Origin of the sequence: Streptomyces sp. NPDC020965 (assembly GCF_044333555.1) — a bacterium.
Lineage (GTDB): Bacteria > Actinomycetota > Actinomycetes > Streptomycetales > Streptomycetaceae > Streptomyces.
In genome coordinates, this window is the sequence record NZ_JBIRRE010000005.1 from 1 (window position 1) to 461,373 (window position 461,373).

Here is a 461,373-nt window from a genome sequence, read left to right on the forward strand (position 1 = left end):
CCCCGGGCCTCCAACTTTAACCCCCCCCCCGCCGCCCCCAATGCTGGCGGGGGGCCACATCACCCCCCCCCCCCCCATCAACATTTCGGCCTGGGGGGGGGGGGGGGGGGGCCCCGGGGCCCCCCCCCCCCCGACGATCACCTGTGCCCTTCCGCGATTCTGCGTCCCCATAGCGCCTAGGAAGAGATGGCAAGCGCATGACCGTGCAGACCGAACGGCCGCCTTCCGGCCCGACGGAGGTTCCCCGCGGGACCAGTGAGGGATCGGGCAAGCCTCCGGCGCGTGGCAGAGTCGGCGCATTCGTGCCCTATCTGCTACTGCTCCCCGCGGTTGTGGCCACCCTGATATTCCTCGGCTGGCCGCTGATCAACAACGCCCTCCTGTCGTTCCAGAATCTCAATATGAGGCAGCTGATCCAGCACCTCACCGAGTGGAACGGGATCGAGAACTACACGGAAGTCCTCACCGGCTCGGACTTCTGGCGCGTCACCGGCCGTTCCATCCTCTTCATGGGGACCAATGTCGTCCTGATCATGATTCTGGGCACGTTGGTCGGTCTGCTGCTCGCCCGCCTCGGCAAGCGCATGAGGGTCGCCCTGCTGGTCGGCCTCGTCCTCGCCTGGGCCATGCCGGTCGTCGCCGCCACCACCGTCTACCAGTGGCTCTTCGCCCAGCGGTTCGGTGTCGTCAACTGGGTCCTCGCCAAAATGGGCTTTGACGGGATGGCCGACTACAACTGGATGGGCACGCAGTTCTCCACGTTCTTCGTGGTGACGGTCCTCATCGTGTGGCAGTCCATCCCCTTCGTCGCGATCAACCTCTACGCCGCGACGACCACGATCCCCAAGGAACTGTACGAGGCCGCGTCCCTGGACGGCGCCGGCGCCTGGAAGAGCTTCCTCTCGGTCACGCTCCCCTTCATGCGCCCCTTCCTCTACGCCACGACCTTCCTGGAGATCATCTGGGTTTTCAAGGCGTTTGTACAGGTCTACACGATCAACGCCGGAGGACCGGACCGCCTCACGGAGATCCTGCCCGTGTACGCGTACGTCGAGGGCATCGGCAATCAGCACTTCGGTATGGGCTCCGCCATCGCCATGCTGACCATCATCATCATGCTGCTGATCACCGCCTACTACCTCCGGATCGTTCTTAAGCAAGAGGAGGACGAGCGATGAAGCGCTCCTTGCTCGGCCGTATCTGGCCCAACGCCACGGCCGTTCTGCTGTTCATCGGCTTCGTCTTCCCCGTCTACTGGATGTTCGCCACGGCATTCAAGAAGACGCCGGACATCGTCTCGGAGTCCCCGGTCTGGTTCCCGATCAACGGCACTCTTGAACACTTCAAGACGGCGCTGGACGCGGAGAACTTCTGGACCCTGGTCCGCAACTCGCTGACCGTCACCCTGCTCGCGGTGATCTTCTCGCTGATCATCTCGCTGGCGGCGTCCTTCGCCCTCGCCCGGATGCGCTTCAAGGGCCGGCGCGGCTTCATCATCGGCTTCATGATGGCCCAGATGGCCCCCTGGGAAGTCATGGTCATCGCGATCTACATGATCGTCCGTGACGCCGACATGCTGAACAGCCTGGTGCCACTGACCCTCTTCTATATGGTCATGATCCTGCCCTTCACCCTGCTGACACTGCGCGGCTTCGTCGCCGCGGTGCCGAAGGAGCTGGAGGAGTCCGCGATGGTCGACGGCTGTACCCGGGCCCAGGCGTTCCGCCGGGTGATCCTGCCGCTGCTGGCGCCGGGCCTGATGTCGACGTCGATGTTCGGCTTCATCACCGCCTGGAACGAGTTCCCGATGGTGCTGGTCCTCAACAAGCAGGCCGAGTTCCAGACCCTGCCGGTGTGGCTGTCCAGCTTCCGCTCGACCTTCGGTGACGACTGGGGCGCCACCATGGCGGCGTCCACACTCTTCGCCATCCCGATCCTGGTCCTCTTCGTCTTCCTCCAGCGCCGGGCGGTCAGTGGTCTCACTGACGGCGCCGTGAAGGGGTGACCGCGTTGAGCATCAGAACCAGCGGAAACCTGACCCAGGACCGGCTGTACGCGGACGCCCTGGTCGTGCTCCAGCCCGGCTTCGACGGAGTGACGGTGCCGGACTGGATCCGTCGCTCGGTCGCCGATGGACTGCTCTCCGTCGCGCTGTACGGGCGCAACTGCACCAGCCCCGAGCAGGTCGCGGCACTCACCGCCGATCTGCACAAGGAGAACCCCGACATCCTCGTCGCCATCGACGAGGAGGGCGGCGACGTCACCCGGCTCGAGGTCGTCAACGGCTCCTCCTGGCCCGGCAACCTCGCCCTCGGCGCGATCGACGACCCCGCGGTGACCCGGGCGGTCGCCCGGGAGCTCGGGCACTCGCTCGTCGCCTGCGGCGTCAACTTCAACTGGGCCCCGTCGGCGGATGTGAACGCCAACCCCGACAACCCGGTGATCGGGGTGCGCGCCTTCGGCGCCGACCCCCAGCTGTGCGCACGTCACACGGCGGCCTGGGTCGAGGGACTCCAGTCCGTGGGCATCGCCGCCTGTGCCAAGCACTTCCCCGGACACGGGGACACCGCCGTGGACTCGCACCACGGACTGCCCACCATCGACGTCACCGAGCCGGTGCTGCGGGAACGGGACCTCGTGCCCTTCCAGGCCGCGATCGACCAGGGCGTCAAGGCGGTGATGACGGCCCACATCATGGCCACCGCGCTCGACACCGAGTACCCCGCGACCCTGAGCCACAGCGTGCTGACGAAGCTGCTGCGCGCTCCGCGCGTCGAGGGCGGACTCGGCTTCGAGGGGCTGATCGTCACGGACGCCATCGAGATGGGCGCCATCAGCCGCACCTACGGGGCGGCCCGTGGCACGGTGCTCGCCATCGCCGCGGGAGCCGACGCGATCTGCACCGGTGGTGAGACCTACGACGAGGCGTTCGTCACCGAGCTGGCCGGCGCCGTCGTGCGCGCCGTCCACGACGGCGACCTGCCGGAGGAGCGGCTGGCCGATGCGGCCGACCGGGTCCGTACCCTCGGCGCCTGGACCGCCGAGCAGGGGCGGCCCGACGGCCGCCGGGCACCCGATCCCGAGGTCGGCCTCGCGGCCGCCCGCCGGGCCCTGCGGGTGACCACCCACGCCCGCCACACGCCCGTCACCGGACCGGTCCATGTGGCGACCTTCGCCCCGGAGGCTAATGTCGCGGCGGGCGGTGCCACCCCGTGGGGCGCCGCCGCCGCCGTCGCCGAACTGCTGCCGGGCTCTGGCCACGCCACGTACACCGAGGAGCCGGCCGCCGCCGACGGCACGTCCGGGCTGCTCGCCCGGGTGCTGGGCGAGGCCGGCGAACGCCGGGTCGTCGCGGTGGTGCGCGACGTCCACCGGCGTCCGTGGATGACCGACGCGCTGCGCGCGCTGGTCGCCGCCCGTCCCGACACCGTGGTGATCGAGATGGGTGTCCCGCAGGCGGAACCGGTCGGTTCGCTGCACATCGCCACCTACGGCGCGTCCCCGGTCTGTGGCCGGGCGGCGGCGGAGGTTATCGCAGGTAGGTGACATCGACGTCGGTGCGGGGTGCGGCTTCACAGGAGGGGACCGCACCCGGCACCGACGTCTGTCGTTTCCCCCTGACCGGCCGCCGGTGCCGTGGATCTGCCGGTCCGCGCGGAGGACCGTAGGATCGTTGCAGGAGTGCGCGACGGTCACCGACACCCTGGTGGACCGCGCCGTCAGGCGTGCCGCGCACGCGACCCGGGCCGGTGCTGAACGGTCCGCCCCGCGGACGGCACCCACCGCCGAGGTCGTCCCACCGGTGAGACGACCTGCCGGGCCGACCGAGGCGGACCGCGCTGTGCCGGGGGCCCCCGGCAGCCCCCGGGGACCGGCCCCCGCGCAGGGAACGTCCGTTGGAGGCAGCCATCATGTCCGCCACCCAGTCGGCCGAATACCGCGAGTCTCCGGGCCGGATCATGTCCGGCGAGATGGCGGAGCAGCCCCGCGTCCTGCGACACGTCCTGACGGAGGGGGCGGCCCGCATCCAGGAGGTGGCCGCCGCCGTCGCGGCCCGCCGCCCCCGGTTCGTCCTGCTGGCCGGCCGCGGCACCTCCGACAACGCAGCCCTGTACGCGAAGTATCTGCTGGAGATCCGCCTCGGCCTGCCGTGCGGGCTGACCTCCATGTCCACCACCACGGCGTACGGGGCGAAGCCGGATCTGCGGGACGTGCTGGCGATCACCGTCAGCCAGTCGGGCGGCTCGCCCGACGTGGTCGCCTCCACCCGGGCCGCGCGGGAGGCGGGCGCCATCACCGTGGCGGTCACCAACGACCCGGACTCGCCGCTCGCGGGCGTCTCCGAGTTCCACATCGACATCCTCGCCGGCCCCGAGAAGGCCCTGCCGGCGACCAAGACCTACACGGCGTCGCTGCTCGCGCTCTACCTCTTCGCGGAAGGGCTGCGCGGCGGCGACGGCGCGGCGGCGCGGGTCCTGCCCGAGCTGGCGGAAAGCGTGCTGGCACGGCAGGACGAGGTACGGGCCCTCGCGTCCCGCTACCGGTTCGCCGACCGCATGGTGATCACCTCGCGGGGCTACGGGTATCCCACGGCGAAGGAGGCGGCGCTGAAGCTCATGGAGACGAGCTACATACCCGCCCTGTCGTACTCCGGCGCGGATCTGCTGCACGGGCCGCTGGCGATGGTGGACAACGTCTCCCCGGTGATCGCGGTGGTCACCGACGGCAGTGGCGGCGAGGCGCTCCAGCCGGTGCTCGACCGGCTCCGGGGCCGCGGCGCCGACCTGGTGGTGGTGGGTCCGGCCGCACGGCTCCAGGGGGCGACGGCCGGGTTCGCCCTGCCGACGCGGGGCGTTCCGGAGGAGTTGCAGCCGGTGCTGGAGATCCTGCCGCTTCAGTTGCTCGCGTACGAGGTCACGATGGCGAGGGGGCAGGACCCGGACGCGCCGAGGGCGCTGGCGAAGGTGACGGAGACGCACTGAACGACCGGCCGGGCGACTCCCGGGCGGGCGGGACAGCGCGATCCGGGAGCGGATGGCGGTCCTGCCGGGGGAGCGGATGACAGCGGGGGTACGGAGCGGGAAAACCCGCGGGCCACGGCGCCTGACGGGACCCTCAACCCGTCCGGCACCGCAGCCCGGAGTACTTCCGGCCGACGGGTGTGCGGTCCCGTGCGGCCGTGGGGGAGGTCTCGGCGCAGTCAGGGCAGAGAGCACCGGTTCCTCGTTCCACCCTCCTGTGCGGGGAGGGCGGAAGCCTTGGTGCGTTCATTGTGGACTAGACCATTCGAGGATGTCCATCGATCCGCCGAGATTCCTGCCGGCCCACGCCCTTCACCACGGCCGCGACCACCGACCGTGCACCCCGCGGGTACGCTCGCACACGTGCCCTCCATGAACGACCTCGTCCGCCAGCACACCGCCCTCGGTGAATCCGACCTCGAGTGGCTCCATCTGCTGGTCTCGGAGTGGCAACTGCTCTCCGACCTGTCCTTCGCCGACCTCGTGCTGTGGGTGCCCACCCGGGACGGCACCCGCTACGTCTCCGTCGCCCAGATGCGACCCAACACCGGCCCCACCTCCTACCAGGACGATATGGTCGGCCACCTCATCCCCCGCGGCCGGCGCCCGCTCCTCGACGCCGCCCTGGACGAGGGCCGCATCGTGCGCGAGGGCGATCCGGAGTGGCGCGAGGAGGTTCCGGTACGGGTCGAGTCCATTCCCGTACGCCGCGAGGGCCGGGTCCTCGGAGTCATCGCCCGCAACACCAATCTCCTCACCGTGCGGACCCCGTCCCGGCTGGAGCTGACCTACCTCCAGAGCGCGTCCGACCTGGCCCAGATGATCGCCGCCGGCTCCTTCCCCTTCCCCGGCCAGCAGGTCGACATGGACGCCTCGCCCCGGGTCGGCGACGGGCTGATCCGGCTCGACGCGGACGGCGTCGTCCAGTACGCGAGCCCCAACGCCCTCTCCGCGTACCACCGGCTCGGTCTGGCGTCCGATCTCGTCGGACACCACCTGGGCCAGGTCACCGCCGATCTCGCGCCCTCCCGGGGCCCGGTCGACGAGGCCCTGGTCAAGCTCGCCAGCGGCTACGCGCCCCGGGAGACCGAGGTGGAGGGCAACGGCGGCGTCATCCAACTGCGCGCCATCCCGCTCAAGCCCAAGGGCACCCGGATCGGCTCCCTCGTACTCCTCCGTGACGTCACCGAACTCCGCCGCCGCGAGCGCGAGTTGATAACCAAGGACGCCACCATCCGGGAGATCCACCACCGGGTGAAGAACAACCTCCAGACGGTCGCGGCGCTGCTCCGGCTACAGGCCCGCCGAATGGACTCGGCGAGCGGCCGGGAGGCCCTCAACGAGGCCGTGCGGCGGGTCGGCTCGATCGCCATCGTGCACGAGACGCTCTCGCAGAATCTGGACGAGCGCGTGCAGTTCGACGAGATCGCCGACCGGGTCATCGCGATGGTCGCCGAGATCTCGCCGGGCACGGTCGAATGCCGTCGCACCGGCCGGTTCGGCATCCTCGACGCCGAGGTGGCCACTCCGCTGGCCATGGTGCTCACCGAAGTGCTGCAGAACGCCCTGGAGCACGCCTTCGCGGCGGGGGAGCTGGGCTCGGTGGAGGTCTCGGCCGTCCGGGGTGACCACCGCACGGACAGCCGGCTGCTGATCACTGTTCAGGACGACGGCCGCGGACTGCCGGAGGGCTTCGACGCGCAGCGCGCGGGCAATCTGGGCCTCCAGATCGTACGGACGCTGGTGGAGGGGGAGTTGGGCGGCACCTTCGACATGCTGCGGGTCCCGGCGCCCGGCCGCGGCACCCGAGTGGTGCTCGACATCCCCGTACTCGCCCAGAAGTAACGTTCCGTACAGGCATTCCGTACGGACGTTCGGTGCGGGGTGCGGGCTGCGGGCTGCGGAGTACGGGCGACGGGCGTTCGGTGTGAGAGCGGAGACAGCAGCGAGCCCCGGACCGTATGGATTCGGTCCGGGGCTCGGATGCTGTGGGCTATGTGCTGCGCGCTGCGACTCGTGGGCGGTGAGTGCGTACTCGCTGTACGCGCCGCCGGAGGCGTCGGGCTCGTGCGGTGGCTGTCAGGCGCTGGCGTTACGCGCCCGGTTGCGAGCGGCGCGGCGCTTCATCGCGCGGCGCTCGTCCTCGCTGAGGCCACCCCAGACGCCGGAGTCCTGGCCGGACTCAAGCGCCCACTGCAGACACTGCTCCATGACGGGGCAGCGACGACAGACGGCCTTGGCTTCCTCGATCTGCAGCAGCGCAGGACCGGTGTTGCCGATGGGGAAGAAGAGCTCGGGGTCTTCCTCGCGGCAAACGGCGTTGTGACGCCAGTCCATGGCTGCTACCTCTCTTGGGATGACTTATCAGGGTTGCTTGTGAATGTGAACGCTTTCACGAATCCCCCCGCAAGGGAAGGGCCGACCGCCAAGCCTGTTGGCGTGGTCCTGGGTTTTGGGGAGGGGTTCTGGCGGTCTGTGGGGGCCGATGCTGCGGGCCGTCCCGATCGCCATGAAGAGACTCGCAAACCTCGGCGACGGATACAACCCCTTCTGGAAAGTTTTTTTTGATTCCTCGGTGTCGACTAGGTCACAGCCGTACTTCTATGGGGTGGATCCCAGTCCGTACGTTCGAGATAAAGGCCCTTCGGTCCTTCTACTCACACAATCACACGCAGTGCACGGCGTACGCCTGTGAACGTCACGCTGGTGCGCAGTCCGAGGTGGTCACCGTCCATCTGAAAGGGCAGTGGAACCTTTGAATTCAAGGTGAACTCATCCACGTCATGGAGCGTGACCGCGTGCTTGCCGTGCGGTCCTCTTTCGGGGGATGAGGTGAGGAGCTGGGTGGCGTAACGGGCCACCGCCGGGGTCGACAGCTTGGAGAGCCCGAGCAGGTCGAGGCCGGTGTCGAAGGACGCCTTGGGGGACGCGTACATCGGGCGATTGCCCAGGTAGGTCCAGGGGGAGGTGTTGCAGATTATGGAGAGCACGAGATCGGTCACCGGGTCCGCGCCGGGGCGCTCCAGGCTGATCATGCCGTGCCGGCGATGGGGATCGTCCAGGAACTGGCGCATCACCTGACGGACATAGAGCGCGTGTGTCGAACGCTTTCCGCGCTCCCGCTGTTGTTCGACTCGGCCGATGACGCTCGCGTCGAATCCGAGCCCCGCGCAGAAAGTGAACCAGCGGCCGGGAGTGGCTTCGTCCGCCGTTCCGGGGGTACCCGAGGCGAATCCGAGTCCTACGGTGCGTTCACTCTGCTCACTGAGCGCGTCCAGAATGGCGCCGGTCGCCTCCACGGCGTCATTCGGAAGTCCCAGTGCGCGGGCGAAGACATTCGTCGAGCCGCCGGGGACGACGGCGAGGCGGGGAAGTCGATCGGGGTCCGGGCCCGAGTGGAGTAGACCATTGACGACCTCGTTCACGGTGCCGTCGCCGCCGAGGGCGACGACGAGGTCGATGTCTTCGGACTCGGCGGCCCGCCGGGCGAGGTCGCGACCGTGGCCCCGGTACTCGGTGGTGATGGCTTCCAGCTTCATCTCGCTGGCGAGGGCGTGGATGAGCACGTCACGGGTGCGTGCACTGGTGGTGGTTGCTGCCGGGTTGACCACGAGGAGTGCGCGCATGTGATGCAGCGTACCCACAGGGGGGTGCCTGGCCCCAGTCGCGGTGGGATGGGCCGGAGGGGAGAGGCGCGGAGGTGGGGAGACCGGGGGAGGGGAAGCGGGGAGTCGGGGAGTCGGGGAGTCGGAGGAGGGGGATGGTCGGGCCGGGGCGGGGACCCCCGACCCCGCTGGGGCGCGGCGGCTACCCTGCTGGGGTGAGTGCTGACCCGATCCCCCGCCCTGCCCGCCTGACCGCCGCCGCGGCGGTGTCCGGCCTGGAGGGCCTGGCGCTGATCGTCTACGGCGTCTACATGCTGGTGATGGGGCTGATGGGCGACCCCGACAACGCCACGCAGGCGGAAATGGGTGGAGTGACGTTGATCGCACTCGGCGTGCTCCCGCTGGCGGCGGCGCGCGGTCTGCTGGCCCGGCGGAGCTGGAGCCGGGGCCCGGCGATGATCACCCATCTGATGGCGCTGATCCCGGCGTGGACGCTGCTGCGGTCCTCCGGGGGGCTGATCCCGCTGGGAATGCTGGTCGCGGCGGTGGCGGTGACGGGGCTGGTGCTGCTGATCAACCCGACGACGACAGAGGCCCTCGGCATCGGGGGCGCCGGGACCGGGCCCCGGGACGCCTGACCCGTCCGTACGCCGCGCGGGGTCGGTTCGCGGCAGGGGTCGGTTCGCGCCGCCTCGCGCCCACCCCGTACGCCGTGCCGGTCCGTACGTGCTTGCGCTACGACGCGCCCCGGCCTTGTCGCGGGTGCCGGGGGAGCGCCCACCACAATCAGTTACGGACCGTAATCATCGGGTAGATGATTACGGTCCGTAACTGATTGGCGTTGCGGCGCCCCCGTATGGCCTCCATGGCGGTCGAACATCAGACCGTCGGTCTACTCCTCCACCAACAGCTTCTCCCGGAGCTGCGCCAGGGTGCGCGCCAGCAGTCGGGAGACGTGCATCTGGGAGATCCCGACCTCCTGCGCGATCTGCGACTGGGTCATGTTGCCGAAGAACCGCAGCAGCAGGATGCGCTTCTCCCGGGGCGGCAGATCCTCCAGCAGCGGCTTCAGCGACTCGCGGTACTCGACGCCTTCCAGCGCCTCGTCCTCCGAGCCCAGAGTGTCCGCCACCGCCGGGGACTCGTCGTCCGTGTCCGGGACGTCCAGGGAGAGCGTGGAGTACGCGTTGGCGGACTCCAGCCCCTCCAGGACCTCTTCCTCCGAGATGCCCAGCCGTTCCGCCAGCTCGTGGACCGTCGGCGAGCGGCCGTGCTGCTGGGACAGCTCGGCCGTCGCCGTCGTCAGTGCGAGACGCAGCTCCTGGAGGCGGCGCGGGACCCGGACCGCCCAGCCCTTGTCACGGAAGTGCCGCTTGATCTCACCGACCACCGTCGGTGTCGCATAGGTCGAGAACTCGACCCCGCGATCCGGATCGAACCGGTCCACCGATTTGATCAGGCCGATCGTCGCGACCTGGGTCAGATCGTCCAGGGGCTCGCCCCGGTTGCGGAAGCGCCGGGCCAGATGCTCGACCAGCGGCAGATGCATCCGTACGAGCTGATTGCGCAGCTCTGCCCGCTCGGTGGACCCGTCGGCCAGCTCGCGCAGCTCGATGAACATCGCCCGCGCCCCGCTGCGGTCATGGGGATCGTGGTGCTTCTGCTCGTGCACGTGCTCGCTCATTCGGGCCGCCTTCCCCCAGGGCTCTGCCGGGGAGGTACCCCCAGCCTGCGCCTGCTCCGCCGCGGCCTGCTGGCCGTCGAGTCCGTCCACCGGGTGCGGCCGGGCCTGCTGCTCCGGGAAGTCGCGCACCGAGGGTGGCTCGTCGCGCACCGGACCGTCCTCGTTCCGCACCGGACCGTCCCCGTCCCTCACGCCGGACCGGGTCCTGCGCCGCGCTGTTTGTACAGACTGATGGTGACCGTCCGGTCCTCGGCCACCGTCGAGTCGACCTTGCCGGCCAGTGCGGAGAGCACCGTCCAGGCGAAGGTGTCGCGCTCGGGCGCCCGGCCGTCGGTCGTCGGGGCGGAGACCGTGACCTCCAGCGAGTCGTCGATGAGCCGGAAGACGCAGCTCAGCACGGAGCCGGGAACCGCCTGCTGGAGCAGGATCGCGCACGCCTCGTCGACCGCGATCCGTAGATCCTCGATCTCGTCGAGGGTGAAGTCCAAGCGCGCCGCTAGACCGGCCGTGGCCGTACGCAGCACAGACAGGTAGGCACCCGCAGCGGGCAGCCGGACTTCCACGAAGTCCTGAGTTTCGGGCTCGCCTGCGATCTGGGACACCCTCACCTCCAAGGTGACACAAGCTCTTTCGGGGCCACGGGAAGTGATCCCGAAGCCGTCGCTACGCAGTCCGTGCGTAGCCGATGCTGGCCCGGCGACGCTATCGCGATCCATGATGCCCTGTCGCCGGACCCCCTCCCTAAGTCTCGGTCACTCATGGTAAGCATATGAGCACACACGGTGGCTAGAGGTCTGCGTAGTCCAAATACGCCGAAGTGGCGGAGGGTTGACGTACCCACGCCCCGGGTCGTCGAACCGTCGCCCCGGACGAGCGAACCGCGTCCTAGACGAGGGAACCGTCCACGAAGCACCACCGCCAGTCCTCCCCCGGCTCGAAACTCCGCATCACCGGATGCCCGGTTTCCTCGAAGTGACCCGTGGCGTGCCGCAGCGGTGAGGAGTCGCAGCAGCCGACATGGCCGCAGACCAGACAGAGCCGCAGATGGACGGGTTGGGCTCCGGCGGTCAGACAGTCCCGGCAGGTCTCGGCCAGCGGGACGGGCTCCCGGCGGGGCAGCGCCGCCGTGTGCGGACACTCGCTCATGATGGCCAGGTTACGGCGGTGACGGCGGACCTTCACGGCGGGAGCGGCGCACGGCGCTCCGGGGGATCGCGAGATCGGCGCGGCCCCCCGGCGGCGGGACCGACGGGGGAGCGAAGCGGCCACCGCGCACGGCACGCGCACGCACCAGAGGACGCCGAATGGACGCACTGCCCCTAGTGGCGCTGATCGCGGTCAGCGCCGTGATCGCCGGAGCGGCCCGCAGAACCGCCGTACCGGCACCCCTGCTGCTGGTGCCGGCCGGGCTGATCGCCGCGTACGTCCCCGGAGTGCCGGAGTACGCCCTCGACCCGCACATCGTGCTGCCGCTGCTGCTGCCGCCCCTGCTGCACATGGCCGCGCTCGACAGTTCGTACCTCGACCTGCGGGCCAACGCCCGGCCCGTCGCGATGCTGTCCGTCGGCTACACGCTCTTCGCCACGGTCACCGTCGGCGTGCTCACCCATCTGCTGGTGCCGGAGCTGCCGCTGACGGCCGCCCTGGTGCTGGGGGCGGTGATCGCGCCCCCGGACGCGGTCGCCGCCACCGCCGTGGCCCGCCGGCTCAAGCTGCCGAGCCGGATCACCACGATCCTCCAGGGCGAGTCCCTGGTGAACGACGCGACCGCGATCACCGCCTACCGGGTGGCCCTGGCCGCCGCGATCGGTGAAGGGGCGAGCTGGGCCGGGGCCGTCGCGGAGTTCGCCCTCGCGGCGATCGGCGGCATCGGGGTCGGGCTGCTGCTGATGGTCCCCATCCACTGGCTCCGCACCCATCTGCGGGAACCGCTGCTACAGAACACGCTCTCGCTGCTCATCCCGTTCTTCGCCTACGCGGCGGCCGAGCAGGTGCACGCCTCCGGAGTGCTCGCCGTGGTCGTCGTCGGCCTCTATCTGGGGCACCGCCGCTGGCAGGTCGACTTCGCCACCCGGCTCCAGGAGGAGGCGGTCTGGAAGATGGTGGCGTTCATCCTGGAGTCCACCGTCTTCGCGCTGATCGGCCTCCAGCTCCCGTACGTACTGAAGGGTCTCGGCGCCTATGGGGTCGGTGAGTCGCTCGGGTACGCCGTCATCGTCTTCGTCCTCGTCGTGGCGATGCGGTACGTATGGGTCTTCCCGGCGACCTTCCTGCCGCGCGCGCTCTCCAGGCGGATCAGGGAGCGGGAGACCGGCGTCACCTGGAAGGCGCCGATGATCGTCGGCTGGGCCGGGATGCGCGGTGTCGTCTCGCTCGCCATCGCCTTCTCCATTCCGCTGACGACCGCGGACGGCGCCCCCTTCCCGGCCCGGAACCTGGTGCTGTTCCTGACCTTCACCACGGTGATCGGCACCCTGGTGGTGCAGGGGCTCACCCTGCCGGCGCTGATTCGGCTGCTGCGGCTGCCGAAGCGTGACACCCAGGCCGAGACCCTCGCCGAAGCGCAGGCCCAGAGCGAGGCGTCGCGGGCGGCCGACCGGCGTCTGGACGAGCTGTTGGCGGACGACCGCGACGCGCTGCCGGAGCCACTGGAGAACCGGCTGCGCACCGTCATGGAACGGCGGCGCAACGCCGTCTGGGAGCGGCTCGGCGCCGTCAACGAGGTGACCGGCGAATCGGCCGACGACACCTACCGCCGGCTCGCCAGGGAGATGATCGAGACCGAACGCCAGGTCTTCGTCCGGCTGCGGGACCAGCGCCGGATCGACGACGAGATGCTGCGGACCCTGCTGCGCAGGCTCGATCTGGAGGAGGCCGCCGCCTACCGCGAGGAGGATGACGCCGAATCCGGCTGACCGGTGACGACGGCGGCGACCGTGGTGCCGGGGGAGAAGGCGCCATCGGCGGCGAGCGTCGCCAGGCCGTGCAGCATCTTGGCGACGTACACCCGCTCCACGGGCAGTCCGTGGCGGGCCTCGAACGCCGCCGCGAACGCGTCGAGCGCGGGGGTCGTACGGGCGTATCCGCCGTGGTGGAAGCGCTCGTCGAGGGACCAGTCGCCGGTACGCCCACCGAACGCCGCCCGCTGGAGGCGTTCGGTCTCGGCGGCCAGGAAGCCGCCCCTGAGCGCGGGGAACCCGATCGCCCGCTGTGCGGTGCCGAGCCCGGCCGCAAGACCCGCCAGGGTGCCACCAGTGCCACAGGCGACGGCGACGACATCGGCGTGTCCGCGCAGTTCCCGCCCGAGCTCCGCGCAGCCGACGGCGGCGAGGGCGTTGCTGCCGCCCTCGGGGATGATCCGGACATCGGCCGGCGCGCCGGAGCCGGAGTGGTCGCCGAGCACCCGGGCCAGCACACCGGCCAGCACCTCGGGGTCGTCCTTCCGCCGATAGGTGGCGCGGTCGATGAAGGCCAGCCGCATCCCGTCCGCCGCGCACCGGGCGAGGGACGGATTGAGCGGCCGGCCGGCGAGCTCGTCGCCCCGGACCACCCCGATGGTGGGGAAGCCCAGCAGCCGGCCGGCCGCGGCGGTGGCCCGGAGGTGGTTGGAGTAGGCGCCGCCGAAGGTGAGGAGGGGGCGCCCGGCCGCCGCCCGCACATTGGGCATGAGTTTGCGCCACTTGTTGCCCGGCAGCTCGGGGTGGATGAGGTCGTCGCGCTTCAGCAGCAGCCGGATGCCGTGGCGCGCCCAGAGCGGGTCGTCGACCTGCTGGAGGGGGGAGGGCAGCCGGGGGCGCAGGACGGCGGTGGGGTCGAGCGCTTCCGGGGGCACGTACCCATTCTCACCTGCGCCGACGACGGGGGACAGAGGGTCGTGCCGGAAGACGGCAGGGGTCGTGCCGGAAGGCGGGGGCGCGGGCCCGGACGGATCCAGAGGAGAGGCTCTACGTCAGCCGTTCGTGGACGCGCTCGCGCAGGGAGCTCATGGTGAAGCCCCGGGGGTCCACCTTGCCCGGCTGCCACTCCAGATGTCCGATGACCGAGCGGGCCGACCAGCCGTGGCGGCGGCAGAGCGCCGTCGCGGCCTTCGCGATGGCGTCCAGTTGCGCGGCGGGCCAGGGGTCGTCGCCGTTGCCGAGGTTCTCGCACTCGAAGCCGTAGAAGTAGCGGTTCCCGTCGGTGTTGGCCTCGTTGTCGCGGGGCAGTGCCCGCTCCGCGACGATGGCGCGCAGGACGTCGTCGTCGCCCTCGCCCGCGTGGTTGGCCCGGCCGTGGCCGACGAGGTGGACGGTGCCGTTCTTGGCGATGACGCCGTGGCAGAGCGGTCCCGGCAGATCGTCGCGGCCGTCGCGGCAGAGCGCGACCGTGCGCGCGGTCCCCCTGGTGGCGGTGTGGTGGATCATCACTCCGTGCACCGGACCCCAGGGGCCTCTGGCGTTCCGGTTGTGGGTGCGCCAGTCGCCGACTTCGACGACGGTCAGCCCCTCATCGCGCAGCGCGGCGAGAAGGTTGTTCGCGGACAGGGGTGAGGCCATGACCGGCTCCCTGGGGTGGAGTTCTTGTGTGGAATGTTCCGTACTGTCCAGCTACCCCAACTGATGCCGGCGTCAGACGTGTTCGGGCGGTGTGCGATGTGATTCGGTCAGTGCCGTTCGTTCCCTCTTGCGGAACTTTCAATTCCGTGCACGGTGCCCGTGGCGGTGGCCGATTAGTCCCATCCATTTGTGTAATAGTGCGACGACTCTCCGTGGTGGAAGCTTTCTTCGGCAGTTCGGGCCGGTGCTCGACGCCATGAACAGGCCATGATCGAGAGGGAGATACATGTCGGTTGGTCCGGTTGGTCCGGTGGGCTCGGTGGGGTCCGTCGGCGATGAGAGTGATGAGCGGCGGACACCGAAGCAGCAGAGCCTCGGTACGGCTGCCGCGCGGAATCTCGCGACCACCACCAAGTCCGTGCCGCAGATGCAGGAGATCACCTCGCGGTGGCTGCTGCGCATGTTGCCGTGGGTCCAGGTGGAGGGCGGCGCCTACCGGGTGAACCGCCGCCTCACCTACGCCGTGGGCGACGGCCGGGTGACCTTCGTGCAGACCGGGGACCGGGTGACCGTCATCCCGGCCGAGCTGGGTGAACTGCCCGCGCTGCGGGGGTTCGCGGACGACGGGGTGCTCGCCGAGCTGGCGAACCGCTGCGAACAGCGGGAGTTCGCGGCGGGCCAGGTCATCACCCGCGCGGACGCGCCGACCGACCGCGTCTTCCTGCTGGCGCACGGTCGGGTGGAGAAGCTCGGCGCCGGTCCCTACGGCGGCGAGGCGGTCCTCGGCGTCCTCGCCGACGGCGCCTACTTCGGTGAGGCCGCACTCGACAGCGGCGACGCCTCCTGGCCGTACACCGTCCGGGCCGCCACCGCGTGCACGGTACTGGTCCTGACCCGCGCCGACGTGCTCAACCTCGCGGCCCGCGCGGACACGCTCCAGGCCCATCTCGACGGCCTCGCCGCCCTGCCCGAACAGCGCACCAACGCCTACGGCGAGGCCCCGATCGACCTCTCGGCCGGACATGTCGGCGAGGCCGTCGTACCGCACACCTTCGTCGACTACGAGGCGGCCCCCCGCGAGTACGAACTGAGCGTCGCCCAGACCGTGCTGAAGGTCCACAGCAGGGTCGCCGACCTCTACAACCAGCCGATGAACCAGACCGAACAGCAGCTCCGGCTGACGGTCGAGGCGCTGCGGGAGCGCCAGGAGGACGAGCTGGTCAACAACCGGCAGTTCGGCCTGCTGGCCAACTGCGACTACAGCCAGCGCCTCCAGCCGCACGACGGCCCGCCGACCCCCGACGACATGGACGAACTGCTGTCCCGGCGGCGCGGCTCCAAGCTGTTCCTCGCCCATCCGCGGGCCATCGCCGCCTTCGGCCGGGAGTGCAACCGCCGCGGACTGGTCCCCGACAGCGTGGCCGTGGCCGGCCACCACGTACCCGCCTGGCGGGGGGTGCCCATCTTCCCGTGCAACAAGATCCCGGTCACCGACGCCCGTACGACGTCCATCCTCTGTATGCGTACGGGCGACGCCGAACAGGGCGTCGTCGGGCTGCGGCAGGCCGGCATCCCGGACGAGATCGAGCCCAGCCTCTCCGTCCGGTTCATGGGCATCGACGAGCAGGCGATCATCTCCTACCTGGTCACGGCGTACTACTCGGCCGCGGTCCTGGTCCCCGACGCCCTCGGAATCCTGGAGAACGTCGAGGTGAGCCGCTGGGGCTGACAACACGCCCCCCGGCCGGGGGGTGCGGGCACTTGCCGCCGCGCCCTCCGGTCGGGCTCCCCGTCCGGACGGGTGCGGCGCCCGCTTCCGCGCCCCCGGCACGGGTTCCCGTCCCCTCCCCGAAAGGACCGCTCGTTGACCATGCCGGAGGCCGTCGAGGGCCGTGACGCCGTCGACCTGCTGGAACGCACCCGTGACGCCGTCGATCCCGGTCTGCGGGCCGCCGTCGACTCGCTGCCCGGCCCGCTGCGCCGGGTCGCCAGGTACCACTTCGGTTGGGAGCGCGCCGACGGCACCCCGGACACGGGTGCCGAGGGCAAGGCCATCAGACCGGCGCTGGTGCTGGCCGCCGCGGGCGCCCTGGGCGGCGGCGGCGAGCCCGTCGGGGCCGCCCTGCGCGCCGCGGCTGCCGTGGAGCTGGTGCACAACTTCACCCTGTTGCACGACGACGTCATCGACGACGACCCCGTCCGGCGGCACCGCCCCACCGCCTGGACCGTGTTCGGCACCGCCGACGCCATCATCACCGGGGACGCCCTGCACGCCCTCGCACTGCGGCTGCTCGCCGAGGACCACCACCCCGCCGCCGCGCCGGCCGCCGAACGACTGGGGGCCTGTGTCATCGAGCTGTGCGCCGGACAGCAGACGGACTGCGCGCTGGAGAGCCGCCCGCCGGACGAGGTCTCGCTCGGCGAGTGCCTGGCCATGGCGACCGCCAAGACGGGGGCGCTGCTGGGCTGCGCCTGTGCGCTGGGGGCGCTGTACGCGGGGGCCGGGCCGGAGGAGACCGGGGCGCTGGACGCCTTCGGCCGGGAGGCCGGACTGGCCTTCCAGTTCATCGACGATCTGATCGGCATCTGGGGCGATCCGGGCCGGACCGGCAAACCGGCCGGGGCCGATCTCGCCGCGCGCAAGAAGTCGCTGCCGGTGGTGGCGGCCCTCACCTCGGGCACCGACGCGGGCGCGGAGCTGGCGGAGCTGTACCGGGGGCCGATGACGGGGGCGGCGGTGCGGTTGGCCGCCGACGCGGTGGAGCGGGCCGGCGGCAGGGACTGGGCGCAGCTCCAGGCGGCGGACCGGATGGCGCGGGCGGTGCAGGAGCTGTCCCGCGCGGTGCCGGACCTGACGGCGGCGGGGGATCTGCTGGCGCTGGCGGAGTTCGTCACCCGCCGCACCCACTGACGGGCCCGTGGCCGTACGCGATGACGGATCCGTGGCCGCACCCGCTGGCGGGCCCGTGGCCGCACCCGCTGGCGGGCTCGTGGCCGTACGCGCTGGCGGGCTCGTGGCCGTACGCGATGACGGATCCGTGGCCGCACCCGCTGACGGACCCGTGACCGTACGCGCTCACTGGTACCCGCACCCACTGACGGCCCCGTAACGGCACCCCCGGGGCGCCCCCACGGCCGCCGCCACGCCGCCCGGGCGCCCCCGTGGGTGCCGCCCCGCCCGGGGCGTACCCGTACCGCCGCCCGTACCGCCCTCAGGGCCCTCGCTCCCCGGCCCGCCCGTGCCGCCCACACCCTCCGGTCTCCGCCGCCCGCCTGGGCGGGCCGCGCCTCAGCCGGCCCGCCCGGTGGTCGATCGCCCGCCGGACCCGCCCGGAATTCCCTTGTCAAACCACTACGTCTGAAGCACTATGGGTGGAGTGGTTGCGCCCGGTGGCTTGTCGGCCGCGGGCGGCCACGGCGTTACTCCACGACGAACGACGAACGGGATCGGTTTGCGCAAGCTCAGCTATTACGTCGCCACCTCCATCGACGGCTTCATCGGAGCCCCCGACGGTGAAGCCGAGTTCTTCACCTCCTTCGTGAAGGGGGAGTACGCCGAGTACCTCGGCGCCGAGGGCGCGGACACGCTGCCGACGCCGGCCCGCCGGGCCTTCGGCGTCGACGACCGGTCGAACAGCGAGTTCGACACGATCATCCAGGGCCGTACCAGCTACCAGATCGCGCTCGACGCCGGGATCACCAGCCCGTACGCCCATCTGCGCGAGTACGTCGCCTCCCGCAGCATCACCGAATCACCCGATCCGCGCGTGACGATCATCTCCGGCGATCTGGTGGCGGCCGTCCGGGCGCTGAAGCGGGAGGACGGGCTCGGTGTCTACCTCTGCGGTGGTGCCGATCTCGCAGGTCAGCTCCGTGACGAGGTGGACGAGGTGATCGTCAAGACCTATCCGGTGGTGCTCGGCTCCGGGATGCCGATGTTCGCCGCCGGATTCCGGCTGGACGAGTTCGCGCTGACCTCGGTGCGCTCGTTCGACAACGGCGTCGTGGTCACGAAGTACCGCCGAAATTCCTGATCGCCGGGGTGTCCGATCCGCCCATACCGCCATATCCTTGGCGGTATGGGCAGCGAACGAGTTCGGACCGTCCGTCGCCCGCAGGCCGAGCCCACGTGCCCGGTGTGCGGAGAGCCTGTCGGTACCGTGATCAAGCGACGCAAGACGCTCGGGGCATTCGTCCCCTCGTGGGGCCCCGGCCCCTGCCACAATCCCGCCTGTGAAGCCTCTGTCGGCCAACCGGGTGAGCACTCCGGGGGCGGGCCCGGTGCGACCGTGGGTACGGTCTGAGCCATCCCTGCTGTTCGGCGGAGGCCGCCGTACCGCTACAGTCCGCGCCATGTCATCGGAGTCGACGGAAGTCTGGGCGGGCTGGTACCGCGACCGGCGTGGCGCGGAAGCGGTCACGATCGCGGCGCACGGGCGGCAACTGCGCACGCGCATCAGGGGTGTTGAGTACGAAGGGGCCTCGCTGGCCGCTCTGGAGGTCGTGGGGGCGGAGGGAGTGCTCTCCTCCTGCGTACTGGAATGGGACATACCGCTCCCCGTCCATGTGGACGGCGCGGTCGAGCGGGCCACGCTGAGCTGTCTGTTGACGCTCGGCGAACTACGGCCCGAGGGGTCCCTCGATCGGGCGGACCTCAATCTCACCCTGCGGTACGGCGGGGCGGCGTATGAATCGGGGGTTGCCGGGGGCGACTTCGACGAGGCGCTGGACCACATCCAGCGGCAGCTCCCGGCCGGGGCGGAGTTGGGAGTGCTGGCCTCGGCCGAGGCATGAGTGACCGGCCGGCGCCACCCACTACCGCCCGGACGCGCTCCCGCGCCGCCGGTAGCGGGTGGCGCCGGCCGGTGAAGGGAAACGAGGGAACGAGGAAAGGGGTGTCCCGTCGTGACCTGACGGGACACCCCTTCGCGTTCCGGTGCTGTCCCGGCGCCCGCGGCATCAGGCGCCGAGGTCACCTCCCTGCCGCGGGAGGCCGGACCGACCGCGCGGTGCCCGGCCGGGATCTCGGGCGATCAGGAGCCGGTCACGGTGCATGACCGGCGCGGTGATCAGGAGACGCGGGCGATGGCGGCGGCAAGACCGTTGGCCCACAGGGCGTTGACCCGGGCGCGCTCCTGCGCGTTCGGGGAGGCGTTCTGACACGACGTACCGGGGCCGCCGCCGGACATCAGCTCGCTGCACGGGCCGCGGTAGTTGTCCGGCAGTCCGAGGACGTGACCGGTCTCATGCGAGGTCACCCGGTACGAGTTGTACTGCTGGTTCTGCCGGTAGTCGAGGAAGATGTAGCCGCGGCCGTGGCCGTCCGTGCTCGCGTACGAGCCACGGGCGTCATTGCCCTCGTAGTAGCGGAAGCTGGGGTTGGCGCCCTCCTGTAGCCGGACGTTGGCGACCGAGCTGTTCCATATCTGGGTGCTGGAGGCTATCTGGGCCCGGAACCTGGGCGCGCTGGCGGCGCTGTAGTTGACGGTCACCACGCGGGCGCCGGGGTTCGCGGCCCGCTTCTCGGCGACCGACTTCACCACGGCCTCGAAGAACGCCTTGGTCGCCTTCGCGTCCTCGGCCGAGCCTTCGTAGGCGACGTACGACGGGGTGGCAGCGGCCGTGGGGGAGTCGGCTGCCTGGGCCGCGGTCGCGGGTACGGCGCCGAGGGCGGCGGCGAGACCGAGGCCGAGAACCGCTGAGAGAACCGTTCTGGGGTGACGCATGGGGGGCTCCTACTCGTCCGTTGAACGGGTTCGGTACGGCAGAGTGTCGAGGAGAAGCCCCCGGTCGGGGATGATGCCAACTCTCGATAACTCCGGCGCATCACCTGTCCCCGTCCGTCCCTCTGTGCCCGAACTGTGTGTCTGGTGTGGCGGCTGAATCCGGACCTACTCTCGGGTCATGGAGCTGGAGGTCAGACACCTGCGTGCCCTGTGCGCCATCGCGGACACGGGCAGCCTGCACAAGGCCGCCCGGCAACTGGGCGTCAGTCAGCCGTCCCTGACGACTCAACTGCGGCGGATCGAGAACGCCCTCGGCGCGGAACTCTTCGCCCGGGAGCGCTCCGGCTGCCGGCCGACCCTCGTGGGCCGCGCCGTGCTGAGCCGGGCCCGTCCGCTGGTGGCGGAGATGGCGGCGCTCGTCGTGGAGGCGAAGGCGGTGGCGGCCGGCGCGGACGGCCCCTGTTTACGGGTCGGTTCGACCGCGAGCCGCGCCCTCCCCGGCTGGCTCGGCCGGCTGCGGCGGCGGCTGCCCGGCACCGACATCTCGCTCCATATGGATGTCTCGGCCAACTCCCTGCTGCGGCTGGTCGCCGGGGGAGGGCTCGATGTCGCCTTCGTCCACGAGGTGGAGGGGTGCCCCCTCATCGTGCCGGAGGGGCTGACCGTGCGGGTACTGGTCGAGCGCGAGCCCCAGTTCGTCTCCATGACCCGCGGTCACCCGGCCGCGGAGGCACCCGTCGTAGAGCTGGCCGATCTCGCCGGCGACCGCTGGATCGTGGATCCCACCGTGGACGGCGAGTGGGACGGGCTGCGCCGGGTCCTGGTGGCGGCCGGGCTCAACCCATCCGTTCTGCACGGGGATTACCACACCGCCGCCGCCCTGATAGCGGTCGGTGAGGCGGTGGCGCCCTGCCAGCCGACGTCGGGGCCGCGCGATGACATGGTGATCCGCCCGCTGCGGGGCGACCCGCTCGCCGTACGACTGCTGCTCTGCTCGCCACCGGGGACCCGGGAGCCGTACGACGGGGTGTACGAGGACCTCGCGGCGGCCTACCGGGAGGCGGCGTCCCGGGTGGCGGCCTACCGGCAGTGGCTGGTCCGGCACAAGAGTCCGCTGCTGGCGCCGGTGGCCTGAAGCGCGCCCCTGGGCGGGGGCGGTGGGCCGGTCTGTACGGTGTGGAATTCCGGCCCTAATATGACCGCGTGCGGCTTCCCGAAGGTCGAGTTCGGGAAGCCGCACCCATTTATTCGCCGATCTCTGTTCGTCGATCTCTATTCGTCGGACTCTAGCTGCCGATGCATGACGCGAACATGCCGACTATTAGCAGCTTCGCAGTCCGTCGAATCGGGCGATTCCGCTGGGCTTCGTGTGCGACCACGTCTCGCCCGGGCGGATGGTGAAACAATTACTGTCGGGTGCGAAGGCCCAGATGAACTTGATGCGGTGCTGTCCGTCGCAGCCGTTGTAGGCGTACGCCTTGTTGCCGGACCGCCAGGCTGAGATACAGCCGGGGGCCGCGGGCAGCCGGATTTCGTCGGCGACCCGGGACGTGGTGGCGGTGCGGGCCTTGGAGTCGGCGGGGTTGGCGGTGGCCGCCGAGGCGGTCCCGAGGGTGCCGGCGCCGAGCGCCGCGACGGCGGCGGTCAGTGCTAAGCCTCGTTTGAGAGATCGCAATTCCAGCTCCTTCGTGTGTCATTCGTTTCCGACATGAGAACGCTATGTATCCAACGACACCAAGAGCAAGGCATATTCGAAGATCGCCGTAATGCCTCAGCCGGAATTCATTTCTCCGGACGTGTTTGTCCGGTGGGGTGTGATGGAGTCGCCTCATCCGTTTCTATGGGTGAGGTGCGGGGTCATTGATCAGGCTCATATGTGCACGGTGTGGCCCCTGGGAACCGGAATGGCCCCGGCGATGTTGACGCAAGACCGACTGTGACGCATGTCACATCATGGGCGTGAACCGGTGAGGGGCCTCCCTCCGACGAGCAGGTGTGAGGGTGACGACCGAGGAAGAGCCGGAGGACGCCGAGCTGCTGGCCGCGCTGCGTGAGCGCGACCGGGCGGCCTTCGAGGAGCTGTACCGCCGCTACGCGCCCTGGCTGACCGCCCGGCTGCGATACCGCCGTGCCGACGCCGCGCAGGTGGACGACATCGTGCAGGAGACCTTCCTCGCCGTCTGGCGCCGCTGCGCCGAGGGGCGGCAGCCCGAGGTGCGGGACTTCGGCGGCTGGCTCTGGCGGATCGCCGACCGGCGCCTCGTGGACGCGGACCGCACCCAGGGCGGCCAGGGCCGGCTGCGACGGGCGCTCGCCGCGCTCCGCGGCTCCACCGCCCCGTCCGCGGAGGAACAGGCGCTGGCGTCGGGGGAGTTCGGGGCGGTGCGGGCAGCGCTCGGGCGGCTCTCCCCCGATCTGCGCGAGGTCGTCCAGGCGACCGTCCTGGATGGGCTGACCACCCGGCAGACGGCCCAGCGGCTCCGGCTGCCCACCGGCACGGTCAAGTCCCGTGCCCTGCGGGCCCGTACCCGGCTCCGCGAGGAGCTGGCGCGTGACCGGGACCCGACCGACCCCGAGCGGGCCGCCCGAGCCGGTGACCGAGCCGGTGACCGCGACCGTACGACGGAAGGCGCCACGCCCCCGCCCCGTACGGCACCGCCCCGTACGCCTCCGATCCGTACGGTCCGGCAACGCGCGGCGACGGACCCTCCGGCGGCCGGCCGGCAGCCGACTGAGCGCGCGGCACGACCGCAGGAAGAAGGACGAGAAGGAGAAGAGGGACGACAGCGATGACCGAGCACCCGGCGAACCCCCACCCCCCCGGCGAGATCCTGCGCCAGTACGCGCACGGCATCCTCGCCCCTGACACCCGCCACCGCTTCGAGCCCCATCTGGACGCCTGCGCCCACTGCCGCGCCCGGCTCGCCCCGTACACCGACACCCCGGCGCTCGACCGGGGCTGGGAGCGGCTCGACCGCGCCATCGACATCCCCCTGCCCGGCCCCTGGGAGCGGCTGCTCCTCGCGCTGGGCGTTCCCGACCACACGGCCAGGCTGCTGGCGGCGGCCCCCGCGCTCCGCGCCACCTGGCTGCTCGGCACCGTCGTCACCCTCCTGTTCGCCGCCCTCACCGCCCGCCTCGCCGAGCCGGGCGACACCCCGCTCACCTTCTTCGCGGTGGCGCCGCTGCTGCCCGCCGCCGGAGTCGCTGGCTCGCTCGGCCGCCGCTGGGACCCCGCGTACGAACTGGGACAGGTCGCCGCGCCCAGCGCGTTCCGGCTGGTGGTGCTGCGCACGGTCGCTGTCCTCGGCGCCACCGTCGTCCTGACTGCCGCCGCCTCGCTGGCCCTGCCGGGGCTGAGCCCCGCCGCCTTCGGCTGGCTGCTGCCCTCCTGTCTGGTGACCGTCGTCTGCCTGCTGCTGCTGCCCCGGCTCGGCTCCGTGGCCGCCGCCGCAGCGGCCGGCGCCTGCTGGCTGGGCGCGGTGACCGCCACCCGCCACTCCGAGCTGCTGTTCTCGCTCGCCGGACAGTCGGTCCTCGCCGGACTGCTGATCGCCGCCGTGACCCTGCTGGCGCTGCTCCGCGCCGACTTCGACATCGAGAAGGGACTCCGCGTATGACACCCGACCTCTCCGCCGCGACGGTCACCGTCGCCGGCACATCGGTGCACGGCCTGACGGTCCGCTACCGCAAGACCCTGGCCCTCGACGATGTGACCCTGAGCCTGACCAACGGTGTCACCGGACTCCTCGGGCCCAACGGCGCGGGCAAGACCACCCTGCTGCGCGCGCTCGCGACCGCGCTGGTGCCCACCGGGGGCGACATCCGGGTGCTCGGCCGGGATCCGCTCGTATCCGCCCAGCGCCAGGAGATCCGTCGCCGGTTGGGCTATCTGCCGCAGTCCCCCGGTTATCACCGGCACTTCACCGCCTTCGAGTTCGTGGACTACGTCGCCATCCTCAAGGAGCACACCGTGCGCGCGGCCCGCCATGAGGAGGTACGGCGGGTGCTGGCGGCCGTCGGGCTTACCGGGGAGCGCGGGAAGCGGATGAAGGCCCTCTCCGGGGGGATGCGCCAGCGGGTCGCCCTGGCGTCCGCGCTGGTCGGTGATCCGGAGCTGCTGATCCTGGACGAACCGACCGTCGGGCTCGACCCGGAGCAGCGGTTGCGGTTCCGCGAGCTGATCGCCGAACTGGGCGCGGGCCGCACGGTCCTGCTCTCCACCCACCAGACGGAGGACGTGGCCGCGCTCTGCAACCGTGTGGTCGTCCTCAGCGCCGGGCGGGTGCGTTACGACGCCACCCCGCAGGGGCTGGGCGAGGTCGCCCGGGGGCGTGTCTGGTTCAGTCAGGACCGCGATCCGCGCTCGGTCGCGGGCTGGCGCACCGGCACCGGCGTCCACCGCAACATCGGCGTGCCGCCGGAGGGTGCGGAGCTGGCGGAACCCACCCTGGAGGACGCCTACCTGCTGCTCAACTCCGACGCCCAGGAGGTGTTGACGGGCCTCGGGGGGCCTCCTGGCGGCCGGGACTCGCTGTCCGGTCGGGAGGGGCCTCCCAACGCTGCCGGGGGCGCGCTCGGCGCCCGGGACTCGTTCAACACCGGGGGCGCGCTCGGCGCCCAGGACCCGTTCGACACCCGAGGAGGGCCGGCCGCATGAGCACCTCGTACAAGGTGAGCACCCCACCCGCCCCCCGGCCGGGCCCGACCGCCCCCCTGACCGGAATCCGCGCCCTCGCGCGCGCCGAGGCGCGCCGGCTGCTGCGCCACCCCGCCTTACTGGTCGCACTGGCCCTCTGCATCGGACTGTGGGGTTACGAGACGGTGGTCTCGGGCGCCTCCGACTTCCCCGTCCTCCACGACCAGGACCGCTACCTCCAGCTCCAGCTACTCCTGGTGGCGGCCGGTGTCTTCCTCGCCGTCCACCTGGCCGTGCTCCGGCCCGCCAGGGACGGCACCGACGCCTGGTTCCGGACCCTGGTCCTCGAACCCTGGCAGCGCGCCGCCGCCCATCTCCTCGCGGTGCTCCCGGCCGTCGCCCTCGTCGCCGTCCTGGCCGGGGCCCGGACGGTCTGGCTCGCCCTGCTCCCCGGCGCGGTCGGCACCCCCTCCGCGGCCGAACTCGCGGCGGGACCCGCCGTCGTCCTGCTGGCCGGCGCGCTCGCCGTGCTGATCGGCACCCTCTCCACCTCCGTCGCGGCGGGCCCGATCACCCTGGGCGTGCTGGGCATCGCCACCGTCGTGGGCGGGATGTTCGTCTTCTCCCCCTGGCGGTGGTGGGGGCTGATCGCCGTCGAGGACGGGCACCGGTCCGGACTGCCGTCCGAACTGCTGGGCCGCCCGGCCGCGCTCCATCTGCTCTATCTCCTCCTCCTCGCCGCCGCGTTCGGCGCGGTGGCCCTGCTCCGGACGGGGCTGCGCGGCCCTGCCGTGCGGATCACCACGGCGCTCGCGGTCGCCGGCGCGCTGGCGACCGGCGCGGCCCAACTGCTCCCCGTGCCCGACTCCGTCACCGAGGCCCGGGACCGGGCCGTGAACGCGCCGTCCGCCGATCAGCGCTGCGTACGGAAGGAGCGGATCACCTACTGCGCCTTCCCCGAATTCCTGGACCGGCACCGGGAGTGGTCCCGGGTCGTGGACGGCATCCTGCGCCGGGTCCCGGCCGCCGCCCAGCGGGAGCACTACGTGGTCCGGCAGCGCATCGCCCCCCTCCCCTCCTCGGGAGGCATCTTCAACGGCACCCTGCCGAAGGAGAGCTGGGCCGACGACGACCGGCGCGCGGGCACCCCGGGAGCGATCGTGGTGGGCACCGGCTGGGGCAACGGCGACGATTCCGCGACCGACGACACCAGCGGTTTCGCCACCTCATTCGCCCTGCGGGTCGTGCGGGGCGGTGCGGCCGGGGGGCGACCCGCGGCCGACCGGCCCGGTACGGAGCTGGTCTGCGGCGGACCGGGCATCGTCTCCTTCTGGCTGGCCGCCCAGGCGGCGCCGGAGACCGCGCCCGCCCTGCGCTCGATGCTGAAGCGGAGCTGGGGCGATGTCGGCTTCGGCGGCACGCTCGCGATGGCACGGGTGGAACGCGGTGACGCCGAGACCGCGATGAAACTGCTCGACCTCCCGGCCGCCGAGGTCCGGGCCAAGGTGGCGGGCTCCTGGACGGAACTCACCGACCCGGCCACCACTTCCACGCGCGCGGCCCAACTCCTCGGCGTCAGCGCTCCGGCGGTTCCCCCGGCCGTCCCGGGAGAGGAGGCGGTCCAGTGCCCGCGCTGACTCCCGGCCGTCCCGGAAGAGGGAGTCGACCGTCGCCCGCGTCGACTGCCGGCCGTCCCGGGGGAGCGGGCGGCACCGAGTCCGCGCCGACCGCGGGCCGTTCGGGGGCCGAATCCGGGCCGACTCCCGGCCCTCCCGGCACCGAGTCCGCGCCGACCCCCGGCTCTCCCAGGACCGTGCCCGCGCCGACCGCGGGCCGTCGACTCCGCCGTGCTCTGCGCGTGGCGCGTCCCGTCCTCCCCTACGAGTACCGCGCCGCGCGCACCCTGCCGCTGCTGTTCGGCGCGGGTCTTGGCGCCGTCGTCTGTGCCGTCCCTTTCGTCTTCTCGCTGGAGGTCGATCTCGGCGCCGCCGTCCTGCTGGCGCATCTCGCCGCAGTCCTCGGCGGCCTGGGCCTGGGCTTCGTGCTGGACGATCCGGCCGCCACGACCACCGCGCTCTGCCCGTCGCCGTGGTGGCTGCGCCGCTCGCTGCGGATCGCCGGGGCGCTGCTCGTCCTGGCCGCCGCCTGGTCCCTCGGCGTGGTCCTGGTGGGTCGGGCGCTCCAGCCGGGTCCTGAACTCCCGTACGGGGACCTCGCGGCCGAGTCCGCGGCGCTGGCCCTCCTCACGGTGGCGCTCGCCCTGGCCGGACTGCGGTTCACACAGGGGCGGGGTGGCGGGCTGGTGAGCGCGTCCGCGCTGGTGGTGGTCGTGCTGACGCTGGTCTTCCTGCCGTCGGATGTGGCGTTGTTCAGCGATCCCGAGGACACCGCGCGGTGGGAGGGCGCGGCGGACCGCTGGCGGGTGCTGGCACTGTTCGCCCTGGCGGGGGCGCTGGCACTCCTCCCCGTACCGCCGTCGCCACGCCGCTGAGGCCCCTGGGTTCCTTGGGTCTCCCGGGGTCCTGGCGGTCGGGCTCGCCGCTGGCGCTGCTCGCGATCGCCGTGCGGCAGCGGGAAGGCCCGGCCGATGTGCTCGTCGCCCGCCAACCCGGTGCGGCGGGCCGGGGTCCTGGCCGTTCGCCCCCGGCCCGCCGACCGTGCGGAGGCGTCGGTTACCCGTCGTCGCCGGCCCGGTCCCGTACGTCCGGGAGCCGGTCGTAGAACGCGTCACCGGGACACTCGGTGGGGTAGCCGTCCCGGTGCCCGTGGATGGCGGGGAAGGTGAGCGCGTCGCCCTCCTGCCACGACTGGTGGGCGTGGTTGCTCCCGTCCGCGCCCGCGGTGAGGGTGGTGGTACCGGTCGGATCGACCCCGTACCGCGCCAGCTTCCAGGCGGCGACCCGGGCCACCGCGGTCAGCGCGGCATCGGGGGGTGCGGCGTCGGTGTGGTCACCGATGACGGCGACACCGGTGGTCTCGGAGTTGAATCCGTAGGCGTGCGCGCCCAGCACCGGCTGGTCAGCGCCGCCCTTGCGGCCCTCGTAGACGGTGCCGCACTTGTCGATGACGAAGTTGTAGCCGATGTCGTTCCAGCTCAACTGGGCCACGTGGTACGTGTGGATGGCGCGTACGACGGCGGGGGCCTGGGCGCAGGTGTAGTCGTCGGAGTGGGCGGTGTGATGGACCACCACGGCCTTGACCACGCCGCCGGGGAGATAGTCGGGTGCACCGGGGCTGAGGGACTCGTCGGCGCCCCAGGAGTCACGGGAGACGATGTCCGGCGCGTCGCGCGTGAATGCCACCGGCACCATGCCGTCCCCTCCGCCCCCCTCGGGGCGCCGGTCGGGACCGGGGTCGATCATGTCCAGCCGGAGCCCGCGGGGAAGCCCGGCGCCCGCGCCTCGCGTCCCGCTCACCCGTACCTCGGCTCCGTCGGACGGCCCGACCCAGGCGGGCTCGGTCCCACCGCGCCCGCGTCCGCCACCGTCGCCCCGACCGCCGTCACCGCCCAGCGGCAGCCACCCGGACCAGACGCCCGAGCGGCTGTCCCGGGTCCGTACCTCGACCGGCCCGGTGACCCGCGCGGTCGGATCGGCCCAGGTGACACCAACCATGCTGAACCGCGGGGTGCCGCGTTTCGTGAGGACGGCCGAGGCCCCGTCCGCGCCCACCGACAGGGCGGCGGTGCGCACCTTGGCGGGGGGCCCGGAGCGGTTCGCGGGCGCTCCGGGCACCTGGTGGGCGATGAGTAATGCGGCGGCCACGGCGGTGGCTGTCCGCCACCAACGACGTAAGGTCATCACGGCTCGAACATCCTTCGTACGGAGGGTGTCGGCGCCGCCGCCCGGTCACGCCTCGGGCGCCTCCCGGCCGGCGTCGTCCAACAGCAGATAGAGCAGCCCGAGCAGGCTGCCGCCGCTGACGATCTCGCGGCGGTCGATCATCCCCCGGATCTTGTCGACCGAAATCCACTCGATCCGGTCCGACTCGTTCAATTCCGTCGGCGGACCGATGTGGACCGCGCCGTCCGCGCGGAACACATGGTGCTCCGAGTCGGTGATCCCGTTCGCCGACTGCGCGTACACCAGGGGGCGTACGGCCCCGATACGCCAGCCGGTCTCCTCCTCCACCTCCCGCACGGCGGTCCGCGCCGGAGTCTCACCCGGCTCGATCAGCCCCATGGGCAACTCCCAGCCCCAGGTGTCGGTGATGAACCGGTGTCGCCACATCATCAGCACCCGCCGCCGATCGTCGACCACGACGGCGACCGCGAGATGGCGCATCCGGACGACATGGTGCTCCAGCCGGTGGCCATCGGGCTGCTGCACATCGGCGAGCCAGAGGTTGACCCACGGGTTCTCATAGATCTGCCGCTCCCCGTGAACCGTCCACCGCATCGGCTCAACTCCTCTCCCCGCAGGTTTCCTTCGCTCCACCGGCACCATGCTCCACGCCGTTGAGCGAACCCTCCCACCTGAGTGGCGTGCGACGCCGTAGCCGTCCACCGAACGACCCGTCGCCCGGTGCTCGATCACCCTCACGAGTCCGGGGCGGCTCCCCGACGCCCTCGCCGAGTCCCCGCTTCCGGGTGGCCGGGGCGTTCGGGCACCGGGGGGCCCTCCGAGCGGATGCCACCCGATCGGGTGGCGGAGCGACTGCGGCCGGGCCGGGGCCGGCACGCGAACCTGGCACGACGGAGGGGGCTCGCACCCGCAGGTCTTCAGCGGGGCCGGGGCCTCGATGATCGGCACGACGGGGTGTCGCGCCCTGCCTCCGTGCATACGGGCTGGTGGGCCCCTACCGCAGATCCGTCCGCACCCCTCGCGCGAGGTCGACCACGGCCCACACCTGCCGTCCCTCGACCGTGGCCTCCGTGCCGCAGCTCAGCGCGCCGAGCACCTGGAGACGGGGTAGGACGGTCGCGTCCATGGCCGGGGGGCGCGGCTGGTGGCTCAGGGCGAGGACGAGCGCCCGCTGGCTCTCCTCCGCCAGGTGCAGACTGACCCGGCGGCCACCGTCGTTCATGACCGTCGCCATCAGGAAGCGGACCAAGTCGTCCAGTCCCTCCGGCCGATGGCACCCCCAGCGGAGGAGCTGCTCCGCAACATGGTGCGCACCTTTGGCCTTCGCCCAGGGCTGGACGTCCAGGATCCACGCCGCGCCCTGGCGGTTCGCCATCACTCGACGGCCCCGGCCCACGCTCGTACGCGTCATGGCGTCCGGTCCCGTCAGCGTCTCGGGCGGCGGTGGCGACGGTGGCTTCTTCGGCGGCGGGGGCGTCTTGGGCGGGTAGTCCGGGCGGGGCTTGTGCGCCGACGGACGTGGGCTCGGCATCTCCATGCCGGCCTCCCCAACGGTTCGAGGAACGAGGGCTCGACCTTCATCGTAGAAGGCACCGCCGCCGCTGTCTGCGTATCCGGAAGGGGCCGGACACGTGGACCGGTCGGGTGCGTTGAGCGGAGCATCGAACTTCGCTACCGGGCCGCGTTGGGCGGATAGCCTGACCGGAGACGCGCGGAAGCGGGGAGCGGATGGCCGGGACCAGAACAGGGAAGACCTTCAGCACCTACTTGGACGGGAACAGGGTCGAGTTGCCCGCGACCATCAACGGCATCCGGGACGCGCTCCCGCCCGATCTGCGCGCCGAGTTCGACGCCGGGGTCGGAGAGGCGGCGGCGGAGGATCTGTTCCTGCTGCTGGCGGAGTGGGCGCAGCGGACCAGGCCGGACCTGATCGCGGCGAAGGAGGCCAGGGTCAGGCGCTTGGAGCGGGGCGACTTCTCCGGCCTCGTCTCCGAGGAAGAGGTGGCGGACTTCTTCGGCCCCGGCGAAGAGGGCACACGGTGATCACCCATCGTGTCGCGTACACGGATATGGCCTTCGACGCGCTGAAGAAGATGAGCCAGGACCGCCGCACCCGGTTCAAACGGGAGATCACCGAGGTGGCGGCCACGCCGTACGCCTTCGGCAACCCGGTTGACGGACTGCGTGACAAACGCCGCGCGGTGCTCGCGGGCGCAGTGACCGACTACTGGATCAGCGGCAGCGTCCTGACCGTCACGGTCGTCTCCATCGTCCACACGGACTGACCCGTGGGGCCCCCGCCCGCAGGCGCGTGCGGGCGGGGGCTTTCCGGAGGATGGTCGGGCCTGGGGCGGGTCCGTTCGTACGGTGGTGAGTGCGGCGACGATAGGGTCCACGTCTCCGGGACGGAGCATTCCGAGGTCCACGAACGCGTTGCCGGACGCCGTGACGATCGGTCTGATCGGGTCCCAGGCCCGCTCGGGCAGACCGAGGTCGGCGAGCGCGGTGCGCAGGGCCTGGGCCGATGCCTCAGCCCGTGCGCGGCGGTCTCTCCATACGGTCATCTCCATCAGCCACCGTGCCCGGTGTCGTGACGGCGGATCCGCACACTGTGGTCGGTGGCCCGGGAGTAGTCCCCGGCGCGGAGGGCACGTGTCCGCCACACGTCGTGCGACGCGCACACCTCACACCCCTCGGCTGGCTCGGGCGGCTCCAACGGAAGCGGCAGGTCGACCGGGAGTCCCATCTCCGTCATGTCCCGGCCCCCGCTCCGCCGTTGGTGTCCGGTGCCGCCGAGCCGGCCGCCGAGCAGCGCGGGCAGGCGCACGGTGGAAACCGCAGCGAGGCCGGGGACGGCGGCAGGTCCCCGCTCGGTACCGTCACCGTCGGCCCGGCGGGATGTCGCTCTCCGTTCGGGCTCGCCCGGTACACCTTCATCGTCATCATGGGTGGTCCCCAAGTCGTCGTCGGTTGCCTCCCCGAAGCGTCGACCCGTCCGCGCAACGGCACCATGACCGGCGGGGGTTACCGAGGCGGTCATACACTCGTTGATGTTCCGACAAGGCACCCCCGGGTGCTGAGGATCGCTCCGGAGGTCGGCCCTCATGGATGTCACAAGCCCCGGCCCACTGGCTCCCGCCGTGCTCGACCGGGCGGATGTACGGGCGGCGCTCTCCGAACACGACTTCGCCGCCTTCTTCGCCCTCGTCAAGAAGTGGGGCGGGCTCTCCCAGAACCGGATCGCGGTCGCCTGCGGGCTCACCCCCGGCAAGGTGTCCACGATCATCAGCGGCCGGCAGCGGGTCACCTCCTTCGACGTGGTGTGCCGGATCTCCGACGGACTGCGCGTCCCCGGGCACCTGCTCGGACTCGCACCCCGTACGTGGGAGAACCGCCCCACGGAACCGCAGCGCCCGGCCCAGCACCCGACGGACGACGTGCCGTGGCGGGCTGATGTCACCGTGACCATGGCAGCCGACCTGACGAGGAGCGATTTCGTGATGGACAGACGCGCGATAACGCGCGCCCTGACCGGAGCCACCCTGACCGGCGGGGCTCTGCTCGACTCGCTGGAAGGCTGGCTGCGGCCCGCCGCGACCTGTGTGCGCCCCGCGCGCCGTGGGCGACTCGGGGCCCGGGAGGTGGACGAGTTGGAGGACATCGCACGGATGTGCCGGCACTGGAGTCGTTCCGACGGGAGTCTGCGCCGTCAGGTCGTGCTGGGGCTGCTCAACGAGGTCGCCGCGGCCCTGGACGAGCACCAGGCACCGCATATCGAGACCCGGCTGTACGGGATCATGGCGCAGCTCGCCGGCAGCGCCGCTTCCATGGCGTGGGACTCGGGTTCGGAACGGCGCGCCCAGGACTACTACCGGCTGGCGCTGCGGGCCGCGCACGCCGGGCGGGATCTGGTCTTCGGGGCCAATGTGCTCGCGGGAATGGCCCGGCAGATGCTCTACCGGGACCGGGCCGATGACGCGCTTCAGCTCGTCCACCTCGCCCAGGAGGGCGCCCGACAGGTCGTCGGACCGCGTGTGCGGGCCATGCTGCACAGCCGGGAGGCGTGGGCGTACGCGGGGCAGGGGCGTCCAGCCGGGTTCCGGCGGGCCATCGGGCGGGCGGAGGAGGCGCTCGCGGACGCGGGACCCGGCGATGGCGAGCCGTACTGGATCGCGTACTTCGACACGGCCGAGCTGGCCGGTGTCACCGGTGGCGGGCTCCTCGACCTCGCCAGGCAGGACCCCGGAGGCTACGCACCGGCCGCCGCCGCCGAGTTCCGGAGGGCCCTCTCGGTGCTCGGCCCGGAAGCCGGACGTTCGCACGCGATCGACCGGGCGCTGCTGGCCGAATGCCACTTCCTCGTCGGCGATGTCACCAGTGGGGCCGCGGAGACCCACCGCGCGGTCGACGCCGCCCGGACCGCACCGTCCGGCCGCGTCCGCAACCAGCTCAAGACCCTCTACCCGTACACCGTCGGCCACCGCGCGGCCTGGTCCGCGCGGGACGGTATCCGCGAGCTGCTGTCCCGCTGAGCCGCATCACACGTGGCGGCTCAGCGGGGCGGGTGGGCCAGGAGTTGCTGGAAGCGGGCGTTGCTGGCCGCCGCGCCGTCCTTCCCCACGGACGCCGTCAGCTGTCGGCACTCGACGGCCACCAGGGTCTCGACGGCTCGCCGGTCGGCACGGCGCCAGACGGGGAAGGCGTCGAGCCACGCGAGTGCGTCGTCCGGGCTGTGGCCCGACTCCATGAGACGCACGGCGGTGTTGGCGGGGTCGGCCCACGCGGGACCGAGACAGGGCATCGCCCAGTCCACGACGTACGCCTTCCCCGCGCCGCTGACCACGATGTTGTGCGGGTGGAGATCGTTGTGCAGAAGCTGCCCGCCGTGGAGCAGCTCGGCCTCACCGGCCGCCAGGACTCCCGCGTAGGTGCTCGCGAGGGTGGGCAGCGCGACGGACCCGGGCGGGCGCAGCCCGGTCATCCGGCGGATGGTGGTGGTGACGGCGGGCAGGTCGGGGCTGCCGGGGCTGAGGTCGGCGGTCCGGCCCGGAATGTGGGCGAAGGCCAGGCACCGCCAGCCCCCCGCGTGGAAGGTGTGCCGGATCGCCGGACCGGCCCCGGTGACCGTCGCGTTCAGTTCCTCCTCCCGGCGCAGAGCGGCGAGCCCGGGGCCGTCGTCGTCCCGTACGCCTTTGAGGAAGAGGCGCCCCTCGCGGGCCGTGTGGATGACGAGCGTCAACGGGCAGGTGATTCCCCCGGTCACCGGCTCGACCGCCCGCACTTTGCCGGTGCGCCGCGCGATTTCGGCCCGGAGCACGGAGGGAAGGTCTTCCCAGCGGACGCGGAATGACGACATGGGTTCCTCTCCGGTATCGCAGGGGCCTCGCGCTGAGGCCCCTGCGGTCACGCTGTCCAGCTCTGGATGGTGCCGCCCCCATTCAACTCTGGGTGGCACCGCACTTCCGGCACCGGTTCTTACCAGACCATTTCGTCCACTCGTGATCGCACTCGGCCATGATTCCCTCCTCTCCTGCCTCGATTCGCAGGACACCTCCCACCTGTCGGAGGTGGGGGAACGGGGGCGGCCCTCGCCCCCGGGCCGGCGGCGGTCGCGTCAGCTCCGCGGCTTCATCAGCGGGCGCCTGCGGGCGTGGTGAAGTGCAGATGCGCGGTCGTGACGAGGTTCGCGGTCTCGCGCACGTCGCACAGCAGCCCGGGGGCCTCCTTCGGGCCTGGCGGGCGGTAGCGCCTGAGACACGATGCCCCTGGCACCTTCTGGTCGCCGACGTGGTGTGTGGTCACGATCTGCCTCCGAGGGCCGCGGTGGGATGACCGTAAGGACGCTCATTGGTCGCGTGCGCGACGATTGCGCGGGATTGCGCGCACCCCTCGGGATGTACTCACGGTTTGCTCACACCGTGTCGATGGAGGCCCTCGCCCGCCCGATGACCCGCTGCGCCTGCCGACCGAACACCGCCGACTCGGCCAGCCAGCCCCAAGCCCGTTCGTACAGACGGATGGACTCGTCATCGTCCAGCCACATCTCGGTGTTGATGGTTTCCACGATGACGAGCCGCTGGTCATAGATCCAGAACCCGTGTGTCGGGGTGCGCCGGAGCTGCGCGCCGAACGGAACGATGCCCAGCTCTACCGTGTCCAGGCCGATCAGTGAGAGAAGTCTGTCCAGTTGGGCGGCCTGGACGCCGCCTGGGCAAGTCCGCACATACAGGGCTCCTTCCCACATCAGGAAATGGAACCGTTTGTCAGGCTCATACAGAGCCTCTTGGCGGCGAATCCGGGTGCGAACGGCTCCTTCGACGTCCGAGGTGATCTGTCGGAACTCCGCGTTCGTCTCGAATCCGTGCCGGGCGTATTCGGCCGTCTGAAACAGGCCCGGAATCCGGACGACCTCGAAACCATGGATGGTGCGTGTCGCGCGCGTCTCGGCAATTGCCAGTTCCTGCCGCGCTTGGTGGCCGCCCGCGAGCTGGCGGCGCCAGGACCTGTACGTCGTCTCCAGCGCCGCCAGTCTGCCCCTCAGCTCGCCCGCGAGCTCGGGGTGACCCACCGCGTCCGCCCACGCGCTGAGATCGGCGACCGACGGGGTCTGTTTGCCGTTCTCCAGGCGGGACACTTTCGATCGCTGCCAGCCGAGCCGCTCGGCTTGGTCCTTCCCCGTCAGACCGGCCTCGTTGCGCAACTCGCGCAGCCGTGCGCCGAGGACAACCCGGGCGGACTGGAAATCTGTGGTCACCTCGTGGAACGTACCTGCCTGACGAAGTCGGCGGTACGGGTCGCGTGGTGCCAAGCGGTATCCCGGGCCTGGCAGGCGGCGACGACTTCGGCGGGGTCCTCGCTGACGATGACGCCCAGTGTGGTGTCGTCCTCGCCGAAGACGAATCGCACCAGCGTGCGTGAGTCGAACAACCAGAAGTCGAAGTCCGGTAGGCCGAGTCGTTTGGCGTCCGATCGCTTCATGTTGCAGATGTCCTCGCCCGCAGCGACGTTGCCGATTCCGGAGGCGAGAAGGAACTGCTGTCCTTCTGTCGGAGGCTCGTCGACGAGCCGGACCCGCTCGAACCGCTTCCCCCGAGCGACCTGATCGGCGACATTCCGGCGCCACTCGTCGGCCGGTTCGGAGGCGATGTCCACACCCGCCTGCCAGCGTTGCCACTTCGATCCGTTGCGGTCGGATGCGTAGCCACGCCGGGTCTCCAGCCGCCACGCGGTGTGCCTGAAGTCGCGGAACAAGGGGACGACCGCCGCGAACGCCACCATGGCGACGGGCTCATGACGTGGCGCGAAACGTGACAGGAGACCACGCGGGACGATGACGAACGCCTCACTCTCCTTGACGTCACGGAGTTGTGCGAGGTGTCCAGGATCGGTGACGCGCTCGCCCTGGACGAGAATTCCGCCGGTCGCCTCGATCTCGTAGAGGCTGGGGCAGTCGCCATCGTCGCTGGTTGTTCCGATGAACCTGAGCGGCATGGGGCCCTCCGTCGTGACTGGTCGGGAATTCAGGATGCTGCGCGTCGTTGCGGGGTGTGCGGCGATTGCAGCGGATTGCTGAGCATTGCCGTCGTCGACGTATTGCGCGCAATCATGACTCGCGTCGCCGGTTGTCTCCCTGCACCGTCGACGGCTCGTATGACCCAGTCCGGACGGGTGCGTACGAAGCTGAGGCAGCTCTGTCCGTACACCGTGGGCCGCGACGCCTCGCGGCCGGTCCGGAGCGCCCGGGACACTATCCGCGATCTACTGTCGAGCTGAGGAGAATCACCCGTGCCGACTCTCGCCGTGACCGGCCATATGGACCTGACCGACGACTCCGTCCCGCTCGTGCGGGCCGCGCTCCGGGAGCTGCTCGCCGCGTACGGCTCCGATCTCACCGGGGTGTCCTGCATCGCGGCCGGGGCGGACAGTCTCTTCGCCCAGGAGGTCAGTGCCGTGGGCGGCCGTCTCGTCGTGGTGATCCCCTCGCGGGACTACCGGCAGCGGAAGGTGCGGCCCGAGGGTGCCGCGGTCTTCGACCGGCTGGTGGCGGCCGCCGTGGAGGTGGTGACGCTGCCGCAGGAGACCGCGGACCGGGGTGCGTACGAGGCGGCCAACAGCGAGCTGCTGCGGCGGGCGGACCGGCTCGTCGCCGTCTGGGACGGGCGGCCGCCGGCCGGGAAGGGCGGCGGTACGGCGGACACCGTGGTGGCGGCCCGCGCGGCCGGGATTCCGGTGGACGTGGTCTGGCCGGAGGGTGTCGCCCGGCGCGGGTGAGCCCATGGCCGGGCGGCTCGGTCCGGCCACCGGAGGGGCTGCGACGGAAGCGGGGTCCGACCGGAATGCTCCGGTCGGACCCCGTCGCGCGACGCTCGGGCCGCCCGAGCCAAGGTCAGGCCTTCTTGGTCGCCCAGAAGATCTTGTCCACCTCGGCGATGAGGTCCAGCGCCTTCTGACCCGTCGCCGGGTCCGTCGACGCCTTCGCCGCGGAGAGCGCCTTCAGGGTGTCGTTCACGAGCTGGTGCAGCTCGGGGTACTTCTCGAAGTGCGGGGGCTTGAAGTAGTCGCTCCACAGCACCGAGATGTGGTGCTTCGCGAGCTCCGCGCGCTGTTCCTTGATGACCGTGGCGCGGGCCCGGAAGTGCGGGTCGTCGTTGGCCTGGAACTTCTCCTGGACGGCCTTGACCGATTCGGCCTCGATACGGGCCTGGGCCGGGTCGTACACACCGCACGGCAGATCGCAGTGGGCACTGACCCGCACCTTGGGGGCAAACAGGCGGGAAAGCATCTAGCTGTCCTTCCTCGTGATCGTCTTCTCAGGTGGGACATTACTCCGTGAGAGACCCGTTTTCGCGAGTGCCCCCATGGGCTTAGGTCGAAAGTCCGGGGTCAGTATGGGACTGGTGGCGGAACGTACCGTGGGACCCGGAGGTGGCTGATGACCGAGCAGGGGCGGGAGCCCGGGGCGCCGTTCGGGGTCGCCGAAGTGACCGGGCCGTCGATGTATCCGACGCTCAGGCAGGGCGATCAATTGCTGGTCCACTATGGCGCCAGGGTGCGGCCCGGCGATATTGCGGTGCTGCGCCATCCCCTCCAGCAGGACCTGCTCATCGTCAAGCGGCTCGTGGAGCGGCGGGAGGGTGGCTGGTGGGTGCTGGGGGACAATCCGGGGGCCGAGGGGGACAGCCGGGTGTTCGGGGCCGTACCTCCTGAGCTGCTGCTCGGGCGGGTGCGTGGCAGATACCGGCCGCGCGGGCCGGGTCAGCGCTCGGTGCCGGCGCTGGTCTCCTGGGCGGTGTCGGCGGTGCGGCCGGTGGTCTCGGTGCGGGCTGTCTCCAGGCGTTTGCGGGCGCGGTAGGCGGCCACGTTGGCGCGGGTGGCGCAGCGGTCGGAGCAGTAGCGGCGGGAGCGGTTGGTGGAGGTGTCGAGGTAGGCGTTGCGGCAGGGCGGCGCCTCGCAGAGGCCGAGCCGGTCCACCCCGTACTCCGTCAGATGGAACGCCAGGCCCATAGCGGCGATGGCCGCGTATCCGGCCGTGGCGTTCGACGGGTGCTCGGAGAGGTGCATATGCCACTTCGGCCGGTCCTCGTCGTCCCGGAAGTCATGGCCCGAGATCTGTGGGCTGACGGGGAACTCCAGCAGCAGTGAGTTCAGCAGGTCGACCGCCCCGGTCTCGTCCCCGCCGTCGGCCGCGGTGAACACCGCCCGCAGTCGTGCCCGTACGGAACGGAACCGGGTCACATCCGAGTCGGTGGCCCGGCGGGCGGCCTGGGCGGAGCCGCCGAAGAGGTCGCGGATGGCGTCGACCGAGGTGAGGGAGTCCTTGTTACGAGCCGGCTCCTCGGTGTTGACCAGGCGCACGGCGTAGTCCGAGTAATAGGCCAGTTCCACTTGTAGTCCTTACCGCTGCGGTCTAGTGTCAGGGGCGTCATAAGTAACAGACGATCCTGGTTTCAGGGTATTACGGATGGAGGGGTTCCGGTGTCGGAGACAGTGCTCGGGGCCGACTGGCGGGCCTGGCAGCAGAGCTGGGACCGTCAGCAGGAGTGGTACATGCCCGATCGCGAGGAGCGATTCCGGGTGATGCTGGACATGGTCGAGGCCACCGTCGGCCCCGAGCCGCGCGTGCTGGACCTCGCGTGCGGTACGGGAAGTATTACGGACCGGCTCTTCCAGCGGTTCCCGAAGGCGGCGAGTACGGGGGTCGATCTCGACCCCGCCCTGTTGACCATCGCCGAGGGCTACTTCGCCGGTGACGACCGCGTCACCTTCGTCACCGCCGACCTCACGGACCCCGACTGGGTCGCCGCGCTGCCGCACGACTCGTACGACTGCGTGCTCACCGCCACCGCCCTGCACTGGCTCCGCGCCGGACCGCTCGCCACGCTGTACGGGCAGCTCGCGGGGCTCGTCCGGGACGGCGGAGTCTTCCTCAACGCCGACCACATGATCGACCGGTCAACCCCGCGGATCAACGCCGCCGAGCGCGCCCACCGCCACGCCCAGATGGACCGGGCCAAGGCGGGCGGCGCTGTCGACTGGGCGGAGTGGTGGGCCCTCGCCGCCCAGGACCCCGCGCTCGCCGGGCCCACCGCCCGGCGGTTCGAGATCTACGGAGAGCACGCCGACGGGGAGACCCCCTCGGCCCAGTGGCACACCGAGACCCTGCGCGCGGCCGGCTTCGGCGAGGCCCGCGCCGTGTGGTCCTCGCCTTCCGACTCCCTCGTCCTCGCCCTGAAGTAGTCGATCTTCGCTTGCGCGGCCCGCCCGGCGGGAGACGGGCCGGGGGGGGAGGAGGCACGGAGAGGGGCGGTACGGAGGTGTCCGTACCGCCCCTCGGGTGTCGTCCGGTCAGCGGGCCCGTGACAGAACGACTTCGTCAGCGGGCCCGCGACAGGGGCGACTTCGTCCGTTCGTGCGTCAGAGGACCTTCGACAGGAACGACTTCGTCCGGTCGTGCTGCGGGTTCGTCAGGACGTCCCGCGGATGGCCCGCCTCGACCACCACGCCGTCGTCCATGAAGACCAGCGCGTCCCCGACCTCGCGCGCGAAGCCCATCTCATGGGTCACGACGATCATCGTCATACCGTCGTCGGCGAGGCCGCGCATCACGTCCAGCACATCGCCCACCAGCTCCGGGTCGAGCGCCGACGTCGGCTCGTCGAAGAGCATCAGCTTGGGCTCCATCGCCAGCGCGCGGGCGATGGCCACCCGCTGCTGCTGGCCCCCGGAGAGCTGGGAGGGGTAGTTCCCGGCCTTGTCGGCGAGGCCCACCCGGTCCAGCAACTGTTCCGCGCGGGCCCGGGCCACCGCCTTGGTCTCGCCCCTGACCTGGACCGGGGCCTCCATGATGTTCTCCACCGCCGTCATGTGCGGGAAGAGGTTGAAGCGCTGGAACACCATGCCGATGTCCCGCCGCTTGATGGCGACCTCGCTGTCCTTCATCTCGTACAGCTTGTCGCCCTTCTGGCGGTAGCCGACCAGTTCGCCGTCGACCGAGAGCCGGCCGGCGTTGATCTTCTCCAGATGGTTGATGCACCGCAGGAAGGTCGACTTGCCGGAGCCGGACGGGCCGATCAGACAGAAGACCTCGCGCGGGGCGACCTCCAGATCGATGCCCTTGAGGACCTCGATGGGACCGAAGGACTTGTGCACGCCCTCCGCCTTGACCATGGCGTTCACGCGGAGACTCCCTTCGGGCGGCGCACCGAGAACACGCTCGACCTGATCTTCTGCAACGGGGTCGGCGGCAGACTGCGGCTGGAGCCGCGGGCGTAGTGCCGCTCCAGGTAGTACTGGCCGACGCTCAGGATCGAGGTCATCAGCAAATACCAGGCGGCGGCGAGGAAGTACATCTCCACCGGCGCCCCGGAGGTCTGGCCGATGTTCTGCGCCTGCCGGAACAGTTCGCTGAACTGCACCGCCGCGACCAGTGAGGTCGTTTTGAGCATGTTGATGACTTCGTTGCCCGTCGGCGGCACGATCACCCGCATCGCCTGCGGGATCACGATCCGGCGCAGCGTCTTGCTCTGGCTCATGCCCAGCGCGTGCGACGCCTCGGTCTGGCCCTCGTCGACCGAGAGCAGTCCGGCGCGGCAGATCTCCGCCATGTACGCGGCCTCGTTGAGGCCCAGGCCCAGCAGCGCCGTCAGGAACGGCGTCATGAAGTCCGACCACTCGTCCTGGTAGAAGCCGAGGTTGATGGTCTCGAAGACCAGCCCCAGGTTGAACCAGACGAAGAGCTGGACCAGGACCGGGGTGCCCCGGAAGAACCAGATGTAGAACCAGGCGATGGACGAGGTCACCGGGTTCTTCGAGAGCCGCATCACCGCGAGGACGATGCCGCCGACGATGCCGATCGTCATGGAGAGGACGGTCAGCAGCAGGGTCTTCCAGACGCCTTCGACGATGCGGTCGTCGAAGAAGTAGTCCGGGATCGCTCCCCAGTTGATCTTGCCCTGGGAGAAGGCGTAGACGATCAGCGCGAAGAGGGCGATCGCGATGACGGCGGTGACATACCGGCCGTAGTGGCGGACCGGTACGGCCTTGATGGCCTCCGGACCGGCCGCTGGCGGCGGTGGCGGTGTGTCCTCCGGACCCGTCTTGTGGATGTCGACAGTCACAGGGAGCCTTTCAGTACCGAATCAGTGCCTGTACGGGGTCCGGTGCGCCCCGGCGTCATCCTCGGGGCGCACCGGACCCGGCCGGGTCAGGTACCGCCGTTGACCTTGGCCTCGGTCACCGCGCCGGCGGCGACACCCCACTTGTCGACGATCTTCTTGTACTCGCCGTTCTTGATGATCGCGTCGAGCGCGGCCTTGATCGCGTCCCGGAGCTCGGTGTTGCCCTTGGCGATGGCGATGCCGTACGGGGCCGCCTCGACCTGGTCGCCGACGATCTGGAAGTCCTTGCCGCCGCCCGCCGTCTTCACCGCGTACGCGGCCACCGGGAAGTCGGAGGAGCCCGCGTCGCCGCCACCTGCGCGGAGCCGGGTCTGCGCCTCCAGGTCGTTGTCGAACGCCTCGATGGTGATCTTGCCCTTGGCGCCGCACTTGGTGTTCTCGGCCTTGGCGAGGTCCTCGGAGACCGTGCCGCGCTGCACCACGATCTTCTTGCCACACAGGTCCGACCAGGTCTTGATGCCCTTGTCGTCACCCTTCTTGGTGTAGATCGAGACACCGGCGGTGAAGTAGTCCACGAAGTCGACGCCCTCGCCGACCTTCTTCTTCGTCTCCGAGTCGACGCCGTCCTGGCGGTCCTTGGTGTCCGTCATGGCCGACATGGCGATGTCGTAGCGCTTGGAGCGCAGACCCGTGATCAGCGTGTCGAAGGTGCCGTTCTCGAACTCGAACTTCACCCCGAGCTGCTTGCCGAGGGCATCGGCGACATCGGGGTCGATGCCGACCGTTTTACCCGAGTCGTCCTTGAACTCCACCGGAGGGTAGGCGATGTCCGAACCGACCTTGATGACGCCCTTGTCCTGGATCGCCTTGGGCAGTTGGTCGTGGAGCGGGGCAGCGCTCTTCGTGGTTCCCGCATCGCCGCCCCCTTCGTTCTTCTTGCTCGTCTGGTCGCCACACGCGGTCAGCAGCATGGAGCCGGCGACCGCGATGGCGCCGACCGCGGCGATCCGGGACGTGCGTGTCTTCCGGGCCTTCGTGGCGGTCGTGCGGCGCGTGGTGCTTGCGGTCATGGTTGGAGTCCTCCGGCGTGTCAGTGAGCTGCCATTTCGTGGTCGTCTACCGGTTGCGCACTCATCTTCGAGCGTCGCCACCTTGAGTGTTTTCGGCATCTTGCCATTCGGACTAGCCCATTCAGGGGGTGACGCATGTCAAAATCGGGTAACGGGACACCCCCGCCCCCTTCAGGCCGGTACATCAGGACCGGACCATTCACGGGAATGCTTCCTTCCGACCGGAAGATCTGCGGTCCGCGACCCGTCGCGGACGGGACACAGGGTGCTTAGCCGACGTGTCACCACCTGTCCCGCCATCGGACGACGAGTCGCATGACTAGGCGAATCCGGACTCGTCCTCAGTGGCCCCGGTCCGGTATGAAGGACGATTACACCCCTCATCCGGGGGCTCAGGGCGCGTGTGCGGCGCGCCCGCGTGTTCGTATCTCCCCCCGCTCGGGCGGTCAGACCGCCCACCCGCGGGACACGGACGCGGTGCCCGCCCCTCCTCAACCAGGAGTGGAAACCCTCAACTGATGAAGACTTAAGGGGTCAACCCATGGCAGCGGAGATTGTCAATACACGGGGCGTCAGCGATACGCCCGGCGAGGCCGTTACGGAGAGCGCTCCCGAGGAGCCCTTCGATCCGGCGTTCGCGCTGCACCGCGGCGGCAAGATGGCCGTGCGGGCCACGGTGCCGGTGCGGGACAAGGACGATCTGTCCCTCGCGTACACCCCCGGCGTCGCCAAAGTGTGCAGCGCCATCGCGGAGCGGCCCGAACTCGTCCACGACTACACCTGGAAATCGCAGGTCGTCGCCGTGGTGACGGACGGGACCGCGGTGCTCGGCCTCGGCGACATCGGTCCCGAGGCGTCCCTTCCCGTCATGGAGGGGAAGGCCATCCTGTTCAAGCAGTTCGGCGGCGTGGACGCGGTCCCGATCGCGCTCGCCACCAAGGACACCGACGAGATCATCGAGACCATCGTGCGTCTCGCCCCCTCCTTCGGCGGGGTGAACCTGGAGGACATCTCGGCGCCGCGCTGCTTCGAGATCGAGCGCCGCCTCCAGGAGAGCCTCGACATCCCGGTCTTCCACGACGACCAGCACGGCACGGCGGTGGTGACCCTCGCGGCCCTGCGGAACGCGGCGAAGCTCACCGGCCGCCAACTGGACGAGCTGCGCGCCGTGATCTCGGGGGCGGGCGCGGCCGGGGTCGCCATCGCGAAGTTCCTGGTGGCGGCGGGCATCGGCGATGTGGCGGTCATCGACCGCAAGGGCATCGTCAGCCGGGACCGCGATGACCTCAACCCGGCGAAGCGAGAGCTGGCGGAGATCACCAACAAGGCGGGTCTGACCGGTTCGGTGGCGACCGCGCTGGCCGGCGCCGATGTCTTCATCGGAGTCTCCGGCGGTACGGTGCCCGAGGCGGCGGTCGCCACCATGGCGCCGGGCGCCTTCATCTTCGCGATGGCGAACCCGAACCCGGAGATCCACCCCGATATCGCGCACAAGTACGCGGCTGTGGTGGCGACCGGGCGCAGTGACTTCCCGAACCAGATCAACAACGTCCTGGCGTTCCCGGGGATCTTCGCGGGAGCGCTCCAGGTGCGGGCGTCGCGGATCACCGAGGGCATGAAGATCGCGGCGGCGAACGCGCTGGCGGACGTGGTGGGCGAGGAGTTGGCCGCCGACCTGGTCATCCCGTCGCCGTTCGACGAGCGGGTGGCCCCGGCCGTGACGGCCGCGGTGGCCGCGGCGGCGCGGGCGGAGGGTGTGGCGCGACGGTAGAACGGTAGCCGGGCGCTCGGGACCGGTCCGGTCCCGGTGTCCGTGGCGGAGGGCGCGGGTCCCGTACGGGGGCGCGCCGGTGGGGTCCCCGGCCGATGGCGGTCGGGGACCCCGCGTCGTTCCCGTGGGTCCTGTGATTCCTGTCGTTCCTAGGGGCCCCGTCGTTCCTGTGGGAGGCGGGGTCGGGGCCCCTGGCCGTTTCCGTGCCCCGGCCCGCCCCCGGTGCCCGCGCCCTTGCCCTTTTCCACGCGCCCCGTCCCCGTCCGTGCGCGGCGCGCGTCACACGCCGGTGTGGTTCCGCCGCGCTCCGGGGGCGTCCTAGGGTCGGGGCCATGTTCGCCGCCTACGCAGCACGCATCGACCGTGACACCCCGCTGAACGGCCTGGAACTGGGTGAACGCCCCGCGCCCGAGGCCCGTCCCGGCTGGACCACCGTCACCGTCCGAGCCGCCTCCCTCAACCACCATGACCTCTGGTCCCTGCGGGGCGTCGGCCTCGGCGAGGACAAGCTGCCGATGATCCTCGGCTGCGACGCCGCGGGGGTCGACGCCGACGGCAACGAAGTGGTGCTCCACTCCGTCATCGGCCAGAGCGGTCACGGTGTCGGCCCGGACGAGCCGCGTTCGATCCTGACCGAGCGCTATCCGGGCACCTTCGCCGAGCAGGTCTCCGTACCGAGCTGGAATGTGCTGCCCAAGCCGCCCGAGCTGAGCTTCGAGCAGGCCGCCTGTCTACCGACCGCCTGGCTCACCGCGTACCGGATGCTCTTCACCAACGCCGGTGTCCGTCCCGGTGACTCGGTCCTGGTGCAGGGCGCCGGCGGGGGAGTCGCGACCGCCGCGATCGTCCTCGGCCGGGCGGCCGGACTGCGGATGTACGCCACCAGCCGCGACGAGGCCAAGCGGGCCCGCGCCGTCGAGCTGGGAGCGGAGGGCGCGTACGAGCCGGGGGCCCGGCTCCCCCGGCGGGTGGACGCGGTGATCGAGACGGTCGGCGCGGCGACCTGGTCGCACTCGGTCAAGTCGCTCCGGCCCGGCGGGACGTTGGTCATCTCGGGCGCGACCAGCGGTGACCGGCCGTCGCACGCGGAACTGACCCGGATCTTCTTTCTGGAGCTGAGGATCGTGGGCTCCACCATGGGATCAAAGGACGAGCTGGAGGATCTCCTGTCCTTCTGTGCGGCGACCGGCGTGCGGCCCGTGATTGACACGGTGCTTCCCTTGGACCGGGCGCGTGAGGGGTTCGCACGGATGGCGGACGGCGGGCTGTTCGGGAAGATCGTGCTCACGCCGACGGGGTGACGGCGGCCCGCGCGGGTCGGAGCCGGGAGCCCTGCCCGGCCCCGACCCGCGCGGTTCCGTCCAGCGCGGTTCCGTTCCGCGCGGTGCTGAATCCGCGCGGTGCGGTCCTGTGTCGGTGCGTTCTGACTCAGGACCGGGCGAGGCGCTGCTTGATCCAGCCCGTGATCTCAGGGGCGGACTCCTTGAGCACGGTCACATGGTCGGCCGTCGCGTACTGGCGGTAGACGACATCGGAGCCGGCCCGTCTGAGCTGCTCCGCGTACCGGGCGGTGAGGGGAGCCTGGATGATCTCGTCCTTGGCGCCCTGGGCCACGAAGAGCGGCCGGTCCAGCCGGACGACCGGGGTGTTCACGTGCTCGCGCAGCGCGTCCATCATGCCGGGTACGGTCTCGGGCCGCCGCTCCCACACATTGCCCTCGTGGAGACCGGCCGCCCGGACCTTGAGGACGAGGTCCCAGAAGCATTTGCTGCGTGCGTCGCTGACGAGTTCGCGCGCCCGTTCGCTGAACAGGTGCCGGAAGTCCAGATCCCGGTCGATGGCCCGCAATCCCGCCGTGATCAGGGGGTAGAGCGCGGTACGCATGGTGCGCTCTTCACTGGCTGAGTCCGATCGGTCGGCCAGCAGTCGGGTGAAGTCGGTCGGCGGGGCGGTGGCGACGGCACCCCGGAAGTCCAGCCCGGGGGCGTACCGGGTCGCGTGGGCGGCGGCGTGGATGGCGGCGTGGCCGCCCTGGGAATGGCCCATCGCCACCCAGGTCTTGGAGATGCCCCGGTTGGCCTGGCGCGCGGCGCGCACGATGTCGATGGTCCCGAACGCGGCGCTGCGACCGTGCATATAGGGGTGCGGCCCAGGGGTGCCGAGCCCCTCGTAGTCGGTGGCGAGCACGGCGACGCCGCTGTCGAGCCAGGCTCGTACGGCGGGGTCGTGCGGGAGCCCCGGGGCGCTGCGGCTGGGGGCGCAGGCATTGGCGACGCCCACCGTGCCATGGGCCAGGGAGATGGCCGGCCAGCCTCCGCGGGGCGGCTTCCCGGCCGGGGCGAAGAGCAGCCCGGAGACGGTGACCGCGCGGCCGGTGAAGCCGGTGGATATGTACTCGATCGACTGGCCGGGGCCGCCGTGCGGGCGGTCGCTCGCCGGCAGTGGGGTCGCCTTGAGCAACTTTCCGCTGCCGGGCGCGGGCCGGGAGTCATGACCGGCCAGAGAGCCAGATGAGCCAGATGAGCCAGAGAAGTCAGAGAAGTCAGAGAAGTCAGAGGAGCCGGAGGAGTTGAATGTGCTGAGTGGGGGGAGTGGTGCGGGCGCGGTGTTGGGGGCGAGCCGGGCGGTGGCGGCCGGTCGGTCGGCGGGCTGAGTGGGTGAGCCGTCCGGCCAGGCGGCCCCGGTGAGTGTGCCGGTCAGGGCGAGGGCGAGGGCGGCGGAGGCCCAGCGCGCCGGGTGGCGGGAGAGGTTCAGGCGAGCGGTGATCACGGATTCCCCTTCACAGGGTCGATTCGGGGCCGGTGCGGAGCCAGGCGTGCGGGGGCGCTCGCGACCGGCCGGAGGAAGCGATCATCGTGCGATTCGCTGAACGTTTATCAGTTCCTGTCATGCAACCGGCAGTCATGTCACGGTGATTGCCCTTTCGGGCGGGGATGGGGCACCGATCGCCATGCCCGCTGCTCTCAGGTCTTGATGCCCGCTGTCCGGGCTACGGCGAGCTTGTCAACCCAGGTTGACGGTTGACGCCTGTCAATGTAGGTTGACAGGCATGACTGAGGCAACGGATCTCGCCGAACGCGCGGGCGACGGCGATCCACGGGTCGGACTGCGCGCGGTCGCCGCGCTGCGGCGGCTCGTGGAACAACTCGAAGCCGTACAGGTGCGGAGCGCCCGCAATCGGGGCTGGTCGTGGCAGGAGATCGCGATCGAGTTGGGCGTCAGCCGGCAGGCGGTACACAAGAAGTACGGGAGGCAGTGATGTTCGAACGCTTCACGGACGATGCCCGGACCGTGGTCACGGAGTCCGCGGCCCACTCGGAACGGGCGGGCGCGGACTCGATCACGGAGGAGCATCTCCTGCTCGCGCTGCTTGACCAGGAGGGCACCCGGGCGGCGTTCGCGCTCTCGGCGCTCGGCGTGACGGACCGGCGGGCCTCGGTGGAGAGCGCGCTGGCCCAGGCGCGCCGCCGCGCGGGCCTCTCCCGGTCGGACGAGGAGGCGTTGGCGGGGCTCGGCATCGATGTGGCCGAGATCGTCGCGCGGGTGGAGGAGGTTCACGGTCAGGGCGCGCTACAGGTGCGGAAGCGGTCCAAGAGCTGGTGGCGCGGCCACCGGGCTTTCACGCCCGGCGCGAAGGGCGTCCTGGAGAAGTCGCTGCGGATCGCGCTGGGGCGGGGGGACCGCGAAATCGGGGGCGGGCACCTGCTGCTGGCGCTGACGGCACTGCCGGGGGTGGTGGCGGAGGTGCTGGCGGACCACGGGGCGACGTATGAGTCGGTACGCCGGACGATGTACGGAGACGGAGACGGCGGAGACGGCGGAGACGGCGGAGACGGCGGAGACGGCGGGGGCGGCGGGGACGGCGGCCGAGGCGGGGGCGCGAGCGGGGGATAGGCAACCGTCGCCCGCCCTCGTCACCCGGCCGCGTACCCGTCCCCGTACCGCCGCCGTCCCGTCCCCGCCCCCGCCGTCGACCTCGTGTCCCGTCCGGAGCGGCCGTCGCCCGGCCGCTCCGGGCTAACCGACCCCCCGCTGAAGCAGCGCCGCGATATGCGCCGCCGCCGTCGAGAGGTGGCGGCGGGCCTCGCCCACCTGGGACTCCGTCACGCCGTTGTCCCGCGCCGCGTCCCGGATGTCGTCCCGGAAGCGGTCCAGGAGCCGATCCAGGTCCCGCGCCGGGTTACCCGTCGACGGGGTGTCACGCGACCACTCAGGACCCACGGGACCCACGGGACCCACGGAGTCCATCGGGGGCAGGTTCTCCTGTGACCAGTCCGGGTCCATCGCCGGGGTGTCCCGCCGCGACTCCCGGCATGGCTCCGGCTGCGGCTTCGGTTGCGCCGCGTTCGGCCCGGTCCCCGTGTCCCGCGCGGTCCGGGTCGGCCAGGCGCCGCCCCGGGCCAGCCCGCCGAGCTGGTTCGTCAGCTCGGACAGCCCCTCCCGTACGCCCGTCGGCCAGTCGCCCCGGGTGAAGTGGTCCTGCACCTGGTCCTGGACCTGCTTCGCGATGCGCTGCATCTCGCGGCGGGCCTTGTCCTGGGCCTCCTTGGCCTGGCGGCGCGCCTGCTGGGCCTCTTCCTTGGCCTGGCGGGCCTGCTCCTGCCACTCGTGGGTGACCTTGCGCCACTCCTTCTCCTCGCTGGTCGAGGTCCGGGCCTTGGACGCCGCCGCCCGCATCTCGCTGCGCAGCTTGCCCGCCGCGCCCCGTACGTCGTCGCGGATCTCCGCCGCCAGCTCGGAGACCGAGTCCCGGATCTCCAGCTCCAGATCGGCCAGTTCGCCGCTCCGGCCGGCCAGTTCGGCCCGCCCCGCGTCGGTGATCGAGTAGACCTTGCGGCCCCCCTCGGTGGCGTGGGTGACAAGACCCTCGGCCTCCAGCTTGGCCAGCCGGGGGTAGACGGTGCCCGCCGAAGGCGCGTACAGGCCCTGGAAGCGCTCCTCCAGGAGGCGGATCACCTCATAGCCGTGGCGCGGCGCTTCGTCCAGAAGCTTCAACAGGTACAGGCGCAGACGGCCGTGTGCGAAAACCGGTGGCATGTCAGAGCACCTTTCCGGAGGGGCCGGTGGAGTCGGAAGGGGAGGAGGAAGAGGGGGAGGAAGCGGTGGGGGTGTCATCGGTGGCCGGGGAGCCCTGGGACGGGATCGATGCGTCGGCCGGGGGCGGGTCCTGGCGTGGGTCCGCGTCCCGGGCCGGATCCCTGTGCAGATCGCCGTCCTGACTGCCGAGACCCCCGTCGCCTTCGTCGTGGTCCTGCGGCGGCCTGCGCAGCAACGCGATCGAGCCGGACACCGTCGACGCCTTGAGCGTGCCCGTGCCCGCGCCCAGTGTGCCGGTGATCTTCTTGCTGCCCCACTGGCCACTCACCCGCAGCGCGTCGAACGCGTTCGACACGACGCCGCTCGCGGTCTCCGCCTCGACCCGGGCGTCCGCCGGATCGGGCAGTCGGATCGCGACCTCGCCCGAGACCGTGGCGAGGGTGACATCGGTCGGCTTCGCGCTGCCGTCGCCGGAGGCGGCCAGGTCGACCAGCATGTCGCCGCTGACGGAGTCGGCCCGCACGGTGGAGCCCGCGCCGCCCTCGATCACCGTCAGATCGCCCGACACCGAGTTGTACCGCAGGGGGCCGGTCACGGACTGGGCCTCCAGATTCCCCGAGACCGTGTCCGCCCGCACCTCGCCGGAGAGCCGGACCAGGGTGGCGTCACCGTTGACGCTCTGGACGGAGGTCGGGCCCTGGATGCCGGAGATGACCGCGCCCGCGCCCACCACGCCGATCTCGACCTTCGCCCGGGAGGGCACGGCGAGGGAGACGGTGACCCCGCGCTGCCAGCCCTTGCGGTCCAGCCATTTCAGCCAGCCCTTCCACGGCAGATCCTCGTACGCCACGGTGAGCGAGGAGCCCTCCTGGGTGACGATCAGCGGTGGCCCCTCGATCTGGGAGATCTCCAGCCGCGCCGAAGCCTCGTCGGTGCCCACCACGTTCACCGTGCCGTTGACGACGCGCACGCTGAGCGCCGTCACGGGGGTGTCGAAGGTGAGCTTCCGGTCCTCTTTGACCTCCCACGTCGACTCTGCCATGACGCTGACCCTCCCAGCTCGGCCGTGACGCAACATATCGCGTCTTCTGGACGATACGATATATCGCGAATAGGTCTTGTCAAGGGAAGGCATCGGGGTGGCTAAGTCCCCATAAGGCGCCATATCCGGGCAAATTCGCCTAGCGTGAGTCGCATGAACGCGACATCCGTGGGCGCGCTGCTGCTGTGCCGGGCCGACCCCTCCTCCGTACGGCCCCCGGTCCGGCTGCTGCGCGAACGACAGCTTCTCGTACGCGCCGGGGCGGAGTGGAGCGTTCTGGTGCCGGAGGGCAGGCCGTGGCGCGAAGGGGGCGACCCCATCGACGGCGTCCTCACCGGCTGGGCCTCCGCCGTCTCCGTCGCGACCAGCAGGCCCGTGCTCGCCCTCTGGTGGGACGGGGACCGCGCGGGGTTCACGCTCGCGTCCGGATTTCGCCGTCCCGTGGGGTACGTGTGGCTCGCCGACGGGACGCCCGTCGGCGAGGACGAGGCCATGCGGACCTTCGCCGCGCGCCTCGGTCTCGACCCCGTACTCGATGTGCAGGACCTGGAGCCGCTGACCCTCCCGGACCCGGAGTCCGACGCCCGCGCCCGGCTGCTCGGGCTGATCGCCGTACTCGCCAGGACCGGGCTCGCACTGCCCCCGGGCCTCACCCCCGGCGCATCGACCGACCGGCTCCGGATCACCGCCGCCACGGTGGGCGCGGAGGTCGTGGAGTGGGCGGGCTGGCGCGATGCCGTACGGGGTGAACTCCACGCGGCCGAAGAAGGGTTTGACCACTGGCTGCGGGAGCCGAAGGGGCGCGGGTACGCGATCGGCGTGGTGCAGATCGCGATCGGGGTGCCGCTGGCGATCTGGGGGCTACGGCGCCGCAGCCCCGGCTGGATCGCGGCCGGGGCCGTACTCGTCGTCAACGGCGCGGTGAGCCGTCGGCCGCGCTAGGGCCTCTCGTTCGGATCTGGCCGGGCTCCCGGCCTGATCCCAACGGAAGAACCTACATCAGGCGGGGCTCACTCATCGTCGTCGTCATCGTCCAGCCGGGCCAGCCAGGTGGCCAGCCGCTCCACCGGCACCTCGAAGTCGGGGTTGAGGTCGACGAACGCGCGCAGTTGTTCGGCCAGCCACTCGAAAGTGACTTCTTCGTCGCCACGCCGCTTCGCCAGCTCCTCGATGCCGCGATCGGTGAAGTACAAGACATGCTCCTGGGACGGATGGGGGACTACCCCTTCAGAGTACGGCGACTTCCCGGTCCCGCACGCAACCGGACGGGCCCTGGCCGACGTCGCCCCAGGTACACGACCCATGGGGGCACCGTGAACGGACGAGTTCAGCGCATCGAGCTTCCCGGAGGGGCCGTCGTGCACGCACGGCTCTCCCCGTCCGACGGCGGATACGGCGACGACGACGAGGACGTCGGCTTCGTGGAGAACGCCACCGCCAAGGTGCGGCGGTTACAAGAGCTGATCACCGGGGTCGGGTCCTCCGTGCTGGCCGCGGCGGCCGCCGCCGGGCCCGACGAGGCCGCCGTCTCCTTCGGCATCGAACTGACCCATAAATCCGGCGCAGCGCTCGCCGTCCTCGCATCGGGTGAGACCAAGGCGTCCGTCCACGTCACCCTGACCTGGCGACTCCGGGACCAGCCCGGCACCGGCCCGGACGGCGTCCAGCGGCCCGGCACCGAACCGGCCGGCCTGCACCCCCCGGCCCCCCGGCGCCCCGCCGAGCCGCCCGCCGACCCGGACGCGCCATGACCGAGTCCGACCCCGTCATCGACGCCCTCACCCGCGCCGCCACGGTCTTCCTCACCGCCGCCCACCCCGAGGAGTCCGCCCCCTGGGGCACCGGCTTCTTCATCGCCCCCGGCCGACTCCTCACCTGCGCCCATGTCCTCGCACCCCATCTGCGCGGCGACCACGACCGGGTCTTCCACCTCCGGGGCAGCGAGGTCAACGGCGGCCGGCCCCTCGACGCCCGGCTCGACCACTGGCTGCTCGACGGCGACCCCCGGCCCGAGCAGCGCGTCCCGGTCGAGCAGGATCTCGCGCTGGTGCGGGTCCTCGACCCCGATGTCGAGCACGAGTGCGTCTGGCTGACCGATCGCACCGACTACCCCGGGGGCCGGGGCGTCGTCCAGGGCTACCGCCCCGGCGACGGCCACGGCGCCGTCCGCTGGAAGGCGACCGCCACCGTCAACGGCTTCGACGACGACTACGGGATGCGCTTCCGCCCCGAGGCCGAGTTCCCGAAGGGCGGCTCCGGATCGCCCGTGCTCGACGCCCACACCGGCGCGGTCGTCGGCGTCCTCAAATCGCGGCGGGTCGGCCGCGACGGCGGGATGGCCATCGCCGCCACCGCGCTGCGCCGCTTCGGCGCCGCCTACCAGCCGCTGATGGCCGCGCACGACCGCTGGCACGGCCACTCCCCGAAGATCACCGGACACAACTGGATCGAACGCCAGCACCAGCTCCCCGGCACCGGCGTGCACCCCGGCGGCGACGAGTGGAGCCCCCGGGACCGGCGCGAGGCGCTCGCCCTGCTGGCCGGGGCGCACCCCCCGGACGGCATCCGGCCCGTGGTCGAACTCGTCAAGAAGGCCCGGGGCGGGGTCGCCGCACCCCCCGGCCAACTCCTCCCGTACGCCTGGCGCGACGGCCACGGACTGCTGTACGAGGCGGGGCAGCCGGTCGCCGCCATCGCCGCGCTGCACTACCTCCAGCTCGTGGTCGAGTACGAACGCGAACGCGGCGGCGACCCGGCCGCGCTCGCCGACTGGGTCACCCACCGGCTCCAGGACGTGCCCCGGATCGTGCACACCGTCGTCACCCAGGCCACCCTGCCCCCGGGACTCACCCCGCTCACCCCCGGCACCACCGGGGGGCCCGACCGGGTCGTCGTCCCCTACCCCCGGGCCGGCGACGGCTGCGCCGTCGTCATCGTCGAGCTGGAGCCCGTCGTGGACTCCCGTACCCCCCGCTTCTACTGGCGGGTCCGGGTCGACGACGGCCATGACGTCAACGAACCCCTCCACGAGGAGCAGACCGGCGACGGCGTGCCCCCGGAAGAGCTCGTGCAGCGGCTGCGCGGGGCGCTCGCCGAGGTCTTCGCCTCCGTCGACGCACCGGGCGCTCCCGCCCCCCTCGAAGTCGCGCTCCCCGCCGACCACTTCGACACCGCCGTGCACCGCTGGCAGCTCACCGACATGGCACGGCTCCACCTCCCCGCGTACGTCGGCGTCCGGCGCATGGTCGTCCTCCGGGACCTCACCCGACGGGGTGAACCGGACGCCGCCTGGGTCCACCGGTGGGAGGCGACCGTGGCGGCGGGCCGGCCGGCCGCCTGCCGTACGCCCCCACCGCTCCAGGTGCCGCGCGCCCACCACTTCACCGAGATGGCGCCGGCCGCCGTCCCCGTCCTCTGCCGGCAGGCCGGCGACGGTGTCGGCCGCCGCGCCATCGGCCTGGCCCTGGCGGCCGGGCACGGTATCGCCCTCTGGCGCACCGACCACCACCCCGACCACGGCTGCACCGCCTCCTGCGACGAACTCCACGACGGCGCCGCCCTGATCCTCGGGCAGAGCGCCGGAATCGGCGAACTCCCGGACCGGCTGCGGCGCGTCCGCGACGACATCAGCGGCACCCGGAACAGCACGCACTGGGCGGAAGGGGTGGCCCTGCTCTACGACGACCCGACCCGCCCGCTCCCCGCGGACGACGCCGCACCGCTGGACTCCCCGTGAGCACCGTGCGGGGGCTCCCCGGAAGCGGCGGGCGGCGGCTCCCCGTGAGCGGCCGGCCGGAAACCCCTCAGGAACGGCGCGCGGGGGCTTCCGCACCGGGCGCGTGGAAGCGGACCGGCGCGCCCTCCGCCCAGAGGTGCGAAAGTCGGGGGACGGCCGCGACCGGCCACCCACGCCCAGCCATGGAAATGCGAAGTGATGGGTACGTATACGGAGTTGCCCGCCACCGGTCACACCGGCCGTCTGTGAGGAGCGAGCGATGGACGACTGGCTGATCTACCGAGGCGTCGGAGCACCCGATCCGGACCGGCTGGACCGGCTGCCCCCGCCCCCGCCGTGGCGCGCCTTCTCCGGGGAGCCGCTGCCCGACCCCGCACCGCCCATCGACAGCTCCTCCACCCGCCGCCTCGGCGCGCGCGTCGGGGCGCCGCCCGCACAGGACGCCGAGGCCCTCGACCTCATCAACGCCGCCCTCTACCTGCGCCGCCCCCTCCTCGTCACCGGGGAACCCGGCGCCGGGAAGTCCACCCTCGCCCACTCGATCGCGTACGAACTCGGCCTCGGCCGCGTCCTCCAGTGGCCCGTCGTCAGCCGCACCGAGCTCCGTGACGGCCTCTACACCTACGACGCCATCGGCCGGCTCCAGGACGCCCAGCTCGCCGAGCGCGAACACCGCACCCCCGACGACATCGGGCGCTACATCAAACTCGGCCCGCTCGGCACCGCGCTGCTGCCCACCCGGCGCCCCCGCGTCCTGCTCATCGACGAACTCGACAAGAGCGATATCGACCTCCCCAACGACCTGCTCAACGTGGTGGAGGAGGGCGAGTTCGCCCTCCCCGAGCTGGAGCGGGCCGCCGACCGGCCCGGCCAGGACGAAGTGCGGGTGCTCACCGACGACGGCCGCCGCGTCCCGGTCCGCGGCGGCCGGGTCCGCTGCCACGCCTTCCCGTATGTGGTGATGACCAGCAACGGCGAGCGCGACTTCCCCGCCCCGCTGCTGCGCCGCTGTATCCAACTCCACCTCGACCCGCCGCGCGACGAACGGCTCGCCGCCATGGTCCAGGCCCACTTCGGCGCCGGGTCCGACGAGCGGAACCTCGATCTGATCGGCCGGTTCACCAGCGAGGACGGCGACGGCGAACTCCGCCCCACCGACCAACTGCTGAACGCCATCTACCTCACCCAGCACACCGTCCGCACCGAACCCGGGCGGCGCGAGGAGATCGCCGAACTGCTGATCCGGCCCCTCGACACCCGGCAGCGGTGACTGCGGTGACTGCGGGGAGCCCGATGCCCCCGGTAGGTCCGGAGCCCCGGCCCCACCGGCGCCCGACGCCCCTCACCGCCCTCGTCGCCCGGCTCCGTGAGGCCGAGCTGGCGCCCACCGCCGAGGAGTTGGCGGACGCCCTCTGGCTGGCCCGCCACGTACCCGCCACCGATCCCTTCGCCTCCCCGCCCGACCCGGCGGTACGGGACGGGGACGAGCCCCCGGCACCGGAGCCGACCCTCGAACCGCCGCCGCCCGCGCTCGTCCGCCCCGGCAGCAGGGGCCCCCGGCCGGGACCCGGCGCCGGACTGTACGGGCCCGCCCAGCCGGAGGCCGCCCACGGCGGGCCGCCCGACGGCGGAGTGCGCGCCGTCCCCGTCCCCGCCCCCGCGGTCCTGCCCGACCCCCTCGGCCTGGAACGCTCCCTGCGACCCCTCCAGCGCTACCGCCCGCCGACCCGCACCGTCCGCAGCGAACTCGACGAGATCGCCACCGCCGACCGCGCCGCCGACACCGGCCTCCTGGTGCCCGTACTCGCCGCCGTCCGCCGCCGCGAGGCCCGGCTCGCCCTCGTCATGGACGAGTCCAGCTCCAACGTTGTCTGGGGCGGCGTCCTGGACGAGCTGCGCCGGGTCTGCGAACGCGCCGGCGCCTTCCGCGAGGTCGCCGTCCACCGCATCGGGCCCGACGACCCCGTACCCGCCCAGCTCGGCGACCCCACCGGACGGCTGCTCACCCTCGTCCTCAGCGACTGCGCGGGCCCCATGTGGCGCGGCGGCCGAATGCAGCGCCTCCTGTACACCTGGGCGTCGACCGCGCCCGTCGCCGTGGTCCAACCCCTGCCCCAGCGGATGTGGGGGCGCACCCACCTCCCCGCCCACCCCGGGGTGCTGCGCCGGCGCGAAGGACCGGCCGGCCGGCTGGAGTTCACCCCCCACCGGGGGTCGGTCGTCCCGCACGGCGTCGCCGTGCCCGTCCTCGCCCTCCGCCGCTCCTCCTTCGACGCCTGGACCCGGCTCGTCGCGGGCGCCACCGGACAGTCGCTCAACGGCGCCGCCGCGATCGTCCGCCGCCACCACCGCACCGGCCACGGCCGCCCCCGCTCCGCCGCCCGGCTCGACCCCGCCGAGCGGGTCCGGCTCTTCCGCCGCACCGCCTCACCCGCCGCCGCCCAGCTCGCCGTCTACCTCTCCGCCGTCCCGCTTGTCCTCCCGGTCATGCAGCTCGTCCAGCGCGCCATGCTGGTGCGCAGCGGCCCCGACGTCCTCGCCGAAGTGCTGCTCAGCGGATTGCTGCGGCGCGACGAGACCGGCCCGGCACCCGACGAGGGCGGGCCCGCGTACACCTTCCTCGACGGCGTACGGGAAGAACTCCTCGGCCAGCTCGGCGCGGGCAGCGCGTCCCTGGTGCTCAAGCACTGCTCCGAATACATCGAGTCCCGCTACGGCCGTGCGGTGCGCAACTTCCCGGCGATGGCCGCGGCCTTCCTCACCGGATCGGTCAATCCCCGCCAGCCGGCCCCCGGCGGCCCCGACAGCCGGCGACTCTCGGCCTTCGCCCAGGTCTCCACCCAGGTGCTGCGCCGCCTCGGCGCGCACCGGCCCGCCACCACCCCCGGCGAACTACCCAGGGGCGGCCAGGCCGGGGTGATCGCCAAGGCCCGTGCCTGCCTCACCCACTTCGACGAGCACGGCACCGTACGCGACCTCGACACCGCCATCCGACTCCTCGGCTCGGCCGCCCGCACCGAACGCCGCCCCACCGCGCGCGCCGGGCTCTACGAGGAACTGGCCGGCGCGCTGCTGCGGCGGTGGCTGGTGCGCCCCCTGCCCGAGGACCTGCCCGCCGCGCTGGAGGCGGCCCAGAACGCCATCTCCGGCGGACCGCCCCGGGCCCAGCTCACCCTGGCCCGGGTCCTGGAGATCATGGCGGATGAAGTCGCGGCCGGCCGGCTCAACCCCAAGCTGCTGCCGGAGTGGGTGTGGCTGCAGGCCGGCGACGAGTCCGCCGAGGAGCGTACGGACCTGGCGGAGCTGGTGGCCGCCGTCCTGCTGGCCGCCGCGGACAGCAGCCTCGCCGAACTGACCGACGGCCCGCCGCACGGCCATCCGTCGGCGGGTGACACCGTCATCGGGCGGGCGGTCACCGGGGGCGGGGCGTACGCGGGCGGCGCGCTCCGGGACAGTGCCACCGGGCGGGCCGCCGCGGCCGCCCGGATCCGCATCCTGCGACGGCTCGCGGTGCTCGGAGCCCCGTACGCGCTGCGCGGTCCGGTCCGGCCCGGCGACTGGTTCACCGGCACCCTGCGCACCGCGCTCGCCGTCGTCCAGCCCCTGGTGGACGAGACCGTCCCGGAGGCCCTGGCGGAGCTGCGCGCCGACGAACACCGGGAATCCGCGCCGCTCGTCCGCGGCGGACTCCTCCTCGACCTCGCCCGGCACCACCGGGGCGAGGGGCCCGTACCGCCCGACACCGTCGACCCGTCCGTCTCCCGCGCCCTCGCCGAGGCGGCCGGGGACGACCTCTTCGCCGGAATAGACGCCATCGACTGGGAGGCCGTCGACCCGGCCGAACTCCGCCGCGCCTGGCTGGACTACGCCGACGCCATCGAGTTCACCGACGAACACCCCGACGACGACGCGAGGCTCCGCATCCTCCAGGCCCTGGACCAGGCCCGCCGCAATGTCGGCCGGGACGAGGCGGCCCAGGCGCACATCCTGCTGCGGATGGCCGGCCTTCTCGACCAGCGGCATCTCGCCACCGGTAGCTGGGCGCACCGCGATTCGGCCGTCGCCGCCTGGACCGAGGCGCTGCCCCTGCTGGCCCGGGACGACCCCGACCGCCCCGCGGTCCGCACCTCGCTCGGGCGCCGGCTCACCGAGCGGGGCGTCGACAAGGACACGGCGGCCGATCTCCACGCGGCCGTACGGGCGCTGCGCGGCGCCATCGACGAGACCCCGGCGGGCGATCCGGCGCTACCGGCCCGCCGGGCGCTGCTGGGGCAGGCGTACATCGAACGGTTCCGCGCCGAGGAGACCCTCGCCGACCTGCACGAGGCGGAGTGGACCCTGGGCGCGGCCGCCCGCGCCGCCACCGATCCCGAATTGGCCGCGTACGCCTGGTGGCACCGGTGCCTGGCCGCGGCGCTCCTGGCCCGGCGCACCGGCGACCGGGAGCGGCTGGCGGCGGCCATCGGCTACTACCACGAGGCGGCGCGGGGGACCGGCGATCTGCTGCGTGAGGCGGTCACCGCCCAGTGGGCGCGGGCCGGTCTGCTGGAGCGCTCGGCCGGCCCGGAACGCGCCCTGGAGGAGCACCGGGCGGTGCTGCCCGTGCTGTCGGCGGCCGTCTCGGACACGGCTGAGCTGATCCGGCGCGAGATCTCCCGACTGGAGCGGGAGGCGGCGGCGCCCGAGCCCTAGGTCGTGTCTGACAAATCTCGTCTGGCGCGCGACGCCCTGCACGCACACTCGCTGCGTTGTCGAGTCATCCAAGTACGTCCAGTACGAGGACGACCCTCCGCCTTGCGATTGCACGCACCGGACGCCGCGCGCCCCACCCTTCGGGTGGACGACGCTATTTGTCAGACACTCCCTAGGTCGGGTCGCGGGAGTCCCGCCCGGCGCACGGCCTCCGGCACGCACTCCCCCTGCGCCCCGGGGGTGGGGGAGGTGCCCCTCGCCGTGGTGTCGGAGTCGTCGGTCCGTGCACCGGACGCGGCGGGCTGATCCTCGAAGGTTCGTCCGGACCGGACCCGACCGGCCGGAGGCACGGCCGAGGGGCCCGGCCCCGCGCTGATCGCGCGGGGCCGGGCCCCTCATGCCGTACACGTACGGATCGTGCTCCGTCAGCGGTACCCGACCCGGACGCCGGGTCGGGTACCGGCTCAGGCTTCGAAGACCTCGTTCAGGAGCTGCTGCTGCTCCGCCTGGTGCCGCTTGGCCGAGCCCACCGCCGGGGACGAGCCGTGCGGACGGGAGATCCGCCGCAGCCGCTCGCCGTGCGGGATGTCCGCGCCGACGGCCAGATCGAGGTGGTCGATCAGGTTGAGCGCGATGAACGGCCACGCGCCCTGGTTCGCCGGCTCCTCCTGCGCCCACAGGTACTTCGCCGCGTTCGGGAACTTGGCGATCTCGGCCTGGAGCTCCGCGCCCGGCAGCGGGTACAGCCGCTCCAGCCGGATGATCGCCGTGTCCGTCACACCGCGCTTCTTCCGCTCCGCGTCCAGGTCGTAGTAGACCTTGCCGGAGGTGAAGACGACCTTGCGGACGGCGGCCGGGTCCACCGACGCGTCGCCGATCACCGGGCGGAAGCCGCCGGTGAGGAACTCCTCCACCTTCGACGCCGCCGCCTTCAGACGCAGCATCGACTTCGGGGTGAAGACGATCAGCGGCTTGTGGTGCGGGTTGTGGACCTGCCAGCGCAGCAGGTGGAAGTAGTTCGACGGCAGCGTCGGCATGGCGACCGTCATGTTGTTCTGCGCGCACATCTGGAGGAAGCGCTCCGGGCGGGCGGACGAGTGGTCCGGGCCCTGGCCCTCGTAGCCGTGCGGCAGCAGCAGGGTGACGCCGGAGGTCTGGCCCCACTTCTGCTCGGCCGATGAGATGAACTCGTCCACGACGGTCTGCGCGCCGTTGACGAAGTCACCGAACTGGGCCTCCCACATGACCAGCGCGTCCGGGCGGGCCAGCGAGTAGCCGTACTCGAAGCCCATCGCCGCGTACTCGCTCAGCAGCGAGTCGTAGACGTTGTACCGGGCCTGGTCCTCGGCGAGGTAGAGCAGCGGGGTGTAGTCCTCGTTGGTGTCCTGGTCCACCAGGACCGCGTGCCGCTGGCCGAAGGTGCCACGGCGGGTGTCCTGGCCGGAGAGCCGGACCGTGGTGCCCTCCATCAGCAGCGAGCCGATGGCGAGGGTCTCGCCCATGCCCCAGTCGATCGTGCCGTCCTCCACGGAGGAGGCGCGCCGCTGGAGCTGCGGCAGCAGCCGCGGGTGCACGGTGACCTGGTCCGGGATGTTGACCTGGGACTCGGCGATCCGCTTGACGACCTCCTGGGAGATCGCGGTGGTGACCGCCACCGGGAACTCGGCCTGCGCGTCCGGGACGTGCGTCGGGGCCGGGTGGCTGGTGGCCTCGCGGACCTCCGCGAAGACCTTCTCCAACTGGCCCTGGAAGTCCTGGAGCGCCTGCTCCGCCTCTTCCAGCGTGATGTCGCCGCGACCGATCAGGGACTCGGTGTAGAGCTTGCGCACCGAGCGCTTCTTGTCGATCAGGGCGACCATCTGCGGGTTGGTGAACTGCGGGTTGTCGCCCTCGTTGTGACCGCGGCGGCGGTAGCAGATGAGGTCGATCACGACGTCCTTGTTGAACGTCTGACGGAACTCGAAGGCGAGTCGCGCCACCCGGACGCACGCCTCCGGGTCGTCGCCGTTCACATGGAAGATCGGCGCCTCGATCATGCGGGCCACGTCGGTCGCGTACATCGAGGAACGCGACGACTCCGGGGCGGCGGTGAAGCCGACCTGGTTGTTGATGACCAGGTGCACGGTGCCACCGGTGCGGTAGCCGCGCAGCTGCGACATGTTCAGGGTCTCGGCCACGACACCCTGACCGGCGAAGGCCGCGTCACCGTGGAGGGCGACCGGCAGGACGGTGAAGTCCGTGCCGCCCTTGTTGATGACGTCCTGCTTGGCGCGGGCGACACCCTCCAGGACCGGGTCGACCGCCTCCAGGTGGGAGGGGTTGGCGACCAGCGAGACCTTGATCTGCTCGCCGTCCAGGCCGGTGAAGGTGCCCTCGGCGCCCAGGTGGTACTTCACGTCGCCGGAGCCGTGCATCGACTTCGGGTCGAGGTTGCCCTCGAACTCGCGGAAGATCTGCGCGTACGACTTGCCGACGATGTTCGCCAGGACGTTCAGCCGGCCGCGGTGGGCCATGCCGATGACGACCTCGTCGAGACGCGACTCGGCCGCCGAGTCGATGACCGCGTCGAGCAGCGGGATGACGGACTCGCCGCCCTCCAGCGAGAACCGCTTCTGGCCGACGTACTTGGTCTGGAGGAAGGTCTCGAACGCTTCCGCGGCGTTCAGCCGGCGCAGGATGCGGAGCTGCTCCTCACGCTCCGGCTTGGAGTGCGGGCGCTCCACCCGGTCCTGGATCCACTTGCGCTGCTTGGGGTCCTGGATGTGCATGAACTCGATGCCGGTGGTGCGGCAGTACGAGTCGCGCAGCACACCGAGCACATCGCGGAGCTTCATCAGCGACTTGCCGGCGAAGCCGCCGACCGCGAACTCCCGCTCCAGGTCCCACAGGGTGAGGCCGTGCTCGGTGATGTCCAGGTCGGGGTGCTTGCGCTGGCGGTACTCCAGCGGGTCGGTGTCGGCCATGACATGGCCGCGGACCCGGTAGGAGTGGATCAGCTCGAAGACGCGGGCGGCCTTGGTGACGTCGTCGTCGTGCGAGGCGTCGATGTCCTTGAGCCAGCGGACCGGCTCGTAGGGGATGCGCAGCGCCTCGAAGATGTCGTCGTAGAAGCCGTCCTCACCGAGGAGGAAGTTCGCCACGACGCGCAGGAACTCGCCGGAGGCGGCGCCCTGGATCACCCGGTGGTCGTAGGTCGACGTCAGGGTCATGACCTTGGCGATGGCCAGCTTGTTCAGGGTGTCCTGGGAGGTGCCCTGGAATTCGGCGGGGTAGTCCATCGAGCCGACGCCCATGATGACCGACTGTCCGGGCATCAGACGCGGCACGGAGTGGACGGTGCCGAGGCCGCCGGGGTTGGTCAGCGAGACCGTGACGCCGGAGAAGTCGTCCATCGTCAGCTTGTTGCCGCGGGCGCGGCGGACGATGTCCTCGTACGCCTGCCAGAACTCGAAGAAGTCGAGCGTCTCGGCCTTCTTGATGGCCGCGACGACGAGCTGGCGGTCGCCATTGGGCTTGACCAGGTCGATCGCGAGACCGAAGTTGACGTGCTCCGGCTTGACCAGGGTGGGCTTGCCGTCCTTCTCGGCGAAGGAGTAGTTCATCGACGGCATCGCCTTGAGGGCGCGCACCATCGCGTAGCCGATGAGGTGGGTGAAGGAGACCTTCCCGCCCCGGGCGCGCTTCAGGTGGTTGTTGATGACGATGCGGTTGTCGAAGAGCAGCTTCACCGGGACGGCGCGCACGGAGGTGGCCGTGGGCACGGTCAGCGAGGCGTTCATGTTCTTCGCGACGGCGGCGGACGGGCCACGCAGGGTGACCAGCTCGGGGCCGGCGGGGGCGTCGGCGGCCGGGGCCTTGGGGGCCGCGGCGGCGGGCTTCGGCGCGGCGGCCTTCGCGGGCGCACTGACCGGTGCCGGGGCCTTCGCGGGCTCCTTAGCCGGTGCCGGCACCGGCGCGGCCGGGGCCTGCGCTGCGGGTGCCGGGGCGTCCTTCGGCGCGGCGGCCGGAGGAGTCGCGGCCGGAGGAGTCGCGGGTGCCGGGGCGGCCGGCTGCGGCGCGGGGGCCGAACCATTGGCCGTCGCGGTGGCGGCGGGCGCGGCCGGGGGCGTGGCAGGAGCCCCCGTCGGCGCCTCCGCTCCGGAGGCGGAGTTCCCCGCGCCCGGCTTGTAGTCGGCGAAGAAGTCCCACCAGGCTCGGTCGACCGAATTGGGGTCCTGGAGGTACTGCTGGTAAATCTCGTCGACGAGCCACTCATTGGGACCGAAAGCGGCCGCAGGATCCACGCCCTGGGCGCTTTGGTCGGTCGTGGGGACACCGCCCGGCCGGAGGCTGGGGGAGCTTGAGTTACTGGGGGACTGAGACGACACGGCGGCAACCGCCCTCTTCCGCTTCACAAGGTGATGGACAGCGGGAATTAAGGCTACGCCCCCATGGCCGAGAGGTGCAGGCCGGGCGGGCCACAGTCGCATAAGTCACACCGAAAGGCGGGTTTCGCGGTCGGGAATGGCGGGAAACAAGCATGGTTTGACCTGGCCACGGGCACGACCCACCGCGGCCTCGGCGAGCCGACGGGCGCGACAGTGCGCCGTTCGGGGCCTGTCTTCATCATGTACACAATGAAGGAGCGCTTCCGGTTCGAACCCTACGTCAACCTCGGGTCGAGTGGAGGCCCGGAAGGGTGACCAGGATGCGGCACCCGCGGGCCGATTCGGCCACCCCGATGCGCCCGCCGTGCAGATCGACGGCCCAGCGGGCGATGGCGAGCCCCAGACCCGTGCCGCCGTCGCCACCGGTGCCGTGCGGAGCGCCGGTCGCGCCCCGGTTGAAACGCTCGAACACCTGGTGGCGCTCCTGCTCGGGGATGCCGGGCCCTTCGTCCACCACTTCCAGATCGAGCGACTCGGGCTCCGGACCGCGCCGTGCCCGTACCGTCACCCGACCGTGCGGGGGTGAGTGCTTCACCGCGTTGTCGATCAGATTGGCCACCACCTGGTGCAGCCGCTCGGCGTCCGCGTGCGCCGTCAGCTCCGGCGGCGACACATCCAGGTGCAGATGCACGTCCGTACGGGTGTGATGGCCGGACCCCGAGGCCAGCCGGCGCTGGGCGGCGGCGAGGTTGGCCTCCTTCAGCACCCCGGAGAGATAGGGCCACACCTCGAAGCGGCGGGCCCGCAGCGGGACGACACCGTTGTCCAGCCGGGAGAGGTCCAGCAGCGTCTCCACCAGCCGGCCCAGCCGCTCCGTCTGCTTGAGCGCGGTGCGCATGGTCTCCGGGTCGGCGGCCGAGACCCCGTCCACCACGTTCTCCAGTACGGCGCGGAGCGCGGCGATGGGGGTGCGCAGCTCGTGCGAGACATTGGCGACCAGCTCCTTGCGGTGCCGGTCCACCGCCTCCAGATCGTCCGCCATGCGGTTGATCGTGGAGGCGAGGTCACCCAGCTCGTCCCGGCGGTCCGCGCCCCGCACCCGGCGGGTGTAGTCCCCGTGTGATATTCCCTTCGCCACCGTGTTCATCTCGTCCAGCGGAGCGGTCAGCCCGTGCGCCACGAACTGGGTGATCAACAGGGTGGCGATCACCGAGAAGACGGTGATGAACCGCAGCTCGGTGGAGGTCTTCAGGGCGACCAGCAGCAGGCCCGTGGTGATGAAGACCGAGACGACGACGAGGGTGCCGAGCTTGGTCTTGATCGTGATCGAGACGGACCTCCTGCGGGGCGCCCCCGTGGGAGATCCGCCTCGGGGGTGGTGCCTCATGGAGCGGGCGTCTCCAGTGCGTAGCCCACGCCGTGGACCGTACGGATCCGCTCCGCGCCGATCTTGCGCCGCAGGGCCTTGATGTGGCTGTCGACCGTCCGGGTGCCGGAGGCGTCCGCCCAGTCCCACACCTCGGCGAGTAGCTGCTCCCGGGAGAGGACCGCGCGCGGGGTGTTCGCCAGGCAGACCAGCAGATCGAACTCGGTGGGCGTCAGATGGACGTCATCGCCCCGGACCCGGACCCGCCGCTGGGCGTGGTCGATCTCCAGCTCGCCCAGCCGCAGGATCCCGCTCCGGGGGGTCACGGCGGCGAGCGCGGCCCGCTCCACCCGGCGCAGCAGTACATGTACCCGGGCGGCCAGCTCACGCATGGAGAACGGTTTGGTCATGTAGTCGTCGGCGCCGACCCCGAGCCCCACGAGCATGTCGGTCTCGTCGTCGCGGGCCGTGAGCATCAGCACCGGGACCGGGCGCTGGGCCTGCACCCGACGGCAGACCTCCAGCCCGTCGAACCCGGGCAGCATCACGTCGAGGACCATCAGATCGGGCTGCCACGCCTCGGCCGCGTCGACGGCGGCGGGCCCGTCGACGGCGGTCTGCACGAGGAACCCCTCGGCCCGCAGCCGGGCGGCGATGGCGTCGACGATGGTCGCGTCATCCTCGACCACCAGTACCCGGCGCTGGGCGCCCGGAGTGGCCGCGACGCCATTGTGGCCGGTCTGTGTCTGTTCCATCGCCCGCCCCTGTAAGCGCTCTCTCAAGTCTTACGCTCGTTGATAGATCCGGTGTGTGACTCAGCAGCGTAAGGGGAGTTGCGGGGTCCCGGCTACGCAGGCCGAACGGCGAGGTGGACGACGTCGGGTACGCCCCGGGCAACCCGGATCTCTTCGGTTCTTACCTTGGTGAATCCGGCATTCCGCAACGTCTCTTCGAAAGCGGGGGAGGGTTGCGCGGACCAGACGGCGAGGACGCCGCCGGGCGTCAATCGCCGCTGGCAGAGGGCGAGTCCGTCCGGTGTGTACAGGTTCTCGTTGTCGTCGGTGACGGTCCAGTCGGGTCCGTTGTCGATATCCAGACAGAGCGCGTCATACCGGTCGTCACTGGTGCGGAGTTGGCCGAGTAGATCCGTGGGCAGGATCACGCTCCGGGGGTCGGCGAGCGCGGCGGCGGAGATCCGGGCGAGCGGCCCCGTGCGATGCCAGTCGATGATGGCCTGCTCGCGCTCCACGACGGCGATCCGCCCCCAGTTCGGATTGGCGGCGGCATGGGCGAGCGAGAAGCCCACGCCGAGCCCGCCGAGCAGGAGGGAAGGGGTCTGTTTTCCGCCAGTGACGAGCGTGTCGTAGGCGGCGTCGACGAGCAGCCGCTCGGACCGCCCGTCGGAGGTGTCCATCAGGAAGCACCCATTGGCGATGATCTCGTGATGCGCACCGCGCTGCCGGAGAACCACCTCGCCGTAGGGGCCATGACGACGATCGAGGGTGCGGGGGGTGTCGCTGAGCATGGGACCTCCGGTCGGGGTGGTGGAGGTCATGGTGGTGGGCGGTTCGGGCCGGGACAACTGATTTCGGCCGTTCTGGGGTGGGGGCTTCTTCTGCGTGGGTGGCCGCCTTCCGCAGACCTGGTGGGGTGGGGCCCCGGCCCCCACACACGGACGCCGGACGGGCTGGAGTCAGCCCGTCCGGCGTCCGTGCGTCACCGGTGATCGCGTGCGGCCCTACGGGGCGGGCGCGCGGTCACGCCTCCCAGCGGGCCTGAAGATCCTCGCAGGAGACGGTCAGGGACCCGCCGCTGAAACGGATCTCGTGACCGCAGCCGTTTCCGGCCGGGAGGATTTCATCCAGCAGGATCCGGTCAAGACCCTGCGGGTACTCCTCGTCCTCGCCGTCGGGGTCGACCTCGATGGAGAACTTCGAGATGCCGCGATACTCGATCGTGAGGCATTCGGTGTGCATCCAGGGATTCGGTGAGAGACGAAGGGTCGCGGACGGCCGGGGATCGTCACTGAAACGGACGTCGACCACCTTGAGATTCTTTACGCACCGGGGATCCCCGAAGGCGTAATGCGCGGGGTCCTGAGCGAACTCCCGGGCCCCCGGGGGCAGCGATTCCGACAGGTCCGGCAGCACGGCGAGATAAGGATTCGGATCCAGATGGTAGCCGGGGAACTCATCATCCTCCCGCCATTCCACGATCACATGTTCCATGCCTTGCGCTTTCCCTTCGCTAGCAACTGATGCCGAATCGCTGATTCAGTGACTTCGCCTTGCCGTTGAGAGTCTTCTCGATCGCGCTCGGGAGGGTGGGGGCTTCCGTCCACCCGTGCTTCCAGATCCAGCCGTTCGGCCCCCGGACGCCGACCTCCTTGCCCTTCTCGTAGATGTGCATCTCCCAGCTCGCCTCGCCGCCGTTGCCGTTGAACTGATCGAGTTCGCCGTGGAACTTCCCGCCGAGCGGAATCTTCTTCCGGGGGGCGGGCATGGCCACGAAGATGTTGTGGACCAGCACCTCGGCCTTGCCGGCGACAACGTAGTAGCTGCTGAGGCCGTCGACCGTCAGGTTGTACGCGGGCTGGACCGTCTTCCGGTGGCTCACCCCGCTGATCCGCACGGAATCGCCGTCAGCGGTGCGGAGGGCTTCTCCGGCGCCGAGATCGGACGCGTCGATCCATCGCTTCGACGTCTCGGACCAGAAGGGGTGATGGTCGGTGGCCGTCACCGTGCCGCCGCCGTCGAGGGTGATGTCGGTGAAGTCCCGGTCGTCGGGGGTGTAAATGGTGGCATCGACACGACGCGGTCCGGAGACGCCCGTCTCGGGGTCCGTGGCGATGACCGAGTCACCGACCCGGACCTGCTCGATGGGAAGCGTGGAGCCGTTGGCCATCAGAACACTCGTACCGGCGGGGAAGCTGTGCTTCTTGGGAGGCTTGACACACGGTACTTCCGGACGGTGCTTGCTGCCCTTAGCTATGCCCTCGACGCCGTCGACGGCCTTGTCGAGGAGTTTCACACCCCGGCCGGCCGGAATGACGCCGACCCCGGCCATGACGCACTGACCGAGCTTCGGATTCTCGATGCACTTCTGGATATCGGCGCCACCGCTGAGTTCCCAGATGACTCCCAGGATGCCGGGGTCGGGAGCCTCGGGCAGTTTGACCTCGTAGTCACCCGGCGCCAGCTGGCAATTGATCAGGCTGCCGACCTCCCGGTGCGGGGGCGGGACCTCGCAGACGCGCTTCTCGCCCTGCTTCTTCTTCTCCTCGGCCTCCTTCTTGCGGCGTTCCTCGGCCTCGCGGCGGGCGGCGGCCTCTTCCTTGTCGCGGAGCTTCTGGGTGTCGGCCCACGCAGCGGAGGCGAGCTTGTCGGCCTCCTCCGAGCTCTTCCCGGCGGCGATGGCCGATTCACGGGCCCAGGCGGCGGAGTCCTCGGCCTGAGCGGCGGACTCACGTGCGTAGGCGGCGGAGAAATCGGCCTGGGCGGCGGACTCCTCGGCGGCGGCCGCGTCCCGGTCGGCCGCGGCGGCGGCCTCACGGGCGGTGGTGGCGGACTTCTGGGCGTCGGCCGCCGACTTCTCGGCCGCGTCGGCGGAGGTGTCCGCGTCCTTGGCGTGCTGGAGCGCAGCGGCAGCGGATTTCTTCGCCTCGACCTCCGCCTTGCTCGCCTCGGCCGCGGCCTTGTTGGCGTTCGCGGCGGCCTTGGCGGCGCGCCAGCGGTTGACCTGGGCGTTCGCGGCGATCACGGAGCCCTCGGCGAGGAGCCGCTGGACCTGGGCGATGTGGTTGCTGGCGAGGTCGTCCTCGCGGGCGGCCATGTACTGGCCCACGGCGATGAAGTGGTTGAGCGTCTGCGGAGGTCCGGCCAGCGCGACGAGGGCGGCGGCCTTGACCTCGGGTCCGCCAGTGGCGGCGAGACGCGAGGCGATGACCTCCTGGTCGGAGATCCGGGCCGAGTACTGGGTGCTGTGCAGGAAGACGGCCATGGCCCGGCCGTCACTGGTGGCGAGGGCGGCCTCAGAGGCTTCCTTGACGCCGGTGCCCCCGGTGCTGTGGACCCGGGAGACCGCGACGGCGAGATCGTCTTCACCGGCGGCGTACTGACCGGACTGGTAGAAGTCGGTGATCTGCTCCGGCGTTCCGTTCAGCGCCTGGACGGCGGCTTCCCGGACGGAGGTGTACGGGCTCTGCGCGCCGAGCTGGAAGACCCTCTCCCGGATCTCGTCCTGTCCGGCCCGGTTCCAGCCGGTCCGCAGGTACTCCAGAACATCCGCGTCGGTGCCGGCCAGGGCACGGGCGGCGGCCTCCTGGCTCCACGGGCCGCGCAGGGTCATCGCCTCGATGGCGAGCTCGCGGCCCTTGGTCGCGACCGCCGGCACGTCGACGTCGGGCCGGGCGGCCTCGGTGGCGAGCGCGGCGGCGGTGGTGTCCAGGGACAGCGCCTTCGCCTGATGTGTGGCGGAGGCGGAGATGTACGCCTCGCTCTGGGCCTTGCGGCTACGGGCCCGCTCGATGGAGGCTTCCGTACGGGTGGCCAGATCGGCCGCCTCGACCTCACGCGCGATCGTGAAGACCTTCTTCGCCGTGGCGACCGCCTTGTCGGCCGCCTCGGACGCCCTCTTCGCCGCCTCCGCCTGCTTCGTCGCCTGCTTCGCCCACGCGGCCGCGGCCAGCGCCTGCTTCGCGGCCTCCTCCGCGGCCGCCGCGGCGTTGTTCGCGTGCACGGCGGCGGAGTTCGCCGCGTCGCGCGCCTCGAACGCCGCCTCGGCGGACCTACGGGCCAGGGCCATGGCGTTGTTCGCCGCCCGGTTCGCCGCGTTCGCGTGACGACGCGACTCCGCAGCCGCCTCCCGCGCCTCGGCCGAATGGGCACCGGCCGTGTCGGCGTGCCGGCTGGCCGCCTCGGCCGAATCCGCCGCCGCGTTCGCGTTCGCGCCCGCGCTCAGCGCGCTGCGCGCCGCCGCCTCCGCGGCCTGTGACGCCTTGCCGGCCTGCTCGGCGGCCTTGCCCGACTCCGTCGCCAGACCCGCCGCCGTCCGCGCACGCTTCGCCGCGTCCCGTGCGTCGGCGGCCTTCCCCGCGTCACCCGCGGCCGCGATGGCGGCGTTGTGGGCGTCGTTCGCCGCGTTCGCCGCCGCAGCGGCGGCGTTCGCCGTCTGTGCCGCCGCCAGCGCGGCCCGGCGCGCGGCGTGGTTGGCCGCGTTCGCCGAACCGATCGCCTGCTGCGCGGCCGAGGCCGCCGCCCGCGCCGCGTCGGCCGCCTGCTTCGCGAAGACCGCCGCCCGCTTGGCGTCGTTCTTCGCCAGCTCCGTCTCCCGCGCGGCCTTCGCCGCCGCCGCCTTCGCCAGCTCCGACGCCTTGATGGCCTTGACGGAGGCGTCCTGTGCCTTCTTCGTCGCGTCCTCGGCCTGCTTGCCGGCCCGCCGGGCCTGCGCGGTCAGCTGCTCGATCGTGGAGTGTTCCTGATCGCGGTTGCGGGCGACGTACTGCCCGATCTCCAGGAACTCCGAGATGTCGTCCGCGCTGCCCCGCAGGGCGAGCTTGGCGGCGGCCTTCACATTCGGCCCGCCGGAACTGAACAGCCGCGAGACCGCGACCTCGTCGTCGGACTCCTTCGCCGAGTACCGACCCAGGGAGAGGAACTTCGCACGGTCCTCTGGCGTGCCCTTCAACGCGGCCTTGCCCGCGTCCTGCACTCCCACGCCGCCCATCGAGATGATCCGCGAGATCTCGACCTGCCGGTCCTCGTCCAGCGGGGCCTGCCAGCCGTTCGCGAGGAAGGCGACCAGTTCGTCCTCGGTGCCCTTCAGCGCCTTCTCGGTGGCGTCCTGGACAGCCGGTCCACCCACCTGGAAGATGCGGCTGGCCTCGATGTAGTTGTCGTCGTACTCGATCGAGTCCACCGTGGCGAGGAACTTCACGATGTCGTCGGCGGTGCCCGTCAGCGCCTGCTCGGCCGCTTCCTTGACGCCCGCGCCGCCGGACTGCCAGTACTCCACGGCCAAGGCCCGGTCATAGTCCCGGAACTCGTCCACCGGCTCGGCCGTCGCGGCGGGCGAGGCGCCGATCAGACCGGCTATCAGCGCGACCGGCAGCAGCGTGGCCCCGGCCCCCCGCCGCAACGACGAGGCCGACCGCGGCGCGCGGCCGGATCTGCCCCAGGGTGGCTTGGTGAAGAGTGATCGCCGACGCATGGGCGATTCCTGCCTTTCAGATAAGAGCAACCGTTGCGTACGCGCTCGCAATGAGCGGCCCCGCCCGCCGGTGTCAACTGCGCATGGGACACGACGCCGCGGAGGCCGTAAACGCCCGCTTTCAACCGAGAAGTGCTGTCGCGTCAGACGCGACGAAAACGCCCATGGAGCGGCGTACCTCACACCATGTCTCGGGAAGTCGGTTGATCTTACATATGCTTTACTTATGCGAAAATATCGGGCCTTTGTCTGCCCAACCCCCTGATTACCGGAAGGTATCCGTGGCCATGACCCGTGCCCGCAAGGCACTCCTCGCCAGTCTCACCGCCTCGATCGCGGCGGCCGTCGGCATGACCGGCCTCGGCATCTCCCACGCCGACCCGCAGCCCCGCGCCGCCGCCCCGGCCGCCGCCGAGATGCCCTACGCCGTGGAGGACTACATCCACCCGGGCGCCGACCGCATCCAGCAGGAGCAGCAGATCCTGCTCAAGCGCGGCGACGGCAACATCATGCTCGTCGCCTGCGAGGGAACCACCGACATCATGGTCAAGTCCCGGGTCGGGGCGAAGGAGTTCTGCTTCGACGTCAAGGCGAAGAAGGGCTACCTCACGCTCGAACTCGCCGACGCCTTCGGCATCTGGACCGAGGCGTACGCGGTGAAGGCGACGATCACCCCCGCCGACGGTGCCGGCAAGAAGACCGTCATCGACGCCCCCGCCAACGGCTACAAGCCCTTCGGTGAAGGGGTCGAGGGCGGCGAGCGCTCCATCCTCCTCGAACTCCGCGTCGGCTAGTCCTCCTCGCACAGCCCCCGTGCTCCGGGGCGGGGGTTCGGTGGCGCGCGGGCCCCGGGTCCCGCTTTCCTTACGGTGACCGGCCGGATCGGCGGGGTGACCGGCCGCTCGTGCCGTCCGGCACCACCGGCGCGCGCCCTTCGCGGGCCTGCCGTGCCACGCGCCGTGCCGTCGCACCAGGCGCGGAGTCGGATGGGTCCGTCCGGACCGGGGGGCGTTTGCCGTCCCTTTCCGGCCGGGCCCGCCCGGGACCCAGTCCCGCCGCCACCCGCGGGGGCCTGCCGGCCGGAGCGCCGGTCCCGGCGAGATCGTCCGCCAGGCACCTCCCGCCGCCCCCCGTCCACCGGTGTCGCGCACCGGCCCTTCGGTGATCACATCGCGACGGTGGAAGCGCCCCCCGACCGGCGCCCCGCTCGCCTCCTCCCTTGAACCCCGCATCCGGGCCCTCCGCCACGGCCCTGCCCCCTGGGCCCCTGCGCCGCCGCTCCCCGCCACCGGCCCGCTCCCGTACCCCCTCGATCGCTCAGAGCGAACAGCGGGCCGGGAACATCTCGACCTCCCCAAGCATTGAGTGCGTATAGCTCAAGTTCACTGCCAAAGGGGAGATCATGGCTTCGACGTCCACACCACTCACCCTGCCCGTGCTGCCCCTCGATGACGAGGTCGTGCTGCCCGGAATGGTGGTGCCGCTCGATCTGAACGACGCCGATGTACGGGCCGCCGTGGAGGCCGCGCAGGCCGCCGCGCCCGATGGTGGTGACAGCAAGCCCCAGGTGCTCCTTGTTCCGCGGGTCGACGGGAAGTACGCCGGGACCGGTGTGCTCGGCACCGTCGAGCAGGTCGGACGGCTCTCCGACGGGGATCCCGGCGCGCTCATCCGTGGGCGCGGGCGGGTGAAGATCGGTGCGGGTACCACCGGGCCCGGTGCCGCGCTCTGGGTCGAGGGGACCCGGATCGACGAGGTCGTGCCCGACCCCCTGCCCGGACAGGTCGCCGAGCTGATCACCGAGTACAAGGCGCTGGCCACCGACTGGCTCAAGAAGCGGGGCGCCTGGCAGGTCGTGGACCGGGTCCAGCAGATCGAGGGCGTCTCCCAGTTGGCTGACAACTCCGGATACTCACCGTTCCTGACCACCGCGCAGAAGATCGAGCTGCTGGAGACCGCCGACCCGGTGACCCGGCTCAAGCTGGCCACCGAGCAGCTCCGGGAGCACCTCGCCGAGCAGGACGTCGCCGAGTCCATCGCCAAGGACGTCCAGGAGGGCGTCGACAAGCAGCAGCGCGAATTCCTGCTGCGGCGCCAGCTCGACGCCGTGCGCAAGGAGCTGCGCGAGCTCAACGGCGAGTCCGACGGCGACGAGTCCGACGACTACCGCGCCCGCGTAGAGGCGGCCGATCTGCCGGAGAACGTACGCGAAGCCGCCCTCAAGGAGGTCGAGAAGCTGGAGCGGTCCAGTGACCAGAGCCCCGAGGGCTCCTGGATCCGCACCTGGCTCGACACCGTGCTCGAACTGCCGTGGAGCGAGCGCACCGAGGACTCGTACGACATCCAGGGCGCCAAGAGCGTCCTCGACGCCGAACACGCGGGTCTCCAGGACGTCAAGGAGCGCATCACCGAGTACCTCGCGGTCCGCAAGCGCCGGGCCGACCGTGGTCTCGGGGTGGTCGGCGGACGGCGTGGTGGCGCGGTGCTGGCGCTCGTCGGGCCGCCGGGTGTCGGAAAGACGAGCCTCGGAGAGAGCGTCGCGCACGCGATGGGGCGGAAGTTCGTCAGGGTCGCGCTCGGCGGCGTCCGGGACGAGGCCGAGATCCGTGGCCACCGTCGTACGTACGTCGGTGCGCTGCCGGGCCGGATCGTCCGGGCGATCAAGGAGGCCGGGTCGATGAACCCGGTGGTCCTGCTCGACGAGATCGACAAGGTCGGCTCGGACTTCCGGGGCGATCCCGCCGCCGCCCTCCTCGAAGTCCTCGACCCCGCACAGAACCACACCTTCCGCGACCACTACTTGGAGGTCGAACTCGATCTGAGCGATGTCGTCTTCCTGGCCACGGCCAATGTGCTGGAGGCCATCCCGGAGGCGCTGCTCGACCGGATGGAGCTGGTCAGGCTCGACGGGTACACCGAGGACGAGAAGGTCGTCATCGCCCGGGACCACCTGCTGCCGCGTCAGTTGGAGCGGGCGGGCCTGGCGGACGGCGAGGTCGTGCTCGCGGACTCGGCGCTGCGCAAGCTGGCGGGCGAGTACACCCGCGAGGCGGGCGTACGGAATCTGGAGCGCTCCATCGCCCGGCTGCTGCGGAAGGTCGCGGCCGAGCACGAGCTCGGCGATCGCGAGCTGCCGTTCGCCATCGGCGCGGAAGAGCTGCGCGCCCTGATCGGACGGCCGCACCATGTGCCCGAGTCCGCCCAGGACCCGGCCGAGCGCCGTACCGCAGTGCCCGGTGTCGCCACCGGACTCGCGGTGACCGGCGCGGGTGGTGACGTCCTCTTCGTGGAGGCGTCGCTCGCCGACCCGGAGACGGGCGCGTCGGGGCTGACCCTCACCGGTCAGCTCGGCGATGTGATGAAGGAGTCGGCGCAGATCGCGCTGAGCTTCCTGCGGTCGCACGGCGCGGAGACCGAGCTGCCGGTCGCCGACCTCAAGGACCGGGGTGTGCACATCCACTTCCCGGCCGGAGCGGTGCCGAAGGACGGTCCCAGCGCGGGCATCACGATGACGACGGCGCTCGCGTCGCTGCTCTCCGGGCGGCTGGTGCGGACGGACGTGGCCATGACGGGTGAGGTGTCGCTGACCGGGCGGGTGCTGCCCATCGGCGGTCTGAAGCAGAAGCTGCTGGCCGCGCACCGGGCGGGCATCACGACCGTGGTGATACCGAAGCGGAACGAGGCGGACCTGGACGACGTCCCGGCCGAGATCCTCGACAAGCTGGAGGTGCACCCGGTGACGGACGTCCGTCAGGTGCTGGAGATCGCGCTGGCCCCGGCCGGTGTCGCGGTCGCGGTGGCCGCCTGAGGCCCCCCCGCCGAGAGCGGTAGGAGGGCCCCGACCGGAAGACGTCTTCCGGTCGGGGCCCTCCGTCGTGTCCGCGCCGCCTCCCCGCCTGAGGACGGGGAGGAGACGGGGGAGTGGTGGGGCGTCAGCCGTTCGCGAGGGCCACGATCCGGTCATGGGCCCCGTTGAATCTGTTGTGATCGCCCACGATCGGTCCGGACGAGGTGTACTGCCACATCGTGTGCGTGGTCCAGCCGGCCGGGAGGGGACCCGGGGTGGTGTTGTAGCGGGGAATCCAGAGGGGGTTGCTCGCCCCGAAACCGGCGTAGTTGCCGGTGCACTGGGTCCACCAGGTGGTGGCGGCGTAGATCACCGCTTCCCGCCCGGTGCGGGTCCGGTACCGGTCCAGGAAGTCCCGGATCCACGACACCATCGCCGACTGCGATTTGCCGTAGCAGGCCGCCCCGTACGGATTCCACTCGATGTCGAGCACGCCCGGCAGGGTCCGGCCGTCCGGGGACCAGGCGCCGCCGTTGTCGACGAAGAAGTCGGCCTGAGTGGCGCCGCTCGCCGTATCGGGCGTGGCGAAGTGGTACGCGCCCCGGATCATGCCGACCGCGTACGAGCCGGTGTACTGCTGGGAGTGGTAGGGATTCTTGTAGTAGGTGCCCTCGGTGGCCTTGACGTACGCCCATTTCACGCCACTGGTCCAGAGGGCCGGCCAGTCGACGTTGCCCTGATGGCTGGAGACGTCGACGCCTTCCGTCTGGACCGCGCGGGTTTCGGGCGGCAGGGCTCCCTGGCCGTCGTGGGCGATGACGCCCATGCCGAGGTGCGCGGAGCCGCGCGGGGGGATGTCGGTCGGGTCGCTCGGGTCGGTCGCATCGGCCGCGCCGGCCGGCGAGGAGAGGGTCAGGAGAGAGAGGAGTACGAGGAGAGTGCCGGCCGCTGCCATGAGCGGGCGGCGGAGTCTCCCCGACGGGCTGCTGAGGGGAACGGTGGTTCCGGATCTGTGCACGGACACAGCGTGCCTCCGGTGGGGGGATCCGACGATGTGATGACATGCACGGTTGGAGCAATATGGTGTGCACATGCCATTGATCACGCTACGCACGTAGAACACCGATATGGAAGGGTTGCGGGGCAATGCCGTTGGTCTATGCCTACGAAATACTGGGCGAGCTGCGGTGATGGCGGGACGCCGGAGGAAACTTTCAGAGTCCGGAGAGCGCGCGAGGGGTGCTGACGTGCACAGAAGCGGTACGGGGAGCGAAGTCAACCCCGGTACGGAAGGGGGTGCGGAAAACGGCGCGGGAGGCGGCGTGGATGAGGTTTTCCTCGCCCTGGAGCGGGAGTTGGCCGTGTTTCTGCGCAGGGCCCGGGCGTCGAGCGGCGAGATGGCGCGCGAGGTGCACCCCGGACTGGAGCCCGCCGCCTACGGGTTGCTCGTCCGGCTCGAAGCGGCCGGTGCGCAGCGGGCCACGGAGCTGGCGGGCTACTTCGGGGTCGGCAGGGCGACGATGAGCCGTCAGCTCCGCGCGCTGGAGGAGCTGGGCCTGGTCACCAGGGAACCCGATCCGGACGACGGCCGGGCGTCACTCGTCCGGCTCACCACGGAAGGTCTGGAGCGATTCAGCCGAGTGAGGGACGCGCGGCGCGAGCGCTATGTCAGCGAGCTGGCCGCCTGGGACCGTGGCGAGCTGGCGGAGCTGGCCCGGTTGCTGCACCAGCTGAACGCGCGGGTGGGGGACGAGCCGTAGTCGCTCCCGTCGCCGCGCCGGCCGGGGGCGGCGGTCACGGCCCCGCCCGGAGCCCCCGGCCGGCCCCGGCCCCCGGCTAGTCCCAGGTCCAGCGCCGAGTGCCGGCCGGGCCCGCCCCGACCAATCCCGGGCCCCAGGCCCCCGGCCCGATGTCGCAGGCCGCGGCGCCCCGGCCCCGGGACCGAGCCTCCGCCCGGGCCCCCGGCCCCCTGCTCCCGACCCCCGGCCCGCCGCGCCACCGTCCCGCACCCGCACCCCCGGTCACCCGCGAGGTCACAGCTCCGCGAAGACCGCCGCCGCGTCATCGTGCAGCTTCCAGCGGATCGCCTCCGTGCGCGCCTCCGCCGCCGCCGACTCCAGCGCCCGGACCCGGTCGATCAGCCCCTGCGGCCCCTCCTTGCGCAGCACCCCCAGGGCCTCCGCCCAGCTCCCCTCCGCGAACATGTCCACCCAGCGCGACGCGCCGTCCGTCAGTGCCGCCACCGCGCGCACCTCGGAGCACGGCACCCGGCCGGTGACCGCGCGGGCCGCCACCCCCGGGTCCGCCGCCGCCGTGAAGAAACCGCCCTCCGCATTGCGCAGTGCGTCCGCCGACGCGTGGGTGAGGAGCTGCTCCCGGGGCAGCCGGTCGAGCCGGTCGTCCAGCACCGCGCGCACCGCGCCGTCGGGCGACTCCAGCAGGAGGGTCGAATCGGAGAGGACCAAATACTCCAGATCGCCCGCGGGGGCGCCCCAACGCGCGATCAACACCGTCGCCTGAGGCGTTCGAACGTGAGAAAGGTCACAGCGGTCGCGGTGTGCGTCGGCGGTGCGCCGGATTGCTGTCGAGAGAATCTCGGCCAGTGACAGATCTGTCCGAGAAGCGGACAGTTCGAGCAGGGCCCCGCCGAGTCGGGCGGTGAACCAAGGGACTCCATGCTCACAGCCGTAGTCACCGCGGGGTGGGGTGACCCCGTCCAGTGCCACGAGTGTTCCGCCCTGGCCGGATGCGGGCAGGGCAACGGATGCCCAGTCCTCGTTGGGGCGTTCGGGCGAGCCGGGTGAAGTGGCCAGTTCCATGCGCATGACCACCAGTCTGCATGACTTGTTCACGAGCCCCGCACAATCGTCAGATCGATCCGTACGGGCAGGTCAGGAGGTGTTCGAGGGCGATTTCGGACGGTCGTACCCGGCTGCGGGCGCGCATCCTGCCAAAGCCTGGCCGGAAGATCCAGTCAGCGTCCACGGATTGACTGCGGCGACCACCGAGAGGAGTTGTTCGCCAACTCCCCCGTGATGTTCACTCGTTCAGGTGGCGGAGCGGCCGATGTGCGCCGCCCTACCCAAAAGCGCTGGAATGGTCTTATGTCGTGGCAGGGGTGGGGATCTCGTGTGTGACCGGTCGTCATTTCTGCTTCAAGGTTCAAAGGTGGACGATTCAAGCAGGATTGCGAGCACCGGTGCAGAAGAAGCGGCCTCAGGCCCCCCTGGTCCCTGAGACGTTCCAGGCACAAGGCACCCCACCGGTCCCCGCCCCGCGCGGCCGGGCCAAGCGCGTGCGCAGCAGGCTGGTCATCGGCGTCGCCGTGGTCAGCCTGATCGTCGTCGGCGCGGGCGCACCCGGTGTGCTGTCCGCCTCCGCCGAACTCTCCGAGTCCCAGCGACTCGTGACCCTCGCCGAGCTGAACCGCCAGGCCGTCACCCTCGCCCACTCGCTCTCCGACGAACGCGACGAGGTCACCACCTACATCGCGGCCGGCCGCGATGAGCAGGAGGGTGAGAAGGCGGACCGGCGCGAGATCACCCCGGCCCGGAGCGCCCGCGTCGACCGGCAGATCGACGAGATCCGGGGCTCCGTCCCCGATGACCGGGCCGATCTCCGCCGCGACCTCTCCACCGTGCCCTCCGTCCGCCGTACCGCCCTCACCGGCAAGGGCACCGCGATGGAGGCCCACCGCGCCTACTCGGCCATCATCACCACCCTCCACGCCCTCGCCGACGAGCTCGCCGAGAAGACCCCGCCGCGCGCCCCCGACGGAGCCCGCGCGCCCGCCGATCTCGGCCTCGCCGCCGAGCAGGCGTCGGCCACCCGGGGGTTGCTGCTGGCCACCCTCGCCGTCCCCGGCGGCGAAAAGGCCGAGGAGACGATCGACGAGATCACCGGCCTGCCCGTCGAAGAAGGGGAGAGCGAGGCCGAGAAGGCCGCCGAAGAGGTCCGCAACGCCCTCAGCGCCGCCGCCCAGCAGTCCCGCGTACGAGAGCTCGCCGCCCTCGCCGACTTCGACCAGGCGGCGGACCGGGAGGCCCGCCACTCGCTCTCCGCCACCGTCACCGGCGCCGAGGTCAAGGCCGCCGAGAGCTATCTCGCCCGGCTCACCGACCGGCCCGAGCTGTCCGAGCGCGAGCTGAGGTCCAACCGGCAGAAGCTGGAGACCTCCCTCACCGCCCGGATCGAGCAGATGCGCGGGGTGGAGTCCTCCCTCGCCTCCGAGCGGATCACCGCCATGGAGGAGCTGCGGGACGACGACGTCACCGCGCTGGAGCTGCGGATCGCACTCCTCGGCGGCCTGGTGGTGCTCACCATCGGCGTCTCCGCCGGCATCGCCCGCACGCTCACCCGCCCGCTCGCCGTGCTGCGCATCGGCGCCACCCGCATCGCCGCCGCCCCCGAGGTGGAGGAGCCGATCGGCTTCACCGGCCGTAACGACGAATTCGCTCAGGTCGTACGGTCCCTCAACAGCCTGCACGGCAAGCTGCGGGAGCTGGGCGTCCGGGCCGAGCGGCTGGACGCCGACCGCACCGGTCTCGCGAGTTCCCGGGACGCGCTCGCCGCCCAGCTCGGCGCCGTCCGCGCCGAACTGCGCGAGAACACCGGCGAGCTGACCGCCGAACTCCAGCGGCTGCGGCACACCGTCGACCACACCTTCGTCAACCTCGCCCTGCGCTCACTCGGTCTGGTGGAGCGCCAGCTCAGCGTGATCGAGCACCTGGAGGAGCGCGAGCAGGACCCGGAGCGCCTGGCCACCCTCTTCAAGCTCGACCACATGGCCACCGTCATGCGCCGCCACAGCGAGAACCTGCTGGTCCTCGCCGGTGCCGAGCACGGCCACGGCCATCCCGGCGCGGTCCCCCTGGTCGATGTGCTGCGCGCCGCCGTCAGTGAGATCGAGCGGTACGAGCGGGTCGTCATCCAGTCCCTGCCGCCGCGCGTCCAGGTGGCCGGATTCGCCGCCGACGACCTCAGCCACCTCGTCGCCGAGCTGCTGGAGAACGCCACCGCGTTCTCGCCCCCGGACGCCCAGGTCGAACTCTCCGGCTGGCTGCTGGAGAACGGCGAGGTGATGCTCTCCGTCCAGGACAACGGCATCGGGATGACGGCCGGCCGCCTCGCCGAGCTGAACACCCGGCTGGAGGACCCGGAGGAGTACGAGATCCCCTCCGGCAGCCGGGACGCCGAGGGCCTCGGGCTGCGGGTCGCCGCCCTGCTGGCCGCGCGCCACGGCGTACGGGTGCAACTGCGCGAGCAGAAGCAGGGCGGGATCGCGGCCGTCGTCGTGCTGCCGCAGGGGCTGCTCCCCAAGGACCCGCCGGCCGGTCATGACTCCGTGGGCGGGGCCGGCGACTCCAGCTCCACCTCCACCCTCCAGCTTCCCGGCTCGGTGGCCGAGGCCAACTCCAACGCGCTGCCGACCACCCCGCGCCAGCCGCTGACCGCGGCGCCGGCCGTCCCGGCCGATGCCGGCCCGGTGTCCCGGGCCGCCGCGCAGACCACCCCGTACGAGATCACGCACCCCGCCGACCCCTCCGCCGCCCCGTACGCCGACCCGCTCGTGGAGGCCGCCGAGGCCGCCGTCCGCGCGGCGGAGCCCGATGCGCACGAGCGGACGGCCGACGGGCACCCGGAGCACGGGGACCCGGAGCGCACCGCGGCCGGGCCCGGCACCCCGGCGCCCGCCGAAAGCCGGGCCGGGAGCGCGGCCGAGAGCCCGGCCAGGACGGTGGACGAGCCCGGCGCCGGGATCGACGAGCCCACGTTCGAGATGCGGCTGCCCGAACCGCCCCCGGAGCCGACGTCCCCGGAGACCGCCCCGGCACCGGCGCCCGAGCCCACGCGGGCCCCCGCCCCGGCACCCCCGACGGAGCCCGCCGCGCCCCCCGTGGCGCCCGGGGCCGGCAGCCACCAGCCGGACCGCCGCACCCACGAACCTGACCGTCGCACCGACGGGACCGGCATGAGCGCGCCGCGCGGGGAGTCCGGGCGACCGGCCCCCGCCCGCGCCCCGGAACCAGTACCCGACACCGTGTCCGAGCCGGAGCGGGGGCCGCTCGCCGGTCCCGCGCCCGCCTGGGACCGGGTCACCGACAAGGGCCTGCCCAAGCGCACGCCCAAGGTCGTCAAGCCCGCCGCCGCACCCGGCGAGCGCTCCGGCAGCGTCGACGCGGACGCCCTGCGCCGAAGGCTCGGTGGCTTCCAGCGCGCGGCCGACCAGGGCCGCCGGGAGGCCGAGGCGGAGATCGGGCGTACGGCAACAGAGGACTCGGGGGACACAGTCGAGGAGGCACGCAGTTGACTGCGACCGGCACGTTCGGCCTGAGCAGTGAGGCCCGCAATCTGCACTGGTTGCTGACCAATCTGGTGGAGGAGGTGCCAGGGCTGTGCTCGGTGGCCGTCGTCTCGTCCGACGGCCTCCTCCTGCTCTCCTCCGACCCGACCCGTAACACCCCCAAGGCCGAACCCGGCCGGCAGGACGGCCCCAAGGGCTCCAGCGCCGATCTCGCCACCATCGTCTCGGGCATCGGCAGCCTCACCATCGGCGCCGCCCGGCTGATGGAGGGCGGCGGCGTCAAACAGACGATGGTCGCGATGGAGGACGCCTGCGTGTTCATCATGTCGATCAGCGACGGCTCACTGCTCGGCGTGCAGGCCACCGCCGACTGCGATATGTCCGTCGTCGCCTACCACATGGGACTCTTCGTGGGCCGCGCCGGACATGTGCTCACACCCGAACTCCGCAGCGAGCTGCGCCAGTCGTTGGAGGGCACACAGTGACACCGTCGTCCACCTCGCCGGGCAATCCGGCGGCGCTGCCGGTGCGCGGCGAGAACCGGCGCACCGCCCGGGTCCGCCCGTACTCCCTCACCGGAGGCCGCACCCGCTTCGGACACGTCCTGCTGGTCGAGACCTTCGTGGCCGCGATCGAGGCCCCGGCCGACCGCAAGGAGCTGCCCAAGGGCGATCTCTCCTCGCGGGTCATGCCGGAGTTGCAGGCCATCGTGGAGCTGTGCCGCCGGATGCGTACCGTCGCCGAGATCTCGGCGATCCTCAAGATGCCGCTGGGCGTCGTCAGGGTGCTGCTCAGCGACCTCGCCGACCAGGGGAAGATCCGTGTGTACGGCACCGGGCACGGCCCGGGACGCCCCGAACGCGCACTGCTTGAAAGGGTGCTGAGTGGACTCCGTCGCCTCTGAGACTCTGCCCGCCGGGGGACACCCCGAGCCGTGGTCGATGTCCACTGCCCCCGCCCCCGGCGCCGTCCCTGCCGTCGCCGATGAGGGCCTACGGGCCTGGCAGCTCGACCACACCCGGGCGCCCACGGTCGCGAAGATCGTGGTCGCGGGCGGCTTCGGGGTGGGCAAGACGACCTTCGTCGGCTCGGTCTCGGAGATCACTCCGCTTCAGACCGAGGCGCTGATGACCCAGGCGAGCGAAGAGACCGATGATCTCGCCGCGACGCCGGAGAAGATGACCACCACCGTCGCCATGGACTTCGGCCGGATCACGCTCGACGAGGATCTGGTGCTCTACGTCTTCGGCACACCGGGGCAGCAGCGCTTCTGGTTCATGTGGGACGACCTGGCGCGCGGTGCCGTGGGCGCGGTCGTGCTCGCCGACACCCGCCGGCTGTCGGACTGTTTCCCCGCGCTCGACTACTTCGAGAGCAGCGGGCTGCCGTACATCGTCGCCGTCAATCACTTCGACGGATCGGAACTGTTCGAGATCGAGGACGTGCGGGAGGCCTTGACCATACCGGTGCACATACCGATTGTGATCATGGACGCGCGCAACCGGGACACCGTAGTCGAGTCACTGCTCGAACTGGTGGCCCACGCGCTCGACGCCACCCCCGAACAGCCCTGAAGCCTCGAAACAGAAGTAACTGACGAAAGAGACATCCGGATGCGGAAGATACTCATTGTCGGAGCCGGTCAGTCCGGTCTCCAGCTCGCCCTCGGCCTGCTGTCCAAGGGCTACGAGGTCACCCTGATGTCCAACCGCACGGCCGAGGAGATCCGGGCCGGCCGGGTCATGTCCACCCAGTGCATGTTCCACACCGCGCTCCAGCACGAGCGCGATCTCGGCATCCACTTCTGGGAGTCCCAGGCACCGAAGATCGAGGGCGTGGGCGTCTCCGTCGCCGGACCCGGTTCGGAGCGGCTGATCGACTGGGTGGGCAAGCTCGACGGGTTCGCGCAATCCGTCGACCAGCGGGTGAAGATGGCCGGCTGGATGGAGACCTTCGCCCAGCGCGGCGGTCAGCTCGTCATCCATGGCGCGGCAGTGTCCGACCTGGACTTCTTCGCCCGTACCTACGATCTGGTGCTGGTATCGGCGGGCAAGGGCGAGCTGGTCTCCATGTTCGGCCGGGACGCCGCCCGCTCCCCGTACGACGCCCCGCAGCGCGCCCTCGCCGTCGCCTATGTGCACGGGCTCGGGCCGCGTCCGGAGCACCCCGAATTCGACGCGGTCCGCTGCAATCTGGTGCCCGGGGTCGGCGAGCTGTTCGTGATGCCGACCTACACCCACACCGGTCGCGCGGACATCCTCTTCTGGGAGGGCGTCCCCGGCGGGCCGCTCGACGCCTTCCAGGGCATCAAGGACCCGGGCGAGCACCTCGCCCTCACACTCGACCTGCTGGAACGTTTCCTCCCTTGGGAGTACGCGCGGGCCACCAAGGTCGAGCTGACCGACGCGGGCGGCACCCTGGCCGGTCGGTACGCCCCGACCGTACGGAAGCCGATCGGCCGACTGCCCGGCGGCGGCCTGGTGCTCGGCGTCGCGGACGTCGTCGTCGCCAACGACCCGATCACCGGACAGGGCTCCAACTCCGCTTCCAAATGCGCCGCCGCCTACCTCGACTCGATCGTGGAGCACGGGGACAAGCCCTTCGACGGTGCGTGGATGCAGGCCACCTTCGACCGCTACTGGGAGACGGCGCAGCACGTCACCAAGTGGACCAACGCCATGCTCGCGCCCCCGCCGCCGCACGTGCTGAACGTCATCGGCGCGGCCGGGCAGCTCCCGCCGGTGGCCCAGCGCTTCGCCAACGGCTTCAACGATCCGGCCGACTTCGAGAACTTCTTCTACGACGAGAAGCTCGCCGACGCCTATCTGGCCGAGGTCGCCGCCGCTGCCGCCCCGGCCGGGGCCGAGTCGGCCGAGTAACCGGTGTCCGGGCCCGCCGTGGCTCCCTCGGGGAGCCGCGGCGGGGTGTAGTCGGCCAGCGGGGCTTCGCCGAGGTCCGGCCGGACCGCGCCCAGCACCGGATTGGCCGCGAGCGGGGACACCTTGACCACGGCGCCCGGCCGTGGCGCCTGCACCACCAGCCCGTCGCCGAGATAGAGCGCCACATGGGTGGCTCCGGCGAAGTAGACCACCAGATCACCGGGGCGCAGCGAACGCAGCGGCACCCGGGGGAGCCGCGCCCACTGCTCCTGGCTGGTGCGCGGGATCTCCCGGCCGGCCCGGGACCAGGCGCGGGAGGTCAGCCCCGAACAGTCGTACGCGTCCGGGCCGGTCGCGCCCCAGACGTACGGCTTCCCGAGCTGTTCCACCGCGTACCGGACGGCCGCCGCGCCCCGCTCGGTCGGGTGGCGCGGTGCCGTACCGTCACCGCCCTCGCCGCCCCTGCCGTCTGCGGTGGCCGCGCCGGTCCGGTCGCCGGTGTGCGTGCCGAGTGCGCCGGGGGTGAGCAGGGCGTCCTGGGACTCGGGTGAGGTCAGGGCGGCGATCTGAGCCGGGGAGAGCGAGGCGAGCATCTTCTCGACCGCCCGCAGGCGCCGCGTGGCGGTGTCCCGGGCCTGGCGCAGCCGGGCGGTGAGGGCGCGTTCCCGGTCGAGGGCGCGGCGGGACGCGGCGACGAGCGCCCCGGCCCGTCGGGTGCCGGCCTCCAGCCGGGCGACGGTCGCCACCCGGTCGGCCGCCAGCCGGTCCATCAGATAGCCCTCGTCCAGAGCGCGTCGGGCGTTGGGGGCGAGCAGCAGCCGGAGATGGGCGGAGAGTTCGGACCGGCCCCGGTACTGGGCGCGGGCGAACCGGCCCGCGTCGCCCCGGGAACCGGCGAGGCTCTCCCGGGCGCGGGTCAGCGCGCGTCCGAGCCGGGCGGTCTCGGCGCGCTGGGTCCGCAACCGCGCCTCGGCCGACTGGAGCGCGGTGCCGGCGTCGTCGGACTGCCGGTAGAGGGTGCCCAGCCGGGCGAGGGCCTGGGGGACACCGAAGGGGGCCGCGCCGCCGGGGGCGACACCGGCACCGGCTTCGGGCGTCCCGATGCCGGTCGAGTCGGGTCCGGTCGAGTCGGGTCCGGTGGTCCCCGGGCCGGTCGCGCCGGGGTCGGTGGTGCCGGGCGCGGTCGATGCGGCACCGAAGGCGTCGGGACCGGTCGATGCGGACCCGAAGGCGTTGGGACCGGTCGACCCGATGGCGCTCCATGAGTCCTGCGGCGGTTGCGTCCCGGCCGGCCGGCCCGGCTCGTCGCGCCGGCCCGCCACCCTGCCGGTGGTGGCCTGTTCCTGTGCCGGAGCGGTGTGCGCCCGGGAGCCACCGGCCGGCACCGCCACGGCCGTGGGTCCCAGCGCGGGAACCGTGCCCGCCACCGCGGCCAGCGCCGCCGCCGTGCACACCGTACGGAGCAACCTGCCTGACACCGCGTCACCTCCCGGCCCGGGACGGTCGTCCGCCCACGGTCGAGCGTGGGTGCGCGCACGCCGGGGCGCCTCCGGGGTGGTCGGAACGGCGCAAGGGGATCACTCGTGGTGACGGAGTGCGCCCCCGCTACGGCGTGTCGCCGCGGCTCCCGGTCGCTCCGGTCGCTCCGGGCCCTCCGCTCTCCCCCGGGCCGGTGGGGCCGGTTCGTCTTCCGGACGCTCCCGGCTTCGACCAGGGCCAGCGCAGCTCACGGCGCTCCCGACCGTCCGGCGCGTACTCGTACTTCCAGCCGCGCTGGAGGCCGAGCCGCTTGGTGTGACCTGCCGGGGTGCGGTGGTACGCGTGGACTGTCGGCGGTGTGCCGTCGTCGTTCGGTACGGGGATCTCGTACCACTTCGGCGGGTGTCCGGTGGGTCCGACCAGAACCGGCAGCACGCGGCCGTCCAGCGGTCCGCCCAGGAAAGGGGTGTTCTCACTTCTCACATCGGCCAGTCTCGCCCAGACCGCGTCCGGTGACGCCATCGGGCACGCCCTCGATCCCGAACATCTGTCTCAAGGGTGGCCTGATGTCGAGCCATTGACACGCTGAAATTGCAGAGCTAGTTTCGGCCCAGGCCGAAACTCGGGCTCTGGCTCCCGCTCTCAGGTCCTTCCGGAGGCCCTTCATGAAGACAGGCTTCAAGCGCGCCGCCACTTCTCTCACCCTGTTAGCCCTCACGGCCGGGCTCATCGTCGGTTGTACGGAAGACGACGACTCGGGCAAGGTCACCGTCTGGATGTACCCGGTGATCATGGATCCCAAGGCCAACGCCGCCTACTGGAAGTCGATCGAATCCGACTTCGAGGAGGCGGAGGACGGGGTCGACGTCACCATCGAACAATTGCCCTGGGAGAACCGGGACCAGAAGCTCGCCACGGCCTTCGCCGGCAGCAAGGGTCCCGATGTCGTACTGCTCGGCCCCGACCAGATTCCGCAGTACCACGCCAATGGCGCGCTCGCGCCCGTGGACCGCGCGCTCAAAGAGTCGAAGGATGCGTTCCGGCCCGCCGCGCTGGAGGCCATGTCCCAGGACGGCAAGGTCTACGCCGGGCCCATCTACCACACCGTCACCAGCACGCTCTACAACAAGAAACTGCTGGCCAAGGCGGGGATAAGCAAACCCCCCACCACCTGGGACGAGATCAGGGCCGCCGCCCCGAAGCTGAAATCGGCCGGACTCACCACCCTGGACTACTCGGCGAGCAATGAGGCATCGCTCAATATGAGTTTCTACCCACTGCTCTGGCAGGCGGGTGGAAAGGTCTTCGCCGATGACGGCAAGAAGGTCGCCTTCAACGGCCCCGAGGGCGTCGAGGCGCTCACCTTCCTGACCGAACTCTTCGCATCGGGCGCCGTGCCCAAATCCGGTCTGACCAACGCCAATCTCTTCACCGACCAGGCCATGGGCAACCAGCGGGTCGCGATGGGATTCACCAACACGCCCGCCGACGCCCTCCTCGCCGAGAGGGCTTGGGGCAAGGACAATGTGATCGTCGGCGCCGCAATGACCGGCGCCAAACAGGTCAGTTTCGGCATGCCCGGGGGTCTTGGAATCAACGCGAAGAGCAAGAATGTCTCCGGTGCCGAGAAGTTCATCGCGTTCATGACCGCGCCGAAACAGATCGAGTCCATGGGCAAGGCCGGTGGCTTCTTCTCACCGCGCACGGATGTCACGGTGCCGAATTCCAGCCCGTACGCCAAGCAGTACGAGGAAGCCCTCGCCCACACCGTCCCCGGTGAACCCCATCCGGCCGCCCGCCAGCTCATGGCCCTCCTCAGCCCGGAGATCCAGGCCGCGCTGACCGGCAAGAAGTCACCCGAGGAGGCCCTCGACCAGGCGGCGAAGCAGGGCAACGACCTGCTGGCGCGGCAGCGCTGACGATGCTCACCAGGGACGACGACACGCCCGAGGCGTCGGGCGGCCGGGGGGACGTGCACGGCGAGGCCACGGCGGTGCGGCGGGCCGGTAGGGCCGGCCGGCTCGCCCGACGGCGCGAGGCCCGGGTGGGCCTCGCGTTCCTTGCCCCGATGCTGCTGCTGTTCCTCGTCTTCCGCTTCGGACCGACGCTCGGCGGCGCCCTGCTCTCGCTCACCGACTACCGGCTCAACGGCGAGTGGGAGTTCATCGGCGCCGAGAACTACACCCGACTGATGGGGGACGACCTCTTCTGGGAGAGCCTCGGGGTCACCGCGGTCTATACGGCGATCTTCGTCCCGATGACCGTCCTGCTCTCGCTCGGCACGGCCGTGCTGCTGCACCGCACGGTCTGGGCCCGGGGCTTCTTCCGGGGTGTCTTCTTCCTCCCGTACGTCACCAGCGTGGTGCTGGCCGCCGTCATCTGGAAATGGATCTACGACCTGGAGGACGGCCTGCTCAACCAGGCGCTGAGCCTCGTCTCCATCGGTCCGATCGATTTCCTCGGCGACGAACACCTCGTCCTCTCCTCGATCGCCGTCACCTCGGCGTGGAAGGGGTTCGGCTATTCGATGCTCATCCTGCTCGCCGGACTCCAGTCGATTCCGCGTGAGGTCGTCGAGGCGGCCACCATCGACGGCGCCACCGCCTGGCAGCGATTCCGCTGGGTGACGCTGCCGCTGCTGCGCCCCGTGCTCTTCTTCGTCCTCGTCATCGAGGCCATCGGGGCGTTCCAGGTCTTCGACGCCATGTATGTGATGACCTCGGGCGGCCCCGTCCGGGCGAGTTACTCGCTGGTGTACTTCCTGTACGACTCGGGATTCAAATTCTTCGACTTCGGATATGCCAGCGCGATCGGCATCGTCCTCTTCGTCGTCGTGCTCGTCTTCTCGCTCATCCAGCGACGGCTCATCGGCAGGGAGGCTGATTGATGGCGCGGCTGAGGCTGCCCGTACTGCTGATTCTGGTGGCTCTGGTCACCGTCACTCCGTTCGTGGTGATGGTGCTGGTGGCGTTCGCGCCAGCCGGGGGTAAAACCCTGCCGGACGCCCTGAATCTCACCCGCGCCACCTGGGACAACTTCTCGGACGTGCTCGGCAGTGCCGACATCATGCGCTGGGCGGTCAATTCACTGATCTACTCGGTGATCTCCGTCGTCCTCATCCTGCTCTTCGCCTCCATGGCCGGATACGCCTTCGCGAAGAAGCGGTTCCCGGGCCGGGAGATTCTCTTCTGGTCCTTCCTCGCGACCCTGATGGTGCCGTTCCAGGCCACCCTCATTCCGTACTACATTCTGGTGTCGGAGATGGGTGGTGTGGACACGTACTGGGGCATGATCGTGCCCACCCTCGCCAATTCGCAGGCCGTCTTCCTGATGCGGCAGTTCATCCACGGACTGCCGGACGAACTCTTCGAGGCGGCGAAGATCGACGGTGCGTCGGAGTGGCGGATCTTCACCACCGTCGTCATTCCGCTGATCCGGCCGATCCTGGCCACGCTGGGGGTCTTCGTCTTCCTCTGGCACTGGAACGACTTCCTGTGGCCGCTCGTCATCGGCCAGTCCACCGAGATGCGGACACTGACGGTCGGGCTCGCGACCCTGGAGGGCGAGAACGTCGCGATCAACCAGATCATGGCGGGGGCGACCATCACGGTGGTGCCCTGTCTGCTGGTCTTCGGGCTGCTCCAGCGCTATCTGACCGACTCGATCGCCACCAGCGGTCTGAAGTCATGACCTCCGGCGCCGGGGCCTCCGCTGGTGGATCTTCCGGTGGTGGGGGGCCCGGCGCGGGGGCCCCACCCGTACTCGACGCGATCGGGGCGATCGGGGCGACCGACGCCATCGGGGCGTCGATCGCCGTGGTCGACATCAATCGGATGCTCGGCCCGCTGCCGTACGAGGAGGTGCCGAGCCGGACCGTCGCCGGGCTGGTCCGGGAACTCGACCGGCTCCGTATCGATCTCGCCTGTGTGACGCACAGCCATGCGGTCCACGGCGACCCGCGCGACGCCGGCCCGACGGCCCGGCTCGCGGAATCCGCCGCCCCTGGCCCGCGTCTGGTGCCGGTGCCGGTGCTGATCCCCGGGCCATTCGGGACGGGCCGGCCGGGGGACGAGCGGCTGGTGCGGCTCTGCCCCGGCGAACACCGCTGGCCGCTGACGGGCGGGCCGTCCCTCGCGCTCGCGGCGGAACTGGCCCGGCGCGGTATCGCGGTGCTGCTCGGCTGGGAGACGGTGACGGCGCCGGAGGTCGCCCGGTACGCGGCCGGGACGCCGGAACTCCGGATCGTGCTCACCGGCACCGGCTACCGGAGCGCCCGCGAACTCACCGGGCTGATGGACACCCACCCCGGCCTCTCCGTGGACACGTCCACCCTCGCGGGACACCTCCAGGTCGAGTGGTTCGCCGAACGCCACGGCGCCCGGCGGGTCCTGTTCGGCACGGGCGCGCCGGTCACGGACGACGCGGGCCCCCGCTACCAGCTCGACACCCTGGACCTGCCGGAGCCGGCACGGCGGCTGATCGCGGGCGGTAACGCGCTGCGGCTACTGGGACTGGCGGGACTGGCGGGACTGCCAGGGCGGCCGGAGCCACCAGGACAGCCGGAAGCGTCGGTCCCGCCGGCCTCAGGCGGGCGGCACCCCGGCCCTGTACCGGAGGACGGTCACACCGGCCCTGTACCGGAGGGCGGTACACCCCGGTGACCGTCATCGACGCCCACGCGCACCTCGGCCGGTGGGACGCCTTCGGCATCACCGACGGGTCCGCGCGCGGGCTCCTGCGGGTCATGGACCGGTGTGGGGTCACCACCGCCTGTGTGTCGCATCTGCTCGCCGTCGGGCCCGACGCCCGGACCGGGAACCAACTCCTCCTGGACGAACTCGCCCGCCACCCCGGGCGGCTCCTCGGCTACGCCGTCTACCAGCCGCACGACCCCGAGGCGCCCAGCCGGCTCCGGGATCTGCTCGACGTCCCCGGTGTCATCGGCATCAAGCTCCACCCCGAGACACACCGGCTCCCGCTCGACCATCCCGGCTACGACCCCGCCTTCGCCCTCGCCGCCGAGCGCGGCCGGATTGTCCTCGCGCACGGCGAGTACGGCTCCGCCCACTCCGACCCCGTCCGCTTCGGCACCGTCGCGTCCCGCTGGCCCGAACCGCCGATCCTGATGGGTCACGCCGGGCTCTGGCCGGCCGGGTTCGGCGCTGCCGTCGACGCGGTCGGCCGCTGCCCCAACCTCGTACTGGAGACCTGCGGCTCCCGCGCGACCGCCCGTCATCTCACCCGGCTCGTCGCCGAAGCCGGGGCCGACCGGGTCGCCTTCGGCTCCGACGCCGTCTTCCTCGACCTGCGCATCGGCCTCGGCCGCGTACTCCTCGCGGAGCTGGCCGAGAACGACCGCCGACAGGTCCTGCACGGCACGATGGAACGTCTGTTGAAGGGGGTACGGGGATGAGCCCCGTCCGCACCGAGGACTGGCCCCGCTGGCCGCCCCCGCCCACCGGCGAACAGCGGGAACGGCTGCTGCGGGTGCTCGACGGCGGCCGGTGGGGTGCGACCTCGGGCACCGAGACGGCCGGCTTCGCCGCCGCGTTCGCCCGTACGGTCGGCGCGGCGCACGGCCTGTGCACCGTGAACGGCACGGTGGCGCTCTTCCTGGCGCTGCGCGCGCTCGGCGTACGGGCGGGGGACGAGGTCATCGTGCCCGCCTACACCTTCGTGGCCAGCGCCACCGCCGTCGTACTCGCCGGTGCGTCCCCGGTCGTCGCCGATGTGACGGAGACCCTCCACCTCGACCCCGCGGCCGTGGACCGGCTCGCCGGGCCGCGCACCACGGCGGTGCTCCCGGTGCACCTCGCGGGCGCGCCCGCCGACACCGGCGCGCTGCGGGAGGTCGCCGACCGGCACGGTCTCGCCGTCGTGGAGGACGCGGCCCAGGCCCACGGCGCCCGGCGGTACGGCCGGAGCGCGGGCGGCCTCGGCGACGCGGGCTGTTTCAGCTTCCAGTCCAGCAAGGCGATGACGGCCGGTGAGGGCGGCATCGTGGTGACCGATGACCGGGCGGTGTACGAGCGGCTCTGGGCGTTGCACAACGTGGGGCGGGCCGTCGACGGGGGCTGGTACGACCATCCGGAGCTGGGCTGGAACCTGCGGATGACCGAGTTCCAGGCTGCGGTGCTCCGTCCGCAGCTCGCGCTGCTCGATGGCTGGATCGAGCACCGGGCGGCCCGCGCGGCGGCCCTCGCCCGCGAGTTGGTGGCGGTCGAGGGGCTCGAACCGGTGCCGGTACCACCGGGGACGACCCGGCACACCTGGCATCTGGCGATGCTGCGGTACGAGTCCGGCGCGTTCGGCGGGCGCTCCAAGGCGGAGTTCGTGGCCGGGATGGCGGCCGAGGGCGTCCCGCTGGACCCGGGATACCGCTCGCTGAGCCGGGAGCCCTCGCTCGCACCGCACCGGGTCCGGAGCGGGCCGTGTCCGGTCGCGGAGGCGGCCGGGGAATCGGTGGTGTGGGTGCGGCAGCCGATGCTGATGGCGGACGACGCGGCGATGGGGCAGATCGCGGAGGCGGCCCGTGTCGTCCAGGCCCGCTTCAGGGGCTGAGCCCGGGCGCTTCAGATGAGGGCGCCTTCAGATGCGGCGCCCTCATGCGTGACGCCCTCATGCAGGGCGCCTTCGTGTGCGGCGCCTTCGCGTACGGTGTCGGGTGTTCCGGCGCCGGGTGTTCCGGTGCCGGGTGTTCCGGTGCTTCAGGTACGGAGCCGGGGGAGCACCTCCGTACCGAACAGTTCGATCGCGCTCAGCGCGTCCCGCTGCGACATCCCCGGCGGCTGGATCCGCAGGACCACCCCGTCGGCCCCCATCTCCCCGTACGTCCCCAGCCGCTGGACGCACTCCGCCACCGACCCGATCACCGAACGGTCCGCGATGTCGTCCCACTCCTGGGCGTACCGCGCCGCGTCCGCCGAGGTGCGCTTCCAGTCCCCATAGGCGTCGTACAGCCCGCGCAGCGGCGCCTCCAGCGCGGTCCTGGCCCCCTGTGACGTGCCGGCGGCGAAACCCTCGCGGCAGACGATGACCTCCGCGCCGAGACTGGCGGGTCCCCGTGGGTGCGAGCGGTACTCGGCGATCTTCTTGGGGAGTTCGGAGTCGAGTTCGTTGAACGACGTCGTCCAGCCGTCGCACATCCGGGCCGTGCGTGCCAGCGCGGCCGGGACCCGTCCGCCGTTCCAGATCCGGGGCCGCGGTGACTGGACCGGCCGGGGCGACAGGAACGCCCGGTCCACGGAGGTCCAGCGGCCGTCGTAGGTCACCTCGTCCGCCGTCCACAGCCGGGTGACCAGCTCCAGGCACTCCTCGAACCGGGCCACGCGTTCACCCGGTCGGGTGCCGTACAGCGCGAACTCTTCGGGCCGGTACCCGAGCACGAATCCGGCCGTGAGCCGTCCGCCGGAGAGCACGTCGATGTGGGCGAGCGTCTCGGCGAGCCACACCGGTTGGTAGACGGGCGCGATGAGTCCCGCCGTGGCGAGCCCGATCCGCTCGGTGTGCGCCGCGAGGTACGCCAGCGAGGTCACCGCCTCGTGGTAGCCGGGCCGGTGCAGATGGCGTTCGCCGAGGACGATCCAGTCGAATCCGACCTCTTCCGCCAGCCGTGCCTGCTCCACCGCGTCGGCGAGCCGGGGCCGGTCGGCGGGGTCCGCGTAGAGGTTGAGGTAGAGACCGAGACGCGTGCGGCGCTGGGGCATTCTCGCTGGCCTTTCCTTTACGGTCCGGGCCGTAAAGGCTAGCGTGTCGCCAACGGCCGCGACAGACGGGAGAACGCCATGTCCGCGACGGATGAGTTGATCCGCCGACTGCGCGGCACGGTGCTGCCCGCCGTGGTCACCCCCATAGACGCCCGGGGCGCCGTGGACCTCCGCGCGCTCCGCGGCTACGCCGAGCGGATCGCCGCCGAGCGGATCGGGGGCGTCGCGGTCTGGGCGCACACCGGCCGTGGTCTCCACCTCAGCTACGCCGACCGGGAACGCGTGCTCGGTGTCTGGCGCGAAGTGGTCGACGGGCCGATCGTGGCCGGAGTGGGGGTGCCGCGTACGGTCCGCCCGGCGGACGCCGCCACGGCGGTGGAAGCGACGGTCGGGATGGCCGTCCACGCGGCGGCCATCGGCGCGGACGCGGTGATGGTCTATCCGCTGGCCCAACTCGCCGACCGGCCCGATGAAGCGGTCGCCTGCCATGAGCGGGTGGCCCGCGAGAGCGGCCTCCCGGTGCTGGGGTTCTTCCTGCACGGCGAGGCGGGCGGCTATCCCTATCCGCCCGAGCTGATCGGCCGGCTGCTGGCGCTGCCGTCCGCCGTGGGCGTCAAACTCGCCACCCTGGACCGGGCGATGGCCTGCCAGGACGCCATCCGGGCGGCGGAGGGCAGCGGAAAGCTGGTGGTGACGGGGGAGGACCGGATGTTCGGGCCGTCCCTGATGTGGGGCGCGGACTCGGCGCTGGTGGGGATCGCGGCGGCGCGGGTGGGGCTGACGAGGGCGGTCCTGGACACCTGGACGGCGGGCGATCACACCGGTTTCATCCGGGCGTCGGCGCGGCTGGACCGGTTCGCCGAGGTGACCTTCCACGCACCGATCGAGGGCTATGTGCGGCGGATGCTGTGGGCGGCCGTGTGGGAGGGGCTGCTGCCGGAGTCGGCGGCACACGATCCGTACGGGCCGGAACCGCGCGCGGGGGAGCGGGCCGCGGTGATCGGCCGCCTGGAGGAGCTGGCCCGCGAGAAGGACTGACGCGCCCGCGCGTGGGCCCTGGCGGAACCGATGCGCTCGCCCCGGGACGCCGCGCCCCGGGGCGGGACCGCGCCGCCGCGCGCTCCCCGGACGGATCGCCCCCCCCGAACGAACCGGCTCCCCGGACGGATCGCCCCCCCCGAACGAACCGGCTCCCCGGGTGGATCGCCCCCCCCCGAACGAACCGGCTCCCCGGGTGGATCGCCCCCCCCCGAACGAACCGGCTCCCCGGGTGGATCGGCTCCCCGAAGGGACTGGCTTCCCGGTCGGGATCGCGGCGTCGCGCGCTCCCCGGGCGGATCGGCTCCCCGAAGGGACCGGCTCCCCGAAGGGACCGCGTCTCCTCGCGCTCCCCGAAGGGACCTGCTTTCCGGTCGGGACCGCGCCGCCGCGCGCTCCCCGGACGGATCGGCTCCCCGAAGGGGCCGGCTCCCCGAACGGGCCGGCCCTCCGCCTCTCGCCCGTACGCCTTCCCTCCGCCGCCGTACGCCCGCCCCTTCCGCCGTACGCCCGCACCCCCTCACCCGTACGCCGTCCCCCGATGGCCCGCTCCCGCCGCCCGCACCACACTCGGGTGACCGACGGACGGTGTGCCGGCCGGTCAGCGGGAGTGTCCGCACCGGAGCGTCGCCCCAGGTGGTCCCTCAGGTCCCACCCGGCTGCGCACCACCGCCGTACGCCGTGAGCCCCCGGCCGGTCCGGAACGGAGCGATCGATGAGCGCCCTGCCCCCACCCGATGCCGATGCCCGCGCGGGCGCCAGTGCCGGTGGCGGCTCTGACACCGGTACGCCGCTCGACTTCGATGACACCACCGACGCCGAGAACGCCGACCGGGGCTTCGTCGCCGCCCTCCGGCCCGCCGTGGTCACCGACGCCGAAGGGCGGGTCGTCTACGACAACGACGCCTACGCGTTCCTCCGGGGCGACTGCCCGGACACCGCCCACCCCAGCCTCTGGCGCCAGGCCCAGCTCTGCGCGCGCCAGGGGCTGTACGAGGTGACCACCGGCGTCTACCAGGTGCGCGGCCTCGACCTCTCCAACATGACCGTGGTCGAGGGTCGGCGCGGAGTCGTCGTCATCGATCCGCTGATCTCCGCCGAGACGGCGGCGGCCGCACTCGCCCTCTACCGCGAACACCGGGGCGACCGCCCCGTCACCGGGTTGATCTACACCCACTCGCACGGCGACCACTTCGGCGGATCGCGCGGCGTACTGCCCCGCGACGCCGAGGACGGGGTCCCGATCCTCGCCCCCCGCGGCTTCCTCGAACACGCGGTCAGTGAGAACGTCTACGCCGGCAACGCCATGACCCGGCGGGCCGTCTTCATGTACGGCGACCGGCTCCGCAAGGCCCCCGACGGCCAGATTGGCGCGGGCCTCGGCATGACCACCTCCACCGGCACCATCACCCTCGTACCGCCCAACGTGGAGATCACCCGCACGGGCCAGGAAGAGACGGTCGACGGCGTACGGATCGTCTTCCAGCTCACCCCCGGCACCGAGGCGCCGGCCGAGATGAACTTCCTGCTCCCCGACCACCGGGCCCTCTGCCTGGCCGAGAACGCCACCCACACCCTGCACAACATCCTGACCCTGCGCGGCGCCGTCGTCCGGGACGCCCGGATCTGGTCCCGCTACCTCGACGAGGCCATCGACCTCTTCGACGGGACGTACGACGTCGCCTTCGCCTCGCACCACTGGCCCACCTGGGGCCATGACCGGGTGGTCGGATTCCTCGGCGAACAGCGCGACCTGTACGCGTATCTCCACGACCAGACGGTGCGGTTGCTCAACGAAGGGCTGACCGGATCCGAGATCGCCGAGACCCTCCGGCTGCCGCCCGCCCTGGCCCGCTCCTGGCACGCGCGCGGCTACTACGGCTCGCTCAGCCATAACGTCAAGGCGATCTACCAGCGCTACATGGGCTGGTTCGACGGCAACGCCGCCCACCTGTGGGAGCATCCGCCGGTCGAACAGGCGAAGCGGTACGTCGAGGTGGCGGGCGGACCCGAGGCGGTGCTCGCCGCCGCCCGCCGCTACGCCGACAGCGGCGACGCCCGGTTCGCCGCCACCCTCCTCAACCATCTCGTCTTCGCCGACCCCGCCAACACCGAGGCGACGACGGCCCTGGCCGCCGTCTACGACCGGCTGGGCCAGGGCGCGGAGAACGGGACCTGGCGCAACTTCTATCTGACGGCGGCCCAGGAACTCCGCCACGGCGAGAACGCGGCGATCCTCGACAGCACCAACCCCGAGATGGCGCTCGCGCTCACCACCGACATGCTGCTGGACTCCATCGCGGTACGGATCGACGGCCCGCGGGCGTGGGACGAGGACCTCGTCATCGATCTCCGGCTCACCGACGAGGACCGGCGCCATCGGCTCACCCTCCACCACGGCGCCCTCACCCACCGGGTGATCGCGCCGGACCACACGCCGGCCTCGACCGCCCGGCTGACGCTCACCCTCAGCAAGGCCCGACTGCTGGGGGTGCTCGCGGGTCAGGGGCTGGACGGGGTGACGGTCGACGGCGATCCCGGGGCGCTCGACCGGCTCCTGTCCCTGGTCACCACGCCCGACCCGGCGTTTCCCATCGTCACCCCCTGAGCCGTCCGCCGAGAGCCGTCGTCAGCCGCTGAACGACGGCGCGGCAGCCCCCTGCGCCTCCCGGGCCTCCGCCAGTGCGTCATCCAGGCCGAACAACCCCACCGCGTTCCGCCACAGCACCTTCTCCCGCTCCTCGTCCGTGAACCCCGCGTCCCGGACCACGCCGAGCGAGACACAGGGGTCGATCAGCGTCGCGTCCGTACCGAAGAGCATCCGCTCCACCGGTACGCCCGCCTCCCGCGCGTACGCGACCCGCCCCGCGTCCGTCGCCGTCCGGCAGTGCTCCAGATAGAGCCGGTCGCAGGAGGCCGCCGCGTGCGCCGCCTCCCGCCAGGCGTCACCGCCCGCGTGTCCCATGATCACGCGGAGCGCCGGACGGCACGCCACCAGCTCGGGCAGCAGCGTCACCTCCTGGCCCCAGGTGTGCAGCAGCAGCGGCACCCCCGCCTCGGCGACCAGGTCGAACGCCTCCGCCATCTGCGGTGTCCCCGGCAACCGCCCCGGATAGTGGGTGTGGATCTTCGCCCCCAGGAACCGGCCGGTGTCCAGACAGCGCCGCAGATCCGCCGCGCTCTCCTCGATCCGGTTGGGGTTGACCACCGCGTAGCCGTACAGCCGGGGCCGGGTCTCCAGCGCCTCCCGCAGCGCCGCGTTCCCCGCCACCGCGTCGTACACCACCGCCTCCGACGCCGACACCAGTTGGAGATCGATGCCGTACCGGTCCATCTGCCGGAGGTTGTTGTCCGCGTCCCCGCAGGTCAGATGGAACTGCCAGCGCCCCACATGGGCGTGCACATCGATGATCGGCATCAGGCCAGCAACTCCTCGACATTGGTGGTGGCGATGGCGGCGCGGTCCTCCTCGGAGATGTCCGCGTAGCGGAGCTTCAGGGTCTGCGGGGAGATGTCCATGAAGGGGGTGCGGGAGCCGAAGACCAGATGGCGCGCGCCGACGGACTCCACCACCCGTTCGATCGAGTCGGGCCCGGACAGCATCCGGGTGGTGACCCGGAACCCCGGTTCGTCCCGGGCCAGCAGCAGGAAGTCCGCCAGCAGGTAGGCGTGCAGATCGAGGAAGACGACCTGCGCGCCCCGGCCGGTGAGGGGCGGGCCGAAGCGGCGCGGATCGCCGTCGTGGAGCAGGACAAGGCCGCGCTCCAGGGCCAGTTCGACGATGCGGCGGTAGCCGGGGAAGCCGGGCTCGGCCGCCTGGTCGACGGTGAAGAGCCGGAGGAAGCGGACCCCGGCCGCGGCCAGTTCGTCCAGCCGTTCCTCGGCGGTCGGCGCGTCCCGGAGGTCCACGGTGCCGACCGGCCGCAGCTCCGGGCAGTCGGCGAGATCGCGGATGGTCTCGGCGTTGCCCGCGCCGTCGTCGTAGAGCGGGCCCCGGGTGGAGAGGGCCAGCGCGCCGGAGACGGGGGAGCCCTTCAGGATGGACCGGACCTCCGCCAGACCGATGTCCCGGTGGTGCCGGGGCCAGGGCCCGTACAGCACGTCCACGTCCCAGCCGACGCATTCGCGCGGCGAGGGGACCATCCAGTCGTACGCGGCCGACGCGCGGGCGTCCGGGGCGTCGTGACGGCCGGCCGGCTCGCGTTCGTCCGCCGGGTCGCGTTCGTCCGCCGGGTCCATCGGGTCGTACGGGGTCATCGGGGCAGTCCCACCTCTCGCAGGGCGCGGGCGATCAGGTCCACATCGTCCTCGCTGTACGCCTCGTTCCACTGGAGCACCAGCAGTGTCCGGTCGATCAGTTCCTCCGCCCGGGGGCAGAGACCCGGCGGATATCCCGGCAGCGCCGGATTGGCGTACAGGGGGCGCTCCAGATAGCCGGGCAGCGCCGGTACGCCCGCCTCGCCCAGGGCCTTCGCCCAGCGCGTGTTCTCCTCGACCAGCAGGGGCATCACCCACCAGGCGTGCCCCTCCCGCCGCTCCGGCATCCGGACGCCCGCGAGACCGTCGATCGCCACCGCCAGCCGCTGCGCCCGCGCGCGACGGAGCCGTACCACCTCCGCCACCTTGTCGAGCTGGGCGCGGGCGACCGCCGCCGTCAGCTCGGTCATCCGGTAGTTGAGGCCCATCAGCCGGTGGATCCGGCCCTCGCTCCGGTCCCAGCCCTTGTCCATGAAGAGCCGCATATGGCGGGCGAGCGCCGGGTCGTCGGTGAGCGCGAGGCCGCCGTCGCCCGCCGTGATGTGCTTGAACTGCTGGAGGCTGAAGCAGGCGATGTCACCCACCGTGCCCAGCAGCCGGTGCGACGCGTCCTCGCCGAGCCACGCCTGGGCGCAGTCCTCGATGAGGACGAGGCCGTGCCGGTCGCAGATCGCGCGCAGTGCGTCGACATCGGCGGCGGCGCCGAAGAGATGGACGGCGATGACCGCCTTCGTCCGGTCGGTGACCGCCGCCTCGACGGCCGCCGGGTCGAGGTTGCCGTCCTCGGGCCGGACGTCGGCGAAGACCACCCGGCCACCCTGGGCCATGACGGGGGCGACGGTGCCGAAGTCGGAGATGGGGGTGGTGATGACCTCGTCGCCGGGGCCGACTCCGGCCGCCGCGACCGCCAGATGCAGTGCGGCGGTGCCCGAGCTGCACGCCACCGTCTCCGCGATCGAGTACAGCCGGGACATCTCGGCTTCGAGGGCGCGTGCTTCACTTCCGAAGGAACTGCACAGCACGCCGGAGTCCAGGACCCGCAGCACCGCGGCCCGCTCCTCCGCGCCCAGGGTGCGTCCGCGCGGTTCGAGAACTGTGGGCAGTGGCATTTCCCGTTCTGGCATCGGGGCACTATCCTCTCCGCAGGTATGCGGTTATGGCCTGGGCCGAAAGTAGGGCCGCGGTTGCCGGGCGTCAACCCCGGTCGGCCCGTGCCGTCCCCGAAGCCCCGTCCAGCCCCGCCCGGTCCCGTCCGCTCGCGCTTCCCCGGGCCCCGCCCGCGCCGGCCGTCACCCGCCCGGCGCCGGACGGACGCCGGATCCGGCGCGTGTCCCGCCCGCAGCAGTTGTTTCCCGTACCACTCCAGGAGAACGGAGACCGGCCGATGGCACTCACGGTCGGCGTCATCGGTCCCGAGGACCTCGTCCACAAGGTGATCGCGGTCGGCGGGGTGTCCGGTGCGGACCGCCTCGTACCGCTGCCCTACCGGCATGAGGACGAGACCCTCGACATGGTCGTACGGGCGCAGGCGGAGGCGGACGCACTGCTCTTCACCGGAGTCGTACCGCATTCGCTCGCCGCCGCTGCCGGACTGCTCGACCGGCCCGCGATGTACGTCCCCTACAGCGGTGCCACCCTGCTGCGGGCCCTGGTGGAGCTGCTCAGGCTCGGGCACGACGTGTCCCGGATCTCCATCGACACCCTGCGCCGCGGCGAGGTCATGGAGACCCTGACCGAGGCCAAACTGCCCACCGAGCACGTCCACGTACTGCCCCACCGGGCCGGCCTCACCTCCCGCGACCTCGCCGACTTCCATCTGGCCGCGCGGGAGAAGAAGGGCACCAGGGTCGCCCTGACCTGCCTCGGCTCGGCCTTCCAACTCCTCGACCACGAGCTGCACGCCGTCCGGCTGGCGCCCGCCCGCCACTCCATACGCTCGACCCTCCAGGCGCTGGTCCTCGCCACCGCCGGCGCGCACAGCGGGGACGCCCGGGTCGCCCTGGGGATCATCGACCTGCCCACGGCGCACCGGGACCCGGCCGCCGACCGGGAGCTGGCGGCGGATCTGCGGGTGCTCGGCGGTTCGCTCGCCGACCTGCCCGACGGACAGCGGCTGGTCGTCACCACGAAGGGCGTGCTGGAGGAGGTCAGCGAGGACTTCACCCGGCTGCCCTTCCTGGACGACCTCGGCGCCCGGCACGGCTCCGCGCACGTCGGCTTCGGACTCGGCAGGACGGCCGCCGAGGCGGAGGCACTGGCCCGCCGGGCGGTCAACCGGGCCCGCTCGGTGGGCGCTGTCGCCGGGGTCGTCTCCATGGCCGACGATGTGGACATCGTCATCGACGCGGACCGCGGCGGGGCGGACGGCACCGGACCGGACGGCGCGCGGCCGGGCGGTACGGGGCCGGAGAGCACCGCCGCCCTCGCCCGCCGCGCCGGACTCAACCCCAAGACGCTGGAACGCCTCCGCGAACTCGTGGCGAGGGAGGCGGCGAACGGCATCACCGCACATCTGGTGGCGGAATGCCTCTCCGTCCAGCAGCGCACGGCCCGCCGCATCCTCAAGCGCCTCGAACGCGCGGGGGTCGCCGTGCCCACGGGCAGCCGCCACGAAGGTCAGACCGGCCGCCCACCGATCGTCTACCGCGTACGCCTCTGAGCGCCTCGGGACCGTCTTACGGTCCGGGCCGTAACCCTAAGGAGCCGTGCTTGAAGATCGCCTCGGTTCATACGCGCGTCGTCAGGGCCCCCTATCGACGCCCCTTCGTCATCAGCAGCGGGACCAGTCCCGAACTCATCAGCCTCGTCGTCGAGGTGCGCGCCACCGACGGCACGTCCGGCTTCGGCGAGGCGTCCCCGATGACCGCCTACACCGGCGAGACCCTCGCCGGCCTGGAGACCGCGCTCACCGACCATGTGGCGCCCGCCCTCATCGGTCGCGACCCCCGCGATCTCGCGGGCGCCCACCTCGCCATGGACACCGCCATCCGGGGCCAGCACCTCGCCAAGGCCGCGCTCGACATCGCCCTGCACGACCTCGCGGCACGGGCCGCCGGCTGGCCGGTGTGCCTGCTGCTCGGCGGTCTGGTGCGGCCGAGCGTGCCGACGGCGTGGGTGGTCGGCCTCGGCACCCTGGAGGAGATGGCGGCGGAGGCGTCCGAGTACGCGGCCCGTGGCTTCACCCACGTCAAACTGAAGGGCGGTGCCGACCCCGAACGCGACGTCCGGCTGACCCGGCTGGTCCGCCAGTCCGTCCCCGGGACGGTCGAACTCTCCCTCGACGCCAATGAGGGCTATGACCCCGGCACCGCGGCCCGCACCGTCGCCCGGCTGGCCGACGCGGGCCTGGACCTGGTCGAACAGCCGCTGCCGCGCTGGGATCTGGCGGGCATGGCGGCGCTCCGTGCCGGCGGCGGGGTCCGGGTGATGGCGGACGAGTCCATGCAGTCGGCGCACGACGCGATGGAGATCGTACGGAGAGGGGCGGCCGATGTCCTCAACATCAAGATCCTCAAGGTGGGCGGCCTGTACCGGGCCCGGCAGATCGCGGCGCTGGCGGAGTCGGCGGGGCTCGCGGTGAAGCTGGGCACGATGCCGGAGCTGGGCGTGGCGACCCTGGCGGCGGCCCATCTGGCGGCTGCCCTGCCGCACGCCACCGTGGCGGCGGATCTGGTGGGGCCGCTGCTGGTGACGGAGGAGCCGTTGGCGGGGAAGGCGTTCGGGGGGGTGGGGGAGACGGGGAAGGTGGAGGTGCCGACGGGGCCGGGCCTGGGGCACGACCTCTGATCCCGTCCTCCGTCCCCTCGATACGCCTTTCCGTTCCCGCGGCCCCGGGGGTCTTCGCACGTGACGCGCCACGCGATCCCCCGGGCCCCCGGGGCCCTTTCCGGGGGGTGCGAAGACCCCGTCGACCGGGCGAGGGCGGGTTGCGTCCCTCCTGGCGTCGACCGCCCCCGGCTCAGACGTCCGCCGTCGACCGGGCGGGGGTGGGTTGCATCCCTCCCGGCGTCGACCGCCCCCGGCTCAGACGCCCGCCGCCCGTGCGGCCCCGTACACCTCGGCCGCCACGTCCATCAGTTCGGCGGCGTCCCGTGCCGAGCCCTGGAGGTCGAGCATGATCTCCGGTACGCCGGTCTCAGCGTGCGCCACCAGGTCCTCGACGATCTGCGCCACACTGCCCTGGAAGGGCTGCCGGCCCGCACCGTCGAACGGCCGCGCGCTGTACCGGGCGTTGGCGCGGGCGCAGGCACCGAGCGGGCGCTCCCGGCCGCGTTCGGCGGCCAGCTCCCGCATCCGCCGCCACTCATCGGCGAGCTGCGAAGCACCCATGGCCACCGGAACCCAACCGTCCGCCCGGTCCACCAGCCGGCGGGCGGCGCGGGGGCTGCTCGCCGGCAGATAGACCGGAATGGGGCGCACCGGCTTGGGGCCGACCGCGGACGGGGCGATGGTGGTCAGCTCGCCCTGGTACGAGACGGGGTCCGGCCCCCAGACCGCCGCACATACGTCCAGCAGTTCGTCCAGGACCGCGCCGCGTTTCTCGAAGGGGGCGACGGCCGCGGCGGCGTACTCGTCCAGGGACCAGCCGGTGCCGAGGCCGGCGACCACCCGGCCGCCGCTGGCCACATCGATGGAAGCGAGCGTACGGGCGAGCTGGAAGGGTACGTGCAGCGGCGCGACCAGGACGCTGGTGCCGAGCCGGGCCCGCTCGGTGGCCGCGGCGGCGAGGGTGAGCGTCACCAGCGGATCGGCGACACCGCGGTACTGGTCGGGCCAGGCCAGCCCGGGGACCCCGAACAGGCCCTGCGTGGCGGGTTCGGGGAAGAGCACTCGCTCGAAGACCCACAGGCTCTCGTATCCGGTCTCCTCCGCCGCTCGGGCCACGGCGGCCACATCGCGGGCGAGGTCGTACTGCTTCATCTGCGGGAGACCGAGGCCGAGGGGGATCGGCATGGGCGCGCTCCTTCGTACGGATGACGGGACGCGACCACGCTAGGGCAGTTACTTGTTGAGCACTCAACTTTCGATGGGGTTGGCCGGAGATGATCGACGGGGACACCCCGAACCGGCCAAAGACACGGGCTCTCGGCCGTCCGTCCCGGCCTACAGCCCTCGGGCCGCCCCCTCCACCAGCGGGGCGACCCCCCGGGCCAGCCGGCCCACCGGGCCGTCCGCCCGCTCCAGCGCCACCAGCCCCCGTACCGCTTCCGCCGTCCCCTCGTCCGTCGTCGCCGACGCCGTCAGCAGCGCGATGAGATGGTCGACCAGCCACTCCCGCAGCTCGATGGCGGTCGGCTGCTTCCCCTCGTCCAGCCAGATCAGCGAGGCCACCTCCACCGCCGCGATCCAGGTCCGCACCAGCATCCGCAGCCTGGGGCCCGGCCGGTCCGCGCCCAGATGGACGAGGATCTGCTCGGCCGCGACCCGCCGTACCTCGTCCACGATCGCGGTCGTACGGGAGGTCTCCGCCACGCTCCCACCGCGCAGCAGCGCGCTGAACCCGGCGTCGTGGCCGTCCACGAAGACCAGATACCGGTCCAGCACCCGGGACAGCCGTTCCGTCGGCGGCCCGGACGGCGTTTCGGTGAAGCAGAGTTCCAGTTCGTCGGCGGCCGACCGCAGGGCGGACTCGTACAACTGCTGCTTGCCGCCCGGGAAGTAGCGGTAGACGAGGGGCCGCGAGACCCCCGCCGCCTCCGCCACGTCATCGAGGGAGATCTCGTCCGGTGGCCGGTGCGCGAAGAGCCGGAGTGCCGCGGCCAGGAGCTGGGAACGGCGTTCCTCGACACTGAGCCGTCGGTACGCCCGGGTCGCCGGTGCGGAACTGGTCATGCTCGCAGCGTAACCGCAGGACTCCGGAACCGGCCCTGGTCGCGCGGGGTCCGCGTACCCGGGCGCGACCGGCAGGGCGGGCGACTCGCGGTGTACGGCGCCGCTTCGGGGATGCCCCCTACGCCAACAACCCCGAGCGCTTCCACAGCGCGCGCCCGGGACCTCGCAGGACCCCGATATCGTCCAGGAAGTCGGTCAGCCGCTTGGCGCCGGACTGCATCACCTCGCGCCGGTGTCCGCTCGCCCTGGCCTGGGCGACCGCCCCGCGCCGGTCGAGCCCGACGTTGTCGTACACCCGGGGGTTGACGAAGCAGACGGCGAACACCCGCGCCGCGTGACCACAGCTCAGCCGGGTGAGTTCCTGTTCCCAGCGCGGTGCCGTGACCATCTGGCGGCGCAACTCCTCGCGGGCGTAGCGGACATGGCGGGCCTCCTCCACCACATGGATCCGGGTGACCCCGCGCACCAGCGTCTGCACCCGCTCGTCGGGGAAGGTCAGCCGCTGCATCCAGTCGAGTATCTCCTCGCCGAGGAGGGTGGCCGCGAAGGAGCCGGGCGTGGTGGAGACGGTCTTGAGGACGCGTCCGAGGTTGTGGTGGTCGCGGCGGACCCGGTAGGCGGGTGTCTCGCACTTCTCGATCAGGCGGGCGAACATCATCGAGTGCCGGCACTCGTCGGCTATCTCGGTCAGTGCGTACCGGACGTGATGGCTGGTCACGGACTTGTCGTAGACATGGCGAACCAGGAGCTGCATCAGGATGATCTCGAACCAGATGCCGAGCGACGCGAGGGCGGCGGCCTCGTGCCGGGCCAGGTCCAGCCGCTGTTCCTCGGACATCCCCCGCCAGAGCGGGGTGTCGTAGAGCGAGACCAGCTCCGGCGGCAGGAACCACTTGCCCTCCTCGGGCGGGGCGTCCCAGTCCAGCTCGGTCTCCGGGTCGAAGGAGTGTTTGGCGGAGGACTCCAGTAGGCGCTTGGCCACCTGCTCGCGGTCCCTGAGGGGGCCGAGCGCGTCATGGAGGAGCCGGAAGTCGTGCTCGGGTGCGGTCGGTACGGACGTCATGGCTGAAGGCACCTCGCGAGCGATTCTGGGCATCGGGGTCCGGGGCCCCCGGGGCAGGGCCTTGAGGCGGCCTTACCCCCGGGAACACCCCTTATAAGACTGCTTGTCAGCAGGCTCGTCAATCCCTCACGCGCGACTTGTTGACTACTCGTCTACCAAGTGTGAGCCTGCCAGTGCACGTCCAAGGAACGCCCTGGTACGCCACAACTCCCCCCGGACCGACCGGACATGAGGCGAAGGAGCTGGGCCGATGTCGACGTACGACCGCTATGTGAACCCCCCGGAAACCCTCCAATGGCAGGTGCCGGCCTCGGGCTCGGCCCGTTTCAGTTGGGAGTACGACGGAGGGCGGGACCGACTGCTCGCCCTCTACCAGAAGGGCAAGGACAAGCAGTGGGACGGCGCCAAGCGCATCGACTGGGATCTGGAGGTCGATCCACAGGACGCGCTGGGCACACCCGACGAGATGCTCAGCCTCTACGGCTCCCGCCACTGGGCCAAGATGAGCCGGAAGGACATCGCGGAGCTGCGGCAGCACTACGTGAGCTGGCAGTTCAGCCAGTTCCTCCACGGCGAACAGGGCGCGATGGTGTGCGCGGCCCGCATCGTGGAGTCGGTACCGGACCTGGACGCGAAGTTCTACTCCGCGACCCAGACCATGGACGAGGCCCGGCACGCCGAAATATTCGGCCGCTTCCTCCAGGAGAAGATCGGGATGGTCTACCCGATCAACGACAACCTCCAGAGCCTGCTCGGCGACACCCTCCGCGACTCGCGCTGGGACATGCCCTACCTCGGGATGCAGGTCCTGATCGAAGGACTCGCCCTCGCCGCGTTCGGCCTGCTCCGCGACACCACGGACCGGCAACTGCCCAAGCAGATCCTGGCGTACGTGATGCAGGACGAGGCCCGCCATGTCGCCTTCGGCCGGATGGCGCTGCGCGACTACTACCGGCAGCTCAGCGACGCGGAACTGCGCGAGCGCGAGGAGTTCGTGATCGAGGGCTGCTACCTGATGCGCGACCGGCTCAGCGGAGTCGAGGTCCTGGAGAACTTCGGCATCCCGAAGCAGGAGGCGCAGGAACTCTCCGAGCAGTCCGAGTATCTACAGATCTTCCGGAAACTCCTCTTCAGCCGGATCGTGCCCTGTGTGAAGGACATCGGCCTGTGGGGCGAGCGGCTTCAGAAGGCATATGTCGACATGGGCGTCTTCGACCTGGGCGACGCCAACCTGGACCTGTTGATGACCCAGGACGAGGAGATCGCCGAGGCGCTGGACCGGGAGCGGTTCGCGACGGAGGAGCGGGCCCGGGTGACGGAGGTGGCCGAGGCGATCGCGGAGGGCGCGGAGGCGGCCACGGCGTGAGGGGCCCCGGAGCGTCAGCTCCGTCCGCTTGTTCACCGCAGGCGGTGGTTTGCCCGCCCCTGCCGGGGTCTCCAGTTCGTGGGGGAGCCACGCGTCGGATGCGGTCCTGGCAGGGGCGGAGTGCGGGGTGGTCCTACGGGTGCCCGGCCGTGCTGCGTCGGCGGAAGATGCCGCCGTGGGTGGTCGCCGGGCCGGTCGGTTCCGGGGTGCCGGTTGGCAGCGTCATCCTGGGCGGGGTGTGGGGGTGGTTACGGATCTCGACGTTGCAGTCGATGGCCCGTGACGGGTCGTGGACGGGGCTTTCCGGGTCGTTGTGCGCGGTCCGGAACGCGTCCAGCAGGGTGCACAGGGTGCAGCCCTCCACCGGGGCGGGCGGCGGGGGAGCCGGACACATCGGCAGTTCGATCGGTCGTTCCTGGTACCTCGTGGGTTCGGTCACCTGTCGCTCGCTCTCTCGCTGGTCTCGGCGCCGGCCGGGGGTCGCAGACCGGGGTATCTCCGGATCGGAGGCCGGCCGGGCCGCCACCGGCCAGACCGCCAGTGAGTAGGTGCCGTTCACGCCGTCCGAGACCACCAGCGACACAGGCACACCGTCCTTGAGGTCCCGGTGGGCGGCCCGCTGCCCCTCGACGTCGTCGCACCAGGCACGGAGTCGCGCGGGTCCGTCCGGGCCGGGCGCGCCCCCGACCGGAGCGGCGGGCCGGGCCCACGAACATCTCCCCGGGTCGGGGTCGAGCCGGTCCGCGATCCGCCGGGCCTGTGCGCACAACCAGCGCAGCGCCAGCTTCGGGGAGATCGTCCGACAGGTACCGAGCACGACCGCGCGGCGCTCACCGCTGCCGTACACGTCACCTTCGGCGATCACATCGCAGTGGTACGCCCGCCACGGTTTGACGGGCCCGCTCACGACGGGCCACCGCCGTCCGGCAGGCCCTCCAGCGCACGCAGAAGGATCACCACAGCCCCCGCAGGCACTTGCGCTGCTCGTTGACCTCGCGCACCCGCTCCCGCAGGGATCGGAGTACGGGTGAGTCGTCACGGGTGGATTCGGGGCAGGGGCGGTCCGGGCAGATCGGGCTACCGCAGTGACAGGGCGGCCAGGTGAGGGCTGCCCGGATGGGGGGCTCGTTGTGATCGGGGTAATCGAGATTCATCACGCCGACTCCTCTCCGTAGTGATTCCACTACCAAGGGGGCCCAGCGTGAACTAGGGTCGGGAACCATTCAACATGGCTGAGTGGCCAGATAAGTTGGGGATGGTTGGTGAACCGCAAAGAGCTGGAACCGGAAAGCAGTCCGCAGGCGGCGTTCGGGGCACGTCTGCGCAGCTCACGCGAAGCGCGCGGCTGGAAGCAAGACGATCTCGCAGTACATATGGGCATTTCCAGCGGGCATATTTCGGGTGTTGAAACTGCGCGGAAGATGCCATCTTTACGCTTCGCGAAAGCTGCTGACGTGGCCTTTGGCCTGGCGGGTACAGCAGACACGTTCGAACGCCGGTGGCGGGAGATGCTCCAAGGCAGCCTGCTTGAAGGGTTCCCGGAGTACGTCGGATACGAGAGCCGGGCGGTAGAGATCCGACTCTTTGAAGTGGGGCTGATCCCTGGACCGCTCCAGACCCGCGAGTACGCGGCAGCGATCGAAGACGGCTTTGTCCAGCGGGGGACCATCACGCCCGAACAGGCAGATGAGCGAGTCTCGTTCCTGATAGAGCGGCAGGCTGCCCTGGCACGACCAATGCCACCCATGGTGATCGTGGTAATGGACGAAAGCTGTGTCCGCCGACCGATCGGGGAGCCCGCCGTCATGGCTGGGCAACTGGCGCACCTGATCGAGTTCGCGGCCCTGCCGAATACCGTGCTTCAGATCGCGCCGTTCGGCATGGGGGCACGGCGACCGTTCAACAGGTTGGTGAACCTCCTGACCCTGTCCGATCGAGCCGTGGTCTCCTACGTCGAGTCGCAGACGCACGGGCACCTGGAGCGCGATATCACTTCCGTCGTGCCGTTGATGAGGGCCTACCATCAGTTGCAGGCTGAGTCCCTTAGTCAGGCGGCATCCGTGGACATGATCAACCAGGCGCGAAAGGGCACCCCGTGAGCGAATCTCCCCGAGTCTTCCGTTGGGTCAAGTCGAGCTACAGCGGCGGCGGCGGTTCCTGCGTCGAATGGGCCCCCGAGCACGTGACCGCTACCGGCATAGTCCCCGTTCGCGATTCCAAGAACCCGGGCGGACCGTCGCTGATGGTCTCGCCCTCCGCTTTCGCCGGACTGGTTGTCCTCGCCCGCTCCGCTGCGCTGTAGAACCGAGCGCACCACAGCCCCGCTTCCTCGGACTCCTGAGGGAACGGGGCTGTTGCGGGTGTCACGACGCTGACGGGGCCGCCTGCCCCGGCCGTCAGGCCGTTCGGGTCAGGAAGTCGCGCACCAGCGCGGCCACCGCATCCGGCGCCTCCAGCAGCATCGCGTGCGTGGCGTCGATGTCCACGACGGTGACGGTGGGTCGGTCCGCCGCCAGCCCGCGCAGCTCCTGGGTCAGCCCCCGCCCGTACGTCGCGAGCAGTTCATCGAACCACTCCATATTGGGCGCGGGCGGTTGTGGCCGGGCGCCCCGGACCACCAGCAGCGGACACGGCACCCGGTGCAGCAGGTCCATGACGTCCAGCGCGTCGAGGGCGTCGTGCAGTTCCAGCGCCGCGCGCCGTTCCGGCAGGGTCTGCCACCGGCCGTCCGACAGTTGCCGCACGGCCCCGAGAGCGGCGGCCTCGGCGCGCTCGGCGGGGATGCCGAACTGTGCCGCGTACGCCCCCTCCTGGCTGATGTGGTCGACGGGCCGCACGGCACCGGCCGAGGCCCGCCCCATCTCCCGCACCCGCTCGGCGCCCGGGTACTGACCGGGCCGCCCCCAGCCGAAGCCGTCCAGGTTCACGGCGGCGGGGGTGACCCCGGGATGCGCCTCGGCGTACAGCGCGGCGACCATCCCGCCGAGCGAGTGCCCGACGACGGCTGCCTCGGGCGCGCCCAGCCGCCGTAGCGTCTCCTCGATATCGCGCAGCACGGTGTCGAAGCTCCAGCGCTCCGGTTCGGGCGACCGCCCGTGCCCCGGCAGATCGACGGCGAGCACCCGGTGCCCGGCCGTCAGCGCCGGGGCGATGTCGCGCCAGTCGGCGAGCGAGCGGCCGGCTCCGTGGAGCAGCAGGAGCGGGGGCCCGTCGCCCCCGTGGTCGTGGACATGGAGAGAGGTCATGCACCCACCGTAGGGCGCCCGCGAAGCCTCAAGATCGTCCCTGCGGACGACGGAAAGGGGCCGGTCCGCGAGCCATAATGGAGATACCCCCGAACGTCCGCCGGCGTGTCAAGGATCGCGTGTCGCTCACTCGTACGGGCGGCGATGGAGTATCTCGGCTGGGTACGCTGACAGTGCCAGGCAGACTTCGTCAGCATGGGAGCGACCATGAGCGCCGCACGCGAGTACGCGCAGGGCGAGCACTACGAATGGCCTCGTCCGCCGACCGGTGGCTGGACGGCTGACGATCTCGACAGGCTTCCCAATCTCCCTCCGCACACGGAGCTGATCGACGGGAACCTCGTCTTCATGAGCCCGCAGACCCGTTTCCACACCCGCACCATTCATTTCCTGGTGAGCGTGTTGACGGCTCAGGCACCGGAGCATCTGGAAGCCATCGCGGAGATGACGATCAAGCTGGACAAGCGGAACCGGCCGGAGCCCGATGTGCTCGTCGTGCCCCTGGCGGCGGACACCGGACCACGGCAGACGTCGTTCCGGCCGGAGGATGTCATCCTCGCCGTCGAGGTCGTCTCGGACGACTCGGTGGAGCGGGACCGCGAGGTCAAGCCGGCCAAGTACGCCCGGGCGGGCTTCGGGCACTACTGGCGGGTGGAGGAGAACGAGGGGCTGCCGGTCGTGTACGTATACGAACTCGACCCCGCGACCAAGTCGTACGGACTGTCCGGGATCCACCACAAGCAGCTCAAGTTGGACCGGCCGTTTCCGATGGACATCGACCTCACCGGGGTCACCCGGCGCGGCTTCACCGCGAACGGCTGACCCCGCAACCGCTCACCGCCCCGCCTCCGCGTCCCGCAGCGCCGCCGCCATCACCGCCCGTGCGATCGGGGCCGCGCTGCCGTTTCCGCTGATGTGGCCCCGTACCGCCTCGGCGTCCTCGACGACCACCGCGACCGCGACGGCCGGCTGGGGGGCGTCGTCCGCCTGGGCCCAGGAGATGAACCAGGCGTACGGGGTACCCGAGTTGCCCGGCCCGTGCTGGGCCGTGCCCGTCTTGCCGCCCACCCGGGCTCCGGGGATGGCCGCGTTGGCGCCGGTGCCCCGCTCCACCACCCGGACCATCAGGCGGCGCAGTTGCTGGGCGGTCGAGGGGTTCATCGCCTGCTGGTAGGTGCGCTGATGGGTCTGCGCGATCGTCCGGCCGCCGCTCGTCGCCACCCGTTCGACCAGATAGGGGGTCCGCAGTTCGCCGCCCTGGGCGACCGCCGCCGACACCATCGCCATCTGGAGCGGTGTCGCCGTGGTGTTGAACTGTCCGATGGAGGACAGGGCGAGCTGGTCCACCGTCATCCGGGTGTCGAAGTTCGACGGCACGACTTCCGACGGAATCCGCAGATCACGGTCGTTGAAGCCGAATCGGCTCACCGCCTCCCGCATCCCGGCCAGCCCGGTCCGTACCCCCAGGTTCGCCATCACCGTGTTGCACGACCACTGGATGGCGTACGCGAGTGACGCGTTTCCGCAGCCCTTCGAGGCGTTCGGGAGCCGGGTGCGGGTGCCGGGCAGGACGTACGGGTCGGGGGTGCCGGTCGGTGCGTTCACATCGGCGACCACGCCCGCGTCCAGCGCCGCCGCCGCTGTCACGATCTTGAAGGTGGACCCCGGGGGATAGGTCCCCCGGATCGCCCGGTTGAGCATCGGCTGGGCGGGGGCCGCGTTCAGCCGGGCCCATGCCGTCTTCGCCGCCCGGCCGGTGCCGGAGAGCACCCCGGGATCGTACGAGGGGCTGCTGACCAGCGCGAGGATCCGCCCGGTCGACGGTTCGAGCGCCGCGACGGCACCGCGTTTGCCGCCGAGGCCGGCGTAGGCCGCCCGCTGCATCGACGGCTTGATGGTGGTGACCACATCGCCGCCGGGGGGCCGGGAGCGGCTGAGGTCGTGCCAGAGCGGGATCGCCGCGAGCAGCGGTGCCGCGCCGGAGAGCGCCAGGTCCTCCGCGTTCTCGACCAGGGTGGTGCCGTACGTCTGGGAGGAGAACCCGGTCACCGGCGCGTACAGCGGCCCCTCGGTGTAGGTGCGTTCGTGGCGCAGTTGCTGGCCGGTGTCCCGGGAGCCGGTGATCCGGCGCCCGCCGGCGAGGATGTCGCCGCGCGGCGCGTCGTAGCGGGCGATCGAGGTCCGGCGGTTGGCCGGGTTCTCGTCCAGCGAGCGGGCCTCGATGATCTGTAGTCGGGCCGCGTTGATCAGCAGCGCGGCCAGCAGCAGGAGGCAGAGCACGGCGGCCCGGCGGATATGGCGGATCACCGGCCGGTTCCTTCTGCACGGCGGGTCATCGTGGGGTTCCTTCCGTACGGCGGGTCATCCGGTGGTTCCTTCCGTACGGGAGGTCATCGGGCGGGGTGTTCCGTACGGGGGTCATCGGGCGGGCCCGTCCGCCCGCCCGGCGTGACCGGCGGCCGGGCCGCCCGGCCCGCCTGGTCCGGTGGGGTCGCCCGGTCCCGCCGTGATCGGTTGCTCGGCCGCCTCCGGGCGCGGCTCGCGGGCCGAGTGGCTGACCCGGATCAGCAGCGCCACGATGATCCAGTTGGTGACGACCGACGAACCCCCCTGCGCGAGGAACGGCATCGCCATCCCGGTCAGCGGGATCAGCCCGGTCACGCCCCCGGTGATGACGAAGACCTGAAGCGCGACGATCGAGGCGAGGCCGATTGCGAGCAGCCGGCCGAACGGGTCGCGCAGACTGAGCCCGGCCCGGTAGCCACGGGCCACCAACAGCGCGTAGAGCAGCAGGATGCCGGTCAGGCCCACCAGTCCGAGTTCCTCGCCCGCGGTGGCGAGGATGAAGTCGGATTTGGTGGCGAAGCCGATCAGCGTGGAGTGCCCGAGCCCCAGCCCCGTACCGAGCAGTCCGCCGGCGCCGAAGGCGAACAGCGACTGGGCGACCTGGCTGGGACCCCGGCCGGCCTCGATGGTGGCGAAGGGGTCGAGCCAGTCCTCGACCCGTCCGTGCACATGGGGTTCGAGCGTGCCGACCGCGAAGGCCCCGGCCGCCGCCAGGGTCAGTCCGACCGCGATCCAGCCGGTCCGGCCCGTCGCCACGTACAGCATGATCACGAAGAGTCCGAAGAAGAGCAGCGAGGTGCCGAGGTCGCGTTCGAGGATCAGGACGCCCACGCTGATGAGCCAGATGGCGACGATGGGGCCGAGGACCCGCCCGGTCGGCAGTTGCAGCCGCCAGATGCGGCGCCCGGCGCAGGCGAGGGTGTGGTGGTTGGCGGCGAGGTACGCGGCGAAGAAGACGGCCAGCAGGATCTTGGCGAACTCGCCCGGCTGGAAGGAGAGTCCACCGATCCTGATCCAGATCCTGGCGCCGTTCACGGCCGGGAAGAAGATGGGCACGATCATCAGGGCGAGGGCCGCGGCGACCGAGACGTACGCGTACCGCTGGAGTACGCGGTGATCGCGCAGCAGCACCACGACGGCGATGAAGAGCGCGACCCCGAGCGTCGACCAGACGAGTTGGGCGGGTGCGGCGGTGTCGTCGGGGGTCTCCAGGTCGAGCCGGTGGATCAGCACCAGGCCGAGGCCGTTGAGGAGGACCGCGATGGGCAGCGGCAGCGGGTCGGCGTAGGGGGCGCGGATGCGGACGGCCAGATGGGCCAGGAGGGCGAGGACGCCGAGCCCGGTCCCGTGGCGCAGGGCGTCGGGCGGGACGGCGCCGTCCCTGGCCAGGCCGACGATCGCGTAGCCGGCGACGGAGATGAGGACGGCACCGACGACGAGCGAGAGTTCGACGCCCCGCCGCTTGGGGCAGCGGATGGCGGGCGGGGGAGAGTCCGCCGTCGTCGGTGCGGTCATGCCACGCAACGTAGCAAGAGGTAAGTCTTATGTCCCTTATGTCAGGCTTGGGTTCTCTGTGGCGGGTCCACCCCTTCTCGCGTGGCGCCGCCCTCACCTTGCGTGGCGGGCCCGGGCGTCACTTCGCGTGGCGGGCCCGCGTCCACCCTTCGCGGCCGGTCCGCGTCAACCCTTCGCGGCGGGTCCGTCCCCGCACCCCGCCGCCGCGCCCTCCGGCAGCGTCAGCCGGGCCACCGCGCCGCCCTCCGGCGCGTTGCCGAACCACAGCTCAGCGCCGAGCACCGCCGCCTGTCCCCGCGCGATCGTCAGCCCGAGGCCGTGGCCCTTGCCGCTGCCCTCCGTACGGAACCGGGCCGGGCCGTGCTCCAGCAGGTACGGCGGATACCCCGGCCCCTGGTCCGTGACCGTCACCACCGGGCCGTCCACGGTCAGCACCACCGGCTCCGCGCCGTGCCGGTGCCCGTTGGAGACGAGATTGCCGAGCACCCGCTCCAGCCGGCGCCGGTCGGTCGCCACGGTCGTGTCGCGGACGATCCGTACCTCCGTCGCCGTCCCCGAGCCGCGCACCACCCGTTCGGCGAGCGAGCCCAGCTCGTGCACGTCCAGATCGACCGTCTCGCTGCCCGCGTCCAACCGGGAGATCTCCAGCAGGTCCTCGGTCAGGGTGCGCATCGTCCGCACCCGCTCCCGCACCATCTCCGTCGGCCGGCCCTCCGGGAGCAGTTCCGCAGCCGCCGTCAGACCGGTCAGCGGGGTCCGCAGCTCATGCGCCACGTCCGCGGTGAAGCGCTGCTCGCTCAGCAGCTTGTTCTGTAGCGATGACGCCATCGTGTCCAGCGCGCCGGAGACCGTGGCCACCTCGTCCTGCGGGCGGGACGGATCCTTCGTCCGGGGGTCGTTGACGCGTGCGTCGAGATCGCCCGCGCTGATCCGTCGGGCCACCTGCGCCGTCAGATGGAGGCGCCGGGTGATCCGGGTCACCGCGAACGCGCCCACCAGCAGCGTGGCCCCGATCGCCAGCGCCGACGAACCCAGGATCGCCCGGTCCAGACCGGTGATCGTCCGCGCGCTGAGGGTGTAGTCCACCCGGACGGCGAGCGCGCGGCCGTCGGCGGGACCGGCCGCCCACATCGTCGGGCGGCCGTTGAAGGTGTTCACCATGGTGCCGCGCTCCCCGCCCACGGCGAGCTTCCGCAGCGACGGGGGCAGCCCGGCCGGATCCACCCCGGCGAACCGGGGCATCGGCTGACCCGCCTCGTACGCCTCGGTGACGTCCGCCAGCCGGCCCAGCGCCTTCTCCCGGGCCTGGTTCACGGTCTGACTGGTCACCGATGCGTGCACCAGCGCGCCGAGGAGCGCCGCGAGGGCGCAGCACATCACGGTGATGAAGACCGCGGCCTTCCAGGTGAGGGTCGCGGTCCAGTGGGGCAGTCGGGGCAGCCGGGGCAGCCTGGGTCGTCGCACCGTGCCTCCCGTGCGGGCGGTGCGCGGCGGTCGGGCCGCTCGCGGCGTACGGGACGGCCGGGACGGTCGGGACGAGCGAGATGGCCGGGATGGTCGGGGGAGCCTCACTGGTCGTCCGCCGTCGTCTCGGGGTCCGCCACCACGGGATCCGGTGCCACCGGTGCCGACGCCACCGGGTGCGCCGACGCCCCCGGGCCGGGTCCGGGCGAGCCCGAGCGCTCCGCCACGCGGACGATCTCGTCGCGCGCCGGCAGCATCGCCCGGTGCCGGTCGTCCCAGGACCAGGCCGTCCGGTACTCGTACCCCGGAATCCCCGCCGACACGGAACGGAGGATCAGATCGCGGGCCGCCAGCTCCACGCTCACCAGTTGGTCGGCGGTGGCCATGATCCGCCGGATGCCGGTCGTCCCGTCCCGCGACTCCGGCATGTAGCAGCGCACCGCCGTCTGCTGCTCGGGCAGGGTGATGCCGACGATCAGCTCCTCGCGGCCGTCACCGGTCAGATCGCGGTAGTACGGCTTGAGCACCGGACACGACGCCGGCCGCTTCCCGCAGTCGCGCAGCTTGCGCACGGTCTCCCGGTAGACGGAGTCGATGCCCTGGATGCCGTCGCGCTCATCGGGGTCCAGGCCGATCTCCGCCCGGAGGATGGCGACCGGGTCGAGACCGCGGACCCCGCCCGCTGGCACGGTGATCCCGGGGACGAGCGCGGTATCGGCCTCGCCGTAGTCGTACGGCGGCGAGGTGACGGGTGGTAGATCGGGCCAGAGCTGTACGGGGCCGTTGGCGGTGGCGGTCGGGCCCGCGCTCCGCATCTGCCCCGCGCCGCCGCAGGCGGACAGCAGCAGCAGGGCTGCGGCAACCGTCAGCAGCGGGGTGTACAGCGGGCGGGACGGGCGCGAGCGCACGGTTCTCCTCGCCGGGCCGGGGTCGGTGATTCCGTCAACCATAGGGGCGGTGACCTCGGGGGGAGGCCAGCCGCCCCCGGTTCGGCGCCCGAGCCCCCGTCCCGTACCGTGCCCCCGGTCCACGCCGTCGCTCCGCGTGCGGATACGGCTACGGATCCGGCCACGGGTGGGGGCGGTGGTACGGGTGGTGCGGGCACGGACGGAGGCACGGACGGAGGCGCAGGCGCGAGTACGGGCGCGGACCGCGAGTGCGATGACACGGCTCTGGGTGCGCGGGTACGGGTACGGGTACGGGTACGGGTGCGTGGGCCGGGGGTCCGGGTGTGCTCCCGCCCCCGGCCGCGTCCACGCACCGGCCCTCGTCGCCCTGCCGGCTCGTACGCGCAGGCCGTTGTCGCACCGGCCCTCGTCGCCCTGCCGGCTCGTACGCGCAGGCCGTCCGCCGTGCGCACCCCCGCCGAGACCTCTGCCGCGAGCCTGGACCTCTGCCGAGAGCTTGTCGGGACCTCTCTCGGGACCCTCTCGGGGCGGCGGATCAGTGCTGGTACGGCTGCTGCTGCCCCTGCTGACCCTGCGGCTGTCCCAGATGCCCGGCCGCGCTCTGCGCCAGCAGCTGATCGGCCTGCACCTTGTCGAGCTTCTGCTCCGCGCCGCAGAACGTGCACTGCGTGGCGTACTTCGTCGACACGGGGAACAGCGGCACGAAGAACAGCGTGAACTTCGTGACCCTCTTCCGCAGCGTGTGCGCGGACGGGTTGCCACAGGATCCACAGACAAGGGTCAGTATCGCCAGCTGGTGGAGATAGCCCTTGGTACCGAAAATAATCATGGTGTCGGTCTCTCCCTGGTCAGCGCTCGCCGGCACAAGGCCAGCAGCTTCTCGTCCCTCACGATGTCATGACTGCCGTATCCGCCGTCGATGGCGTTGTGCCGCCGGACCCGGGACAGCTCGGCGCGCAGCATCCCCCGCGCCCCGTCCACCTCCGCCGCCACCGGCTCGTCCCAGCCGATCGCCCGCTCCGCCAGCCGCTCGGCGATCGGGACCCGGGTGAACGGCAGCGTCTGCCAGGCCGCCGTCAGCACCGGCCACGACCTCCCCGGATCGCCCGTCACCCGCCAGAGCGCGACCGCCGCGTCCACCCTGGTCCACGGGTCGGCCGCCCGTAGCAGGGTCCGCAGCGCCGGAGCGGCCTCCACGGCGGCCACCCCCATCGTCCCGAGCACGGCCGCCGCCGAGCGCCGGGCCCCGGAGTCGGTCGCCGCCAGCGCCGTACGGAGCGCGGGCAGGATCGGTTCGGCGCTGCCCTCTATCGCCCATAAGGCCGCCGCGATCTTCGCCCCGAACGCCCCCGACGGCGCGTCCTGCCGTGCCGCGCGGGCCAGCAGCCCCCGCAGATCCGGTACCGCCTCGCGAGCCGCGGGCCCGAAGGCGGTGAGCGCGCGCAGCACCAGCTCGATCACCCACTCCCTGCGGTACTCGGGCGCACCGCGCAGCACCCGCAGCACCTCGGGCATCGCGTCGGTCGCCCGCAGCGCGGTCAGCCCGTGCAGCAGGGGCCCCGCCATGTCGTAGAGCCGGTCGTCCAGCTCGGTCTCGCCCAGTCGCCGACGCAGCGCGGGCCCGAGCGGGGCCGCCGCCCGGCCGAGGTGGTCCAGCACATAGCCCAGATCCTGCGGCGCCTCGTCCAGCTCCACCAGTCGTGCCAGCACCGGCACCGCGCGCGGATCGCCGGTGCGCGCCAGCGCGGCGAGCCCGCTGCCCAGCATCCGGGGGCCGCTCGCCCACTCCTGCATCCAGCAGCCGGGAGCGCCGGTCACCTGGTCGGCCAGCGCGTCCGCCGCGGGCGCCGCCAGCTCGAACAGCTCCCCGAGCGCGACGGCCGCCGCGTCAGCGAGCCGGGGCTCCTTGTCGGCGAGCTGCTCGCCGATGAGGCCGACCAGCTCCCGGTAGTCGCCGCGCCAGGTCCGTAGCAGTCCGCTGCTCATCCGCACGGCGTCGATCCGCTGTCCGCGGTCGGGGCTGCGGAGCTGATCGGCCAGGAGTGCCGTGCGGTCGTCGACGCGGTCGGCGAGGCCGGAGTGGAGGGTGCGCAGCAGATCGCCCGTCCACGGGACGTGCTGCTCCACGGTGTCGGCCTCCCGGCGCTCCCGTAGCTGTCCCGGCAGCGGCGGCGGGACCGGTGGCCGGTCGGCGCCGCCCGGTGTGGGCGGCACCGGTCCGGTCCGCAGCTCGCGCAGCAGTCCGGTCACGCCCGGCACCACGTCGGGGGGCAGCGTCTCCGGGGCGCAGCGGGCGAGCTGGGCGAGGGCGGAGAGCCGCAGGCCCGCGTCGTACGCCCCGAGGAGGGGATGCGGAGCGGGCTCCCGCACTCCCGGGCCGATCGGCTCCCGTGCTCCCGGGCCGATCGGCTCCCGTGCTCCCGGGCCGATCGGCTGCGGCGCTCCTGGACCGATCGGCTCCCGCGCCCCTCGGTCGTGCGGCTCTCGGCCGAGTGCTGCCGGACCGGGGCCGAACGGCATCTGGGCCAGCTCGATCAGCCACTCCACCACCTCGGAGGTCAGCAGGCTGTGCCGCAGCGCTATCCGGCCCCCCGCCTCCACGCAGGCGAACCGCACCTCCGGATCCCGCTCGACCTTCAGCCGCTCCCGCAGCAACCCGAGTACCAGCTCCGGCTCGCTGTGCAGGGTCGCCAGCGCGAGGGGGGCGGCGAGCCGCGCCCCCCGGTCGTCGGAGTCGATCAGGGCGAGGAAGACGTCAGCGCCCGCGGTCACGGCCGACGCCGCCATTGCGTAGTTCGCCGCGTACTCGAACTCCTCGTCCTCCGGATCGAGTTCGTCATCGCCGTCGAGATCGATGCCGCCGATGCTCGTCAGCAGCTCCACGACCCCACCGCGGTCCTCGACCACGGGATCTCCCACCAGTTCGAGCAGGAACGGTATGCACGCGAGCGTCGAGTCGTAGACGTCACCCTGGTGGTGCACCGCCCCGTACATCCCGTCGAGCGCCGCCTCGCGCTCCGCCGCGTCAGCCGACCTCAGTCCGTACAACAGCTCCGGCACGTCATCGGCCGGACCGTAGGCATGTTCCAGCGCGGCCCACCGGACCTCTTCGATTCCCCCGAACACGCCTGCCCCCTCCCCAAGAACCTGCGCCATGACTCCGCGACCAGAACTATGCGCTGGAACCGCGCGCTTGGGGAGAGTCTGCACCACAGCTCGGACATCGCGGAGACATTGCCCGGAAGGCCCGTGGCCGTACCCGCGGTGGGAGTGCGATGGTAGGCGTTCGGGGGTGATGCCATGACGGGGTTACGGGTCGTACCGGCGCGTCGGGACGGCCGGGACCGGTTGTACGTCAGCCTGCCGGACGGCCGCCATCTCGGCTGGTACGACCGGGGTGACGACGCCCCCGAGGGGACCGGGCACGGCGAGGCCGGCCGGGTCTCACTGGTCTCCGAGCGCCACCGTGACGCGGTGCTGAGCGCTCTCGCGCCCTATCTCGTGGGGGAGTTCACGGTCGGTCCGCCGCCCGTGCCCACCGCCGCCGACCTCGTGAGACTCGCTCTGCACCCCGATGACGACCTCGCCCCCAACCGCCCCGGCGAGACCCTCCGGATCGAACGCGAACGCCGCCCCGCGACCGGTCTGCGACTCCTCGCGAACCCGCACCGGGCCCGGCACGCGCAGCTCGCCGCCGAGGAGTCGCTGGGCGCCGGACTGGATCTGCTGGACGCCGCGGGATGGCGGATTCTGCACTCCGTACCGCTGCCGGGCGCGGACCGCATCGATCATCTCGCCATCGGCCCCGGAGGCGTTCTGGCGATCCACACCCTCGCCGTCCGGCGACTGCGGGTACGGATCGCGGGCGCGACCGTCCGGGCGGGCCGGGGCGAACCCGTACCGCTGCTGCGGCTCACCCGGCGCCGGGCCGAGCGGGCCTCCGCGGCGCTGGCGACGGCGGTGCGTCCGGTGCTGGCGATCGTCGGGGCGGCCGGTGTCGAGGCGGCGACGGCCCCCGCCGACGTACGGATTCTGCGCGAGCGCGAGGTGCCCGCGCTGGGCGGGCTCGGCGGGGTGCACAAGCCGGCCGACATCGAGGCGCTGTACGCGCTGGCGCGGGACCGGCGCACCTGGTTGCGAATGTGACGACCGGCGCTGGCCCGTCCGGTGTACCGGGCGCGCGAGCCCCGCGACCGCCGTCCGGGGGCCGGGAGGGTCGCGCTCCGTCGGTGAGTCACTGACTCAGTCGGTGACTGGAGCCCGGGCGCCGGGCGGGTCGAGGTCCTGGGGGACCCGGAGCCGTACGACGGTGGTGGTGGCGTGCCGGGTGGTGCGCTGTCGGACCTCGGCCGTCAGCTCCGGCTCCACCGGCCGGTAGGCGATCTCCCCGATCCCGACCGCCATCGCCACCGGCTCCGCTCCGGGGGGTGTGGGCACGGGCGCGGGCAGTACGGCCGCCGCCTGCGCCCGGAGCGCGGGGGCCAGCGGACTGGAGACCACCGGGGCGTCGTCATCGGGGAGCGCCAGGACCAGCGCGGCCGGCCGCGCCGGCGGTCCGGTGAAGCCCACGACGACGGCGTCCCGGGTGTGGGTGTGCCGGAGCTTCAGCCATCCGCGGGTGCCGCTCCGATAGGGCTGGCCGAGCCGTTTGATCACCAGCCCCTCGACCCCGATCGCGGTCAGGGACGCGTACCAGGTGGCCGCCTCGTCCGCGTCCAGCGTCATCGGCACGGCCTGGAGGGGCGGGCCGAACGGGGCCAGCAGGGCGACCAGCCGGCGCCGTCTCTTCTCGTACGCGAACGGCCGCAGATCGTCACCGGCGTCGGCGAGAAGATCGAAGGCGGCGTACGAGGCGGGGAGCCGGCGGGCGAGAAGCGGCGCCCGGCCCGGGGTGGCGGACGCGCGCTTCTGTACGGCGGCGAAATCCGTACGGCCTCCGGTCCAGACGACCACCTCGCCGTCGAGGACGGTGCCGTCCGGCAGCGGGCGAGCCGCATCGGCGAGATCGGGGAACGCGTCGGTGATGATCCGCCCGGAACGGGCCTGGAGGAGGACACTGCCGTCGACCCGGAAGATCAGCACCCGATGACCGTCGAACTTTGGCTCATACGCGAGGTCCGGTCCCCGGGGCAGAGCGCTGACGGAGTCGGCGCGGGCGACCCGGAGGGGCGGCCGGAGCGGCGCGGCGGCCCGTCCCCCCGGCGGTCGTGCCGGTGACGACGGCGACGGTGGCGGTGGCGGTGGCGGGGTGGTCATGGCAGCGGGCGGGCCCCGGCCCGGTCGGGATCGGCGAGCGGGGCGAAGAGGTCCCCGTACCGGTCGAGCCGGGGGGCGATGTCATCGAGCAGCAGGCTCAGATTCCGCCGCGCCTCCACCTCGTCCCAGGTCAGCGGCGCGGACATGGTCGGTTCGGCGCGTGCACGCAGGGTGTAGGGCGCGGCGGTCGTCTTCGCGGCGGCGTTCTGGCTGTGGTCCACGAAGACCTTCCCGGGCCGCAGCTTGCGGGCCATCCGGTGCAGTACGAGCCCGGGGAGCGCGGCCTCGCCCTCGACGGCTAGCCCCTTCGCGTAGGCGGAGACCGCGTCGGACGGGGTGGGCGCCAGCGGTACGAGGATGTGCAGGCCCTTGGAGCCGGAGGTCTTGGCGTAGGCGTCGAGCCCGTCGGCCGCGAGCCGCTCCCGCAGCCAGAGGGCGACGGCGCAGCACTCGGTGACGGTGGCGGGGGCTCCGGGGTCGAGATCGAAGACCATCCGGTCGGCGACGGCCGGGGCACCGGCGGCCCACTGGGGCGTGTGGAACTCCACCACCAGATTGGCCGCCCACATCAGGGACGGCAGATCGTCGATCACGACCTGACGGGCGCGGGGGTCGTCGGAGTGCGGCACCGGGGTGGTCCGTACCCATGACGGAGTACCCGGCGGCGGATTCTTGGTGAAGAAGAGCTGGCCGTCTGGCCCGTCCGGGTAGCGGAGGAAGGACATGGGCCGGTCCCGGACGTGGGGGAGCAGGGCCTCGGCGGTACGGGCGTAGTAGTGCAGGATCTCGCCCTTGGTGGTCCCGGTGGCGGGATGGATGACCTTCTCCAGATTGCTCAGCGGCAGCCGCCGCCCAGCCACCTCCGTGATCGGCGTCATACGATGAGAATCCCACGGATTACCGGATGAAAGGGATCAAAGGTGCGATCCATATGGAATGGCGCGATCTCCTTCGGGTTGGTCAGCATCCCGATCAAGCTGGTGAACGCGACCGAGAACCACTCCATCTCCTTCCGGCAGATCCACACGGAGGACGGCGGACGCATCCGCTACCGCAAGGTCTGTGAGCTGGAGGAGAAGGAGGTCTCCACGGCCGAGATCGGCAAGGGGTACGAGGACGCGGACGGATCCATCATCCCGATCACCGACGAGGACCTGGCCGCGCTGCCGCTCCCCACGGCGAAGACGATCGAGATCGTGGCCTTCGTGCCCGCCGCGTCCATCGACCCGCTCCAGATGGACGCGGCCTACTACCTCTCCGCCAACGGAGTACCGGCCGCCAAGCCGTACACACTGCTCCGCGAGGCCCTCAAACGGAGCGAGAAGGTGGCCCTGGCCAAGTTCGCCCTGCGCGGGCGGGAACGCCTGGGGATGCTCCGCGTCGTGGACGACGTCATCGCCATGCACGGCCTCCTCTGGCCGGACGAGATCCGCCGCCCCGAAGGCGTCGCCCCGGAGACCGATGTCACCGTCCGGGACGCGGAACTGGACCTGGCGGACGCGCTGATGGACACCCTGGGCGACGTCGACATGGAATCGCTCCACGACGACTACCGGGAGGCGGTCGAATCCATGATCGCGGCAAAGGTGGAGGGCGGCGGGGCCCTGCCGGAGTCGGAGACGGCACCGGGTGAGGGGCGCGGAAAGGTCATCGATCTGATGGCGGCGCTGGAGAAGAGCGTGCAGGCGGCGAAGGAGGGGCGGGGCGAGGGGGAGGGGGACGCGAAGGTGACCCCGATCAAGCGGGCGCGCGGCAAGACGGCGTCGGCCGGGAAGAAGCCCGCCGCGAAGAAGAAGTCGACCGCCTCGACCGCCACGAAGAAGAAGACGGCGGCGAAGAAGACCGCGGCGAAGAAGACGACGCCACGGAAGCGGGCCTCGGCTTAGGGCCTCGGCGTTGGGTGGTGGGCCCCGGTGCCGGCTTCAGCCGCATCGGGGATCGCGGAGGCCGGCCGGCCCGCACGGTGTCCATCGGGCGAAGCCGGCCGTGGGGAACCGCCTGGTGCGCACCACGGCACCGCCCGCGAGTCGCCGGAGGCGCACGCGTGCGCCTCCGGCGACTCGCGGGCGGGCCTCGCCGCCCGGCGCCTCGGGGTCCCGGTAGACCCGCGCGAGTCTGTGTCGCCTCGGCCTCCCGGTGGACCCCGCCCGCCGCCGCGCGCCTCAGCGTCCCGGTCGTGTGGCGGCGCGAGGCGTTCCGGCGCCCCGGCTCAGGCGGGCCGTCACGCCCCCGCCACCCCGTCGATCCGCTCCCGCAGCAGATCCGCGTGCCCGTTGTGCCGCGCGTACTCCTCGATCATGTGGATCAGGATCCAGCGCAGCGAGACGCCTTCGTCCCCGAGGACCTCGGCGGCCGGTGCGGCGAGCTTGCCGCAGTCGTCCAGGGAGGCGTCGGCAGTGATTTCGCTGCCACGGGCGATCTCCCGCCGCCAGACGGCGAGCGCGGCGGTCATGTCCTGGTCCGGCGAGAGGGTGAAGCCGTCCGCGCCGGCGTCCTCGTAGACGGCGGGCACATCGCGCGCGGGGAACACCCGCTGGAACCAGTTGCGTTCGACCTCGGTCAGATGCCGGACCAGGCCCAGCAGGGTCATCGACGAGGGCTCCACCGACGCCACCCGCACCTGGTGGTCGTCGAGTCCGGCGACCTTCAGCGCGAGCGTGGCGCGGTGGAAGTCCAGCCAGCTCTCCAGCATGGCGCGTTCATCGCCACGCGGGGGCGGGACGGGGCGGCCGTCAGGTGTCGTACCCATGCCGATCACCCTCGCACAGGCCACTGACAGTCGACAGCGTGACGGTCCGGTGATGAGTCCCCGGGGCCACCGCCGGACCGGGATGCCGGGCGGGTCCTTCGGCGACTGGCACACATCCCGTGGTGATATCGCTCGCCGGAAGCGGGGGTGTGGGCAGTCACGGGGCGCTGCCCACCGGTCGGTACCGCCGCGTGCGCTGCCCATCGGTCGGTACCGCCGCCGCTGCGTGCTGCCCGGCGCCGCAAAAGATTGCAGGATCCGCAACCTTGCAGAGCCTGCATGAATATGGCTACCGTCGATCGGGTGACAGCCACTCCACGCGATGAGCGGCCCACGGGCCTCCGCGAGCGCAAACGACGAGAGACACACCGCCTGTTGGCGACCACCGCGCTGCGGCTGGTCACCGAGCGGGGGCTCGACCGGGTGACGGTGGACGACATCAGTGGCGCGGCCGGGGTCTCGCCGCGCACGTTCTTCAACTACTTCGCCTGCAAGGAGGACGCCCTCGTCGTGGCGTACCCGGACTACGCACTGCGGCTCAGGGAGGCCCCCGACCGGATCGCCGCCGTGCCGGAGGAGGTCGAACCGCTGTACGCGGTCGCCCAGGTCTGGCGCGAGGAGTTGGAGCGCATGGACGCGGACCGGGAGGAGTGGCTGACCCGGCTGACGCTGATGGTCGAACACCCCTTGCTCTTCGCACGGCTCGTCGCGCTGGAGGCGGAGAGCGAGCAGCGGACCGTCGACGCGCTCGCCGCCCGCCTCGGACTCGACCCGGACGACCCGTACCCCATGCTCCTGTACTGCGTCGTCGACGGCGCCCTGCGGGCCTGCCTCCAGCACTGGCACCGGCTCGGCGGAACGGTCTCGCTCATCACCCTGCTGGACCGGTCCATCGAGGGCCTGGCGCGCGGACTGCCCGCGCCACCACCGAGAGGCGGGCCGTGAGAACCCCCGGCGCCCCCGTACCAGAGCCCGTACCAGAGAAACGCGCCAGAGAGGGAGTACATGGATACGGCCATCGTCATAGGCGGCGGACAATCGGGACTCAGCGCCGCCTTCGCCCTGCGCAACCAAGGATTCCGGCCGGTCGTCCTGGAGGCCGGCGCGGAACCAGTCGGCTCCTGGCCGCGCTACTACGACAGTCTGCGGATGTTCACCCCGGCCCGCTTCTCCCGTCTCCCCGGGATGCCCTTCCCCGGTCCGGCCACGCACTATCCCGCGCGGGACGAGGTGGTCGACTACTTACGCTCCTACGCCGCCCGACTCGACTGTGAGATCCGCACCGGGCACCGGGTCCGCTCGGTCCTCGCGGACCGGGACGGCCATATCGTGGAGACCACCGATGGCGCCCGGCTGCACGCCCCCGTGGTCGTCGCCGCCACCGGGAACTTCGACCGACCCCACCGGCCCGCGATCCCGGGCCTCGAATCCTTCACCGGCACGGTGCTGCACTCCTCCGAGTACCGTTCGCCCGCCCCGTTCGCGGGGCAGCGGGTCGTGGTGGTGGGCGGAGGCAGTTCGGCGGTGCAGATCGCCATCGAGCTGGCCGGTCACACCAGGACCACGCTCGCCACCCGCGGCCGGATCGGCTTCACCAACCAGTTGTTCCTGCCCGACGGCGACTTCTGGTGGCGGGCCACGGATGCCGTGCTCGGGCTCCCGGTCGGTCCGCTGCTGTCGTCGTCCCAGCCCTTCAACGTCGTACCGGACTACAACGGTGCGTACCGCGCGGCCATCAAGCGCGGCGAACCGGACCACCGGCCGATGTTCGCCGGCGCCGACGGCCCGGAACTGCTCTGGGCCGACGGTCGCCGCGAATCCGTGGACACGATCATTCTCGGTACGGGGTACCGACCGGCGCTGGAGTATCTGCGGCCCATCGGCGCGCTGGACCGGGCGGGACTGCCCCGGCAGCGGCACGGGCTCTCGACCGTCCACCCCGGGCTCGCCTACGTCGGCGTCGACGGCCAGCACACCCTGTTGTCCAACGCCCTGCACGGTGTGGGCCGGGACGCCGCCCACATCGCGCGTCGGCTGCGCCGCCGGATCGCGAGGACCGCGCCCGCCCTGCGGCGCGCCGCCGCCTGACACGACGGCGGCCCACCCGGACCTTCCCGGATGGGCCGCCGCCGTACATCACGGCCAGTGGTGACTGGGCACCTGGCCGCCTAGCCGCCGTAGTAGGCGTTCTGGATCGAGATCCGCGACGTGTTGCCCTTCTTGTCGGCGATCTCGGCCCGGAAGGCGATGCCCTTCCCCTTCGCCGGGTTCTTGACGACGATCTTCCCGGCCCGCACGGGCACGGTCGCCCAGGTCACGCCGTAGTCGTACGAGAGGAGCACCCGAAGCGACTTCAGGTTCGCGCCGGCCGCCGCGCCCTGGACCCGTACGGGCACGGACTGGAGCCTGCCCGCGGGAGCGGTGCCGTCCAGCGCGACCGAGGGGGTGAACCGCGCGACGGACAGCGGCAGTTTCGCGAACGCTTCGTCACCGCCGGCCGGCCGGGTGGAGCGGAACGTCCAGCTCGCGTCGATTCGGCTGGACGCCGCGGCGATCTTCGGGCTCCGGCGGAGCGAGGTGGCGAGGGTGTACGTGGCCGGGGCCGACGGGATCTTGTAGGTGTGCTCCCCCTCCAGCCGGTCATCGGTCTCGAACAGCTTGACCTTGCCCCGGTGCAGGGTGGTCCGGGCGGCCGACATCGCCGACATGCCCCAGTTGTCCGCGCCGTCGTTGAACATCGGCACATAGGCCGTGAGGGTGTCGCCGGTGCGGTAGAGGCCGACGTCGTCGCTGAGGGAGGGGCCGGCCACGGCGGTGTTGATGGTGACCGTGTACGCCTTCCCGGCCCGGTACCGCTTCTCCCCGGTGGAGTAGGCGATGTCACGGGCGGGATTGCCGTGCGCGTCCTTCTCACCGAACTGGTCGTAGTCGAACTGCCAGGTGGTCCCCGGTGCGGTGGACAGGTGCATGGTCACCGTGGTGGGCACCCGCCGCTCAACGGACATGCCGTAGGACCCATCGGTCCCCGGGAGGAAGGCCCAGGCCACGACCGCGCCCTCGGTGCCCCGGGCCGACGAGCCGAGGCCCACCGTGACCTTGGTCAGCTCGCCCGCCGTGTAGCGCTTGGTGAAGCCGGTCGCGAGGCGCTTCACCGTCCCGCCGAGCACGGTGTTGTACTCCGTGGCGGTGCCCGAGACCCAGTGGGACTCCCACTTCTGCTTGAGCCGCACCCCCGTGGCGGCGCCGCCGAGCTGCCCGGTCCGTATGTTGGCGAACGAGGACTGGTACCAGCCTCCGACGGCCGTGCTGTCGCCCAGGGCCACCTGGTACTCGCCTCCGACTCCCTCCGGGGTGGCACGGGCGTCCGGCACGGTGATGGAGACCGGCTTGGTGCCACGGGCGTCGACGGTGATCGTCGTGTCCTTGGAGACGTCGAGCAGGGGCTGTACGAGCCAGTCGCCGCCCTTGCTCTCGTCCGCCGGGTCGACGATGCGCCGGGCGTCCAGGGTGTATCCGCCCTTGGGCACCCGGACCTTGGCCGTACCGGTCGGGGCGGAGTACTGGATCTCCCGCTCGGCGCCGGGACCGCTCAGGCCCAGCAGGACGGAGTGGAAGTCCTTGCTCGGCGCGCCCTCCCGGTCGAGGTGGTGGACGGTCAGGTCGTACGACTCGACCTCCCGGTCCACGGTGCCGGTCGTCCGCACGGTCTGACCGCCGCCGGTGGCGACGACGGTCGCGGAGTAGGCGCCGACGATGTCACCGCCCAGCCGGGTGTCGGTGGTGACGTCGACGGAGGCCGTGCCACCCGCGGGGACCGTCACATTCCGCTGGCCGACCGAGAAGAAGCCGATCGGGGTGGGCCGGCCGGTGGGGCCGGTCGCCGCGATCGTCATCCGGAGGGCGACGGCCTGGGTCCCCAGATTGCGGTACGTGATCTTCTTGGTGACGGGGGTGTCGTCGGTGTGCGGCCACTGCTGGGTGCCGAAGTTCAGCGACGACTCCTCCGCGATCACCGTCTGCCGGATGGCCTGGTCAACGGCGATCCGGCCGGAGCCCTGCTGGAAGATGCCGTGGCCGCCGCTCTTGGTGGACCCGATCAACACCTGCTTCAGCTCGCGGCCGGTCAGGGCGGGGGTCCGCTGCTTGAGGAGTGCGGCGGCGCCCGCGGCGTGCGGCGCGGCCATCGAGGTGCCGGAGATGGTCGAGTAGCCCGGAGGCTGCTGGCCGACCTGGTCGTCGATGACGCTGCCGGGGACGGCCGCGGCGGTGGTGTTCACCCCCGGTGCGGTGACATCCGGCTTCACGGCGTTGTCACCCTTGCGCGGGCCGACGCTGGAGAAGTCGGCCATCAGCTCCTTGTCGTCGACCGCGCCCACGGTGAGCGCGCCCTCCGCGCTGCCCGGTGAACCCACGGTGCCCGGCCTGGGACCGTTGTTGCCCGCCGATACGGCGAAGAGCACGTCCTTCTCGGCGGCGACCTTGTTGACATGGGCTTCGAGGGGGTCCAGCTCCGGGGTGTCGTAGCCGCCGAGGCTGAGGTTCACGATGTCGGCGCCCCGCGCCACCGCCCAGTCGATACCGGCGATGATGCCGGAGTCGAAGCCCGAGCCGTCGTCACCGAGGACCTTGCCGTTGAGCACCTTGGCGCCGGGCGCGACGCCCTTGAACTTCCCGCCCGACTTGGCCCCGGTGCCCGCCGCGATGGAGGCGACATGGGTGCCGTGGCCGTACCGGTCCTTGGTGTCCTTGGACGAGGTGAAGTTCTCGGCGCCGACCACCCGGCTCGCGAGGTCCGGGTGGGTCACGTCGACCCCGGTGTCCAGGACGGCGATCGTGACGCCAGTGCCGTCGTAACCCGACGCCCACGCTTGGGGCGCGCCGATCTGCTTCACGCTGGTGTCGAGCTGGGCCCGGCGCACCCCGTCCAGCCAGATCCGGCTGATCCCGGCGCTGGTGGTCCGTGCGCCCCGCTGCTCGGTCCGGGTGAGCGCCTCCCACAGGGCGGGGACGTCCCGGTCGGGGGTGGTGACGGCATCGGCGTTCAGCCCCGGGAGGGACCGCCGCACCTGAGTGTCTCCGGCGGACCGCACCTCGGCGCGGGCGGCGCCCGCCGAGGCCCCGCCATAGCCGACGATGACCTTGATCCCGTCGGCGCGGGCCTTCCGGCTCGCGGCCCCGCTCAACTCGGTGACGTCGAAGAGACGTCGGTCGAGGCGTCCGGCTTCGATCAGTCGGCGTGCGTCCTCCGGTATGACGAAGGTGTGTCCTGCGACCGTCCGGGTCGCGATGGGTATGGCCTCGCGGCCCTTGGCGCGCTCGAAACCGACGGCCCGGCCCTTGCCGTCGACGATGACACGGTCACCGGTGACGAGCGTGACCCGGTGTTTGGTGGCGACCCCCGCCTTCGCCTTGGCCGTGGTCGCGGCCGGCTGCTGTTCCGTGCGCTCTGCAGCGACGGACGACGGGCCGGTCATGCCCGCCGTCAGGGCCACGGCGGCCGCCGTGGCGATCGTGGAGATGCACGCCCTTTTCACTTGTCTGCGCAAGTCTCCCCCTGGAGATGAGCGAAGCGGACACACCGAAGTGGCCGCTCTTGCGGGGGAGTTGACCGCACGCATGGCGGCGGCTCCCCCTGGAAGTCGCAGTATGACCGGGGTGCGTGAAGGCGTTCAATGGCGACGGGCGCGTGGTAGGCGCTCCGGGGCGGGGGATATCCGCCGCGCGCCGGTGGCGTACGGGCGGGGCGTGTCCGGGGCCGCGAAGACGCGAGAGGTTCGAGATGGACCGGACTCCCCCCAACTGCCCACTAATCCCATGTACTTGACCAAATTTTGGCAGAGATTTGGAGACTGATTGAGACTTCTCGCCACTCCTGCGGTAATCAGATCGCAGGACGATGAGGGCAGCGGCCGGAGAATGTCTTCGGCCTCCCGCCGCCCGGCCCGAAGGCGATCCGCCGCACATCGGGACGGGTACGCGGTGAACAGCGCGTTCGCGCCGGGCCGCCTGGGACGGGAGTGAACTCTCCCTGGAGATGAGGCAGCATGGCGCGCCGCCAGCCCAACCGCAGACTCGCCGCACTGCTCGCGGAGGCCGGCTGGGGGCCGGCCCAATTGGCCCGCGAGGTCAACGGTCTCGGCCGGGCGCAGGGTCTGACCTTGAGCTACGACCGGACCGCGGTCGCCCACTGGCTGACGGGTTCCCGGCCCCGGCCGCCCGTCCCCGAGCTGGTCGCCTCGGCGTTCAGCGGTCGCGGTGGCCGCCTCGTCACCGCCGAGGAGACCGGCCTGACCAAGGCCCGGCAGGCCGCCGATGACCCGTTGCTGCCGCACCGGTCCGGTGCGGGCGACACCGTGGACCGGCTGGTCGCCCTGTGCCGCGCCGACGCGGACCCCGTGAGCCGCGCCGGCGTCACCGGCTCCGCGTACACCCTGGCCGATCTGACCGCACTCGACTGGAGACCCAAGCGGCTCCCCGCCGTCCGGTCGGCCGGACCGAGCCGGCAGGTCACTCGGGAGGACATTCAGCAACTGTTCCGCATGGTCCAGGTCTTCGTCGACCTGATGGAGTTCCACGGCGGCGCACACGGCCGCTCGGCCCTGGTCGCCTATCTCGCCGACGATGCCAGCCCTCTCCTGGTCGCCCCCGGCCCACCCGCCCTGCGCCGGGAACTCCTCACCGGCGCGGGTCAGCTCGCCCATGTGGTGGCCCGCATGAGCATGGACGCGGGACACGCCCGGCTGGCCCAGAGCTACTTCACCATCACCCTCGACCTCGCGGGGGAGGCCGACGACCGCCGTCTGCACGCCGTCACCCTGCGCGCCATGAGTATCCAGGCGCTCTCCCTCGGGTTCCGCAAGCGCGCGGCCCATCTCGCCGACGTCGCCGTGGACACCGCGGGCCCGGACGCCGATCCGTCCACCCAGGCATTCCTGCTCAGCCAGCGCGCCGTCACCCACGCCTACGCGCGCCGCCGCCGGGAGGCCGTCAGCGATCTCGCGACGGCCCAGGCGCAGCACGACCGCGCCGACGGCGGGACGGGCCCCTTCACCCGCTACCCCCGGCCCGGCCTCGACTATCAGCGCGGCCGGGCACTGCTGGCCCTGGGGGAGCCGGCCCAGGCCGTGCATGCTTTGACGACGGCGGCCGACGCCCGCCCCGAGGACCGGCACCGGTCCAGCGCGCTCACCCGGGCGCGGCTCGCCGGGACGCTGCTGACACTGGGGCGGCTCGAAGAGGCATGTATCCAGTGGCAGGTCTTCCTCGACCACTACCCGATGCTGCACGCGGCTCCGGCCGATCAGGCCCTGCGCCAGTTGCGGACGTCACTGCGGGGTTTCCACCGCCAGCCCCACGCCGCCGCCGTCCTCCGGCGCGCGCGCTCGGTCAGCCGCCCGGCGCCACCGGGCTGACGTCCCACCCCGCCGCCCACGCAACCCGCTCAGGCGCTGCCCGGCGTCTCCCCCCGCACCCGAATTCGCGCACCGGCCACCTGCCCCCGCACACAACCGTTCGCGACCCGGGGCCGCGGCTTCTCATGGTGTGCCGCCCGCCGCCCGGGCTCCGCCGCGACCCTGGAGGCTTCACCAGGCGCCCCGAGGGGACTGAAAGCAAAAGGATCGTCCATATCCCGATGTGTAGCGGGGCGCCGTCCCCCGGCAACGACGGTTTGGCATATGTCGCGGACATACACCCGCAGAATCGATTCACGGGTGCTCCATCCGCCACGGCGGGGCTGGGGGGCCGTGGAGCATGGCGAGGTCCTCGGCCGGAGGATGAGAACCGGGTCCGGGCCGAGTGGTGACTGTGTGGCATCGCCGTACAGCCCTACTGGATCCCACCGGCCCCGGCGAGGTCCGACCGAGTGCTGGCGATACTGCGCCGCACGAATATCGTGACCCCGCGCTTCGACGACTTCGAGCGTCGCGACGCGATAGGGCCGTACGACGCTTATGCGCTCGGCGCCACCCTGGGTCTCGGTACAGCCGAACCCTGCTCGGTCCGGGAAGCGTTGGGTTTCTGTCGGTGTAAGTCCTGACCGCCTACTCCGAGGTGGAGCGCTGCTGCATCCCGCTGATCCTGGGAGGGGGGAGACTTCCAGGACTGGCGTTACTCGGGCTTCTGCTCATCTGCGGGGGGTGGCGCAAGGGGCAGGACGTATTCCTCGGCGCGCTTTCCCAAGTGGAGTGGGAGGGGGCGGGAGAGCGGGTCGTACTCGTCGTGGAAGCGCAGTTGATGAGTGGCCGCGGCTACCACGGACGGCCGGTCAGGTGACGTGCCGGTACGGCCGGCCGCTGCCAGTGCCGACGGGGACAGGCAGCCCACCACAGTGAGTTCCAGGGCTTGTGGATTCCATGCCCGGGCTGCGGGAGCGTGTGGCCAGTTTTTATCGGGAACCAGTTTGCGCAGGTCACGGCGGACGGCGCCGGCGGTGGCCGGCTTCCCGACGGTGCTCAGGAAGACTCGGTTGTCCGGGACCGCATCGCGGGCCGCCCATAGGCCCGCCGAAAATCCGGGAGGCTCGTCCTCGTCGTCGGCGGGCGCGTACCACTGAGGTGTCTCGGACCGGCTGTTGGTGTCCCGAAGAAGCACCATTCTGAGGTCCGCACCGTGGAGGACGAGCCGGGCTGGCTCCTCACCGCAGAAGGTGATCATGTCTCTGTGTAATTCGCCGTTGCTCAGTCCGGGCCATGCCGCACGGAGATTGCCGCTGTTCGCAAGGATTAAGGTCGGTCGATCACGTACCTGGAAGAGCAGCGAACGGATCTGGCGTTGGACCTCGTCGGGTTGGCCATCCGCAGGTCGGGCGACCCGGCCGGGCCGGAGTTCGGCTCGCGCCGTGTCGGTGGCGAGAGTGAGAAGGAGTCGGGGATACGGCACCCATTCCTTGCGAGCCTCGTCCCACCCTCGTACAGGGTGTACCGGATCGTTCGGCCGGATCCTCAGGGCGATCAAGCGCTCCGTCGCCTGTCGCGTCGGCCCGTTGGCCTGCCGCCGGACATGCCAGAGAGCCAGATACTGGAGGTCCTCGGGGAGCTTCTCGTCCAGTTGCTGTTCCGGGGGGACCACGGCACCGAGCTGGCGCATTCCGTCGGCCACCGCAGAACCGGCCCGCATGGCCAGGGGACCCTCGGCGTCCTCCGGAACGACGATGAACTGGCTCACCCGGTCCGCCCGTGCGCACCCGTGCCGCAGCGCCACCTTCGGATCGGAATCCGGTCGCTTGCGAAAGCGTCCGGGGCCCAGCGTTTCCACCAGCGCCAGGCCAGCCGTCCCACCAACCGGGCCGAGTCGTTCCGCCGTCTGGGCGGCCCGTTTGCGGACAGCCTCAGCCAGCACCTGGGCTCGTGACCAACCCTGCTTGCGGATGACCTCCAGAGGGGCACCCAGACCCTCCAGCGAGTGGACGCGCATGTGCACGCTCAGGCCGCCGAACCGCCATTCGTACTCGCCGTCCGCGGTGCCCGTGCTTGCCGGGAGCCCCAGCCATTCGCACAGGGCCCCGATCGTCGCGTCCCTGGTCTCGTCGGTCTGCCAGAGCACGTCCACCCGCAGGGGCTGTCCGTCGAGGGCCGCCCGCACCGCGGCCCGCCGGGCCCGTACGCGCTGCTGTACGCGCTGCTCAAGCTGTTGCGAGTCCTTCGTGGCGGAGCTGGGGAGGAGAATCGGTCGTCGCTTCTGGTGGGCGCGTTCGTAGTCGGGCACCCTGCGCAGGAAGGGGCGGAGAGCGTCCTCCACCCAGCGGTCGAGCAGCGAGCGTTCGAGCGGCATGAGTCCGACGCCGACGCGGTGGTCGTCCATCGCGGTGCTGTGCACGATGCCGGCCGCGACCCCGTCGCGGCCGTCGAGCCATTCCACCGCTTCGGCGGCCACCTCGCTCGGCTTGGGGTATGCGCGCAGAATATCCAGATGCGGGAGCATGTCGACCAGGCTGTGCCGGGTCCAGGCCAGGGCGCCGAGTCCGCGGTCGAAGGCGAGCGAGTTGACGGCGAGACGGCGGCGCGGGGCCTGGGTACCGGGCCACGGCAGCGGCGCGTCGAGTAGGACGCTCGCACCACGCCCATCGGGCAGCCGTACCGGAGATCCGGTCTCCCAACGGCGGACCCCGTACGACACATGCACCCGGAAACGAGTCGCGAAGGGCACCGTCTGTACGGTGACGGTCGCCAGTGCCGAGTAGTACCAGGTGCGCTTGGCACGAACGTACTTCCGCGGTGGCCAACTCACCAGCTCCACTCCTTGGTCCCGGGTGACCTGGCGGAAGGAGAGGTCGATGCCGTCGAGACGGAGTGGACGGGCCGACAGCCTCGCGCCCACCCACTCCGGGAGGAGATGGTAGAGCCGACGGTCCGGTTGCGCGGTGCCTCCCTCGGAGGGCTTGGCCGCGGCGAGGTCCACGGACTCATGGCGCCATCGCGGACTGTGCTGGTCGATCAGGGTCAGCGCCCGGTCCAGAGCCGCACGGTGCTCGGCCGCTCGCGCCGGATCGGGGTCGGTGTCGGGTGGCAGGGTCATCACCCAGGACGCCAGCAAGGGGGCGACCAGCTCCGCGGGCATCTCTTCCGAGGCGTAGAACCAAGGCACGTCCGAGCTGGTTCCCGCTCCCCGGCCCGTTGCCACCAGCCCTGGCGCCGTGGAACGCAGCAGAGCGTTGAGGCGCTTGACGGGCAGCCCGAGTGGTTGTTCCCTGCGTCGCCACCGGCGCCGGTAGAGGTCCAGGAACTCGGCGCGCCATTCGGCGGGGAAGTCGATCACTCGGTACTTCTCGGTCCAAGGGTCCGAGGCCGGGTCTGGTTCGTAGGCGCAGGCTCTGATCAGGTTGTACACGGCGGGTCTCCTTCGGTGAGCTGGTCCTCGATGAACGGGGAAAGACAACGGTCGAGGGCGGTCCACATGGGGAGGTAGAGCGCCGCGACGATGTGGCGGTCGTCAGGGGGCACATCGGTGCCCGGCGTGAAGTAGGGCCTGAGCACAGCGTGGATGCTGTGCAGGAGGCTGGACTCCGGGACGTCCGGCTCGCCGATGGGGTGGCCGGCGGCGAGTCGGGGTGCGAACGCGGCATCGACGAAGGCGACTCGGGTGGGTACGGCTCCTCGCACGGAGCGGCCGATCACCTGCCAGATCAGGACGAGTAGATCCCAGGTCACCTGTTGACGGTCATCCTTGCCCAGCGCTCTCCACGCCATGCGCCGGGCGAGCACTCGGGACCATTCGGACCGAGCGAGGTCCCTGACCTTGCGGGCGCCAAGACCCAGGGTGGCCTCACCCTGTACCCATGCGTCGAACTCACCCCCGTCGCGGGCTCGTACGATCCAGTCGTTGATCGCGTGCACGGCGAGACCGAGGTCGTCGGGGCGTGGGTTGGGGCGGGCGAGGAAGTAGATGGAGCCGATCGCGGCGTGCCGGCGGTCGAGGTCGAGGATGTTGTGTCCGCGCTCCACTGCCAGCAGAGGCGCCACCAGGATCTCGGCCCTGGTGGTGGCCAGGGTCTCCACGTCCCCGCGCCGGAGCACCGGCGCGTGGTACTCGTCCTCGTCCGACCCGGTGCCGGCATCGGGATCGTCGTCGGACACCAGTCGGTACACCCTGCCCCGCCACCGTGTGTTGAGGGTGTGCAAGGTGTCGGCCACGACCTTGGCCTCCTCGTAGCTGCCGACGAGTAGCAGAATGTGCCGGCGGTTCTCGGGAAGCGACTCAAGTTCATCGCCCAGACGGCTCGCTCCCGAGTCGTCGTCGCCCAGGGCGGTCACCATCCGGCGCAGGATGTCCGCCCGCTGGTCGATCGGTTCTCCCGAGAGCCGTTGGGCATCGGCGCGCTCATGACATTCACACGCCGCGCGACAATCGCAGGCGTAACGGATGAACTCGAAGCGGAACACGCTCTGCTCGGCGATCCTCCTCAGTTCGCCCGGATCGGGCTCGATGATGATGCCGACGGGTACGGGAATGTGATAACGGCTGGAGAATCCAGCCCAACTACTGCCAGACATCAGCAGGACGTTCGTACCGGGCCGGCCATCCACCGTGGGCAGATCGGGCATCATGCGCAGCAATTCTCGGCCGACTCCGCTGCAGCGGAAGAACCGCAGTTCCCCGGTTCGAGCTCCGCCCTGGTCCGGACCCCCCTCCAGCAGGAACTGGAAGCCGATCACATTCCCCATGGGCGCCTCGGGCACCATCGGGCCGTAGTCAGGCGGCCTGCGGTACATCTCGTTGAATCCCAGGTTGAGTGCCGAAGCGACCCGCGGCCACATCGCGTTGATGAGGGCGAGCTTGGGTTCCAGCGCACTGAGCAGCAGGGCGAACTCGAATCGGGTCATCAACAGTTCGAGCCAGTCCTCCGGATCCTCCGGCAGAGGGCTCGTCCGTCGGTTCTTCGCCGATGTGGCGCCCTTGGCCCTTGTGCGGAGCTTGGTCCGGCGCTCCGGATCCGGCCCCGAACACTTCTCGGTGTAAGCGCGAAAAGCTGAGTAGCGCTCACGACCTTCGTCGCCCGGTTCCAGGAACTGGTTCAGGTCGAGCAGCTCGCGAAGCACATCCCGGAGACGATCGCGAGTGCGTTCGCGGTAGTTGGTGTGCAGCAGCTCGCCCATCAGGCCCGTGAGTTCGCCGCCGATCGTGGTGGCCGGATGGCGGTCGCCGAACGGGTTGTCCCTGAAGGCATCCAGGGTTTCATCGAGTTGCCGTCGTCGATTCCGATGATGTTGCTCCACGGGACCTCCCAGGGTCCTCGCATCCACGCCCTCTCGATCTTCGGGCAACGGATATCGCTCCTCCAAAAGCCGTTGCTGGAGCCTGCCGGCGCCGAAGTAGCCGGTCCTGACCCAGTCGCGCAGATCGAACTCGCTCACCAGCATGCCGACCAGCCGGTCGGTCGCGGCCTGAGTGGTGTTGACGGCGGCCGACCAGTTCTCGACGTCCCGGTCGGACAGTTGGATCCGGCCGGCGCCCGCCAGCTCTCGGATGCGATGTTGGTTCACCTCATCGAGGAACGAGCGGGTGTCCGGCCCTCCGCCGACGAGTGGAATTCCGGGGGCGAACATTCGATCGAGCTGCATTTGGACCCGGTCCGCCTCGTCGACGACTATCAAATCGCTTCGCCGGCAGGCGAGTTCGAGATACCGGATATGCTCACGGTTCTGGGGGTTCGGCACCTTCGAGTCGACCAGGCTGGGTGACGTTGCCACCCAGACGGCCGCGTCGACCAATTCGCGCGAGCTGTGATGGCGCGGGCATCCAGACCAGAATGGACAGGCCACCCGCCGTCGCGCCCACGGGTCGTCCGCGTAGTCGCCGCGCTGCCGCGGGGGTTGCAGTCGGGTGCACGGTGCTTCGCCGTAGCCCAGCGGGGAACCGGATGACTGCGCATCGGTGCGCCGCAGGGCGTTCAGGGCGCAGGACGTACTCAGATGGGCGAACGCGGAGTCCGCGTGGGCCAGCAGATTGCGTTCACCCCGCCCCGCCAGCCGTCGGTGCAGCCGTTCGGCGTGCTGTTCGCGCCCGGCTGCCCCCAGCACGGGCGCGGCGGAGCCCGGCACGTACGTGTTGTACAACTCGACCAGCTTGAGCTGCTCGGCGACATCGCCGACGACGACGGTCACCCGTCGGCCTTGCCCTGCCAGGTGCACCGTCAGTACATCGCGCAGCGTGCTCTTGCCCGCGCCGACGATGCCGAGAAGATGCTGGATCCGAGACACCTCGAACCTCTTCACGCACTCGAACCCTCCGGCTCCGCGGACGAAGACGTGGATCTTCTTCAGACGCCCGACCCAGTCCTGTGACTTCACCGAGTCCATGAGATGCGCCGTCGCCTCCAGCTCCTTCCACTTGAAACGCAATGGCTCGCCCCTGTTCACCGGCAGCGCCGCGAGATCGTGACCAGCCGGGGGCCGCGGGGTGTGTTCGGGCAGACGGACAGTGGCCAGGTACCTTCCGAGCGGAAAGGCGAGCCGGCCCGCCTTCGCGAAGGCCATCGGTCGTCCGGCGAACACGGGTGCCTCGCGGAGTAGCCGTTCGTACTCCTGCCAGCGGTCCGGTGCCACCGACAGCGCGGAACGCCGGACGGCCGGGCGCTCCACGTCGGTGACGTCATACGCACGGAGCTGGCGATCGAGCCGTTGATAGTCCTTGAGGGCATCGGCCCACGCGCGGCGGCGACCCCATGTCCACAGCGTGTACCGCGCGATGCGCAGGGTTCGCTCCCCGGCTTCGTCCACGGCGCCCCAGGCCCGTGCGAAAGGGTGCCCACTGAAGAGAACCCAGGCGTCCTGGGCCGGGGCATCGGACGCGAACCTCTCCTGGAGCATGAGCCCGATCTCGATCTCGCACAGAGCGACGAGTCTGGACCTTCTCAGACCTCGGGCGCTGTCCGACAGTTCGCCGGTCACCTCGGCCAGAGACTGGTCGGTACTACGCATCGACGCTCCTCTCGCGAGCGGCTCGGGCAGCCTGTCGCTGCCCTGTGAACTTGTCCGCGGACAGCAGCCGGACCCCGGACCCGACCGGCAGCGCGCTCTCGAAGCTCTCGCGGTATCCCGGGCTCGTCACCAGCCGGTGGGGGGCGACCACATGCAGCGGACCAGGTAATCCGGCTGCGGTCTCGGCAGCGCGCAGGGCCGCTGGCACGGGCTGTTCCCGGTCCTGGACCTGGAAGACCCCTGCTGTTCCGTCGGGACCGGCGAATTCATACAGGCCCGGCCCTCGCGGCAGCAGGCGGGTTCGTGAGGGCAAGGCGGAGCGGACGGCGCGTTCGGTACGGCCGGGAAGTGCCAGGAAGAGCCGTAGGGCCAGTGGCAGGATGCGGGACTGCTCCGGTTGTTGGGTTGATTGGAGTACGTGCTCGCCCGGGTGGCATCCGCCCTCGCACCAGGACGTCTCCGGCGCAATGGGTTTGGCGAGGAGGGAGCACCCGGAGCAGCTGTACACCGTACGGTCGATCCAGAACCGATCGGGTACGGGGCCGTAGAGACCCTGGACCATCCTCCAGGTATGAGCCACGGTCGGGCCGAGGAACTCGATCGGGTTGTACTGGAGGAGGAGCGGCCGATTGATCAGGAAGTCGCGGCAGGTCGCGAACCGCTCCACGGTGCCGCAGGAGTCGGCGAGTTCCGCCAGCAGCGCCACGGCCTCACTCTCAACCACACCCTCTGGGCCCCAGGAGGCCAATTCGGCACAGGTCCGGGTGGCCTCCTTCGAGCCTCCATGAATGAGCCGGGCATCAACCGACAGGAACCCGTCCGGCAGCTCCAGGGGCCACCAGGCCGTCGGGTTCTTCTCCCGGCACCACAACAGCAGCTCAGGAATGCCTCCGGGCACCGGTCGATTCCGGAGCAGGCCCGCCAGAACCAACCGGTCCAGGGCCACTTGGAGATCCGGAGGGTACGGCAGCCGAAACGTCGCTACCTGCGTCATCTGGGCGAGATCGATCAGGCCACGGGATACGGCCGCGAGTAACTCCACGCCCGACCGCTCGTCCCCGGTCACCCGCTCCCTCGCGTCGCGTCGCTCCGCGGAGGTCCGGCCGAACACCACTTGGCCATCTCGCAACCACTGCACTCAGGCCCCGGAACCGGCTCGAACAACAACTCCGAGTGCCAGCCCGACACCTGCTCCCTCAACACCTTCTCAGCGGCTGCCCGGGTTCTCGGCGCGCTGGGGTCAAGCGTGCGCAGATCCACCCCGCCAGGGCGCAGGACCTCCAGTTCGACACGCCCTCCCTCCCGGGACCCGTGCAACAGCCCGGCTCCGACGATCTGTACAGCCAGCGCGAGCTGGGGATAGGTGGTCAGCAGATCGCGGCGCCCCCGGTCACTGCCGGATGTCTTCGTCTCCCGCCAGACCCAGGCTCCGGCGTCCCGGTACAGCAGGTCCGGATCTGCTACGACCACCAGGTCGGCCGAAGTGTCCTCAAACACCAATCGGGGTTCGACCCGGATCTCCGGTCGCACCGTGGCGATGCGCAGAGGGCACACCTCGGCGTGATGGCGCAGCAATTCCGCGCCCAGCAGACGTTCCTCGACGAGGAGCCGATATCCCTCGGGCACCCAGTCCGTCGGAATCTCGACAGTGCATGGCGCAGCGGATCGGCGACCGTGCCGTTCAGCCAAGAACTGATGGACGGCTCTCCCCCGCTCGGCCGCGGCGTTCCGTTCCAGCGTGGCGTCTGCCGGGATCCGCAGCCCGCGCAGATACCCCCGTGCGGGGCAACTTCGGTGGCTCCGGCCGGTCGTGGAGGACCAGCTACGACGGGGGCGAGTACGGTCGGCGATTCCCAGCAGCCCCTCAGTTCTTGGCAGCTCCGGGCACACCGGCGCTGCGACACATGACACACAGGCACTTCCGGGCCGGTACTCCCGGCCGTCGAGCAGCGCCCGGACGGCCGGCGCACCATGAGCCCGGTACAAGTCCAGTGCCTGTGACCGGCTTCCCTCGAAAACCGGGTCCGACCGACCGTCGGACAGGGCGAACTGGATGACCTTGACTTCCTCCACCCGAGGGTCACTGTCGCCTTCCGCCGCGACCAGGGCGGCCACCGCTCGCTCGGCTTCGTTGCGTTCCCGTAATCGGGTGACCGGCAGGCGCAGCTCACGTCGGCGTCCGTCGGCCGACTCGAAGCAGCGGCCCCAGGCGGAGATGCGGTAGTGCCTGACGGCGCCCTGGGTACCCCTGTCCGGCGAGGAGTAGCGATAGACCCACTGGCTCCGCGCGGGCTGGAGGTCAGGACCTGGTGGGAGCGCCTGGTGGTACATCCGCAGCGCGTGCTCGGTCCATTGCTGCAGTCCGTCGTGGAGAGGGGGCTTCCGGTAGCCGTACGGGGCGTCTTCCGGCCGCTCGATACGGTCGGCGGCGCTCATGAACGGGCTGTTGGTGAAGGATTCCAGTGCCTCCCGCTTTGACGCGGCCCGGCTCCTTAGTCGCAGGCCACGGGCCTTGAATGCGTCGGATGCCGGGCACCGATACCGTTCCGGTCCGAACATGCCCAATCGGATATGGATGGCATCCGATTCGCCGATCAGTCCGTCGGGAGGCCAATTACCTGTCATAGTATTCTCGCTTGTCTGTTGCCAGATTCCTTGGTCGAACATCGACCCGGAATTCCTCTGTGTATATGGAGCAATCGAATGCTTCCTGGGCTTATCCTCAAGGACCGCTATCAGGTTGTGGGAAGGCTCGGCACGGGCTCGGAAGGTGAGACCTTCGTCGCCTGGGACCAGGTGCGCCGGCAGAAGGTCGCGGTGAAACTGCAGCACTCCCGTGTCGTTGAGTCGACGGCCGAGTACACGGACTGCGGTCGGTACATCATGGATGAGCATGACCGGCTCCAGGCTCTGCTGGATATTCCGGGTATTCCCGAGGTGTATGACAGGGGTTCATACGGAAGGAACGGTCGCAAGTTTCTTGTCATGGAGCTGATCGACGGTGTGAACCTTGACCGCTGGATCCGCGATCACCATCCGATTCCGAAGGATGCGGCCGTCGCGGTCGTGGCGCAGTTGTGCGAGATCCTCGAAGATGTGCACGATCAGGGATATGTGCATCGTGATGTCACTCCCAGGAACACGATGCTGCAACCGGACGGCCGAGTGCGGCTGCTGGACGTGGGTATCGCAGTCGAACCCGGAAAAGTCAAGAACGACCCCCGGGGTACCCCGGGGTACGGCGCTCCCGAACAGTTGATCGATGACTCGTGGGTCACTCCGCGAACCGATGTTTTCGCTCTTGGTGCCCTGCTCTTCAGGATGGTCGGCCGACAGTTGCCGTACAGCGGTCTGGAGTATCCATTCGAAGCTACGGCCCAGCCTTTTCCTGAAGGGGCTCCGGCGAATGTGCCGGAATCGCTCCGTGCCCTCGGGCTGGCCATGGTCGCGATCAATCCGGATGAACGGCCGGCCGGCGCCGCCGAAGTACTGCGCCGACTGCGGCCGATGCTGCCCCAGCCCGGTTCCCCGGCCTCCCCGAAGGCCACCCGCCCCGATCCGACACTCCCATGGCGTTGCGCGGCGTCGTCGACGCGGTAACCCACGGGACGGACGGTCCGCGGCCGAATGGGACTCACGACAGTCGCCTGAGCCGCTCGACGGCGGCGTCGAGATCGCTTTCACCCAGTCCCGCCAGTTCGGAACGGGCCTGTTCCAGAGCGCTTGCCGCCTCCGGCAACCGACCGGCGCCCCGGAAGGCGTCCGAGAGCCAGACCAGCGTTCTTGCCTGCCTGCTCCCGTAGGAGAGTGACCGGTACAGATCGAGTGCGTGCTGGAAGTCGCCGGCGGCGGCATCGTGGTCCGCCTGCCTCATCTTGACCCGGCCAAGACTGAACAGGGCATGTGCCTGTCCATTGACATCGTCCGTCGCCCTCAGTACCGCCAGCGAGCGAGCGCAGTACTCCATGGCCTCGTCATATCGTCCCAGGTCACAGTAGGCATTTCCGATGCCCCCCAACGCCATCCCTTGGTTGAGGACGTCGCTCAGTTGCTCGAAGGCGGAGAGGGAGGTGGTGAAGTACTGCAGCGCCTCGGCGGGAACACCACTCTCGCGCGACAGAACACCCAGGACATAGCGGCCCATGGCGAGGCCGGGGAGATCTCCTCCCTCTTCGCTCAACCGCACAGCGGTACGCAGTTCTCTGGTTGCCTGGGCGGTGTCCCCGAGGCCGCGGTGGGTGCCCGCGAGCATGCGGTGAACCATCGCGACGTCTGCAGGTCCGCCCTCCCGCCGGGCTGCCGGTAGCGCGGTGGTCAGATACCTGAGCGCGTCCAGGTGCCGGTCGGAGCGCCATTGGAAGGTCACGAGAGTCATGGCCAACAACCAGGTATAGCTGTCGAGGCCACGATCTTGAGCGAGTCTGAGGGCGGCTGTCAGCGTGGAGTACTCGGCGTCGAACCACGACAGCGACTCGCCGGCAGTTGAAGGAGCGACGACCTGGATGCCGTTCGGTTCGGGGATCGGAAGGCGGCGGCCTGCATCCAGCTTGCGATCGCAGGCCCGGGCGTTGTGCAGCAGAACGGACAGAATTCGCTCGACCAGCCGCGCACGCTCTTCGGCGTCCTGCTGAGCTGCGCGCTCTGCGGCATAGACCCGGATCAGGTCGTGAAGCGAATATCGTTCGCCGATCGGTTCGGTCACCAGGCTCATCCGTACCAAGTCGTCGAGAGCGTCGCTGATGAAGGCGGAGTCCGCCGGATCCAACGCCCGCACGGCGGCCCAACTGATCGTCGGGCCCGGGTGTACCGCCAGTCGCCAGAAGAGTCGCGCCGCCGGTTCTGAAAGCAGCTTGTGGGATCCGTCGAGCAGCAGACGCATGCTCAGACCCTCCGAGCGCAGGTCCAAGGAGCTCAAGCGGGTGCTCTCCGCTCGTAGATCACGGACGATGCCCCCGAGTACCTGCGGGTGCCGTAGCTGAATCCGCGCCGCCATGATGCTCAGTGCCAGGGGAACGCCGGCGCAGTAGTCCACAAGGTCGTCGAGAAAGGGAATGACCGTACGCATCCGGGTCTCACCCAGCCGAGCCTGGAGCAACTCGGCGGCGTCATGGCGGTCCAGGGGAGCGAGATCTATCAGCTCGGCACCTTCCTTGATGAAGAGACCGTGCAGCTGCTGACGGCTGGTGACAATTGCCGCGCTGGCCCCAGGACCGGGAAGCAGCGGACGGACGTGCTCCTCGTCGCGTGCGTTGTCCAGGACCAGCAGCACCGCGCGATCGGCGAGTGCGGACCGGTAGGCGGACACCATGCCGTCCATGGTCGGAGTCTTCGGATGTACGCCGAGGTCGTTCAGGAACCTGGCGAGGACGGCGCCATGTCGCTCGGGCTCGCCGGATGAGAAGCCGCCGAGGTCTACGTAGAAGACACCGTCCGGGAACTTCTGTCGGAGTCTGTTCCCGGCCGCCACGGCCAGGAAGGTCTTCCCGGCGCCCGGCATGCCCGAGAGGGCGGCGATACGACTGCGGCCGGTCGTCCGCCCCAGGACGGTCAGCGCAATCTGGTCCAGTTGAGGCCTTCTCCCCACCATTCCCACGGCCGAGGTCGGAAGCTGTCGCGATACTGAGGGAGCCGGTGCGGCCCGCGCACTCGTCGTGCCTGGGCCTGATCGCTCCGTGTCGTTCGCCAGGAGTAGATGGAACGTCGGTCGATCGAACCGCCGCTCCCACTGGGCGAGCAGCGGTTCGATCTCGCCTGCCCTGCCAAGTGCGCGCAGGGCAATCAATTTCAGCCTGAGCAATGTCTCACTGTCGGGCCATTCGGCGAGCGCCGATGTGACCCGGTCGAGCGCGTCCTGAGTCTCGCCGAACTCCAGCTCGGCTCGGACGCAGGCCGCCGTGGCGCCCCTGAACTCGGCGTCAAGGTTGACCCTCCTGCGTTCGAAGCCAGGGCCAGGCAGGTCCTCCAGGGCTGTTCCTCGCCACTCACCGAGCGCGGCCCGAAGGGCCTTGAGCTGATCCAAGGGGTTCGTCGTGGCGTTCGCCATTGACTGGAGAGCCTGGAATCTGGCGTAGTCGATATTCCTCGGGTCGGCGCGGATCTGGCAAAAGCCGGGTTCATTTCGATCGACAACAGCTTCGGGAACAGATCGCCGTAGCTGATGGGATAACTGTCGAATTCGATTTGAGTTCGAATCCTCGCCCGGCCAAAGACACTCCGTGACGGAGGCATGTGAAGCACGGTGCCCCGGCGTCAGCAACAGGACGGCGAGAAGTTCGCGAGATTTGGCCGACCTGAACTCGATCGGTTCCCCATCGCGCAAGGCCAGCACCGGGCCCAGTACACGGAATTCCACCATCATCCCCCAGTCATACGGCTGACACCTCGATCTCCGGATGGGGGAGAGCATGCCACGGGCCACCGTGGAGGCGTTAACGTTCGGCTAACGCTTGAAACTTGGACTCGCCGGGCCTGTCTGCCAGGCTGTGATCACGCCGCTCAAGCATTTGCGGCGATTCCCGGGAGCGCGTATCAGCGTGGGCCTGGCTATTGTTCAAAAAGGCACCTGGACAGGAGAAGTCTGTGAACACACATCGAAAGCACACTCGGCCCCAATCCGGCCGGCCCGCACCTGGTCGGCGCGTCAAAGCAACCGTGCCTCCCCGGCGTCGCCGGAGGCCGCGCCCGGCCCCTCAGCCGGCCCCTGTCCCGACCTCGGTCGTGAGCGGCGGCAGGGCCTGGAAACCAGTTCGGCCCACAGCTCAACGGGTCTACGAGGAGGAACTCTTCACCGACGAAGAGTGAAGTCGATGCCGTAAGGCAGCGGCGCATGACGACGCCGGCCGACCGGCCGCACGGAAGAGGCAGGCGGAACAGAAGAAGAAGCGAGCCGAGAGGCGGGCCCGAGACAGTCTCGGGCCCGCCTCTCGGCGTCATGTCGCCATCCGCGGTCAGAAGGAAGCCGCCCGATCTTCCGGTGGGCCGGGCCGACCCGTACGGCGCTGGCGGAGGCGTCCGGGCTTGTTCTCAAAGGTGGTCGGGTAGCCGCGGCGTTTCCACTCGGGTGGCCACTGCTCCACCGATAGCGGCTGATGCGACGATCTGGTTCGGCCCTGGTCGTCGTCCCTGCGGAGGGACGTGAGCGCTCGGAGCGGAGTGGCGATGTCGCCGTGGAGCGTGTGGGATGAGTAGTGGACTGCCTGGAGCCGCTGCTGCCGGGTGTGCGCGGGCTTGCCGGTGCCCGGGGCGAGCCGTTGCCGGACCGGGGGAACGAGAAAGACCCTGACCCGCGTCTCCGCTAGTCGGGGTCTCTGTCCGGAAGTGCCCCCGGCAGGATTCGAACCTGCCCGCACGGCTCCGGAGGCCGGCGGTGCACCAGTCGTCTGGAGAGTGTCCACTCCAGGGCGGGGCGGTTGATCCGGGGGTGGACGACTTCTACCAGGGTGGCCGCGGAGGTGATCACGCGGAGGTCATCGGTGCGGGCCAGGGCGAGCCAGGTGGTGACGGTGCGGTCGCGCAGGACGGCTTTGGCCAATCCTTCGCTGTCGAGTACGAGGGTGCCACCGGGGCGGCGGCGGGAGCGGGTCACGCGGCGTTCGCCCCGCCCCGCATCCGCTGATTCCGGGCCCGGTGGAGCTGGTCGCGCACCGACGGGATCTCCTCGTCGCTGATGGGGCCGTGCTCGGCCTCGGACGTCGGGGTCGACGCGCCCTGGGCGACCGCGAACAATGCGTCGTCGCACAGCGCGCGGCGGGGGATCTGCGGGCCGCCGATGACGTCGCGAGTAGCATTCCCCTGAACACGGAGCGGTGTTGGCAGGCGGTTCGGGGGAGTGAATGGCATTCGCACAACCACGGCAGGCAGGGTCTTTGTCTCTGACACGATCGCCGCGGCTGGCGATTCTGCGCCCTGACGATGGCTTCCTTCGGCTCCTCGACGATGGCCACACCAAGGAAAGGTCCTACTCCCAACCGTGCCGTGATTGGCCCGAGGTCAAGCCACACCTCGCGATCCTGCTTGCTCCTGCCGATCAGCAGGATGACGACGGTGACCGGAAGCAACCGGAGTGGATTTGGGGGTTGGGCATCGTGCGCCCCGCTCGCGATACCGACCGTGACCGGACGGTCGTCGTCACCCGTGCACGAAGGATCCGCGGCATGGTGCCCTTCGCCGGTCTCTGGTGCGCCGACGGCGCACTCGCCGGGTCGATACCGGAAAGCGGTCCCGTCACGGTCGACGTGGACATCGTGTTCGCCAATCTCCGGCGCATCTCCCCTGACGTGGAGGGCGAAGTCCAGAGGCTGTTGCCGCTGCTCGACGACGGTGAAGGACGGACCGACCAAGAGCTTCGCTGGCGCGATGAGCGTGATGCCCTGCTGCTCTTCGCCAAGATAGCCGGATTGGCCCCGAAGGACTTCGCGCCGATGCACGACTGGGACAGGGCAGCCGCCCAGGCGAGCTTCCTGAGCGGGCTCACGGGGACCGCGGTTCAGCCGATGCTCGATGACTTACGCGGACGGACAGCGGAGAAGTTCAGCGATGTCGGTGAGACCGTCGTCCAGGCGTTCGCGAGCAGCAGAGGCCGCAATAGGCATGACTTCGAAGCCACATCGATAACCGATCGGTGGGTGGTCGACGGCCGGGAGGGCTCTCTCGACGCCTACTACTACCACGTCGTCACGCGGACACTTGTCACACTGCGCTACCTGTGTCCTGGTCCGAACGGGCGCTTGTCGTCCACCGCCCAGCACAGTCTGGACGTATTCCTCAGCCGCGTTGGCCGCCTGCCGAGACCTGCCCGACGCGGCGCCGACGATTACGGTTTGCTGAACGACCCTCTCTTTCTCCGCATTCACGAACAGGTGCCTTTCACTGCCGCTCTGGACCGGACGAGTTCCGGCGCGATTTACCCTCACGGCCAGATCGCGGCAGCGGTTTCAAACGCCACGGCGCCCGGTCTCCCGGGTCTTTCCACCGACTCGCTCATCCGCCACCTGGTGCCGACTGACTTCGCCCGCTTGGTGCGCGACGGTTGGTTCGGTGCGCGCGATGTGCCCTTCGAAGTGGCCTTGGACTGGGTGGAGGCCAGTGTCGACACGGTCGGTGTCGCTCTGGTGGTCGTCGACTTCAGCAGTCGGCCGCGCGGCAATGGCTCGGGGGCCGAAACGCGGGCTCAGGGCATCGCATGACATCACCAGTGGGAAGGCAACCATTCATGGCCACCTCGGGGGCGGACACGCCTCGCCAGGTAACACAGGTCCGCGAGCAACTGCACGAGACGTTCGACGGGGTGATAGAGGACAGCGACATCGCCCACTTCCGAGGGGGCAACTACGAACAGCGCTTTCTCTCCCGCGCCCTCGCGGCCCTCGCGGTACGGCGCGTGGGCAAGTGCAGCGTGGCCGAGGCGGCCCGGTTTGTGACGGACGGCATCGCGGACCAGGGGCTGGACGCCATCGCCCCCCTCCCTGAGAGCGGGCAGGTTCTGCTTGTCCAGGCGAAGTGGAGCGACAAGGGCTCGGCCACCTTCGACGTGGGCGCCGCCAAAGCGATGGTCGACGGTCTGAACCGGATCGAGAACGAGCTGTACGACCAGTTCAACCAGCGCGCCGCCGACCTCGCGCTGGAAGCCAGGCCACTCCTCATCAAGGAGAGGACCATCCTGGTCATCGCGCTGATGGGCACCGAGGAGCCCTCCCCGCCAGCACGCGAGGTCCTCGATAACGCTCTCCGTGAGTTCAACGAGCATGGTGCGCGCTTGAGTGTCGAGGTGCTGTTCGCCGCCGATTTCCATGAGCAGATTCACGCGGATCTCCGGCCGGATCCGATCTGTCTGGATGTACGGCTGGACGACTGGTACCAGCAGAAGGGACCGCTTGAGGCCTATCAGGGCACGGTCACCGCCGAAAGCGTCGCCGAGTGGTACGAGGAGTACGGCACCGGCCTGTTCGAGCAGAATCTCCGGGCTCCGCTCGGAACCACTGTCACCAATGTGGAGATCGGTCAGACCCTTACCGCCGATCCCACCAGATTCTGGCACTTGAACAACGGCATCACCATGATCTGCGATTCGCTCACGGCCAGGCACGAAAGCGCCAGGGCGCCACGGAACAGACCGACCACTCTCTCCGTGACCGGAGCGAGCATCGTCAACGGCGCGCAGACGGTACGGGCCGTCGCCAGGGCCATGCACGACGACGGCGAGGCCGCGGCCAATGCCACCCTGAGTATCAAGGTCATCAACACGTATGAGGACCGGGAATTCGGTGTGCAGGTCTCGCAGGCGGCGAACCGGCAGAACGCCATCGAGCAGCGCGATCACATAGCACTCGAACCCGTTCACCAGGCGATCAAGGCCAACCTCCGTGCCGAACTGCGCAAGCAATACGTGATCAAACGCGGCGAGCCGGTCGCCGCACCCGAGACCGGTTGTTCACTGGACGAACTCGCCCTTGCCCTTGCCTGTCTGCACCCGGATGCCGAACAGGCAGCCCGGGCCGCCAGCTCCATGGAGAACCTCTGGGAGCAGGGGCCCATAGGCAGCCACACTCTGCTGTTCAAACGCGAGCCCTCTCCCCAGAAGGCGTGGCGTTCCGTGCTCACGTTGCGCGCGGCACGGAGCGCGGTCTATGAACTCGGCAGTGGTAAGAACGGCCGCGAAGCCGCGACCGCGGAGCACGGTGGCTTTCTCGTCACCCATCTGCTCTTCCAGCATCTCGATGCCACGAGCATCGATGATCCCGACTTCGACTGGGACAGCGAGGTCCTGGAGAAGATCCCCGCCCTCGTACCGGAACTGGTACGTCGGCTGACGCACCTGATCGTCACTCGTTACGGGGCCCGTCCCCAGATCAGGACCGCCTTCCAGAGCGCGGAGACATGCCGAGAGCTCGCGAAGCGTGTCCTCGGTGACCTGGCCGGCGGCGTTGCCCTTCCCGCGCCTCCCGTGAAGAAGCGCAAGCCGCGTCGCCCGAACACCGTGCCGGTCCTTGTCGACCGCCGTGTCATCAAGGACGGAGCCCCTCTCCGGTACGTGGCTATGAACGAGCCCGAGCGCGATGCCATGGAAGGGTGGCTCGTCGAAGACGAAAGGCGACGCCAGGCGACCTGGGTCAACCACCGGACCAAGCCGATCCTGTGGGCGTACGACGAGCAGCAGTACTCACCGTCCGGGCTGGTGTCGAAGATGTGGGCGGACTCCGAATGGGACGACCGGCCGGTCGCCAACCAGGGGACGGCTCGCTGGTTCCCCTCGGAAGGCCGCAGCCTGTCGGATCTGGCAGAGCACATCCACAGGGAGGAGAACGGAGAGGACGAGGACGAGTCCTGACGGCACCAGCGAGGCCGTCAGGAGGGGCCTGACCCCTCCGGGCGGTGCAGCCGGGCGAGGAGGTCGGCGATCTCGATGGTCTCCTCATGGTCCTCGCCGAGGAGGACGCACATGTCCTCGTGGAGGGTGTCGAGGACGCCCTCGGCCTCGCTGCGGCGGCCCTCGGAGAAGAGAAGGACGCCGATGCTGCGGCGCAGGTCGAGAGCGGTCTCGGAGGCATCTCCATCCGTGCCGGACACGACGTCCAGGACGTCCTGGAACTCCCGCAGGGCGGCGGTGGCCATACCCAGGTTGGCCCGGCAGTGCGCGGCGTGCCGACGGCACTCCAGCGCGCCGTTGCTGGACGGTCCCGCCGTCCGGGCGTAGACGGCGGCCAGCGCGTCGAACTCCGGCAGGGCACGGCGGAAGTCCTCGCCGGCCATGAGGACCGCCGCGCGCTGCCGCTGCAGGCCGAGCACCCGGGGGTTGTGCGCGCCGAGGGCGGTGGCCGCTGCGGTGATCGCCGCTTTGAGGACATCCGCGGCCTGGGCGTACCGCCCGCTCTCGGCGAGGTCGGCGGACCGGGAGTAGGCGTCCCGGATCGCGTCCCGCAGCGCGGTGTCGACGCGCGCCGGAACCGGTACGGGAGCCACCGGCTGGGGTGCGGGCGCAGGCACCTTGGTCTGCCGCAGCGGTGCGTTCGGCTGCCGGTAGATCACCGTTGGGTCGGGCACCTCGGACGGGGAGCCGCCGCCGGTGAAGACCACGGGGTCCGCCGCTGAACCCGGCTGCGGCAGATGCGGCGACAGGCGCTCGTACACCGCGTACGCATCGGCCGGACGCTGCTCGGGCACCTTGGCCAGCAGGTCGAGGGTCAGTGCCTCCAAGTCTTCCGGAACGTCGGGCCGCAGGGCGCGGAGGGGCTTCGGCGGCACGTTCATGTGCTGGTGCAGGAACTGGTAGTCGCTGTCGCCGCTGAAGACCGGCTCACCGGCGAGGAGCTCGTGCAGCGTGCAGCCAAGTGCGTAGAGGTCGCTGAGCGGGGTGATCTGGGCGTTGTCGAACTGCTCCGGTGCCATGTACTGGCTGGTGCCGATCCGCTCGCCGACGGCTGTGAGCGGGGTGACGTTCGCGCCCAGGAGTTTCGCGATGCCGAAGTCCAGAACCTTGACCGTCCCGTCAGCGGCGATCAGGACGTTGTCCGGCTTCAAGTCCCGGTGCACGACCGGGAGGGCATGGGCGTACGACAGGACCGTGCAGATCTGCGCGGCGATCGACGCGGCCCAGCCCACCGGGAGCTGTGTCGTTTCTCCATCCGCTGCGCCCGTGAGTACCTTGCGCAGGGAGACCCCGCGCACATACTCCATCACCAGATACAGCCGGTCGAACGACGCCTCCTCCAGGACCGCGTCGAACACCTGCGGCACTCCGTGATGGCCGATACGCGCGGTGACGCGGGCCTCGCGCTCGAAGCGGCGGGCGAACTCCTCCGCCTGCGCGGGTGTCGCGACGACATCGGGCCGGATGAGCTTGACCGCGATCTCCCGGTCGAGGACGGCGTCGTAACCACGCCAGACCGTGCCCATGCCACCGGACTCGATCTCCTCGATCAGCTCATACCGACCCTGTTCGCCGATTCTCCGTGCCTGCGCCACGCGTCCGCCCCCGCTGTCCAGATGCCTCGTCAGCCGAATGCCGTACACGCTACCGACAGGCGGAAGCGTGCGGCAGGCCCTACAGCAGGTGGTCGGCCTTGCCCGCCTTGATTGAGGCGGAGCGCGACCTCATGCTCGGGAAGTTGGGGGACGACAGCGCGGAAGATGGCCATGGCCTGCGCCGGTGTCTGGAGCATCCCTGGAATGTGCACGGTGTTCGCGCCCCGCAGGCGTACCGCGCCGGCCTCGGCTTCGGAGATGTCCAGCAGTCTTTGAGGCGAGCTGCCCCGGTAGCGCTCCCATCATCCTCCCTCGCTTGGCTCCGCCATCTCGGCCAAGGCGTCGATGTACTTCTCCCCCGTGCAGGCGCAGTTGCAGTTGCAGGCCAGCGTGCGCAGCCGTTCGGCGCTGATTCCGCGTAGTCGGGACTCCATGTTGGAGACCCTGATCCGATCGGCACCGAGGAGTCCTGCGACGTACTCCGCCGACATGCCGGCCGTGGTGCGCATCCTGTGCAGCTCAGGGCGGTAGGCCACCGGCGACCCCAAACCCCTCATGCAGCCGTGGAGTTCGCCCTGCCCGAGATCCCCCTCGTACCCGTCCACTGGCGCTTCTCCGCCCACCCCACCTCGGTACGGTGGGCCCGGCACGCCAGGACGAGGGCCTCATCGAACTGGTCCTGTGGCCCGCCGATGGGCACTACTGGCTCGCGGTCTCCGACCCCGGCACCGGCAAGCCCGCACTGGCGCACCCGGACGCGGCCTCCTCGAACGGCCGGGGTCTGCTCCTTGTCGACAGCCTCGCCACCGCGTGGACCGTACGGCCCCGCCGCACCTGCGGAACATCCGTGATCGCGGGTCTGCCTTTCCGCCAGGACGGTTGACGGGGCGGAGCCGACGGCCGGGGTGACCGGGCATGCCCGGGTCAGGCCGCCTCGTCGTCGATGTCCTCCTCCCGGCGGATCATCCGCCAAGCCGCCCGGCGCGCACTCTGGTTGAGGGACTGCTTGAAGCTGTCGTCGTGGCTGAAGTACTGGCGTCCCATATCGGCGATGGTGTCGATGTGCTCGGCCATCTTGTCCTCGAAGACCTCGTCGAAGACGAGCCCGAAGTTCTCCTCGTCGTTGACGGCGGCGGCGCGAACCTTCGGGTCCGCCTTCGCCTCGTCGAACGGCGTGAGCACGTCCTGTTCCGTGAAGTCGGTGCCGAACTTGTCGTTGAACTTCTCGATCAGCTCCGCCAGCAGCGACTTCTCCTGCTCCTTGGCGCCGCCCGCACCCTCGCCGAAGCCGCGCAGCTCCGCCGCTCCCTCGGCGGTCAGCGCGAGGTCGTGCTCGCCGGTCTTCTGAATGCGCAGGTGGCTGAGGTCGACGTCCCCTATGTCCACGCCGCCGTCACCGCGCCGTGGCAGACGGTTGAGCAGGTGGCGGCCGTAGAGGTAGAGACATTCCAGGTCGGCGTCGCGGTAGGGCACGATCTGTGAGAGGAAGCCGTACTTCCGCACGTAGTCATTGAGATCGGTGCGGAACTGCTCGGCAGCAGCGCCGGCTTCGTCATCCGGGTCGCCGGCCTCGTCCTTGCCGTCCAGCAGCACGGTGAACCGCTCCACGGCGGGGCCGAGGTTCCGGTACAGCTCCGCGTGCAGTTTCTCCCACCGGGCCACCGAGCCGGCGGCCTTCTCCTCGGCCGCCAGAAAGGCGTCGGCGAACTCCCGCATCTCCTCGTCGACGAGGATGTCGGGCTGCATGACCTTGCTCTGCGCGGTGTAGAGGAGGTTGGGATCGGAAGGGAGGGTGTTCGGCTCCTCGAAATACGGGCGGAAGGACTCCTTGATGTCCTCGGCGTCGTTGACGAAGTCCAGTACGGCCAGGTCCGCCTGCGACTTGCGGTCAGCGGTGCGGTTCAGCCGGGAGAGCGTCTGGACGGCGCTGATGCCCGCGAGCTTCTTGTTCACGTACATCGTGGTGAGCAGAGGCTGGTCGAAGCCGGTCTGGTACTTCTCGGCGACGACCAGGATGCGGTACTCGCGCTGCGTCGCCTTTCCACCGGTGCGCACGGCCTTGTCGTCCTTGCGCGCGTACGCGAACGCCTTCGGCAGCGCGGACTCGGCGAGGCCGCCGTTCTCCTTCGGCTCGGTGGTCTCCTCGCCGTCGTACGGCAGGCTGCCGGAGAACGCGACCAGGACGCCGGGGTCGGCGTATGACTGGTCGTCGACGTACTTCTTGATCGCACGTGCCATCTGCACGGCGCTGTGCCGGGAGGCCGTCACCACCATGGCCTTGGCACGCCCGCCGAGCCTGCCGGCGGTGTGGGTGCGGAAGTGCTCGACGATCACGTGCGCCTGCTGGGTCACGGTGGAGTCGTGCGTGTACGCGTACCGGGCGAGCAGCGGATTCGCCTTGGACGGGTCCACCTTCCGCTCGTCGGGGTTCTTGTTCACCAGCTTCCAGTAGGTGTCATACGTGACGTACGTGCGGAGGGGGTCGAGGATAAAGCCCTCCTCGATGGCCTGGCGCATCGAGTACGTGTGGAAGGGTACGTACACGGGCTTGCCGTTGATGGAGTCCAGAGTGCCGAAGAGCTCAAGGGTTTTGGCCTTGGGCGTGGCCGTGAAGGCGAAGTAGGACAGGTTCGCGGCCTTGCTGCGCTGGATGGCCTTCCGGACGAGCTTGGCGTCGGTGGTGACCGCCGCTGCCTGCTCGGTGGCCCCGGGGTCGTCGGAGTCCGAGTCCAGGCCCAGGTCGCGCAGGGCCGCGCGGACGGCCGTGGCGGCGTCGCCGGACTGCGAGGAGTGCGCCTCGTCCACGATGATCGCGAAGTTGTGGCCCTGAATCTCGGTGGGGCTGCGGCGCAGATAGTCGATGAGGGCCGGGAAGGTGTGCAGCGTGACGGTGATGATCTTCCCGGCCTCGCGGGACAGCGCCTCGGCGAGCTGGGCGGACTTCGCGCCGTGTTTCTCGTCGATCTTCACCACCAGACCGGCGTTCTTCTCGAAACTGCCGACGGTGTCGCGGAGCTGGGCGTCGAGATTGCGGCGGTCGGTGATGATCACGACCTTGTCGAAGACGGGTGCGCCCGGCTTGAGCCCGGCGGCCAAGGCATCGGGGTCGATCTCGGTCGGGTCGGTGGGAGTGTGCAGCGACGACAGGCGGTGGGCCAGCCATCCGATGGTGTTCGACTTGCCGGATCCGGCGGAGGCCATGCCGAGATAGTTGTGACCGGCGCCGTGGCGGGCCGCATGCCCGGTGAGCTTCTTGACGATGTCCCACTGGTGGTAGCGCGGGAAGATCAGCTTCTTGCGCGTCCGTCCGTCCGGGCCCTTCTCTTTGCTGAGGTGCACGAACCGCTCGATCAGGTCGAGCCAGGTGTCCCGCGCCCAGATCTGTTCCCAGAGGTACGAGGTCGCGTACGTTCCGGGGACGGTGGGCGCCGGATTCCCCGCGCCGCCGGGCTTCCCCGGGCCGTGGGATCCGGTATTGAACGGGAGGAACCGCGTCGGCTTGCCCTGCAGCTCCGGCGCGACGAACACCAGGTCCGTGTCGATGGCGAAGTTCGCGATCACGCGCCGCGCGAAGATCAGCTCGGTGGGGTCGCGGTCCGTGCGGTACTGGTCCTTGGCGGCCTCCACGCCCTGGCGCGTGAGGGCGTTCTTCAGCTCGGCGGTCGCCAGCGGAATCCCGTTGAGGAAGAGGGCGAGGTCGAGGCGCTTGCCCTTGTCCGTCTGCTTGGCGGCGTACTCCAGCTCCTTGACGAAGGTCAGCCGGTTCGCCCGATAGTCGTCCAGGACCGAGTCCGACGCGACAAGCGACGGCTTGAAGTACGCGAGCCTGATCAGGACACCGTGGTCCTTCACGCCCTTGCGAAGGACATCCAGCACGCCGTCGTTCCCGATCGCCTGGTCGACGCGCTTGGCGAACCCGGCCTGGGCGGTGTTGGGGTCTCCGCCGTAGAGGGCGATCAGTTCGGCCCAGTCGCCAGCTTGGGTCTTGCCGATGAAGTCGAAGAGCTGGGCGGTGTCCAGGCCGAGATGGGGGCGGTAGTCCTGGCGGTTTCCTTCGCTCCAGCCGCGCTCCAGCATGACGGCGACTATCGCGTTCCTGAAGGCTTCTTCGTCATGGATGGACATGAGAGGCTATTCCCCCGTTTTCCAGTGACCAGGTAGGAAGTTCGAATTGCTTGCGGCGTTCGGGCCGAGCCGCCCCATGAACAACCGGCCGATAGTTACGTCGCAATGAGCGATGGATCTGTAGTTGTCGACTCGGGGATGGGTGATGAACGGCGACGGAAGGTGAGACTCGGCGGGATTCATGATGCGATCATTCTTCGATCCCGCGTCCGCTGGCGGTGGACACGTCAATCTGACCGGTGACGGCAGCGGTGATAAGGGCCTGGCGGCGTTCGGCTAGTAGCTTAGCTTGGTGGGCCATTCCGAGCGAGAGTTCCCTTTGGTGACGGTCCAATTTGTCTAGCTCTGCCACAAACCTGTCTTGGATTGGTCGATCGGGGAAGGGGAAGCGACGTGCTTTAAGCTGTTCTCCGGTCAGATGAGTGATAGTAGTGGAGTTTCCTTCTACCGCGAAAACATTGAGAGCTGTTGAAGCGAGCAGGCAGTAGTATAGCCAGCGTGATGAGCTATACCCTCGTGGGCGAACTCGGTGGAGAGCCTTCTGATAATAAATCTCTCCGTGGCCATCCCAGATTGCTGCGCGTCCAGGTTCTCCACCTTCGCAGATGAGCAGGTCGCCAGGAAGTACTTTGTAGCGTTGCTGCTCAGATGGTGGGAAGTCCATCGCTAGAAGGTCATCGGTGTCGATGCGATCCCATTGCACGTTCACATTGCGAAGATACGGCCGCAAATAATCGCCTTTTGTGCGCTCTTGATTGAGCATCTTTCCAAGCATGACCTCGAATTGATAGTTGACTGGCATGGTCTTCCAGCTGCTCGGCAAGCTGTGGATCCATTGGATCCCGCTGGCGCGACGTGGGCCAACCTCCTTGGCTCCCGTAATTGCGGAGTAAGCGGCTGCGCGGGAATGCTCATCAAGTAGTGAAGATTGCTTCCCGCGTCTGATGGCCAATTGGTCGATGTGGGTGGTTTCGGAGTCAAGGAAGTCGGCGATGCGGCGTTGCTCCTCCATTGGTGGTACCGGAATGGGTGCATCGCCTAGATTCTCGCGGTTCAGCTCGATCTGGTTCGTTGCCCCGACTGCGAGCGCTGCGTACATATACTCCTGGAACGGCTGTGATCCAAGCCAATAGTAGGCGAATCGTGCATGCAGTTCGTCGCTTTTAGTTCGTGCGATGGTGACGTGGCCATCGGCCATGCACGGAAGGCCGTCGGGTGCACCGCTGAAGAAACCAACGCGGCCGAGGGTTCCCGTCCCAGTCGAATTGATGAGTATGTCTTCCGGGCGCAAGTGTCCCTTAAGCTTTGTCGCGTCGCCGTTAAAGTCGTGAAACCGTGTACGAGACCAGTCGAGCCCGCCATTCTGATTTGCGGCCTGGCTGATAGCACGCACTCGCCCAGCGTCTACATATGTCGGGGCGGAGCCGCGAGTGAGTAGATGCGTCAAGTGTTTAAGTCGTGACGCTACCCACTTCTCCGGCAGGGGAATTCCGAGAACGGTGCTCACGCCGTAACCTCCCCAAGCAGTTTCTGGATCTCTGCCTCCAGTGACTTCAACTCCGCGTCGATTTCTGCCAACGGGCGTGGCGCCTCGTACACATAGAAATGCCGCGTGAACGGAATCTCGTACCCCACCTTCGTCTTGCTGTGATCAATCCACGCGTCCGGTACATGAGGCAGCACCTCCCGCCGCAAGTACTCCTCCACGCCCTCCCCCAGCGGCACGTTCTCGTAGTCCCGCAACTCCGGGTCCGGTTCCGGCTCCCCCTTGACGCGCTGGACCTCGCCCTCCGGGTCCCGGACCCCGACCGCCTCCCGCAGCGCCTTGCCGAACGGCGCACCCGTCGGCCACATATGGCCGGCCGCGACGACCGCGTCCTTGAGGTCGATCCACGCGTCGGACTTCGCCGTCCACGACTTCCCGACCAGCGGGCGCAGCGCCGCCGCGAATGCCTCGGCATCAGTCGCCCGGGTGATCGGCTTCGACGCGGTGAGGGCCGTCAGCATCTCCTCCGTCACCTCGAAACGGAGCTTCAGCGGCCGTTCGACGGTGATCCGGTGGTACCCGAAGTCCTCGTTGCGGAAGACCTTGATCTTCTCGGCCCGGTCGGCGAGGTCGTGGCCGCCGTCCTTCTCCGCCGCGTCGAGGACCGCCAGCGCCTCTGTGTAGAGCCTGGTGATCTCGGAGATGTGCTGCTCGCCCAGTTCCTTGCGCTTGTTGCCGAGCGACTTCCGCATCTTGCTCCAGTAATCGCGCGCGTCCAACAGGACGACCTTGCCGCGCCGGTCCCTGGCCTTGCGGTTGCTGAGCACCCAGAAGTACGTGGAGATGCCGGTGTTGTAGAAGAGCTGGTCGGGCAGGGCGACGATGCCCTCCAGCCAGTCGTTCTCCAGGATCCACTGACGGATCCTGGACTCACCCGACTCCGCGGCGCCCGTGAACAGCGGGGAGCCGTTGAAGACGATCGCGATGCGGCTGCCGCCGGACCCCGACGTATCCACCGGCTTCATCTTCGAGATCATGTGCTGGAGGAAGAGCAGCGAGCCGTCGTTGATACGCGGCAGGCCGGCTCCGAACCGCCCGCTCTCGCCGAGGCGCTCGTGCTCCCCCTCGACCGCGTCTTTGACCTTCTTCCACTCCACGCCGAACGGCGGGTTGGCCAGCAGATAGTCGAAGGTGGCTCCGGCGTGACCGTCGTCGCTGAAGGAGTTGCCGAACTTGATGTTCTCCGGGTCCTGCCCCTTGATCATCATGTCTGACCGGCAGATGGCCCAGGACTCGCTGTTGAGTTCCTGGCCAAAGACCTTGACGGTGGCGTCCGGGTTGAGGTGCGTGATGTGCTCCTCGGCCGCGCTCAGCATGCCGCCGGTCCCGCAGGCCGGGTCCATGACAGTGCGAACGGTGCCCGGGAGGGCCAGGGCGTCGCTGTCCGGCGCGACGAGCAGATTGACCATCAGCCGGATGACTTCGCGGGGTGTGAAGTGCTCACCGGCCGTCTCGTTGGACTGCTCGGCGAAGCGCCGGATCAGTTCCTCGAAGGTGTAGCCCATCTGGTGGTTGTTGACGATCTCGACCGGCCTGCCGTCCTTGTCGAGCACGACCTCGCCGTCGGCGTCCCTCTTCACCGGCCGCAGGTCGAGGTCGGCGAATCGTCCGACCACCTGGTACAGCAGATCCGCCGCGTCCAGCCGCTTGATCTGCTGGGCGAAGTCGTACCGCTCCAGGACCTCCCGCGCGTTGGGGGAGAAGGCGCCGTAGTACTCGTTGAGGTATTTCGCCGCGTGCGAGGCGTCGCCCGCGATGGCCTTCAGGGTGTAGGAGCTGGTGTTGTAGAAGCTGTGGCCGGACGCCTTGCGCAGGAAGCGGTCGGGGTTGATGTCCTGGTCCTGGAAGCGGGCGGCGGCCTCCAGTACCTTGTCCTTGGTCGGGGCGAGGACACACTCCAGGCGCCGCAGCACGGTGAACGGCAGGATCACCTTGCCGTAGTCGGACTGCTTGTAGTCACCTCGCAGGAGGTCGGCGACCGACCATGCGTGGTTCGCCAGTTCCGTGTGCTTACTGCTGTTCAACGGAGTCCTTCCGGTGTTCGCTTCGCCGCCCCAGCGGGACGGAGACGTCAAGTCTGGTCGTTCGCGGTGCCGGGCCGCGCCTTTCACGCCGATCCGTGACCGTCGGGCAACAGTGCGCCGCCGGTGAGGCCGGTGCCGAGGAGACGGGTGATGTCCTCGGCGGCCCGGTCGGCCCGGCGGGCGGCCGTACGCAATTCATGAAGGCGGCGGAAGGCGGTGCCGTAGCGCTGCTGCTCGGCGAGCGGGAGCAGGGGAACGCGCAGGCGTCGCGGGTCCACCCGGACGAGGGATGTGCCGGTGGCGGCGGCGCTGATGTTCTGCTCCGCCGCGAGGAACCCGGCGAGGAACCACGGGTCGAGCCGGCGCCGGTCCGGGCGGAACAGCAGTAGATGGGGTCCGAGGGAGCAGCCCGCCTCGCCCGGTTCGACGACCCGGGCCACGGCCGTGCGTCCCACGCGGAGGATCTCCGTGAGAAGCACGTCACCTGCCTGGACCGAGGCGAGGGGGACGCCGGTGGGAAGGTCCGCTGCCGTTCCGGAGGCGGGCCGGCTCTCGAAGAGGTCGGCAGCCGTGAGCGCCGGCCGTGCGCCGGGTTCTGCTTCGGGCCGAGGCTGCGGTTGGCCGCTACGGGTCCGGCGGCCCGGGGGCGCGGTGTGGAGCAGAGTGAGAGCGCCGCCGCGCAGAAGGTCCGCGACCGTTGCGGTGCGCCAGTCGCGGGGCCGGTCGTCGGCCGGGGGCCAGTCGCCGTCGGCGCTGAGGCCGACCAGATCTGTCGCCCCTTGACGGAGTTGGTCGTACAACTCCGATGCCTGCCGGGCCACCAGGGCGGGGCGGAGTGCTTGCCGGGAAGCCGTCTGGATGCGGCGGGCCGGGGTCAGATCCACGGCCTCGTCCAGAAGGTCGGTGACCGGTATGGCGGCGGCGACACCCGGGGCCCCCGTGAAGCCGTCCTGGTCGTCGAGGTAGAGCCGCCACGCTGAAAGCACTGTCTCGCTGACGGCGTCCCAGTCGAGATCTCGAATCTCGGCGGCGGCATCGATGAGCAGGACCGTACCCGGGGCTTCAGCCCCTGGCTCGGGGCTCTCGAGTACCCATAGGTGCAGGCCGATGTGGAGCGGGGTGGCCGCGCCCTGAGGAAGTGAGACGACCGCGCGGAGGGCTCCGTCGCGTGCGAGCTGAGCCCGGATGCGCCGGCCGGCGGTGCGTTCCGCGACGGCGGGCGGCATGAGCAGCACGGCACGGCCGCGGGGAGTGAGGTGGGCCAGGCAGTGCTGGGCCCAGGCGAGCTCGGGCTCGCCTTTGGGCGGCACGCCGTAGGCCCAGCGCTGGTCGTACGCCAGGTCGTCATGCCCCCAGTCACGGACTCCGTAGGGAGGATTGCACAGGACGGCGCCCACGGTGAGGCCCTTGAAGGCGTCGGAGCGCAGGCTGTCTCCCGTACGTACGGTGATGGCCGCCTCAGGGGCGCTCAGCCGGAGACGCACGGCGGCCTGGGCGGCCTGGGCGGCCAGGACGTCCTGGCCGTGCAGTGCCGCCGCCCCGGCGGATGCCGCAGCGGCGAGCAGCGATCCGGTACCGCACGCGGGGTCGAGAACGCTCGCGGGGAAAGCACCCGCACTGTTGGTCAGAAGCCGGGCCATGAGCTCGGCCAAGGGGCGCGGCGTGAGGTAGGTGCCGGTGCCCCCCGTGTCCTCCAGCAGTCGTTCGGCCAGGACATCCGTCGCAGCCTCGGCGCCATCCGTGATGACGCACTGCAACAGAACTCTCAGCGGCCCGGCTGCCTCGGGAGAGTATGCCGCGTCCTCGGCTCCCGGGGTGCCCTGGGCTCCGCCGTCCGCAGCTGACCGGACCCAGCGCAGCAGAGCGTCGTCAGGCAATTCGGGAAGGGCTTCGCGTTCTCTCCGGTCCACCCGGGCAACCGCGAGCACTACGGGGAGCAGGTACAGGGCCAGCTCGGCGCCGTTGGGGTGGGTGCGCAGCGCTGCTCGAAGCCGGTCCGCCGACGTGTCCTCGGGCAATTGGCCGCGGGCGAAGAGCCAGGCGCGTACGGCGTCGAGATCGTAGGCAGGGCTGGTGTCCGTGCCTCCCGCAGGGGCCGGAAAGTCCGGATGCCGACGACGCCAGTTGCTGACCGTGGCGCGGGTGACTCCGGCCAGCCGGGAGATGTCGGCGGCGGTCACGAGGACACTGGCCTGCTGGTTCATGGGCTCCTGCCTGGTGACGTGAGGGCGGGTGGGCATGCTGGACGGCTTCACTCTATATCGATGCCTGATCGATGGGAAGCATTTGACAGTGCTTTCAGTTGCCGCTCTAATGATTGTGCTTTCGCTCGGCTTCCCCGGGTCTCCCGGGCTTCCCCCTGCCCACAGCACGTCGAACCGCATGGAGCGGCACCATGGCCACCAGTACTTCCGGCACGTCCAAGCGCACCCTGTACCGGCTCACGGGTGTCGCACCCACGGTTGACGCGATGTTCGACGTCCTCGACCCGGCTCGGCTCGAAGCCGGTGATGCGGAACTGCACTTCCCGGAGGACTGGTTGGGCGTTCCGGCGCTGCTGGTCACCGGCAGCTTCGAGCAGTCGGTCGCGAGCTGGTGCGGCGAGATCAACCGCACGACCGGGTGCGAGGTGTCGCGGCCGGTCAACCGGTCGGCTGGGCTGCTGATGCTCGTGGTCGACGGCGAGGTGTACGCCATCGGCTACGACCAGGGCTTCCGCCTGGTGCCCGACCGGGTCAAGGACCGGCGGTTCGGGCTGAGTTTCGTGATCCGCAGGGTGGACCCCGCCCAGATCCGGGACATGGTCTCCCATAGGCCGGGCGGCGGCCGGACCGACATCACCCTCGTGCCGGGTGGCGCTCCGGTTTGGAGCCTGGGCGTCCAGGAGCACGCGCAGATCGTGCGGCGGCTGGGCGGCAGGCTGGACGGCATCCAGCTGACGATCGCCCAGGACGACCGTACGAAGATCTCCAGCGTCGAGGGCGGTACCGGACTGCGGATGCGCCTCGGTATCGACGCCGCGGACCTGGTCGCGGACATCCGGGCCATCACCCGCGTCCTTCGGGACGAGGTCCCGGCTCCGGAACTGGAGTTCGTCGAGCACATCGTCCCGGTCAAGGACGCCGACCTCGTCACGAGGCTGGAGCAGCGGCTCGACGACATGCTGGGCGAGGTGCCCGACGGACGTATCGGGGTCGCTGTCCCCTCCGATCACTGGGACGACTACGGCGCCGCCCAGGCATTCGCCACCAAGGTGCACAGCCCGGAGGCGCGCCTCACCGAAGACTTCAGCCTGGAGTACGTCCTCAGCCGGGCCCGGGTGCAGAGGGCGGGAGCGCGCTTCGCCGCGCTCCGGGACGGCACCGTCACCCTCTACGCGCACACCCGGGCGGAGAAGCATGACGTCCTCTGGACGTCGAGCGTGCTGCGGTGGATCGAGGCGGAGGTGGCGCTCGGTGCCCGCCGGTTCTTCCTGCTGGACGGGGAGTGGTACGAGATCGGTGTGGCGTACCTGGAAGCGATCCGCTCGCAGGTGGAGCGGCTCATCCCCGGCACGCACTCGGTCGACCTTCCGGCCTGGGCGCTCGGGGATGCGGAGCGGGACTACAACAAGTCGGTGCCCGACCTGCGGCCCGGATACGTCTGCTTCGACCGTGACAACGTCCGGACCGCGCTGCACCGGGGCAACGGCGTGGAGATCTGCGACCTGCTGAGCCCGGACAATGTCCTGATCATGGTGAAGAGGGCCAAGGGCTCCGACGCGCTGAGCCATCTGTTCGGTCAGTCCGTGGTCTCCGTTCAGACCCTGGTGCACGCGCCGGATGCCGCGGACGGGTTCCGGCGGAAGGTGGCCGCGGCCCGGCCCGGCCGGCCCCTGCCGGACGGCTTCCGGCCGTCGAAGGTCGTCTTCGCGATCCTGCTGAAGAGCGGAACCGACCTCACCGCCGACACGCTGTTCCCGTTCTCCCAGGTCACCCTTGTGCAGACGGCCAAGATGCTTGAGGCGTGGGGCGTCGCCGTCGAGGTCGTCGGGATCCAGGCCACGGCAATTGCTGCGAGCCGGGCGGGAATCCGCCACCTCGCTGCGTAGCGGGGGCACCTCCGTCGTAGGTGCTGCGATTCGACACACAGCACAGGTCGGCGTGCGGCCGGTCACCCCGTACCGGCGGGATGCGGGGGAGTGGCACGCCCCAGCGGCGGCTTTCGTGGGCTGCCGGGTGATTGTTCGGCCCCGCTGAAAACCCACTCGCCACTCACTCGCGAACCGTGGTGGACAACGAAGAAGACCTGGACCCAGTGGTACTGGGTCCAGGTCTTCTTTCTCGGCACGTCAGCGATTCAGCGACCTTGCGGTGCCAGCCTTGCTGAAGTGCCCCCGGCAGGATTCGAACCTGCGCACACGGCTCCGGAGGCCGTTGCTCTATCCCCTGAGCTACGGGGGCGTTCCGTCCCGCTTGGCCGGGGCCGTTGCGGTGACGGGTAGAACCCTACCAGCTCCCACAGGGTCCCCGTGAACAGGTATTTCAGGGTCCGCGCGAGGTGTCGCGCGGAGGCTCGCGGGGGCCGGGGCGCCACCCCGCCGCGCACCCCGTGCGTCGCCCGCGCGGGGTGGAAGTCGGGAAAACCCGGACGCGGCCCCGGCTCGCGACCTACCCTCAAGTTGTGTCAGGCGCGTCCGGCCGTGTGCTCGTTGTCGACGACAACCGGGTCATCCGGCAGTTGATCAGGGTCAACCTTGAGCTGGAGGGCTTCGAGGTCGTGACCGCGGCCGATGGTGTCGAGTGCCTGGAGGTCGTCCAGCGCGTCCGGCCCGATGTCGTCACCCTCGATGTGGTCATGCCCCGGCTCGACGGCCTCCGTACCGCCGCCCACCTGCGGGCCGACCCGCTCACCAGCCATCTGCCCGTCGCGATCATCAGCGCGTGCACGCAGTACGAAGTGGAGAGCGGCATAGCCGCGGGAGTCGACGCCTTCCTCGCCAAGCCCTTCGAGCCCGCCGAGCTGATCCGTCTCGTACGGCAGTTGACACGTCGGGAGGGCCCGCCGTCCCTGGACGGCAGGCATGAGGCCGGGCGGGCCGGGAGCACCCGCGCCTGACCGGATGGCGAAACCGGTTCGCATCCTGCCCCCCTCCCTCCCCTACGCTTGTCCTGTGACCCCCGCCGAGCTGTCCCGTACCGTGCTGCACGCCGTGTGCCGTGCGGTGGCGGACGGTGCGCTGCGGGCGCCGGTCCCGGAGAGCGTCCGGGTCGAGCGGCCCCGCCCCGGAGGCCGCGGGGATTACGCCACCAATATCGCGCTGCGCCTCGCCGGCCCGGCCGGACAGCCCGCCCGCGCGATCGCCGAGACCCTGCGGGCACGCATCGCCCGTGACCCCGCGATCGCGGCCGTCGAGGTCACCGGACCCGGATTCCTCAACATCACCCTGGACCGGGGTTCCCAGCGGGCCGTCGTACGGAGCGTGCTGGAGCAGGGGACGTCGTACGGGTGGGCGGGGACGGCCCGGCCCACCACGCCCCCCGACCACCGGGAGCCGCGCCACCTGCTCTGGGCACACGCGGTCGCGGCCCTGGTCCGCAGCCAGCAGGAACAGCCGGGCCGGCAGGAGCGCCCCAGCCCGCAGGAACACCCGGCCCCGCAGGAACACCCGGGTCCGCAGGAACACCCGGGCCCGCATGGCCCGCAGGAACAGCCGAGCCCGCAGGAACACCCGGGCCCGCAGGAACACCCGGCCCCGCAGGAACAGCCGGGCCCGCATGGCCCGCAGGAACAGCCGAGCCCGCAGGAACACCCGGGCCCGCAGGAACAGCCGGCCGCGGAGGAGCGTTCAGGCGCCCCGTACGGCCACGTCCGCCAGGAAGCCGACGGCCCCCGGCACGGCGACAGCCCCCGGCACGGCGACAGACCGCAGGACATCGCCCCCCCGTACCCCGACGGCGGCCGGGACACCGGTCCCGACGCCACCCGCTGGGCGCTGCTCTCCGTCGCCGCCCACGACCGCCCCCGGCCGGGGCCCCGGTTCCTCCGCCAGCACGAGAGCAACCCTCTCTTCACCGTCCAGTACGCCCACTCCCGCGCCCACGCCCTCACCCGCGGGGCCGCCCGGCTCGGATTCACCGGTGCGCCGCTGGAGTATGTCGACACCCCGCTCGACGACCTCGTCGGGGACTACCCGGGCGTTCTCGCCTCCGCCGCCCGGCTGCGCGCGCCCGATCGGCTCGCCCGGCACCTGGAGAGCACCGCGGACGCTCTGCTCGCCTTCCAGCACACCGTGCTGCCCTCCGGCGATCAGAAACCCACGGCCGCCCACCGCTCCCGGCTCGCGCTCGCCGAAGCCGCCGGGACGGTGCTGGCCGGTGGCCTGTCCCTGCTCGGCATCAGCGCACCCGAACATCTGTGAGAGAGACACCATGAGCCGCTCCGCCCACCCCGCCGGGCCCCGCCACGCCGATGTGTACCCCGAGGGTCACTACTCGGCCCCGCCCGCCGACCTCAATGTCCTCCACGACAAGGTCTGGGCCCGGACCGTCGGTCGGAACGCCGACGGCGTCGCCACCGTCGGCGGTATCGAAGTCACCCGGCTGGCCGAGGAGTTCGGCACTCCGGCCTATGTCCTCGACGAGGCCGACTTCCGGGCCCGCTGCCGCGCCTGGGCCGACGCCTTCGGCCCGGACGCCGATGTGTTCTACGCCGGGAAGGCGTTCCTGAGCCGGGCCGTCGTGCGCTGGCTCCACGAGGAGGGGCTCAACCTCGACGTCTGCTCGGCCGGTGAACTGATCACCGCCCTCGACGCCGGAATGCCCGCCGACCGCATCGCCTTCCACGGCAACAACAAGTCCCCCGAGGAGATCGAGCGCGCCGTCCGCGCCGGTGTCGGCCGCATCGTGCTCGACTCCTTCCAGGAGATCGTGCGCGTCGCGCACATCGCCGAGGGCCTCGGCGTCCGTCAGCGCGTCCAGATCCGGGTCACCGTCGGTGTCGAGGCGCACACCCACGAGTTCATCGCCACCGCCCACGAGGACCAGAAGTTCGGCATCCCGCTCGCCGGCGGGCAGGCCGCCGAGGCCGTGCGCCGGGTGCTCGGGCTCGACTCCCTCGACCTGATCGGCATCCACTCCCACATCGGCTCGCAGATCTTCGACACCTCCGGGTTCGAGGTCGCCGCGCACCGGGTCGTCGGACTGCTGCGCGACGTCCGGGACGAGCACGGCGTCGAACTGCCCGAGATCGACCTCGGCGGCGGCCTCGGGATCGCGTACACCCCCGACGACGACCCCCGCGAACCGCACCACATCGCCAAGGCGCTCCACGAGATCGTCACCCGGGAGTGCGAGGCCGCGGGCCTGCGGGTGCCCCGGATCTCCGTGGAGCCCGGCCGCGCCATCGTCGGCCCCACCGCCTTCACGCTGTACGAGGTCGGCACGGTCAAGCCGCTGGAGGGGCTGCGCACCTATGTCAGCGTCGACGGCGGCATGTCGGACAACATCCGCACCGCGCTGTACGACGCCGAGTACAGCGTCTCGCTGGTCTCCCGCACCTCCGACGCGGCCCCGATGCTCGCCCGGGTCGTCGGCAAGCACTGTGAGAGTGGCGACATCGTCGTCAAGGACGCGTTCCTCCCGGCCGATGTCGCGCCCGGCGATCTGCTGGCGGTGCCCGCGACCGGCGCGTACTGCCGCTCCATGGCCAGCAACTACAACCACGCCCTCCGGCCGCCCGTGGTGGTGGTCCGCGACGGCGCGGCGCGCGTGATCGTCCGGCGCGAGACGGAGGAAGATCTCCTGCGTCTGGACGTCGGTTAATTGAGATAGATGTCTCGCATACCGGACGGGGGATAGAAACTTCCGTCCGGTGAGTGAGACTGGTCCACACCGTAGAAGTATTGAGAAGTGAGGTCGGATGATGCGTACGCGTCCGCTGAAGGTGGCGCTGCTGGGCTGTGGAGTGGTCGGCTCAGAGGTGGCGCGCATCATGACGACGCACGCCGACGACCTCGCCGCCCGGATCGGCGCCCCCGTGGAGCTGGCGGGGGTGGCCGTGCGGCGGCCGTCGAAGGTCCGTGAGGGCATCGACCCCGCGCTGATCACCACCGACGCCACCGCCCTCGTCAAACGCGGTGACATCGACGTCGTCATCGAGGTCATCGGCGGCATCGAGCCCGCCCGCACCCTCATCACCACCGCCTTCGAGCACGGCGCGTCCGTCGTCTCCGCCAACAAGGCGCTGCTCGCCGAAGACGGTGCCACCCTCTACGCCGCCGCCGAGCGGTACGGCCGCGACCTCTACTTCGAGGCCGCCGTCGCCGGGGCGATCCCGCTGATCAGGCCGTTGCGCGAGTCCCTCGCCGGCGACAAGGTCAACCGTGTCCTCGGCATCGTCAACGGCACCACCAACTTCATCCTCGACCGGATGGACAGCGCCGGGGCCGGTTACTCCGAGGCGCTCGACGAGGCCACCGCGCTCGGTTACGCCGAGGCCGACCCCACCGCCGACGTCGAGGGCTTCGACGCCGCCGCCAAGGCCGCCATCCTCGCCGGGATCGCCTTCCACACCCGCGTACGCCTGGACGACGTCTACCGCGAGGGCCTCACCGAGGTCACCGCCGCCGATATGGCCTCCGCCCGCCGGATGGGCTGCACCGTCAAACTCCTCGCCATCTGCGAGCGCGCCGCCGACGGCCGGTCCGTCACCGCGCGGGTGCACCCCGCGATGATCCCGCTCAGCCACCCGCTCGCCTCCGTCCGCGAGGCGTACAACGCCGTCTTCGTCGAGGCCGAGGCCGCCGGGCAGCTGATGTTCTACGGTCCGGGCGCGGGCGGTTCGCCCACCGCGTCCGCGGTACTCGGCGATCTGGTCGCCGTCTGCCGCAACAAGCTCGCCGAGTCCACCGGACCGGGCGAGTCCGCGTACACCCAACTGCCCGTGAGCCCCATGGGCGACGTGGTGACGCGCTACCACATCAGTCTCGACGTGGCCGACAAGCCTGGTGTGCTCGCCCAGGTCGCGACGGTCTTCGCCGAGCACGGCGTGTCGATCGACACCGTGCGCCAGCAGGGGCGACCGGACAGCGGCGGCGAGGCTTCGCTCGTCGTCGTCACCCACCGCGCGCCCGACGCGGCCCTCTCCGGGACCGTCGAGGCGCTGCGCAAGCTCGACACCGTGCGCGGTGTCGCCAGCATCATGCGTGTTGAAGGGGAGTAAGGGACCCATGACGACCAACGGCCCCCAGCGAGGGACCCATCAGTGGCGCGGCATCATCGAGGAGTACCGGGACCGGCTCCCGGTGACGGACACGACGCCGGTCGTTACGCTCGGTGAGGGCGGTACGCCGCTCGTCCCGGCGCAGGTCCTCTCCGAGCGCACCGGCTGCGAGGTGTACCTCAAGGTCGAGGGCGCCAACCCCACCGGTTCCTTCAAGGACCGCGGCATGACCATGGCGATCACCCGCGCCAAGGAGGAGGGTGCGCAGGCCGTCATCTGCGCCTCCACCGGCAACACCTCGGCCTCGGCCGCCGCCTATGCCGTACGGGCCGGAATGGTCTGTGCGGTCCTGGTGCCGCAGGGCAAGATCGCGCTGGGCAAGATGGGCCAGGCGCTCGTCTACGGCTCGAAGATCCTCCAGGTCGACGGGAACTTCGACGACTGCCTGAATTTGGCCAGAAGTCTGTCCGAGAATTATCCCGTGGCTCTGGTTAATTCGGTCAATCCCTACCGGATCGAAGGACAGAAGACCGCCTCCTTCGAAATCGTGGACGCGCTCGGCGACGCCCCCGACATCCATGTGCTGCCCGTCGGCAACGCCGGAAACATCACGGCGTACTGGCGGGGATACCAGGAGTACGCGGCCGACGGCCTCGCCGGCCGTACCCCCCGGATGTGGGGCTTCCAGGCTTCCGGCTCCGCGCCGATCGTCCGCGGTGAGGTCGTCAAGGACCCCTCGACCATCGCCACCGCGATCCGGATCGGCAACCCGGCGTCCTGGCAGCAGGCGCTGGCGGCGCGCGACGACTCCGGCGGCTTCATCGACGAGGTCACGGACCGCGAGATCCTGCGCGCCTACCGGCTGTTGGCCTCGCAGGAGGGCGTCTTCGTGGAGCCCGCGTCGGCCGCGTCCGTCGCCGGTCTGCTCAAGGCGACGGAGGCCGGGAAGGTCGACCCGGGTCAGCGGATCGTCTGCACGGTCACGGGCAACGGGCTGAAGGACCCCGACTGGGCCGTCGCGGGCGCGCCGCAGCCGGTCACCGTCCCCGTGGACGCGGTGGCGGCGGCCGAGCGCCTGGGCCTCGCCTGAGCCGATCGCTCGGGCTGACCGCTTGGGCGGACCGGCGCGGGGCCTGTTCCACTCGTACGGGCGTACGGGCGGAACAGTCCTCAGCCGGCCCGCCTCCGCGCGCCCGTACGACCTCTCCGTTGAATCTCTAGGGAAACCCCCGGAGAACTCATGGGGGAGCCATGGGGGAGAGGAAGCCCTACCCAGGCGGAAAGCACGGCAAGCCGGACGACGCCTTACGCAGGGGCACGGGAGGCTTGCGACACGCATCGTGCGCCTCCTGTGCGCCCTATGTCGCCACAGAACCTTCCTTCGATAGGCTGTACCGAACCCGCCCCGTCGCATATGCCGCGGTGTAGTTGCCGTTACGGCCCCGGGGGCTCATCCCCTGTCGAATCTCGTGTCGAATCTCGCAGTCATAACCCTCGCAGTCAGAGCCAAGGAGAGTCATCGAGCGATGGCCGGTCCAGCGTTCCGTGCCGCCGCCGTCCGTGTGCGCGTGCCCGCCACCAGCGCCAATCTCGGCCCGGGGTTCGACGCCCTCGGGCTGTCCCTGGGGCTGTACGACGACGTCGTCGTCCGGGTCGCGGACTCCGGTCTGCACGTCGACATCGCCGGTGAGGGTGCGGCCACCCTCCCCCGCGACGAGAGCCATCTGCTCGTACGGTCGCTACGGACGGCCTTCGACCTGCTCGGCGGACAACCGCGCGGCCTGGAGGTCGTCTGCGCCAACCGGATCCCGCACGGCCGCGGCCTCGGATCGTCGTCGGCCGCCATCTGCGCCGGCATCGTCGCCGCCCGCGCCGTGACCATAGGGGGCGACGCCAAGCTCGACGATGTCGCCCTGCTCGAACTGGCCACCGAGATCGAGGGGCACCCCGACAATGTCGCCGCCTGTCTGCTCGGCGGCTTCACCCTCGCCTGGACCGACGGGGGCGCGGCGCGCGCCATCAGGATGGAGCCCGCCGATTCCGTCGTTCCGGTGGTTTTCGTACCCGAGAAGCCGGTGCTCACCGAGACGGCCCGCGGACTGTTGCCGCGTACCGTCCCCCATGTGGACGCCGCCGCGAACGCCGGTCGCGCCGCCTTGCTCGTCGAGGCTCTGACCAGGCGTCCCGAGCTGTTGCTGCCCGCCACGGAGGACCGGCTCCACCAGGAGTACCGCGCCCCGGCGATGCCGCAGAGCGTCGACCTTGTCAACCGACTGCGCGCGGATGGCGTCCCCGCGGTTGTGTCCGGTGCGGGCCCCACGGTGCTCGCACTGGCCGATCAGAGCGCGGCCGACAAGGTCGCGCTGCTGGCGGGGGAGGGGTGGGCGGCCAATCGGCTCACCTTTGACGCCGTGGGCGCGAGTGTCCTGCCGCTCGCTCCAGCCGGGGGCATTCTCGGTGGCGACCCGGCCGCGCGGTAAGTGGAAAGCGGTAATGCGGGGTGATTCGCGGTGATTCACCGTGACACGAGATTGCCGGGGACAGAGAGGGGGAATATTTGTTGGAGCCGGTAGTGTTAACCTCAAGTCTGCACCCGATGCCTTTGTGCTCGGAGCTTCGTGTCCCGATTCGGGACCAACCATTCTTCCGGGAGCCTCCCAAACTGCCTGAGCAGCCTGCCTGAGCAGTTTCGAGCACGCTCCGGAACCGGCACGACACCTCCCGTTCCGCCCAGGAGTGGGCCGAGCAGGGGGACCTCGGGCCGGACTTGCATGTATCTGACTCTCCGCCGTACCAAATCCCGGCGGAGGGCCCACCGCCCCGGCATGGTCCGCACACCCGGACCGTCGTCGGACAGCACAACCGGTCGCCGAGCCAGAAGGCCGACGTCCGCTCCAGGGAAGGACCCTTCGTGAGCGACACCACCGATCTGATGGGCGTGACTGCCGACAGCAACGTCGACACCTCCGCGCCCGCCGCAGGTGCTGCCTCCGGCACCACCTCACGGCGCCGCCGCTCCGGCACCGGCCTTGACGGCATGGTCCTGGCCGAGCTGCAGCAGGTCGCGTCCGGCCTCGGCATCAGGGGCACCGCGCGTATGCGCAAGAGCCAGCTGATCGAGGTCATCAAGGAGGCGCAGGCCGGCAGCGGAGCCTCCAAGGCCAAGTCGACGGACTCCGCGCCCAAGAGCGCCGCCGAGGCCGAGACCAAGCCGAAGCGCCGCGCCACCTCCAAGGCGCGCACCGGGGACACGGCCGCCGCCGAATCCGCGCCCGCTGGTGAGAAGGCCGAGAAGGCCGTCGCCCAGCAGCAGATCGACATCCCCGGCCAGCCCGCCAGCGACGACCAGCCGGCCGGTGAGCGCCGCCGTCGCCGCGCCACCGCGCAGGCTGGCAGCCCCGACGTCCAGGGCGAGACCCGGACCGAGACGGCCGTCGATGTGAAGGAGAAGGCGGAGACGCAGCCGGAGGCCAGGACCGAGGCCGCCGTCGCTCCGTCCGCGCAGGACGGCGAGGGCCGCCGGGAGCGCGGTCAGCGTGGCGACCGTGGTGAGCGGGGCGACCGTGGTGAGCGTGGCGACCGCGGCGACCGCCGGGACCGTCAGCGTGACCGCCGTGGCAAGGGCGACGACCAGCAGCAGGGCGGCCAGCGCCAGCAGTCGGGCGCGAGCGGCCAGCAGCCGCAGCGTCAGGGCGCCGGACCTCAGCAGCCGCAGGACGACGACGACTTCGAGGGCGGCCGGCGCGGCCGGCGCGGTCGTTACCGCGACCGTCGTGGGCGCCGTGGACGCGACGAGTTCGTCGCCACCGGCGACCCGCAGGTCTCCGACGACGATGTGCTGATCCCCGTCGCGGGCATCCTGGACATCCTCGACAACTACGCGTTCATCCGTACGTCGGGTTACCTCCCGGGCCCCAACGACGTGTACGTCTCCCTCGCCCAGGTCCGTAAGAACGGTCTGCGCAAGGGCGACCACGTCACCGGCGCGGTCCGGCAGCCGAAGGAGGGCGAGCGCCGCGAGAAGTTCAACGCGCTGGTCCGGCTGGACTCGGCCAACGGCATGGCGGCCGAATCCGGCCGTGGACGCCCCGAGTTCAACAAGCTGACCCCGCTCTACCCGCAGGACCGGCTCCGGTTGGAGACCGACCCGGGCGTGCTGACCACGCGGATCATCGACCTCGTGTCGCCGATCGGCAAGGGCCAGCGCGGTCTGATCGTGGCCCCGCCGAAGACCGGTAAGACCATGATCCTTCAGGCCATCGCCAATGCGATCACGGTCAACAGCCCCGAGTGCCACCTGATGGTCGTCCTGGTCGACGAGCGTCCGGAAGAGGTCACCGACATGCAGCGGTCGGTGAAGGGCGAGGTCATCTCCTCGACCTTCGACCGCCCGGCCGAGGACCACACCACGGTCGCGGAGCTGGCCATCGAGCGCGCCAAGCGCCTGGTGGAGCTGGGCCACGACGTGGTCGTCCTGCTGGACTCGATCACCCGTCTGGGCCGTGCGTACAACCTCGCGGCACCCGCCTCCGGGCGCATCCTCTCCGGTGGTGTCGACTCGACCGCGCTCTACCCGCCGAAGCGCTTCTTCGGTGCGGCGCGCAACATCGAGGACGGCGGCTCGCTGACCATCCTGGCCACCGCGCTGGTCGACACCGGCTCGCGCATGGACGAGGTGATCTTCGAGGAGTTCAAGGGCACCGGCAACATGGAGCTCAAGCTCGACCGGAAGCTCTCGGACAAGCGCATCTTCCCGGCGGTGGACGTGGACGCGTCCAGCACCCGTAAGGAAGAGATCCTGCTCGGCAGCGACGAGCTGGCGATCGTGTGGAAGCTGCGCCGGGTGCTGCACGCGCTCGACCAGCAGCAGGCGATCGAGCTGCTGCTCGACAAGATGAAGCAGACGAAGTCGAACGCCGAGTTCCTGCTCCAGATCCAGAAGACGACGCCGTCGGCCAACGACTGACCGACCGTCCGAAGCGATAGCGGCCGCCCCGTCACCTCATGGGTGACGGGGCGGTCTCTTTTTTACTCAAACCTCATATGTCACTGGTCAATCACGTGTTGACACCCATATGATCGTTCGATCGAGGTGGGGGACCTGGGATCCGGGGGGATACCCAGGGGGATTCTCGCAGCGCCAGGAGAGGCCGGACGGCCTCGGTCCAGGGCTGCCTACATAGCTTTCTCGCCCCACCGGCATCAGTTCTCCCGGTGGGGCGATCGCGTTCCCGCTGGGCACAACCCGAGGGGTTTTTCGCGTGCAGATACGCACCCGTGATGATCGGCCCACCGGCCGAGCAAGGCGTGTGGTTCCGGCTCTGACAGTCGTCGCGGCACTGTTCGGTGGGGGGCTTGGAGTGTTCGGCGCGTCGCCCGCGCTGGCGGACGAGCAGCCGAGGCCGAACCTGCCGCAGCGAGCCGCGCAGTCCCAGGCGGAGCTGGACCGTGTGGTCCGCGAAGTGACGCGTGCCAAGCCGGCGAAGACGGGCCGGCTCATCAGCGAGGCCAACTCCCCGGCGCTCGCCGACGGCAAGCCGAGCGCCCGCATCATCGGCGGCAAGCCGACCACGATCTCGGCCGCGCCCTGGATGGCTCAGCTCAACTTCGAGATCGACAATGACTGGTACTCCTGCGGTGGCGTGGTGATCGCGCCGACGAAGATCGCCACCGCCGCGCACTGTGTGCAGGGCGTCAAGTGGCGTGACGCGGGCTTCGTCGTCGTGGGTACCGCGAAGGTGCCGGACTACAGTGTGAAACCGCCGAATTACTACGGTGGTCAGCAGCACCGAGTGGTCCGTCAGTGGCACCACCCGCTGTACAAGGCCGACACGCTCGACAACGACGTGGCCGTGCTGACCCTGGACACGCCGACCTCGGTCAAGCCGCTGCCGCTGGCGCAGCCCACGGACGGCGCGCTCTACAAGGCCGGCAACGCCGGCAAGGTCTACGGCTGGGGCCGCGTCGGCACCGGTCCGAACGACGGCGGCTCCGACATCCTGAAGGTCGCCGACGCCGATGTGGTGTCGGACGCCAAGTGCAAGGCCGCGTACCCGACCGGGGTCACCAAGTTCGTCGCCGGCCATATGCTCTGCGCCGGCGCGGCGCCGACCGGCAGCGACGAGACCAGCGAGACCACCTGCCACGGTGACTCCGGCGGTCCGCTGGTGGTCGGTGGCAGGCTCGCGGGAATCGTCTCCTGGGGTGACGAGGACTGCGTAGCCAAGGGCAAGTACGGCGTGTACGCCAAGTTCTCCACGTACTCCGCGCCGATCCAGGGCCGGGTGGACGACACGAACTGGCACGTTAAGGAGACCGGTCGCTCGGACCACACGGCCGACCTTCTCGCCCGTCGTACGTCGGACAAGTCCCTCTTCGCCTGGCACTCGAACGTGAAGTCGCTCTCCCGTCAGGCCAATCTGGGCAACTACGGTGCCGCGACGCTGCTGCTCCAGACGGACTTCGACCGCAACGGCGCCCAGGACACGCTGATCCGGGTGGCCAATGGCGATGTGTACCGCGACTACTACGACTACGCCAAGGACAAGTGGCAGACGAAGCTCATCGCCAAGGCGTGGAAGAAGCACAAGCAGATCGTCACCCCCGGCGATGTCACGGGCGATGAACTGCCCGACATGATCGCGGTGGACTCCAGCGGTACCCAGTTCATCTACCCCGGCAAGGGCAACGGCTCGTTCGCGGCGCCGGTCAGGGTCGGCACGGGCTGGGGCGCGTTCACCATGGTCCGTGGCCACGGTGACTTCACCCTCGACGGCAAGGCGGACATCTTCGCCACCAAGACGGACGGCAAGACCTACCTGTACAAGGGCACGGGTGTCGCCACCAAGCCGTGGGCCGCTCCGGTCCTGGTCGGTGCGTTCAGCGCGATGAACGCGATCATCACCACCGGTGACGTCAACAGCGACGGTGTCGCCGACGTCCTCACCCGGGACAAGACCGGCAAGCTGTGGCTCTACCCGGGCAAGGGCAACGGCGGCTTCAACGCCCGCGTCGCCTTCGGGTCGGGCTGGCAGGCGTACAACCTCTTCGGCTGATACGCCCGGCTCCTGAAGTGAATGGCCTGTGCCCACCGTGCTTCCGCACGGTGGGCACAGGCCATTCCGGATTACTTCTGCAGTTTGAGGACGAAGTGGCACCCGATGATCTGGTGGTAGTCCCGAGATCCTTGCCGGTATTCGAAGTGACAGGTCTCGACGTCACCCTTGACCGGCCCGGTCACTTTGATCCGCACCACGTAGTACCGGTCACCGAGCGACTTCGCCTTGACCTCGATCGGTTCGTCGATGAGATCCTTCGCCCGGTTGAGCGCGTCGGCGGCCAGATCCCCCTCCGATCGCGCGGTCGCGATCACCGCGTCGTCGGTGTCGGCCATGGCATGGGCGCTCATCCCCATGACTTTCATGCCCGGAGGCACATGGACGACGCGCGCACCCGTGATGGTGAGGTCCTTGGCGGATTTGTTGTACGGGAGGGGCAGGGCGAATCGGTACTCCTCGCCGATCTCCGCGTTCTCGAAGCCGGTGTACGTCGAGGCCTCGGCGTCGCCGCCGAGCGCGTGACCGGTTATCCGGGGCAGCGCCTCGGGCTTGCTGCCACACGCGGTCAGGAGGGCGAGTGAGGCCAGCAGCGCACCGCTAGTACGAATATATGACGCCCGGCTTGCCGGAGATCCTGTCATAGAGGCCCCACACGTTGTGCTTGATTTTTTTGTTCTGCGGAAAGATCTTCTGCGTGTGGTTGGAGTCGTATGTCAGCGATCCCCCGAGCGAGAGACCGAACGGTGTGGCGGCGCCCGACCATTTGACACTCTTGCCGCGGGTTATTCCCTGGACCGACATATTGGCCAGCACGGTGCGGTAGTTCGGATTGGACTTCCGGTATCGAGTGGCCCCGTCCAGATGGCGCACATCCTTGCCGTAGTTCCCCGCCATCCATCCCTTGGGGATGGTGTACCGGATCGGTATGACCTCCTCGTACGAACTGCGCTGCTGCGCGCCGCAGATGTAAATGCGCCGTATCTTGTGGTACTCCATCGGGATTCGCCACTGCTTCGCGAAGAACGGCCCCTGCGGTTGGTACCCGCTGATCGCGCTGCTGCTGGTCCCGATGGAAGCGGCGCCGCCGATCTTCCATGTGCCGCTCGAGTTCACGGCGATATCGATGGTGTTCTGAACTTTGTTCTCGTACTCGAACGACGCCTTGGCGTCGTTGTAGGCATGGGCTTCGCCCACGGTGGTGTACGAGTAGGTCCTGCCCTTCAGCAGGCTCACCCAGGAGCAGGATCCGGACGCGTACGCGCTGACCCGCTCGGAGCTGATGTCCCTGCCGTTGATCAGATACGGGTTGTAGTCGTTGTCGACCGGGCCTCGGTCGCTCTGCCAGCGCGGCGTCGGCTCGTCCCGGTAGACGGCTTCGCGCTCCAGAGCCGCACCGTAGGTCGAGTTCCGCTGACTCGCGGTCGGCTCCGGCAGATTGAGCTCGGGCGCGTCCTCGTCCAGCAGCGGCAGGAGTTCGATCGAGTGCGGTGCCTCCGCGCTCTGGGTGGCGGCAGCACGGGACACCGTCCCGGTGACCGGGTCGGGCGGTGCCGCGGTGCGGTGGTCGACACCGAAGAGGCGCGCACCGGACGTCGAGACCGCCGTCGTGGAGGCGGTCACATTGAGCGAACCACCGTTGTCGTCCATCGCCGTCTGCGCGGCCGGGGGCAGCGTCTCCGGCAGGGTGAGCGTCCAGGTGCCGTCGGCTCGGGTTCTGGCCTTGCCCAGATCAGGCAGGTCGAACTCCTCGCCCTCGACCTTCGCGGGAATCAGCGCTTCGACGGTGACGTCGAGTCCGGCCGCCGGTGTCCCGTCGCCCAGGGTGAACTTCCCCGACACCTTCGCGGGGCCCGAAGGAACGGGCGGGTCGGGGGTCGGCGGTTCCAGCGGTGGGTCGGTGGACTCGACGGGCTTGACGCCGAAGTAGGGCTTCTCGTTCTCCGGCGCGCTGGAGAGGCAAGGTGCCGGGTTCGCGAACGCGCGCGGGACCCCGGCGGCGATGTCGGCGTCGACGAGTCTGAGCGGAGTCCCGGCGTACTTCCGGACCGTACCGGCGCTGTCCGCCGTGTTGACGACTCCCGGCCCCGGGCTCCAGAGGTCCTTGGCATCGGTGAACCCGGTGCCCACCACGGTTCCGGAGTCCTTCGGGCCGAGGGTGACGGAGTTGAGCGCCGCCTGGTAGTTCCAGCTCCTGATGGTGCCGTCGAGCCGCCCGTAGATCGTGTCCCCCGCCGCCCAGATGGCGGTCGACTTGGAGAGTTCCTTCAGCGCCGGGTTGCTGGCGGGCAGCAGGGCGAGGCGGGACATCCGGGCTGAGGCCGGAGTGCCGTCCGGAAGCTGGATGACATAGACGTGGAGGCTGCCCTCGGCGTCGAGCTGGACGAGCCGGCCGTCAGCGTCGGACCAGAGACCCCGGTACTCGGTCCAGTTCTGGCCCGCCCGCTCCGCGAAGGTGTATTCGGGTGACAGTAGATCGCCACCCGACTCCGTTCTGTCCTGGTAGGACTTCAGGGATGGGTTGCCCGTCCGGGGGTCGACCGCGAACAGCCGGGAGCCGCCGCCGGGGAAGAGCCGGGTGAGGATGGGGAACGAGGTGCTCTTCTCGGCGCTGAACAGATGTCCGTACTCGGTGTTCTTGGGGTCCCAGTCCACATAGCGGGTGATGCGGTTGTGCTCCAGGGCGTAGGTCGCGACCGACGACGGGCAAGCCGTTGCCGCGACCGGCGCCGTCCTCACCTCCACCGCTCGCGCCGCGGCGGTCGGCGCGGTGAGCACAGTGGCCAGCAGCGCCGAGGCGCACGCGGTGCCGACCAGGCGGGTGCCCGGTCTCTCGGGCACGCGGATTCTCATGGATGTCCCCCCAGGGAATCGAGAGTGAGCAGGTCATGTCACTGCTCGTGATCGCGGCATTTAAGCATGATCATCTCGACTCGCCCTTTGGTGTGCGACGTCCATTGAAGCTGTGACTTGGGGGTTTTATGCATGCTTTATACGCGTTGGGCGGTGCGATATATGTCGCCGGAGCGGGTTGCCTTAAGGCGTAACCGCAGGGGTTTTGCCTGAATATGTCCAATCCGTTACGTGTCCGTCATGCGATCGGCGTGTCTCCTCGCCGACCTGCGACGGGTCCCTCTCATGAACTTCTCAGCCACCCGTGCAACCCTTTCTCCTCCCTCGTCGTCTCCCCGGTTGGCGGAGCAAAATTTGACAGGGCGGACATTCCGCGCCTGGTCGGTTCAGCAGGGGGTAGCCGCAGTCGGACGGGAGCCGAGGAGACCATGGGCGAGCAGAGCGGTGGCGGCGGTCGAATAGGTGGGCGGGGCGGGCGGCGGCGGAAGCCGGTGGGGAAGGGGCGACGGGCCGCGTCCCTCGCCGCGTGGGGTGCCGCGGCGCTCGTGCTCGTCGGGGGCGGTGGGGCCGGCTACGTCTACTTCAAGATCGACGGCAACCTGGACGGCGTCGACATCAACAGCCAGCTCCGCGGCGACCGGCCCCAGAACGTCGACAACGGCTCGATGGACATCCTGGTCCTCGGCTCTGACTCCCGTTCCGGCGCCAACGCCGAGTACGGCGGCGACGAGGAAGGTGCCCGCGCGGACACCGCGATGGTCGTGCACCTCTACGAGGGCCGGAAGTCGGCCAGTGTCGTCTCCATCCCGCGCGACACCTTGATCAGCCGCCCCGACTGCGTCGACGGCGACGGCCAGTCCGTCGCGGGCGGGACCCGGGTCATGTTCAACACCGCGTACGAGGTCGGTGGGCCGGCCTGCGCGGTGAAGACGGTCGAGAAGATGTCCGGCATCCGCATGGACCACTACATCGAGGTCGACTTCACCGGCTTCAAGAAGCTCATCGACGAGCTGGGCGGTGTCGAGATCACCACCAGCGAGGCGATCAAGGACCCCGACAGCCATCTCGACCTCGCCCCCGGTACCCACACCCTCGACGGAGAGCAGTCGCTCGGCCTGGTCCGTACCCGTAAGAGTGTCGGGGACGGCAGCGACCTCGGCCGGATCCAGCTCCAGCAGGCGTTTATGAAGGCGTTCATCAATCAGGTGAAGGACGTCGGTGTCCTCACCAACCCCAAGAAGCTCCTCGACATCGCCGACACCGCCACCAAGGCGATCACCCCCGACTCCGAGCTGGACTCGGTGACCGAGCTGATGGGCCTGGCCCGGGGGCTCAGCGGTCTCGGCCCGTCGGACGTCCACATGGTGACCATGCCGGTCGAGTACGACCCCGTGGACCCCAACAGGGTGATCCCGCTCCGGGGCGCCGCCCAACAGGTCTGGACCGCGCTCGGCCTGGACCGGCCCATCCCCGCCGCCGCGCTCAAGGACTCAGCGGGTGACAAGGGCGGTGTCGGCGGCGTCGTCAGCAGCGGTGGCACCGCGCCCGCGGACGGCGATGCGCCCAGGAGTGCGGCCCCCGGGGGCAACGGGGAATAGTTCCGGTACCACCCCCGTTTTGGGAGATACGGCCGGTCCTGGCAGACTGGTACGTCGGCCCCGGTTCACGTATGAGTAATCCGCCCGTGCGACCCGGAGCCCTCCCGAAACTAGGAGACACCTTGAAGCGCGACATCCACCCCGAGTACGTCGAGACGCAGGTCAGCTGCACCTGTGGCGCCTCGTTCACCACCCGTAGCACCATCGAGAGCGGTTCCATCCGCGCCGAGGTCTGCTCCGAGTGCCACCCGTTCTACACGGGCAAGCAGAAGATCCTCGACACCGGTGGCCGTGTGGCCCGCTTCGAGGCCCGCTTCGGCAAGGCCGCCGCCGCGAAGTAGCGAGCCAATTGCGCCGGTCCTCGGCCGCCCCACTGCACGGGTGGCCGGGACCGGTGTTTTTGTCGCGCCGGGGGTTTCCCAAGGTCACCCCCGGACCGGCAGCCACAGTGTCGTCAGGGGGCCGGACCCAAAGGCTCGTCCCCCCGCCCGGCAGCCACAGCGTCGGGCGCACACCCGGCCATCCCCGGACCCGGCCCGCAGCGTCTCCGGGGGCCCCGGGGGGACCACCCCCGGACCAGCGCGGCAGCGCGGCCCCGTCCCGCAGTAAATCTCGTACGAGACCAGGAGCCCCCGATGTTCGAGGCGGTCGAGGACCTGATCGGTGAACACGCCGATCTGGAGAAGAAGCTCGCCGACCCTTCCGTGCACGCCGATCAGGCGAACGCACGGAAGCTCAACAAGCGCTACGCCGAGCTGACCCCCATCGTCGGCACCTACCGCTCCTGGAAGCAGGCCGGCGAGGACATCGTCACCGCGCGCGAGCTGGCCGCCGACGACCCGGACTTCATCGCCGAGGCCAAGGAGCTGGAGAAGCAGCGCGACGAGCTGACCGAGAAGCTGCGGCTGCTGCTCGTACCGCGTGACCCCAGTGACGACAAGGACGTCATTCTGGAGGTCAAGGCCGGTGCCGGCGGCGACGAGTCCGCGCTCTTCGCCGGGGATCTGCTCCGGATGTATCTGCGCTACGCCGAGCGCGTCGGCTGGAAGACCGAGATCATCGACTCCACCGAGTCCGAGCTGGGCGGCTACAAGGACGTCCAGGTCGCCGTGAAGACCAAGGGCGGCCAGGGCGCCACCGAGCCCGGCCAGGGCGTCTGGGCGCGGCTGAAGTACGAGGGCGGGGTGCACCGCGTGCAGCGGGTGCCCGCCACTGAGTCCCAGGGCCGTATCCACACCTCCGCCGCCGGTGTCCTCGTGACCCCCGAGGCCGAGGAGATCGAAGTGGAGATCAACCCCAACGAGCTCCGCATCGACGTCTACCGCTCGTCGGGCCCCGGCGGCCAGTCCGTCAACACCACCGACTCCGCGGTGCGCATCACGCACCTGCCCACCGGTGTGGTCGCCTCCTGCCAGAACGAGAAGAGCCAGCTCCAGAACAAGGAGCAGGCCCTGCGTATCCTGCGCTCCAGGCTGCTCGCCGCGGCCCAGGAGGAGGCGGAGCGCAACGCGGCGGACGCGCGCCGCAGCCAGGTCCGCACCGTCGACCGCTCCGAGAAGATCCGCACGTACAACTTCCCCGAGAACCGCCTCTCGGACCATCGGGTCGGTTTCAAGGCGTACAACCTGGACCAGGTGCTCGACGGTGATCTCGACGCCGTCATCCAGGCGTGCGTGGACGCCGACTCCGCCGCCAAGCTCGCCGCCGCGCAGTAAGTACTGCGCGCGCGTCAGACTCTCCGTACGAACCGGGTGGAGGACCAGTGAATCTGCTGCTTGCCGAGGTGGCCCAGGCCACCCAGCGGCTGGCCGACGCCGGCGTGCCGTCACCGCGCTTCGACGCGGAGGAACTGGCCGCCTTCGTCCACGGTGTGAAGCGGGGCGAGCTGCACAACGTCAAGGACACGGACTTCGACGCCCGCTACTGGGAGGCCGTCGCCCGCCGCGAGGCGCGCGAGCCCCTTCAGCACATCACCGGCCGCGCCTTCTTCCGCTATCTGGAACTCCAGGTCGGCCCCGGCGTCTTCGTCCCCCGCCCGGAGACCGAATCGGTCGTCGGCTGGGCCATAGACGCCGTGCGCGCGATGGACGTCGTCGAACCGCTGATCGTCGATCTCTGTACGGGGTCGGGCGCCATCGCGCTCGCCATGGCGCAGGAGGTCCCGCGCTCCCGGGTGCACGCGGTGGAGCTCTCCGACGACGCGCTCGGCTGGGCCCGCAAGAACGCCGAGGGCTCCCGCGTCACCATCCACCAGGGCAACGCCCTCACCGCCCTCCCGGAGCTGGACGGCCAGGTCGACCTGGTCATCTCCAACCCGCCGTACATCCCGCTCACCGAGTGGGAGTACGTCGCGCCCGAGGCCCGTGACCACGATCCGGAGATGGCGTTGTTCTCCGGCGAGGACGGCCTCGACACCATCCGCGGCATCGAGCGCACGGCCCACCGACTGCTGCGGCCCGGTGGTCTCGTCGTCATCGAACACGCGGACACCCAGGGCGGCCAGGTGCCCTGGATCTTCAACGAGGAGTCCGGCTGGGCGGACGCGGCCGACCACCCCGATCTCAACAAGCGTCCCCGGTTCGCCTCCGCCCGCAAGGCGATGCCGTGACGATGACCCTGTACGCGTACGAGGAGGCTCACTGATGGCTCGGCGATACGACTGCAACGACGCCAGCGACCGTACGACCGGCCTGCGCGAGGCCGCGTCCGCCGTCCGTCGCGGTGAGCTCGTCGTGCTGCCCACCGACACCGTGTACGGGCTGGGCGCGGACGCGTTCAGCTCCGAGGCCGTCGCCGATCTGCTGGCCGCCAAGGGCCGTGGCCGCAATATGCCCACCCCTGTCCTCGTCGGCTCCCCGAACACCCTGCACGGTCTGGTCACCGACTTCTCCGAGCAGGCGTGGGAGCTGGTCGACGCCTTCTGGCCGGGCGCGCTCACCCTGGTCGCCCGGCACCAGCCGTCCCTCCAGTGGGACCTCGGCGACACCCGCGGCACCGTCGCCATCCGGATGCCGCTGCACCCCGTCGCGATCGAGCTGCTGACCCAGGTCGGCCCGATGGCCGTCTCGTCGGCCAATCTCACCGGCCACCCGGCGCCCGAGAACAGCGACGCCGCACAGGAGATGCTCGGCGACTCCGTCTCCGTCTACCTCGACGGCGGTCCCACGCCCGGCATCGTGCCGTCCTCGATCGTCGACGTCACCGGCAGTGTCCCCGTCCTGCTGCGCGCGGGCGCGCTCGACGCGGACGAGCTGCGCAAAGTCGTGCCCGACCTTGAGGTGGCCCCTTGATCGCCCCTGCCGAGGGGCGTGGCACCACCACGGAGCACACCTTCCGGATCCTCCACGTCAGCACCGGGAACGTTTGCCGCTCGCCGATCACCGAGCGGCTGACCCGGCATGCCCTCAGCGTCCGCCTCGGGGACCTGATGCCCAATGGCGTCATCGTGGAGAGCGCGGGCACCTGGGGCCACGAGGGCGCTCCGATGGAGGCCAACGCCGAGATCGTCCTCGCCGACTTCGGGGCGGACGCGACCGGGTTCGTCGGCCGTGAGCTGCTCGACGAGCATGTGATCCGCGCGGACCTCGTCCTCACCGCGACCCGTGACCACCGCGCCCAGGTGATCTCCATGGGCCACTCGGCGGGGCTGCGCACCTTCACCCTGAAGGAGTTCACCCGTCTCGTACGGGCGATAGATCCGGCCACTCTGCCCGACGCGCGGGACGAGGGCGTGGTCGAGCGGGCCCGCGCGCTGGTACGGGCCGCAGCGGCGCTGCGCGGCTGGCTGCTGGCGCCGAGTCCGGACGCGGACGAGGTGTACGACCCGTACGGGGCCCCGATCACGTTCTTCCGCTCGATCGGCGACGAGATCAACCAGGCGCTCGATCCGGTGGTCACCGCGCTGACCGGTATGCCGCCCCGCCCCTGACGACCCGGGCCCCTCGCCGCCAGGCACCCCCGTACGGGCGGCGCCGGCACACGGGCCGGATGGACGCACGAGGCACCACGGCGAGCCGATCCGGACGGCATGCGCGAGCCCCCCGACCTACATTGGAGGGGCAGCCACCTCACGCGAGGCCCCGGAGCCCACGATGCCCGTCAGGACCGCACCCGCACCCGCCCCCCTCGCCGCGCCGGCACCCTACGCGGACCTGGCCGCCCTGCGCCGGCAGGACCCGGAGATCGCCGAGGTCATCCTGGGGGAGGCGGCCCGTCAGAGCGACAGCCTCCAGCTCATCGCGGCGGAGAACTTCACCTCGCCCGCCGTCCTCGCCGCCCTCGGCTCCCCGCTGGCCAACAAGTACGCCGAGGGCTATCCCGGCGCCCGGCACCACGGCGGCTGCGAGCTGGTCGACACCGCCGAGCGGATCGCCGTGGAGCGGGCCACCGCGCTCTTCGGGGCCGCGCACGCCAATGTCCAGCCGCACTCCGGCTCCGCCGCCGTCCTCGCCGTCTACGCGGCCCTGCTGCGGCCCGGTGACACCGTGCTGGCCATGGGGCTCCCGTACGGCGGTCATCTCACCCACGGCTCCCCCTCGAACTTCTCCGGCCGCTGGTTCGACTTCGTCGGCTACGGCACCGACCCGGAGACGGGTCTGATCGACTACGAGCAGGTGCGCGCCCTCGCGCGGCGGCACCGTCCCCGGGCGATCGTCTGTGGCTCGATCTCATACCCCCGCCATCCCGACTACGCCCTCTTCCGGGAGATCGCCGACGACGTCGGGGCGTATCTGATCGTCGACGCGGCCCACCCGATGGGGCTGATCGCGGGCGGTGCGGCCCCCAGCCCGGTGCCGTACGCCGATGTGGTGTGCGCCACCACCCACAAGGTGCTGCGCGGGCCGCGCGGCGGGCTGATCCTGTGCGGCGCCGGCCTCGCCGAGCGGATCGACCGGGCGGTCTTCCCCTTCACCCAGGGCGGTGCCCAGATGCACACCGTCGCGGCCAAGGCGGTCGCCTTCGGCGAGGCGGCGACCCCGGCGTTCACGGCCTACGCCCACCGGGTCGTGGCCAATGCCCGGGTGCTCGCGGCCGGGCTGGCGGCCGAGGGCTTCGAGGTGCTCACCGGGGGCACCGACACCCATCTGATCAACGCCGACCCGACCCCGCTCGGCCTGGACGGCCGGACGGCGCGGGGCCGTCTCGCGGCGGCCGGGCTGGTTCTCGACACCTGCGCCCTGCCGGACGGCGCCGGGCGCGGCATCCGGCTCGGTACCGCCGCCGTCACCACCCAGGGCATGGGCGAGGTCGAGATGGCCCGGATCGCGGCCCTCTTCACCCTGGCGATCCGGGCGGCGGGAGAGCCGGCGCGGAGGGTACGTACGGAGGTCCATGATCTTGCCGGTAGATTTCCGCCTTATCAGGGGTAGCCGGAGCGGGCGCTCGACCACCGCCGGCGCCCGTACGTCCTCGACCATGTGGCGACCGCGACTAGTGTGTGGGGCTGAGATGGCCAGCGATTCCTGTGGGGCAGCCCGTGCGTGATTACCTGCTGACGCTCTGTGTCACGGCCGCGGTGACCTATCTGCTCACCGGTCCGGTGCGGAAGTTCGCCATCGCGACCGGGGCGATGCCGGAGATCCGTGCCCGCGACGTCCACCGAGAACCGACACCACGGCTCGGTGGCATCGCCATGTTCTTCGGGCTGTGCGCGGGTCTGCTGGTCGCCGACCACCTGCCGAACCTGAACGGCGTCTTCGAACTCTCCAACGAACCGCGCGCGCTGCTCTCCGGCGCCGCGGTGATCTGGATCATCGGCGTCCTGGACGACAAGTTCGAGATCGACGCCCTGATCAAGCTCGGCGGTCAGATGATCGCCGCCGGTGTGATGGTGATGCAGGGTCTGACGATCCTGTGGATTCCGGTGCCCGGCGTCGGCACCTATCTGCTGACCGACGCGCAGGGCACCCTGCTCACGGTCGCGCTCGTGGTGATCACCATCAACGCGGTCAACTTCGTGGACGGCCTGGACGGCCTGGCTGCGGGCATGGTCTGCATCGCCGCCGCCGCCTTCTTCCTCTACGCGTACCGGATCTGGTTCAGCTACGGGATCGAGGCCGCGGCCCCCGCGACGCTCTTCACCGCGATCTTGATGGGCATGTGCCTGGGATTCCTGCCGCACAACATGCACCCGGCGCGGATCTTCATGGGTGACTCGGGGTCGATGCTGATCGGTCTGGTGCTCGCGGCGGCGGCGATCTCGGTCACCGGCCAGGTGGACATGGACGCGCTGAAGATCTGGGAGGGCGGCGACCGGGAGGCCACCCATGCGGCCCTGCCGGTCTTCATCCCGCTGCTGCTGCCGCTCACGATCATCGCCATCCCGGTCGCCGACCTGGTGCTGGCGATCGTGCGCCGGACCTGGAACGGGCAGTCGCCGTTCGCCGCCGACCGGGGGCATCTGCACCACCGACTGCTGGAGATCGGGCACTCGCACAGCCGGGCGGTCCTGATCATGTACTTCTGGTCGGCGCTGATCGCCTTCGGCGTCGTCGGCTATTCGGTGCACTCGGCGTCGCTGTGGATCGTGATGGTGATCGTGGGGCTGAGCGCGGTCGGTCTGGTGCTGCTCCTGCTGCCGCGCTTCACCCCGCGGGCGCCCCGGTGGGCGGAGGCATTCGTGCCGCCGCGCTACCGGCGCAGGGCGACCCGTACGGGCTCCTCGGGGGCTCCCGCGCCGGACGCGGCCGAAGGGGCCGGTGCCGCGGTGGGCAGCGCTGAGCGCGATGGGGCTGACGGGGCTCACGGGGCGGAAGCGACGGGTGACCCGGGGGAGCGGACACCCGTTCCGGCCGGCGTCAACGGCGCCACCGCGATCGGCTCCCGTCCCCGCTCATCCGAGCAAGGAAAGGCCGGAACACGTGGGTGACATTCCCCTCACCATCGCCCATTAGCAGACGAAACCCCGGCAGATCCATGCACACACGCGCGCGTTAACCCTCATGTGTGACAGTGGGCACAGCGCCGGGTAAAGTCCTCTTCAAATAGTTTGTGATACGGTTCACGAGAACCGGCGACAGAGCCGAAAGACCGTAGTGCGACGGTCTGTTGGCCACCGAGGACCCAACTCGGATCCGGATTACGCTCGTCCATGACGACACCACTGCCCCCACCAGCAAGCGGAGCTGCCGCCATGCCGTCTACCGACGCACGCACCCTTATCCATACCGCCGTACCCACCGCCATCGCGGGCGTTATCGCCATCGCGATCGCCGCGGGGGTCGCCGGTGGCAAGGGGGCGATCGGAGCGGCGGTGGGCACTCTGGTGGTGATCCTCTTCATGGGGTTGGGGCTGGTCGTACTCCAGCGGACCGCCAAATCACTGCCGCACTTGTTCCAGGCCATGGGGCTGATGCTCTACACGGCCCAGCTACTGCTGCTCTTCATCTTCATGGCGGCGTTCAAGGACACCACGCTCTTCCACTCGAAAGCCATGGCTTTCACCCTGCTCGCCACGACCCTCGTCTGGGTCGCCGCGCAGGCCCGTGCCTATATGACGGCGAAGATCCTCTACGTGGATCCCGACGGTGCGAAGAGCGAGAAGCCCCAGAACGCGGGGTCGCCGTCGTGAAAGGTAGGGGCGGGATAAATGGCCGTTCGGGTTCCTGCTATCGTCCGGTGCCAACTGCGACTCTGCGGGCGCGGGCATCTGAGCTGACGCCTGCTAATCCGCGAGGCTCTCTGCCCGCCTCCCGCCCCCACATCCGAAACACCAGTCCAGTGCCGAACCGCGGCTGCGCGCCGCGCCGACACAACGAGGTTGCCGTACCTATGCGCCACGCTGAAGGAGCCCGCGGTGAGTGCTGATTCCCAGATGCTCGCCTTTGAGGCGGACTGTCAACTCTTCACCGGGTGTGGATTCAATGCCCCTGGGCTCCACACCTTCATGTACGAGCCCATCTTCACCGTGGGTGGCTTCGAGTTCGACAAGCCCATGTTGCTCGCCTTCCTGGGAACCATCATCGTCGTCGGGTTCTTCTGGATGGCTTTCAGCAAGCCGAAGGTGGTCCCGGGCAAGCTCCAGATGGTCGGCGAGGCCGGTTACGACTTCGTCCGCCGCGGTGTGGTTTACGAGATCATCGGTAAGAAGGACGGCGAGAAGTACGTCCCGCTGATGGTGTCGCTCTTCTTCTTCATCTGGATTATGAATCTGTGGTCGATCATTCCGGTCGCCCAGTTCCCGGTGACCTCCCTGATCGCCTATCCGGCAGGTCTCGCCCTCCTCGTGTACGTCTTGTGGGTCTCGCTGACCTTCAAGAAGCACGGATTCATCGGTGGCTGGAAGAACATCACCGGCTACAACAAGGACCTCGGGCCGATTCTTCCCCTGGTCGTTGTGCTGGAGTTCTTCTCGAACCTGGTCATCCGGCCCTTCACCCACGCGGTCCGGCTTTTCGCGAACATGTTCGCTGGCCACCTGCTCATCGTGATGTTCACCGTGGCCACCTGGTACCTGATGAACGGCATCGGCGTCTTCTACGCCGGTACCTCGTTCATCCTGGTGATGGTGATGATCGTGTTCGAGCTGTTCATCCAGGCCGTCCAGGCGTACGTCTTCGTCCTCCTGGCTTCCAGCTACATCCAGGGCGCGCTCGCCGAGCACCACTGAGCCACTCCCGAACCACCTCCACCCAGACCGTCCGGTGGCCAACCCCCACCGGGTCCTTGAAAGAGAAGGAATAACCGGCATGTCCGCTCTCCAGACCCTTGCCGCCGTCGAAGGAAACGTCGCCTCCATCGGCTACGGTCTCGCCGCCATCGGCCCCGGCGTCGGCGTCGGCATCATCTTCGGTAACGGCACCCAGGCCCTCGCCCGTCAGCCCGAGGCTGCCGGCCTGATCCGCACCAACCAGATCATGGGTTTCGCCTTCTGTGAGGCGCTCGCCCTCATCGGCATCGTCATGGGCTTCGTCTACTAAGACGCGGACCGGACAGCCCAACTCTTTTCATGGAAGGCACTGATGTGATCGCTCAGTTCACTCTTGCGGCGGCGGAGGAGCAGCCTCCTCTCATCCCGCATCCCGACGAGCTCATCATCGGCCTGATCGCGTTCGCCATCGTCTTCTTCTTCCTCGCCAAGAAGCTCCTCCCGAACATCAACAAGGTTCTGGAAGAGCGTCGGGAGGCCATCGAGGGCGGCATCGAGAAGGCTGACGCGGCGAAGATCGAGGCCGAGAGCGTACTTGAGCAGTACAAGGCCCAGCTCGCCGAGGCCCGCCACGAAGCCGCTCGACTGCGCCAGGAGGCGTCCGAGCAGGGCACCGCGATCATCCAGGAGATGAAGGCGGAAGGCCAGCGGCAGCGTGAGGAGATCATCGCGGCAGGCCACGCCCAGATCGCGGCCGACCGCAAGGCGGCCTCCGCCGCGCTCCGGCAGGACATCGGCAAGCTGGCGACCGATCTGGCCGGCAAGCTCGTCGGTGAGTCCCTTGAGGACCACGCCCGCCAGAGCCGCACCATCGATCGCTTCCTCGATGACCTCGAGGGCAGCGCTTCGAAGGCCGAGGCAACCCGATGAACGGTGCCAGCCGCGAGGCACTGGCTGCCACGCGCGAGTCGCTCGACGCACTGACGGACCGCGCGTCCGTCGATGCGGCGAAGCTCGCCGAGGAGCTGGCCGCCGTCACCGCGCTGCTCGACCGCGAGGTCTCGCTGCGGCGGGTCTTGACCGACCCGGCGCAGGCAGGCGAGGCCAAGGCCGAGCTGGCCGGGCGTCTGCTCGCCGGCCAGGTGGGCGGCGACACCGTCGACCTGGTCTCCGGAATGGTCCGCTCCCGCTGGTCGCGCTCGCGTGACCTGGTGGACGGTCTTGAGGAGCTGGCGGCCACCGCCGACCTCACGGCCGCCCAGCGGGCGGGCGACCTGGACGACGTCGAGGACGAGCTCTTCCGGTTCGGCCGGATCGTGGAGTCCAACACGGACCTGCGCGCCGCGCTGACCGACAAGGGCGCCACGGTCGCCGCCAAGGGCGAGCTGCTCCGCAGCCTGCTCGGCGGTAGGGCCAATCCGGTCACGGAGCGTCTGGTCGTCCGTCTTGTGACCGCGCCCCGGGGACGTAGCCTGGAACAGGGACTCGACTCCCTGTCCAAGCTCGCCGCGGCGCGTCGGGACCGGATGGTGGCCGTCGTCACGTCGGCGGTCCCCCTCACCGACCAGCAGAAGCAGCGCCTCGGCGCGGTGCTGGCCAAGGTGTACGGGCGCCAGATGCATCTGAACCTGGATGTGGACCCCGAGGTCCTCGGCGGGATCTCAGTGCGGGTCGGCGATGAGCTCATCGACGGCAGCGTCGCCAACCGTCTCGACGAGGCGACCCGTCGTATGGCCGGCTGATCAGCCGCTGTAACTGAACACAGACATACGAGCAGTACCAGCATGACCAGCGGCCCGGTTGGGCCGTGCAGAGATTGCAGAAGATTCCTGGGGGTCGGCCCCCAGACCCCCTTAAGAAACTTCGGGCCCAACAAGGAGAGCAGGGAACCCAGATGGCGGAGCTCACGATCCGGCCGGAGGAGATCCGGGACGCGCTGGAGAACTTTGTCCAGTCGTACAAGCCGGACGCGGCCTCGCGCGAGGAGGTCGGTACGGTCAGCGTGGCCGGCGACGGTATCGCCAAGGTCGAGGGTCTGCCCTCGGCCATGGCGAACGAGCTGCTGAAGTTCGAGGACGGAACCCTCGGCCTCGCCCTCAACCTTGAGGAGCGGGAAATTGGTTCCATCGTCCTCGGTGAGTTCAGCGGCATCGAGGAGGGTCAGTCGGTCACGCGTACCGGCGAGGTCCTGTCCGTCGCCGTTGGCGAGGGCTACCTCGGTCGCGTCGTCGACCCGCTCGGCAACGCGATCGACGGCCTCGGCGAGATCGAGACCGAGGGTCGCCGCGCCCTCGAACTTCAGGCCCCGGGCGTCATGGTCCGCAAGTCGGTGCACGAGCCGATGCAGACCGGCTACAAGGCCGTCGACGCCATGGTGCCGATCGGCCGTGGTCAGCGTCAGCTGATCATCGGCGACCGTCAGACCGGCAAGACCGCGCTGGCCGTCGACACGATCATCAACCAGCGCGACAACTGGCGCTCGGGCGATGTGAACAAGCAGGTGCGCTGCATCTACGTCGCCATCGGCCAGAAGGGCTCCACCATCGCGTCCGTACGCGGTGCGCTGGAGGAGGCCGGTGCCCTGGAGTACACGACCATCGTCGCCGCCCCGGCGTCCGACCCGGCCGGCTTCAAGTACCTGGCGCCGTACACCGGCTCGGCCATCGGCCAGCACTGGATGTACCAGGGCAAGCACGTCCTGATCATCTTCGATGACCTGTCGAAGCAGGCCGACGCCTACCGCGCCGTGTCGCTGCTGCTGCGCCGCCCGCCGGGGCGCGAGGCGTACCCCGGCGACGTCTTCTACCTGCACTCGCGTCTGCTGGAGCGCTGCGCCAAGCTCTCCGACGACATGGGCGCCGGTTCGATGACGGGTCTGCCGATCGTCGAGACCAAGGCCAACGACGTCTCGGCGTTCATCCCGACCAACGTCATCTCCATCACCGACGGCCAGTGCTTCCTGGAGTCCGACCTGTTCAACGCGGGCCAGCGCCCGGCGCTGAACGTCGGTATCTCGGTCTCCCGCGTCGGTGGCTCCGCCCAGCACAAGGCCATGAAGCAGGTCTCCGGCCGACTGCGCGTGGACCTCGCCCAGTTCCGTGAGCTGGAGGCGTTCGCCGCCTTCGGTTCCGACCTGGACGCCGCGTCGAAGGCGCAGATGGAGCGCGGCAAGCGGATGGTGGAACTGCTCAAGCAGGGCCAGTACCAGCCGATGCCCGTCGAGGAGCAGGTCGTCTCCGTCTGGGCCGGTACCACCGGCAAGATGGACGACGTCCCGGTCAACGACATCCGCCGCTTCGAGTCCGAGCTGCTGGAGCACCTGCGCCGTGAGCGCAAGGAGCTGCTGACCGGTATCGCCGACGGCGGGAAGATGTCGGACGACACCCTTCAGGCTGTCGGCGACGCGATCGCCGCCTTCAAGCGTCAGTTCGAGACCTCGGACGGCAAGCTTCTGGGCGAAGACGCTCCGGTCAGCACGAGCAAGTGACGACGGAAGGGACCTGACTCATGGGAGCCCAGCTCCGGGTCTACAAGCGTCGCATCAAATCCGTCACCGCGACCAAGAAGATCACCAAGGCGATGGAGATGATCGCCGCCTCGCGCATCGTCAAGGCGCAGCGTCAGGTGGCGGCCTCCACTCCGTACGCGACCGAACTCACCCGCGCGGTGAGTGCGGTCGCCACCGGGTCGAACACGAAGCACCCCCTCACCACCGAGGTGGACGCTCCGGTCCGCGCCGCGGTCCTGCTCATCACGAGCGACCGCGGTCTGGCCGGTGGCTATTCCGCGAACGCCATCAAGGCCGCGGACCTGCTGACCGAGCGTCTTCGGAGTGAGGGCAAAGAGGTCGAGAGCTACATCGTCGGCCGCAAGGGTGTCTCGTACTACGGCTTCCGTGAGCGCAAGGTCACGGAGTCGTGGACCGGCTTCACCGACAACCCGACCTACGCGGACGCCAAGAAGGTCGCGGACCCGCTGATCGCGGCGGTCCAGAAGGACACGGCGGACGGCGGTGTGGACGAGCTCCACATCGTGTTCACCGAGTTCGTGTCCATGCTGACGCAGACGCCGGTGGCGAACCGGCTGCTGCCTCTGAGCCTGGACAAGGCCGCCGAGGACAGTGGGACCAAGGGCGAGATCCTGCCCCTGTTCGACTTCGAGCCGTCGGCGGAGGACGTCCTCGACGCCCTGCTGCCGCGCTATGTCGAGAGCCGGATCTACAACGCGCTGCTCCAGGCGGCTGCTTCCAAGCACGCCGCCACCCGCCGCGCGATGAAGTCGGCGACCGACAACGCCGGAGAGCTGATCAAGAGCCTCTCCCGGCTTGCCAACGCGGCCCGCCAGGCCGAAATCACCCAGGAAATCAGCGAGATCGTCGGTGGAGCCAGTGCCCTGGCCGACGCGACCGCGGGGAGTGACAAGTAAGTGACGACAACAACCGTAAACGCGGTGGCGGCCGTTGCCACGGGCCGCGTCGCCCGGGTTATCGGCCCGGTCGTCGACGTGGAGTTCCCCGTCGACGCGATGCCGGAGATCTACAACGCGCTGACCGTCGAGGTGGCCGACCCGGCCGAGGACGGCAAGATCAAGACCCTGACGCTTGAGGTTGCCCAGCACCTCGGCGAGGGCGTGATCCGTGCCATCTCGATGCAGCCCACCGACGGTCTGGTCCGCCAGGCCCCGGTGACCGACTCGGGTAAGGGCATCACCGTCCCGGTCGGCGACTTCACCAAGGGCAAGGTGTTCAACACCCTCGGTGAGGTGCTGAACGTCCCCGAGGCGAACAACGAGGTCACCGAGCGGTGGCCCATCCACCGCAAGGCCCCCAGCTTCGACCAGCTTGAGTCGAAGACGGAGATGTTCGAGACGGGCATCAAGGTCATCGACCTGCTCACCCCGTACGTCAAGGGTGGAAAGATCGGTCTGTTCGGTGGTGCCGGTGTCGGCAAGACCGTGCTGATCCAGGAAATGATCTACCGCGTGGCCAACAACCACGACGGTGTGTCGGTGTTCGCGGGCGTCGGTGAGCGTACCCGTGAGGGCAACGACCTCATCGACGAGATGAGCGAGTCGGGCGTCATCGACAAGACGGCGCTCGTCTTCGGCCAGATGGACGAGCCCCCGGGCACCCGTCTGCGGGTCGCCCTGGCCGGTCTGACCATGGCGGAGTACTTCCGCGATGTGCAGAAGCAGGACGTGCTCTTCTTCATCGACAACATCTTCCGTTATACCCAGGCCGGTTCCGAGGTGTCCACCCTGCTCGGCCGTATGCCGTCCGCGGTGGGTTACCAGCCGAACCTGGCTGACGAGATGGGTCTGCTGCAGGAGCGCATCACCTCGACGCGTGGCCACTCGATCACCTCGATGCAGGCGATCTACGTCCCCGCGGACGACCTGACCGACCCGGCCCCGGCCACCACCTTCGCCCACCTCGACGCGACGACGGTGCTTTCCCGTCCGATCTCCGAGAAGGGCATCTACCCGGCCGTGGACCCGCTGGACTCCACGTCCCGGATCCTGGACCCGCGCTACATCACGCAGGAGCACTACGACGCCGCCACGCGCGTCAAGGGAATCCTGCAGAAGTACAAGGACCTCCAGGACATCATCGCGATCCTCGGTATCGACGAGCTGGGCGAGGAGGACAAGATCGCTGTCCACCGTGCCCGTCGCGTCGAGCGCTTCCTGTCCCAGAACACCCACGTCGCCAAGCAGTTCACCGGCGTGGACGGCTCGGACGTGCCGCTCGACGAGTCGATCACCGCGTTCAACGCGATCTGTGACGGGGACTACGACCACTTCCCCGAGCAGGCGTTCTTCATGTGCGGTGGCATCGAGGACCTGAAGGCCAACGCCAAGGAGCTGGGCGTCTCCTGAGTCGCCCGACTCCGAAGGAGGGGCGGGTCCGTCCCGCCCCTCCCTCAGCGCCCACTAGAATTGACCCCAACACCCGGCACGCTCGCCGGGTGGTGACCCGAGGAGCCCCCCTTGGCTGCTGAGCTGCATGTCGAGCTGGTCGCCGCGGACCGGCAGGTCTGGTCCGGTGAGGCCACCCTGGTCGTCGCGCGCACCACGTCCGGCGACATCGGCATCATGCCCGGTCACCAGCCGCTGCTCGGTGTGCTGGAGTCGGGCCCGGTGACCATCCGTACCAGCTCCCCCGAGGGAGCCGGGACGGTCGTCGTCGCCGTGCACGGCGGATTCATCTCCTTCGCCGACAACAAGCTGTCGCTGCTGGCGGAGATCGCCGAGCTGGCGGACGAGATCGATGCCCAGCGCGCCGAGCGTGCGCTGGAGCGCGCCAAGTCGGATTCGGACGCCGCCGCCGAGCGTCGCGCCGATGTCCGTCTGCGCGCGGTGGCGGTGCGCTGAGCGCCCCGCCGACAGTTGTCGCCCTCAGCCGCGGCCCGGTCCGGAGTCTCTTCGGACCGTGTCGCGGCTGAGGCAATGCGGGTGTATATGGAATTGCGTGTGGCTACGGAGACGAGCACGATGCGAGGAGGTCGGTGGAGATGTTCCTCGCTGTGCTGGTGAGCGTCCTGTCCGTCGTCGCTGTGGTGGGAATCGCGCTGTTCGTCTTCGGGCTGCGCCGACGCCTCATCCAGCGCTCCGGTGGCACTTTCGACTGCTCCCTCCGCTGGAACGTGCCCGAGGAACCCGACGAGACGCCCGCGGGCAAGGGCTGGGTCTACGGCGTCGCCCGCTACAGCGGTGACCGGATCATGTGGTTCCGGGTCTTCTCGTACGCTCCCCGGCCGCGCCGGGTCCTGGAGCGCTCGGCGATCGAGGTCGTCGGCCGGCGCACCCCCGAGGGTGAGGAGGAGCTGGCGCTGCTCTCCGACGCGGTGGTGCTCGGCTGTCTGCACCGGGGCGTCCGCCTGGAGCTCGCGATGAGCGAGGACGCGCTGACCGGCTTCCTCGCCTGGCTGGAGGCGGCTCCGCCCGGCCAGCGAGTGAACGTGGCCTAGGTCTTTCTCCCCGGCTGGTTGCACCGGCTGGTTGCACCGGCTGGTTGCACCGGCTGGTTGCACCGGCCGGAGCTCTCCGCCGGATGGTTCACCCCGGCTCTCCGACACAGCGCTCTCCGACCGGGTCGGACGAGTGGGCGCGGTCTCCCCGCGGTGTCGTGTCGCGGGCCCCGCAGCGGCCGGAACCGGGGCTCCTGCCCGTACGTGGATACGCCGCCGTACGGTCTGCCGCTCGTGGTCGGCCGGATGGTGTCCGGGCACCGCGGCGATATCGCGCTGACACGTGGTGCGGTTGGTTCTGCCCCGCCCCCCGCACGCTGCCCGGGCGCATGGTTCTCCGGTCGTCCGATGTCCGGGAAGAGCTGGCGCGCCGGGTGCGGGAGTGTGCGGGAGCGCGGGGCCGGCGGGGGCACGCGAAGGGGGCCGGGGAGAGTGATCTCCCCGGCCCCCCTTTCGTACGGGTGGCTATCCGAGCCCGTTGTCGTACGAGTGGCTAGCCGAGGCCGTTGTGGACCGCGTTGGCCAGCTCACCATTGCTGGTGTCGCCGCTGAACTCCCAGTAGAAGGCTCCACCCAGGTTCTGGGCGTTGGCCCAGCCCATCTTGGACTGGATGGTGGCCGGGGTGTCGTAGCTCCACCAGTTGTTGCCGCACTTGGCGTACGCGGTGCCGGCGATGGTGCCGGTGGCCGGGCAGGTGTTCTTCAGGACCTTGTAGTCCTCGTTGCCCGGCTCATAGGTGCCGGCCGCGGGGCCGGTCGCCGTTCCGCCCGGGGTGGCCTGGGTGACCCCGGTCCAGCCTCGGCCGTAGAAGCCCACACCGAGCAGCAGTTTCTTCGCCGGGACGCCCTTCGCCCGGAACTTGGCGATCGCGTCGGCCGAGTTGAAGCTCTGGTTCGGGATGCCCGCGTACGACGTCAGCGGGGAGTGCGGGGCCGTCGGGCCCTGCGCCGCCCAGGCGCCGAAGAAGTCGTAGGTCATCACGTTGTACCAGTCGATGTACTGCGCCGCGCCGGCGTAGTCAGCGGCGTCGATCTTGCCGCCGGGGGAGGCGTCCGCGGTCACCGCGGCGGTGACCAGGTAGTTGGCACCGAACCTGGCGCGCATGGCCTGCATCATGTTCTTCATGCTGGCCGGGCCGCTGGTGTCACAGGTCAGACCGCAGGCGTTGGGGTACTCCCAGTCCAGGTCGATGCCGTCGAAGACATCGGCCCAGCGCGGGTCCTCCACCAGCTTGTGGCAGGAGTCGGCGAAGGCGGCGGGGTTGGCGACCGCGGCACCGAAGCCGCCGGACCAGGTCCAGCCGCCGAAGGAGAAGAGGATCTTGATGTGCGGGAACTTCGCCTTCAGCTTGCGGAGCTGGTTGAAGTTGCCTCGCAGCGGCTGGTCCCAGGTGTCGGCGACGCCGTCGACGGACTGGTCGGCGGTGTACGCCTTCTCGTAGTCGGCGTAGGAGTCACCGATGGTGCACTTGCCACCCTGGACGTTGCCGAAGGCGTAGTTGATGTGGGTGATCTTCGCCGCCGTGCCGGAGGTGACCAGGTTCTTCACGTGGTAGTTGCGCCCGTAGACGCCCCACTGGGTGAAGTAGCCCATCTTGACCTTGCCGCCGGGGCCGGGGCCCGTGTCTCCGGTGGTGCGCACCGCGCGGGGGGCGCTGACGGCGCCGACCTGGTCGGTGATGTCGCGGGCCTGGACCGTGTAGCTGTAGTCGGTGCCCGCGGTCAGCCCGGTGTTGGTGTAGGTGAGGCCGGTGACCGTGGCGATCACGGCGCCGTCGCGCAGGACGTCGTAGTTCTTGACGCCGTTGTCGTCGGTGGCGGCGGTCCAGCCGAGCGTCACCGAGTTGTCGGTGATGTTGCTCGCTACCGGGGTGCCGGGAGCCGAGGGCGGGTTGTTGCCGGGGATGGTGCCGCCGTCACAGGAACCGCCGTTGAGCTTACAGTTGGACGGGGCGCCGGTGCCGGTGCCGTTGAAGCCGAAGGTCACGGTCGCGCCGGGGGCGAGCGCGGGGGCCCAGGACTTGTTCTTGGCGGTCCAGCGGTTGGCGACGTTGGTGACGTCAGCGTCCCAGGCGGAGGTGACCCGCGTGCCGGTGGGAAAGTCCCACTCGACGGTCCAGGCCGAGATCGTGGTGGTGCCGGTGTTCTTCACCGTCCACTTGCCCTCGAAACCATTGCCCCAGTCGGAGCCCTTGGTGTAGGTCGCGGTCGCCGATGTGGCCGCCGCCGCGGGGGTGGCGAGGCCGACCATGGCGGCCAGCGGGACGACGAGCGCGGTCAGCGCCGCGACGATTTTCGAGCGGGTGCTGAGTCGTTTTCTGAAGCCGTGTGGTGGGGGTTGAGTGCTCACGGGGTACTCCTTGTGGAGGTCCGGACAGTGGGGTGGGACCGTGCACTGCGCACCCTGCGTGGCTCACCGCAGCGTGTGTCCCGGTGAGAGTAGGAAGGTCTGGACCAATCGTCAATAGGTCTGGACCACAGGCGGCGAGCGGATTTCGCGCTCCGGTCAGATCCCCAACTCCTGCGCCAACACCGCCGCTTGCACTCGACTGCGCAGGTCGAGCTTGCCCAACAGCCTGCTCACATGTGTCTTCACGGTGGCTTCCGCCATCTGTAGCCGAACCGCGATCTCGGCGTTCGACATCCCCTCGCCCAGACAGCACAGCACCTCCCGCTCGCGCCGCGTCAGGGCATCGAGGATCGCGGGATCGGGTGCGTCGGGATCGCGTACGGGGTGCGGAGCGGCGAACTCCGCGATCAGTCGGCGGGTCACCGCCGGGGCGATCAGCCCCTCGCCGCGCGCCACCGTGCGCACCGCCTCCAGTAGGTCCCGGGCCTCGGTGTTCTTGAGCAGGAAGCCGGCGGCGCCCGCCCGCAGCGCCCCGAAGATGTACTCGTCCAGGTCGAAGGTGGTCAGGACCAGCACATCGGCGCACCCCTCGGAGACGATCCTCCGGGTCGCCGACACCCCGTCGAGGCGGGGCATCTGAATGTCCATCAGCACCAGGTCGGGGCGGAGTTCGCGGGCCAGCCGGACCGCTTCCTCGCCGTCCGCCGCCTCGCCGATGACCTCGATGTCCGGCGCGCTGCGCAGAATGAGTACCAACCCGGCCCGGACCGCGCTCTGGTCCTCCGCCACCAGGACGCGCACCGCCCGCCCGGGGGCCCGGGTGCCGTGTCCGGAGGGTGCTTCCCGTGTCATGTCGCCGGCTCCTTGTCGTCCCGTACCGGAAGAACCGCCCGTACGCGCCAGATGGTGGCCGGTCCGCCGCCGCCGCCGTCGGCGGCGGGCGCCGGCACGGGTCCCGCGTCGATCTCGCCGTCGAGGAGGGCCACCCGCTCACGCATCCCGACCAGACCGGCCCCGGAGCCGGGCGCGCGGGGCCCCCGGCGGCCGCCGAGGGAGCTGGTGACGGTGACGGTGAGGTCCTGGCCGGTGTGGTGGGTGAGCATGATGTGCGCCGGCCCGGGCGCGGCGTGCTTGAGCGCGTTGGTCAGGGACTCCTGCACGATCCGGTAGGCGGCCAGCTCCACCGGCGCGGGCAGGACGATCCCGTCCTCGCGCCGGTCGTCCAGGGTGAAGGTGAGCCCGCTGCCCGCGCCGTTCGTCCGGGCCTGTTCGATCAGCGCGTCCAGACCGGCGAGCGTGGGCGCGGCGGCCGGTGCCCGGTCGCCGCCCTGGTCCCGTAGCAGCCCGATCAAACGTCGCATCTCGGCCAGCCCGTCGACGCTGTTCTCCCGGATCACGCCGAGCGCCTGCCGGGTGGTCGCCGGATCGTCCAGGGAGAGCGCGGCGGTCGAGTGGATCGCGATGGCCGAGAGATGGTTGGCGACCACATCGTGCAGCTCACGGGCCATTCGGCCGCGTTCCGCCGTCACCGCCTGGACCCGGTCCATCTCGGCGAGCAGCGCGGTCTGCTCGGCCCGCAGCCGGGCGGCGTCGGCGGCGTCGCGGTGGTTGCGGATGACCGCGCCGGTGGTGGCGGGGGCGAGGGTGATCGCGCCGATGAGCACCCCGATGAGGAGTCCGAAGGGGTCCTGGAAGACGGTCAGCAGGATGATGGTGCAGGCGACCGTGAAGAGCCCGGAGAAGACCGGGACGCGCCGGGCCACCCGATCGGATCCGTACACCACCGCCGCATACACGACATCGGTATAGACCATCACAGTGATCAGGCTGCCGACCGTGAACTGGTCGGCGATCAGCGCGACCGTGCCGACCAGCAGGACGGTGACCGGCCGGGTGCGCCGGAACAGCTCCGCGAAGCAGATCACCGTGAGCGGCACCAGGGCCGCCCAGTCGGGCAGCTCGCTTCTCTCCCCCTGGGTGTGGAGCCCCAGCGACCACAGCAGCACTCCGCCGAGCAGCGCGCCGACGGCGAGGACCGCGTCGTGGCGGTGGGGTCGAGGAAAGGTCACCTTCCCCATGTAACACGGCCGGACCGCCCTCCGGCCTCCCCGTCCAGGCTGAGCTGCGAGTACATCGAAGGATGCAGTCCCATGTCGTCACCGCTGACGATGATCGACGGCGACCGGGGGGAGAGGCTGGAGGCGGAGAAAGGAGACGGCTGTGATCGTCACACTGGTCATCGTCTGTGAAGTTGGTTTCTGGGTGCTGCTGGCGGCGGGCCTCTCGGTCCGCTACCTCCTGCGGAAGCCACGGCTCGGCATGGCCCTGCTGCTGTGTGAACCGCTGCTGGAGGTCGTCCTGCTGCTCGCCACGGCGATCGATCTGAAGAACGGCGCCGAGCCGAGCTGGACGCACGGCCTGGCCGCGCTCTACATCGGCTACACGGTCGGACACGGCCACCGCACCGTCACCTGGCTGGACGGCCATGCGGCGCACCGCTTCGACGGCGCCCCGCTGCCGCGCCGGCCGAAGTACGGCCGGGGCCGCGCCATCCACGAGGGCAAGGTCTGGCTCGGCACCCTGGTCGGCGGCGCCGTGGCGACGGGCCTGCTCCAGCTCGCGATCTGGTACGTGGACGACCCGAGCCGGGCCGGTGCGCTGGAGAACTCCATGACGCTGGCGTGGAAGGCGGTCGCGATCCATGGAGCGATCGCGCTGACCTACGCGATCTGGCCGAAGAAGGACCCGGGTGCGGAGGCGGCCGGGCGGACGCCGGTCAAGGTGGGGCGCCGATAGCCCGTGCCCGTACGCCCGGCGCGACGGACCGGGCCCAGGGCGTGTCCCAGCGGCTCAGCGCTCCCCGCCGGGTACCCAGAGGACGTCCCCGACCTCCTTGTTCGCGACGCGGGCGACGATGAACAGGAGATCCGACAGTCGGTTGAGGTAGGTGGCGGTGAGCGGGTTCATCGACTCGCCGTGGACCTCAAGCGCCGCCCAGGTCGAGCGCTCCGCCCGCCGTACGACCGTGCATGCCTGGTGCAGCAGGGCCGCCCCGGGGGTCCCGCCGGGGAGGATGAAGCTCCGCAGCTTCTCCACCTCGGCCAGGAAGCGGTCGCAGTCCGCCTCCAGTCGGTCGATGTAGAACTGCTCCACCCGCAGCGGCGGGTAGGCGGGCTCCGCCACCACCGGGGTGGAGAGGTCGGCGCCCACGTCGAAGAGGTCGTTCTGGACCCGGACGAGGACCTGGACGACGTCGTCCGGAAGCTGCCCCAGCGCGATGGCGGTGCCGAGCACGGCGTTGGCCTCGTTGGAGTCGGCGTAGGCGGCGATCCGCAGATCGGTCTTGGCGGTGCGGCTCATATCGCCGAGCGCCGTGGTGCCCTGGTCGCCGGTACGGGTGTAGATGCGCGTCAGATTGACCATGACTCCAGAGTAGTTATGCCCCGGCCCGCTGGAAGACCCGTGTGCCCACCGTCACGGCGAGCACCGCGAGGCCGACCGCGACCAGTCCGCCCCGGAGCATGGCGCCGGTCGCGTACTCCCCGACGTACGCGTCCCGGATCGCGTCCACCAGATGGCGGAAGGGCAGCGCCCGGGAGAGCGAATCCAGCCAGCCCGGCCCCAGCGTCATCGGCAGCATCAGCCCGGAGAGCAGCATCGACGGCATCACCAGGGCGTTGATCGTCGGCCCGAACCCCTGCGGGGTGCTGACCCACAGCGCCAGCGCGTACGAGAGCGAGGCGAGCGACAGGGCCAGCAGCGCGACGAAGGCGAAGCCGATGAGGATGCCGCCGAGCGGTGCGCGCACTCCCATCACCAGCGCGGCGATGACCAGCAGCACCGACTGGAAGACGATGAGCGCGGTGTCCCGCAGCACCCGGCCGAGCAGCAGGGCGAGCCGGCTGACCGGGGTCACCCGCATCCGTTCGACCACTCCGTGGTTCTTCTCGACGATGACGGCGAAGCCGGCGAACGACGCGCCGAACAGGGCGAGCTGGAGCAGCAGCCCCGGCACCAGGACCTGCCAGGAGTCACCGCGTGACGAGAGGGGCAGTTCGGTGAGGAGCGGTCCGAAGAAGAGCAGGTGGAGCAGGGGCGTCAGGGTGCCGAAGACGAGATGGAACGGGGAGCGGAGGAGCTGCCGGGCGTATCGCCCGAACATCAGCGCGGTGTCGGACAGCGGCATGGGAGGACTCCTGGACTTCGGGGCGGGTCGGCTTCGGGCCTCTACAGGGCCTCGGGATTTCGGGCCTTCGGGCCATGGGAGCTTCGGGACCTTGGGGCTTTGGGCCTTCGAGCCACCGGAACTTCGGGGCTTTGCGACTTTGGGCCATCGGGCCACCGGAGCTTCGGGGCTTTGGGCCTTCGTACGGTCGGTCGCGGTCGCCGCCGCGTGGACACTCCCTAGAGCGCCACGGGTGCGGTGTCGACCGGCGCCGGGCCGCGACCGGTGATCGCCAGATAGGCGTCCTGGAGGGACGCGCCGGGCGATCCGGCGTGCTCCCGCTTCAGCGCGTCCGGGGTGCCGTCGGCGACGACCACACCCCCGTCGATGATCACCAGCCGGTCGGCGAGCGCGTCCGCCTCGTCCAGGTGGTGGGTGGTCATCAGGACGGTGGTGCCGTGGTCGGCGCGGAGCCGGCGCACCAGCTCCCAGAGGTCGGCGCGGCTTGCGGGGTCGAGCCCGGTGGTGGGCTCGTCCAGGAAGAGCACATCGGGCCGGTGCGTCAGCGCCATCGCGATGTCCAGCCGGCGCCGCTGGCCGCCCGACAGGGTGCCCGTCCTCCGGTCCAGCAGGTCCTCGAAGCCGAGCTCGCGCGCCAGTTCCAGGGCACGGTCGGTGGCCCGCGCCCTGGAGAGCCGGTAGAGCCGTCCCTGGGTGATGAGTTCCTCCCGGACGCCGATATGCGGATCGAGCCCCCCGGACTGGGCGACCAGACCCGCCCGCCGCCGTACCCCGGCCGGATCGCGCACCAGATCGTGTCCGGCGACCGTGGCCGCTCCGGCGGTCGGCGACAGCAGGGTGGTGAGCATCCGCAGGGTGGTGGTCTTTCCCGCGCCGTTCGGGCCGAGGAGGCAGACGACGTCCCCGGCGCGGACGGTGAGGTCGATGCCGCGCACCGCCGCCACGGGTCCGTTCTTCGTACGGAAGGTCCGGGCGAGCCCGGCCGTGCTGATGATTGCCATGACTCCAGAAAAACAGAGCCACTGAAATTTTGCAACGACTCCAAAATTTCAGTGGGGCCAGGAAAAGTTACGATGACGGCATGGCCGAGGGACTCCGAGCGCGCAAGAAACGCCTGACCAGGCAGTACATCTCCGATGTGGCCACCGGCCTGTTCCTGGAGCGGGGTTTCGACGCGGTGACGATCGCCGAAGTCGCCGATGCCGCCGAGGTGTCGGTCAACACCGTCTACAACTACTTCGCGACGAAGGAAGACCTCTTCCTCGACCGTGGCGACGACATCGTGGAGCGGCTCTCGCGCTGGGTGCGCGGCCGGGACCCAGGCGAGTCGGCCGCCACCGCCGTCCTGCGCGAGCTGCGCGCCGAGATCGAGGCGGTCTCACCCCAGGTCGGACTGTTCACCGGGTACGAGCGGTTCATGCTCGTCGTCCAGAGCGCGGCCACCCTCCGCGCCGGCCTCCGGCACATCCAGCAGGAGACGCTGGAGAGCCTGGAGCGGACCCTGCGCGAAGAGACCGGCGCCGCGCCCGGTGACACCCTGCCCACCCTGATGGCAGGTCAGATCAACTGGATCCATCAGACCGTCATGGCCGTCGTCAGCCGCGAGATGATCGCCGGCCGGGGCCCCGAAGAGGTCTCCCGGGAGGCCCTCGCCCTCCTCGACGAGGTGACGGAGTTGCTCGGCGAACGGGTCCTCAACTACGCCGTCCGCGACCCCCGCTGAGTGGCACCGGTGTGATGTCCGTCAGGTGAGACGTGACGCGCATCTCACCAGCGCCACCTGGCCCCGCGTGACCGCTAACCTCCGCCCCAGGGGTGCAAAGTAAACAGTCGTTAAGGGGTGTCGAAGTGGCCAGGAAGCTCGCCGTCATCGGAGCCGGACTCATGGGTTCCGGAATCGCGCAGGTCTCGGCCCGGGCGGGCTGGGACGTGGTCCTCCGCGATGTCACCGACGAGGCCCTGACCAGAGGTGTCGACGCCATCACCGCCTCGTACGACAAGTTCGTCGCCAAGGGCAAGATGGACGCCGCCGACGCCGGGGCGGCGCTGGCCCGGATCACCACCACGACCGATCTGGACGCCGTCGCCGACGCGGACATCGTGGTCGAGGCCGTCTTCGAGAAGCTTGAGGTCAAGCACGAGATCTTCCGTGCCCTCGACGGGATCGTCCGCGACGACGCCGTCCTCGCCTCCAATACCTCCGCCATCCCGATCACCAAGATCGCGGCGGTGACGGGGCGCCCGGACCGGGTCGTCGGCACGCACTTCTTCTCACCCGTACCGATGATGGGGCTCTGCGAACTCGTCCGCGGCCACCGGACCAGCGACGAAACCCTCGCCACCGCACGCACGTTCGCCGAGTCCGTCGGCAAGACCTGTGTGGTCGTCAACCGCGACGTCGCCGGGTTCGTCACCACCCGACTCATCTCGGCGCTGGTGGTCGAGGCCGCGAAGCTCTACGAGTCGGGTGTCGCATCGGCCGAGGACATCGACACCGCGTGCAGGCTGGGCTTCGGGCACGCCATGGGACCGCTCGCCACCGCCGATCTGACCGGTGTCGACATCCTGCTGCACGCCACCGACAACATCTACACCGAGTCGCAGGACGAGAAGTTCGCGCCGCCCGAGCTGATGCGCCGGATGGTGGACGCCGGTGACATCGGCCGCAAGAGCGGGCAGGGCTTCTACACCTACTGACCCCCGTCAGGGCGCTGCCGGTCGCCCGCGGGGGAACCCACGATCCGCTCACCGGCACCACGGGCCCAGGGCCTCCCGAGGACCGCCGGGGGGGCCGGCGACCGGGCACGCCGACCGGCCACGGCCGGATCGGCACGGGGGCGCCGGGATCACCCTCCGGGGTGAATTCGGTATCGGTTCGCTTACAAGCGGCAACTGCTCCGCCCCCTCGGGAGTCTGTTGTTGCGAGTGTGGTGAGACACACGAGCCGCGGGCGCCGGCAGGCGCGCCGGAGCGGCCCTGGCGGAATCCGATCACATGTCCACAAGGCACCGAAGCACTCTCGGGAGCGCATATGCACATCAGGGGCGACCACGCCGAGCTGGTCGTCGGGGGCCGCCTCGACGTCCGCAGCGCGGCGGACGCCCGTACGGTCCTGCACTCGGCCGTCGACGACGGAGCCGGCGACCTGGTGCTGGACCTGACCGGTCTCGACTCCTGGGACGCCACCGGGCTCGGCGTCATCATGGGCGTACACCGCCGCGCCGGCCGGTGCGGCAGACGACTCGTCCTGCGCGGTGTGCCACCGCAGATGCAGCGACTGCTGGTGGCCACCCGACTGCACCGCATCCTCGCCATCGAGGGCGGCCTCGCGGCGGAATCACTGCCGAGGGTCTGACAACGGCCTGCCGAGGGCCTGACGTGAGCCTGACGAGGGAAGGTCGCGGCAACGGCCGCGGGTCCACGCCAGCCGCCCGTACGACGCGGCACGCGCCGTCCACCAGGCTCCCTCAGGCTACGGTGCGGATCCTCACCGGACTGTGACGTCACGTACCCGGCGGTACCCCACCACCGGGGCGATACCCTGCCTGAGTCTGGGAAGTTCGTCCCCACCGACCGCCGCCAGGACCGCCGTCCGGGATCTTTCCGCATGGAACTCCGCGCGGCAGGGCAGCAGCGGATCGAAGCGACGGCCGGATGCGCGGAGCGACCGGGAGGGCCGACCCGCACGCCGTCGCCGTCCACCGCCTCCACCACGAGCACGGCGGGGACGAACCTCTGTGAAGCGCATCTGGGGGGCTTGGACCAATGGACAAGGACACATTCGGCGCGGGCGCGGCACAACCGCGCCCGCCACGCGACCCCGGCACGCCGGACTTCACCCCGGCGACGCCGGCGCCCGCGCGCATCGTGCGGATCGTCGCCGGCGATCTGCTGCTCACCATCAACCCCGTCGACGGCAGCGAGATAGAACTCCGCCCGCCCGGCGGCTCCGGCAACGACGAGCCGCCCACCGCCCCGGCCGCCCGCACCACCGCGGACCGCGCCGAACTCGCGCGCGCCGGCCGGCCCCCCGTACCGCCGGGGCCCGCCGCACCACGCCACCCGCTGTTGGAACGGGACGAGCAGCGCGAGCTCATCACCCGGCTGCTGGGCCTCGGACGCACCCTCCGGGTCACCGGCCCGCGCGGCTCCGGACGCACCACCCTGCTCGACACCGTCGCCGAGGAGTGCGCCGACCTCGCCCCCGATGGGACCGTCCGGCTCAACGGCCACCACCGCACCCCCACCGATCTGCTGTACGACCTCTTCGCGGCCGTCCACCGCGCGCCCTCCCACCGGCCGGACCGGTCCGAGCTGCTCACCCACATCGGGGAGTTCGGCGCGATCGTCGTCATCGACGACCTGGAGTTCGGCGGAGCCGCGCTCGGCGAACTGCTGGCCGCCGCGCCCGAGTGCGCCTTCCTGCTCTCCGCCACCCCCGACGTCCCGGAACCCGCAGCCGACTCCCGCGTCGAGGAGGTCACCCTGCCGGGGCTCGGCCGCACCGCCGCGCTGGAACTGCTGCGGCGCACCGTGGACCGACCGCTCACCGAGGACGAGGAGAATTGGGCGGGAGACCTCTGGTTCGAGTCGGAGGGACTGCCGCTGCGCTTCGTCCAAGCGGGCGCGCTGCTGCACCAGTGCGACGAGGTGCGCGCCGAACTCCGCGACGACCCGGGCGCCTTCGAGGCGTTCGCCCCGTACGAGATCGTGGACGGCGACGAGGTGCCGCTGCCGACCCTCGCACAGGGGGCCGCGCCCGCCGCGCTGCTCGCCGCCCGGCTCGGCGAGTCCGCCCGTCGGACCCTGCGCCTCGCCGTCGCCCTCGGCGGCGAGGTCCCGCACCAGGCCCACCTCCCGGCGCTCATCGGGGACACCCACGCGGACGCCGCCGTCGGCGAGCTGATGGGCTGCGGACTGCTCTCGCCCGTCGGCGGCCGGTACCGACTGGCCGCCGGGGTGCTCGCCCAACTCACCGAGAAGGGGTACGCGGACGACGCGGTCGGCCACGCCCACACAGCCGCCCAGCACTACACCTGGTGGTCCGGTCACCCCTCCGTCACCTCCGAACGCGCCGTCGCCGAGGCGGACGCCGTCATCGCCGCCCTCACCGCCCTGGTCTCCAGCAAGGAGCCCGGCCACCCCAGCGCCGCCGTCCTGCTCGCCCGGGGCGCCGCGCCCGTCTTCGCGGCGGGGCTGCACTGGGGAGCCTGGGAGCGGGTGCTGCGGATCGGCTCCGAGGCGGCCCGTCGCTCCGGGGAGGTCGCCGAGGAGGCATACTTCCACCACGAGTTGGGCGTGCTCGCGCTCTGTGCCGGTGGACTGGACCGGGCGCGCGCCGAACTGGAGGCGTCCATCGCCCTGCGCGGGGCCCTCGCCGACAAGAGCGGCACCCTGGTGGGGCGGAGGGCGCTCGCCCTCGTCACGGACCGGGAGAACGGCCTGCGGCCCGGGGGCCGCACGCTGGCCGTGCGCGACGAGGAGCCGTCGGGCCCGGGGATGCTCGTACCCGTGCCGAGCACCGGCACGGTGGTGCGGCCCACCCCCGCCACGCCCATGGCGCTGCCGGCACGGTCGGGGGCGCCCGCCGCGCTGACGCCGACGGTGCCGCGGCCGGCGCTGCCGAGGCCGTACGCGGTCGGGTTCGGCGGCGGGAAGGGTCGCCGTGGCCGTTCCCTCCTGCTCGGCACCCGGCGCAATCTCACGGCCGCGGGGGCGGGTGCGCTCCTCCTCGCCGTGCTGGGCACGATGGTGACCCTCGGCGCCACATCCGACCGGCAGGACCCGCCGGGCGGCACGATCCGCGGCGACCAGTCGGCCACCGAGGACGGCTCCCGCGGAACCGGCACGGACGCGCCGTCGGACGGCCCCGGTGGCGACGCCTCCGTCCCCGGGACGGCCCCCAACCACCCCGAGGTGGCGGCGCCGGACTCCACCAGGTCGGTGTCGGAGTCGTACGTCCCGAGCCGGGCGCCGTCGTCATCGGTGCCGTCGGACGACCCCCCGCCATCGACCGGGCCGACACCGTCCGAATCGACCGGGCCGACACCGTCCGAATCGACCCCGACTGATTCACCGCCACCCTCCGGATCCGAGCCGCCTCCGTCGTCGGAGCCGCCCGCGTCGTCGGAACCGCCCGGCCCGTCGGACTCCACGACTCCAGACAACGCCGAGAAGACCGAGAACACCGAGAAGACCGAGACCGCCAAGGCCGCCGAGACGAGCGAGAGCGCCAGGGCCAGCGAGAGCGCCCTGAGCGATACCGCCGGGTCCGCAGCGAGCGCCCTGAGCGCGGTCGACGCCCCGGCCTCCGGGGTCTTCGCCGCCCCGTCGGCCGGCTGAGACAGCGGGACGGCCCCGGGGGAGCTCCCCCGGGGCCGTCCGTCGCTCCTGCCGCCGACCGCGCGCCGGCTGTTTCCCGCCCGAATCGGCTCTAGAAGAGCCGGAGCTTGTCGTCCTCGATGCCGCGCAGCGCGTTGTAGTCCAGCACCACACAGCCGATGCCGCGGTCCGTCGCCAGCACCCGTGCCTGCGGCTTGATCTCCTGCGCCGCGAACAAGCCCGTCACGGGGGCGAGGTGGGGATCCCGGTTCAGCAGCTCCAGATAGCGGGTGAGCTGCTCTACGCCGTCGATCTCGCCGCGGCGCTTGATCTCCACCGCCACGGTGGCGCCGTCCGCGTTCCGGCAGAGGATGTCCACCGGGCCGATGGCCGTCGGGTACTCGCGGCGGATGAGGCTGTAGCCGGCGCCGAGGGTCTCGATCCGGTCGGCGAGCAGTTCCTGGAGGTGTGCCTCCACGCCGTCCTTGATGAGTCCGGGGTCGACCCCGAGTTCGTGTGACGAGTCATGGAGGACCTCCTCCATGGTGATGATCAGCTTCTCGCCCGCCTTGTTGATGACGGTCCAGACGCTGCCGTCGCCCTCCTTGAGGGTGCAGGGCGGGGACATCCAGTTCAGTGGTTTGTACGCGCGGTCGTCCGCGTGGATGGAGACACTGCCGTCCGCCTTGACCAGGATCAGACGGGGGGCGGAGGGCAGGTGGGCGGTGAGCCGGCCCGCGTAGTCCACGGAACAACGGGCGATGACGAGGCGCATGGTCGGCAACGCTACTCGACGCGGACCACCGCGCGCGATTCTCCCTACGTACTCCCGCCGTGAGCCACCACTGCTCCTGACGGAGGGGCTTCGGGTCGCCCCTTGTGTCCTGCTTCGTTTCTGGCCGGTAGTCCTCCCAATCTCCTGGTGCGGTCACGACGCCGCACTTACCGTGGATGCCGGAGGTCGTCGGGTGCCCACTCTGTGTCGTCATGCGTCATGCGCATGACGTTTTTTCCGGCGGCTTCTTCCCTGCCCGTAAGGCCCCGTGACTTGGGGTCGCGAGAGGAGAACTCATGTCGCTCGACGTCTCACCGGTGCTGTTGGAACAGGCCGAGCGAGGCGAGGTCGATGAAGCCGCTTTCGTCGACTGCGTCCGGACCTCCCTGCCCTACGCCTGGGAGATGATCAGTTCCCTGGTGGCCCAGCTGAAGGTCGACGGCGGCGAATTCGCCGACAACCAGACGCCGCCGCCGGACGAGCAGGCACGTGGTCAGCTCCTGCGCGCGCTCGCGAGTGACGCCATTCGCGGTGCGTTGCAACGCCACTTCGGAGTGCGATTGGCATTCCAGAACTGCCACCGCGTCGCGGTGTTCCCGCTGGACTCCGCGGTGGACGAGCGGCTGGCCCGCTTCACTTCCATCCGCGGCCAGTTACTCAACCAGTCGCCGGAGATGCGCGACTGCTGATGGCGTGTGCCGCCGCTCCGCGTCGGGGGACGTGGGTACGAAGCCGGGGCGGCGGCATGGTCGGCGGGCGACCGGACCGGGACCCCGGTCCGGCAGGATCGGCGCTCAGGCCAGCAGGGGAAGGACGTCCTCGCCCAGACGCCGCACATTCTCCTCCGTCGCCGCCAGATCACCGGAGCCCTCCGCGAGCAACGCGAAGCGCCGGATACCGGTCCGCTCGGCCGTCGCCGCGATCCTGTCGGCGGCGAGCCGGGGCGGGCCCACCGGATGCAGGCCGCAGAGCAGCTCCGTATAGGCGAGGGGGTCGCGCATGGCACGCACCCGGCCGTCGACGGTGACATGGGCGTCCAGCCCCTGCTTGAACCAGCCGGGCATCACCTTCAGCAGTGTCTCGCCCGCCTCGGCCGCGCTGTCCGCGATCTGCGCCACCCCGGCCGACACATGCCCGGCCGCGGCGATCTCGTCGGGCGGCCGGCCCGCCGCGCGTGCCGTCCGACGCCAGAGGTCGACCATCGCGGCCTTGTCGTCGTCACCGCAGTGCATCCCGAGCAGCATCGGCAGCCCGCGCTCGGCGGCCAGCCGCACGCTGGTGGGGGAGGTGCACGCGACGACGACCTCGGGGCCGGCCGGAGGGCCGTCGAGCAGCTCGTCGGGACGGGGCACCACGGCCACCTCGCGGAAGGCGAACCGCTCGCCGCAGGCGCCCACGACGGGCTCGCGCAGCCAGCGCAGCAGCAGGTCCAGGGAGTCCGGGAAACCCTTCTCGTACGCCTCCAGGCCGGCGCCGAAGACCTCCAGGTCGACCCAGGGACCGCCGCGACCCACCCCGAGCGTGAACCGCCCGCCGCTGGTGAGGTGGAGCAGGGCCGTCTGCTCGCCGAGCGCCACCGGATGGACGGTGGGCAGCACACTGACCGCCGTGCCGACTCTGATGCGACGGGTGCGGCCCAGCAGCACCGCGGCCAGTGTCACCGCCGACGGGCAGACCCCGTACGGCACGAAGTGGTGCTCCGCGAGCCAGACACAATCGAGTCCGACCTCTTCCGCGACCTCGGCGGAGCGCACCGTGCGGTGCAGCACCTCCCCCTGCCCCTGGCCCGGAAACTGGGCGGCCAGGGCGAACATCCCTATGCGCATCGCCTTCTGCCTCCTTGCGGCCGACGCGTTCTTCCCCCTGACGGCATTAACGCCTGACACGTGCCAAAGGCACGGGCCGGCTGGGAGATTCTGTGATTTTCCGCTAACTGGGCCGATGGGGGGGCGCCCTCTTCCCGGCGCGGTACGTGTACCCCGGACCGTGGCCCGTAGGCTGGACTCGACAGGAAACGTCCCCACTTGCCCCGTGAGGTGTCACGTGTCCCCGCGCCGCAATCGCCCCAAGGGCGGCGACAGCTTCTCCCCGCTCTCCGACGGATCCGCCGACCGGTACGGCGGTTTCGGCCGTACCGAGTCCTGGCAGGGCGAGGAGTGGTCGGTACGTCCCGTGGCCGGCGCGAGCGCCGCGGGCAAGCGGTACCGCTGCCCCGGCTGCGACCAGGAGATCCCCTCCGGCGTACCCCATGTGGTGGCGTGGCCGGAGCACGGCGGGATCGAGGACCGACGGCACTGGCACAAGGCATGCTGGAACGCGAAGGACCGCCGCACCTCGCGGATGCAGCGGTCCCGTAACGCGCCCAAATACTGACCGGGCCGTTGGTGGTACGAGGCGCGGGGCGGGCCCCGGCCGTACGACGTGGTTGGTCAGACCTAGCGGTTGGTCAGACGTCGCGCTTGTTGAGCACCGCGTACGCACCTGCCAGCGCGGCGGCCGTAACCCCCGCGATGATCCACACCGGGTCCCAGCCCTGCGGGCCCGAGCTGACCACGCCGTTGTCGTAGATGACACCGAGCTGGCTGGGGATGGAGTACTCCAGCAGCGTGTCGCGCAGCCCCGTCAGCGACTCGGTGAACATGAACATCGCCAGGACGAGCGGCAGCAGCACCACACCGATCATGATGGTGATCGCGCCCGCCGAGTGCCGGACCAGCGAGCCGACGGCCAGCGACAGCAGCCCCAGGAGGGCGAGGTACAGGCTGGCGCCGAGCGTCGAACGCACCCATTCCTCGCCACTGGGCGAGCCCTGGTCCACGATCGACACCTGCACCACGGCCACCAGCGTCGTCAGGACGAGGGTGGTGGTGAAGACGAGCGCGAAGTACACGATCGCCTTGGCGGTCAGTACCCGTCCCCGGCTGGGGCAGGCGGTCAGCGTGGTCCGGATCATTCCGGTGCTGTACTCGGACGCGATGGTCAGCACGCCCAGGGTGATCACACAGATGCTGCCGAGCAGCACGCCGAAGAACCCGAGCGACAGGATCGGCTGGCCCTCCAGCTCCGCGTCGGACGAGGAGACGGCGAGGGCGATGACCACACCGATGCCGATCAGCAGCAGCGCCATCACGGCGAGCGTCCAGATCGTCGACCGCACCGAACGGATCTTCGTCCACTCGGAGGCGAGCGCGTCCCCGAGGTGTGCCCTGCGGACGGGGATCGGGGAGGCGTACGAGGCGGGGGGCGGGCCCTGCCGGTAGGGAGTGGTCATCGGGGGTCCTCGGACTTGGTCAGGTCGGCGGGGGCGGCGGCCGGGGCCGGGGGAGCGGCGTACGGGTTCTCCCCCGGGGCGGGCGGCGGCGGGGCGTACCAGCCCTGCTGCGGCACCTCCACGGGGATCGGCGGCTGCGGCGGCTGCCCGTACCCGGGCTGCGGCGCCTCCATCAGTCCCGCCTTCTCGTCGGCCGTCGAGCGGTAGTCCACCGCGCCCTGTGTCATCCGCATATACGCCTCCTCCAGCGACGCCCGGTGCGGCGAGAGCTCCCACAGGCGTACGTCGGCGGAGTGCGCCAGATCGCTGATCCGTGGCAGCGGCAGACCCATCACCCGCAGCGCCCCGTCCGGCTCCGACATGACCTGGGCGCCGGCCTCGCTGAGCGCGGCGGTCAGCTTCTCGCGCTGCTCCGGCTCGGTCGCGGGGGTGCGCACCCGGGCGAAGTCCGCGGAGTTGGCGGAGATGAAGTCCTGGACGCCCATGTCCGAGAGCAGCCGGCCGCGCCCGATCACGATCAGATGGTCGGCGGTGAGGGCCATCTCGCTCATGAGGTGCGAGGAGACGAATACCGTCCGGCCCTCGGCCGCGAGCGTCTTCATCAGATTGCGGACCCAGAGGATGCCCTCGGGGTCGAGACCGTTGACCGGTTCGTCGAAGAGCAGCACCTGCGGGTCGCCGAGCAGGGCGGCCGCGATCCCCAGCCGCTGGCCCATACCGAGGGAGTAGCCCTTGGAGCGCTTCTTGGCGACGTCCTGGAGACCGACGACACCGAGCACCTCGTCGACCCGTCGGGCCGGGATGCCGGAGAGCTGTGCCAGCGACAGGAGGTGATTGCGTGCGCTGCGACCGCCGTGCACCGCCTTGGCGTCCAGCAGCGCGCCGACCTGGCGGGGTGCGTTCGGCACCTGCCGGAAGGGGCTGCCGCCGATGGTCACCGTGCCGGCGGTCGGAGTGTCCAGCCCCAGGATCATGCGCATGGTGGTGGATTTGCCTGCGCCGTTGGGGCCGAGGAACCCGGTGACGGCGCCGGGCCGCACATGGAAGGAAAGGTTGTCCACGGCCGTCTTGGCGCCGTAGCGCTTTGTCAGGCCGACTGCCTCGATCATTCTCCAGCCCCATCGACTTTCGATCGTCGGGGCACAGGCCGATGCCCGGCCGTACGCCCCCGTAAGCACTAAGAGGGTATCCGGCGCACTGGAGTTCCCTTTACTTGCTAACGATTCCATGACGATTACGGAGGGTGTGGTTCTGGAGTGTCCTATGGGGTTTCGGTTGCTCGGAGTGACCATTGGGGAGGGTGTGAAACCACTTCTGGCCGCGCCGCCCAGTGCGTAAGTGTCGCCCGGTGTGCGTCGCCCAGTGTGTGAGGGTCGCCCGGCATGGCAGTGGCCCCCACCAACCCAAGGGCTGAGGGGGGCCACTTTCCTACGACGGACAGGTGTTACGCGTCCCGCTTCTTCAGGACCAGATAGCCGCCGATCATCGCCACGACGACCCAGGCGACCATGATGCCGAGACCCGCGTACGGACCGTACGGCGCCTTCGCGGTGTCCAGGGCGTTCGGGACGACCTGCATGATCTTGCCGCCCGCCTGGTCGGGGAAGTACTTCGCTACCTCCTTCGCCTTCGGCACCGAGGCGAGGATCTGCGAGATCAGGAAGAAGAACGGCATCAGCACGCCCAGCGACAGCATCGAGCTGCGCAGCATCGTCGCCACGGCCATCGAGAACAGGGCGATCAGCGCCATGTAGACACCCGCGCCGATCACCGCGCGCAGGACGTTGGGGTCACCGATCGACGCGCTGTGCTCACCGAGCAGCGCCTGACCGAGATAGAAGGAGACGAAGCCGGTGGCGACACCGACGATGAGCGCCAGGCCCGTCGCGACCGCCATCTTGCTGAAGATGAAGGTCGCCCGCTGCGGTACGGCGGCGAGCGAGGTGCGGATCATGCCGGAGCTGTACTCCGTGCCGACGACCAGCACACCGAAGACGACCATCGCCAATTGGCCGAGAATCATCCCTCCGAAGCTCATGAGGGTCGGGTCGAAGGTGAGCTGTTCCTCCTTGGAGAGGTCGTCGAACGTCGAGTTCATCAGCGCGCAGAGCGCGGCGCTCATCGCGACCGTGACAATGAAAGCCGAGGCCAGGGCCCAGCTCGTCGACGAGACCGTACGGATCTTGGTCCACTCGGACTGAAGGACCGCGGGTACTGAAGCCATGGGTCAGGCTCCCTTGCTGTTCTGGTAGCTCTGGCCCCAGTCGGCGTCCGCCGGGCGGGCGGGTGGTACCGGGCCCTCGGTCGTGGTGCGCGCGTGGTACTCCACCGAGCCGGCCGTCATCTGCATGAAGGCTTCCTCCAGCGAGGCGCGCTGGGCGCTCAGCTCGTGCAGGGTGATCCGGTTCTCGGCGGCCAGCTCGCCGAGCCGCTCCGTGGTGGCGCCATCGATCTCCAGCGCGCCACCCTCCGATTCGATCGTGGCAAAACCGGCATTGTGCAGCACATCCCTCAGCCGCTCCTGCTCCGTGGAGCGAAGACGTACATAACTTCGGGAGTTTTCGTGAATGAATGTGGCCATCGATGTGTCCGCGAGAAGACGGCCCTGGCCGATCACGATCAAATGGTCGGCGGTGAGCGCCATTTCGCTCATCAAGTGGGACGAGACGAAGATGGTGCGCCCTTCCCCGGCGAGCGTCTTCATCAGATTGCGGATCCAGTGAATTCCCTCGGGGTCAAGGCCGTTGACCGGTTCGTCGAACATCAGGATCTCGGGGTCACCGAGCAGTGCCGAGGCGATTCCCAGCCGCTGCCCCATGCCCAGCGAGAAGCCCTTCGACTTCTTCTTCGCCACCGCGGTCAGACCCACGGTGTCCAGGACCTCGTCCACCCGGGAGGAGGGGATCCTGTTGGCCTGTGCCAGACAGAGGAGGTTGTTGTACGCGGTCCGCCCGCCGTTCATGGCCTTGGCGTCCAGCAACGCACCGATGTACTTCAGGGGTTCGGACAGCTCGCGGTAGCGCTTGCCGTCGATGCGGATGTCGCCGCTGGTCGGATTGTCGAGATCGAGCATCATCCGCATCGTCGTCGACTTGCCGGCGCCATTGGGACCGAGGAAGCCGGTCACCACCCCCGGCTTTACCTGAAAAGAGAGATGGTCGACAGCGACCTTGGTGCCGAAGCGTTTGGTGAGGCCCTCAAGCTCGATCATGCGGCCACGGTATCGGGAACGAAAAGCCCCCCGCCACTTGCGCGCCGGGGGGCGTATCGCTTTTTCGCCGAGTTGACGGCTCGCGGTAACCCTCTAAAGGATTACCAGGACGTCTTCAACGCGACTGCTGCGCCGGGACACCACGCGAGATCGGCTCGTCGTCGGCGGGGGAGCCGGCGGCGGCCACGGCGGCACCGGTCAGGGTGGCCAGCATCTCGCGGACGTTGGTCAGCTGCGCGTTGATCGAGTCGCGGCGGTTGGTGAGCGCCGCCAACTCGCGCTCCGACTCGCTGCGGATGCGGTCCGCCTTGGCATTGGCGTCGGCCACGATGTCCTCGGCCTGCCGCTGCGCGGTCTCCACCGTCTGACGCGCCCGGCGCTCCGCGTCCGTACGCAGCTTCTCGGCCTCCAGCCGCAACTGCTCGGCACGGTGCTCGATCTCCGCAAGACGCTTCTCGGCCTTCGCCTGACGCGAGGCCAGATCCCGCTCCGACTGCTCACGCCGCTTGGCGAGATTCGTCTCGAAGTCGGCGGCGGCCTGAGCGGCCTTGGCGCGCGTCTCCTCGAAGAGCGCGTCAGCCTCCTCCCGCTTGGACTGCGCGTCCTTCTGCGCCTCGGTGCGCAGTTGGGTGGCGTCGCCCTTCGCCTTCTCGACGATGCGGACACCGTCGTCCTCGGCCTTCGCCTTGCGCTCGGACGCGAACGACTCCGCGTCGTTGCGCACCTGCTGGGCGGCCGACTCGGCCAGCTCGCGGTGCTGTTCGGCGGCGCGACGGGCCTCTTCGCGCAGGTCCTTCGCCTCCTCCTCGGCGAGGCGGAGGATCTTCTCGACGCGGGCGCCGAGACCGGCGTACGACGGCTCCGCGTCGGACACCTGGGCCTGGGCGTTCTGCGTCTCCAGATGCAACTCCTCGATGCGCTTTTCCAGCGAGGTGATGCGGGCCAGAGCACTATCACGGTCGGCAGCGAGCTTGGTGATGCGGTCGTCCACCTGGCCGCGGTCGTAACCACGCCGCACGAGCTCGAAGCCGAAGGGGGAGGATGTGTCGCTCATGGGGTTCCTGTCGAATGAGACCGGTGAGGTGATAGAGGGAATCCTAGGGGCCGGGACGGCGTGTCATCGTGTGGATGTCGGTTTGATCTGGAGAATGTCCAGCCTTTCGGGTTGTCAGGGCCTCTCTTCGGGTTCTCAGCTCTCGGACGACTTGCCACTCGATCGGGTAACCCCCGCCGCCGCACCGGCCTTGACACCACTCTGCCCTCCGGACGGCTTGCCGCCGCCACCGGGTGCCTCGAACGACTCCAGCGCTTCCAGTACGTCCTGGACCCGGGAGATCTCCGTCTGGATGTCCTGCCGGCGTCGCGTCAGTATGTCCAACTCGCGCTGCCCGTCGCCGACCAGACGCTCGGCCTCGGCCTCCGCCTCGGCCCGCAACTGCTCGCCCTCGCGGATCAGTCCGGCCTTCTTCAGCTCGGCCTCCTTGAGGAGTCCCTCCGCCTTCTTGACCGCGGCGATCCGCACCCCGGCCGCCTCCGACGCCGTGTCGGACATCAGCTCCTTCGCTGTGGCCGCCGCCTCCTCGCGCTGCTCGGTCGCGGCCTTGATGAGCTGATCGACCCGCTCGCCCGCCGTCCTCATCTGCTCGGAGGTCTCGCGGCGGGCCCGCTCGTGCAGCTCCTCGACCTCGCCCTCGACGCGGGTACGCAGCTCCTCGACCCGCTCCCTTATGGCCGTCGAGTCGCGGCGGGCACCGACGAGCAGCTCATCGGCGTCCGTACGGGCCTTCTCCACCAGGGAGTTGCCCTCGACCGTCGCATCGGCGACGAGCCGCTCGGCCTCCTTGCGGGCCGCGCCGACCATCATGTCCGCCTGCTCCTCGGCCTCCAGAGCCGCCCGGAGCGCCTCCTCCTGGGCCTTGTTCATGAGCTGGTCCGCCTGCTCGGCGGCGTCGCCGCGCGATTTGGCCGCCGCCTCCCGGGCCTCGTCCACGGTCCGGTCGGCCGCCTCCCGCGCGTCGGCGAGCGTCCGCTCGGCCGCCGCCTCGGCATCCGCCTTGAGCTGCTGGGCCTCGGCCCTGATCCGGTCGGCCGCCCGCTGCGCCGATCCCACCGTCTCCGCGGCCTCGGCGCGCAGCCGTTCGGCTTCGCCGCTGGCTTCGCCGACGAGCTGGTCGGCCTGGGCGGCGGCGTCGGCGCGGCGCTTGTCCGCGGCCTGCCGTGCCTCGTCGAGAGTCCGCTCGCTCTCGACCCTGATCCGCTCCGCCTCGCGGGTCGCCTCGCCGACGCGCCGCTCCGCCTCGGTGGTGCCCTCGATCACCAGGCGCTCCGCCTCGGTGCTCGCGTCACCCACCAGCCGTTCGGCTTCGCCGCTGGCTTCGCCGACGAGCTGGTCGGCCTGGGCGGCGGCGTCGGCGCGGCGCTTGTCCGCGGCCTGCCGTGCCTCGTCGAGGATCCGCTCGCTCTCGACCCTGGCCCGCTCCGCCTCGTCCGTCGCCTCGCCGATGAGCCGGTCCGCCTGCGCGGCGGCCTCCGACCGGATGCGGTTCGCGTCGTCCCGGGCGTCCGCCCGGGTGCGGGAGGCGTCCTGTTCGGCCGAGGCGACGGCGTCCGACGCCTCCGTCCGCATCCGCTGCGCGTACTCCGCGGTGTCCGAACGCAGCCGGTCCGACTCCGCGATGGCGTCGGTGACGGTCCGTTCGGCGAGCGCGTTCGCCGCCTCGGTCTCCTCCACCGCCCTGGCCCGCAGGCCGGCCACGTCCTCCGCAGCCCGCTCCCGCTCGGCGTGCGCGTCGGAGCGGACCCGGTCCGCCTCCTCCTGCGCCTCCGAGCGGGTGCGCTCCGCGGCGTGCTCGGCCGCCGAACGCAGACCGGTGATCTCCTCCTCGGCCTGCTCGTGCAGCCCGGCGACCGAGTCCCGTACCTGCTTGGCGGTCTGCTCGGCCGCGGCCACCATCTCGGCGGCGCGCCCGTCGGCCTCCTCGACCAGCCGCCGCGCCTCGGCCTGTGCCTCCTCCACCCGGGTACGGGCGGACGCCAGCAACTCCTCGCTCTGCTCCCGGGCCTGCTCGCGCTCCTGGTCGGCCTCGCCGCGCGCGGCCTCCAGAATGCTCTCGGCCTCGCGGCGGCGGCGTACCGCCTCCTCCTGGGCGGCGGCGAGCGCCTCCGCGGCCTCCGCGGCCACCCGGTCGGCGGCGGCGGCGGCTTCGGCACGCAGCCGGTCCGCGGTCTCCCGCGCCTCGGTCGTCAGCCGCTCGGCCTCGGCCGCCGCGTCGCTCCGCAGCCGTACCGCGACATTCTCCGCCTCGGCGCGGGCCGTCGCCGCGTCCGACGCGGCCTCGGTGCGCAGCCGGTCGGCCTCCTGCTCGGCCTGTGCCTGGAGCGTGCGCAGTCGCTCGGCCGCCTCGGCGCGCAGTCGTTCGGTCTCCTCGGCGGCCTCCTGGCGGATCCGCTCGCTCGCCGCGCGGGCGTCGGTGAGGGTCTCCCCGGCGGTGGTGAGCCGGGCCTCGGCCTCGCCCTGGAGCCGGGACAGCTCGGCGGCGGCCTCCTCCTGACGGGACGCCACCCCCCGCTCCGCCTCCACGCGCAGCTCGGCGGCGGCCTCTTCGGCGGCGGTCCTGACGCTCTCCGCCTGCTCCTCCGCCTCGGTGCGCAGCCGCTCGGCCTCGGCGCGGGTGCGCTCCAGCGTCTCCTCGGCCTGCTTACGCAGGGCGGTGGCGCGGTCGATCGCCTCGGTACGGACCCGCTCGCTGTCGGCGCCCGCCGTCGAGCGGAGTTCGTCGGAGTCCGTACGGGCCTCGGTGAGCAACTCCTCGGCGGTCCTGGCCGCCTCCTCGATCTGCTGCACGGCCTCGCGCCGGGCCTCGCCGCGGATCCGCTCGCCCTCGGCGACCGCCTCCGACCGCAGTTGCTCCGCCTCGCCGCGCAGCCGCCGTGCCTCCTCCTGGAGTTCGACGGTCTTGGCGCGGTACTCCTTGGTGTCGTCCTTGGCGGCGCCCTTGAGCTGGTCCGCCTGCTCGGCGGCCTGGCCGCGCAGCCGATCGGCCTCCGCGTCGGCCTCGCCGCGGATCCGCTCGGCCTCCTCGCCGGCCTTGCGGGTGGTCTCCCGGGCGTCGTCGGACGCCTTCGTGAGGATCTCCTCGGCGGCGCGGGCCGCCTTGGCGAGCTGGGCGGCCGAATCCTCCGCCGCGACCGTACGGGCCTTCTCCGCGGCGGTCGCGAGCTGCTTCTCCGCCTCGGCGCGGGCGTCCTCCAGGAGTTGCTCGGCCTCCGCCTTCAGCGCCTCGGACTCGGTGGTGGCCTCGCCGACCAGCCGGGCGATCTCCGCCTTGGCGGTACGGGTGCGCTGCTCATTGACGGATTCGGCGGTCGCCGCCTGCTTGGCGGCGGCGTCCTTCGCCTCGGTGACCAGCTTCTCGGACTCGGCGCGGGCCTCGCGGAGCCGCTCCTGAGCCTCCTGGATCTGCCGTTCGGCGGCGCGGCTCAGTTCGGCGGCCTGCTGGCGGGTCTGGTCGGACTCGGCGGTGGTGGTGGAGCGCAGCCGCTCGGCGTGGGTGGTCGCCTCCTGGGCCTGGCTGGACGCGGCGGCGAGCATCCGCTCGGCGTCCTTGCGGGCGCGCAGCAGGATCGACTCGGCCTCGGCGCGGGCGGAGGCCGCCTCGGAGCCGAGCCGCTGGCGGGCCTCCTCGGCGACCCGGGTGGCCTCGGCGCGGGCCTTCGCCAGGGACTGTTCGGCCTCGGCGCGGGATTCGTCGAGGAGTCGGCGGGCCTGCGATTCGGTACGGGCGCGGAGCTGCTCGGCCCAGGCCACGTTCTCGTTGACGTGCGCCTCGACGGTGTGGCGGCGTTCGGCCAGCTCCTGGTCGAGGCGCTGGCGGCGCTGATTGGCCTCGGCGTGCAGCTCGGCCTGGAGCCGGGCCTGGTGCTCGGCGTGCTCCTGGAGGATCCGCTGGGTCTGGGCGCGGGCCTCGCGCAGTTCGCGCTCGGCGTCGACCCGCATCTGATCGGCCTGGACCTGCGCGTTACGGAGCATCTGCTCGGTCTGGTAGCCGAGGTCGGCGCTGTCGTACGCGGGGCGGGAGGCGAGGTTGCGGCGCGCTTCATGAAGCTTGGCGCGCAATACCTCGACCTGGTAGCCGAGGTCCTCGGCATGCTGGACGGCCTTCTCCCGCTCGGTCTTCAGCCGGTCCATCTCGGCTTCGAACCGCGAGAGGTGGTCGTCGTCAGCTCGGTGGCTCTCCTGGTGTTCGTAGCCCCGCACTGCGCGGTCCCATCCGTCCCCTGGTCGCAACTGACTCCGCACGAGCACCGTTCGCCCGGCGAACAGTCCCCCGGGGAATGGTGACAGATCTCTATGAGAGGACGCGGTGCGGCCCCGACCCGGCCCCGGCCCGGAATTGCCCACTCTACCGGGCCGGGAAACCGGAGGTCAGTGCTCCGTTGTGGAGGTGACGAGTTCGGTGAGGACGCCGTGGCAGTCCTTGGGGTGCAGGAAGGTGATCCGCGACCCCATCGAACCGGTCCTCGGCTTGTCGTAGAGGACGCGTACCCCCTTCTCACGGATCGATTCCGCGTCCCCGTCGACGTCCTCGGTGCCGAAGGCGATGTGATGAACCCCCTCACCGTTCTTGGCCAGCCACTTTCCGACGGCCGAGTCCTCGCGGATCGACTCCAGTAGCTGGAGGTAGGAGGCGCCCCCGTCGGACGTCTCATTGATCTTGAGCATCGCCTCCCGGACGCCCTGCTCCTCGTTCACCTCTGTGTGGAAGACCTCGAAGCCGTAGGTGGCCCGGTAGAACTCGACGGTGGCGTCGAGGTCGAAGCAGGCGATCCCGATGTGGTCGATTCGCGTCAACATCCCCCCAGTGCAGCGCCCCGGGCGACCCTCGCGCAAGGTGCGCGCGATCACACTCGCGCACCGGTGACCCCGGACCGTACCGCTCAGTACATTTGGGAGGACAGGTAAACCATCGTTCACTCCTCAGCCGCAGAGCTGGAAGGGGATCGTCTCTCATGTCAGGAACGACCGGTACCACCTCGGTGATCGTCGCGGGGGCCAGGACGCCCATGGGACGGCTCCTCGGCTCGCTGAAGTCCTTCTCCGGCGCCGATCTCGGCGGATTCGCGATCAAGGCCGCGCTCGACCGCGCGGGCATCGGACCCGACCAGGTGCAGTACGTGATCATGGGTCAGGTGCTCACCGCGGGCGCCGGTCAGATCCCCGCCCGCCAGGCCGCCGTCAAGGCCGGCATCCCGATGCACGTCCCCGGGCTCACCATCAACAAGGTCTGCCTCTCCGGGCTCGACGCCATCGCCCTGGCCGATCAGTTGATCCGCGCGGGCGAGTTCGACATCGTCGTCGCCGGCGGCCAGGAGTCGATGACCAACGCGCCGCATCTGCTGCCGAAGACGCGCGAGGGGTACAAGTACGGCGCGGTCGAGATGCTCGACTCCATGGCGTACGACGGGCTCACCGACGCCTACGAGAACATCGCCATGGGCGAGTCCACCGAGAAGCACAACACCCGGCTCGGCATCGCCCGGACCGAGCAGGACGAGATCGCCGCCCGCTCCCACCAGCGGGCCGCCGCCGCCCAGAAGAACGGTCTCTTCGAAGCGGAGATCACCCCCGTGGAGATCCCGCAGCGCAAGGGCGAGCCGGTGGTCTTCGCCCAGGACGAGGGCATCCGGGCCGAGACCACGGCCGAGTCACTCGCCCGGCTGCGGCCCGCGTTCGCCAAGGACGGCACGATCACCGCGGGCTCGTCGTCGCAGATCTCCGACGGTGCCGCGGCGGTCGTGGTGATGAGCCGGGCGAAGGCCGAGGAGCTGGGCCTGGAGTGGCTCGCCGAGATCGGCGCGCACGGGAATGTGGCCGGCCCCGACAACTCCCTCCAGTCCCAGCCGTCCAACGCGATCCGGCACGCGCTGGGCAAGGAGGGCATCGGCGTCGATGACCTCGACCTGATCGAGATCAATGAGGCGTTCGCCGCCGTCGCCGTGCAGTCCATGCGGGATCTGGGAGTATCCCCGGAAAAGGTGAACGTCAACGGTGGCGCCATCGCGCTCGGCCACCCCATCGGCATGTCCGGCGCGCGGGTCGTCCTCCACCTGGCGCTGGAGCTGCGGCGCCGGGGTGGTGGCGTGGGCGCGGCGGCGCTCTGCGGCGGCGGCGGGCAGGGCGACGCGCTGATCGTGCGGGTGCCGGCGAACGGTTGACCGGGCGCCGGTACGGGGGCCGATGCGCTCCCGTACCGGCGGAGAGCACCTCGGTCGATCGGGAACGGTCGAGGACAGTCGATGAACGCCGGCGCGGTGAACGCCGGTGAAGGTTACGAATGCCGACGGACGGCGACGGAGCAGGAGCGGCGAGATGGCGGACGTCCCCCAGTTGGTCGCCCAGGCGAGAGAGGGCCGGCCCCGGGCCGTGGCCCGGTTGATCTCCCTGGTGGAGGGGGCGTCCCCCCAGTTGCGCGAGGTGATGGCGGCGCTCGCCCCACTGACCGGAGGGGCGTACGTGGTGGGCCTGACCGGTTCGCCGGGCGTCGGCAAGTCCACGTCCACGTCGGCGCTGGTCACGGCGTACCGGAAGGCCGGGAAACGGGTCGGCGTGCTGGCCGTCGACCCGTCATCGCCCTTCTCCGGCGGCGCGCTGCTCGGCGACCGGGTCCGGATGTCGGAGCACGCCGCCGACCCGGGCGTCTACATCCGCTCCATGGCCACCCGGGGCCACTTGGGCGGGCTCGCCTGGGCGGCCCCCCAGGCCATCCGGGTCCTGGACGCGGCGGGCTGTGACGTGATCCTCGTGGAGACGGTCGGCGTCGGCCAGTCCGAGGTGGAGATCGCCGCGCAGGCCGATACGGCGGTCGTCCTGCTCGCGCCCGGTATGGGCGACGGCATCCAGGCGGCGAAGGCGGGCATCCTGGAGATCGGTGACGTCTACGTCGTCAACAAGGCCGACCGCGACGGCGCGGACGCGACGGCCCGCGAGCTGAACCACATGCTCGGCCTCGGCGAGGCCCGCGCCCCCGGCGACTGGCGACCCCCGATCGTGCGGACGGTGGCGTCGCGGGGCGAGGGCACGGACGACGTCGTCGAGGCGTTGGAGAAGCACCGCGCCTGGATGGAGGAGCACGGGGTCCTCGCGGAGCGCCGCGCCCGGCGCGCGGCGGGCGAGGTCGAGACGATCGCCGTCACGGCCCTCCGCCAGCGCATCGGCGACCTCCACGGCGACCGCCGCCTGGGGGCGCTGGCGCGGCGCATCGTGGCGGGCGAGCTGGATCCGTACCGGGCGGCGGATGAGCTGGTGGCGGGGTTGACGGACGGGCCGAGCGGGCCGAGCGGGCCCGGGGGGCCCGGGTCTCGCGGTTAGCGTGCGGGTGTCTGCGTGTGTCTGCGTGGGTGGTCGCTTCCGATCCGTGCGTCGGCTGTCGCGCACACCCTGCGGGCGTGTCCTCAAACTCCCCCAGACTTCGTCCGGGGGGACCCCCAGACGGGCTGGATTTCCGGTCGGGCTGGATTGGCGCTCCCCGGGCTGGACGGGTGCGCACCGGGCGAGGTGGTGCGCGCCGGGGCGGGTGTGGGGCCTGGTTCACTCGTTCGAGTGGAGATCTGGGGAGGCGAAACCAGCCCGTCCGGCAATTGAGGACACCCCGCAGGGGTGCGCGACAGCCGATGGCGCCCGACGGGGACCCGGGCAGCCGGACGGCCCCGGGCGGGGGCGCCGGGGGCCGTGGGGTGTGGTGGGGGAGGGGATCAGTCGTCCGCGCCGTCGTCGTCGCGGTCACCGTCGTCGTCGGGCGACACCGACGCCTTCCCCGTCTTCGCGTCCACCCGCACATCGTGCTCACGGCCGTCCTTCGCGCGGACCTCGATCTCCCAGCGGCCGTCGTCGAACTCGGTCTCGGTCACCGTGCCCGGCCGGAAGGACAGCGCCGACGCGGTCGCCTTCTCCGCGTTCACCGTGGCCTTGGCGGCGGCGTCCCGGTCATCCCGGTCATCCCGGTCATCGGAATCGTCCCGGTCGTCGCGGTCATCGGTGTCGTCGGTGTCCTTCCAGGACCCCGTGACCTTGCCCGTCTCCGCGTCGACCTCGACCTCCTGGTAGCCGCCGTCCTTCGTCCGGACCTCGACCTCCCAGGCGCCCGCGCCGTCGTCGTCGCGGTCCACCGACTCCACCGTCCCGGGCGCCTTCTTCAGGGCGGACTCGGCGGCCTGGGCCGCCGATATCCTCGACGCCGGGGGATTGTCGTCCCCGGACGCGGCCACGGCGGTGAACGCGCCGCCGCCGACGAGGGCTGCCACGGTGACCGCGACGATGATCTTGCGCTTCATGAGGGTCCTCCCGAACCGAGTGCCTGCCGAGTGCTCGGCTTCGACAGGAACCAATCTGGCCGGGTGATGCTGAACGCAGCCTGAAGCCACCTGAAGGGATCTTCAGCTTCGATTTGCGACCCTGAGCCCATGCGCTTGTTGATCGTGGAGGACGAGAAGCGGCTCGCGGTTTCCCTCGCCAGGGGACTGACGGCCGAGGGCTACGCCGTGGACGTGGTCCACGACGGGCTCGAAGGGCTGCACATGGCCTCCGAGGGCGACTACGACCTGCTGGTGCTGGACATCATGCTGCCCGGCATGAACGGCTACCGCGTCTGCGCCGCCCTGCGCGCCGCCGGCGACGACGTCCCGATCCTGATGCTCACGGCCAAGGACGGTGAGTACGACGAGGCCGAGGGCCTCGACACCGGCGCCGACGACTATCTGACCAAGCCGTTCTCGTACGTCGTCCTCGTCGCCAGGATCAAGGCGCTGCTGCGCCGCCGTGGCCGCTCCGGGGGTTCGCCGGCGCTCACGGTTGGGGATCTGCGGGTGGAGACCGCCGCGCGCCGGGTCTTCCTGGGGGAGGTCGAGGTCACCCTCACGGCCAAGGAGTTCGCCGTGCTGGAGCAGCTCGCCGTCCGCGCGGGGGAGGTCGTCAGCAAGGCGCGGATCCTGGAACACGTCTGGGACTTCGCCTACGACGGTGATCCCAACATCATCGAGGTCTACATCAGCGCCCTGCGCCGTAAGCTCGGCGCCTTCCGCATCCAGACCGTGCGCGGCGCGGGTTACCGGCTGGTGGCCGGACGATGAGATCCGTACGGGCCAAGGCCGCCATCGGGGCCACCGTCGTCGTGGCGGTCGCGCTGATCGCCGCCGGGCTCGCCGTCCTGCTCGTCCTGCGCACCAACCTGACCGACCAGGCCGAACTCCAGGCCGAGGTCTCCGCCCGTGAGGCCGCGTCCCGGCTGGCGGTGGGCCGGCAGCTTGATCTGTCCGACGGTGAGGAGCGGCCCCTCCAGGTCGTGGACGAGGACGGGAACGTGCTCGCGGTGAGTACGGGCCTGGAGGCCATCTCCGGCACCAGGAGTACGGATGTCACGCCCCGGCCCGCGCCCTCCACCGGGGGCGATGACCAGGACGGTGACGACGGTGAGCGCGACCCCGAGCAGGACGGCGAGGGGGACGACGACGAGCCCGACCCCGGACAGGTGTCGACCGAGCGGCCGAAGGGCAGCAACGGCACCGCCACCTTCGACGGCGACACCGCCGCGTACCGTTTCGCGGCCGTCGAGGTGACACCCGGTGAAGGTCCCACCCTGACCGTCTACGTCGGCGCCCCCCTCGCCACCGAGCAGGACGCCGTGGAGACCGTCCGGGACGCCATGCTCATCGGGCTGCCGCTGCTGCTCGCCGTCGTCGGCGGAGTGACCTGGCTGACCACCCGCCGTGCGCTCCGGCCGGTGGAGGGCATCCGGGGCGAGATGGCGGCGATCACGGCTTCCGAGGACCTCTCCCGGCGCGTCCCGGAGCCCGATACCCGGGATGAGATCGCCCGTCTCGCCCGGACGACCAATGAGACCCTCGCGGCGCTGGAGGGGGCCGTGGAGCGGCAGCGGCGCTTCGTCGCCGACGCCTCGCACGAGCTGCGCAGCCCCATCGCCTCCCTGCGCACCCAGCTCGAAGTGGGCCAGGCCCACCCGGAGTTGCTGGATGTGGCGGGCGCGGTGGCCGACACCGTACGGCTCCAGCAGCTCGCCGCCGACCTGTTGCTGCTGGCCCGGCTGGACGCGGGGGAGAAGCCGGGGCAGGCCCGGATCGACCTCGGCGCGCTGGTGCGGGAGGAGGCGTCGCAGCGGTTGGGCGATGCGATCGCCGTGACCGTCGACGCCGCCGACGGGTTGGAAGTGACCGGTTCGCGCTCGCAGTTGGCGCGGGTGCTGGGCAATCTGCTGGACAACGCGCAGCGACACGGCCGGACGGCGGTGACCGCGTCCGTGCGGCGGGAGGGGAGTCAGATCGTGCTCGCGGTCGCGGACGACGGCGACGGGGTGCCGGAGGACGAGCGCGAGCGGATCTTCGAGCGGTTCGTCCGGCTCGACGACGCCCGTAGCCGGGACGACGGTGGTGCGGGGCTCGGTCTGGCCATCGCCCGCGATGTCGCCGAACGGCACGGCGGGAGCCTCACGGTGGGCCGCCCCACGGCGGGTGGCGCGCTCTTCGAGCTGCGGCTGCCGGTCGCGGCGCCGGAGAGCTGATCCCCGCCGGAAGGGTGAAGGGTCCGGTCGGGTACGGGCCGGGGGCGCCCCGGTCAAGACGAGCGGGCCCGCGCTCCCCACCCGGGAGCGCGGGCCCGGTGTCCGGGTTTCCTCGGTGGTCAGCCCTTGCCGCGCCGCCCGCGCAGATGGTCGGCGACCGGTGCCAGCGAGGCCCGCAGGTCCGCCAGCGCCTCCGGTGTCATCAGGTCGATGAAGTGCTTCCGTACGGACGCGACATGGTGCGGCGCGACCTTCCGCATGGTGGCCTGGCCGTGGTCGGTCAGGACCGCGTACAGCCCGCGCCGGTCGGACTCGCAGTTCTCCCGGCGTACCAGCCCGCCGGTCTCCATGCGGGTGATCTGGTGGGAGAGGCGGCTCTTGGACTGGAGCGTGGCCGCGGCCAGGTCACTCATCCGCATCCGCTGCTCGGGCGACTCCGAGAGATTGACCAGGATCTCGTAGTCGTTGTTGGTCAGGCCGAACGGCTGGAGGTCCTTTTCGAGCTGGTGCATCAGCAATCGGCTGACGTCCAGGTGGGCGCGCCAGGTGCACTGCTCGTCATCGGTCAGCCAGCGAGTGGCCGTCTCGGTCTCCATATATGGATTCTACCTAAGAAGTTGAAAGACGGACGAAATCTGGGATGTGACGCCCGGCACCCGACACAGGAGTCGGCGCCCGGCACGGGGGTCAGTGCGGTGCACGCAGCGTACTGGGGCGCAGACGTTCGACGTCACACTCCGCAGATTACCGCTCACAGGCCGAAGCGGCGTTGGAGGTCGCCGAGCTGCCCCGGCAGTCGCTGCGGAGTGCCGGGCCCGCCCGACGGCGGTGCGCTCCCGGCGCCGCCGTGACCACCGGGCACCCCCGCCTGATCCGGGGGCGCGCCCGTCGCCGTCTCGGGCAGCAGCGCCTCGGTCGACTGGAGCAGCACGGTCCCGGCGCCGACGAACTCGAACTGGTGCTCCTCGCCCGAGGCCCCGCCGATCCCCGTCATCGCCCGCACCCCGCCCAGCACCCCGGACATGTATCCGTGGTCGTAGTGGTGGCACGGGGACGGGCAGTCCGCCCAGCCCACCAGCGCCTGCGGATCCACCCGGAGCGGGGGCTCCATAAAGACCACCGGGCCGTTCGAAGCGGCGACGAACTTCCCGGTGCCGATCAGCGTCAGGAAGCCCGGCACGATCGACTGCTTCAGTGCCAGCGACGGCTGGTAGGCCAGCAGATTGCCGCCCCGGATGGTCAGGTTCCCGTCCTCCAGGTCGTACGAGTTCACATCGAACGCCCGGTCCGCGAGCAGCATCTTGCCGCTGCCCTCCGCCACCACCCAGTCACCGGCGTGCAGCGGCGAGTGGAACGACGTCCGCAGCAGTTGGTCGAACCGGCCGTGGCCGATGCCGTTGAAGTCGATCCGCCCGTAGTAGGCGATCATCTTCCCCTTCTGTAGGAACCACTGACCGCCGGCGAGTTCCACACAGAAGGTGTACGGGTTGACGTTGTCATCGCTCGGCAGGGTCATCGGATCCCAGACCACGGGCGTGCTCACAGCTTCTCCTCCGATGCCTGGACGTACACCGCGCCACTGCCGCTCAGCTCTAGCTGGAACGCCTCGCCCGAGCCGCGCCCCACCATGTCGCGCCAGCCCAGCGCGGTGGAGAGCTTGTTGCGCACATCGCCGTGGTGGGCCACGTACGCCTGTGGATCGACATGGACCGGTCGGCCCGGCACGATCGGCAGCTCGATCACCCCGCCGTGCGCCATCATCGCGACCGCGCCGTGGCCCTTGAGCGTGGTGGTGAAGAGTCCCTGGCCGGTGACCTGGCCACGCACCATGCCCATCACGCCGCCCTGCGAGCCCAGGAACATGGTTCCCTGCTCCAGCGATCCGTCGAAGGCGAGCAGCCGGTCCGCCTCGACGAAGAGGGTGTCGCCGGAGAGGTTGACGACCTGGATGTGGTGGCCGCCGTGCCCGAACATCACCGTGCCGTTGCCCTCGACGGTCATCAGGGGGGTCGCCTCGCCCGCCACTCGGCGGCCGATCATCGAGGAGAGGCCGCCCTGGCCGCCCTGGGTGTTGGGGGTGAAGGAGACATCGCCCCGGTACGCCAGCATCGCGCCGCGCTGGCTGAACATCCGCTGTCCCGGGAGGACCGTCGCCTCCACCACCCTGGAGTTGATCTCGCGGAACGGCATCACGCCTCCCCTCCGACGGTGTTGCGCTCACTGGGCTGGACATAGACGAGTCCGTCGCCCTCGAAGCGGATCTGGAATGCCTCGCCGCCACCCTCGCCCATGAAGGTGCGGAAGGTCACTCCGGACTGGAAGTTCTGCCGGAGGTTGCCCTGATGGGCGATGTACGCGCCGGGGTCGACGGCGAGTGGGTACTGCGGGGTCACCCGCAGGGCGACGGCTTGACCGTCCGACATGATCGCCGCCTGCCCGCTGCCCTCGACCGTGGTGGTGAACAGTCCGGTGCCGGTCGCGCCGCCGCGCAGTCCGGTGAAGCTGGTGCCGGTGCGCAGGGCGGCATCGGCGCAGAGCAGATTGCTCGACTCGACGTAGAGCTTGTCACCGTGCAGGCTGACCAGGTTGATCTCGGAGGCGCGGTCGGCGAAGTAGCAGACACCCTGACCCTTCACCTCCATCATGGTCATCTGTTCGCCGGTGAGGCGGCGGGTGACCATGCCCCGGATGCCCTCACCGCCGCCGGACATCTTCTTGAAGGCCATCTGGCCGTCGTAGGCGACCATCGACCCGTTCTTCGCTTTGACGGCGTCGCCGGTCATCTCGACCGCGAGCACCTTGCTCCCCTGGAGCCGGAACGTTGCCACGAATCGACGTTAACCGCCCGCGCCCGGGGCGCGACAGATTCCCGTGCGTCCGTTTCGCGGCCGTTCGCGCGGGATTCCCGGTGTCATTCGGTGTTTTTCGCTGGTGCGCGGCGTTTCTCGTGTTGTTGAGCGATTTCCCATGTTTCCCGGCGCGGATCCCGTACCCCGGGCGCGGTCGCGGCCGGAACGGCTGACACAATGAGGCAGCGCTTGTGAGCGCATTCACAAGATCGTCTCTCATCTGAAGGTGCCTCCGTGGACATCAAGACCGCTTCGTCCCTCCACCGTCTCCGTCTGGTCTCAGCTCCGGAGGCCGTCTCCTTCATCCTGCTGTTGATCTGCTCGGTGCTGAAGCGCACGACCGACTTCGACGCGGTCAGTGTCATGGGGATGATCCACGGCGTCCTCTTCATCATCTACGTGCTCTTCTGGCTGGACGCCTGGAACCGCACCAAGTGGGACGTGAAGACGGCGGCGCTGTACTTCGTCCTCTCCGTGCTCCCCTTCGGCGGCTTCGTCGCCGAGCGCAAGCTGAAGCGCGCCGCCGACGACGAGGTGATCGCCTCCCGCGCCCGCCGCGAGGGCACCGTCAGCGCGTAGCGCTGTTCCGGTGTACCCCCCGCCGGGGGGCTCCTCCGGGGCGAGGAGCCCCGGGTGGACCGAAGGGCGAGACGGGTCGGAACGACAGATGAGCACTCGATAGGGTCGGTGGCGTGCCCAAGCCGCTCAGCCTGCCCTTCGACCCCATCGCCCGCGCCGACGAGCTGTGGCGGCAACGCTGGGGGCCCGTCCCCTCGATGGGCGCGATCACCTCGATCATGCGCGCCCACCAGATCCTGCTCGCCGGGGTCGACGCCGTCGTCAAACCGTACGGACTGACCTTCGCGCGGTACGAGGCGCTGGTGCTGCTCACCTTCTCGCAGGCCGGCGAACTGCCGATGTCCAAGATCGGTGAGCGGCTGATGGTCCATCCGACCTCGGTCACCAACACCGTGGACCGCCTCGTCACGGCCGGCCTGGTGGACAAGCGACCCAACCCCAACGACGGCCGGGGCACCCTCGCGTCCATCACCGACAAGGGGCGGGAGGTCGTCGAGGCGGCCACCCGCGATCTGATGGAGATGGACTTCGGGCTCGGCGCGTACGACGCCGAGGAATGCGCGGAGATCTTCGCCATCCTGCGCCCGCTGCGGGTGTCGGCGCAGGACTTCGAGGAGCGCTGACCGCGACTCCCTCCGGCGGACGGTCGGGCCCCCGCCCCGGTCACGGAGTGCGAGGCGCGCCCGGTTAGGCTCGTTGCCATGAAACAGACCGTCCTGACCCGCTACCGGGTGATGGCGTACATCACCGCCGTCTGGCTGCTCGTGTTCACCGTCGCCATCGTGGTGAAGTACGGCTTCGACAAGGGCGACACCATGGTGATCTCCCAGATCCACGGCGTCCTCTTCATCATTTACGTGATCTTCGCCTTCGATCTCGGCTCCAAGGCGAAGTGGTCCTTCGGCAAGCTGCTCTGGGTGCTCGCGGCCGGCTGCATTCCGGTGGCCTCCTTCTTCGTCGAGCCGAAGATCTCCCGTGAGGTCCGTTCGATGATCACGGACAGTGACCCCGAGCCGGTCCAGGTGTAACTCCGGTCAGGTGTGATTCGACCGCCACGAGCTCTGCCCGTGGCGGTTTCCCATCGACATTTACTAGGACGTCCTAGTAAATTTGCAGCATGGACGCTCACGCCATCGAGGAGGGCCGCCGACGCTGGCAGGCCCGGTACGACACGGCCCGCACGCGGGACGCCGACTTCACCACGCTCTCCGGGGATCCGGTGGAGCCGGTCTACGGCCCCCGGCCCGGTGACACCTACGAAGGCTTCGAGCGGATCGGCTGGCCGGGTGAGTACCCCTTCACCCGGGGCCTGTATCCGACCGGCTACCGGGGCCGCACCTGGACCATCCGCCAGTTCGCCGGCTTCGGAAACGCCGAGCAGACCAATGAGCGGTACAAGATGATCCTGGCGGCGGGTGGCGGCGGCCTCTCCGTCGCCTTCGACATGCCGACGCTCATGGGCCGCGACTCCGACGACCCCCGTTCGCTCGGCGAGGTCGGCCACTGCGGCGTCGCCATCGACTCCGCCGCCGATATGGAGGTCCTCTTCCGGGACATCCCGCTGGGCGACGTCACCACATCGATGACGATCAGCGGGCCCGCCGTGCCGGTCTTCTGCATGTACCTCGTCGCCGCCGAACGACAGGGCGTCGATCCCGCCGTGCTCAACGGCACCCTCCAGACCGACATCTTCAAGGAGTACATCGCGCAGAAGGAGTGGCTCTTCCAGCCCGAGCCGCATCTGCGGCTCATCGGCGACCTGATGGAGCACTGCGCCCAGGGCATCCCCGCCTACAAACCGCTCTCCGTCTCCGGCTACCACATCCGCGAGGCCGGGGCGACGGCCGCGCAGGAGCTGGCGTACACGCTCGCCGACGGCTTCGGCTACGTCGAGCTGGGGCTCAGCCGGGGCCTGGAAGTGGACACCTTCGCGCCCGGACTCTCCTTCTTCTTCGACGCGCACCTCGATTTTTTCGAGGAGATCGCCAAATTCCGCGCCGCCCGCCGGATCTGGGCCCGCTGGATGCGCGATGTGTACGGCGCCACGACGGACAAGGCGCAGTGGCTCCGCTTCCACACCCAGACCGCGGGCGTCTCGCTGACCGCGCAGCAGCCCTACAACAACGTCGTACGGACAGCGGTCGAGGCGCTCTCCGCGGTCCTCGGCGGCACCAATTCGCTCCACACCAACGCCCTGGACGAGACCCTCGCACTCCCCAGCGCGCAGGCGGCCGAGATCGCCCTGCGCACCCAGCAGGTACTGATGGAGGAGACCGGGGTCGCCAACGTCGCCGACCCCCTCGGTGGTTCCTGGTACGTGGAACAGCTCACCGACCGGATCGAGGCCGACGCCGAGAAGATCTTCGACCAGATCAAGGAGCGCGGCCGGCGGGCCCACCCCGACGGACAGCACCCGGTCGGGCCGATCACCTCCGGCATCCTGCGCGGGATCGAGGACGGCTGGTTCACCGGCGAGATCGCCGAGTCGGCCTTCCGCTACCAGCGGTCGCTGGAGAAGGGGGAGAAGCGGGTCGTCGGCGTCAACGTCCACCACGGCTCGGTCACCGGGGACCTGGAGATCCTGCGGGTCAGCCATGAGGTCGAGCGCGAGCAGGTACGGGCCCTGGGGGAGCGCAGGGCGGGCCGGGACGACGCCGCCGTACGGGCCAGCCTGGGCGCGATGCTGACGGCCGCGCGGGACGGGTCCAACATGATCGGCCCGATGCTCGACGCGGTACGGGCCGAGGCCACCCTCGGCGAGATCTGCGACGCGCTGCGGGACGAGTGGGGCACCTACACCGAGCCGCCCGGCTTCTGACCCCGCGGTCGTGACGTGCTGCCGGCCGTTCGGTCGTGGCGTACGGGGGTGCCCCCGCTCCGGGGGCGTCTCCGTACGCCGGAGCGCCCCTCCCGCGAGGGGGCGCACTCCGGTCGACTCCGCGACGACCACGGGCGCGGCGGGGGTGCCCCTCGGCGCCGATCAGCTCCTCAGCGGCCCTTCCCGGCCGTGTGCGGCGCCGTTCTCGGCCGCATTTTTCACATGCGCGCGCGGAAAGGGGAGGATGTACTCATGCAGCCTAGGAACATGTCCATGAGCGGCGTCGTCGACCTCGCCGCGGTGAAGGCGGCCGGTGAGGCCAAGGTGAAGGCGGAGCAGGCCCGTGCCGAGTCCGCGCGCCAGGGCGGCGCCGGTGCCGTACCCCCCGCCAGCCTGGTGATCGATGTCGATGAGGCGGGCTTCGAGCTCGAAGTCCTCCAGCGTTCCGCCGAGGTCCCGGTCGTCATCGACTTCTGGGCCGAGTGGTGTGAACCGTGCAAGCAGCTCAGCCCCCTGCTGGAGCGGCTCACACAGGAATACGCGGGCCGGATCGTGCTGGCCAAGATCGATGTCGACGCCAACCAGATGCTGATGCAGCAGTTCGGCGTCCAGGGCATTCCCGCGGTCTTCGCCGTGGTCGCCGGGCAGGCGCTGCCGCTCTTCCAGGGCGCGGCCCCCGAGGCGCAGATCCGCCAGACGCTGGACCAGCTCATCCAGGTCGCCGAGGAGCGTTTCGGTCTGACCGGAGTCCTGGTCGACCAGGCGGCGGCGGACGCGGAGGCCGGCGAGGGTCCGGCGCCGGTGCCGGCCGGCCCGTACGACGCCCTGCTGGAGGCCGCCGTCCAGGCGCTGGACGCGGGCGACTTCGGCGGTGCGACGCGGGCGTACCAGAACGTCCTCGCCGATGACCCCGCCAACACGGAGGCGAAGCTGGGCCTGGCCCAGGCCGAACTGCTCGGTCGGGTCCAGGACATGGACCCGGCGACCGTGCGCGCGGAGGCCGCCAAGGACCCGGCCGACGTGACGGCCCAGATCGCCGCGGCCGATCTCGATCTGGTCGGCGGCCATGTGGAGGACGCCTTCGGCCGGCTCGTCGAGACGGTCCGCCGCACGGCGGGGGAGGACCGGAACGCCGCCAGGGTGCGGCTGCTGGAACTCTTCGAGGTGGTCGGCCCCGATGACCCCCGGGTGACGGCGGCGCGTTCCGCTCTCGCGAGGGTGTTGTTCTGACGTTTGTTCTGAAGATTGTTCTGAGCCGTACAGGAAGTGCTCTGCGGATTATCCCTTCCGTCCGGCGTTGAGGGATGTGCGACGGTGGCGCCCCGTGTGCGCCACCGTCGTTTTGGCGTCAGAGTGATAAACGGTTGTAGCCCTTTACTAAAACTTGGCAATTCGAAGGGATGTTACTCGCAGTAAATCAACTTCGTTCTTCTGTCCGCTTATTGGCGGCATTCTCCCTCTTTCGCCGCGTGATCGACGGCACCCTGTGTGGCCGCTCGGCAACTGCCCGCCGCGGCGCGGTTATCGCCGCGTTACTAGCCAGTAACGAGCCCCCTTGTGTCCCGGCCGGGAATGGACCAGCATCGGCGACGCTCGGTCCAATAACGCACCAGCCCGGCCCCCGGTCGTGCCCGCGGATCTTGGGTCCCCACCGGGCCGGCCGGTGCTCAACACCGGTTGCGGGCAGGGGGGTTCCCGTCAATTGGCGGGGCCTGTCCGACTCAGGTTGTGCGTGACGCGTCAGGCGCGACCAGTGGTTGTCGCTCGGGGGTGATCGCCGGTGTTCCGGACGCGGTAAGCGCCGGAGGGCGCGGGCGCTCTCCCTCCCGAGGACGTAGCACTTCTCCCATCCCAGGACGGACGTATCGGTCCGGACCGGAGATGTACGTCCGAGAAGGAGGAACAACATGGAGTCTGTGGCTCGTGGCGGAACCAGATGGAAGCGGTTCGCCCTGGTCATGGTGCCGAGTGTGGCCGCGACGGCCGCGATAGGCATTGGATTGGCACAGGGTGCGCTGGCCGCTTCGTTCGCGGTTTCCGGCCAGGAGTTCAAGGTCAGGGCCGGATATCTGGACGGCACCGGATTCGCCCAGTACGGCAGTGTCAATCAGGGTTATGAGAGCCCTGACAGTGACAAGAAGGTCGCGCGACCCGTCGCGGTCTCGTCGTTCAAGACCGCCTTGATCAAGGACATGTGTCAGTCGGTCGTCACCGACGTACCGATACTCGGCAAGATCACCCTGCAACTGAAGGCCGGCGAGGGGAACAAGGAGGTCCGGGCGGAGAACCTCTACCTGGACATCTCCGATCTGAAGGCGGACGCCGAGTTCCGGGACATCGAGATCGGTGTCGCCGCCAAGGACACGGCCGAGTCGAAGGGCGGCAAGGGGCCAGAGATCAAGGAGGGCGAGCGGATCAAGCCGAACGGCTTCGCACAGCAGGCGGACCGGGCGATTCTCACCGGTGTGCAGCAGCGGGCCTGGGCGACGACCGCCGGGACCTTCAAGCTCGGTGGCCTGAAGATGAGCCTCCACCGGGGCGATGGCCCGAAGGTCGAGTGCTACTGACGGTTCACTCCGTCCGGGCGGGCGGGGGCGCTGACGCGGCTTCGCCCGCCCGCCAACTCTCCACAGCGCAACACCAGTTCCAGGGAGCTGTTTTCCATGAGCGCCGAGTCCATGGCCACGGGGCAGAACGAACACCATCTCCGCGCCCTCCGGCGTCGGTTCCGTGACTGGCGGGGGCAACGACCTTTCTGGGCGGGGTTGTTCACCCTGCTCGGCGGCCTCCCGATCGCCTATTTCCCCTATGCGAGCTTTCAGCTCGGGCATCTGACGCTCTCCATGGCGACCACGGCGGGTGCGGGCTCGCTGATCATCGGCGTGCTGCTGGTGACGCTGGGGCTGACGATGTGGTTCCACCACATCGTCCGGGTGTTCGCGGGTGTCGCCACGATCCTGCTCGCCCTGATCTCCATCCCGGTCGCCAATCTGGGCGGATTCGTGATCGGGTTCGTCTTCGCCCTGCTGGGTGGCGCGCTCGCCGTCTCCTGGGCGCCGGGCAAGCCGCTGCCCCAGCCGGCCGAGCCGACGGCGGCGTCGACGGTGCGGAGCGCGGCGGTGGCGGAGCCGGTGCCGGCGTCGACGGAGGCTCTGCTCTCGCTCACGAAGTCTCCGGTCACGGAACGCACCGCGCCGGAGCCCACCGCGCTGGAGCCCGCGGGTGGCGAAACCCCGCTCCTGAAGCCCACCGGCGCCGAGGCCGAACTCGCGGAGGCCCCGGGCGCACGGTCCGCCGGTCCCGCCGAACCGGGGCAGTCGGGCCCCCTGGGCGGGAGTACGCACGACACCACCAGCGAAGTCAACGGCGGGAGGAACAGTGCAGGGTGATGCCACACCGCTGACATCGCCCGGGGACGAGGGGTCCCGGGCGAAGAAGGGGCCGAGGCACGCGGCTCCCCGCAAATCGCTGCTGGCCCGGTGGCAGGGGCCCGCGGGCAAGGCCATCGCCCTCGCCGCGATGCCGACCGCCGTCCTCGTGGGCATGAGCCTCACCCCCCGGCCGGCCCTCGCGGAGGACAAGGAGTTCCCCTTCGCCCCCGGGCCCTGTGTGACCCGCTCGGACGAGCCGCCCGAGTCCGCGTCGCCCGACCCTTCCGATGCGCCGGAGCCGAGCGGGGAGGCATCGGGACCGCCGGGACCGTCGCCGACCACATCGGCGGATGACGGAGACGGAGACGGGGATGTCGGCGGAGACGCGGCCGCCATTGACGGGGGCGGGGGCGCGGAGAGCGGGAGCGAGGGGGACGAGCCCGAGCCGGGGGCGACGCCGTCCACCACGGACGACTCGGTCGAGGGCCTGGCCGACGACCCGACCGATGCCGATGACGGTGACGGTGACGTCGGCAGTGCTGGCAAGGGTGCGGACGGCGTGGCCGGGCTCGCCCCCGGCCAGGCGCCCGGCCGGAACCCGCTCGACCCGCTGGGTCTCGGGGAGAAGCTCGGGGACGTCATCGGCGGCCTTACGTGGCAGCCGACCCGAGCTCCGACCCGGGCCCCGGCCGAGTCCCCCGCGGCCCCGTCGCACCGTGGGCCGGTCGCTCCGGCAGACCGTGAGCCCGTCGAGCTGTCCGACCGCGAACGGTCCGACCGTAAACCCGCCGCTCCGTCCGACCGTGGGCCGGTCGACCGCGAACCGTCCGCGAAGCCGGAGCCGAACCCGGGACCGTCGGGCACGGCTTCGGACCGGTCGCCCACCGGCCGACCGTCGGATCCATCCGAGGTCGGCCCCACCGGCAAGGAGACCGGCGAGGACTCCGACCAGGCGCCCGGCCAGGCGGCGGACCCGACCGAGAAGGCCGTGCGGCAGGCCGCCGACCGGGTCGGGGTCGCGGTCGAGGAGCTGGACGAGGACATCAAGGGTCTCGACCCCGTGCGGGACGAGTCCGTCCCCGACGGCGCCAAGCCTCGGTTCCCCTGTCCCACCCCGGACCCCGACGCCCTCGCCGCGGCGAAGCTTGAGCCGGGTCTCCCGATGCTCCCGGACGAGCCCTGGGTGCTGAAGAGTTCGAAGCTGACCCTGTCCGGCCTGGAGTACCACGGCATAGTCGAGGTCAGGACGGGCGGTGGGAAGATCAAGAAGGTGCTGAAGTTCACGGCGGAGAACGTGTTCATCCGGGATCTGCACCAGTTGGTGGCGGGCCCCGCGGGCACCACGGCCCATGTCCAGGCCAGGGCCGGTTCCACCTCAACGATCGACGACGGCACGGTGACGATGTACACGGAGGAGCTGAAGGGAGTGCTCTTCAATCTGGTGCCGGTCACCTTCAGCCCGGAGGCGCCGCCGCCGCTGGACATCCCGTTCGCCGTCTTCACGAACGTCACGGTGACCCAGGCGGGCCAGTTCGGCGGCACGCTGAAGGTCCCCGGACTGCACAACTACTTCACGGAGTAGTCAGCCACTTCGCGGACCGGTGGGCAGGGGGACGACCCCCGCGGAGCGTGTGACCGCCCCCGGCCGGGGGGCCCGGAACGGCGAGTGGGCCGTACCCCTGATGCCAGGGGTGCGGCCCACGTCCGGAAGCGCCGAGGGACTATGCCTCGTGGCCCAGGTGGTGCACGCGCACCATGTTCGTCGTGCCGGGGACGCCGGGAGGCGAGCCCGCCGTGATGATCATGATGTCGCCCTCGTTGTAGCGCTGGAGTTTGAGCAGCTCCGCGTCGACCAGGGCCACCATCGCGTCGGTGTTGTCCACGTGCGGGACCACGAACGACTCCACGCCCCAGCTCAGCGCGAGCTGGTTGCGGGTCGCGTTCTCCGTCGTGAAGGCCAGGATCGGCTGACAGGTGCGGTAGCGGGAGAGGCGGCGGGCGGTGTCGCCGGACTGGGTGAAGGCGACGAGCGCCTCGCCGTCCAGGAAGTCCGCGATCTCGCAGGCCGCGCGGGCCACCGAGCCACCCTGGGTGCGCGGCTTCTTGCCCGGGACCAGCGGCTGGAGGCCCTTGGACATCAGCTCGTTCTCGGCCGCCGTCACGATCTTCGACATCGTCTTGACCGTCTCGATCGGGTACGCGCCCACCGAGGACTCGGCGGAGAGCATCACCGCGTCGGCCCCGTCGAGGATCGCGTTGGCCACGTCCGACGCCTCGGCGCGCGTCGGGCGGGAGTTGGTGATCATCGACTCCATCATCTGGGTCGCCACGATCACCGGCTTGGCGTTGCGGCGGCACAGCTCGATGAGCCGCTTCTGCACCATCGGGACCTTCTCCAGCGGATACTCCACCGCCAGGTCACCGCGGGCCACCATCACACCGTCGAACGCCATGACGACGTCCTCCATGTTGGCGACCGCCTGCGGCTTCTCCACCTTGGCGATGACGGGGACCCGGATGCCCACCTCGTCCATCACCTTGTGGACGTCCTTGACGTCGTGCGCGTCGCGCACGAAGGAGAGCGCCACCAGGTCGCAGCCCATCCGCAGGGCGAAGCGGAGGTCCGCGATGTCCTTCTCGGAGAGCGCCGGGACGTTGACGGCCGCGCCGGGCAGGTTGATGCCCTTGTGGTCGGAGATCACACCGCCCTCGACGACGATCGTCTTGACCCGGGGGCCGTCGATCTCGACGACGCGCAGCTCGACGTTGCCGTCGTTGATCAGGATCTGGTCGCCCTTGGAGACATCGCCCGGCAGCCCCTTGTAGGTGGTGCCGCAGATCGACTTGTCGCCTTCCACGTCCTCCGTGGTGATGGTGAACTCATCGCCGCGGACCAGCTCCACGGGACCCTCGGCGAAGGTCTCCAGGCGGATCTTGGGGCCCTGGAGGTCGGCGAGGACGCCCACCGCGCGGCCGGTGTCCTCGGACGCCTGGCGGACGCGGTGGTAACGGCCCTCGTGCTCGGCGTGGCTCCCATGACTCATGTTGAAGCGGGCCACATTCATACCGGCCTCGATGAGCGCTTTCAGCTGCTCGTACGAGTCGACGGCGGGGCCCAGTGTGCAGACGATTTTGGAACGGCGCATAAGGCGGATCCTATCGGTTTGTTTCGACTCGGAATATTCCGGCTGGTAGAAAGTACATATGGGCGGACCGGCGCTCAGTCGAGTGAATTCAAGGACACCAGTGCGAATGCCTGACGTGCGATCTCCAGCTCCTCGTCCGTCGGGACCACGGCCACCGCGACCCGGGCGTACGGGGCCGAGATGATCCGCGCCTCGTCCGACCGCTCGTCGTTCAACCCGGTGTCCAGGGCGAGCCCCAGCTCTTCGAGGCCGGCCACCGCCGCCTCCCGTACCGCGGCCGCGTTCTCGCCGACACCGGCCGTGAACGCGATGGCGTCCACCCGGCCGAGTACCGCGTAGTAGGCGCCGATGTACTTCTTCAGCCGGTGGATGTAGATCTCGAAGGCGAGCAGCGCGCGCTCGTCGCCCTCCTCGATCCGGCGGCGGATCTCCCGCATGTCGTTGTCGCCGCACAGGCCCACCAGGCCGCTCTTCTTGTTGAGCAGCGCGTCGATGTCGTCCGTCGACATTCCAGCGACCCGCTTCAGGTGGAAGGTGACGGCCGGATCGATGTCACCGGAGCGGGTACCCATCACCAGCCCCTCCAAGGGCGTGAGACCCATCGAGGTGTCCACGCACCGGCCACCCTTGACCGCCGACGCCGACGCGCCGTTGCCCAGGTGCAGCACGATGACGTTGACGTCCTCCGGGGCCTTGCCCAGCAGCCGAGCCGTCTCCCGGGAGACGTAAGCGTGCGAGGTGCCGTGGAATCCGTAGCGGCGGATGCGGTGGGCGTCCGCCGTCTCCACGTCGATGGCGTAGCGGGCCGCCGACTCCGGCATCGTCGTGTGGAAGGCCGTGTCGAAGACCGCGACCTGCGGCAGGTCCGGGCGGAGCGCCCGCGCGGTCCGGATGCCGGTGATGTTCGCCGGATTGTGCAGCGGCGCGACCGGGACCAGCCGCTCCACCTCCGCGAGGACATCGTCGTCGATCACCGTCGGCTCGGTGAAGCGCAGCCCACCGTGGACGACCCGGTGGCCGATCGCCGCCAGCTCGGGGGAGTCCAGGCCGAGACCGTCCGCCGTCAGCTCATCGGCGACCGCCTTCAGGGCGGCGCCGTGGTCGGCGATCGGGCCGGTGCGCTCGCGCTTCTCCGCGCCTTCGCCCAGCGGGGTGTGGACGAGCCGGGAGTTCGCCTCACCGATCCGCTCGACCAGCCCGACCGCGAGACGGGAACCGTCGCGCATGTCGAGGAGCTGGTACTTCACCGACGAGGAGCCGGAATTGAGGACGAGGACTCGGGTCGCGGTCATGGAGCCTTCTCTGTGTCGAACGGTGCGTGGTGCGGTGTGCGGTGCGTGGCTGTACGGGGCCGGCGTACGGGGTGATCGCCGGGCGACCGGAGCGGTCATACGGACGCGGCCGGGGCGGCCCGGCCGGTCCGGGCGGTTGCGGTGTCGGTCTGGTCGGGCGCGGTCTCCGGCTGCGCCTGGATCGCCGTGATGGCGACCGTGTTCACGATGTCGCTCACCAGGGCCCCCCGGGACAGGTCGTTCACGGGCTTGCGCAGCCCCTGGAGCACGGGCCCCACCGCCACCGCGCCGGCCGAGCGCTGGACGGCCTTGTAGGTGTTGTTGCCGGTGTTCAGGTCCGGGAAGATCAGCACCGTCGCGCGGCCCGCCACCTCCGAGTCCGGCAGTTTGGTCGCCGCCACGGACGGCTCGACCGCCGCGTCGTACTGGATCGGTCCCTCGATCCGCAGATCCGGCCGCGCGCCGCGCACCAGCTCGGTCGCCTCGCGCACCTTGTCGACGTCCGCGCCGGAGCCCGAGGTGCCGGTCGAGTACGAGAGCATCGCGATCCGCGGGTCCACGCCGAACCGGGCGGCGGTGGCCGCCGACTGGACGGCGATGTCCGCGAGCTGCTCGGCGTTCGGGTCCGGGTTGACCGCGCAGTCGCCGTACACCAGCACCTTGTCGGCGAGGCACATGAAGAAGACGGACGAGACGATCGAGGCTTCCGGCTTGGTCTTGATGATCTCGAAGGCCGGGCGGATCGTCGCCGCCGTGGAGTGCACCGAACCGGAGACCATGCCGTCCGCCAGGCCCTCCTGGACCATCAGCGTGCCGAAGTAGTTCACATCGGCCACCACGTCGTACGCCAGCTCAACCGACACCCCCTTGTGGGCGCGCAGCTCCGCGTACCGCTCGGCGAAGCCCTGCCGCAGTTCGGAGGTGTTCGGGTCGATGAGCTGCACGGCGGTCAGATCGATGCCCAGGTCGGCGGCCTTCTTGCGGATCACCTCGGGGTCGCCGAGCAGGGTGAGGTCACAGACGTCGCGGCGGACCAGCACATCGGCGGCGCGCAGCACCCGCTCCTCCGTGCCCTCGGGGAGCACGACCCGGCGGCGGTCGGCCCGGGCCTGTTCCAGCAGCTCGTGTTCGAACATCATCGGCGTGACATGGCCGCTGCGGGCCACCGCGAGCCGGTCCAGCAGCTCACTGGTGTCGACATGGCGTTCGAAGAGTCCGAGCGCGGTCTCCGCCTTGCGGGGCGTGGTCGCGTTGAGCTTGCCCTCCAGGCCGAAGAGTTCGGTGGCGGTGGGCCAGCTGTTGTGGGGGACGGAGATCACGGGGGTGCCGGGGGCGAGCCGGGACGCGAGGGTGAGGATCTCCTGGCTGGGGCGCTCGTTCAGGGTGAGCAGCAGTCCGGCGATCGGCGGGGTGCCCGCCGAGTGCGCGGCCAGCGCGCCGACCACGAGATCGGCGCGGTCGCCGGGGGTGACGACCATGCAGCCGGGGGTCAGGGCGTTGAGGAAGTTGGGCAGCATCGCGCCGCCGAAGACGAAGTCGAGGGCGTCGCGGGCGAGGCCGGAGTCGTCGCCGAGGAGGACCGTGCCGCCGAGCGCATGGGTGATCTGGGCGACGGTCGGCGCGGCGAGCGCGGGCGCGTCCGGGAGGACGTAGCAGGGCACCGGGAGGCGGGCCGCCAGCCGCTCGGCTATCACCGCGCGGTCCTCGGGGGCGACGCGGTTGACGACCATGGCGAGGACATTGCTGCCCAGGGCGTCGTAGGCGCGGTGGGCGTTGCGCGCCTCGGCCCGTACGGACTCGGCGGTCTGGCCCTTGCCGCCGACCACCGGGATCACCGAGGCGCCGAACTCGTTGGCGAGCCGTGCGTTGAGCGCCAGCTCGTCGGGGAGCTGGGTGGCGGCGAAGTCGGTGCCGAGCACGAGGACGACCTCGTACTCCCTGGCCACCCGGTGGAAGCGGTCGACGAGCCGGGAGACCAGCTCGTCGGTGCCCTTCTCGGCCTGGAGGGCGGACGCCTCGTGGTAGTCGAGTCCGTACACCGACGCGGGGTCCTGGGTGAGGCGGTACCGCGCCCGCAGCAGTTCGAAGAGCCGGTCGGGACCGTCGTGGACCAGCGGACGGAAGACGCCCACCCGGTCCACCTGGCGGGTGAGGAGTTCCATCACTCCCAGTTCGACGACCTGGCGGCCGTCCCCGCGGTCGATCCCGGTCACGTACACGCTGCGCGTCACGCGTGCTCTCCCGTCCGTCTTCGGTGCTTGACAGTGCTTGTCGGTGCTTGTCGGTGCATCTGAGGTTGTCTGTGGTGCCGCCCGGCGGGGGGTCGGCCGGGCGGCTGGTTCGAGCTGCCCGATGGCGGGTTCTCGTTCAGCAGTACCCGGCCATCGCTGCCGTAAAGTACAAAAGGTCGTACAAAAAAACCGCTGGGCGCGGCCTCACCTCTTGACAATACCTCCGGGGATCGATAAGGCGCCTGCCGGGCCGGATGGGGTGCCTCGGGCACCCCTGAAGGCCGGGAGGGCGGGTACCCGGGGCCCATGGAACAATCGAATACGGCTCACCTGTACCACTGACGAGCGGGAGAAACAGCACGATGCGTATCGGAGTACTCACCGCCGGCGGGGACTGCCCCGGACTGAACGCAGTGATCCGGTCGGTCGTGCACCGGGCGCTGACCGGCTATGACGACGAGGTCATCGGCTTCGAGGACGGCTTCAAGGGCCTCCTCGACGGCCACTACCGCCCGCTCGACCTCAACGCGGTCAGCGGCATCCTCGCCCGCGGCGGCACGATCCTCGGCTCCGCCCGGCTGGAGCGCAACCGGCTGCGGGAGGCCGCCGAGAACTGCGGCGAGTTGCAGCGCCGGTACGGCATCGACGTCCTCATCCCGATCGGCGGCGAGGGCACCCTCACCGCCTCCCGGATGCTCTCCGACGCGGGTATGCCCGTCGTCGGTGTGCCGAAGACCATCGACAACGACATCTCCGCCACCGACCGCACCTTCGGCTTCGACACCGCCGTCACGGTCGCCACCGAGGCCATAGACCGGCTGAAGACCACCGCCGAATCGCATCAGCGGGTGATGGTGGTCGAGGTGATGGGACGGCACGCGGGCTGGATCGCCCTGGAGTCCGGGATGGCGGGCGGCGCGCACGGGATCTGTCTGCCGGAGCGGCCCTTCCAGGTCGAGGACCTGGTGAAGATGGTCGAGGAGCGGTTCTCGCGGGGCAAGAAGTTCGCCGTGATCTGCGTCGCCGAGGGCGCGCACCCGGCCGAGGGCTCCATGGATTACGGCAAGGGCGAGATCGACCAGTACGGCCACGAGCGCTTCGAGGGCATCGGTAACCGGCTCGCGGCGGAGCTGGAGCACCGCCTCGGCAAGGAGGCCAAGCCGGTCATCCTCGGCCATGTGCAGCGCGGTGGCGTGCCGACCGCGTACGACAGGGTGCTGGCGACCCGCTTCGGCTGGCACGCGGTGGAGGCCGCGCACCGGGGTGACTTCGGCGGGATGACCTCGCTGCGGGGCACCGATGTGGTGATGGCGCCGCTGGCGGACGCGGTGACCCGGCTGAAGACGGTGCCGGTGGACCGGATGGACGAGGCCGAGTCGGTCTTCTGATCCTGAGGCTGAGGCTGAGGCTGAGGCTGAGACCGAGACCGGGGCGGAGGCCGAGACCGGGGCGGAGCCGGTCACTGGACCGGGCCCGGGCCCCGGGCTCAGCCCTTGACCGCGCCGCCGAGCGCGAAGCCGCCGCCCAGCCTGCGCGAGATCAGTACGTAGAGCACCAGCACCGGTGCCGAGTACAGGATGGAGAACGCCGCCAACTGCCCGTACACCACCGATCCGTAGTTGCCGAAGAAGGTGAAGATGGAGACGGAAGCGGGCAGTTGGTCGGGCGTCAGGATCAGCATGAAGGGGACGAAGAAGTTCCCCCAGAGCTGGATGAACGTGTAGATCGTCACCACCGTCACCCCGGGCCCCATCAGCGGCAGCACCACCCGGCCCAGCGTCTGGAGATTCGACGCGCCGTCGGTCCAGGCCGCCTCCTCCAGCACCACCGGGACCCCGTCCATGAAGTTCTTCATCAGCCAGATGGAGAAAGGGAGTTGCGAGGTGGCCAGGAAGAGCCCGGTGCCGTAGAGCGTGTCGATCAGATTGACCTGCACGAAGAGCCCGTAGACCGGGACCATGATCGCGGTGATCGGCAGACAGGTCGTGAAGAGGATCGTCAGCAGGTACGGGCGGCCCCAGCGCGACCGGTGCCGGGAGAGCGGATAGGCGGCGAGGGTCGCGCACACCACCGTGAGGGCCGTCGCACCCCCGCACAGCAGCAGGCTGTTGAGCATCGGCGTGAAGGTGATCTCGTCGGTGAGCACCGCGCCGAAGTTCTCGCCGGAGATCGAGGAGGGCACGCGGACCCGGAGATCCGCCTCCGTGTCCACGGACGCCAGCGCCAGCCAGACGAGGGGGAGCGCGAAGGCGGCGGCGGTCAGCAGCAGGGCGGCGTCGGCGGCGAACCGCCCCCGCTCCCGCCTCCTGACCCGGGGCCTGTTCCTGCCTCTGTTCCGGAGCGGGCCCCGGCCCCGGCCCCGGCCTCGGCTTCGGCTTCGCCCGGGGCGGTCGGTCTCCGGTCGGCCGGGCATCACACCTCCGCCTTCATCAGCCGCAGGTAGACCACCGAGAACAGCGCCCCCACCAGCAGGAGCAGCAGCGCCACCGCCGTCCCGTAACCGATCAGGCTCTTCAGGAACGCCTGGTCGTACATGAACACCGGCAGGGTCTGGCTCCGGTTGCCGGGGCCGCCGCGCGTCATCGCCCAGATCAGCCCGAAGACCGACAGCGTGGAGAGCGTGTTCAGCATCAGATTGGTCCCGATCGAACGCCGGATCATCGGCAGCGTGATGTACCAGAGCCTGCGCGGACCGCTCGCGCCGTCCACCTCCGCCGCCTCCACCACCTCCCGGGGGATCTCGGCCAGCGCGGCGGAGTAGATCAGCATCGAGAACGCGGTGCCCCGCCACACATTGGCGAATGACACGGCCAGGATCGGCAGCGTGTACAGCCAGTTCTGGGACGGCAGTTGGAGCCAGTCCAGTACGGCGTTGAGCGTCCCCTCCCGGCGGAAGAACGCGTAGAGGAGGAAGGCCGCGACGATCTCCGGCAGCACCCAGGCCGCGATCACCAGGGTGCCGGTGACCGTTCTGACCGGCCGGGACGCGGCCCGCATCAGACCGGCCAGCGCCAGACCGAGGGTGTTCTGGCCGATCACCGCCGAGACGAAGGTGAAGACGAGGGTCAGCCAGACGGCGTTGCGGAAGCCATCGTCGGCGAAGGCGCGGCGGAAGTTGTCGAGCCCGACGAAGTCGGCGCCGGACGCGCCCGTGAGCTGGGTGTCGGTGAAGGCGATCCAGACGCAGTACCCGATCGGCCCGGCGAGGAAGAGCAGCAGCAGAAGGGTGGCGGGGGCGATCGGCAGCCAGCGCCACGCCCCCCGTCGGCTCGCGCTCACCCGGTGGTGACCGCGCCGTCCACGAGGGTTCTCAACCGCTCCTCGTACGCCGCGGTCGCGTCAGCCGCCGTCGCGTCCCCCGTCGTCACCTGCTCCATCGCCTCCCCTATGGCCGTCGACACCTGGGGATAGACGGGTGTCGCCGGCCGGTAGTGGGTGTGGCGGACGAGCCCGGTGAAGAACTCGATTCCCGGCATCGACCGCAGATAGGCGGGGTCGGCCGCCACATCGTCGCGCACCGCGATCTGCGCGGCGACCACACACCACCGGGAAGCGTTCTTCGGCGTCTGGAGGATCTTGATGAACTCGAAGGCGAGGTCGGCGTTCTTCGCCTTCGCCGGGATCGACCAGGCCCAGCCGCCCGACATCGACACCTTCCCGGGCGCCTGGCCGCGCTGGGTCGGCATCGCCGTCTGGGCCAGGTCGCGGCTCCACTCCGGCCACTCCTTGGGGCCCTTGTTGATCCAGTTCTGGCCCAGCCAGGAACCGTCGAGGGAGATCGCCAACTTCCCCTCCGGGAACCACTCGGTCGCCACCCGGGTGCCCACATTGGGGTCGAGGGCGTCCGAGACGTCGGGGCCGAGCTTCTCCGCGTACACGGTGCGCACGAACTCCAGCGCGTCCCGGAACCCGGGGTGGCCGGTGACCCACTTCTTGGCGCCCGCGTCATAGAGGGGGTCGGCTCCGGTCCCGTACAGCAGCATCTCGAAGCCCTGCATCACGGCGGCCTCGCCGGGGCCCTTGCCGGTGTAGACATTGAGCGGGATGACCCCGGGGACCTTCCGCTTGACGGTGCGGGCCGCGTCGAGGACGGCCGCCCAGTCCTTCGGGCGCCAGTCGGCGGGGAGCCCGGCCTTCGCGAAGACCGCCTTGTTGAACCAGAGGCCGCGGGTGTCGGTGCCGTCCGGGATGCCGTAGGTCCTGCCGTCCTCCGCCTTGGCCGCCGCCTTCGCGGTGTCCACGAACCGGTCCCACTCCCGCCACCCCGACAGGTAGTCGTCCAGCGGCTCCAAGTACCCCGCCTTGATGTCGGAGTTGATGCGGAAGGTGTCCTCGTACACCAGGTCCGGGGCGGTCTTGGGGGAGCGCATCATCTGCTGCGCCTTGGTGGCGTAGTCGTTGTCCGGTGCCTGGACCGGGATGAGCTTGACCTTCTTGCCCGGGTGGGCCTTCTCGAACTGTTTCCGCACCGCGTCGAGGTGTTCGTCCTTGAACCGGATCTTGTTGTCCGTGGACCGGTTGTAGAGGACCTTCACGGTGTCCGGATCACCGCCCGAGCCGCTGTCGCACGCGGTGAGCGTCCCCGCCGTCAGCACGGTCAGCGCCGTGACGACGGCGAGCGCGACGGTACGGGTGCGTGGGCGGCCGGTCGGCGGGACGGTACGGGTGCGTGGGCGGCGGGTCAGTGGGGCGGTGGGGCGCACGGGCACGACCTCCTCTGAGCCGGGCTCCGGGCCGGGGGCCGCGGAGGGCCTGCCACGCGACCGTAGGACCGGCCCGCTCAGGGGGTCAATCCCCCGGGCAGGGCACGGCCGCCGGGGGGCGGTCTCAGCGGCTGGCGCGAATCCATCGGTACTGGAGTTCGGGTCGGCCGATCTGCCCGTACTGCGGACTGCGCTTCGCCCGGCCCTCCTCGACCAGGTGCTCCAGATAGCGGCGGGCGGTGATCCGGGAGATCCCGACGGCGGTGCCGGCCTCCGCCGCGGTCAGTCCGTCGGTCGATTCCCGCAGCGTACGGGTGACGGACTCCAGTGTTGGACCGCTCAGGCCCTTGGGGAGAGCGCCGGTCGCGGGCGCGCGGAGCACCCCGAGCGCCCGGTCCACCTCGTCCTGACCGCTGGCCTCCCCGGCGCTCGCCCGGAACTCCGCGTACCGGGCGAGACGGTCGCGGAGCGTGGCGAAAGTGAATGGTTTCAGGACGTACTGGACCACTCCCAGGGAGACACCTTCGCGCACGATCGCGAGATCCCGGGCGGAGGTGACGGCGATGACATCGGCGAGATGACCGGCCGCGCGCAGCGACCGCAGCAGATGCAGCCCGTGTCCGTCGGGGAGGTAGAGATCGAGGAGGAGTAGATCGACCCGGGTCCGCTCCAGCACCCGGACCGCCTCGGAACGGGAGTGGGCGACCCCGGCGAGGGTGAATCCGGCGACCCGGCCGACGTAGAGCGCGTGGGCGTCGGCGGCGACGGGGTCGTCCTCCACGACGAGGACACGGATGGGCGCTCCCGAGCCGCTACCGCTACCGCTACCGCTACCGCTGCCGGTCCCGGTCCCGCTGCCGGTGCTCATACGGGTACCTCCGCGATAGGTCGTACGGGCACGATGGTTCGTACGGGCACGATGAGTTGTACGGGCACGATGAGTTGTGCGGGCAGGACAGGACGGGCGGGGCGTACGAGCGAGGCGGGGCGTACGAGCGAGGCGGGGCGTACGGGTGGGGCGGGGCGCGCGGTGCGCACGGGACGGGGGATCACCCCGGGAGGGCGCCACCCCCGGTCGGCGCGCTCCCTACGGGTACCCCACCCCATGGGGACACCCCGCTTCATACGGAGACCCCCGCGTCCAGCGGCAACCTCACCACGAAGTCGGCGCCGCCGTCCGGGCCCTCCGTCAGGGTCACCCTCCCGCGCCCCCGGTGGACCGCCTGCTGGACCAGGGCGAGTCCCAGCCCCCGGCCCGATCCATTGGTGGACCAGCCCCGGTGGAACACTTCGTCCACCCGGTCCGGGGCGACGCCCGCACCCGTGTCGTACACCCTGATCAGCAGTTCGTCCCCGTCGGTACGGGCCGTGACGGTGACGGTCACCCGGGCCCGGGGTGGCCGGCCGAGGCCGGGGGAGGTGGTGTCGCCGGACCGGGCCGCCGCGTCGGACGCCGCGTCCACCGCGTTGTCGATCAGATTGCCCAGGATCGTCACCAGGTCCCGCGCGGGCAGTGACGGCGGCAGCACCCCGTCGTCGATCCGGCTGTCCGCCGCGAGCACCAGCTCCACCCCCCGCTCGTTCGCCTGTGCCGCCTTGCCCAGCAGCAGCGCCGCCAGGACCGGTTCGCCGACCGCGTCCACCACCCGGTCCGTCAGTGTCTGGGCCAGTTCCAGCTCCGCCGTGGCGAAGTCGACCGCCTCGTCCGCCCGTCCGAGTTCGATGAGCGAGACCACCGTGTGCAGCCGGTTCGCCGCCTCGTGCGCCTGCGATCTGAGCGCCTGGGTGAAGCCACGCTCCGAGTCCAACTCCCCGGACAGAGACTGGAGTTCGGTGTGGTCGCGGAGGGTCGCCACGGTGCCGCGCCGTTCGCCGCCGACGACCGGGCTCGTGTTCACCACGATGACCCGGTCGGCGGTGAGATGGACCTCGTCCACCCGTGGCTCGGCGGCCAGCAGGGCGCCCGTGAGCCGGGCGGGCAGGCCCAGTTCGGCCACCGGCCGGCCCACCGCGTCGGCGTCCAGCCCGAGCAACTCCCGCGCTCCGTCGTTGACGAGCGCGATCCTGCGCCGCCCGTCGAGCATCAACAGCCCCTCGCGCACCGCGTGCAGCGCCGCCTCGTGGTAGTCGTGCATCCGGCTCAGCTCCGCCGCGTTCATGCCGTGGGTGTGCCGTCGCAGCCGGGCGTTGATGACGTACGTCCCGAGGCCGCCGAGCGCCAGCGCCGCGCCCGCGACCAGCAGTAGCGCCACGACCTGCTGCCGCATCTGCTCGCTGATCCGCTGGATGGTGATGCCCGCGCTGACGACAGCGGTGATCCGTTCACCGTCGTACACCGGCACCACCGTCCGTATCGACGGGCCGAGCACCCCGAGGTGCTTCTCGCTGAAGGTCTCGCCCCGCAGCGCCTCGTCGATGTGCCCCAGATACTTCCGGCCGATCTCATCCGGTTCCGGATGGCTCCAGCGGGTGCCGTCCGGTGCCATCACCACCACGAAGTTGACGCCCGCGCCCCGGCGTACGTCCTCCGCGTACGGCTGGAGCGCCTCGGCGGGGCGGTCGGAGCGGGCGGCGGCGATGACCGAGGGGGAGCGCGCGACGGCGGTCGCGGTCGCCGTGGACTGGAGCCGCGCGGTCTCCTCGGCCTGGGCGCGGTCGGTGAGGTACGCGAAGAGGGCGCAGCCCGCCACGATCGCGGCGACCAGGACGACCTGCATCGCGAAGAGCTGTCCCGCGAGGCTGCGCGGGCGGGGTATCCGCATGGGGGCAAGTCTGCACGCCACTTCTGGCGTGAACGAAACGCACGTAAGCGTGACCGGGGTCACAGCGTGCTGGATAGTCACGGAAATCCATACGAAACATAAACGCGCTGTGGACCGGTTTTGAGGAGGTACCCCGTGGTGGCTGAGTCCGGCAGGCGGGACCGTACGCACTATCTGTATATCGCCGTGATCGTCGCTGTCGTGCTCGGCGTGACCGTGGGCTTCGCGGCTCCCGGGGTCGCCGTCGAACTGAAGCCCATCGGCACCGGGTTCGTGAACCTGATCAAGATGATGATCTCGCCGGTCATCTTCTGCACGATCGTGCTGGGCATCGGATCGGTCCGCAAGGCCGCCAAGGTCGGCGCCGTCGGCGGGCTCGCGCTCGGTTACTTCCTGACGATGTCGACGGTCGCCCTGGCGATCGGCCTGCTCGTCGGCAACGTCCTGGAGCCCGGTTCCGGGCTGCACATCACCGAGGCCGCGCGGGAAGCGGGCGGCAAGGCGGCCGAGGGGGCGGGCGGCGAGTCCACCGCCGACTTCCTGATCGGGATCATCCCGACGACGATGGTCTCCGCCTTCACCGGCGGCGAGGTGCTCCAGACCCTGCTGGTCGCGCTGCTCGCCGGATTCGCCCTCCAGGCGATGGGCGCCGCGGGGGAGCCGGTGCTCCGGGGCATCGGGCACATCCAGCGGCTGGTCTTCCGCATCCTCGCCATGATCATGTGGGTCGCCCCGGTGGGTGCGTTCGGCGCCATAGCCGCGGTGGTCGGCGAGACCGGTCTGGACGCGCTGAAGTCGCTCGCCGTGATCATGATCGGCTTCTATGTGACCTGCGCGCTCTTCGTCTTCATCGTGCTGGGTGCGCTGCTGAAGCTGGTCTCGGGGGTCAACCTCTGGTCGCTGCTGAAGTACCTGGGCCGGGAGTTCCTGCTCATCCTCTCCACCTCGTCGTCGGAGTCGGCGCTGCCGCGGCTGATCGCCAAGCTGGAGCACATGGGCGTGAGCAAGCCGGTGGTCGGCATCACCGTCCCGACCGGCTACTCCTTCAACCTCGACGGCACCGCGATCTACCTCACGATGGCGTCGCTCTTCATCGCCAACGCGATGGGCGACCCGCTGAGCGCCTCCGAGCAGGTCTCCCTCCTCATCTTCATGATCATCGCTTCGAAGGGCGCGGCCGGTGTCACCGGCGCCGGTCTGGCGACCCTCGCGGGCGGCCTCCAGTCGCACAAGCCGGAGCTGGTCGACGGCGTCGGGCTGATCGTCGGCATCGACCGCTTCATGAGCGAGGCGCGGGCCATGACGAACTTCGCCGGGAACGCGGTGGCGACCGTGCTGGTCGGCACCTGGACGAAGGAGATCGACAAGGAGCGGGTGACCGAGGTGCTCGCCGGCCGGATCCCGTTCGACGAGAAGACCCTGCTGGACGACGGTCACGGCGCGCCGGCCGAGGAGCAGTCCGCGACGTCCGCGGAGTCCGCGCCGACTCCGGTGGTGTTGGAGGCGCGCGAGGCGGACGGGGTGCGGGAGAAGGTCTGATCCCGTTCGGGGCGCAGTCGTCCTCCCGGTGAATGCGCCCCCGTTCTCGGGGAACCCGCCCTGCTGAGGCCCGGCGCGCCGGTGCCATCGCACCGGCCCCGTACCGACCGCGCGCCCCCGTACCACCCCCTGGCCCCGCGGCCCTCCCTCCGCTTCCCCCACGGCAGAGGGCGGGCCGCGGCTCCGTTTCGGCCGAGGCCCCTTCGAACGGCTTGCGGTCACGAGATATCTTGATGTCGAGCAATGTTGCAGACGTGGAGCGGAGCACCCGGTGACTGACTCGACCATCATCTACACCCACACGGATGAGGCCCCGGCCCTGGCGACGTATTCGTTCTTGCCTGTCGTCGAGGCGTACGCCTCGACCGCCGGGGTCACGGTGGAGAGCCGTGACATCTCCCTGGCAGGGCGGATCATCGCTGGGTTCCCCGAGCGTCTCGAAGACGGGCAGCGCATCGATGACGCGCTCGCCGAGCTCGGTGAGCTGGCGCGGACCCCCGGCGCGAACATCATCAAGCTGCCGAACATCTCGGCCTCGATCCCGCAGCTCAAGGCGGCCATCGCCGAGCTTCAGGAGCAGGGCTACGCGCTGCCGGACTACCCGGACGACCCCAAGACCGACGAGGACCGGGACGTACGCGCCCGGTACGACAAGGTCAAGGGCAGCGCCGTCAACCCCGTACTGCGCGAGGGCAACTCCGACCGCCGCGCCCCCGCGTCGGTCAAGAACTACGCCAAGGCCCACCCGCACCGCATGGGTGCCTGGACCGGCGACTCCAAGACCAATGTCGCGCACATGGACGCCGACGACTTCCGCTCCACCGAGAAGTCCGTGGTCGTCGCCGACGCGGGCTCGCTCCGGATCGAGCTGGCCGGGGACGACGGCAGCACCACCGTGCTGCGCGAGTCCGTCCCGGTGCTCGCGGGCGAGGTCGTGGACGCGTCCGTGCTGCGGGTCGCCGTGCTGCGTGAGTTCCTGACCGCGCAGATCGCGCGGGCCAAGGCCGAGGGCGTGCTGTTCTCCGTCCACCTCAAGGCCACCATGATGAAGGTCTCCGACCCGATCATCTTCGGCCATGTGGTCCGCGCCTTCTTCCCGAAGACGTTCGCCGAGCACGGCGAGGCCCTCGCCGCGGCCGGCCTGACCCCGAACGACGGTCTCGGCGGCATCCTCAAGGGTCTGGAGTCGCTGCCGTCCGGCGCCGAGATCAAGGCGTCCTTCGAGGCCGAGCTGGCCGAGGGCCCGGCCCTCGCGATGGTCGACTCCGACCGTGGCATCACCAACCTGCACGTGCCGAGCGATGTCATCGTCGACGCCTCCATGCCCGCGATGATCCGCACCTCCGGTCATATGTGGGGCCCCGACGGCCAGGAGGCCGACACCCTCGCCGTCATCCCCGACAGCAGCTACGCCGGGATCTACCAGGTCGTCATCGAGGACTGCCGGGCGAACGGCGCGTACGACCCGGCCACGATGGGCTCGGTGCCGAACGTCGGCCTCATGGCGCAGAAGGCCGAGGAGTACGGCAGCCACGACAAGACCTTCGAGATCCCGGCCACCGGCACGGTCCGGGTGCTCGACGGGAACGGCGCCGTCGTGCTGGAGCACGCGGTCAGCGCCGGGGACATCTGGCGCATGTGCCAGACCAAGGACCTGCCGATCCGCGACTGGGTCAAGCTCGCCGTCACCCGCGCCCGCGCGACCGGCAACCCGACCGTCTTCTGGCTGGACGAGTCCCGCGCGCACGACGCCAGCCTCATCACCAAGGTCAAGCAGTACCTGACCGAGCACGACACCGAGGGCCTCCAGATCGAGATCATGGCGCCGGTCGACGCCATCGCCTTCTCCCTGGAGCGGATCCGCCGCGGCGAGGACACCATCTCCGTCACCGGCAATGTGCTCCGTGACTACCTCACCGACCTGTTCCCGATCCTGGAGCTGGGCACCAGCGCCAAGATGCTCTCCGTCGTCCCGCTGATGAACGGCGGCGGACTCTTCGAGACGGGCGCCGGCGGCTCGGCCCCCAAGCACGTCCAGCAGCTCGTCAAGGAGGACTACCTCCGCTGGGACAGCCTGGGCGAGTTCCTCGCGCTCGCGGTCAGCTTCGAGCACCTCGCGACGACGACGGAGAACGCGCGCGCCCAGATCCTCGCGGACACGCTGGACCGGGCGACCGGCACGTTCCTCAACGAGGACAAGTCGCCGAGTCGTCGACTGGGCGGTATCGACAACCGCGGCAGCCACTTCTACCTGGCCCTCTACTGGGCCCGTGAGCTGGCGGCCCAGACGGACGACGCGCAGCTCGCGGAGGCGTTCGCCGGTCTCGCGAAGACGCTGGGCGACCAGGAGCAGACGATCATCGACGAGCTGGTCGCGGTCCAGGGTTCGCCGGTCGACATCGGCGGCTACTACCAGCCCGACCCGGCGAAGGCGGCGGCCGTGATGCGCCCGTCGGCCACCTTCAACCAGGCCATCGCGTCGCTCGCCTGACGCGCCCCACCGCCTGACCTCCGCCCCGACCCGTCGCACTCCGCCGGGTCGGGGCGGAGGTGTGTCGGGGCGGGGATGTGTCGGGCAGGCGGCCCTGACCTGGATGGTTACTTTTTCGTAAGTACCTGACTTTTAAGTCGGTACTTGTGGTTGCTGCGGTGCTCAAGAACGATGAACACATGTCTACCACCCCGCACACATCTCCCACCCCCGTCACCGTCATCGGCCTCGGCGCCATGGGCCGGGCCCTCGCCGGTGCCTTTCTGGGCGCCGGTCATCCCACCACCGTCTGGAACCGTTCGCCCGGCAAGGGGGAGGACCTCGTCGCCCGCGGGGCCGTCCGGGCCGCGACCGCCGAGGAGGCCGTACGGGCGGGTGAGGTGGTCGTCGTCTGTGTCGTCGGCTATGACGCGTCCGACGCGATCCTCGCCCCGCTGGGCGACGCGCTCCAGGGCCGGGTGCTCGTCAATGTCACCTCGGACCTGCCGGACCGCGCCCGAGCGGCGGCGGCCTGGGCGGCGGAGCGGTCCATCGCCTATCTGGACGGCGCCGTGATGGTGCCGACCGCGGTGATCGGCACCCCGGACGCGCTGCTGTTCTACGCCGGGTCGCGGGAGTCCTTCGACACGTACGAGACGACGCTGAGGGCACTCGGCGGCCGGACGACCTTCGTCGGTGAGGAGCCGGCGCGCGCGGCCGTCTACGATCTGTCGCTGCTGGACTTCTTCTACGGGTCCATCTCCGGGCTGATCCACGCCTTCGCGTTCGCCAAGGCGGAGGGCGTCCAGGCCGCCGACATCGCGCCCTACCTGGACACCATCGTCGGGATCATGCCGCCGATCGCCAGTGGCTCGGCGGCCGAGATCGACGCGGGCAGCTACCCCGGCACGGAGGCCAACCTCGGCACGATGGCCGCCTCCGTCGACCACATCCTGCACGCGTCCCGGGCCCGGGGCCTGGACGTGTCCCAGTTGGAGGCCATCAAGAAGGTGGCGGACCTGGCGATCGCGCGGGGCCACGCGAAGGACGACTGGGCGAGCACGTACGAGGCCCTCGTCAAGCCCGCGTAGCCCGGGGGCGGACGGTGTCGCCGGAGGAGTGGAAGGCGCCGTGCCCGGACTCCGTCGACGAGCTCCTCCGGGGAGGGCCGGGAGCCCCCGCACGCCGAGCGTGCGGGGGTTCCCTGATGTGCGATCGGGGTCAGCCGCACAACCGGTGTTCGTAGCTGGCGCCCCGGTACTTTGCGGCCGGGCCGAGCCTGGTCACGCCGGGGCCGACACAGCGGTACTCGTCGCGCCCCAGAACGACATCGAGCTTGATCACGATCCAGGAGCCGTCCGTGGTGCAGTGGTTCCAGTACGCGGAGCCGTGTGCCTCGTAGTAGGCGCACTGCCTGGCCGCGACCCGCTCGCGGGCCTCCGGTGCCGCGTCCGCCACCCCGACCGTGGGCAGTACGGCCAGCAGCGCCGCGCCCGCCAGCGCCGCCCACCTTGCGCCGCGCCGCGCCGTGCTGGACCGGTCGTGCCTGGAGTTCCTTCGCATGTTCCGTCCCCGTGGTGAGATCGGGCCCATGGGCCCGATGTCCGAATGTCTCGTCACTCAGGCTGGACGGAGGCGTGGTGGCGCGTATCGGATATGACGACATCGGGGCGGAGCTTCACCCGGCTGGGTGATTTGTCCGATCGGTGTGATCGGTGTGATCGGTGGGGGTGTCGGGGTCGCTGGTCCGTACCGCACTGCTGGGATATCCGCGATAAAGGCCCCACCCGAATTGACGGGTGGGGCCTTTATCGGAGTATATTGAGTGGTTCGATGTCTATCGGCAGAGACTGTGTTCGGGGCCGTGTCGGAAGCTGTGTTGGACACTGTGCGGGATTGTCACGCACGGCCATTCGAAGCAGTCATCGACAACCTGCCCGGGTAAACTCACTGGTGACACCATAGCGCGTCAGGAGCTGAATTGTCAACCAAGGAATTGCAGAATGAACAGCAATTCGTCTCCCTTCTCTACGAGCGTCTCGACGCCCTCCGTGAGCAGGCCGAAACCGCTGTTCAGACCACGATCGGGCAGGTCGGCACCGGTCTCCAGGCCCGGGTCGAGCGCGATGTCGCCGTCGCCGAGCAATCCGGTGAGCTGGCCGCGCTGAATGCCGTGGACGCCGGGCTCTGTTTCGGGCGGATCGATCTCCAGGACGGTGCCCGGCACCACATCGGACGGATCGGAATCCGGCAGGACGACACGGAACGCACTCCCCTTCTCGTCGACTGGCGCGCTCCCGTCGCCCGGCCCTTTTATCTCGCCACCGGGTATCGGCCGATGGGGCTGAGCCGGCGACGGCACATCACCACCGAAGGGCGCGCCGTCACCGCGCTGCACGACGAGATCCTCGATCTCGCCGACGCCACCCGGAGCGGGCACGAGGACCCCGACGGCGACGCCGTGCTGCTCGCCGCGCTCGGTGCCGTACGGACCGGGCGGATGGCCGATATCGTGCGGACCATCCAGGCCGAACAGGACCGGATCATCCGGGCCTCCCGGCACGGGGTGCTCGTCGTGGAGGGCGGACCCGGCACCGGGAAGACCGCCGTCGCGCTGCACCGCGCCGCGTACCTGCTCTACGCCCACCGCGAGCAGCTCGCCCGCCGTGCCGTGCTCATCGTCGGGCCCAACCCCGCCTTCCTCGGCTACATCGGCGAGGTGCTGCCCTCGCTGGGTGAGACCGGGGTGCTGCTCGCGACCATGGCCGAACTCTTCCCCGGCGTACGCGCCACCGGTACGGACACCCCCGCCGCCGCCGAGGTCAAGGGGCGGGCCGGGATGGCCGATGTGCTCGCCCGCGCCGTACGGGAGCGGCAGCGGCTGCCCGAGACCGTGCCCGCCGTGGACTACGAGGCCGAGGGCACCGTGCCCGAGGCCGCCCTGGAGATCGAGCACGAGGAGTACGGCACCCTCCGGCTGCACCGGGAGATGGCGTACGAGGCACGCGACCGTGCCCGTGCCACCGGACTGCCGCACAACCTCGCCCGGCCGCACTTCGCCTTCCGGATCATCGACGCGCTCACCGAACAGCTCGCGGACCGGCTCGGGGCCGACCCGTACGGCGGGCCCAACCTCCTCGGTCCCGATGACATCGCCCAGCTCGGCAAGGAGATCGCCACCAGCGCCGAGGTGCACGCCGCCATCGAGGAGTTGTGGCCGCTGCTCACCCCCGAGGGGTTCATCGCCGACTTCCTCGCCGGGCCGACGCCGGACCAGCACCTACCGGAGGCCGACGCCGCGTTGATCCGGCGCGACGGCGGCGGCTGGACCCCCGCCGACGTGCCACTCCTGGACGAGGCAGCCGAGCTGCTCGGCACCGACGACAGCGCCGACCGCGCCGCCGCCGAGGCCGAACGGCAGGAGCGGATCGCCTACGCGCAGGGAGTGCTCGACCTCTCCGAGGGCTCCGCGAGCTACGAGTTCGAGGACGAGGAGTCCGAGGTCCTCACCGCGCACGACGTCATCGACGCCGAGCGGATGGCCGAACGCCAGGAGGAGGCCGACCACCGCAGCGCCGCCGAGCGCGCCGCCGCCGACCGCACCTGGGCCTTCGGGCACATCATCGTGGACGAGGCGCAGGAACTGTCCGCGATGGCCTGGCGGCTGCTGATGCGCCGCTGCCCGACCCGGTCGATGACGCTCGTCGGCGATCCCGCGCAGACCGGCGACGTCGCCGGTCTCGGGTCCTGGCGGACGATCCTGGCGCCGTACGTCGGCGACCGCTGGCGGCACACCAGGCTCGGGGTGAACTACCGGACCCCCGCCGAGATCATGGAGCTGGCCGCCGCCGTGCGCCGGGAGTCCTTCCCCGGTTTCGAGCCGCCGCGCTCGGTGCGCTCGACCGGGGTGCCGCCCTGGACCGAGCGGGCCGCCGATCCGGCCGCGGCCGTGCTGGCGGCGGTCGGGCGGGAGACGCCGGAGGAGGGCCGGCTCGCCGTCATCGCCCCCCTCGAACTCCATCCCCGGCTCGCCGCGCTGCGCGGCCCGGATCCGGACGCGCCCGTCGATCTGACCCGGCGGGTCGTCCTCCTGGCGCCCCGGCAGGCCAAGGGGCTCGAATTCGACTCCGTCATCGTGGTCGAACCCGCGCTCTTCGGGGACAGCGATCTGTATGTGGCGCTGACCCGGGCGACCCAGCGGCTCGGCGTCGTGCACAGCGGCGAGCTGCCCCCCGCGCTGAGGGGGATGGTGGGCTGAGCGGGATATGGCGCTGAGCGAGGGGCCGTCGGGGACGAGGGGGGCGAAGGGGGACGAAGGGGGAGGGGCGCGGGCGGCGAGGGTGCTGAGGCGCTCCGCCCTCGCCCGGGCCCGTGTCGCCGCCGCCCGTGGGCCCCCACCCCGACCAGCCGGCGCCCCCGCGCCCCCGCGCCCCCTCAGGCCGACGGCCGCAGCCACACCGTCGCCAGCGGTGGCAGCGTCAGCCGGAGGCTCACCCCGCGGCCGTGCGCCGGTGCCGGGTCCGTCTTCAGCGGGTCGGGGTTGCCCACCGCCCCGCCCCCGTACCGCCCCTCGTCCGTGTTCATGACCTCCGTCCAGACGGGGAACGCCTCCGGGACACCCAGCCGGTACGCGTCACGGACCACCGGCGAGAAATTGCTCACCGACAGCAGCGGCGCCCCCGAGGCGTCGTACCGCAGGAAGGCGAAGACGTTGTCCTCGGCCGCGTCGCCGTCCACCCAGGCGAAACCCTCCGGTTCGGTGTCCCGCTGCCAGAGCGCGGGCGTCTCGCCGTACACCGTGTTCAGATCGCGGACCAGCAGCCGCACCCCCCGGTGGTCGGCCTCCGCCGCGTACGACGGGTCCAGCAGCCACCAGTCCGGGCCGTGCGCCTCCGACCACTCCGCCCCCTGCGCGAACTCCTGCCCCATGAAGAGGAGTTGCTTGCCGGGGTGCGCCCACATGAAGCCCAGATAGGCCCGGTGGGTGGCGCGCCGCTGCCACCAGTCGCCGGGCATCTTGCCCACCAGCGACCGCTTGCCGTGCACCACCTCGTCGTGCGAGATCGGCAGGACGTAGTTCTCGCTGTACGCGTACACCATCGAGAACGTCATCTCGCCGTGGTGGAACTTGCGGTGCACCGGCTCGTGCCCCACATATCCCAGCGAATCGTGCATCCAGCCCATGTTCCACTTCAGCCCGAAGCCGAGGCCGCCGTAGCCCCCGGGGCCGATGTGGTGCGTCGCCCGGGTGACGCCGTCCCAGGCGGTGGACTCCTCGGCGATGGTGACGACCCCCGGGCAGCGCCGGTAGACCGTCGCATTCATCTCCTGGAGGAAGGCGACCGCGTCCGGGTTCTCCCGGCCGCCGTGCTCGTTCGGGGTCCACTCGCCCTCCTCGCGGGAGTAGTCGAGGTAGAGCATCGAGGCGACCGCGTCCACCCGCAGCCCGTCGATGTGGAACTCCTCGCACCAGTACACCGCGTTCGCGACCAGGAAGTTCCGCACCTCCGTACGGCCGTAGTCGAACTCCAGCGTGCCCCAGTCGGGGTGGGCCGCCCGGGCCGGGTCCGCGGGTTCGTACAGCGGGCGGCCGTCGAACTCCGCGAGCGCCCAGTCGTCGCGCGGGAAGTGCGCGGGCACCCAGTCCATGATCACGCCGATGCCCGCCCGGTGTAGCGCGTCGACCAGGTGCCGGAAGTCGTCCGGGGTGCCCATCCGGGCCGTCGGCGCGTAGAAGCCGGTCACCTGGTAGCCCCATGAGCCGCCGAAGGGGTGCTCGGCGACCGGCATCAGCTCGACATGGGTGAACCCCAGGTCCTTCACATAGGACGGGAGCTGGAGCGCGAGCTGGCGGTAGGTGAGCCCCGGCCGCCAGGACGGCAGATGGACCTCGTAGACGGAGAACGGGGCCGCGTGCACCGGGCGGTCGCCCCGGTGCGCCATCCACTCCGCGTCCCGCCACACATGGTGGGACTCCGTCACGATCGACGCGTTCGCGGGTGGCACCTCGGCCCGCCGGGCCATCGGGTCGGCGCGGGTCGTGGTCGAACCGTCGGGCCGGGTGATCAGGAACTTGTAGAGCGCGCCGGCCGCCACCCCCGGGAGGAACAGCTCCCACACGCCGGTCGAGCCGAGCGACCGCATCGGGGATCCGGTGCCGTCCCAGAAGTTGAAGTCGCCGATGACCCGGACGCCGAGCGCGTTCGGCGCCCAGAGCGTGAACCGGGTCCCGGTGACCCCCTGGTGGGTCATCGGCCGCGCGCCCAGCGCCTGCCACAGCTCCTCGTGGCGGCCCTCGCCGATCAGATGCAGGTCGAGTTCGCCGAGCGCGGGCAGGAAGCGGTAGGGATCGTGGGTCTCGATCTCGACGGAGCCCGCACCGTCGGGCCCGTCGTAGGTGATGAGCAGGGCGTAGTCGGGCGCCTCGCGCAGGGGCAGCAGCCCGGAGAAGAAGCCGTCGCCGTCGTCGGGCAGCTCCGTCCGCAGCCCCTTGGCGACCACGGTCACGCTCCTGGCGTACGGGCGCAGGACCCGCACCTCCACCCCGCCGCGCGCGGAGTGCGCGCCGAGCAGTGCGTGCGGATCGTGGTGGGCGCCCGTCAGTAGCCGCGCCCGGTCGGCGGCGGCGAGCGGCCGGGCCGCCCGTACCCCCGGGCCGTCCGTCGACCGGGGCCGGGGCGGGGCCGACTTCCGCCGGGGGCGCGGCCCGCCCGCGCCGGCCGACCCACCGGCCCCGGTCGAACCGGCCGACCTACCGGCCGCGCCGGCCGACCCACCGGCCGACCCACCGGCCGACCCACCGGCCGACGCGCCGGGCCCGGGCCCGGGCCCGGTCGAACCGGGCCCGGTCGTGTCGGCGGGAGACCCGGCGCGGCGGGCGCCGGAACCCGTGTCGGGCGGGGGCGGTGTACGGGACGAGGGGCGGGACGGGGGACGGGCGGTCACGGGTCGGCCTCCTTGCGGCACGGATGGCGGGGGCGGGGGTCGCTTGCGCACGGGCGGAAGGGGGTGCTGGCGGGCGGTTCGCGGCGGACGGGCGGATGTGTGGACGGGTGGACGAGGACCGGGCCGCGGTGGGCGGACGGGCGGATGTGTGGACGGGTGGACGAGGGCCGGGCCGCGGTGGGTGGACGGGCGGCGACGGGTCGTGGTGGACGCGGACGGGAACGGGGGATGGGCGGGGGTCAGGTGAGGGCGGCGGCCAGTCGGTCGATCGCCGCCATCGGCACCGGCAGCCAGTCCGGCCGGTGGCGTGCTTCGTACACGGCCTCGTACACGGCCTTGTCCGTCTCGTACGCGCGCAGGAGTTCCGGCTCCGCGCGCGGGTCGGCGCCGGCCGCCTCGGCGTATCCGTCGCAGTACGCGGACCGGCAGCGTTCGGCCCAGGCCGGGTTCCACGGCTGGTGGCTCCTGGCCGCGTAGTCGAAGGAGCGGAGCATTCCGGCGATGTCCCGCACCGGAGGCTGCGGCCGGCGGCGTTCGGTGAGCGGCCGGGCGGGTTCGCCCTCGAAGTCGATGACCGACCAGTGGTCGTCGGCGAGGGAGCTGCCGCCGCGCAGGGTCTGGCCCAGATGGAGGTCGCCGTGCACCCGCTGCGCCGGCCAGTGGCGGCCCCGGCGTCCCAGTTCTGCGATGGTGTCGAACGCCGTCCGCAGCCGGGGCACGTACGGCAGCAGCGCGGGCACCGACTGCGCGGCCTCGTCCAGCCGCCGGTTCATCGCCGCCGCGAGCTGGGCGCTCTGGGCCGGGCGCAGGGTGACCGTCGGCAGTTCGGCCGCCAGCGCGGTGTGGACCTCCGCGGTGACCCGGCCCAGCGCGTGCGCCTCGGTGGTGAAGGACGCGCCCGCGGCCAGCGCGTCCAGGGCGAGCCGCCAGCCGTCCCGGGAGCCCCGCAGATAGGGCTGGAGCACGCCGAGGGTGTACGGCCGGGGCGCGGTCGACTCGTACCAGGCGACCGGGACCGGTACCCGGCCGCAGCCGGCGCGGGCCAGGGCCAGGGGCAGTTCGAGGTCGGGGTTGGGCCCCGGCTGGACGCGCCGGAAGATCTTGAGGATGTACGCGTCGCCGTAGATCAGGGACGAGTTGGACTGTTCGGCCTCCAGCGGCCGGGCGGGGAGCCCACCGGGGACGGCGGGCGCCTGGTCGAGCCCGGCGAAGCGCAGCGGGCCGAGGGTGCCGGGGATGCGCAGCCGCTCCAGGATCAGGGCGGCCAGTCGGGGGTCGTGGAGTCCCTCGTACACCGCCCGGCCGGCCAGCGGGCCGCCGGCCGGGCGGCCGATGAGGGCCGGGGCGAGATGGGGCGGGAGGGTGCGGCGGACCCCGAGGAGGAGTTGGTAGCAGTCCTGGGCTGGGTGGCGCCGGTCCATGGGGACGGTGGGCACCGGGGGGACGGCGGGGAGCGTGGGCACCGTGGGAAGCGCAGCGGTGGGCGGTCCGGTGGTGTGGGTGGGGGGCGGGGGAGTCGTGGGGAGTCCGGGGCGTTCGACCCCCACCAGCAGATGGAGCAGCCCCGGCCCGCGCCCGTGCGACGGCAGCAGCTCGGTCGCCGAGACCAGCGAGAGGCCGCTGACCGGCCGGCCCTTCCCGGCGAACCAGCGCTGGCGGGGCAGCCAGGCGAGCAGCAGGGGGGCGAGCGACGGGAGCAGGGCGACGGGAGTCCGGGTGGATGCAGCCTCCGACATGGAAATCGCGTCCTTTCCCCGAGATGCACCCTAATGACGCTGAATGCGCAGAGTGTCCCGGATCATGGCGTTGACTGTCCGGCGGCGCGCGGGGATGACGGGGAGAGTGCCCGGTGCGGGGCGGTGGAAACCGCCCCGCGGGAGGTACGCCCCGCTCCCTGTGACACCTGTGTCTCGGGGGCCGGACGCGCCCGATGGGGTCAGCCGGCCGCCGTGTCCCTGCGCAGCCGGAACCAGTAGAAGCCGTGGCCCGCGAGGGTCAGTAGATAGGGCCACTGGCCGATGGCGGGGAACCGCACCCCGCCGATCAGCTCGACCGGGTGCCGCCCGGCGAACTCCCGCAGATCCAGCTCGGTCGGCTGGGCGAAACGGGAGAAATTGTGGACGCACATCACCAGGTCGTCCTGGTGTTCCCGGGTGAACGCGAGCACGGCGGGGTTCGACGAGGGCAGTTCGGTGTACGAGCCGAGTCCGAAGGCGTGGTTCTGCTTCCGGATCTCGATCATGCGCCGGGTCCAGTGCAGCAGCGAGGAGGGGCTGCTCATCGACGCCTCGACATTGGCGACCTGGTAGCCGTAGACCGGGTCCATGATGGTCGGCAGGTAGAGCCGGGCCGGGTCGCAGGAGGAGAATCCGGCGTTCCGGTCGGGGGTCCACTGCATCGGGGTCCGTACGGCGTCCCGGTCGCCGAGCCAGATGTTGTCGCCCATCCCGATCTCGTCGCCGTAGTACAGGATCGGCGAGCCGGGTAGCGACAGCAGCAGCGCGGTGAAGAGTTCGATCTGGTTGCGGTCGTTGTCCAGCAGCGGGGCGAGCCGGCGCCGGATGCCGATGTTCGCCCGCATCCTGGGGTCCTTGGCGTACTCCGCGTACATGTAGTCGCGCTCTTCGTCCGTGACCATTTCGAGGGTCAGCTCGTCGTGGTTGCGGAGGAAGATCCCCCACTGGCAGTTCTTCGGGATCGCCGGGGTCTTGGCGAGGATCTCCGAGACCGGGTAGCGGGACTCCCGCCGTACGGCCATGAAGATCCGGGGCATCACCGGGAAGTGGAACGCCATATGGCACTCGTCGCCGCCGCCCGGGAAGGCGCCGAAGTAGTCGACCACGTCCTCCGGCCACTGGTTGGCCTCGGCGAGGAGCACGGTGTCGGGGTAGTGCGCGTCGATCTCCTTGCGCACCCGCTTCAGGAAGGTGTGGGTGGCGGGGAGGTTCTCGCAGTTGGTGCCCTCGTCCTGGTAGAGGTAGGGCACGGCGTCCAGCCGGAAGCCGTCGATGCCCAGGTCCAGCCAGAACCGCAGGGCCGAGACGATCTCCTCCTGCACGGCCGGGTTCTCGTAGTTGAGGTCGGGCTGGTGGGAGAAGAAGCGGTGCCAGTAGTACTGCTTGCGGACCGGGTCGAAGGTCCAGTTGGAGGTCTCCGTGTCGACGAAGATGATCCGGGCGTCCGGGTACCGCTTGTCGTCGTCGGCCCAGACGTAGTAGTCGCCGTACGGTCCATCGGGGTTGTTCCGGGACTCCTGGAACCACTCGTGCTGATCGCTCGTGTGGTTCATGACGAAGTCGATGATGACGCGCATCCCGCGCTGGTGGGCGGCGTCCACGAACTCCACGAAATCGGCGAGGTCGCCGAACTCCGGCAGGACCGATGTGTAGTCGGAGACGTCGTAACCGCCGTCCCGCAGCGGGGACTTGAAGAACGGCGGCAGCCACAGGCAGTCGACGCCCAGCCACTGGAGGTAGTCGAGCTTGGCGGTGATGCCCTTGAGGTCTCCGACGCCGTCGCCGTTGCTGTCCTGGAAGGACCGCACGAGGACTTCGTAGAAGACCGCCCGCTTGAACCAGTCGGGATCGCGGTCGTTGGCGGGGGTGTCCTCGAACAGGTCGTGGACGGGCTCATTGACGATCATGATGTGGGTGACCCTCCGATCGGCGGGGACGGTCGCAGAACCACGATGTGCGCGGGCGTGCGGCCCGGCTCTAGGCGCACGTAAGCGGCTCTGCCCCAGTGATAGGTCTCGCCGGTGAGCTCATCGCGCACCGGTGCCGACTCGTGCCATGCGAGGCCGAGCCGTGGCATGTCCAACGAGACCGTGGCCTCCTGGGTGTGGTGGGGGTCGAGGTTGACGACGACGAGGACCGTGTTCGAACCGTGGTGCTTGGAGTACGCGATCACCGCGTCGTTGTCGGTGGCGTGGAAGTGGACGTTCCGGAGCTGTTGGAGGGCCGGATGGCGCCGTCTGATCCGGTTGAGGGCGGTGATCAGGGGGGCGATGGAGCGGCCCGCGCGTTCGGCGGACTCCCAGTCGCGCGGGCGCAGTTCGTACTTCTCCGAGTGCAGATACTCCTCGCTGCCGTCCCGGACCGGGGTGCCCTCGCAGAGTTCGTACCCCGCGTACACGCCCCAGCTCGGTGACATGGTCGCGGCCAGCACCGCGCGCACCTCGAAGGCGGGCCGGCCGCCGTGCTGGAGGTAGGCGTGCAGGATGTCCGGGGTGTTCACGAAGAAGTTCGGACGCATGTACGAGGCGGAGTCGCCGGACAGCTCGGTCAGATACTCCGTCAGCTCGTGCTTGCCGGTGCGCCAGGTGAAGTAGGTGTACGACTGCTGGAAGCCGACGGCCGCCAGCGCGCGCATCATCGCCGGCCGGGTGAACGCCTCCGCCAGGAAGATCACATCGGGATCGGCGCGGTTGATGTCCGCGATCACCCTCTCCCAGAACTCGACGGGCTTGGTGTGCGGGTTGTCCACCCGGAAGATCCGGATACCGCGGTCCATCCAGAAGCGGAGTACCCGCAGGGTCTCGCGGACCAGGCCGCGCGGATCCGTGTCGAAGTGGATCGGATAGATGTCCTGGTACTTCTTGGGCGGGTTCTCGGCGTGCGCGATCGTGCCGTCGATCCGGTGGCGGAACCACTCGGGGTGCTCACGCACCCAGGGGTGGTCGGGGGAGCACTGGAGCGCGAAGTCGAGGGCGATCTCCATCCGCAGGTCGCGCGCCGTCCGCACGAAGTGGTCGAAGTCGTCGAGGGTGCCGAGATCGGGGTGGAGGGCGTCGTGACCGCCGTCGGCCGAGCCGATCGCCCAGGGCACCCCGACGTCGTGGACACCGGGGGAGAGGCTGTTGTTCGGGCCCTTGCGGAAGGTGGTGCCGATGGGGTGGACGGGGGGCAGATAGACCACGTCGAAGCCCATCGCGGCGACCGCGGGCAGCCGCTCGGCGGCGGTGCGGAAGGTGCCGGAGACCGGTGGGGCGCCCTCGGAGACCACGGCGCCCTCGGAGCGCGGGAACAGTTCGTACCAGGACCCGTAGAGCGCCCGGCGCCGCTCCACCACCAGCGGCAGCGGCCGTGAGATGGTCACCAGGTCCCGCAGTGGATGGCGGCCGAGGGCATCGGCGGCGTCGGGCGCGAGGGCCGCGGCCAGCCGGGCGGCGGCCGGGCGGGACTCGTCGCGGAGGCCGTCCACGGCGCCGAGCACCGCCTCCCGGCCGTCGCTCTTGGGCACCCCGGCCGCCGCGCGTTCGTAGAGCGCGGCACCCTCCTGGAGCACCAGCGCGGTGTCGATGCCCGCGGGAATCTTGATCCGGGCCTGGTGGAGCCAGCCGGCGACCGGATCGCTCCACGCCTCGACGGCGTAACTCCACCGGCCCTCGGCGTCGGGGGTGATGTCGGCGCCCCAGCGGTCGGTACCGGGGGCGAGCTCCCGCATGGGGGTCCAGGGGCCGGGGCGGCCCTGCGGGTCGCGCAGGGCCACATTGGCGGCCACCGCGTCATGGCCCTCGCGGAAGACGGTGGCGCTGACCTCGAAGGTCTCGCCGACGACCGCCTTCGCGGGTCTCCTCCCGCAGTCGACTCGGGGGCGGATGTCCAGGACGGGAATGCGACCGATCATGGGCTCACCTGGGTGCAGTACGGACTGGGCATCTTGTCGTTGTTTCTGATGTATGCCGTTTATGTCAGTTCTTTGTAACCGCTCGGTGGGCGGCTTGCGGGTCGCGGGCATGGCCGCTCCTGTCCGCGTTCACTCGGTGGGCGGAAGGAACGGGCCGGAACGACGGTCGGCGAGCGTGCGCCGAGGGGGCGCCGGCCGCTCCTCCACGCGTACCGGATGAGCCTTCCCCCGCTCACCCGGTGAACAACCCGGAGTGCCCCCGATGGGTCGGCGTGCGGAAGGACGCGCAGGTCCGGGGGAGGGGTGAGCCGGGGGCACGGCGCACAGACGGAGCGCGGGCCCCGGCGCCGTGTGCGCCGGAGCCCGCGCTCCTGTTCTGTCGCCTGCTCCCCGTGCTCCCCCTGGCGCCGGGTGCTGTGCGCTGTGCTCGGCCCTCGTCCGGTCCTCGTCCGGCCCTGTGCGGTCTGGCGAGTGCGAGTGCGGGTGCGGGTGCTGTGCGGTCTGGTGCTGTGTTGTCCTCCGGTGCCGTGCCGTGCCGTGCCGTGTGCGATGCGGTGCGGTGCGGTGCGGTGTGATGCCGTGCGGTGTGATGCGGTGCGGGTTACGCGCCCCAGCTCGGCTCGCCGGGGATCTGGCCCCAGCTCGGTTCCGGACGGGTGTGGTGCGTACGGGGCCTGATGAGGCCCCAGCTCGGCTCGCGGTCGGTCCGGCGCCGCCGGGACTCCGTGTGCGTGTGCCCCCAGCTCGGCTCGGGTCGTACGTGGTTCACGCGTCGGCTCCCGCCCACAGTCGCCACGACTGCCGTGCCACCCACTCCTCGACCGGTGCGGGCTTCACCGAGAGCGAGGCCGCCGTGGCCCCGTCGTCGCCCCGCATCAGCTCCGGCTCGACCCCGCTCGCCATGTAGTGGTAGAGCCCGGATATCCCGGCCGCCGACTCCGGGCCCAGGATCTGCGAGAGCCCCCGCTCGAACACGGCCGGTTCCAACGGTACGTAGCGCACCGGCCGCCGCAGGCCCCGCGCGAACGCCTCGGCCAGCTCCGGGCCGGTCAGCGTGCGGGCGCCCCCGATGTCGAAGGCGCGGCCCGCGATGCCGTCCACGGTGAGCGCGGCGTAGACCGCCTCCGCGAGGTCCCGGTGCGAGAGCCATGCGGTGGGTACGTCGGCCGGCAGTGGATAGGCCAACACGCCCTCGTTGACCAGGGCGGGGCCGTTCCACGGGCTGAAGAGGTTGTCCAGATAGACCGGGGGCCGTACGACCACCAGCTCCACGCCGCTGTGCGCCAGGCTCTCCCGGAACACCGTCTCGGCCAGTCGCCGGGTCTCGAAGGCGACGACGTTGGTGGTGCGGTCCGGCACCCGGGTGTTGGTGTTGTAGACGAGCCGCCGCACGCCCGCCTCGCGGGCCGCCTTGGCGATGTGCTGGGCGTACCGCATGACCTTCTCGGCCTGGTACACCAACGGCATCACCACGGCGGCGTGGGTCGCCCCTTCGAAGAGCTGCCGTACGTCCTCGTAGCGACCGAGGTCACCGCTGCCGAAGGAGACTCCTGGCAGCTCCGGCCGGTCCGCCTCCGCTTTGCGGCTCAAGGTGTGGACCGGGTGGCCGCGTTCGGTCAGCAGGCGCGCGGTGGCACCCCCTTGGAAGCCGGTCGCCCCCACGACCGCTACGCGCATCGGAATATGATCGGACATATGTCTGAAGAGCCCTTCGATAGGGTGTGCTCGCTGCTAGTACGGCTCTTCAAGGCTCGCGTCGGCCGAGGCGGCCGATCAATTAACAAAACGGGGCGGAGGTTGAAGGATCGTCCAATGGACTCCATTGAGATGGACCCCGCTGAGACCGGCGCCCCCGAGACGACCGGTCCGCCCGCCGATACGGGTGCGACCGGAGCGATCGGCGCGAGCCGTGCGGCGGAATCGGCGCATGCGACGGACCCGCGCGGTCCGGCCCGTGCGACGACCGCACCGCAGGTGATGTCGGCGCCGCCGGTGATGTCCGTGCCACCCCCCGCGGCCGATCCCGGTCCCGATACGGAAGACCTCCTCAGCGAGCTGCTGAAGCCCCTGCGCCTGACCGGGGTCTTCGACAGCCGCTGGCACGTCCGCGCCCCCTGGGCCATCGAGGGCGACGCGGAGGAGAGCTGTGCCGTGCTCCACTTCATCACCCAGGGCGGCTGTTGGGTCACCGCCGAGGGCCGCCCCCCGATCCAGCTCCACACCGGCGACCTCGCCGTCTTCCCCACCGGCACCGCCCACCGCCTCTCCGACCACCCCGACCGGCGCGGCGGTGTGGCCCTCGGCGCCGTGCTCCCCGAGCGGGAACCCGGCACCTCCGGGCAGATCACGATCGAGGGCAACGGCGGCCCGCAGAGCCGGCTGCTCTGCGCCGGACTGCACTACGACGAGTCCGCGGCCACCGGCCTCTACCAGGCGCTGCCCTGGGCGCTGGTGCTGGACTGCTCCCAGGTCGACCGGGAACCGCTGCTCCGTGACACACTGCGGCTGCTCGCCGCCACCGACCGCCCGGTGGGCCCCGGCGACCGGCTGGTGACCCTGCGCGCGTTCGAGATGGCGCTCGTCCTCGCGATGCGGCCGCTGCTGCGCGATCTCGCCGACAACCCCGCTGCCCTGCCGATGTTGCGCCACCCCGGGATCAGTAAGGCCATGGTGATCATCGCCACCCGGTTCGCGGAACCCTGGACCATTGAATCGCTCGCCCGGGAGGTCGGCATGTCCCGCTCGGCCTTCACCGCCGCCTTCCGCGAGCTGGTCGGCGAGGCGCCCGCCCGCCATCTGACGGGGCGGCGGATGCAGGAGGCGGCCCGGCTGCTCACCGAGACCTCGCTGCCGCAGTCCGCCGTACCGCAGCGCGTCGGCTACCAGAGCGCGGTCGGATTCCATCTCGCGTTCCGCAAGTGGTACGGCACGACGCCCGGTGAGTACCGTACGAAGAGCCCCTCAGCCGCATGACTGGCCGGTTCTTAATCACCGCTGGACGGTCGTTCATTGCCCACTGTCCTCGGACGGAGCGAGGCTCAGCTCTGTCGGGGGAGTTCCGTTTGAGGAGAGACGTTGATCAGGTCTGGCCGGAAATACCTCGAATCGCTGCGTGACGGGCGTGAGGTGTGGCTCGACGGCGAGCGCGTCAAGGACGTGACCAGCCACCCTGCCTTCCGTAACACCGCGGCGTCCATCGCACACCTCTACGACCTGGCGCACGACTCCGAGTACCGGACCACGCTCACCACCCCCGACGGTGTGCACCGCGCCTACGCCATTCCGCGCAGCCGCGAGGACCTGGTGGCGCGGCGCGAGGCGTACAAGGTCTGGGCGGAGACGAGCTACGGATTCCTCGGTCGCACCCCCGACTACATGGCGGGCGGGGCGGCCGGATTCGCCGCCGCGCCGGAGCTGTTCGACACCGACACCTTCGCCGGGTCCGGCAACGCCGTCGCGTACCACCGCAGGCTCGCAGAGAACGATCTGTACTGCGCCTTCACCATCACCAACCCGCACTCCGGCACCGGCGACGACGATCTGGTGGTCCGGGTCGTCCAGGAGCGGGACGGCGGGATCGTGGTCAGCGGCGCCAAATCGATCGGCACCGGCGCGGTCTTCGCGGACGAGGTGATCGTCGGCACGATCGAGCCGCTGGCGCCCGGGGACGTCGACCACGCGCTCTGCTTCTCGATACCCGTGGACACCCCCGGACTGTCGTTCGTCTCCCGCCGGTCGTACGAGGCCGGGGCGCGCGGCACCTTCGACAACCCGCTCTCCTCGCGGTTCGACGAGAACGACTCGCTGATCGTCTGCGAGGACGTGTTCGTGCCCTGGGAGCGGGTGCTGACCTACCGGAACGTCGAGGCCACCGGCGCCATGTGGTGGCGGACCCCGGCCTATGTGAACTTCGTCCACCAGGCCGCCACCCGCTTCTGGACCAAACTCGAATTCCTCACCGGTGTCGCCATCCTGCTGACCCGGATGAACGGCACGGACGGACTGCCCGCCGTCACCCAGTCGGTGGGCCGGCTGCTCGGGATGGTCGCGCAGGCCAAGGCGTTCGTGCTGGCCGCCGAGGCGTCCTGCGAGCCCGTCAACGGCGGGGCCGGCGGTGTGATGCCCGGCACCGAGATCTCGTACGCCCAGCGCATCATGGCCGCTGAGCTGTACCCGCGCGCGCTCCAGGAGATCAAGCAGCTCGCGGGCGGCTCAATCATCCAGCTCCCCGCGTCGGCTGAGGACCTGCTCCACCCCGAGCTGGGACCCGTGGTGCGGAAGTACCTGCGCGCCCCGGGCACCCCGGCCGAGGGCCGGATCAAGCTGCTGAAGCTGGCGTGGGACGCGCTGGGGTCGGAGTTCGCGGCCCGGCACGAGCAGTACGAGCGCTTCTACCACGGCGCTCCGCACGTCTATCTGACGATGCAGAACTGGGCGGGCGGCGCGGAGAACTGCGAACGGCTGGCCCGTGCCTGTCTGGACGGGTACGACCTCGGGCGAACACGATGACCCGGCCCGGTCGCGGCGCGGGCGACGGCGGCACACCGGGCGGGTCCGGCGGCGGTTCGGGCGGCTCCGGCAGCTCACGCGGCGCAGGCGCCCCCGGCGGGTCCGGGGGCGCGGGGAAGCCCGCCAACGGGTTCACCAGACCCGGGGGCTCCGGGTCCGTCGGCCGCCCGGACACCGCCCCCGGCGCGCTGCCCGGCGGATCACCGGCACCGGCCCCCGACGGGGGCGCGCCCGCCGACCCGGACCCCGTCGACCTGGCAGCATCCGCCGTACCCGCCACCCCGGCCGCCCCGGCAGCATCCGCCGTACCCGCCACCCCGGCCGCCCCGGCAGCATCCGCCGTACCCGCCGCCCCGGTCACCCCTGCCGTATCGGCCGTACTCGCCGACGATGGCGCGCCCCCCGTCACTCCGTCTGACGCCCCTGCCGAAGCGCCCGCCGGCGCCCCCGCGCCCGCCGAAACCCGCGGCCCGGGCCGCACCCGGGCCGCGCTCGCGCTGCTCGCCTCCACCCAGCTACTGCTGATCATGGACACGGCGATCATCAATGTCGCCCTGCCCTCCATCGGCGACGACCTCGGCGCCGGCTCCGCCGGACTCTCCTGGGTCGCCAACGCCTACCTGATCACCTTCGGCGGACTCCTCCTCCTCGGCGGTCGCGCCGCCGACCTCCTCGGCCATCGCCGGCTCTACCTCACCGGCCTCGCCCTGCTCACCGTCGCCTCCGTCGCCGGAGCGCTCGCCGGTGGCCCGGGCCTGCTGATCGCCGCCCGGGCCGCCCAGGGCGTGGGAGCCGCGCTGGCCGCTGCCGCCGCCTTCGCGCTGCTGCTCAACCTCTTCCCGCCCGGCCCCGGCCGGCACACGGCACTCGGCGCCTTCGCCGCGATGGGCGGGCTCGGCGGAGTGCTGGGCACCGTCCTCGGCGGGGTGCTCACCGACGCCCTCGGCTGGCGTTCGACGTTCTGGCTCAATGTGTTCGTCGGGCTCGTCCTCGGCGGTGCGGCGCTCCGGCTGCTCGACCGGGGTGGCCGCCGCGCCGCCAACGGCTTCGACCTCGGTGGCGCGTGCACCGCCACCGCCGGGCTCGGACTGGTGGCGTACGCGCTCGTCGGCGCGGCCGAAGCCGGCTGGACCGGCACCCGCACGCTCGTCGCCGGTGGCGCCGGGCTGCTGCTGCTCGCCGTCTTCGCCCTGCTGGAGTCGAGGATCGCGCATCCGCTGGTGCCGCCGGCCGTGCTGAGACGGCCCGCGCTGCGGAACGCCAACGTCCTCAGCGCGCTCGGCCAGATGGCGCTCTTCCCGATGTTCTTCCTGGTCAGCCTCTACCTTCAGACCGTGCTCGACCAGTCTCCGCTGGTCGGCGGCCTCGGACTGCTGCCGCTGTCGCTGGTCGTCGTCGCCGTGGCACCCCAGAGCGGGCGGCTGATCGCCCGGATCGGCCTGCGCGCGACGATGACGCTCGGCTTCGGACTCCTCGCCTCAGGTCTGGTCTGGCTGGCGCTCGCGCTCTCCGCCGACGGCACCTTCTTCACCACGGTCTTCGCGCCCAGTCTCGTCATCGGCGTCGCCCTGCCGCTGGTCATGGTCACCACCAACGTCGCCGCCACGGCCGACGCCGCCCCCGAGGAGACCGGCCTCGCCTCCGGGCTCGTCAACACCAGCCAGCAGTTCGGCTCGGTGCTCGGACTCGCCGTCCTGGTGGCCGTCGCGGCGGTCGGCAACGGCGCCGGGGCGGCCGGGCGGACCAGTGGATTCACCGCCGCCCTCCTGGTGGGCGCGGGCTTCGCCGCGCTCGCCGTGCTGCTCTCGGTGCGTATGCGGCCACCGGCGCCCTTACCCGGCCACGGTCCCGCGCCCGCCCCCGGCCCGCGAACCGGTCCCGCGACCGGTACCGGGTCCGTGGCGCGCCAGGACCGTGTCGGTGGCGCCGTGGAGTGACGGTGCCCGCGACAGCGTGCGACACCGCACGCGGGTGCCGGGACGGCGGGGGGCTGTCCGGCGTGAGCAACTCCGCATTCCATTCACTGAGTCAACGTTGTCCGAGGGGGGCCTCCGTTGAGCCTGCACGATCTCGCCGCGCCAGGTCTCGAACAGTGCGGCGATCCGCGCTACCGCATCGCCGAGATACGCGCCGCCGACCCGCTCGGCGCCGACGCCCTGCTGTCCGCCGTACCCGCTATGAACGCCCGCGCCGATGTGCCCGCGCTCATCGCCGCGCTGCGCGCACTCGTACCCGATCCCGCCGACGCCACCGCGCTCGGCATACCCGACGCCCTCGCCGCCATGCGCGACCTGGGCCTGCTCCTCGGCTCGCTGAAACGCCACGGGATCCAGCCGGTGGCCGCCGTGCCCGAGCTGCTGCCCGCCCTGCGGGCGCTGGGGCGGCGCACCGACATGGTGCCGCGCGACACCGTGCACCACTACACGACCTGGAACCCGGTGGGTCACCGGCAGCGGATGTACACCGGCGACGAGATGGAGGGAAAGCTCCAGGACGCGGTGCGGATGGTCTTCCCCGGTCTCGTCGCCTCGCTGGACTCCTGCGCGGAGCTGGCCCGCCTCGAACCGTACGATCCGGCCTTCGCCGACGCGCTCGACCGCACCGCGGGGCACGTTCAGTCGATGGTCGAATCCATCGACTTCACCACCGCCCATGTCGACCCGGTCTTCTTCGCCCAGGAGATGCGCCGCTACTTCGAGGAAATCGATGTCGGGGGCGTGGACTACCTCGGCCCGGCCGCCGCCCAGGTGCCGCTCTGGCTGGTCGATCTGACGCTCTGGCAGTGCGACCGGGACCATTCGGCGTACGACGCGTTCCTGATCGATTCGGTGGCGTACAGCCTGCCGTCCTGGCGGGCCCACCACGCCGCCCACCGGGGCGCCACCTCCGCCGTCTCCAAGCTCTCGGCCGCGATCAGCTGGGAGGCGACCGACCGGCTGCCGCCCCAGCTCACCCGGTCCGCCGTCGCCCTCGCCCGGGTGCTACGCATCCTCAAGTCCTTCCGGGCCCGGCACATCACCATCGCCCGGAAGGCGTACAGCGAGGAGGTGCGGATGTACGAGATGGGCAGCGGCGGGGCGCCGATCGCGCTGCTGCGTGCGGTGCTCGATCTGACCAGGGACAACGAGACGCTGGTGCGCCGGGCGGTCGAGCCCCCGCGCCCTGGTGCCGGTGCCGGCTGCCGCGCAAAGCCCCGTACCGAGCCCCGTACCGAGCCCCGTACCGAGCCCTGTCCCGAGCCCTGTCCCGAGTCCCTTGCGGAGAGCACGGCGAGCTGTCCGGGGTCCCGTACCGGACCCGGCGGTGAACCGGACGCCGCGCCCCGCCGTAACTCCGGTGACGAGGCCCGTACCGAGGCCCGTGCGAGGCCCCCCGCCCGTACCGCCCCCGATGTGCCAGGAGAGACGACCCCATGACCCACTTCTTGATCGCCGGTGGCGGTGTCGCCGGGCTCACCACGGCGCTCGCCCTGCACCGCGCGGGCTTCGGGAGGATCACCGTCGTCGAGGCGGCCCGGGAGATCCAGCCGATCGGGGCCGGGCTGAACATCATGCCCAACGCGGTGCGCGAACTCGACGCGCTCGGCCTGCTCGGCCGGCTGACGGAGCGTTCGCTCGCCACCCGTGAGCTGCGCTACTACCACCGCAGCGGCTCCCTCGTCTCCCGCGAGCCGCGCGGCGCCGGCGCCGGCTACCGCTGGCCCCAGTTGTCCATCGCCCGCGGTGAGCTCCAGCTCGCCCTCGCGGACGCCGTCCGGGACCGGCTCGGCGACGGCGCGCTGGTGCACGGCGTCCGGGTGACGGCGCTGGACCGGCTCCCCAACGGCCGCCCCCGGGTGCGGCTGGAGCACCGCGACGGCGCGCGCCGGGGCAGCACCGCCCTCGAACCCGATGTGCTGATCGGCGCCGACGGCATCCGTTCGACCGTGCGCGCCGCCCTCAACCCCGGCGAGGGCCCGCCCCCGTGGAACGGGATGCTGGTGTGGCGGGGCGTCTCCCGGATGCCCGCGAGCCGGATCGGCGACTTCATGTTCATCGCCGGCGACGACCGGCAGAAGGCCGTGGTCTACCCGATGACCCCGGAGGACGGCGCGGGCACGGTCCGCGTCAACTGGGCGCTGGCGATGCCCGCAGCCGATATCGACCCGACGGCGGGCGCGGACGGCGCCTTCCGGGGCGACTGGAACCGCGCCGTCCCCGTCGAAAGGTTTCTCCACCACTATGAGGGGTGGGAGTTCGGCGGGGTCTCCGTACCGGAGGTGCTGCGGGCCGCCGAGGGCGCGTATGAGTATCCGATGGTCGACCGGGAGCCGCTGCCGCGCTGGTCCCACGACCGGACCACGCTGATCGGTGACGCGGCCCACGCGATGTACCCGATCGGCTCCAACGGCGCGACCCAGTCCATCGTGGACGGCCGCGCCCTCGCCCACGCCCTGGTCCGCCATTCCGATCCGGTCGAGGCGCTGGCGTCGTACGAGGCGGAGCGCAGACCGGCGATGACCGAACTGCAGCTCGCCAACCGCAGACAGGGCCCCGAGGTGGTCATCAACCTCGCCCACGAGCGGGCCCCCGGGGGCTTCACCGACATCGACGAGGTGATCCCGCCCGCCGAGCGCGCGGAGATCGCGGCGCGATATGCCGCCACCGGGGCGTTCGATCCGGCGACGGTCAATCTGGGCTCGCCGTACGACACGGCCGCGCACGCCCCCGCCCCGTACGCCACGGAGTACGCGGCGATCGGCTTCGAGACGACGCAGTATGAGCCGGCCGCTCTCGACTCGGCGGACCTCGGCACGGCGGACCTCGGCACGGCGGATCCGGGGGCGACGGATGGGGAGACGGCCACTCTCGGCCCGGCAGCCTCGGGCACGGTGCTCGGCCCCGCGTCGGGCACGCTGCTCGGCCCGGCCGCCACGGACGCCGGTGCGACGGTACGTCCGACAAGGTGAAACCGGGTGCGCCCCCCGGCTCCCGGCCACAGGGGGCGCACCCGCCGGACGGCCGCGCGCCGTGGCTCGGGAGGGGCGCGTACCACTACCGTCCTTGGGTGACGGAGAGACGCACACCGCCGTGCGTCCCCTCGGATGCGTACCTCCCCTGCGAAGGTGGGTCCCGTGAAGGCCATTCGTCGATTCACCGTCCGCCCCGTCCTCCCCGAATCTCTCCGCCCACTCAGCGAACTCGCCCGCAACCTCCGCTGGTCCTGGCACACCGAGACCCGTGACCTGTTCCAGACCGTCGACCCCGACGGCTGGCAGGCCGCCGGCGGCGACCCCGTGCGGCTGCTCGGTGCCGTCTCCGCCACCCGGCTGGCGGAGCTGGCCGGCGACCGTCGCTTCCTCCGCAGACTGACCGCAGCCGCCGACGACCTGGACGACTATCTGCACGGTCGCCGGTGGTACCAGACGCAGACCGACGGGCCCGACGGCCCGAGACTCCCCGCCGCCATCGCCTACTTCTCGCCCGAGTTCGGTGTCATGGCCACCCTGCCCCAGTACTCGGGCGGCCTCGGCATCCTCGCGGGCGACCACCTCAAGGCCGCCAGCGACCTCGGCGTACCGCTCATCGGCGTCGGTCTCCTCTACCGCCACGGCTACTTCCGCCAATCCCTCTCCCGCGACGGCTGGCAGCAGGAGCACTATCCGGTGCTCGACCCGAACGAACTGCCGGTCAGCCTGATGCGGGAGCCCGACGGCACCCCCGCGCAGGTCTCCCTCGCCCTCCCCACCGGCCGCTCGCTGCGCGCCCACATCTGGATCGCCCAGGTCGGCCGCGTCCCGCTGCTGATGCTCGACTCCGGCGTCGAGGAGAACGCACCCGGCGAGCGCGAGGTCACCGACCGGCTCTACGGCGGCGGCAGCGAACACCGGCTGCTCCAGGAGATGCTGCTCGGCATCGGCGGCGTCCGCGCGGTCCGCGCCTACTGTCGGCTGACCGGCCACCCCAACCCCGAGGTGTTCCACACCAACGAGGGCCACGCCGGCTTCCTCGGCCTGGAACGCATCCGCGAGCTGGGCACCGGGGACGATCCGCTGGACTTCGACGCGGCGCTGGAGTCGGTGCGGGCGGGGACCGTCTTCACCACCCACACACCCGTCCCGGCCGGTATCGACCGCTTCGACCGGGAGCTGGTCGCCCGCCACCTCGGCGACCGGGGCGAGCTGTCCGGCGTCCCCGTCGACCGGGTGCTCCGGCTCGGCCGGGAGACCTACCCCGGTGGCGAGCCCCATCTCTTCAACATGGCCGTGATGGGGCTGCGGCTCGCCCAGCGCGCCAATGGCGTCTCCACCCTCCACGGCTCGGTCAGCCGGGACATGTTCGCCGGCCTCTGGCCCGGCTTCGACCCCGCCGAGGTGCCGATCGCCTCCATCACCAACGGAGTGCACGCCCCGACCTGGGTGGCGCCCGAGGTGTTCCGGCTCGGCGCCCGCCGGATCGGGGTGAACCGCACCGAGGACGCCCTCTCCGTCGGCGGCTCCGACCGCTGGGACGCCGTCGCGGACGTCCCCGACGGCGATGTCTGGGAACTCCGCCGCGAACTCCGCGAACAGCTCGTCACGGAGGTGCGCGAGCGGCTCCGGGTCTCCTGGCGCCAGCGCGGCGCCGGCGCGGCCGAGCTGGGCTGGATCGACGGCGTGCTCGACCCGGACGTGCTCACCATCGGCTTCGCGCGCCGGGTCCCCTCGTACAAACGCCTCACCCTGATGCTGCGCGACCGCGACCGGCTCACCGAGCTGCTGCTGCACCCCACCCGGCCGGTGCAGATCGTCGTGGCGGGCAAGGCGCACCCCGCCGATGACGGCGGTAAACGGCTCGTCCAGGAGCTGGTGCGGTTCACGGACGACCCGCGGGTGCGGCACCGGATCGTCTTCCTGCCCGATTACGGCATGGGCATGGCGCAGAAGCTCTATCCCGGCTGCGACGTCTGGCTCAACAACCCCCTGCGCCCCCTGGAGGCGTGCGGCACCAGCGGTATGAAGTCGGCGCTGAACGGCGGTCTCAACCTCTCCGTCCTGGACGGCTGGTGGGACGAATGGTACGAGCCGGACTTCGGCTGGGCGATCCCCACCGCCGACGGCGCGGCGACCGACGACGACCGCCGCGACGATCTGGAGGCGGCGGCGCTCTATGAGCTGATCGAGAACCGGGTCGCGCCCCGCTTCTACGACCGGGGCGCCAGCGGTGTCCCGCGCCGCTGGATCGAGATGGTCCGCCGCACCCTGGCGAACCTCGGCCCGAAGGTGCTGGCGGGTCGGATGGTCCGGGAGTACGTGGAGCTGCTGTACGCCCCGGCCGCGCGGGCCCACCGCGCGCTGGACACCGCCACGGCACGCGAACTGGCCGAGTGGAAGGCGCGGGTGCGGGCGTCCTGGCCCCGGGTGACCGTCGACCACGTGGAGGCGCTGGAGCAGACCACCGCCGACGATTCGGCGGAGCTGGGTGCGACGCTCGGCCTACGGGTGCGGGTGGCGCTCGGCGAGCTCCAGCCGGACGATGTCGAGGTCCAGGCGGTGGCGGGCCGGGTCGACCCGGACGACGCCATCGCGGACGCCCGCACCACCGCGCTGAAGCCGACCGGCGGACCTGACGTGGAGGGCCGCTGGGTGTACGAGGGGCCGCTCTCCCTGGACCGTACGGGCTCCTTCGGCTACACGGTCCGGGTCCTGCCGGCCCATGAGTTGCTGGCGTCGAGCGCGGACCTCGGCCTGGTGGCGCTGCCCGCGGAGTCGGCGGGGGAGGGCGCGGGGCTGCTGATGCGGTGATCGGGCGCCGGTGGGGGGAGCCGCGCGGCTCCCCCCACCGGCGCCCGGCACCCGGGATCGCGTCAGGTCCTGTCCGGGCCCGACAGGATTGCCCGGACAGGACCTAGTCGCCCAGTTCACCGCCGCGTATGCCGTCCAGGAAGCGCTGCCATATCGCCCCGGCGAAGACCAGGGCGCCCCGCCCCCGGTCCTTGCTGTCCCTTATCGCCTGATGGCCGGAGCCGAGTCGGCGGTGCTCGACGCAGTTGGTGTTGGAGCCGCTGAGACTGCTGGTGTGCCAGAGCCCTTCATCCCGTTCCCCCGTACATCGCCCGGGCACTGACCCCTGAGTCATGATCTGCTTTCCCTGAGCAGCTCGCGAATATATGTTCGAGACGCGGAGGGGGACAATGCGGCGGCCGTCAAGTCGTCCCATGCTTTGGCATACCGCTGGATATCCCCCTTTTGTTCGAGCAACGTACCACCGGACATGTGCTCCAACCAGATGACCTCTACCGGGGGTTCGCCCCGCAGCTCGAAGATCGTGCAGGGGACGTACTGTTCCATCGGAAGAGTGGCGTCCAGCGGGAGAATCTGGATGGTGATGTTCCGATGCCGGCCCGCCTCCAGAAGGTGCTCCAGTTGCTCCCGCACCACCGTGGGGCCGCCGCCGATGCGATGCAGGGCGGGCGTGTCGATGACCGTACGCAATTGGAAGTCATGCGATTCCTCCAGCAGATGCTTCCGCTTGAGGCGCATCTCCACCAAGGATTCGGCCTTCTCCAGCGGCTCGACGGCGCTGAACACCTCGCGCATATACGCCTCGGTCTGCAACAGCCCCGGAATGACTACCGGTTCGAACATGCGTGAGAGCTGGGAATCGGACTCCAGTGTGAGGTAATCGCGCAGGGTTTCGTGCAGCAGCGGGCCTTGGCTGCTCCACCAGTCCACCTTGTGGATCTCCTTGGCGAGCCGCTTGAGGTTCGCGCGCTGCTGTTCGTCCGTGACTCCGTACAGGTTGAGCAGCGTGGTCAGGTCGAGGGGCCGGATGCCGCGCTTGCCGTTCTCGATCTGACTGATCTTGGGTTGCCCACACTCCAGCGCTTCGGCCGCGTCCTGGACGCGCATGTTTGATGCGAGCCGGAGTTGACGTAATTCGCCGCCGAGTCGGCGGCTGCGCATGGTGGGCATATCGCTTTGGGCCATGGTCACATGATGACCACGTCCGCTTTCCCCTCACAACACAACCGCCCTATCTCCTGACCCTGTGGTAGGCAAGGAGTTCAGCGGAATGGTTGCCGTCGTGGATGGGGGCGACCGGGTGTGCGGACGCGATTCGAACCCGAGGCGATGATCTGTTCGAGATGGTTGGCGATATCGAATCCGAAAATGCTGCGGAGTGGACGTATTCAGTCGAAGGAAGCACCGGGAATCGAATGCGGTGCCGGGTGGTGGTGTGGGTGACTCACCGTCTGGGGTACCCGGAAGGAATCAAACCGGTCGACGCCATTCCCCTTTCGGGCGATGCGCCGACGTATCCTTCAGCCCCGCTTTGCGGATGACCCCGGCAGCGCGCCACCCGCGCCGAGCCACTCCAGCAGATTCCCGGTCACCAGCTCACCGGTCTCGTCAATGTCCGAGTCCGCGCTCAACGCGCCCAGACCGAGCCGGTAGACCGATTCCCGGTCCCGGCCGTGGCGGCGGCTGAAGAGACCGCCGCCCCCGCTGTCGTCACCGATCAGCACCCAGTGCGGGGCGTGGGCGGCCACCTCGTACGTCTCGTTGCGCTCCACGACGCTGTGCGGTCCGTGGACCAGCACGCCGTTCGGGAGCAGTACCCCGGGGGTGTGCCGCCAGAGGCGGGCGAGCGCGGGTGTCGGGCCGTCCCGGAGACCGGCGGCGAGGGCCGCCCGTACGGTCAGGAACCCGGCGAAGGACTCCGCCACGGGCTCCTCAGCGCCGGTGAAGTGGTCGTACCGGACCACGGGGTGCTCCCCGCTGACACCGGGCCCGTCGAGGACGAAGGCGAAGGTGTCACCGCAGTCGTGCTCCGTGTGGAACCGGAGCCGGTTCCCGTCGAGCCCCCGCACGAGGTCCTCGGCGAGGTCCCCGTATCCGTCGTCCGGGGCGACCGTCGCGGTCCCGGCGCCGCCGACCGTGCCGTGGCCGTACTCCGTCAGCCACCAGCGGTACGACGGCGACAGCGGCCCCACGACCGACTCCACCGATCGCAGGGCGGCCTCGCTCGTGCCGCCGCCGCGCCGGGCGCGGATCAGCGGTGACGCGTCGATCAATTCACGCAGTTGTCCGAGGTCGGGACGCATATACGGAATTCTGCCACGGCACAGTGCACCGCCCGGGAGGGACTCAAGCCCCTCCCGGGCGGGAGTGTGTGCCCCTTGGGCGGGGGCTGTTACCTCGTCATTCCGCGCTGCTCCTGCGCTACTGCTCCCGCGTCAGAACGACAGTTTGACGCTGTTGATGTAGCCGGTGTCCCGGGCCGCCCGGTCCTGTGCGCGGAGCTTCCAGGCCCCGTTCGCCACCTCGCCCGACGCGTTGACCGTGAAGGTCTCCTGGACGTTGGGCGCCGAGTCACCGCTGCTGAACGGCTTCAGCGGGAACACCGTGCCGTCCGGCGCGACCAGGTCCACCACCAGGTCACCGCGCCAGGTGTGGATGATGTCCACGGCGACCTTCAGCGCGGCCGGGGCGTTGCCCGCGATTCCACTGACGGTGACCGTCGAGGTGACCGCCGCGCCGTTGTCCGGGATGGCCACATCGGCCGCGTTCTCGAACTCGGGCCCCGGCGGGTTGCCGCCGCCGGGACGAGCGCCGACGTTGACGGCGGCCCAGGCGTCCGTCACCAGCTTGACCTCGGTGCTGGTCGCCCCGTACAGCTCGGTGGCGACCGCCAGCGTCCCGGCGCGCGCACCGGCGTAGTTGGTGGTCGAGGTGAACTTGGTCGTCAGCGCCTTGTACCAGATCAGCGCGGCCTTCTCCCGGCCGATGCCGGTGACCGGCAGACCGTCGGAGGTCGGCGAGTCGTAGTTGACGCCGTTGACCGTCTTGGCGCCGCTGCCCTCGGAGGCCAGGTAGAACCAGTGGTTCGCCGGCCCCGACGAGTAGTGGACGTCCACCCCGCCGATGCCGGAGTACCAGGCGTCCTTGGACAGGCCGTCCCGACTCGGGCGGTCCATGTACCGCAGCGGGGCGCCGGTCCCCCTGATGTCGATCTTCTCGCCGACCAGGTAGTCCCCGACGTCCTGGGGGTTGCCCGCGTGGAACTCGACGGCGGCGGCGAAGATGTCGGAGGTCGCCTCGTTGAGGCCGCCCGACTCACCGCTGTAGACGAGCTTGGCGGTCGCCGATGTGATGCCGTGCGTCATCTCGTGCGCGGCGACGTCGATCGAGGTGAGCGGTTTGACGTTGCCCGCGCCATCGCCGTACGTCATGCAGAAGCAGCTGTCGGTCCAGAAGGCGTTGGAGTAGTTGTTGCCGTAGTGGACGCGCGAGTACGCGCCGACACCGTCGCCCCTGATACCGCTGCGGCCGTGCACGTTCTTGAAGTAGTCCCAGGTCAGCCCGGCACCGTAGGCGGCGTCCGCGCCCGCGGTCTCGGCGTCGGCCGGCAGCCCGTTGCCCCAGACGTCGTCCGGCCCGGAGAACAGGGTGCCGGTGCCGGAGGTGCCCCGGTTGAGGTTGTACGTACGGGTGTTGCCGCGCCCGGGGTCGGTGAGGTTGAAGGTGCTGCCCGCCGCGGTGCTGCCCAGCGTCACCTGGCCGCTGTACTGCGTGTTGCCGGTGCCGTTCTGGACGGCCTGCCACTCGTACAGCTTCTTGCCGGTGGTGGCGTCGGTGACGACATGCAGTTCATTGGGCGTGCCGTCGTGCTGGAGCCCGCCGACGACCGTTTCGTACGCCAGGGTGGGCCTGCCCTGCGCCAGCCAGACCACCTTGCGCGGCGCGCGGTCGGCGGCGGCCCTGGTGGACCCCTCGGCCTTCGCGCGACCCAGCGCCTGCTTCTCGGCGGCGGCCGGGGCGATGTCGGCGCTGGTGTCCACGTTCTTCAGCGCGGCCGGTGACGCCTTGCTGACGGACTCGGTGGCCCCCGCCCTGTTCTCGGCGACCACCAGATCGCCACCGAGGACGGGAAGCCCGCCGTAGGTGCGCTCGTACCGGGTGTGGACGGTGCCGTCGCGGTCCTTGGTGACATCGCGGACGACGAGCTTCTCCTGGGCGGTGAGGCCCAGCTCCTCGGCGGTGGCGGCCGTGGTGGCGCTCTGCGCCCGTATCAGCTCGGCGCGCTGGGCGGGGGAGAGGCTCAACGGCAGCGCGCCGCTGTCCGCCACGGCCGCCCGCGCGGTGGTCCCGGTGGCGGGGTCGGCCGCCGAGGTCCCGGCCTGGAATCCGACCGCGAGCAGGGCGGCGGTGGCTATGAGTGCTCCGGTCGCGGTGGCGCGACGGCGATGCGTGGATCTCACGCGGACTCCTTCTGCGAGGGGGGTTACCGGACGGCGGAGTGGCCCGTCCGGGCAGAGCCTCTGGAGCGGTTGGTGCGTGTGGTGCGGAGAACGGGGGAAGAGTGGCAGGAAAGCCGCGCACATGTCAGGGCCGCGTCAAGAATTGGCCAGAACTCGTCCGTTGACCGAGTGCCCGTGTTCGTTGACCGGACGTTTCGCCCGTTGTCGGGGGTGTTTCCGCGATGTGTCGCCGTGTGTACGGCGGGACCCGGAGGTTGAGCCCCGTGGGCGCGTGAATCAGGACCCGCCTCGGTCGTGCCGGTCGTACGGTGCGGAGCCGGATGGTGTCGTCCAGCGGGGCGTACGGGCGGATGAAGGCGCACTCCTCGCCCCGGAGCGGGGTGTGGCGGTCGATGATGTGCTGCGGGGTCGGGGTGGTCCACGGCAGCGCCCAGGGATTGACCGGGAGCGGCACGGGCGCGAACCGGCCGCTATGGCGTCCTTGAGCCGGAAACAGCAATTCGAGCACCCGTAACAGGGCACGGCCGATAGCCTGGCGCATGAGTCGATCGGCTCCTGGTGAAAGCTGGGTCGGCGAGCCCCGGTGGCCGTTGTAGCGGTCCACCGGGGCGCTTCTTTTTGTGGGGTCGGTGGTGCGTCTATCGGGTGGGCGGAGCCCGATGCCCCCGGGGGACCCGCATTTCGCTTTCGAGCCCGGCGAGAAGCACCTCGGCGACGGGGTCGGAGAAGTCGAAGCTGCACCGGCCGGGATGCTGTGCGAACAATGTGCAGGCATCCGTCCCACCCGGGCAGTCGGGCCGGATGAAGACGGCCTCCGCGTCCCGGCCGTCGGACCATATGGCCCACATCTCGCCCTGCCGGGCGTCATCGAGCTGCCACACCAGATCGAAGTGGAATCCGGGCGGATGCGCTTCCAGGCGGCAGCGGAGATGCCGCACCATGTCGCGGAAGTCGCCGTTCCCGATCGCCAGCATGTCCGCGAAGAGGCTGCTGGGCACGGTGGCGAACGCCCCGCAGATCCGGGCCTCGTTCACGCCTCGGCCTCCGGCGCGGGTACGGGGACGTCGTCGTGCTGAGGGTGCCGCCGCAGCAGAACACGGCAGTCGGCGGCGGTGGTCTCGTCGCCGTCACGGACCGCCCTCCGCAACCTGTCTCGCAGCCGCCGACAGAGCAGACACCCTGTCGCGGTGTCGGCCTGACCGGGGGGCCTGTGCTGGTCGGTCATCGGTCACTGTCCCTTTCGCCGTGCGGGAATGCTGGATGTTTCCCTGACACGGTCGCGGGTCCGTGCGTACGCTTAAAAGGGGGTCAGCTTGGACAGTTCCAACTGTCCAACGGATTTCGGGAGTTCGTTTGAGTGTCGAAGCTGAGAACGACGACCCAACAGCTTCACCGCTCAAGCACTTCGGGAGCGAAGTGCGGCTGGAGCGGGATCGCGCGGGCATGTCGCGCGAGGATCTCGGGTTAGCGGCGAGATGCGGCTACTCACTCGTCGCCAAGATTGAGTCGGGCGCCCGTGTCCCGCCTCTGACGTTCGCGGAGAGCTGCGACCGGGTGTTCCCGTATTCGCAGGGACGCTTCGTCAGAATGTGGCCGATGGTGTTGCGCTACGCGTTCCCGCCGTGGTTTCGGCCGTACGCTGAGCTGGAGCTGATCGCCACGTCCGTGCGGATGTTCCAGCCGCAGCTAGTGCCCGGGCTAGTGCAGACGGAGTCCTACGCACGCGCCGTTCTGCGTACTGGCCGCCCTGTCAACCTGGACGACCTGGTGACCGCTCGCATAGCTCGTCAGCGCATCCTGACGCGCGACAACCCAGCGGGACTGTGGCTGGTCCTTAATGAAGCCGTGCTCACGAACACCGTGGGGGACGAATGCATCATGCGGGAGCAACTTGCCCATCTTTGCCAGCTTGCGGAAACACCCAGGCACCGAGTCCAGATCATTGAAGATAAGGGGAGCCACCACGGCTACCACTGTCCATTCGGTGTGTTGTCGTTCAATGAGGGGGCGGACGTAGTTCACGTCGATGGCTTCCCCAGGAGTTATCTTCTCGCTGAGCAGGACGATGTGTCGACGGCGCGGAATGCCTATGATCTGCTGACAGCCATGGCTACGCCGCCGGACGAGTCGGCCAAGTTGATCGACTCCGTTTTGAAGGACAACTACTCATGATCCAGGTCTTCGTTCCTGAGAGTGACTGGCGAAAGTCCACGTACAGCGGCAACAACGGCGGTGAGTGCGTGGAGTGGTCACCGTCGTACGCGTCGATTCATCGCGTCGTGCCCGTACGGGACAGTAAGACCCCTCGCGGACCGATACTCACCCTCACCCCCACCGCCTTCGCCGGGCTCGTCCGTTTCGCCAAGGCCGCGTCCATCTGAGCCGTACTCGCGAACAGGCCCCACCGCGCTGCTTGAGCGGTGGGGCCTGCCGGGGTTCACGGGTAACCCCATCCAGAGGTCAGACCGGGGCCGCGTACGTGAACTCGTACGCGGTCCACTCGGCGACCGGGACGTACCCGATGCGCTGGTAAAGCGCGTTGCTGGTGGCGTTGGTCGCGTCCGTGAAGAGGACGACATCCGTCGCGCCGTCGGCCCGCGCCGCCCGGCTCGTCTCGACCGTCACGGCCGCCGCGTAGCCGTGGCCGCGCAGCGGGGCCGGGGTGTAGACGGGGTCCACCTGGCTCAGGCCCGCGACCATCGGGTTCAGGCCCGCCATGGAGACGGGGGTGCCGTCCGGGGTCTCCCAGAAGGTGTAGCGCTTGTCGGCGAAGCGGGTGCCGGCCCAGGAGTCGGCGTCGATGGAGACGGCCTCCCCGACATCGGCGGCGAACCCGGCGCACCAGCGGATGAGTTGCTCCCGGTCCCGCTCGCCCACGACGCGGCCCCGGCCGGCCGGGAACGGATCCGGTGGGGTGAGGGTGCCGAGGCGGTTCAGGCGGAGCCGGGTGCGGACGGTCGGGGTCGCGCCGGTGTGCCGCTGCCAGGACTCGGCGAACGCGGCGGCGGTGGCGTCGTCCGCGCTGACGGACGGAAGGGAGTGCCCGAGGGCGGACAGGTGGGCGGCGAGGGTGTCGGCCTGCTCCGGGGTGAGGGGGCCGAGGCCCACGCCCCGGTTCGGCAGGCGGAAGAAGGTGCCGAGGATGTCGCCCGCCCGCTCCAGCCGGCCGAAGACGGGCGCCTGGGCGCCGAAGGAGGCCGCCCCGCGCAGGCGCACTCTCTCCGCCCAGGTCAACTGCATCATGTTCGGGACGGTGCGCGAGCGCAGGAAGTCTCCCGCTCGGGCGAGGAAGTCGTCGACGTCTTCGGTCAGGTGCCAGTCATCGGGGCTCATGGTGGCGCATGATCGCTCAGGCCGTGGGCGGGCGCACATGGTTTTCCCGGGGCGGGGCGAGGGCCGTTCCGATGTGTCGGAGGAATGCGGACTTCCTCTGGCGGACGCGCCGGGAGCGCCTCTAGTGTCCTCGTACCCGTCGCCGTGGCGGGGCCGCGTCCCAGGAGTGCCGCTATGCGTGTCCACCTCGTCACCAAGGTCCTGTCGCCCATCATCATCGGTGGGTTCCTCATCGGTGCCGCCGGTCAGATCGCCAAGATCGTCATCCCCGAGGACCGGGCGGCGACGCACTCGGTCAGCGCGATGAACAAGGCCGAACTCGTCGGCGCCTGAGTCGGTCGGGGGGCATTGGACGGCGGGTGGGTCAGCGGCCGTCCGAAGTCCCTCGGTCATGTATGCCGGAACGCCGGGCGTGGGCGATATGCCCCCCGGCCCGCCACCGGCGGTCCCGGGCCGCGAACGTCACGGCGGTCCCGGGCCGCGAACGTCACGGCGGTGCCGCAGGCAGGCCCGTCCGCCCCGGCCCGGACGCGTACGCACCCCGTCATTTTTGAGACGGGCCGGTGCCGACCGGTCGGTGATCGGCCGTTGATTGGCCGGAGATAGGTCGGTGCCGCACCGGTGATAGGCCCGGTGAGCGGCGAGTTGGTACCCCGACCCGCGCATGGATATGCCTCCGGCAACCCGTTCCGGTTGTCGATCGGCCGCGCCCCTGGCCCGCTGTCCACCCGGGGCGCAGTGCCCGTACGGCAGTGGGTGGACGGGCGTCCGTCCTCGGCCCTGGGAGTCGGTCCGGTCCGCGCCGGAGTCGCTTCCGGATGGCGCCGGGACACCCGGCCGGACCCGCCGTGGCGGAGCGACTTGCCCGTGTACAGACAACTTGAAACACCAGGCCGGCGCGGTGCGTCCCGACGCCTTGAGGCGAGTCTCTCGATCTGATCTTGGTTGGGTACGGTCTCGCGGTCACCAGCCCTCAGTTCAGGGCCTGTTGCCTGCCACAGGAAGTGAATGATGACGCGAATACCACGAAGACGGACAGGGTTCGGGCCCCGCGCCCTGCGCTACCCGGCGCTCGCCCTGGCGGGGGTGCTCGCCCTGGAAACGGCGGCCTTCGCCGCCGGGACCGCCCTCAACACCCCCAAGGCCGCGCCCGCGTCGGTCGCGGCGGAGAAGGCCAACGCCGAGGCCACGGCGGAGGCCACCGCGCGGGCCCGCGCCGGGTTCCTCGGCAAGCGGGTGGAGGTCACCGAACTCCGCACCGAGTCCTCCACCACGTACATCAATCCCGACGGCACCAAGTCCATCGAGTCCGCCACCGGCCCCATCCGGGTCAAGGACGCGAAGGGCGCCTGGCAGCCCGTCGACACCACCCTGGTGTTCGAGGACGGGACCGTCCGCCCCCGGTACGCGGCGGCGGACATCGAGCTGTCGGACGGCGGCACCGGGCCGCTCGCCGAGGTCGCCAAGGGCGCGCAGAGCCTCGGCATCGGCTGGGAGGGGAACCTCCCCAAGCCCGTCCTCAAGGGCAACACCGCCACCTACCGCGATGTGCAGCCCGGCGCCGACCTCGTGGTGACGGCCCTGCCCGAGGGCTTCTCCCACTTCCTGATCCTCAAGGAGAAGCCGACCGAGCAGGTCGAACTGCGGCTCCCGGTCACCACCAAGGCGCTGAAGCTCCGCGAGACCGCCGACGAACGGCTGCTCTGGGAGGACCGCAAGGGCGCCGATGTCGCCACCGCGCCCGTCCCCGTGATGTGGGACGCGTCGAAGAGCAAGGTCTCCGGCGAGCCGGAGAGCGTCTCCAAGGTCGCCGCGACCGTCGAGAACGGCGGCGACGGGCAGACCCTCGTCCTGAAGCCGTCCCAGGCGTTCATGAACGACCCCGACGTGACCTACCCGGTCACCGTCGACCCCACCAACACCCTGCTGGGCCCGCTCACCGACACCTGGCTCCAGCACGGTGACTACCCGACCTCGCAGCGCGGCTCCACCGAGCTGAAGGCGGGCACGTACAACGGCACCGAGAAGGCCCGTTCGTTCCTCAAGTGGGACGTGGCGGCCTTCGCGGGCAAGCAGATCATCGACACGGACCTCCGGCTGTTCTCGCACTGGTCCTCGACCTGTGCCACCACCGGATCCGGCATCCAGGCCCGACGGATCACCAGCGACTGGGACCCGTCCGCCATCGCGTGGTCGGCGCAGCCCACCACCTCCGCCACCGCCGCGATCGTCTCCAAGGCCGCCAAGGGCTACAACTCGTCCTGCCCTGGTGGACTCGTCTCCTGGGACGTCGACGGCATCGTCCAGGCATGGGCCGACGGTCAGCCGAACTACGGCATCCGGCTGGCCGCCGTGGACGAGACGGACCCGCTCACCTGGCGTCGCTACCGCTCGGCGAACTTCGTCAGCGGCCGGCACGACGCGGCCACCGAGCCGACGCTGACGGTCACCGTCAACTCCACGCCGACCGTGCCGACCGCCGTCACCCTCAGCCCGCTGAAGGGCGCGGGCACGACGGTGGCGTCGCTGACGCCTTCCCTCTCGGCGCTCGTCGACGACCCGGACGGCGGTTCCTCGCTGAAGGCCGAGTTCGAGGTCGCCCCCGACCCGGCGTTCGCCGACACCACGTACACCTGGACCGGCACGTCCGAGGGATACACCCCGGGCAGCCAGGCGCTGGCGCAGATCCCGACGACCGCGCCGCTGCCGGACGGCGGACACCTGCGGGTGCGCGCCCGTACCACTGACGGGGTGGACACCTCGGCGTGGTCCGGCTGGACGGTCTTCCGGGTGGACGCCGCGAGCGTCCTGCCCGCCGATCTGCCCACCCACACGCAGACCGGGGCCACCGACTCTCCCGCCCCCCTCGCCACCGGTGTCGTCACCTCGCCCAACGGCGGCATGGTCGACGCCGAGTTCCGGCTGACGGGAGCGACCACCACCACCGTCCTCGGCACGCAGAGCGTCCCCGACGGTGACCGGGCCGGCTTCCAGATCCCGGCCAACCTGCTGACCTCCGGCGGACCGTTCACCTGGTCCATGCGGGGTTGCTACGAGGGCAAGTGCTCAGCCTGGACCGCGCCGGTACCGGTCGCCCCGGGCACCGAGCCCACCTCGCCGGCCCCGCCGGCGCCGCTGACGGTGACCCTGCCGCTGGCCACCTCCACCGCCTGCGTCGACGGCACCGGCTGCACCTCCGGGTCGACGACCGCGCCGCTGAAGGTCGGCACCGTGGGGGCCTCCGAGTGGCGCAGCCACATCAAGCCCGATCTGTCGGTCATCCCGGCCGGCGCGCGGGTGCTCGGCGCCAACCTCCAGCTCAGCGCCGCCGCGCCCGGCCTCCGGGTCGGAGCGCACGCGCTGAACGCGGCCTGGGCCCCGACGGGCACGCTGACCGCACTGGACGATGTCACCGCCCCCGGTGTCAATACGGAGGGCGCCGCCCCCGGCGCCATCGATGTCTCCGGTCTGGTCATGGGCTGGCACGACGGCTCCGACACCAACCACGGTCTGGTACTCCGCAGGACGGAGGACGAGGCCGACGACGCCGGCGCCACCCTGACCGGCTCGTCGATCGTGGTCTCCTACACCCCGGCGACGGCCCCGTCCGTGCCGTTGACCCCGCAGGCCACCCCGGGTGACGGGGGCGCCCTGATCACCTGGGACGCCAGCACCGACAGCGGCCACAACGGTGACGACCTCACCTACACGGTGGAGGCTCTCGACCCGCTCGGCGCGGTGGTGGCCACCCGTACCACCAAGACCACCGACCAGGTGTTCACCGGCCTGACCAACGGCACGGCGTACACCTTCCGGGTCAGTGCCGCGAACGTCTACGGCGTCAGCGGCACCGTCGCGACCGCCGGCGCGGTGGAGCCGCTGGCGGCCCCGCTGGGCGCGGCGGTCTACGACCAGAGCGTCCGTGAGTTCTTCGAGGCGCGCGCCTCCCTCACCACCGGGCAGCACACCACGGCCGCCGCCGCCGCGGCGGGCCGGCCGAACGCGGCCAAGTACCTCGGGCGCCTCGGCTCGGAACAGTCCTATGTGATCGACGCCCGGGACGCGCTGCTCGCCAGCTCGCTCACCCCTCAGTCGGCCACGCACACCTTCTCCGACGTGCTGGTCATCCCGGCCGCCGACGGTTCGGTGACCGTACGGGTCGCGGTGAGCGAGACCATCTCCGTGCATGACGGAACCACGGCCGAGGACGAGCTGGGCGAATCGATTCAGCGCCTGACGTTCACCGGTGGCACCACGCCCGTACTGCACGGCAGCACCAACGCGCGCCAGGTCGAACAGCGGCTCTCCGCCGACGAGGGCGCCTACGGCGCGGTGACGCACGGGGTCAAGGAGGCCGCGCCCCCCGTCGGGGTCACCGTACGGGACCTGCCGCTGGGCAACGCGGTCGGCGAAGGCATCCACCTCGGTGCCAACCCGTCGCGCTTCGAGGGGCAGTACACCGCCTTCGGCACCATCAAGGCCAGTGGCACGGCGAAGTACGCGCTGGACAACTGGAACAAGGGCCACGAGTTCGACCAGGACTGCACCAACTTCGTGTCGAAGGCGCTCAACAAGGGCGGCGGGATGCGGATGAAGGGCGTCCTGAAGAACCGGAAGAACAACGACTACTGGTACCGGGCCTGGGAGAAGCGACCCTTCCCGCTCCCGGACAGGTGGAAGTTCTCCCACACCTGGACCGTCTCGTACTGGCTCTCCGACTTCTTCATCGGTCACAGCGACGGCAGTTGGCTGGGTGAGTCGCAGAGCAAGGCCAAGGTCGGAGACATCGTCTTCTTCAAGTGGAAGGGCGACTCCAAGTGGGGGCACTCCGCCGTCGTCACCAAGATGAAGAAGGGCAAGGCGTATCTGACCTACCACAGCAGGGACAAGAAGAACGTGACGTACGACAGCGTCATGAAGCGGAACAAGGGCGCCAAGGCGTCGATCGTCCGGGTGAAGCCGGGCTGGTACTAGACAGGCCCGCTCCCCGCGCCCTCCGGAGCACACGCGTCGGCGCGCGGGCGTGACCGGTAGCCGGTGACCGGTGGTCACCAGAGGGTCCTGATCGTGGGCGGTTCCACCTCCCGCGATCAGGGCCCCGTCCGTCGTTCAGGGGGTGGCCGGATCCGTTCCGTGCCAGGAGCGCCAGAGCGAGGCGTACGCGCCGTCGGCCGCCACCAGCTCGTCATGGGTGCCCAGCTCGGTGATCCGGCCGTCCTCCATCACCGCCACCCGGTCCGCGTCGTGCGCCGTCTGGAGCCGGTGCGCGATGGCGATCACGGTCCGGCCGTCGAGGACCGCGGCCAGCGCCCGTTCCGTGTGCCGCGCGGTCCGCGGGTCCAGCAGCGCCGTGGCCTCGTCGAGTATCAGCGTGTGCGGATCGGCCAGCACCACCCGGGCCAGTGCGAGCTGCTGGGCCTGGGCGCCGTCCGGCCGGTGCCCCCGGTGGCCCAGCTCGGTGTCCAGACCGGCCGGTAGCCGGCCGGCCCAGTCGGCTCCCACGGCGACGAGCGCCGCGCACAGTTCGTCGTCGGTGGCGGCCGGTGCCGCTATCCGCAGATTGTCGCGGACCGTGCCGAGGAACACATGGTGCTCCTGGGTGACGAGGACGATCTGCCGGCGCAGCCGGTCGGGGGTCAGAGCGGCGACCGGGACCCGGCCCACCGTCACCGAACCGGCGCCCGGCGCGTCCACGCCCGCCAGCAGCCTGCCCAGGGTGGTCTTGCCCGCGCCGGACGGGCCGACGATGGCGAGCTGTTCGCCGGGCCGGACCGTCAGATCGACGCCGTGCAGCACCTCGCGCCCGCCGTCGTAGGCGTACCGGACCCCGGACACCTCGATCAGGTCCCCGTCCGGTTCGAGCGAGTCGGCCTGTACGGGGGCTTGTGCCGGTCCGGTGGAATCGTTCGGTGACGGCGATGTTGGGCCGAGCCCCTCCACCCGGGCGAAGGACGCGCCGCTGCTCTGCAACTGTTCGACGTGCTGGAGGATGGTGTCCAGCGGTTGGGCGAGCTGACGCAGATACAGGGCCGCCGCAACCACCGCGCCCAGGCTCACCGCCCCTTGGCCGTGCAGCACGCCGCCGACGAGCAGCACACCGACGACGGGCACGGTGTACGAGACGTCCACGGCCGGGAAGAGCACACTCCGCAGGAACAGGGTCCGGGTCCGGGTGGCCCGACAGGTCTCGATCGACTCCCGGCACGCCGTGATGCGACGCCGTTGCAGCCCGAGGGCCTCGATCGTGCGGGCACCCGCCGCAGTGGCCGCGAGCTGTTCCGCGAGCGACGAGTTGGCCGCTCCCTCGGCGAGATAGGCGGGCAGCGCCCGGCGCAGGTACCAGCGGGTGGCGCACCAGATGCCGAGCAGGCCGGCCACCCCGCACGCACCCAGCCGGGGATCGAGCACGAAGACGGCGCCGAGGATGAACAGCGCCTGGACGGAGGCGATCAGGACCTCGGGCCCGGCGTCGCGGAGGGTGGTCCCGACCGCCGCCACATCGGTGGTGCCCCGGGTGGTCAGGTCGCCCGTACCGGCCCGTTCGACGGCCGAGGCGGGCAGCGCGAGTGCCCGGTCGGCGAACTGCTCGCGGACCCGGGCCAGGGTGCGTTCGCCGAAGCGGTGCCCGATATGGGCGGCGTAGCGGGCCAGCAGCAGTTGGGCCACCGCGAAGACGAGGATGGCGAGGGCGAGGCGGTCCACGGTGGCCACTCCGCCACCCGCCCTGACCTCGTTGATGATCCGGCCGAGCAACCAGGGGCCGGCGAGGCCGGCCGCGGCGGCCAGTGCGTTGAGGGCGAGCATGGCGGCGAAGGCCCGGCGGTCCAGCCGGATCAGCCGGAGCGCGGCTCGGCGCACCCGGGCGGGCTCGGCGACGGGCAGCGTCCCGCGCGCCGGTCGTGCGGCGGTGGTCATCGAACGGCCTCCTCGGGCGCCGGTGCGGTCGGGGCGGGCGTCGCGTCCGTCTGGGCGGGCGTCGGGTCGTTCGAGTCGGGCGTCACTTCGGCCGGGTCGGGCGCGGGCGCGGTCTGGTGGTCGGGCGCTGGGTCGAGCGGGGCGGGCGCCGGTGCGGTCAGGTCGGGCGGGCCGTGCCGGTCCCGCGCCGGGACCGCCCGATCAGTCGCGTCGTCCGTGCCCCGGGACACCAGCAGGCGGTAGCCGGGCTCCGGGCCCAGGAGTTCACGATGGGTGCCGACGGCCGCGACCGTACCGTCGACCAGGTAGTACACGGTGTCCGCCAGCTCCAGCAGCAGCGGCGACGTACTGGTGACGAGCGTCGTGCGGCCGGACCGCGCGGCCCGCAGCCGGGTCGCGATCATCGCCTCGGTGTGGGTGTCGACCGCCGAGGTCGGTTCGACGGCGAGCAGCGTCCCGGGGTCGGCCAGCAGCGCCCGGACCAGGCGGACGCGCTGCCGCTGACCGCCCGAGAGATCACGGGCCCCCGCGCCGACGGCCGAATCGAGCCCCGCCGGCAGCCCCTGGACGATGTCCTCCGCCATGGCCGTGTGGACGGCGTGCCCGATGGCGTCCGGATCCCGGTCGTGGCGGCCGGACACCAGATCGCGCAGGGTGCCGGCGAACAGATCGGCTTCGTTGTCCGCGACCAGGATGTGTTCCCGGACCAGTGCCGGATCGATCTCGTCGAGCCGGACCCCGCCCCAGGTCGCCGCCGACCGGGTGAAGCCACCGAGCCGGTCGACCACCGCCACGGCGTCCGAAGGACCGGCGCAGGCCAGCACGGTCAGTTTCCCCGGCGCCACCGTCACACCGGACGCCGGATCGTGGAGCGCGGCCGGCGCCGGTGGTGCCTCCCGCCTCGGACCCCCGCCGCCTGCCTCGGGCTCCGAGGGCTCCAGGGACAGGAAGCCCACCACCCTCCGGGCGGCGACCAGTCCACGGCTGAGGTCGTAACCCCCCTCGATGAAGAACGCGACCGGTACCACCAGGACCGCCGTGTACCCGTAGACCGCCACCAACTCGCCGACGGTGATGGTCCCCTGTGCCGCCATCCGGGCCGCGAGCCAGGTCACCACGGAGAGGAAGAGGGTGGGCAGGCCGACGCCGAGTGCCTGGATCCAGCTCGTCACCGCGCCGACGCGGTACCCCTCGTCCCGCAACTCCCGAGAGGCGCGCCGATAGCGCTCGGCGTACACCTCCTTGCCGCCGATGCCGTTGAGTACGCGCAGTCCGCCGACGATGTCCCCGAAGCGGGCGGCGAGCCCGCCCTGATGGTCCCGGTACGTGGTCTCGACACCCTGGAGCCGCCCCAGCAGCGGGCCGACCAGCAGTGCGAGCAGCGGGACCCCGAGCAGCACGACCACGGCGAGCAGCGGTGACACCGTCAGCAGCAGCGCCGCCACGACGGCGTAGGCGAGGACCGCGCCGACGCCGGGGCCGGTGATCGTCAGCGTGTTGGCGATCACGGAGACATCGGCGAAGCCGATCGTGACGACCTCCCCGGCGGTGACCCGGCGCGGCAGTGCGGCACCCAGCCGGGTCGCCTGTTCGACCACGACCTGTACGGAACGGAAGGCGGCGTCGATCCGTACCCGGGTCATGGTGCGGTGCCGCATGACGGCCAGCCACGCGTTCAGCACCCCCACCCCCAGGAGCGCACCGGTCCAACCGAGCAGTGCGGGCCAGTGACCCGGTGCCAGGCCGTCATCGATGGCGCGGGAGAGCAGATACGGAGGCAGCGTCAGACCGACCATCCAGGCGCTGCCCAGTAGTGCGCCACCGGCGACCCGCCGCCGCTGACTGGTGACCAGCCACCAGAGGTACCGGCCGGGACCACGGCGGTCCGGGTTACCCGGGTCCATTGACGTCTCTGTCATCCACCGCACCTCTGTGATCGTGGGCAGGTCCCCCCAGACGGGCCGAGGTATCGCGAACCATTCGAAATGCCCCGCTGGCTCCGGGGCACAGGATCGCAAAGGATCAACAACCGACGCCACTCCCCGGGAGATATCACGCGCCGGGGCCCGTACGGGTCCTGCCTGTTCGGACAGCGACGCCGCCCGCCCACCCGCCCGGTACGTCAGTCGCCGTTCCGCACCAGCAGGCCGTCCACCAGATGCTCCAGCGCCTCCGTCATCTCCGTGCGCGTCGCCTCGGGATCGTCCGCGTGGGCGACCATCAACGCCGCCTCGTCCAGCGCGCCGAGAAGGATATGGGCCAGTGGCGGTACGGGCCGGGTGGTCGGCGCTCCGGAAGCCATCGCCGCCTCCAGGGCCGCTGTGATCACCCCGAGGCCGTGGTCCTGGCCGATCTCCCGCCATCGCCGCCAGCCCAGCACCCCTGGCGCGTCCAGCAGCAGGATGCGTTCCACGTCCGGCTCGGCGAAGGCGTCGAGAAACGCGCGCGCCCCCGCCTTCAACGCCTGCACCGGATCCGTGGCGACCGCCATGACCTGGCCGGCGATCCGCTCGGTCAGCTCCGCCTCGACCGTCTGCACCGTCGCGTCGAACAGATCGGTCTTGTCCCGGAATTGGTGGTAGAGCGCCCCCCGGGTCACCCCGGCGGCGCGGACGATCTCCTCGGTCCCCACCCCCGCGTAGCCGCGCTCGGCGAACAGCGACCGGGCGGCGGAGATGAGAGCCGCCCGGGTCGCCCGGGAACGCCGGGTGTGCTTGGTGCCGGTCGATTCCATCCTGCCCCCTTGAGTTCCGTACAGTCTGCATGCCACGCTACGTACATACAGTCTGTATGTAATTTGACGCGAGGGGCACCCGACATGCCACAGCTCACGCTCGACCAGGGAACCGTCCACTACCGGGACACCGGCGAAGGCGAGCCGGTGCTGTTTCTGCACGGCTATCTCATGGACAGCAGACTCTGGGAGCCGGTCGTCGACCGGCTCGCCCCGGACTTCCGGTGCATCTCCCCCGATCTGCCACTCGGCGCCCACCGCACCCCGATGAACCCCGGCGCGGACCTCAGCCTCCCGGGGATCGCCCGGCTGGTCGCCGATCTGATCGTCGCGCTCGATCTGCCCCGGGTGACCCTGGTCGGCAACGATCTCGGCACCGCCGTCGCCCAGCTCGTCGCCGCCCACCATCCGGAGCGGATCGGCCGTCTCGTCCTCACCAACGGCGAGTGCTTCGACAACTGCCCGTCCCCCTGGTTCAGAACGCTCGGGCCCAGCTCCCGGGTGCCCGGTCTGCTCACCCTGGTCTTCCAGGCCCTGCGGCTGCGTACCGTCCGTCGGATGCCCTTCGGGTTCGGTCTGCTGACCAAGGGCGCACTGCCCCACGATCTGATCGACGACTGGATGGGGGCCTTCTTCGCCGACCCCGGGGTCCGGCGCGACTGCGTCAAGGTCACCCGCGGGATCGTCCCCACGGTCCTGCTCGAACCGGCGGAGCGGCTCGCCTCCTTCGACCGGCCCACCCTGCTCGCCTTCGCCCGCGAGGACCGGCTCTTCCCCTACGCGCACGGCGAGCGGCTGGCCGCGATCGTGCCCGGCGCCCGGCTGGAGACCATGGCCGACAGCCGCACTTGGGTGATGCGCGACCAGCCCGACCTGACGGCCCGGCTCATCGGGGATTTCATCCGCAACACCCCTGCGGGCGCGGCACCGGCGGACGCCACCCCCGCCTGATCCCGGCTCAGAACCCGGCGCCCGCGCGGAACGGATGGCCAGTGGGAACCCGACGACCATGGCCCGGGCCGGTCCCGCGGGGGCTGGACCACGAGGACTCATCTGGCCTGCGAGCACGGGCAGAAGCCGCTATCGCTGCTGGTCACCACAGGTCAGTGGGGAGACAGCCCACAGTTCGGGGCAGTCCTGGAAGTCATCAGGGTCCCCGTGTCGGGCCGGCCCCTGGGACCAGCCCGGTCCCTCGTCAGCTGAGCCGGGTGGTGGCGTACACCTCGATGGCGTCGCGCTGGTACGCGGCCAGGCCGGGTGCGATCGCCTCGTACGCGGCGCGCCAGGCGCTGTTGTCCACGCAGGAGCGTCCAATGGCGCGGTACTCCTCGGCCGACACGGGCCGCAATTCGGTCATGGCCTGGTACTGGGCGTCGATCTGGGCCTGCACGGGCGTGGCGTCGGCCGGGTGGCCGGCGGCCCTCAGGTCAGCCAGCAGAACCATCTGCGTCGTGCGCTCGCGCTGTCCGGCCTCGATGTCCTGGGGGGTCATCGCGGCGACCGTGCGGGCGACTTCCTCGGCGTGCTCGGGGAAGTCACGGAGGCTCTCCTGGTACTGGGAGGGCTGAATGCCCTCGAACAGGTTCGCCGGTCGGTTGATGGTCACGGAATTGCCGTCCTTCCTGGACTGTTCCAGTTCGGCGATCGTGCGGGAGACGGTGCCTGCCAGGGTGTCGAGCCGGTCTCGCTCGGCGAGCAACCGCCGATGGTGGCCACGCAGGGCGTCCACCTCGTCGACCTGCTCGGCCAGGATCCGGCCGACCTCGGGAATCCCCACGCCCAGGGCGCGTAGTACGAGAATCTGCTGGAGCAGCAGAAGCTGACGCTCCTCGTAATAGCGGTGGCCGTTGGCCCCGATCCGGGCTGGCGGCAGCAGACCGACCTCGTCATAGTGCCGCAGGGTCCGGGCGGTCACGCCCGACATCCGAGCGACCTCCGCGATAGGCCAGTCCATCGCTGTCTCCCTCACGATCGCGTCACCGGGCCGGTTTCTCCGGCCCTGCTCAGGACGGTAGAAGCTGCCGCAGCGGCAATGGCAAGCCCGCGCCCTCACGATCCGGATGGTCGCCCGAGACTCTTCCGGACGGCCCGCCCAGCACACCAGCCACTTCTCAAGAACGACCTGGGCCCTGTCCGGGCGATCTCGTCGGGCCCGCGACGGACTGCGACGGCACGTCCCCTCGGCCCTTGGGGCCTGGGGAGGCCCCATGCCTCGGCCCACGGGGGCCTGGGGAGGCCCCATGCCTCGGCCCTTGGGGGGCGCACGCATCTGACGCCGCGGGCTGACCCTCGAAGATCGCCCGGACAGAACCTAGTCGGCGTCCTGCCGTTCCAGCCATTGGGATATCGCCCGGTTGGTTTCTTCCGGCTCCTCCTGCTGGATCCAATGGCCGCAGTCCAGATTGACCACGTCCACGTCGGGCACGAACTCCGCCAGCCTCTCGGACGGCCGGACCAGATCCCGGTCGCCGTAGATCATGAGCGTGGGCTGCCGGATGATCGGGTCCACGTCCGCCAGCAAGCGCCAGTTGCGGTCGAGGTTCCGGTACCAATTCACACTGCCCGTGAACCCGGTCGATTCGAAGGCGGAGACGAAGACGGCCAGTTCGCCGTCGCTCATGACGGGCTCACCGCGTGGTGTTTCCGCTCTGGCGAGATCGATCAGCGCCATACCCGGCCGAGGCTCTCGGGGGGGTTCGTTCTTCCGGTACATATTGCGAAGGAACTGGAAGGTGTTCTCGTCGAACACGGCGTCCGCGACGCCCGGCTGTCGATTGAAGTGGACGAAGTAGAAGTCGCCGCCGAGCACAGCCTCCATGACCTCGATCCAGGGTTGTTCGCCGCGCTCCTGGTAGGGCAGGCTCAGGTTGATCACCTTGTTCACCCGGGTCGGATGCAGCAGGGTCAGTCCCCAGACGACCATTGCACCCCAGTCATGACCGACAAAGGTGGCATCGTCGTATCCGAAGTGATCGAGAAGCGCGACAAGATCCCCCGACAGGTGTTCAATGTCGTAATCCGTCACTTCGGCCGGGCGGGACGAGTTCCCGTAACCCCGCTGATTCGGGACGATGACGTGGTAGCCCGCTGCGGCGAGGACGGGCATCTGGTGGCGCCAGGAGAAGGCATGTTCCGGCCAGCCATGACAGAGCACGATGGGTTTTCCCGCATTTTCTCGGCCTGCTTCGAAGACTTCGAGTTCCACACCGTTGACCGGGATGAGGGTGGGCTCGGGGAAATCGGCTGGATCGAACACTGTATTTCCTCTCTGTTCCTTCGGGGTGATCAGGCGGCGACGGCTCCCGAAGACCGTGTCGGCGTAACCCCCCCCGGTGACGGGGGGCAAGGATGACGCGGTCGTGGATGCGGGGACTCGTCGGTGAGGCCGTGTCGCCATCCTGGCTACCGAAACCGGTCACCCCATGACCGGTTTCCTGTGAGAGCTTTATCGGCGTGCGAACCGACCGGCTGGTGGCCGTCCTCCTTCTGCTGCAACGGCGTGAGCAGGTGACAGCGGCAGAGGTCGCCCGGGAGCTGGAGGTCTCCGAGCGCACCGCGCGCCGCGACCTCGACGCCCTGGCCATGGCCGGGGTGCCCGTGTACTCCGTGCAGGGCCGAGGCGGCGGCTGGCGCCTCGTGGGCGGCGCCCGCACCGACCTGTCCGGGTTGACCGCGAGTGAGGCCCGCGCCCTGTTCCTGGTCGCCGGACCGGCCTCGGCCGCGACGCCGGCCGTGAAGGCGGCCCTGCGCAAGCTCGTCCACGCCCTGCCGGAGCCCTTCCGGGTGCAGGCCGAGGCGGCGGCGTCGTCGTTGGTCATGGACCCGCCACGATGGGGGGCGAACCGGGTCGAGCCCCGAACACCTCGCTTCCTTGACGCACTCCAGGACGCGGTGATCCGTGGCGTCCAGGTCCGGCTCGGCTACGTCGACGGCAGCGGCGCCGAGACCGAGCGAACCGTCCACCCGCTGGGCGTCGTCGCCAAAGGCCAGTCGTGGTACCTCGTCTGCGACACCGAGGCCGGCCGGCGGACCTTCCGGATCGACCGGGTGTCGTCAGCCGACCCGACCGACGATCCCGTGCGCCGACCCGAGGGCTTCGACCTCGCCGAGAGCTGGCGCGAGATCGCCGACGAGGTCGAGCGCAGGCGCACGCCCCTGGAGATCCAGGCGGTATGCGCGCCCCACGGGATCGACCTGCTTCGGATGGCGCTCGGCGCTCGGCTTGAGGTGGGAGGTGCCACGGCCGACGGCCGCATCGAGGTCGTGATCCGGGGCCACAACGAGTACATGCTCGCCGGCGAGCTCGCCTGGCTGGTCGAATGGCTGGAGGTGACCGGCCCTCCGGGTGTGCGGAACCACCTGATCTCGATCGGCAACGCGCTCGTCGAGCGATACGGCTGAGACCGTCCCGTGGTGATCACGTGGACGGTCTCGACCGGTCAGGCCCTACACAGCCCCCTGACGCAGCCCCCTGAGGTCCTCAGCACGCCGACGTGATGGGGAAGCCCATCGAGAAGCCCATCGAAACGCGGAACCCACCGCCGCCCGGGCTCAGACCAGGCTGTCCCGCCACGCCCGGTGCAGATCCGCGAACCTGCCCGTACCGGCGATCAGATCGGCCGGGGAGCCGTCCTCCACGACCCGGCCCCGCTCCATCACCAGCACCCGGTCCGCCACCTCCACCGTGGAGAGCCGGTGCGCGATCACCACGGCCGTGCGCCCGTGCAGCACCGTGTCCATCGCGCGCTGCACCGCCCGCTCGCCGGGCACGTCCAGCGAACTCGTCGCCTCGTCCAGGATGAGTACGGACGGATCGGCCAGCAGCGCCCGGGCGAAGGCGACCAGTTGTCGCTGGCCGGCCGAGATCCGGCCACCCCGCTTCCGTACGTCCGTGTCGTACCCGTCCGGCAGACCGGCGATGAAATCGTGCGCGCCGATCGCCTTCGCCGCCTGCTCGATCTCCTCGCGGGTCGCGTCCGGCCGGCCGATGGAGATGTTCTCGGCGACCGTCCCGGAGAACAGGAACGCCTCCTGGGTCACCATCACCACCCCGCGCCGCAGTTCGGGCACGGCGAGGTCCCGGATGTCGACACCGTCGAGGAGGACCCGGCCATCGGACGGATCGTAGAAACGGGCCAGCAGCTTGGCGAGCGTGGACTTGCCCGCGCCCGTCGAACCGACGACGGCCACCGTCTGACCGGCCGGGATCGTCAGATCGAAGCGGGGGAGCACCTCGTCGCCGGTCCGGTAGGCGAAGCGGACCCCGTCGAAGACGACCTCCCGGCCGGGGTGCTCGCTGACGAGCGGCGGCAGCTCCCCGGGGTGTTCGGGCTCCGGGACGTTCGGGGTCTGGGCCAGCAGGCCCGCGATCTTCTCCAGCGACGCGGCGGCGGACTGGTAGGAGTTCAGGAACATGCCCAGCCGGTCGATCGGGTCGTAGAGCCGCCGCAGATAGAGCACGGACGCGGCGAGCACACCGAGCGCGAGGGTCCCGCCCGCCACCCGGTAGGCGCCCCAGAGCACGATCCCCGCGACCGCCGTGTTGGCGACCAGCCGGGAGCAGAGGACATAGCGCGCCATCTCCAGCAGTGCGTCACCGTTGCTGCGGCCGTGCCGGGCGTTGAGGACCGCGAACGCCTCGTCGTTGGTCTGCTCGCGCCGGAACGCGCGCACCGGGCGGATGCCGTTCATCGTCTCCGCGAACTTGACGATGACGCCGGCTATCGCGGTGGAGCGCTCGCTGTAGATGCGGGCGGCGCGCCGCTGGTAGAGCCGTACGAACAGATACAGCGGGATGAAGGAGGCGATGGCGACCGCGCCGAGGCCGAGGTCCAGCCAGAGGAGCAGCACGGAGATGTAGACGAACGCCAGGATGACGTTGATCAGTTCCTGGAGGCCCTCGTCCAGGAGTTCACGGAGCGACTCCACGTCCGTCGTCGAGCGGGAGATCAACCGGCCGGAGGTGTAGCGCTCGTGGAAGTCGACGCTCAGGGCCTGCGCATGACGGAAAATCCGGCCGCGCAGATCCAGCAGGACGTCCTGGTTGAGCCGGGCGGAGGTGGTGATGAAGAGGTACTGGAGCAGTCCGGCGCCGAACGCGCTCACCGCGTAGCCGATGGCGACGGCGATCAGCGGCCCGTAGTCGTTCTCACGGAAGGCGGGGACGCCCCGGTCGATCGCGTAGGCGACGAGCAGCGGACCGGCCTGGACGGCGGCCTGCTGGAAGAGCAGCAGCACCGCGACCCTGATCACGCGCCCCCGGTGCGGGGAGAGCAGCGACCGGAGCAGCCGGCCGGTGGCGCCCTTGGCGACGGGGAGATCGTCCTGGTCGAAGGGGTCCCCGGCGCCCTGGTCCGGCCGGCCGGCGGCCGGCCCGGAGGGCGGCCCCACGACGGTGTCACCGGCGGAAACCTCGGCGCGCTCGGCGGCCTTGGCAACCTCGCCGGGCTTGGCGACCTCGGCGCGCTCGCCGGCCTCGGCCGCCTCGGCGCGCTCGGTGCCTTCGGTGGGGGACTCGGTGGCGGCCGTCATCGTGCGTTTCCTTCCCTGGGGTCGTCCGACCCGTCCGCGTGGCCCTGGCTCTGGATCTGGCCCTGGCCACGGCCGTCCGGCCGCTCCGGCCCGTCGGTCCCGTCCGCTGTCGCCCCCGACATCAGCCACGCGTACTCCGCATTCGTCCGCAGTAGTTCCTGATGGGTGCCGACGGCTGCGATCCGGCCCTCGGAGAGCAGCGCCACCCGGTCCGCGAGCAGCACCGTCGAAGGGCGGTGGGCCACCACCAGCGCGGTGGTGTCCCGGAGCACCCGGCGCAGTGCCGCTTCCACCAGTGCCTCCGTGTGGACGTCGAGCGCGGAGAGCGGGTCGTCGAGTATCAGGAACCTGGGTCCGCCGACCACCGCGCGCGCCAACGCCAGCCGCTGTCGCTGACCGCCCGACAGGCTCAGGCCCTGCTCGCCGACCTCCGTGTCCACACCGTTCGGGAGTGAGCGTACGAAACCGGCCTGGGCGACATCCAGAGCGCGATCCAGGTCGGCCTGGCGTGAATCGCTCGTGTTCGCCGTGCCCATGAGCACGTTCTCGCCCACGGTCGCGGAGAAGAGGGTGGGTTCCTCGAAGGCCACCGACACCAGTTCACGCAGCTCCTGCCGGGGCATCGCGGTGATGTCCGCGCCGTCCAGGGTGATCCGGCCGGCGGTCGGTTCATGGAGCCGGGGTACGAGGGAGGTGAGGGTGGTCTTTCCGCTGCCGGTGCCGCCGACGAGGGCCATGGTCTCGCCGGGACGGATGCGTAGATCGATGCGGTCGAGCACGGGCCGGGCATCGGCCGGGGCGTCGGGGAAGCGGAACCGGACCCCGTCGAACCGCAGCCCATCCGCCCCGTCGTCGCCGTCGCCTTCTTCGTCACCTTCGGTGGCCCCCGTGGAGGCCGTCTTCTCGGGGGCCGCCTTCTGGCGGGGCACCCGCACCGAGGCCGCCTTCCGCAGGGCCGCCTGCTCCGCGCCCGCGCCCCCCGCGCTCTCCTCTTCCGTGGCGGTCTGGTCGGCGGCGGTCGCCTCCTGGAAGGTCTCCGCCTCCCGCTCCTCGTCCATCACCTCGAAGTACCGTTCCGTCGCCGTCGCCGCCTCCTGGCTCATCGCCAGCAGGAAACCGATCGACTCCACGGGCCAGCGCAGCGCCAGCGCCGTCGACAGGAACGCGACCAGCGTGCCCGCCGACAGATTCCCGTCCGCGACCTGGACCGTGCCCAGGATCAGCGCGGCGCCGATGGCCGTTTCGGGGATGACAGTGATCAGCGCCCAGATGCCCGCCAGCAGCCGCGCCTTGACCAGCTCCGTACCGCGAAGCTGCTGGGACAGCTCGCGGAAGGCGAGGGCCTGACTGCGGTGGCGGCCGAAGCCCTTGACGATCCGGATGCCGAGCACGCTCTCCTCGACGACCGTCGTCAGATCGCCCACCTGGTCCTGTGCGCGCCGGGCGGCGATCGAGTACCGCGACTCGAAGTAGGAACAGAGCACGACCAGCGGGATGATCGGCGCCGTGAGCACCAGCCCCAGCGTCCAGTCCTGCCACAGCAGAACCACATAGCCGACGAGGATCGTGACCCCGTTGACCAGCAGGAACGTCAGCGGGAACGCCAGGAACATCCGCAACAGCGCCAGATCCGTGGTGCTCCGGGAGAGCAGTTGCCCCGATGCCCAGCGGTCGTGGAAGGAGAGCGGCAGCCGTTGCAGATGCGCGTACAGATCGGCGCGCATCGCCACCTCGACGCCCGCCAGCGGGCGGGCCACCAGCCAGCGCCGGAATCCGAAGAGCAGCGCCTCGGCGAAGCCGAGCAGCAGCAGCGCCAGGGCCCCGAGCCAGACGCCCCCGGGGTTCTTCTCCGCCACCGGGCCGTCCACGATCCACTTCAGCACGAGCGGAATGACCAGGCTGAGGCAGGAGGCCACGATCGCGACGAACGCGGCGCTGAACAGCCGCGCGCGGACGGGCCGCACATACGGCCAGAGCCGCAGTAGTGAGCGCACGGCGGACCGGTCCTTGGCGGATACATGTTTGGTGGGCATCAGGAGTGAGCCTACGATTTATCCCTGACCGCTCTCACCTCAATTAGCGGTCGATCCGCACCGGGGAGGCTCGGGTCGCGAGCCCGGGTCACGAGTCCACCCGCAGCAACAGCACCGACCGCCCGCCCACGGTCACCGTCTCCCCGCCCTCGTACCCCGTCCCCGGCGCCGTGTCCTGTTCCGCCACCGCCGTGTCGACCACCACCCGGTACGACTCCGCCCAGGGCGCGCCCGGCAGCCGGAACTCCACCGGCCGGTGGTCCGCGTGCAGGATCAGCAGGAAGCTGTCGTCCGTCACCGGTACGCCCCGGGCGTCCCGGCCCGGTATGTCCCGGCCGGAGAGGTAGAGCGCCACCGTCCCGGAAGGCGCGTACCAGTCGGATTCGGTCATCTCCCGCCCCCTCGTGGTGAACCAGGCGAGGTCCCGCAGCCCGTCCGCCGTGTGCGCGCGGCCCGAGAAGAACGCACGGCGGCGCAGCACCGGATGGGCCCGCCGCAACGCCAGTAGGCGCGTGGTCAGGGCGAGCAGTCCGCGCGGCCCCGGCTCCCCGACGAGCGACCAGTCCACCCAGCCGACCTCGTTGTCCTGGCAGTAGGCGTTGTTGTTACCGCCCTGCGTACGGCCCATCTCATCGCCCGCGACCAGCATCGGCACCCCCGTGGACAGCAGCAGGGTGGTCAGTAGATTGCGGATCTGGCGCAGCCGTAGCGCGATGACGGCCGGGTCATCGGTCTCGCCCTCGGCGCCGCAGTTCCAGGAACGGTTGTCATGGGTGCCGTCGCGGTTGGACTCGCCGTTGGCCTCGTTGTGCTTCCGCTCGTAGCTCACCAGGTCGCGCAGGGTGAAGCCGTCGTGCGCGGTGACGAAGTTGATGGAGGCGTACGGGCGCCGCCCGCCCCACGCGTACAGATCACTGGACCCTGAGAGCCGGTATCCCAGATCGCGTACGTCGGGGAGCGCGCCGCGCCAGAAGTCCCGTACGGCATCCCGGTAGCGGTCGTTCCACTCGGTCCACAGCGGCGGGAAGGCGCCCACCTGGTAGCCGCCGGAGCCCACGTCCCACGGTTCGGCGATCAGTTTCACCCGGCGCAGCACCGGGTCCTGGGCGATCACCGCGAGGAACGGCGAGAGCATGTCCACATCGTGCATCGAGCGGGCGAGCGCCGCCGCGAGGTCGAAGCGGAAGCCGTCCACGCCCATCTCGCTGACCCAGTAGCGCAGGGAGTCGGTGATCAGCCGCAGGACGTGTGGCTGTACGACGTGGAGGGTGTTGCCGCAGCCCGTGTAGTCGGCGTAGGCGCGGGCGTCGGGCTGGAGCCGGTAGTAGCCCCGGTTGTCGATGCCCCGCAGGGAGAGGGTGGGGCCCAGCTCACCCGATTCCGCCGTGTGGTTGTAGACCACGTCGAGGATGACCTCGATCCCCGCCGCGTGCAGCGCCCGCACCATCCGGCGGAACTCGCCGACCTGCTGTCCGCGCGTCCCGCTCGCCGCGTACCCCGCGTGCGGGGCGAAGTAGCCGATGGAGTTGTAGCCCCAGTAGTTCCGCAGGCCCCGCCGCAGCAGATGGTCCTCGTGCGCGTACTGATGGACGGGGAGCAGTTCGACGGCGGTGACTCCCAGCCGTACGAGATGGTCGACGGCGGCCGGGTGCGCCAGGCCGGCGTAGGTGCCGCGCAGTTCCTCGGGGATGCCGGGGTGGCGCCGGGTGAAACCCCGGACGTGTAATTCGTAGATGACCGTATCGGCCCACGGGGTCTTCGGCCGGCGGTCGTCCCGCCACTCGTCGTCGGGGGAGTCGTCGTGGACCACCACCCCCTTGGGGACGTACGGGGCCGAGTCCCGGTCGTCCCGTACGGTGTCGGCGAGCTGTCGCCGGGGCCAGTCGCGGACGTGTCCGTACACCTCCGGGGGGAGGGAGAAGTCGCCGTCCACGGCGCGTGCGTACGGGTCGAGCAGGAGTTTCGCCGGATTCCAGCGGGCTCCGGTCCAGGGGTCCCAGCGGCCGTGCACCCGGTAGCCGTACCGCTGGCCCGGCCTGACACCGGGGACGAAGCCGTGCCAGATCTCATGCGTCAGCTCGGTCAGCGGCAGCCGGGTCTCCGTCTCGTCCCGGCCGTCCCGGCCGTCCCGGCCCTCCCCGCCGTGGTCGCGGCTGGTGGTGGCGGTGTCGAACAGACACAGTTCGACCGACTCGGCCCCACCGGCCCAGAGCGCGAAATTGGTCCCGGCGATCCCGTCGGGGCCGATCCGGAACCGGGCCCCGAGGGGAGTCGGCGACCCCGGCCACACGACCGGTCCCGCCACGGGCGGAGGGACGGGGGCCGGTCCCACCAGCGCCGGAGGGACGGGGGCCGGTGCCGCCACGGCCGGATGGGTAGGGGCCGGTCTCGCCACGCTCGGAGGCGACCCGGTCCCCTCGCGTACCGTCTCCCGAACCTCGTCCCGCACGCCGTCCCGTACCGTCTCCCGCACGCCGTCCCGTACCGTCTCCCGTTCGGCTGCGCTCGACACCCGTCGGCCTCCCGCGGCTCATCGGACCACGCGGGCTCGCTCCGGCCGGCGGTGTCCCCCGCCCCGGTCCCCGTCCCCCGGGCTCCTCTCACCTGTTCTGCCCGCCATGTGGTTCTCTCAAAATCCCGTCACGTTTCCCCGGCGTGACCCCCGTCGTTGGTGGGGCGTGAGACACGTACTGAAGCGGGCAGGGCGGTCCACGGCGACCGTGCTGACCTGGGCAGGACTGATGGCAGGACTGATGGCCGGCCTCTCCGGCTGCACCGATGGGACCTTTGACATCGGCGGCAAGCCGCGATCCGGCGACGACGCGATCCGTATCGTCCCCGACGACGGAGCGAAGGGGGTGGCCCCCGACGGCCGCCTCGAAGTGCGGTTGCCCAGCGGGCGCCTCGAACGGGTCACGGTGACCCGGATCGAGAACGAGACGCCCACCGAGGTCCCCGGCACGATCTCCGACGACGGTCTGCGCTGGCGGCCCACCGAGGGCACCCACCTGGGACTCGCCGCCAAATACAGCGTGGACGCGGTCGCCCTGGACGGCCACGGCCGTCGCTCGGCCCGGCACACCACCTTCACCACGGAGGTCCCCGAACACCGTTTCATCGGCTACTTCAAACCCGAGAACCGGGCCGTCGTCGGCACCGGAATGATCGTCTCCGTCGACTTCAACCAGGAGATCGAGAACCGCGCCGAGGTGGAGCGCGCCGTCCGGGTCACCGCCGACCCCCCGGTGGAGATCGTCGGCCACTGGTTCGGCAAGAAGCGCCTCGACCTCCGACCGAGCCGGTACTGGAAACCGGGCACCAAGGTCACGGTCGAGCTGCGACTGCGGGACGTCCAGGCGGCACCGGGCGCGTACGGCATCCAGAACAAGAAGGTCGCCTTCACCATCGGCCGCTCCCAGGTGTCCCTGGTGGACGCGGAGGCCAAGACGATGGAGGTGCGGCGGGACGGGAACCTCCTGGCGACGGTGCCGATCACCGCGGGGGCGCCCAAGACGACCACGTACAACGGAAAGATGGTGGTCAGTGAGTTGCTGGAGGTGACCAGGATGGACGGCAGGACGGTCGGCTTCGGCGGCGAGTACGACATCAAGGACGTGCCGCACGCGATGCGGCTGACCAAGACCGGCACCTTTCTGCACGGCAACTACTGGGCTCCCCCGGAGACCTTCGGCCAGGTCAACGTCAGCCACGGCTGTATCGGACTCCGTGACGACAAGGGCGGCAGCGGGGACTCCCCGGCCGGCTGGTTCTTCGACCGGACCCTGGTCGGCGATGTGGTCGAGGTGATCAATTCCCGGGACAAGGGGGTCGATCCCAGCAACGGCCTCAGCGGCTGGAACCTGGACTGGCAACGCTGGAAGGCGGGTTCCGCCCTGCGCTGAGCCCCGCACGACTCCCTCCGGACGACTCCCTCCGGACGGCCCCCCGGGCGGGGGCCCCTCTCCTGGCGGGGCCCTCCTCCCTGCCCGCCTTCCCTGCCTCGCCTCCTCTGCTTCCCTCGCGCTGTTTCTCCCGGTCAAGGGGCAACCGAAGCGGTCCGCCGACGCGTTGCACCTGTTGGGACGGAACGGTGACACCCATGGCGGTGAACCCTCCATCTCGGTGTGATTATCTGGCGGCGTGCGTACGCAAGACGCGCGGGCGTGGGGGCGTGGCGGGGGCCAGGCCGTGCGAAGGGGAGAGAACATGAAGAACGGGCATCCGATATCGGGGGCAACGATCGGGGCCGGTCGGCGGCGGACGTCCGTCGCCATCGCCGGGGCCGTCGGAGCACTGCTGGTGCTGGTCACGGCGTGCGGAGGCGGCGACCCCGGCGGGAGTGACGGCAAGGGCGACGGCAAGGGCGGCACCACGAAGGGCGACACGGTCGGGAACACGACCTCCCGGGCGGTGGTCACCGTCGCGCCCCAGGACGGCGCGACGGCGGTCGCCACCCGAGGCGCCCTGCGGATCACCGCCGCCGGGGGGCGGTTGACCACGGTCACCGTCCAGAACGACAAGAGCGGTGCCGCGGTCGAGGGCCGGATCGCCGCCGACGGAGCCTCCTGGCAGCCGGCGCGGCATCTGGCGTCCGGCACCGCCTACCGGGTGCGCGCCGTCGCCAAGGACGCGGACGGCCGCGAGACCGTCCGGGCGTCCCGCTTCACCACCCTCGTACCGAAGAAGACCTTCATCGGGGAGTACACCCCCGAGGACAAGTCGACGGTCGGCGTCGGGATGCCGGTCTCCCTGCGGTTCAGCCGGGGCATCACCGACCCCGCGGCCGTCGAGAAGGCCATCACGGTGACCGCGGCGCCGGCGGTGCCGATCGAGGGCCACTGGTTCGGCAACGACCGGCTCGACTTCCGGCCGGAGAAGTACTGGGCCGCGGGCACCAAGGTGACCGTCAAGCTCGATCTGGACGGGGTCGAGGGCCGCCCGGGTGTGTACGGCAAGCAGGCCAAGACGGTGACGTTCACCGTCGGCCGCAGCCAGATATCCACCGTGGACGCCAAGTCCAAGCGGATGAAAGTCGTCCGGGACGGCCGTCAGATCAAGGACATCGCGATCACGGCGGGTGCCGCGGCGACCCCCACCTACAACGGTCAGATGGTGATCAGCGAGAAGTACAAGGTGACCCGGATGAACGGCGCCACCGTGGGCTTCGGCGGGGAGTACGACATCGAGGACGTGCCGCACGCGATGCGGCTGTCCCAGTCGGGCACCTTCATCCACGGCAACTACTGGGCCCCGTCCGCCTTCGGCAACGCGAACGTCAGCCACGGCTGTGTGGGCCTGCGCGACGCGCAGGGCGGCCGAGGGAACACCCCGGGCGCCTGGTTCTACGACAAGTCGCTGATCGGCGATGTGGTCATCGTCAAGAACTCCCAGGACAAGCAGATAGCCCCGGACAACGGCCTCAACGGCTGGAACATGCCCTGGGCGGAGTGGATCAAGTAGTCCGTCACCTCCGTACGCCGGGCCCGGTGCTGTGACCGACAGCACCGGGCCCGCTGTCGTCGTGCCGGTTAACCTGCCGCCATGACGACGACAGTGACATTCGAGGTCTCCGACGGCGTGGGCACCGTACGGCTGGACCGCCCGCCGATGAACGCGCTGAACATCGCGATGCAGGACCGGCTGCGCGAACTCGCCGACGAGGCGACCCGCCGCGACGACGTCCGGGCCGTGGTGCTGTACGGCGGGGAGAAGGTGTTCGCGGCCGGCGCGGACATCAAGGAGATGCGGGAGATGGACCACGCGGCGATGGTCCTACGGTCCCGGGGGCTCCAGGACTCGTTCACCGCCATCGCCCGCATCCCGAAGCCCGTCGTCGCGGCGGTCACCGGCTACGCCCTCGGCGGCGGCTGCGAATTGGCGCTCTGCGCCGACTTCCGGATCGCCGGGGAGAACGCCAAGCTCGGCCAGCCGGAGGTCCTGCTCGGGCTGATCCCCGGCGCGGGCGGCACCCAGCGGCTCGCCCGGCTGATCGGCCCCGCCAAGGCCAAGGACCTGATCTTCACCGGCCGCCAGGTGCGGGCGGACGAGGCACTCGCGCTCGGCCTGGTGGACCGGGTGGTGCCGGCGGCCGAGGTGTACGAGCAGGCTCATGCCTGGGCCGCCCGGCTCGCCAAGGGGCCCGCGCTGGCGCTGCGGGCCGCGAAGGAGTCCATCGACGCGGGTCTGGAGACGGACATCGACACCGGGCTGACGATCGAGCGGAACTGGTTCGCCGGGCTGTTCGCGACGGAGGACCGCGAGCGCGGGATGCGCAGCTTCGTCGAGGAGGGGCCGGGCAAGGCGGTCTTCGGCTGATCGCGGCCCGCGGAGGCTCAATTCCCCACGGTGGGTCCACCGTCAGCGCATCGTGTGGAAAGTGGGGGTCAGGGCTCCGTTCGGCTCCTATTGACGAGGTGTCAATGCAGCTCAGCGCGGGCGTACGGGTACGCATGACGCCGCCGTCATATGCCGGTGGAGGCCCTCGGAGTGATCGCGGTCCGGGGCCCTATTCCGCTGGAACGACCACGGAAGTCGCGCGTTGCGGCCATGATGGTGGGCATGGCGGGCCTCGAAGGTGTGGAACAACCGCGGCAGCGCGACAGTGCGCCCGCACCTCGGTGGGTGACCGCACCCGAGGACGAACAGGCCCTGAAAGCCGTCGAGTTGTACGGGAACCCGGCGGAAGGAGAGGTCCGCCTCGCCTCCCGCCCCGAATCCGCGGCCGTCGCGCGGCGACTGACGCACTGCGTCGCCCTGCGGCAGTGGGCGCTCTCCGCCACCACCGCCGAACACGCGGTGTTACTCGTCTCGGAGCTGGTGGGGAACGCGGTCCGGCACACCGGTGCGCGGGTCTTCGGGTTACGGATGCTGCGCCGTCGGGGGTGGATCAGGATCGAGGTCCGTGATCCCTCGCGCGGGCTGCCCTGTCTGCTGCCGGTCCAGCCGATGGACATCAGCGGCCGGGGGCTCTCCCTCGTGGACAAGCTCTCCGACCGGTGGGGGGTGGATCTGCTGCCGCGCGGAAAGACGACCTGGTTCGAGATGCGGGTCACCGAGCGCCACGCGCCCGCGTCCGTACCCTTGCCCGCGTCCGCGCCTCTGCCTGCGTCCGCGCCTCTGCCCGCCTCCGTGTCTCTGGCTGCCTCCGCGCCTCCGCTCCCGTCTCCGCCCGAGCTCTGAGGCGCGGCGGGCCGGTGTGCAGGGTCGACCGCGACGGCGCCGCGGGCGCCACGCGCACCACGGGTATCGCAGGCACCACGGGTATCGCAGGCACCACGGGTGCCGGGGTCGCGGCGCGACGGGACCACACGTGCGACGGCGCACGCAGAAGCCCCCGTGCTGGCCGGGGATACGGCGTGCCGGGGGCTTCTGTGAAGCGCCGTGGAATGGGGGGGTGTATCCACGGCGGCTGACGACGACCTGGCCCGGGTCAATGGGGGTCGTTCCCTCGACTATGGCAGACGGGGAAGCGTCACCCAAATCCGCAACACCGTCATAGTCCACCATTCTCGACATATCGCTCATGAATCACAGGTGGGGTAGGTCACCCACCTGGTATATAGCGCATAAACTTCGCCCCTAGCGAATGTTTCCTTGATCTGTCCGCATCAGATCGGCGCGACCCGCAGGGGTGGCAAAGTGTGGCAATCATTATTTTTTGCCCATATCACCTCTAATCTCACTTTCTGTGACCTCGATCGACCGCCGCCACGCACTGCGCGCAGGAGCGGGGGCCGCCGTCGCGGGCGCCCTCGCCACGGGCTGCGCCACCGGCGGTCCCGCCCGTGACCGGCCCGCGCCCGCCGCCCCGACCCCGCCGACGCCCGGCGCGAGCGGGACCCCGGAGCGGCCGGGAGCCCGACCGGCCCCGCCCTCCCGCGCGGCGGGCCCCGCGCCGGGCCCCCGACGCTTCCCCGGGCAGCCCGCGCAGATCACCCATGGGCCCCGGGACCGCGACCGGGTCGCCCTCACCTTCCACGGCGCGGGCGACCCCGCCACCGCCCGCGCCGTGCTCGCCGAAGCCGAACGGGCCGGCGCCCGGCTCACCGTGCTCGCCGTCGGCGGCTGGCTCGACCAGTACCCCGACCTCGCCCGCCGGGTCCTCGACGGCGGCCATGACCTCGGCAATCACACCCAACGCCATCTGACCGTCACGGAGATGTCCGAGGCCGACGCGTACGCCGAGATCACCGGGTGCGCCGGGCGCCTGCGCAGGCTCACCGGCTCCATCGGCACCTGGTTCCGGCCCTCCCGTACGCAGTACGCGACCCCGTCGCTCATCCGGCTGGCGCACCGGGCCGGTTATCCGCACGTCCTCTCGTACGACCTCGACTCCCTCGACTCCACCTCGCCCGGGGGCGCGGCCGTGACCCGCACCGTCGCCGGGCAGATCCAGCGCGGATCGGTGGTCAGCCTGCACTTCGGCTACGCGGACACGGTCGCCGCGATGCCCGCCCTCTTCGACGATCTGAACCGCCGCGGACTGCGCGCGGTGACCACCACGGAGCTGCTGAGCTGATGCACCCGAAGACCACGCACCTCAGATCCCCGCTCACCAGGTCGGCCGGCGCGTTGTGCGCCGGGGCCCTCATCGTCCTCGCTGTGGGGTGCGGCACCGGCGCCGACCACCCCGGCACCCGCGCGAACGGCACCGAGGCGGGCGGGACCAGGGCCGCCGCCCCCGCGAAACCGGTGCGGACCGCCCCGGCCGGACTGCCCGGGATGCCCCCGGTCCTCGACCCGAAGGACATCTACGCCGCGGACCGGCCGGGGCAGCTCTCGCCGGCGGTGCGGAAGTTCCCGTCCCGGGTGTACGTCCCCAACACCAACTCCAACACGGTCTCGGTGATCGACCCCACCACGTACAAGGTGGTCGAGACGATCCCGGTCGGCATCCAGCCCCAGCACGTCGTCCCGTCCTGGGACCTGAAGACCCTCTGGGTCAACAACAACCGCGGCCACACGCTCACCCCGATCAACCCGGCGAACGGCAAGCCGGGCGAGCCGGTCGAGGTGCACGACCCGTACAACCTCTACTTCACCCCCAACGGCAGACACGCCGTCGTCATGGCCTCCCTCGACCGCGAACTCGTCTTCCGCGACCCGCGCACCATGAACCGGGTGAAGACCACCCCGGTCTCCTGCTACGGCGTGAACCATGCCGACTTCTCCGCCAACGGGCGGTACTTCATCGTGTCCTGCGAGTTCTCCGGCGAACTGCTGAAGGTCGACACGGAGCGGATGACCGTCGTCGCCCAGCAGAAACTGCCCTTCGAGGGCGCGATGCCGCAGGATGTGAAGATCTCGCCGGACGGCAAGACGTTCTACATCGCCGACATGATGGCGCACGGCGTGTGGGTGCTCGACGGCGAGAAGTTCACCACCCCGCGGCTCATGCCCACCGGCGAGGGCGCGCACGGGCTCTACGTCAGCCGGGACTCCAAGGAGATGTACATCCCCAACCGGGGCGAGGGCTCCATCTCCATCTTCGACTTCACCAAGAACAAACTGACCAAGAAGTGGTGGCTGCCGGACGGCGGCAGCCCCGATATGGGCGGTGTCTCGGCGGACGGCAAGGTGCTGTGGCTGTCGGGGCGGTACGACGCCGAGGTGTACGCGATCGACACGAGGACCGGCAAACAGCTCGCCCGCATCCCGGTCGGCGACGGCCCGCACGGACTCGCGGTCTATCCGCAGCCGGGCCGCTACTCACTCGGCCACACCGGCGTCTTCCGCTGACCCCGGGCGCCCTTCCCCCGCCCTGCCTTCCCCCTTCCCGCCGTATCCCCTACGTGGCGAAGAGCAGCGCCTCCGAAGCCACCGGCCGGAAGCCCGCCCGCTGGAACGTCCGCACACTGCGGGCGTTCCCGGGCGCCTGCTGTGACCACACCACGTCGCCGGGCACGAGCTGACGGGCCGCCGTCGCCAGTTCGAGGCCGAGACCCCGACCGCGCGCCTCCTCGTCCACCTCGATCGAGCACTCCCAGCGCCCCGCGACACCCCGGCCGAGTATCAGCACCCCGCCGTCGGCGGCCCAGATCCGGACCCCGTCCCTGCGCACCAGGGCCCCGGCCACCCGGGGATGGCCCGGATCCTCGATCTCTCGCAGCTCCACGCCCGGTTCGCCCGGCAGCGCGTCGGCCACGGTCAGCAGGTCGACGGCGTCCAGCTTCCGGCCCGTCCGCGCCAGCAGTGCCGCCAGGAACGTCGGATGCGCCGAGGCCGCCAACGGATCCGACGGAGTGGCGGCCAACCGCTCCCGTATCCACTCCGGGTCCTCGTCCGTGAAGATCACCGAGTGGGCGGTGAACGCCAGCACTCCGCAGTCGCGGGCGTTCGGCTGCCCGATCACCGTCGTGCCCCCGTCCATCGGCGGGTACTCACCGCGCGCGGCGGCCTCCAGGACGCGGGTCAGTTCATCGCTCATCCACCCATGATCGCCGATGCCCCGCGGGCCGACCTCTCCGGCCCGTACGGATAATCTGATCTCCATCAAGTAGTGCGACAGGGTACCCAGGAGGGGCGGAAGCAGTGGCCGACATCGAAGAGGCGCGCAGGGCGTTCGACCGTTACGACGTGAACGGCGACGGCCTGATCACGGCGGCGGAGTACAAGAGCGTGATGGCGCAGCTGGGCGACTTCCATGTCACCGAGACGGTCGCCGAGGCGATCATCAAGACCAAGGACGCCAATGGCGACGGTCAGCTGACCTTCGACGAGTTCTGGAACTCGATCAACAAGGACGTGGCCTGATCCACCGGAGCGGCTCCCCCCGGCGGAGGCGCCGGGGGAGCCGCCCCGGCCGGCCGGCGCCGCCCGGTACGGCCTGATCCGTCATGAATCCCACGCCCGGCGATGACCACGACCCGGCACTCCCCGGGCCCCACGCCCACCTGGATTCCCACCGGGCCTCCGGGTTTCCGGGGCCCGACGCCCATCCGGATTGCCACCGGACCTTCGGGTTTCCGGGGCCCGACGCCCATCCGGATTTCCGCCGACCCTCCGCGTTCCCGGGGCCCCACACCCATCGCCAACCCCACCGGCCCTCCGGTCGTTCCGGTGCGGCGCTCCCCGGCTCCCACGCCCGCCCCCGTAAGGGCGCGGCCGCCGCGCTCCCCGTCATCCTGGCGGCCATCGCCGCCCTCGCCATCGCCGTACTCGGCGCCAGGTACGCCGCCCACGGCACCGGCGAACTGCGCATCCCCGCAGCCGGTACGACCACCCTGCTGCGCACCGCCGTCTTCGCCGCACTCGCCGTCCACCTCGGCGAACTCGCCGGCACCCGCGTCGCGGGCCCCGGTCCGCTGCCCCGCGCCTGGTCCCGCGCGGCGGCCCTCACCGGAGCTGCCGCCTGCGCCGGCCAGATCGTCCTGGTGGCGGCCGTCAACGACATCGACATCGTCACCGCCTACGGCACCCGCGAGGGCCGACTCCTCCTGCTGATGGCCAACGGCTTCCTCGCCGCTGCCGCCTGCGCTACCCCGCGCCGCCCGCTGCTCGCCCTCGCCCCGCTGGTCCTCGTCGTCGTCACGGAGTCGTTCCGCGCCCACCCGGAGCCGTACACGCCCGAGATCGGCACGGCGCTCACCCTCGTCCACCTGACCGCCGCGTCCCTGTGGGCGGGCGGACTCCTCCACGCCCTCCGCGTCCTGTGGACCCGCCGCGCCAACCGCACGGCGGCCCTCGCCGCCCTCGCCGGCTACGCCAGACTGGCCGGCCTGCCCCTCCTGCTGCTTGCCGTCACCGGCACGTTCTCCACCCTGCGCAGGCTCCCCCTGGACGTGGTCCTCACCTCGGCGTACGGCAGGGTCCTGATCGCCAAACTACTGCTGGTGACCGTGGCCTGCACCCTCGCGGCCACCGCCCGCCACCGCATGCTCCGCGCCCGCCCGGACGCCGTACCCCCGGCACGGGTGGAACTGGCCTTCCTGGGCGTGATCCTGCTGGTGTCGGCACTGCTGACGGTGGTTCCCGACCCGCACTGGGTCAGTACGGAACTGGGCATCCGCTGAGCCCGCGCGTCGCCCGCGAGCGGTTACTCCAAGGCGCACCCGGCTACGTCTTCCCGCGTGAGGCGGCCCGCTCCGTCGCGGCGAGTGCCACGGCCCAGGGAAACAGTTCCGGAGCGCCCCGCTTCGGAGGATGGGGCTCGTACCCCTCCGCTCCGTCCAGGTACGCCACGCCCTGGGCCCGGAGGTCGGCGACACTGCGTCTCACCGCCGGCTGGCGCCCCTGCGCCCGGTTGAAGTACGGCACGGCCACCACCGGCACACCCAGGCCCACCCCCTCGGAGACCAGACCGATGGCCAGGGTGTCAGCGATGCCCGCACCCCACTTGTTCAGGCTCGTGCAGCTCAGGGGTGCGACCAGCATGGCGTCGGCCTTGGGGAGGGCGCCGGGCCGGCCTCGCATGGTGTCTACTTCTGAAGCGCTCTGTCCACGGCTGCCCGCCACGGGTACGGATTCCGCTCGCCCGACGGGTTCGGGACGAATCCGTTCTCCCCGTACAGCACCTCGACACCGGCCGCGCGCAGAGTCTCCACCGACCGGTCTATCTGCGGGTGAGCCGCATAGGCGGCGTTCACGCACGGCATGGCCACCGTGGGGATCCGTTTCCCGATGCCCTCCGCGACGACGCCGACGACAAATGTCGAGCTGAGGCAGAGCGCCCAGGAGTTGAGCGAGTTGGCTGTGACGGGCGCGAACAGAATCACGTCCGCCTTCGGCCACACATCCGGTTCCCCCGGCCGCTTGTACCGCGACCGGACCTGGTGTCCCGTCAGCTCCTCAAGAGCGCCGAGATCATCGCGGAGCCAGTCCGCCGACCGGGGCGGCGCCGCCACCGTGTCCATGTCCGGCGCCCGCCCCGACCAATGGGCACACGATGGCTGCGGGCCGCAAGCCCGCTACTGGGCGGCGCCACACCCCTTGAAGCCCCGCACGCGCGGGGAACACCACTCAAGACGGTCAAAGGTCATCCCGGTCACGGGACCACCCCCGCACGCGCGGGGACCACTCCATGGGTCGGCTTCTCTCCCTAGCAGGTGGGGGAACACCCCCGCACGCGCGGGGACCACCTACGCGGTCCGGTGGTCGCCGACGGTCGCTGGGGACCACCCCCGCACGCGCGGGGACCACTGGCGTTCGAGGTGTCGGAACACCCTGCGGTCGGGACCACCCCCGCACGCGCGGGGACCACTCCACCGCCGTGATCACCAGCGGCCGGAGTCCGGGAACAACCCCGCACGCGCGGGGACCACGGTCCCCCTGAAGTGGTGGGCGGTGGTCTGGTGGGAACAACCCCGCACGCGCGGGGACCACGGCGTTGGTGGGGTCCCCAGTGCCGTCGGGTCGGGAACAACCCCGCACGCGCGGGGACCACCCTCCGTGACCTGCATCTTTACTCCGGTGGGTGCCTGTTTTTGACCACTTCCTGGGATTCGGACATAAGCGCCTTATCTCGCTGGTGATCCGCGTTGAGTCCGTACCGCGTCCGTGCGCAGCTCACGTGTCACATCTTCCCCTCCAACGCCCAATTCGGCCAGGACCGCCCCGACAACGCTCGAAGTCATCACGAGGTCCGATCGGTCAGCCGGCGTCCCAGCCTGCAAATTCTCGCAGCGCGAGCCCGACTCCGCGCGGCCTGGAGCGCCCAGCCCCTGGAGACCCAGGCGCACGTGGAGATTTATGGCAGTTCGTCACCGCTGCGTCACAGAGGGCGTATGCCCCCGCACCGCGGGGCATCTCCCTTCAGCATGGGAAGCACCCAGGGTGCGGGTCGTGCCCGTCAGGCGTACTAGCTTGTCTTCGGACCATCCGTACCGCCACTGTTCTGGAGCCGCGTCGACGGCTTCAGCGCCTCTCCAAAACCGGGAGGACCTCCACATGAAGCTTGTCCGACGCTCCGGCTGGGGTGCACCGGCGACTTCGGCCGCGGCCTATATGGCGAGTGCCCGAGGGGTGAAGGTGCACTATCTCGGCAGCCCGTACGCGTCCCGGGGGCACCAGCTCTGCGACGACTACGTGCGGAAGATCCGTGCCGAGCACCTGGCCAACCCCACCGAGAACTACTCGGACATCGCCTACAACATGCTCGTCTGCGAGCACGGCACCGTGTACGAGGGCCGGGGCGCCCATAAACGTACCGGCGCCAATGGAAACGCCGCTCTCAACCGGCAGGACTACGCCGTCTGCGCGCTGCTCGGCTCCTCCGGGCTGACCGAACCGACGGACGCGATGCTGAACGGCATCCGGGACGCGATCGAGTATCTGCGCCGGGAGGGCGACGCGGGTAACTGGATCGGCGGGCATCGTGACGGCTATGCCACCGCCTGTCCCGGGAACCCGCTGTACGCGTGGGTGCAGCGCGGCGCGCCGAGACCGAGTCCAGGAAAGCCGCCCGCTCCGCCCGTACCACCGAAGGAGAACGACATGGCGATCGCCAAGCTGACCGAGCAGAACCAGCTCGACGTGGAGCTGCCGGACGGGGTCTGGACCGGGTTGGCGTTCGCCGGTGACTCGCCGGCCGTCATCCACGCCGGTCCGCGCGTGCTCGTCGGGCCGACGTATGTGCAGCTCACCTTCGCCTCGGACACCGCGCCCGACGCGACGGTGACCGGGCGGTTCTACCTCACCAACCCGGACGGCGTCAGCGGCGAGAGCGGGTACGGCGACATCGGCCCGCTGCGCGCATCGGGCGGCGTGCAGTTCCTGCACAACATCAATGTCCCGGCCGGGAAGCATCTGCGGTTCAAGGTGCGGATCGGCACCTCCGACGGCACTCCGGTCCTGCTCACCCACCGCACGGTCACGGGCGACTACGCCACCTGACCCGACCGGGGTTCGCGCCGGATGAGGTGGCCACGACGCCGTACGGGTCGTGGCCACCGCTGTGCCCCCCGGCGGGGGGATCAGACGCCGATGTTCCGGCCGTCCGTGCGCCAGACCGCGACCACGGCGGGCCGGACCAGCCTGCCCGGTCCGTCCGGCCAGGTGCTGCCGGGGTTCTCCACCGTCGCGAAGTCGGTCTCCCCGGGGTGCTGGACGGCGACCAGGACCCGACGGTCCTGGATCACGGGACCGCAGGTCTCGGCGCCGACCGGTACGGTCAGGAACTGCTTCAGCTCACCGCGGCGCTCGCCGTGGGTGGCGACGCCGAAGAGCCCGTCGTTCGAGCCGAGTTTGTTGCCGTCGGTGGAGATCCACAGATTGCCGTGCGCGTCGAAGGCCACGTTGTCCGGGCAGGAGATCGGGCTGACCCTGTCCTTGGGGAAGCCCGCGAAGTAGGTGGACGGGTCGTTCGGGTCGCCCGCGACGAGGAACAGTCGCCAGGCGAAGCGCTCGCGGGCCGGGTCGTTCCGGTGCTCGGCCAGCTCCAGGATCTGGCCGTGCTTGTTGAGGTTGCGGGGGTTGGCCTCGTCCGCACCCGGCTTGCCCGCCTTGCCCCGGTCGGTGTTGTTGGTCAGGGCGACATAGACCCGGCCGGTGCGCGGCGACGGCTCGACGTCCTCGGGGCGGTCCATCTTGGTCGCGCCGACCTTGTCCGCGGCGAGACGGGTGAAGACGTACACCTCTTCGGCGGTCATCCCCGGGACGTGCGAGACGGAGCCGGTGGCCAGCGGAATCCAGACCCCCAAGCCGTCGAACTCGCCGTCGCCCGGCAGTGCTCCCGAGCCGTCGATGTCCTGGGGACTGTCCCCGGTCAGCCGTGCGACATAGAGCGTGCCCTCGTCGAGGAGGGTGAGGTTGTGCTCGCGGGCGGCCCGGGAGGTGCCCCGTCTCATCCGCTTCGATGAGACGAACTTGTAGAAGTACTCGAACCGTTCGTCGTCGCCCATGTAGACGACCGGCCGCCCGTCGTCGGTCAGCCGGGGCTGTGCCCCCTCGTGCTTGAATCGGCCGAGCGCCGTCCGCTTGCGCGGAGTGGAGTCGGGGTCGTACGGGTCCAGTTCGACCACCCAGCCGTGCCGGTGGGCCTCGTTCGGCTCCCGTGCCACGTCGAAGCGCTGGTCGAACCGCTCCCACTTGCGCTCGGTGGCTCCGGTGGCGAGACCGTAACGCCTGTCGGTGGCGCGGGAGCCGTTGGCGAAGTAGTTGTTGATGTTCTCCTCGCCGTGCAGGGTGGTGCCCCACGGGGTGGTGCCGCCCGCACAGTTGTTGAAGGTGCCCAGCACCCGGGCGCCGGTCGGGTCGGCCGACGTCGTCAGCAGCGGGCTGCCGGCCGCGGGGCCGGTCAGCTCGAAGGGACTGGTGGCGGTGAGCCGCCGGTTGAGGCGGTGCCGGGTGACCGGGGTCAGCCGGCCGGTTCCCCGCTCCTCCTCGACCACGACCACGGACAGCCCGTGCCCGGCCCAGCCGATCTCGACCTGTTCGCGCGTCGGGTTCTCGGGGTCGTACCCCCGGAACATCAGCCATTCGCTGGTGTACTCGTGGTTGGCCACCATGATCTGCCTGCCCCGCTCACCGGGGAGCGGGAGCAGCGAGAGGAAGTCGTTGTTGTAGCCGAACTGTCCGGCCTGCGCGGCGGCGGTCTGCCGCTCCGGGTCGAAGGCGGGCGCGCCGCGCAGGATCGGATCGCCCCACCGGATCACGATGGCCTGGTCATGACCGCCGGGGACGGTGACGGCGTCGGTCCCATTGGGCGGTACGGGGGTGAAGCGCAGCCCCCGGGCACCGTCGGCGCGCCCGGGCCGGCCGTCCCGGACCGCGGGACCGGCGGCGTACGCCGGTGCACCGCCACCGGGACCCGCGACGGCGGTACCGGTGGCCGCTGCGACGGTCACCACGGCCGCGGCGCGCATCATCGAGCGGCGGGAGAGGGCGCCCGCGATGATGTCACCGGCGTACTCGTTGGCGCTGGCGTTGGGCACCTCCTGGAAACAGGCGTCACCACAGCGGTAGCGGCAGGTGAGCGCGGAGCGCCCGCCCGGGTGCGGGGTGGCACTCAGCAGCGGCAACTGATCACGCACGGATTCCTCCTTCGGCGCGCGTACCGCGCACCGGTGGTTGTTCCGACAGGGACGGTCAGGGAGTCGTCGTGCCCGGGGGACGACGGACGGACGCCCCCGGCCTCGCCGTGCCCGGGGGACGACGCGGCGGACGCCCCCCGGCTCGGGATCACAGCAGGAACGCCCCGAGGATCAGGACCGCGCCCAGTGCCACAAGGCCCTGGACGAGGGTGGCCGCCGTCTGGGCACGGTAGGCGGTCTTCACGCTCATACCGGAGAACTGGGAGACGACCCAGAAGTAGGAGTCGTTGACATGGCTGACCACCATCGCGCCCGCGCCGATCGCCAGCACCGCCAGCACCTGCCCGATCGGGATCGCGCCGAGCTGTCCGTCGAGCCCGAGCGCCGGCAGCAGGGGTTGCGCCAGCGTGGAGGTGATGATCAGTGACGCGGTGCTGCTGCCCTGCGCCGTCTTGAGGAGTGCGGCGAGGCCGAAGAGCACGAGCAGTGCGGTGAGACCGCTGACCGCCGAGCCGTCGCCGATGAGGGAGGCGATGTAGTCGGCCATCGGGGTGCCCTTGATGACCGCGCCGAACGCGCCGCCCGCGCCGGTGATGACCAGGATGGGGGCGGCGTCGACCAGCCCCTCGGCCACCCAGGTGGTGAGCGCCTTGGCGTCGCGCTTCGGGGGCAGCAGCGCGAGGGCCAGGATCACGCCGATCAGCAGGGCGTTGACCGGGGCGCCGAGGTCCTTGAGCAGACTGCCGAAGGCGCCGTCGACGAGCGTGCCGTCCCCGGCCGGGAAGGCGGCGACCGAGCCGATGGCCATGAGGACGATCGGCAGGATGATCGGGGTCAGGGCGCGGGTCAGGCTGGGCAGGTGGTCGAACTGCTCCTTGTACTCCTCGAACGTCTGGTGCGCGTCGGGCAGTTTGCTCTCCAGGTGGCCGGTGCGGCGCAGCGCCCAGACCAGGCCGGCGAGCGCGGCGACGAGCGACACGGGGATGCTGAAGAGGATGACCCAGATGAGGCCGTCGGAACCGATCCCGACGTTTCCGGCGGCGGCGATCGGGCCGGGGGTCGGCGGCACGAAGGTGTGTGATGCGTACAGACCGGTGGCGAGTGCGGTGCCCAGGACCACCGGATTCTTGCCGGTCTTCCGGGCGATCGACCGCTGGAGCGGCGAGAGCACCACATAGCCGGAGTCGCAGAAGACGGGGATGGAGACGACCCAGCCGATCAGGGACATGGCTATCGCGGGATGGCGTTTGCCCACGACCTTCAGCACGGCCTCCGCGAGCGTCACCGCGGCGCCGGTGCGTTCCAGCACCTTGCCGATGATCGTGCCGAACAGGATCACCAGTCCGATGCTGGCCAGGATGGAGCCGAAGCCCTCGGCGATGGTGGTGCCGAGCTTGTCGACAAAGGGCTTCTCCGAACCGGTCGCGGCGCCGATGCCCATCGCGACGAGGCCGAACCCGTAGGTGGCGAGGACGATGGCCAGGAACGGATGCATCCTGAACCGGCCGCACAACAGGATGATCAGGCCGATGCTCGCCGCCAACGCGGCGAGGAGGGCGGGTCCGGAGGTGCTCATGGGGCTCCTTGCGGGGATGCGCGGGGATGTACGGGGACGGGCCTACGGGTACGGGGACGGGCCGCGCGGCGGGTACGGGGACGGGAGGGCGCAGGTCCGGAGCGGACACGGGCCCTGCGCGTCAGGAGGGGGAACGGCGGGGGCGAGGTGGGGGAGGCGGCGGGGGGTGCGTCAGGCGAGGCGCAGTCGTACGGTGTGCTCCGCCGCCGACGCCAGCAGGTGGGCGGCCGACTCGGTCATCGAGGCCAGCGTCCGGGGCCCGTCCGCGATGCTGAAGGCGGCGGTGAGCCCGATGTCGTGGAGTTCGTCGACCGGGGGCACGATCTGTCCGGCGAGGGCCACGGCCGGCGTTCCGTTCTTCCGCGCGAGCCGGGCCACCAGGGAGACGACCTTGCCGCCCGCGCTCTGCCGGTCGAGCCGGCCCTCGCCGGTGATCACCAGATCGGCACCGGTCAGCGCGGCCTCCAGCCCGACGAGGTCGGCGACCAGCTCACAGCCGCTGACGGGCTCGGCCCCCAGCACGGCGACCATGCCGCCGCAGGTGCCCCCGGCCGCCCCGGCACCGGGGAGATCGTGCACCCGTACCCCGAACTGTCCGGCGAGCACCTCACCGAAGCGGTGGAGAGCGTCGTCGAGCTGCCGCACCTGATCGGGGGTGGCCCCCTTCTGGGGGCCGAACACCGCTGCCGCGCCGGCCGGTCCGGTCAGCGGGTTGGTCACATCGCAGGCGATACGGAACCTGGTGCGCCGTACCGCTTCCGGCACGCCGTCGGTGTCGACGCGGGCCAGCCGGGCGAGGGCCGCGCCACCGGGCGGCAGCGCCACCCCGTCGGCGTCCTCGAACCGGACGCCGAGCGCGCGCATCAGGCCCGTTCCGCCGTCGGTGCTGGCACTGCCGCCGATACAGACCAGCACATCGCGGGCGCCGCGGCTGATGGCGTCGGCGATCAGCTCACCCGTACCCGTGGTGTCGGCCCGCAGCGGATCCATCTCGTCCGGCGCCACCAGCGGCAGTCCCGATGCGGCGGCGAGTTCGACCACTCCGTACGCCGCGTCCCGCCCGAGCAGGTACCGCGCGGGTGTCGGGCGGCCCAGTGGACCGGTGACGGTCATGGTGACCTCGCGTCCACCGGTCGCGCCGAGGACGCAGTCGAGGGTCCCCTCGCCGCCGTCGGCCATCGGCACCCTGGCCACGTCGGCATCGGGCAGGGCCCGGCGTACGCCGGTCTCGATGGCCGCACAGACGGCGCCGGCCGTGAGGCTGCCCTTGAAGGAGTCGGGAGCGATGACGACACGCACGGAACCAGGCCCTTCGGGAGGAATCAGCGCAATCGGGAGTCCGGTGAGCTGTGTCGGAACTCTAGGGACCCGGAGCCGCGGCAAGAATTGGCCGGGGCAACGAAATTCCGGGCCTGCGCACAGGCTGGATTGTGCGCGGTGCACAAGGTGCCGTTCCGGTCATCCGGTCAAGCCCGGCAAGATCCCATGCGGTGGGGCCCGCCAAGATCCGAAAGAGCCCTACTCCAGCTCGGTGAGGTGGAGCGCGATCTGGAGGACCACCCCGTCCTGGAACGAACGCGGATCGCGCGCGGTGAGGTGCTGGATGCGCCCCAGCCGGTACGCCAGGGTGTTGCGGTGCACGTTCAGCGCCTGGGCCGCGTCGCCGAGACTGCGGTTGTGGGACAGATAGACCCGGAGGGTGTGGCGCAGCTCGGCGGAGAGCGGGCCGAGGATCCGCTCGGCCGTCGCGGTCCTGATGTCCGGATCGATCCTGGCGAGCAGGGCGGGCAGCTCCATATCGGCCAGCCGTACCTCACCGGCCGGCTTCCTGCGCATCGCGAACACGGCCTGCCCGGTCCGCTCGACCAGCGCGGCGAAGTCCGCGGACTTCCCCGCGTCCAGCGTGCCGATGTCCCCGCCGGTCTCCTGAAGGATCGCCAGCCGGCGCCGCAGCGCCACGGCGGCGGTTCCGCCGGCCACCGCCCAGACCGTCCCCTCGGCGTCGGCGGCGACCAGCACGGCGCTCTCGTCCACTTCCAGCCAGCGGTAGAGGTCCCGGGGGTCATCGGGCGCGCCGGTCCGGCCACGGCTCAGCGCGAAGAGGGAGTACGGGGGTTCCACCCGGCACCCCGCGAGCTGCTGGCGCTGACGCCAGCTCGCCACGGTCAACCGGTCGGCAATGAGGTCCTCGACGATCTGCTGCCGCACCTGATGGCGCCACCCGGCCTCACCGAGGAACGCCTGCTGCAACACCATCAGCTCGGCCATCCGCGCGATGGCCCGCGCGATCTCCCCCACCTCGCGCGGCTCACCACTGACCCCGACGACCCCGACGATCTCGTCGTTCAGCCGCAGTGGAAGGTTCACCCCGGCCCGGGTGCCGTTCAGCGACCGCGCCTCTTCCCCGGTCACGGCGAACGGCAGCCCCGTCTCCAGCACCCTCCGGGCGCCCTCATGGCGACTGCCCACCCGGGAGTGATCACCACTGGCGGTGATCACTCCCTGCTCGTCCATGATGTTCACGTTGACCCCGAGGCGGCCGACGATGTCATCGACGATGGCTTGGGCGGTGTTGCCGGCGATCATCGGGCCAACATACCCGTGACCTCGCGGTCCCCCGCGGACGTGGCGGCGCCCGCCCGCGTGCGGGGGACCCGGGCCGACCAAGCCGTCCGCGAGGCAGGCCGGTGGTTCACGGCTACAGCCCGGCCGGCCGGTCGGCGTAGTCCTCCACCAGATTGCTGATGAGCGCGAGGAGGGCATCGGCCCGCTGTCGGTCCTCGTGCTGGTCGCGCAATGCCGCGTCGAGCGCCCGGAGACGGAACAGCGCGGCCGGCTCCCGGTCCTCCACCTCATAGATCACCGGCTGGGTGATCAGGTCCAGACACTCGGTGAGCAGCCGACGAGTGGCGGTGGACGGCGGGTCAGGGTCGGGCGCGGCGAACGCGGTGGTCAGGTACCGCGCGGGATTGCTGAGGCTCCACCCGACGACAGTGTCGTGCTGGGCGAGGAGTGCCACGTCGGGGGCGATACCGATGCGAGCCTCCAGCGGCTCGTCGAGGACATCGAGGTCGCGTAGGCACGTGAGCACGCTGTCCCCGGGGGCGCGGCAGAGCACCATGGTGATCTCCTGCCGAAAATCCCGGGCCTCATCCGCGCGAAGCCCGCCGGGGCGTACTGCGGGCGCGGAGGGAACGCGGTCGGAGTCCTCGGCGGAGGCGGACTCTTCCGGCAACCGGAATTCGACCCCGACCAGCTGTCGGCCGGCTGGGGCGAACCGGATGACGTCAGGAGAGTCCCACAGCCACTCCTGGCTGCCGAACGTGGCTACGAGGAACTCGTTCCGCTCCGCCACGTCCGCGTAGGGCGCGACGCGCACAGAGGTGCCGGTGAAGCGAGGTGTGAGGCGCAGCGGGTGGTCCGTCACCGTCGTGCGCCAGCCGTCGCCGAAGGTCAGTCTCATGGCCCATGCCGCCTTACTTGATCTGCTTCGCCGGGGGTGCGAATCCGTCCTTGCCCGGAATCTTGCCCTCCACGATGTCCTCGTGAGTGATCGGCCCACCAGGGTCCGTGGGCTTGCCGCCGAGCGCCGACACTCCGGAGTCACCCTTGATCCCTGACGGTCCGTACGCCGTGATGGCCTGGCCGGCCTCGGAGCCGGGCCCCTTGGTCACGACCACGTCCTCGCCCTGCCGGAAGATGAGATTCCCGGCGGTGCCCGTCGAGTGGTAGACCGCGTCCGGGTTCTTCAGTATCTCCAGGACCCGCTCGTCGGCGAAGCCGTGCCGTGTGTCCCCGTGGTATTCGGGATGCTTCCGGAACCTGTCGTCCTGTGCCCTCTCCATCGCCGCGTCCGCGGCCTTGACAGCCCTCTGGTGGGCCTTCTCCTCCTTGGTGTACTTGGGCATGAGGCCGAACGGGTCATACCCGGTGTGCGGGTTGTCCACGTAGGCGACGGGGTTCGGTGCGGGAGCGAGTCCGAGGGGGTCGGGGGAGGCGTAGCGGCCGGTTTCCGGGTCGTAGTGTCGGAAGTGGTTGTAGTGGAGGCCGGTCTCGGGGTCGTAGTACTGGCCGGGGAAGCGGAGCGGAGTGTAGGTGCTGCTGTCACGGGCCCAAGCGGTGGTACCCCAGAGGGTGCTCCGGCTGCGCCAGGCGATGTCGCCGGACTCGCCGATGAGTTCGGTGGGGGTGCCGATGAGGTCGGTCGTGATGGCGAAGAACCGGCGGTCGATCTCTTCCTGGCGATCGTCGGCCGTGAGGATGCGCTCGGTCTGGGCCAGAGGTACGACGTCCCGGTGGTCCCAGGTGAGGGCGACCGTGTTCGGGACGTCCGGCTGGTGACTGGTCTGTTCGCACAGAGTGAGACCGTCCCAGGTGAAGCGGACCTCCTCCACCACCTGTTCGTCGTCGGCCGCGAGACGCTGCTTCGCGCTGCGGCGGCCGAGGGGGTCGTATCGGTACCTCCACCGCGTTCCATCGGGGGTGGTGACGGAGGTGAGGCGGTTCTCCGTGTCCCACGCATAGCGCCAGGTGTCGGGTTTGCGGGAGAGGCGGGTCTTCTGCCGCAGGGTGACCCGGCCGAGGGCGTCGTGTTCGAAGCGGACGTCTCCGGCCCGGGTGATGGTGGTGCCGTTGTAGGAGCGCGGTCCGGTGGCCTCGTTGCCGGGGTGGACGGACGGCCAGGACGCCGAGGTCTGGTTGCCGACTGCGTCGTAGGTGTACCGCTCCGTCCAGCCCTCGGCGTGGACGGCGGTGACCCGGCCCGCCCGGTCCAGATCTAAGGTGCGGGTGCCCGACAGCTGGTCCGCGACGGAGGCCAGGTGTCCGTCGTCGCGGTAGGCGTAAAGGCGGCTGTTGACGGCGCGCCCTCCTGCGGTGATGCGCTGCGCGGAGAGCCGGCCGGCCTCGTCCCAGGCGGATGTCACGGTGACCGCTTCGTCGAATACGCGGGCCAGCTCACGGCCGGCGGCGTCGTGGGTGAAGTCGATGTGGTGGCTGCCGGTGGTGAGGCGCGAGGCCTCTCCACCGGCGCCGTAGGCATAGGAAGTGACATGACCGGTCGGTGTGGTGCGGCGCCTCCGGCGGCCCAGGCCGTCGTACGCGTACAGGATGGCGCGGCCGTCGACCAGTTCCGTCTTGGTGAGACCGCGGCGGTCGTACTGGTACCGGACTTCACCGTCCGGTCCGGCGGCTTCCAGCAGACGTCCGGCCCTGTCGTAGGCGTAGGCCGTCACCCGGCCGTCGACGTCCTTGCGGATCACCTGGCCGAGCTGGTCACGCTCGAACGAGATGGTCCCGCCGAGTGCGTCGACCCGCTCGGCGAGCCGGCCAGCGGCGTCCGTGCGGTAGGTCAGGGTGCGTCCGTCGAAGTCGGTCTCGGAGACGATGTTGCCCGCGGCATCGTACGCGTAGCTCCAGCTCAGCCCCTGCGGGTTGACAACGCGGGTAAGGCGCAGCTCGGCGTCGTGCTTGAACTCGTAGCGCGCGCCGTCAGGTCGGGTGTGGGCGACCGGCAGGTCGAAGTGGGTGTACTCGAAGCGGGAGACGCCACCGGACGCGTCGGTGTGGGTGAGGCGGTTGCCCTCGCCGTCGTAGGTCCATGACTCCGTGGCGCCGCCGGGGCCCGTGCGGCGTGCGAGGTGACCGTCCGCATGCCACTCCAGGTGCGTGCCACCTCCCACCGGATCGGTGACACGGACCGGACGGCCGAGGGCGTCCCGCTCCGTTCGGGTGGTGGAGCCGGCCGGCTCCACCACCTCCACGGGTAGCCCCGCCGCGTCGCACACCACCCGTGTCGTGGCCCCGAGGGCGTCCGTGAGCGAGGTGAGCCGGCCGGCGTGGTCGTAGCCGTAGCGAGTGGTGCAGCCGGCCTGGTCGGTGACCGCCGTGCGGTTGCCGCGCTCGTCGTACTCATGGACCGTGCGGGTGCCATCGGGCCCGATGACTTCCACCGGCAGTCCGAACAACCCGCGCACGGTGCGCAGTTCGCTCCCGTCGGGGCGGGTGACGGATATCAGCCGATGGTCCTCGTCATAGGAGAAGGCGGTGGTGAGGCCCAGCGGGTCGGTGCGGGTCATGAGGTTGCCGGGCGGGTCATAGGCGAATCGGGTGGTGCGGCCGAGCGGGTCGGTGGTGGCCAGGAGGCGACAGCCGGGGCCGAACCGGTGGTGGGTCGCGTGCCCGTCGGCGGTGGTGACCGTGGTGGTGTGGTGCCCGGTCTCGGGGTCCGGGTCGGTGTAGGCGAGGGTTATCTGGACGTGGCCGGCCTCGCCGCCCTCCGCCATGACGCGGTCACGGTCGTCATAGACGTAGTCGTAGCGGTGCCCGATAGAGTCGATCCAGGCGATGATGCGGCGGCGTTCGTCGTAGAAGAAGGTGGTGGTGGCGCCGGACGGCCTGGTGACGGTGGTGAGGTTGCCGTCCTCGTAGCCGTAGCTCAGCATCCGCAGTTCCGCGCCCCCCTCGCCCGCTCCGGCCAGGGACAGGGCGGTGATCAGACCGTCGGCGACGGACAGTTGCACCCGGTGGCCCGCAGAGTGGACCAGGGCCAGCGGCATGCCGTGCTCGTCGCGGTCGACGGTGATCGCGTGGCCGTTGCGTTCGGCGATGCCGGACAGCCAGGCCGTGCCGTCGCCGCCCGGCTCCGCGCCGGGCGGGGCGGTGAAGTGGTGGGTCCGACCGGTGCCGGGATCGGTGACCGTGTAGTCGCCGTGGGCGTCCCGGGCGAGCAGTGTGCGGGACCGGCCCGTATGCGGGCGGGTGGGCAGGTCGGGGACCGGATGCGGGTACGCGATGAGCAGCCCGTCGGCGGTGGCATGGATGACGCCGATCGTGTCGATCTCCAGGCGCTCGTCGACCGTGGACGACCAGGCGGGCCCCAGGAAGCGGCCGGTCGCGCAGCCGGACTCGGTGCGGCGGGTGAAGACCAGCGGCAGGATACCGGGGATTTCAAGGTCGGCCTGGGGCAGGAACATTCGGCCCGAGGCGAGGTCCACGGGGTCGGTGCCGTCGGTGGTGCGCTCGCCGTCCTGTCGATTGTGGGTGCCGTCCGGGGTGTCGTCGATCAGTTTGCGCACCCGTGCGGCGTCGGCGCCGACGCGTACGGCTTTCACCGCGGCGCCGCTGCCGCCGGTGGCCACGGTCAGCGCGAGATCGGGAATCAGCCGGCCGAATCCCTCGGCCGGATCCTTCATGAAGGTCTTGAGCATCTGGTTGCCGGTGCCGACCGGGTCGTTGACGGCGACCACCAGGCCGGCGGCCAGGCTGTTGAGGGACGTGGCGTACTCGGCCGGATGCGTGAGGTTGTACGGGTCCAGGGGGTTGACGCTGCGGACGAAGTTGAGCAGCCCCGCCGTGCCCTTGACGATGCCGCCGCCGACATGGTCGCCCATGATTCGCAGCTCCTGGAACCCGTCGCCCGCCTGCTCGGCGTAGGACGGCTTCTCGGGGGCTGTGTCGCGAGCGGAACGAACCGCCGTGCGCGCGTTCTCCGCCGCCGAGTTCCGCTGCCGGCGGGCCTCAGCGAGAATTTCCTGAGCCTGCAGCATCAGCTTCTTGCCGGGATCCTCGAACGTCGCCGCGGGCTTGGCCGGGAGCGAGGCGGGGTCGCGGCTGTCCTCGGGCTGGGCGTTGTAGCGATCGACGGCGCCGTTGTAGTCGTCGAGCTTCTTGCGGTGGGCGTCGGCGGCGATCTCGGAGACCTTCACGCCCTCCTTCCACTTGGCGACCGCCGTCTGTGCCTGTGCTTGCGCCCAGGTGACGGTGTCGGCGAACGCCTCAAGTGCCCCGACCGCCTTCGCGCAGGCGTCGGCGGCGGTGTACCACTTGGGTGGCTGGGTACTCACCGCGGTGCGCAGCGCGTCGGCAGTCTCACCTTTGAGCTGGGACGAGTCGAGGTGCTTGAGACCGTCGCCGGTGTCGTCGAAGGCCGACTGGAAGGCCCGGAGCTTCGCGGCGGTGGAATTGATCTTGCTCGGGCTGCCGTGGATCAGCTTGGTCTTGTCCTCGGTCTGGCCGAGGTCCATCTCGTCGACCTCAGCGCCCACCCGGTTGGCGATCGAACGGGACTGTTCACGCACCCAGTCCGCGCCGGACTCCCAGCCGACATCGTCCAACCGGTTTGCCGTCCACTTGCCCGCGTCCTCGACCCGGTTGCCCACCCACTCGACGCCGTCCTCGACGGTGTCCTCAATCGAGTCGGGGGTGATGTCGCTGATGAAGTCGCCGATGCCCAACGTCAGCTCCTCCCGGGCTCATCCGTTTGCCGCTCCTGCCAAGCGCGCTCCTCGGGCGAAGGGCCGAAGGTGTCGTCCAGCGCCTGGTTCCACCGGTCGTCGGAGATGCCGAACGCCTGGTTGAGGATCTCCGACTGCCGGCCGCCCTGGCCCTCGGTGAGAACGGTTCGTCCGGTGTCCTTCCAGGTCTGCTCCATGTCCTGGCCGGCCTTCTCGAACGATTCTGCGCTCCAGTCCGGGTTCAGGGCGTCCGGCGTGAGGATGTCGCCCCAGCCCTGCCTGGTGATCTCTTCCTCACTGGCGTGAGGGTTCCCACCGAACAGGGAGTTGGCACCCACCTTGAGCGTGCCCGCGATGTACTGGTCGTGCTCCCACAGAGTGCCCGCCGCCAGGCCGAGGCGGTTCGCGATCCCGCTGGCGTCCCTCACCAGGGCGCGCACGCCCCACTCCCAGCGCTCACAGAAGTCCTCGAAGTCGACCGACAGCCCGTGGTGCCCGGCCTCCATCCCGGTGATCGCCAGTTCGGAGAAGCCCTTTCCCATCACCGAACCGGTGGCGCCGCCGAGTTCACCGAGCTGGTCTATGGTCGCGCCCACGCCCTGGGTGAACTTGGCCACGGAGGCCTTGCCCAGCTGCAGGTCCATTCCGTCGTCGGTCATGTTCGCGCCTCGTCCGTCGTACCAGCGTCGACGGCGACCGTGTCCGCGACGATGCCGACGACTGGCGGGAAGAGCATGGACCCGTCTTCAGTGGCGATATCGACGGCGACACCGGCGGCCTCGTCCAGGGCGGGCAGGATCTCGTCGACGATGCGCGCGCCCAGCAGCGCCGCGTACTCCATGGGCTGATCACCGGACGCGTGATGCAGGGCGAACCGGGCCAGTGCGGCCTCGTCGGTGAACCCGCAGATCCACCGCACCCCGCCCGCCCACGCCGACCAGAGGCCTCCGCCGACCGTCGGCACCAGAAGGATCGATCGCCGCATCTCACCGACCAGTGCACGGGGGTCACCGACTCCCCTTCTCTGCTCGGCAATTCGCTCGGCGAGCGCTGTACTTGGCTGCTCCACGGGCCCTCCCCACCGTAGGTGACTGATGGCACCGTAGTTCAGACGCCCGGCGTGGCGGGCCCCTCAGCACTCGATGATGTTCACCGCGAGCCCGCCCCGCGCCGTCTCCTTGTACTTGACCTTCACGGTGTCCGCCGTCGTGATCATGCTCTTGAGCTGCGGTTTTAGGGCGAGATCGGAGGCCTATCCGGCCGTCAGGGACTTCTCAGGGACTTTGTGCCCGGCGTCGGCGAGCCAGGAGTCCATGGCCGCCAGCCCGCGTCGTCCGGCCCCGGGCATGAAGTGAGCGTAGTGGTCGAGCGTGATCTTGGGGGAGGAGTGCCCGAGCCAGGCCGCGAGGCTCACCACTGACTCGCCGGCCTCCAACTGCACGCTGGCGTAGGTATGCCGCAGGACATGGAACATGTCCGACCGCGACGACGCGTAGACCGGATAGCGGCGGACCCGGCCGCCGTACTGCTGGACCTGCTCGCCGATCACGGCGAGCAGGCCGACGGCCGTGAGGGCGGGCCGCCAGCTCCGCTCGTTCCAGGCCCTGTAGTAGATCCGGTTCCCGTGGGAGGTGTTGAGGACGAGCTGCACGGTGATCGCCGCTGCCGCTCCTCCAGTGCGTTGGCCGGAGGTTCCGGGTTTTGCCAGGGGAGGGTGCACGCTGTCGAAGGGAACCGGCGGAAGTGCGCGCGGGCGCGGGCCGCCAGGTTGGGGGAGAGCGGCACCTCCCGCGTCTTACCGCCCTTGGGCAGACAGAAGTACGGACGCCCCTTCGTGTCCCATCGGAGCTGACGCCGGATGCGGACGACCACGTTCGTGAAGTCGAAGTCCTCCTCGGCCAGACCGAACGCCTCGTAACCGACCACGCGCTTGGTGCTCCCCTGGTGGTGCGGTGATTCCTTCCGAGTGGGTGTTCAGAACGCTGGCCGGAGCTGGTCCGCATACCGCATCCGGAGATCTCTTTTCACGGATCTTTCGAGGGGGAGTTGTGCTAGGCGACCCTGCGCGTACGGGGCTGAGGATTCTGGAGAATCGGGTTAAGGGAGGGATTCGACCGTGAATCGGACAGCTCTTGGGACCGCACCCACTCGTCAAGCACTGTGATCCGGTACATGACGCGACGGCCCATGCGGAAGCTCGGCGGTCCCTGCCGCCGATGACGCCAGACATAAAGGGTGTTTGGGGAGATCCCAAGATATGTGGCTGCTTGGGGGAGGCTCAAGAAGGCCGTTTCGTGCTGTGAGGTTGCCTGCGGCATGGCTGCGTTCCTGTCGTCCGGCTGAGAGATGAGCAGGAGGATGGTCCGGAGAAGGAGAGGCTTGGATGAGCCGGGCCGCCGGTGGTAGAGGGTCCTTCGGTAGCTCCCCGGTACGCGCCCTTTCTACGTGGCCTCAGTTCCGATCAGCCGCAGAAGCTGCGAAGGGTCGGTGAGGTCGGTGATCACATGATCCGCGCCCGCGTCGGCCAGATCCGCTGCCGAGGTGGTGCCGGAGGCGACGCTGATCACCCGGGCTCCGCCTTCACGTCCCGTGCGGACGTCCTCCAGCGAGTCCCCGACGATGACGGTACTGCTCTGGTCAAAGCTGTGGCCGTACACGGCCCCGGCCCGCTGCTGCGCAACGCGCACCAAGGCCGGCCGATGCGGATCGTCCGACGCGTACCCGCCGACCGCCGGATCGACAAGGCCGATCAGGTCGAATGTCGAGAGCTTGATTTCCGCGCTGGCCCGAAGATTTCCGGTGACGATGGTCGGCAGAAGATGGGGGGACTTCCGTACCGCGGTGAGTGACTCGACCGCACCCGGGAGCAACAGCCCATCTGCCAGCATTCTTCCCCGGTGTCGCTCCAATTCCCCGGGCATGAGACCGATGATCCGCCGGGCGAACGCGTCCACCTGATCCCTGGGGACACCGTTCACGGCGAGGAGTTCCTTCACCGCGACCGGCATGGTGACGCCCGTACCCTTTGCCGGAAGCCGCCCCGGGGCGTGCCCGACCACCTTCTCGAAGACGGTGCGGTAGACGAGCCGGTCGATGTCGCCGACGTAGAGGAGGGTCCGGTCGATATCCCACAGGACAAGAATCATGCCGCCGCACGCCCCTTCATGACGGATTCGCCGCGTTCCAGGAGGTCACGCGCCGCAGGGGAGTCATCGAACCGACGGACCTCCGCAAGCATGGAGCGGAGGTGATCGTCCAGGCGGGCGGAGTGCACGCCGTCGACGAGACTGAGGACTTCCTGGGCGATACCCCATCCGGCGTCGGGGTTCTTCGTCTGCATGTGGGCGGTTGCCGCTCGAGAGAGGAACTGGGCGGTCGTACGGATCTCCTCCTGGCTCAGCTCATGACGAGCGGCGTCGAACGACTCCGCCGCTTCGGCGTGCCGACCGAGGTCGAGCAGGGAGCTTGCCGTCTGACCAAGGACCTCGCCCGGCTTGATCCAGTACAGCCAGTCCGGATCGTCTTCCCCACGGCCCTGTGCACACAGCACCCTGGCTTCCTCAAGGGCCGCTCGGGCGGCTGACTCCTCGCGCAGCCGTGCGTGGCCTCGGGCCTGCCGGGTCAGAAGCATCGCCTGGAGGGCCGGAGCGTCGCGGTCGCTGATCCCCAGCCGCGCGGTCCTCGCCGCGGTGACCGCGTCCCGTGGATCTCCGACGGAGTATCCATGGATGGCCAGGAAGGAGAGGGCCGCTGCGGTAAGGCGAGAGTCTCCGGAGGCATGGGCGGCTCGCAGCGCGGCGAGGAACAGCCTCTGCGCCTTCGCGTGGTTGCCGCCGTCGAACATGTACCAGCCGGCCTGGGTTGCCGCGTCCGCGGTCGCCGCCGCCAGCAGGCGTCCCCGGGCCTCGTCGTACGAACCGTGCTTCAGCAGCCTGACGAGGATCTTCAGGTGTCCCAGCGACGTCGCGGCCAGACTGCCGCTGCCGCTACTGGCGTCCATGTGCCGGAGAGCGTCGGTCGTCGCCTCCAGAGAAGTAATCAGCGGGATGGTGACTCTGGTGCCGTTCGGAGACATCGAGGCCATGGCCTCAGGGGCCGCGATGGTGGATTGCAGCACGTACTGCGTCAGGCCGGCCCCGCTGAGCGCCAGCACCCCACGGCGTTTCATGACACCTCCGACAGCGAACTCAAGTGAGGTCACCATACGGTCCGCGTTCCACGGCAGTGCGGGGTCGAGAGGCCCGTTCGACCCACCCCGGTCCGGTTCACCGAACGGGGTCAACAGCAGGGGACGAAGGTCTGCGGGAAGCCCGAGGCCGTTGAGGAAGTCGATGATGGCCTCCCCTCCTCCCAGGTGTTTCCGGCCGCGCTCCAGGTCGGAGATGAACGACTGGGTGAGGCCCGTCAGAGAGCGGACGGCCATCTGTGAGAGGCCGGACCGCCTGCGCAGCAGCCGCAGTAACTCACCGAAGTCCCAGGCGGACAGCGCTCTGCAGACCTGTTCGTCACGCCATGCCCGGTCGGGAATTCGGGCGATGTCGCCGCCCCGGGAACAAGGAGCGCACAGAGGGTCGGGGTTGTACTGGCTCAGCCCGTGACCGCACCTGCCGCACACACGAAACGACGACCTCATGAGCGGTCCTTCCTGCACTGCCTCACCCCGACCAACCGTCGGCACCAGGCTAGGCGCAGGTCGATATCGCTGAAGCGATATCGCTCCAGCGGTCCCTTTGAACCCGCACGACCTCAAGACTCCTCCCACGGCGCACCGAACGCGCCGTTCGGCAGCACCGGGATTCCGAGTCCGAGGGAGGGGACAGTGACCATACGTACGGCTCAGCGCTCCGAGCGCGTTGCCCTGTTGACCGACGAACAGGCTTCACCGTCGTCCGTCCTCACGGAGCCGACCGCGTCGGTGTGCTCACTCGGACGAGGAGTGAGGTGCTGGAACCTCCGGAACCCGAAAACGCAGGGCTTCACGGTCGGCTTCGACCGGACCACGGCTCCAGGCCGCCCCCTCACTGATGAGGACCGTTCGTGCCCCGGAGAGGTACGGCGAATCGAACGGGCACATCTGCGGCTCTGGGGAGCTGACCGTCTCGTCGGAACTGCCGACCTCCTGGTCACCGAACTGGTCACCGACGCGTTCGAGCATGGACGTGGCCCGGTCGAGGTGCGTCTGTGGTGTACGGCCAGCCGCTTCTGGCTCAGGGTCGGCAGTGGCTCCCGGATCAAGATCTGCGGAGGCTTGCTCGAAGCGCTGGACGAAGATCTCGCCCAAACCGGTAGGGATCTGTTGCTGGTCGATGCGTTCGCCGTTTCCTGGGGACTGTCGGATGACCGCACTTGGGTGTGGTGCTCGCTCCTGACTCCTGAAGGGGAATCCCCCAAGGAGGCGATGCCCGTTGATTGACGCCGCTATCGGGCCAATCCCTCCGCAGCGGGTTTCGGACATCCTGCCGTCCGGCTCCCGAGGCGGCTGTCGTCCGCTGCGGCGATGGGCAGATCTCGTGACCCACAGGAGACCGCACGCCCCGACGCAGCGCATTCCGGCCAGCCCCTGCTGTTTGCCGTGGAAGGCCGACGACCGCCGATAGCGTCCCGGCGTGGTGGCACCGACGGGGCCCCGCCGGGCGGTTCTTCCCGCCCCCGAAGACGTACGAACGAAGGACACCATCATGATCCACACGACGGTCGACTCCGACGAGGCCGCACGGCTCCGCAACGAGGTCGTGGACCGGTTGGTCGCCGACGGCGCGATCTCCTCCCCGGAGGTCGAGGCCGTGATGCGGAAGGTCCCCCGGCACGCGTTCGCCCCTGAGGCGAGTCTGGAGAAGGCATACGCCCCGTACGCGGCCGTCATCACCAAGACGGACGAGCACGGCGTCCAGCTCAGCTCGGTGTCCGCGCCGCAAATCCAGGCGATGATGCTGGAGCAGGCCCGGGTCCGCCCCGGGATGCGGGTGCTGGAGATCGGCTCGGGCGGTCTGAACGCGGCTTACCTCGCCGAGCTGGTCGGGGAAGCGGGCGACGTGGTCACCGTGGACATCGACTCCACGGTGACGGACCGGGCCCGCCGGCTGCTGGACGAGCACGGCTTCGGCCGGGTCCGCGTGGTCTGCGTCGACGCGGCGGAGCCCTTGGACGACCTCGGTACGTTCGATCTCGTCATGGTGACTGCGGGTGCGTGGGACATCCCGCCCGCGTGGACCGAGCGGCTCACTCCCGGCGGCCGCCTGGTGGTACCGCTGCGGATGCGTGGGCTCACTCGGTCCGTGACCTTCGTCCGCGTCGACGATCATCTGGAGAGCGAGTCCGCGTTCGTCTGCGGCTTCGTCCCCGTGCAGGGCTCGACCGCGCACCGGGAGGAACTGCTGCTCGTCGCCGGGACCCCGGAGATCGGGCTGCGGTTCGACGACGGACTGCCAGCCGACCCGAGCCTGCTCGACAACGCCGTCACCACGCCCCGGGTGGAGCTGTGGACCGGGGTCGAGGTCGGCCGCGGTGAACTCGTCGACACCCTCCAGATGCACCTGGCGATCACACTGCCCGGCTTCTGCGTCATGACGGTCGACCCCGACCTGGACACCGGGATCGTCGCTCCCTCCAACAAGTCCTTCTCCCTGGCGGCCGTGGACGGCGCCGACTTCGCCTATCTCACCGTCCGCCGGACCGAGGACGACAAGGGCGTCGAGTACGGCGTCCACGCCCTCGGCCCCACGGCCTCCGGCTTCGCCAAGATCGTCGCGGACCACGTCCGTGACTGGGCCCGCGACCGGCGCGGCGGCCCCAACCCGGTCATCCGCGTCCATCTGGCCGGCACCCCCGACGAGCAGATCCCGGCCGACCGGGTCATCGACAAGGTGCACAGCCGGATCTCACTCGCCTGGCCTCCGGCATAGCCGCAGGAGACCAGGTCGTCCCGCACCATCCCAGAAGAAATGGAAGGGCACGGCATGACGAACGCCACCCTGGCCCAGGCCGAACCGCCTCTGGCCTTCGACGAGGACGACTTCGCCCCGCTCGACGTGCGGGTCATCGTCGCGGAACACCCGTACGGCAAGCTCATGTGCTCCACCGGTGACGGCTGCGGACCGACGTGCCAGGGCGGGGCATCCGCCTGCAACTCGTTCGTGGAGGACTCCGCCTGATCAGGCGCTTTCGGTGGACCGGACCGGACCGGACCGGACCGGACCGGCCTCGGTCCGGTCCACCAACCCGCTCCCTGCGCCCGCGCCGACCGAAGGGGTTCCTCTCCATGACCGCCAACACCGAGGTCGGATACCGGTGGCAGGGCGTGGCTCTGCTCCGCGCCACCACGAGCACGGACACCGCCGACCTGCCCCGCATGCTGGACCTGGACAACACTGTGCTCCTCCGAGGCTGGCTCGCCCGGACCTGGCAGCGCGACGATTTTCGGGAGGCGCTGTGGCTCGCCGCGCCCGTGCTGTGTGAGACCGTCGAGGCCATCGTCCAGGGTCAGCAGACCCAGCCCCGGAAAATCCGCCGGGCCGTGCTCTCGGTCGCCTCGTACCTCCTGCGCTGGCAGTACCGTCCCACCCCTCTGGGGCTGTTCGCCGGTACGTCCCCACTCCTCGTCGGGTCGGAGCCTTCGGTCCGATGGGGTACGAAGCTGACAGCGACCGTGCGAGATGATGCCGAGTGGCTCACCGAGATCATCCAGCGCCTCCAGGCCAACCCCGGGCTCCGTGACCGGCTGCCTGTGATCGCTAACGCGCCGGTTCAGATTCGTGATGACCGGCTCGTCGCCCCCGGCCAGCCCGCCGACGCCCATGCGACGCATCTGGCGCCGGAAGAGATAGCCGTTTGGAACACGCGCTCGCTCGCCGCCGCGATGGACGCGGCCCGGGAACCCATCCCGTACGGAGACCTGCGTTCTCTCCTCCGCACCCGGTTCCCACGGGCCGCTGTTGAGCAGATTGACACCCTGCTCCAGGAGCTCGTCTCGCACCACCTCCTCATCACGAGCCTGTGGGCGCCCATGACCACCGTCGATGCCTTCGGGCACCTCTGCACCGAGCTGAGGAAGGCCGATGCGGAGACGGTGGACGGGGTCGGGGACCTGGTGCGGGAGCTGTACGCGATTCACCAGGAGCTGTCCGAGGCGCGGTCTGACCGTACGACGCTCAGCGCCACGATCGAGCGGATGCGAACGGCTTCCTCAATCACCGCGACCCCGGTTCTCGTCGACACGGCCCTTGACTGCGAGGTCAGGATCCCCCAGCCGGTGGTGGACGAGGCGCAGCGCGCCGTCGTGGCGCTCTACCGCACCACCCCGCAGCCGTACGGCTACCGGCACTGGCGCGACTACCACCACGAGTTCCTGGCCGAGTACGGCACCGGAACGCTCGTCCCCGTTCTGGACCTGGTGTCGGACACGGGCCTCGGCCTACCCGCCGGCTACACCGGATCCGTCCGTGAGCGGATACCGAAGCAACTGACGGACCGGGACGGACTCCTTCTCTCCTTGGCTCAGGAAACCGTCATGGCGGGCTGCGACGAACTGGTCCTCACCGACACTGTGATCGCGGCCTTGGCCGAGGCCGCGGGCACCGACGACCGGAAGGTCGTCCCTCGGGTGGAAGTCGCCTTCGAAATCCACTCCGCGTCCACTGCGGCACTCGCCCGGGGAGCCTTCCAGCTCCTGATCACCGGCGTACCGAGACCGGGCAGCAGCATGGCCGGTCGCTTCGCCCACCTGCTCCCCGCAGAGCACCGGGACGCGCTGGCCGCCACGTACACGGACAACACCGGCGGAGTCGCCGCGCAGCTCAGTTTCGCTCCCCGCCGACGGCGCAACGAGAACGTAGCCCGCGTCCCGCGCCTGCTCTCCCACGTCATCCCGCTTGCTGAGCACCGCGAGCCGGACGACGGCGCGATCCCCCTCACCGATCTCGCCGTCACCGCCGATGACCGCAGCTTCCATCTCGTCCAGGTGTCCACGGGCGGGCCGATCACCGTACGGGTTCCACACGCCCTCGAAGCAGCGGTCCAGACCCCGCCGCTGGCCCGGTTCCTCGCCGAGATCGCCACCGCTCGGCACGCCGTCTACAAGCCGTTCGACTACGGGGCCGCTGCCCGCCTGCCGTACCTGCCCCGAGTGCGCTACCGACGCACCATCCTCACCCCGGCCCGCTGGCTGCTGAACGCCCAGGACCTTCCTGGCCGGACGGCCACTGCGAAGGAATGGGACCACGCCCTCGACGCCTGGCGGTATCGGCTTCGCGTCCCGGAGCGCGTCACCATGGCCGAGCACGATCAGCGTCTCCCGCTGGACCTGACCCACAGAGTCCACCGCCACATTCTCCGTACGCAGCTCGACGGAGCCGGTCGCCTGGTCCTGCGCGAATCGCCCGGCGCCGACGCCAACGGCTGGATCGGCCGTGCCCACGAGGTCTGGCTGCCGCTCCACTCCGCTGGGAAATGCGACGGCCCTGCGCGGACCTCGACCGTCCTGGTGGACCAAGGAGAGCCCCACTTACCTGGCGCCGGTACCGTCCTGCGCGCCCAGCTCTACGCCCACCCACGGCGCCACGACGAGATTCTCGACCGGCACCTGCCCCGCCTCCTCGAACGCTTCGGCGCCACCCCGCCGACGTGGTGGTTCGCCCGCCTCCACGACGCCTCCACGTACCTGGACCTGGTGCTCCACATCGAACCCGGCACGTACGGCACGGCGGCCGAACACGTCCATGAGTGGTCCCGCTCTCTCCATGAGAAGGCCCTGGCCTCCAAGCTCGCCCTGACCGACTTCCGCCCACATCCGGGTGAGTACGGGCATGGGCCGGCGCTGGCCGCCGCCCACCGGCTCTTCGCCGCCGACTCAGCGGCAGCCCTCGCCCAGATCCGATTCACCGACCAGAACCCCAACCACTCACCTCAAGCCCTGGGAGCGGCCAGCATCCTCGACCTCGTACGACACATTTCCCCCACCCCCGAAGAGGGGGAGGACTGGTTGATCGAACAGACACCCCAGCGAAGCGGGCGACTGGGCCGGCACCTGCGCGAACAGACACTCAACCTCGCTACCCCAGGAGACCGGGCCGCGCTCACAGCCCTCCCCGGCGGTGCTCAGGTCACCGAGGCATGGACCACCCGTGCCACCGCCGTCCGCGACTACCGGCGAGCCCTCACCGGACAGCGTGATCCCTTGAGTACCGCCCGCCCGCTGATCCGCCAGCACCACGCCCGCGCCCTCGGACCGGACCCCACCGCCGAAGCCACCACGCTACGACTCGCCCGAACCGCAGCACTGCACCACCAGCACCGTAGGGGAACGGGATGACCACCCCGGCCACCGAACTCCTCCAGCGAATCGCCGAACGCCTGGCCGACCCCGTCCCGCCGCCCACGGACGAACCCTGGCGAGCGCAGTCCCTCGCCGAAGGAGCAGCGGGAATCGCCCTGTTCCACATCGAACGAGCCCGCCTCGGCCTGGCACCCTGGAAGCACGCACACTGCTGGATCACCCAAGCAGTGGCCGGAGAGGTCAGCGCAGCCGATACCACCGGCCTCTTCCTCGGGGCGCCGGCCGTCGCCTTTCTCCTGAGCACCACGCCCCCGTCCGTCGAGCACCTCTACGCCGACGCGCGGGCCACCCTGCATCGGCACATCACGGAGCTCGCCCACCGCCGGACCGACGCCGCGCTCGAACGAATCCACCAGGGAGTCCCGGCCTCGTTCGGCGAGTACGACGTCTTCTACGGGCTCACGGGAATCAGCGCCTACCTCCTGCGCACCGAACCCGGGGGAGCGGCTCTGGAACGAGTCCTGGGCTACCTGGTCGCTCTGACCCGTCCGCTCGGCGAAGACCACCGTGGCCTCCCCGGCTGGTGGGTCGACCACGGCCCGAACCGCGAGCACTCCGCCGACTTCCCGGGCGGGCACGGCAACCTCGGCGTCGCCCACGGCATCACCGGCCCGCTGCTCCTCCTTGCCCATGCCCTCCGCCGGGGCGTCGCTGTCCCCGACCAGCCCGAAGCCATCCGTACGATCTGCGACCACCTCGACACCTGGCAGCAGCAGGGCGAAACGGGCCCCTGGTGGCCGGAGCACCTCACCCGCCACGACCTCGCCACCGGCCGCCCCCACCAACTGGGCCCCGCCCGCCCGAGCTGGTGCTACGGCACCACCGGCATCGCCCGCGCTGGCCAGCTCGCAGGCATCGCCTTGAACGACGCGAAACTTCAGGCTGTCCATGAAGACGCTTTCCACCGGACGCTGACCGACCCCACCCAGCTTGCGAGCATCACAGACAACGGTATCTGCCACGGATGGGCCGGCATCTACCAAACGGCTGTCCGTGTAGCCCACGACGCGCACGACCCCCGCCTCCGCACTCTGCCCGCTCTCCTCGGCACCGCCTTCCGGGATCGCGCGCACCCCGCCGGAGACAGGAACCCAGGCTTTCTGAACGGCGACGCGGGCACGGCGCTTGCCCTGACCACCCTTACCGCGCAGCAGACCCCGACCTCGGGATGGGACGCATGCCTTCTGATCGACTGACCCGGACCGACCCGTCCCAGGCCACGGAAGCCGTCCTAGACGTGCTGGCCGGAACCGAGCTCTCCGAGGCCGCCCGCAAAGCAGAGATGGACCCCTCCGACCTCACCGACGCGGTCGAGATCTTCCGGCACGCGGGGACCGAGGCCCTCCGGAGCAGCTCGGCCGACTCCGAGTGGTGGCAGGTGAACCTTCACTTCGCAGCGTGGAGGATGGCCGAGTTCCACTTCCTGGCCGTGATCATGCCGCTCCTGCGTGCCGCTGAGGCCGCAGGGGACATCGACGACCGCCACGACATCCCCCTCGGCCGCCGCGAACTGTCCGTCCTCCTCTGCACCATGATGATGCGCGCCGCCGGCCTCGAATGGTACGAACAGGCCGACGTCTGGCACCGCGTCATCACCGACGAACACCGCACCCCGGTCAACCCCATGTCCCCGGAGAAGCTCGAAGCCATCACCGAGGGCATCGGAACCCTCCTACGAGCCGACCATGACACCCTGCTGCGCCCCGGCGGGTCACTCGAACCCGTCAAGGAATGGGCCGCGGCCTTCGGAGAGACCGGCAGATCACTCGCCGAAGCCGTCCGACTCGGCACACTCGACCGGGGGCTGCGCCGGATCCTCAGCCTCCACGTGATCTTCCACTGGAACCGGATGGGACTGACCATGCACTCCCAGGGCGTCCTGGCGCTGACCGCCCGCACCGTGATCCTGGGCCATTCACAGGATTCATCCCGGCCTCGGAAGACCTCTTCCGGAGAGTGAGGTTGTCGCCGCCCGGAGCTGGCCGTGAGGGCTCACGGAGGATGCGGTGAGGGCTTACTGAACACTCACTGAGGGCTCAGTGAGCCCTCACGGAGCAATCAGTGATCCCTCCGTGAATCACAAAACCGCAGGTCAAGTGGCCCTCAATGAGCCCTCGCGGATTACTCACGGAGCCCTCAGTGAGTACTCCGTGAGGGCTCATGGTCCGGATCTAGGATCTAGGACCTAGGATCCTGGATCTAGGAACTACTGCTGCGGGGCGCGAGCGCCCCCACGTCTGCCCACCGTCTGGTTCCCTGCTCAGGGAGACGGCCAAGGCTCCTGGACGAACGCTGAAACGGATTGGACTGGCCGGACTTCTCGGCTATCGTCCCTGGTCGCTGACCTAGTCCACCCGCGCCGACCATGTCCGCCGCCTACGCCGAGGAACTGCGATATTCGCCCACGACGCTCCGCTCATCGACGGCCTCGCCTACATTTCCACCATCCGCGCCGTTGACCGTCAGACCATACCAGCAGGGCACCCAACTTGTCGTTGTTGATCACCAGCATCACTGGACTTTCCGTCGTGTAAGCAGCGAAGGCCCTGACAGCGCTGAAAGACACAAAGACGCTGTTCAGGGCCTATTCCATCAGCACTCGATGATGTTCACCGCGAGCCCGCCCCGCGCCGTCTCCTTGTACTTGACCGACATGTCCGCGCCGGTTTCCTTCATCGTCTTGATGACCTTGTCGAGCGACACCTTGTGGCTGCCGTCGCCCCGCATCGCCATCTTCGCCGCCGTCACGGCCTTCACCGCTGCCATGCCGTTGCGCTCGATGCAGGGGATCTGGACCAGGCCGCCGACCGGGTCGCAGGTCAGGCCCAGGTTGTGTTCCATACCGATCTCGGCCGCGTTCTCGACCTGCTCCGGGCTGCCGCCCAGCACCTCGGCCAGAGCGCCCGCCGCCATGGAGCAGGCCGAGCCGACCTCGCCCTGGCAGCCGACCTCGGCGCCCGAGATGGAGGCGTTCTCCTTGAAGAGCATGCCGATCGCGCCGGCCGCGAGGAGGAAGCGGACCACGCCGTCCTCGTCCGCGCCGGGGACGAAGTTCATGTAGTAGTGCAGTACGGCGGGGATGATGCCCGCCGCGCCGTTGGTGGGGGCGGTGACGACGCGACCGCCCGCGGCGTTCTCCTCGTTCACCGCCATCGCGTAGAGGGTGATCCACTCCATCGCGTGGGCCAGCGGGTCGCCCTCGGCCCGGAGCTGGCGGGCGGAGTGGGCGGCGCGGCGGCGGACCTTCAGGCCGCCGGGGAGGATGCCCTCGCGGGCCATTCCGCGCGAGACGCAGGACTGCATCACGCTCCAGATCTCCAGCAGGCCCTCGCGGATCTCCTTCTCGGTGCGCCACGCCTTCTCGTTCTCCAGCATCAGGCCGGAGATGGAGATGCCGGTCTCCCGGGTGAGCCGGAGCAGTTCGTCGCCGGTGCGGAAGGGGTACTTCAGCACGGTGTCGTCGAGCTTGATCCGGTCCTCGCCGACGGCGTCCTCGTCCACGACGAAACCGCCGCCGACCGAGTAGTACGTCTTCTCCAGGACGGTGCCGCCGTCGATGTCGTAGGCGAAGATCGTCATTCCGTTGGCGTGGTACGGGAGCGTCTTGCGGCGGTGCAGGATCAGGTCGTTGTCGAAATCGAAGTCGATCTCGTGCGCCCCGAGGACGGAGAGCTTCCCCGAGGTCTTGATCTGCTCCACCTGCTCGTCGGCCGTCTCCACGTCCACCGTGCGCGGGGAACTGCCCGCCAGGCCGAGCAGGACGGCCTTGGGGGTGCCGTGGCCGTGGCCGGTGGCTCCGAGCGAGCCGTACAGCTCCGCGCGGACCGACGCGGTGTGGGCCAGCAGACCCTCGTTCTTCAGTCGGCGCGCGAAGAGGCGGGCGGCGCGCATGGGGCCGACCGTGTGGGAGCTGGACGGGCCGATACCGACCGAGAACAGGTCGAAGACCGAGATGGCCACGGGGAGACTCCTCAAAGCTGTGGAAGACGACGTTGTCCGCCGGGGGTGGTGCGTGAGTGCGGGACGCGCGGAGTGAGAAAGGGAGACACGGGGGACGGGGGAGGACGGTGGGGGCATGGGTGGGGGCACCGCGCGCACTCTCCAGTGTGCGCGGTGCCCCGAGAATTCGTACGGGCGTACGCGTACGAAAGTTCTACAGACCCGGGTAGAGCGGGTGCTTCGCGGCCAGGTCGGACACCCGCGCCCGCAGGGCGTCCGCGTCGTACGACGGCTTCAGCGTCTCGGCGATGATGTCCGCCACCTCGCGGAAGTCGGCGTCCTGGAAGCCACGGGTGGCCAGCGCCGGGGTGCCGATCCGCAGCCCCGAGGTCACCATCGGCGGCCGGGGGTCGTTCGGGATGGCGTTGCGGTTGACCGTGATGCCGACCTCGTGGAGTCGGTCCTCGGCCTGCTGGCCGTTCAGCTCGGAGTTCCGCAGGTCCACCAGGACAAGGTGGACGTCCGTGCCGCCGGACAGGACCGAGACGCCGTGCTCGGTGACGTCGGCCTGGATCAGGCGCTCCGCCAGGATGCGCGCGCCGTCCAGGGTGCGCTGCTGGCGCTCCTTGAAGTCTTCGGTGGCTGCGACCTTGAAGGAGACCGCCTTCGCGGCGATCACATGCTCCAGCGGACCGCCCTGCTGGCCCGGGAAGACCGCCGAGTTGATCTTCTTGGCCAGCTCCTGGGTGGAGAGGATCACTCCACCGCGCGGGCCGCCCAGGGTCTTGTGCGTCGTGGTGGTGACCACATGCGCGTGCGGCACCGGGTTGGGGTGCAGCCCGGCCGCGACCAGGCCGGCGAAGTGGGCCATGTCGACCATCAGATAGGCGCCGACCTCGTCCGCGATCCGGCGGAAGGCCGCGAAGTCCAACTGGCGCGGGTACGCGGACCAGCCGGCCACGATCAGCTTCGGCCGGGACTCCTTGGCGAGCTTCTCGACCTCGGCCATGTCCACCTGGCCGGTGGCGTTGTCCACGTGGTACGCGACCACGTTGTACAGCTTGCCGGAGAAGTTGATCTTCATGCCGTGGGTGAGGTGCCCGCCGTGCGCGAGGTTCAGACCCATGATCGTGTCGCCCGGCTTCAGCAGCGCGAACATCGCCGCCGCGTTCGCCTGGGCACCCGAGTGGGGCTGCACATTGGCGTGCTCGGCGCCGAAGAGCGCCTTGACCCGGTCGATCGCGATCTGCTCGACGACGTCGACGTGCTCGCAGCCACCGTAGTAGCGGCGGCCGGGGTAGCCCTCGGCGTACTTGTTGGTGAGGACCGAGCCCTGGGCCTCCATGACCGCGACCGGAGCGAAGTTCTCCGAGGCGATCATTTCGAGGGTGGACTGCTGACGGTGGAGCTCGGCGTCGACGGCGGCGGCGACATCCGGGTCCAGCTCATGGAGAGGGGTGTTGAGAAGCGACATCTCGGGTCCCTGTCGTGGTCGTGGTCAGTGGCCGGCGCGGGTCAGTTGCCGGCGAATTGGGTGTACTCGTCGGCGGTGAGCAGGTCCTCCGGCTCGCCGTCGATCCGCACCTTGAAGAGCCAGCCACCCTCGAAGGGGGCCGTGTTCACCAGCGAGGGGTCGTTCACCACGTCCTCGTTGAATTCCGTGACCTCACCCGAGACGGGGGAGTACAGATCGCTGACGGACTTGGTCGACTCCAGCTCGCCGCAGGTCTCGCCCGCGGTCACCGTGGAGCCCACCTCGGGGAGCTGGGCGTAGACGACATCTCCGAGCGCGTTGGCCGCAAACTCCGTGATGCCGATCGTCGACACGCCGTTCTCGGCGGTCGACAGCCACTCGTGCTCCTTGCTGTAGCGGAGCTGCTGGGGGTTGCTCATGACCTGAATTCTCCTGTACGCGGGACGTGCGGATGAACGGGCGGGGGGTGGGGGTGTCGCGGAGTGCCGAGGATCACGCCGGGGGCGCGTCCGCGGTACGCCGTACGGCACATCGGCCGGGCGGCACGGCTCCGGAGGATGTGGCGCGCGTCACTTCCGGCGGGTGCGGGCGCGGGTCACTTCTGGCGCTTGTAGAACGGCAGCGCCACGACCTCGTACGGCTCGTGCGCGCCCCGGATGTCCACGGCGACGCCCTCGGTGCCGGGGGCGGCGTGTGCCGCGTCCACGTAGGCGATGGCGATCGGCTTGCCCAGGGTGGGGGAGGGGGCGCCGGAGGTGACCTCGCCGATGACCTTGCCGGCGGCGACGACCGGGTAACCGGCGCGGGGGACCCGACGGCCCTCGGCGATCAGTCCGACCAGCTTGCGCGGCGGGGCGGCCGCGGCGCGTTCGGCGGCGGCGGTCAGGGCCGCGCGCCCGACGAAGTCGCCGGCCTTCTCGAACTTGACCACCCTGCCCAGGCCCGCGTCGAACGGCGTGAGCGCGGTGGTCAGCTCGTGCCCGTACAGCGGCATCCCCGCCTCCAGGCGCAGGGTGTCGCGGCAGGAGAGCCCGCAGGGGACCAGGCCGACGCCCTCGCCCGCCGCGGTGAGCGCCCGCCACAGCTCCTCGGCGTGCTGGGGCGCCACGAACAGCTCGAAGCCGTCCTCGCCGGTGTAGCCGGTACGGGCGATCAGCGCGGGGACCCCGGCGACCGTGCCCGGCAGGCCCGCGTAGTACTTCAGCCCGTCCAGGTCCGCGTCGGTGACGGACTTCAGGATGCCGGGGGACTCCGGACCCTGGACGGCGATCAGCGCGTAGGCGTCCCGGTCGTCCCGGACCTCGGCGTCGAACCCGGTCGCCCGCTCGACCAGCGCGTCCAGCACGATCTGGGCGTTTCCGGCGTTGGCGACGACCATGTACTCGGTCTCGCCGAGGCGGTAGACGATCAGGTCGTCCAGGATGCCGCCGTCCTCGCGGCAGATCATCGTGTAGCGGGCGCGCCCCTCGCCGACCGAGCCGATGTTGCCCACCAGCGCGTGGTCCAGCAGGGCGGCGGCCCCGGGTCCGGTGACGGTGATCTCGCCCATGTGCGAGAGGTCGAAGAGCCCGGCCCGGGTGCGGACGGCGTTGTGCTCGTCGCGCTCGCTCCCGTACCGCAGCGGCATGTCCCAGCCGGCGAAGTCGGTCATGGTCGCGCCCAGCGAACGATGCAGGGCATCGAGGGCGGTGTGACGCGGGGCGGTGCTCATAGATGTGGCTCCCAGGGCAGGCCGACGAGGACGATCCTCCCCATCTGTCATCGGAACCTGAGAGGTTCGTCGCGACCACGCGGACAGGTGGTCGTGACTTGCACCTTGGGTGGAGCCGCTCGACAGCGGCCCGCTTTTCAGATCTGCCTCATCGCACGCGGTACGGGGCCTGAGAGATTCAAGGGAGGAACTTGCTCCTTCGGCGCCCGGCACCTGGGTGCCCGGGACTCTCCCGCGTGGATTCAAGCGGCCTGTATGCAGTTTTCGGGCACATCATTGCACGCCTCGCGGCCCGGTGGGGGGTGTGGTGGCGATCGTTCCGATCGGGCCCGCGATCGGGCGGCCAGGAGGGGGCGCCACGCCGCTACATGACGCGCCTCAGCAGCAAATCGGTTGTGTCCCATTACCATTTCTTTACGCTTCATGGGCAAGTGTGTGGGTGACCTGACATGGGGGAGGGTGTGATGACGTTGCAGCACTCCGGTGCCTACGCCACGACCACGGGGGTGCCCGCGCCACCACGGGCACCCGTCCGGGAACTGCTGGGGGAGCCCGCGCCCGTCCTGCGGGACCTGCGGGGGCGCGGGGGGCGCGGCACGCGGTCCCTGATGTTCGGAGCGGGTGATGTGGTGGTGGTCTCCGGACTGCCGGGCAGCGGGAAGTCCACCCTGATCCGGCGCGCGGCGAGCGGCTGCCGCATCGACTCGCAGGACACCCGGGACCGCTGGGACGCGAAGACGCCGCGATTCCTGCCGTACGCCGCCTACCGTCCCTTTGTGCGATTCGCGCACTACGCCGGGTTGCGGCGGGCCCTGCGCTCCGGCGAGAGCGTCGTGGTGCACGACTGCGGCACCCAGACATGGGTGCGCCGCTGGCTGGCCCGGCACGCGCGGCGCCGGGGCGTCGCGCTCCATCTGGTGCTCCTCGACGTCCCGCCGAAGGTGGCGCGGCAGGGACAGCGCGAGCGCGGCCGGGGAGTCTCCGGGTACGCCTTCGCCCGGCACCGGCGCGCGGTGGGCCGGCTGATCGCCGACGCCTGCGCCGGCCGGTTGCCGCGCGGGTGCACTTCGGCGGTGCTGCTGGACCGTGACGCGGCGACGCTGCTGCGGCGGGTGGGCTTCGAGACCCGGGCGCGCTGAGCCGCCCCCCGTCCCCGCTCCCGCCGCCTCCTCCCGCGTGCTCCTCCGGCCTCCTCCCGCGTGCTCCTCCGGCCTCCTCCCGCGCCCTCCTCCCGCGCCTGCTCCTTGTGGCGGCCCGCCGCACACCCCGGCCGGGGCGGGCGGCGGGCCGCCACGCCCTCCGACGGCACTAAAGTCGGGGGCGTAGCTGTAGGGACAGCCGGCTGGGGAGCCGGGGGAGAGGGCCGGCGCATGACCATTCCGGAGCAAGCACTTCCGCATCCGTCCGGCGGCGGCGACTGGCCCGCCAACGAACTCGAAGAGGTGCTCGCCGCCTCGATCGGCACCCCCGCCGCCGGGGGGCGGCTCATCGAGGTGCTCGGCCGCAGCCGCCTCTGGGTGCCGCTGCCCAACGGCGGTTCCCCCGAGAGCCGCGAACTGGATCTCCCCACCCTGGAGATCGACGGCGGCGCGTACGTCCCCGTCTTCAGCTCCGAGCGGCAGTTCCTGGCCTGCGTCGGCGGCCATATGCCCTTCACCGTCGCGCCCGCCCGCGAGTTCGCCCGCGGCCTCCAGCCCCAGCTCGGTATCGCCGTGAACCCCGGCGGCACGGTCGGCGCCCCGCTGCCGCCCACCGCCGTCGCCGAGCTGTGCCGGGCCGGCCGCACCCCGCTCGACGGCGCCGACAGCGGCGGCCGGGTGCGGCTGTTCGAACCGGACTGGCAGGAGGACCCGCTGGACTTCCTCACCGCCGCGGCCGAGGAGTTCCGGGTGACCGGCGCCGTCCTCACCGCACGCCGGGCGCTCGCCTCCGTCGAGGGCGATCCACCGGCCCTCTTCATCGGCGTCCAGCTCGCGACCACGCACGCCCAGACGATCCAGCCGGACCCGCTGTCCCACGCGCCCCAGGGCACCGACATCCGCACCGCCCCGCTGGACGCCCTCGGCCGGGCCCTCGGCCGGGCCCCGGTCGGCTGGCCCGTCAACCTCGTACTCCTGGACGTGGCCCAGGACCCGGTCACCGACTGGATCCTGAACCGGGTGCGCCCCTTCTACCAGCGGGATCACGGATAGCGCTCGCCGCCGTCAAGTCGGCGTCAGGGGCGCCGATTAAGCTGGTTCCACGGTCTGACCTCCCACCTGCTGGAGGTTGTGGGGAATCGCGAGTCGAAAGAGGGGCGGGAACCAGGGTGAGCGCGTCAGGCACCGCGGCGGCCGGGCACGTCGAGCACATGCTGCGCCAGGTGACCCCCGGGCGCTATGACGCGTACGAGGCGTTGCTGAAGGCGCTCGCCGACCCGGCACACGGCCAGGTCTGGATGCTGCTCTGGCACGGCGGCCCCGGTTCCCCCGACGCGCAGTACGGGAACATGGAGATCGACGGCGTCGGCTACGCCCCCTGTGTCACCTCCGCGCAGGAGCTGGCCGTCTCCGGCTGGAACCGGGGCCATGAGGTCGTCGGCGGGCTCGACATCGCCCGCGCCCTCTACCCCGACCGCTGGGGGATCTGGCTCAACCCGCACGCCCCCGGCGGCGGGGTCGGCATCCCCTGGCCCGATCTGCGGCGGATCGCCACCGGACTCGACCGGATGCCGGCCGGACCGCTGCGGCTCTCCGAACCCGCCATCGAGATCCCGCAGTTCTACGCCGTGCTCTCGCGCAACGCCCACCACACCGCGCCGATCCGCTCGCTGCGCCGCGCCTGGGTGCAGCCCGCGCTCGGCGCCCCGTATCTCGTCATCGGGCTCGACCTGTACGACACCGGCCGGCAGTCGGTGGACGCGGTCCGGGCGATGATGCAGCAGTCGATCGCGGCGGTCCCGGAGGGGCTGCCGGTCTCGACGGTCGCGATGTCCGACGAGTACGACCCGGTGACGATGTGGCTGCGGGCCAACGCCCGCCCGTTCTACGACCGGGAGGCCCATGCGCCTCCGGGCGCGGCAGGTGGTTACGGCTACCCCCCGGCCCCCGGCCACTGACCCGGTCGCCCCCCTGCCCCACCGGCCCGGTCCCCTGACGCGGTCGCCACCCCCGTCACCCTGACCCGTTCACCCGGACCCGGTCTCTGCCCCGGCCACCCCGGCCCGGTCGCCGACCCGCCCGCGCGACCTGCCCCGGGACCCGCTCCGCGATCTCCGCGTCCTTCTCCGGCCGCGCCCCGCACCCCAGGGTTGGTTTTCGGCCGCCCAGCGCCCCCGCCGCCCCCGCCGTGCACCGGCCGGCCGCGCCCCCGACACCTCGTGCGGACCTGACGAGGGGCCTCGCCTCCCCCGTACGCCCCGCGCGTCCAGGACCGCCGCCGCTCCGCTCCGCGGCGCCGTCACGATCCCTGCGGGCACTCGGCCGGGGAGTGATTCCGCGTCCCCCGAACCGTCCGGCCGGGAGGTCTCCCGCCGTCGCGAACGCGGTCGGGGGCGTGCGCCCGCGCATCGCTATTTCGCTCACCGCTTCGCATATCGGAATAGCGCCCTTTTTGCCGCGCTCGGTGTTCTGGTGCCTCCGTTCCTTTTCTCCCTCAATTCACGTAGTTGGGCCGCTCGGCGGCCCGGATATTTCCGGCCACATACCGGTCCGTATAGCGGGAACTGTCTCAACTATCTTCCGATATGGGGCAGATGGCGTCCCGCTCAGTCACGGGCATCGTCCGGATAACGGAATCCCTCTACACGCATCACGTTTGGGCAACCATTCCCGATGAGGGCTGGCGGGTGATCGCGCGACCGTTGAAGACTCCCGGTCAGCAAGGGGGATTAACCCCCGGGTACGGCGCGCTTCACCGGTACTTCTCGTATCAAACGCATCAGGCGCACCAGTTGTTGTTGTGAACGAAGCCGCTCCCGGCGGCGGGTACGGGCCGATCGCCTTCGGCCGAGAGGGGTCCCCACCACGATGACGGCACCATTGCACGACACCAGCGCGGACGCGGAGAAGACCGCGCCCGCCGATGTCGCGGGCCCCGCGGTCAGGAAGTCGGTCGAAGGGCGCTCGCTGCGGCAGATCGCCTGGAGCCGTCTCAAGCGGGACAAGCTCGCGCTCGCCGGAGGCATCGTTGTCATCCTCCTGGTGCTCGTCGCGATCTTCGCGCCGCTGATCGTGAGCCTGTTCGGCCACCCGCCCAACCAGTTCCACCAGGACAAGATCGACCCGCTCTTCGGCACGCCCACCGGGTCCTTCGGCGGCATCAGCTCCGAGCACCTCCTCGGTGTGGAACCGGGCAACGGCCGCGACGTCTTCAGCCGGATCGTCTACGGGGCGCGGATCTCGCTCCTGGTGGCCTTCCTCGCCGCCATGGTCGCCGTCCTCCTCGGTACCGTGCTCGGCATCGTCGCCGGCTACTTCGGCGGCTGGGTCGACTCGGTCATCAGCCGGGTGATGGACATGCTGCTGGCCTTCCCGCAGCTCCTCTTCATCATCTCGCTGGTCTCGGTCCTCCCCAACGATCTGCTCGGCATGACCGGCAGCAGCGTCCGCATCGCCATCCTGGTCGCCGTGATCGGCTTCTTCGGCTGGCCGTACGTGGGGCGCATCGTCCGCGGCCAGACCCTCTCGCTGCGCGAGAAGGAGTACGTCGAGGCCGCCCGCAGCCTGGGCGCCGGCCAGCGGTACGTGCTGTTCAAGGAGCTGCTGCCCAACCTGGTCGCCCCGATCACCGTCTACGCCACGCTGATGATCCCCACCAACATCCTCACCGAGGCCGCGCTCAGCTTCCTCGGCGCGGGCGTGAAACCGCCGACCGCTTCGTGGGGGCAGATGCTCTCCACGGCGGTGGACACCTACCAGTCCGATCCGACCTTCATGGTCGTCCCCGGCCTGGCGATCTTCGTGACGGTACTGGCCTTCAACCTCTTCGGCGACGGCGTGCGCGACGCGCTCGATCCCAAGGGCACCCGTTGATCCAACTGAACGCGCCCCTGCCACAGATGGCCGGCGGCTCCCCGAAGGTCCCCGGCACGCAGCAGGGAACCGCGCTAACCCGGAGGTTGCAGGAACAATGACACCGACACCCCTGAGCTCGTCGAGGACCAGGCGTATCGCCGGAGCGGCGCTCGTCGTGGCCGCCCTCACGGCCACCGCGGCGTGCGGTGGCGGCGGTTCCAAGGACAAGGACGGCGGCGGCGACGGCAAGGCCGCCGGGTACAACGCCGGTGTGAAGGGCGTCGCCAACGCCTCCGCCAAGAAGGGCGGCACGCTCAAGTTCATCGGCAAGCAGGACTTCGACTCCACCGACCCGCAGCGTCAGTACTACGGCATGGCCTGGGACTTCTCCCGGTTCTACGCGCGCCAGTTGATCTCCTACGCGCCCAAGCCGGGACCGGCCGGTGCCGAACTGGTGCCCGACCTCGCCAAGGCCAAGGGCGTCGTCTCCAACGCCGGCAAGACCTACACGTACCAACTGCGCGAGGGGATCACCTGGGAGGACGGCACGCCGATCACCTCCCAGGACATCAAGTACGGCATCCAGCGCACCTGGGCCACGGACGTCATCACCGGCGGCCCGGCCTATCTGCGCCAGGTCCTCGACCCCAAGGGCGCGTACAAGGGCCCGTACAAGGACACCACCCCGGACAAGCTCGGTCTGGGGGCCATCCAGACCCCGGACGCCAAGACCATCGTCTTCAATCTGGCCACGGCCAACAGCGACTTCGAGCAGATGCTCGCCATGCCGTCCGGCTCCCCGGTGAAGAAGGAGAAGGACACGGCGGGCAAGTACCAGCTGAAGCCGTTCTCCTCGGGCCCGTACAAGTTCGAGTCGTACACCCCGAAGAAGGGTGCCGTCCTCGTCCGCAACGACAAGTGGCAGAAGGCGTCCGACCCGATCCGTGCCGCCCTGCCGGACAAGATCACGGTGACGATCAACTCGAACATCGAGGCGATCGACCAGCTGCTGATCAAGGGTGAGTACGACGTCGACCTGAACGCCACCGGGATGTCCCAGGCCGGCCGCACCACCGCCCTCAAGCAGCACAAGGGCAATGTCGACAACATCGAGACCAGCTTCATCCGCTATGTCGACATCGCGACCAAGGTTGCGCCGTTCAACAACGTCGAATGCCGCAAGGCGGTCATCTACGCGGCCGACTACAAGTCGATGCAGACGGTCCGCGGCGGCCCGGAGGCCGGTGGTGACATCGCCACCAACATGCTGCCCAAGTCCATCAAGGGCTCGGACGACTACGACCCGTACGGCATCCTCGCCCGCGACGGAAAGCCGGACGTGGCCAAGGCCAAGGCGGCCCTGAAGGCGTGTGGCAAGCCGGAGGGCTTCGCCACCACCATCAGTGCCCGCAGCAACAACCCCGGCGAGGTCCAGACGGCTGAGGCGCTCCAGCAGTCCCTCCAGGCCGTCGGCATCAAGGCCGAGGTCGACCCGATCGACGGCGCCGAGTCCTCCAGCATCACCGGTTCGCCCGCCGTGGTGAAGCAGCGCGGTCTCGGCCTGGTCATGACCGGCTGGGGTCCGGACTTCCCGACCGGCCAGGGCTTCTCGCAGCCGCTGGTCGACGGTCGCTTCATCGCCCCGAACGGCAACTACAACGTCTCCGAGACCAACGACCCGAAGATCAACAAGTTCTTCGACGACGCGCTCCGGGAGACCGACGTCGACAAGGCCGGTGAGATCTACAAGCAGATGAACCACGCCGTCGCCGACCTCGCCGTGCAGATGCCGTTCATCTACGAGAAGAACTTCACCTGGCGCAGCTCGCGGCTGACGAACGCCTACTCCACGGCGGCGTACAACGGCCGGTACGACTACGTCTCGCTGGGCGTCGTCAAGTAGTCCCCGCCCCACCACGCCCCACCCCTCGCTGAACCGCTCCCACGGCATCACGACCACGCGGAGCGGCCCCCGTGGAGCACTCCTGCAAGGGACTGCTCCACGGGGGGCTCTCGTCGGCGCTCTCCCGTGGAGCGACCCCCAGCGGCCCCCGGTCGAGGGGCGGCCCCACGAGGGTGAGTCACACCCACCATCGCCCACCCCGCCAGTCCCGAAGGGCAGGTGATGGCCGCAGGCGGCGGCCGGAGGGACCCCACCGGGTCCCCGAGACCGTCGCCGGGCCGCGCACAGTGCTTGCATACGTCATCCGGCGATTGTTCGCCGTCGCCATGATGCTGATGGTCGTCACCCTGACGACCTTCGTCATCTTCTTCGTGCTGCCCAAGTGGGCCGGCTCCGACCCGGCGTACCTCTTCGCCGGGAAGCAGACCGACCCCGCCGCCATCGAGGGCATCCGGCAGAAGCTGGGGCTCTCCGATCCGGTGCTGGTGCAGTTCTGGCACTTCGTGCAGGGCCTGTTCGCCGGTCGGGAGTACGCCAACGGCGCCGATGTCACCAACTGCCCCGCCCCGTGCTTCGGCTACTCCTTCCGCACCGAGCAGGAGGTGTGGCCCCAGCTCACCGAGGCGATCCCGGTCACCCTGTCACTGGCCGCCGGTGCCTGTCTGCTCTGGGTCGTCGGCGGTGTCGCGGCCGGAGTCGTCTCCGCGCTGCGCCGGGGCACCCTGTGGGACCGGGCCGCGATGACCGTCGCACTGGCCGGTGTCTCCCTCCCCATCTACTTCACCGGTCTGCTCTCGCTGGCCGTCTTCAGCTACCAGCTCGACTGGATCAGCGGAGAGTACGCACCGGTGGAGGAGGACCCGGTCCAGTGGTTCCGGACCCTGATCCTGCCGTGGATCACCCTCGCCTTCCTGTACGCGGCGATGTACGCACGGCTCACCCGGGCCACCATGCTGGAGATCATGGGTGAGGACTACATCCGTACGGCCCGCGCCAAGGGGCTCACGGAACGCGTGGTCATCGGGCGGCACGCGATGCGCTCCACCTGGACGCCCGTACTGACCCTCCTCGGGCTCGACCTGGGGGCGCTGCTGGGCGGGGCGGTCCTCACCGAGTCCACGTACAACCTGCCGGGCCTCGGACGGCTGGCGATCGAGTCCATCAGCACCAAGGACCTGCCGCTGATCCTCGGCGTCACGCTCATCGCGGCGCTCTTCATCTGTGTCGCGAACCTCGTCGTGGACCTGTTGTACGCCGTCATCGACCCGCGAGTGAGGATCGGATGACTGATCTGAACGCCGACTTGAGCGAAGACTTGAACAACGAACCGAGCAACGACCCGAGCAACGACCCGGGCGCCACCGGAGGTGAGGTCGGCGATGGCGGTGAGGTCGCCGCGGCCGGTTCGCCCGCCCCCACCGCCTTCCTGGAAGTGCGCGATCTACGGGTCCACTTCCCGACCGACGACGGTCTGGTCAAGTCCGTCGACGGCCTCAGCTTCCGGCTGGAGAAGGGCAAGACCCTCGGGATCGTCGGCGAGTCCGGCTCCGGAAAGTCGGTGACCTCGCTCGGGATCATGGGACTGCACACGGCCGGGCAGTACGGTCGCCGCAAGGCGCGCATCACCGGCGAGGTCTGGCTCGACGGCCAGGAGCTGCTGGGCGCCGACCCCGACGCCGTGCGCAGGCTCCGCGGCCGGGATATGGCAATGATCTTCCAGGACCCGCTCTCCGCGCTGCATCCGTACTACACGATCGGCCGGCAGATCGTGGAGGCGTACCGGGTCCACAACGACGTCGACAAGAAGGTCGCGCGCAAGCGGGCCATCGAACTGCTCGACCGGGTGGGCATCCCCCAGCCCGACAAGCGGGTCGACAACTACGCGCACGAATTCTCCGGGGGGATGCGTCAGCGCGCGATGATCGCGATGGCGCTGGTCAACAACCCGGAGCTGCTGATCGCCGACGAGCCGACGACCGCGCTGGACGTGACCGTCCAGGCCCAGATCCTCGATCTGATCCGGGATCTTCAGAAGGAGTTCGGCTCCGCCGTCATCGTCATCACCCACGATCTGGGCGTCGTCGCGGAGCTGGCCGACGACATCCTGGTGATGTACGGCGGCCGGTGCGTCGAGCGCGGGCCCGCCGAGCAGGTCTTCTACGAGCCGCAGCACCCCTACACCTGGGGTCTGCTGGGGTCCATGCCGAGGATCGACCGCGATCAGACCGAGCGGCTCATCCCGGTCAAGGGCTCACCGCCCAGCCTGATCAACATCCCGGACGGCTGTGCCTTCCATCCGCGCTGCCCGTACGCCGATGTGCCCAAGGACGATCTGACGCGCACTGTGCGCCCCGAGCTGACGCGGGTGGGCAGCCGGCACTTCTCCGCCTGCCATATGGCGCGCGATGAGCGGACGCGGATCTGGACCGAAGAGATTGCGCCCAAGCTGTGAGTGACAAAGTGAAGATTCCCCAGCAGCCGGCCGCCGAGCGGTCGACCGGGCCGGACCCGCTGTTGAAGGTCGAGGGGCTGGTCAAGCACTTCCCCATCAAGAAGGGGTTGTTGCGGCGGCAGGCCGGCGCCGTGCAGGCGGTGGACGGGCTGACCTTCGACGTCCGGGCCGGTGAGACCCTCGGGGTGGTGGGGGAGTCCGGCTGCGGCAAGTCGACGATGGGCCGACTGATCACCCGGCTGATCGAACCGTCCGCCGGCTCGATCGAGTTCCAGGGCCACGACATCACCCACCTCGGGGTCGCGGGAATGCGCCCGCTCCGCCGCGATGTCCAGATGATCTTCCAGGACCCGTACTCCTCGCTGAATCCCCGGCACACGATCGGCACGATCGTCTCGGCGCCGTTCAAGCTCCAGGGCATCACGCCCGACGGCGGGGTGAAGAAAGAGGTCCAGCGCCTTCTCGAACTGGTGGGGCTCAATCCCGAGCACTACAACCGCTATCCACACGAATTCTCCGGCGGCCAGCGGCAGCGCGTCGGGATCGCACGGGCGCTGGCGCTGAAGCCCAAGCTGGTGGTGGCGGACGAGCCGGTCTCCGCGCTGGACGTCTCCATCCAGGCGCAGGTGGTGAACCTGCTGGACGATCTCCAGGAGGAGCTGGGGCTCACCTATGTGATCATCGCCCACGATCTCTCCGTGATCCGGCACGTCTCGGACCGCATCGCGGTGATGTACCTCGGCAAGATCGTGGAGCTGGCGGACCGGGCGTCGCTGTACGAGGCGCCCATGCACCCGTACACGAAGGCGCTGCTCTCGGCGGTGCCGGTGCCCGATCCGCGGCGGCGGGGCGGGCGGAGCGAGCGGATTCTCCTCAAGGGCGACGTGCCGTCGCCGATCTCCCCGCCGACGGGCTGCCGCTTCCACACCCGGTGCTGGAAGGCGACGGAGCTGTGCACCACCAAGGAGCCCCCGCTGGTCGAGCTGCGGCCGGGGCAGCGGGTGGCCTGCCACCACCCGGAGAACGGGCCGGACCAGGCGCCGGATGAAGCGGTGCTGGAGTCGGCGCGGGAGGCGGTGGAGATCGTGACCGCGGTGCCGAAGGCGGTGGAGTCGGCGGCGACGCCGGATGCGGATGCCGTGGTCGCGCAGGCGGCCCCCGGTGCCGCTGATACTCCTGGCTCTTCTGATGGCTCTGGTGCCACCGGCACCTCTGGCGTCTCCGGTACCTCTGGTGCTCCCGAGGCCCCCGGTACCTCTGATACCCCCGGCACCCCTGGTGCTCCTGAGGTCCCCGGTACCTCTGACATCCCCGGTACCTCTGGTGCTCCCGAGGCCCCCGGGCCGGCCGAGTCGCCCGGTGGCGCCGTCAAGGAGTAGGAGTCCGAGCAAACCCGGCACAATCGTCCGGTGCTCCAAGAATTGTTCACGCCCTCCGTCCAGCATGTGCTCGACCTCGCCGGAATCTTCGTCTTCGCGATCTCCGGCGCGCTCCTCGCCGTACGCAAGAACTTCGATGTCTTCGGCATGGCGGTACTCGCGGAGGTGACGGCCCTGGGCGGAGGGCTGATCCGCGATCTGATCATCGGCGCCGTCCCCCCGGCCGCCTTCACCGAGCTGGGGTACTTCCTGACCCCGCTGCTCGCCACCGCGCTGGTCTTCTTCCTGCATCCGCAGGTCGAGCGGATCCAGGTGGCCGTCAATGTCTTCGACGCGGCGGGCCTCGGGCTGTTCTGTGTGACCGGTACGACCAAGGCGTACGAGTACGGTCTCGGCCTGACGTCATCGGCGGTACTGGGCCTGGCGACGGCGGTCGGCGGTGGTGTGCTGCGGGACGTGCTGGCCAACGAGGTGCCGTCGCTGCTGCGCTGGGACCGCGATCTCTACGCCGTGCCCGCGATGGTCGGGGCGACGATCGTCGCCCTCTGCATCCAATTCGGCGAGCTGAACGCGCTCACCGGTGCCATGGCCGCGGTGACCGCCTTCGCGCTGCGACTGCTGGCGCTGCGCTACCACTGGCGGGCGCCGCGCGCCTACAACCGCCGCTCGGCGGCGGCCGAGGAGAGCTGAGGCCCCGGGGGCCCCGCCCGGCTCCGGGGCCCCCGGAAGCCGGATCTCGGGCCCCTGAAATAAAAAGCTACCGCTTAGTATGTCGATGTTGTACGGTGCCACCATGGCACAAGCGGTTCAGGCATCCATCGGGGACAGCGAGTTCGATCGCGACACGAGCGTCACTGCCCGCGCACCGGGCGTCTACGACGCCGAGCTCTCGGCGGGCTGGACGATCATCCGCGCCGTCAACGGCGGCTATCTGCTCGCCATGCTCGGCCGGGCGCTCCAGGACACGCTCCCGCACCCCGACCCCTTCACGGTCTCGGCGCACTACCTGAGCGCGTCCCAGCCCGGCCCCGCGCTGATCAGGACGGAGACGGTCCGCACCGGCCGTACGCTCTCCACCGGTCAGGCATCGCTCATCCAGCACGAGGCGGACGGCACCGAGGTCGAGCGCATCCGCGTCCTCGCGACCTACGGCGACCTGGACCAGCTCACCGACGAGGTGCGCACCGCCGCGACACCCCCGGACATCCCCCCGTACGAGAACTGCCTCGGCACCGCCGACGGTCCCCAGCCACCCGTCGCCGGAAGCTCGGCGATCATGGACCGGCTCAGTATGAGACTGGACCCCGCGACGATCGGCTGGGCGATCGGCGCGCCCTCCGGTAAGGGCGAGATGCGCGGCTGGTTCGCGCTCGCGGACGGCCGGGACGCGGACCCGCTCTCGCTGCTGCTCACGGTGGACGCGTTGCCGCCGACCTCGTTCGAACTGGGGCTCCGGGGCTGGACCCCCACGATCGAGCTGACCACCCATGTCCGCTGCCGCCCGGCCCCCGGGCCGCTGCGGGTCGCGATCACGACCCGCAATCTGGCGGGCGGTTTCCTGGAGGAGGACGTGGAGGTCTGGGACAGCCGGGACCGGCTGGTTGCCCAGGCCCGCCAGCTCGCCAGGGCGCCGCGCACATAACCTGACGCTCACCGTCATGTTTTTCCGTCAGACTCCGGCACGGTGAGATCACGGTGAAATCCGACCGGTTGTTGTCGATACTCCTGCTCTTGCAGACCCGTGGACTCGTCCCGGCCGGCGAGCTGGCGGAACGGCTCGAAGTCTCCGTCCGCACCATCTACCGGGATGTCGAAGCCCTCTCCGCCTCCGGCGTGCCCGTCTACGCGGAGCGCGGGCGGCACGGCGGGATCGCCCTGCTTCCCGGCTTCCGCACCGATGTCACCGGGCTCACCGAGGACGAGTCCCGGGCCCTCTTCGTCCTGGCGGCGCAGGGAGCTCACGCCGCGCTCGGGCTCGACGCGGCACTGGGCTCCGCGCTGCGCAAGGTGATGGCCGCCCTGCCCGCACCGCACCGGCCCGCCGCCGAGCTGACCAGCCGGCGAATCCTGGTGGACCCGGCCCGCTGGATGACCCCGGAACCCGCCGTCGACCTGGACGTCCTGCACACCGCGGTCTTCACCGACCGCAGGGTGCAGCTGAGCTACCGGCGCCGGGGTGCCACCGAGCCGGGCGGCTATCTGCTCGACCCGTACGGCCTCGTCGTCAAGGCGGGAGTCTGGTACCTGGTGGCCGACAAGGCGGGCGAGGCCCGCCTCTTCCGGGCCGACCGGGTGGTCGCCGCCGCGATCGTCGACGAACCGGTGCGGCGGCGGGCCGGACTGGAACTGGCCGATGTCTGGGAAACCCTGCGCCACCAGGTCGAACACCGCTCGACGGAGACCCGGGTGACGGCCCTGGTCCACTGCGACCGGCTGGAACTCCTGCGCCGCCTGCACGCGCCCCGCCTCATCGGCGAACCGGTCCCGGAGGGCGCCGACGGCGTCTGGTCGCGGGTGGAGCTGGGCTTCGACGTCCCGATGGCGGCCCGCTCCCTGCTCGCCTTCGGCGAGGGCCTCCGGGTGCTCGCGCCGCCCGAAGTCCGCGACGAACTGGCCCGCACGGCAGCGGCGATCGTGAAGCTGTACGGGGGCGACGCGACCCGGCCGGGGGCGTGAGGGCGCCTCACGCTGCGACGCCCCGTGGCGACTGGCACGGGCCGGGGCGTGCGGGAGCGGCGCGGGACGCGGTGCGGCTCCCGGTGGCTTGCGCCGGAGAGCAGCCCGCCCCCGTCGCGGCGCAGCCCAACGCCCGAGGCCGCACCGGGCCCCGGCCGGGAATCGGCGTGTGGAACGGCGGCGGCCGGCCACTTCGTGTCTCGACGGCGGTCGGCCGCAACCCCTCGGCCGGAGACCTACGGGCAGTCCACGGCAGACCTCTGACGTCTCGCCCAGCGGAGGTTCCGGCGTCGCCACAGCCGTGGTCGGAGTGTCCGGGCCCGGCCATGGGCCCCCCGCCGGAATTCCCCCGCTGGAGGGGCCCCGCCCGGCCATACCCCCTGCGCCGCGTCCGCGTCCCCACCCCGCCTCGTAGAATCGGGGCCACCATGGCATACCTCGACCACGCTGCGACCACTCCGATGCTGCCGGAAGCCGTCGAGGCGATGACCGCGCAGCTCACCGTCACCGGCAATGCCTCGGCACTGCACGCCGCCGGACGCCGGGCCCGCCGCACCGTCGAGGAGGCCCGCGAGACCCTTGCCGAGGCACTCGGCGCGCGACCCAGCGAGGTGGTCTTCACCTCGGGCGGCACCGAGGCGGACAACCTCGCCGTCAAGGGCCTGTACTGGCAGCGCCGCGACGCCGACCCCGCCAGAACCCGGGTGCTCGCCAGCCCCGTCGAACACCACGCCGTCCTCGACGCCGTCGACTGGCTCGGTGAGCACGAGGGCGCGACCGTCGAGTACCTGCCGGTGGACGCCCAGGGCCGGGTACACCCCGAGGCGCTGCGCGAGGCGATCGAGCGCAACCCCGACGATGTGGCGCTCGCCACCGTGATGTGGGCCAACAACGAGATCGGCACCATCATGCCGATCGACCGGCTCTCCGCCGTGGCCCGTGAGTTCGACATCCCCCTGCACTCGGACGCGGTCCAGGCATTCGGCCAGATCGAGGTCGGCTTCGCCGACTCCGGTCTCGCCGCGATGACCGTGTCGAGCCACAAGATCGGTGGCCCGTACGGCATCGGCGCACTCCTCCTCGGCCGGGACCGCACCCCGGTCCCCGTGCTCCACGGCGGCGGACAGGAACGCCATGTGCGCTCCGGGACACTCGACGCGCCCGCCATAGCGGCCTTCGCGGTCGCCGGGAGGCTCGCCGCCGAGCGCCGTGAGCAGTTCGCCCACGAGGTCGGCGGACTCCGCGACGAACTGGTCCGGGCCGTCCGTGCCGCCGTGCCCGACGCCATCCTCGGCGGCGACCCCGACGGCCGGCTCCCCGCCAACGCGCACTTCACTTTCCCCGGCTGCGAAGGCGACTCGCTGCTGCTGCTCCTGGACGCGCAGGGCATCGAGTGCTCCACCGGCTCGGCGTGCACGGCCGGGGTGGCGCAGCCCAGCCACGTACTCCTCGCGACGGGCACCGATCCGGACCTGGCGCGCGGGACCCTCCGCTTCAGCCTCGGCCACACCTCCACCAAGGCGGATGTGGCGGCGGTCGCCGAAGCCATCGGCCCCGCGGTGGAACGGGCCCGTACGGCTGGTCTCACCTAAGCCTGACAGCTATCGGGATCGATGGGTGGCGGGTGGCGACCACTCGCCACCCCGCCCACCCGGCCTCGCCCGCCCACCCGGGGCGCGATCGCCACCCAGGCCCGGGGCCTCGCGGCCGGTGCCCCATCCGCCCCGTACGACGGACGGCGCCGGCTCCCTCAGCCCGCTTCCGCGCTCGGCTCCACCGCGCGCCGGGCCGATGGCATCGCCGCCCGCACCAGCTTCAGATAGCGGTCCCAGTCCCAGTGGGGGCCCGGGTCCGTGTGGTCCGTCCCCGGCACCTCCACATGCCCGATGATGTGCTCCCGGTCCACCGGCAGGCCGTACCGCACACAGATCCCCGCGGTCAGGGCCGCCGACCCCCGGTACATCGCGTCCGTGAAGTCCTGCGGACGGTCCACGAACCCTTCGTGCTCTATGCCGATGCTGCGTTCGTTGAACTCGCGGTTCCCGGCGTGGAAGGCCACGTCCAGCTCGCGGATCATCTGCGCGACGTGCCCGTCCTTCCGGACGACGTAGTGCGTCGCGGCGCCGTGCCCCGGATTCTTGAAGACCCGCAGCGCGGTCGGATAGCTGCCCTGCACGACATGGATGATGACCCGGTCGATACCGAAGTCGTCGGGGCGGTCGGCCAGCCGCCAGTTACTCCGGGAGGCGGCCGTCCACTCCGCGCCCCTGTGGTCCAGCTCACCTTCCTTGCGCGGCTTCGACATGCCGGGCACCCGCCACCACAGCCGGCTCAGCTCGTCCCAGGCGAGCGCGCCGCCGCCCACCACCACGGCCGCGCCGCCGATCAGCACGCCCCGTCTGCCGATGCGCCGTCCGCCGCGCTCCGTATCGCTTCCCATGCGCTCTCAACGCATACGGGCGAGCCGTCGGTTCCCGGGGCCCGTACCCTGGTACGGCTATGACTCAGACTTCCCAGCGCCCGCTCCGTGTGCTCGCCGCCATGTCAGGCGGCGTGGACTCCGCCGTCGCCGCCGCCCGTGCCGCCGAGGCCGGTCATGATGTGACCGGAGTGCATCTGGCGCTCTCCGCCAACCCGCAGTCGTTCCGCACGGGCGCGCGCGGCTGCTGCACCATCGAGGACTCCCGCGACGCCCGCCGCGCAGCGGACGTGATCGGCATCCCCTTCTACGTATGGGATCTCGCCGAGCGCTTCCGCGAGGACGTGGTCGAGGACTTCATCGCGGAGTACGAGGCGGGTCGCACCCCCAACCCCTGTCTGCGCTGCAACGAGAAGATCAAGTTCGCGGCCCTGCTCGACAAGGCGCTCGCGCTCGGTTTCGACGCGGTCTGCACCGGCCACTACGCGACCGTGGTGCCCCTGCCGGACGGCGGCCGGGAACTGCACCGCGCCAGCGATATGGCCAAGGACCAGTCGTACGTCCTCGGCGTGCTGGACGAGCGCCAGCTCGCCCACGCCATGTTCCCCCTCGGTGACACGCTCACCACGAAGGACGAGATCCGCGCGGAGGCCGAGCGGCGGGGGCTCGCGGTCGCGAAGAAGCCGGACAGCCACGACATCTGCTTCATCGCCGACGGCGACACCCAGGGTTTCCTGGCCTCCCGGCTCGGCACCGCCGAGGGCGACATCGTGGACGAGTCGGGGGCGAAGGTCGGCAGCCACGACGGTGCCTTCGGCTTCACCATCGGCCAGCGCAAGGGCCTGCGGATCGGACACCCGGCGGCGGACGGCAAACCGCGCTATGTGCTGGACATCTCCCCGGTGAACAACACCGTGACGGTCGGCCCGCTCGCGGCGCTCGACGTCACCGCCCTGACCGCGATCAGGCCCCGCTGGTGCGGCGCGGCGCCCACCGCCCCGGGGACGTACACGGCCCAGCTCCGCGCCCATGGCGGGGAGACCGAGGTCACCGCCGCCCTGGACGGCGACGAGCTGCGGGTGAGCTTCACCGAGCCGGTGCGCGGGGTCGCTCCCGGCCAGGCGATCGTGCTCTACGACGGCACCCGCGTGGTGGGCTCGGCCACGATCGCGTCCACCGAGCGCGCGGCGGCCCTCTCCTCGTCGTAGCTCCCGGCACCGGTCACCGGCACCGGTGACCGGTGGCCCCGGCCCGCTAAGCCGCGAAGAAGTCCGCCAGCACCGGCGCCAGCACATGCGGTGCCACCTCGTGGGTCTGCCCCGTCAGCGTGCGGTGCCGGCCGCGCGGCAGGGCCCGCGCCACCAGACGGGCGGCCTCCCGCATCCACGGCGGGCTCGCCCCGCCGTCCACGACCATGACCCGCGTCCCGACCCGGCTCAGCAGCCCGGCGGGAAGCGCGCCGTTGCCCATGATCTCGTGGTCGTACGGAAGTGTGTGCGCCACCGACTCCAGCTCGGCCCACATCGGGGCGTGCCGCATCCGGGACACCGTCTCGGCCGGCATCCCCGCCTCGCCGAGGAAGAGCGCGAGGGCGTCCCCGCACAACCCCGCGGCCAGCAGCTCCCGCAGCCGGATGACCGGGGCGGCGGGCCGCTGGCCGGCGCGCGCGGCCGGGTTGAACGGCGGCTCGTACGCCGAGAGCTGGGTGATCGGGAGGCCCGCCGCCGCCGCTCTCAGGGCCAGCGCGCCACCGGAGGACATCCCGTGCACGGAGACCTCCCCGCCCGCATCGGCGATGACGGCCGCGAGGTCCTCGATCTCCCGGTCCACGGCGTACGGGGCGGTGTCACCGCTCGCCGCCCGGCCGCGCCGGTCGTAGGTGATGACGGTGAAGCGGGGGGCGAGCAGCGCGGCGAGCGGGGCGTCGGTGGCCGCCGTGCAGAGCGCTCCGCCGACCAGGACGAGCGGCGGGCCGTCGCCCCGTCGCTCGTACGCGATGCGCGTCCCGTCCCCCGACCGCGCCCTGTTGAGGGTCCGGCTCATGTTGTCCATAGGAGTGCTGACCGGCGCTCGTCGCGGAACTCATCGCCCGCGCGTGAGATTCTTCGGCGCGTCCCGCAACCAGGGGGCACGGTTTCCGCCCACCGCGCCCCCGTACGGTGACGGAATGAACATCTGTGTCTTTCTCTCCGCCGCCGATCTGGACGACCGCTACACCCGGCCCGCCCGGGAGTTCGCCGAACTGCTCGGCAGGGCGGGCCACACCCTGGTGTGGGGCGGTTCCGAGAGCGGGCTGATGAAGGTGGTCGCCGACGGCGTCCAGGAGACGGGCGGGCGGCTCGTGGGCGTCTCGGTCGAGTTCCTCGCGCACGTCGCGCGCGCCGACGCCGACGAGATGGTGATCGCCAAGGATCTCGGCGAGCGCAAGGCGCTGCTGCTCGCCAGGTCCGAAGCCGTCGTGATCATGGTCGGGGGGCTGGGGACGCTGGACGAGGCCACCGAGATCCTGGAGCTGAAGAAGCACGGCAAACACACCAAGCCGGTGGTCCTGCTGAACACGGCGGGCTTCTACGACGGTCTGAAGGAACAGCTCAATCGGATGGAGCGAGAGGGCTTCCTGCCGTTGCCCCTCACCGACCTGGTGTTCTTCGCGGAGGACGGGGTCGCGGCGCTCGCCTATCTTGAGGAGGCGGCCGGGGTGCGGTGACCCCTCTCCGGAGTGCGAGCATGGTCGGCATGGCAACACATCTGATCACCGGCTCGGGCTCCGGCATCGGCGCGGCCGTCACGCGCCGGCTGCACGAACGCGGCGACGACCTCATTCTGCTGGCGCGGGACGCCGGACGCGCGAAGCAGCTCGCGGGCGTCTACCCCGGTGCCCGTACGCTCGTCGCCGACCTGGCCGACCCCGACCGGATCTCCTGGGCGTTCTCGCACCAGCCGATGCCGGATCGACTGGACTCGCTGCTGCACATCGCGGGCATCGTCGACCTCGGCCCGGTCGGCGACCTGCGGCCCAAGACCTGGCACCAGCAGCTCAACGCCAACCTCATCTCGCCCGCCGAGCTCACTCGGCTGATGCTGCCGCAGCTCCGCGTCTCCCAGGGGCACGTGATCTTCGTCAACTCGGGCGCCGGGCTCGCCGCGCACGCGGAGTGGAGCGCGTACGCGGCCTCCAAGCACGGTCTGAAGGCCCTCGCCGACTCCCTGCGCCAGGAGGAGCACGCCGGCGGCGTCCGGGTCACCTCGGTCTTCCCGGGGCGTACGGCGAGCCCGATGCAGGCCAGGGTGCACTCCCAGGAGGGCAAGGAGTACGACGCGGCGCGCTGGATCGACCCCGAGTCGGTCGCGACGGCGATCCTCACCGCGTTGGATCTGCCGAGGGACGCCGAGATCGACAATCTGAGCGTGCGCCCCGGCCGCTGAGGCTGTTCCCCGCGCGCCGCCGAACGGTTCACCGCCGATCCGTTCGGCCCGCCGGGGGCTCCCGGATGCACCGCACCGGAGACCTTGCCCGGCGCCGGCGGGACGGCTCGCTGGAGTTCCTGGGCCGCGCGGGCGGCCAGGTGAAGCTGCGTGGTTTCCGGATCGAGCTCGGGGAGACCGGGACCGTGCGACCGCGACTGGGTGGCCGTGTGCGACCGTGACCGCGGCCGGACTGAGCGCGTGACCGCGACCGGGTGGCCGGGGGGTGCCGGGGTGCCGGGTGTACGGGGCGCCCCGCCCGGGCCCCGTACACCCGCGGCCCTGGAACCCCGTACACCCGCGGCAGGCGGCAAGCGGCAGGCGGAGAGCGCGGGCACGCCGGTTCCCGGCCCGAGCGCGGCACGTACGCTTCCGGGGTGAGCGAGAAGAGCGAGTTCAGCTGGGGCCCCGCCACCGGCGTCGGGTCCATGCCCGGTGTCGACGCGCGCGAGGCCGCGAAGACCGTCATCGGGTCCTTCGAAGACTTTCCCCACCTGCCCGAGCTGCCGGCCCGGGGCCCCGGCGCCGACATGATCGGGCGGAGCCTCGGTCTGCTCGTGGAGATGTACGCCCATGTCGAACCCAGCGGCTGGCGCGTCAGCGACCGGCCGGGCCGGGACACCCGGCGGGCCCGCTCCTGGCTCGGCGAGGACCTCGACGCCCTGGAGGAGTACACCCAGGGGTACCAGGGCCCGCTGAAGATCCAGGCCGTCGGCCCGTGGACGCTCGCCGCCGCGCTGGAGCTGCGCGGCGGCGAGGCGGTCCTCTCCGACCTCGGCGCCTGCCGCGATCTCGCTGCCTCGCTCGCGGAGGGCATCCGGACCCACCTGGCGGACGTACGGCGCCGGATTCCCGGCGCCCGGGTGGTGCTCCAACTGGACGAGCCGTCGCTGTTCGCCGTGTTGAGCGGCCGGGTCCGCAGCGCCAGCGGCTACCGCACCTACCGGGCGGTGGACCGGCAGCTCGTGGAATCCGCCCTGCGGGAGCTGATCGCGGACGAGACGGTCGTCGTCCACTCCTGCGCCCCGGACGTGCCGTTCACGCTGCTGCGCCGGGCCGGCGCGGCGGGGATCTCCTTCGACGCCGCGCTACTCACCGAGCGTGACGACGATGCCATCGGTGAGGCCGTCGAGGGCGGCACGAAGCTCTTCGCGGGCGTCGTGCCGTCGACGGACACGGCGTTGTCAGACCCGGCGGGTAGCGTCATGGGTGTCAGGATGCTGTGGCGCAGGCTGGGGCTGCATCCAGGGATTCTCGCCGAGTCCGTGGTGGTCACCCCGAGCTGCGGTCTCGCGGGCGCCTCACCGGCGTACGCACGGGCGGCGCTCGCCCATTGCGCCCTGGCCGCGAGATCGCTCGCGGACAACCCTGAGTAATGGGTGCTGGGATACGGGAGGACGAGACGGTGGCTGGCGAAGAGCGTACGGAACGGCGTACGGACCTGTCCGCACACGAGGGACAGGACGGTTCGGGGCTGCCCGCCGACGCGCGGGAGCGGCACGCCGACCTCGCCGAGCGGATCGAGGGGCATCGCTTCCGGTACTACGTACAGGACCGGCCGACCATCAGCGACGGCGAGTTCGACACGCTGCTGCGCTCCCTGGAGGAGCTGGAAGAGCGGTATCCCGCGCTGCGGACGCCCGACTCGCCCACCCAGAAGGTCGCCGGTCAGTACGAGACGGACCTCGCGAAGGTCGAGCACCGCGAGCGGATGCTCTCCCTGGACAACGCCTTCAGCGACGAGGAGCTGACCCTCTGGGCCGAGCGCGTCGAGCGTGACGTGGGCACATCGGACTTCCACTTCCTGTGCGAGCTGAAGGTCGACGGCCTCGCCGTGAACCTGACGTACGAGAAGGGACGGCTGGTCCGCGCCGCGACCCGGGGCGACGGCCGCGTCGGCGAGGACATCACGCCGAACGTCCGCACCATCGCCGACATCCCGGAGCGGTTGAGCGGTGACCGGATCCCGGAGCTGGTGGAGGTCCGCGGCGAGGTCTACTTCCCGATGGACGCCTTCCAGGAGCTGAACGCCCGCCGGGTGGCCGCGGGCGAGCAGCCGTACGCCAACCCCCGCAACTCCGCCTCGGGCTCGCTGCGCCAGAAGGACCCGAAGGTCACCGCCACCCTGCCGCTCCACATGGTGGTGCACGGCATCGGCGCGCGGCAGGGCTTCGACATCGACTGCCTCTCGCACGCCTACGACCTGCTGCGCGAGTGGGGTCTGCCCACCGCCCGGCACAACAAGGTCGTGAACACCCTGGAGGAGGTGCGCGAGTTCATCGCCCACTTCGGCGAGAACCGCCACTCCATGGAGCATGAGATCGACGGCGTGGTCGTCAAGCTCGACGAGATCCCCCTCCAGGGGCGGCTCGGCTCCACCGCGCGGGCGCCCCGCTGGGCCATCGCCTGGAAGTACGCGCCGGAGGAGGTCAACACCAAGCTGATCAACATCCGGGTCGGGGTGGGCCGCACCGGCCGCGTCACTCCGTACGCCCAGGTCGAGCCGGTCAAGGTGGCGGGCTCCGAGGTCGAGTTCGCCACCCTGCACAACCAGGACGTGGTGAAGGCCAAGGGCGTGCTCATCGGGGACACGGTGGTGCTGCGCAAGGCCGGTGACGTCATTCCGGAGATCCTCGGACCGGTGGTCGATCTGCGGGACGGCACCGAGCGCGAGTTCGTGATGCCCGCCGAGTGCCCCGAATGCGGGACGGAGCTGCGGCCGATGAAGGAGGCCGACGTCGACCTGCGCTGCCCCAACGCCCGTTCCTGCCCCGCCCAGTTGCGGGAGCGGCTCTTCTATCTCGCCGGGCGCAACGCACTCGACATCGAGCACTTCGGGCTGGTCGCCGCCGCCGCCCTCACCAAGCCCCTGGAGCCGTCGGAGCCGCCGCTGCGGGACGAGGGCGACCTCTTCGACCTCAGCATGGAGCAGTTGCTGCCGATCCGGGCGTACGTGCTCGACCAGGACAGCGGACTGCCCAAGCGCGACCCGGAGACGGGCGAGCCGAAGATCGTGCCGGTCTTCGCCAACCAGCAGGGCGAGGCCAGGAAGAACGCCGTGGCGATGCTGGAGAACATCGCCGCCGCCAGGACCCGGCCGCTCGCGCGGATCCTCACCGGGCTCTCCATCCGGCATGTGGGGCCGGTCGCGGCGCGGGCCCTGGCGCGCGAGTTCCGCTCCATCGACCGGATCAGGGAGGCCACCGAGCAGGAGCTGGCCGACACCGACGGCGTCGGGAGCATCATCGCCGCCTCGCTGAAGCAGTGGTTCGCCGAGCCCTGGCACGAGGAGATCCTCCGCAAGTGGGCGGCGGCCGGTGTGCGGATGGAAGAGGAGGGCGCGGGGGAGGACCAGGGGCCCCGTCCGCTCGAAGGTCTCACCGTCGTCGTCACGGGAACCCTTGAGAACTACACCAGAGATGGCGCAAAAGAGGCCCTACAGAACCTCGGCGCGAAAGTGACCGGTTCTGTCTCCAAGAAAACGGGGTTCGTGGTGGTCGGGGACAACCCCGGCTCCAAGTACGACAAGGCGATGCAGATCAAGGTGCCCGTTCTGGACGAGAGCGGCTTTGTCGTCCTCCTCGAACAGGGGCCCGAAGCGGCTCGTGAGGCGGCTGTGCCTGGAGAGGCGTGACACGGGGGGCGTGAGCGGGGCTCATGGGGGGCGCGTTCGCGGAGAGGCAGGGGGCGCGCGGGGCAAGAACAAGACTCCCTTGACAGCGGAGAAACGACTGGTACAGGTCACCCGTTCAGCGCATAGCAGATGGATAAGGGTGGCCTGGTCGCATTCGGGCAAGAGCTGTAGTGCGCCGCCCGTCGAAGCCTCCTGCCACCTACTGTTGAGACGTGCGCCTGTCGTGCACGGCTGCGTGGTGGATTTCAGTCGTGGTGGTGGGATGACAACGGGAACCATCGCGAGGCATCGGCACCGCCGGCTGTGAGAGGGACGGGACGGGAATGAAACCGACCGAGAGCACCGCCCCGGTCCCACGGCCGCGTGGTTTCGCGGCCCTCGCGGGCATCGCCAACATGCCACCGGGACTGCCCCTGGCCGTCGTCGCGGGCGCGACGGCCGTCCTCGCCACCGGGGTCACCGACACCCTGCGCGAGGGCCGCGCCCTCTTCCCCGGCTCCACGGTGGGCTGGGCGCTCGCGGTCCTCACCGCGATCATCGTCGGCCATCTGGTCGCCCTCGGCCGCGACCGCTGGTGGGGCGGCACCGGCTCCGGCGCCGTCCTCACCATCGCCGTCCTGCTGCTCTACGGCTGGATGGCGGCCTGCCTCATCAGCCTCGCCGTCGTCGCCCTCGTCGGCACCGCCCGCAGACATCGCTGGCGCCACGGCGTCCTGCACGGCTCGGTGGACGTCCTCGGCATCGGCGCCGCCGCCCTCGTTCTCGCGCTCTTCGGGACCACCCCCAGCGTCGAGAACCCCTGGGCGCCACTCGACTGGGGCATCGAGGCCGCGCCCGAAGTGATCCTGGCGGCCACCGCCTACCTCGGGGTCACCCGTCTCCTGCTCTGGTACGTGCTCGCGCCCCAGACCGACGGACTGCCCACCGTCGCCCGTACGGCCCTGCTGCGGCAGGGCCTTGTCGCGGTGGCCCTCCTCGGCATCGCGCCGCTGATCTGCGTCGTCGCCATCGACATGCCCGTACTGCTGCCGCTGTTCGCCGTCCCCCTGATGGCCCTCGACTCCACCCTCTGGATAGCGCGGGCACGGGCCGAGGAGCAGCTCCGTGACCCCCTGACCGGACTGCCCAACCGGCAGTGGCTGTTGGAGCGGACCTGGTCCGCGCTGGAGGACGCGGAGAACGACGGCACCCGCGCCGCCCTCGTCCTCATCGACCTCGACCGCTTCCGCTCCGTCAACGACACGCTCGGCCATCTCGCCGGCGACCGGCTGCTGTTGCAGATCGCCCACCGGCTCCGACACGCCCTGCCGCGCGGCGCCGAGGCGGCCAGGCTCGGCGGCGACGAATTCGCCGTCCTGCTGCCCACCGCCGACTCCATCACCAGCGCCCAGCGCGTCGCCCGCCAGCTCGCCTCCGAACTCTCCTCACCGCTCGACCTGGACGGCCTCACCCTGGTCCTGGAGGCCAGCGCCGGTGTCGCCGTCTTCCCCGAGCACGCGCTCGACGCGGAAGGGCTGCTGCGCCGCGCCGATGTGGCGATGTACCAGGCCAAGCGGGACCGTACCGGCGTCGAGGTGTACGAGTCCAAGCGCGACAGCAACACCCCTGACCGGCTCGGCCTGCTGGGCGATCTGCGCCGGGCGCTGGACGCGCGCGAGGTCGAGCTGCACTACCAGCCCAAGGTCCGCTTCGACGGCCATGTCGCGGGCCTGGAGGCCCTGGTCCGCTGGGTCCACCCGGACCGCGGCCGGGTGCCCCCGGACGAGTTCATCGCGATAGCCGAGTCCTCCGGTCTGATGCCCCACCTCACCGAGTACGTGCTCGACACCGCGCTCGCCCAGGTCGCCAAGTGGCGGGCGCAGGGGCTGATGGTGCCGGTCGCCGTCAATGTCTCCCCGCGGGACGTCCACACCCCCGGCTTCGCCGGCTCCGTCGCCGCGCGACTGGCCCGGCACGGCGTCCCACCGGGGGCGCTCCAGTTGGAGATCACCGAGCATGTGCTGCTGGAGGACCCGCAGCGCGCCGCCGACACCCTCGCGGGCCTGACCGACCACGGCGTCAAGATGTCCCTCGACGACTTCGGTACGGGCTACTCCTCCCTGGTCCATCTGCGCCGCCTCCCGGTCAGCGAGCTGAAGATCGACCGCTCGTTCGTGGCCCGGCTCGCGGTGGACACGGAGGACGCGGAGATCGTCCGCTGCACCGTGGACCTGGCGCACTCCCTGGGACTGCTGGTCGTCGCGGAGGGCGTCGAGGACGACGAGACCTGGGAGCGGCTCCGGGACCTGGGCTGCGACGCCGTGCAGGGCTGGCTGGTGGCGGCGGCGATGCCGCCCGCCGAGACGACCGCGTGGCTACGGGCCCGGGGGGAGCGGGGCTGGCACCGGCAGCCCCGCGCCGCCGCCCCCGAGGTGGCCCCCGCCCCCGAACCCGCCCCGGCGGACGCGGACGAGCCCTCGGGCCAGGTGGTCCCGTAGCGGCCCGGGGTCCGGCGCACGGCGCGCGCCCGGCCCCCCGGCCGGACCCCGTACCCGGCCCCCCGGCCGGACCCCGTACCCGGCCCCCCGGCGACCCGGTGCCCGACGCCTCAGTGACCCCGCGCCGGCCGCGTGGCGCCCGCGCCCGATCGTCCCCGGCACCCCGCGCACGGTTGCTCGACCGCCGGGGGGTGGCCGCCGTCCCGCGGGTGTTCCGATCGCCGGGGCGGGGGTCCCTCTGGGCGGGGAGCCGGAGGCCAGCGGAGCGGGGGAGGCAAACCGTTTCGTGGTCGGGTGGCCGTGCCCCATAGGATTGGGGTCACACCACTCTCACTCACCCCTGAGGATCGCTGCATGTCTGGCATTACGCGCGAGGAGGTCGCCCACCTCGCCCGCCTGGCACGTCTGGAGCTATCCGGCGACGAACTCGATCAGTTCGCCGGTCAGCTCGGCGACATCATCGGCGCGGTCGCCCGCGTCGCCGAGGTCGCCGACCAGGACGTGCCCCCGACCTCCCACCCGCTGCCGCTGACCAATGTCATGCGTGCGGACGAGGTCCGTCCGTCGCTCACCCCCGAGCAGGCGCTCTCCGGCGCCCCGGCCCAGGAACAGCAGCGTTTCAAAGTGCCGCGGATCCTGGGGGAGGACTGATCATCATGACGGACATCATCAAGCTCACCGCGGCCGAGATCGCCGCGCGGATCGCCGCCGGCGAACTGACCGCCGTCGAGGTCACCGAGGCCCATCTGGCCCGGATCGACGCCATCGACGAGAAGGTCCACGCGTTCCTGCACATCGACCGTGAGGGTGCGCTCGCGCAGGCCCGCGCCGTGGACGCCAAGCGCGCGGCCGGCGAGAAGCTGGGCCCCCTCGCGGGTGTCCCGCTCGCGCTGAAGGACATCTTCACCACGGAGGGCGTTCCGACCACGGTCGGCTCGAAGATCCTCGAAGGCTGGATCCCCCCGTACGACGCCACCCTGACGCGCAAGCTGAAGGAGGCCGATGTCGTCATCCTCGGCAAGACCAACATGGACGAGTTCGCCATGGGGTCGTCCACCGAGAACAGCGCCTACGGCCCGACTGGCAACCCCTGGGACCTGACCCGGATCCCCGGCGGCTCCGGCGGTGGCTCCAGCGCCGCACTCGCCTCGTACGAGGCACCGCTCGCGATCGGCACGGACACCGGCGGTTCGATCCGCCAGCCCGCGTCCGTCACCGGCACGGTCGGCGTCAAGCCCACCTACGGCGGTGTCTCCCGCTACGGCATGGTCGCCTTCTCGTCCTCCCTGGACCAGGGCGGCCCCTGCGCCCGTACGGTCCTGGACGCGGCGCTGCTGCACGAGGTCATCGCCGGGCACGACCCGCTCGACTCCACCTCCATCGACGCCCCCGTCCCGCCGGTGGTCGAGGCCGCCCGCAACGGCAGCGTCGACGGAATGCGCGTCGGCGTGGTCAAGCAGTTCCGCGGCGAGCACTACCAGGCCGGGGTGATGCAGCGCTTCGACGAGGCGGTGGCCCTGCTGAAGGAGCTGGGCGCCGACATCGTCGAGCTGGACTGCCCGTCCTTCGACCTCGCCCTGTCGGCGTACTACCTGATCGCGCCGTCCGAGTGTTCCTCGAACCTTGCCCGCTTCGACGCGATGCGGTATGGCCTCCGGGTCGGCGACGACGGCACCCGGTCCGCCGAGGACGTCACCGCGCTGACCCGGGAGGCCGGCTTCGGCGACGAGGTCAAGCGCCGGATCATGCTCGGTACGTACGCGCTCAGCTCCGGCTACTACGACGCGTACTACGGCAGCGCCCAGAAGGTCCGCACGCTCATCAAGCAGGACTTCGACCAGTCCTTCGAGCAGGTCGACGTGATCGTCTCCCCGACGACGCCGACCACCGCGTTCCCGATCGGCGAGCGCGCGGACGACCCGATGGCGATGTACCTCGCCGACCTGTGCACCATCCCGACCAACCTGGCCGGCAACGCGGCGATGTCCCTGCCGTGCGGTCTGTCCCCCGAGGACAACCTCCCGGTCGGGCTGCAGATCATCGCCCCCGCCATGAAGGACGACCGCCTTTACAAGGTCGGCGCAGCCGTCGAGGCCGCCTTCGTGCAAAGGTGGGGACACCCGCTGCTGGAGGAGGCACCGTCGCTATGAGCGCACTGACCAAGGCCAAGGGCTTCAAGAAGTCGAAGACCGGTACGTATCTCTCGATCGGCACCACCGCCTTCGGGGCGCTCAGTGTCCTGAAGCAGGCGAAGAAGGCCCGCTCCGAGCACGATGCGCTCCGGCTGATCGACGCCGCGATCTCCGCCGCCGCCATCATCAGTGGCGTCGCCCTGCTGGTGCGTGAACTGAAGCGCATCGGCGACGACGACGTCCTGTTCGGCTGAGAGGGAAAGTTTCACCGTGACCGTCACTGAACTGGTGTCGTACGAGGCGGCGCTCGCCGGCTACGACCCCGTCATGGGCCTTGAGGTCCATGTCGAACTCGGCACCAAGACCAAGATGTTCTGCGGGTGTGCCACCGAGCTGGGCGCCGAGCCCAACGCGCAGACCTGCCCGACCTGTCTCGGTCTGCCCGGCTCCCTGCCGGTCGTCAACGCGATCGGCGTCGAGTCGGCCATCAAGATCGGTCTCGCGCTGAACTGCGAGATCGCCGAATGGTGCCGATTCGCCCGGAAGAACTACTTCTATCCGGACATGCCGAAGAACTTCCAGACCTCGCAGTACGACGAGCCGATCGCCTTCAACGGCTATCTGGACGTCCAACTGGAGGACGGCGAGATCTTCCGCGTGGAGATCGAGCGCGCCCACATGGAGGAGGACACCGGCAAGTCGACCCACGTCGGCGGCGCCACCGGCCGTATCCACGGCGCGTCCCACTCCCTGCTGGACTACAACCGCGCCGGCATTCCGCTGATCGAGATCGTCACCAAGCCCATCGAGGGCGCGGGCGAGCGCGCTCCCGAGGTGGCGAAGGCGTACGTCGCCGAGCTGCGCGAGCTGATCAAGGCGCTCGACGTCTCCGAGGCCCGGATGGACAAGGGCCAGATGCGCTGCGACGTGAACCTGTCGCTGCGTCCGCACGGCCGGGAGAAGTTCGGCACCCGGAGCGAGACGAAGAACGTCAACTCGCTGCGCAGCGTCGAGCGCGCCGCCCGGTTCGAGATCCAGCGGCACGCCGCGGTGCTGGAGTCCGGGGGCACGATCGTCCAGGAGACCCGGCACTTCCACGAGGAGGACGGCTCCACCACGGCCGGCCGGATCAAGGACAATGCCGAGGACTACCGGTACTTCCCGGAGCCCGACCTCGTGCCCGTCGCTCCCGCCCGGGAGTGGGTGGAGGAGCTGCGGGCCGGTCTGCCGGAGCTGCCGCGCCTGCGCCGCGCCCGCCTCCGTGAGGAGTGGGGTGTCAGCGAGCACGACATGCAGTCGATCCTCAACGCGGGCGCGGTCGATCTGATCGTCGCCACCGTCGAGGCCGGTGCCGATTCGGCCGCCGCCCGCAAGTGGTGGATGGGCGAGCTGGCCCGTAACGCCAACGAGTCGGGCAAGGGCCTGGATGAGCTGGGCATCACCCCGGCCCAGGTGGCCCGGGTCGCGGCGCTCGTCGCCGAGGGCTCGCTCAACGACAAGCTCGCCCGTCAGGTCATCGAGGGTGTGCTCGCCGGTGAGGGCGGTCCGGACGCGGTCGTCGAGAAGCGCGGTCTGAAGGTCGTCTCCGACGACGGCGCGCTCGGTACCGCCGTGGACGAGGCCATCGCGGGGAACGCGGCCATCGCGGAGAAGATCCGCGGCGGCAAGGTGGCGGCCGTGGGCGCGCTCGTCGGCGCGGTCATGAAGGCCACCCGTGGTCAGGCGGACGCGGCCCGCGTCAAGGAGCTGATCCTGGAGCGCCTCGGTGTGACCGAGGGCTGACGCCCACCGCACCAGCGGATGTCACCGGGGGCGGCCCACGTCGGAAACGGCGCGGGCCGCCCCTGGTTCGTCCCCGCTCCCGTACGCGTCCCCCCCCCGCCCGATCCCGCGCCCCCCCCCGCGCCCGATCCCGCGCCCGCGCTTGAGCCGTGCCCGCTCCCGTACGCGTCGCCGGAGCCGTCCCCCTGCCCTGCCCTGGCCCGTACTCGACCCTGCCCCGTGCCCTGCCCCCCTGCCCCGTGCCCTGCCCCCCTGCCCCGTGCCTTGATCCCTTGCCCGCGGCTGCCCACGCTTGCCCACGCCTGCCAGGGGCGCCTCAGTGGCGTATCCCCAGCCCCGGGAGCAGCAGCTCGCCCCGGTCCTTGCAGCTCACGTCCCGCGCCCGCAGGTCCTTCGGCTCCCTGGTGCCCCGGGCCCGCAGCTCCGCCACCGCCAGCCGGGCCACCTCGGTCGTCTGCGCCCGCTCCGGCTCGGGGAACTCCGCCTGCCACCAGCCCCGGTCCCGGGAGTGCCAGCCGCGCGAGCGCATCAGCCCCGCGTACTCCGGCGTCTCCTCGCCGTCCCGGTCGTCTATCGACACATGCAATCCGTCCACCAGGGCGTACGAGATCTGGATCTGACGGCCCCGGTCGGCCGCGCTGGTCAGACAGAACCCGGCCCAGTCTCCGCCGACCTGCACCGGAAGCTGTTCCACCCAGGCCGCGAGCATCAATTCGAGCGCGCTCTCGAAGTGTTCGAGCGACGACGCCGTCCGGCCGGCCGTGCGTTCCACCGGTCGCTCGCCGGGGCCGCTGCGGTCGAGCTGCCAGAGGTACGGCAGCAGATCGAAGTCATGCGGTTCGTCGGCCGCCCAGGCGCCGCCCCAGGCGAAGGTGCGCATCTCGTCGTACTCCAGGGAGTCCGTCTCGTGGACCGAGAGCTGGGCGCGGTGCCGGTTGCCGGCGAGGAGGACGGTGCGGCGGGCGTCCCGCCAGCGGACATTGGGGCCACCGGCCGAGCCGCCGTAGAGCGTCGGCTCACCGATCCGGCCGACGATCGCCTCGTACACCGCGCGGAAGGACTCCCGGCGCTCCCTGAGCGAGGCGTCGGGCTCATGGGCGAGCACCGGCACCGGGGCCCGGCCGACATGGTCCTCGGGAGTGTCGTGCAGCGTCAGGGCGAACTCCGCGGCTTCGCCGGGCATCAGGATCGGCTGGTTGGTCCCGGTGGTCTCCATGGCGTCCATCGTGCCAGCCGTCACTGACAACGTCCGCTGTACGAGGGTGTGTTTATCTCCGCGCACGGCCGGCGCACGGACGCGCACCCGCCTGAGACGCGCACCCGCCGGAGGGGCCGACGGAACGGACGGGGCGTCAGCCGGGGGTGGGCCCGCGATCCGTCCGGTCACGGTCGGTGAGGGGGTTTCCCCCGCCGGTGTCGCCAGTGGTCTCCCGGTGTCTATCAGCGGCTCACGGCGTTTCCCGGCGCCTCTCCGTGCCGGTCGGGTGGGGCAGGGGCGGGGCTGCTCCGGGTGGCGGCGCCCGGCTGTGAGGAAGCCCACGAAACTGGTAGTAATGGAACAAATGATCACGATTGGCTGACAGAGTGTTCTCTCGTAGGTCATGAGTTCTCATCGGGCTGTTCCCGATCAAAGATCCGCGAACCACCCAGGGAGCAGCTCCGTTGGCAGCCATCGCGCGGTGGTGCATCAGGCACCGAATCGTCACCGTCCTGCTCTGGGTCCTCGCCTGCGCCGGTGTCGCCGCCGCCGCGGTCGTCGCCGGGACCGCCTACTCCAACGACTACGAGGTCCCCGGCACCGAGTCCGGCCGCGCCACCGCCCTCCTCCAGAAGGGCTTCCAGGACCGGAGCGGCGACAGCGACACCATCGTCTGGCACTCGGACAGCGGCAGCGTCCGTGCTCCCGAGGTCGAACAGCGCATGGCCCGGATGCTCGACCAGGTCGCGGGAGTCGACGCCGTCGCCACGGTCACCAGCCCGTACGGCCCCGGTGGCGCGGACCGGATCAGCCGCGACGGCCACACCGCCTACGCCACCGTCACCTTCGAACAGCGGGCCGACTCCGTCCCCCTCCCGCAGGTCGAACGGGTCATCGACCTCGCGAAGGCCGCCGAGACCGAGGGGCTCCAGGTGGAGCTGGGCGGCACCGCCGTCGGTCTCACCGAGTCGGCGGGCGGGGTGCTCGCCGAGGCCGTCGGGGTGGCCGTGGCCGCCGTCGTCCTCTTCCTCGCCTTCGGCTCACTCGCCGCCAGTCTGCTGCCGCTCGCCACCGCCCTGGTCTCCGTCGGCACCGCGTACGCGGGCACCGTGCTGCTGGGGCATGTGATGACCGTCGCCGATTTCGCCCCCATGCTCGGTCTGCTGATCGGGCTCGGCGTCGGCATCGACTACGCCCTCTTTCTGGTCACCCGCCACCGCAAGGGACTGCGCGCCGGTCTTTCGGTGGCCGAGGCAGCCGAGAACGCGGTGGCCACCACGGGCCGGTCCGTCGTCTTCGCGGGGGCCACCGTCTGCATCGCCCTCCTGGGGATGCTCATCCTGCGGCTCAGTTTCCTGAACGGCGTGGCCATCGCGGCCTGTCTCACGGTCGTCCTCACCGTGGCCGCGTCGGTGACCCTGCTGCCCGCGCTGCTGACCTTCATAGGCGGGCGCGCGCTCAGTGGGCGCGAACGACGCCGGCTGGTCGAGCACGGTCCGCAGCCCGAGTCACCGACCGGCTTCGCCGCCCGCTGGTCGGCGTTGGTGGAGCGCCGCCCCAAGCTGCTGGGGGCCGTCGCCGCCGTGGTCATGGTGGTGCTGGCGCTGCCGACGTTCTCGCTCCACCTCGGCACGTCCGACCAGGGCAACAACCCCTCCTCGTTCACCACCCGCCAGGCGTACGACCTGCTGGCGCGGGGCGGTGGCGGGCCGGGGGACGGCGGCGGATTCGGGCCGGGCGTCAATGGCCCGCTCACCTTGGTCGCCGAGATCGGCGGCCCCGGTGAGCGGCGCGCGATGGACGCGCTGCCGGCCGCCCTGGGGGATGCCCGGGGCGTCGCGTCGGTCGGCCAGGTCACCTACAACGACCGCGGTGACACGGCCTTGCTGACCGTCGTACCGGAGTCGGCACCGCAGTCCCGGGACACCAGCGAACTCGTCGACCGACTCCGGGCCGAGGTGCTGCCCGCGGCGTCCGACGGCACATCCCTGCGGGTCCAGGTCGGCGGTGTGACCGCCGGTTACGACGACTTCGCGGAGGTCATCGTCGGCAAGCTGCCGCTGTTCGTCGGGGTCGTCATCGCGCTGGGCTGTCTGCTCCTGCTGCTGGCCTTCCGGTCGATCGGCATCCCGCTGAAGGCCGCCGCGATGAACGTGGCCGCCGTCGCCTCCTCCTTCGGAGTCGTCGTCGCGATCTTCCAATGGGGCTGGGGGAGCGAACTGCTCGGACTGGGCCGGGCGGGCCCGATCGAACCGTTCCTGCCGGTCATCATGGTCTCGGTGCTCTTCGGCCTCTCCATGGACTACCAGGTCTTCCTGGTCAGCCGGATGTACGAGGAGTGGCTGGCCACCGGGGACAACCGCCGTGCGGTACGGGTGGGGCTCGCCGAGACCAGCCGGGTGATCAACTCCGCCGCCGTGATCATGATCTCGGTCTTCCTCGCCTTCGTCCTCACCGGCGACCGGGTGATCGCGATGTTCGGCATCGCGCTCGCCACCGCCGTGGCCCTGGACGCCTTCGTGCTGCGCACGCTGCTGGTCCCGGCCCTGATGCATATGCTCGGCGGCGCGAACTGGTGGCTGCCCGGCTGGCTGGAGCGACGACTTCCGCGGATCAGCGTCGAACCGCCCGAGAGCCACGACCGTGCGACGATTTCCGGGCGCCCCACCAGCGATGAAGCACAGCTCGTACCGTAGGGGCCGGTACCGCGGACAAAATAGTTGAAGCGGTAGAAAAAACAGCAAAGCCGGAGGAAGACCACCATGTTCGCGATACCGCTCGGTGCCCCTGAATCGCCCCTGGGTGAGAAGGCGGAGCTGCGCCCCCTGGAGCCCTGGCGGGCGCCGGAGTTCCTCGCCCATATGGACCGGGGCCGGGAGTACATCGGCGAGTACATCGGTCTTCCGGACGTCACCCAGGACCTTGACGCGGCCCGCGCCTATCTGGGGTCGTACGCCGAGAAGCAGGCGGCCGACGCAGGGCGGATCTTCGGCATCTGGCTGGACGGCACCCTGGTCGGCGGTGTTCTCTTCCGGACCTTCGACGCGGCGTCGGGCACCTGTGAGGTCGGCTGCTGGCTCGAACCCGCCGCGGTGGGCCGTGGACTGGTCACCCGGGCCGCCGGGGTGCTGATCGACTGGGCGGTGGAGGAGCGCGGGATCCACCGCGTCGAATGGGTCGTGTCGGCCGGGAACAGGGCGAGCGTCAAGGTCGCCGAACGGCTGGGGATGGTGCGGGACGGCGTGCTGCGCGAGGCCCATCCCTACCGAGGGGTACGGCACGATCTGGAGGTCTGGTCGACGCTGGCGCCGGAGTGGCGCGCGCACCGGGTGTCCGCAGAGCGGTGCGGTCCGTTCCGGCGTTAAGGGGACTCTCAGACAACGCGGTTACCGTGCGCCGAATGAACCCCACGGAGACCGACAAGAACAACGGAACGACGACCCGGCCGGGCGAGGGAGAGAGCGGCGCGGCGCCCGAGGCCACGGAGACGCCCGAAACGGCCGGCACCGCCGGCAAGGCCACGGCCGGTGACACACCCGAGAACGCCCGTGGGGCCGCCGACGGGACCTCCGCGGAGGGCGTCGACTTCACCAAGTCCGCTGATGCCTCTGAGCCGGCTGACTCGTTGGAGGGCGACGAGTTCGACGAGGAGGGCGACGACGCCGATGTCCTGGTGGCGGCCCCGTCCTCCGGGCTGCTCTCCGCCGCCGCGGCCATCATCGCCACCGCGCTGGCCTTCGTCGGCCTCAGCGGTAGCTGGGTCGGCCGGATCGCCGCCGAGCGCCAGACGCTGCTGGGCCAGATCGAGACCTCCCAGGGCAGTCCCGCCGAGCAGATCTCCGCGATCTACGGCGACGCCTGGCACACCACCGCCCTGGTCAACGGCGTCTTCGCGACCCTCGCCCTGATCCTCGGCCTCGCGGTGCTCTCCCGGCCCGCCAAGCCCGGTTGGGTCCGGGCCTTCGCCGTCGCCGGAGCCGTGCTCGGTGGTATCGGCATCCTCATCTCGGTCGGTATGTACTTCGACCTCATCGTGGGACTGCCCAAGGCCGGCTGACCTCCACTAATTCGGTGGTGATCATCCGGGGTCGAGTGCTCCACTGCCCGGATGGATCATCAAGAGACGCTCGCCCTGTTTGACCGCCGACTCCGCCGGGACGCCGTCGCCGACAGCCCCACGACCCTGGTCGAGCGGGTCGGTGACGTCGTACGGCAGACCGGGCAGGACGCCGACTGGAGCGCGGTCGTCTGGTCCGACCTGGACAGCGGAACCGCCGACGCCGCCATCGCCGAACAGGTGCGGCACTTCACCGCCATCGGCCGTGACTTCGAGTGGAAGCTGTACGGGCACGACCGGCCGGGCGACCTCGGCGCGCGGTTGCGGGCGGCGGGTTTCACCCCCGAGCCGCCGGAGACCCTGATGGTCGCCGAGATCGGGGAGCTGTCCACGGTGCCCGCCCTGCCCGACGGCGTACGGCTGGCGGACGTCACCGACCCGGCCGGAGTGGAACTGATGGTCGAGGCGAACGAGCGCGCCTTCGGCACCAGCCTCCCGTGGATGCGCGATCGGCTCCTCGGGTCGCTGGGCCGGGAGACCGTGGTGCTGACCGTCGCGCTCGCCGGTGAACTGCCGGTCAGCGCCGCGCGCATGGAGCTCTACCCGGACACCTGCTTCGCCGGGCTCTGGGGCGGCGGTACGGTGCCCGACTGGCGGGGACGCGGCATCTACCGCGCGCTGGTCGCCCACCGGGCCCGTACGGCGGCGGACCGGGGATACCGCTTCCTCCAGGTCGACGCATCGGACGAGAGCCGCCCCATCCTGCGCCGGCTCGGCTTCGCGGAGCTGAGCACGACCACCCCGTACGCCTACTCCGTACGCCCCTGAGGGCGATGTTCCGGTACGGGGTGCCCCCCCCGCTGGCTGAGGTGCGGAATCCGTGGGGACGGCGTCGGGCCGGAGCGTGACGCTCCGGTAGCCGTTCGTCTCCGTGGGCGGGCCCCCTCGAACCGCGCCCGGCCGGACCGGCGACGAGCAGGACCGCGTCGGTTCCGGCTCGAACCCGCCGCCCCGCTGGAGACACTGGCAGTCGCCACTGCCCCCATGGGCGCCGGACCCCTGCCGCATAGGATCTTGCGGGGTGGCCCACGACGGGCCACAGGAGGAGGGGCCTTCTTCGTGGCACATTCGGATCTCATAGACCTGACCGGCCCCTGGGGCCGCATTCTCAGTGGTACGCCGCTGAACCACGAGACACATACGCGGGCCGGGCAGTCCATGGCCGTCGACCCCGTCACCCACGAACTGTTCGTGGCGCAGGTACGGGACGACCCGACGGCCGGGAACCTGTGCGTCTACCGCATGGACCGCAGGACCGGGCGGCCGATCGACACCATGCACCTCGCCGGATTCGGCCACGCGAACCAGATCGGCGCGCAGCACATCGGCGGTACGACCCATCTCTGGACGGACGCGGGGCCGATGTCCGGCCAGTACGGGACCCGAGTGGCCCGGGTCCCCTACCGCGCCGGGCAGACGCTCACCATGTCCTCGCCCGGGGTCTCGACCCCCTTCCGTCCCACGCCGGACGCCGAGCAACCGTCCCCGAACGTCGATCCCATCTACAACCGCCTCACGCTCAGGTACCTCAGCAGCGCCAAGAAGGTCTTCTTCAGCCAGTACCCCATCGACCCGGTCACCGGCAGTGTCACCTGGACCGCGACGAGAACGATCATGTTGCCCACCGGCAACGGGGGATTCTTCACGGACCACGACACCCCCACCCCCCAGGGATTCGCGTCGCTCGGCGAGTATCTCTATGTGTTCACGGGCAGTCCGGACAAGAACAACGCCCACATCACGGCCGTGTCCTGGGCGGACGGCTCCTTCGCCGCCGGGCCCCAGCACATCACCGCCGTGCCCGGCCTCGACCGCCGGGAGCCGGAGGGCATGTGCATCGAGCGGATGGGCGACGAGGCGCGGCTGCTCTTCGGTTTCAGCGGAAGCTTCACCACTCCGCGCGAGGCGACGATCTGCTTCCTCTCGACGGATGCGCCGGTACAGGGCGTGAAGCTGCTGACGGACTGGACCCCACTGACGGGCGTCTCCGGAGCGACTCCGCAGACGGGCGCGATGAGCCCGCGCGGGCGTCTGGTCTCCCTGGCCGGGACCACCTACCTCCAGCTTCGCGGTGGTTTCGACTGCGACATCACGGCCGAGGGCCCGTTCGCCCAGCTCCCGCCGACACTGACCCCCAGCCGTACGGTCAGGGCCGTGGTCACCCGCAACAACCAGGGTGGTCGCTGCGTCTGCAGGGTGGAGGTCAACTCCGAAGGCAGACTCTCCGTGTTCGGCCCGACCGCCGACAACCGGATCTCCTGGATCGACCTCGACAACTTCTCGGCGGCCTGGCGCTGACGACCCGTCTCGGCGCCCGCGCTCCCCTCGACCGCCCCACGATCCCGGAGGATCAGCCATGACCCGAATCAGCACCAGCCGCCGCGCACTGCTCACCGCGGCCGTCGCCGCCCCCGCGACGGCGATCGGCGCCCCCCTGCTTGCCGGCCCCGCTTCCGCGGCCGTCGTCCCCGGCGGTATCGGCGTCGTCCACGACTGGCAGCCGCTCACCCTGGCCGCGGGGGTCACCGCCGCCGTGGACGCCCCGGCCGTCCGCGTCGTGAAGATCGCCGGCACGGACTTCCTTCAGATGCGTGGCGGATTCACCGGCCTGTTCACGGCCGACGCCGTGATCGGCACCATGCCGACGACGGTCACGGTGCCGAAGGTCGTGCGTGCGGTCTGTCCCCGTAACAACTCCGCCGGCATCAACTCCTGTCGTGTGGAGGTCCACACGACCGGCCGGGTCACGGTGTTCGGCGGTACGGCCGCCAACGACATCACCTGGGTCACCCTGGACAGCTACTCGGCCGTCCTCGCCTGAGCCCACGCCTCCGTCCGACCGTTCGTCACATCGAACGGTCGGACGGAGGGCGATAGGCGCGAGCACGGGGGACGCGACGGTCGATCCCACCGCCGCGAACGCAAGGGTCGAACACTTCCTCGAAGGACCTAAGGCGCCCCGGGTCCGTACGCACGCCGTCTAAGGACCCCGCACCCCCGAACATGCGTAACCCTCCCGATGCGGCGGGGGGCCCTGGGAGACGAGATTGGTGGCACGGCGGAAAGCCGGATGATCTCCACACCACCGAGGGAGCGCGACATGTTCGCCTACAAGCTTGAGGAACTCCGCAGGGCCGAGCTGATCGAGCAGGCCGGAACCTACCGTCTCGCACGGCAGCTTCGCCAGGCCCGCCGTGCCGAGCGATCAGCCGCCAAGGACACCAGGAAAGGGGGCGGCGGGGTGAACACGCGCCACGAACGCTTCGTCCGGGCCGCCTGACCGTGCCGCCTTCGGGCCCGGCCACCGTGCCAGGGGCGCGCCGCCGAACGGAACCCCGGAGAACGGAACCCGGAACCCGGGACCTGGGGGAACCATACGCCGGGAGGACCGTACGTCATGAGGACCGCGACCTTGACGATCGAGACGCCGGTGAACCGTGAAGCACCGTGACACCCCACTGGTGGGCGCAGTCGCCGACATGGTTACAGGCGCAGGAGGCGGGCCGGCAGATGTCGCCCTGTCGGACCCCTGTGCGATGCTCGGCGATGTGGAGACCAGGTCCTTCAGTCCCGTATTCGTGGGGCGCGCCGATGAGCTGTCAGTGCTCGTCGACGCGCTCGCCCGCGCCGGTGGGGCGGGCAGCCGTCCCCGGGGCGAGCCACAGGCGCTGCTCGTCGGGGGCGAGGCCGGGGTCGGCAAGACCCGGCTCATCGAGGAGCTGATAGCCGAGGCGTGCGAGCGGGACACCGTCGTCGCGGTCGGCGGCTGTGTCGAGATCGGCGCGGACGGGCTGCCGTTCGCGCCCTTCTCCAGCGCCCTGCGCGCACTCCACCGCCAGCTCCCCGACGAGCTGGCCGTTGCCGCCGCCGGACAGGAGGAGGAGCTGGCCCGACTGCTGCCCGAGTTGGGCGAGCGGCCCAGGGGGGAGCAGAGCCGGCACGATGACGAGGACATGGCGCGCCTCTTCGAGCTGACGGCCCGGTTGCTGGAGCGGATCGCCGCGGACCGGACGGTCCTGCTGGTCCTGGAGGACCTGCACTGGGCGGACGCCTCCACCCGCCATCTGCTCGCCTACCTCTTCCGCACCCTGCGCCGCGGCCGGCTCGTCGTCGTCGCGACCTACCGCTCCGACGATGTGCACCGCCGCCACCCCCTGCGGCCCTTCCTCGCCGAACTCGACCGGATGCGGACCGTGCGGCGCATCGAGCTGGTCCGGTTCACCCGGGCCGAGGTCTGCCACCAGCTCGCCGGCATCCTCGGCAGTGAGCCGGAACCCGTCATGGTGGAGCGGGTGTTCGACCGCTCCGACGGGAACGCCTTCTTCGTCGAGGAACTCGCCCGCATCATGGCCGACGGCAGTACGTGCGGACTCTCCGACTCGCTGCGGGACATCCTGCTCGTCCGGGTCGAGGCGCTGCCCGAGGAGGCGCAGCGGGTCACCCGGATCCTCGCCGAGGGCGGTTCGACCGTGGAGTACGGCCTGCTGCTCGCCGTCGCCCGGCTCTCCGAGGACGAGCTCATCGAGGCCCTGCGGGCCGCCGTCGGCGCGAACATGCTGCTCGCCACGGCGGACGGCGACGGCTACCGCTTCCGGCACTCCCTCGCCCGGGAGGCCGTCAGCGACGATCTGCTGCCCGGTGAGCGCTCCCGGCTCAACCGGCGGTACGCGGAGGTGCTGGAGGCCGATCCCTCGCTCGTCCGGGAGGACGAACGGGCCATGCGGCTCGCCAGCTACTGGTACCAGGCCCAGATGCCCCACAAGGCCCTGCCCGCCGTCCTCGGCGCCGCCGTCGAGGCCCACAGACGTCACGCCTACGCCGAGCAACTGACCCTGCTGGAGCGGGCGATGGAGCTGTGGGACATCGTGCCCGACGAGGTACGGGCGGAATTGCGGCCGGTCGACTACACCGAGGCGTACCCGCCGTGCGGCTGCGACCCCGACGCCACGCCGCTGCGCTTCCTGGACCTGATGGCGGAGGCCACCGTCGCCGGCCGGCTCAGCGGCGAACGGGAACGAGCACTGAAGATCACCAAACGCGGTCAGCGGCTCGCCGCCGCAGCGGAGGACCCGCTGCGGGCCGCCTGGTTCTGTGTCGAGCGCTCCCGGCTGGTCTCGGCGCTCGGCCGTGGTGACGGCTGGGCCGAACTCGGCGAGGCCCAGGAACTGGTGCGTGGACTGCCGCCGTCCGCGGTGCACGCGGGAGTGCTCGCCGAGGCCGCCATCTGGACCCGGCTGCACGCCCCGGGCCCGGACAGCCTGGAGACGGCCGAGCGAGCCGTGGAGTACGCCCGCCTGGTCAACGACGAGGAGATCGAACTCCGGGCCCGGCTCGTACTCGGCGGCCTCATGGCGGACTCGGGCGCCATCGAGGCGGGGCTCGCCGAGATGGACGAGGTCAGGCGGCGGGTCGTCGTCCTCGGTCTGCCGTCGCTCATCGGGCGCTCCCATGTCAATGTGCCGGCCACGCTGGAGAGCGTCGGCCGCTCGGAGGAGGCCGTGACCATCCTCCGCGCGGGGCTCGACCTCGCGCACCACTACGGCCTGCGGGACTCGGCCGCGTGGATGCTCGGCAATCTGGCCGAGTCGTTCTACACCCTCGGCCGCTGGGACGAGGCGCTCCGGGCCGCGGAACGCGCACTCGGCCTCGGATCGAGCGCCAAGGCCCGGGGGAACGCCGCCCTCCACCTCGCCATCGTGACGCTCGCCCGGGGCGATGTGCCCCGGGCCGCCGAACACCTTGAGGCGGCCCGTGCCCACTACGGCCCGCACGACCCGATGCCGCAGAGCTCGCTTCCCATGGCCATGATCGGGATGGGTATTGCGGCTGCCGAGGGCCGGGTACTGGACGCGCGGGCCGAGTTCGCCCGGGTCGCGGAGTCCGGCTTCCTGCCCGGCACCCAGCGCTACGCCTGGCCCCTGCTCCGGGTCGCGGCCACCCTGGAGGCCGATATCCGCGGCCTGCCCGCCGCCGAGCCGGGCCGCGCCGACGCGGTGGAGGCCATCCGCACGGCGGCGCGCAAGGCCGCCTCCGCGGTACCGGTCTGGGCGGCCCACGAACACTGGGTCCAGACCGAACTCCGCCGCGCCGCCGACCAGGACACCGCCGCCGACTGGGCGGAGGCCACCGAGGGCTTCGAGTCCGTGGACTTCCCCTACGAGCAGGCATTGATCCGCGTCCGCTGGGCCGAGTCCCTCCTCCTGTCGGACCGAGGGCGGTCAACGGAACTGCTGCGCCTCGCGGCCTCGACCGCCAGCCGGCTGGGCGCGCGCCCCCTCTCCGACGACATCGCGCTGCTCGCCCAGCGCGCCCGTGTCTCCCTGACCGACACCCCCACCCTGGCCGGGAGCGCTCGCCCCGCGAACGGCCGCCCCGGCGCGACCGGTTCGAACGACCCGGCCGCCGCGCAGCCGGGGCCCGCGCTCGGTCTGACTCCGCGTGAGCAGGACGTCCTGCGCCTGGTCGCTGCGGGCCGCAGCAATCGCCGGATAGCGGAGGAACTCTTCATCTCCCCGAAGACGGCGAGCGTCCATGTCTCCAACATCCTGGCCAAGCTGAACGTCTCGGGCCGGGGCGAGGCGGCGGCCCTGGCTCACCGCCTCCGCCTCTTCCCGGCGACCACCCCGGACAACCAAGCCTCAGCCTGAGACCGGCCGGGAGGAGCCTGCGGTCGGGCCTCCGGCCGGCCTGCGGTCGGGGGTGAGCGGGTGCGGACCGGTCTGTCCGGGTCGGTCTCAGGTGGGTTGGGAACAGGCTGGTGTGGGTGTGGGTGGGTGCAGGCCGGGTCAGGGAGGGTCGGTCTCAGGCGGCCCGCGAACAGACTGCTGTGTATGGGGACGAACGATGTGTGCGGGTGCGGGTGCGGGTGCGGGGCGGGTCCGATCGGGTTGGGTCGGGACCAGACTGGTGGGTGCAGGGCAGGTGGGTGAGGGGTGTTGGTCGGTCTCAGGCTGGCGTGGGCGCGCGGGTGCCGGTTGGTCTCGGATCGGTGTGGGCGGTGTGGGCAGGTCTTAGGTAGGCGCGGGCCGGTGCGAGCCGCCCGGGACGACCCGGACCGGCGTGGGGCGGCCCCGTGACCGTCCCACGCCGCTCTGCGGGCCCCCGGCGACCGCTCCCTGGTCCCCCTAGAGCTCCTGGGTTGCGGCCCCCCGCGTGCCGCCGCCCTGGAGCCGTCCCTGACGCCATCCCAGCGGGCCGCGCACCGGTATAACCGCGCCGCACCGGCCGGCCCGTGCGCCATCGACCGCCTCGCCCCTCAGCGGTCCGCCGCCCGGCCGCCGGCCACTCCGCGCGGGACGTGGTCGCCCTGCCGACCCTTGCGTGGATCTGCGCGAGGATCCGTGCGAAGGGCCGGGTGTTGATCCGTGCGCGAGGCCACGAGCCGTCCATCGCGTGGGGCATCGCGCGGTGGGTCGGGGGCGGGGTCGGTCCGGAGGGTGTCCCGCGGGTCTGTCGGCGAGGTCCCTGGATCCTCCGCGCGGCGGACCGTGACCTTGCCCGATGTCAGATCTATCGGCCCCTGGCACGGGTCACTGTCGCCTATGTCCGTCCGGGTCAGGGCCACGCGGTTGCGCTCGTCCTCCGTATGCTTGCGGCCCGGGGCGAAGATCTCCTCGAAGGCGTTGAACACAAGCGGTACACCCCTTACGTCACCTCCAGTTGGAGGATCCTGTCGTCCCCGGCCTCGGGTGTGCCCCGGGTGTCCGTCTCGCTGGTGACGAGCCAGAGCTTGGAGCCTCCCGCCGAGAGAACTGTGCGAAAGCGGCCGTACTTCTCTTCGAGGAACGGCTGGGGGGCCGCCGAGGGTTCCGCTCCTGCCAGCGGAATCCGCCACAACCGCTCGCCCCGAAGCCCCGCCATCCAGATCGAGCCCTCCGCATATGCGATTCCGCTCGGTGACGCCTCCTCTGTGCGCCACTGGGCCACCGGGTCCACGAAGCCCGGCTTGCCGCCCTTGCCCTCCACCTTCGGCCAGCCGTAATTCTTCCCCGGCTCGATCAGATTCAGCTCGTCCCAGGTGTTCTGGCCGAACTCCGCCGCCCAGAGACGGTTTCCCGAGTCCCAGGCGAGACCCTGCACATTGCGGTGCCCCAGGGAGTAGACCAGGGACCCGCGCTCCGGATTGCCCGGCGCGGGCTGTCCGTCGGGGGTCATCCGCAGGATCTTGCCGCCCAGCGACTTCGGATCCTGGGCGAGGCCCGTCTCGCCGATCTCGCCCGTCCCGGCGTAGAGCATCTTGTCCGGACCGAAGGCGATCCGCCCGCCGTTGTGAACGGAGCCCTTGGGGATGTCCCGCAGCACTGTGTCCGGGGCACCGAGCTGCTTGCCCGGCTGCTTCCGCTCGTCGAACAGCAGCCGCGCGATGCGGTTGTCCGACTCGGTGGTGAAGTACGCGTACAACTGGCGGTCGGAGGCGAAGGAGGGGGAGAGCGCCAGGCCCAGCAGCCCTCCCTCGCCCCCGGGTGAGACCCCCGGCACGGCGCCGATCTCCGTCTTCTTCCCGCTCTCCGCGTCGACGCGGGTGATCGTGCCGGCGTCCCGCGAGGAGACCAGCAGATCGCCGTCGGGCAGCGCGGCGACGCCCCAGGGCGACTTCAGCCCCTCCGCGAGGGTGGACACCACCTTCACCGAGCCCTTCGCGGGTGGCCCCGACGGTGCCGAGGCCGTCGGCGAAGCGCTGCCCGACGGCGTCCCGGAAGGGGCCGGTGCGGCCTCCGATGACGCCCCCCGCCACGGGGTCGACGGTTTCCCGCCGTCCGACGAGCATCCCGTGGCCAGCAGAGCCACCACGGCGGCCAACCCGGCCGTTACACGAGCACGTTGCACAGTACTGATCCTCTCGACAGACGCTTGCCCTGCCTCCTCACCCCTTCTACACCGCCCGGACCCCAGAGGTTCCCCACCCCGACCCCGAACCCTCCAGACTCCCCGGAGCAGACTCCCGAAACTCCCGAAACTCCCGAAACCTGCGGTACTCCCGGTACTCCCGGAACTCGAACCGCACCAGCCCCAAACACACCCCGGATCACCGAACCCCCAGGCGCCCAGACCCCCAGGCGCCCAGACCCCCAGGCGCCCGAACTCACGCCGACTCCCCGAACCCCGTCTACGACCCTTGCGCCTCCGGCAGCCTCGCTATCTCCGCCCGGTCCCGGGCCGTCAGCCCCAGCCCCGCCGCCGCCGCGTTCTCCACCGCCCACTCCACCCGCTTGGTCCCCGGCACCGCCACCACCTGCCGCCCCCGCGTCAGCACCCACGCCAGCGCCACCTGCGCCGGCGTCGTCCCCGGCCCATGACGTGCCGCTATCCGCCGTAGCCCCGCCACCACCGGCTGGTTCGCCGCCATCATCTCCGCCGTGAAGCGCGGATGCCGCGCCCTCGCATCATCCGGTTCGAACCCCTGGCCGGGCGTGAGCGTGCCGGTGAGGAAGCCGTTCCCGAGCGGCATCGCGGCCAGGAACCCCACCCCGCGCGCCTCGCACCAGGGGAGCAGCAGCTCCAGCGCCTCCGGCGCCCACACGGACAGCTCCGCCTGGACGGCGCTCACCGGGAAGACCTGCTGGATCCGCTCCAGTTGCCGGATCGTTCCCTCATGGCGGTGGGCGCGGGACCACCGCGCACCGCGCGCTCCCACCGACTGCGCGCCCACCGCGCACATCCCCAGCGCCCGTACCTTCCCGGCCCCCACCAGCTCCGCCATCGCGCCCCAGGTCTCCTCGACCGGTACCTCCGGATCGGCGCGGTGCAACTGGTAGAGGTCGATCACATCGATCCCCAGCCGGCGCAGCGAAGCGTCGCACGCGCGTTTCACATAGCCGGGGCGCCCCTTGGCGACCACATGCTGATCACCGACGAGCAGGCCCACCTTGGTCGATACGAAGGCGTCCCCGCGCCGCTCCTTCAGCACCCGGCCGAGCAGCAGTTCATTGGTGAAGGGCCCGTACATATCGGCCGTGTCCAGCAGCGTGGAGCCCGAATCCAGCGCGGCGTGCACGGTGCGCAGCGATCGGTCCCCACGCCGCTGGGAGGCCGTGTACGCCCAGCTCATCGGCATACAGCCGAGCCCGACCGCACCCACCTCCAGAGCCGACGCACCGATAGTCCTGCGCTCCAACTGCCCGTATCCCTCCTTCAGCCGCCCCCAAACTAACCAATGCGCGCCGTCCTCCTCCCCGCGGCCTCATGGCGATTAGCCTCCTGACCATGGCTTCAGACATCTGGCTCCCGATACCGGCCGACGAGATCGACGGGATCCCCGCGCCCGCCGACACGGGTCTCGACTACCGCTTCTGGGACGGCGGCCCCGAGTACCCCGCCGATCCGGCCGACTGCGTCTTCTACACCGTTCCCTACATGAAGGGCGTCGAGGCCGCGGTGCGGCCGATGGCCGCGATGACGTCCGTGCGCGTCGTTCAGACACTCTCCGCAGGCATCGACCATGTCGAACCGGGCCTTGGCTCACTACACTCCGGCGTACGCCTCTGCAATGCCAAGGGTGTCCACGAGGCGTCCACCGCGGAACTCACCCTGGCCCTCATCCTCGCCTCGCTGCGCGGCCTCCCCGGCTTCACACGGGGTCAGGACGCGGAGGAGTGGCGGGCCGGTTTCTATCCGGCGCTCGCCGACAAGTCGGTCCTCATCGTCGGATACGGCTCGATCGGGGCGGCCATCGAGGACCGGCTCGTACCGTTCGAGTGCGCGCGGATCGTGCGCGTCGCGCGCTCCGCGCGCACTACGGCGCGCGGCCAGGTGCACGCGATCTCCGAGCTGTCGACACTGCTCCCGGACGTCGATGTGGTGATCCTCTCCACGCCGCTCACCGAGGCGACAAAGGGCCTGGTCAACGCCAGTTTCCTGGCGCGGATGAAGGACGGTGCTTTGCTGGTGAATGTCGCCCGGGGCCCCGTCGTCGACACCAAGGCGCTCCTCGCGGAAGTGGAGAGCGGTCGGCTCACCGCTGCCCTCGATGTCACCGACCCGGAGCCGCTGCCCCCGGGGCATCCGCTGTGGCACGCCCCCGGTGTACTCATCAGCCCCCATGTCGGCGGTTCCACATCCGCGTTCATGCCGCGCGCCAAGAGGCTGCTCGCCGGACAGCTCACCCGGTTCGTGGCGGGGGAGCCGCTCCTCAACGTCGTACGCACTATCGAATAGCGCGGTCGGACCATCCGCCCCCGCCGTCACACACCGTGGCCGGCGGCGGGGGCGCGGCCTTCCGTCACAAGCGGAAACTCTGCGAAGTCATCCCATCGCTCCGCGTGCCGCCATGACGAATGGTGGTCACGGAGAGTAGAGGGGCTATGTCCCTGAGTGACGATCCTGGTGTATCGTCCCGACCTGGGGGCTGCACCGGGTGTGGGGCGGTGCGCTGAACGCGACCTGACTGCCGATCAGACTTCGAGGGGGGCGACGGGCATGCACGGCCAATGGACCAAAGATCCGACACGGCGGGGACGTCGACGACGACCCTCGTACGCCCCGAAGCGCGGCCTCGGTGCGACGATGACGCTCTGCCGCGCGAACTCCGCCGTGGCCACGCCCCGGACGCTCCACGGCGAGACCGTCACGCCGCCTGATGCGCCCGTGACCAGGGCACTTCCCGCCACTCCGGCGACCAGTCAGCTCACCGGCCCGGCTGCGGTCGCCCCGGAGTCACCGGCCGCCCCGAGCACACCGGCCGTCACAGCCACTCCAGCCACTCCAGCCACCTCGCAGGCACCGGCCGCCACCGCCACCTCGCAGGCACCGGCCGCGACCGCCACCCCGCAGGCGAGCACCCGCACGGCGAGCACCCCGGCGCCGTCCGCCGCCCTCGTCGCGGCGGCCGACCCGACGGCCACCCCAGCCACCCCGACCCTGCCCGCCGCCCCTCGTGCCCCTCGTACGCCATCCGCCGCGGCCGTCGCGACGGTGGCCGAGTTGTCAGGAGCGGACCGGTGAGCGCCCCGGGCGCGCTGATCGCCCGTCAGTCAGCCCCCACCGGCGCGGGACTGCTCTGCCAACTCCTCCTGGCCGTCGTCTGCGCCGGTTACGGCGTGGGCGCGGCCCTCGGCTGGGGCTCCCGCGAGCTGTCGCTGATCATGGGCGATTTCGGCCTCAGCGCCGGGGCCCTGGTCGCCGCCGTCTCCTGTTTCCTCTATGCCCGGACCAGTCCGCCCCGGCTGCGCCCCGCCTGGCTGCTGTTCGCCCTCTCCTCGTTCATGGCCTCCGCCGGCAACGCCGTCTGGGGCTGGTACGAGGTGGTGCTCGACCGCGAGGTGCCGAGCCTCTCCATCGCCGATCTCTTCTTCCTCTGCTTCGCACCGCCGGCCATCATCGGTCTGCTGGTTCTCGCGAAACGTCCCGTCACCCGGGCCGGCTGGGTCTGCCTCGGCCTCGACGCCTGGCTGATCGGCGGCTCCCTGCTGACCCTCTCGTGGAGCCTCGCACTCGCCCACACCACCCGGGTCCAGGGCGAGAGCGTGGCCCCGGCGGCGCTCTCCCTCGCCTATCCACTGCTCGACATCGTGCTGGTCAGCATGGTGCTCGCGCTCCACTTCCGGCGCTCGGCCACCAATCGCTCCGCCATCAACACCGCCATCGCCGCGCTCGCCATGACCGTCCTGTGCGACGCGCTCTTCACCTCGCCCCTGCTGCGGGAGAACTACCGCTCGGGGCAGTTGCTCGACGCGGGCTGGTTCGCCGGTTCGCTGCTGCTCGCCTACGCGCCGTGGGGTGCGCGCCGTTCGATGGAGTCGGTCGCCAGGCCGCCGCGCGGCCAGCCCCAGGCGTCCCACGCGTTCCAAGGAGCCCGTCCCGCCGCGGGCTCGCTGGCCGCCCTCACCCCGTACCTCGCCGCCGCCGTCTGCACCCTCGGCATTCTCTACAACGTGGTCGACGGCCGTACGGTCGATCGCGTCGTCGTCCTCACCGGCTGCACCGTCGTGCTCGCCCTGGTGGTCCGGCAGGGCATCATGCTGGTCGACAACATCGCGCTCACCCATGAGCTGGCGCAGAAGGAGAACCACTTCCGCTCGCTCGTCCAGGGTTCCAGCGATGTGATCATGATCGCCGCACCCAGTGGTGTGCTGCGGTACGTGAGCCCCGCCGCGTCCGGTGTCTACGGGCGGGACGCGGAGGAATTGGTGGGCTCCGAGCTGGCCTCGCTCATCCATCCCCAGGATCTCGGCCGGGTCGTCCATGAGGTACGGCGATTTCTGGCCGCCCCTCCGGCGGACGAGCCGACCACCCGGATCGAGTGCCGCTTCAAATCGGGCGCCGGCGACTGGCTCAATGTGGAGTCCACGGTCAACCGCCACCAGGGCGGGCTGATCTTCAACAGTCGCGATGTCACCGAACGGGTCCGCCTCCAGGCCCAGCTCCAGCACAGCGCCGAACACGACACCCTCACCGATCTGCCCAACCGTGCCCTCTTCACCGAGCGGGTCCGGCAGGCCCTGACCGGCCGCCGCTCCGGCGACCCGGGCACCGCCGTGCTCTTCATCGACCTCGACGGCTTCAAGGGCGTCAATGACCGGCTCGGCCATCAGGCGGGCGACGAGCTGCTGATCCAGGCGGCCCGCAGGCTGGCCGAATCCGTACGGTCCGGTGATACCGCGGCCCGGCTCGGCGGTGACGAGTTCGCGGCCCTCATCCTCGGTGACGGCACCCGCGATCCGGCCGCCCGGGAGGGCCAGGTCACCGAGATCGCCGACCGGCTGCGGCTGACCCTCTCCCAGCCGTACCGGATCGACGGCAACGACGTCCGGGTGGCCGCCTCCATCGGGGTGGCCTTCGCCCAGCCCGGCATCACCCCCACCGATCTGATGCGGAACGCCGATCTCGCCATGTACCGGGCCAAGGCCGGGGGCAAGGACCGGGTCGAGCTGTACGTCCCGCAGATGCAGGCCGAGGTGGTCCGCCGCACCGAGCTGGCCGCCCGGCTGCGCAGCGCACTGCACGAGGGCGAGTTCGCGCTGCTCCACCAGCCGGTGGTGAGCCTCACCACCGGCCGGATCGACGCCGTCGAGGCGCAGGCGCGCTGGCGCTCCACCCAGGGCATCCTCTTCACCCCGGCCGAGTTCCTCCGGGTCTCCGACGACGGCGACCGCACCGACCGCACCGCCGAGCTGGGCCGCTGGCTGTTGGAGGAGGCGGTGGCCCAGGCCGCCGAGCGCGGCAGGCTCGGCCATTCGGTGCCCGTCACGGTCCGCCTCCCGGCCCGGCGACTGCTCGACCGGTCGCTGCCGCTCGGTTCCGTGGAGGCCGTCTTCAACCGCCACGGCCTGCCGTCCGGCGCGCTCGTCATCGAGCTGGCCGACAGCGATCCGCGGATCTCGCTGGACGATCTGGAGCAGCGGCTCGTCGCGCTGCGCAGAGTGGGGGTACGGATCGCCCTGGACGGCTTCGGCAGCGGTTACGCCACCATCACGGCCCTGCGCAGGCTGCCGGTGGACGTGCTGAAGCTGGACCGGGGCCTGGTCGAGGGCATCGTCGAGTCCGCCCGGCTGCACAAGATCACCAGCGGGCTGCTCCGGATCGCCTGCGATCTCGGCCTCCAGTCCGTGGCCGACGGCGTCGACCTGCCCGAGCAGGTGCTCGCCCTGCGCGCCATGGGGTGTACGCACGGCCAGGGGCTGGCCTTCTCCGGCGCGCTGGACGAGTACCGGCTGCGGCGGGCCCTGGTCCGGGACGATCTCCCGGTGCCCGGCGGGGTGGCCCTGCCGGTGCTGACCGGTGGTCCGTTGGGCGGTCACGGTGGCTCAAATAGTGAGACGCGTATCCCACCCGCTTGACAGTCACCGTGCGTCAGGGGGAGGGTCAATGCCATGCGCACCCGAATTCTCGTACTTGGAAAGCGCGTCGGCTGAGCGGGGACTGATCCAGTCCCCGCAGACCCCTCCCGACGCGCTCCCCTCGCTTGCCTCACGGCACGAGGGGTTTTTTGTTGCACCGACACCAGTGGTTCGGCGTGAGAACGGCGTTGAAACACCGGTACCTCAGCGAAGAAACCGTCGCAAAACCCTCAGCTTCGAGAAGAGAATGCCGATGACCGAGCAGGCCACCGGGGCCCACCATCCGCAGCCGCGGGCCCGTAACGGCGGAGTTCCGACCGCCCCAGTCGAGCACGTCACGGGTGCGCAGTCGCTCATCCGCTCTCTTGAGGAAGTGGGCGCCGACACCGTCTTCGGCATCCCCGGCGGGGCCATCCTCCCCGCGTACGACCCGATGATGGACTCCACCCGGGTGCGCCACATCCTGGTCCGGCACGAGCAGGGCGCCGGCCACGCGGCGACCGGTTACGCGCAGGCCACCGGCAAGGTCGGGGTCTGCATGGCCACCTCGGGCCCCGGCGCCACCAACCTGGTCACCCCGATCGCCGACGCGCACATGGACTCCGTCCCGCTGGTCGCGATCACCGGCCAGGTCGCCTCCAAGGCGATCGGCACCGACGCCTTCCAGGAGGCGGACATCGTCGGCATCACCATGCCGATCACCAAGCACAACTTCCTGGTCACCAAGGCCGAGGACATCCCCCGGACCATCGCGCAGGCGTTCCACATCGCCTCTACCGGCCGCCCGGGACCCGTCCTCGTCGACATCGCCAAGGACGCCCTCCAGGCGCGGACCACCTTCAGCTGGCCGCCCTCCCACGATCTGCCCGGCTACCGCCCGGTCACCAAGCCGCACGCCAAGCAGATCCGTGAGGCCGCCAAGCTGATCGTCCAGGCCAGGCGTCCGGTCCTCTACGTCGGTGGCGGAGTGATCAAGGCGCACGCCACCGCCGAACTGAAGGTTCTCGCGGAACTCACCGGAGCCCCCGTCACCACCACCCTGATGGCGCTGGGCGCATTCCCCGACAGCCACCCGCTGCACGTCGGAATGCCGGGCATGCACGGTGCGGTCACCGCCGTCACCGCTCTTCAGAAGGCCGACCTGATCGTCGCCCTCGGAGCCCGTTTCGATGACCGCGTCACCGGCAAGCTGGACAGCTTCGCCCCGTACGCGAAGATCGTCCACGCCGATATCGACCCCGCCGAGATCGGTAAGAACCGCACCGCCGACGTGCCGATCGTCGGCGATGCCCGCGAGGTCATCGCCGATCTGGTCCAGGCGGTCCAGGCCGAGCACAGCGACGGCCACACCGGTGACTACAGCCTCTGGTGGAAGGATCTGAACCGCTGGCGGGACACCTACCCGCTCGGCTACGACCAGCCCGGTGACGGCAGCCTGTCCCCGCAGCAGGTCATCCAGCGGATCGGTCAACTGGCCCCGGAGGACACCATCTACGCGGCCGGCGTCGGTCAGCACCAGATGTGGGCCGCCCACTTCATCGAGTACGAGCAGCCCGCCACCTGGCTGAACTCCGGCGGCGCCGGAACGATGGGGTACGCGGTGCCCGCCGCCATGGGGGCGAAGGCCGGCGCCCCGGACCGTACCGTCTGGGCGATCGACGGCGACGGCTGCTTCCAGATGACCAATCAGGAACTCACCACCTGCGCCCTCAACAACATCCCGATCAAGGTCGCCATCATCAACAACGGCGCCCTCGGCATGGTCCGCCAGTGGCAGACCCTGTTCTACAACCAGCGCTACTCCAACACCGTGCTCCACTCCGGCCCCGACGCCACCGGCCTGGAGCCCAGCGCCGGCACCCGGGTCCCCGACTTCGTCAAGCTGTCGGAGGCCATGGGCTGCTACGCGCTGCGCTGTGAGTCCCCGGACGATCTCGACCGGGTGATCGCCGAGGCCAACGCCGTCAACGACCGTCCCGTCGTGATCGACTTCATCGTCCACGAGGACGCCATGGTCTGGCCCATGGTCGCCGCCGGCACCTCCAACGACGAGGTCCTGGCGGCCCGGGGCGTCCGCCCCGACTTCGGCGACAACGAAGACGACTGACCGAGCAGAGAGACGAGAGACCCACCCCATGTCCAAGCACACGCTCTCCGTTCTGGTCGAGAACACGCCCGGCATCCTCGCCCGGATCGCCGCCCTGTTCTCCCGGCGCGGTTTCAACATCGACTCGCTCGCCGTCGGTGTCACCGAGCACCCCGACATCTCCCGGATCACCATCGTGGTCAGTGTCGAGTCGCTGCCGCTGGAGCAGGTGACCAAGCAGCTCAACAAGCTGGTCAACGTACTGAAGATCGTCGAGCTGGAGCCGGGGGCGGCCGTCCAGCGCGAACTGGTCCTGGTCAAGGTCCGCGCGGACAGCGAGACCCGCTCCCAGGTCGTGGAGATCGTCCAGCTCTTCCGCGCCAAGACCGTGGACGTCTCGCCCGAGGCGGTCACCATCGAGGCCACCGGTTCGAGCGACAAGCTGGACGCGATGCTGAAGATGCTGGAGCAGTTCGGCATCAAGGAACTGGTCCAGTCCGGCACCATCGCCATAGGGCGTGGCTCCCGGTCCATCACCGACCGGTCCCTGCGGGCCCTCGACCGCAGCGCCTAGCACCGCGGCCCCCGAACCCGTATCGCCGGCGAACCCTTGTCGCCGACGGGTCCCGCGCCGGGGCGCCCGTATCGCGAGACCCGAAATCCTTTCCCTTCCTCCCCGCCGTACGGTGGGACGCACACCTGCACACCAAGGAGAATCCCAGTGGCCGAGCTGTTCTACGACGACGACGCTGACCTGTCCATCATCCAGAACCGCAAGGTCGCGGTCATCGGCTACGGCAGCCAGGGCCACGCCCACGCGCTGTCGCTCCGTGACTCGGGTGTCGACGTCAAGGTCGGTCTGCACGAGGGCTCCAAGTCCAAGACGAAGGCCGAGGAGCAGGGCCTGACCGTCGTCACGCCCGCCGAGGCGTCCGCCTGGGCCGACGTCATCATGATCCTGGTCCCGGACCCGATCCAGGGCCAGGTCTACGAGGAGTCCATCGCCCCGAACCTGAAGGACGGCGACGCGCTGTTCTTCGGCCACGGCCTCAACATCCGCTTCGGCTTCATCAAGCCCCCGGCCGGTGTCGACGTCGCCATGGTCGCGCCCAAGGGCCCGGGCCACCTGGTGCGCCGTCAGTACGAGGAGGGGCGCGGCGTCCCCTGTATCGCGGCCGTCGAGCAGGACGCCACCGGCAAGGGCTTCGAGCTGGCCCTGTCGTACGCCAAGGCCATCGGCGGCACCCGCGCCGGCGTCATCAAGACGACCTTCACCGAGGAGACCGAGACCGACCTCTTCGGCGAGCAGGCCGTGCTCTGCGGCGGTGCCTCGGCGCTGGTCAAGGCGGGCTTCGAGACCCTGGTCGAGGCCGGCTACCAGCCGGAGATCGCGTACTTCGAGTGCCTCCACGAGCTGAAGCTGATCGTGGACCTGATGTACGAGGGCGGCCTGGAGAAGATGCGCTGGTCGGTCTCCGAGACCGCCGAGTGGGGCGACTACGTCACCGGCCCCCGCATCATCACCGACCAGACCAAGGTCGAGATGCGCAAGGTCCTCGCCGAGATCCAGGACGGCACCTTCGCCCGTAACTGGATGGACGAGTACCACGGCGGTCTGAAGAAGTACAACGAGTACAAGAAGCAGGACGAGGACCACCTGCTGGAGACCACGGGCAAGGAGCTGCGCAAGCTCATGAGCTGGGTCGACAACGACGACGCGTGAGCCGTGGGCGAGGGCCGGGACGACGATGTCCCGGCCCTTCGCCGTATCGGCCACCGGCCACCGGCCGCGTGGCCGCGTGGCCGCGTACCGGGGAGCCCGGCTCCACGGCGCCCGAAGACCCGGCTCCACGGCGCCGGGAAGCCCGGTGCCTCGGCGCCGGAGAACGCGGTACCGCGACGCCGGGAAGCCCTTCGCCGTATCGGCCACCGTGGCTCGTTCAGGTGCTCTTCCACTCTGTCCAGCCACGGACGGGTGATCCTGCCTCGGAGGCGTAAGACACCTCCCGGGGCACCACTACACTTCTCACCAATACCTACGCGTCAGGCCCACAGTGTCGTGCGTCTTCCACGCGGCTAGCCCCTCCACCGCCTGCGGCCGTCGGGACGGCCGTCCGCACTGGACCTGTGAGGACTCACGTGAGCTCGAAACCTGTCGTACTCATCGCTGAAGAGCTGTCGCCCGCCACTGTGGACGCGCTCGGCCCCGATTTCGAGATCCGCCACTGCAACGGCGCGGACCGCGCGGAGCTGCTCCCGGCCATCGCCGACGTGGACGCCATCCTCGTCCGCTCCGCCACCAAGGTCGACGCCGAGGCCATCGCCGCCGCGCGCAAGCTGCGGGTCGTCGCCCGCGCCGGCGTCGGTCTGGACAATGTCGATGTCTCCGCCGCCACCAAGGCCGGCGTGATGGTCGTCAACGCCCCGACCTCCAACATCGTCACCGCCGCCGAGCTGGCCTGTGGCCTGCTGGTGGCCACCGCGCGCAACATCCCGCAGGCGAACACCGCACTGAAGAACGGCGAGTGGAAGCGTTCCAAGTACACCGGTGTCGAGCTGAGCGAGAAGACCCTCGGCGTCGTCGGCCTCGGCCGGATCGGTGTGCTGGTGGCCCAGCGGATGTCCGCGTTCGGGATGAAGATCGTCGCGTTCGACCCCTACGTACAGCCCGCGCGCGCCGCGCAGATGGGCGTCAAGCTGCTCTCGCTGGACGAGCTGCTGGAGGTCTCCGACTTCATCACCGTGCACCTGCCCAAGACGCCCGAGACCCTCGGGCTGATCGGTGACGAGGCCCTGCACAAGGTCAAGCCGACCGTCCGGATCGTCAACGCCGCGCGCGGCGGGATCGTGGACGAGGAGGCGCTCGCCTCGGCGCTGAAGGAGGGCCGGGTCGCCGGCGCCGGTCTGGACGTGTACGCGAAGGAGCCGTGCGTCGACTCCCCGCTCTTCCAGTTCGACCAGGTCGTCTGTACGCCGCACCTCGGCGCGTCGACCGACGAGGCGCAGGAGAAGGCCGGTATCGCCGTCGCCCGTTCCGTACGGCTGGCCCTCGCCGGCGAATTGGTGCCGGACGCGGTCAACGTCCAGGGCGGTGTGATCGCCCAGGACGTCAAGCCCGGGCTGCCGCTCGCCGAGCGCCTCGGCCGGATCTTCACCGCGCTCGCGGGTGAGGTCGCGGTCCGCCTCGATGTCGAGGTCTACGGCGAGATCACCCAGCACGACGTGAAGGTGCTCGAACTCTCCGCGCTCAAGGGCGTGTTCGAGGATGTCGTCGACGAGACCGTGTCCTACGTCAACGCCCCGCTCTTCGCTCAGGAGCGCGGTGTCGAGGTGCGGCTGACGACGAGTTCGGAGTCGCCGGACCACCGCAATGTCGTCACCGTGCGCGGCACGCTCTCCGGTGGCGAGGAGGTCTCGGTCTCCGGCACGCTGGCCGGTCCGAAGAATCTGCAGAAGATCGTCGCCATCGGTGAGCACGATGTGGACCTGGCCCTCGCCGACCACATGCTCGTCCTCCGCTACGACGACCGCCCCGGTGTCGTCGGCACGGTCGGCCGGATCCTCGGTGAGGCCGGGCTGAACATCGCGGGGATGCAGGTCTCCCGCGCCCACGAGGGCGGCGAGGCGCTGGTCGTGCTGACGGTGGACGACACCGTGCCGCCGACGGTGGTCGCGGAGATCGCGGAGGAGATCGGCGCGACGTCGGCCCGCTCGGTGAATCTGACCGACTGACCGGCCTGCTGACCGGCCGACAGATCGACTGACCGGCCGGCAGGCGAACCGGCTGACCACTGTCCCTGGTCCATGACGGGCTGACGGACTGACGGGTCGGCCGGTAGTACGGATATACGGGTACGGGTGAGGGCCCGGTCCGCCTCGACGACGCGAGGCGGACCGGGCCCTCACCCGTCGCGTTCAGCGCGCGCCGACCAAGGGGCGCACGGGCTTTCCGGCCCGGTGGGCCGCCCGCCGCCGCAGCAGGGTGGCGGCCAGGACCGCCGCCGCGATCAACAGCACCCCGGTGCAGACGGCCGCGAGCCGCATCCCGCTGACGAAGGCTTCACGGGCGGCGGTCAGCACCGCGTCGCCGAGCGGCCCCGGCAGCCCGTCGGCCACCGCCGTGGCGCCGCCGAGGGTCTCCCGGACGGAGTGCAGCGCGCCATCCGGGAGACCCTGGGGCGCCGACCCGGCGAGATCGTCGCGGTAGACCGCCGTACCGATGGAGCCCAGGATCGCCATGCCCAGCGCGCCGCCGAACTCCTGGCCGGTCTCCAGCAGCGAGGCGGCCGAACCGGCCTTGTGCGGCGGTGCCGAGGCCAGCGCCATGTCGTTGACCAGCGCGATCACGGTGACCACACCACAGCCGATGACGGCGGTCCCGATGAGCAGCACCACCAGGGAGTCCGTGGAGCTGAGGGCGAGCACCGCGAATCCGGCGGCGCCGGTCAGAAAGCCCCCGGCGATCACATGGCGGCGGTCGTACCGCTGGGCGAGGGTGGCGGCTGCCGGCGCGGAGACACCGATGGCCAGGGAGGGGACGAGGCTCCACAGCGCGGCTTCCAGGCTGCTCATGCCGAGCACCGACTGAAGGTACTGGGTGGTGAAGTAGGCCGAACCCATCATCGCGAAGGCTGCGACGGTCAGCAGCGCGATCCCGGAGCCGAAGACGCGGTGGGCGAAGAGGTCCCGGCTGATCATGGCGTCGGGGCGGGTGCGCTGGCGGCGGACGAAGAGCGCTCCGACGGCGAGGCCGACGGCGACGCAGAGGGTCGTGGTGAGGGTGAGGCCCTCGACGGCGATCTCCTTGAGCCCGTACACCACCGGCAGTACGGCACCCATCGAGAGCGGCACGCTGAGCAGGTCGAACCGGCCCGGCGCGGGGTCCTTGAACTCCGGCACCAGCAGCGGGGCGAGGATCAACAGCAGCACCATCGCGGGCACGTTGACGAGGAAGACCGAGCCCCACCAGAAGTGTTCGAGCAGCACACCGCCCATCACGGAGCCGAGCGCGACCCCGCCCGCCATCGCGCCTGACCAGATGCCGATCGCCTGGGTGCGCTGCTGGTCGTTCCGGAAGATGTTGCGCACCAGTGCCAGGGTCGAGGGCATCAGGGTGGCTCCGCCGAGGCCGAGCAGGACGCGGGCGACGATGAGCGCCTCGGCGCTCTGCGCGTAGGCCGCCAGGACGGAGGCGAGGCCGAACGCGACCGCACCGATCAGCAGCAGCCTGCGGCGGCCGATGCGGTCGCCGAGCGAGCCCATGGTGATCAGCAGCCCCGCGAGGGCGAAGGCGTAGATGTCGAAGATCCAGAGCTGCTGGGTGCTGCTCGGGTCCAGGTCCTGGGTGATGGCCGGGATGGCGAAGTAGAGGACGGAGACGTCCATCGAGACCAGGAGGAGGGGCAGCAGGAGGACGGCGAAGGCGGCCCATTCCCGGCGACCGGCACGCGGGCCGGTGGGGTTCGGCGGAGGTGTCATACGGGAAATGTACAAGCGTCTTAAACGTATGTCTAGTACGACTGTGTAAAACGACCGTATAGGACGGGTGTCTACTCGGCGGTACGCTGCTGACATGGGACATCGTGAGGATTTGCTCGAAGGCGCGAAGCGCTGCCTGCTGGAGAAGGGGTACGCCCGCACGACGGCGCGTGACATCGTCGCCGCCTCCGGCGCCAACCTCGCCTCCATCGGCTACCACTACGGCTCCAAGGAGGCCCTGCTCCAGCAGGCGTTCCTCGAAGTGACCGGGGAATGGGGGGAGGCGGTCGGCCCCGGGGGGCGGGGTGGGGAGGAACTGCCGAAGGACGGGATGGAGCGCTTCCAGAAGACCTGGGAGCAGGTCATCTCCACCTTCGACGCCAGTCGTTCCGTCTGGAAGCTCCAGTTGGAGGTCGTCTCCCGGCTGGACGACGATGCGACGCTGCGCGAGGCGATCAGGGGGACGCAGGCCGAGGGGCGGGCGAGTCTCGCGGAGATCTTCGGCGAGTTCGACACGACGGACGACCCGGAGAAGGCGCGGGTGGCGGGCCAGTTCTACCAGGCGCTGATGGTCGGCGTGATGATCCAGTGGCTGATGGACCCGGAGACGGCGCCCACGGCGCAGGATCTGACGGAGGGGTTGCGGACGGTGCTGGAGGACCGGCCGTAACGTTCCCGCGATCGGGTGACCAGGCATGGTGAGTTCGTGCCGCCCGTGCTCGTCGTTGGTGGGCGCGATCGGCCACGGCACTCCGGTGCTCGGCCGTGGCACTCGCGCGACTGGCCACCGGGCTTCCGGGCTCCCGCCCGCCACCGGGCTTCCGGGCTCCCGCCCGTCATCGACCGTGGCGCTCGTGCGACCGGTGACCGGGCTTCCGTCGACGGCCGTGGCGCTCCGGTGCTCGGCCACGGGGGCGGCACGCTCGACTATCGCGCTCCGGCGCCCGGTCCCGGGGTTTCCGTGCCCGGTCCCGGGGTTATCGCGCCCAACCTCAGGGATTCCGTGCCCGGCCCCGGGGTATCCCCGCGCCCCCGAGGGCCCCCGGCCCGGGGTTCAGAGCCGGGCCGCCTTCAGTGCCATGTGCAGCAGCAGGCGGTCCTCGCCCTCCGCGAGATCGAGCCCGGTGAGCTGTTCGATCCGGGAGAGGCGGTAGTAGAGCGTCTGCCGGTGGATGCCGAGCGCCGAAGCGGTCCGGCTCGCCTGCCCCGCGCAATCCAGGAAGACCTCGGCCGTCCGGGCCAATTCGGCGTGGGCGCGGTCCAGCAGGGTGCTGACCGCGGGATCGTGGCCCAGGCCCGTGGGCAGCGCTGTCAGCATCCGGTACGGGCCGATGTCCGACCAGCGCGCGACCGGGCCGGCATCGGGCCGGGCCCGCGCGGTCCGCGCGGCGGCGGTCGCCTCCCGCCAGGCGGCGTCCAGTGCACCCAGACCGTGCCGGGGAGCGGCCATGCCCGCCGTCGCGGTGGCGCCCGCCAAGGTGAGCAGGCGTTCGGCGGTGGCGAGGGCGGGGGAGGGGTTGTCGACCGCCCGGAGCCGGACGAGGACGGCCAGGGTGTACGGAGTCAGTGCCGAGGGGGCGGGGCGCGCCGGGTCGGGCCGGCCGGCGACCCCCGCGGTCTGGCGGCTCCGCGCCGGGGCGGTCGGCCCTGCCCCGGGGTCGATGCCGGGGTCGGAGCCGGAGCCGGAGCCGGCCCCGGAGCCGGTCGCCCGCGCCGCGCCCACCCGGTCGCGCCCCGTACCCGTACCCGTACCCGCGCCCGTACGCGTACTCGTGTATCGGCCCGCCTCCGCACCCCGGGCGCCGTCGGAGGGATCGCCGGGCGCGCCCGGTACGGTGCAGACCGCCGCCGCCCCCGGCAGGGAGCGCGCCGACGGTGGATCGTCCGTCGGCCACGGGCTCACACAGACCACCGCATGGGGCCCCTCCGCGCCCCGCTCGTCGCCGCCCAGGGCGGTACGGAGCGCGGCCACCGCCATGTCGTACTGCCAGCCGCGCTCCGCCGTGAGCACCGCGCGGAACTCCCGGGACAGGTCCGAGCCCGCCCGCTCCTCGTCCGCGAGCAGGGTGCCGATCCGGGCCGCCACCTCCATCGCCGCCGCCAGCCGCTCCTCGGTCGGGCCGGGGCTGGTGTCCAGGAGCCAGACATAGCCGAGGACGATGCCCCGGTGGCGTACGGGCAGACAGATCCGGTCCCGGAACACCCCGGCGTCCGGCGCGGCCGGGATCCGGACCGGGCCGGTCGCCCGGGCGATGCCGAAGCCCTCGAACCAGGCGCGCACCGCCGGGGTGGACTTCCTCGTGAGGATCGACCGGGTCCTGACCGGGTCCATCGCGCTGTCGTCGTCGCTGTCGTGGGCGCCGAAGGCGATGAGGCCGAAATCGCGGTTCTCCAGCGTCGCCGGGACCGCGAGCAGGGCCGAGATCTCATCGACCAGTTCCTGGTAATCGCCCTTCATCCGGACATTCTGGCACGCTTCTCAGACATCTGTCTGAGATCCCGGCCACGGATGCGTGACAGCTGTCGATGGCTGAGGATCGGAGCGATCCTTAGATTTCACGGTGGTTCTTCGTGCCGTTCCGGATCCGTCACCCGATGTTTCCGGCCCGGTTCTGCCCGTTCTCTCCGTGGAGGTCCCTGTGCTGGGTCCCGTGATCCTCGCCGCGTCGCGCAGCGACAAGATGCGCCGAATCGTTTCGGCCGCCCCGGTCACCAAGCCCGTGGTGAACCGTTTCATCGCCGGCGAGTCGGTCCGGGAGACGGTTCCCGTCGTCCAGGAGACCGTCGCCCGCGGCCTGGAGGTCACCCTCGACGTCCTCGGCGAGGACATCACCGACCCCGCCGAGGCGCTGCGCGCCCGGGACGCCTACCTGGAGCTGATCGAGGCGCTCAAGCCGCTCGGCCTCGGGGAGCGCGCGGAGATGTCGGTCAAGCTCTCCTCCTTCGGGCAGGCGCTCGCCGGTGGCCATGACCTGGCCCTGCGGAACGTCACCCCCGTCGTCGAGGCCGCCGCCGAGATCGGCACCACGGTCACCCTCGACATGGAGGACCACACCACCGTCGACTCGACGCTGGCGATCCACGCCGACCTGCGTGAGCGCTTCCCGGGGACCGGCGCCGTCGTCCAGTCGTACCTCTTCCGCACCGAGGACGACTGCCGGGCGCTCGCCGACGCGGGCTCGCGGGTCCGGCTGGTGAAGGGCGCCTATAAGGAGCCCGCCTCCGTCGCCATCCAGGACAAGGCCGAGGTCGACAAGGCGTACATCCGCTGCCTGAAGATCCTGATGGAGGGCGAGGGCTACCCGATGATCGGGTCCCACGACCCGCGGATCATCTCCATCAGCCAGGAGCTCGCCCGTCAGGCCGGCCGCAAGCTGGAGGACTACGAGTTCCAGATGCTGTACGGCATCCGGGAGGGCGAGCAGTTCCGGCTCGCCGCCGAGGGCCACCGGATGCGGGTCTACATCGCGTACGGCACGGATTGGTACGGGTACTTCATGCGCCGCCTCGCGGAGCGCCCCGCCAACCTGGCGTTCTTCCTGCGTTCGCTGGTCAGCCGCGGCTGAACCCCCCAACTGACCTACTGATTAAGGAGATTCGGCACCCATGGACGCTGTGACCAAGGTTCCCGCGCCGGTCAACGAGCCGGTGCACGGCTACGCCCCCGGTTCCCCCGAGCGTGCCCGCCTCGAAGTCAAGCTCAAGGAGCTGGCCGAGAACCCGATCGAGCTGCCGATGACCATCGGTGGCGTACGGCGCATGGGTGGTGGCGAGCGGGTCGACGTCGTCCAGCCGCACAACCACTCCGCCGTCCTCGGCACCTTCGCCGGCGCCACGGAGCAGGACGCCCAGGACGCGGTCGACGCCGCGCTGGCCGCCGCCCCGGCCTGGCGCGCGATGGCCTTCGACGACCGCGCCGCGATCATCCTGCGCGCCGCCGAGCTGCTGGCCGGCCCCTGGCGCGAGACGCTGGCCGCCTCCACCATGCTGGGCCAGTCCAAGACCGCGCAGCAGGCCGAGATCGACACGCCGTGCGAGCTGGTCGACTTCTGGCGGTTCAATGTCGCCTACGCCCGTGACCTGCTGGCCGAGCAGCCCCCGGCCAACTCCCCGGGCGTGTGGAACCGACTGGACCACCGTCCGCTGGAGGGCTTCGTCTACGCGATCACGCCCTTCAACTTCACCGCCATCGCGGGCAACCTCCCCACCGCCCCCGCCCTGATGGGCAACGTCGTCGTGTGGAAGCCGTCCCCGACGCAGACGCACGCCGCCGTGCTGCTGATGCAGCTGCTGGAGGAGGCGGGCCTGCCCAAGGGCGTCATCAACCTGGTGACCGGTGACGGCATCGCCGTCTCCGAGGTGGCGCTGAACCACCCCGACCTGGCCGGTATCCACTTCACCGGTTCGACCAAGACCTTCCAGCACCTGTGGAAGACGGTCGGCAACAACATCGAGAAGTACCGCTCCTACCCGCGCATCGTCGGTGAGACGGGCGGCAAGGACTTCGTGGTCGCGCACCCCAGCGCCGACCGCGCCGTGCTGAAGACCGCGCTGACGCGCGGTTCCTTCGAGTTCCAGGGCCAGAAGTGCTCCGCGTCCTCGCGTGCGTACATCCCGGCGTCCATCTGGAACGACGGCTTCAAGGAGGAGTTCGCGGCCGAGGTCGACGGCATCGCCATGGGTGATGTCACCGATCTGTCGAACTTCATCGGTGCCGTCATCGACGACCGTTCGTTCGCCAAGAACAAGGCCGCGATCGACCGCGCCAGGGCCGACGCCTCCTGTGAGATCGTCGCCGGTGGCACCTACGACGACTCGGTCGGCTACTTCGTCCGCCCGACCGTCATCGAGTGCTCCGACCCGGCGAACGAGGTCTTCACGACCGAGTACTTCGGTCCGATCCTCGCGATCCACGTGTACGACGACAGCTCCCCCGAGCAGTACGACGCCATGCTGGAGCAGATGGAGTCGGTCTCCGCGTACGCCCTGACCGGCGCCGTCATCGCCAATGACCGCGCCGCCGCCGCGCACACGATGGAGAAGCTGCGGTTCGCCGCGGGCAACTTCTACATCAACGACAAGTCGACCGGCGCCGTCGTCGGCCAGCAGCCCTTCGGTGGCGGCCGGGCCTCGGGCACCAACGACAAGGCCGGCGCGCCGCAGAACCTGATGCGCTGGACGCTGACCCGCGCGATCAAGGAGACGCTGGTCGCCCCGACCGACTACACGTACCCGCACATGGGCTGACCTCCGGGTCGCCCTCCCCGAGCCCGCCCCCGTACCTGCCCCCACGCCGGTGCGGGGGCGGTTCCATGCCCGGATGCCCGGATGCCCGGATGCCGGGACGCCGGGACGCCCGGAACCGACCGCCGGCCCGGGTGCCGGACCCGTGTCCGAGCCCGGCACCCGGGCCCGTCCCGCGTCAGGGAGTGCCGGTCCGGCGAGAGGGGCGATCCCCGTCAGGAGGTGCCGGTGAACAGCTTCCTGAGCTTGTCCGACATCCACTCGCCCGCCGTCACGGCCCCGCCCGGCCGCCGGGCGGGGTCCGGAGTGTCGAACGGTCGCAGGGGCTCCGTCGACGCGTCGTGGTTGGGCAGATAGAAGAACGGGACGGACAGCCGGGACGAGGCGTCCCCCCGCGCCGGGTTGACCACCCGGTGCATGGTCGACACCCAGAGCCCACCCGTCCACAGGGCCATCAGATCGCCGATGTTGACCACGAAGCCACCGGGGACGGCCGTGACCTCGCGCCATTCGCCGTCGCCCCGCAGCACCTGGAGACCGCCGCGTCCGTCCTGTTGGTGCAGGACGGTCAGGGCGCCGAAGTCGGTGTGCGCGCCCCGCCGTAGCTGGCCCGGGAGCGGAGGGGCGAGCTGCGGGTAGTAGTAGTTGGCGGTGAGGGACGATCCGTGGCGGTCGAACTTGTCGGCGAAGAACTCCTCGTCCAGGCCGAGCGCGAGTGCGAACAGGCGCATGACGTCGGCGGACAGCTCTCCCAGGACCGCCATGTACTCCTGCCAGACCTCCTGGAAGTCGGCGGGGGTGCGCGGCCAGACGTTCGCCAGGGTCCAGGTCGCCCACTCGTCCCCGAGCCGCGCACGTTCCGCCGCGCTCAGCTCGCCCGTCACATGGGCGCCGAAGGCTTCGCACAGATCCGGTGGCGTCTCCTGGCCGAGGCTGCGCGCGGTCGTCCCGCCCAGGCGCCGGAATCCGGAGACGCCGGGACGGTTCGCGACGAGGTCCTTCTCGTCCTCCGGCAGGGTGAAGAATCCGTCGGTCACCGCGTACATGCGCTCGATCAGCCGCTCCGGCACGCCGTGCCCCACCACGACGAAGAATCCGGAACGCGCGCACGCCGTGCCGATCGCGTCCGCGACGGCCACGCGACCGCTGGCGCTGTGCCGGTACGACAGGTCGATGACCGGCACGAATCCGTCGGCCACGGTGGTCGTCACCTGATCACGATCCATTGCTCACCACGCTTCTCTCATCTCGGGTCACTCCCGGGTCTCCGGACGGCCGTCCGAACGCGACGCCTCTCGCACTCGAACGTTGGTCTAGAGACTAGAACGTTGGTCTAGTGGCGGCGAGGTTATGCCACCTCGCGCTCGGTGACAACCGTTCGGGCGGCCGTGCGAGACTCGACGTCGACAGGCGGCCGACCCGTGGTACGTGCGCGAATCCGGGGCGGCCACACGCATCTGGAGGTGGACGGTCATCGCGGGCGGAGAACGACACACGGACGGCCCGGCCGGCAAGGCGCGGGCCGCCGGGAGTGCGGGCGGTGCGGGCGCGGGCGGTGCGGGCGCGGGCGGTGCGGGCGCGGGCGGTGCGGGCGTGGACGGTGCGGGCGTGGACGGTGCGGGCGTGGACGGTGCGAGTGGGAGCGCCGGGAGTACGGCCGGGGGCGCCGGCGCCACGAGCCCGGCCAATGTCTGGCTCCGGCCCGCGCGCGGTGGTGGCAGAGGCGCGGAACCGCCGCTCACCCGGGACCGCATCGTGGCGGAGGCCGTCGCCCTGCTGGACGAGGAGGGCATGGACCGGCTGACCATGCGCCGGCTCGCCGAACGGCTCCAGGCCGGTGCGACCACGCTCTACTGGCATGTGGCGACCAAGGACGATGTCATCGATCTCGCCCTGGACGCCGTCTTCGGCGAGACGCCCGTACCGGCGCGCCACACCGGGCGTCCCCGCGACGACATCACGGAACTTCTCGACGGGTGGCGCACGGTCATGCTGCGCCACCCGTGGACGGCCGCCTTCCCGTCGCGCCAACGGCCGCTGATGGGGCCGAACTTCCTGATCTGGATGGAGTTCCTACAGTCGGCACTGGTCCGCACCGGCCTGCCCGAGCGGCGGCTGAACGCTGCGACCTGGGTGCTCTACAACCATGTGATGGGGGCCACGTCCACCCAGTCGAGCCTGCGGCTCTCCGCCGAGGACGCCCGAGCCGGCCAGGAGTACCTGGAGAACAGGCGCGACGACTACCCGACCGTCGCCGCGCACGGCTATCTGACGGACGACGACTGGGACGCCAACTTCGCGGCGGGCCTGGAGTTCGTGCTCGACGGAATCGAGGCGGGGGCGGCCCGGGCGTCGGACCTCGACGACACTCTCTAGCCGTCGTCCCGGGCCCGGCCGGGCCACCCGGACCGGAGTCGGCGCCACCCCGGCACGATCAGCACCAACCCGGCACGATCACTGCCAGGGCGACGGCGAATCCGCCCGCCCCCAGCGTCGCCGTGAAGTTGGCGTCCCAGCGAATCGCCCGCCCGACCGCCTCGCCTGCCCGACCGCCTCGCCCGCCACCACGATCCCGCTCATGCGGCCCACTGTCGTCCGGTGGCCGGTTTCCCACCATCATCCGCGTACGCGGATGATTAATGAGTACGGGTGAGCCATGGGGCCTGAGAGGCTCATGCATATGAATGAGTCACCGCGTCTCGCCCACACCTCCCAATTGACCCCCTCCCAGCTCACCGAGATCCGTGCCCTGCTGGACGCCGCGTTCGACGGCGACTTCGGCGACGAGGACTGGGATCACGCCCTCGGCGGGATGCACGCGCTGGTGTACGACGCCGAAGGCGATCTCGTCGCCCACGGGAGCGTGATCATGCGTCGGGTGCGGCACGGCGGACGTTTCCACCGTGTCGGATACGTCGAGGCCCTCGCGGTTCGGACCGACCGTCAGCGGCAGGGGCTCGGCGGCCGGGTGATGGACGCGCTGGAGCAGATCATCGAGCGGGCCTACGGTTTCGGCGCGCTCTCCGCCTCCGACGAGGGAGCTGCGCTCTACCGGTCGCGGGGGTGGCGGCTGTGGCCCGGCCGGATCGAGGGGCTGGGGCCTGAGGGGGTGGAGCGCTTCCCGGACGAGGAGGACTCCACCTTCGTCTGGGGCGCCCAGCCGACCGGGACCGGCGCGCTCGGCTTTGACTGGCGGGATGGTGACGTGCTCTGACCAGCGGATTCCTTGATTGTCGTCTCAGATAGTAGGAAGTCCGACTACTTGTAGAGACAGCGGGGCCCGGCTGATCTAGTTTTGATGGCAGCCGAACGTATCGCTCGATCCAGCGAAGGGCGGCGGGAGTCGGTGCCTCTGGCAGGCAATCCCTGCGGCACGCTCCCCGCCCCATCCGGCGCCTTTGAAATCCCCGCGATCTCCAAGGAGTCGATCACCATGTCCGTTGAGACGGCACGGCGAGTCCGGCACGCGGCTCGCCACACCAGCGAATCCGACCGAAAGAACGCGGCTGCGGCGCTACAGCGTGCGCTGGACCGCCGCGACAACGGTGGGTCCTCGGGCCGCTGATCCTCCCGGCCCGGCCGCGCCCGGCCGACATATGAGCCCGGCACCTCCGGCCTTGAGCCTTGCCCTCAATCTCCCCCAGACTTCGTCCGGGGGACCCCCAGACGGGCTGGGTTTCTGAGCCCGTCCGGCGATTGAGGACGGACCCTTCGCCCGAGGGCGCCGCACTGTCAAGGGCCCGGACCCCCGGGGAGCGGGCCACCCGGAACACCAAGGTCCATATCCTGGACATCGCATGTCACGGGCTGGGACGAAGAGTAGGGTGCCCGACATGTCTCGCAGCATCGAACTCGCAGTGATCCCCGGTGACGGCATCGGCCAAGAGGTCGTGGCCCAGGGCCTGAAGGTCCTCACCGCCGTCCTCCCGCAGGACGTCAAGCTGGAGACCAAGGAGTACGACCTTGGCGCCCAGCGTTGGCACCGCACCGGAGAGACCCTCCCCGACGCGGAACTGGCCGCGCTCAAGGGCCACGACGCGATCCTGCTCGGCGCCATCGGCGACCCGTCCGTACCCTCCGGTGTACTGGAACGCGGTCTGCTGCTCAAGCTCCGCTTCGCCTTCGACCACTACGTCAATCTGCGTCCGTCGAAGCTGTTCCCGAACACCGCCACTCCGCTGGCCGGCCGCCCCGAGATCGACTTCGTCGTCGTCCGCGAGGGCACCGAAGGCCCGTACACCGGCAACGGCGGCTCGCTGCGCACCGGCACACCCGCCGAGGTCGCCACCGAGGTCAGCCTGAACACCGCGTACGGCGTCGAGCGGGTCGTCCGGGACGCGTACGAGCGGGCCAACACCCGCCCGCGCAAGAAGCTGACGCTTGTCCACAAGAACAACGTCCTCGTCTACGCGGGCCACCTGTGGAAGAACATCTTCGACACGGTCGGCGCGGAGTACCCCGACGTCGCCACCGACTACCTGCACGTCGACGCCGCGACGATCTTCTTCGTCACCCAGCCGGAGCGCTTTGACGTCATCGTCACCGACAACCTCTTCGGTGACATCCTGACCGACCTCGCCGCTGCCGTCACCGGTGGCATCGGCCTGGCGGCCTCCGGCAACATCAACCCGACCGGCGCCTTCCCGTCGATGTTCGAGCCCGTCCACGGCTCGGCGCCCGATATCGCAGGCACCGGCAAGGCCGACCCGACGGCCACGATCCTCTCCGTCGCCCTGCTCCTGCGGCACCTCGGCTTCGAGGCCGAGGCCGTCCGCATCGAGGAGGCCGTCTCCGCCGACCTCGCGGGCCGCGACGGAACCTTCCGTACGACGGAGGAGATCGGCGACGCGCTGGCGGTACGAGTAGCCGGCTGACCCGACGATTGAACCAAGCCGCCGGGTCGCATTCCGCAACCCGGCGGCTTCTCTTGTGCGGTCTCCGGGTGCCACCATCAACCCGGGACCGCTTTCACCCCCTTCCGCCCTGTTTCTCGCACAGTCCGGTCCGAGCGATAATCGGACCGGGCCGTGGCGCACGGGAATGCTCGGACGTCCTAGCACGCGGGTAGCGGCGTGAGCGCGGTCCGTCACAACCAACGGTGAAGGACATTGCACTCATGACGACGCCCACGATCGAGCTGAAGCCCTCCTCGCACCCGCTGTCCGACGCGGAGCGGGAGGCGATCCTGGCCAACCCCGGGTTCGGCCGCCACTTCACCGACCACATGGTGACGATCAAGTGGACCGCGGGTGTCGGCTGGCACGAGGCCCAGCTCACCCCGTACGCGCCCCTGTCGATCGACCCGGCCAATATGACGCTGCACTACGCGCAGGAGATCTTCGAGGGGCTGAAGGCGTACCGCCGCCCCGACGGCTCGGTCGCGACCTTCCGCCCGGACGCCAACGCCGAGCGCTTCCAGATCTCGGCCCGCCGGCTCGCCATGCCCGAGCTGCCGACCGAGCTGTTCATCGAGGCGTGCGACGCCCTGGTCCGCCAGGACAAGGCGTGGGTTCCGGAGCACGGCGGCGAGGCATCCCTCTATCTGCGTCCGTTCATGATCGCGACCGAGGTCGGTCTGGGGGTGCGTCCGGCCAATGAGTACCTCTTCATCGTGATCGCCTCCCCGGCCGCCTCCTACTTCCCCGGTGGCGTCAAGCCGGTCTCCGTCTGGCTCTCGGAGAACTACGTCCGCGCGGTCCCCGGCGGCATGGGCTTCGCCAAGACCGGCGGCAATTACGCGGCGTCGCTGCTCGCCCAGGCGGAAGCGGCCGACAAGGGCTGTGACCAGGTCGTCTGGCTGGACGCCCTGGAGCACAAGTGGGTCGAGGAGATGGGCGGGATGAATCTGTACTTCGTGTACGGAAACCGCATCGTCACCCCCGGGCTGACCGGCTCCCTCCTCGCCGGAATCACCCGTGATTCCCTGCTCAAGCTGGCCAAGGACCTCGGTTACGAGGCCGAGGAGGGCAGGATCTCCACCGCCGACTGGAAGCGCGACAGCGAGAACGGCACCCTCACCGAGGTCTTCGCCTGCGGTACGGCGGCCGTGATCACCCCGGTCGGTCTGGTGAAGTCGGCCAACGGCGAGTGGGAGACCGGCGACGGCCAGCCCGGCGAGCTGACGTTGACCCTGCGCAAGGGACTGCTGGACATCCAGCGGGGCACCGCGGCCGACGAGCACGGCTGGATGCACGAACTCGGCTGACCCCCGCCAGTCATGCCCCTGTCCTCCGCCCGTCCCCGCGTCGGTGAGGATGGGGGCATGAGTGCGTCCGAGCGTGACCGCGAGCTGGCCGATGCCGTACGACTGCGGGAGCGTGGCACTCCCGAGGGTGCCGAGGCGGCCCGCACCCGGCTCGTCGCGCTCGCCGCGCGGTGGCCCGGCGACGCCCGGATCGCCTACCAGACCGCGTGGGCGCATGATGTCCTCGGCCTGGAGGCGGCGGCCGTCCCGTACTACGAACGTGCCCTCGCCGACGGCGCGTCCCCCGGCCTGCCGGCGGACGACCGCTGTGAGGCGCTGCTCGGCCTGGGGAGTACGTACCGGGTGCTCGGCCGGTACGAGGAGGCCGAACGGACCCTGCGGCGCGGGGTCGCGGACTTCCCCGACCACGGTGGTCTGCGGGCGTTCCTGGCGATGGCGCTCTTCAACACCGGCCGCCATGACGAATCCGTGCGACTGCTGCTCGAACTGCTGGCGGCGACCAGCGCGGACCCGACCGTACGCCCGTTCCGTACGGCGATCGAGGCGTACGCCAAGGATCTGACCGGCACGGTCTGACCCGCGCGTCAGTACCGCGGGAGTGCGCCGGCGCGCGACCGCACGGGCCGGGGGTCCGCTGAACGCAAGGCACGCAAGTACTCCCGATCGTTGCGGGTGCGAGCCTTGTCGCGGACCGAAGCGCTCCGGCACGGTTGCCCCCCATGGGACGAGAGCACTGGAAGAAGATCTGGGTCGGTTCGGCCGGCAATATGGTCGAATGGTTTGACTGGTTCGTGTACGCGAGCTTCGCCACCTACTTCGCGGGCGCGTTCTTCCCCGAGGGGAACGACACCGCCAAGCTCATGAACACGGCGGGCATCTTCGCCGTCGGCTTCTTCATGCGCCCGGTCGGCGGCTGGCTGCTGGGCCGGGTCGCCGACCGCAAGGGTCGCAAGTACGCGCTGACCCTCACCGTCACCCTGATGTCCGCGTCAGCTGTCCTGATCGCCGTCGCGCCGACGTACGGGGTGGCCGGCTACGGCGGCGCGGTCGTCCTGCTGATCGCCCGGCTACTCCAGGGGCTCTCGGTCGGCGGCGAGTACGCGGCCAGCGCCACCTATCTCACCGAGGCGTCCGCACCCGAGCACCGGGGGCTCGCCTCCAGCTTCCAGTACGTCTCCATGACGGTCGGCCAGATCCTAGGTCTCGGACTCCAGATCGTGCTCCAGCGCACGATGTCCGACGACGCGCTGCACAGTTGGGGCTGGCGCATTCCGTTCATCATCGGCGCGCTCGGCGCCGCCGTCGTCTTCTATCTGCGGCGCAACATGCTGGAGACGGAGGTGTACGACGAGTCGGCCGGCGACACCCCCGAGGACGAGAAGGGCACCCTGAAGGCGCTCTGGGTGTACCGGAGGGAGGCGTTCCTGGTCATCGCGCTGACCATGGGCGGCACGGTCGCGTACTACACGTACACCACGTACCTCACCAAGTACCTGTCCAATTCGGCCGGTCTGGACAAGGAGACCGCGACCCTGGTCTCGTTCTGCGCGCTGATCGTCTTCGCCTGTCTCCAGCCGCTCGCCGGCAGCCTCTCCGACCGCGTCGGCCGCCGCCCACTGCTGATCACCTTCGCGCTCGGCTCGACCTTCCTGACCGTCCCGATCATGACGCTTCTCCAGCACGTCGGTTCGTTCTGGCCCGCGTTGGGGCTCTCCCTGCTGGCACTGCTCGTCATCACCGGCTACACCTCCATCAACGCCTGCGTGAAGGCGGAACTCTTCCCGACCGGGGTACGGGCGCTGGGCGTCGCCCTGCCGTACGCCATCGCCAACGCCCTGTTCGGGGGGACGGCGGAATACGTGGCGCTCTGGTTCAAGAACTCGGGCGTGGAGTCCGGCTACTACTGGTACGTGGCGGGCTGCGCGGCGGTCTCCCTGATCGTCTACCTGACGATGCGGGAGACCCGGGACATCGACCTGAACCGGGTGGGCGCCGACGCCCGCCGCCCCGCAGCGCCCCGCACCCCGCGCGACGCGAGCACGGCCCCGACACCCTGACGATCACGCTCTGCTCGACGCGCTCCCCGGGCCGGGTGTCCGTCCTCAAGCGCCGGACGGGCTGGGTTTCAGCGCCTCCGGGGGAGTTTGAGGAGCGGGGTACGGGGCAGCGCCCCGCAAGGTACTGAGGGTCACGGGGACCGGCCCCCCGCCCGGGGGGCCGACCGCATCGTGAGACCCGTGTCCGCCCGCCGCAGGCGTATGGCAGACTGCGACCGTGCTTTCGTTCGCCATGATTATGGACAGCAGGCGCGCCGGTCCGCAGTGAACGCCCCGTACCACCCCGTACGACGCGATCACCGCCCCCCAGACCCGCGCGCAAACCTCTCGCACCCGCGAGAGGTTTTTTCGTTTTCCGGCCCCACCTCGGCCGAAGGCGACCCGCACGCGAAGATGGGGGCAAGTGGAGCCAGAAATACCGGGAGCCACTCACCCGACAGGAGTCAACGCAGCCATGACCACACAGCCCACGGAGACGGGCCGGGCCACGGACACCGCCCCCGGTGTCGACGACAGTTTCCACGTCTTCGACACCACGCTCCGCGACGGCGCCCAGCGTGAGGGCATCAACCTCACCGTCGCCGACAAGCTGACCATCGCCCGACACCTGGACGACTTCGGCGTGGCGTTCATCGAGGGCGGCTGGCCCGGTGCCAACCCCCGCGACACCGAGTTCTTCTCCCGCGCGCAGCGGGAGATCACCTTCAAGAACGCCCAGCTCGTGGCCTTCGGCGCCACCCGCCGCCCGGGTGCGAAGGCCGCGGATGACCCCCAGGTCAGGGCGCTGCTTGCGTCGGGTGCCCCGGTGATCACGCTGGTCGCCAAATCGCACGACCGCCATGTGGAACTCGCGCTGCGCACCACCCTCGAAGAGAACCTGGAGATGGTCCGCGACACCGTCTCCCACCTGCGGGACCAGGGCCGCAGGGTGTTCGTGGACTGTGAGCACTTCTTCGACGGCTACCGCGCCAACCCCGAGTACGCCAAGGCCGTCGTCCGTACCGCGTCGGACGCCGGCGCGGACGTCGTCATCCTCTGTGACACCAACGGCGGGATGCTCCCCGCCCAGGTCCAGGCCGTCGTCGCCACCGTCATCGCCGACACGGGCGCCCGGCTCGGGATCCACGCACAGGACGACACCGGCTGCGCGGTGGCGAACACCCTCGCCGCCGTGGACGCGGGTGCGACCCATGTCCAGTGCACGGCCAACGGCTACGGCGAACGCGTCGGCAACGCCAACCTCTTCCCGGTCGTCGGGGCGCTGGAGCTGAAGTACGGCAAGAAGGTGCTGCCCGAGGGCGCGCTCGCCGATATGACCCGGATCTCGCACGCCATCGCCGAGGTCGTCAATCTGACGCCCTCCACCCACCAGCCCTATGTGGGTGTCTCGGCCTTCGCGCACAAGGCGGGTCTGCACGCCTCCGCGATCAAGGTGGACCCGGACCTCTACCAGCACATCGACCCGGAGCTGGTCGGCAACACCATGCGGATGCTCGTCTCCGACATGGCGGGCCGCGCCTCCATCGAGCTGAAGGGCCGGGAGCTGGGCATCGAGCTGGGCGGTGACCGCGAGCTGGTGGGCCGGGTGGTCGCCCGGGTCAAGGAGCGGGAGCTCCAGGGCTATACGTACGAAGCGGCCGACGCGTCCTTCGAGCTGCTGCTGCGCGAGGAGGCGGAGGGCAGGGCGCGCCGTTACTACCGTACGGAGTCGTGGCGGGCGATCGTCGAGAACCGTCCCGACGGCACCCACGCCAACGAGGCCACGGTGAAGCTGTGGGCGAAGGGTGAGCGGATCGTCGCCACCGCCGAGGGCAACGGCCCGGTCAACGCGCTGGACCGGGCGATGCGGGTCGGTCTTGAGCGCTTCTATCCGCAGCTCGCCAAGTTGGAGCTGGTCGACTACAAGGTGCGCATCCTCGAAGGCCGCCACGGCACGGAGTCCACCACCCGGGTGCTGATCACCACGGGTGACGGAGCCGGCGAGTGGTCCACGGTCGGGGTGGCGGACAACGTCATCGCCGCCTCCTGGCAGGCGCTGGAGGACGCGTACACCTACGGTCTGCTGCGGGCGGGGGTCGAACCGGCCGAGTGAGCCGCGCGGGGCGGCCCCGCCTCCGGCGCTCGCCCCCCGCGCGTCACTCCGCCCACCCTTCATCCGGTCGGTGGCCACTGGTCCGTAGTCATTCGGGCGATACATGGCGTGACGCGCGACATTTGCCCCGAGAACTACCCCTTCGGGTAGCGTCGAACCATGAAGACCAGGCTGCTCTTCCTCCTGGCCGGTCTGCTGCTGGCGCTCTCGGCGACCGTCTTCGGGACGGCCCCGGGAGCGCTGGCGGCCACCGGCCCCGCGACCGTGGCCGAAGCGCTGAAGGACGGGCCGGTCTATGTCGACCCGGCCGCATCGGCGCAGCTCTCCCGGGCGGACGCGGACGCCCTGGCGAAGAAGATCAAGGACGCGGACAAACCGCTCTTCATCGCGGTCCTGCCGACGAGCCCCGCCTACCCCCCGACCGGTCTGCTCTCCGCCGTCCGCACCGGTACGGGCGTCACCGGCCTGTACGCGATCCGGCTGGGCGACGGCTTCGACGCGGGCGCGGACGGCGCCGTGCTCTCCCGGCAGGCGGTACGGAACCTGGTGGCGGCGGCTGGGACGCCCCCCGGCCAGGACGCGGCCACCCAACTGAACGCCTTCGCCGACCAGGCGCTGCCGCAGCTACGCGGCAGCGCGCCCGCGTCCTGGGGCGCGACGGGCGGTGACGACGGCTCGAACACCGGCGCCCTCGTCGTCTTCGGCGCGGTGCTGGTGGCGGCCGGTACGGGCGCGTACGCGGTGGTGCGCCGCAACCGGCGCAGGAAGGCCGAGGAGGAACACGCCGCGCTGGACAAGCTCCGGGTGGTCGTCGACGAGGACATCACCGCCTTCGGTGAGGAGCTCGACCGGTTGGACTTCCACCCGTCGGAGCGGGGCGCCGACGACGCCATGCGCGCGGACTACGAGCGTGCGCTCGACGCGTACGACCGGGCGAAATCGCTGATGGCGTCGGCCGGCCACCCCTCGGACGTACGGGAGGTCACCCGGGCGATCGAGGACGGCCGCTTCGGTCTGGCCACCCTGGAGGCCCGCCGGCTGAAGGCTCCGCTCCCGGACCGCCGGCCGCCCTGTTTCTTCGACCCGCGCCACGGCCCGTCGGTGGCCGACGCGATGTGGACCCCGCCGGACGGCGCCCCGCGCGAGGTCCCGGTCTGCGCGGCGGACGCCACCCGGCTGGCGGAGGGCCTGGCCCCCCTCTCCCGTACGGTCGAGACGGCGACCGGCCGCCGCCCGTACTGGGAGGCCGGCCCGGCGTACGGCCCCTGGGCCGGTGGCTACTTCGGCGGCGGCATCCTGCCCGCCCTGTTGGTGGGCACGGTGCTCGGCAGCATGTTGTCCTCCCCGGCCTACGCGGCGGAGTACGGCGGCGGAGAGTTCGGCGGCGGCGACTACTCGGGCGCGGACTTCGACTCGTCCGACTTCGGCGGCAGCGACTGGGGCGGCGGCGGGGGAGACATCGGCGGCGGTGGCGGATTCGACGGGGGCGGCGGCGGCTTCTGAGACCGCGCCGACCCACCCGTCCCGGGCACCACACGGCAGAGCGCCCGCCCCGGCCGCTGGGGGATTGCGGCAGGGCGGGCGCGCTCTGGGGGCGGCGGGCCGCAAGGGCTCTCCGCCGGGGGGCGTGACGCGGGGGAGCGTCAGGCGGCCTTGATCGCCGAGATGTCGAAGTTCAGCTTGACCTTGTCGCTGACCATCACGCCGCCGGTCTCCAGCGCTGCGTTCCAGGTCAGGCCCCACTGGGAGCGCAGGATCTCGGCATTGCCCTCGAAGCCGACGCGCTCGTTGCCGTAGACGTCCGTGGCGGAGCCGTTGAACTCCAGGTCGATCGCGAGCGGGCGGGTCACGTCCTTGATGGTGAGGTCGCCGGTCACCCGGTAGGTGTCGCCACCGAGCTGCTCCGCGTGGGTGGAGCGGAAGGACATCAGCGGGAACTGCTCGGTGTCGAAGAAGTCACCGCTGCGCAGGTGGCCGTCGCGGTCCGCGATGCCCGTGTCGATGGACTCGATCTTGACGTCGATCGCGGCGCGGGAGGCGGCCGGGTCGGAGCCGTTGAGGGTCAGGGTGCCCTCGTGCTCGCCGAAGGTGCCGCGGACGTTGGTGACCATGGCGTGGCGCACCGTGAAGCCGATGCTGCTGTGGGCCGGGTCGATCGTGTAGTCGCCGGTCAGGGCGGCGAGCGCGGGATCGACGGGGGCCGGGGCCAGGGTGGTGGTGGCGGTGTCGGACTTGCGGTTGAACAGACCCATGACGTGCTCCTCGGGGGGACGGGCTTCCGGGGGGTGGAGTACCGGAGCGGTGTTGTTGAAGCTTCAACGAGATTCACTGTAGGGGTATTCCGTTCAATATTCAACCTCTTGCTTCGGGGGTCACCCGAAGCGGTGCGGCAAGCGCCTCCGGCACCGGTCCGCCGCGACCATTGAGCCCACTCCCGGCCCGTGCTAGACCAAGGACGATCGGATCCCCCCCGCCCCCACGGAGGCTCCCGTGTCACCGCCGCCCGCCTGGTCCCGCCGCACCTTCCTCGCCGCGGCGGGCGCCACCGCCAGCACCGTGACGGGGGCGGCGGGGGTGGCGGGTGCGGCGACACGGCCCGCCACCCCGGCCGTCCCGCCCGGCCCATCCGCCCCGGCCGCCCCGGCCGACCCGTACGACGCCCTCCGGCTCCGCTGGCTCGGCATCAGCCTCGGCACCGGCTACGACCCCGGAGCCGAGCCCTACGCCTCCCGGATCGCCGAGACCGCCCGGCTCGCCGCGGCCTTCCGCGCCACGATGGCCCCCGCCGCCACCTCGCTCTGGCCCGGCCATCCCTATGGCTATCCGGCCCCCCCGGCCGGTATCACCCTGAGCTACACCCGGCTGTGGACCATGACCCAGGCGTACGCCCACGCCGCCGACCCCGGGCTGCTCGCCGACATCGTCCGGGGGCTCGACCATCTCGCCGCCACCGTCTACCACCCCGGCACCACCCGGTACGGCAACTGGTGGGAGTGGCAGATCGGCAGCCCCCGCCTCCTCATGGACATCGTCGCCGCCCTCCACGACCACCTCACCCCGGCCCGCCGTGAGGCCGCCTGCGCCGCCGTCGACCACTTCGTCCCGGACGCCCTGCTCGGCTCGTACACCGGCACCTCCACCGGCGCCAACCGGGTCGACCTCTGCCGTTCCGTCGCCCTGCGCGGTGTCATCGGCCGGGCACCCGCCAAGATCGCGCTGGCCCGGGACGCGCTCTCGCCGGTCTTCCCGTACGTCACCCGGGGCGACGGCCTCTATGCGGACGGTTCGTTCGTCCAGCACACCTGGGTCGCCTACTCCGGTACGTACGGCCAGGTGATGCTCGACGGCCTCGGCCGACTCCTCGCCCTGCTCGCGGGGTCGGCGTGGGAGGTCACCGACCCGAACCGGCAGATCATCCTCGACAGCGTCGAGAACGCCTACGCGCCCCTGATCCACAACGGCCTGATGATGGACAGCGTCAACGGCCGCGCGATCAGCCGGGGTCTGCTCAAGGACGACGATCGCGCCGTGCTGCGCGGCGACCACTTCCACGGGCAGGCCATGATCGCCGCCATCGCCCTGCTCGCGGCCGGGGCGAGCCCAGCCGAGCGGGCGCGCTGGCACGCGCGGATCAAGGGGTGGATCGAACGGGACACCACGGAGCCGATCCTCACCGGCGCCCAGTACGGCGTCGCGGACCTCGCCCGGCTGCACGCCATCGCCGCCGCCCCCGGACCGGCCGCCCCCGAGCCCGTCGGACACAAGCTCTTCGCCGCCATGGACCGCGCCGTGCACCGCCGCCCCGGCTGGGCCGCCAACATCGCGATGGCCTCGGACCGGATCGCCCACTACGAGTGCGGCAACGGCGAGAACCCGCGCGGCTTCCACACCGGCGCCGGAATGCTCTCCTGGTGGCCCGACGACGCCCACGGCGGCCAGTACACCGACTGGTTCTGGCCGACCGTCGACTGGTACCGGCTCCCCGGCACCACCGTCTCCACCCGGCGGCTCCCCGACCGCGCGGGCGGTGAGTGGGGCCTGCCCAAGCCCGCCGCGCGATGGGTCGGCGGCGCGACCGACGGCGAGTACGCGGCGATCGGGCAGGAGCTGCACGGCCTGGGCTCCACGCTCCGCGCCCATAAGTCCTGGTTCTGCGCCGCCGACGCGATCATCTGCCTCGGCGCGGGCATCAGCTGCGCCGACGGCGTCCCCGTCGAGACGATCGTCGACAACCGCAACCTCGGAGCGGACGGCCGGGAGCCCCTCACCGTCGGCCGCGGCTGGGCGCATCTCGACGGCCACGGCGGCTGGGTCCTGCCGTACGGCACGGAGGCGCTGCGCACCCTCCGCGAGGACCGCGCGGGCGCCTGGAGCGATATCAACACCACCAGCTCCCCCCGGCGCGTCACCCGCCGCTACCAGACCCTCTGGCTCGACCACGGCACCGACCCCGTGGACGCCTCGTACGCCTACCTCCTGATGCCCGGCGCGAGCCGCCGCGCCGTCGCCGCCCGCGCGCACGACCGGCGCTGGCTGACCGTCCACGCCAACAGCGCCGGCCGGCAGGTCGTCTCGGTGCGCTCGCTGGGACTCCTGGCGGCGAACTTCTGGCGGGCGGGTACGGTGGGCCCCCTCGGCGCCACCGCGCCCGTGAGCGTGCTCGTACGGCGCCGGCGCCGCACCGCCACCCTGTGGCTCAGCGACCCCCGGCGCACCGGGACCCCCCTGGAGATCACCTGGCGGCGGCCGGTCCGCGCGGTCATCGCGAGTGATCCCGCGATCGAGGTGCTCGGTACGGGCAGGGCCATCCGGCTGCGGCTGAACGGGGGCAATGCCGGGGCGAGCCATCGGTGCGAGGTGATACTCGGCTGAACGGCTTGTGGAACGTCCACAAACAACAGTGGTCGTGAGCTGGTGGTTGGGCCCCGGTGCCCAGCGGTTCTGTCGAAGGCCAACAGCAGAACGCTCCGGAGACTGTACAGAGTCAACGGGACGAATTTCGGGGTCCGATCCGTAGGGTCGTGACATGACCGTTGTCGACGACACCTCCAGCGAGCCGAGCGACGCCCGTGGGCGCGTGGCCGAGCTGCACGATCTGCGCGAGCGGGCCCGGCGCGGGCCCAGTGACCGCGCGACCGAGGCGCAGCACGCCAAGGGCAAGCTGACCGCGCGCGAGCGGATCGCGCTGCTGCTCGACGAGGGTTCCTTCCACGAGGTCGAGCAGCTCCGCAGGCACCGGGCGGTCGGGTTCGGCCTGGAGGCGAAGCGGCCCTACACCGACGGTGTGATCACCGGCTGGGGCACGGTCGAGGGCCGTACGGTCTTCGTCTACGCACACGACTTCCGGATCTTCGGTGGCGCGCTGGGCGAGGCCCACGCCACCAAGATCCACAAGATCATGGACATGGCCATCTCGGCCGGTGCCCCGCTGGTCTCCCTGAACGACGGCGCGGGCGCCCGCATCCAGGAGGGCGTCAGCGCCCTCGCCGGGTACGGCGGCATCTTCCAGCGCAACACCCGGGCCTCCGGCGTCATCCCGCAGATCTCGGTGATGCTCGGCCCGTGCGCCGGTGGCGCGGCCTACAGCCCCGCCCTGACCGACTTCGTCTTCATGGTCCGCGAGACCTCGCAGATGTTCATCACGGGACCCGACGTGGTCAAGGCCGTGACCGGCGAGGAGATCACCCAGAACGGACTCGGCGGCGCGGACGTGCACGCCGAGACCTCGGGCGTCGCGCACTTCGCGTACGACGACGAGGAGACCTGCATCGCCGAGGTCCGCTACCTCCTCTCGATGCTCCCGCAGAACAACCGCGAGAACCCGCCGACGGTCGCGTCGGAGGACCCGGCGGACCGCCGCTCGGACGTGCTGCTGGATCTGGTGCCCGCCGACGGCAACCGCCCGTACGACATGCACAAGGTCATCGAGGAGCTGGTGGACGAGGGCGACTACCTCGAAATCCACGAGCGCTGGGCCCGCAACATCATCTGCGCGCTCGCCCGGCTGGACGGCCAGGTGGTCGGGATCGTGGCGAACCAGCCGCAGTCCCTGGCAGGCGTGTTGGACATCGAGGCTTCGGAAAAAGCTGCGCGCTTCGTCCAGATGTGCGACGCTTTCAATATCCCGATCATCACTCTTCTGGACGTACCCGGCTTTCTCCCCGGGGTCGACCAGGAGCACGGTGGAATCATCCGGCACGGCGCGAAGCTGCTCTACGCGTACTGCAACGCGACGGTGCCGAGGATCTCGCTGATCCTGCGCAAGGCGTACGGCGGCGCCTACATCGTCATGGACTCCCAGTCCATCGGCGCCGACCTCACCTACGCCTGGCCGACCAACGAGATCGCGGTGATGGGCGCCGAGGGTGCCGCCAATGTCATCTTCCGCAGGCAGATCGCCGACGCCGAGGACCCGGAGGCCATGCGGACCCGCATGGTCAAGGAGTACAAGTCCGAGCTGATGCATCCGTACTACGCGGCGGAGCGCGGCCTGGTGGACGATGTCATCGACCCGGCCGAGACCCGTGAGGTGCTGGTGGCCTCCCTCGCGATGCTGCGGACGAAACACGCCGACCTGCCGTCCCGCAAGCACGGGAACCCGCCGCAGTAGTCCTGCGGAGAATTCGGAGCCTGATCACTGATGAACACTCCCGCTGAATCCTCTCCGTCGTCCCTGCTCCGTGTCGAGAAGGGGCACTGCGAGCCCGAGGAGCTGGCCGCGATAACAGCGGTACTGATGGCGCGGGCCGCGGCCCGGCCCGCGGAGGCACCCGTGCGCGGGCGCACGACGGCCGGCTGGCGCCGGCTGGAGCGCCAGCGCGGCTTCCAGCCCTCGCACAGCTGGCAGGGCTGACCCGCTCCCGTCGCACGACGGGGCCGTCGAGCGCCACGCAGGACCCCGTGAGGGCCCCGTACACCACGACCGGTGTACGGGGCCCTCACGCGTCCCGTGGGTCCTGTCTGAGCAAGATCGCCCGGACCGGACCCGGACCCGGAGCCGTCAGCCGGCCAGGTGCGCCGCGATCCGCCCGTGGAGGGCCGACGGGACGTCGAACTCCCAGCGGTCCGCCGCCTCCCGGGCCAGCTCCCGACTCCACTCCCAGCTCTTCCGCGCCGCCGCCGGGACGTCGTCCGGGTGGCAGCGCGCCGTGGTGGCCGCGTACCGCTCCCGGTCCGGCGCCGGTAGATCGGCCTCCAGCGCCCGGCTGGGGGTGAGCCAGTGCGCGGTGCTGCCCCGCAGCAGCCGGCAGAGCTGGAGCTGGAGGGGCGCCACCACGGTGTGCAGCAGGGCGTGGGCGCGGGCGGTCTCGCCGCGGGCCAGCACATGGGACAGCATGAGCGTCCAGTTGGCGAGCTCGGAGGTCAACTGGAGCGCCGTCGCGGGAGCTTCCGGCGGGCGGAACTCCGCGAGGGTCCGGACGACCTGGGTCAGCCGCCCGCTCCGGTCCAGCAGGACCGCCGCCTCCGGATCCGGCAGATGGACCGAACCCCGCCAGTCGGCGACGGATTCGATGCCCGGGTCGGCGGGTTCGAAGTGGAACTCGCCGCGCATCAGATCGTCGAAGACGACCGCGAGGATGCCGTACATGTTCGTGTACGCCAGCTCCAGCGGGGCCAGCCGCTCGATGAACTCGCGGCCGTCGAACGTCTCGGCGTGGCCCTCCCGCACGAACAGGTACGCCTCGATGTCGGAGTGCGCGTCGGCCTCGCCGAGGGTCCAGGAGCCGTACAGCAGGACGCCGTCCAGCCGGGGCTCGGCCTCGGCGATCTCGCGCAGCCGCCGGACCCGGCGGTCCAGGGCGTCGGCGGCGGGGGAGTGGTACGGAAAAGACGGGGCGGGGGAGGGGCTGGAGGGTGCGGGGAACACGGCGGAGGATCTCCTGAGTGAGTGGGACAGCCGGAAGGAACCCGGCGACCGGTGTCGGTCGGGGGTGCGAGGGATCCGTGTCTCTGCTCAGGTGCCGGACATGACCCCACCGTAGTCAATCGTGAGAAGCCCCGCACTCCCAGGGAGTACGGGGCTTCTCACGGTCGCCGGCGCGGGCGGGAGTTCATTACCTCAGTCGGGCCATGAGGGCGTGTTCGACGAGGGTGATGAGGGCGCTTTTGGCGTCGGCGCGGTGGCGGGCGTCGGTGGTGATGATGGGGGTGTCGGGGCCGATCTGGAGTGCTTCGCGTACTTCTTCGGGGTTGTAGGGCTGGTGTCCGTCGAAGCCGTTGAGGGCGATGACGAAGGGGAGGCCGCTGTTTTCGAAGTAGTCGACGGCGGGGAAGCAGTCGGCGAGGCGGCGGGTGTCGACGAGGACGACGGCGCCGATGGCGCCGCGTACGAGGTCGTCCCACATGAACCAGAAGCGGTCCTGTCCGGGGGTGCCGAACAGGTAGAGGATGAGGTCTTGGTCGAGTGTGATGCGGCCGAAGTCCATGGCCACCGTGGTGGTGGTCTTGTCCCCGGTGTGTGTGAGGTCGTCGATGCCCGCGGAGGCGGAGGTCATGACGGCTTCGGTACGCAGCGGGTTGATCTCCGAGACGGCGCCGACGAAGGTGGTCTTGCCCACGCCGAATCCACCCGCCACCACGATCTTCGCGCTGGTGGTTGAGCGGGCTGCACCGCCGCTAGAGCTTGCGAAGTCCACTGAGCACCCTTTCGAGCAGTGTCACATCTGGCTGTCCGCCGGCGGCCTCGTCGCCGCCCGGCTGGTGGATGGCGACGAGGCCGGCCTCTGCCAGATCGGCGACGAGGATCCGGGCGACGCCGAGGGGGATGGAGAGTAGGGCCGAGATCTCCGCCACCGACTTGATCTCGAAACACAGCCGGCAGATCCGCTGGTGCTCGGGCAGTTGCCCCTGGAGCCTCATCGGATCGGCCGTGGTACTGACCAGCGCCTCGATCGCGAGCTGGTAGCGCGGCCGGGTCCGGCCGCCGGTCATGGCGTAGGGGCGGACCAGCGGGTTGTGCGCGTTCTGGTGCGCCGGTGCCTCGTAGCCCCGGTGCTGCTGGTCGTGCTGGTTGGGTGGGTCGTGCTGGTTGTGCTGCTGGTTGTGCTGCTGGTTCTGATGGTTCTGGTCGTCCTGGTAGTGGTACGAGGACGCGTACGGCTGCGATGGGTAGTGCGGCTGTTGCTGGTAAGGCGGGTAAGGCTGGTGGGGCTGGTAAGGCTGTTGGGGCTGCTGGGGGTGTTGGGCGCCGTACCCTCCGGGCGTCGAAGGGAAGTTGTAGCGGTTCGGAGAGTGCTCGTCGGGCATCTGCTGGGCACCGCCGTCATAAGGGCGTCCGCCTGGGGGTGTTGCCACGTTTCCTCCTCCGACTGCGAGTCGCCGGTCCCTGTCCCTGTGGAGCCGCGCCACCGCACCCTATGGTGCGGTGGCGCGAAACGCACTGTCTGCCAGTTAGTTCAGAAGGCTGCCCTGAAGTTCCGCTCGAAGGTCCGGAGTCAGGACATTTCCGGCCCGGTCCACCAGGAGTGCCATCTCGTATCCCACCAGGCCGATATCGGCTTCCGGGTGGGCGAGCACGGCCAGCGACGAACCGTCGGAGATCGACATGATGAAGAGGAAGCCGTGCTCCATCTCCACGACCGTCTGGTTGACGGCGCCGCCTTCGAAGATCCTTGAGGCTCCCGCGGTCAGCGACGTCAGACCGGAGGCGACGGCCGCCAGTTGATCGGCGCGGTCGCGCGGGAAACCTTCGGACATCGCCAGCAGGAGTCCGTCGGCGGAGACCACCACGGTGTGGGACACCCCGGGGGTGTTGTCCACGAAGTTGGTGATCAACCAGTTCAGATTCTGCGCCGCCTGGCTCATCGGGCTCACACTAACGCTCCTGGTTGTAGGTGCTGCCCGGGCCGAAGCCCGGTCCGTTCGGGTCCGTACCCGCGCTGCGTCCCTGCTGGACCCCGCGGCGGAGGTTGCTCAGCCTGCCGCGTACGTCCTCGGGGGCGCGGGAGACCTGGGGACCCCGCTGCGAGGTCTGCTCGGCGGTGCCCTCGATGAGGTTGGCCTTGGGCACCCGGCGCGGCAGACCGGAGGAGGTGACCCCGCCCGCCTTCGGCTCGCGGAGCTGCTCCGCCCGCTGCCAGCGCTCGTCGTTGGTCGAACGCCAGTCCTTGGGCTCGACGCCGGAGTGCTCACCGGCGCCGGTCTCCTCGGGCCGAGCGCTCTCCGGCGCCTGAGGGGTCTGCTCACCGGGCTGCTGCCAGTGCTGCTGGGGCTGCTGCTGCGGTGGCTGCGGCGGCGGGCTGCCGCGCCGGGGCAGACCGGCCTCGGTCAGTGAATGACCGCTGCTCGGAGACGGCGACGGAGACGGACCCGGACGGTCGGAGCCCACCCGCCCCGGGCCGCCCAGGGGGCCGCCCGGGAGACCGGAACCGGATTCCGGTTCAGGGCTGTACGCCGGCTCGAAGGTATTCGGGTAGGAGGTCTGGTCCGTCCAGTCGCCCTGGTGGGGCTGGGGGGCGAACTGCCCATCGTAGGAAGGTTCGGCGGTCTCCCGGTTCGGGTGACCCGCTTCCGGATAGCCGTTGCCGGGGGGTACAGGCGACTGCCCGTCGTGGCTCTGGGGCGGCTGGGTCCCGTCGTAGCCGCCGGCAGGGGCGAAGCCCTCGTACGACAGCGGGGACCCGTCCGGGGCGTACCCCTGCTCCGGGTACCCCTGCCCGGTGCGGCCCTGGTCGGAGCGTCCCTGTTCGGGGTAGCCGGGGAACTCCTGACCGTACGGCTGCTGCTGCTGCTGCTGGGCCTGGCCCTGGGTCGGGTGCGTCTGGTGGGTCTGGTGAGGTGATGCGGGCCCGGTGCCCCGGGTCTGCGACTCCAGCGCGGCCCGGCGCTCCCCGCGCCGCAGCGAACGGCCCGTCGGGCTCGGCTTCGGCGCCGTGCCCGGCTGGTCGTAGCGGGAGTCGTCGAAGCCCAGCTCGGCCGCGGTGAGCACCGGAGGACCCTGCTGGGTCTGCTGCTCCGGGATGATCTGGGAGACCGTGAAGTCACCCTGGGGCGCCGGGGTGCCGCCACCGCCGTGGGTGATCGCGTCCGGCAGCATCACCAGCGATGTGGTGCCCGCCTGCTCGCCCGAGGGGCGGAGCTGGACCCGGATGCCGTGCCGGTCGGCGAGCCGGCCGACCACGAAGAGGCCCATCCGCTGCGAGACGGCGGCGTCCACCGTCGGCGGGTTGGCCAGCTTGTGGTTGATGTCCGCGAAGTCCTCGGCGGTCAGGCCGATGCCCTTGTCGTGGATCTCGATCATGATCCGGCCGTCGGGCAGCCGGGTCGCGGTCACCCGGACCTTGGTCTGCGGCGAGGAGAACGAGGTGGCGTTCTCCAGCAGCTCCGCCAGCAGGTGCACCAGGTCGGTCACGGCCTGGCCGTGGATGTCCGTCTCGGGGACACCGGTCAGCTCGACGCGCTCGTACGACTCCACCTCGGATGACGCGGCGCGCAGGACGTCCACCAGCGGCACCGGCTGGTCCCAGCGGCGCCCCGGCTCCTCGCCGGCGAGGACGAGGAGGTTCTCGCCGTTGCGGCGCATCCGGGTCGCGAGGTGGTCCAGCTTGAAGAGGGTGGCGAGCTGGTCCGGGTCCGCCTCGCGGTTCTCCAGATCGGTGATCAGGGTGAGCTGGCCCTCGATCAGCGACTGGTTGCGCCGCGACAGATTGGTGAAGATCGCGTTGACGTTGCCGCGGAGCATGGCCTGCTCGGCGGCGAGCCGTACCGCCTCGCGGTGGACCTGGTCGAAGGCGCGGGCGACCTCGCCGATCTCGTCCCGGGTGTCGATGGGGATCGGCTCCATCCGGGTGTCGACCCGGCCGGGCTCGGTCCGGGAGAGCTGGTCGACCAGCATCGGGAGGCGCTGCTCGGCGATGCCGAAGGCGGCGGTGCGCAGCCGCTGCATCGAGCGGCTCATCTGGCGGGCCACGGCACCGGCCAGGATGAACGCGGCGAGCAGGGAGATCACGGTGATCAGACCGTTGACGATCGCGTCGCGCCGGGCGCCGTCGGCGATCGAGGATGCCTCGTTCACGGCCCGGTCGACCAGATCGTTCTCGACCTGGGAGTAGCCCTCGAACTTCGCGGTGGCGACGGCCATCCAGGTGTCGGGGGTGATGTCGTCCTTGGCCAGCACCGGGGGCTTGAGCCCGCTGCCGATCCGCAGCGCCATCCCGGTGAAGACGGAGCCGTCGGCACCCTTCGGCGGCGTGAGACCGGACTCCTGGAGCTTCTTGTCGCCCGCGGACGCCTTCGAGGCCATGACCGCCAGCAGATTGTCCATATCGGCTTCGGTGCCGCCGGACTCGAACTCCGCGATGGCGATCTGCTCAAGATAGTTGTACGAGTTGAAGGCGATGGTCTGCTTGGCGAGGACATCGTCCTTCTGGCTCGGCCGGACCAGTAGGTGCGTACCAATGGAACGCTGAAGGGATTCGGCGGCCTTCGCGAGCTGAATGGCGTAAACCATACGGCCGTAGGAGGTCACATTGCCGGTACCGAGACCCAGCTCATTGGCGAACTCCATGAGCGAGTGCTGGACCTTGACGTAGCCCTCCTCGGTGGCCACCGGGTCCTTGCTCGTGGTGTACGCGGTCTCGCGCAGCTCCTTGAGGGTCGGCTCCTCCTCGCGGAACAGCCGCAGCCTGCGCTCCAGGCCCTGCCCGGCCGGCAGCTCCTTGACCACCTGGTCGAACGCCTTCTTCGCGGTGTCCGTGGCGCGGTGGGCCGTGGTGACGGCCCGGGTCCGACGGGCTTCCCGGGTGGTGGCGGTGAGTAGCGGGGCCGCGGTGAGGTCGCGCTCGTTGAGGAGGGCCTCGCCGTACTCCGCGGCGGCGCGCACGATCAGCGCCGTCTGCTCGGCGTCCTGCGCCTCGCTCCAGGTCTCGATGGAGCTTCTGACCTGGAAGCCGCCCATGACGAGGCCCACGAGCACGGGTATCAGCAGGATCGCGTTCAGCTTGGTCGGCACCCGCCAGTTGCGCGGTGAGAACCGGCTGGTGCCGTCGCCACCCGAGGGGGGCGGGGGCGGTGGCCCCGGCTCCGCCACGGGTACCGCCGCCGTGCGCGACGGCGGGGTGAAATTGCCCCGCGTCTGCTGCTCCGCGGAGCCCGTCATGCTTCGCCTCACTCGACCAACAACCTCTCGGCGTCGGCACCTGTGCTGTGCCGTGCTTCGTTCGGAGCCGTACTACTCAGAAGTCCGTCGAATTTCAGCATGTGGAGTGGGTCCGATCCAAACAGTTGGAATCAGCCATTCCGAGTGATGGCGTTGGAAGATAAAACGGGCATAAAGAGCGAGCCCCTTCAAAGTGCGAAGGAAATGTGAGCGCAGCGGTACCGACCGTATGCGTCGGGTGTCCGAACCGCGGTAATTCACTGTCGAAACGTTATGAACGCGGGGGCGGACCGTGTCAAAGGACACAGCCCGCCCCCACATAACTACGACAACTGCCGTACGTCAACGTCTACTTGAGTCGGGCCATGAGGGCGTGTTCGACGAGGGTGATGAGGGCGCTTTTGGCGTCGGCGCGGTGGCGGGCGTCGGTGGTGATGATGGGGGTGTCGGGGCCGATCTGGAGTGCTTCGCGTACTTCTTCGGGGTTGTAGGGCTGGTGTCCGTCGAAGCCGTTGAGGGCGATGACGAAGGGGAGGCCGCTGTTTTCGAAGTAGTCGACGGCGGGGAAGCAGTCGGCGAGGCGGCGGGTGTCGACGAGGACGACGGCGCCGATGGCGCCGCGTACGAGGTCGTCCCACATGAACCAGAAGCGGTCCTGTCCGGGGGTGCCGAACAGGTAGAGGATGAGGTCTTGGTCGAGTGTGATGCGGCCGAAGTCCATGGCCACCGTGGTGGTGGTCTTGTCCCCGGTGTGTGTGAGGTCGTCGATGCCCGCGGAGGCGGAGGTCATGACGGCTTCGGTACGCAGCGGGTTGATCTCCGAGACGGCGCCGACGAAGGTGGTCTTGCCCACGCCGAATCCACCCGCCACCACGATCTTCGCGCTGGTGGTCGACCGGGGCGCCGTACCGCCGCTAGAGCTTGCGAAGTCCACTGAGCACCCTTTCGAGCAGCGTCACATCCGGTGTGCCGCCGGCGTCCCCATTGCCCGGCTGGTGGATCGCCACCATGCCCGCCTCGGCCAGGTCGGCCACCAGGATGCGGGCGACGCCGAGCGGCATCGACAGCAGTGCCGACACCTCGGCCACCGACTTGACCTCGCGGCACAGATGGCAGATCCGCTGGTGCTCGGGGAGCAGCCCGGCGAGGAGGGCGGGATCGGCCGTGGTGCTCACCAGCGCCTCGATCGCGAGCTGGTAGCGCGGTCGCGTCCGTCCGCCGGTCATGGCGTACGGACGGACCAGCGGCTGGTCGCCCTCGATCCCGTAGCCGTCGGTTTGGAGACCGTACGGATCGTGTGAGGCGGGTGGCGGGGTCATGAGTCCTCCGGGCGGGACAGCAAGTCGTCGGCGTGCCGTCTGAGCGGGCCGGTGGGGGGCCGGTTGGGCGACCTGACGGTGACGGCGCGGGGCGCGCTATCTGATGGATGGATAGAAGGCGGACGGGGGATCAGTGCAACAGGCTGCCCTGCAACTCGGCACGGAGGTCCGGGGTGAGGACACTGCCCGCGCGATCGACCAGCAGTGCCATCTCATAGCCGACGAGACCGATATCGCACTCGGGGTGCGCGAGCACCGCGAGCGACGAACCGTCGGAGACGGACATCAGGAAGAGGAAGCCGCGCTCCATCTCCACGACCGTCTGGCTGACCGATCCGCCTTCGAAGATCCTTGAGGCTCCCGCCGTCAGCGACGTCAGACCGGACGCCACGGCGGCCAGCTGATCGGCGCGGTCGCGCGGGAATCCTTCGGACATCGCCAGCAGGAGTCCGTCGGCGGAGACCACCACGGTGTGGGACACCCCAGGGGTGTTGTCCACGAAATTGGTGATCAACCAGTTCAGATTCTGCGCCGCCTGGCTCATCGGGCTCAACTAACGCTCCTGCTGGTGAGTGGGGCCGAGGTCATGGCTGCCGGTCGTCGAGTTGTTCTGTTGACGACCTTGCTGGATGCCACGGCGGAGGTTGGTCAGCCGACCGCGCACATCGTCGGGCGCGCGCGAGACCTGCGGACCGTTCTGGGCGTTCTGTTCTTGTGCGGTACCCGCGACCAGGTTGGCCCGCGGTACCCGTCGGGGGAGACCCGAGGTGGTGATTCCGCCGGCGGCCGGCTTCCTGATCCGCTCGGCCTGGCGCACCAACTCGTCATTGGGTGAGGCGCGCCAGCCGTTGCCGTTGCCGCCCGGTCCACCCTGCTGACCGGCGGGTGACCGCTGGGGCATGGGCGGAAGCGGATGGTCTGACGGAGTCTGGGACACCTCGGAGGACGGGGCCTCCGCGGTGGACTGCTCGGCCCTGCCCCGGTCCTGGGCACGGAACCAGTCCGTCTCCAGGGTGTCGAACAGCGGGGTACGGCCGTCGCCGGGTCCGGCCGCGGGCAGCGCCTCGTGCTGCGGCTGCGCCGGGAGGGCGGGCCGCTCCTCGTAACCGCGCGGCGCCGGAGCCTGACCGGGCGCGGGCGGCTGGGGCGCGCCCAGCTCGGCCCGGGGGAACTGTCCGGTGCCGGCCGGGTCCTGCCGGCCGTGACCGGCGTACGGCCCGGCGGCCCTGCCGTCCTGGCCGGCCGGGTCCTGCCGGTCGGTCCGGGGGTACGGGCCGTTGGGGTCCTGGCCGGGGGCCGGAAGCTGGTTCTGCTGCTGGCCCTGGTTCTGGGGCGCGTCGAACTCGGGCCGGGGGAACTGTCCGGTGCCGCTCGGGTCCTGCCCCTGCCGGCCGTCACCGGGGTACGGGCCGGTCGCCATGCCGCCCTGGGGCCGCGGCGCGCTGAAGTCGGGCCGCGGGAAGGGCGCGGTGGCCGCGGGGTCCTGCCGGCCGTCACCGGGGTACGGGCCGGGAGCCTGGCCGCCGGGGGGCTGCTGCCGGTCCGTACGGGGGAACTCACCCGTGGCCGCCGGGTCCTGTCGCTCGCCGAAGGCCGGGCCGCGGAACTGTCCTGTCGCGGCGGGATCCTGTCCCGGCGCGGCAGGCCCTCGCTCGCTGAAGTCCGGACGGGGGAACTGACCGGTGGCGGCCGGGTCCTGGAGGTCCGGGCGGGCGAACTGTCCGGTGCCGGTCGCGTCCTGCAATTCGGCGCGGGAGAACTGCCCGGTCGCCGCCGGATCCTGGCCGGGGGCCGGAGTCTGGGGCCGCGGGGCGCCGGGTCCGGCGTACGGTCCGTTCGCCGGTCCGTCCTGTCCGGTGGCGGGCTGCCGCGGCGCGAAGGAACCGGCCGACGGGTCGTTGGTGGGCGGGGACGGCCGGCCGAAGACGTCGGGCCGGACGAACTGGCCGCCGGGGGTGCCCCCGGGGCCGCGCTGCTGCGGCGGCCGACCACCGAAGTCCTGGCCGGCGAAGTCCGCAGCGCCGGGACCGCGGGCGGCGTCGCCGTCCTCATGGCCGCGCGGGGCGTCGGTGTGCTGCCGCGGACCCTGCGGGGTGGACGACTGCTCACCGCCCCAGCCGGGGTTGCCACCGGGCAGCTCGGGACGGGGGCCACCGGTGGGCGGCAACTGACGGCCGCGGTCGCCCGTGCCCTGCTGCGCATTGCCGGTCGGGGTGGACTGGTGGGGCGGGGGAGTCTGCTGCGGCCGGTTGCCGAAGGCGCCGGCGAGACCGGTGCCCTGCCTGGGCTGGGCGGGAGCGCCCTGCCTGGCGTGGCCGGCACCGCCGTCGCGGCCCGGGAGCGCGGCGCGCTGTCCCGTACCCGCGCCGACCTGACCGCGCGGCGGAGCGCCACCGAGCAGACCGCCGGACGGCGCGCCGGCGCCGGGCCCGCCCTGAGGTCCGCCGACGCCGGCTGGGCCCCCGCCGGGACGGCCGCCACCGGCGGGCGCCTGCGGCAGGCCCTGATTGGTCATGCCCGGGGCGCCGGGAGCCTTCTTGCCCCCCTGTGCGACATCGACGGGGAGCATGACCAGACCGGTCGTGCCACCGGAGTCGGAAGGGCGGAGCTGGATGCGGATGCCGTGCCGCAGCGACAGCCGGCCGACCACGAACAGACCCATGCGACGGGAGACCGAGACGTCCACGGTCGGCGGCGATGCCAGCCGCTCGTTGATCGCGGCGAGGTCCTCGGGGGAGAGGCCGATACCGGTGTCGTGGATCTCGACGAGCACCCGCCCGTCGGGCAGGGCGTGACCGGTGACCCGGACCTTGGTCTGCGGGGAGGAGAACGAGGTGGCGTTCTCCAGCAGCTCGGCGAGGAGGTGCACCAGGTCGTTGACGACCCGCCCGGCGACCTCGGTGGCGGGGATGCCGGCGAGTTCGATGCGCTCGTACTGCTCCACCTCGGAGGCGGCGGCGCGGAGCACGTCGACCAGCGGGACGGGCCGGGTCCACCGTCGGCCCGGCTCCTCGCCCGCGAGGACGAGGAGGTTCTCGCCGTTCCGGCGCATACGGGTCGCGAGGTGGTCGAGCTTGAAGAGGGAGGAGAGCTGGTCCGGGTCGGCCTCGCGGGACTCCAGTTCGGAGATGAGCGAGAGCTGGCGCTGGATGAGGCCCTGCGAGCGCCGCGACAGGTTGGTGAACATCGCGTTGACGTTGCCCCGCAGCAGGGCCTGCTCGGCGGCGAGGCGGACCGCCTCGCGGTGCACGTCGTCGAAGGCCGCGGCCACCTTGCCGATCTCGTCCCGGGAGTGCACACCGACGGACTCGACGGAGGTGTCGACATCCTGCGGATCCGACTCGGAGAGCTGCTTGACCAGCTCGGGCAGTCGGTCCTGGGCAACCTTGGTTGCGGTGTCCTGGAGCCGGCGCAGCGAGCGGATCATGGACCGGGCCACCACGAAGGCACCGATGAGCGAGACGCCGAGGACGACGAGGATGAGCGCACCGTTGATGATCGCCTCGCGCTGCGACTCCTCGCGCAGCTCCCGCGCCTTGGCCTCCATCTGGCCGAGCAGGGTGGACTCGATCGTCTTCATGGCCTGGATGCGGACGCCGTAGGCGTCGGTCCAGTCCAGGTAGTTCTGCTTCTCCTGGGTGGCCAGGCCCTCCTTGTCGTTGAGGACACGGGAGGCGAAGCTGTCGGCCGATCCGATGGTGGGGTTGCCGTTGTCCAGCGGGTCGGTGAGTTCCTGGGCGTTGCCACCGGCGGACTCGTAGACCGCGTTGAACGCCTTCAGCTCGTCCTGGCTCCGCTTGAGGGCGGCGCTGCCGTACTGGCGGTCGATCTCCTGGAGGCCGGGGCCCTTGGCGCCCGCGCCACCGCCGGGCAGTGCGGCGGCGATGATCGCGCGCTGCATGGAGGCGTACTCCTTGGCGGAGGAGAAGGCCGCCAGCGCACGGGTGCGCTTGATCATTTCCGGATTACTGGTCGCCTGGGCCATGTCCTGGGAGAGGCTCAGCAGGGACTCGATCAGCCGGTGGTAGCTCTCCACCGTCAGAGAGTTCGGCAGGGAGCTGGTTCCGGTGCCGCGTGTGTACGCCTGCGCTCGGATGTGGCTCAGCGTCCGGACCTGCGTGGCGATCTGGTTCGCGTTGGCGCGGATGGATTCCAGCGAGTCGTCGTCGTCCGCGTTGGGGATGTCGCGGGTGGTGTCCAGGAAGGTCTTTCTGGCCCGGTCGGTGATCTGACGCGGGCCGGTGACCTTGAAGTTCGTGGCGGGGACGTTGTTGGCCAGCGGGCCGGCCGTCAGGTCACGCTCTTCCTGGAGGGCGACGGCGAGCTTGGTCGCCTCCTGGGTCATGTCGGTGAGCAACTGCATATGGTCGAGCTGCTGCATCCGTTCCATGGACTCGTTGATCCGCAGTCCGCCCAGGGTCGTCGCGGCGACGACGGGCAGGGTCAGCAGGGAGACGAGCCGGGTGCTGATGCGCCAGTTACGAAGAGCTATTCGGGAGCCGGTGTCCGTGGGGCCCTTGCCCTTCGGGGGCACCGCGGGGCCGTCGGCCGTCGGGCCGGGCGGGGCACCTATCGGGCGCGTGCCGCGGTCACCACCGTCACCGGGCGGCACCGGGCCCTGGTTCTGGGTGTGCTGGGGCGAGGAGCCACGGTCGGTCCCGCCGCGCGGCTCTTGTTCCGCCGCAGCGCTGCCATCCCTCTTGAAACGTCCCTGCACTAGCGTCGCAACCTCTGGACCAGGCGTCCTGCCGTGTGAACGACAAGACGGTGTCGGCGTCTACGAGGCGCGGAAGCGCCTCTTGTGGTGGTCGTGAGCGACCGGCGCTCTCCCCCTTCCCGCCGCCGCTCGGCGCGGGTCGCGCCTCCTGCGCGCCGGCCTGAGAACCGCGGCGGTGCGTGGAATTCCAGCACAGTGCCGGATCTCCAACAAGGGCCGCGTACCGTGCTGTGACCTGGGTGACACGGTGTGAGCGACGGGTTACGAGACGTAGAGGGATTTCGGGGGCGAAGGGGACATTTCCCCACGGGTCACCGAGTGGCCCGGGGTGCCCCAGTCGCGATGATCAGGAGCGGAATGATGGCTTCAGCGTTCAATGTCCGTTTCCTTGCGCCGCATGGACCGCCCGAAATGGCCCAATTGCCCGGCAACTCGTGAGGAAACTCACACCTTGCCCCCAGTCTTGCACACGCCTTACCGGGGAATTGGGTGTTTAGCCTGGCGCTTTACAACAGTGAGTGCTCTGTCAACCGCCGCTCGTCGAGCGGCCGTATGTCGATGAGGTCGGGAAGCAACCGATGAAGACGATGATGTTCCGCAACATAGCCAACCCCCGGCGCACCACGCTCGCACACCTCGACGACGCCGAGCAGCTGCCGTCGCCCGAGCGCCCGGAGCACTCGCTCGACCTCCCCACCCAGACGGCCAACCCCCGCCGGACGATCCTCATGGACGCCCCCGTGTCCTGACGCGGTCCGCCGCGACGCGGTGCGAGATCCGCCGCGAGGCGGTCCGAGACCTTCAACGGGTCCGGAGACCCTCCGCAGGGCGGTCCGCGAAGTGAGCCCCCCGGCCGCGTTAGCCTGGAGCGTCAGACTCCAGCAACGTCAGCAGTAGTAGAGGGGCAACCGCATCCCGTGCGCATCGCCAGATTCTCCCTCGACGGCAATGTCGCCTTCGGCGCGGTCGAGGGTGACGGCCCCGACGGGCTCGTCCTCGACATCATCAAGGGCATTCCGTTCGCGGACTTCGAACTCTCCGGCACCAAGGTCCCGCTGAGCAAGGTCCGGCTGCTGCCGCCCGTGCTCCCCAGCAAGGTCGTGGCCTTCGGCCGCAACTACGCGGAGCACGCGGCGGAGCTGGGCAACGAGGTCCCGGACGTGCCGTACGCCTTCCTCAAGCCGTCCACCTCGGTCATCGGCCCCGGTGACGCCATCGCGTACCCCTCCTTCTCCCAGGAGCTCCACTACGAGGCCGAGCTGGCCGTGGTGATCGGCCGGATGTGCCGCGAGGTCCCGCGCGAGCGGGTCAAGGACGTCATCCTCGGTTACACCTGCGCCAACGACGTCACCGCCCGTGATGTGCAGCAGCGCGAGAAGCAGTGGGCCAGGGCCAAGGGCTTCGACACCTCCTGCCCGCTCGGCCCCTGGGTGGAGACGGACATCGACCTGGCCACCGCCGGCGATCTCACCATCCAGTGCACCGTCAACGGCGAACAGCGGCAGCTCGGCCGGACGAGCCAGATGATCCACTCCATCGAGGACATGATCGTCAACGCCACCGAGGCCATGACGCTGCTCCCGGGCGACGTGGTCCTCACGGGCACCCCAGCCGGAGTCGGCCCCCTCAACGTCGGCGACGAGGTCGCCGTCACCGTCCAAGGCATCGGCACTCTCACCAACAAGGTGATCAAGCGTGGCTAACGCGAACGTCCGCGTACGTTTCTGTCCCTCGCCGACCGGCAACCCCCATGTGGGTCTGGTCCGCACCGCCCTGTTCAACTGGGCCTTCGCCCGGCACAACGGCGGCACCATGGTCTTCCGCATCGAGGACACCGACGCGGCCCGCGACTCCGAGGAGTCGTACGGGCAACTCCTCGACTCGATGCGCTGGCTCGGCCTGGACTGGGACGAGGGCCCCGAGATCGGCGGCCCCCACGCGCCGTACCGCCAGTCGCAGCGCATGGACATCTACCGGGACGTCGCCGCGAAACTCCTCGACGCCGGCCACGCCTACCACTGCTACTGCTCCGCCGAGGAGCTGGAGGCCCGCCGCGACGCCGCGCGCGCGGCCGGCCGCCCCTCCGGTTACGACGGCCACTGCCGTGCGCTGACCGCCGAGCAGGTGGCGGCGTACGAGGCGGAGGGTCGCCCGGCGATCGTCCGCTTCCGGATGCCCGACGAGACGATCACCTTCACCGACCTGGTGCGTGGCGAGCTGACCTTCACCCCGGAGAACGTGCCGGACTACGGCATCGTCCGGGCCAATGGCGCCCCGCTCTACACACTGGTCAACCCGGTCGACGACGCGCTGATGGAGATCACCCACGTCCTGCGCGGCGAGGACCTGCTCTCCTCCACCCCGCGCCAGATCGCGCTCTACAAGGCGCTGATCGAGCTGGGCGTCGCCCAGGAGATCCCCGCCTTCGGGCACCTCCCCTACGTCATGGGCGAGGGCAACAAGAAGCTCTCCAAGCGCGACCCGCAGGCGTCCCTGAACCTCTACCGCGAGCGCGGCTTCCTCCCCGAGGGCCTGCTCAACTATCTGTCGCTCCTCGGCTGGTCCTTCTCGGCCGACCAGGACGTGTTCTCGGTCGCCGAACTGATCGAGCGGTTCGACATCGCGGACGTCAATGCCAACCCGGCCCGCTTCGACCTCAAGAAGGCCGAGGCGATCAACGCCGACCACGTCCGCCGTCTCGACGTGAAGGCGTTCACCGACGCGTGCGCGCCGTGGCTGCGGGCCCCGTACGCGAACTGGGCGCCGGAGCAGTTCGACCAGGCGGCGTGGGAAGCCATCGCCCCGTACGCCCAGACCCGGCTCACCGTGCTCTCCGACATCACCGCCAATGTCGACTTCCTCTTCCTGGACGCCCCCGTCGAGGACGAGGCGTCCTGGGCGAAGGCGATGAAGGAGGGCTCGGACGCCCTGCTGACGACGGCCCGCGCCAAGCTTGAGGCCGCGGACTGGAGCAGCCCGGAGTCCCTCAAGGAAGCGGTCCTGGCGGCCGGCGAGGCCCACGGCCTCAAGCTCGGCAAGGCCCAGGCCCCCGTCCGCGTCGCGGTCACCGGCCGCACGGTGGGGCTGCCGCTCTTCGAGTCCCTGGAGATCCTGGGCAAGGAGAAGACGCTGGCCCGCGTCGACGCGGCGCTGGCGAAGCTCGCCGGCTGACCCGCACGTCCACCCGCGGTCCCCCGGGGCGCCCGCCCCACCCTCACCGGTGGGCCGGGCGCCCCGGTCCGTTCGGTGTGGGGGCCCGGAATCCCCGAGCCGTCGCCCGGTGTCCGGGGTACGGTCGGACCGTGACCATACGCGCCGTCCTGTGGGACGTGGACGACACCATCTTCGACTACCGCACCGCCGACCGTGACGGTCTGCTGAGTCACCTGCGCGCCGAGGGCCTGGCCGACGGATACACCTCCGCCGACCAGGCCCTCGCGCGGTGGCGGGAGATCACCGCCGAGCACTGGGCGCGGTTCACGCTGGGGGAGGTCGACTGGCAGGGCCAGCGGCGCGACCGGGTGCGGAGCTTCAGCGGGCGCCCGCTGAGCGACGCCGATGCCGACGACTGGTTCGACCGCTACATCGTCCACTACGAAGCCGCCTGGTCGCTCTTCCCGGACACCGTCGCCGCCCTGGACAGCCTGGCGGGGGAGTACCGCCAGGCGATCCTGTCCAACTCCTCGCTCCAGGTCCAGGACCACAAGCTGCGCGTTCTCGGGGTACGGGACAGATTCGAGGTCGTCGTCTGCGCCGCCGAGCTGGGGTGCGCCAAGCCATCGGCGCGGGCCTTCCACACCGCCTGCGAGGCCATCGGGCTGCCGCCGGAGGAGGTCGCGTACGTGGGTGACGAGCCGGACATCGACGCACGCGGCGCCGTCGAGGCCGGACTCCTCGGCATCTGGCTGGACCGCACCGGTGTCGGCGGCCGACCCGAGCTGATCCGGATCACCGGTCTCGACCAGCTTCCCGGTCTGTTGCGGGGCGATACCCGTTTTGGAGCGCCGTCCACCTTCGGGTAATGTTCTTCCTGCGCCGCTCGCCCGGGCCACACGGTCCGGACCGGGAGCGCAAACCAAACAAGCCCCCTACCGGGGGTTGCGTTTTGGTGGCCTATGGTGTAATTGGCAGCACGACTGATTCTGGTTCAGTTAGTCTAGGTTCGAGTCCTGGTAGGCCAGCTCGCAGAGCTCATCTGCAAAGCCCCCGTTGTGTAGCGGCCTAGCACGCTGCCCTCTCAAGGCAGTAGCGCCGGTTCGAATCCGGTCGGGGGTACAGATCCATCCCGTTGATCAACCGGGTAGCTCCCATTGATCGTGCGGTGACAACATCCGGCCTTCGGTCGGATGGGATCGCTAGGGCCCCCGTTGTGTAGCGGCCTAGCACGCCGCCCTCTCAAGGCGGTAGCGCCGGTTCGAATCCGGTCGGGGGTACTGGTCTAAACCACCATGGGCTATGGTGTAATTGGCAGCACGAGTGATTCTGGTTCATTTAGTCTAGGTTCGAGTCCTGGTAGCCCAGCGCAGTACCGATCATGTGACGTCGTCGCATCGATCACATCTTGCCCCCGTTGTGTAGCGGCCTAGCACGCCGCCCTCTCAAGGCGGTAGCGCCGGTTCGAATCCGGTCGGGGGTACAAGAGAGAAGAAGCCCCTCGCGTCAGCGCGAGGGGCTTCTTCATGTCCGGGGTCGGTGTTCGCCGCGGCGGAACTCTCCGCCCCGGGGGACCGAGTTGCCCGGTGGTGGGGGGCAACTCGGTCGGTCTCCGGGAGAGTTCCGCCGCGGCGGGCGGGTGACTGGGCGGCTGCCGGCTGATGGTGGACGGAGTGGCCGGTCAGCCGTTGCGGCGCAGGGCCTCGCTCAGACGGGCCGCGGAATCGATGACGGCCTGGGCGTGCATCCGGCCCGGGTGGCGCGTCAGCCGCTCGATCGGTCCGGAGACCGAGACGGCGGCGACCACGCGGTTGGACGGTCCACGCACCGGCGCGGAGACCGAAGCGACGCCCGGTTCGCGCTCGCCGATCGACTGGGCCCAGCCCCTGCGTCGTACGCCCGAGAGCGCCGTCGCCGTGAAGCGCGCGCCCTGGAGGCCGCGGTGTAGTCGCTCCGGCTCCTCCCAGGCCATCAGGATCTGTGCCGACGAACCGGCCTTCATCGTGAGCGTGGAGCCGACCGGCACGGTGTCCCGGAGTCCGGACAGGCGCTCCGCCGCGGCCACGCAGATGCGCATGTCGCCCTGGCGGCGGTAGAGCTGCGCGCTCTCGCCCGTCACATCGCGCAGATGCGTCAGCACCGGGCCCGCCGTGGCCAGCAGTCGGTCCTCGCCGGCCGCCGCTGCCAGCTCTGCCAGCCGGGGGCCCAGGATGAACCTGCCCTGCATGTCCCTCGCCACCATCCGGTGGTGTTCCAGGGCCACGGCCAGCCGGTGTGCCGTGGGCCTGGCAAGCCCTGTCGCCGCGACCAGCCCGGCGAGGGTGGCCGGACCGGACTCCAGTGCGCTCAGAACCAGAGCCGCCTTGTCGAGAACGCCGACGCCGCTAGAGTTGTCCATGCAACGATATTCGCGTCTCACACTGTGAAACGCAAGTTCAATTTCTCCGGGAACCCGCCAGTCTGTAGAGGCGGCCCTCGGATCCATGGGGTCGCACAAGATCTCTAGTGGTGCCGGCACCGCCGCCGGCCGGAGGGAAAGCGATGGGTAGGACACTCGCAGAGAAGGTTTGGGACGATCATGTCGTCCGGCGCGCCGATGGCGAGCCCGATCTCCTCTACATCGATCTGCACCTGCTGCACGAGGTGACCAGCCCCCAGGCATTCGACGGTCTCCGTCAGAACGGCCGGCCCGTTCGCCGCCTCGACCTCACCATCGCCACCGAGGACCACAACACCCCGACCCTCGACATCGACAAGCCCATCGCGGACCCCGTCTCCCGCGCCCAGTTGGAGACCCTGCGCAAGAACTGCGCCGATTTCGGTGTACGACTGCACCCGCTGGGCGATGTCGAGCAGGGCGTCGTCCATGTCGTGGGCCCCCAACTGGGACTGACCCAGCCCGGCACGACCGTGGTCTGCGGCGACTCGCACACCTCCACGCACGGTGCCTTCGGCGCGCTGGCCTTCGGCATCGGCACCTCGCAGGTCGAGCACGTGCTGGCCACCCAGACGCTGCCGCTGGCCCGTCCCAAGACCATGGCGATCACCGTCGAGGGTGAGCTGCCCGCCGAGGTCACCGCCAAGGACCTGATCCTGGCGATCATCGCCCGCATCGGCACCGGCGGCGGCCAGGGCTACATCCTGGAGTACCGCGGCTCGGCCATCGAGAAGCTCTCGATGGAAGCCCGGATGACGATCTGCAACATGTCCATCGAGGCGGGCGCCCGCGCGGGCATGATCGCCCCGGACGCGACCACCTTCGAGTATCTGCGCGGCCGTGACCACGCTCCGGCCGAAGGCGCCGAGTGGGATGCGGCGGTCGCGTACTGGGAGACCCTGCGCACCGACGACGACGCCGTCTTCGACGCCGAGGTGTTCATCGACGCCACCGAGCTGGCGCCGTTCGTCACCTGGGGCACCAACCCCGGCCAGGGCGCGCCCCTCTCCTCCCACGTCCCCGACCCGGCTTCGTACGAGGACGCTTCGGAGCGCCTCGCCGCCGAAAAGGCCCTGGAATACATGGGGTTGACCGCGGGGCAGCCGCTGCGGGACATCGAGGTCGACACCGTCTTCGTAGGCTCCTGCACCAACGGTCGCATCGAGGACCTGCGCTCCGCCGCCGCCGTTCTGGGCGGCCGCAAAGTGGCCGACGGGGTACGGATGCTGGTGGTCCCCGGCTCCGTACGGGTCGCCCTGCAGGCCGTTTCGGAGGGTCTGGACAAGGTCTTCACCGAGTCGGGCGCCGAATGGCGACACGCCGGCTGTTCGATGTGTCTGGGGATGAACCCGGACCAACTGGCTCCCGGCGAGCGTTCCGCGTCCACCTCCAACCGTAACTTCGAGGGCAGGCAGGGCAAGGGCGGGCGTACCCACCTGGTCTCGCCGCAGGTCGCCGCCGCCACTGCGGTACTGGGCCATCTGGCCTCTCCGGCCGATCTGTCCGACGTCGCTGTCACCGCGGGAGTCTGAGGAACACCATGGAAGCTTTCACCGCCCACACCGGCCGGGCCGTGCCGCTGCGCCGCGGCAATGTGGACACCGACCAGATCATCCCCGCGCACTGGCTGAAGAAGGTCACCCGCGACGGCTTCGAGGACGGTCTCTTCGAGGCATGGCGCAAGGACCCCGAGTTCGTGTTCAACCGGCCGGAGCGCCAGGGGGCTACGGTCCTGGTCGCGGGCCCCGACTTCGGCACCGGCTCGTCGCGTGAGCACGCCGTCTGGGCGCTCCAGAACTACGGCTTCAAGACCGTCATCTCCTCCCGGTTCGCCGATATCTTCCGGGGCAACTCGCTCAAGAACGGCCTGCTGACCGTTGTTCTGCCACAGGAGACGGTGGACCGGATCTGGGCCCTGACCGAGGCCGATCCCACGGCCGATGTCACCGTCGACCTGGAGGCGCGCCAGGTACGCGCCGAGGGCATCACGGCCGATTTCGAGCTGGATGAGAACGCCCGCTGGCGGCTGCTGAACGGGCTGGACGACATCAGCCTCACCCTTCAGAACGAAGCGGACATTGCGACCTACGAACGGTCCCGTCCGGCCTTCAAACCGCGCACCATTCAGGTCTGATCAGCGCTTTTCCCCGACTGCGCCCTCCACCGTCCGGTGGGGGGCGCAGCCGTCTGTTGAGACCCTGCCGGGCGACAACTCGCCTCAGATGGCACAATCGGTGCATGGAACGCGACAGCCAACTAGAGCTCTATGAGGCTGTCGCGGCCAGATTGAAGGAAGCGCACGCGACCGTGCGCGCACTGCAAGTCCCGGAGGGCGTAAGGAAGGCGCTTTCCCGGAAGCTGCTGGTCATCACGGCCGCGGCGAAGCACGATCTCCCTGACGCGGCACGGCGTCTGGAGCGCTTGATGCAGGACCTCGACGAGGGGCGATTCCCTGAAGGCGACTGACACCCGAACTCCGCGAAGACCGACTTCCGTGGTCGACTTCGTTGCGGCACTAGGGTGATTAGACCGTTTCGTGTTTGATTTGCGGTATATATCTGCCTAACGTGCGAAAAAGCCTGGACACTTTCGTTCTGGCAATGTCTCCGAAGGGGAAGACGTGAACAAGGCGCAGCTCGTAGAAGCGATTGCCGACAAGCTCGGCGGCCGTCAGCAGGCCGCTGACGCCGTCGACGCGGTGCTCGACGCGGTCGTCCGCGCGGTCGTCGCCGGAGACCGGGTCTCGGTCACCGGCTTCGGATCGTTCGAGAAGGTCGACCGCCCCGCCCGCTACGCCCGCAACCCGCAGACGGGTGAGCGGGTCCGGGTCAAGAAGACCTCGGTTCCGCGATTCCGTGCGGGCCAGGGCTTCAAGGACCTGGTCAGCGGCTCGAAGAAGCTCCCGCGTGGGGGCGAGGTCTCGGTGAAGAAGGCGCCCAAGGGCAGCCTTTCGGGCGGTGCCTCCACCCGGACGACCACCAAGGCCGCGGCCAAGAAGGCCACCGCCAAGAAGACCGCCGCCAAGAAGGCGACGACCGCGAAGAAGGCAGTCGCGAAGAAGGCCACGGCGGTGAAGAAGACCGCCACCAAGAAGGTGACGGCCGCCGCGAAGAAGGCGACGACCGCCAAGAAGGCCACCACGGCCAAGAAGGCCGCCCCGGCGAAGAAGGCCACGGCGAAGAAGACCGCGCCGGCCAAGAAGGCCACCGCGAAGAAGGCGCCCGCCAAGAAGGCGACGGCGCGTACGACCGCCGCCAAGAAGACCGCCACTGCCAGGAAGAGGTAAGCGGCATCAGGTCATCGGGCCACTGACGCGCCGGGCCGGGCTCCCCTCGGGGAGCCCGGCCCGCGGCGTGTGTGGCCCCCGGCGAAACACTGGGCCCCCCGGCCGGCAGGGGGCGTTCCGGCCGTCGAACAGCGAGAGTCCTGGTCGCCGGGGGCCGTTTCCGGCCACTCAGAGGGCCCTCTCGGCGCCTAGTGGCCGGAAAGCAGGTGGCTGGATACGGGAGGTCCTGAAAGGCGCCCAGTGGGCCCTCAGAAGGTCTGGAGCGTCACCAGCGTGATCCGGCGGTCCTCGCCCTCGCCCGCCGTCTCGATCCGCACCCGCTGGCCGGGCCGGAGCAGCCGCAGACCGCCTGCGTCGAACGCCGCCGTGTCGAATTCCAGCGGAGTGCCGTCGTCGAGCAGCACACTTCCGGCGCGGGATTCGGAGTCGTATGTGAACGAGGTCGCCTGCATGGTCGTCATGTTAGGCCCTGTCCGGGCGATCTTGTCGGGCCCGGACGGGCTGCGACGGCACGTCCCCTCGGCCCTTGGGGGCCCGGGGAGACCCCATGCATCTGACGGCCGCGGGCTGACTCTCGAAGATCGCCCGGACAGGACCTGGTACGCACCCTCGCCGTGGGGTGTGGCGTCAGTGTTCCAGTGCGCGGGGTTCCGGGGTGCGGGCGCCGGGCGGCAGACTTGCCGAGGTCCACGGGCCGACGCCCAGTGCGAGTGCGACCGCCAGATCGTCGCCGGTGTCCACGTCCTGCCGTACGGAATCGACCCCGTCGAGCGGGATTTCCACCGCCCCCGACGCCGAATGCCGATCCCGTGACCGGCCGCCGAATGCGGGACGCAATTCCACGCCCGGTCCCGCGGTGAGCAATGTCGTACCGATACCGGCCGCGTCCGTCAGAAATGCGCGGGGAAATCCCGCCGCACAGGTGAGGACGCGCGCCAATTCGGCCGGGCGCAGGGCCGGCAGATCGGCGTTGAGTGCGGCCACCGCCGCGTCGGGGCGCACCGCCCGTACCGCCGCCGCTCCGTGGGACAGGGCCGCGTTGAGCCCGGCGGCCGGCAGGTCGGGCACGATCCGGGCCCCGAGGGCCGACAGCTCGGCGCCGGCCAGGGGATCATCCGTGACAACTGCCACATCCCATACGACCGGGCAGGTCAGGGCCGCGGCCACGGTGTCCTGGGCGAAGGCGAGCGCGAGCCGCGGACGCAGCGGCCCGCCGGCCGCCGCCATGAGGCGACTCTTCGCCCGTACGAGCGGCTTCAACGGGACCACCAGGGACCATCGGGCCGCCGGGTCGGTGTTCGCGGTCGGGTTCGTGGCCAACTCTCCGTCCATGTGTAGCGGGCCCCATTGTGACCCGGCGCCCGTCCGATCGCGCAGGGGCGGTCCGGTGATCGGGGCGTACGGTGTGCTCGACAGAGCAGAGGTCCGGGGCCACACTTGACCCCCGGCTTCCGGGCGACGACCCGGTCGAGAGGAAGGGTGTTCGAGTGTCCCGCCGCAGAATCGGCTTCTGGTACCGCCTGGCGGCGGTCATCGCAAAACCGCCGCTGTTGGTTCTGTTCAAACGGGACTGGCGGGGAATGGATCACATTCCGGCCGAGGGTGGATTCATCACCGCGGTCAATCACAACTCGTATCTGGACCCTCTTTCCTACGCGCACTTCCAGTACAACTCCGGACGGCTGCCGCGCCTGCTGGTGAAGGCCGCGCTGTTCGAGACGCCCTTTGTCGGGATGATCCTCCGGGGTACCCGACAGATCCCCGTCTACCGGGAGACCACCGACGCGCTGGACGCCTTCCGCGCCGCCGTCGACGCGGTCGAGCGGGGCGAATGTGTGGCCTTCTATCCCGAGGGCACCATCACCCGTGACCCCGATATGTGGCCCATGACGGGGAAGACCGGCGCCGCCAGGATCGCGCTCCGCACGAGGGTGCCCGTCATCCCGGTCGCCCAGTGGGGCGCGAATCTCGCGATGCCGCCCTACGCCAAGGAGCGGAGGCTGCGGCTGTTTCCCCGTAAGACCCTGATCGTGCAGGCCGGAGCGCCCGTCGATCTCTCCCGGTTCTACGATCTGGAACCCACCCCCGAGGTGCTCCGGGAGGCGACGGAGGCCATCATGGCCGAGATCACCACACTTCTCGCCGATGTGCGCGGGGAGAAGGCGCCGACCGAGCCGTACGACCATCGCAAGGCCCGTGCAGAACAGCGGCGGAACGCCGCAGGGGAAGGAACGAAGTGACACACCGCGCCAAGGCAGCCGTCTTCGGAACAGGCTCATGGGGGACGGCCTTCGGCATGGTGCTCGCGGACGCGGGCTGCGAGGTGACCCTCTGGGGCCGCCGCGCCGAACTGGCCGACGCCGTCAACACCACTCGTACCAACCCTGACTACCTGCCCGGGATCGAACTCCCCGCCACCCTGCGGGCCACCACCGACCCGGCGGCGGCCCTGGACGGCGCCGACTTCGCCGTCCTCGCCGTCCCCTCCCAGACCCTGCGTGGCAATCTCGCCGCCTGGGTCCCGGAACTGGCCGCCGACACCGTCCTCGTCTCCCTGATGAAGGGCATCGAACTCGGCAGCGCGAAGCGGATGAGCGAGGTGATCCAGGAGGTCGCCGGGGTCCCCGCCGAGCGGGTCGCCGTCGTCACCGGCCCCAACCTCGCCAAGGAGATTGCCCAGCGCAGGCCCGCCGCGGCCGTGGTCGCCTGCCCGGACGAGGCCGTCGCCCAGCGCCTCCAGTCCGTCTGCCACACCCCGTACTTCCGCCCGTACACCAACACCGACGTCATCGGCTGTGAACTCGGCGGCGCCGTGAAGAACGTCATCGGGCTCGCCGTGGGCATCGCCGACGGCATGGGACTCGGGGACAACGCCAAGGGATCGCTGATCACCCGGGGGCTCGCCGAGACCACCCGGCTCGGACTGGCGATGGGCGCCGACCCGCTGACCTTCTCCGGACTCGCGGGCCTCGGCGACCTGGTCGCGACCTGTTCGTCCCCGCTCTCCCGCAACCACACCTTCGGCACCAACCTCGGCCGGGGCATGACGCTCCAGGAGACCATCGCGGTCACCAAGCAGACCGCCGAGGGCGTCAAGTCCTGCGAGTCGGTGCTCGATCTGGCCCGCCGGCACGGCGTCGACATGCCCATCACGGAGACCGTCGTCGACATCGTCCACGAGGGCAAGCCCCCGATGGTGGCGCTCAAGGAACTCATGTCACGGAGCGCCAAGCCCGAGCGCCACTGAGGTGTTCGGGGGTCGTTTCCGGGCCGAGCGGCGCTGACTCCCGGGGTGTCAACAGGTACGCTCAACCCGATATGAGCACCGACATTTTCCCCCAGAACCCCGGCCGGCAGTGTACTGAGGAGCCGCCGCGCAAGCCGCGGGTGGCCGTCGTCTTCGGCGGTCGCAGCTCCGAACACGGGATCTCGATCGTCACCGCCGGTGCCGTCCTGCGGGCCATCGACCGTACGAAGTACGACGTGCTGCCCATCGGCATCACGACAGACGGCCGCTGGGCGCTCACCGCGGACGAGCCCGACCGGATGGCGATCAGCGAACGCCGCACCCCCAGCGTCGACCAGCTCGCCGAGTCCACCGACGGCGGCGTCGTGCTCTCCGTCGACCCCGGCAACCGAGAGGTCGTCTACAGCGAGCCGGGCGCCGTGCCCAAGGCACTCGGCGATGTCGACGTCGTCTTCCCGGTGCTCCACGGCCCGTACGGCGAGGACGGCACCCTCCAGGGGATGCTGGAGCTGTCCGGTGTGCCGTACGTCGGCTCCGGTGTGCTCGCCTCGGCCGTCGGCCAGGACAAGGACTACATGAAGCGGGTGTTCATCTCCTTCGGACTGCCCGTCGGTCCCTACGAGGTGATCCGCCCTCGCGAGTGGGAGCAGGACCCGTCCGCGGCCCGTAAGAAGATCATCGACTTCGCGGGCGAGCACGGCTGGCCGCTCTTCGTCAAGCCCGCGCGCGCCGGTTCCTCCATCGGCATCACCAAGGTCGAGGACCTCTCCGGGCTCGACGAGGCGATCGAGGAGGCCCGCAGCCACGACCCGAAGATCCTGGTGGAGGCGCTGCTCCGGGGCCGGGAGATCGAGTGCGGGGTGCTGGAGTTCGAGGACGGCCCGCGCGCCAGCGTCCCGGCCGAGATCCCGCCGGTGTCGGCCCACGACTTCTACGACTTCGAGGCCAAGTACATCGACTCCGCGTCCGGTCTGGTGCCGGCCCCGCTGACCGACGAGCAGACCGCCGAGGTGCGGCGGCTCGCGGTGGCGGCCTTCGAGGCCGCCTCCTGCGAGGGACTGGTCCGGGCGGACTTCTTCCTCACCGAGGACGGCGGGTTCGTCATCAACGAGATCAACACGATGCCGGGCTTCACGCCGATCTCGATGTATCCGCGGATGTGGCAGGAGACCGGTGTCGACTACCCGGAGCTGGTGGACCGGCTGATCCAGGCGGCGCTGCGCCGCCCGACCGGACTGCGCTGAGCGCCTTCCGTACGCCGGGCCCCGGATGTGTCCGCGGGGTCCCGTCCGCCCACCGTGCGGACGGGACCCCCGCGAAGACGCTCCGCGCCGACGTTCCTCAGGGGATCTCCACGGTGACCGGCACGGTCTTGCGGACCGCGTCGGCCAGGTCGGCGAGTGGTGTCGCGTCGTGCGCGTACCGCTCGTCCATCGTCACCTCGACGTACGCCTCGCGGTAGGTGGTGGTGAACCGGGGGCCCGCCGCCCGCTCCTCCACCATCCAGTCGACGCCGTTGGCTTCCAGTCCGGTCGTCGCTTCGTTCATCTTCTCCGGCCGGGGGACGCCACAGCGCAGTACGATCGCGGCGTCGCCCCAGCCGGCGGTCAGGTCGGACGTCGGCTCCGGGTCGGTGCGTTTCTCTCCGCCGACGGTCTTCGGCAGCTCCTTGTGCAGCGCGGCGCAGAGGGCGGCCTGTTCGGGCGGGGGGCTGGGAACCGCGACCGTCGCCGCGTCCGACGCGGAGCAGCCCGCGACAGCGAGAAGCGCCACCGCGGAGGCGGAGAGCAGCACGGATCGGCCGGCAGAGGTCATCGGCCAAGCGTAGACGGGGGCTACAGGTGCACGACCGGGCAGGTCAGGGTTCGGGTGATGCCGTCCACTTGCTGGACTTTGGCGACCACGAGTCGACCCAGTTCATCGACCGTGTCGGCCTGGGCGCGCACAATCACGTCGTAGGGGCCGGTCACGTCCTCGGCCTGCATCACTCCCGGAATCTTTCCGATGGTCTCGGCGACGGTCGACGCCTTGCCCACCTCGGTCTGAATCAGGATGTACGCCTGTACCACGGAACCTCCAGGGCGGCCCGAGGATCATTTCCCCTACCGTCGGTGGGGAGACCCCAGGGGAGAGAAAGGGACGCCACGGTATCGCGTCGCCAGGCGCCGCGGGGAGACCCGCGGGCCGGGTGGCGTCGCTGATCGCGGCGGGGACGGCGGGCGGAGAGCACACGTTGACGTATCTCTTGACGGTACCGGGGCCCGTGACCGTACGGACCGCTCTCTCGACGGTACCGACGGCGCGGACGGCTCGCGAGCGCAGGCAGGCATTCCTCACCGGGGGGCTCCCCCGGCGTGACGACGGAGAGGTGAGACTCGGGTGAAGGGCACTGTGGGCGAGTTGGGGGAGTTCGGGCTCATCAGAGAGCTGACCTCCCGACTCACCTCCACCCCGGCGGTCCGGATCGGGCCCGGCGACGACGCCGCGGTCGTGGCCGCGCCCGACGGCAGGGTGGTGGCGAGCACGGATGTGCTCCTGGAGGGGCGGCACTTCCGCCGTGACTGGTCGACGGCGTACGACGTGGGCCGCAAGGCCGCCGCGCAGAACCTGGCCGATATCGCCGCCATGGGCGCGGTGCCCACGGCGCTGCTGCTCGGGCTGGTCGTCCCGGCCGAACTGCCCGTCACCTGGGCGACCGAGCTGATGGACGGCATCCGCGACGAATGCCAGGTGGCCGGGGCCGCGGTGGTCGGCGGGGATGTCGTACGGGGCGAGGTGATCACCCTCGCGATCACCGCACTCGGCGATCTGCGTGACCATGCGCCGGTCACCCGGGACGGCGCGCGGCCCGGCGACGTGGTCGCGTACACCGGTTGGCTGGGCTGGTCGGCCGCCGGGCACGCGGTGCTCTCCCGGGGCTTCCGCTCGCCCCGGGCCTTCGTCGAGGCGCACCGGCGCCCGGAGCCCCCGTACCACGCGGGTCCGGCCGCGGCCGGGCTCGGCGCCACCGCGATGTGCGACGTCAGTGACGGGCTCGTCGCCGACCTCGCGCACATCGCGGAGGCCAGCAAGGTCCGCATCGACCTGCGCTCGGGCTCCATCGACATCCCGAGTCAGATGAACGACATCGGGCAGGCGGTCGGCATCGATCCGCTCCAGTGGGTACTGACCGGGGGAGAGGACCACGCGATCGTCGCCACCTTCCCCCCGGACGCCAAACTGCCCGCCCGGTGGAAGGTCATCGGGCAGGTGCTCCATCCGTCCGCGCCGCCACAGGTGACCGTGGACGGCGCGCCCTGGCACAGCACCGGTGGCTGGGACCACTTCGGACCTACGGAGGACTCATGAATCTGCCCCGCGTGCTCACGGTCGCCGGGTCCGACTCCGGCGGCGGTGCCGGGATCCAGGCCGACCTGAAGACCATGCTGGCGCTCGGCACCCACGGCATGAGCGTGCTCGCCGCCGTCACCGCGCAGAACTCGCGGGGCGTCCAGGGGTACTGGGAGCTGCCGGTGGAGGCGGTCCGGGCGCAGTACCGCAGCGTCGTGGACGATATCGGCGTCCAGGCCGTGAAGACCGGGATGCTCGCCTCCGCGCCGCTGGTGGAGACGGTCGCCGAACTGCTCGCGGGGACCGCGGTGCCGGTGGTGGTGGACCCGGTGGGGGTCTCCAAGCACGGTGACTCGCTGCTGGCCGCGTCGGCGCTGGATTCGGTACGGCGGAAGCTGCTGCCGGTCGCGACCGTGGCCACCCCCAACCTGGACGAGGTGGCGCAGCTCACGGGAGTGGCGGTGACCGATGAGAGCGGACTGCGCCGGGCCGCCGGCGCCATGCTGGAGCTCGGGCCGCGCTGGGTGCTGATCAAGGGCGGGCATCTCGCGGGCGACGCGGTGGACCTGCTCAGCGACGGCACCGACGAACACTGGCTGCGCGCGCCCCGGCTCGACAACCGGCACACCCACGGCACGGGCTGCACACTCGCATCGGCCATCGCCTGCGGGCTGGCGAAGGGACTCGCGGTCCCGGAGGCGGTACGGGCGGCGAAGGAGTACGTGACCGGGGCGATAGCCGCCGGATTCGCCCTGGGGGACGGGATCGGGCCGGTGGACCACGGCTGGAAGCTGCGCTGAGGGAGAGCGGGCCGGGGGTACGGCAACGGCCGCCCCCGGCCGCGCGCCGCCGTCAGCCCGCGTCAGGGCACGGCAAGAAGCCGGCCCACCGAGGTGGACCGGCTTCTCAAGGCAACCGCAGGGGCTGCGCTACGACGTGACCGTCGCGGTTAGCGCGAGACCTTGCCGGCCTTGATGCACGAGGTGCAGACGTTGAGCCGCTTCGGCGTCCGACCGACCACTGCACGCACGCGCTGGATGTTCGGGTTCCAGCGACGAGACGTACGGCGGTGCGAGTGCGAAATACTATTGCCGAAGCCCGGCCCCTTGCCGCAGACGTCGCAGTTGGCAGCCACGGGTCACTCCAAAGACTTCAGGTGCACTTACAGTGAATTCCGGCATGCCGGAAATCAGTGGTGCTGATTGGTGGCTCTGCCGGGGGAATGGCCCGACTCTCATCGGGCAACCGAAGCAGCATACAACGACTGCGGCGGCAGTACGAAACTACCATGGTTCTTGCCGCCCCCACCCAGCTCCCCGTCGTTCGCCGGGGTCTACCCTGCGGTGCAACCCGCTGCCCACGGCCCCTGTGCGGCCGTACGAGGAGGATCACCAGGTGCCGCAGACCTTGGACGCCGCAGCGGTACGCACCTGGTGCTCCCTGGCGCTGGAGGCGCTCGGGCGGGAGCGCGAGGACATCGACGCGATCAATGTCTATCCCGTCGCCGACGGTGACACCGGCACCAATCTCTATCTGACCGTCGAGTCCGCCACCCAGGCCGTCGATGCGGTGTTCGCCGCGCACGAGACCGGGACCTCCGTACCCGCCACCGCGGACGCCGTACGGGCCATGGCGCACGGGGCGCTCATCGGCGCGCGCGGCAACTCCGGGACGATCCTGGCGCAGCTCCTCCGGGGCATGGCCGAGCGGATCGGCGCCGGGGACCAGCTCCCCGGCGCGCTGCTACGGGCCGCCGCACTCGCCAGGGAAGCGGTCGCGCACCCCGTCGAAGGCACCATCCTGACCGTGGCGTCCGCGGCCGCCGACGCGGCCGCGCAGGCACCCGACCGGGCCGCCGCCGCCGCGTACGACGGCGCCAGGACCGCCCTGGAGGCGACCCCGGGACAGCTCGCCGTGCTCGGCCGCGCCGGAGTGGTGGACGCAGGCGGGCGCGGGCTGCTCACCGTGCTGGGCGCGCTGGTGGAGGCCCTCTCGGGGGAGGCGCCGAAGGCACCGGCCCCGGCCCGGGTGGGCACCGTGGTGGTGGAGCCCTGCGCGGACGGCGGACCCGCCTTCGAGGTGATCTACCTCCTGGAGGCGACGGACGCGGCCGTGGCCCGGCTGCGGGCCCGGCTGGACGCCCTCGGGGACTCGCTCGTCGTCGTCGGCGGCGACGGACTGTGGAACGTCCACGTCCATGTGGACGACGCGGGTGCCGCGGTGGAGGCCGGGGTGGAGGCGGGACGCCCGTACCGGATCCGGATCACCCACTTCGACGCCGGACCGGGACCGGTACGGGAGCAGGCCCAGCGCGCGGTCGTGGTCGTCGTGCCCGGCGAGGGGCTGGCGGGGGTGTGCGGCGAGGCGGGCGCGACGACGGTGCTCGCCCGGCCGGGGGAGCCACCGGCCAGCGGCGAACTGGTCGACGCGATCCGGCGCGCACACGCCAGGGAGGTGGTTCTGCTGCCGAACTCGGCGGAGCTGCGCCACACCGCCGCCGCGGCGGCGGAACAGGCCCGCACGGAAGGCGTCCGGGTCGCGCTCATCCCGACCCGCGCGGCCGTCCAGGGCATCGCCGCCCTCGCGGTGCACGAACCGGACCGCCGCTTCGACGAGGACGTGGTCGCGATGACCGCGGCCGCCGGGGCCACCCGGTACGCGGAACTGGCCGTCGCGGAACGGCAGTCGTGGACGACGGCCGGTGTCTGTCAGGCGGGCGATGTGCTGGGCCTGATAGACGGCGACGTCGCGGTGATCGGCACGGATCTGACGGCGACGGCGCTGACCGTCCTGGACCGGATGCTGGCGGCGGGCGGCGAACTGGTGACGCTGGTCCTGGGCGACGAGGTCCCCGAGGGGGAGGCGGTGGCGGCCCGGCTGGAACGCCATGTCCGGGAGTCGCACCTGGCGGTGGACACGGTGCTGTACCGGGGCGGCCGGGGCTCGGCACCGCTGCTCATCGGGGTCGAGTAGCCCCCCGGAGGGTGCCGGCGATGCGTGCCACCGAGACGTTCCCGCGGACCGGGGACGAGACGCTCCGCCGACCGGGCCGGAGCGCGGGCACCTGTCACCGGCCCGGTGCGCTCCCGGGTCCCGCCGCACCCTCATGACCACCGGTTCTGCACAGGTGCGGGTGACTGTCGGTGCCGTGGTGTGCAATGGGTCGTGTGTCCGTGCTCGATGAACCCCTGAAGAAGACGCTCGGAGCCGCCACCGCCAAGGTGCTGGCCGACCAGCTCGACCTGCGCACCGTCGGTGACCTGCTCCATCACTACCCCCGGAGGTACGAGGAGCGGGGGCAGCTCACCCGGCTGTCCGAGCTGCCGCTCGACGAGGACGTGACGGTGGTGGCCCAGGTCGCCGACGCCCGGGTGCACACCTTCAACGGCGGCCGGGGCAAACGCCTGGAGATCACGATCACGGACGGCAGCGGCCGGCTCCAGCTCGTCTTCTTCGGCCGCGGTGTGCACAAACCGCACCAGGAACTCCTGCCGGGCAGCCGGGCGATGTTCGCCGGCAAGGTGTCGGTGTTCAACCGCAAGCTCCAGCTCGCCCACCCGACCTACGCCAAGCTGGCCGGTGAGCCGGGCGGCACCGACCCGGCCCCGGACCTCGGCGCGGGCACCGCCCTCGGCACGGAGCCCGGCGCCGGCCTCGGCATCGACGCCGCCCCCGACTATGAGGCCGTCCAGGCCGTCCAGGCTTGGGCCGGCGCCCTCATCCCCATCTACCCGGCGTGCAAGGGGATGGAGTCCTGGAAGATCGCCAAGGCGGTCGACGCGGTACTGCCCCGCGCGCGGGACGCCGTCGACCCGCTGCCACCGGCCCTGCGCGAGGGCCGGGGCTTCGTACCGCTGCCCGAGGCGCTGCTCAAGGTCCACCGCCCGCACACCAAGGCCGATGTCGAGGACGCCCGGCAGCGGCTCAAATGGGACGAGGCATTCGTGCTCCAGGTGGCGCTGGCGCGCCGTCGCCTCGCCGAGACACAACTCCCCGCCGTGGCCCGCCGACCGGTCCCCGGTGGGCTGCTCGACGCCTTCGACGCCGACCTTCCCTTCACCCTCACCGACGGCCAGGCGACCGTCACCCGGGAGATCTTCGACGATCTGGCCACCGAGCATCCGATGCACCGGCTGCTCCAGGGCGAGGTCGGCTCCGGCAAGACGCTGGTCGCGCTGCGGGCCATGCTCGCCGTGGTGGACGCGGGCGGCCAGGCCGCGATGCTCGCGCCGACCGAGGTGCTCGCCCAGCAG

370 protein-coding genes, 6 tRNA genes, 4 pseudogenes, 1 CRISPR repeat array and 1 riboswitch (1 of these 382 only partly in view) are annotated in these 461,373 nt (G+C 70.7%); of the genes and pseudogenes, 212 read left to right on the top strand and 168 right to left on the bottom strand.

All coding sequences use genetic code 11. The annotated features are described in order from the left end of the window. The first annotated feature begins 197 nt into the window (after positions 1-197). From ACH4S7_RS16585 to ACH4S7_RS16605, 5 genes are all read left to right on the top strand, one after another. A complete protein-coding gene (locus ACH4S7_RS16585; RefSeq protein ID WP_398521901.1) occupies positions 198-1,178 on the top strand; it encodes a carbohydrate ABC transporter permease in 981 nt (326 codons plus the stop codon). Continuing rightward, entirely contained in the window at positions 1,175-2,005 is an 831-nt protein-coding gene (locus ACH4S7_RS16590; RefSeq protein ID WP_398521902.1) for a carbohydrate ABC transporter permease, read from the top strand. Before ACH4S7_RS16585 ends, ACH4S7_RS16590 begins: the two co-directional genes overlap by 4 nt. 5 nt (positions 2,006-2,010) lie before the next feature. Next, complete coding sequence (locus tag ACH4S7_RS16595) at positions 2,011-3,546, top strand: glycoside hydrolase family 3 protein (protein ID WP_398521903.1); 1,536 nt, start codon at positions 2,011-2,013, stop codon at positions 3,544-3,546. Between the two features lie 365 nt (positions 3,547-3,911). Further along, positions 3,912-4,982, top strand: a complete 1,071-nt coding sequence (locus tag ACH4S7_RS16600; protein ID WP_398521904.1) for an SIS domain-containing protein — start codon at positions 3,912-3,914, stop codon at positions 4,980-4,982. Between the two features lie 411 nt (positions 4,983-5,393). Continuing rightward, positions 5,394-6,866: a PAS domain-containing sensor histidine kinase gene (locus ACH4S7_RS16605; protein ID WP_398522358.1), complete on the top strand. Its 1,473-nt coding sequence runs from the start codon at positions 5,394-5,396 to the stop codon at positions 6,864-6,866. A gap of 234 nt (positions 6,867-7,100) precedes the next feature. Here ACH4S7_RS16605 and ACH4S7_RS16610 read toward each other — a convergent pair whose 3' ends face one another. Both ACH4S7_RS16610 and ACH4S7_RS16615 read right to left on the bottom strand, forming a co-directional pair. Further along, complete coding sequence (locus ACH4S7_RS16610; RefSeq protein ID WP_003953983.1) at positions 7,101-7,358, bottom strand: WhiB family transcriptional regulator; 258 nt, start codon at positions 7,356-7,358, stop codon at positions 7,101-7,103. Positions 7,359-7,678: 320 nt separating this feature from the next. Next, on the bottom strand, positions 7,679-8,647 hold the full coding sequence (locus ACH4S7_RS16615) for a diacylglycerol/lipid kinase family protein (protein WP_398521905.1): 969 nt from the start codon (positions 8,645-8,647) through the stop codon (positions 7,679-7,681). Between the two features lie 194 nt (positions 8,648-8,841). Here ACH4S7_RS16615 and ACH4S7_RS16620 point away from each other — a divergent pair, with 194 nt between their 5' ends. Beyond that, on the top strand, positions 8,842-9,264 hold the full coding sequence (locus ACH4S7_RS16620; RefSeq protein WP_398521906.1) for a hypothetical protein: 423 nt from the start codon (positions 8,842-8,844) through the stop codon (positions 9,262-9,264). 254 nt (positions 9,265-9,518) lie between these two features. Here the strand turns inward: ACH4S7_RS16620 and ACH4S7_RS16625 are convergent, their stop codons facing one another. The 3 genes from ACH4S7_RS16625 to ACH4S7_RS16635 all read right to left on the bottom strand — a co-directional run bounded on the left by ACH4S7_RS16625 (position 9,519) and on the right by ACH4S7_RS16635 (position 11,456). Next, complete coding sequence (locus tag ACH4S7_RS16625) at positions 9,519-10,460, bottom strand: RNA polymerase sigma factor SigF (protein ID WP_398521907.1); 942 nt, start codon at positions 10,458-10,460, stop codon at positions 9,519-9,521. A gap of 38 nt (positions 10,461-10,498) precedes the next feature. Then, positions 10,499-10,912 carry an anti-sigma regulatory factor gene (locus ACH4S7_RS16630; protein WP_398521908.1) on the bottom strand — a complete coding sequence of 138 codons (414 nt, stop codon included), beginning with the start codon at positions 10,910-10,912 and terminating at the stop codon, positions 10,499-10,501. 283 nt (positions 10,913-11,195) lie between these two features. Next, entirely contained in the window at positions 11,196-11,456 is a 261-nt protein-coding gene (locus ACH4S7_RS16635) for a UBP-type zinc finger domain-containing protein (RefSeq protein WP_398521909.1), read from the bottom strand. A gap of 158 nt (positions 11,457-11,614) precedes the next feature. Between ACH4S7_RS16635 and ACH4S7_RS16640 the strand changes: the two genes are divergently transcribed. After that, complete coding sequence (locus ACH4S7_RS16640) at positions 11,615-13,225, top strand: Na+/H+ antiporter (RefSeq protein WP_398521910.1); 1,611 nt, start codon at positions 11,615-11,617, stop codon at positions 13,223-13,225. Here the strand turns inward: ACH4S7_RS16640 and ACH4S7_RS16645 are convergent. Continuing rightward, on the bottom strand, positions 13,192-14,142 hold the full coding sequence (locus tag ACH4S7_RS16645; protein ID WP_398521911.1) for a 1-aminocyclopropane-1-carboxylate deaminase/D-cysteine desulfhydrase: 951 nt from the start codon (positions 14,140-14,142) through the stop codon (positions 13,192-13,194). The two genes, ACH4S7_RS16640 and ACH4S7_RS16645, sit on opposite strands and share 34 nt — an antisense overlap. Positions 14,143-14,254: 112 nt before the next feature. Next, entirely contained in the window at positions 14,255-14,845 is a 591-nt protein-coding gene (locus tag ACH4S7_RS16650) for an N-acetylmuramoyl-L-alanine amidase (protein WP_398521912.1), read from the bottom strand. A 286-nt stretch (positions 14,846-15,131) separates the two neighbouring features. Here ACH4S7_RS16650 and ACH4S7_RS16655 point away from each other — a divergent pair, with 286 nt between their 5' ends. From ACH4S7_RS16655 to ACH4S7_RS16670, 4 genes are all read left to right on the top strand, one after another. Beyond that, positions 15,132-16,574, top strand: a complete 1,443-nt coding sequence (locus ACH4S7_RS16655; RefSeq protein ID WP_398521913.1) for a family 2B encapsulin nanocompartment shell protein — start codon at positions 15,132-15,134, stop codon at positions 16,572-16,574. 141 nt (positions 16,575-16,715) lie between these two features. Then, a complete protein-coding gene (locus tag ACH4S7_RS16660; RefSeq protein ID WP_398522359.1) occupies positions 16,716-17,756 on the top strand; it encodes a family 2 encapsulin nanocompartment cargo protein polyprenyl transferase in 1,041 nt (346 codons plus the stop codon). Positions 17,757-18,297: 541 nt separating this feature from the next. Further along, on the top strand, positions 18,298-18,879 hold the full coding sequence (locus tag ACH4S7_RS16665) for a dihydrofolate reductase family protein (protein WP_398521914.1): 582 nt from the start codon (positions 18,298-18,300) through the stop codon (positions 18,877-18,879). 319 nt (positions 18,880-19,198) lie between these two features. Continuing rightward, positions 19,199-19,639, top strand: a complete 441-nt coding sequence (locus ACH4S7_RS16670; RefSeq protein ID WP_398521915.1) for a DUF6304 family protein — start codon at positions 19,199-19,201, stop codon at positions 19,637-19,639. A gap of 275 nt (positions 19,640-19,914) precedes the next feature. Here ACH4S7_RS16670 and snpA read toward each other — a convergent pair whose 3' ends face one another. Beyond that, positions 19,915-20,571 carry a snapalysin gene (gene snpA / locus ACH4S7_RS16675; RefSeq protein WP_398521916.1) on the bottom strand — a complete coding sequence of 219 codons (657 nt, stop codon included), beginning with the start codon at positions 20,569-20,571 and terminating at the stop codon, positions 19,915-19,917. A gap of 178 nt (positions 20,572-20,749) precedes the next feature. Between snpA and ACH4S7_RS16680 the strand changes: the two genes are divergently transcribed. Further along, complete coding sequence (locus ACH4S7_RS16680) at positions 20,750-21,706, top strand: LysR substrate-binding domain-containing protein (protein WP_398521917.1); 957 nt, start codon at positions 20,750-20,752, stop codon at positions 21,704-21,706. Between the two features lie 186 nt (positions 21,707-21,892). On the opposite strand, the gene ACH4S7_RS16685 is transcribed toward ACH4S7_RS16680, so the two are convergent. Continuing rightward, entirely contained in the window at positions 21,893-22,246 is a 354-nt protein-coding gene (locus ACH4S7_RS16685; protein ID WP_398521918.1) for a hypothetical protein, read from the bottom strand. Between the two features lie 326 nt (positions 22,247-22,572). Between ACH4S7_RS16685 and ACH4S7_RS16690 the strand changes: the two are divergent. From ACH4S7_RS16690 to ACH4S7_RS16710, 5 genes and pseudogenes are all read left to right on the top strand, one after another. Then, positions 22,573-23,121, top strand: a pseudogene (locus tag ACH4S7_RS16690) (RNA polymerase sigma factor); the annotation flags it as partial. Positions 23,122-23,360: 239 nt separating this feature from the next. Continuing rightward, a complete protein-coding gene (locus ACH4S7_RS16695; protein WP_398521919.1) occupies positions 23,361-24,191 on the top strand; it encodes a zf-HC2 domain-containing protein in 831 nt (276 codons plus the stop codon). After that, positions 24,188-25,054, top strand: a pseudogene (locus ACH4S7_RS16700) (ABC transporter ATP-binding protein); the annotation flags it as partial. The gene ACH4S7_RS16695 and the pseudogene ACH4S7_RS16700, both read left to right, overlap by 4 nt. Before the next feature lie 173 nt (positions 25,055-25,227). Then, positions 25,228-26,847, top strand: coding sequence for an ABC transporter permease (locus ACH4S7_RS16705; RefSeq protein ID WP_398521920.1), 1,620 nt, complete (start codon positions 25,228-25,230; stop codon positions 26,845-26,847). 221 nt (positions 26,848-27,068) lie between these two features. Next, positions 27,069-27,701 carry a hypothetical protein gene (locus ACH4S7_RS16710; RefSeq protein ID WP_398521921.1) on the top strand — a complete coding sequence of 211 codons (633 nt, stop codon included), beginning with the start codon at positions 27,069-27,071 and terminating at the stop codon, positions 27,699-27,701. A gap of 181 nt (positions 27,702-27,882) precedes the next feature. Here ACH4S7_RS16710 and ACH4S7_RS16715 read toward each other — a convergent pair whose 3' ends face one another. The 3 genes from ACH4S7_RS16715 to ACH4S7_RS16725 form a co-directional block, all read right to left on the bottom strand. After that, on the bottom strand, positions 27,883-29,010 hold the full coding sequence (locus tag ACH4S7_RS16715) for a peptidoglycan recognition protein (protein WP_398521922.1): 1,128 nt from the start codon (positions 29,008-29,010) through the stop codon (positions 27,883-27,885). A gap of 48 nt (positions 29,011-29,058) precedes the next feature. Beyond that, on the bottom strand, positions 29,059-29,607 hold the full coding sequence (locus tag ACH4S7_RS16720; protein ID WP_398521923.1) for an NUDIX hydrolase: 549 nt from the start codon (positions 29,605-29,607) through the stop codon (positions 29,059-29,061). Between the two features lie 400 nt (positions 29,608-30,007). After that, positions 30,008-30,550: a hypothetical protein gene (locus ACH4S7_RS16725; RefSeq protein ID WP_398521924.1), complete on the bottom strand. Its 543-nt coding sequence runs from the start codon at positions 30,548-30,550 to the stop codon at positions 30,008-30,010. A 191-nt stretch (positions 30,551-30,741) separates the two neighbouring features. Between ACH4S7_RS16725 and ACH4S7_RS16730 the strand changes: the two genes are divergently transcribed. Then, positions 30,742-31,056, top strand: coding sequence for a hypothetical protein (locus tag ACH4S7_RS16730; RefSeq protein ID WP_398521925.1), 315 nt, complete (start codon positions 30,742-30,744; stop codon positions 31,054-31,056). Beyond that, positions 31,053-31,298 carry a hypothetical protein gene (locus tag ACH4S7_RS16735; protein WP_398521926.1) on the top strand — a complete coding sequence of 82 codons (246 nt, stop codon included), beginning with the start codon at positions 31,053-31,055 and terminating at the stop codon, positions 31,296-31,298. Before ACH4S7_RS16730 ends, ACH4S7_RS16735 begins: the two co-directional genes overlap by 4 nt. A 284-nt stretch (positions 31,299-31,582) precedes the next feature. Here ACH4S7_RS16735 and ACH4S7_RS16740 read toward each other — a convergent pair whose 3' ends face one another. Next, complete coding sequence (locus ACH4S7_RS16740; RefSeq protein WP_398521927.1) at positions 31,583-31,840, bottom strand: hypothetical protein; 258 nt, start codon at positions 31,838-31,840, stop codon at positions 31,583-31,585. 277 nt (positions 31,841-32,117) lie between these two features. Between ACH4S7_RS16740 and ACH4S7_RS16745 the strand changes: the two genes are divergently transcribed. Next, on the top strand, positions 32,118-33,545 hold the full coding sequence (locus tag ACH4S7_RS16745; protein WP_398521928.1) for a helix-turn-helix domain-containing protein: 1,428 nt from the start codon (positions 32,118-32,120) through the stop codon (positions 33,543-33,545). Positions 33,546-33,565: 20 nt separating this feature from the next. On the opposite strand, the gene ACH4S7_RS16750 is transcribed toward ACH4S7_RS16745, so the two are convergent. The 4 genes from ACH4S7_RS16750 to ACH4S7_RS16765 all read right to left on the bottom strand — a co-directional run bounded on the left by ACH4S7_RS16750 (position 33,566) and on the right by ACH4S7_RS16765 (position 36,504). Then, the gene (locus ACH4S7_RS16750; protein WP_398521929.1) at positions 33,566-34,369 is read right to left on the bottom strand and encodes a phosphotransferase; all 804 of its coding nucleotides are present in this window, start codon (positions 34,367-34,369) and stop codon (positions 33,566-33,568) included. A gap of 275 nt (positions 34,370-34,644) precedes the next feature. Beyond that, positions 34,645-34,815 carry a hypothetical protein gene (locus tag ACH4S7_RS16755; RefSeq protein ID WP_398521930.1) on the bottom strand — a complete coding sequence of 57 codons (171 nt, stop codon included), beginning with the start codon at positions 34,813-34,815 and terminating at the stop codon, positions 34,645-34,647. 109 nt (positions 34,816-34,924) lie between these two features. Beyond that, the gene (locus ACH4S7_RS16760; RefSeq protein ID WP_398521931.1) at positions 34,925-35,767 is read right to left on the bottom strand and encodes a helix-turn-helix domain-containing protein; all 843 of its coding nucleotides are present in this window, start codon (positions 35,765-35,767) and stop codon (positions 34,925-34,927) included. After that, the gene (locus ACH4S7_RS16765; RefSeq protein ID WP_398521932.1) at positions 35,764-36,504 is read right to left on the bottom strand and encodes a DUF6879 family protein; all 741 of its coding nucleotides are present in this window, start codon (positions 36,502-36,504) and stop codon (positions 35,764-35,766) included. Before ACH4S7_RS16765 ends, ACH4S7_RS16760 begins: the two co-directional genes overlap by 4 nt. Before the next feature lie 294 nt (positions 36,505-36,798). On the opposite strand from ACH4S7_RS16765, the gene ACH4S7_RS16770 reads away from it, so the two are divergent. Beyond that, a complete protein-coding gene (locus tag ACH4S7_RS16770; protein WP_398521933.1) occupies positions 36,799-37,284 on the top strand; it encodes a hypothetical protein in 486 nt (161 codons plus the stop codon). A gap of 115 nt (positions 37,285-37,399) precedes the next feature. On the opposite strand, the gene sodN is transcribed toward ACH4S7_RS16770, so the two are convergent. Next, positions 37,400-37,795, bottom strand: a complete 396-nt coding sequence (gene sodN, locus ACH4S7_RS16775; protein WP_398521934.1) for a superoxide dismutase, Ni — start codon at positions 37,793-37,795, stop codon at positions 37,400-37,402. A 150-nt stretch (positions 37,796-37,945) separates the two neighbouring features. Here sodN and sodX point away from each other — a divergent pair, with 150 nt between their 5' ends. After that, entirely contained in the window at positions 37,946-38,365 is a 420-nt protein-coding gene (gene sodX, locus ACH4S7_RS16780; protein WP_398521935.1) for a nickel-type superoxide dismutase maturation protease, read from the top strand. On the opposite strand, the gene ACH4S7_RS16785 is transcribed toward sodX, so the two are convergent. Next, entirely contained in the window at positions 38,269-38,898 is a 630-nt protein-coding gene (locus tag ACH4S7_RS16785; protein ID WP_398521936.1) for a CGNR zinc finger domain-containing protein, read from the bottom strand. The two genes, sodX and ACH4S7_RS16785, sit on opposite strands and share 97 nt — an antisense overlap. Positions 38,899-39,060: 162 nt before the next feature. Between ACH4S7_RS16785 and ACH4S7_RS16790 the strand changes: the two genes are divergently transcribed. Next, positions 39,061-39,750, top strand: a complete 690-nt coding sequence (locus ACH4S7_RS16790) for a class I SAM-dependent methyltransferase (protein ID WP_398522360.1) — start codon at positions 39,061-39,063, stop codon at positions 39,748-39,750. 177 nt (positions 39,751-39,927) lie between these two features. Here the strand turns inward: ACH4S7_RS16790 and ACH4S7_RS16795 are convergent, their stop codons facing one another. From ACH4S7_RS16795 to ACH4S7_RS16805, 3 genes are all read right to left on the bottom strand, one after another. Next, a complete protein-coding gene (locus ACH4S7_RS16795; protein WP_398522361.1) occupies positions 39,928-40,680 on the bottom strand; it encodes an amino acid ABC transporter ATP-binding protein in 753 nt (250 codons plus the stop codon). Positions 40,681-40,685: 5 nt separating this feature from the next. Next, positions 40,686-41,630, bottom strand: coding sequence for an amino acid ABC transporter permease (locus ACH4S7_RS16800; RefSeq protein ID WP_398521937.1), 945 nt, complete (start codon positions 41,628-41,630; stop codon positions 40,686-40,688). Positions 41,631-41,716: 86 nt separating this feature from the next. Beyond that, positions 41,717-42,700 carry an ABC transporter substrate-binding protein gene (locus ACH4S7_RS16805; protein ID WP_398521938.1) on the bottom strand — a complete coding sequence of 328 codons (984 nt, stop codon included), beginning with the start codon at positions 42,698-42,700 and terminating at the stop codon, positions 41,717-41,719. A gap of 541 nt (positions 42,701-43,241) precedes the next feature. Here ACH4S7_RS16805 and ACH4S7_RS16810 point away from each other — a divergent pair. After that, positions 43,242-44,471 (top strand): NADP-dependent malic enzyme, encoded by a 1,230-nt coding sequence (locus ACH4S7_RS16810; RefSeq protein ID WP_398521939.1) that lies wholly within the window; start codon positions 43,242-43,244, stop codon positions 44,469-44,471. A gap of 332 nt (positions 44,472-44,803) precedes the next feature. After that, on the top strand, positions 44,804-45,772 hold the full coding sequence (locus ACH4S7_RS16815) for a zinc-binding dehydrogenase (RefSeq protein ID WP_398521940.1): 969 nt from the start codon (positions 44,804-44,806) through the stop codon (positions 45,770-45,772). 127 nt (positions 45,773-45,899) lie between these two features. On the opposite strand, the gene ACH4S7_RS16820 is transcribed toward ACH4S7_RS16815, so the two are convergent. After that, entirely contained in the window at positions 45,900-47,240 is a 1,341-nt protein-coding gene (locus tag ACH4S7_RS16820) for a lipase family protein (RefSeq protein WP_398521941.1), read from the bottom strand. A 280-nt stretch (positions 47,241-47,520) separates the two neighbouring features. Between ACH4S7_RS16820 and ACH4S7_RS16825 the strand changes: the two genes are divergently transcribed. Together ACH4S7_RS16825 and ACH4S7_RS16830 are read left to right on the top strand one after the other, a co-directional pair. After that, the gene (locus tag ACH4S7_RS16825) at positions 47,521-47,730 is read left to right on the top strand and encodes a helix-turn-helix domain-containing protein (RefSeq protein ID WP_398521942.1); all 210 of its coding nucleotides are present in this window, start codon (positions 47,521-47,523) and stop codon (positions 47,728-47,730) included. Then, on the top strand, positions 47,730-48,365 hold the full coding sequence (locus tag ACH4S7_RS16830) for a Clp protease N-terminal domain-containing protein (protein ID WP_398521943.1): 636 nt from the start codon (positions 47,730-47,732) through the stop codon (positions 48,363-48,365). Before ACH4S7_RS16825 ends, ACH4S7_RS16830 begins: the two co-directional genes overlap by 1 nt. Before the next feature lie 123 nt (positions 48,366-48,488). Here ACH4S7_RS16830 and ACH4S7_RS16835 read toward each other — a convergent pair whose 3' ends face one another. Both ACH4S7_RS16835 and ACH4S7_RS16840 read right to left on the bottom strand, forming a co-directional pair. Further along, complete coding sequence (locus ACH4S7_RS16835; protein WP_398521944.1) at positions 48,489-49,508, bottom strand: helix-turn-helix transcriptional regulator; 1,020 nt, start codon at positions 49,506-49,508, stop codon at positions 48,489-48,491. Position 49,509: 1 nt separating this feature from the next. After that, positions 49,510-50,550 (bottom strand): DUF4097 family beta strand repeat-containing protein, encoded by a 1,041-nt coding sequence (locus ACH4S7_RS16840; protein ID WP_398521945.1) that lies wholly within the window; start codon positions 50,548-50,550, stop codon positions 49,510-49,512. 153 nt (positions 50,551-50,703) lie between these two features. Here ACH4S7_RS16840 and ACH4S7_RS16845 point away from each other — a divergent pair, with 153 nt between their 5' ends. Beyond that, entirely contained in the window at positions 50,704-51,492 is a 789-nt protein-coding gene (locus ACH4S7_RS16845; RefSeq protein ID WP_398521946.1) for a hypothetical protein, read from the top strand. Between the two features lie 68 nt (positions 51,493-51,560). Here ACH4S7_RS16845 and ACH4S7_RS16850 read toward each other — a convergent pair whose 3' ends face one another. Beyond that, positions 51,561-51,743, bottom strand: a complete 183-nt coding sequence (locus ACH4S7_RS16850) for a DUF6104 family protein (RefSeq protein ID WP_398521947.1) — start codon at positions 51,741-51,743, stop codon at positions 51,561-51,563. Between the two features lie 120 nt (positions 51,744-51,863). On the opposite strand from ACH4S7_RS16850, the gene ACH4S7_RS16855 reads away from it, so the two are divergent. The 4 genes from ACH4S7_RS16855 to ACH4S7_RS16870 all read left to right on the top strand — a co-directional run bounded on the left by ACH4S7_RS16855 (position 51,864) and on the right by ACH4S7_RS16870 (position 58,978). After that, complete coding sequence (locus ACH4S7_RS16855) at positions 51,864-52,301, top strand: CU044_2847 family protein (RefSeq protein WP_398521948.1); 438 nt, start codon at positions 51,864-51,866, stop codon at positions 52,299-52,301. Continuing rightward, positions 52,298-54,286 carry a trypsin-like peptidase domain-containing protein gene (locus ACH4S7_RS16860; protein ID WP_398521949.1) on the top strand — a complete coding sequence of 663 codons (1,989 nt, stop codon included), beginning with the start codon at positions 52,298-52,300 and terminating at the stop codon, positions 54,284-54,286. Before ACH4S7_RS16855 ends, ACH4S7_RS16860 begins: the two co-directional genes overlap by 4 nt. A gap of 259 nt (positions 54,287-54,545) precedes the next feature. Then, entirely contained in the window at positions 54,546-55,556 is a 1,011-nt protein-coding gene (locus ACH4S7_RS16865; RefSeq protein WP_398521950.1) for an AAA family ATPase, read from the top strand. A gap of 23 nt (positions 55,557-55,579) precedes the next feature. Continuing rightward, positions 55,580-58,978, top strand: a complete 3,399-nt coding sequence (locus tag ACH4S7_RS16870) for an SAV_2336 N-terminal domain-related protein (protein WP_398521951.1) — start codon at positions 55,580-55,582, stop codon at positions 58,976-58,978. 464 nt (positions 58,979-59,442) lie between these two features. On the opposite strand, the gene ACH4S7_RS16875 is transcribed toward ACH4S7_RS16870, so the two are convergent. From ACH4S7_RS16875 to ACH4S7_RS16900, 6 genes are all read right to left on the bottom strand, one after another. Beyond that, a complete protein-coding gene (locus tag ACH4S7_RS16875) occupies positions 59,443-63,345 on the bottom strand; it encodes a multifunctional oxoglutarate decarboxylase/oxoglutarate dehydrogenase thiamine pyrophosphate-binding subunit/dihydrolipoyllysine-residue succinyltransferase subunit (RefSeq protein WP_398521952.1) in 3,903 nt (1,300 codons plus the stop codon). A gap of 280 nt (positions 63,346-63,625) precedes the next feature. Next, positions 63,626-64,732 carry an ATP-binding protein gene (locus ACH4S7_RS16880; protein ID WP_398521953.1) on the bottom strand — a complete coding sequence of 369 codons (1,107 nt, stop codon included), beginning with the start codon at positions 64,730-64,732 and terminating at the stop codon, positions 63,626-63,628. After that, entirely contained in the window at positions 64,729-65,466 is a 738-nt protein-coding gene (locus tag ACH4S7_RS16885) for a response regulator transcription factor (protein ID WP_398521954.1), read from the bottom strand. Before ACH4S7_RS16885 ends, ACH4S7_RS16880 begins: the two co-directional genes overlap by 4 nt. Positions 65,467-65,558: 92 nt before the next feature. Continuing rightward, the gene (locus ACH4S7_RS16890) at positions 65,559-66,266 is read right to left on the bottom strand and encodes a spermidine synthase (RefSeq protein WP_398521955.1); all 708 of its coding nucleotides are present in this window, start codon (positions 66,264-66,266) and stop codon (positions 65,559-65,561) included. A gap of 202 nt (positions 66,267-66,468) precedes the next feature. Continuing rightward, complete coding sequence (locus ACH4S7_RS16895; RefSeq protein ID WP_398521956.1) at positions 66,469-66,939, bottom strand: hypothetical protein; 471 nt, start codon at positions 66,937-66,939, stop codon at positions 66,469-66,471. A 19-nt stretch (positions 66,940-66,958) separates the two neighbouring features. Then, on the bottom strand, positions 66,959-70,918 hold the full coding sequence (locus ACH4S7_RS16900) for a polymorphic toxin-type HINT domain-containing protein (RefSeq protein ID WP_398521957.1): 3,960 nt from the start codon (positions 70,916-70,918) through the stop codon (positions 66,959-66,961). A gap of 287 nt (positions 70,919-71,205) precedes the next feature. Here ACH4S7_RS16900 and ACH4S7_RS16905 point away from each other — a divergent pair, with 287 nt between their 5' ends. Both ACH4S7_RS16905 and lon read left to right on the top strand, forming a co-directional pair. Then, positions 71,206-71,712, top strand: coding sequence for a hypothetical protein (locus ACH4S7_RS16905; protein WP_398521958.1), 507 nt, complete (start codon positions 71,206-71,208; stop codon positions 71,710-71,712). Positions 71,713-72,320: 608 nt separating this feature from the next. Beyond that, positions 72,321-74,726: an endopeptidase La gene (gene lon, locus ACH4S7_RS16910; protein ID WP_398521959.1), complete on the top strand. Its 2,406-nt coding sequence runs from the start codon at positions 72,321-72,323 to the stop codon at positions 74,724-74,726. 124 nt (positions 74,727-74,850) lie between these two features. Here lon and ACH4S7_RS16915 read toward each other — a convergent pair whose 3' ends face one another. Then, positions 74,851-75,729 carry a lysozyme gene (locus tag ACH4S7_RS16915; RefSeq protein WP_398521960.1) on the bottom strand — a complete coding sequence of 293 codons (879 nt, stop codon included), beginning with the start codon at positions 75,727-75,729 and terminating at the stop codon, positions 74,851-74,853. Positions 75,730-75,952: 223 nt separating this feature from the next. On the opposite strand from ACH4S7_RS16915, the gene ACH4S7_RS16920 reads away from it, so the two are divergent. Beyond that, positions 75,953-76,465 carry a MarR family winged helix-turn-helix transcriptional regulator gene (locus ACH4S7_RS16920; protein WP_398521961.1) on the top strand — a complete coding sequence of 171 codons (513 nt, stop codon included), beginning with the start codon at positions 75,953-75,955 and terminating at the stop codon, positions 76,463-76,465. Positions 76,466-76,738: 273 nt separating this feature from the next. Here the strand turns inward: ACH4S7_RS16920 and ACH4S7_RS16925 are convergent, their stop codons facing one another. Continuing rightward, complete coding sequence (locus tag ACH4S7_RS16925) at positions 76,739-77,530, bottom strand: hypothetical protein (RefSeq protein ID WP_398521962.1); 792 nt, start codon at positions 77,528-77,530, stop codon at positions 76,739-76,741. Positions 77,531-77,904: 374 nt separating this feature from the next. Between ACH4S7_RS16925 and ACH4S7_RS16930 the strand changes: the two genes are divergently transcribed. From ACH4S7_RS16930 to ACH4S7_RS16950, 5 genes are read left to right on the top strand one after another with little or no spacing between them, the layout of a single operon-like run. After that, positions 77,905-81,015, top strand: coding sequence for a nitrate- and nitrite sensing domain-containing protein (locus tag ACH4S7_RS16930; RefSeq protein WP_398521963.1), 3,111 nt, complete (start codon positions 77,905-77,907; stop codon positions 81,013-81,015). Next, positions 81,012-81,494 carry a roadblock/LC7 domain-containing protein gene (locus ACH4S7_RS16935; protein WP_398521964.1) on the top strand — a complete coding sequence of 161 codons (483 nt, stop codon included), beginning with the start codon at positions 81,012-81,014 and terminating at the stop codon, positions 81,492-81,494. The genes ACH4S7_RS16930 and ACH4S7_RS16935 overlap by 4 nt, the downstream gene beginning before the upstream one ends. Continuing rightward, positions 81,491-81,913, top strand: coding sequence for a DUF742 domain-containing protein (locus tag ACH4S7_RS16940; RefSeq protein WP_398521965.1), 423 nt, complete (start codon positions 81,491-81,493; stop codon positions 81,911-81,913). The genes ACH4S7_RS16935 and ACH4S7_RS16940 overlap by 4 nt, the downstream gene beginning before the upstream one ends. A gap of 37 nt (positions 81,914-81,950) precedes the next feature. Beyond that, positions 81,951-82,583, top strand: a complete 633-nt coding sequence (locus ACH4S7_RS16945) for a GTP-binding protein (protein ID WP_398521966.1) — start codon at positions 81,951-81,953, stop codon at positions 82,581-82,583. A 39-nt stretch (positions 82,584-82,622) separates the two neighbouring features. Further along, entirely contained in the window at positions 82,623-83,888 is a 1,266-nt protein-coding gene (locus ACH4S7_RS16950) for a styrene monooxygenase/indole monooxygenase family protein (protein ID WP_398521967.1), read from the top strand. Here ACH4S7_RS16950 and ACH4S7_RS16955 read toward each other — a convergent pair. Both ACH4S7_RS16955 and ACH4S7_RS16960 read right to left on the bottom strand, forming a co-directional pair. Beyond that, complete coding sequence (locus tag ACH4S7_RS16955; protein WP_398521968.1) at positions 83,831-85,366, bottom strand: NlpC/P60 family protein; 1,536 nt, start codon at positions 85,364-85,366, stop codon at positions 83,831-83,833. The two genes, ACH4S7_RS16950 and ACH4S7_RS16955, sit on opposite strands and share 58 nt — an antisense overlap. Positions 85,367-85,493: 127 nt before the next feature. Then, entirely contained in the window at positions 85,494-85,850 is a 357-nt protein-coding gene (locus tag ACH4S7_RS16960) for a hypothetical protein (RefSeq protein WP_398521969.1), read from the bottom strand. Between the two features lie 182 nt (positions 85,851-86,032). On the opposite strand from ACH4S7_RS16960, the gene ACH4S7_RS16965 reads away from it, so the two are divergent. Genes ACH4S7_RS16965 through ACH4S7_RS16990 form a run of 6 tightly spaced genes read left to right on the top strand, consistent with a single transcriptional unit; the run spans position 86,033 to position 91,928 of the window. Beyond that, entirely contained in the window at positions 86,033-87,286 is a 1,254-nt protein-coding gene (locus ACH4S7_RS16965; RefSeq protein ID WP_398521970.1) for an ABC transporter substrate-binding protein, read from the top strand. A gap of 2 nt (positions 87,287-87,288) precedes the next feature. Then, positions 87,289-88,254: a carbohydrate ABC transporter permease gene (locus tag ACH4S7_RS16970; protein WP_398521971.1), complete on the top strand. Its 966-nt coding sequence runs from the start codon at positions 87,289-87,291 to the stop codon at positions 88,252-88,254. Beyond that, entirely contained in the window at positions 88,254-89,057 is an 804-nt protein-coding gene (locus ACH4S7_RS16975) for a carbohydrate ABC transporter permease (protein WP_398521972.1), read from the top strand. The genes ACH4S7_RS16970 and ACH4S7_RS16975 overlap by 1 nt, the downstream gene beginning before the upstream one ends. Continuing rightward, a complete protein-coding gene (locus ACH4S7_RS16980; protein WP_398521973.1) occupies positions 89,054-90,028 on the top strand; it encodes an amidohydrolase family protein in 975 nt (324 codons plus the stop codon). Before ACH4S7_RS16975 ends, ACH4S7_RS16980 begins: the two co-directional genes overlap by 4 nt. Further along, positions 90,025-90,780, top strand: a complete 756-nt coding sequence (locus ACH4S7_RS16985) for an amidohydrolase family protein (RefSeq protein WP_398521974.1) — start codon at positions 90,025-90,027, stop codon at positions 90,778-90,780. Before ACH4S7_RS16980 ends, ACH4S7_RS16985 begins: the two co-directional genes overlap by 4 nt. Beyond that, entirely contained in the window at positions 90,777-91,928 is a 1,152-nt protein-coding gene (locus ACH4S7_RS16990) for a DegT/DnrJ/EryC1/StrS family aminotransferase (protein WP_398521975.1), read from the top strand. Before ACH4S7_RS16985 ends, ACH4S7_RS16990 begins: the two co-directional genes overlap by 4 nt. Positions 91,929-92,074: 146 nt before the next feature. Here the strand turns inward: ACH4S7_RS16990 and ACH4S7_RS16995 are convergent, their stop codons facing one another. Continuing rightward, complete coding sequence (locus ACH4S7_RS16995; RefSeq protein ID WP_398521976.1) at positions 92,075-93,073, bottom strand: LLM class flavin-dependent oxidoreductase; 999 nt, start codon at positions 93,071-93,073, stop codon at positions 92,075-92,077. Positions 93,074-93,151: 78 nt separating this feature from the next. Here ACH4S7_RS16995 and ACH4S7_RS17000 point away from each other — a divergent pair, with 78 nt between their 5' ends. Together ACH4S7_RS17000 and ACH4S7_RS17005 are read left to right on the top strand one after the other, a co-directional pair. Continuing rightward, positions 93,152-94,111 carry a dihydrodipicolinate synthase family protein gene (locus tag ACH4S7_RS17000; RefSeq protein WP_398521977.1) on the top strand — a complete coding sequence of 320 codons (960 nt, stop codon included), beginning with the start codon at positions 93,152-93,154 and terminating at the stop codon, positions 94,109-94,111. Between the two features lie 715 nt (positions 94,112-94,826). Next, a complete protein-coding gene (locus tag ACH4S7_RS17005) occupies positions 94,827-96,719 on the top strand; it encodes an alkyl/aryl-sulfatase (RefSeq protein ID WP_398521978.1) in 1,893 nt (630 codons plus the stop codon). Positions 96,720-96,740: 21 nt separating this feature from the next. On the opposite strand, the gene ACH4S7_RS17010 is transcribed toward ACH4S7_RS17005, so the two are convergent. From ACH4S7_RS17010 to ACH4S7_RS17020, 3 genes are read right to left on the bottom strand one after another with little or no spacing between them, the layout of a single operon-like run. Then, a complete protein-coding gene (locus tag ACH4S7_RS17010) occupies positions 96,741-97,529 on the bottom strand; it encodes an amidohydrolase family protein (protein ID WP_398521979.1) in 789 nt (262 codons plus the stop codon). Continuing rightward, positions 97,529-98,368 (bottom strand): amidohydrolase family protein, encoded by an 840-nt coding sequence (locus ACH4S7_RS17015; RefSeq protein ID WP_398521980.1) that lies wholly within the window; start codon positions 98,366-98,368, stop codon positions 97,529-97,531. The genes ACH4S7_RS17010 and ACH4S7_RS17015 overlap by 1 nt, the downstream gene beginning before the upstream one ends. Next, the gene (locus ACH4S7_RS17020; RefSeq protein WP_398521981.1) at positions 98,365-99,492 is read right to left on the bottom strand and encodes a DegT/DnrJ/EryC1/StrS family aminotransferase; all 1,128 of its coding nucleotides are present in this window, start codon (positions 99,490-99,492) and stop codon (positions 98,365-98,367) included. Before ACH4S7_RS17020 ends, ACH4S7_RS17015 begins: the two co-directional genes overlap by 4 nt. Before the next feature lie 260 nt (positions 99,493-99,752). Between ACH4S7_RS17020 and ACH4S7_RS17025 the strand changes: the two genes are divergently transcribed. Both ACH4S7_RS17025 and ACH4S7_RS17030 read left to right on the top strand, forming a co-directional pair. Beyond that, positions 99,753-101,027, top strand: coding sequence for a hypothetical protein (locus ACH4S7_RS17025; protein ID WP_398521982.1), 1,275 nt, complete (start codon positions 99,753-99,755; stop codon positions 101,025-101,027). 50 nt (positions 101,028-101,077) lie between these two features. Then, complete coding sequence (locus ACH4S7_RS17030; protein ID WP_398521983.1) at positions 101,078-102,154, top strand: mandelate racemase/muconate lactonizing enzyme family protein; 1,077 nt, start codon at positions 101,078-101,080, stop codon at positions 102,152-102,154. A gap of 237 nt (positions 102,155-102,391) precedes the next feature. Here the strand turns inward: ACH4S7_RS17030 and ACH4S7_RS17035 are convergent, their stop codons facing one another. From ACH4S7_RS17035 to ACH4S7_RS17045, 3 genes are all read right to left on the bottom strand, one after another. Further along, a complete protein-coding gene (locus ACH4S7_RS17035; protein WP_398521984.1) occupies positions 102,392-103,321 on the bottom strand; it encodes an LLM class F420-dependent oxidoreductase in 930 nt (309 codons plus the stop codon). A gap of 150 nt (positions 103,322-103,471) precedes the next feature. Beyond that, entirely contained in the window at positions 103,472-104,200 is a 729-nt protein-coding gene (locus ACH4S7_RS17040; RefSeq protein ID WP_398521985.1) for a TetR/AcrR family transcriptional regulator, read from the bottom strand. A 118-nt stretch (positions 104,201-104,318) separates the two neighbouring features. After that, positions 104,319-105,263, bottom strand: a complete 945-nt coding sequence (locus ACH4S7_RS17045) for a diiron oxygenase (protein ID WP_398521986.1) — start codon at positions 105,261-105,263, stop codon at positions 104,319-104,321. A gap of 250 nt (positions 105,264-105,513) precedes the next feature. Between ACH4S7_RS17045 and ACH4S7_RS17050 the strand changes: the two genes are divergently transcribed. Then, positions 105,514-106,629 (top strand): ferritin-like domain-containing protein, encoded by a 1,116-nt coding sequence (locus tag ACH4S7_RS17050; RefSeq protein WP_398521987.1) that lies wholly within the window; start codon positions 105,514-105,516, stop codon positions 106,627-106,629. 133 nt (positions 106,630-106,762) lie between these two features. On the opposite strand, the gene ACH4S7_RS17055 is transcribed toward ACH4S7_RS17050, so the two are convergent. Both ACH4S7_RS17055 and ACH4S7_RS17060 read right to left on the bottom strand, forming a co-directional pair. Continuing rightward, positions 106,763-107,536, bottom strand: a complete 774-nt coding sequence (locus tag ACH4S7_RS17055) for a hypothetical protein (RefSeq protein WP_398521988.1) — start codon at positions 107,534-107,536, stop codon at positions 106,763-106,765. A gap of 46 nt (positions 107,537-107,582) precedes the next feature. Then, positions 107,583-107,783, bottom strand: coding sequence for a hypothetical protein (locus ACH4S7_RS17060; protein WP_398521989.1), 201 nt, complete (start codon positions 107,781-107,783; stop codon positions 107,583-107,585). Positions 107,784-107,888: 105 nt separating this feature from the next. Here ACH4S7_RS17060 and ACH4S7_RS17065 point away from each other — a divergent pair, with 105 nt between their 5' ends. Together ACH4S7_RS17065 and ACH4S7_RS17070 are read left to right on the top strand one after the other, a co-directional pair. Beyond that, a complete protein-coding gene (locus ACH4S7_RS17065; RefSeq protein ID WP_398521990.1) occupies positions 107,889-108,728 on the top strand; it encodes a helix-turn-helix domain-containing protein in 840 nt (279 codons plus the stop codon). Further along, on the top strand, positions 108,725-108,931 hold the full coding sequence (locus tag ACH4S7_RS17070) for a DUF397 domain-containing protein (RefSeq protein WP_398521991.1): 207 nt from the start codon (positions 108,725-108,727) through the stop codon (positions 108,929-108,931). The genes ACH4S7_RS17065 and ACH4S7_RS17070 overlap by 4 nt, the downstream gene beginning before the upstream one ends. Before the next feature lie 94 nt (positions 108,932-109,025). Here ACH4S7_RS17070 and ACH4S7_RS17075 read toward each other — a convergent pair whose 3' ends face one another. Further along, the gene (locus tag ACH4S7_RS17075) at positions 109,026-109,874 is read right to left on the bottom strand and encodes an alpha/beta fold hydrolase (RefSeq protein WP_398521992.1); all 849 of its coding nucleotides are present in this window, start codon (positions 109,872-109,874) and stop codon (positions 109,026-109,028) included. A 207-nt stretch (positions 109,875-110,081) separates the two neighbouring features. On the opposite strand from ACH4S7_RS17075, the gene ACH4S7_RS17080 reads away from it, so the two are divergent. Then, the gene (locus ACH4S7_RS17080; protein WP_398521993.1) at positions 110,082-110,696 is read left to right on the top strand and encodes a Uma2 family endonuclease; all 615 of its coding nucleotides are present in this window, start codon (positions 110,082-110,084) and stop codon (positions 110,694-110,696) included. A gap of 12 nt (positions 110,697-110,708) precedes the next feature. Here the strand turns inward: ACH4S7_RS17080 and ACH4S7_RS17085 are convergent, their stop codons facing one another. The 6 genes from ACH4S7_RS17085 to ACH4S7_RS17110 all read right to left on the bottom strand — a co-directional run bounded on the left by ACH4S7_RS17085 (position 110,709) and on the right by ACH4S7_RS17110 (position 119,233). Next, positions 110,709-112,181, bottom strand: coding sequence for a penicillin-binding transpeptidase domain-containing protein (locus tag ACH4S7_RS17085; RefSeq protein ID WP_398521994.1), 1,473 nt, complete (start codon positions 112,179-112,181; stop codon positions 110,709-110,711). Between the two features lie 111 nt (positions 112,182-112,292). After that, the gene (locus ACH4S7_RS17090) at positions 112,293-113,735 is read right to left on the bottom strand and encodes an FtsW/RodA/SpoVE family cell cycle protein (protein ID WP_398521995.1); all 1,443 of its coding nucleotides are present in this window, start codon (positions 113,733-113,735) and stop codon (positions 112,293-112,295) included. Between the two features lie 165 nt (positions 113,736-113,900). Continuing rightward, complete coding sequence (locus ACH4S7_RS17095) at positions 113,901-115,112, bottom strand: ATP-binding protein (RefSeq protein ID WP_398522362.1); 1,212 nt, start codon at positions 115,110-115,112, stop codon at positions 113,901-113,903. Positions 115,113-115,303: 191 nt separating this feature from the next. Further along, the gene (locus ACH4S7_RS17100; protein WP_398521996.1) at positions 115,304-116,107 is read right to left on the bottom strand and encodes a hypothetical protein; all 804 of its coding nucleotides are present in this window, start codon (positions 116,105-116,107) and stop codon (positions 115,304-115,306) included. 535 nt (positions 116,108-116,642) lie between these two features. Continuing rightward, a complete protein-coding gene (locus ACH4S7_RS17105; protein ID WP_398521997.1) occupies positions 116,643-116,936 on the bottom strand; it encodes a zinc-ribbon domain-containing protein in 294 nt (97 codons plus the stop codon). Then, the gene (locus tag ACH4S7_RS17110; protein WP_398521998.1) at positions 116,933-119,233 is read right to left on the bottom strand and encodes a PBS lyase; all 2,301 of its coding nucleotides are present in this window, start codon (positions 119,231-119,233) and stop codon (positions 116,933-116,935) included. Before ACH4S7_RS17110 ends, ACH4S7_RS17105 begins: the two co-directional genes overlap by 4 nt. A gap of 174 nt (positions 119,234-119,407) precedes the next feature. On the opposite strand from ACH4S7_RS17110, the gene ACH4S7_RS17115 reads away from it, so the two are divergent. Further along, a complete protein-coding gene (locus ACH4S7_RS17115) occupies positions 119,408-120,253 on the top strand; it encodes a nuclease-related domain-containing protein (RefSeq protein ID WP_398521999.1) in 846 nt (281 codons plus the stop codon). Between the two features lie 96 nt (positions 120,254-120,349). Here the strand turns inward: ACH4S7_RS17115 and ACH4S7_RS17120 are convergent, their stop codons facing one another. Both ACH4S7_RS17120 and ligD read right to left on the bottom strand, forming a co-directional pair. Next, a complete protein-coding gene (locus tag ACH4S7_RS17120; protein ID WP_398522000.1) occupies positions 120,350-121,189 on the bottom strand; it encodes an ATP-dependent DNA ligase in 840 nt (279 codons plus the stop codon). 170 nt (positions 121,190-121,359) lie between these two features. After that, positions 121,360-122,241 (bottom strand): non-homologous end-joining DNA ligase, encoded by an 882-nt coding sequence (gene ligD / locus ACH4S7_RS17125; RefSeq protein ID WP_398522001.1) that lies wholly within the window; start codon positions 122,239-122,241, stop codon positions 121,360-121,362. 42 nt (positions 122,242-122,283) lie between these two features. Here ligD and ACH4S7_RS17130 point away from each other — a divergent pair, with 42 nt between their 5' ends. Then, on the top strand, positions 122,284-123,249 hold the full coding sequence (locus tag ACH4S7_RS17130; RefSeq protein WP_398522002.1) for a Ku protein: 966 nt from the start codon (positions 122,284-122,286) through the stop codon (positions 123,247-123,249). Positions 123,250-123,584: 335 nt separating this feature from the next. Here the strand turns inward: ACH4S7_RS17130 and ACH4S7_RS17135 are convergent, their stop codons facing one another. Next, positions 123,585-124,112, bottom strand: a complete 528-nt coding sequence (locus ACH4S7_RS17135; RefSeq protein ID WP_398522003.1) for a DinB family protein — start codon at positions 124,110-124,112, stop codon at positions 123,585-123,587. Between the two features lie 303 nt (positions 124,113-124,415). On the opposite strand from ACH4S7_RS17135, the gene ACH4S7_RS17140 reads away from it, so the two are divergent. Beyond that, the gene (locus tag ACH4S7_RS17140; protein WP_398522004.1) at positions 124,416-125,057 is read left to right on the top strand and encodes a TetR/AcrR family transcriptional regulator; all 642 of its coding nucleotides are present in this window, start codon (positions 124,416-124,418) and stop codon (positions 125,055-125,057) included. A 60-nt stretch (positions 125,058-125,117) separates the two neighbouring features. Then, positions 125,118-126,200, top strand: coding sequence for a flavin-containing monooxygenase (locus tag ACH4S7_RS17145; RefSeq protein ID WP_398522005.1), 1,083 nt, complete (start codon positions 125,118-125,120; stop codon positions 126,198-126,200). A gap of 80 nt (positions 126,201-126,280) precedes the next feature. Here the strand turns inward: ACH4S7_RS17145 and ACH4S7_RS17150 are convergent, their stop codons facing one another. Continuing rightward, the gene (locus ACH4S7_RS17150; RefSeq protein ID WP_398522006.1) at positions 126,281-129,658 is read right to left on the bottom strand and encodes a S8 family peptidase; all 3,378 of its coding nucleotides are present in this window, start codon (positions 129,656-129,658) and stop codon (positions 126,281-126,283) included. A 498-nt stretch (positions 129,659-130,156) separates the two neighbouring features. Between ACH4S7_RS17150 and ACH4S7_RS17155 the strand changes: the two genes are divergently transcribed. Next, on the top strand, positions 130,157-131,524 hold the full coding sequence (locus ACH4S7_RS17155; RefSeq protein ID WP_398522007.1) for a tol-pal system YbgF family protein: 1,368 nt from the start codon (positions 130,157-130,159) through the stop codon (positions 131,522-131,524). A gap of 697 nt (positions 131,525-132,221) precedes the next feature. Here ACH4S7_RS17155 and ACH4S7_RS17160 read toward each other — a convergent pair. From ACH4S7_RS17160 to ACH4S7_RS17175, 4 genes are read right to left on the bottom strand one after another with little or no spacing between them, the layout of a single operon-like run. Then, positions 132,222-134,939, bottom strand: coding sequence for a pPIWI_RE module domain-containing protein (locus ACH4S7_RS17160; RefSeq protein ID WP_398522008.1), 2,718 nt, complete (start codon positions 134,937-134,939; stop codon positions 132,222-132,224). Continuing rightward, positions 134,927-138,529: a hypothetical protein gene (locus tag ACH4S7_RS17165; RefSeq protein ID WP_398522009.1), complete on the bottom strand. Its 3,603-nt coding sequence runs from the start codon at positions 138,527-138,529 to the stop codon at positions 134,927-134,929. The genes ACH4S7_RS17160 and ACH4S7_RS17165 overlap by 13 nt, the downstream gene beginning before the upstream one ends. Continuing rightward, positions 138,522-139,595: a hypothetical protein gene (locus ACH4S7_RS17170; RefSeq protein ID WP_398522010.1), complete on the bottom strand. Its 1,074-nt coding sequence runs from the start codon at positions 139,593-139,595 to the stop codon at positions 138,522-138,524. The genes ACH4S7_RS17165 and ACH4S7_RS17170 overlap by 8 nt, the downstream gene beginning before the upstream one ends. Further along, positions 139,592-140,965: a PD-(D/E)XK nuclease family protein gene (locus tag ACH4S7_RS17175; RefSeq protein ID WP_398522011.1), complete on the bottom strand. Its 1,374-nt coding sequence runs from the start codon at positions 140,963-140,965 to the stop codon at positions 139,592-139,594. The genes ACH4S7_RS17170 and ACH4S7_RS17175 overlap by 4 nt, the downstream gene beginning before the upstream one ends. A 267-nt stretch (positions 140,966-141,232) precedes the next feature. Between ACH4S7_RS17175 and ACH4S7_RS17180 the strand changes: the two genes are divergently transcribed. Continuing rightward, on the top strand, positions 141,233-142,129 hold the full coding sequence (locus ACH4S7_RS17180; protein ID WP_398522012.1) for a serine/threonine-protein kinase: 897 nt from the start codon (positions 141,233-141,235) through the stop codon (positions 142,127-142,129). 34 nt (positions 142,130-142,163) lie between these two features. Here ACH4S7_RS17180 and ACH4S7_RS17185 read toward each other — a convergent pair whose 3' ends face one another. The 3 genes and pseudogenes from ACH4S7_RS17185 to ACH4S7_RS17195 form a co-directional block, all read right to left on the bottom strand. After that, positions 142,164-144,887 (bottom strand): AfsR/SARP family transcriptional regulator, encoded by a 2,724-nt coding sequence (locus ACH4S7_RS17185; protein ID WP_398522013.1) that lies wholly within the window; start codon positions 144,885-144,887, stop codon positions 142,164-142,166. A gap of 1,011 nt (positions 144,888-145,898) precedes the next feature. Then, positions 145,899-146,114 (bottom strand): annotated as a pseudogene (locus ACH4S7_RS17190) (DNA-binding protein); the annotation flags it as partial. Beyond that, complete coding sequence (locus tag ACH4S7_RS17195) at positions 146,111-146,368, bottom strand: hypothetical protein (protein ID WP_398522014.1); 258 nt, start codon at positions 146,366-146,368, stop codon at positions 146,111-146,113. The gene ACH4S7_RS17195 and the pseudogene ACH4S7_RS17190, both read right to left, overlap by 4 nt. Here ACH4S7_RS17195 and ACH4S7_RS17200 point away from each other — a divergent pair. Both ACH4S7_RS17200 and ACH4S7_RS17205 read left to right on the top strand, forming a co-directional pair. Continuing rightward, positions 146,362-147,714, top strand: a complete 1,353-nt coding sequence (locus tag ACH4S7_RS17200) for a hypothetical protein (RefSeq protein WP_398522015.1) — start codon at positions 146,362-146,364, stop codon at positions 147,712-147,714. The genes ACH4S7_RS17195 and ACH4S7_RS17200 overlap by 7 nt on opposite strands. Before the next feature lie 26 nt (positions 147,715-147,740). Beyond that, the gene (locus ACH4S7_RS17205) at positions 147,741-149,855 is read left to right on the top strand and encodes an AIPR family protein (RefSeq protein WP_398522016.1); all 2,115 of its coding nucleotides are present in this window, start codon (positions 147,741-147,743) and stop codon (positions 149,853-149,855) included. A gap of 17 nt (positions 149,856-149,872) precedes the next feature. Here the strand turns inward: ACH4S7_RS17205 and ACH4S7_RS17210 are convergent, their stop codons facing one another. From ACH4S7_RS17210 to ACH4S7_RS17220, 3 genes are read right to left on the bottom strand one after another with little or no spacing between them, the layout of a single operon-like run. Continuing rightward, positions 149,873-151,489: a serine/threonine-protein kinase gene (locus ACH4S7_RS17210; protein ID WP_398522017.1), complete on the bottom strand. Its 1,617-nt coding sequence runs from the start codon at positions 151,487-151,489 to the stop codon at positions 149,873-149,875. A 29-nt stretch (positions 151,490-151,518) separates the two neighbouring features. Further along, positions 151,519-151,758, bottom strand: coding sequence for a Scr1 family TA system antitoxin-like transcriptional regulator (locus ACH4S7_RS17215; protein ID WP_398522363.1), 240 nt, complete (start codon positions 151,756-151,758; stop codon positions 151,519-151,521). Between the two features lie 33 nt (positions 151,759-151,791). After that, the gene (locus tag ACH4S7_RS17220; RefSeq protein WP_398522018.1) at positions 151,792-151,998 is read right to left on the bottom strand and encodes a hypothetical protein; all 207 of its coding nucleotides are present in this window, start codon (positions 151,996-151,998) and stop codon (positions 151,792-151,794) included. 128 nt (positions 151,999-152,126) lie between these two features. Between ACH4S7_RS17220 and ACH4S7_RS17225 the strand changes: the two genes are divergently transcribed. Next, on the top strand, positions 152,127-152,372 hold the full coding sequence (locus ACH4S7_RS17225; protein WP_398522019.1) for an ATP-binding protein: 246 nt from the start codon (positions 152,127-152,129) through the stop codon (positions 152,370-152,372). A gap of 41 nt (positions 152,373-152,413) precedes the next feature. Here ACH4S7_RS17225 and ACH4S7_RS17230 read toward each other — a convergent pair whose 3' ends face one another. From ACH4S7_RS17230 to ACH4S7_RS17245, 4 genes are all read right to left on the bottom strand, one after another. Further along, entirely contained in the window at positions 152,414-155,614 is a 3,201-nt protein-coding gene (locus ACH4S7_RS17230) for a type I restriction endonuclease subunit R (RefSeq protein WP_398522020.1), read from the bottom strand. 190 nt (positions 155,615-155,804) lie between these two features. Further along, on the bottom strand, positions 155,805-157,007 hold the full coding sequence (locus tag ACH4S7_RS17235; RefSeq protein WP_398522021.1) for a restriction endonuclease subunit S: 1,203 nt from the start codon (positions 157,005-157,007) through the stop codon (positions 155,805-155,807). Between the two features lie 110 nt (positions 157,008-157,117). After that, a complete protein-coding gene (locus ACH4S7_RS17240; protein ID WP_398522022.1) occupies positions 157,118-159,184 on the bottom strand; it encodes an N-6 DNA methylase in 2,067 nt (688 codons plus the stop codon). Between the two features lie 83 nt (positions 159,185-159,267). After that, on the bottom strand, positions 159,268-161,388 hold the full coding sequence (locus tag ACH4S7_RS17245; RefSeq protein ID WP_398522023.1) for an N-6 DNA methylase: 2,121 nt from the start codon (positions 161,386-161,388) through the stop codon (positions 159,268-159,270). Positions 161,389-161,579: 191 nt separating this feature from the next. Between ACH4S7_RS17245 and ACH4S7_RS17250 the strand changes: the two genes are divergently transcribed. Continuing rightward, on the top strand, positions 161,580-163,274 hold the full coding sequence (locus ACH4S7_RS17250) for a TIGR04141 family sporadically distributed protein (RefSeq protein ID WP_398522024.1): 1,695 nt from the start codon (positions 161,580-161,582) through the stop codon (positions 163,272-163,274). Positions 163,275-163,554: 280 nt separating this feature from the next. On the opposite strand, the gene ACH4S7_RS17255 is transcribed toward ACH4S7_RS17250, so the two are convergent. Beyond that, positions 163,555-163,626, bottom strand: a tRNA-Arg gene (locus tag ACH4S7_RS17255). Between the two features lie 220 nt (positions 163,627-163,846). On the opposite strand from ACH4S7_RS17255, the gene ACH4S7_RS17260 reads away from it, so the two are divergent. The 8 genes from ACH4S7_RS17260 to ACH4S7_RS17295 all read left to right on the top strand — a co-directional run bounded on the left by ACH4S7_RS17260 (position 163,847) and on the right by ACH4S7_RS17295 (position 175,440). After that, entirely contained in the window at positions 163,847-164,281 is a 435-nt protein-coding gene (locus tag ACH4S7_RS17260) for a response regulator (RefSeq protein ID WP_398522025.1), read from the top strand. A gap of 55 nt (positions 164,282-164,336) precedes the next feature. After that, positions 164,337-165,584 carry an ArgS-related anticodon-binding protein NrtL gene (gene nrtL / locus ACH4S7_RS17265; RefSeq protein WP_398522026.1) on the top strand — a complete coding sequence of 416 codons (1,248 nt, stop codon included), beginning with the start codon at positions 164,337-164,339 and terminating at the stop codon, positions 165,582-165,584. 10 nt (positions 165,585-165,594) lie between these two features. After that, entirely contained in the window at positions 165,595-166,986 is a 1,392-nt protein-coding gene (gene lysA, locus ACH4S7_RS17270) for a diaminopimelate decarboxylase (protein ID WP_398522027.1), read from the top strand. 97 nt (positions 166,987-167,083) lie between these two features. Further along, a complete protein-coding gene (locus ACH4S7_RS17275) occupies positions 167,084-168,385 on the top strand; it encodes a homoserine dehydrogenase (protein ID WP_398522028.1) in 1,302 nt (433 codons plus the stop codon). A 7-nt stretch (positions 168,386-168,392) separates the two neighbouring features. After that, positions 168,393-169,475 carry a threonine synthase gene (thrC, locus tag ACH4S7_RS17280; protein ID WP_398522029.1) on the top strand — a complete coding sequence of 361 codons (1,083 nt, stop codon included), beginning with the start codon at positions 168,393-168,395 and terminating at the stop codon, positions 169,473-169,475. Positions 169,476-169,911: 436 nt separating this feature from the next. After that, on the top strand, positions 169,912-170,865 hold the full coding sequence (thrB, locus tag ACH4S7_RS17285) for a homoserine kinase (protein ID WP_398522030.1): 954 nt from the start codon (positions 169,912-169,914) through the stop codon (positions 170,863-170,865). Positions 170,866-171,296: 431 nt separating this feature from the next. Beyond that, positions 171,297-173,351 carry a transcription termination factor Rho gene (gene rho / locus ACH4S7_RS17290; RefSeq protein ID WP_398522031.1) on the top strand — a complete coding sequence of 685 codons (2,055 nt, stop codon included), beginning with the start codon at positions 171,297-171,299 and terminating at the stop codon, positions 173,349-173,351. A gap of 394 nt (positions 173,352-173,745) precedes the next feature. Next, a complete protein-coding gene (locus ACH4S7_RS17295; protein ID WP_398522032.1) occupies positions 173,746-175,440 on the top strand; it encodes a trypsin-like serine protease in 1,695 nt (564 codons plus the stop codon). A gap of 71 nt (positions 175,441-175,511) precedes the next feature. On the opposite strand, the gene ACH4S7_RS17300 is transcribed toward ACH4S7_RS17295, so the two are convergent. Both ACH4S7_RS17300 and ACH4S7_RS17305 read right to left on the bottom strand, forming a co-directional pair. Beyond that, a complete protein-coding gene (locus tag ACH4S7_RS17300) occupies positions 175,512-176,084 on the bottom strand; it encodes a hypothetical protein (RefSeq protein ID WP_398522033.1) in 573 nt (190 codons plus the stop codon). Further along, a complete protein-coding gene (locus ACH4S7_RS17305; protein ID WP_398522034.1) occupies positions 176,041-178,281 on the bottom strand; it encodes a hypothetical protein in 2,241 nt (746 codons plus the stop codon). The genes ACH4S7_RS17300 and ACH4S7_RS17305 overlap by 44 nt, the downstream gene beginning before the upstream one ends. 440 nt (positions 178,282-178,721) lie before the next feature. On the opposite strand from ACH4S7_RS17305, the gene ACH4S7_RS17310 reads away from it, so the two are divergent. The 18 genes from ACH4S7_RS17310 (at position 178,722) to ACH4S7_RS17395 (ending at position 195,446) form a co-directional block, all read left to right on the top strand. Beyond that, complete coding sequence (locus ACH4S7_RS17310; RefSeq protein ID WP_398522035.1) at positions 178,722-179,891, top strand: LCP family protein; 1,170 nt, start codon at positions 178,722-178,724, stop codon at positions 179,889-179,891. 122 nt (positions 179,892-180,013) lie between these two features. Further along, entirely contained in the window at positions 180,014-180,232 is a 219-nt protein-coding gene (rpmE, locus tag ACH4S7_RS17315) for a 50S ribosomal protein L31 (RefSeq protein ID WP_398522036.1), read from the top strand. A 294-nt stretch (positions 180,233-180,526) separates the two neighbouring features. Next, positions 180,527-181,606: a peptide chain release factor 1 gene (prfA, locus tag ACH4S7_RS17320; protein WP_398522037.1), complete on the top strand. Its 1,080-nt coding sequence runs from the start codon at positions 180,527-180,529 to the stop codon at positions 181,604-181,606. 47 nt (positions 181,607-181,653) lie between these two features. Beyond that, positions 181,654-182,499, top strand: a complete 846-nt coding sequence (gene prmC, locus ACH4S7_RS17325) for a peptide chain release factor N(5)-glutamine methyltransferase (protein WP_398522038.1) — start codon at positions 181,654-181,656, stop codon at positions 182,497-182,499. A 34-nt stretch (positions 182,500-182,533) separates the two neighbouring features. Next, complete coding sequence (locus tag ACH4S7_RS17330) at positions 182,534-183,181, top strand: L-threonylcarbamoyladenylate synthase (protein WP_398522039.1); 648 nt, start codon at positions 182,534-182,536, stop codon at positions 183,179-183,181. After that, positions 183,178-183,819 carry a protein-tyrosine-phosphatase gene (locus tag ACH4S7_RS17335; RefSeq protein ID WP_398522040.1) on the top strand — a complete coding sequence of 214 codons (642 nt, stop codon included), beginning with the start codon at positions 183,178-183,180 and terminating at the stop codon, positions 183,817-183,819. Before ACH4S7_RS17330 ends, ACH4S7_RS17335 begins: the two co-directional genes overlap by 4 nt. Before the next feature lie 163 nt (positions 183,820-183,982). Then, positions 183,983-185,260, top strand: coding sequence for a serine hydroxymethyltransferase (gene glyA / locus ACH4S7_RS17340; protein ID WP_398522041.1), 1,278 nt, complete (start codon positions 183,983-183,985; stop codon positions 185,258-185,260). 107 nt (positions 185,261-185,367) lie between these two features. Next, complete coding sequence (locus ACH4S7_RS17345) at positions 185,368-186,759, top strand: MraY family glycosyltransferase (protein ID WP_398522042.1); 1,392 nt, start codon at positions 185,368-185,370, stop codon at positions 186,757-186,759. Between the two features lie 264 nt (positions 186,760-187,023). Continuing rightward, on the top strand, positions 187,024-187,461 hold the full coding sequence (locus ACH4S7_RS17350; RefSeq protein ID WP_398522043.1) for a hypothetical protein: 438 nt from the start codon (positions 187,024-187,026) through the stop codon (positions 187,459-187,461). A 225-nt stretch (positions 187,462-187,686) separates the two neighbouring features. Next, entirely contained in the window at positions 187,687-188,499 is an 813-nt protein-coding gene (gene atpB, locus ACH4S7_RS17355; protein ID WP_398522044.1) for a F0F1 ATP synthase subunit A, read from the top strand. Between the two features lie 79 nt (positions 188,500-188,578). Then, on the top strand, positions 188,579-188,809 hold the full coding sequence (gene atpE, locus ACH4S7_RS17360; protein ID WP_137993321.1) for an ATP synthase F0 subunit C: 231 nt from the start codon (positions 188,579-188,581) through the stop codon (positions 188,807-188,809). Between the two features lie 29 nt (positions 188,810-188,838). Continuing rightward, a complete protein-coding gene (locus ACH4S7_RS17365) occupies positions 188,839-189,408 on the top strand; it encodes a F0F1 ATP synthase subunit B (RefSeq protein WP_398522045.1) in 570 nt (189 codons plus the stop codon). Further along, positions 189,405-190,220, top strand: coding sequence for a F0F1 ATP synthase subunit delta (locus ACH4S7_RS17370; protein WP_398522046.1), 816 nt, complete (start codon positions 189,405-189,407; stop codon positions 190,218-190,220). The genes ACH4S7_RS17365 and ACH4S7_RS17370 overlap by 4 nt, the downstream gene beginning before the upstream one ends. Before the next feature lie 152 nt (positions 190,221-190,372). Further along, positions 190,373-191,965 carry a F0F1 ATP synthase subunit alpha gene (gene atpA / locus ACH4S7_RS17375; protein ID WP_398522047.1) on the top strand — a complete coding sequence of 531 codons (1,593 nt, stop codon included), beginning with the start codon at positions 190,373-190,375 and terminating at the stop codon, positions 191,963-191,965. Positions 191,966-191,985: 20 nt separating this feature from the next. Beyond that, positions 191,986-192,903: a F0F1 ATP synthase subunit gamma gene (locus ACH4S7_RS17380; RefSeq protein ID WP_398522048.1), complete on the top strand. Its 918-nt coding sequence runs from the start codon at positions 191,986-191,988 to the stop codon at positions 192,901-192,903. Continuing rightward, positions 192,904-194,355, top strand: a complete 1,452-nt coding sequence (gene atpD, locus ACH4S7_RS17385; protein WP_398522049.1) for a F0F1 ATP synthase subunit beta — start codon at positions 192,904-192,906, stop codon at positions 194,353-194,355. Positions 194,356-194,466: 111 nt separating this feature from the next. Then, on the top strand, positions 194,467-194,850 hold the full coding sequence (locus tag ACH4S7_RS17390; RefSeq protein WP_398522050.1) for a F0F1 ATP synthase subunit epsilon: 384 nt from the start codon (positions 194,467-194,469) through the stop codon (positions 194,848-194,850). A gap of 140 nt (positions 194,851-194,990) precedes the next feature. Further along, on the top strand, positions 194,991-195,446 hold the full coding sequence (locus ACH4S7_RS17395; protein WP_398522051.1) for a DUF2550 domain-containing protein: 456 nt from the start codon (positions 194,991-194,993) through the stop codon (positions 195,444-195,446). A 493-nt stretch (positions 195,447-195,939) separates the two neighbouring features. Here ACH4S7_RS17395 and ACH4S7_RS17400 read toward each other — a convergent pair whose 3' ends face one another. The 3 genes from ACH4S7_RS17400 to ACH4S7_RS17410 form a co-directional block, all read right to left on the bottom strand. Beyond that, positions 195,940-197,796 (bottom strand): glycosyl hydrolase family 18 protein, encoded by a 1,857-nt coding sequence (locus ACH4S7_RS17400; protein ID WP_398522052.1) that lies wholly within the window; start codon positions 197,794-197,796, stop codon positions 195,940-195,942. A 156-nt stretch (positions 197,797-197,952) separates the two neighbouring features. After that, a complete protein-coding gene (locus ACH4S7_RS17405; RefSeq protein WP_398522053.1) occupies positions 197,953-198,648 on the bottom strand; it encodes a response regulator in 696 nt (231 codons plus the stop codon). Next, complete coding sequence (locus ACH4S7_RS17410) at positions 198,645-199,865, bottom strand: sensor histidine kinase (RefSeq protein WP_398522054.1); 1,221 nt, start codon at positions 199,863-199,865, stop codon at positions 198,645-198,647. Before ACH4S7_RS17410 ends, ACH4S7_RS17405 begins: the two co-directional genes overlap by 4 nt. Positions 199,866-200,016: 151 nt before the next feature. Here ACH4S7_RS17410 and ACH4S7_RS17415 point away from each other — a divergent pair, with 151 nt between their 5' ends. Beyond that, entirely contained in the window at positions 200,017-200,592 is a 576-nt protein-coding gene (locus tag ACH4S7_RS17415) for a hypothetical protein (protein ID WP_398522055.1), read from the top strand. A 54-nt stretch (positions 200,593-200,646) separates the two neighbouring features. On the opposite strand, the gene ACH4S7_RS17420 is transcribed toward ACH4S7_RS17415, so the two are convergent. The 3 genes from ACH4S7_RS17420 to ACH4S7_RS17430 all read right to left on the bottom strand — a co-directional run bounded on the left by ACH4S7_RS17420 (position 200,647) and on the right by ACH4S7_RS17430 (position 202,983). After that, positions 200,647-201,219 carry a cob(I)yrinic acid a,c-diamide adenosyltransferase gene (locus ACH4S7_RS17420; protein WP_398522056.1) on the bottom strand — a complete coding sequence of 191 codons (573 nt, stop codon included), beginning with the start codon at positions 201,217-201,219 and terminating at the stop codon, positions 200,647-200,649. A gap of 13 nt (positions 201,220-201,232) precedes the next feature. Continuing rightward, positions 201,233-201,982, bottom strand: coding sequence for an ABC transporter permease (locus tag ACH4S7_RS17425; RefSeq protein ID WP_398522057.1), 750 nt, complete (start codon positions 201,980-201,982; stop codon positions 201,233-201,235). A 218-nt stretch (positions 201,983-202,200) separates the two neighbouring features. After that, the gene (locus ACH4S7_RS17430; protein WP_398522058.1) at positions 202,201-202,983 is read right to left on the bottom strand and encodes an ABC transporter ATP-binding protein; all 783 of its coding nucleotides are present in this window, start codon (positions 202,981-202,983) and stop codon (positions 202,201-202,203) included. A gap of 80 nt (positions 202,984-203,063) precedes the next feature. Here ACH4S7_RS17430 and ACH4S7_RS17435 point away from each other — a divergent pair, with 80 nt between their 5' ends. The 4 genes from ACH4S7_RS17435 (at position 203,064) to ACH4S7_RS17450 (ending at position 208,324) form a co-directional block, all read left to right on the top strand. Beyond that, complete coding sequence (locus ACH4S7_RS17435) at positions 203,064-203,705, top strand: TetR/AcrR family transcriptional regulator (RefSeq protein ID WP_398522059.1); 642 nt, start codon at positions 203,064-203,066, stop codon at positions 203,703-203,705. Between the two features lie 125 nt (positions 203,706-203,830). Beyond that, entirely contained in the window at positions 203,831-204,679 is an 849-nt protein-coding gene (locus ACH4S7_RS17440; protein WP_398522060.1) for a 3-hydroxyacyl-CoA dehydrogenase family protein, read from the top strand. A 334-nt stretch (positions 204,680-205,013) separates the two neighbouring features. Further along, the gene (locus ACH4S7_RS17445) at positions 205,014-205,337 is read left to right on the top strand and encodes an STAS domain-containing protein (protein ID WP_398522061.1); all 324 of its coding nucleotides are present in this window, start codon (positions 205,014-205,016) and stop codon (positions 205,335-205,337) included. A 410-nt stretch (positions 205,338-205,747) separates the two neighbouring features. Continuing rightward, positions 205,748-208,324, top strand: coding sequence for an ATP-binding protein (locus ACH4S7_RS17450; protein WP_398522062.1), 2,577 nt, complete (start codon positions 205,748-205,750; stop codon positions 208,322-208,324). A 91-nt stretch (positions 208,325-208,415) separates the two neighbouring features. Here the strand turns inward: ACH4S7_RS17450 and nucS are convergent, their stop codons facing one another. After that, positions 208,416-209,078, bottom strand: a complete 663-nt coding sequence (gene nucS / locus ACH4S7_RS17455) for an endonuclease NucS (RefSeq protein ID WP_398522063.1) — start codon at positions 209,076-209,078, stop codon at positions 208,416-208,418. 296 nt (positions 209,079-209,374) lie between these two features. Here nucS and ACH4S7_RS17460 point away from each other — a divergent pair, with 296 nt between their 5' ends. Further along, positions 209,375-209,767: an SCO5389 family protein gene (locus tag ACH4S7_RS17460; RefSeq protein ID WP_398522064.1), complete on the top strand. Its 393-nt coding sequence runs from the start codon at positions 209,375-209,377 to the stop codon at positions 209,765-209,767. A gap of 105 nt (positions 209,768-209,872) precedes the next feature. On the opposite strand, the gene ACH4S7_RS17465 is transcribed toward ACH4S7_RS17460, so the two are convergent. Continuing rightward, a complete protein-coding gene (locus tag ACH4S7_RS17465; protein WP_398522065.1) occupies positions 209,873-210,904 on the bottom strand; it encodes an LLM class flavin-dependent oxidoreductase in 1,032 nt (343 codons plus the stop codon). A 217-nt stretch (positions 210,905-211,121) separates the two neighbouring features. On the opposite strand from ACH4S7_RS17465, the gene ACH4S7_RS17470 reads away from it, so the two are divergent. After that, positions 211,122-211,451 (top strand): ATP/GTP-binding protein, encoded by a 330-nt coding sequence (locus ACH4S7_RS17470; protein ID WP_398522066.1) that lies wholly within the window; start codon positions 211,122-211,124, stop codon positions 211,449-211,451. Positions 211,452-211,524: 73 nt separating this feature from the next. Here the strand turns inward: ACH4S7_RS17470 and ACH4S7_RS17475 are convergent, their stop codons facing one another. From ACH4S7_RS17475 to mce, 7 genes are all read right to left on the bottom strand, one after another. Continuing rightward, the gene (locus tag ACH4S7_RS17475; protein ID WP_398522067.1) at positions 211,525-212,349 is read right to left on the bottom strand and encodes an ABC transporter permease subunit; all 825 of its coding nucleotides are present in this window, start codon (positions 212,347-212,349) and stop codon (positions 211,525-211,527) included. After that, on the bottom strand, positions 212,346-213,458 hold the full coding sequence (locus ACH4S7_RS17480; protein ID WP_398522068.1) for an ABC transporter ATP-binding protein: 1,113 nt from the start codon (positions 213,456-213,458) through the stop codon (positions 212,346-212,348). Before ACH4S7_RS17480 ends, ACH4S7_RS17475 begins: the two co-directional genes overlap by 4 nt. A gap of 335 nt (positions 213,459-213,793) precedes the next feature. Beyond that, complete coding sequence (locus ACH4S7_RS17485; RefSeq protein WP_398522069.1) at positions 213,794-214,573, bottom strand: ABC transporter permease; 780 nt, start codon at positions 214,571-214,573, stop codon at positions 213,794-213,796. A gap of 3 nt (positions 214,574-214,576) precedes the next feature. Then, on the bottom strand, positions 214,577-215,560 hold the full coding sequence (locus ACH4S7_RS17490; protein WP_398522070.1) for an ABC transporter ATP-binding protein: 984 nt from the start codon (positions 215,558-215,560) through the stop codon (positions 214,577-214,579). A 115-nt stretch (positions 215,561-215,675) separates the two neighbouring features. Next, the gene (locus tag ACH4S7_RS17495) at positions 215,676-216,614 is read right to left on the bottom strand and encodes a cellulose-binding protein (protein WP_398522071.1); all 939 of its coding nucleotides are present in this window, start codon (positions 216,612-216,614) and stop codon (positions 215,676-215,678) included. A gap of 135 nt (positions 216,615-216,749) precedes the next feature. Further along, positions 216,750-220,817 (bottom strand): polarized growth protein Scy, encoded by a 4,068-nt coding sequence (gene scy, locus ACH4S7_RS17500; RefSeq protein WP_398522072.1) that lies wholly within the window; start codon positions 220,815-220,817, stop codon positions 216,750-216,752. 168 nt (positions 220,818-220,985) lie between these two features. Next, on the bottom strand, positions 220,986-221,414 hold the full coding sequence (gene mce / locus ACH4S7_RS17505) for a methylmalonyl-CoA epimerase (protein ID WP_398522073.1): 429 nt from the start codon (positions 221,412-221,414) through the stop codon (positions 220,986-220,988). A 155-nt stretch (positions 221,415-221,569) separates the two neighbouring features. Here mce and ACH4S7_RS17510 point away from each other — a divergent pair, with 155 nt between their 5' ends. Together ACH4S7_RS17510 and meaB are read left to right on the top strand one after the other, a co-directional pair. Next, positions 221,570-222,775 carry an acetyl-CoA C-acetyltransferase gene (locus tag ACH4S7_RS17510; RefSeq protein WP_398522074.1) on the top strand — a complete coding sequence of 402 codons (1,206 nt, stop codon included), beginning with the start codon at positions 221,570-221,572 and terminating at the stop codon, positions 222,773-222,775. Between the two features lie 154 nt (positions 222,776-222,929). Continuing rightward, on the top strand, positions 222,930-223,928 hold the full coding sequence (meaB, locus tag ACH4S7_RS17515) for a methylmalonyl Co-A mutase-associated GTPase MeaB (protein WP_398522075.1): 999 nt from the start codon (positions 222,930-222,932) through the stop codon (positions 223,926-223,928). 383 nt (positions 223,929-224,311) lie between these two features. Here meaB and ACH4S7_RS17520 read toward each other — a convergent pair whose 3' ends face one another. Next, on the bottom strand, positions 224,312-224,890 hold the full coding sequence (locus ACH4S7_RS17520) for a PepSY domain-containing protein (protein WP_398522076.1): 579 nt from the start codon (positions 224,888-224,890) through the stop codon (positions 224,312-224,314). A 129-nt stretch (positions 224,891-225,019) separates the two neighbouring features. On the opposite strand from ACH4S7_RS17520, the gene ACH4S7_RS17525 reads away from it, so the two are divergent. Both ACH4S7_RS17525 and ACH4S7_RS17530 read left to right on the top strand, forming a co-directional pair. Further along, positions 225,020-225,685, top strand: coding sequence for a response regulator transcription factor (locus ACH4S7_RS17525; RefSeq protein ID WP_398522077.1), 666 nt, complete (start codon positions 225,020-225,022; stop codon positions 225,683-225,685). Next, complete coding sequence (locus ACH4S7_RS17530; protein WP_398522078.1) at positions 225,682-227,130, top strand: sensor histidine kinase; 1,449 nt, start codon at positions 225,682-225,684, stop codon at positions 227,128-227,130. Before ACH4S7_RS17525 ends, ACH4S7_RS17530 begins: the two co-directional genes overlap by 4 nt. A gap of 119 nt (positions 227,131-227,249) precedes the next feature. On the opposite strand, the gene ACH4S7_RS17535 is transcribed toward ACH4S7_RS17530, so the two are convergent. The 4 genes from ACH4S7_RS17535 to ACH4S7_RS17550 form a co-directional block, all read right to left on the bottom strand. Continuing rightward, complete coding sequence (locus tag ACH4S7_RS17535) at positions 227,250-227,726, bottom strand: MarR family winged helix-turn-helix transcriptional regulator (protein WP_398522079.1); 477 nt, start codon at positions 227,724-227,726, stop codon at positions 227,250-227,252. A gap of 155 nt (positions 227,727-227,881) precedes the next feature. Continuing rightward, on the bottom strand, positions 227,882-228,673 hold the full coding sequence (locus ACH4S7_RS17540; protein WP_398522080.1) for an AIM24 family protein: 792 nt from the start codon (positions 228,671-228,673) through the stop codon (positions 227,882-227,884). After that, positions 228,670-229,320, bottom strand: coding sequence for an AIM24 family protein (locus ACH4S7_RS17545; protein ID WP_398522081.1), 651 nt, complete (start codon positions 229,318-229,320; stop codon positions 228,670-228,672). The genes ACH4S7_RS17540 and ACH4S7_RS17545 overlap by 4 nt, the downstream gene beginning before the upstream one ends. Beyond that, positions 229,320-229,958 carry an AIM24 family protein gene (locus ACH4S7_RS17550; protein WP_398522082.1) on the bottom strand — a complete coding sequence of 213 codons (639 nt, stop codon included), beginning with the start codon at positions 229,956-229,958 and terminating at the stop codon, positions 229,320-229,322. The genes ACH4S7_RS17545 and ACH4S7_RS17550 overlap by 1 nt, the downstream gene beginning before the upstream one ends. Before the next feature lie 255 nt (positions 229,959-230,213). On the opposite strand from ACH4S7_RS17550, the gene ACH4S7_RS17555 reads away from it, so the two are divergent. The 8 genes from ACH4S7_RS17555 to ACH4S7_RS17590 all read left to right on the top strand — a co-directional run bounded on the left by ACH4S7_RS17555 (position 230,214) and on the right by ACH4S7_RS17590 (position 238,329). Beyond that, complete coding sequence (locus ACH4S7_RS17555; RefSeq protein WP_398522083.1) at positions 230,214-230,558, top strand: DUF3817 domain-containing protein; 345 nt, start codon at positions 230,214-230,216, stop codon at positions 230,556-230,558. A gap of 113 nt (positions 230,559-230,671) precedes the next feature. Continuing rightward, a complete protein-coding gene (locus ACH4S7_RS17560) occupies positions 230,672-231,181 on the top strand; it encodes a MarR family winged helix-turn-helix transcriptional regulator (RefSeq protein WP_398522084.1) in 510 nt (169 codons plus the stop codon). Positions 231,182-231,259: 78 nt separating this feature from the next. Beyond that, complete coding sequence (locus ACH4S7_RS17565) at positions 231,260-231,586, top strand: DUF3817 domain-containing protein (protein WP_398522085.1); 327 nt, start codon at positions 231,260-231,262, stop codon at positions 231,584-231,586. 89 nt (positions 231,587-231,675) lie between these two features. Beyond that, entirely contained in the window at positions 231,676-233,376 is a 1,701-nt protein-coding gene (locus ACH4S7_RS17570; protein WP_398522086.1) for a methylmalonyl-CoA mutase, read from the top strand. Between the two features lie 252 nt (positions 233,377-233,628). After that, complete coding sequence (locus tag ACH4S7_RS17575) at positions 233,629-234,606, top strand: tetratricopeptide repeat protein (RefSeq protein WP_398522087.1); 978 nt, start codon at positions 233,629-233,631, stop codon at positions 234,604-234,606. Positions 234,607-235,283: 677 nt separating this feature from the next. Beyond that, positions 235,284-235,943 (top strand): DUF6230 family protein, encoded by a 660-nt coding sequence (locus ACH4S7_RS17580; RefSeq protein ID WP_398522088.1) that lies wholly within the window; start codon positions 235,284-235,286, stop codon positions 235,941-235,943. A 96-nt stretch (positions 235,944-236,039) separates the two neighbouring features. Then, on the top strand, positions 236,040-236,765 hold the full coding sequence (locus ACH4S7_RS17585) for a DUF6114 domain-containing protein (protein ID WP_398522089.1): 726 nt from the start codon (positions 236,040-236,042) through the stop codon (positions 236,763-236,765). Further along, positions 236,755-238,329 carry a hypothetical protein gene (locus ACH4S7_RS17590; RefSeq protein ID WP_398522090.1) on the top strand — a complete coding sequence of 525 codons (1,575 nt, stop codon included), beginning with the start codon at positions 236,755-236,757 and terminating at the stop codon, positions 238,327-238,329. Before ACH4S7_RS17585 ends, ACH4S7_RS17590 begins: the two co-directional genes overlap by 11 nt. Positions 238,330-238,468: 139 nt before the next feature. Here the strand turns inward: ACH4S7_RS17590 and pyk are convergent, their stop codons facing one another. The 3 genes from pyk to pta form a co-directional block, all read right to left on the bottom strand. Then, positions 238,469-239,893, bottom strand: coding sequence for a pyruvate kinase (pyk, locus tag ACH4S7_RS17595; RefSeq protein WP_398522091.1), 1,425 nt, complete (start codon positions 239,891-239,893; stop codon positions 238,469-238,471). Positions 239,894-239,967: 74 nt separating this feature from the next. Next, positions 239,968-241,185: an acetate kinase gene (locus ACH4S7_RS17600; protein WP_398522092.1), complete on the bottom strand. Its 1,218-nt coding sequence runs from the start codon at positions 241,183-241,185 to the stop codon at positions 239,968-239,970. Positions 241,186-241,280: 95 nt separating this feature from the next. After that, positions 241,281-243,416 (bottom strand): phosphate acetyltransferase, encoded by a 2,136-nt coding sequence (pta, locus tag ACH4S7_RS17605; protein WP_398522093.1) that lies wholly within the window; start codon positions 243,414-243,416, stop codon positions 241,281-241,283. Between the two features lie 362 nt (positions 243,417-243,778). Here pta and ACH4S7_RS17610 point away from each other — a divergent pair, with 362 nt between their 5' ends. Next, positions 243,779-244,804, top strand: coding sequence for a 6-phosphofructokinase (locus tag ACH4S7_RS17610; RefSeq protein WP_398522094.1), 1,026 nt, complete (start codon positions 243,779-243,781; stop codon positions 244,802-244,804). Positions 244,805-244,902: 98 nt separating this feature from the next. Here ACH4S7_RS17610 and ACH4S7_RS17615 read toward each other — a convergent pair whose 3' ends face one another. From ACH4S7_RS17615 to ACH4S7_RS17640, 6 genes are all read right to left on the bottom strand, one after another. Continuing rightward, the gene (locus tag ACH4S7_RS17615; protein ID WP_398522095.1) at positions 244,903-245,829 is read right to left on the bottom strand and encodes a carbohydrate ABC transporter permease; all 927 of its coding nucleotides are present in this window, start codon (positions 245,827-245,829) and stop codon (positions 244,903-244,905) included. After that, entirely contained in the window at positions 245,829-246,695 is an 867-nt protein-coding gene (locus ACH4S7_RS17620; RefSeq protein WP_398522096.1) for a carbohydrate ABC transporter permease, read from the bottom strand. The genes ACH4S7_RS17615 and ACH4S7_RS17620 overlap by 1 nt, the downstream gene beginning before the upstream one ends. Further along, positions 246,692-248,125 (bottom strand): extracellular solute-binding protein, encoded by a 1,434-nt coding sequence (locus ACH4S7_RS17625; RefSeq protein ID WP_398522097.1) that lies wholly within the window; start codon positions 248,123-248,125, stop codon positions 246,692-246,694. The genes ACH4S7_RS17620 and ACH4S7_RS17625 overlap by 4 nt, the downstream gene beginning before the upstream one ends. 118 nt (positions 248,126-248,243) lie before the next feature. Next, a complete protein-coding gene (locus tag ACH4S7_RS17630; protein ID WP_398522098.1) occupies positions 248,244-248,987 on the bottom strand; it encodes a response regulator in 744 nt (247 codons plus the stop codon). Further along, on the bottom strand, positions 248,984-249,157 hold the full coding sequence (locus ACH4S7_RS17635) for a hypothetical protein (protein ID WP_398522099.1): 174 nt from the start codon (positions 249,155-249,157) through the stop codon (positions 248,984-248,986). Before ACH4S7_RS17635 ends, ACH4S7_RS17630 begins: the two co-directional genes overlap by 4 nt. Before the next feature lie 83 nt (positions 249,158-249,240). Next, complete coding sequence (locus ACH4S7_RS17640; RefSeq protein WP_398522100.1) at positions 249,241-250,881, bottom strand: ATP-binding protein; 1,641 nt, start codon at positions 250,879-250,881, stop codon at positions 249,241-249,243. A 135-nt stretch (positions 250,882-251,016) separates the two neighbouring features. Here ACH4S7_RS17640 and ACH4S7_RS17645 point away from each other — a divergent pair, with 135 nt between their 5' ends. From ACH4S7_RS17645 to ACH4S7_RS17655, 3 genes are all read left to right on the top strand, one after another. Next, positions 251,017-252,420 (top strand): cation:dicarboxylate symporter family transporter, encoded by a 1,404-nt coding sequence (locus ACH4S7_RS17645; protein ID WP_398522101.1) that lies wholly within the window; start codon positions 251,017-251,019, stop codon positions 252,418-252,420. Positions 252,421-252,691: 271 nt separating this feature from the next. Continuing rightward, entirely contained in the window at positions 252,692-254,911 is a 2,220-nt protein-coding gene (locus tag ACH4S7_RS17650) for an NADP-dependent isocitrate dehydrogenase (protein WP_398522102.1), read from the top strand. 179 nt (positions 254,912-255,090) lie between these two features. Next, positions 255,091-255,981 (top strand): NAD(P)-dependent oxidoreductase, encoded by an 891-nt coding sequence (locus tag ACH4S7_RS17655; protein ID WP_398522103.1) that lies wholly within the window; start codon positions 255,091-255,093, stop codon positions 255,979-255,981. A gap of 130 nt (positions 255,982-256,111) precedes the next feature. Here ACH4S7_RS17655 and ACH4S7_RS17660 read toward each other — a convergent pair whose 3' ends face one another. Continuing rightward, a complete protein-coding gene (locus ACH4S7_RS17660; RefSeq protein WP_398522104.1) occupies positions 256,112-256,453 on the bottom strand; it encodes a DUF6355 family natural product biosynthesis protein in 342 nt (113 codons plus the stop codon). 433 nt (positions 256,454-256,886) lie between these two features. On the opposite strand from ACH4S7_RS17660, the gene ACH4S7_RS17665 reads away from it, so the two are divergent. Next, entirely contained in the window at positions 256,887-259,148 is a 2,262-nt protein-coding gene (locus tag ACH4S7_RS17665) for a HelD family protein (RefSeq protein WP_398522364.1), read from the top strand. A gap of 176 nt (positions 259,149-259,324) precedes the next feature. Here ACH4S7_RS17665 and glgB read toward each other — a convergent pair whose 3' ends face one another. The 6 genes from glgB to ACH4S7_RS17695 all read right to left on the bottom strand — a co-directional run bounded on the left by glgB (position 259,325) and on the right by ACH4S7_RS17695 (position 269,140). Further along, entirely contained in the window at positions 259,325-261,835 is a 2,511-nt protein-coding gene (gene glgB / locus ACH4S7_RS17670) for a 1,4-alpha-glucan branching enzyme (protein WP_398522105.1), read from the bottom strand. 239 nt (positions 261,836-262,074) lie between these two features. Then, the gene (locus ACH4S7_RS17675) at positions 262,075-263,571 is read right to left on the bottom strand and encodes a maltokinase (RefSeq protein WP_398522106.1); all 1,497 of its coding nucleotides are present in this window, start codon (positions 263,569-263,571) and stop codon (positions 262,075-262,077) included. 200 nt (positions 263,572-263,771) lie between these two features. Further along, on the bottom strand, positions 263,772-265,478 hold the full coding sequence (treS, locus tag ACH4S7_RS17680; protein ID WP_398522107.1) for a maltose alpha-D-glucosyltransferase: 1,707 nt from the start codon (positions 265,476-265,478) through the stop codon (positions 263,772-263,774). Then, entirely contained in the window at positions 265,475-267,463 is a 1,989-nt protein-coding gene (locus tag ACH4S7_RS17685; protein ID WP_398522108.1) for a maltotransferase domain-containing protein, read from the bottom strand. Before ACH4S7_RS17685 ends, treS begins: the two co-directional genes overlap by 4 nt. 601 nt (positions 267,464-268,064) lie before the next feature. Beyond that, the gene (locus ACH4S7_RS17690; protein WP_398522109.1) at positions 268,065-268,232 is read right to left on the bottom strand and encodes a hypothetical protein; all 168 of its coding nucleotides are present in this window, start codon (positions 268,230-268,232) and stop codon (positions 268,065-268,067) included. Beyond that, positions 268,229-269,140, bottom strand: a complete 912-nt coding sequence (locus ACH4S7_RS17695) for an SDR family oxidoreductase (RefSeq protein WP_398522110.1) — start codon at positions 269,138-269,140, stop codon at positions 268,229-268,231. The genes ACH4S7_RS17690 and ACH4S7_RS17695 overlap by 4 nt, the downstream gene beginning before the upstream one ends. 318 nt (positions 269,141-269,458) lie before the next feature. Between ACH4S7_RS17695 and ACH4S7_RS17700 the strand changes: the two genes are divergently transcribed. The 6 genes from ACH4S7_RS17700 (at position 269,459) to glgP (ending at position 279,734) form a co-directional block, all read left to right on the top strand. Continuing rightward, the gene (locus ACH4S7_RS17700; RefSeq protein ID WP_398522365.1) at positions 269,459-270,436 is read left to right on the top strand and encodes an AraC family transcriptional regulator; all 978 of its coding nucleotides are present in this window, start codon (positions 269,459-269,461) and stop codon (positions 270,434-270,436) included. A gap of 102 nt (positions 270,437-270,538) precedes the next feature. Next, positions 270,539-271,972, top strand: a complete 1,434-nt coding sequence (locus ACH4S7_RS17705) for a 4-hydroxyphenylacetate 3-hydroxylase family protein (protein ID WP_398522111.1) — start codon at positions 270,539-270,541, stop codon at positions 271,970-271,972. Next, entirely contained in the window at positions 271,969-273,909 is a 1,941-nt protein-coding gene (locus ACH4S7_RS17710; protein ID WP_398522112.1) for an MFS transporter, read from the top strand. The genes ACH4S7_RS17705 and ACH4S7_RS17710 overlap by 4 nt, the downstream gene beginning before the upstream one ends. Positions 273,910-274,026: 117 nt before the next feature. Beyond that, positions 274,027-275,388, top strand: coding sequence for a monodechloroaminopyrrolnitrin synthase PrnB family protein (locus tag ACH4S7_RS17715; protein ID WP_398522113.1), 1,362 nt, complete (start codon positions 274,027-274,029; stop codon positions 275,386-275,388). Then, positions 275,385-276,920, top strand: a complete 1,536-nt coding sequence (locus tag ACH4S7_RS17720; protein ID WP_398522114.1) for a flavin-dependent oxidoreductase — start codon at positions 275,385-275,387, stop codon at positions 276,918-276,920. The genes ACH4S7_RS17715 and ACH4S7_RS17720 overlap by 4 nt, the downstream gene beginning before the upstream one ends. Positions 276,921-277,085: 165 nt before the next feature. Further along, on the top strand, positions 277,086-279,734 hold the full coding sequence (gene glgP, locus ACH4S7_RS17725; RefSeq protein ID WP_398522115.1) for an alpha-glucan family phosphorylase: 2,649 nt from the start codon (positions 277,086-277,088) through the stop codon (positions 279,732-279,734). A 103-nt stretch (positions 279,735-279,837) separates the two neighbouring features. Here glgP and ACH4S7_RS17730 read toward each other — a convergent pair whose 3' ends face one another. From ACH4S7_RS17730 to ACH4S7_RS17755, 6 genes are all read right to left on the bottom strand, one after another. After that, positions 279,838-280,068 (bottom strand): DUF397 domain-containing protein, encoded by a 231-nt coding sequence (locus ACH4S7_RS17730; protein ID WP_398522116.1) that lies wholly within the window; start codon positions 280,066-280,068, stop codon positions 279,838-279,840. Next, complete coding sequence (locus ACH4S7_RS17735) at positions 280,065-280,919, bottom strand: helix-turn-helix domain-containing protein (protein ID WP_398522117.1); 855 nt, start codon at positions 280,917-280,919, stop codon at positions 280,065-280,067. Before ACH4S7_RS17735 ends, ACH4S7_RS17730 begins: the two co-directional genes overlap by 4 nt. A gap of 335 nt (positions 280,920-281,254) precedes the next feature. Continuing rightward, positions 281,255-282,037, bottom strand: a complete 783-nt coding sequence (locus tag ACH4S7_RS17740) for an SMI1/KNR4 family protein (protein WP_398522118.1) — start codon at positions 282,035-282,037, stop codon at positions 281,255-281,257. A 132-nt stretch (positions 282,038-282,169) separates the two neighbouring features. Continuing rightward, the gene (locus ACH4S7_RS17745) at positions 282,170-284,194 is read right to left on the bottom strand and encodes a M4 family metallopeptidase (RefSeq protein WP_398522119.1); all 2,025 of its coding nucleotides are present in this window, start codon (positions 284,192-284,194) and stop codon (positions 282,170-282,172) included. Positions 284,195-284,832: 638 nt separating this feature from the next. After that, positions 284,833-285,228 carry a hypothetical protein gene (locus ACH4S7_RS17750; RefSeq protein WP_398522120.1) on the bottom strand — a complete coding sequence of 132 codons (396 nt, stop codon included), beginning with the start codon at positions 285,226-285,228 and terminating at the stop codon, positions 284,833-284,835. Beyond that, complete coding sequence (locus ACH4S7_RS17755; RefSeq protein ID WP_398522121.1) at positions 285,225-285,419, bottom strand: hypothetical protein; 195 nt, start codon at positions 285,417-285,419, stop codon at positions 285,225-285,227. Before ACH4S7_RS17755 ends, ACH4S7_RS17750 begins: the two co-directional genes overlap by 4 nt. 128 nt (positions 285,420-285,547) lie before the next feature. On the opposite strand from ACH4S7_RS17755, the gene ACH4S7_RS17760 reads away from it, so the two are divergent. Both ACH4S7_RS17760 and ACH4S7_RS17765 read left to right on the top strand, forming a co-directional pair. Further along, positions 285,548-286,366 (top strand): Scr1 family TA system antitoxin-like transcriptional regulator, encoded by an 819-nt coding sequence (locus tag ACH4S7_RS17760; protein WP_398522122.1) that lies wholly within the window; start codon positions 285,548-285,550, stop codon positions 286,364-286,366. Continuing rightward, positions 286,363-286,575, top strand: a complete 213-nt coding sequence (locus tag ACH4S7_RS17765; RefSeq protein WP_398522123.1) for a DUF397 domain-containing protein — start codon at positions 286,363-286,365, stop codon at positions 286,573-286,575. Before ACH4S7_RS17760 ends, ACH4S7_RS17765 begins: the two co-directional genes overlap by 4 nt. Positions 286,576-286,654: 79 nt before the next feature. Here ACH4S7_RS17765 and ACH4S7_RS17770 read toward each other — a convergent pair whose 3' ends face one another. Next, positions 286,655-287,527 (bottom strand): GNAT family N-acetyltransferase, encoded by an 873-nt coding sequence (locus ACH4S7_RS17770; protein WP_398522124.1) that lies wholly within the window; start codon positions 287,525-287,527, stop codon positions 286,655-286,657. A gap of 174 nt (positions 287,528-287,701) precedes the next feature. Between ACH4S7_RS17770 and ACH4S7_RS17775 the strand changes: the two genes are divergently transcribed. Both ACH4S7_RS17775 and ACH4S7_RS17780 read left to right on the top strand, forming a co-directional pair. Beyond that, complete coding sequence (locus ACH4S7_RS17775) at positions 287,702-287,860, top strand: hypothetical protein (protein ID WP_398522125.1); 159 nt, start codon at positions 287,702-287,704, stop codon at positions 287,858-287,860. Positions 287,861-288,538: 678 nt separating this feature from the next. Beyond that, positions 288,539-292,501, top strand: a complete 3,963-nt coding sequence (locus tag ACH4S7_RS17780; RefSeq protein ID WP_398522126.1) for a DNRLRE domain-containing protein — start codon at positions 288,539-288,541, stop codon at positions 292,499-292,501. Between the two features lie 135 nt (positions 292,502-292,636). Here the strand turns inward: ACH4S7_RS17780 and ACH4S7_RS17785 are convergent, their stop codons facing one another. From ACH4S7_RS17785 to ACH4S7_RS17795, 3 genes are all read right to left on the bottom strand, one after another. Beyond that, a complete protein-coding gene (locus ACH4S7_RS17785) occupies positions 292,637-294,442 on the bottom strand; it encodes an ABC transporter ATP-binding protein (protein ID WP_398522127.1) in 1,806 nt (601 codons plus the stop codon). Further along, the gene (locus ACH4S7_RS17790) at positions 294,439-296,361 is read right to left on the bottom strand and encodes an ABC transporter transmembrane domain-containing protein (protein WP_398522128.1); all 1,923 of its coding nucleotides are present in this window, start codon (positions 296,359-296,361) and stop codon (positions 294,439-294,441) included. Before ACH4S7_RS17790 ends, ACH4S7_RS17785 begins: the two co-directional genes overlap by 4 nt. A gap of 203 nt (positions 296,362-296,564) precedes the next feature. Further along, the gene (locus tag ACH4S7_RS17795; protein ID WP_398522129.1) at positions 296,565-297,176 is read right to left on the bottom strand and encodes a TetR/AcrR family transcriptional regulator; all 612 of its coding nucleotides are present in this window, start codon (positions 297,174-297,176) and stop codon (positions 296,565-296,567) included. Between the two features lie 84 nt (positions 297,177-297,260). Between ACH4S7_RS17795 and ACH4S7_RS17800 the strand changes: the two genes are divergently transcribed. Further along, complete coding sequence (locus tag ACH4S7_RS17800; protein WP_398522130.1) at positions 297,261-298,127, top strand: alpha/beta fold hydrolase; 867 nt, start codon at positions 297,261-297,263, stop codon at positions 298,125-298,127. A 244-nt stretch (positions 298,128-298,371) separates the two neighbouring features. Here the strand turns inward: ACH4S7_RS17800 and ACH4S7_RS17805 are convergent, their stop codons facing one another. Together ACH4S7_RS17805 and ACH4S7_RS17810 are read right to left on the bottom strand one after the other, a co-directional pair. Next, on the bottom strand, positions 298,372-299,130 hold the full coding sequence (locus ACH4S7_RS17805; protein ID WP_398522131.1) for a MerR family transcriptional regulator: 759 nt from the start codon (positions 299,128-299,130) through the stop codon (positions 298,372-298,374). A 357-nt stretch (positions 299,131-299,487) separates the two neighbouring features. Next, entirely contained in the window at positions 299,488-300,432 is a 945-nt protein-coding gene (locus tag ACH4S7_RS17810; RefSeq protein ID WP_398522132.1) for an alpha/beta fold hydrolase, read from the bottom strand. Positions 300,433-300,629: 197 nt separating this feature from the next. Here ACH4S7_RS17810 and ACH4S7_RS17815 point away from each other — a divergent pair, with 197 nt between their 5' ends. Continuing rightward, a complete protein-coding gene (locus ACH4S7_RS17815) occupies positions 300,630-301,577 on the top strand; it encodes a helix-turn-helix transcriptional regulator (RefSeq protein ID WP_398522133.1) in 948 nt (315 codons plus the stop codon). Positions 301,578-301,727: 150 nt separating this feature from the next. Here the strand turns inward: ACH4S7_RS17815 and ACH4S7_RS17820 are convergent, their stop codons facing one another. From ACH4S7_RS17820 to glgX, 3 genes are all read right to left on the bottom strand, one after another. Continuing rightward, positions 301,728-303,707, bottom strand: a complete 1,980-nt coding sequence (locus ACH4S7_RS17820) for an ABC transporter ATP-binding protein (protein ID WP_398522134.1) — start codon at positions 303,705-303,707, stop codon at positions 301,728-301,730. Beyond that, a complete protein-coding gene (locus ACH4S7_RS17825) occupies positions 303,704-305,740 on the bottom strand; it encodes an ABC transporter ATP-binding protein (protein WP_398522135.1) in 2,037 nt (678 codons plus the stop codon). Before ACH4S7_RS17825 ends, ACH4S7_RS17820 begins: the two co-directional genes overlap by 4 nt. A gap of 88 nt (positions 305,741-305,828) precedes the next feature. Continuing rightward, positions 305,829-308,252 carry a glycogen debranching protein GlgX gene (gene glgX, locus ACH4S7_RS17830; protein ID WP_398522136.1) on the bottom strand — a complete coding sequence of 808 codons (2,424 nt, stop codon included), beginning with the start codon at positions 308,250-308,252 and terminating at the stop codon, positions 305,829-305,831. A 166-nt stretch (positions 308,253-308,418) separates the two neighbouring features. Between glgX and ACH4S7_RS17835 the strand changes: the two genes are divergently transcribed. The 6 genes and pseudogenes from ACH4S7_RS17835 (at position 308,419) to ACH4S7_RS17860 (ending at position 315,478) form a co-directional block, all read left to right on the top strand. After that, positions 308,419-309,642 carry an Ig-like domain-containing protein gene (locus tag ACH4S7_RS17835; protein ID WP_398522137.1) on the top strand — a complete coding sequence of 408 codons (1,224 nt, stop codon included), beginning with the start codon at positions 308,419-308,421 and terminating at the stop codon, positions 309,640-309,642. A gap of 304 nt (positions 309,643-309,946) precedes the next feature. Further along, entirely contained in the window at positions 309,947-311,200 is a 1,254-nt protein-coding gene (locus tag ACH4S7_RS17840; protein ID WP_398522138.1) for an Ig-like domain-containing protein, read from the top strand. An 81-nt stretch (positions 311,201-311,281) separates the two neighbouring features. Further along, positions 311,282-312,055, top strand: coding sequence for an enoyl-CoA hydratase/isomerase family protein (locus ACH4S7_RS17845; RefSeq protein WP_398522139.1), 774 nt, complete (start codon positions 311,282-311,284; stop codon positions 312,053-312,055). 231 nt (positions 312,056-312,286) lie between these two features. Further along, positions 312,287-312,799: pseudogene (locus tag ACH4S7_RS17850) on the top strand (ATP-binding protein); the annotation flags it as partial. Positions 312,800-313,427: 628 nt separating this feature from the next. Continuing rightward, a complete protein-coding gene (locus ACH4S7_RS17855; RefSeq protein ID WP_398522140.1) occupies positions 313,428-314,258 on the top strand; it encodes a polysaccharide deacetylase family protein in 831 nt (276 codons plus the stop codon). Continuing rightward, positions 314,258-315,478, top strand: a complete 1,221-nt coding sequence (locus ACH4S7_RS17860) for a YncE family protein (protein ID WP_398522141.1) — start codon at positions 314,258-314,260, stop codon at positions 315,476-315,478. The genes ACH4S7_RS17855 and ACH4S7_RS17860 overlap by 1 nt, the downstream gene beginning before the upstream one ends. 49 nt (positions 315,479-315,527) lie before the next feature. Here ACH4S7_RS17860 and ACH4S7_RS17865 read toward each other — a convergent pair whose 3' ends face one another. Continuing rightward, positions 315,528-316,166: a GNAT family N-acetyltransferase gene (locus ACH4S7_RS17865; RefSeq protein ID WP_398522142.1), complete on the bottom strand. Its 639-nt coding sequence runs from the start codon at positions 316,164-316,166 to the stop codon at positions 315,528-315,530. Positions 316,167-316,270: 104 nt separating this feature from the next. On the opposite strand from ACH4S7_RS17865, the gene ACH4S7_RS17870 reads away from it, so the two are divergent. Then, positions 316,271-316,492: an EF-hand domain-containing protein gene (locus tag ACH4S7_RS17870; RefSeq protein ID WP_398522143.1), complete on the top strand. Its 222-nt coding sequence runs from the start codon at positions 316,271-316,273 to the stop codon at positions 316,490-316,492. A gap of 83 nt (positions 316,493-316,575) precedes the next feature. Next, positions 316,576-317,751 (top strand): CopD family protein, encoded by a 1,176-nt coding sequence (locus ACH4S7_RS17875; protein WP_398522144.1) that lies wholly within the window; start codon positions 316,576-316,578, stop codon positions 317,749-317,751. A gap of 43 nt (positions 317,752-317,794) precedes the next feature. On the opposite strand, the gene ACH4S7_RS17880 is transcribed toward ACH4S7_RS17875, so the two are convergent. Continuing rightward, entirely contained in the window at positions 317,795-318,151 is a 357-nt protein-coding gene (locus ACH4S7_RS17880; RefSeq protein ID WP_398522145.1) for a flavoprotein, read from the bottom strand. 5 nt (positions 318,152-318,156) lie between these two features. Continuing rightward, complete coding sequence (locus ACH4S7_RS17885) at positions 318,157-318,591, bottom strand: hypothetical protein (RefSeq protein ID WP_398522146.1); 435 nt, start codon at positions 318,589-318,591, stop codon at positions 318,157-318,159. Positions 318,592-318,673: 82 nt separating this feature from the next. Beyond that, positions 318,674-319,121: a CRISPR direct-repeat array (repeat unit 21 nt; unit sequence CCCCGCACGCGCGGGGACCAC). Between the two features lie 503 nt (positions 319,122-319,624). Between ACH4S7_RS17885 and ACH4S7_RS17890 the strand changes: the two genes are divergently transcribed. Beyond that, positions 319,625-320,569: a peptidoglycan recognition family protein gene (locus ACH4S7_RS17890; RefSeq protein ID WP_398522147.1), complete on the top strand. Its 945-nt coding sequence runs from the start codon at positions 319,625-319,627 to the stop codon at positions 320,567-320,569. 80 nt (positions 320,570-320,649) lie between these two features. Here ACH4S7_RS17890 and ACH4S7_RS17895 read toward each other — a convergent pair whose 3' ends face one another. From ACH4S7_RS17895 to ACH4S7_RS17950, 12 genes are all read right to left on the bottom strand, one after another. Continuing rightward, complete coding sequence (locus tag ACH4S7_RS17895) at positions 320,650-322,707, bottom strand: PhoX family protein (RefSeq protein WP_398522148.1); 2,058 nt, start codon at positions 322,705-322,707, stop codon at positions 320,650-320,652. 148 nt (positions 322,708-322,855) lie between these two features. Continuing rightward, complete coding sequence (locus ACH4S7_RS17900) at positions 322,856-324,283, bottom strand: GntP family permease (RefSeq protein ID WP_398522149.1); 1,428 nt, start codon at positions 324,281-324,283, stop codon at positions 322,856-322,858. A gap of 171 nt (positions 324,284-324,454) precedes the next feature. Further along, positions 324,455-325,582, bottom strand: a complete 1,128-nt coding sequence (locus ACH4S7_RS17905) for a glycerate kinase (protein WP_398522150.1) — start codon at positions 325,580-325,582, stop codon at positions 324,455-324,457. 219 nt (positions 325,583-325,801) lie between these two features. Continuing rightward, complete coding sequence (locus ACH4S7_RS17910; protein WP_398522151.1) at positions 325,802-326,869, bottom strand: CdaR family transcriptional regulator; 1,068 nt, start codon at positions 326,867-326,869, stop codon at positions 325,802-325,804. Between the two features lie 112 nt (positions 326,870-326,981). After that, positions 326,982-327,746, bottom strand: coding sequence for a hypothetical protein (locus ACH4S7_RS17915; protein WP_398522152.1), 765 nt, complete (start codon positions 327,744-327,746; stop codon positions 326,982-326,984). A 13-nt stretch (positions 327,747-327,759) separates the two neighbouring features. After that, complete coding sequence (locus ACH4S7_RS17920) at positions 327,760-332,517, bottom strand: putative T7SS-secreted protein (protein ID WP_398522153.1); 4,758 nt, start codon at positions 332,515-332,517, stop codon at positions 327,760-327,762. 2 nt (positions 332,518-332,519) lie between these two features. Continuing rightward, positions 332,520-333,176 (bottom strand): hypothetical protein, encoded by a 657-nt coding sequence (locus tag ACH4S7_RS17925; protein ID WP_398522154.1) that lies wholly within the window; start codon positions 333,174-333,176, stop codon positions 332,520-332,522. Beyond that, on the bottom strand, positions 333,173-333,586 hold the full coding sequence (locus ACH4S7_RS17930; RefSeq protein ID WP_398522155.1) for an SseB family protein: 414 nt from the start codon (positions 333,584-333,586) through the stop codon (positions 333,173-333,175). Before ACH4S7_RS17930 ends, ACH4S7_RS17925 begins: the two co-directional genes overlap by 4 nt. 183 nt (positions 333,587-333,769) lie before the next feature. After that, positions 333,770-334,168: a hypothetical protein gene (locus ACH4S7_RS17935; RefSeq protein ID WP_398522156.1), complete on the bottom strand. Its 399-nt coding sequence runs from the start codon at positions 334,166-334,168 to the stop codon at positions 333,770-333,772. Positions 334,169-334,568: 400 nt separating this feature from the next. After that, positions 334,569-334,835: a helix-turn-helix transcriptional regulator gene (locus ACH4S7_RS17940; RefSeq protein ID WP_398522157.1), complete on the bottom strand. Its 267-nt coding sequence runs from the start codon at positions 334,833-334,835 to the stop codon at positions 334,569-334,571. A gap of 123 nt (positions 334,836-334,958) precedes the next feature. Next, complete coding sequence (locus ACH4S7_RS17945; protein ID WP_398522158.1) at positions 334,959-335,663, bottom strand: HAD family hydrolase; 705 nt, start codon at positions 335,661-335,663, stop codon at positions 334,959-334,961. After that, a complete protein-coding gene (locus tag ACH4S7_RS17950; protein WP_398522159.1) occupies positions 335,660-337,150 on the bottom strand; it encodes a helix-turn-helix domain-containing protein in 1,491 nt (496 codons plus the stop codon). Before ACH4S7_RS17950 ends, ACH4S7_RS17945 begins: the two co-directional genes overlap by 4 nt. Positions 337,151-337,378: 228 nt before the next feature. Here ACH4S7_RS17950 and ACH4S7_RS17955 point away from each other — a divergent pair, with 228 nt between their 5' ends. The 6 genes from ACH4S7_RS17955 to ACH4S7_RS17980 all read left to right on the top strand — a co-directional run bounded on the left by ACH4S7_RS17955 (position 337,379) and on the right by ACH4S7_RS17980 (position 344,807). Then, positions 337,379-337,930 (top strand): ATP-binding protein, encoded by a 552-nt coding sequence (locus tag ACH4S7_RS17955; protein WP_398522160.1) that lies wholly within the window; start codon positions 337,379-337,381, stop codon positions 337,928-337,930. 265 nt (positions 337,931-338,195) lie between these two features. Continuing rightward, positions 338,196-339,419: a methyltransferase, FxLD system gene (gene fxlM, locus ACH4S7_RS17960; protein ID WP_398522161.1), complete on the top strand. Its 1,224-nt coding sequence runs from the start codon at positions 338,196-338,198 to the stop codon at positions 339,417-339,419. A 54-nt stretch (positions 339,420-339,473) separates the two neighbouring features. Next, positions 339,474-339,668 (top strand): FxLD family lanthipeptide, encoded by a 195-nt coding sequence (locus ACH4S7_RS17965; protein ID WP_398522162.1) that lies wholly within the window; start codon positions 339,474-339,476, stop codon positions 339,666-339,668. Positions 339,669-339,775: 107 nt separating this feature from the next. Then, positions 339,776-342,823, top strand: a complete 3,048-nt coding sequence (locus ACH4S7_RS17970) for a lantibiotic dehydratase (protein ID WP_398522163.1) — start codon at positions 339,776-339,778, stop codon at positions 342,821-342,823. Further along, positions 342,820-344,043, top strand: a complete 1,224-nt coding sequence (locus ACH4S7_RS17975) for a lanthionine synthetase C family protein (protein WP_398522164.1) — start codon at positions 342,820-342,822, stop codon at positions 344,041-344,043. The genes ACH4S7_RS17970 and ACH4S7_RS17975 overlap by 4 nt, the downstream gene beginning before the upstream one ends. Continuing rightward, positions 344,025-344,807, top strand: coding sequence for a thiopeptide-type bacteriocin biosynthesis protein (locus ACH4S7_RS17980; protein ID WP_398522165.1), 783 nt, complete (start codon positions 344,025-344,027; stop codon positions 344,805-344,807). The genes ACH4S7_RS17975 and ACH4S7_RS17980 overlap by 19 nt, the downstream gene beginning before the upstream one ends. 632 nt (positions 344,808-345,439) lie before the next feature. Here ACH4S7_RS17980 and ACH4S7_RS17985 read toward each other — a convergent pair. The 4 genes from ACH4S7_RS17985 to gcvT form a co-directional block, all read right to left on the bottom strand. After that, on the bottom strand, positions 345,440-346,807 hold the full coding sequence (locus ACH4S7_RS17985) for an L-serine ammonia-lyase (RefSeq protein ID WP_398522166.1): 1,368 nt from the start codon (positions 346,805-346,807) through the stop codon (positions 345,440-345,442). A gap of 193 nt (positions 346,808-347,000) precedes the next feature. Further along, positions 347,001-348,260, bottom strand: coding sequence for a serine hydroxymethyltransferase (gene glyA / locus ACH4S7_RS17990; RefSeq protein ID WP_398522167.1), 1,260 nt, complete (start codon positions 348,258-348,260; stop codon positions 347,001-347,003). A gap of 41 nt (positions 348,261-348,301) precedes the next feature. Continuing rightward, positions 348,302-348,679, bottom strand: coding sequence for a glycine cleavage system protein GcvH (gene gcvH / locus ACH4S7_RS17995; protein WP_398522168.1), 378 nt, complete (start codon positions 348,677-348,679; stop codon positions 348,302-348,304). Between the two features lie 176 nt (positions 348,680-348,855). Further along, entirely contained in the window at positions 348,856-349,971 is a 1,116-nt protein-coding gene (gene gcvT, locus ACH4S7_RS18000; RefSeq protein WP_398522169.1) for a glycine cleavage system aminomethyltransferase GcvT, read from the bottom strand. A 148-nt stretch (positions 349,972-350,119) separates the two neighbouring features. Continuing rightward, a riboswitch (glycine riboswitch) is annotated at positions 350,120-350,216 on the bottom strand. 219 nt (positions 350,217-350,435) lie between these two features. Here gcvT and ACH4S7_RS18005 point away from each other — a divergent pair. The 12 genes from ACH4S7_RS18005 (at position 350,436) to ACH4S7_RS18060 (ending at position 364,967) form a co-directional block, all read left to right on the top strand. Continuing rightward, positions 350,436-351,110, top strand: coding sequence for an AAA family ATPase (locus ACH4S7_RS18005; protein ID WP_398522170.1), 675 nt, complete (start codon positions 350,436-350,438; stop codon positions 351,108-351,110). 231 nt (positions 351,111-351,341) lie between these two features. Beyond that, entirely contained in the window at positions 351,342-352,163 is an 822-nt protein-coding gene (locus ACH4S7_RS18010) for an enhanced serine sensitivity protein SseB (RefSeq protein WP_398522171.1), read from the top strand. Between the two features lie 116 nt (positions 352,164-352,279). Continuing rightward, complete coding sequence (locus ACH4S7_RS18015; RefSeq protein ID WP_398522172.1) at positions 352,280-353,068, top strand: enhanced serine sensitivity protein SseB C-terminal domain-containing protein; 789 nt, start codon at positions 352,280-352,282, stop codon at positions 353,066-353,068. Between the two features lie 910 nt (positions 353,069-353,978). Further along, positions 353,979-354,983, top strand: coding sequence for an ABC transporter permease (locus tag ACH4S7_RS18020; protein WP_398522173.1), 1,005 nt, complete (start codon positions 353,979-353,981; stop codon positions 354,981-354,983). 97 nt (positions 354,984-355,080) lie between these two features. Then, complete coding sequence (locus ACH4S7_RS18025) at positions 355,081-356,868, top strand: ABC transporter substrate-binding protein (RefSeq protein ID WP_398522174.1); 1,788 nt, start codon at positions 355,081-355,083, stop codon at positions 356,866-356,868. 287 nt (positions 356,869-357,155) lie between these two features. Next, positions 357,156-358,154 (top strand): ABC transporter permease, encoded by a 999-nt coding sequence (locus ACH4S7_RS18030; protein ID WP_398522175.1) that lies wholly within the window; start codon positions 357,156-357,158, stop codon positions 358,152-358,154. Then, positions 358,151-359,320, top strand: coding sequence for an ABC transporter ATP-binding protein (locus ACH4S7_RS18035; protein ID WP_398522176.1), 1,170 nt, complete (start codon positions 358,151-358,153; stop codon positions 359,318-359,320). Before ACH4S7_RS18030 ends, ACH4S7_RS18035 begins: the two co-directional genes overlap by 4 nt. An 8-nt stretch (positions 359,321-359,328) precedes the next feature. Beyond that, positions 359,329-360,699 (top strand): dipeptide ABC transporter ATP-binding protein, encoded by a 1,371-nt coding sequence (locus ACH4S7_RS18040; protein ID WP_398522366.1) that lies wholly within the window; start codon positions 359,329-359,331, stop codon positions 360,697-360,699. A gap of 30 nt (positions 360,700-360,729) precedes the next feature. Next, a complete protein-coding gene (locus ACH4S7_RS18045) occupies positions 360,730-361,389 on the top strand; it encodes a trimeric intracellular cation channel family protein (protein ID WP_398522177.1) in 660 nt (219 codons plus the stop codon). A 103-nt stretch (positions 361,390-361,492) separates the two neighbouring features. After that, the gene (locus tag ACH4S7_RS18050; RefSeq protein ID WP_398522178.1) at positions 361,493-362,341 is read left to right on the top strand and encodes a thioesterase family protein; all 849 of its coding nucleotides are present in this window, start codon (positions 361,493-361,495) and stop codon (positions 362,339-362,341) included. Between the two features lie 53 nt (positions 362,342-362,394). Beyond that, positions 362,395-363,375 (top strand): helix-turn-helix transcriptional regulator, encoded by a 981-nt coding sequence (locus tag ACH4S7_RS18055; RefSeq protein WP_398522179.1) that lies wholly within the window; start codon positions 362,395-362,397, stop codon positions 363,373-363,375. Positions 363,376-363,803: 428 nt separating this feature from the next. Beyond that, complete coding sequence (locus ACH4S7_RS18060) at positions 363,804-364,967, top strand: cysteine desulfurase family protein (RefSeq protein ID WP_398522180.1); 1,164 nt, start codon at positions 363,804-363,806, stop codon at positions 364,965-364,967. Between the two features lie 158 nt (positions 364,968-365,125). Here ACH4S7_RS18060 and ACH4S7_RS18065 read toward each other — a convergent pair whose 3' ends face one another. Beyond that, the gene (locus ACH4S7_RS18065; RefSeq protein WP_398522181.1) at positions 365,126-365,815 is read right to left on the bottom strand and encodes an N-acetylmuramoyl-L-alanine amidase; all 690 of its coding nucleotides are present in this window, start codon (positions 365,813-365,815) and stop codon (positions 365,126-365,128) included. Positions 365,816-365,874: 59 nt separating this feature from the next. Here ACH4S7_RS18065 and mnmA point away from each other — a divergent pair, with 59 nt between their 5' ends. Beyond that, positions 365,875-367,002 carry a tRNA 2-thiouridine(34) synthase MnmA gene (gene mnmA / locus ACH4S7_RS18070; protein WP_398522182.1) on the top strand — a complete coding sequence of 376 codons (1,128 nt, stop codon included), beginning with the start codon at positions 365,875-365,877 and terminating at the stop codon, positions 367,000-367,002. A 46-nt stretch (positions 367,003-367,048) separates the two neighbouring features. On the opposite strand, the gene ACH4S7_RS18075 is transcribed toward mnmA, so the two are convergent. Continuing rightward, on the bottom strand, positions 367,049-367,846 hold the full coding sequence (locus tag ACH4S7_RS18075; RefSeq protein WP_398522183.1) for an alpha/beta fold hydrolase: 798 nt from the start codon (positions 367,844-367,846) through the stop codon (positions 367,049-367,051). A 115-nt stretch (positions 367,847-367,961) separates the two neighbouring features. Between ACH4S7_RS18075 and ACH4S7_RS18080 the strand changes: the two genes are divergently transcribed. The 9 genes from ACH4S7_RS18080 (at position 367,962) to gatB (ending at position 379,284) form a co-directional block, all read left to right on the top strand. Next, positions 367,962-368,501 (top strand): TIGR00730 family Rossman fold protein, encoded by a 540-nt coding sequence (locus ACH4S7_RS18080; protein ID WP_398522184.1) that lies wholly within the window; start codon positions 367,962-367,964, stop codon positions 368,499-368,501. Positions 368,502-368,530: 29 nt separating this feature from the next. Continuing rightward, positions 368,531-369,220 (top strand): SDR family oxidoreductase, encoded by a 690-nt coding sequence (locus ACH4S7_RS18085; RefSeq protein ID WP_398522185.1) that lies wholly within the window; start codon positions 368,531-368,533, stop codon positions 369,218-369,220. 416 nt (positions 369,221-369,636) lie between these two features. Next, positions 369,637-370,635: a methionine synthase gene (locus ACH4S7_RS18090; RefSeq protein ID WP_398522186.1), complete on the top strand. Its 999-nt coding sequence runs from the start codon at positions 369,637-369,639 to the stop codon at positions 370,633-370,635. Positions 370,636-370,664: 29 nt separating this feature from the next. Beyond that, the gene (ligA, locus tag ACH4S7_RS18095) at positions 370,665-372,893 is read left to right on the top strand and encodes an NAD-dependent DNA ligase LigA (RefSeq protein WP_398522187.1); all 2,229 of its coding nucleotides are present in this window, start codon (positions 370,665-370,667) and stop codon (positions 372,891-372,893) included. Positions 372,894-373,216: 323 nt separating this feature from the next. After that, entirely contained in the window at positions 373,217-375,370 is a 2,154-nt protein-coding gene (locus ACH4S7_RS18100) for a putative bifunctional diguanylate cyclase/phosphodiesterase (RefSeq protein WP_398522188.1), read from the top strand. 354 nt (positions 375,371-375,724) lie between these two features. After that, positions 375,725-376,021, top strand: a complete 297-nt coding sequence (gene gatC, locus ACH4S7_RS18105) for an Asp-tRNA(Asn)/Glu-tRNA(Gln) amidotransferase subunit GatC (RefSeq protein WP_398522189.1) — start codon at positions 375,725-375,727, stop codon at positions 376,019-376,021. 5 nt (positions 376,022-376,026) lie between these two features. Next, complete coding sequence (gene gatA / locus ACH4S7_RS18110) at positions 376,027-377,520, top strand: Asp-tRNA(Asn)/Glu-tRNA(Gln) amidotransferase subunit GatA (protein ID WP_398522190.1); 1,494 nt, start codon at positions 376,027-376,029, stop codon at positions 377,518-377,520. Beyond that, a complete protein-coding gene (locus tag ACH4S7_RS18115) occupies positions 377,517-377,756 on the top strand; it encodes a hypothetical protein (protein ID WP_398522191.1) in 240 nt (79 codons plus the stop codon). Before gatA ends, ACH4S7_RS18115 begins: the two co-directional genes overlap by 4 nt. 16 nt (positions 377,757-377,772) lie before the next feature. Continuing rightward, positions 377,773-379,284 carry an Asp-tRNA(Asn)/Glu-tRNA(Gln) amidotransferase subunit GatB gene (gene gatB / locus ACH4S7_RS18120; RefSeq protein WP_398522192.1) on the top strand — a complete coding sequence of 504 codons (1,512 nt, stop codon included), beginning with the start codon at positions 377,773-377,775 and terminating at the stop codon, positions 379,282-379,284. 316 nt (positions 379,285-379,600) lie between these two features. Here the strand turns inward: gatB and ACH4S7_RS18125 are convergent, their stop codons facing one another. After that, positions 379,601-380,500: a hypothetical protein gene (locus ACH4S7_RS18125; protein ID WP_398522193.1), complete on the bottom strand. Its 900-nt coding sequence runs from the start codon at positions 380,498-380,500 to the stop codon at positions 379,601-379,603. Positions 380,501-380,946: 446 nt separating this feature from the next. Here ACH4S7_RS18125 and ACH4S7_RS18130 point away from each other — a divergent pair, with 446 nt between their 5' ends. The 8 genes from ACH4S7_RS18130 (at position 380,947) to ACH4S7_RS18165 (ending at position 391,246) form a co-directional block, all read left to right on the top strand. After that, positions 380,947-383,178 carry an MMPL family transporter gene (locus ACH4S7_RS18130; protein WP_398522194.1) on the top strand — a complete coding sequence of 744 codons (2,232 nt, stop codon included), beginning with the start codon at positions 380,947-380,949 and terminating at the stop codon, positions 383,176-383,178. A 66-nt stretch (positions 383,179-383,244) separates the two neighbouring features. Further along, a complete protein-coding gene (locus ACH4S7_RS18135) occupies positions 383,245-383,847 on the top strand; it encodes a GNAT family N-acetyltransferase (RefSeq protein WP_398522195.1) in 603 nt (200 codons plus the stop codon). 35 nt (positions 383,848-383,882) lie between these two features. Continuing rightward, positions 383,883-384,539, top strand: a complete 657-nt coding sequence (locus tag ACH4S7_RS18140) for a hypothetical protein (RefSeq protein WP_398522196.1) — start codon at positions 383,883-383,885, stop codon at positions 384,537-384,539. 51 nt (positions 384,540-384,590) lie between these two features. Next, positions 384,591-385,367 (top strand): GNAT family N-acetyltransferase, encoded by a 777-nt coding sequence (locus tag ACH4S7_RS18145; RefSeq protein ID WP_398522197.1) that lies wholly within the window; start codon positions 384,591-384,593, stop codon positions 385,365-385,367. Positions 385,368-385,658: 291 nt separating this feature from the next. Further along, a complete protein-coding gene (locus tag ACH4S7_RS18150) occupies positions 385,659-386,897 on the top strand; it encodes a hypothetical protein (RefSeq protein WP_398522198.1) in 1,239 nt (412 codons plus the stop codon). Positions 386,898-386,955: 58 nt separating this feature from the next. Continuing rightward, complete coding sequence (locus tag ACH4S7_RS18155; protein ID WP_398522199.1) at positions 386,956-387,420, top strand: hypothetical protein; 465 nt, start codon at positions 386,956-386,958, stop codon at positions 387,418-387,420. 249 nt (positions 387,421-387,669) lie between these two features. Continuing rightward, positions 387,670-387,879 carry a hypothetical protein gene (locus tag ACH4S7_RS18160; RefSeq protein WP_398522200.1) on the top strand — a complete coding sequence of 70 codons (210 nt, stop codon included), beginning with the start codon at positions 387,670-387,672 and terminating at the stop codon, positions 387,877-387,879. Positions 387,880-388,135: 256 nt separating this feature from the next. Next, complete coding sequence (locus ACH4S7_RS18165; RefSeq protein ID WP_398522367.1) at positions 388,136-391,246, top strand: AAA family ATPase; 3,111 nt, start codon at positions 388,136-388,138, stop codon at positions 391,244-391,246. Between the two features lie 608 nt (positions 391,247-391,854). Here the strand turns inward: ACH4S7_RS18165 and ACH4S7_RS18170 are convergent. The 3 genes from ACH4S7_RS18170 to ACH4S7_RS18180 all read right to left on the bottom strand — a co-directional run bounded on the left by ACH4S7_RS18170 (position 391,855) and on the right by ACH4S7_RS18180 (position 394,713). Then, on the bottom strand, positions 391,855-392,229 hold the full coding sequence (locus ACH4S7_RS18170; protein WP_398522201.1) for a DUF6191 domain-containing protein: 375 nt from the start codon (positions 392,227-392,229) through the stop codon (positions 391,855-391,857). Between the two features lie 14 nt (positions 392,230-392,243). After that, positions 392,244-393,434 carry a PQQ-dependent sugar dehydrogenase gene (locus ACH4S7_RS18175; RefSeq protein ID WP_398522368.1) on the bottom strand — a complete coding sequence of 397 codons (1,191 nt, stop codon included), beginning with the start codon at positions 393,432-393,434 and terminating at the stop codon, positions 392,244-392,246. A 271-nt stretch (positions 393,435-393,705) separates the two neighbouring features. Then, the gene (locus ACH4S7_RS18180; protein WP_398522202.1) at positions 393,706-394,713 is read right to left on the bottom strand and encodes an aldo/keto reductase; all 1,008 of its coding nucleotides are present in this window, start codon (positions 394,711-394,713) and stop codon (positions 393,706-393,708) included. Positions 394,714-394,802: 89 nt separating this feature from the next. On the opposite strand from ACH4S7_RS18180, the gene ACH4S7_RS18185 reads away from it, so the two are divergent. From ACH4S7_RS18185 to serA, 7 genes are all read left to right on the top strand, one after another. After that, the gene (locus tag ACH4S7_RS18185; protein ID WP_398522203.1) at positions 394,803-395,753 is read left to right on the top strand and encodes a 2-hydroxyacid dehydrogenase; all 951 of its coding nucleotides are present in this window, start codon (positions 394,803-394,805) and stop codon (positions 395,751-395,753) included. Positions 395,754-396,182: 429 nt separating this feature from the next. Continuing rightward, positions 396,183-396,539 carry a hypothetical protein gene (locus ACH4S7_RS18190; protein WP_398522204.1) on the top strand — a complete coding sequence of 119 codons (357 nt, stop codon included), beginning with the start codon at positions 396,183-396,185 and terminating at the stop codon, positions 396,537-396,539. After that, positions 396,536-399,373: a putative bifunctional diguanylate cyclase/phosphodiesterase gene (locus tag ACH4S7_RS18195; RefSeq protein ID WP_398522205.1), complete on the top strand. Its 2,838-nt coding sequence runs from the start codon at positions 396,536-396,538 to the stop codon at positions 399,371-399,373. Before ACH4S7_RS18190 ends, ACH4S7_RS18195 begins: the two co-directional genes overlap by 4 nt. Before the next feature lie 247 nt (positions 399,374-399,620). Continuing rightward, on the top strand, positions 399,621-401,480 hold the full coding sequence (locus tag ACH4S7_RS18200; protein ID WP_398522206.1) for an acetolactate synthase large subunit: 1,860 nt from the start codon (positions 399,621-399,623) through the stop codon (positions 401,478-401,480). A gap of 28 nt (positions 401,481-401,508) precedes the next feature. Then, the gene (ilvN, locus tag ACH4S7_RS18205; RefSeq protein ID WP_398522207.1) at positions 401,509-402,033 is read left to right on the top strand and encodes an acetolactate synthase small subunit; all 525 of its coding nucleotides are present in this window, start codon (positions 401,509-401,511) and stop codon (positions 402,031-402,033) included. 147 nt (positions 402,034-402,180) lie between these two features. Then, the gene (ilvC, locus tag ACH4S7_RS18210; RefSeq protein WP_398522208.1) at positions 402,181-403,182 is read left to right on the top strand and encodes a ketol-acid reductoisomerase; all 1,002 of its coding nucleotides are present in this window, start codon (positions 402,181-402,183) and stop codon (positions 403,180-403,182) included. A gap of 416 nt (positions 403,183-403,598) precedes the next feature. After that, on the top strand, positions 403,599-405,191 hold the full coding sequence (serA, locus tag ACH4S7_RS18215; protein ID WP_398522209.1) for a phosphoglycerate dehydrogenase: 1,593 nt from the start codon (positions 403,599-403,601) through the stop codon (positions 405,189-405,191). Positions 405,192-405,374: 183 nt separating this feature from the next. Here the strand turns inward: serA and ACH4S7_RS18220 are convergent, their stop codons facing one another. Next, positions 405,375-406,937 (bottom strand): MFS transporter, encoded by a 1,563-nt coding sequence (locus tag ACH4S7_RS18220; RefSeq protein WP_398522210.1) that lies wholly within the window; start codon positions 406,935-406,937, stop codon positions 405,375-405,377. A gap of 94 nt (positions 406,938-407,031) precedes the next feature. Here ACH4S7_RS18220 and ACH4S7_RS18225 point away from each other — a divergent pair, with 94 nt between their 5' ends. After that, a complete protein-coding gene (locus ACH4S7_RS18225; protein WP_398522211.1) occupies positions 407,032-407,607 on the top strand; it encodes a TetR/AcrR family transcriptional regulator in 576 nt (191 codons plus the stop codon). 384 nt (positions 407,608-407,991) lie between these two features. Here ACH4S7_RS18225 and ACH4S7_RS18230 read toward each other — a convergent pair whose 3' ends face one another. Continuing rightward, on the bottom strand, positions 407,992-409,395 hold the full coding sequence (locus tag ACH4S7_RS18230; protein WP_398522212.1) for a helix-turn-helix domain-containing protein: 1,404 nt from the start codon (positions 409,393-409,395) through the stop codon (positions 407,992-407,994). A gap of 181 nt (positions 409,396-409,576) precedes the next feature. Here ACH4S7_RS18230 and ACH4S7_RS18235 point away from each other — a divergent pair, with 181 nt between their 5' ends. Together ACH4S7_RS18235 and pruA are read left to right on the top strand one after the other, a co-directional pair. Continuing rightward, entirely contained in the window at positions 409,577-410,503 is a 927-nt protein-coding gene (locus ACH4S7_RS18235) for a proline dehydrogenase family protein (protein WP_398522213.1), read from the top strand. Positions 410,504-410,543: 40 nt separating this feature from the next. After that, positions 410,544-412,184 (top strand): L-glutamate gamma-semialdehyde dehydrogenase, encoded by a 1,641-nt coding sequence (pruA, locus tag ACH4S7_RS18240; RefSeq protein WP_398522214.1) that lies wholly within the window; start codon positions 410,544-410,546, stop codon positions 412,182-412,184. Between the two features lie 212 nt (positions 412,185-412,396). Here the strand turns inward: pruA and ACH4S7_RS18245 are convergent, their stop codons facing one another. After that, on the bottom strand, positions 412,397-413,392 hold the full coding sequence (locus tag ACH4S7_RS18245) for an isopenicillin N synthase family dioxygenase (protein WP_398522215.1): 996 nt from the start codon (positions 413,390-413,392) through the stop codon (positions 412,397-412,399). 217 nt (positions 413,393-413,609) lie between these two features. Here ACH4S7_RS18245 and ACH4S7_RS18250 point away from each other — a divergent pair, with 217 nt between their 5' ends. The 8 genes from ACH4S7_RS18250 (at position 413,610) to ACH4S7_RS18285 (ending at position 424,038) form a co-directional block, all read left to right on the top strand. Then, entirely contained in the window at positions 413,610-414,557 is a 948-nt protein-coding gene (locus tag ACH4S7_RS18250; RefSeq protein WP_398522216.1) for a TetR/AcrR family transcriptional regulator, read from the top strand. A 280-nt stretch (positions 414,558-414,837) separates the two neighbouring features. After that, positions 414,838-415,395: a GNAT family N-acetyltransferase gene (locus ACH4S7_RS18255; protein ID WP_398522217.1), complete on the top strand. Its 558-nt coding sequence runs from the start codon at positions 414,838-414,840 to the stop codon at positions 415,393-415,395. Positions 415,396-416,014: 619 nt separating this feature from the next. Beyond that, positions 416,015-417,055, top strand: a complete 1,041-nt coding sequence (locus ACH4S7_RS18260) for a 3-isopropylmalate dehydrogenase (protein ID WP_398522218.1) — start codon at positions 416,015-416,017, stop codon at positions 417,053-417,055. Between the two features lie 242 nt (positions 417,056-417,297). Continuing rightward, on the top strand, positions 417,298-418,386 hold the full coding sequence (locus tag ACH4S7_RS18265) for a branched-chain amino acid aminotransferase (RefSeq protein ID WP_398522219.1): 1,089 nt from the start codon (positions 417,298-417,300) through the stop codon (positions 418,384-418,386). Positions 418,387-418,443: 57 nt separating this feature from the next. Next, the gene (locus ACH4S7_RS18270) at positions 418,444-418,962 is read left to right on the top strand and encodes a tetratricopeptide repeat protein (RefSeq protein WP_398522220.1); all 519 of its coding nucleotides are present in this window, start codon (positions 418,444-418,446) and stop codon (positions 418,960-418,962) included. Between the two features lie 143 nt (positions 418,963-419,105). Beyond that, on the top strand, positions 419,106-420,443 hold the full coding sequence (locus ACH4S7_RS18275; protein WP_398522221.1) for an MFS transporter: 1,338 nt from the start codon (positions 419,106-419,108) through the stop codon (positions 420,441-420,443). Between the two features lie 454 nt (positions 420,444-420,897). Next, a complete protein-coding gene (cimA, locus tag ACH4S7_RS18280; RefSeq protein ID WP_398522222.1) occupies positions 420,898-422,535 on the top strand; it encodes a citramalate synthase in 1,638 nt (545 codons plus the stop codon). A gap of 159 nt (positions 422,536-422,694) precedes the next feature. After that, the gene (locus ACH4S7_RS18285; RefSeq protein ID WP_398522223.1) at positions 422,695-424,038 is read left to right on the top strand and encodes a hypothetical protein; all 1,344 of its coding nucleotides are present in this window, start codon (positions 422,695-422,697) and stop codon (positions 424,036-424,038) included. A 140-nt stretch (positions 424,039-424,178) separates the two neighbouring features. On the opposite strand, the gene ACH4S7_RS18290 is transcribed toward ACH4S7_RS18285, so the two are convergent. Beyond that, complete coding sequence (locus tag ACH4S7_RS18290) at positions 424,179-424,787, bottom strand: YceI family protein (protein ID WP_398522224.1); 609 nt, start codon at positions 424,785-424,787, stop codon at positions 424,179-424,181. Positions 424,788-425,025: 238 nt separating this feature from the next. Between ACH4S7_RS18290 and ACH4S7_RS18295 the strand changes: the two genes are divergently transcribed. The 3 genes from ACH4S7_RS18295 (at position 425,026) to ACH4S7_RS18305 (ending at position 429,388) form a co-directional block, all read left to right on the top strand. Continuing rightward, positions 425,026-427,407 carry a polysaccharide lyase 8 family protein gene (locus ACH4S7_RS18295; RefSeq protein ID WP_398522225.1) on the top strand — a complete coding sequence of 794 codons (2,382 nt, stop codon included), beginning with the start codon at positions 425,026-425,028 and terminating at the stop codon, positions 427,405-427,407. A gap of 154 nt (positions 427,408-427,561) precedes the next feature. After that, the gene (locus tag ACH4S7_RS18300; RefSeq protein ID WP_398522226.1) at positions 427,562-429,145 is read left to right on the top strand and encodes an acyl-CoA carboxylase subunit beta; all 1,584 of its coding nucleotides are present in this window, start codon (positions 427,562-427,564) and stop codon (positions 429,143-429,145) included. A 30-nt stretch (positions 429,146-429,175) separates the two neighbouring features. Next, positions 429,176-429,388, top strand: a complete 213-nt coding sequence (locus tag ACH4S7_RS18305) for an acyl-CoA carboxylase subunit epsilon (RefSeq protein ID WP_398522227.1) — start codon at positions 429,176-429,178, stop codon at positions 429,386-429,388. A 147-nt stretch (positions 429,389-429,535) separates the two neighbouring features. On the opposite strand, the gene ACH4S7_RS18310 is transcribed toward ACH4S7_RS18305, so the two are convergent. The 9 genes from ACH4S7_RS18310 to ACH4S7_RS18350 form a co-directional block, all read right to left on the bottom strand. After that, a complete protein-coding gene (locus ACH4S7_RS18310; RefSeq protein WP_398522228.1) occupies positions 429,536-430,402 on the bottom strand; it encodes a nucleotidyltransferase domain-containing protein in 867 nt (288 codons plus the stop codon). A 187-nt stretch (positions 430,403-430,589) separates the two neighbouring features. Next, positions 430,590-431,171, bottom strand: coding sequence for an ATP/GTP-binding protein (locus ACH4S7_RS18315; RefSeq protein ID WP_050791473.1), 582 nt, complete (start codon positions 431,169-431,171; stop codon positions 430,590-430,592). Then, a complete protein-coding gene (locus ACH4S7_RS18320; RefSeq protein ID WP_398522229.1) occupies positions 431,152-431,829 on the bottom strand; it encodes a DUF742 domain-containing protein in 678 nt (225 codons plus the stop codon). The genes ACH4S7_RS18315 and ACH4S7_RS18320 overlap by 20 nt, the downstream gene beginning before the upstream one ends. 96 nt (positions 431,830-431,925) lie before the next feature. Continuing rightward, on the bottom strand, positions 431,926-432,339 hold the full coding sequence (locus ACH4S7_RS18325) for a roadblock/LC7 domain-containing protein (RefSeq protein WP_398522369.1): 414 nt from the start codon (positions 432,337-432,339) through the stop codon (positions 431,926-431,928). Between the two features lie 10 nt (positions 432,340-432,349). Next, entirely contained in the window at positions 432,350-435,643 is a 3,294-nt protein-coding gene (locus ACH4S7_RS18330; protein ID WP_398522230.1) for a nitrate- and nitrite sensing domain-containing protein, read from the bottom strand. Between the two features lie 337 nt (positions 435,644-435,980). Then, positions 435,981-436,565, bottom strand: coding sequence for a GTP-binding protein (locus ACH4S7_RS18335; RefSeq protein WP_398522231.1), 585 nt, complete (start codon positions 436,563-436,565; stop codon positions 435,981-435,983). Continuing rightward, positions 436,546-436,950, bottom strand: coding sequence for a DUF742 domain-containing protein (locus tag ACH4S7_RS18340; protein ID WP_398522232.1), 405 nt, complete (start codon positions 436,948-436,950; stop codon positions 436,546-436,548). The genes ACH4S7_RS18335 and ACH4S7_RS18340 overlap by 20 nt, the downstream gene beginning before the upstream one ends. Before the next feature lie 130 nt (positions 436,951-437,080). After that, positions 437,081-437,494, bottom strand: a complete 414-nt coding sequence (locus tag ACH4S7_RS18345; RefSeq protein ID WP_398522370.1) for a roadblock/LC7 domain-containing protein — start codon at positions 437,492-437,494, stop codon at positions 437,081-437,083. Positions 437,495-437,503: 9 nt separating this feature from the next. Continuing rightward, the gene (locus ACH4S7_RS18350; protein ID WP_398522233.1) at positions 437,504-441,667 is read right to left on the bottom strand and encodes a nitrate- and nitrite sensing domain-containing protein; all 4,164 of its coding nucleotides are present in this window, start codon (positions 441,665-441,667) and stop codon (positions 437,504-437,506) included. Positions 441,668-442,245: 578 nt separating this feature from the next. On the opposite strand from ACH4S7_RS18350, the gene ACH4S7_RS18355 reads away from it, so the two are divergent. The 9 genes from ACH4S7_RS18355 to ACH4S7_RS18395 all read left to right on the top strand — a co-directional run bounded on the left by ACH4S7_RS18355 (position 442,246) and on the right by ACH4S7_RS18395 (position 446,303). Further along, on the top strand, positions 442,246-442,416 hold the full coding sequence (locus ACH4S7_RS18355; RefSeq protein WP_398522234.1) for a hypothetical protein: 171 nt from the start codon (positions 442,246-442,248) through the stop codon (positions 442,414-442,416). A 168-nt stretch (positions 442,417-442,584) separates the two neighbouring features. Further along, complete coding sequence (locus ACH4S7_RS18360) at positions 442,585-443,370, top strand: fumarylacetoacetate hydrolase family protein (RefSeq protein WP_398522235.1); 786 nt, start codon at positions 442,585-442,587, stop codon at positions 443,368-443,370. Then, positions 443,363-444,838, top strand: coding sequence for a glutamate--tRNA ligase (gene gltX / locus ACH4S7_RS18365; RefSeq protein ID WP_398522236.1), 1,476 nt, complete (start codon positions 443,363-443,365; stop codon positions 444,836-444,838). Before ACH4S7_RS18360 ends, gltX begins: the two co-directional genes overlap by 8 nt. Before the next feature lie 131 nt (positions 444,839-444,969). Continuing rightward, positions 444,970-445,689 carry an HAD family hydrolase gene (locus tag ACH4S7_RS18370; RefSeq protein ID WP_398522237.1) on the top strand — a complete coding sequence of 240 codons (720 nt, stop codon included), beginning with the start codon at positions 444,970-444,972 and terminating at the stop codon, positions 445,687-445,689. An 87-nt stretch (positions 445,690-445,776) separates the two neighbouring features. Next, a tRNA-Gln gene (locus tag ACH4S7_RS18375) sits at positions 445,777-445,848 on the top strand. Positions 445,849-445,869: 21 nt separating this feature from the next. Then, positions 445,870-445,942: transfer RNA gene (locus ACH4S7_RS18380), tRNA-Glu, on the top strand. An 85-nt stretch (positions 445,943-446,027) separates the two neighbouring features. After that, positions 446,028-446,100, top strand: a tRNA-Glu gene (locus tag ACH4S7_RS18385). A gap of 16 nt (positions 446,101-446,116) precedes the next feature. Continuing rightward, positions 446,117-446,188: transfer RNA gene (locus tag ACH4S7_RS18390), tRNA-Gln, on the top strand. Positions 446,189-446,230: 42 nt separating this feature from the next. Further along, positions 446,231-446,303: transfer RNA gene (locus tag ACH4S7_RS18395), tRNA-Glu, on the top strand. A gap of 198 nt (positions 446,304-446,501) precedes the next feature. Here ACH4S7_RS18395 and ndgR read toward each other — a convergent pair. After that, complete coding sequence (gene ndgR / locus ACH4S7_RS18400) at positions 446,502-447,218, bottom strand: IclR family transcriptional regulator NdgR (RefSeq protein WP_398522238.1); 717 nt, start codon at positions 447,216-447,218, stop codon at positions 446,502-446,504. Positions 447,219-447,361: 143 nt separating this feature from the next. Between ndgR and leuC the strand changes: the two genes are divergently transcribed. From leuC to ACH4S7_RS18420, 4 genes are all read left to right on the top strand, one after another. Beyond that, complete coding sequence (leuC, locus tag ACH4S7_RS18405) at positions 447,362-448,789, top strand: 3-isopropylmalate dehydratase large subunit (protein ID WP_398522239.1); 1,428 nt, start codon at positions 447,362-447,364, stop codon at positions 448,787-448,789. A gap of 8 nt (positions 448,790-448,797) precedes the next feature. Then, positions 448,798-449,391, top strand: coding sequence for a 3-isopropylmalate dehydratase small subunit (gene leuD, locus ACH4S7_RS18410; protein WP_398522240.1), 594 nt, complete (start codon positions 448,798-448,800; stop codon positions 449,389-449,391). Positions 449,392-449,495: 104 nt separating this feature from the next. Beyond that, positions 449,496-449,723, top strand: coding sequence for a hypothetical protein (locus ACH4S7_RS18415; RefSeq protein WP_398522241.1), 228 nt, complete (start codon positions 449,496-449,498; stop codon positions 449,721-449,723). Between the two features lie 154 nt (positions 449,724-449,877). After that, positions 449,878-450,543: an HU family DNA-binding protein gene (locus ACH4S7_RS18420; RefSeq protein WP_398522242.1), complete on the top strand. Its 666-nt coding sequence runs from the start codon at positions 449,878-449,880 to the stop codon at positions 450,541-450,543. A 248-nt stretch (positions 450,544-450,791) separates the two neighbouring features. Here the strand turns inward: ACH4S7_RS18420 and ACH4S7_RS18425 are convergent, their stop codons facing one another. Then, complete coding sequence (locus tag ACH4S7_RS18425; protein WP_398522243.1) at positions 450,792-450,995, bottom strand: hypothetical protein; 204 nt, start codon at positions 450,993-450,995, stop codon at positions 450,792-450,794. 175 nt (positions 450,996-451,170) lie between these two features. Beyond that, positions 451,171-451,875, bottom strand: a complete 705-nt coding sequence (gene cofC / locus ACH4S7_RS18430) for a 2-phospho-L-lactate guanylyltransferase (RefSeq protein ID WP_398522244.1) — start codon at positions 451,873-451,875, stop codon at positions 451,171-451,173. A 155-nt stretch (positions 451,876-452,030) separates the two neighbouring features. Between cofC and ACH4S7_RS18435 the strand changes: the two genes are divergently transcribed. The 3 genes from ACH4S7_RS18435 (at position 452,031) to ACH4S7_RS18445 (ending at position 455,034) form a co-directional block, all read left to right on the top strand. After that, entirely contained in the window at positions 452,031-452,783 is a 753-nt protein-coding gene (locus ACH4S7_RS18435; RefSeq protein ID WP_398522245.1) for a lysophospholipid acyltransferase family protein, read from the top strand. Next, on the top strand, positions 452,780-453,790 hold the full coding sequence (locus ACH4S7_RS18440) for an NAD(P)H-dependent glycerol-3-phosphate dehydrogenase (RefSeq protein ID WP_398522246.1): 1,011 nt from the start codon (positions 452,780-452,782) through the stop codon (positions 453,788-453,790). The genes ACH4S7_RS18435 and ACH4S7_RS18440 overlap by 4 nt, the downstream gene beginning before the upstream one ends. Positions 453,791-453,861: 71 nt before the next feature. Continuing rightward, complete coding sequence (locus ACH4S7_RS18445; RefSeq protein WP_398522247.1) at positions 453,862-455,034, top strand: D-alanine--D-alanine ligase family protein; 1,173 nt, start codon at positions 453,862-453,864, stop codon at positions 455,032-455,034. 97 nt (positions 455,035-455,131) lie between these two features. Here the strand turns inward: ACH4S7_RS18445 and ACH4S7_RS18450 are convergent, their stop codons facing one another. Then, positions 455,132-455,605, bottom strand: a complete 474-nt coding sequence (locus tag ACH4S7_RS18450; protein WP_398522248.1) for a DUF3515 domain-containing protein — start codon at positions 455,603-455,605, stop codon at positions 455,132-455,134. 20 nt (positions 455,606-455,625) lie between these two features. Beyond that, the gene (locus ACH4S7_RS18455; protein WP_398522250.1) at positions 455,626-455,859 is read right to left on the bottom strand and encodes an Lrp/AsnC family transcriptional regulator; all 234 of its coding nucleotides are present in this window, start codon (positions 455,857-455,859) and stop codon (positions 455,626-455,628) included. 310 nt (positions 455,860-456,169) lie between these two features. On the opposite strand from ACH4S7_RS18455, the gene ACH4S7_RS18460 reads away from it, so the two are divergent. Both ACH4S7_RS18460 and thiD read left to right on the top strand, forming a co-directional pair. Beyond that, entirely contained in the window at positions 456,170-457,138 is a 969-nt protein-coding gene (locus ACH4S7_RS18460) for a thiamine-phosphate kinase (protein WP_398522251.1), read from the top strand. Beyond that, positions 457,135-457,920, top strand: a complete 786-nt coding sequence (gene thiD, locus ACH4S7_RS18465; RefSeq protein WP_398522252.1) for a bifunctional hydroxymethylpyrimidine kinase/phosphomethylpyrimidine kinase — start codon at positions 457,135-457,137, stop codon at positions 457,918-457,920. Before ACH4S7_RS18460 ends, thiD begins: the two co-directional genes overlap by 4 nt. A gap of 149 nt (positions 457,921-458,069) precedes the next feature. Here thiD and rpmB read toward each other — a convergent pair whose 3' ends face one another. Continuing rightward, entirely contained in the window at positions 458,070-458,255 is a 186-nt protein-coding gene (gene rpmB, locus ACH4S7_RS18470) for a 50S ribosomal protein L28 (protein WP_078877327.1), read from the bottom strand. Positions 458,256-458,515: 260 nt separating this feature from the next. Here rpmB and ACH4S7_RS18475 point away from each other — a divergent pair, with 260 nt between their 5' ends. Together ACH4S7_RS18475 and recG are read left to right on the top strand one after the other, a co-directional pair. Further along, a complete protein-coding gene (locus ACH4S7_RS18475; protein WP_398522253.1) occupies positions 458,516-460,093 on the top strand; it encodes a DAK2 domain-containing protein in 1,578 nt (525 codons plus the stop codon). 185 nt (positions 460,094-460,278) lie between these two features. Continuing rightward, positions 460,279-461,373, top strand: partial view of an ATP-dependent DNA helicase RecG gene (gene recG, locus ACH4S7_RS18480; RefSeq protein WP_398522254.1) — the beginning only. The gene runs 1,188 nt beyond the window's last position; the window shows 1,095 of its 2,283 coding nt (coding positions 1-1,095); it begins with the start codon at positions 460,279-460,281; the stop codon falls past the right edge of the window.

Bases quoted from the DNA above. Each gene is read 5' to 3' on its own strand.
- ACH4S7_RS16585 (WP_398521901.1), top strand. From the start codon at position 198: ATGACCGTGCAGACCGAACGGCCGCCTTCCGGCCCGACGGAGGTTCCC.
- ACH4S7_RS16590 (WP_398521902.1), top strand. From the start codon at position 1,175: ATGAAGCGCTCCTTGCTCGGCCGTATCTGGCCCAACGCCACGGCCGTT.
- ACH4S7_RS16600 (WP_398521904.1), top strand. From the start codon at position 3,912: ATGTCCGCCACCCAGTCGGCCGAATACCGCGAGTCTCCGGGCCGGATC.
- ACH4S7_RS16605 (WP_398522358.1), top strand. From the start codon at position 5,394: ATGAACGACCTCGTCCGCCAGCACACCGCCCTCGGTGAATCCGACCTC.
- ACH4S7_RS16610 (WP_003953983.1), bottom strand. From the start codon at position 7,358: ATGGACTGGCGTCACAACGCCGTTTGCCGCGAGGAAGACCCCGAGCTC.
- ACH4S7_RS16615 (WP_398521905.1), bottom strand. From the start codon at position 8,647: ATGCGCGCACTCCTCGTGGTCAACCCGGCAGCAACCACCACCAGTGCA.
- ACH4S7_RS16635 (WP_398521909.1), bottom strand. From the start codon at position 11,456: ATGAGCGAGTGTCCGCACACGGCGGCGCTGCCCCGCCGGGAGCCCGTC.
- ACH4S7_RS16640 (WP_398521910.1), top strand. From the start codon at position 11,615: ATGGACGCACTGCCCCTAGTGGCGCTGATCGCGGTCAGCGCCGTGATC.
- ACH4S7_RS16650 (WP_398521912.1), bottom strand. From the start codon at position 14,845: ATGGCCTCACCCCTGTCCGCGAACAACCTTCTCGCCGCGCTGCGCGAT.
- ACH4S7_RS16655 (WP_398521913.1), top strand. From the start codon at position 15,132: ATGTCGGTTGGTCCGGTTGGTCCGGTGGGCTCGGTGGGGTCCGTCGGC.
- ACH4S7_RS16660 (WP_398522359.1), top strand. From the start codon at position 16,716: ATGCCGGAGGCCGTCGAGGGCCGTGACGCCGTCGACCTGCTGGAACGC.
- ACH4S7_RS16670 (WP_398521915.1), top strand. From the start codon at position 19,199: ATGTCATCGGAGTCGACGGAAGTCTGGGCGGGCTGGTACCGCGACCGG.
- snpA (WP_398521916.1), bottom strand. From the start codon at position 20,571: ATGCGTCACCCCAGAACGGTTCTCTCAGCGGTTCTCGGCCTCGGTCTC.
- ACH4S7_RS16680 (WP_398521917.1), top strand. From the start codon at position 20,750: ATGGAGCTGGAGGTCAGACACCTGCGTGCCCTGTGCGCCATCGCGGAC.
- ACH4S7_RS16695 (WP_398521919.1), top strand. From the start codon at position 23,361: ATGACCGAGCACCCGGCGAACCCCCACCCCCCCGGCGAGATCCTGCGC.
- ACH4S7_RS16705 (WP_398521920.1), top strand. From the start codon at position 25,228: ATGAGCACCTCGTACAAGGTGAGCACCCCACCCGCCCCCCGGCCGGGC.
- ACH4S7_RS16715 (WP_398521922.1), bottom strand. From the start codon at position 29,010: ATGACCTTACGTCGTTGGTGGCGGACAGCCACCGCCGTGGCCGCCGCA.
- ACH4S7_RS16720 (WP_398521923.1), bottom strand. From the start codon at position 29,607: ATGCGGTGGACGGTTCACGGGGAGCGGCAGATCTATGAGAACCCGTGG.
- ACH4S7_RS16725 (WP_398521924.1), bottom strand. From the start codon at position 30,550: ATGGAGATGCCGAGCCCACGTCCGTCGGCGCACAAGCCCCGCCCGGAC.
- ACH4S7_RS16730 (WP_398521925.1), top strand. From the start codon at position 30,742: ATGGCCGGGACCAGAACAGGGAAGACCTTCAGCACCTACTTGGACGGG.
- ACH4S7_RS16745 (WP_398521928.1), top strand. From the start codon at position 32,118: ATGGATGTCACAAGCCCCGGCCCACTGGCTCCCGCCGTGCTCGACCGG.
- ACH4S7_RS16750 (WP_398521929.1), bottom strand. From the start codon at position 34,369: ATGTCGTCATTCCGCGTCCGCTGGGAAGACCTTCCCTCCGTGCTCCGG.
- ACH4S7_RS16765 (WP_398521932.1), bottom strand. From the start codon at position 36,504: ATGCCGCTCAGGTTCATCGGAACAACCAGCGACGATGGCGACTGCCCC.
- sodN (WP_398521934.1), bottom strand. From the start codon at position 37,795: ATGCTTTCCCGCCTGTTTGCCCCCAAGGTGCGGGTCAGTGCCCACTGC.
- sodX (WP_398521935.1), top strand. From the start codon at position 37,946: ATGACCGAGCAGGGGCGGGAGCCCGGGGCGCCGTTCGGGGTCGCCGAA.
- ACH4S7_RS16790 (WP_398522360.1), top strand. From the start codon at position 39,061: ATGCCCGATCGCGAGGAGCGATTCCGGGTGATGCTGGACATGGTCGAG.
- ACH4S7_RS16795 (WP_398522361.1), bottom strand. From the start codon at position 40,680: ATGGTCAAGGCGGAGGGCGTGCACAAGTCCTTCGGTCCCATCGAGGTC.
- ACH4S7_RS16805 (WP_398521938.1), bottom strand. From the start codon at position 42,700: ATGACCGCAAGCACCACGCGCCGCACGACCGCCACGAAGGCCCGGAAG.
- ACH4S7_RS16810 (WP_398521939.1), top strand. From the start codon at position 43,242: ATGGCAGCGGAGATTGTCAATACACGGGGCGTCAGCGATACGCCCGGC.
- ACH4S7_RS16815 (WP_398521940.1), top strand. From the start codon at position 44,804: ATGTTCGCCGCCTACGCAGCACGCATCGACCGTGACACCCCGCTGAAC.
- ACH4S7_RS16825 (WP_398521942.1), top strand. From the start codon at position 47,521: ATGACTGAGGCAACGGATCTCGCCGAACGCGCGGGCGACGGCGATCCA.
- ACH4S7_RS16830 (WP_398521943.1), top strand. From the start codon at position 47,730: ATGTTCGAACGCTTCACGGACGATGCCCGGACCGTGGTCACGGAGTCC.
- ACH4S7_RS16835 (WP_398521944.1), bottom strand. From the start codon at position 49,508: ATGCCACCGGTTTTCGCACACGGCCGTCTGCGCCTGTACCTGTTGAAG.
- ACH4S7_RS16840 (WP_398521945.1), bottom strand. From the start codon at position 50,550: ATGGCAGAGTCGACGTGGGAGGTCAAAGAGGACCGGAAGCTCACCTTC.
- ACH4S7_RS16845 (WP_398521946.1), top strand. From the start codon at position 50,704: ATGAACGCGACATCCGTGGGCGCGCTGCTGCTGTGCCGGGCCGACCCC.
- ACH4S7_RS16860 (WP_398521949.1), top strand. From the start codon at position 52,298: ATGACCGAGTCCGACCCCGTCATCGACGCCCTCACCCGCGCCGCCACG.
- ACH4S7_RS16865 (WP_398521950.1), top strand. From the start codon at position 54,546: ATGGACGACTGGCTGATCTACCGAGGCGTCGGAGCACCCGATCCGGAC.
- ACH4S7_RS16870 (WP_398521951.1), top strand. From the start codon at position 55,580: ATGCCCCCGGTAGGTCCGGAGCCCCGGCCCCACCGGCGCCCGACGCCC.
- ACH4S7_RS16880 (WP_398521953.1), bottom strand. From the start codon at position 64,732: ATGAGGCACCACCCCCGAGGCGGATCTCCCACGGGGGCGCCCCGCAGG.
- ACH4S7_RS16885 (WP_398521954.1), bottom strand. From the start codon at position 65,466: ATGGAACAGACACAGACCGGCCACAATGGCGTCGCGGCCACTCCGGGC.
- ACH4S7_RS16890 (WP_398521955.1), bottom strand. From the start codon at position 66,266: ATGACCTCCACCACCCCGACCGGAGGTCCCATGCTCAGCGACACCCCC.
- ACH4S7_RS16895 (WP_398521956.1), bottom strand. From the start codon at position 66,939: ATGGAACATGTGATCGTGGAATGGCGGGAGGATGATGAGTTCCCCGGC.
- ACH4S7_RS16900 (WP_398521957.1), bottom strand. From the start codon at position 70,918: ATGCGTCGGCGATCACTCTTCACCAAGCCACCCTGGGGCAGATCCGGC.
- ACH4S7_RS16905 (WP_398521958.1), top strand. From the start codon at position 71,206: ATGACCCGTGCCCGCAAGGCACTCCTCGCCAGTCTCACCGCCTCGATC.
- lon (WP_398521959.1), top strand. From the start codon at position 72,321: ATGGCTTCGACGTCCACACCACTCACCCTGCCCGTGCTGCCCCTCGAT.
- ACH4S7_RS16925 (WP_398521962.1), bottom strand. From the start codon at position 77,530: ATGCGCATGGAACTGGCCACTTCACCCGGCTCGCCCGAACGCCCCAAC.
- ACH4S7_RS16945 (WP_398521966.1), top strand. From the start codon at position 81,951: ATGTCCACTGCCCCCGCCCCCGGCGCCGTCCCTGCCGTCGCCGATGAG.
- ACH4S7_RS16950 (WP_398521967.1), top strand. From the start codon at position 82,623: ATGCGGAAGATACTCATTGTCGGAGCCGGTCAGTCCGGTCTCCAGCTC.
- ACH4S7_RS16965 (WP_398521970.1), top strand. From the start codon at position 86,033: ATGAAGACAGGCTTCAAGCGCGCCGCCACTTCTCTCACCCTGTTAGCC.
- ACH4S7_RS16970 (WP_398521971.1), top strand. From the start codon at position 87,289: ATGCTCACCAGGGACGACGACACGCCCGAGGCGTCGGGCGGCCGGGGG.
- ACH4S7_RS16975 (WP_398521972.1), top strand. From the start codon at position 88,254: ATGGCGCGGCTGAGGCTGCCCGTACTGCTGATTCTGGTGGCTCTGGTC.
- ACH4S7_RS16980 (WP_398521973.1), top strand. From the start codon at position 89,054: ATGACCTCCGGCGCCGGGGCCTCCGCTGGTGGATCTTCCGGTGGTGGG.
- ACH4S7_RS16990 (WP_398521975.1), top strand. From the start codon at position 90,777: ATGAGCCCCGTCCGCACCGAGGACTGGCCCCGCTGGCCGCCCCCGCCC.
- ACH4S7_RS16995 (WP_398521976.1), bottom strand. From the start codon at position 93,073: ATGCCCCAGCGCCGCACGCGTCTCGGTCTCTACCTCAACCTCTACGCG.
- ACH4S7_RS17000 (WP_398521977.1), top strand. From the start codon at position 93,152: ATGTCCGCGACGGATGAGTTGATCCGCCGACTGCGCGGCACGGTGCTG.
- ACH4S7_RS17005 (WP_398521978.1), top strand. From the start codon at position 94,827: ATGAGCGCCCTGCCCCCACCCGATGCCGATGCCCGCGCGGGCGCCAGT.
- ACH4S7_RS17010 (WP_398521979.1), bottom strand. From the start codon at position 97,529: ATGCCGATCATCGATGTGCACGCCCATGTGGGGCGCTGGCAGTTCCAT.
- ACH4S7_RS17015 (WP_398521980.1), bottom strand. From the start codon at position 98,368: ATGACCCCGTACGACCCGATGGACCCGGCGGACGAACGCGACCCGGCG.
- ACH4S7_RS17020 (WP_398521981.1), bottom strand. From the start codon at position 99,492: ATGCCAGAACGGGAAATGCCACTGCCCACAGTTCTCGAACCGCGCGGA.
- ACH4S7_RS17025 (WP_398521982.1), top strand. From the start codon at position 99,753: ATGGCACTCACGGTCGGCGTCATCGGTCCCGAGGACCTCGTCCACAAG.
- ACH4S7_RS17035 (WP_398521984.1), bottom strand. From the start codon at position 103,321: ATGCCGATCCCCCTCGGCCTCGGTCTCCCGCAGATGAAGCAGTACGAC.
- ACH4S7_RS17040 (WP_398521985.1), bottom strand. From the start codon at position 104,200: ATGACCAGTTCCGCACCGGCGACCCGGGCGTACCGACGGCTCAGTGTC.
- ACH4S7_RS17045 (WP_398521986.1), bottom strand. From the start codon at position 105,263: ATGACGTCCGTACCGACCGCACCCGAGCACGACTTCCGGCTCCTCCAT.
- ACH4S7_RS17050 (WP_398521987.1), top strand. From the start codon at position 105,514: ATGTCGACGTACGACCGCTATGTGAACCCCCCGGAAACCCTCCAATGG.
- ACH4S7_RS17060 (WP_398521989.1), bottom strand. From the start codon at position 107,783: ATGAATCTCGATTACCCCGATCACAACGAGCCCCCCATCCGGGCAGCC.
- ACH4S7_RS17075 (WP_398521992.1), bottom strand. From the start codon at position 109,874: ATGACCTCTCTCCATGTCCACGACCACGGGGGCGACGGGCCCCCGCTC.
- ACH4S7_RS17080 (WP_398521993.1), top strand. From the start codon at position 110,082: ATGAGCGCCGCACGCGAGTACGCGCAGGGCGAGCACTACGAATGGCCT.
- ACH4S7_RS17090 (WP_398521995.1), bottom strand. From the start codon at position 113,735: ATGACCGCACCGACGACGGCGGACTCTCCCCCGCCCGCCATCCGCTGC.
- ACH4S7_RS17095 (WP_398522362.1), bottom strand. From the start codon at position 115,112: ATGTGCTGCGCCCTCGCGGCGCTCCTCGGCGCGCTGGTGCACGCATCG.
- ACH4S7_RS17105 (WP_398521997.1), bottom strand. From the start codon at position 116,936: ATGATTATTTTCGGTACCAAGGGCTATCTCCACCAGCTGGCGATACTG.
- ACH4S7_RS17115 (WP_398521999.1), top strand. From the start codon at position 119,408: ATGACGGGGTTACGGGTCGTACCGGCGCGTCGGGACGGCCGGGACCGG.
- ligD (WP_398522001.1), bottom strand. From the start codon at position 122,241: ATGACGCCGATCACGGAGGTGGCTGGGCGGCGGCTGCCGCTGAGCAAT.
- ACH4S7_RS17135 (WP_398522003.1), bottom strand. From the start codon at position 124,112: ATGGGTACGACACCTGACGGCCGCCCCGTCCCGCCCCCGCGTGGCGAT.
- ACH4S7_RS17145 (WP_398522005.1), top strand. From the start codon at position 125,118: ATGGATACGGCCATCGTCATAGGCGGCGGACAATCGGGACTCAGCGCC.
- ACH4S7_RS17155 (WP_398522007.1), top strand. From the start codon at position 130,157: ATGGCGCGCCGCCAGCCCAACCGCAGACTCGCCGCACTGCTCGCGGAG.
- ACH4S7_RS17165 (WP_398522009.1), bottom strand. From the start codon at position 138,529: ATGCGTAGTACCGACCAGTCTCTGGCCGAGGTGACCGGCGAACTGTCG.
- ACH4S7_RS17175 (WP_398522011.1), bottom strand. From the start codon at position 140,965: ATGAGCGCCGCCGACCGTATCGAGCGGCCGGAAGACGCCCCGTACGGC.
- ACH4S7_RS17180 (WP_398522012.1), top strand. From the start codon at position 141,233: ATGCTTCCTGGGCTTATCCTCAAGGACCGCTATCAGGTTGTGGGAAGG.
- ACH4S7_RS17185 (WP_398522013.1), bottom strand. From the start codon at position 144,887: ATGATGGTGGAATTCCGTGTACTGGGCCCGGTGCTGGCCTTGCGCGAT.
- ACH4S7_RS17200 (WP_398522015.1), top strand. From the start codon at position 146,362: ATGGCATTCGCACAACCACGGCAGGCAGGGTCTTTGTCTCTGACACGA.
- ACH4S7_RS17195 (WP_398522014.1), bottom strand. From the start codon at position 146,368: ATGCCATTCACTCCCCCGAACCGCCTGCCAACACCGCTCCGTGTTCAG.
- ACH4S7_RS17205 (WP_398522016.1), top strand. From the start codon at position 147,741: ATGGCCACCTCGGGGGCGGACACGCCTCGCCAGGTAACACAGGTCCGC.
- ACH4S7_RS17220 (WP_398522018.1), bottom strand. From the start codon at position 151,998: ATGCGCACCACGGCCGGCATGTCGGCGGAGTACGTCGCAGGACTCCTC.
- ACH4S7_RS17230 (WP_398522020.1), bottom strand. From the start codon at position 155,614: ATGTCCATCCATGACGAAGAAGCCTTCAGGAACGCGATAGTCGCCGTC.
- ACH4S7_RS17245 (WP_398522023.1), bottom strand. From the start codon at position 161,388: ATGAACCAGCAGGCCAGTGTCCTCGTGACCGCCGCCGACATCTCCCGG.
- ACH4S7_RS17250 (WP_398522024.1), top strand. From the start codon at position 161,580: ATGGCCACCAGTACTTCCGGCACGTCCAAGCGCACCCTGTACCGGCTC.
- lysA (WP_398522027.1), top strand. From the start codon at position 165,595: ATGAGCCGCTCCGCCCACCCCGCCGGGCCCCGCCACGCCGATGTGTAC.
- ACH4S7_RS17275 (WP_398522028.1), top strand. From the start codon at position 167,084: ATGATGCGTACGCGTCCGCTGAAGGTGGCGCTGCTGGGCTGTGGAGTG.
- thrC (WP_398522029.1), top strand. From the start codon at position 168,393: ATGACGACCAACGGCCCCCAGCGAGGGACCCATCAGTGGCGCGGCATC.
- thrB (WP_398522030.1), top strand. From the start codon at position 169,912: ATGGCCGGTCCAGCGTTCCGTGCCGCCGCCGTCCGTGTGCGCGTGCCC.
- ACH4S7_RS17300 (WP_398522033.1), bottom strand. From the start codon at position 176,084: ATGACAGGATCTCCGGCAAGCCGGGCGTCATATATTCGTACTAGCGGT.
- ACH4S7_RS17310 (WP_398522035.1), top strand. From the start codon at position 178,722: ATGGGCGAGCAGAGCGGTGGCGGCGGTCGAATAGGTGGGCGGGGCGGG.
- prfA (WP_398522037.1), top strand. From the start codon at position 180,527: ATGTTCGAGGCGGTCGAGGACCTGATCGGTGAACACGCCGATCTGGAG.
- ACH4S7_RS17330 (WP_398522039.1), top strand. From the start codon at position 182,534: ATGGCTCGGCGATACGACTGCAACGACGCCAGCGACCGTACGACCGGC.
- glyA (WP_398522041.1), top strand. From the start codon at position 183,983: ATGCCCGTCAGGACCGCACCCGCACCCGCCCCCCTCGCCGCGCCGGCA.
- ACH4S7_RS17350 (WP_398522043.1), top strand. From the start codon at position 187,024: ATGCCGTCTACCGACGCACGCACCCTTATCCATACCGCCGTACCCACC.
- atpE (WP_137993321.1), top strand. From the start codon at position 188,579: ATGTCCGCTCTCCAGACCCTTGCCGCCGTCGAAGGAAACGTCGCCTCC.
- ACH4S7_RS17365 (WP_398522045.1), top strand. From the start codon at position 188,839: ATGGAAGGCACTGATGTGATCGCTCAGTTCACTCTTGCGGCGGCGGAG.
- ACH4S7_RS17370 (WP_398522046.1), top strand. From the start codon at position 189,405: ATGAACGGTGCCAGCCGCGAGGCACTGGCTGCCACGCGCGAGTCGCTC.
- atpA (WP_398522047.1), top strand. From the start codon at position 190,373: ATGGCGGAGCTCACGATCCGGCCGGAGGAGATCCGGGACGCGCTGGAG.
- ACH4S7_RS17380 (WP_398522048.1), top strand. From the start codon at position 191,986: ATGGGAGCCCAGCTCCGGGTCTACAAGCGTCGCATCAAATCCGTCACC.
- ACH4S7_RS17395 (WP_398522051.1), top strand. From the start codon at position 194,991: ATGTTCCTCGCTGTGCTGGTGAGCGTCCTGTCCGTCGTCGCTGTGGTG.
- ACH4S7_RS17405 (WP_398522053.1), bottom strand. From the start codon at position 198,648: ATGACACGGGAAGCACCCTCCGGACACGGCACCCGGGCCCCCGGGCGG.
- ACH4S7_RS17420 (WP_398522056.1), bottom strand. From the start codon at position 201,219: ATGGTCAATCTGACGCGCATCTACACCCGTACCGGCGACCAGGGCACC.
- ACH4S7_RS17425 (WP_398522057.1), bottom strand. From the start codon at position 201,982: ATGCCGCTGTCCGACACCGCGCTGATGTTCGGGCGATACGCCCGGCAG.
- ACH4S7_RS17430 (WP_398522058.1), bottom strand. From the start codon at position 202,983: ATGGCAATCATCAGCACGGCCGGGCTCGCCCGGACCTTCCGTACGAAG.
- ACH4S7_RS17435 (WP_398522059.1), top strand. From the start codon at position 203,064: ATGGCCGAGGGACTCCGAGCGCGCAAGAAACGCCTGACCAGGCAGTAC.
- ACH4S7_RS17445 (WP_398522061.1), top strand. From the start codon at position 205,014: ATGCACATCAGGGGCGACCACGCCGAGCTGGTCGTCGGGGGCCGCCTC.
- ACH4S7_RS17450 (WP_398522062.1), top strand. From the start codon at position 205,748: ATGGACAAGGACACATTCGGCGCGGGCGCGGCACAACCGCGCCCGCCA.
- nucS (WP_398522063.1), bottom strand. From the start codon at position 209,078: ATGCGCCTCGTCATCGCCCGTTGTTCCGTGGACTACGCGGGCCGGCTC.
- ACH4S7_RS17460 (WP_398522064.1), top strand. From the start codon at position 209,375: ATGTCGCTCGACGTCTCACCGGTGCTGTTGGAACAGGCCGAGCGAGGC.
- ACH4S7_RS17465 (WP_398522065.1), bottom strand. From the start codon at position 210,904: ATGCGCATAGGGATGTTCGCCCTGGCCGCCCAGTTTCCGGGCCAGGGG.
- ACH4S7_RS17475 (WP_398522067.1), bottom strand. From the start codon at position 212,349: ATGACCACTCCCTACCGGCAGGGCCCGCCCCCCGCCTCGTACGCCTCC.
- ACH4S7_RS17480 (WP_398522068.1), bottom strand. From the start codon at position 213,458: ATGATCGAGGCAGTCGGCCTGACAAAGCGCTACGGCGCCAAGACGGCC.
- ACH4S7_RS17485 (WP_398522069.1), bottom strand. From the start codon at position 214,573: ATGGCTTCAGTACCCGCGGTCCTTCAGTCCGAGTGGACCAAGATCCGT.
- ACH4S7_RS17490 (WP_398522070.1), bottom strand. From the start codon at position 215,560: ATGATCGAGCTTGAGGGCCTCACCAAACGCTTCGGCACCAAGGTCGCT.
- ACH4S7_RS17495 (WP_398522071.1), bottom strand. From the start codon at position 216,614: ATGAGCGACACATCCTCCCCCTTCGGCTTCGAGCTCGTGCGGCGTGGT.
- mce (WP_398522073.1), bottom strand. From the start codon at position 221,414: ATGTTGACGCGAATCGACCACATCGGGATCGCCTGCTTCGACCTCGAC.
- ACH4S7_RS17510 (WP_398522074.1), top strand. From the start codon at position 221,570: ATGTCAGGAACGACCGGTACCACCTCGGTGATCGTCGCGGGGGCCAGG.
- meaB (WP_398522075.1), top strand. From the start codon at position 222,930: ATGGCGGACGTCCCCCAGTTGGTCGCCCAGGCGAGAGAGGGCCGGCCC.
- ACH4S7_RS17520 (WP_398522076.1), bottom strand. From the start codon at position 224,890: ATGAAGCGCAAGATCATCGTCGCGGTCACCGTGGCAGCCCTCGTCGGC.
- ACH4S7_RS17525 (WP_398522077.1), top strand. From the start codon at position 225,020: ATGCGCTTGTTGATCGTGGAGGACGAGAAGCGGCTCGCGGTTTCCCTC.
- ACH4S7_RS17530 (WP_398522078.1), top strand. From the start codon at position 225,682: ATGAGATCCGTACGGGCCAAGGCCGCCATCGGGGCCACCGTCGTCGTG.
- ACH4S7_RS17535 (WP_398522079.1), bottom strand. From the start codon at position 227,726: ATGGAGACCGAGACGGCCACTCGCTGGCTGACCGATGACGAGCAGTGC.
- ACH4S7_RS17545 (WP_398522081.1), bottom strand. From the start codon at position 229,320: ATGCCGTTCCGCGAGATCAACTCCAGGGTGGTGGAGGCGACGGTCCTC.
- ACH4S7_RS17565 (WP_398522085.1), top strand. From the start codon at position 231,260: ATGAAACAGACCGTCCTGACCCGCTACCGGGTGATGGCGTACATCACC.
- ACH4S7_RS17570 (WP_398522086.1), top strand. From the start codon at position 231,676: ATGGACGCTCACGCCATCGAGGAGGGCCGCCGACGCTGGCAGGCCCGG.
- ACH4S7_RS17575 (WP_398522087.1), top strand. From the start codon at position 233,629: ATGCAGCCTAGGAACATGTCCATGAGCGGCGTCGTCGACCTCGCCGCG.
- ACH4S7_RS17580 (WP_398522088.1), top strand. From the start codon at position 235,284: ATGGAGTCTGTGGCTCGTGGCGGAACCAGATGGAAGCGGTTCGCCCTG.
- ACH4S7_RS17585 (WP_398522089.1), top strand. From the start codon at position 236,040: ATGAGCGCCGAGTCCATGGCCACGGGGCAGAACGAACACCATCTCCGC.
- pyk (WP_398522091.1), bottom strand. From the start codon at position 239,893: ATGCGCCGTTCCAAAATCGTCTGCACACTGGGCCCCGCCGTCGACTCG.
- ACH4S7_RS17600 (WP_398522092.1), bottom strand. From the start codon at position 241,185: ATGACCGCGACCCGAGTCCTCGTCCTCAATTCCGGCTCCTCGTCGGTG.
- ACH4S7_RS17610 (WP_398522094.1), top strand. From the start codon at position 243,779: ATGCGTATCGGAGTACTCACCGCCGGCGGGGACTGCCCCGGACTGAAC.
- ACH4S7_RS17615 (WP_398522095.1), bottom strand. From the start codon at position 245,829: ATGCCCGGCCGACCGGAGACCGACCGCCCCGGGCGAAGCCGAAGCCGA.
- ACH4S7_RS17630 (WP_398522098.1), bottom strand. From the start codon at position 248,987: ATGAGCACCGGCAGCGGGACCGGGACCGGCAGCGGTAGCGGTAGCGGT.
- ACH4S7_RS17640 (WP_398522100.1), bottom strand. From the start codon at position 250,881: ATGCGGATACCCCGCCCGCGCAGCCTCGCGGGACAGCTCTTCGCGATG.
- ACH4S7_RS17655 (WP_398522103.1), top strand. From the start codon at position 255,091: ATGTCTACCACCCCGCACACATCTCCCACCCCCGTCACCGTCATCGGC.
- ACH4S7_RS17660 (WP_398522104.1), bottom strand. From the start codon at position 256,453: ATGCGAAGGAACTCCAGGCACGACCGGTCCAGCACGGCGCGGCGCGGC.
- ACH4S7_RS17675 (WP_398522106.1), bottom strand. From the start codon at position 263,571: ATGTCGGAGGCTGCATCCACCCGGACTCCCGTCGCCCTGCTCCCGTCG.
- treS (WP_398522107.1), bottom strand. From the start codon at position 265,478: ATGATCGTCAATGAGCCCGTCCACGACCTGTTCGAGGACACCCCCGCC.
- ACH4S7_RS17685 (WP_398522108.1), bottom strand. From the start codon at position 267,463: ATGATCGGTCGCATTCCCGTCCTGGACATCCGCCCCCGAGTCGACTGC.
- ACH4S7_RS17695 (WP_398522110.1), bottom strand. From the start codon at position 269,140: ATGCGCGTAGCGGTCGTGGGGGCGACCGGCTTCCAAGGGGGTGCCACC.
- ACH4S7_RS17700 (WP_398522365.1), top strand. From the start codon at position 269,459: ATGTCCGTGCCACCCCCCGCGGCCGATCCCGGTCCCGATACGGAAGAC.
- ACH4S7_RS17710 (WP_398522112.1), top strand. From the start codon at position 271,969: ATGACCCGGCCCGGTCGCGGCGCGGGCGACGGCGGCACACCGGGCGGG.
- ACH4S7_RS17720 (WP_398522114.1), top strand. From the start codon at position 275,385: ATGACCCACTTCTTGATCGCCGGTGGCGGTGTCGCCGGGCTCACCACG.
- ACH4S7_RS17730 (WP_398522116.1), bottom strand. From the start codon at position 280,068: ATGACTCAGGGGTCAGTGCCCGGGCGATGTACGGGGGAACGGGATGAA.
- ACH4S7_RS17735 (WP_398522117.1), bottom strand. From the start codon at position 280,919: ATGGCCCAAAGCGATATGCCCACCATGCGCAGCCGCCGACTCGGCGGC.
- ACH4S7_RS17740 (WP_398522118.1), bottom strand. From the start codon at position 282,037: ATGCGTCCCGACCTCGGACAACTGCGTGAATTGATCGACGCGTCACCG.
- ACH4S7_RS17755 (WP_398522121.1), bottom strand. From the start codon at position 285,419: ATGACCGACCAGCACAGGCCCCCCGGTCAGGCCGACACCGCGACAGGG.
- ACH4S7_RS17765 (WP_398522123.1), top strand. From the start codon at position 286,363: ATGATCCAGGTCTTCGTTCCTGAGAGTGACTGGCGAAAGTCCACGTAC.
- ACH4S7_RS17770 (WP_398522124.1), bottom strand. From the start codon at position 287,527: ATGAGCCCCGATGACTGGCACCTGACCGAAGACGTCGACGACTTCCTC.
- ACH4S7_RS17775 (WP_398522125.1), top strand. From the start codon at position 287,702: ATGCGTGTCCACCTCGTCACCAAGGTCCTGTCGCCCATCATCATCGGT.
- ACH4S7_RS17780 (WP_398522126.1), top strand. From the start codon at position 288,539: ATGACGCGAATACCACGAAGACGGACAGGGTTCGGGCCCCGCGCCCTG.
- ACH4S7_RS17785 (WP_398522127.1), bottom strand. From the start codon at position 294,442: ATGACCACCGCCGCACGACCGGCGCGCGGGACGCTGCCCGTCGCCGAG.
- ACH4S7_RS17790 (WP_398522128.1), bottom strand. From the start codon at position 296,361: ATGACAGAGACGTCAATGGACCCGGGTAACCCGGACCGCCGTGGTCCC.
- ACH4S7_RS17795 (WP_398522129.1), bottom strand. From the start codon at position 297,176: ATGGAATCGACCGGCACCAAGCACACCCGGCGTTCCCGGGCGACCCGG.
- ACH4S7_RS17800 (WP_398522130.1), top strand. From the start codon at position 297,261: ATGCCACAGCTCACGCTCGACCAGGGAACCGTCCACTACCGGGACACC.
- ACH4S7_RS17805 (WP_398522131.1), bottom strand. From the start codon at position 299,130: ATGGACTGGCCTATCGCGGAGGTCGCTCGGATGTCGGGCGTGACCGCC.
- ACH4S7_RS17820 (WP_398522134.1), bottom strand. From the start codon at position 303,707: ATGACGGCCGCCACCGAGTCCCCCACCGAAGGCACCGAGCGCGCCGAG.
- ACH4S7_RS17825 (WP_398522135.1), bottom strand. From the start codon at position 305,740: ATGCCCACCAAACATGTATCCGCCAAGGACCGGTCCGCCGTGCGCTCA.
- ACH4S7_RS17840 (WP_398522138.1), top strand. From the start codon at position 309,947: ATGAAGAACGGGCATCCGATATCGGGGGCAACGATCGGGGCCGGTCGG.
- ACH4S7_RS17845 (WP_398522139.1), top strand. From the start codon at position 311,282: ATGACGACGACAGTGACATTCGAGGTCTCCGACGGCGTGGGCACCGTA.
- ACH4S7_RS17860 (WP_398522141.1), top strand. From the start codon at position 314,258: ATGCACCCGAAGACCACGCACCTCAGATCCCCGCTCACCAGGTCGGCC.
- ACH4S7_RS17865 (WP_398522142.1), bottom strand. From the start codon at position 316,166: ATGAGCGATGAACTGACCCGCGTCCTGGAGGCCGCCGCGCGCGGTGAG.
- ACH4S7_RS17875 (WP_398522144.1), top strand. From the start codon at position 316,576: ATGAATCCCACGCCCGGCGATGACCACGACCCGGCACTCCCCGGGCCC.
- ACH4S7_RS17880 (WP_398522145.1), bottom strand. From the start codon at position 318,151: ATGCGAGGCCGGCCCGGCGCCCTCCCCAAGGCCGACGCCATGCTGGTC.
- ACH4S7_RS17885 (WP_398522146.1), bottom strand. From the start codon at position 318,591: ATGGACACGGTGGCGGCGCCGCCCCGGTCGGCGGACTGGCTCCGCGAT.
- ACH4S7_RS17890 (WP_398522147.1), top strand. From the start codon at position 319,625: ATGAAGCTTGTCCGACGCTCCGGCTGGGGTGCACCGGCGACTTCGGCC.
- ACH4S7_RS17900 (WP_398522149.1), bottom strand. From the start codon at position 324,283: ATGAGCACCTCCGGACCCGCCCTCCTCGCCGCGTTGGCGGCGAGCATC.
- ACH4S7_RS17910 (WP_398522151.1), bottom strand. From the start codon at position 326,869: ATGATCGCCGGCAACACCGCCCAAGCCATCGTCGATGACATCGTCGGC.
- ACH4S7_RS17915 (WP_398522152.1), bottom strand. From the start codon at position 327,746: ATGAGACTGACCTTCGGCGACGGCTGGCGCACGACGGTGACGGACCAC.
- ACH4S7_RS17925 (WP_398522154.1), bottom strand. From the start codon at position 333,176: ATGACCGACGACGGAATGGACCTGCAGCTGGGCAAGGCCTCCGTGGCC.
- ACH4S7_RS17940 (WP_398522157.1), bottom strand. From the start codon at position 334,835: ATGCCGCAGGCAACCTCACAGCACGAAACGGCCTTCTTGAGCCTCCCC.
- ACH4S7_RS17945 (WP_398522158.1), bottom strand. From the start codon at position 335,663: ATGATTCTTGTCCTGTGGGATATCGACCGGACCCTCCTCTACGTCGGC.
- ACH4S7_RS17950 (WP_398522159.1), bottom strand. From the start codon at position 337,150: ATGAGGTCGTCGTTTCGTGTGTGCGGCAGGTGCGGTCACGGGCTGAGC.
- fxlM (WP_398522161.1), top strand. From the start codon at position 338,196: ATGATCCACACGACGGTCGACTCCGACGAGGCCGCACGGCTCCGCAAC.
- ACH4S7_RS17965 (WP_398522162.1), top strand. From the start codon at position 339,474: ATGACGAACGCCACCCTGGCCCAGGCCGAACCGCCTCTGGCCTTCGAC.
- ACH4S7_RS17970 (WP_398522163.1), top strand. From the start codon at position 339,776: ATGACCGCCAACACCGAGGTCGGATACCGGTGGCAGGGCGTGGCTCTG.
- ACH4S7_RS17975 (WP_398522164.1), top strand. From the start codon at position 342,820: ATGACCACCCCGGCCACCGAACTCCTCCAGCGAATCGCCGAACGCCTG.
- ACH4S7_RS17980 (WP_398522165.1), top strand. From the start codon at position 344,025: ATGCCTTCTGATCGACTGACCCGGACCGACCCGTCCCAGGCCACGGAA.
- glyA (WP_398522167.1), bottom strand. From the start codon at position 348,260: ATGTCGCTTCTCAACACCCCTCTCCATGAGCTGGACCCGGATGTCGCC.
- gcvH (WP_398522168.1), bottom strand. From the start codon at position 348,679: ATGAGCAACCCCCAGCAGCTCCGCTACAGCAAGGAGCACGAGTGGCTG.
- gcvT (WP_398522169.1), bottom strand. From the start codon at position 349,971: ATGAGCACCGCCCCGCGTCACACCGCCCTCGATGCCCTGCATCGTTCG.
- ACH4S7_RS18005 (WP_398522170.1), top strand. From the start codon at position 350,436: ATGACGTTGCAGCACTCCGGTGCCTACGCCACGACCACGGGGGTGCCC.
- ACH4S7_RS18010 (WP_398522171.1), top strand. From the start codon at position 351,342: ATGACCATTCCGGAGCAAGCACTTCCGCATCCGTCCGGCGGCGGCGAC.
- ACH4S7_RS18020 (WP_398522173.1), top strand. From the start codon at position 353,979: ATGACGGCACCATTGCACGACACCAGCGCGGACGCGGAGAAGACCGCG.
- ACH4S7_RS18025 (WP_398522174.1), top strand. From the start codon at position 355,081: ATGACACCGACACCCCTGAGCTCGTCGAGGACCAGGCGTATCGCCGGA.
- ACH4S7_RS18035 (WP_398522176.1), top strand. From the start codon at position 358,151: ATGACTGATCTGAACGCCGACTTGAGCGAAGACTTGAACAACGAACCG.
- ACH4S7_RS18050 (WP_398522178.1), top strand. From the start codon at position 361,493: ATGGCACAAGCGGTTCAGGCATCCATCGGGGACAGCGAGTTCGATCGC.
- ACH4S7_RS18060 (WP_398522180.1), top strand. From the start codon at position 363,804: ATGGCATACCTCGACCACGCTGCGACCACTCCGATGCTGCCGGAAGCC.
- ACH4S7_RS18065 (WP_398522181.1), bottom strand. From the start codon at position 365,815: ATGGGAAGCGATACGGAGCGCGGCGGACGGCGCATCGGCAGACGGGGC.
- mnmA (WP_398522182.1), top strand. From the start codon at position 365,875: ATGACTCAGACTTCCCAGCGCCCGCTCCGTGTGCTCGCCGCCATGTCA.
- ACH4S7_RS18075 (WP_398522183.1), bottom strand. From the start codon at position 367,846: ATGGACAACATGAGCCGGACCCTCAACAGGGCGCGGTCGGGGGACGGG.
- ACH4S7_RS18080 (WP_398522184.1), top strand. From the start codon at position 367,962: ATGAACATCTGTGTCTTTCTCTCCGCCGCCGATCTGGACGACCGCTAC.
- ACH4S7_RS18085 (WP_398522185.1), top strand. From the start codon at position 368,531: ATGGCAACACATCTGATCACCGGCTCGGGCTCCGGCATCGGCGCGGCC.
- ACH4S7_RS18100 (WP_398522188.1), top strand. From the start codon at position 373,217: ATGAAACCGACCGAGAGCACCGCCCCGGTCCCACGGCCGCGTGGTTTC.
- gatC (WP_398522189.1), top strand. From the start codon at position 375,725: ATGTCTGGCATTACGCGCGAGGAGGTCGCCCACCTCGCCCGCCTGGCA.
- gatA (WP_398522190.1), top strand. From the start codon at position 376,027: ATGACGGACATCATCAAGCTCACCGCGGCCGAGATCGCCGCGCGGATC.
- ACH4S7_RS18115 (WP_398522191.1), top strand. From the start codon at position 377,517: ATGAGCGCACTGACCAAGGCCAAGGGCTTCAAGAAGTCGAAGACCGGT.
- ACH4S7_RS18125 (WP_398522193.1), bottom strand. From the start codon at position 380,500: ATGGAGACCACCGGGACCAACCAGCCGATCCTGATGCCCGGCGAAGCC.
- ACH4S7_RS18135 (WP_398522195.1), top strand. From the start codon at position 383,245: ATGTTCGCGATACCGCTCGGTGCCCCTGAATCGCCCCTGGGTGAGAAG.
- ACH4S7_RS18140 (WP_398522196.1), top strand. From the start codon at position 383,883: ATGAACCCCACGGAGACCGACAAGAACAACGGAACGACGACCCGGCCG.
- ACH4S7_RS18145 (WP_398522197.1), top strand. From the start codon at position 384,591: ATGGATCATCAAGAGACGCTCGCCCTGTTTGACCGCCGACTCCGCCGG.
- ACH4S7_RS18155 (WP_398522199.1), top strand. From the start codon at position 386,956: ATGACCCGAATCAGCACCAGCCGCCGCGCACTGCTCACCGCGGCCGTC.
- ACH4S7_RS18160 (WP_398522200.1), top strand. From the start codon at position 387,670: ATGATCTCCACACCACCGAGGGAGCGCGACATGTTCGCCTACAAGCTT.
- ACH4S7_RS18165 (WP_398522367.1), top strand. From the start codon at position 388,136: ATGCTCGGCGATGTGGAGACCAGGTCCTTCAGTCCCGTATTCGTGGGG.
- ACH4S7_RS18185 (WP_398522203.1), top strand. From the start codon at position 394,803: ATGGCTTCAGACATCTGGCTCCCGATACCGGCCGACGAGATCGACGGG.
- ACH4S7_RS18200 (WP_398522206.1), top strand. From the start codon at position 399,621: ATGCCGATGACCGAGCAGGCCACCGGGGCCCACCATCCGCAGCCGCGG.
- ilvN (WP_398522207.1), top strand. From the start codon at position 401,509: ATGTCCAAGCACACGCTCTCCGTTCTGGTCGAGAACACGCCCGGCATC.
- ACH4S7_RS18220 (WP_398522210.1), bottom strand. From the start codon at position 406,937: ATGACACCTCCGCCGAACCCCACCGGCCCGCGTGCCGGTCGCCGGGAA.
- ACH4S7_RS18225 (WP_398522211.1), top strand. From the start codon at position 407,032: ATGGGACATCGTGAGGATTTGCTCGAAGGCGCGAAGCGCTGCCTGCTG.
- ACH4S7_RS18230 (WP_398522212.1), bottom strand. From the start codon at position 409,395: ATGAAGGGCGATTACCAGGAACTGGTCGATGAGATCTCGGCCCTGCTC.
- pruA (WP_398522214.1), top strand. From the start codon at position 410,544: ATGGACGCTGTGACCAAGGTTCCCGCGCCGGTCAACGAGCCGGTGCAC.
- ACH4S7_RS18255 (WP_398522217.1), top strand. From the start codon at position 414,838: ATGGGGCCTGAGAGGCTCATGCATATGAATGAGTCACCGCGTCTCGCC.
- ACH4S7_RS18260 (WP_398522218.1), top strand. From the start codon at position 416,015: ATGTCTCGCAGCATCGAACTCGCAGTGATCCCCGGTGACGGCATCGGC.
- ACH4S7_RS18265 (WP_398522219.1), top strand. From the start codon at position 417,298: ATGACGACGCCCACGATCGAGCTGAAGCCCTCCTCGCACCCGCTGTCC.
- ACH4S7_RS18270 (WP_398522220.1), top strand. From the start codon at position 418,444: ATGAGTGCGTCCGAGCGTGACCGCGAGCTGGCCGATGCCGTACGACTG.
- ACH4S7_RS18275 (WP_398522221.1), top strand. From the start codon at position 419,106: ATGGGACGAGAGCACTGGAAGAAGATCTGGGTCGGTTCGGCCGGCAAT.
- cimA (WP_398522222.1), top strand. From the start codon at position 420,898: ATGACCACACAGCCCACGGAGACGGGCCGGGCCACGGACACCGCCCCC.
- ACH4S7_RS18285 (WP_398522223.1), top strand. From the start codon at position 422,695: ATGAAGACCAGGCTGCTCTTCCTCCTGGCCGGTCTGCTGCTGGCGCTC.
- ACH4S7_RS18290 (WP_398522224.1), bottom strand. From the start codon at position 424,787: ATGGGTCTGTTCAACCGCAAGTCCGACACCGCCACCACCACCCTGGCC.
- ACH4S7_RS18300 (WP_398522226.1), top strand. From the start codon at position 427,562: ATGACCGTTGTCGACGACACCTCCAGCGAGCCGAGCGACGCCCGTGGG.
- ACH4S7_RS18305 (WP_398522227.1), top strand. From the start codon at position 429,176: ATGAACACTCCCGCTGAATCCTCTCCGTCGTCCCTGCTCCGTGTCGAG.
- ACH4S7_RS18325 (WP_398522369.1), bottom strand. From the start codon at position 432,339: ATGAGCCAGGCGGCGCAGAATCTGAACTGGTTGATCACCAACTTCGTG.
- ACH4S7_RS18340 (WP_398522232.1), bottom strand. From the start codon at position 436,950: ATGACCCCGCCACCCGCCTCACACGATCCGTACGGTCTCCAAACCGAC.
- ACH4S7_RS18345 (WP_398522370.1), bottom strand. From the start codon at position 437,494: ATGAGCCAGGCGGCGCAGAATCTGAACTGGTTGATCACCAATTTCGTG.
- ACH4S7_RS18355 (WP_398522234.1), top strand. From the start codon at position 442,246: ATGAAGACGATGATGTTCCGCAACATAGCCAACCCCCGGCGCACCACG.
- ndgR (WP_398522238.1), bottom strand. From the start codon at position 447,218: ATGGACAACTCTAGCGGCGTCGGCGTTCTCGACAAGGCGGCTCTGGTT.
- leuC (WP_398522239.1), top strand. From the start codon at position 447,362: ATGGGTAGGACACTCGCAGAGAAGGTTTGGGACGATCATGTCGTCCGG.
- leuD (WP_398522240.1), top strand. From the start codon at position 448,798: ATGGAAGCTTTCACCGCCCACACCGGCCGGGCCGTGCCGCTGCGCCGC.
- ACH4S7_RS18415 (WP_398522241.1), top strand. From the start codon at position 449,496: ATGGAACGCGACAGCCAACTAGAGCTCTATGAGGCTGTCGCGGCCAGA.
- ACH4S7_RS18425 (WP_398522243.1), bottom strand. From the start codon at position 450,995: ATGCAGGCGACCTCGTTCACATACGACTCCGAATCCCGCGCCGGAAGT.
- cofC (WP_398522244.1), bottom strand. From the start codon at position 451,875: ATGGACGGAGAGTTGGCCACGAACCCGACCGCGAACACCGACCCGGCG.
- ACH4S7_RS18445 (WP_398522247.1), top strand. From the start codon at position 453,862: ATGAGCACCGACATTTTCCCCCAGAACCCCGGCCGGCAGTGTACTGAG.
- ACH4S7_RS18450 (WP_398522248.1), bottom strand. From the start codon at position 455,605: ATGACCTCTGCCGGCCGATCCGTGCTGCTCTCCGCCTCCGCGGTGGCG.
- thiD (WP_398522252.1), top strand. From the start codon at position 457,135: ATGAATCTGCCCCGCGTGCTCACGGTCGCCGGGTCCGACTCCGGCGGC.